Source organism: Xanthomonas fragariae (genome assembly GCF_900183975.1).
Taxonomy (GTDB): domain Bacteria; phylum Pseudomonadota; class Gammaproteobacteria; order Xanthomonadales; family Xanthomonadaceae; genus Xanthomonas; species Xanthomonas fragariae.
Window position 1 is genome coordinate 2579640 of the sequence record NZ_LT853882.1, and the last position, 461373, is coordinate 3041012.

General features: G+C 62.5%; 351 protein-coding genes, 10 tRNA genes, 72 pseudogenes and 1 riboswitch (1 of these 434 cut by a window edge). Of the genes and pseudogenes, 180 read left to right on the forward strand and 253 right to left on the reverse strand.

Features of this window, described 5'->3' with window-relative positions:
• From tssM to PD885_RS11945, 4 genes are all read right to left on the reverse strand, one after another.
• Positions 1–3453, reverse strand: the 5' portion of a protein-coding gene (gene tssM, locus PD885_RS11930) for a type VI secretion system membrane subunit TssM (protein ID WP_002801812.1). The gene continues 285 nt to the left of window position 1, outside the view; only the first 3453 of its 3738 coding nucleotides appear in the window; its start codon is at positions 3451–3453; the stop codon falls past the left edge of the window.
• 15 nt (positions 3454–3468) lie between these two features.
• A complete protein-coding gene (locus PD885_RS11935) occupies positions 3469–4950 on the reverse strand; it encodes a hypothetical protein (protein ID WP_002801814.1) in 1482 nt (493 codons plus the stop codon).
• A 59-nt stretch (positions 4951–5009) separates the two neighbouring features.
• On the reverse strand, positions 5010–5270 hold the full coding sequence (locus tag PD885_RS11940) for a PAAR domain-containing protein (RefSeq protein ID WP_029996253.1): 261 nt from the start codon (positions 5268–5270) through the stop codon (positions 5010–5012).
• 110 nt (positions 5271–5380) lie between these two features.
• Positions 5381–6259: a M15 family metallopeptidase gene (locus tag PD885_RS11945; protein ID WP_002801819.1), complete on the reverse strand. Its 879-nt coding sequence runs from the start codon at positions 6257–6259 to the stop codon at positions 5381–5383.
• Between the two features lie 268 nt (positions 6260–6527).
• On the opposite strand from PD885_RS11945, the gene PD885_RS11950 reads away from it, so the two are divergent.
• Positions 6528–7178 (forward strand): hypothetical protein, encoded by a 651-nt coding sequence (locus PD885_RS11950; RefSeq protein WP_231892665.1) that lies wholly within the window; start codon positions 6528–6530, stop codon positions 7176–7178.
• A 78-nt stretch (positions 7179–7256) separates the two neighbouring features.
• Here PD885_RS11950 and PD885_RS11955 read toward each other — a convergent pair.
• The 4 genes and pseudogenes from PD885_RS11955 to PD885_RS11965 form a co-directional block, all read right to left on the reverse strand.
• Positions 7257–8120, reverse strand: a pseudogene (locus PD885_RS11955) (RHS repeat domain-containing protein); the annotation flags it as partial.
• 12 nt (positions 8121–8132) lie between these two features.
• Positions 8133–8783 carry a DUF8184 family protein gene (locus PD885_RS20790; protein WP_485130153.1) on the reverse strand — a complete coding sequence of 217 codons (651 nt, stop codon included), beginning with the start codon at positions 8781–8783 and terminating at the stop codon, positions 8133–8135.
• The gene (locus PD885_RS22750) at positions 8747–9634 is read right to left on the reverse strand and encodes an RHS repeat-associated core domain-containing protein (protein WP_425512141.1); all 888 of its coding nucleotides are present in this window, start codon (positions 9632–9634) and stop codon (positions 8747–8749) included. Before PD885_RS22750 ends, PD885_RS20790 begins: the two co-directional genes overlap by 37 nt.
• A 69-nt stretch (positions 9635–9703) precedes the next feature.
• A pseudogene (locus PD885_RS11965) lies at positions 9704–13375 on the reverse strand (DUF6531 domain-containing protein); the annotation flags it as partial.
• A gap of 765 nt (positions 13376–14140) precedes the next feature.
• Here PD885_RS11965 and PD885_RS11975 point away from each other — a divergent pair.
• A complete protein-coding gene (locus PD885_RS11975; protein ID WP_002806258.1) occupies positions 14141–14392 on the forward strand; it encodes a SymE family type I addiction module toxin in 252 nt (83 codons plus the stop codon).
• Positions 14393–14430: 38 nt separating this feature from the next.
• On the forward strand, positions 14431–14625 hold the full coding sequence (locus tag PD885_RS11980; protein WP_002806259.1) for a hypothetical protein: 195 nt from the start codon (positions 14431–14433) through the stop codon (positions 14623–14625).
• Here PD885_RS11980 and PD885_RS21430 read toward each other — a convergent pair.
• The 10 genes and pseudogenes from PD885_RS21430 to PD885_RS12025 all read right to left on the reverse strand — a co-directional run bounded on the left by PD885_RS21430 (position 14622) and on the right by PD885_RS12025 (position 28519).
• The gene (locus tag PD885_RS21430; RefSeq protein WP_088056902.1) at positions 14622–14819 is read right to left on the reverse strand and encodes a hypothetical protein; all 198 of its coding nucleotides are present in this window, start codon (positions 14817–14819) and stop codon (positions 14622–14624) included. The two genes, PD885_RS11980 and PD885_RS21430, sit on opposite strands and share 4 nt — an antisense overlap.
• Positions 14820–14957: 138 nt before the next feature.
• Positions 14958–15431 (reverse strand): hypothetical protein, encoded by a 474-nt coding sequence (locus PD885_RS11990; protein ID WP_040762551.1) that lies wholly within the window; start codon positions 15429–15431, stop codon positions 14958–14960.
• On the reverse strand, positions 15428–15715 hold the full coding sequence (locus PD885_RS11995; protein ID WP_002806298.1) for an ECs_2282 family putative zinc-binding protein: 288 nt from the start codon (positions 15713–15715) through the stop codon (positions 15428–15430). Before PD885_RS11995 ends, PD885_RS11990 begins: the two co-directional genes overlap by 4 nt.
• Positions 15716–15780: 65 nt before the next feature.
• A complete protein-coding gene (locus PD885_RS12000; RefSeq protein ID WP_002806302.1) occupies positions 15781–16263 on the reverse strand; it encodes an SMI1/KNR4 family protein in 483 nt (160 codons plus the stop codon).
• Positions 16260–19271 (reverse strand): annotated as a pseudogene (locus PD885_RS12005) (RHS repeat-associated core domain-containing protein); the annotation flags it as partial. The pseudogene PD885_RS12005 and the gene PD885_RS12000, both read right to left, overlap by 4 nt.
• A 107-nt stretch (positions 19272–19378) precedes the next feature.
• Positions 19379–19891 (reverse strand): hypothetical protein, encoded by a 513-nt coding sequence (locus PD885_RS12010; protein WP_108862507.1) that lies wholly within the window; start codon positions 19889–19891, stop codon positions 19379–19381.
• A gap of 9 nt (positions 19892–19900) precedes the next feature.
• Positions 19901–24481, reverse strand: coding sequence for an RHS repeat-associated core domain-containing protein (locus PD885_RS12015; RefSeq protein WP_088056905.1), 4581 nt, complete (start codon positions 24479–24481; stop codon positions 19901–19903).
• 18 nt (positions 24482–24499) lie between these two features.
• Entirely contained in the window at positions 24500–24628 is a 129-nt protein-coding gene (locus tag PD885_RS22420; RefSeq protein ID WP_267896053.1) for a hypothetical protein, read from the reverse strand.
• Positions 24625–26253, reverse strand: a complete 1629-nt coding sequence (locus tag PD885_RS12020) for a hypothetical protein (protein ID WP_088056906.1) — start codon at positions 26251–26253, stop codon at positions 24625–24627. Before PD885_RS12020 ends, PD885_RS22420 begins: the two co-directional genes overlap by 4 nt.
• 22 nt (positions 26254–26275) lie before the next feature.
• Positions 26276–28519 (reverse strand): type VI secretion system Vgr family protein, encoded by a 2244-nt coding sequence (locus PD885_RS12025; protein ID WP_088056907.1) that lies wholly within the window; start codon positions 28517–28519, stop codon positions 26276–26278.
• A gap of 306 nt (positions 28520–28825) precedes the next feature.
• On the opposite strand from PD885_RS12025, the pseudogene PD885_RS12030 reads away from it, so the two are divergent.
• The 5 genes and pseudogenes from PD885_RS12030 to PD885_RS12050 all read left to right on the forward strand — a co-directional run bounded on the left by PD885_RS12030 (position 28826) and on the right by PD885_RS12050 (position 32903).
• Positions 28826–29645, forward strand: a pseudogene (locus tag PD885_RS12030) (IS5 family transposase).
• Positions 29646–29707: 62 nt separating this feature from the next.
• Positions 29708–30637: pseudogene (locus PD885_RS12035) on the forward strand (IS5 family transposase); the annotation flags it as partial.
• A gap of 210 nt (positions 30638–30847) precedes the next feature.
• Positions 30848–31654, forward strand: a complete 807-nt coding sequence (locus PD885_RS12040; protein ID WP_002801519.1) for an IS5 family transposase — start codon at positions 30848–30850, stop codon at positions 31652–31654.
• A gap of 85 nt (positions 31655–31739) precedes the next feature.
• Positions 31740–32546: an IS5 family transposase gene (locus PD885_RS12045; RefSeq protein WP_002802516.1), complete on the forward strand. Its 807-nt coding sequence runs from the start codon at positions 31740–31742 to the stop codon at positions 32544–32546.
• Between the two features lie 132 nt (positions 32547–32678).
• On the forward strand, positions 32679–32903 hold the full coding sequence (locus PD885_RS12050; protein ID WP_231895749.1) for a LysR substrate-binding domain-containing protein: 225 nt from the start codon (positions 32679–32681) through the stop codon (positions 32901–32903).
• Between the two features lie 57 nt (positions 32904–32960).
• Here the strand turns inward: PD885_RS12050 and PD885_RS12055 are convergent, their stop codons facing one another.
• Together PD885_RS12055 and PD885_RS12060 are read right to left on the reverse strand one after the other, a co-directional pair.
• Positions 32961–33302, reverse strand: a complete 342-nt coding sequence (locus PD885_RS12055; RefSeq protein ID WP_002802180.1) for an XVIPCD domain-containing protein — start codon at positions 33300–33302, stop codon at positions 32961–32963.
• Positions 33303–35210: pseudogene (locus tag PD885_RS12060) on the reverse strand (tyrosine-type recombinase/integrase). It abuts the gene before it with no gap.
• Positions 35211–35263: 53 nt separating this feature from the next.
• Between PD885_RS12060 and PD885_RS12065 the strand changes: the two are divergent.
• Positions 35264–36062, forward strand: a protein-coding gene (locus PD885_RS12065; RefSeq protein WP_088056611.1) for an IS5 family transposase whose coding sequence is annotated in 2 segments (ribosomal slippage) — positions 35264–35535 and positions 35534–36062 — 801 coding nt in all. Because the reading frame shifts where the segments join, the coding sequence is not laid out codon by codon here.
• Positions 36063–36287: 225 nt separating this feature from the next.
• Here PD885_RS12065 and PD885_RS12070 read toward each other — a convergent pair.
• From PD885_RS12070 to PD885_RS12130, 13 genes and pseudogenes are all read right to left on the reverse strand, one after another.
• Positions 36288–36363: transfer RNA gene (locus PD885_RS12070), tRNA-Gly, on the reverse strand.
• Positions 36364–36444: 81 nt separating this feature from the next.
• Positions 36445–36518: transfer RNA gene (locus PD885_RS12075), tRNA-Cys, on the reverse strand.
• A gap of 68 nt (positions 36519–36586) precedes the next feature.
• Positions 36587–36662: transfer RNA gene (locus PD885_RS12080), tRNA-Gly, on the reverse strand.
• Between the two features lie 36 nt (positions 36663–36698).
• On the reverse strand, positions 36699–37331 hold the full coding sequence (gene pgsA, locus PD885_RS12085; RefSeq protein WP_002802183.1) for a CDP-diacylglycerol--glycerol-3-phosphate 3-phosphatidyltransferase: 633 nt from the start codon (positions 37329–37331) through the stop codon (positions 36699–36701).
• Complete coding sequence (uvrC, locus tag PD885_RS12090; protein WP_002802186.1) at positions 37331–39187, reverse strand: excinuclease ABC subunit UvrC; 1857 nt, start codon at positions 39185–39187, stop codon at positions 37331–37333. The genes pgsA and uvrC overlap by 1 nt, the downstream gene beginning before the upstream one ends.
• A complete protein-coding gene (locus tag PD885_RS12095) occupies positions 39184–40602 on the reverse strand; it encodes an NHL repeat-containing thioredoxin family protein (RefSeq protein ID WP_002802190.1) in 1419 nt (472 codons plus the stop codon). The genes uvrC and PD885_RS12095 overlap by 4 nt, the downstream gene beginning before the upstream one ends.
• 23 nt (positions 40603–40625) lie before the next feature.
• Positions 40626–41090, reverse strand: a pseudogene (locus PD885_RS12100) (low molecular weight protein-tyrosine-phosphatase).
• Positions 41087–41866, reverse strand: coding sequence for a 3-deoxy-manno-octulosonate cytidylyltransferase (kdsB, locus tag PD885_RS12105; protein WP_002802194.1), 780 nt, complete (start codon positions 41864–41866; stop codon positions 41087–41089). Before kdsB ends, PD885_RS12100 begins: the two are co-directional and overlap by 4 nt.
• A gap of 356 nt (positions 41867–42222) precedes the next feature.
• Positions 42223–43260 carry a tetraacyldisaccharide 4'-kinase gene (gene lpxK / locus PD885_RS12110; RefSeq protein WP_088056909.1) on the reverse strand — a complete coding sequence of 346 codons (1038 nt, stop codon included), beginning with the start codon at positions 43258–43260 and terminating at the stop codon, positions 42223–42225.
• Positions 43257–45026: a lipid A export permease/ATP-binding protein MsbA gene (gene msbA / locus PD885_RS12115; protein ID WP_002802197.1), complete on the reverse strand. Its 1770-nt coding sequence runs from the start codon at positions 45024–45026 to the stop codon at positions 43257–43259. The genes lpxK and msbA overlap by 4 nt, the downstream gene beginning before the upstream one ends.
• Positions 45023–45496, reverse strand: a complete 474-nt coding sequence (locus PD885_RS12120; protein ID WP_002802201.1) for an ExbD/TolR family protein — start codon at positions 45494–45496, stop codon at positions 45023–45025. The genes msbA and PD885_RS12120 overlap by 4 nt, the downstream gene beginning before the upstream one ends.
• A gap of 3 nt (positions 45497–45499) precedes the next feature.
• Positions 45500–46147: a MotA/TolQ/ExbB proton channel family protein gene (locus PD885_RS12125; protein WP_002802203.1), complete on the reverse strand. Its 648-nt coding sequence runs from the start codon at positions 46145–46147 to the stop codon at positions 45500–45502.
• Positions 46053–48587, reverse strand: a pseudogene (locus PD885_RS12130) (DNA internalization-related competence protein ComEC/Rec2); the annotation flags it as partial. The gene PD885_RS12125 and the pseudogene PD885_RS12130, both read right to left, overlap by 95 nt.
• Before the next feature lie 284 nt (positions 48588–48871).
• Here PD885_RS12130 and PD885_RS12135 point away from each other — a divergent pair.
• Positions 48872–49936: an SDR family oxidoreductase gene (locus PD885_RS12135; protein WP_002802208.1), complete on the forward strand. Its 1065-nt coding sequence runs from the start codon at positions 48872–48874 to the stop codon at positions 49934–49936.
• A 215-nt stretch (positions 49937–50151) separates the two neighbouring features.
• On the opposite strand, the gene lolD is transcribed toward PD885_RS12135, so the two are convergent.
• From lolD to PD885_RS12185, 10 genes are all read right to left on the reverse strand, one after another.
• Positions 50152–50835, reverse strand: a complete 684-nt coding sequence (lolD, locus tag PD885_RS12140; protein WP_002802210.1) for a lipoprotein-releasing ABC transporter ATP-binding protein LolD — start codon at positions 50833–50835, stop codon at positions 50152–50154.
• 64 nt (positions 50836–50899) lie between these two features.
• Positions 50900–52141, reverse strand: coding sequence for a lipoprotein-releasing ABC transporter permease subunit (locus tag PD885_RS12145; RefSeq protein ID WP_002802211.1), 1242 nt, complete (start codon positions 52139–52141; stop codon positions 50900–50902).
• Between the two features lie 5 nt (positions 52142–52146).
• Complete coding sequence (locus PD885_RS12150) at positions 52147–52617, reverse strand: YgfX family protein (RefSeq protein WP_065975309.1); 471 nt, start codon at positions 52615–52617, stop codon at positions 52147–52149.
• Positions 52568–52816 carry an FAD assembly factor SdhE gene (locus tag PD885_RS12155; RefSeq protein ID WP_002802215.1) on the reverse strand — a complete coding sequence of 83 codons (249 nt, stop codon included), beginning with the start codon at positions 52814–52816 and terminating at the stop codon, positions 52568–52570. The genes PD885_RS12150 and PD885_RS12155 overlap by 50 nt, the downstream gene beginning before the upstream one ends.
• Positions 52817–52928: 112 nt before the next feature.
• Positions 52929–53711, reverse strand: a complete 783-nt coding sequence (locus tag PD885_RS12160; RefSeq protein ID WP_002802217.1) for a succinate dehydrogenase iron-sulfur subunit — start codon at positions 53709–53711, stop codon at positions 52929–52931.
• 16 nt (positions 53712–53727) lie between these two features.
• A complete protein-coding gene (locus PD885_RS22075) occupies positions 53728–53931 on the reverse strand; it encodes a hypothetical protein (protein WP_082244174.1) in 204 nt (67 codons plus the stop codon).
• A gap of 9 nt (positions 53932–53940) precedes the next feature.
• Positions 53941–55731 (reverse strand): succinate dehydrogenase flavoprotein subunit, encoded by a 1791-nt coding sequence (gene sdhA / locus PD885_RS12170; protein WP_002802218.1) that lies wholly within the window; start codon positions 55729–55731, stop codon positions 53941–53943.
• A 34-nt stretch (positions 55732–55765) separates the two neighbouring features.
• Positions 55766–56152 (reverse strand): succinate dehydrogenase, hydrophobic membrane anchor protein, encoded by a 387-nt coding sequence (sdhD, locus tag PD885_RS12175; RefSeq protein WP_002802219.1) that lies wholly within the window; start codon positions 56150–56152, stop codon positions 55766–55768.
• Complete coding sequence (sdhC, locus tag PD885_RS12180) at positions 56149–56544, reverse strand: succinate dehydrogenase, cytochrome b556 subunit (protein WP_002802220.1); 396 nt, start codon at positions 56542–56544, stop codon at positions 56149–56151. Before sdhC ends, sdhD begins: the two co-directional genes overlap by 4 nt.
• Positions 56545–56600: 56 nt before the next feature.
• Positions 56601–56771 carry a DUF1674 domain-containing protein gene (locus PD885_RS12185; protein ID WP_088056910.1) on the reverse strand — a complete coding sequence of 57 codons (171 nt, stop codon included), beginning with the start codon at positions 56769–56771 and terminating at the stop codon, positions 56601–56603.
• A 56-nt stretch (positions 56772–56827) separates the two neighbouring features.
• Between PD885_RS12185 and ygfZ the strand changes: the two genes are divergently transcribed.
• Positions 56828–57700 (forward strand): CAF17-like 4Fe-4S cluster assembly/insertion protein YgfZ, encoded by an 873-nt coding sequence (gene ygfZ, locus PD885_RS12190; RefSeq protein ID WP_002802222.1) that lies wholly within the window; start codon positions 56828–56830, stop codon positions 57698–57700.
• On the opposite strand, the gene PD885_RS12195 is transcribed toward ygfZ, so the two are convergent.
• A complete protein-coding gene (locus tag PD885_RS12195; protein ID WP_002802223.1) occupies positions 57697–58785 on the reverse strand; it encodes an ABC transporter ATP-binding protein in 1089 nt (362 codons plus the stop codon). The genes ygfZ and PD885_RS12195 overlap by 4 nt on opposite strands.
• A 423-nt stretch (positions 58786–59208) precedes the next feature.
• Here PD885_RS12195 and zwf point away from each other — a divergent pair, with 423 nt between their 5' ends.
• The 5 genes from zwf (at position 59209) to PD885_RS12220 (ending at position 65136) form a co-directional block, all read left to right on the forward strand.
• Positions 59209–60639, forward strand: coding sequence for a glucose-6-phosphate dehydrogenase (gene zwf / locus PD885_RS12200; RefSeq protein WP_088056911.1), 1431 nt, complete (start codon positions 59209–59211; stop codon positions 60637–60639).
• Positions 60636–61643, forward strand: coding sequence for a glucokinase (glk, locus tag PD885_RS12205; protein ID WP_002802227.1), 1008 nt, complete (start codon positions 60636–60638; stop codon positions 61641–61643). Before zwf ends, glk begins: the two co-directional genes overlap by 4 nt.
• Complete coding sequence (gene pgl, locus PD885_RS12210; RefSeq protein WP_002802238.1) at positions 61640–62359, forward strand: 6-phosphogluconolactonase; 720 nt, start codon at positions 61640–61642, stop codon at positions 62357–62359. The genes glk and pgl overlap by 4 nt, the downstream gene beginning before the upstream one ends.
• A 149-nt stretch (positions 62360–62508) precedes the next feature.
• Positions 62509–64425, forward strand: coding sequence for a phosphogluconate dehydratase (edd, locus tag PD885_RS12215; protein WP_088056912.1), 1917 nt, complete (start codon positions 62509–62511; stop codon positions 64423–64425).
• Between the two features lie 51 nt (positions 64426–64476).
• On the forward strand, positions 64477–65136 hold the full coding sequence (locus PD885_RS12220) for a bifunctional 4-hydroxy-2-oxoglutarate aldolase/2-dehydro-3-deoxy-phosphogluconate aldolase (protein WP_002802242.1): 660 nt from the start codon (positions 64477–64479) through the stop codon (positions 65134–65136).
• Between the two features lie 225 nt (positions 65137–65361).
• On the opposite strand, the pseudogene PD885_RS12225 reads toward PD885_RS12220, so the two are convergent.
• Positions 65362–65547 (reverse strand): annotated as a pseudogene (locus PD885_RS12225) (efflux RND transporter periplasmic adaptor subunit); the annotation flags it as partial.
• A 113-nt stretch (positions 65548–65660) separates the two neighbouring features.
• Here PD885_RS12225 and PD885_RS12230 point away from each other — a divergent pair.
• The 6 genes from PD885_RS12230 to PD885_RS12255 all read left to right on the forward strand — a co-directional run bounded on the left by PD885_RS12230 (position 65661) and on the right by PD885_RS12255 (position 68849).
• A complete protein-coding gene (locus tag PD885_RS12230; protein WP_002802244.1) occupies positions 65661–66053 on the forward strand; it encodes a c-type cytochrome in 393 nt (130 codons plus the stop codon).
• An 8-nt stretch (positions 66054–66061) separates the two neighbouring features.
• Complete coding sequence (locus PD885_RS12235) at positions 66062–66523, forward strand: c-type cytochrome (RefSeq protein WP_002802245.1); 462 nt, start codon at positions 66062–66064, stop codon at positions 66521–66523.
• A 92-nt stretch (positions 66524–66615) separates the two neighbouring features.
• Positions 66616–66691: transfer RNA gene (locus PD885_RS12240), tRNA-Ala, on the forward strand.
• A gap of 45 nt (positions 66692–66736) precedes the next feature.
• Positions 66737–66812, forward strand: a tRNA-Glu gene (locus PD885_RS12245).
• Between the two features lie 343 nt (positions 66813–67155).
• Positions 67156–68523 (forward strand): IS5 family transposase, encoded by a 1368-nt coding sequence (locus tag PD885_RS12250; protein WP_088056913.1) that lies wholly within the window; start codon positions 67156–67158, stop codon positions 68521–68523.
• A gap of 83 nt (positions 68524–68606) precedes the next feature.
• On the forward strand, positions 68607–68849 hold the full coding sequence (locus tag PD885_RS12255; RefSeq protein ID WP_065975315.1) for a hypothetical protein: 243 nt from the start codon (positions 68607–68609) through the stop codon (positions 68847–68849).
• Positions 68850–68856: 7 nt separating this feature from the next.
• On the opposite strand, the pseudogene PD885_RS12260 reads toward PD885_RS12255, so the two are convergent.
• Positions 68857–70267, reverse strand: a pseudogene (locus PD885_RS12260) (IS5 family transposase).
• Between the two features lie 390 nt (positions 70268–70657).
• A tRNA-Leu gene (locus PD885_RS12265) sits at positions 70658–70744 on the reverse strand.
• Between the two features lie 137 nt (positions 70745–70881).
• Between PD885_RS12265 and PD885_RS12270 the strand changes: the two genes are divergently transcribed.
• The 3 genes and pseudogenes from PD885_RS12270 to PD885_RS12275 form a co-directional block, all read left to right on the forward strand.
• Positions 70882–71262 carry a response regulator gene (locus PD885_RS12270; protein WP_040761955.1) on the forward strand — a complete coding sequence of 127 codons (381 nt, stop codon included), beginning with the start codon at positions 70882–70884 and terminating at the stop codon, positions 71260–71262.
• A gap of 656 nt (positions 71263–71918) precedes the next feature.
• A pseudogene (locus PD885_RS22755) lies at positions 71919–72185 on the forward strand (hypothetical protein); the annotation flags it as partial.
• Between the two features lie 42 nt (positions 72186–72227).
• Positions 72228–75217 (forward strand): annotated as a pseudogene (locus tag PD885_RS12275) (PAS domain S-box protein); the annotation flags it as partial.
• A 260-nt stretch (positions 75218–75477) separates the two neighbouring features.
• On the opposite strand, the gene PD885_RS12280 reads toward PD885_RS12275, so the two are convergent.
• Together PD885_RS12280 and PD885_RS12285 are read right to left on the reverse strand one after the other, a co-directional pair.
• Positions 75478–77841 carry a Tex family protein gene (locus PD885_RS12280; protein ID WP_088056914.1) on the reverse strand — a complete coding sequence of 788 codons (2364 nt, stop codon included), beginning with the start codon at positions 77839–77841 and terminating at the stop codon, positions 75478–75480.
• Positions 77842–77944: 103 nt separating this feature from the next.
• A complete protein-coding gene (locus PD885_RS12285) occupies positions 77945–78172 on the reverse strand; it encodes a hypothetical protein (protein ID WP_002802261.1) in 228 nt (75 codons plus the stop codon).
• A gap of 183 nt (positions 78173–78355) precedes the next feature.
• Between PD885_RS12285 and PD885_RS12290 the strand changes: the two are divergent.
• Positions 78356–78961, forward strand: a pseudogene (locus PD885_RS12290) (FAD-dependent oxidoreductase).
• Here PD885_RS12290 and PD885_RS12295 read toward each other — a convergent pair.
• The 8 genes from PD885_RS12295 to ppsR form a co-directional block, all read right to left on the reverse strand.
• A complete protein-coding gene (locus PD885_RS12295) occupies positions 78919–79434 on the reverse strand; it encodes a hypothetical protein (protein WP_087946392.1) in 516 nt (171 codons plus the stop codon). The pseudogene PD885_RS12290 and the gene PD885_RS12295 overlap by 43 nt on opposite strands.
• Positions 79404–79601 carry a PspC domain-containing protein gene (locus tag PD885_RS12300; protein WP_002802265.1) on the reverse strand — a complete coding sequence of 66 codons (198 nt, stop codon included), beginning with the start codon at positions 79599–79601 and terminating at the stop codon, positions 79404–79406. The genes PD885_RS12295 and PD885_RS12300 overlap by 31 nt, the downstream gene beginning before the upstream one ends.
• A gap of 115 nt (positions 79602–79716) precedes the next feature.
• The gene (locus tag PD885_RS12305; RefSeq protein WP_002802266.1) at positions 79717–80793 is read right to left on the reverse strand and encodes a class III poly(R)-hydroxyalkanoic acid synthase subunit PhaC; all 1077 of its coding nucleotides are present in this window, start codon (positions 80791–80793) and stop codon (positions 79717–79719) included.
• Positions 80790–81965, reverse strand: coding sequence for a class III poly(R)-hydroxyalkanoic acid synthase subunit PhaE (gene phaE, locus PD885_RS12310; protein ID WP_002802267.1), 1176 nt, complete (start codon positions 81963–81965; stop codon positions 80790–80792). The genes PD885_RS12305 and phaE overlap by 4 nt, the downstream gene beginning before the upstream one ends.
• A gap of 55 nt (positions 81966–82020) precedes the next feature.
• Positions 82021–82635: a CDP-alcohol phosphatidyltransferase family protein gene (locus PD885_RS12315; protein ID WP_002802269.1), complete on the reverse strand. Its 615-nt coding sequence runs from the start codon at positions 82633–82635 to the stop codon at positions 82021–82023.
• Between the two features lie 69 nt (positions 82636–82704).
• Positions 82705–83193: an NUDIX hydrolase gene (locus tag PD885_RS12320; protein ID WP_002802272.1), complete on the reverse strand. Its 489-nt coding sequence runs from the start codon at positions 83191–83193 to the stop codon at positions 82705–82707.
• A 72-nt stretch (positions 83194–83265) separates the two neighbouring features.
• Entirely contained in the window at positions 83266–83775 is a 510-nt protein-coding gene (locus tag PD885_RS12325) for a DUF1249 domain-containing protein (RefSeq protein WP_002802273.1), read from the reverse strand.
• A 209-nt stretch (positions 83776–83984) separates the two neighbouring features.
• Positions 83985–84806: a posphoenolpyruvate synthetase regulatory kinase/phosphorylase PpsR gene (gene ppsR, locus PD885_RS12330; protein ID WP_002802275.1), complete on the reverse strand. Its 822-nt coding sequence runs from the start codon at positions 84804–84806 to the stop codon at positions 83985–83987.
• Positions 84807–84949: 143 nt separating this feature from the next.
• On the opposite strand from ppsR, the gene ppsA reads away from it, so the two are divergent.
• Entirely contained in the window at positions 84950–87328 is a 2379-nt protein-coding gene (gene ppsA, locus PD885_RS12335; protein ID WP_002802276.1) for a phosphoenolpyruvate synthase, read from the forward strand.
• A gap of 4 nt (positions 87329–87332) precedes the next feature.
• Positions 87333–88292 (forward strand): mechanosensitive ion channel family protein, encoded by a 960-nt coding sequence (locus PD885_RS12340; RefSeq protein ID WP_002802277.1) that lies wholly within the window; start codon positions 87333–87335, stop codon positions 88290–88292.
• Between the two features lie 185 nt (positions 88293–88477).
• On the opposite strand, the gene orn is transcribed toward PD885_RS12340, so the two are convergent.
• The 3 genes from orn to mntR all read right to left on the reverse strand — a co-directional run bounded on the left by orn (position 88478) and on the right by mntR (position 90112).
• Positions 88478–89062 (reverse strand): oligoribonuclease, encoded by a 585-nt coding sequence (gene orn, locus PD885_RS12345; protein WP_040761962.1) that lies wholly within the window; start codon positions 89060–89062, stop codon positions 88478–88480.
• Between the two features lie 70 nt (positions 89063–89132).
• Entirely contained in the window at positions 89133–89588 is a 456-nt protein-coding gene (tadA, locus tag PD885_RS12350) for a tRNA adenosine(34) deaminase TadA (RefSeq protein WP_108772783.1), read from the reverse strand.
• Between the two features lie 56 nt (positions 89589–89644).
• A complete protein-coding gene (mntR, locus tag PD885_RS12355; RefSeq protein ID WP_002802282.1) occupies positions 89645–90112 on the reverse strand; it encodes a manganese-binding transcriptional regulator MntR in 468 nt (155 codons plus the stop codon).
• A gap of 145 nt (positions 90113–90257) precedes the next feature.
• Here mntR and PD885_RS12360 point away from each other — a divergent pair, with 145 nt between their 5' ends.
• The 8 genes from PD885_RS12360 (at position 90258) to PD885_RS12395 (ending at position 96808) form a co-directional block, all read left to right on the forward strand.
• On the forward strand, positions 90258–91592 hold the full coding sequence (locus PD885_RS12360; protein ID WP_002802284.1) for an Nramp family divalent metal transporter: 1335 nt from the start codon (positions 90258–90260) through the stop codon (positions 91590–91592).
• 167 nt (positions 91593–91759) lie between these two features.
• Complete coding sequence (locus PD885_RS12365; protein ID WP_002802285.1) at positions 91760–92584, forward strand: alpha/beta fold hydrolase; 825 nt, start codon at positions 91760–91762, stop codon at positions 92582–92584.
• 167 nt (positions 92585–92751) lie between these two features.
• Positions 92752–94086, forward strand: coding sequence for an IS5 family transposase (locus PD885_RS12370; RefSeq protein ID WP_088057129.1), 1335 nt, complete (start codon positions 92752–92754; stop codon positions 94084–94086).
• Positions 94068–94301: a hypothetical protein gene (locus PD885_RS12375; RefSeq protein ID WP_002802293.1), complete on the forward strand. Its 234-nt coding sequence runs from the start codon at positions 94068–94070 to the stop codon at positions 94299–94301. The genes PD885_RS12370 and PD885_RS12375 overlap by 19 nt, the downstream gene beginning before the upstream one ends.
• Positions 94302–94541 carry a hypothetical protein gene (locus PD885_RS12380; protein WP_002802294.1) on the forward strand — a complete coding sequence of 80 codons (240 nt, stop codon included), beginning with the start codon at positions 94302–94304 and terminating at the stop codon, positions 94539–94541.
• 24 nt (positions 94542–94565) lie between these two features.
• On the forward strand, positions 94566–95129 hold the full coding sequence (locus tag PD885_RS22085; RefSeq protein ID WP_002802295.1) for a hypothetical protein: 564 nt from the start codon (positions 94566–94568) through the stop codon (positions 95127–95129).
• An 8-nt stretch (positions 95130–95137) separates the two neighbouring features.
• Positions 95138–96202: a hypothetical protein gene (locus PD885_RS12390; protein WP_002802296.1), complete on the forward strand. Its 1065-nt coding sequence runs from the start codon at positions 95138–95140 to the stop codon at positions 96200–96202.
• Positions 96203–96247: 45 nt separating this feature from the next.
• A complete protein-coding gene (locus PD885_RS12395) occupies positions 96248–96808 on the forward strand; it encodes a hypothetical protein (protein ID WP_002802297.1) in 561 nt (186 codons plus the stop codon).
• Between the two features lie 218 nt (positions 96809–97026).
• Here the strand turns inward: PD885_RS12395 and PD885_RS12400 are convergent, their stop codons facing one another.
• Both PD885_RS12400 and PD885_RS12405 read right to left on the reverse strand, forming a co-directional pair.
• Positions 97027–97755 carry a hypothetical protein gene (locus PD885_RS12400; RefSeq protein WP_002802298.1) on the reverse strand — a complete coding sequence of 243 codons (729 nt, stop codon included), beginning with the start codon at positions 97753–97755 and terminating at the stop codon, positions 97027–97029.
• Positions 97727–98257 (reverse strand): MobA/MobL family protein, encoded by a 531-nt coding sequence (locus tag PD885_RS12405; protein WP_159087629.1) that lies wholly within the window; start codon positions 98255–98257, stop codon positions 97727–97729. The genes PD885_RS12400 and PD885_RS12405 overlap by 29 nt, the downstream gene beginning before the upstream one ends.
• A gap of 697 nt (positions 98258–98954) precedes the next feature.
• Here PD885_RS12405 and PD885_RS12410 point away from each other — a divergent pair.
• Positions 98955–100081: pseudogene (locus PD885_RS12410) on the forward strand (IS3 family transposase).
• Between the two features lie 13 nt (positions 100082–100094).
• Here PD885_RS12410 and PD885_RS12415 read toward each other — a convergent pair.
• Both PD885_RS12415 and PD885_RS20800 read right to left on the reverse strand, forming a co-directional pair.
• A complete protein-coding gene (locus PD885_RS12415; RefSeq protein ID WP_145954104.1) occupies positions 100095–100499 on the reverse strand; it encodes a hypothetical protein in 405 nt (134 codons plus the stop codon).
• 256 nt (positions 100500–100755) lie between these two features.
• Positions 100756–101094: pseudogene (locus tag PD885_RS20800) on the reverse strand (transposase); the annotation flags it as partial.
• On the opposite strand from PD885_RS20800, the pseudogene PD885_RS12425 reads away from it, so the two are divergent.
• Together PD885_RS12425 and PD885_RS12430 are read left to right on the forward strand one after the other, a co-directional pair.
• Positions 101089–101331 (forward strand): annotated as a pseudogene (locus tag PD885_RS12425) (IS5/IS1182 family transposase); the annotation flags it as partial. The pseudogenes PD885_RS20800 and PD885_RS12425 sit on opposite strands and share 6 nt — an antisense overlap.
• A 66-nt stretch (positions 101332–101397) precedes the next feature.
• Positions 101398–102542, forward strand: a pseudogene (locus PD885_RS12430) (IS3 family transposase).
• Between the two features lie 26 nt (positions 102543–102568).
• Here PD885_RS12430 and PD885_RS12435 read toward each other — a convergent pair.
• The 15 genes and pseudogenes from PD885_RS12435 to PD885_RS12505 all read right to left on the reverse strand — a co-directional run.
• A pseudogene (locus tag PD885_RS12435) lies at positions 102569–103051 on the reverse strand (DUF4011 domain-containing protein); the annotation flags it as partial.
• Between the two features lie 235 nt (positions 103052–103286).
• Positions 103287–104654 (reverse strand): IS5 family transposase, encoded by a 1368-nt coding sequence (locus tag PD885_RS12440; RefSeq protein ID WP_065975321.1) that lies wholly within the window; start codon positions 104652–104654, stop codon positions 103287–103289.
• 150 nt (positions 104655–104804) lie between these two features.
• Positions 104805–105525: pseudogene (locus tag PD885_RS12445) on the reverse strand (IS5 family transposase); the annotation flags it as partial.
• Positions 105526–105630: 105 nt separating this feature from the next.
• Positions 105631–106875 (reverse strand): glutamate-5-semialdehyde dehydrogenase, encoded by a 1245-nt coding sequence (locus PD885_RS12450; RefSeq protein ID WP_002802328.1) that lies wholly within the window; start codon positions 106873–106875, stop codon positions 105631–105633.
• Positions 106876–107015: 140 nt separating this feature from the next.
• Entirely contained in the window at positions 107016–108170 is a 1155-nt protein-coding gene (gene proB / locus PD885_RS12455) for a glutamate 5-kinase (RefSeq protein WP_002802330.1), read from the reverse strand.
• Between the two features lie 13 nt (positions 108171–108183).
• Positions 108184–108444, reverse strand: coding sequence for a YciI family protein (locus tag PD885_RS12460; protein WP_002802331.1), 261 nt, complete (start codon positions 108442–108444; stop codon positions 108184–108186).
• A complete protein-coding gene (locus PD885_RS12465) occupies positions 108444–108809 on the reverse strand; it encodes a cupin domain-containing protein (protein WP_040761992.1) in 366 nt (121 codons plus the stop codon). The genes PD885_RS12460 and PD885_RS12465 overlap by 1 nt, the downstream gene beginning before the upstream one ends.
• A complete protein-coding gene (locus tag PD885_RS12470) occupies positions 108809–110104 on the reverse strand; it encodes an argininosuccinate lyase (RefSeq protein WP_002802333.1) in 1296 nt (431 codons plus the stop codon). Before PD885_RS12470 ends, PD885_RS12465 begins: the two co-directional genes overlap by 1 nt.
• Positions 110105–110185: 81 nt before the next feature.
• A complete protein-coding gene (gene argC / locus PD885_RS12475; RefSeq protein ID WP_002802334.1) occupies positions 110186–111136 on the reverse strand; it encodes an N-acetyl-gamma-glutamyl-phosphate reductase in 951 nt (316 codons plus the stop codon).
• Complete coding sequence (locus PD885_RS12480; RefSeq protein ID WP_002802335.1) at positions 111133–111744, reverse strand: GNAT family N-acetyltransferase; 612 nt, start codon at positions 111742–111744, stop codon at positions 111133–111135. Before PD885_RS12480 ends, argC begins: the two co-directional genes overlap by 4 nt.
• A 5-nt stretch (positions 111745–111749) precedes the next feature.
• Positions 111750–113093: an acetylglutamate kinase gene (locus tag PD885_RS12485; protein WP_002802337.1), complete on the reverse strand. Its 1344-nt coding sequence runs from the start codon at positions 113091–113093 to the stop codon at positions 111750–111752.
• 48 nt (positions 113094–113141) lie between these two features.
• Complete coding sequence (locus PD885_RS12490) at positions 113142–114257, reverse strand: acetylornithine deacetylase (protein WP_088056917.1); 1116 nt, start codon at positions 114255–114257, stop codon at positions 113142–113144.
• A 116-nt stretch (positions 114258–114373) separates the two neighbouring features.
• Positions 114374–115615, reverse strand: a complete 1242-nt coding sequence (locus PD885_RS12495; protein ID WP_002802339.1) for an argininosuccinate synthase — start codon at positions 115613–115615, stop codon at positions 114374–114376.
• Positions 115616–115678: 63 nt separating this feature from the next.
• Complete coding sequence (locus PD885_RS12500; RefSeq protein WP_002802340.1) at positions 115679–116704, reverse strand: N-acetylornithine carbamoyltransferase; 1026 nt, start codon at positions 116702–116704, stop codon at positions 115679–115681.
• Between the two features lie 311 nt (positions 116705–117015).
• Complete coding sequence (locus PD885_RS12505; protein WP_002802341.1) at positions 117016–117510, reverse strand: hypothetical protein; 495 nt, start codon at positions 117508–117510, stop codon at positions 117016–117018.
• 176 nt (positions 117511–117686) lie between these two features.
• On the opposite strand from PD885_RS12505, the gene cysS reads away from it, so the two are divergent.
• The 3 genes from cysS to PD885_RS12520 all read left to right on the forward strand — a co-directional run bounded on the left by cysS (position 117687) and on the right by PD885_RS12520 (position 121035).
• Positions 117687–119102 (forward strand): cysteine--tRNA ligase, encoded by a 1416-nt coding sequence (gene cysS, locus PD885_RS12510; RefSeq protein WP_002802342.1) that lies wholly within the window; start codon positions 117687–117689, stop codon positions 119100–119102.
• Positions 119103–119353: 251 nt separating this feature from the next.
• Positions 119354–119791 (forward strand): SufE family protein, encoded by a 438-nt coding sequence (locus tag PD885_RS12515; protein WP_002802343.1) that lies wholly within the window; start codon positions 119354–119356, stop codon positions 119789–119791.
• Positions 119792–119799: 8 nt separating this feature from the next.
• Entirely contained in the window at positions 119800–121035 is a 1236-nt protein-coding gene (locus PD885_RS12520; protein ID WP_002802346.1) for an MFS transporter, read from the forward strand.
• A gap of 106 nt (positions 121036–121141) precedes the next feature.
• Here PD885_RS12520 and dksA read toward each other — a convergent pair whose 3' ends face one another.
• A complete protein-coding gene (gene dksA, locus PD885_RS12525) occupies positions 121142–122182 on the reverse strand; it encodes an RNA polymerase-binding protein DksA (RefSeq protein WP_040761980.1) in 1041 nt (346 codons plus the stop codon).
• A 92-nt stretch (positions 122183–122274) separates the two neighbouring features.
• Here dksA and yidD point away from each other — a divergent pair, with 92 nt between their 5' ends.
• The 4 genes from yidD (at position 122275) to PD885_RS12545 (ending at position 125944) form a co-directional block, all read left to right on the forward strand.
• The gene (gene yidD / locus PD885_RS12530; RefSeq protein WP_065975484.1) at positions 122275–122568 is read left to right on the forward strand and encodes a membrane protein insertion efficiency factor YidD; all 294 of its coding nucleotides are present in this window, start codon (positions 122275–122277) and stop codon (positions 122566–122568) included.
• Entirely contained in the window at positions 122565–123914 is a 1350-nt protein-coding gene (locus tag PD885_RS12535; RefSeq protein ID WP_002802352.1) for a dihydroorotase, read from the forward strand. The genes yidD and PD885_RS12535 overlap by 4 nt, the downstream gene beginning before the upstream one ends.
• Positions 123914–124753 (forward strand): M23 family metallopeptidase, encoded by an 840-nt coding sequence (locus PD885_RS12540; RefSeq protein ID WP_002802353.1) that lies wholly within the window; start codon positions 123914–123916, stop codon positions 124751–124753. Before PD885_RS12535 ends, PD885_RS12540 begins: the two co-directional genes overlap by 1 nt.
• Positions 124754–124975: 222 nt before the next feature.
• On the forward strand, positions 124976–125944 hold the full coding sequence (locus PD885_RS12545) for an IS5 family transposase (protein WP_088056740.1): 969 nt from the start codon (positions 124976–124978) through the stop codon (positions 125942–125944).
• 319 nt (positions 125945–126263) lie between these two features.
• On the opposite strand, the gene PD885_RS12550 is transcribed toward PD885_RS12545, so the two are convergent.
• Complete coding sequence (locus PD885_RS12550) at positions 126264–126752, reverse strand: pyridoxamine 5'-phosphate oxidase family protein (protein WP_002802356.1); 489 nt, start codon at positions 126750–126752, stop codon at positions 126264–126266.
• A gap of 101 nt (positions 126753–126853) precedes the next feature.
• Between PD885_RS12550 and PD885_RS12555 the strand changes: the two are divergent.
• From PD885_RS12555 to PD885_RS12570, 4 genes and pseudogenes are all read left to right on the forward strand, one after another.
• Positions 126854–127326: pseudogene (locus tag PD885_RS12555) on the forward strand (pectinesterase family protein); the annotation flags it as partial.
• A 443-nt stretch (positions 127327–127769) separates the two neighbouring features.
• Positions 127770–128615, forward strand: coding sequence for a hypothetical protein (locus PD885_RS12560; protein WP_002802358.1), 846 nt, complete (start codon positions 127770–127772; stop codon positions 128613–128615).
• A gap of 70 nt (positions 128616–128685) precedes the next feature.
• Positions 128686–129891, forward strand: coding sequence for a pectate lyase family protein (locus PD885_RS12565; protein ID WP_231892666.1), 1206 nt, complete (start codon positions 128686–128688; stop codon positions 129889–129891).
• A gap of 495 nt (positions 129892–130386) precedes the next feature.
• Positions 130387–132057 carry a glycoside hydrolase family 28 protein gene (locus PD885_RS12570; protein ID WP_172404486.1) on the forward strand — a complete coding sequence of 557 codons (1671 nt, stop codon included), beginning with the start codon at positions 130387–130389 and terminating at the stop codon, positions 132055–132057.
• Between the two features lie 364 nt (positions 132058–132421).
• Here PD885_RS12570 and PD885_RS12580 read toward each other — a convergent pair whose 3' ends face one another.
• The 6 genes from PD885_RS12580 to efp all read right to left on the reverse strand — a co-directional run bounded on the left by PD885_RS12580 (position 132422) and on the right by efp (position 137159).
• Positions 132422–133111, reverse strand: a complete 690-nt coding sequence (locus PD885_RS12580; RefSeq protein ID WP_002802362.1) for an isoprenoid biosynthesis enzyme family protein — start codon at positions 133109–133111, stop codon at positions 132422–132424.
• Positions 133112–133139: 28 nt separating this feature from the next.
• Entirely contained in the window at positions 133140–133865 is a 726-nt protein-coding gene (locus PD885_RS12585; RefSeq protein ID WP_052032085.1) for a phosphoglycolate phosphatase, read from the reverse strand.
• 55 nt (positions 133866–133920) lie between these two features.
• The gene (gene ubiG, locus PD885_RS12590) at positions 133921–134640 is read right to left on the reverse strand and encodes a bifunctional 2-polyprenyl-6-hydroxyphenol methylase/3-demethylubiquinol 3-O-methyltransferase UbiG (RefSeq protein WP_002802366.1); all 720 of its coding nucleotides are present in this window, start codon (positions 134638–134640) and stop codon (positions 133921–133923) included.
• A 29-nt stretch (positions 134641–134669) separates the two neighbouring features.
• Complete coding sequence (locus tag PD885_RS12595) at positions 134670–136007, reverse strand: TRZ/ATZ family hydrolase (protein WP_002802368.1); 1338 nt, start codon at positions 136005–136007, stop codon at positions 134670–134672.
• Between the two features lie 17 nt (positions 136008–136024).
• Positions 136025–136354: a hypothetical protein gene (locus PD885_RS22090; RefSeq protein WP_231892667.1), complete on the reverse strand. Its 330-nt coding sequence runs from the start codon at positions 136352–136354 to the stop codon at positions 136025–136027.
• Positions 136355–136592: 238 nt separating this feature from the next.
• Positions 136593–137159: an elongation factor P gene (gene efp / locus PD885_RS12605; RefSeq protein ID WP_002802373.1), complete on the reverse strand. Its 567-nt coding sequence runs from the start codon at positions 137157–137159 to the stop codon at positions 136593–136595.
• Positions 137160–137262: 103 nt separating this feature from the next.
• Between efp and epmB the strand changes: the two genes are divergently transcribed.
• Positions 137263–138291: an EF-P beta-lysylation protein EpmB gene (epmB, locus tag PD885_RS12610; protein ID WP_002802375.1), complete on the forward strand. Its 1029-nt coding sequence runs from the start codon at positions 137263–137265 to the stop codon at positions 138289–138291.
• A 200-nt stretch (positions 138292–138491) separates the two neighbouring features.
• On the opposite strand, the gene PD885_RS12615 is transcribed toward epmB, so the two are convergent.
• Complete coding sequence (locus PD885_RS12615; RefSeq protein ID WP_002802376.1) at positions 138492–139259, reverse strand: RNA methyltransferase; 768 nt, start codon at positions 139257–139259, stop codon at positions 138492–138494.
• A gap of 117 nt (positions 139260–139376) precedes the next feature.
• Here PD885_RS12615 and PD885_RS12620 point away from each other — a divergent pair, with 117 nt between their 5' ends.
• Entirely contained in the window at positions 139377–140210 is an 834-nt protein-coding gene (locus PD885_RS12620; protein WP_002802377.1) for an inositol monophosphatase family protein, read from the forward strand.
• Positions 140211–140487: 277 nt separating this feature from the next.
• Here the strand turns inward: PD885_RS12620 and PD885_RS12625 are convergent, their stop codons facing one another.
• Positions 140488–141099 carry a superoxide dismutase gene (locus tag PD885_RS12625; protein WP_002802378.1) on the reverse strand — a complete coding sequence of 204 codons (612 nt, stop codon included), beginning with the start codon at positions 141097–141099 and terminating at the stop codon, positions 140488–140490.
• Positions 141100–141354: 255 nt separating this feature from the next.
• On the opposite strand from PD885_RS12625, the gene PD885_RS12630 reads away from it, so the two are divergent.
• Both PD885_RS12630 and PD885_RS12635 read left to right on the forward strand, forming a co-directional pair.
• A complete protein-coding gene (locus PD885_RS12630) occupies positions 141355–141795 on the forward strand; it encodes a guanyl-specific ribonuclease (RefSeq protein ID WP_002802380.1) in 441 nt (146 codons plus the stop codon).
• Positions 141792–142217, forward strand: a complete 426-nt coding sequence (locus PD885_RS12635; RefSeq protein WP_002802381.1) for a barstar family protein — start codon at positions 141792–141794, stop codon at positions 142215–142217. The genes PD885_RS12630 and PD885_RS12635 overlap by 4 nt, the downstream gene beginning before the upstream one ends.
• Before the next feature lie 199 nt (positions 142218–142416).
• Here the strand turns inward: PD885_RS12635 and PD885_RS12640 are convergent, their stop codons facing one another.
• Positions 142417–144309: an ATP-binding cassette domain-containing protein gene (locus tag PD885_RS12640; protein WP_002802383.1), complete on the reverse strand. Its 1893-nt coding sequence runs from the start codon at positions 144307–144309 to the stop codon at positions 142417–142419.
• 110 nt (positions 144310–144419) lie between these two features.
• Here PD885_RS12640 and dbpA point away from each other — a divergent pair, with 110 nt between their 5' ends.
• On the forward strand, positions 144420–145796 hold the full coding sequence (gene dbpA / locus PD885_RS12645; RefSeq protein WP_002802385.1) for an ATP-dependent RNA helicase DbpA: 1377 nt from the start codon (positions 144420–144422) through the stop codon (positions 145794–145796).
• Between the two features lie 105 nt (positions 145797–145901).
• On the opposite strand, the gene PD885_RS12650 is transcribed toward dbpA, so the two are convergent.
• Both PD885_RS12650 and PD885_RS12655 read right to left on the reverse strand, forming a co-directional pair.
• On the reverse strand, positions 145902–146462 hold the full coding sequence (locus PD885_RS12650) for an adenine phosphoribosyltransferase (protein WP_002802386.1): 561 nt from the start codon (positions 146460–146462) through the stop codon (positions 145902–145904).
• Between the two features lie 94 nt (positions 146463–146556).
• The gene (locus PD885_RS12655; RefSeq protein WP_002802387.1) at positions 146557–148113 is read right to left on the reverse strand and encodes a protein adenylyltransferase SelO; all 1557 of its coding nucleotides are present in this window, start codon (positions 148111–148113) and stop codon (positions 146557–146559) included.
• A gap of 150 nt (positions 148114–148263) precedes the next feature.
• Between PD885_RS12655 and PD885_RS12660 the strand changes: the two genes are divergently transcribed.
• Positions 148264–149130: an alpha/beta hydrolase gene (locus PD885_RS12660; protein ID WP_002802389.1), complete on the forward strand. Its 867-nt coding sequence runs from the start codon at positions 148264–148266 to the stop codon at positions 149128–149130.
• A 74-nt stretch (positions 149131–149204) separates the two neighbouring features.
• Here the strand turns inward: PD885_RS12660 and PD885_RS12665 are convergent, their stop codons facing one another.
• Both PD885_RS12665 and PD885_RS12670 read right to left on the reverse strand, forming a co-directional pair.
• The gene (locus tag PD885_RS12665) at positions 149205–149903 is read right to left on the reverse strand and encodes a glutathione S-transferase (RefSeq protein WP_002802391.1); all 699 of its coding nucleotides are present in this window, start codon (positions 149901–149903) and stop codon (positions 149205–149207) included.
• Positions 149904–150104: 201 nt separating this feature from the next.
• Positions 150105–150329: a cold-shock protein gene (locus tag PD885_RS12670; protein ID WP_002802393.1), complete on the reverse strand. Its 225-nt coding sequence runs from the start codon at positions 150327–150329 to the stop codon at positions 150105–150107.
• 259 nt (positions 150330–150588) lie between these two features.
• Between PD885_RS12670 and PD885_RS12675 the strand changes: the two are divergent.
• From PD885_RS12675 to PD885_RS12690, 4 genes and pseudogenes are all read left to right on the forward strand, one after another.
• A pseudogene (locus tag PD885_RS12675) lies at positions 150589–151034 on the forward strand (DUF188 domain-containing protein).
• A gap of 56 nt (positions 151035–151090) precedes the next feature.
• Entirely contained in the window at positions 151091–151639 is a 549-nt protein-coding gene (locus PD885_RS12680; protein ID WP_088056918.1) for a YaeQ family protein, read from the forward strand.
• Positions 151636–152817 carry a BaiN/RdsA family NAD(P)/FAD-dependent oxidoreductase gene (locus PD885_RS12685; protein WP_002802396.1) on the forward strand — a complete coding sequence of 394 codons (1182 nt, stop codon included), beginning with the start codon at positions 151636–151638 and terminating at the stop codon, positions 152815–152817. Before PD885_RS12680 ends, PD885_RS12685 begins: the two co-directional genes overlap by 4 nt.
• Positions 152818–152932: 115 nt before the next feature.
• Entirely contained in the window at positions 152933–155002 is a 2070-nt protein-coding gene (locus PD885_RS12690) for a GGDEF/EAL domain-containing response regulator (RefSeq protein ID WP_002802398.1), read from the forward strand.
• 104 nt (positions 155003–155106) lie between these two features.
• Here PD885_RS12690 and htpX read toward each other — a convergent pair whose 3' ends face one another.
• The gene (gene htpX / locus PD885_RS12695; protein ID WP_002802401.1) at positions 155107–155985 is read right to left on the reverse strand and encodes a protease HtpX; all 879 of its coding nucleotides are present in this window, start codon (positions 155983–155985) and stop codon (positions 155107–155109) included.
• Positions 155986–156082: 97 nt separating this feature from the next.
• Between htpX and gluQRS the strand changes: the two genes are divergently transcribed.
• The 3 genes from gluQRS to phaR all read left to right on the forward strand — a co-directional run bounded on the left by gluQRS (position 156083) and on the right by phaR (position 158538).
• Positions 156083–156973, forward strand: a complete 891-nt coding sequence (gluQRS, locus tag PD885_RS12700; RefSeq protein WP_088056919.1) for a tRNA glutamyl-Q(34) synthetase GluQRS — start codon at positions 156083–156085, stop codon at positions 156971–156973.
• Positions 156974–157068: 95 nt separating this feature from the next.
• On the forward strand, positions 157069–157809 hold the full coding sequence (phbB, locus tag PD885_RS12705) for a beta-ketoacyl-ACP reductase (RefSeq protein WP_088056920.1): 741 nt from the start codon (positions 157069–157071) through the stop codon (positions 157807–157809).
• 159 nt (positions 157810–157968) lie between these two features.
• On the forward strand, positions 157969–158538 hold the full coding sequence (phaR, locus tag PD885_RS12710) for a polyhydroxyalkanoate synthesis repressor PhaR (RefSeq protein ID WP_002802405.1): 570 nt from the start codon (positions 157969–157971) through the stop codon (positions 158536–158538).
• A gap of 50 nt (positions 158539–158588) precedes the next feature.
• Here the strand turns inward: phaR and PD885_RS12715 are convergent, their stop codons facing one another.
• The 6 genes from PD885_RS12715 to PD885_RS12740 all read right to left on the reverse strand — a co-directional run bounded on the left by PD885_RS12715 (position 158589) and on the right by PD885_RS12740 (position 166273).
• A complete protein-coding gene (locus PD885_RS12715; protein ID WP_040762001.1) occupies positions 158589–159554 on the reverse strand; it encodes a TraB/GumN family protein in 966 nt (321 codons plus the stop codon).
• Between the two features lie 28 nt (positions 159555–159582).
• Entirely contained in the window at positions 159583–160518 is a 936-nt protein-coding gene (locus tag PD885_RS12720) for a DUF1684 domain-containing protein (RefSeq protein ID WP_040761987.1), read from the reverse strand.
• Positions 160518–162377, reverse strand: coding sequence for a DNA mismatch repair endonuclease MutL (mutL, locus tag PD885_RS12725; protein WP_002802408.1), 1860 nt, complete (start codon positions 162375–162377; stop codon positions 160518–160520). Before mutL ends, PD885_RS12720 begins: the two co-directional genes overlap by 1 nt.
• A 137-nt stretch (positions 162378–162514) precedes the next feature.
• A complete protein-coding gene (locus PD885_RS12730) occupies positions 162515–164218 on the reverse strand; it encodes an N-acetylmuramoyl-L-alanine amidase (RefSeq protein ID WP_088056921.1) in 1704 nt (567 codons plus the stop codon).
• A gap of 70 nt (positions 164219–164288) precedes the next feature.
• Positions 164289–164789: a tRNA (adenosine(37)-N6)-threonylcarbamoyltransferase complex ATPase subunit type 1 TsaE gene (gene tsaE, locus PD885_RS12735; protein WP_002802410.1), complete on the reverse strand. Its 501-nt coding sequence runs from the start codon at positions 164787–164789 to the stop codon at positions 164289–164291.
• Complete coding sequence (locus PD885_RS12740; protein ID WP_088056922.1) at positions 164786–166273, reverse strand: NAD(P)H-hydrate dehydratase; 1488 nt, start codon at positions 166271–166273, stop codon at positions 164786–164788. Before PD885_RS12740 ends, tsaE begins: the two co-directional genes overlap by 4 nt.
• Positions 166274–166297: 24 nt before the next feature.
• Between PD885_RS12740 and queG the strand changes: the two genes are divergently transcribed.
• Together queG and xseA are read left to right on the forward strand one after the other, a co-directional pair.
• Complete coding sequence (queG, locus tag PD885_RS12745; protein ID WP_088056923.1) at positions 166298–167365, forward strand: tRNA epoxyqueuosine(34) reductase QueG; 1068 nt, start codon at positions 166298–166300, stop codon at positions 167363–167365.
• A 53-nt stretch (positions 167366–167418) separates the two neighbouring features.
• On the forward strand, positions 167419–168756 hold the full coding sequence (gene xseA / locus PD885_RS12750) for an exodeoxyribonuclease VII large subunit (protein ID WP_002802415.1): 1338 nt from the start codon (positions 167419–167421) through the stop codon (positions 168754–168756).
• A gap of 211 nt (positions 168757–168967) precedes the next feature.
• Here the strand turns inward: xseA and PD885_RS12755 are convergent.
• The 3 genes and pseudogenes from PD885_RS12755 to PD885_RS12765 form a co-directional block, all read right to left on the reverse strand.
• A pseudogene (locus tag PD885_RS12755) lies at positions 168968–170177 on the reverse strand (IS5 family transposase).
• Between the two features lie 90 nt (positions 170178–170267).
• A pseudogene (locus tag PD885_RS12760) lies at positions 170268–170481 on the reverse strand (AcvB/VirJ family lysyl-phosphatidylglycerol hydrolase); the annotation flags it as partial.
• A gap of 86 nt (positions 170482–170567) precedes the next feature.
• Complete coding sequence (locus PD885_RS12765; RefSeq protein WP_172404514.1) at positions 170568–172409, reverse strand: formylglycine-generating enzyme family protein; 1842 nt, start codon at positions 172407–172409, stop codon at positions 170568–170570.
• 119 nt (positions 172410–172528) lie between these two features.
• Between PD885_RS12765 and rnd the strand changes: the two genes are divergently transcribed.
• The gene (gene rnd / locus PD885_RS12775) at positions 172529–173623 is read left to right on the forward strand and encodes a ribonuclease D (RefSeq protein ID WP_002810465.1); all 1095 of its coding nucleotides are present in this window, start codon (positions 172529–172531) and stop codon (positions 173621–173623) included.
• 79 nt (positions 173624–173702) lie between these two features.
• On the opposite strand, the gene PD885_RS12780 is transcribed toward rnd, so the two are convergent.
• Positions 173703–174501 (reverse strand): IS5 family transposase gene (locus PD885_RS12780; protein WP_088056924.1). Its coding sequence is split into 2 segments (ribosomal slippage): positions 173703–174231 and positions 174230–174501, totalling 801 coding nucleotides; the frame shifts between segments, so codons are not numbered across the junction.
• Between the two features lie 147 nt (positions 174502–174648).
• Positions 174649–174825 carry a DUF3606 domain-containing protein gene (locus PD885_RS12785; protein WP_002810468.1) on the reverse strand — a complete coding sequence of 59 codons (177 nt, stop codon included), beginning with the start codon at positions 174823–174825 and terminating at the stop codon, positions 174649–174651.
• Positions 174826–175051: 226 nt separating this feature from the next.
• Between PD885_RS12785 and PD885_RS12790 the strand changes: the two genes are divergently transcribed.
• The 4 genes from PD885_RS12790 (at position 175052) to PD885_RS12805 (ending at position 176835) form a co-directional block, all read left to right on the forward strand.
• Positions 175052–175453, forward strand: a complete 402-nt coding sequence (locus PD885_RS12790; RefSeq protein WP_002810471.1) for an H-NS family nucleoid-associated regulatory protein — start codon at positions 175052–175054, stop codon at positions 175451–175453.
• Positions 175454–175543: 90 nt separating this feature from the next.
• A tRNA-Ala gene (locus PD885_RS12795) sits at positions 175544–175619 on the forward strand.
• Positions 175620–175780: 161 nt separating this feature from the next.
• Complete coding sequence (locus PD885_RS21435) at positions 175781–175957, forward strand: hypothetical protein (protein WP_002810473.1); 177 nt, start codon at positions 175781–175783, stop codon at positions 175955–175957.
• A gap of 257 nt (positions 175958–176214) precedes the next feature.
• Positions 176215–176835: a DNA-3-methyladenine glycosylase gene (locus PD885_RS12805; RefSeq protein ID WP_002810475.1), complete on the forward strand. Its 621-nt coding sequence runs from the start codon at positions 176215–176217 to the stop codon at positions 176833–176835.
• On the opposite strand, the gene PD885_RS12810 is transcribed toward PD885_RS12805, so the two are convergent.
• The gene (locus PD885_RS12810; RefSeq protein WP_002810478.1) at positions 176775–181169 is read right to left on the reverse strand and encodes a DEAD/DEAH box helicase; all 4395 of its coding nucleotides are present in this window, start codon (positions 181167–181169) and stop codon (positions 176775–176777) included. The genes PD885_RS12805 and PD885_RS12810 overlap by 61 nt on opposite strands.
• Positions 181170–181403: 234 nt before the next feature.
• On the opposite strand from PD885_RS12810, the gene PD885_RS12815 reads away from it, so the two are divergent.
• Entirely contained in the window at positions 181404–181748 is a 345-nt protein-coding gene (locus tag PD885_RS12815; RefSeq protein ID WP_386270520.1) for a DUF3301 domain-containing protein, read from the forward strand.
• Positions 181749–181961: 213 nt separating this feature from the next.
• Here PD885_RS12815 and PD885_RS12820 read toward each other — a convergent pair whose 3' ends face one another.
• From PD885_RS12820 to PD885_RS12850, 7 genes and pseudogenes are all read right to left on the reverse strand, one after another.
• Positions 181962–182402 carry a ClpXP protease specificity-enhancing factor gene (locus PD885_RS12820; protein WP_002810481.1) on the reverse strand — a complete coding sequence of 147 codons (441 nt, stop codon included), beginning with the start codon at positions 182400–182402 and terminating at the stop codon, positions 181962–181964.
• Positions 182403–182480: 78 nt separating this feature from the next.
• On the reverse strand, positions 182481–183116 hold the full coding sequence (locus tag PD885_RS12825; protein ID WP_002810483.1) for a glutathione S-transferase N-terminal domain-containing protein: 636 nt from the start codon (positions 183114–183116) through the stop codon (positions 182481–182483).
• Positions 183117–183281: 165 nt separating this feature from the next.
• Positions 183282–184040 carry a cytochrome c1 gene (locus PD885_RS12830; RefSeq protein ID WP_082244296.1) on the reverse strand — a complete coding sequence of 253 codons (759 nt, stop codon included), beginning with the start codon at positions 184038–184040 and terminating at the stop codon, positions 183282–183284.
• Positions 184033–185292 (reverse strand): cytochrome b, encoded by a 1260-nt coding sequence (locus PD885_RS12835; protein ID WP_088056925.1) that lies wholly within the window; start codon positions 185290–185292, stop codon positions 184033–184035. The genes PD885_RS12830 and PD885_RS12835 overlap by 8 nt, the downstream gene beginning before the upstream one ends.
• Positions 185292–185936 carry a ubiquinol-cytochrome c reductase iron-sulfur subunit gene (gene petA / locus PD885_RS12840; protein WP_002810494.1) on the reverse strand — a complete coding sequence of 215 codons (645 nt, stop codon included), beginning with the start codon at positions 185934–185936 and terminating at the stop codon, positions 185292–185294. Before petA ends, PD885_RS12835 begins: the two co-directional genes overlap by 1 nt.
• A gap of 382 nt (positions 185937–186318) precedes the next feature.
• On the reverse strand, positions 186319–187305 hold the full coding sequence (locus tag PD885_RS12845) for a lytic transglycosylase domain-containing protein (RefSeq protein ID WP_002810497.1): 987 nt from the start codon (positions 187303–187305) through the stop codon (positions 186319–186321).
• Positions 187306–187354: 49 nt separating this feature from the next.
• Positions 187355–187540 (reverse strand): annotated as a pseudogene (locus tag PD885_RS12850) (transcriptional regulator); the annotation flags it as partial.
• Here PD885_RS12850 and PD885_RS22760 point away from each other — a divergent pair.
• The 9 genes and pseudogenes from PD885_RS22760 to PD885_RS12895 form a co-directional block, all read left to right on the forward strand.
• Positions 187536–187716, forward strand: a pseudogene (locus PD885_RS22760) (glutathione S-transferase family protein); the annotation flags it as partial. The pseudogenes PD885_RS12850 and PD885_RS22760 sit on opposite strands and share 5 nt — an antisense overlap.
• Positions 187717–187754: 38 nt before the next feature.
• Entirely contained in the window at positions 187755–189224 is a 1470-nt protein-coding gene (gene miaB, locus PD885_RS12860; protein WP_002810503.1) for a tRNA (N6-isopentenyl adenosine(37)-C2)-methylthiotransferase MiaB, read from the forward strand.
• A 749-nt stretch (positions 189225–189973) separates the two neighbouring features.
• Positions 189974–190963, forward strand: a complete 990-nt coding sequence (locus PD885_RS12865; RefSeq protein ID WP_002810506.1) for a PhoH family protein — start codon at positions 189974–189976, stop codon at positions 190961–190963.
• A 325-nt stretch (positions 190964–191288) separates the two neighbouring features.
• Positions 191289–191774 (forward strand): rRNA maturation RNase YbeY, encoded by a 486-nt coding sequence (gene ybeY / locus PD885_RS12870; protein ID WP_002810508.1) that lies wholly within the window; start codon positions 191289–191291, stop codon positions 191772–191774.
• Positions 191774–192292: a hypothetical protein gene (locus PD885_RS12875; RefSeq protein ID WP_002810510.1), complete on the forward strand. Its 519-nt coding sequence runs from the start codon at positions 191774–191776 to the stop codon at positions 192290–192292. Before ybeY ends, PD885_RS12875 begins: the two co-directional genes overlap by 1 nt.
• 95 nt (positions 192293–192387) lie before the next feature.
• Positions 192388–193266, forward strand: coding sequence for a CorC family transporter (locus PD885_RS12880; RefSeq protein WP_002810511.1), 879 nt, complete (start codon positions 192388–192390; stop codon positions 193264–193266).
• Entirely contained in the window at positions 193263–194537 is a 1275-nt protein-coding gene (locus tag PD885_RS12885; protein WP_002810513.1) for a lipoprotein N-acyltransferase Lnb domain-containing protein, read from the forward strand. Before PD885_RS12880 ends, PD885_RS12885 begins: the two co-directional genes overlap by 4 nt.
• Positions 194538–194551: 14 nt before the next feature.
• Complete coding sequence (locus PD885_RS12890) at positions 194552–195553, forward strand: magnesium and cobalt transport protein CorA (protein ID WP_002810515.1); 1002 nt, start codon at positions 194552–194554, stop codon at positions 195551–195553.
• 215 nt (positions 195554–195768) lie between these two features.
• Positions 195769–196252 (forward strand): annotated as a pseudogene (locus PD885_RS12895) (IS30 family transposase); the annotation flags it as partial.
• 26 nt (positions 196253–196278) lie between these two features.
• Here the strand turns inward: PD885_RS12895 and PD885_RS12900 are convergent.
• Positions 196279–197167, reverse strand: a pseudogene (locus tag PD885_RS12900) (IS3 family transposase).
• 135 nt (positions 197168–197302) lie between these two features.
• Positions 197303–198101, reverse strand: a protein-coding gene (locus PD885_RS12905; RefSeq protein WP_088056926.1) for an IS5 family transposase whose coding sequence is annotated in 2 segments (ribosomal slippage) — positions 197303–197831 and positions 197830–198101 — 801 coding nt in all. Because the reading frame shifts where the segments join, the coding sequence is not laid out codon by codon here.
• 108 nt (positions 198102–198209) lie between these two features.
• On the opposite strand from PD885_RS12905, the pseudogene PD885_RS12910 reads away from it, so the two are divergent.
• Positions 198210–199139, forward strand: a pseudogene (locus tag PD885_RS12910) (IS5 family transposase); the annotation flags it as partial.
• 157 nt (positions 199140–199296) lie between these two features.
• Positions 199297–199455 (forward strand): annotated as a pseudogene (locus PD885_RS22765) (alginate export family protein); the annotation flags it as partial.
• Between the two features lie 59 nt (positions 199456–199514).
• Here the strand turns inward: PD885_RS22765 and PD885_RS12915 are convergent.
• From PD885_RS12915 to rpoE, 6 genes are all read right to left on the reverse strand, one after another.
• Positions 199515–200882 (reverse strand): IS5 family transposase, encoded by a 1368-nt coding sequence (locus PD885_RS12915; protein WP_065975129.1) that lies wholly within the window; start codon positions 200880–200882, stop codon positions 199515–199517.
• A gap of 105 nt (positions 200883–200987) precedes the next feature.
• The gene (locus PD885_RS20805; protein WP_134656592.1) at positions 200988–201326 is read right to left on the reverse strand and encodes a hypothetical protein; all 339 of its coding nucleotides are present in this window, start codon (positions 201324–201326) and stop codon (positions 200988–200990) included.
• 62 nt (positions 201327–201388) lie between these two features.
• Positions 201389–201856, reverse strand: coding sequence for a glycine-rich domain-containing protein (locus tag PD885_RS20810; RefSeq protein ID WP_145954051.1), 468 nt, complete (start codon positions 201854–201856; stop codon positions 201389–201391).
• A 220-nt stretch (positions 201857–202076) separates the two neighbouring features.
• Complete coding sequence (locus PD885_RS12920) at positions 202077–203648, reverse strand: DegQ family serine endoprotease (RefSeq protein ID WP_002810629.1); 1572 nt, start codon at positions 203646–203648, stop codon at positions 202077–202079.
• A 105-nt stretch (positions 203649–203753) separates the two neighbouring features.
• Complete coding sequence (locus PD885_RS12925) at positions 203754–204638, reverse strand: sigma-E factor negative regulatory protein (RefSeq protein ID WP_002810630.1); 885 nt, start codon at positions 204636–204638, stop codon at positions 203754–203756.
• Positions 204635–205255, reverse strand: coding sequence for an RNA polymerase sigma factor RpoE (rpoE, locus tag PD885_RS12930; RefSeq protein ID WP_002810631.1), 621 nt, complete (start codon positions 205253–205255; stop codon positions 204635–204637). The genes PD885_RS12925 and rpoE overlap by 4 nt, the downstream gene beginning before the upstream one ends.
• Positions 205256–205491: 236 nt before the next feature.
• Here rpoE and PD885_RS12935 point away from each other — a divergent pair, with 236 nt between their 5' ends.
• Positions 205492–207573 (forward strand): 3-hydroxyacyl-CoA dehydrogenase NAD-binding domain-containing protein, encoded by a 2082-nt coding sequence (locus PD885_RS12935; RefSeq protein ID WP_002810633.1) that lies wholly within the window; start codon positions 205492–205494, stop codon positions 207571–207573.
• 74 nt (positions 207574–207647) lie between these two features.
• Here PD885_RS12935 and PD885_RS12940 read toward each other — a convergent pair whose 3' ends face one another.
• The 6 genes from PD885_RS12940 to PD885_RS12965 all read right to left on the reverse strand — a co-directional run bounded on the left by PD885_RS12940 (position 207648) and on the right by PD885_RS12965 (position 214502).
• Positions 207648–208613, reverse strand: coding sequence for a cation diffusion facilitator family transporter (locus tag PD885_RS12940; RefSeq protein ID WP_002810634.1), 966 nt, complete (start codon positions 208611–208613; stop codon positions 207648–207650).
• A gap of 318 nt (positions 208614–208931) precedes the next feature.
• Positions 208932–209819 carry a 3-hydroxyisobutyrate dehydrogenase gene (gene mmsB / locus PD885_RS12945; RefSeq protein ID WP_002810636.1) on the reverse strand — a complete coding sequence of 296 codons (888 nt, stop codon included), beginning with the start codon at positions 209817–209819 and terminating at the stop codon, positions 208932–208934.
• Between the two features lies 1 nt (position 209820).
• The gene (locus PD885_RS12950) at positions 209821–211008 is read right to left on the reverse strand and encodes an enoyl-CoA hydratase/isomerase family protein (RefSeq protein WP_002810638.1); all 1188 of its coding nucleotides are present in this window, start codon (positions 211006–211008) and stop codon (positions 209821–209823) included.
• Entirely contained in the window at positions 211008–211805 is a 798-nt protein-coding gene (locus PD885_RS12955) for an enoyl-CoA hydratase (RefSeq protein WP_002810640.1), read from the reverse strand. The genes PD885_RS12950 and PD885_RS12955 overlap by 1 nt, the downstream gene beginning before the upstream one ends.
• Positions 211802–212983: an acyl-CoA dehydrogenase family protein gene (locus tag PD885_RS12960; protein WP_002810643.1), complete on the reverse strand. Its 1182-nt coding sequence runs from the start codon at positions 212981–212983 to the stop codon at positions 211802–211804. Before PD885_RS12960 ends, PD885_RS12955 begins: the two co-directional genes overlap by 4 nt.
• Positions 212984–212996: 13 nt before the next feature.
• On the reverse strand, positions 212997–214502 hold the full coding sequence (locus PD885_RS12965; RefSeq protein ID WP_002810645.1) for a CoA-acylating methylmalonate-semialdehyde dehydrogenase: 1506 nt from the start codon (positions 214500–214502) through the stop codon (positions 212997–212999).
• Positions 214503–214639: 137 nt separating this feature from the next.
• Here PD885_RS12965 and PD885_RS12970 point away from each other — a divergent pair, with 137 nt between their 5' ends.
• Both PD885_RS12970 and PD885_RS22770 read left to right on the forward strand, forming a co-directional pair.
• Complete coding sequence (locus PD885_RS12970; protein WP_002810647.1) at positions 214640–216025, forward strand: helix-turn-helix domain-containing protein; 1386 nt, start codon at positions 214640–214642, stop codon at positions 216023–216025.
• A gap of 291 nt (positions 216026–216316) precedes the next feature.
• Positions 216317–216415, forward strand: a pseudogene (locus PD885_RS22770) (DUF4982 domain-containing protein); the annotation flags it as partial.
• A 169-nt stretch (positions 216416–216584) separates the two neighbouring features.
• Here the strand turns inward: PD885_RS22770 and PD885_RS12980 are convergent.
• Positions 216585–216890, reverse strand: coding sequence for a hypothetical protein (locus PD885_RS12980; RefSeq protein WP_002810648.1), 306 nt, complete (start codon positions 216888–216890; stop codon positions 216585–216587).
• Positions 216891–217583: 693 nt separating this feature from the next.
• Between PD885_RS12980 and PD885_RS20815 the strand changes: the two genes are divergently transcribed.
• The 4 genes and pseudogenes from PD885_RS20815 (at position 217584) to PD885_RS13000 (ending at position 222056) form a co-directional block, all read left to right on the forward strand.
• Positions 217584–217949 carry a hypothetical protein gene (locus tag PD885_RS20815; protein ID WP_145954050.1) on the forward strand — a complete coding sequence of 122 codons (366 nt, stop codon included), beginning with the start codon at positions 217584–217586 and terminating at the stop codon, positions 217947–217949.
• 66 nt (positions 217950–218015) lie between these two features.
• A complete protein-coding gene (locus tag PD885_RS20820; RefSeq protein ID WP_145954049.1) occupies positions 218016–220142 on the forward strand; it encodes a hypothetical protein in 2127 nt (708 codons plus the stop codon).
• A gap of 60 nt (positions 220143–220202) precedes the next feature.
• Positions 220203–221197: pseudogene (locus PD885_RS12995) on the forward strand (IS3 family transposase); the annotation flags it as partial.
• Positions 221198–221257: 60 nt separating this feature from the next.
• Positions 221258–222056, forward strand: a protein-coding gene (locus PD885_RS13000; RefSeq protein ID WP_088056611.1) for an IS5 family transposase whose coding sequence is annotated in 2 segments (ribosomal slippage) — positions 221258–221529 and positions 221528–222056 — 801 coding nt in all. Because the reading frame shifts where the segments join, the coding sequence is not laid out codon by codon here.
• 45 nt (positions 222057–222101) lie between these two features.
• Here the strand turns inward: PD885_RS13000 and PD885_RS13005 are convergent.
• The 8 genes and pseudogenes from PD885_RS13005 to PD885_RS13045 form a co-directional block, all read right to left on the reverse strand.
• Positions 222102–222827: a YiaD family glycine zipper/OmpA-like lipoprotein gene (locus PD885_RS13005; RefSeq protein ID WP_002810654.1), complete on the reverse strand. Its 726-nt coding sequence runs from the start codon at positions 222825–222827 to the stop codon at positions 222102–222104.
• Between the two features lie 199 nt (positions 222828–223026).
• A complete protein-coding gene (locus PD885_RS13010) occupies positions 223027–224445 on the reverse strand; it encodes a cryptochrome/photolyase family protein (protein WP_088056927.1) in 1419 nt (472 codons plus the stop codon).
• 101 nt (positions 224446–224546) lie between these two features.
• A complete protein-coding gene (locus PD885_RS13015) occupies positions 224547–225974 on the reverse strand; it encodes a replicative DNA helicase (protein WP_002810659.1) in 1428 nt (475 codons plus the stop codon).
• A gap of 220 nt (positions 225975–226194) precedes the next feature.
• Entirely contained in the window at positions 226195–226749 is a 555-nt protein-coding gene (locus tag PD885_RS13020; RefSeq protein ID WP_002810661.1) for an NADPH-dependent FMN reductase, read from the reverse strand.
• A 79-nt stretch (positions 226750–226828) separates the two neighbouring features.
• Positions 226829–228769, reverse strand: a complete 1941-nt coding sequence (asnB, locus tag PD885_RS13025) for an asparagine synthase (glutamine-hydrolyzing) (protein ID WP_002810663.1) — start codon at positions 228767–228769, stop codon at positions 226829–226831.
• 22 nt (positions 228770–228791) lie between these two features.
• Positions 228792–229445 (reverse strand): glutathione S-transferase family protein, encoded by a 654-nt coding sequence (locus PD885_RS13030; protein ID WP_040762815.1) that lies wholly within the window; start codon positions 229443–229445, stop codon positions 228792–228794.
• Between the two features lie 148 nt (positions 229446–229593).
• Positions 229594–230058, reverse strand: a pseudogene (locus tag PD885_RS13035) (hypothetical protein); the annotation flags it as partial.
• 392 nt (positions 230059–230450) lie between these two features.
• The gene (locus PD885_RS13045; RefSeq protein WP_088056928.1) at positions 230451–231239 is read right to left on the reverse strand and encodes a glycine zipper 2TM domain-containing protein; all 789 of its coding nucleotides are present in this window, start codon (positions 231237–231239) and stop codon (positions 230451–230453) included.
• A gap of 145 nt (positions 231240–231384) precedes the next feature.
• On the opposite strand from PD885_RS13045, the gene PD885_RS13050 reads away from it, so the two are divergent.
• Both PD885_RS13050 and PD885_RS13055 read left to right on the forward strand, forming a co-directional pair.
• Entirely contained in the window at positions 231385–231600 is a 216-nt protein-coding gene (locus PD885_RS13050) for a DUF6116 family protein (RefSeq protein WP_002810671.1), read from the forward strand.
• The gene (locus PD885_RS13055; RefSeq protein WP_002810674.1) at positions 231600–232367 is read left to right on the forward strand and encodes a TatD family hydrolase; all 768 of its coding nucleotides are present in this window, start codon (positions 231600–231602) and stop codon (positions 232365–232367) included. Before PD885_RS13050 ends, PD885_RS13055 begins: the two co-directional genes overlap by 1 nt.
• Positions 232368–232410: 43 nt before the next feature.
• Here the strand turns inward: PD885_RS13055 and PD885_RS13060 are convergent, their stop codons facing one another.
• Positions 232411–233241, reverse strand: a complete 831-nt coding sequence (locus PD885_RS13060; protein ID WP_002810677.1) for a tRNA threonylcarbamoyladenosine dehydratase — start codon at positions 233239–233241, stop codon at positions 232411–232413.
• A 62-nt stretch (positions 233242–233303) separates the two neighbouring features.
• Between PD885_RS13060 and PD885_RS13065 the strand changes: the two genes are divergently transcribed.
• Complete coding sequence (locus PD885_RS13065) at positions 233304–233732, forward strand: hypothetical protein (RefSeq protein ID WP_002810680.1); 429 nt, start codon at positions 233304–233306, stop codon at positions 233730–233732.
• A 130-nt stretch (positions 233733–233862) separates the two neighbouring features.
• Positions 233863–234345 (forward strand): glycine zipper 2TM domain-containing protein, encoded by a 483-nt coding sequence (locus PD885_RS13070; protein WP_002810682.1) that lies wholly within the window; start codon positions 233863–233865, stop codon positions 234343–234345.
• 139 nt (positions 234346–234484) lie between these two features.
• Here the strand turns inward: PD885_RS13070 and PD885_RS13075 are convergent, their stop codons facing one another.
• A complete protein-coding gene (locus tag PD885_RS13075; protein WP_002810685.1) occupies positions 234485–234700 on the reverse strand; it encodes a cold-shock protein in 216 nt (71 codons plus the stop codon).
• Between the two features lie 227 nt (positions 234701–234927).
• Here PD885_RS13075 and PD885_RS13080 point away from each other — a divergent pair, with 227 nt between their 5' ends.
• Positions 234928–235413: a DUF456 domain-containing protein gene (locus PD885_RS13080; RefSeq protein WP_002810687.1), complete on the forward strand. Its 486-nt coding sequence runs from the start codon at positions 234928–234930 to the stop codon at positions 235411–235413.
• A gap of 72 nt (positions 235414–235485) precedes the next feature.
• Positions 235486–235906: pseudogene (locus tag PD885_RS13085) on the forward strand (phospholipase A); the annotation flags it as partial.
• A 383-nt stretch (positions 235907–236289) separates the two neighbouring features.
• Here PD885_RS13085 and PD885_RS13090 read toward each other — a convergent pair.
• The 4 genes and pseudogenes from PD885_RS13090 to PD885_RS13100 form a co-directional block, all read right to left on the reverse strand.
• Positions 236290–237088: pseudogene (locus PD885_RS13090) on the reverse strand (IS5 family transposase).
• Positions 237089–237130: 42 nt separating this feature from the next.
• A complete protein-coding gene (locus PD885_RS13095) occupies positions 237131–237844 on the reverse strand; it encodes a carbonic anhydrase (RefSeq protein WP_040762816.1) in 714 nt (237 codons plus the stop codon).
• Between the two features lie 110 nt (positions 237845–237954).
• A pseudogene (locus tag PD885_RS20825) lies at positions 237955–238026 on the reverse strand (glutathione S-transferase family protein); the annotation flags it as partial.
• 227 nt (positions 238027–238253) lie between these two features.
• Positions 238254–239774 (reverse strand): fumarate hydratase, encoded by a 1521-nt coding sequence (locus PD885_RS13100; RefSeq protein WP_002810692.1) that lies wholly within the window; start codon positions 239772–239774, stop codon positions 238254–238256.
• A 210-nt stretch (positions 239775–239984) separates the two neighbouring features.
• Between PD885_RS13100 and PD885_RS13105 the strand changes: the two genes are divergently transcribed.
• Together PD885_RS13105 and PD885_RS13110 are read left to right on the forward strand one after the other, a co-directional pair.
• Positions 239985–241862, forward strand: a complete 1878-nt coding sequence (locus PD885_RS13105; RefSeq protein ID WP_162597149.1) for an ABC transporter ATP-binding protein — start codon at positions 239985–239987, stop codon at positions 241860–241862.
• A gap of 195 nt (positions 241863–242057) precedes the next feature.
• Positions 242058–242837 carry a ferredoxin--NADP reductase gene (locus PD885_RS13110; RefSeq protein ID WP_002810697.1) on the forward strand — a complete coding sequence of 260 codons (780 nt, stop codon included), beginning with the start codon at positions 242058–242060 and terminating at the stop codon, positions 242835–242837.
• 109 nt (positions 242838–242946) lie between these two features.
• Here PD885_RS13110 and PD885_RS13115 read toward each other — a convergent pair.
• Together PD885_RS13115 and PD885_RS13120 are read right to left on the reverse strand one after the other, a co-directional pair.
• Positions 242947–243753 (reverse strand): annotated as a pseudogene (locus PD885_RS13115) (IS5 family transposase).
• A gap of 42 nt (positions 243754–243795) precedes the next feature.
• Positions 243796–244302 carry a glutathione peroxidase gene (locus PD885_RS13120; protein ID WP_002810701.1) on the reverse strand — a complete coding sequence of 169 codons (507 nt, stop codon included), beginning with the start codon at positions 244300–244302 and terminating at the stop codon, positions 243796–243798.
• A gap of 367 nt (positions 244303–244669) precedes the next feature.
• Between PD885_RS13120 and PD885_RS13125 the strand changes: the two genes are divergently transcribed.
• A complete protein-coding gene (locus PD885_RS13125) occupies positions 244670–246805 on the forward strand; it encodes a M3 family metallopeptidase (protein ID WP_087946488.1) in 2136 nt (711 codons plus the stop codon).
• A 100-nt stretch (positions 246806–246905) separates the two neighbouring features.
• Here the strand turns inward: PD885_RS13125 and PD885_RS13130 are convergent, their stop codons facing one another.
• The 3 genes from PD885_RS13130 to PD885_RS13140 form a co-directional block, all read right to left on the reverse strand.
• The gene (locus PD885_RS13130) at positions 246906–247406 is read right to left on the reverse strand and encodes a MarR family winged helix-turn-helix transcriptional regulator (protein ID WP_002810706.1); all 501 of its coding nucleotides are present in this window, start codon (positions 247404–247406) and stop codon (positions 246906–246908) included.
• A gap of 66 nt (positions 247407–247472) precedes the next feature.
• Positions 247473–248318, reverse strand: a complete 846-nt coding sequence (locus PD885_RS13135; protein WP_052032154.1) for a polysaccharide deacetylase family protein — start codon at positions 248316–248318, stop codon at positions 247473–247475.
• 49 nt (positions 248319–248367) lie between these two features.
• Positions 248368–248637 (reverse strand): GNAT family N-acetyltransferase, encoded by a 270-nt coding sequence (locus PD885_RS13140; RefSeq protein ID WP_002810712.1) that lies wholly within the window; start codon positions 248635–248637, stop codon positions 248368–248370.
• A 228-nt stretch (positions 248638–248865) separates the two neighbouring features.
• Between PD885_RS13140 and PD885_RS13145 the strand changes: the two genes are divergently transcribed.
• The gene (locus PD885_RS13145) at positions 248866–249066 is read left to right on the forward strand and encodes a hypothetical protein (protein WP_002810715.1); all 201 of its coding nucleotides are present in this window, start codon (positions 248866–248868) and stop codon (positions 249064–249066) included.
• A 143-nt stretch (positions 249067–249209) separates the two neighbouring features.
• Here PD885_RS13145 and PD885_RS13150 read toward each other — a convergent pair whose 3' ends face one another.
• Together PD885_RS13150 and PD885_RS13155 are read right to left on the reverse strand one after the other, a co-directional pair.
• A complete protein-coding gene (locus tag PD885_RS13150) occupies positions 249210–249818 on the reverse strand; it encodes a rhomboid family intramembrane serine protease (protein ID WP_002810716.1) in 609 nt (202 codons plus the stop codon).
• 7 nt (positions 249819–249825) lie between these two features.
• Positions 249826–251391: a POT-type proton-dependent oligopeptide transporter gene (locus PD885_RS13155; RefSeq protein ID WP_088057130.1), complete on the reverse strand. Its 1566-nt coding sequence runs from the start codon at positions 251389–251391 to the stop codon at positions 249826–249828.
• Between the two features lie 305 nt (positions 251392–251696).
• On the opposite strand from PD885_RS13155, the gene PD885_RS13160 reads away from it, so the two are divergent.
• From PD885_RS13160 to PD885_RS13170, 3 genes are all read left to right on the forward strand, one after another.
• Entirely contained in the window at positions 251697–253466 is a 1770-nt protein-coding gene (locus PD885_RS13160; RefSeq protein WP_088056930.1) for a M14 family metallopeptidase, read from the forward strand.
• Positions 253467–253724: 258 nt separating this feature from the next.
• A complete protein-coding gene (locus PD885_RS22425; protein ID WP_267896033.1) occupies positions 253725–253847 on the forward strand; it encodes a hypothetical protein in 123 nt (40 codons plus the stop codon).
• Positions 253848–253896: 49 nt separating this feature from the next.
• Positions 253897–253983 (forward strand) — tRNA-Leu (locus tag PD885_RS13170).
• A 157-nt stretch (positions 253984–254140) separates the two neighbouring features.
• Here PD885_RS13170 and PD885_RS22100 read toward each other — a convergent pair.
• The 5 genes and pseudogenes from PD885_RS22100 to PD885_RS13190 form a co-directional block, all read right to left on the reverse strand.
• Positions 254141–254360 (reverse strand): annotated as a pseudogene (locus PD885_RS22100) (hypothetical protein); the annotation flags it as partial.
• 4 nt (positions 254361–254364) lie between these two features.
• On the reverse strand, positions 254365–255945 hold the full coding sequence (locus PD885_RS13175; protein WP_002810726.1) for a DHA2 family efflux MFS transporter permease subunit: 1581 nt from the start codon (positions 255943–255945) through the stop codon (positions 254365–254367).
• Between the two features lie 6 nt (positions 255946–255951).
• The gene (locus PD885_RS13180; protein ID WP_040762819.1) at positions 255952–257145 is read right to left on the reverse strand and encodes an HlyD/EmrA/EmrK family protein; all 1194 of its coding nucleotides are present in this window, start codon (positions 257143–257145) and stop codon (positions 255952–255954) included.
• A gap of 10 nt (positions 257146–257155) precedes the next feature.
• A complete protein-coding gene (locus PD885_RS13185) occupies positions 257156–258670 on the reverse strand; it encodes an AdeC/AdeK/OprM family multidrug efflux complex outer membrane factor (protein ID WP_002810731.1) in 1515 nt (504 codons plus the stop codon).
• Positions 258667–259107 (reverse strand): MarR family winged helix-turn-helix transcriptional regulator, encoded by a 441-nt coding sequence (locus tag PD885_RS13190; protein ID WP_002810733.1) that lies wholly within the window; start codon positions 259105–259107, stop codon positions 258667–258669. The genes PD885_RS13185 and PD885_RS13190 overlap by 4 nt, the downstream gene beginning before the upstream one ends.
• 139 nt (positions 259108–259246) lie before the next feature.
• Between PD885_RS13190 and PD885_RS20830 the strand changes: the two are divergent.
• Positions 259247–259495 (forward strand): annotated as a pseudogene (locus tag PD885_RS20830) (hypothetical protein); the annotation flags it as partial.
• 60 nt (positions 259496–259555) lie between these two features.
• Positions 259556–261799 carry a DNA topoisomerase IV subunit A gene (gene parC, locus PD885_RS13200; protein WP_002810736.1) on the forward strand — a complete coding sequence of 748 codons (2244 nt, stop codon included), beginning with the start codon at positions 259556–259558 and terminating at the stop codon, positions 261797–261799.
• Between the two features lie 395 nt (positions 261800–262194).
• Here parC and bfr read toward each other — a convergent pair whose 3' ends face one another.
• Positions 262195–262680, reverse strand: coding sequence for a bacterioferritin (gene bfr / locus PD885_RS13210; RefSeq protein WP_002810742.1), 486 nt, complete (start codon positions 262678–262680; stop codon positions 262195–262197).
• A 179-nt stretch (positions 262681–262859) separates the two neighbouring features.
• Here bfr and PD885_RS13215 point away from each other — a divergent pair.
• The 4 genes and pseudogenes from PD885_RS13215 to PD885_RS13230 all read left to right on the forward strand — a co-directional run bounded on the left by PD885_RS13215 (position 262860) and on the right by PD885_RS13230 (position 269944).
• Positions 262860–263659 (forward strand): annotated as a pseudogene (locus tag PD885_RS13215) (IS5 family transposase).
• 21 nt (positions 263660–263680) lie between these two features.
• Positions 263681–266098 (forward strand): penicillin acylase family protein, encoded by a 2418-nt coding sequence (locus PD885_RS13220; protein ID WP_002810752.1) that lies wholly within the window; start codon positions 263681–263683, stop codon positions 266096–266098.
• A 341-nt stretch (positions 266099–266439) separates the two neighbouring features.
• On the forward strand, positions 266440–268581 hold the full coding sequence (locus tag PD885_RS13225) for a TonB-dependent siderophore receptor (RefSeq protein WP_002810754.1): 2142 nt from the start codon (positions 266440–266442) through the stop codon (positions 268579–268581).
• Between the two features lie 313 nt (positions 268582–268894).
• A complete protein-coding gene (locus PD885_RS13230; protein ID WP_002810756.1) occupies positions 268895–269944 on the forward strand; it encodes a right-handed parallel beta-helix repeat-containing protein in 1050 nt (349 codons plus the stop codon).
• 57 nt (positions 269945–270001) lie between these two features.
• Here the strand turns inward: PD885_RS13230 and asnB (PD885_RS13235) are convergent, their stop codons facing one another.
• The 6 genes from asnB (PD885_RS13235) to map all read right to left on the reverse strand — a co-directional run bounded on the left by asnB (PD885_RS13235) (position 270002) and on the right by map (position 278483).
• Entirely contained in the window at positions 270002–271696 is a 1695-nt protein-coding gene (gene asnB / locus PD885_RS13235; RefSeq protein WP_002810758.1) for an asparagine synthase B, read from the reverse strand.
• Positions 271697–271989: 293 nt separating this feature from the next.
• Positions 271990–273120: a succinyl-diaminopimelate desuccinylase gene (gene dapE / locus PD885_RS13240; protein WP_002810760.1), complete on the reverse strand. Its 1131-nt coding sequence runs from the start codon at positions 273118–273120 to the stop codon at positions 271990–271992.
• 210 nt (positions 273121–273330) lie between these two features.
• Entirely contained in the window at positions 273331–273687 is a 357-nt protein-coding gene (locus PD885_RS13245; protein WP_002810761.1) for a Spx/MgsR family RNA polymerase-binding regulatory protein, read from the reverse strand.
• A gap of 223 nt (positions 273688–273910) precedes the next feature.
• Positions 273911–275080, reverse strand: a complete 1170-nt coding sequence (gene dapD, locus PD885_RS13250; RefSeq protein WP_040762822.1) for a 2,3,4,5-tetrahydropyridine-2,6-dicarboxylate N-succinyltransferase — start codon at positions 275078–275080, stop codon at positions 273911–273913.
• Between the two features lie 20 nt (positions 275081–275100).
• On the reverse strand, positions 275101–277710 hold the full coding sequence (locus PD885_RS13255; RefSeq protein WP_002810763.1) for a [protein-PII] uridylyltransferase: 2610 nt from the start codon (positions 277708–277710) through the stop codon (positions 275101–275103).
• Positions 277707–278483 carry a type I methionyl aminopeptidase gene (gene map / locus PD885_RS13260; RefSeq protein ID WP_002810764.1) on the reverse strand — a complete coding sequence of 259 codons (777 nt, stop codon included), beginning with the start codon at positions 278481–278483 and terminating at the stop codon, positions 277707–277709. The genes PD885_RS13255 and map overlap by 4 nt, the downstream gene beginning before the upstream one ends.
• 320 nt (positions 278484–278803) lie before the next feature.
• On the opposite strand from map, the gene PD885_RS13265 reads away from it, so the two are divergent.
• The 16 genes and pseudogenes from PD885_RS13265 to bamA all read left to right on the forward strand — a co-directional run bounded on the left by PD885_RS13265 (position 278804) and on the right by bamA (position 295991).
• The gene (locus PD885_RS13265; RefSeq protein ID WP_002810765.1) at positions 278804–279328 is read left to right on the forward strand and encodes a Csu type fimbrial protein; all 525 of its coding nucleotides are present in this window, start codon (positions 278804–278806) and stop codon (positions 279326–279328) included.
• Between the two features lie 8 nt (positions 279329–279336).
• Positions 279337–280107, forward strand: coding sequence for a fimbrial biogenesis chaperone (locus PD885_RS13270; protein WP_002810766.1), 771 nt, complete (start codon positions 279337–279339; stop codon positions 280105–280107).
• Positions 280108–280123: 16 nt separating this feature from the next.
• Positions 280124–282472, forward strand: a complete 2349-nt coding sequence (locus tag PD885_RS13275; RefSeq protein ID WP_088056931.1) for a fimbria/pilus outer membrane usher protein — start codon at positions 280124–280126, stop codon at positions 282470–282472.
• Entirely contained in the window at positions 282469–283503 is a 1035-nt protein-coding gene (locus tag PD885_RS13280; protein ID WP_002810769.1) for a Csu type fimbrial protein, read from the forward strand. The genes PD885_RS13275 and PD885_RS13280 overlap by 4 nt, the downstream gene beginning before the upstream one ends.
• Positions 283504–283551: 48 nt before the next feature.
• A complete protein-coding gene (locus PD885_RS13285; protein ID WP_040762824.1) occupies positions 283552–283896 on the forward strand; it encodes a hypothetical protein in 345 nt (114 codons plus the stop codon).
• 2 nt (positions 283897–283898) lie between these two features.
• Positions 283899–284603, forward strand: a complete 705-nt coding sequence (locus PD885_RS13290; RefSeq protein ID WP_040762825.1) for a fimbrial biogenesis chaperone — start codon at positions 283899–283901, stop codon at positions 284601–284603.
• A gap of 303 nt (positions 284604–284906) precedes the next feature.
• Entirely contained in the window at positions 284907–285725 is an 819-nt protein-coding gene (rpsB, locus tag PD885_RS13295) for a 30S ribosomal protein S2 (RefSeq protein ID WP_040762826.1), read from the forward strand.
• A gap of 169 nt (positions 285726–285894) precedes the next feature.
• Positions 285895–286773: a translation elongation factor Ts gene (gene tsf, locus PD885_RS13300; RefSeq protein ID WP_002810779.1), complete on the forward strand. Its 879-nt coding sequence runs from the start codon at positions 285895–285897 to the stop codon at positions 286771–286773.
• Between the two features lie 71 nt (positions 286774–286844).
• A pseudogene (locus tag PD885_RS13305) lies at positions 286845–287633 on the forward strand (GGDEF domain-containing protein); the annotation flags it as partial.
• A 116-nt stretch (positions 287634–287749) separates the two neighbouring features.
• Entirely contained in the window at positions 287750–288472 is a 723-nt protein-coding gene (pyrH, locus tag PD885_RS13310) for a UMP kinase (RefSeq protein ID WP_002810782.1), read from the forward strand.
• A gap of 348 nt (positions 288473–288820) precedes the next feature.
• Positions 288821–289378, forward strand: a complete 558-nt coding sequence (gene frr, locus PD885_RS13315; protein WP_002810783.1) for a ribosome recycling factor — start codon at positions 288821–288823, stop codon at positions 289376–289378.
• Between the two features lie 17 nt (positions 289379–289395).
• Positions 289396–290157 carry a polyprenyl diphosphate synthase gene (gene uppS / locus PD885_RS13320; protein ID WP_040762827.1) on the forward strand — a complete coding sequence of 254 codons (762 nt, stop codon included), beginning with the start codon at positions 289396–289398 and terminating at the stop codon, positions 290155–290157.
• Positions 290154–290975: a phosphatidate cytidylyltransferase gene (locus tag PD885_RS13325; protein ID WP_002810787.1), complete on the forward strand. Its 822-nt coding sequence runs from the start codon at positions 290154–290156 to the stop codon at positions 290973–290975. The genes uppS and PD885_RS13325 overlap by 4 nt, the downstream gene beginning before the upstream one ends.
• A 2-nt stretch (positions 290976–290977) precedes the next feature.
• On the forward strand, positions 290978–292168 hold the full coding sequence (locus tag PD885_RS13330; protein ID WP_002810788.1) for a 1-deoxy-D-xylulose-5-phosphate reductoisomerase: 1191 nt from the start codon (positions 290978–290980) through the stop codon (positions 292166–292168).
• A 26-nt stretch (positions 292169–292194) separates the two neighbouring features.
• Positions 292195–293541, forward strand: a complete 1347-nt coding sequence (gene rseP, locus PD885_RS13335) for an RIP metalloprotease RseP (protein WP_002810789.1) — start codon at positions 292195–292197, stop codon at positions 293539–293541.
• Between the two features lie 83 nt (positions 293542–293624).
• Complete coding sequence (gene bamA, locus PD885_RS13340) at positions 293625–295991, forward strand: outer membrane protein assembly factor BamA (RefSeq protein WP_002810790.1); 2367 nt, start codon at positions 293625–293627, stop codon at positions 295989–295991.
• A gap of 83 nt (positions 295992–296074) precedes the next feature.
• Here bamA and PD885_RS13345 read toward each other — a convergent pair whose 3' ends face one another.
• A complete protein-coding gene (locus PD885_RS13345; RefSeq protein ID WP_002810791.1) occupies positions 296075–296266 on the reverse strand; it encodes a hypothetical protein in 192 nt (63 codons plus the stop codon).
• Positions 296267–296394: 128 nt separating this feature from the next.
• On the opposite strand from PD885_RS13345, the gene lpxD reads away from it, so the two are divergent.
• From lpxD to PD885_RS13380, 7 genes are all read left to right on the forward strand, one after another.
• Entirely contained in the window at positions 296395–297408 is a 1014-nt protein-coding gene (lpxD, locus tag PD885_RS13350; RefSeq protein ID WP_002810792.1) for a UDP-3-O-(3-hydroxymyristoyl)glucosamine N-acyltransferase, read from the forward strand.
• Positions 297405–297866 (forward strand): 3-hydroxyacyl-ACP dehydratase FabZ, encoded by a 462-nt coding sequence (gene fabZ / locus PD885_RS13355; RefSeq protein ID WP_002810795.1) that lies wholly within the window; start codon positions 297405–297407, stop codon positions 297864–297866. The genes lpxD and fabZ overlap by 4 nt, the downstream gene beginning before the upstream one ends.
• A gap of 23 nt (positions 297867–297889) precedes the next feature.
• Entirely contained in the window at positions 297890–298681 is a 792-nt protein-coding gene (gene lpxA, locus PD885_RS13360; RefSeq protein WP_002810798.1) for an acyl-ACP--UDP-N-acetylglucosamine O-acyltransferase, read from the forward strand.
• Positions 298682–298737: 56 nt separating this feature from the next.
• Positions 298738–299967, forward strand: coding sequence for a lipid-A-disaccharide synthase (lpxB, locus tag PD885_RS13365; protein ID WP_052032156.1), 1230 nt, complete (start codon positions 298738–298740; stop codon positions 299965–299967).
• Positions 299964–300701 carry a ribonuclease HII gene (locus tag PD885_RS13370; protein ID WP_002810803.1) on the forward strand — a complete coding sequence of 246 codons (738 nt, stop codon included), beginning with the start codon at positions 299964–299966 and terminating at the stop codon, positions 300699–300701. Before lpxB ends, PD885_RS13370 begins: the two co-directional genes overlap by 4 nt.
• A gap of 224 nt (positions 300702–300925) precedes the next feature.
• Positions 300926–304510 carry a DNA polymerase III subunit alpha gene (gene dnaE, locus PD885_RS13375; RefSeq protein ID WP_002810806.1) on the forward strand — a complete coding sequence of 1195 codons (3585 nt, stop codon included), beginning with the start codon at positions 300926–300928 and terminating at the stop codon, positions 304508–304510.
• Positions 304511–304652: 142 nt separating this feature from the next.
• Positions 304653–305612, forward strand: a complete 960-nt coding sequence (locus PD885_RS13380; RefSeq protein ID WP_002810808.1) for an acetyl-CoA carboxylase carboxyltransferase subunit alpha — start codon at positions 304653–304655, stop codon at positions 305610–305612.
• A gap of 159 nt (positions 305613–305771) precedes the next feature.
• Here PD885_RS13380 and PD885_RS13385 read toward each other — a convergent pair whose 3' ends face one another.
• A complete protein-coding gene (locus tag PD885_RS13385) occupies positions 305772–306218 on the reverse strand; it encodes a CopD family protein (protein WP_002810810.1) in 447 nt (148 codons plus the stop codon).
• A 74-nt stretch (positions 306219–306292) separates the two neighbouring features.
• Here PD885_RS13385 and PD885_RS13390 point away from each other — a divergent pair, with 74 nt between their 5' ends.
• Entirely contained in the window at positions 306293–306901 is a 609-nt protein-coding gene (locus tag PD885_RS13390; protein ID WP_040762832.1) for a methyltransferase, read from the forward strand.
• Between the two features lie 459 nt (positions 306902–307360).
• On the opposite strand, the gene PD885_RS13395 is transcribed toward PD885_RS13390, so the two are convergent.
• Positions 307361–308719: an IS5 family transposase gene (locus tag PD885_RS13395; protein ID WP_065975124.1), complete on the reverse strand. Its 1359-nt coding sequence runs from the start codon at positions 308717–308719 to the stop codon at positions 307361–307363.
• 324 nt (positions 308720–309043) lie between these two features.
• Between PD885_RS13395 and PD885_RS13400 the strand changes: the two are divergent.
• Together PD885_RS13400 and PD885_RS20840 are read left to right on the forward strand one after the other, a co-directional pair.
• A pseudogene (locus PD885_RS13400) lies at positions 309044–310169 on the forward strand (IS3 family transposase).
• A gap of 124 nt (positions 310170–310293) precedes the next feature.
• Positions 310294–310719 carry a hypothetical protein gene (locus PD885_RS20840; protein ID WP_145954105.1) on the forward strand — a complete coding sequence of 142 codons (426 nt, stop codon included), beginning with the start codon at positions 310294–310296 and terminating at the stop codon, positions 310717–310719.
• Here the strand turns inward: PD885_RS20840 and PD885_RS22900 are convergent.
• Positions 310691–310993 (reverse strand): hypothetical protein, encoded by a 303-nt coding sequence (locus PD885_RS22900; protein ID WP_167699501.1) that lies wholly within the window; start codon positions 310991–310993, stop codon positions 310691–310693. The genes PD885_RS20840 and PD885_RS22900 overlap by 29 nt on opposite strands.
• Between PD885_RS22900 and PD885_RS13410 the strand changes: the two genes are divergently transcribed.
• The gene (locus tag PD885_RS13410) at positions 310946–311386 is read left to right on the forward strand and encodes a hypothetical protein (RefSeq protein WP_231895779.1); all 441 of its coding nucleotides are present in this window, start codon (positions 310946–310948) and stop codon (positions 311384–311386) included. The genes PD885_RS22900 and PD885_RS13410 overlap by 48 nt on opposite strands.
• Before the next feature lie 173 nt (positions 311387–311559).
• Here the strand turns inward: PD885_RS13410 and PD885_RS13415 are convergent.
• The 8 genes and pseudogenes from PD885_RS13415 to PD885_RS13445 form a co-directional block, all read right to left on the reverse strand.
• Positions 311560–313929, reverse strand: a pseudogene (locus PD885_RS13415) (beta-L-arabinofuranosidase domain-containing protein); the annotation flags it as partial.
• Between the two features lie 147 nt (positions 313930–314076).
• Positions 314077–316974: a TonB-dependent receptor gene (locus PD885_RS13420; protein ID WP_002810909.1), complete on the reverse strand. Its 2898-nt coding sequence runs from the start codon at positions 316972–316974 to the stop codon at positions 314077–314079.
• A 377-nt stretch (positions 316975–317351) separates the two neighbouring features.
• Positions 317352–317617: pseudogene (locus PD885_RS13425) on the reverse strand (prolyl oligopeptidase family serine peptidase); the annotation flags it as partial.
• A gap of 96 nt (positions 317618–317713) precedes the next feature.
• Positions 317714–318860 (reverse strand): annotated as a pseudogene (locus tag PD885_RS13430) (family 43 glycosylhydrolase); the annotation flags it as partial.
• 11 nt (positions 318861–318871) lie between these two features.
• The gene (gene xopAD / locus PD885_RS13435; protein WP_425513147.1) at positions 318872–325048 is read right to left on the reverse strand and encodes a XopAD/skwp family type III secretion system effector; all 6177 of its coding nucleotides are present in this window, start codon (positions 325046–325048) and stop codon (positions 318872–318874) included.
• Positions 325049–325419: 371 nt separating this feature from the next.
• Positions 325420–325722: a hypothetical protein gene (locus PD885_RS20845; protein ID WP_145954047.1), complete on the reverse strand. Its 303-nt coding sequence runs from the start codon at positions 325720–325722 to the stop codon at positions 325420–325422.
• A gap of 381 nt (positions 325723–326103) precedes the next feature.
• Positions 326104–328927: pseudogene (locus PD885_RS13440) on the reverse strand (TonB-dependent receptor plug domain-containing protein).
• A 461-nt stretch (positions 328928–329388) separates the two neighbouring features.
• Entirely contained in the window at positions 329389–331746 is a 2358-nt protein-coding gene (locus PD885_RS13445) for a hypothetical protein (protein WP_002810936.1), read from the reverse strand.
• Between the two features lie 465 nt (positions 331747–332211).
• On the opposite strand from PD885_RS13445, the gene PD885_RS13450 reads away from it, so the two are divergent.
• Entirely contained in the window at positions 332212–333780 is a 1569-nt protein-coding gene (locus tag PD885_RS13450; protein WP_002810937.1) for a S53 family peptidase, read from the forward strand.
• Positions 333781–333995: 215 nt separating this feature from the next.
• Here PD885_RS13450 and PD885_RS13455 read toward each other — a convergent pair whose 3' ends face one another.
• The 3 genes and pseudogenes from PD885_RS13455 to PD885_RS13465 all read right to left on the reverse strand — a co-directional run.
• On the reverse strand, positions 333996–334292 hold the full coding sequence (locus tag PD885_RS13455; RefSeq protein ID WP_002810938.1) for a hypothetical protein: 297 nt from the start codon (positions 334290–334292) through the stop codon (positions 333996–333998).
• A 176-nt stretch (positions 334293–334468) separates the two neighbouring features.
• On the reverse strand, positions 334469–335437 hold the full coding sequence (locus tag PD885_RS13460) for an IS5 family transposase (RefSeq protein ID WP_065975123.1): 969 nt from the start codon (positions 335435–335437) through the stop codon (positions 334469–334471).
• Positions 335438–335672: 235 nt separating this feature from the next.
• A pseudogene (locus PD885_RS13465) lies at positions 335673–336611 on the reverse strand (DUF5597 domain-containing protein); the annotation flags it as partial.
• Positions 336612–336670: 59 nt separating this feature from the next.
• Between PD885_RS13465 and PD885_RS13470 the strand changes: the two are divergent.
• Positions 336671–337638 (forward strand): IS5 family transposase gene (locus PD885_RS13470; RefSeq protein WP_088056934.1). Its coding sequence is split into 2 segments (ribosomal slippage): positions 336671–336986 and positions 336986–337638, totalling 969 coding nucleotides; the frame shifts between segments, so codons are not numbered across the junction.
• A gap of 120 nt (positions 337639–337758) precedes the next feature.
• On the opposite strand, the pseudogene PD885_RS13475 reads toward PD885_RS13470, so the two are convergent.
• The 12 genes and pseudogenes from PD885_RS13475 to PD885_RS13530 all read right to left on the reverse strand — a co-directional run.
• Positions 337759–338469, reverse strand: a pseudogene (locus PD885_RS13475) (beta-galactosidase); the annotation flags it as partial.
• A complete protein-coding gene (locus PD885_RS13480) occupies positions 338469–340799 on the reverse strand; it encodes a S9 family peptidase (protein WP_002810950.1) in 2331 nt (776 codons plus the stop codon). The gene PD885_RS13480 and the pseudogene PD885_RS13475, both read right to left, overlap by 1 nt.
• Positions 340789–342375, reverse strand: coding sequence for an APC family permease (locus PD885_RS13485; protein ID WP_040762837.1), 1587 nt, complete (start codon positions 342373–342375; stop codon positions 340789–340791). Before PD885_RS13485 ends, PD885_RS13480 begins: the two co-directional genes overlap by 11 nt.
• 55 nt (positions 342376–342430) lie before the next feature.
• On the reverse strand, positions 342431–344293 hold the full coding sequence (locus PD885_RS13490; protein WP_002810952.1) for a DUF885 domain-containing protein: 1863 nt from the start codon (positions 344291–344293) through the stop codon (positions 342431–342433).
• Positions 344290–346086 (reverse strand): DUF885 domain-containing protein, encoded by a 1797-nt coding sequence (locus PD885_RS13495; RefSeq protein ID WP_002810953.1) that lies wholly within the window; start codon positions 346084–346086, stop codon positions 344290–344292. Before PD885_RS13495 ends, PD885_RS13490 begins: the two co-directional genes overlap by 4 nt.
• A gap of 140 nt (positions 346087–346226) precedes the next feature.
• Positions 346227–347426, reverse strand: coding sequence for a M24 family metallopeptidase (locus tag PD885_RS13500; RefSeq protein WP_002810954.1), 1200 nt, complete (start codon positions 347424–347426; stop codon positions 346227–346229).
• Positions 347423–349018 carry an aldehyde dehydrogenase family protein gene (locus tag PD885_RS13505; RefSeq protein ID WP_002810955.1) on the reverse strand — a complete coding sequence of 532 codons (1596 nt, stop codon included), beginning with the start codon at positions 349016–349018 and terminating at the stop codon, positions 347423–347425. Before PD885_RS13505 ends, PD885_RS13500 begins: the two co-directional genes overlap by 4 nt.
• Before the next feature lie 202 nt (positions 349019–349220).
• On the reverse strand, positions 349221–350126 hold the full coding sequence (locus PD885_RS13510) for a dihydrodipicolinate synthase family protein (RefSeq protein WP_002810957.1): 906 nt from the start codon (positions 350124–350126) through the stop codon (positions 349221–349223).
• Positions 350123–351436: an NAD(P)/FAD-dependent oxidoreductase gene (locus tag PD885_RS13515; RefSeq protein WP_231892725.1), complete on the reverse strand. Its 1314-nt coding sequence runs from the start codon at positions 351434–351436 to the stop codon at positions 350123–350125. The genes PD885_RS13510 and PD885_RS13515 overlap by 4 nt, the downstream gene beginning before the upstream one ends.
• Entirely contained in the window at positions 351429–351674 is a 246-nt protein-coding gene (locus PD885_RS13520) for a 2Fe-2S iron-sulfur cluster-binding protein (protein WP_002810960.1), read from the reverse strand. Before PD885_RS13520 ends, PD885_RS13515 begins: the two co-directional genes overlap by 8 nt.
• Positions 351671–352822: an NAD(P)/FAD-dependent oxidoreductase gene (locus PD885_RS13525; RefSeq protein ID WP_002810962.1), complete on the reverse strand. Its 1152-nt coding sequence runs from the start codon at positions 352820–352822 to the stop codon at positions 351671–351673. Before PD885_RS13525 ends, PD885_RS13520 begins: the two co-directional genes overlap by 4 nt.
• Positions 352823–352860: 38 nt before the next feature.
• Positions 352861–353799, reverse strand: a complete 939-nt coding sequence (locus PD885_RS13530; protein ID WP_088056935.1) for a proline racemase family protein — start codon at positions 353797–353799, stop codon at positions 352861–352863.
• A gap of 160 nt (positions 353800–353959) precedes the next feature.
• On the opposite strand from PD885_RS13530, the gene PD885_RS13535 reads away from it, so the two are divergent.
• From PD885_RS13535 to PD885_RS13585, 8 genes and pseudogenes are all read left to right on the forward strand, one after another.
• Positions 353960–354676 (forward strand): AraC family transcriptional regulator, encoded by a 717-nt coding sequence (locus PD885_RS13535; RefSeq protein WP_002810968.1) that lies wholly within the window; start codon positions 353960–353962, stop codon positions 354674–354676.
• A gap of 206 nt (positions 354677–354882) precedes the next feature.
• The gene (ftsY, locus tag PD885_RS13540; RefSeq protein WP_040762842.1) at positions 354883–356523 is read left to right on the forward strand and encodes a signal recognition particle-docking protein FtsY; all 1641 of its coding nucleotides are present in this window, start codon (positions 354883–354885) and stop codon (positions 356521–356523) included.
• Between the two features lie 47 nt (positions 356524–356570).
• On the forward strand, positions 356571–357644 hold the full coding sequence (gene mutY / locus PD885_RS13545) for an A/G-specific adenine glycosylase (protein ID WP_002810980.1): 1074 nt from the start codon (positions 356571–356573) through the stop codon (positions 357642–357644).
• A gap of 161 nt (positions 357645–357805) precedes the next feature.
• Complete coding sequence (locus PD885_RS13550; RefSeq protein ID WP_002810981.1) at positions 357806–358084, forward strand: oxidative damage protection protein; 279 nt, start codon at positions 357806–357808, stop codon at positions 358082–358084.
• A 253-nt stretch (positions 358085–358337) separates the two neighbouring features.
• Positions 358338–358510: pseudogene (locus PD885_RS13555) on the forward strand (IS3 family transposase); the annotation flags it as partial.
• Positions 358511–358929: 419 nt separating this feature from the next.
• The gene (locus PD885_RS13570) at positions 358930–359589 is read left to right on the forward strand and encodes a class I SAM-dependent methyltransferase (protein ID WP_002810991.1); all 660 of its coding nucleotides are present in this window, start codon (positions 358930–358932) and stop codon (positions 359587–359589) included.
• Between the two features lie 528 nt (positions 359590–360117).
• Positions 360118–360318 carry a KGG domain-containing protein gene (locus PD885_RS13580; RefSeq protein ID WP_002810994.1) on the forward strand — a complete coding sequence of 67 codons (201 nt, stop codon included), beginning with the start codon at positions 360118–360120 and terminating at the stop codon, positions 360316–360318.
• Positions 360319–360643: 325 nt separating this feature from the next.
• Positions 360644–360811, forward strand: a pseudogene (locus tag PD885_RS13585) (endonuclease); the annotation flags it as partial.
• Between the two features lie 327 nt (positions 360812–361138).
• Here PD885_RS13585 and PD885_RS13590 read toward each other — a convergent pair.
• Positions 361139–361414 carry a hypothetical protein gene (locus tag PD885_RS13590; RefSeq protein WP_040762844.1) on the reverse strand — a complete coding sequence of 92 codons (276 nt, stop codon included), beginning with the start codon at positions 361412–361414 and terminating at the stop codon, positions 361139–361141.
• Between the two features lie 246 nt (positions 361415–361660).
• Positions 361661–361736: transfer RNA gene (locus PD885_RS13595), tRNA-Phe, on the reverse strand.
• A 183-nt stretch (positions 361737–361919) separates the two neighbouring features.
• On the opposite strand from PD885_RS13595, the gene PD885_RS13600 reads away from it, so the two are divergent.
• From PD885_RS13600 to dxs, 6 genes and pseudogenes are all read left to right on the forward strand, one after another.
• The gene (locus PD885_RS13600) at positions 361920–362456 is read left to right on the forward strand and encodes a lipocalin family protein (protein WP_159087659.1); all 537 of its coding nucleotides are present in this window, start codon (positions 361920–361922) and stop codon (positions 362454–362456) included.
• Between the two features lie 104 nt (positions 362457–362560).
• Positions 362561–363037: an LEA/WHy family protein gene (locus PD885_RS13605; RefSeq protein WP_002811007.1), complete on the forward strand. Its 477-nt coding sequence runs from the start codon at positions 362561–362563 to the stop codon at positions 363035–363037.
• A 38-nt stretch (positions 363038–363075) separates the two neighbouring features.
• Positions 363076–364869, forward strand: coding sequence for an acyl-CoA dehydrogenase C-terminal domain-containing protein (locus PD885_RS13610; RefSeq protein WP_002811009.1), 1794 nt, complete (start codon positions 363076–363078; stop codon positions 364867–364869).
• A gap of 174 nt (positions 364870–365043) precedes the next feature.
• A complete protein-coding gene (locus PD885_RS13615; RefSeq protein ID WP_002811011.1) occupies positions 365044–365700 on the forward strand; it encodes an HNH endonuclease in 657 nt (218 codons plus the stop codon).
• A 248-nt stretch (positions 365701–365948) separates the two neighbouring features.
• A pseudogene (locus tag PD885_RS13620) lies at positions 365949–367317 on the forward strand (IS5 family transposase).
• A gap of 233 nt (positions 367318–367550) precedes the next feature.
• Positions 367551–369467: a 1-deoxy-D-xylulose-5-phosphate synthase gene (dxs, locus tag PD885_RS13625; protein WP_002811014.1), complete on the forward strand. Its 1917-nt coding sequence runs from the start codon at positions 367551–367553 to the stop codon at positions 369465–369467.
• A 265-nt stretch (positions 369468–369732) separates the two neighbouring features.
• Here dxs and PD885_RS22780 read toward each other — a convergent pair.
• From PD885_RS22780 to thrS, 23 genes and pseudogenes are all read right to left on the reverse strand, one after another.
• Positions 369733–369832, reverse strand: a pseudogene (locus tag PD885_RS22780) (TraB/GumN family protein); the annotation flags it as partial.
• Positions 369833–369975: 143 nt separating this feature from the next.
• Positions 369976–370437, reverse strand: a pseudogene (locus tag PD885_RS13630) (cupin domain-containing protein).
• A gap of 40 nt (positions 370438–370477) precedes the next feature.
• Complete coding sequence (locus tag PD885_RS13635) at positions 370478–371272, reverse strand: WecB/TagA/CpsF family glycosyltransferase (RefSeq protein WP_040762845.1); 795 nt, start codon at positions 371270–371272, stop codon at positions 370478–370480.
• 4 nt (positions 371273–371276) lie between these two features.
• Positions 371277–372071, reverse strand: a complete 795-nt coding sequence (locus PD885_RS13640; protein WP_002811028.1) for a polysaccharide pyruvyl transferase family protein — start codon at positions 372069–372071, stop codon at positions 371277–371279.
• Positions 372072–372107: 36 nt separating this feature from the next.
• The gene (locus tag PD885_RS13645; protein WP_002811031.1) at positions 372108–373307 is read right to left on the reverse strand and encodes a GumK N-terminal domain-containing glycosyltransferase; all 1200 of its coding nucleotides are present in this window, start codon (positions 373305–373307) and stop codon (positions 372108–372110) included.
• Positions 373308–373371: 64 nt separating this feature from the next.
• Positions 373372–374856 (reverse strand): lipopolysaccharide biosynthesis protein, encoded by a 1485-nt coding sequence (locus PD885_RS13650; RefSeq protein WP_040762846.1) that lies wholly within the window; start codon positions 374854–374856, stop codon positions 373372–373374.
• 17 nt (positions 374857–374873) lie between these two features.
• Positions 374874–375923 (reverse strand): glycosyltransferase, encoded by a 1050-nt coding sequence (locus tag PD885_RS13655; RefSeq protein WP_002811037.1) that lies wholly within the window; start codon positions 375921–375923, stop codon positions 374874–374876.
• Complete coding sequence (locus PD885_RS13660) at positions 375920–377062, reverse strand: glycosyltransferase family 4 protein (RefSeq protein WP_002811041.1); 1143 nt, start codon at positions 377060–377062, stop codon at positions 375920–375922. Before PD885_RS13660 ends, PD885_RS13655 begins: the two co-directional genes overlap by 4 nt.
• Before the next feature lie 67 nt (positions 377063–377129).
• Positions 377130–378218 carry an acyltransferase family protein gene (locus tag PD885_RS13665; protein WP_088056937.1) on the reverse strand — a complete coding sequence of 363 codons (1089 nt, stop codon included), beginning with the start codon at positions 378216–378218 and terminating at the stop codon, positions 377130–377132.
• Between the two features lie 13 nt (positions 378219–378231).
• Positions 378232–379323: an acyltransferase family protein gene (locus tag PD885_RS13670; protein WP_002811045.1), complete on the reverse strand. Its 1092-nt coding sequence runs from the start codon at positions 379321–379323 to the stop codon at positions 378232–378234.
• Entirely contained in the window at positions 379320–380606 is a 1287-nt protein-coding gene (locus PD885_RS13675) for a hypothetical protein (protein ID WP_040762854.1), read from the reverse strand. The genes PD885_RS13670 and PD885_RS13675 overlap by 4 nt, the downstream gene beginning before the upstream one ends.
• A 94-nt stretch (positions 380607–380700) precedes the next feature.
• Positions 380701–382155 (reverse strand): undecaprenyl-phosphate glucose phosphotransferase, encoded by a 1455-nt coding sequence (locus PD885_RS13680; RefSeq protein ID WP_002811048.1) that lies wholly within the window; start codon positions 382153–382155, stop codon positions 380701–380703.
• Positions 382156–382398: 243 nt separating this feature from the next.
• Positions 382399–383838 (reverse strand): GumC family protein, encoded by a 1440-nt coding sequence (locus PD885_RS13685; protein ID WP_172402113.1) that lies wholly within the window; start codon positions 383836–383838, stop codon positions 382399–382401.
• Positions 383820–384518, reverse strand: coding sequence for a polysaccharide biosynthesis/export family protein (locus tag PD885_RS13690; protein ID WP_002811052.1), 699 nt, complete (start codon positions 384516–384518; stop codon positions 383820–383822). Before PD885_RS13690 ends, PD885_RS13685 begins: the two co-directional genes overlap by 19 nt.
• A 468-nt stretch (positions 384519–384986) precedes the next feature.
• Positions 384987–385063: transfer RNA gene (locus PD885_RS13695), tRNA-Pro, on the reverse strand.
• 61 nt (positions 385064–385124) lie between these two features.
• Positions 385125–385481 (reverse strand): MerR family transcriptional regulator, encoded by a 357-nt coding sequence (locus PD885_RS13700; RefSeq protein ID WP_002811053.1) that lies wholly within the window; start codon positions 385479–385481, stop codon positions 385125–385127.
• Positions 385462–385761 carry an integration host factor subunit alpha gene (locus PD885_RS13705; RefSeq protein WP_002811076.1) on the reverse strand — a complete coding sequence of 100 codons (300 nt, stop codon included), beginning with the start codon at positions 385759–385761 and terminating at the stop codon, positions 385462–385464. The genes PD885_RS13700 and PD885_RS13705 overlap by 20 nt, the downstream gene beginning before the upstream one ends.
• A gap of 21 nt (positions 385762–385782) precedes the next feature.
• Positions 385783–388161, reverse strand: coding sequence for a phenylalanine--tRNA ligase subunit beta (gene pheT, locus PD885_RS13710; protein ID WP_002811078.1), 2379 nt, complete (start codon positions 388159–388161; stop codon positions 385783–385785).
• A 127-nt stretch (positions 388162–388288) separates the two neighbouring features.
• Positions 388289–389284, reverse strand: a complete 996-nt coding sequence (pheS, locus tag PD885_RS13715; protein WP_002811080.1) for a phenylalanine--tRNA ligase subunit alpha — start codon at positions 389282–389284, stop codon at positions 388289–388291.
• A 295-nt stretch (positions 389285–389579) separates the two neighbouring features.
• Positions 389580–389939 (reverse strand): 50S ribosomal protein L20, encoded by a 360-nt coding sequence (rplT, locus tag PD885_RS13720; RefSeq protein ID WP_002811081.1) that lies wholly within the window; start codon positions 389937–389939, stop codon positions 389580–389582.
• Positions 389940–389949: 10 nt separating this feature from the next.
• Positions 389950–390147 (reverse strand): 50S ribosomal protein L35, encoded by a 198-nt coding sequence (rpmI, locus tag PD885_RS13725; RefSeq protein ID WP_002811096.1) that lies wholly within the window; start codon positions 390145–390147, stop codon positions 389950–389952.
• 240 nt (positions 390148–390387) lie between these two features.
• The gene (infC, locus tag PD885_RS13730) at positions 390388–390930 is read right to left on the reverse strand and encodes a translation initiation factor IF-3 (protein WP_082244301.1); all 543 of its coding nucleotides are present in this window, start codon (positions 390928–390930) and stop codon (positions 390388–390390) included.
• Between the two features lie 51 nt (positions 390931–390981).
• Positions 390982–392886 carry a threonine--tRNA ligase gene (gene thrS, locus PD885_RS13735; RefSeq protein ID WP_002811102.1) on the reverse strand — a complete coding sequence of 635 codons (1905 nt, stop codon included), beginning with the start codon at positions 392884–392886 and terminating at the stop codon, positions 390982–390984.
• A 497-nt stretch (positions 392887–393383) separates the two neighbouring features.
• Between thrS and PD885_RS13745 the strand changes: the two are divergent.
• Positions 393384–394349: pseudogene (locus PD885_RS13745) on the forward strand (diguanylate cyclase); the annotation flags it as partial.
• A gap of 65 nt (positions 394350–394414) precedes the next feature.
• Here the strand turns inward: PD885_RS13745 and PD885_RS13750 are convergent.
• Positions 394415–394612, reverse strand: a pseudogene (locus tag PD885_RS13750) (hypothetical protein); the annotation flags it as partial.
• A 196-nt stretch (positions 394613–394808) separates the two neighbouring features.
• On the opposite strand from PD885_RS13750, the gene PD885_RS13755 reads away from it, so the two are divergent.
• Both PD885_RS13755 and PD885_RS22105 read left to right on the forward strand, forming a co-directional pair.
• Complete coding sequence (locus PD885_RS13755; protein WP_088056938.1) at positions 394809–395801, forward strand: GGDEF domain-containing protein; 993 nt, start codon at positions 394809–394811, stop codon at positions 395799–395801.
• 313 nt (positions 395802–396114) lie between these two features.
• The gene (locus PD885_RS22105) at positions 396115–396699 is read left to right on the forward strand and encodes a transposase (protein WP_231892724.1); all 585 of its coding nucleotides are present in this window, start codon (positions 396115–396117) and stop codon (positions 396697–396699) included.
• Here PD885_RS22105 and PD885_RS21445 read toward each other — a convergent pair.
• The 4 genes and pseudogenes from PD885_RS21445 to PD885_RS13775 all read right to left on the reverse strand — a co-directional run.
• Positions 396585–397011: pseudogene (locus PD885_RS21445) on the reverse strand (IS5-like element IS1478 family transposase); the annotation flags it as partial. The gene PD885_RS22105 and the pseudogene PD885_RS21445 sit on opposite strands and share 115 nt — an antisense overlap.
• Before the next feature lie 10 nt (positions 397012–397021).
• Positions 397022–397213: a hypothetical protein gene (locus tag PD885_RS22785; RefSeq protein WP_002811590.1), complete on the reverse strand. Its 192-nt coding sequence runs from the start codon at positions 397211–397213 to the stop codon at positions 397022–397024.
• A gap of 158 nt (positions 397214–397371) precedes the next feature.
• A pseudogene (locus PD885_RS13770) lies at positions 397372–398643 on the reverse strand (transposase).
• Positions 398644–398804: 161 nt separating this feature from the next.
• Positions 398805–399212: an RNA-binding S4 domain-containing protein gene (locus tag PD885_RS13775; RefSeq protein ID WP_002811195.1), complete on the reverse strand. Its 408-nt coding sequence runs from the start codon at positions 399210–399212 to the stop codon at positions 398805–398807.
• A 288-nt stretch (positions 399213–399500) separates the two neighbouring features.
• On the opposite strand from PD885_RS13775, the gene PD885_RS13780 reads away from it, so the two are divergent.
• Complete coding sequence (locus PD885_RS13780; protein ID WP_002811197.1) at positions 399501–400976, forward strand: MATE family efflux transporter; 1476 nt, start codon at positions 399501–399503, stop codon at positions 400974–400976.
• 319 nt (positions 400977–401295) lie between these two features.
• On the opposite strand, the gene rplS is transcribed toward PD885_RS13780, so the two are convergent.
• The 9 genes from rplS to ffh all read right to left on the reverse strand — a co-directional run bounded on the left by rplS (position 401296) and on the right by ffh (position 407928).
• A complete protein-coding gene (gene rplS / locus PD885_RS13785; RefSeq protein ID WP_002811200.1) occupies positions 401296–401712 on the reverse strand; it encodes a 50S ribosomal protein L19 in 417 nt (138 codons plus the stop codon).
• Positions 401713–401856: 144 nt separating this feature from the next.
• A complete protein-coding gene (gene trmD / locus PD885_RS13790; RefSeq protein ID WP_002811203.1) occupies positions 401857–402615 on the reverse strand; it encodes a tRNA (guanosine(37)-N1)-methyltransferase TrmD in 759 nt (252 codons plus the stop codon).
• Positions 402616–402676: 61 nt separating this feature from the next.
• Positions 402677–403189: a ribosome maturation factor RimM gene (gene rimM, locus PD885_RS13795; protein WP_002811206.1), complete on the reverse strand. Its 513-nt coding sequence runs from the start codon at positions 403187–403189 to the stop codon at positions 402677–402679.
• A gap of 39 nt (positions 403190–403228) precedes the next feature.
• Positions 403229–403489, reverse strand: a complete 261-nt coding sequence (rpsP, locus tag PD885_RS13800; protein WP_002811209.1) for a 30S ribosomal protein S16 — start codon at positions 403487–403489, stop codon at positions 403229–403231.
• A 96-nt stretch (positions 403490–403585) separates the two neighbouring features.
• Positions 403586–404383 carry an aminotransferase class IV family protein gene (locus PD885_RS13805; RefSeq protein ID WP_002811212.1) on the reverse strand — a complete coding sequence of 266 codons (798 nt, stop codon included), beginning with the start codon at positions 404381–404383 and terminating at the stop codon, positions 403586–403588.
• The gene (locus PD885_RS13810) at positions 404374–405468 is read right to left on the reverse strand and encodes an NAD(P)H-dependent flavin oxidoreductase (RefSeq protein WP_002811214.1); all 1095 of its coding nucleotides are present in this window, start codon (positions 405466–405468) and stop codon (positions 404374–404376) included. The genes PD885_RS13805 and PD885_RS13810 overlap by 10 nt, the downstream gene beginning before the upstream one ends.
• A 1-nt stretch (position 405469) precedes the next feature.
• The gene (locus PD885_RS22110; RefSeq protein WP_231892723.1) at positions 405470–405709 is read right to left on the reverse strand and encodes an ankyrin repeat domain-containing protein; all 240 of its coding nucleotides are present in this window, start codon (positions 405707–405709) and stop codon (positions 405470–405472) included.
• 8 nt (positions 405710–405717) lie between these two features.
• The gene (locus PD885_RS13815) at positions 405718–406299 is read right to left on the reverse strand and encodes a DUF2314 domain-containing protein (protein WP_231892722.1); all 582 of its coding nucleotides are present in this window, start codon (positions 406297–406299) and stop codon (positions 405718–405720) included.
• 252 nt (positions 406300–406551) lie between these two features.
• Positions 406552–407928, reverse strand: a complete 1377-nt coding sequence (ffh, locus tag PD885_RS13820) for a signal recognition particle protein (protein WP_002811216.1) — start codon at positions 407926–407928, stop codon at positions 406552–406554.
• 143 nt (positions 407929–408071) lie between these two features.
• Here ffh and PD885_RS13825 point away from each other — a divergent pair, with 143 nt between their 5' ends.
• Positions 408072–408863 carry a cytochrome C assembly family protein gene (locus tag PD885_RS13825; RefSeq protein WP_002811218.1) on the forward strand — a complete coding sequence of 264 codons (792 nt, stop codon included), beginning with the start codon at positions 408072–408074 and terminating at the stop codon, positions 408861–408863.
• Between the two features lie 228 nt (positions 408864–409091).
• On the opposite strand, the gene PD885_RS13830 is transcribed toward PD885_RS13825, so the two are convergent.
• On the reverse strand, positions 409092–410141 hold the full coding sequence (locus tag PD885_RS13830) for an aldose epimerase family protein (RefSeq protein WP_002811220.1): 1050 nt from the start codon (positions 410139–410141) through the stop codon (positions 409092–409094).
• A gap of 124 nt (positions 410142–410265) precedes the next feature.
• Between PD885_RS13830 and PD885_RS13835 the strand changes: the two are divergent.
• Together PD885_RS13835 and PD885_RS13840 are read left to right on the forward strand one after the other, a co-directional pair.
• Positions 410266–410550: pseudogene (locus PD885_RS13835) on the forward strand (phage tail protein); the annotation flags it as partial.
• Positions 410551–410986: 436 nt separating this feature from the next.
• Positions 410987–411797 (forward strand): annotated as a pseudogene (locus PD885_RS13840) (IS5 family transposase).
• Here PD885_RS13840 and PD885_RS13845 read toward each other — a convergent pair.
• Complete coding sequence (locus PD885_RS13845) at positions 411794–415363, reverse strand: hybrid sensor histidine kinase/response regulator (RefSeq protein ID WP_088056939.1); 3570 nt, start codon at positions 415361–415363, stop codon at positions 411794–411796. The pseudogene PD885_RS13840 and the gene PD885_RS13845 sit on opposite strands and share 4 nt — an antisense overlap.
• A gap of 94 nt (positions 415364–415457) precedes the next feature.
• On the opposite strand from PD885_RS13845, the gene PD885_RS13850 reads away from it, so the two are divergent.
• Genes PD885_RS13850 through PD885_RS13860 form a run of 3 tightly spaced genes read left to right on the forward strand, consistent with a single transcriptional unit; the run spans position 415458 to position 417256 of the window.
• Positions 415458–416111, forward strand: coding sequence for a YceI family protein (locus tag PD885_RS13850; protein WP_002811233.1), 654 nt, complete (start codon positions 415458–415460; stop codon positions 416109–416111).
• A gap of 2 nt (positions 416112–416113) precedes the next feature.
• On the forward strand, positions 416114–416677 hold the full coding sequence (locus tag PD885_RS13855) for a cytochrome b (RefSeq protein ID WP_002811236.1): 564 nt from the start codon (positions 416114–416116) through the stop codon (positions 416675–416677).
• A gap of 9 nt (positions 416678–416686) precedes the next feature.
• Positions 416687–417256 (forward strand): YceI family protein, encoded by a 570-nt coding sequence (locus tag PD885_RS13860; protein ID WP_002811239.1) that lies wholly within the window; start codon positions 416687–416689, stop codon positions 417254–417256.
• A 181-nt stretch (positions 417257–417437) separates the two neighbouring features.
• Here the strand turns inward: PD885_RS13860 and PD885_RS13865 are convergent, their stop codons facing one another.
• Positions 417438–417665 (reverse strand): glutaredoxin family protein, encoded by a 228-nt coding sequence (locus tag PD885_RS13865; RefSeq protein ID WP_002811241.1) that lies wholly within the window; start codon positions 417663–417665, stop codon positions 417438–417440.
• A gap of 92 nt (positions 417666–417757) precedes the next feature.
• On the opposite strand from PD885_RS13865, the pseudogene PD885_RS13870 reads away from it, so the two are divergent.
• Together PD885_RS13870 and PD885_RS13875 are read left to right on the forward strand one after the other, a co-directional pair.
• Positions 417758–419139, forward strand: a pseudogene (locus tag PD885_RS13870) (L-serine ammonia-lyase).
• 105 nt (positions 419140–419244) lie between these two features.
• Positions 419245–419385: pseudogene (locus tag PD885_RS13875) on the forward strand (PLP-dependent transferase); the annotation flags it as partial.
• A gap of 112 nt (positions 419386–419497) precedes the next feature.
• Here the strand turns inward: PD885_RS13875 and PD885_RS20860 are convergent.
• Positions 419498–419989 (reverse strand): hypothetical protein, encoded by a 492-nt coding sequence (locus PD885_RS20860; protein ID WP_134656590.1) that lies wholly within the window; start codon positions 419987–419989, stop codon positions 419498–419500.
• 538 nt (positions 419990–420527) lie between these two features.
• Here PD885_RS20860 and PD885_RS13885 point away from each other — a divergent pair.
• Positions 420528–421523, forward strand: coding sequence for an alpha/beta fold hydrolase (locus PD885_RS13885; protein WP_040762879.1), 996 nt, complete (start codon positions 420528–420530; stop codon positions 421521–421523).
• Positions 421524–421715: 192 nt separating this feature from the next.
• Here the strand turns inward: PD885_RS13885 and PD885_RS13890 are convergent, their stop codons facing one another.
• The 4 genes and pseudogenes from PD885_RS13890 to PD885_RS13910 form a co-directional block, all read right to left on the reverse strand.
• Positions 421716–422804, reverse strand: coding sequence for a homoserine dehydrogenase family protein (locus PD885_RS13890; RefSeq protein ID WP_002811250.1), 1089 nt, complete (start codon positions 422802–422804; stop codon positions 421716–421718).
• The gene (locus PD885_RS13895; protein WP_002811251.1) at positions 422801–424018 is read right to left on the reverse strand and encodes an O-succinylhomoserine (thiol)-lyase; all 1218 of its coding nucleotides are present in this window, start codon (positions 424016–424018) and stop codon (positions 422801–422803) included. The genes PD885_RS13890 and PD885_RS13895 overlap by 4 nt, the downstream gene beginning before the upstream one ends.
• Positions 424015–425046, reverse strand: coding sequence for a homoserine O-succinyltransferase MetX (gene metX / locus PD885_RS13900; RefSeq protein WP_002811252.1), 1032 nt, complete (start codon positions 425044–425046; stop codon positions 424015–424017). Before metX ends, PD885_RS13895 begins: the two co-directional genes overlap by 4 nt.
• A 71-nt stretch (positions 425047–425117) precedes the next feature.
• A riboswitch (SAM riboswitch) is annotated at positions 425118–425237 on the reverse strand.
• Between the two features lie 534 nt (positions 425238–425771).
• Positions 425772–426528 (reverse strand): annotated as a pseudogene (locus PD885_RS13910) (IS5 family transposase).
• Positions 426529–426581: 53 nt separating this feature from the next.
• Here PD885_RS13910 and PD885_RS13915 point away from each other — a divergent pair.
• From PD885_RS13915 to PD885_RS13930, 4 genes and pseudogenes are all read left to right on the forward strand, one after another.
• Positions 426582–427097: pseudogene (locus PD885_RS13915) on the forward strand (M23 family metallopeptidase); the annotation flags it as partial.
• Between the two features lie 137 nt (positions 427098–427234).
• Positions 427235–428839, forward strand: coding sequence for a peptide chain release factor 3 (locus PD885_RS13920; RefSeq protein WP_002811255.1), 1605 nt, complete (start codon positions 427235–427237; stop codon positions 428837–428839).
• Between the two features lie 76 nt (positions 428840–428915).
• On the forward strand, positions 428916–429560 hold the full coding sequence (gene trhA, locus PD885_RS13925) for a PAQR family membrane homeostasis protein TrhA (RefSeq protein WP_002811257.1): 645 nt from the start codon (positions 428916–428918) through the stop codon (positions 429558–429560).
• Between the two features lie 100 nt (positions 429561–429660).
• Complete coding sequence (locus PD885_RS13930) at positions 429661–431574, forward strand: AsmA family protein (RefSeq protein ID WP_088061177.1); 1914 nt, start codon at positions 429661–429663, stop codon at positions 431572–431574.
• A 156-nt stretch (positions 431575–431730) separates the two neighbouring features.
• Here PD885_RS13930 and PD885_RS13935 read toward each other — a convergent pair whose 3' ends face one another.
• From PD885_RS13935 to mtgA, 3 genes are read right to left on the reverse strand one after another with little or no spacing between them, the layout of a single operon-like run.
• On the reverse strand, positions 431731–432159 hold the full coding sequence (locus PD885_RS13935; RefSeq protein ID WP_088056941.1) for a CBS domain-containing protein: 429 nt from the start codon (positions 432157–432159) through the stop codon (positions 431731–431733).
• Positions 432119–433171, reverse strand: a complete 1053-nt coding sequence (locus tag PD885_RS13940; protein WP_088056942.1) for a glycosyltransferase family 2 protein — start codon at positions 433169–433171, stop codon at positions 432119–432121. Before PD885_RS13940 ends, PD885_RS13935 begins: the two co-directional genes overlap by 41 nt.
• The gene (gene mtgA / locus PD885_RS13945; protein ID WP_002811261.1) at positions 433168–433905 is read right to left on the reverse strand and encodes a monofunctional biosynthetic peptidoglycan transglycosylase; all 738 of its coding nucleotides are present in this window, start codon (positions 433903–433905) and stop codon (positions 433168–433170) included. The genes PD885_RS13940 and mtgA overlap by 4 nt, the downstream gene beginning before the upstream one ends.
• Positions 433906–433978: 73 nt before the next feature.
• Here mtgA and hslO point away from each other — a divergent pair, with 73 nt between their 5' ends.
• The 3 genes and pseudogenes from hslO to PD885_RS13960 all read left to right on the forward strand — a co-directional run bounded on the left by hslO (position 433979) and on the right by PD885_RS13960 (position 437296).
• Entirely contained in the window at positions 433979–434869 is an 891-nt protein-coding gene (hslO, locus tag PD885_RS13950; RefSeq protein WP_002811262.1) for an Hsp33 family molecular chaperone HslO, read from the forward strand.
• Positions 434870–435021: 152 nt separating this feature from the next.
• The gene (locus PD885_RS13955) at positions 435022–435858 is read left to right on the forward strand and encodes an XOO1806 family protein (RefSeq protein ID WP_040762862.1); all 837 of its coding nucleotides are present in this window, start codon (positions 435022–435024) and stop codon (positions 435856–435858) included.
• Between the two features lie 312 nt (positions 435859–436170).
• A pseudogene (locus tag PD885_RS13960) lies at positions 436171–437296 on the forward strand (IS3 family transposase).
• Between the two features lie 30 nt (positions 437297–437326).
• On the opposite strand, the pseudogene PD885_RS13965 reads toward PD885_RS13960, so the two are convergent.
• A pseudogene (locus tag PD885_RS13965) lies at positions 437327–437790 on the reverse strand (IS5 family transposase); the annotation flags it as partial.
• Positions 437791–438229: 439 nt separating this feature from the next.
• On the opposite strand from PD885_RS13965, the pseudogene xopC reads away from it, so the two are divergent.
• Positions 438230–440732 (forward strand): annotated as a pseudogene (gene xopC / locus PD885_RS13975) (type III secretion system effector protein XopC).
• Positions 440733–441053: 321 nt separating this feature from the next.
• Here xopC and PD885_RS13980 read toward each other — a convergent pair.
• Entirely contained in the window at positions 441054–442421 is a 1368-nt protein-coding gene (locus tag PD885_RS13980) for an IS5 family transposase (RefSeq protein WP_088056943.1), read from the reverse strand.
• 155 nt (positions 442422–442576) lie between these two features.
• Here PD885_RS13980 and PD885_RS13985 point away from each other — a divergent pair.
• From PD885_RS13985 to PD885_RS13995, 3 pseudogenes are all read left to right on the forward strand, one after another.
• A pseudogene (locus tag PD885_RS13985) lies at positions 442577–442846 on the forward strand (hypothetical protein); the annotation flags it as partial.
• Positions 442847–442964: 118 nt separating this feature from the next.
• Positions 442965–444284 (forward strand): annotated as a pseudogene (locus tag PD885_RS13990) (IS5 family transposase).
• A 70-nt stretch (positions 444285–444354) separates the two neighbouring features.
• A pseudogene (locus tag PD885_RS13995) lies at positions 444355–444612 on the forward strand (hypothetical protein); the annotation flags it as partial.
• 153 nt (positions 444613–444765) lie between these two features.
• Here PD885_RS13995 and PD885_RS14000 read toward each other — a convergent pair.
• Complete coding sequence (locus PD885_RS14000; protein ID WP_002811277.1) at positions 444766–445374, reverse strand: TetR/AcrR family transcriptional regulator; 609 nt, start codon at positions 445372–445374, stop codon at positions 444766–444768.
• 135 nt (positions 445375–445509) lie between these two features.
• On the opposite strand from PD885_RS14000, the gene PD885_RS14005 reads away from it, so the two are divergent.
• Complete coding sequence (locus PD885_RS14005; protein ID WP_040762864.1) at positions 445510–446238, forward strand: hypothetical protein; 729 nt, start codon at positions 445510–445512, stop codon at positions 446236–446238.
• Positions 446235–448709, forward strand: a complete 2475-nt coding sequence (locus PD885_RS14010) for an acyl-CoA dehydrogenase (protein WP_002811281.1) — start codon at positions 446235–446237, stop codon at positions 448707–448709. Before PD885_RS14005 ends, PD885_RS14010 begins: the two co-directional genes overlap by 4 nt.
• Before the next feature lie 179 nt (positions 448710–448888).
• Here PD885_RS14010 and PD885_RS14015 read toward each other — a convergent pair whose 3' ends face one another.
• Both PD885_RS14015 and PD885_RS14020 read right to left on the reverse strand, forming a co-directional pair.
• Positions 448889–449248: a DUF1304 domain-containing protein gene (locus tag PD885_RS14015; protein ID WP_002811283.1), complete on the reverse strand. Its 360-nt coding sequence runs from the start codon at positions 449246–449248 to the stop codon at positions 448889–448891.
• Positions 449249–449345: 97 nt separating this feature from the next.
• Positions 449346–449728: pseudogene (locus PD885_RS14020) on the reverse strand (MFS transporter); the annotation flags it as partial.
• Positions 449729–450053: 325 nt separating this feature from the next.
• Between PD885_RS14020 and PD885_RS14025 the strand changes: the two are divergent.
• On the forward strand, positions 450054–451433 hold the full coding sequence (locus PD885_RS14025; protein WP_002811288.1) for a serine hydrolase domain-containing protein: 1380 nt from the start codon (positions 450054–450056) through the stop codon (positions 451431–451433).
• 816 nt (positions 451434–452249) lie between these two features.
• Here the strand turns inward: PD885_RS14025 and PD885_RS14030 are convergent.
• From PD885_RS14030 to nudE, 7 genes and pseudogenes are all read right to left on the reverse strand, one after another.
• Positions 452250–452735, reverse strand: coding sequence for a hypothetical protein (locus tag PD885_RS14030; RefSeq protein ID WP_002811290.1), 486 nt, complete (start codon positions 452733–452735; stop codon positions 452250–452252).
• 1011 nt (positions 452736–453746) lie between these two features.
• Positions 453747–454142, reverse strand: a complete 396-nt coding sequence (gcvH, locus tag PD885_RS14040) for a glycine cleavage system protein GcvH (RefSeq protein ID WP_002811291.1) — start codon at positions 454140–454142, stop codon at positions 453747–453749.
• 145 nt (positions 454143–454287) lie between these two features.
• Entirely contained in the window at positions 454288–455397 is a 1110-nt protein-coding gene (gene gcvT, locus PD885_RS14045; RefSeq protein ID WP_002811293.1) for a glycine cleavage system aminomethyltransferase GcvT, read from the reverse strand.
• A gap of 123 nt (positions 455398–455520) precedes the next feature.
• A pseudogene (locus PD885_RS14050) lies at positions 455521–455843 on the reverse strand (YnfA family protein); the annotation flags it as partial.
• Positions 455840–456799: a nucleoside triphosphate pyrophosphohydrolase gene (gene mazG / locus PD885_RS14055; RefSeq protein WP_002811296.1), complete on the reverse strand. Its 960-nt coding sequence runs from the start codon at positions 456797–456799 to the stop codon at positions 455840–455842. The pseudogene PD885_RS14050 and the gene mazG, both read right to left, overlap by 4 nt.
• A gap of 185 nt (positions 456800–456984) precedes the next feature.
• Positions 456985–457785: a 3'(2'),5'-bisphosphate nucleotidase CysQ gene (cysQ, locus tag PD885_RS14060; protein WP_002811298.1), complete on the reverse strand. Its 801-nt coding sequence runs from the start codon at positions 457783–457785 to the stop codon at positions 456985–456987.
• Positions 457782–458330: an ADP compounds hydrolase NudE gene (nudE, locus tag PD885_RS14065; protein WP_002811301.1), complete on the reverse strand. Its 549-nt coding sequence runs from the start codon at positions 458328–458330 to the stop codon at positions 457782–457784. Before nudE ends, cysQ begins: the two co-directional genes overlap by 4 nt.
• Before the next feature lie 41 nt (positions 458331–458371).
• On the opposite strand from nudE, the gene bioA reads away from it, so the two are divergent.
• Together bioA and PD885_RS14075 are read left to right on the forward strand one after the other, a co-directional pair.
• On the forward strand, positions 458372–459790 hold the full coding sequence (gene bioA, locus PD885_RS14070) for an adenosylmethionine--8-amino-7-oxononanoate transaminase (RefSeq protein WP_002811303.1): 1419 nt from the start codon (positions 458372–458374) through the stop codon (positions 459788–459790).
• Positions 459781–460515 (forward strand): 16S rRNA (uracil(1498)-N(3))-methyltransferase, encoded by a 735-nt coding sequence (locus PD885_RS14075; protein WP_002811308.1) that lies wholly within the window; start codon positions 459781–459783, stop codon positions 460513–460515. Before bioA ends, PD885_RS14075 begins: the two co-directional genes overlap by 10 nt.
• 191 nt (positions 460516–460706) lie before the next feature.
• Here the strand turns inward: PD885_RS14075 and PD885_RS22790 are convergent.
• A pseudogene (locus PD885_RS22790) lies at positions 460707–460886 on the reverse strand (IS3 family transposase); the annotation flags it as partial.
• Positions 460883–461216 (reverse strand): annotated as a pseudogene (locus tag PD885_RS22115) (IS3 family transposase); the annotation flags it as partial. The pseudogenes PD885_RS22790 and PD885_RS22115, both read right to left, overlap by 4 nt.
• Positions 461217–461373 lie beyond the last annotated feature (157 nt).

Here is a 461373-nt window from a genome sequence, read left to right on the forward strand (position 1 = left end):
AGGCGCATTGAACATCTCGACGCTGCGCCCGTCGCTGGTGACCGCGGTGATCTTGGCACCGGGCACCGCACCGGCGTTCGGCCACTGCATGGTCATCCACTGCGGCGGGGTATTGCGGTAGCGCAGCGTCTGGCCAGAGATGTCAATGGTGTATTCGATCGCGCCTACCGCCGGCGTCGGCAGGATCTCGAAGATGCTGACGTCCTTGGCCACCGCGCCGGACTGGCCGCTTACCCAGTTGCCGTAGTTGGCCACCAGTTCGCTGGACAAGGCGATGCCGATGCCCGCCCAACGCCGCGATTCGAGCAGGTTGCCGCGCTGGATCACCAAGGTGCCGAGTGCGTCCTTGTTGAACGCGGCGATCGCGCCGCTGGCGCCAAAGATCGCAGCCACGTCGCCGGGGGCGGCATCCACGTCCGTGTTGAGGTTGAACGGATAGCGCTGGCCGATGCCGTTACGGAACGGTTCGTAGACCTGCGCCGCCCACACCCGGTTGATCTCGTTCTCGGTCGGCGGCACCAGCGCGGCGAAGGTCTGGGTCAACGGACGCAGCAACAACGGACGCATCGCGTCGCGCTGGGTTTCATCCAGCCCGGTCAGCATCTGCTCGTCCACCAGGGTCAGCGCGGCGCTGAGTTCAGAGCCTTCGTTGCTGAAGGTGTCCTGCATCAGCTTGCGCGCGCCGACGCCGATCTGGCCCTGGTTCTTGATCGCGTTCATGCGCGTGCGCAACTTGGCCAACTTATCGAAGTAGGCATCGATGACCGCCGGCTCGTCCTTGCGCTTGGTCATCAGCCGCGCCAGGCCCTCGAAGGTCTTGCCGATCGGGCCGACCGGCTGCTGCTCAGCCTTGCGGGCGTCGGCCGGATCGCTGCGCAGGATCACCCGCTGGAACCAGGCGACGGCCCCGCCGGACGCCTTCTTCGATAAGGCGTCGGCCATCGGGTTGTCCCAGATTGTCTGCTCGTTGATCTTTTCCAGCAGCTTGCGCAACGGCGAGTTGGCCGGATCGCCGATGCGATTCATCCGCGACAAAGCCTGGTCGAAACCCTGGAACGGCGCCACGCTGACGCCCTGGATGAACTTGCGCCACTCCTGCGCGTATTCCTGCTTGTACGCCTTCACCAGTTCGCGCGCGACGTGCTCAGGGCTGCCGGCCAGCGACAGGTCGCTCTGCTCGCTCGTGTCCAGGACCCAGTCGGTGGTGCTGAGCTGCGTATTGGCCGCTTCCTTGATCGCGTCCTTGACGTATTCTTCCCACGCCTCGCGCGAGAACGCGCCGGAAATGGCATAGCTGCCGGTGATCGCGCCGCTGTTGGCTTCCTCGCCGATCAGCGCGTTGACCGTCATCGTGGGGAAGCGCGCCGCCGCGCGCGCCTTGATCTGCGCGAACACGCGTTGCATCGCCGGCTGGCCCTTCATCACCCTGGTCAGCGCCTCGCGGCTGTCGTTGACCAGGGTGACCTTGGTCTGCACCTGCGGCCACTGCGCATCTTCGGCCTGGGCGACGTAGAACGTCATCAGCTTCTCGGCCGCGCGGGTCATCTCCTCGCGGGTCATCTGGCCGCGATTGGCGTCCAGCCAGCCGCGCCAGAACAGGGTCAGCTGCTGCGTCAGGTGCGCGCTCTCCACGTGCTTGCGGTTGCCCAGCATCAGGTAGGTCTTCAGCGCGTTGTAAGCGTCGTTGGTATCGGTCGGCGACGCGTCCTGATACAGCACGCTGTCTTGCTGCGCGGCCTGCTGCGGGCGGGCCGACTTGCCGAGCCTGTCGCGCTCGCCGACTACTTGCCCCAGGAACGACTCCAGATTGGCGGTGGTCGGCTCAAGCATCACCTGGCGCATGCCGTTGTAGTACTCGGCCAGCAGCTTCTTGCGGATGTTGCCGCCCTGGTACAAGCCCAGCCCGGAGGTGATGCCGCCCTTTTGCTTGTAGCGGTCCAGCTGCTCGAGCCGATCCTGCAACAGCAGCAGTGCGTCGATGCGCGATTGCAAGTCGACCCGGTTGGCCTGCACGCGCACGGCCTGATCCAGATCCTTGGTGGCGTTGTTCACCAGTTGCACATTGGTGGTGTACGACCAGGTCCACAGACCCAGCGCCAACGCCAGCACGGCGACGCCACCGAGGAAGACACCGTAGCGCAGGCGGTTCTGGTGCGGGCTGGAGTACTGCCGGACGAGCTGTTTGTCGGCGAAGATGACCTTGCGGAACAGGTGTTTCAGGAAGTAAGCGGTCTGTCCCGACGGCACCGCTTCGCCGGGCTGCGCACGCGCCTGGAGCGCGAACTGGCGGCTCACGCGCTCGGAGGCGTGGTGCACGGAATGGCCTTCCTGCAACGCGCTGCTGAAGTAGAAACCGCGGAACACCGGCTTGAACTGATAGGGGTTTTCTTCGAACAGCGTGGCGATGAAGGTGCGCAGCGCCGGTTTGATGCCGACGAACTCGAGCGGCAGTGTCAGCAGGCCCGGCGACACCTGACGCCCACGCTGCATCGCCATGTGCGCCAGGCTCATTTCCTTGAGGCCTTCGGCCAGTTCGTCGAAATGAATGTCGAACGCGGCCAGCGCATCGGTATTGGCGGTCGGATCATAGGGCAGGGTCGCACCCCACACGTTCTCGCGCTCGGACGGATCCAGATTGTGGAAGAATTCGGAGAAGCCGGCGATCAGGTCGGCCTTAGTGAACACCACGTATACCGGCGCGAACACTTCCAGGCGCTCGGTGATTTCCTGCACGCGCTGGCGCAGGTTCTTGGCCAGCTCGATCGCGAACTCGGGCTTGCTACCGGACAGTTCGGCGATGCTGGCGGCGATGATGATGCCGTTGATCGGCGCGCGTGGCCGGTGCTTTTTCAGCAGCGCGAGAAAGGTGAGCCATTCCAGGCGGTCTTCAACACTGACCGAATACCGACCGGCGGTATCGAGCACGATACCGGTCGTGGTGAAGTACCAATCACAATTGCGCGTGCCACCGATGCCCTGGATCACGTTGCCGCGATTGTCCTCGAACGGGAACTGCAACCCGGAATTCAGGATCGCGGTGCTCTTGCCAGCCGCCGGATTGCCGATGATCACGTACCACGGCAGTTCGTACAGCGCCGCCTTGCCCTTGAGCACGCCGAGGCGCGAGGACTTGATCGCCTTGACCGCCTCGAACATGCGCGAGCGCAGCGCTTCGGTGTCGGCGCGAGTAGCCGGTTGCGCGGCCGCGACCGCGCGGTCGGCTTCGCCTTGCACCATCGCATCCAGGCTGCGCGCGGCGCGGCGCGCCATGATCCGGCGCACGATCCACACCAGCAGCCATACCAACAGGCAAACCGCCAGCGCGACCGCCACCCACAGACCGATTTCGCGCAAGCCCTCGGCGCCGAAGTAGGCGACTGCGCCCGCGGCGAGCAAGCCTAAAACCATCCAGAGACGGTAGTCGCGAAGGTAATAACTGAGATTGCTAAACATCGGGCGCTGTTCCGGTTAGGCGGACGCCGGCACGGCGCCGACGTCGGTATCTTGCTGGGGGGAAAGACGATGGCTGACGAGCGTGGCAATACGCAGGCCTGCCTGATCAACGCCCAGCATCAGCACCGCTTGTCGCCCGGCGGCGACATGGGCGTGGGCAAGTGCGAGCATCACCAGCGGTTGCACCGCGGCCAGATCGCCGGTGGCGGCGGCCAGCGGCAGGCACTGCAAGGCGGTGTCCAGATGCGGGCAGGCCAGCGCGGCAGCGGCAGCGGCTTCGGCCGCCAGGTTGGCGCGGTGGTCGGCGTCGCTGAGCACCAGGTCCACTTGCGTGGGAGCGAGCGCGGCGCGCTGCAGCGTCTGCGCCGCCAGCTCTCCGGTCAAGCGCGCACTGGTCTTGGCGCCGCTGTCCAACGGCATGCCTACGCGCTGCAGCGGATGCAGCAGCACGTCGCCGGACGCGCCCGGCCCGCTCGCCAGCAAGATTCCGCTGGCGCCCTCGCCGGGTACGCGTCCGTCGGGCGAATGGCGCGTCATCAGCCGCCCGCTTTCGAGCATCTGCTCGATCTGCGCCTGATCGATCGTCGAATGGCAGGCCATGATCAACTGCCAGCCGTCCACCGCCGACTCCGCGCCACGCGCCAGTCCTTGCAGCCGCGACCATGCATCGTCGGCAGTCGCCATCGGGATGACCTCCACTCCGAAGCGGCGCGGATCCAGGCCGTGTTCGCTGGCGGACTCCAGCATCCAGTCGCCCAGCGCCTGGTGCAGCGACGCGGGCCAGTCCGCGGGCAGCCACAGCTCAATGCGCAGCACGTTCTGCACCTGCGCCTCGACCCGGTGACGCAGCCCGGCCACCACTCGGTCCTGGGCCTCGGGCAGCGGCGGTAGCGCCTGCGCAGCATCCAGCAACAGCGCCTCGGCGATCGGTTCGAGCAGTGCGATGGCACGCGTGTGATGCTCAAGCGGGCGCTCGTTGGCGCCCGCGTCCGATGTGGCCGAGGCGAGCATCGCCTCGGCCACATCGGACGCAGCCAGGTCCGGCACCTGCGCGACAAAAACCGGCAGCCCGTCTCGGTCGCGGAACTGCTTGTGCAGCACAGGCCGCGGCAGATTGCCGCGCAGCGCGAGAATGGCCTGCGGCTGCTGGCCCAGGGACAAGTTTACCGCACCGGCGAGCAGTGCCGGCCTGGCGCCGGAGGCCGGCGGCGCCTCCGGAGAAGATGAACTCGCAGCGGCCGCTTTGGAATCGCTGTGCTCGACAGCCTTGGCCGCAGCGCTGTCTGCTGCGTCGGTGGCGCGCGACAGCGAGCGCCGGCCCATATCGCGCAACAGCCAGCTGCCGCCCAGTAGGCTTGCAGGCAGGATGCCCAGATAAGTCAGCATCTCCATGCCGTTGGGCGTGGTGCCGCTGCTGCGCCAGTAGAAGATCGAACCACCCCACGCAACACCGAAAGACACGGCCGCAGACAACGCGCTCCGAACAATTCCGGACATTAGCATCCTCGCTCCATGAGTGGATTAGGCATCGACGGGAGCCGAATCACCTTGCCTCGTCATCCTATGCCGGTCGTTCCCTGGGTTGAAATCAGTGCCCCCCCGCAGGCGGTCTTGTCCCCATGCCGGGCCACCGGCTTGCCATCGATCATCACCGTGGCGTCGCCGCTGGCGATCTCAGTCTGACCGTGCACCCTGCACACCACCTTGTCGCCGATACGCGCCACCGGCTTGCCGTCCACATCGGTTTCGGCCGAACCGGTGACCACGCTGCCGCCATGATCAAGCTGATCGCCCACAAGAATAAAAGGTCGTGACATCAGTATTACCTCCATGGTCGTTGCGCCGGGGCCGGTCCGTCGCCGCCATTCGCCCCCGTGGGGCGCGATCGCCGCCACGGAGGAGAATATAACAGGAGTTCAGCCCCGGCTCACCCTTGGGCCAATTCGGCGCGCTTGACGGCGCGGGCGCTGCGGCAGGCCTCCAACTTCTCCACATGCACGTAGTCCTTGATGCTGCGCCAGCTGCCGCCCCACTCCAGCCCGGCCTGCTGCGCCAGCTCGCCGTAGAGGAAGTAGGCGCGTTTAGTCCACGGATCGCCCATGTCCCACTGCAGCTTGCCGTCGCGCAGCGGCGCGCTGTCCACCGCCAGGCCGTACTGGTGGCAGCTCTGCCAAGCGCTGGCGCGGGTGGCGCGTCCGCCGCCCATCAACTCGGCCTGGCGCTCCGGGCTGCGATACCCCTCCACCAGCACCATTTCGTAACCGTACTGGCGACGCATGACCTCGTAGATCGCGAGCACGCGCTGCTGTAGGTCGGCATTGATGTTTTCCCAGCGCCGGTCCGCAGTGACGATCTCCGGGCGGGTGCGGCGGATCTCCTCGGTGGCGAATACCTCCGGCGGCGGCGGCGGCGGTGGCACCAAGCGTTCGCCGCGCAGCAGCTGCGCCACCATACTGCTGGATTCATTCATGTCCTCGGCACGGAAATCCTCCAGCGCCACGTTCTGCCGGACCATCAGGATCACGCTCGGCGGCACCAGCAAGAGCAGCGTCGCGCACAGGATGACCCAGCGATGACGCCGAAAGAAATCCTTCACCCCGCCGATCCCGCCGCGCACCCCCTCGCCGACTCCGCCAGCGCTGCGGCCCACGCGCTGGCCGACCCGCCCGGCGCCTTGCCGAAGGCCGCGCAGGCGCTCGCCTAACCAGGCCTGCACCCGCTCCAGCGCCTCCGGAAACAACAGCAGCCAGCAGGCGATAGACACCACCAGCAGGAAGATCACCACGCCCGCAACGACGACTGCCACTACATCCTCCTGATGATGCTGCTTCCTGTGCAGTTGACGGGCCAGCGCCAAGCACTAGAATGAAGATAGACGAATCCCAGGCGCTCGCCGAACAAGGGCTGGATTGCACTTGAATAATGGCGGATTAAATCGCCCGAGTCTTCTTTCGGGCCACGGACAGACCCAGCCACCCGGCTCCGGGCGCATTTTGGCCGATATGGAAGGCCGCGCAACCAGCGCGCCGTCCAGCGTCCGTGCCAAGGCGCCGCGGACCCACTCCACCCGCTTAGTGTTGATCGCCGTCCTCGGAGTGGCGCTGCTGGGCGCGGCGTTCACGGCGCTGCGCTGGAATGCCGGACGTGCCGAGGCCGACGCCGAGTTCGACGCCTACACCACCGTGCAGGCGACCGACACCGTCTCTTCCGCCAATCCCACATCGGTCGCCGGCGCCGCCGCCACAACACCGGCGCCGGGCGGCGCAATGATCGTAGACGACAAAGCCGTCAGCGATCCGACCCGCGCCGTCGACGGATTGCCCAGCGCCTCATCCGCCAGCACCGCGGCGGCGCCGGCCAAGCCGGCAGCGGCCACCTCGCAACGCAAGCCACGCGTTGCACCGGCCAACGGCAAGCACGTACAGGACGACAACAGCGACCTGCTGGCCACACTGATGGGCATCATCAAGCGCGACGAAAAGCCGACGGCAAAACAAGACTCGATTGATTCGCTGATCGCGAAGATCCAGGCCGATGACAGTAAGAACGCGACCGAGACCGACGCGGCATTCGACGCGATCGACTCGCACTCGGCGTCGACCAGCTCCAACGTGCAGACCCAACTGCGTCAATGTCCAGGCGCCAACACGATGGCCGGCCTGGAGTGTCGCAAGAAGATCTGTGCAGCGCTCACCGGCAAAGATCCGGCCTGCCCGGCGCACTGACGCGGCGCATCGCAAGCGATTCCTCGCCATGGTGGCCATGGGCGCCACGTCGCTGCACTATCTGGCGCCGCCACGCGAAGTGGTATGGGTCGGGTTGCGCTTGAACACGCGCCGGCCCAGCGGGTCGTAGCCGTAGTGGGTGGCTTGGCCTGCCTTGCGGCTTTCGGCCAGGCGGTGGTTGGCGTCCCAGAGCAGTTCCAGGTCGTCCGGTTCCGGGCCGTTGGGGCTGCCCTTGCGGATCAGGTCGCCGGCGCGGTCGAACACGTAGTGCACGCCGGCGTAGCTGCCTTCGCGGGTCCACTGCACCTGCTGGTCGTCGTCGCCGCCGGCCACCTTGCGCAGCTGCACCTGCTGCACGCGCGTGGCCAGGCGGTCGCCGGCCGGGTCGTTGAAGAAGCGTTCGATCCTGCCTTTGGGATCGGTGTGCTGCAGCAGCCGGCCCAGCACGTCGTAGCGGTATTCATCCACGCCCTGCACGCTGTCGCGGCGGTGGGTCAGGTTGCCGGCGCGGTCGTAGTCGTACGTGGTCTCGAACAACGGTGCGGCGTCTTTGAGGACCGACTGCGCGGTCAGCAGGCTGCGGCCGTCGTACTGGAACTGGCGCTGCACCTGCGCGCTGAGCTGTTCGCGGGTGGTGCGGCCCAGCGCGTCGCGCTCGATGGCGATGGGCGCATCGTCGTTGATCGCCACTTCGACCACCTGGTCGCGCAGGTCGTAGCCGAACGCGATCCGGTTGCCGGCGGAGGTCTCGCGCAGCACGCGGTTGCCCACTTCGTCATAGCCGTAGCCGACGCGGAAGCCGTCCTGCACTTCTTCCAACACCTGCCCCAGCGCATCGAACCTGCGCGTGGCGGTGCGATGCTGGTTGCGCAGTTCCACCAGCTGCCCGCGCGCATCGTAGGCGAACTGCTCCTGCACCTACTGGCCCGGCGCGCGCACGTCCAGCCCGGATCTTCAGATAGAGTCCACCGCCCCCGGAATAAATGAAAATAATCCCGGCAAAAAGCGCGAAATGCATTCAGGCAAAAGAAGATCATATTCGAACACATCATCAAAAGAAATCAGACTGACTCGACCCTCAGCGACAATAACTTTCTTTAGCCCCACCCGTTTCCAAGGGCTTGGAATAACCATAAATATAACGCCCTCCTTCTCTACGACTCTAATAGATTTTTCAACAACCCCATCCCTCGATAATCGCATTAAATTAAACGAGACGAATTTACCCTTCTCAAAGGAAAACTGAAAGACGTCGCCAAAACCCGCCCCTGCCGATCTGGGCATAGTTAGAATTTCGCTGATTATTCCATAAATAAATTTATCTATGGGATATGAGCTTTTAACGTCGAATCGCTCGGACTCCCCTTTCCAGAATGAAGAAAATTCTATGCCACTGAAATCAGATCTAAATTTCAAGTCAGAAACAGGGCAAAGGACTCTGTCGCCCAGTGGATTTTGATCCAATTCAAGCTCGGAACGTTCCAAGTCAAGGTATAGAGAAGGCTCTGCTGAAACCCGCATCTTAGGACTTCTACAATCATAAGAAATAACTGAGAATTTTGGGTTACTTATTTTCTGCACTGCGCACCCTCCAGAACTTCCCATGCTTTGTCGGACTTTTGCTTATTAGTCCCCGCACCATCATAAATACCTCTGATCTCACGACCCACCCGAGCAAAATCAGAAGAATCAATCTCAATATTTCCAACGAATCTATTACCGACAGTCTTTGGAATTACCACACCAGAAGCATTACCTTGTTGTAACAGATCGAATATGTTTGTCCGGCACCCCGTACAAACTCCGACAGGGAGCTCGCCGCTTTTGAAGTGACCCACCACATCACTGATTACCACTTTTTTTTCGTCAAAACCACCCCCCTCATCCAGGAACCAGTTTAACGCATTTATCTCCGCATGCCCAGCGCTACTACTTCTAGCACGCCGTGAAATGTCGCCAACGGTTACCGTCGCGGACGCTCCATTCATGGGCTCACCCCACAAACCGAGAGGGTCAGTCCATGCAAATGGATTTTGCACGTACGAATGACAATTCATACCTCCAACCAACCCGACTGGATCGCGTGACACGTATTGCCCCACGACGTTTTCGTAATATCGATATCGGTTATAGTGCAGACCTGTTTCTATATCATAATACTGCCCCTGAAACCGCAGGCGATTTTCAACAATAGATACCAGATATTCGTTTACCTCTCCCCAAGCGTTATATTCCACAAACCAAACCAAGTCCCCAGAGGCTGCTAATAGCCGCGTAGGACATCCATTGGGATCGACCTGATAGTGATAGCTCACCGATCGCCACCCCCCTGATTCAGCCAACCTAGAAAAGCTGAATTGCAGTTCTTCTTTTGCTCTATCCGCTGCGGCGAGCGCATTAACTTCCGGCGCATCTGCCGCCGATGTATTGACGGCGATATAACGGCTACCCGCCACCTGAGTCCTGCTGGAAGCGGACGGTTCGCCCCATGCACCCAAGGCGACCAAGTTCGACGGCTTTTGCTCGCCCTCTGCCGATGCCTCATCGGATGTCGCCACACCAGTTGGCGTATCGACCAAGGCTCCCGCAATCGCAGACGTTTTGGTTCCCGCACCCTGCCCCACCACCAGGTCTCCGCCCAGCGTGCCCAGCCCTCCCCCGCCAGGCGGCTTGCCGGACTTGATGGCTGTCGGCGCCGCCATCGCCGCAGGCTTTGCAGCGCCGTCGGCCGCTGCCAGTTTGGGTGCGGACGACGCCAGCACGCCCAGCGGCGCGGATGGCGTTAGCTGCGGCGGGGACATGTCTGCGGGCGCGGATGGCTTTGGAGGCTGGGTGGAATCCGAGCCGCGACTGTCCGTCAACGCATGCTTAGCCACAGCCGGCGCATCGGATCGCGATATCTGCGAGATCGAACTTGTAGCGAGCTGCGCCAACTCGAGCGGCGCAGCACCCTGCTCCTTCTCGATCAACGCCAGCGGCACAAAACTGCCCGGGTAATACACATACTCCCGCACCCGCTCATGCAGCTTGGCAAGCTTCTCCTTGCGGCGCTTGGCCTCGATCAAGTCGGCCACATTCCCCACCCACACCGGCGCCGCGTCCGGCGCGTCATGGGCCTGTTTGACCTCGCCCAGCAGCGCGTCCCCGTCCCAGTAGAACCACGTGGTGTGGGTCGGGTTGCGCTTGAACACGCGCCGGCCCAGCGGGTCGTAGCCGTAGTGGGTGGCCTGCCCGGCCTTGCGGCTTTCGGCCAGGCGGTGGTTGGCGTCCCAGAGCAGTTCCAGGTCGTCCGGTTCCGGGCCGTTGGGGCTGCCCTTGCGGATCAGGTCGCCGGCGCGGTCGAACACGTAGTGCACGCCGTCGTAGCTGCCCTCGCGGGTCCACTGCACCTGTTGGTCGTCGTCGCCGCCGGCCACCTTGCGCAGCTGCACTTGCTGCACGCGCGTGGCCAGGCGGTCGCCGGCCGGGTCGTTGAAGAAGCGCTCGATGCGGCCCTTCGGGTCGGTGTGCTGCAGCAGCCGGCCCAGGACGTCGTAGCGGTATTCGTCCACGCCCTGCACGCTGTCGCGGCGGTGGGTCAGGTTGCCGGCGCGGTCGTAGTCGTACGTGGTCTCGAACAGGGGCACGGCGTCCTTGAGCACCGACTGCGCGGTCAGCAGACTGCGCCCGTCGTACTGGAACTGGCGCTGCACGTGCGCGCTGAGCTGCTCGCGCGTGGCGCGGCCCAGCGCATCGCGCTCGATGGCGATCGGCGCGTCGTCGTTGATCGCCACCTCGACCACCTGGTCGCGCAGGTCGTAGGCGAACGCGATGCGGTTGCCGGCCGAGGTCTCGCGCAGCACGCGGTTGCCCACGGCGTCGTAGCCGTAGCCGACGCGGAACCCGTCCTGCACTTCTTCCAACACCTGCCCCAGCGCGTCGAACCTGCGCGTGGCGGTGCGATGCCGGTTGCGCAGTTCCACCAGCTGCCCGCGCGCGTCGTAGGCGAACTGCTCCTGCACCTGCTGGCCCGGCGTGCGCACGTCCGGCAAGGTCTTCCTGACGATGCGCCCGAGCGCGTCGGTGGCGAAGCCGATGCGCTGGCCCAGCGGGTCGATCGTGGCGGTCAGCCGCCCGCAGGCGTCGTACTGGTAGTGCCGCGACTGGCCCCAGTAGTCCGTCTCCTCGACGATGCGGCCCAGCGGATCGCGGCGCAGCCGGTATTCCTCGCCGCGCTGGTTGATCACTGCCACCAGCTGTTCTTCGCTGTCGTAGCGGTATTCCACCGCATGCCCGTCCGGCTGCACGCGCTTGCCGATCTGGCCGATGCCCACGTAGTGCAGCCGCGTCTGCGCGCCGGCTTCGTCCACGTAGCCCACCAGCTGGTCCTCGGCGTCGTACGCGCACTGCACCTGCCCGCCGTCGGCCGAGCGGATGCGCAGCAGCCGGCCTTTGGCGTCGTAGTCGTAGTGCGTGGCCTGGCCCAGCGGATCGACCTGCCGATGCAGCCGCCCCAGCGCGTCGTGCTCGTAGCGGCTCTCGTGGCCCAGCGCGTCGCGCAGCCAGGCCAGCAGGCCGTAGCGGTCGTAGCCCAGCTCGGTCTGTGCGCCGCGCGGGTTGCGCTGCGCCACCAGCAAGCCCTGCGCGTCGTAGTCGTAATGCGTGGTGGCGCCCAGCGGATCGGTCTGCGTCTGCAGCAGCCCGCGCGCGTCGTGCGCCTGGTGCCAGGCGTAGCCGCCCGGGTCGGTGACCGACAGCAGCCGGTCGTCCTCGTCGTAGACCTGGTGCAGCGTGCTGCCGTCGGGACGGCGCAGGCGCAGCAGGTTGCCGCGCGCGTCGTAGTCGAATTCGGTACGCAGGCCTTCGGCGTCGGTGACCGCCACGGTGCGGCCGACCGCGTCGTACTCGAACACGGTGACCCCGTCCAACGCATCGATCTCGCACAGCGGCAGGCGGTTCTCGTCGAACTTCACCAGCGACACGTGGCCCAGCGAGTCGGTCACCTGGGTCTCGCGCAGCAACGCGTCGTAGGCGAAACGGTAGTCGTACAGGCCGCCATCGCCCCAGGCGTGCACCACCCGCCATTGCCCGTCGTAGGCGTAGTGGAACGACAGGCCCACGCGGTCGGTATGCCGGACCATGCGGTGCTGGCGGTACGCGAACGTGCGCGGCACCCCCAGCGCGTCCTCGGCGGCGACCAGATCGCCTTCCACATAGCGATAGGTCACCAGCGGATGGGTCAGGCCGGTCGCCGGATCGTGCAGTTGCAGGCGGTCGATGCGGCCGTGCCGCGACTGCACCTCGATGAAGCGGCCCTGCAGGCCGTCCACGCCGCGTTCGACGATGCGCACCAGGTGGCCGTCGCCGCGCTCGAAGCGCCAATGGTTGCCGCAGGCGTCCTCGACCTGCGCGATCGGCAGCGTCCGCGCGCGCGGCAGCACCCCGACGCCGGCCGCCGGCGCATCGCCGAAGCGATAGCGCAGGTCGGACTTGGTCCGCACCAGCAGGTCGGTGCCCTCGCGCAGCAGCCGCGCGCCGTCGACGAACTCGACGACCGGGACGCCGTCGGCGTCCGGCAGCTGCGGGAACACGGCCACGCTGTGGCCGTCGTGGAACAGCACCACGCCGTCGGCGTCGATCTCCAGGCGGATGTCGGCCGGCGTCTGCCAGCCGTGGCCGCAGGCGCCGGCCTCCTCCCCGCGCGCCGAGCCGTAGCCGCGCGACCATGCCAGCGGCAGCCGACCGGGGATCGCGAAGTCCTCGTGCTGCACCGACACGCTGCCGTCGCGGATGTCCACCGGCTCGGCGCGCAGCACCTTGCACTTGAGGAAGCCCGAATCCATGTGCTTGAACACACGCTGCCGCAGGCCCTTGAACGCCTTCGCCGCGCGCGCGCCCAGCGTGGAGCGGCGCAGCGCGCCCAGCGCGGCGAAGCCGGCATGCAACCCCAGCGTCATCCACGACACGGTCAGTGGCCCGCCGACTTGCACGTTGGTCGGGATGGCGACATTGATGCCGGTCGGCAGCCACAGCGAACGCAGCGGCTTCTTCAGTTTCTTGATCCGCAACGGCGGGATCAGCCCGGCCAGGTTGCAGTCCAGCACCGGCACCGCCAGCCGCGAGAACGGGTCGCCATCGGCCGACACCGTCTTGCTGCCCATGAAGATCTCTTCGCCGTCAAACTGCGGCCCCATCGGCAGGCTCAGCTGCGGCGCCCATCGGCGTGCACGGCACCTCTCCTGATCCGTTCTATCGCGAACGTAGCCGATACAGCGCCGCTCGCCAATCTCCATAACTCTCGCTTCACTGACTTGCTGGCTCGTCGAGCGCCGCAACAGGCAGGTAGCGCAAACTTCGCTGCGAAATGCGAGCGACCTTGGACCGCGCGACGAACGCTCGGACTTTGCCTGATCGCGCATCCAGGCGCCAGCGTTTTTACCCGAAAAACGCTATACCGGGCCTTAAAAATGAAACATCGAACAGCGGCGAACAACGGGGCAAGAGGAAATATCTAATTCAAGCGCATATTTCCTCCGGCCCCGTTATCGCCCCATCTTCGCGCTACAGCCAAAACCAGTTGGCATCCCCAAAAACCAGCAGCATCATCTACTCCAAGGAGCGTAGAAACTCCTCTAGTAGCGGCGCCCACCTCCGTCAAACCGGTGGGTTTTTTGTGCCTGTCCGCAGGCACACTCCGACGCGCTGTCTGCGTCGGGAGGGCGGTGAATACAACACCCTTCGGGGAAATAAGCCCGCCGGCTACTAGCGGTTTCTAACCTCCCGACATCCCGTCGCCCTTCGGCGCGGGTTCCTGTCTGCCAAGGAGGCTGTGCCATGCGTCAACCGCCACCCCGTAGCGCCCCTGCCCGCCCCGCGACTGCCCGCCCCGCGACTGCCCGCAAACGTGCAGCGCGCCAACCGCAGCCCACTGCCCCGCCCGAGCCGGTCGGTCACCTGCGTTACATCGAGCCACCGTGCACCCGATGATGTCGGTAGAAGAAGCCGCGGCCGCCATCGCCGCCGAACTGGCCCGCCCGCCACGCGCGCCGCGCCGCCCGCGCCCGCCCACGCAGTGCACGGTGGGCTATGGCTACTACCCCACCAGCCACCAGCACGTGCCCATGCTGCGTTTCCGCGGCCGCTGGCTGGAACAGCTGGGCTTCGCCATCGGCCAGACGCTGCGCGTGCAGGTGCGCGACGGCGAACTGGTGGTGAGCGTGGCCAGCAAGGACTGACGCGGCCATCGCCCACCACGCAAAGGAGGATCGCTGAGATGGCATCCAGCCACGTTGTCTTCGGCATCACACTCGACCAGGCCGATGCGCTCGACGGCCTGATCCGCACCCTCACCGCGCATGGCGACATCCTCGCCGCCGGCACGGCGCCCTATCTGGATCCCCGCACGCTCCCCGCGCTGGGAGAAGCCATCTACACCGCCGCCCGCGCGGCGCGCGGCATCCTGGACTAGGTGGGCGCGCAAACGCTCAAGGACATGACCGACCGGTAGGCGGTGAACAACGGGGTGAACAACGGGGTGAACAACGGGGTGAACAACGGGGTGAACAACGGGGTGAACAACGGGGTGAACAACGGGGTGAACAACGGGGTGAACAACGGGGTGAACAACGGGGTGAACAACGGGGTGAACAACGGGGTGAACAACGGGGCCAGAGGAAATATCCATTTAAAGCAAATATTTCCTCTGGCCCCGTTGTTGCAGTGTTCATGCGAGTCGGCGATGTTTTGCAGCGGCGACTTTTTACGTGCCTCTCGCTTCTTTCGGGCGCGCAAACAGCTACGTCAGATTGTTGGATACACCAGCTTCTCGTTGTTCTCCGCGTGATCGTCGGACCAGTAAAGTTTGATGACTTGTTTGCTTTTGGTCTCCATGTGCACCGCGGCAATGAGTTCAACGGACTGGTGTGGGTCCATTCGCTCTAAGGGGAACTTGGCTTCGATGTCAGAATCGATGAGGCAATCGTTTCCTTCCGGGAACTCGATGGACACATTGCGAGCAGCAGACTTGCCTTTGTTGAATATTTTTAGCCGATATTGATTGCTGCCAAGCTTGATGAAGTTTGCGCCCAAGTCGGCTCTTTTGGTATTACTTGCATCGCCGGCCTCTTTTTCGAGAAGAAGTTTATTCAATCGCTCCTGACTCTCTATCAGGCCTTTCTGTTTCTCGTTAAATTGGTAGGTCTTCCAGGCGGCGTAGGCGGACAGAAGGAAAGCAGCCACTGCGATGACATCGCCCGTGCTAAAAGAGGGCATCATTTAATCCTGAAGTACTTGCTTCCGCCGAACGCTTTTCGGAGCGAATCGTTCAGCTGCTTCTGGATATCTTTGGCGACCTCCTGTTTAATCTCTTTGACGTGCTCGTCGATATTTTCAGAGTTGGCTCGGTTGAGCTCGTCTTTTGGAATCTCAAGGCCACAGCTGGCACATTTGAAGAGAGCAGTTGCGGAGGCATAGGAATCGTCACTAGAAAACTGCGTCCCTCCGCAAGTTGGACAGAAGGGAGTGATCGAACGGTCGTATTTTCCGGCTTCAATTGGCATAGCTCACCTCAGATGATGTTGGTTTCAGGAGAATACTTAATTTCCCTTTAAAATCCCCCTCATTATCAATCATCATAAGCGTCGCCATAAGACTGGAATCCGTCCGCCAACCAATAATAGCGCTGCCCGGCACACTCAACAGATTTACGGAGAAACTCCGAAAAACTTCGAGCTATCACGGGGCAGGAACCGGCAACACCATGGCGATCCCAGAAGCTGTCGTAACACCACCCCAGTCTTTCAGCTCCGGTGTCCAACGACACATATTCATCGGAACGCCCTGTAGCGACTATAACCCAAGAGTCAGTTATATCCCCCAAATTAATTTCTCCAACTATAACCTCATTGGATAGATGCAGTTCATTAGGTGCAGACACAGCCAGTGGGTATTCAGCATGAGTGAAAAGTTCCACACCACCGCATACTTCATAAAAAGATTTAAGGTCTGCTGGAAGATGACTTGAGATCTCAGCCTCGCGCGCGACAGGAAGCACGATGCAGTCGCGCCTGGAGCTGATTAACTCGATTAGATCGGAAATTTCGCTCACTTCCTGCAGCCCCTCTTCAAATATTTGTTAAATTCTCGATAGTAATTTTTTCGAGCGGCTTTCGGAACACCGGCTTCGTTGAACATCTTTTCACTTATCCTATAGATCTCAGGCTTAGAAATAGTGCTCCAGTCGACCTTACCCCCGACACGCCTGCCAGTTCTATCTTCCAACCAGTCACGATACGCTTTCTTTGTTGCGCCGTGCTCGGCTTTGGTAAGAGCTATAGTTGGGTTATGAGATGCCCTTGATATATAACCAGGAACATTATTCGCTGCCCAGACATCCAATATCCCATGATGCATCTCCAATCCAGGCTGCTTTATTCCGTATCCAACTATGTCATACGCAGCAACCGGGCTTAACCCACAAGGGTCAATGTACAATATAGGGTTAACACCATACGCATACAAAGATATTCCGCCATCCAAACGGATAGGATCGAGACAAACGTACGACCCAAGCACACTATCATAATACCTATATCTATTGTAACTTAATCCAGTCTCGACATCATAGTACTGCCCCTGAAATCTTATAAAGCTTTCAAATTCACCAGTACTTTTAAATCCAGCCCAACATGATGACTTCCAGTCAAGACACCACACTAATTCTCCGGCGCTCGAAATTAAGCGCTGCGGGCACCCATTAGGATCGACCTGATAATGAAAGACAGCCCTCACTCGTTCATTAACTACAATCCCTGCAAGTCTTTGCTCGTCTACCGTCATGGAGGCGCCATGCTTTTCCACCCAATATACTGAAGCATCCTGAGGCGAAACAGCTTCCACCTCGTCATTTCCGAGGTCCGTCTCAACATTGTCCTTCAGCAAACTCGCTTCCGGATTTTCACTTCTCCGTCCACCTGCTCCGCCAGAAATTTCACCATTTCCTGAAGGCACCCCGCCCGCACCACCGAGAATCGTTCCGCCCAGCGAACCTAATACATTGCCGCGCGAGCCCTCGCGTGGCAGGTCAAGGGACTCGCTCGTTTCAGATTGCCTTAGGTTTAAAAAAGGCGACCGAGTGGCACCAATAGTCCCCCCTAGATTCTTTAGACTTCTCGATTCATCCGATAGCCCCCGCGAAACATCAATCGGCATTTCGCGAAGATACCCACGTGAAACTGGAGCTTCCGCGTCGACCAAAGCTAACGGTACAAAAGTACCCGGGTAATACACGTACTCCCGCGTGCGCTCATGCAGCTTGGCAAGCTTCTCCTTGCGGCGCTTGGCCTCGATCAGGTTGGCGACGTTGTCCACCCATACCGGCGCCGCGTCCGGCGCGTCATGGGCCTGCTTGACCTCGCCCAGCAGCGCGTCCCCGTCCCAGTAGAACCACGTGGTGTGGGTCGGGTTGCGCTTGAACACGCGCCGGCCCAGCGGGTCGTAGCCGTAGTGGGTGGCTTGGCCTGCCTTGCGGCTTTCGGCCAGGCGGTGGTTGGCGTCCCAGAGCAGTTCCAGGTCGTCGGGTTCCGGGCCGGTCGGGCTGCCCTTGCGGATCAGGTCGCCGGCGCGGTCGAACACGTAGTGCACGCCGTCGTAGCTGCCTTCGCGGGTCCACTGCACCTGCTGGTCGTCGTCGCCGCCGGCCACCTTGCGCAGCTGCACCTGCTGCACGCGCGTGGCCAGGCGGTCGCCGGCCGGGTCGTTGAAGAAGCGCTCGATGCGGCCCTTCGGGTCGGTGTGCTGCAGCAGCCGGCCCAGCACGTCGTAGCGGTATTCGTCCACGCCCTGCACGCTGTCGCGGCGGTGGGTCAGGTTGCCGGCGCGGTCGTAGTCGTAGGTGGTCTCGAACAGGGGCACGGCGTCCTTGAGCACCGACTGCGCGGTCAGCAGGCTGCGGCCGTCGTACTGGAACTGGCGCTGCACGTGCGCGCTGAGCTGCTCGCGGGTGGTGCGCCCCAGCGCATCGCGCTCGATGGCGATCGGCGCGTCGTCGTTGATCGCCACTTCGACCACCTGGTCGCGCAGGTCGTAGCCGAACGCGATCCGGTTGCCGGCGGAGGTCTCGCGCAGCACGCGGTTGCCCACGGCGTCGTAGCCGTAGCCGACGCGGAACCCGTCCTGCACTTCTTCCAGCACCTGCCCCAGCGCGTCGAACCTGCGCGTGGCGGTGCGATGCCGATTGCGCAGCTCCACCAACTGGCCGCGCGCGTCGTAGGCGAACTGCTCCTGCACCTGCTGGCCCGGCGCGCGCACGTCCGGCAAGGTCTTCTTGACGATGCGCCCGAGCGGGTCGGTGGCGAAGCCGATGCGCTGGCCCAGCGGGTCGATCGTCGCGGTCAGGCGGCCGCAGGCGTCGTACTGGTAGTGCCGCGACTGGCCCCAGTAGTCGGTCTCCTCGACGATGCGGCCCAGCGGATCGCGGCGCAGCCGGTACGCCTCGCCGCGCTGGTTGATCACCGCCACCAGCTGCTCTTCGCTGTCGTAGCGGTATTCCACCGTGTGCCCATCCGGCTGCACGCGCTTGCCGATCTGACCGATGCCCACGTAGTGCAGCCGCGTCTGCGCGCCGGCTTCGTCCACGTAGCGCACCAACTGGTCCTCGGCGTCGTACGCGCACTGCACCTGCCCGCCGTCGGCCGAGCGCACGCGCAGCAGCCGGCCCTTGGCGTCGTAGTCGTAGTGCGTGGCCTGGCCCAGCGGATCGACCTGCCGATGCAGCCGCCCCAGCGCGTCGTACTCGTAGCGGCTCTCGTGGCCCAGCGCGTCGCGCAGCCAGGCCAGCAGGCCGTAGCGGTCGTAGCCCAGCTCGGTCTGCGCGCCGCGCGGGTTGCGCTGCGCCACCAGCAGGCCCTGCGCATCGTAGTCGTAGTGCGTGGTGGCGCCCAGCGGATCGGTCTGCGACTGCAGCAGCCCGCGCGCGTCGTGCACCTGGTGCCAGGCGTGGCCGCCCGGGTCGGTGACCGACAGCAGCCGGTCGTCCTCGTCGTAGACCTGGTGCAGCGTGCTGCCGTCGGGACGGCGCAGGCGCAGCAGGTTGCCGCGCGCGTCGTAGTCGATTCGATGAGGCGACAGCAATACGCGTAGATCGCTGTCGCTATAGCCCATGACCGCCGCACTGCTAGATACTGAGTTCGCCACGGCATTTCGAAGCACTTGTCATCCCATCATTATTCAAGGGTAAGCACTTGCATATCCTTGTCCAAAACCGCTGACATATGGGGAAGACCATTAGATGTCTTTAAGACAAAATCATAGCCACATGATTCAACTATCCCACCAAACACCTTCCGGTACCCCAATATGTCAACCTCATAAATTCCCGATGGAATATCAAGATCAAACCAGCCTTCGTTTGGATACCACTCCAGCAATACAGCCAAGTCTGCAATTACCAGCCTGCTAGACACCTGGAGCGGAAATCCGCCGTTTTCTTTTAAATGTCTCACATCCCACATTGTGGGTTCATTCGTCGCACGGACACAAACATCGTATAGCCCATCATTTATCCCAAGAAGCGGGACTATTATTCCACGGCGTATTACCTCATCACCTTTTTCTGTGGCAGTGAAGTCGCCCCAGAGATTATGACCCTCTTCAAGCCCTCCATAATAATTCGACAAAAGGTCCGGATCGAACAGGACCATCCCATTAAAATCTACAGTTAACTTAAAGCAGTTCATTGAGTATCCTTAGCATCCACTTCTAGCTTTATTAAACCATTCCTTGAGCTTTTCAAACGCCTGAGATGGTGTGACATCGCGCGCCAAGATTTCGCCCGTGGCAGGTATTCTCAAGTCCCCCCTAATATGTCCAACATTCGCTAGCCCCCGTCCAGAGGCGTCGATTAACTCATCACCAGTCCCGCTCCAGGATCCCTGAAGCCTTCCAACATGAGGCCGCTGCGCTCTGTGAATAGCTTCATGAGCGCCTGATTGATAGGGTTCATTAAAAAAGAAAGTAGGAGTATTGCGGTTGGTGCCAAGATATGTCCCAACGTCCCCACCAACTGATCTAGCTAAGCTCTGAGGCACCAAATGATGCCCAACATTCGTAGGGTTCGGCCACGGCATTAATCCAAGCGGATCGGCATTCGCGATAGGGTTCCACCCGTACCCATATATATTAACTCCACCCAACTGACCCATCGGATCCTGGCTTATATACGAACCCAAGTCTTGAGCATAGTAACGATATCGATTATATGCCAATCCACTTTCAAAATCGAAATACTGGCCTTGAAACCTCACATTGTTTTCAATCAAACCAACCAACAATTCACGCACGCCTCCCCAGGCATTATAAGCAGCACCCCATACAGTCGTACCGCCTGTATCAATCAACTTTACCGGACATCCATTAGGATCAACACAATACTGGTAGGAGATCGAGCACCACTCAGCACCAGCAACTGCATCTTGGCTTGTTATTATTGATTCAGAGAATGAGAGTGGACTAATCGAATCAATCGCAAATGGAGATGCCGAGGCCTTTGTAATTGTGACACTTTGATCCGAATTGCCAGGTGGCAACCCCCGGAAAGTACCTAGCGCACCTATGGACCCTTGCTCCTTAGCCTCACGGTTGCCTCCAACTTTCGCTGTTGTGGACTCCCGCAGCAGCACGCTACCGCCAAGTACGCCGAGCGGTCTTGACGGCATCATCACCGGCTGTTTTTGTGACGATGTAGTTGTAGGGGGAAGTGGCAAAGAATGATCGACCGGTACTGCGGCATTGGGCTTTGCCGGGACCGCCAGCGCTGTGTTCTCCGGGATCGCTGCCGATACTGCACCCATTCCCCCTCGGACCGACCGCAATTCTTTCTCGATCAAAGCCAGCGGCATGAAGGTGTCGGGATAATAAACGTACTCGCGCGTACGCTCGTGCAGCTTCGCGAGTTTTTCCTTGCGACGCTTGGCTTCGATCAAGTCAGCCACATTCCCCACCCACACCCGCGCTGCGTCCGGTTCGTCGTGGGCCTGCTTCACTTCGCCCAGCAGCGCGTCGCCGTCCCAGTAGAACCAGGTGGTGTGGGTCTGGTTGCGCTTGAACACGCGCCGGCCCAGCGGGTCGTAGCCGTAGTGGGTGGCCTGACCGGCCTTGCGGCTTTCGGCCAGGCGGTGGTTGGCGTCCCAAAGCAGTTCCAGGTCGTCGGGTTGCGGGCCGGTCGGGCTGCCCTTGCGGATCAGGTCGCCGGCGCGGTCGAACACGTAGTGCACGCCGGCGTAGCTGCCTTCCCGGGTCCACTGCACCTGCTGGTCGTCGTCGCCGCCGGCCACCTTGCGCAGCTGCACCTGCTGCACGCGCGTGGCCAGGCGGTCGCCGGCCGGGTCGTTGAAGAAGCGCTCGATCCTGCCTTTGGGATCGGTGTGCTGCAGCAGCCGGCCCAGCACGTCGTAGCGGTATTCGTCCACGCCCTGCACGCTGTCGCGGCGGTGGGTCAGGTTGCCGGCGCGGTCGTAGTCGTAGGTGGTCTCGAACAGGGGCACGGCGTCCTTGAGCACCGACTGCGCGGTCAGCAGGCTGCGGCCGTCGTACTGGAACTGGCGCTGCACGTGCGCGCTGAGCTGCTCGCGGGTGGTGCGCCCCAGCGCATCGCGCTCGATGGCGATCGGCGCGTCGTCGTTGATCGCCACTTCGACCACCTGGTCGCGCAGGTCGTAGCCGAACGCGATACGGTTGCCCGCCGAGGTCTCGCGCAGCACGCGGTTGCCCACGGCGTCGTAGCCGTAGCCGACGCGGAACCCGTCCTGCACTTCTTCCAGCAACTGCCCCAGCGCATCGAACCTGCGCGTGGCGGTGCGATGCCGGTTGCGCAGTTCCACCAGCTGCCCGCGCGCGTCGTAGGCGAACTGCTCCTGCACCTGCTGGCCCGGCGCGCGCACGTCCGGCAAGGTCTTCTTGACGATGCGCCCGAGCGGGTCGGTGGCGAAGCCGATGCGCTGGCCCAGCGGGTCGATCGTCGCGGTCAGGCGGCCGCAGGCGTCGTACTGGTAGTGCCGCGACTGGCCCCAGTAGTCCGTCTCCTCGACGATGCGGCCCAGCGCGTCGCGCTTGAGTTCGTAGCGTTCGCCGCGCTGGTTGATCACCGCCACCAGCTGCTCTTCGCTGTCGTAGCGGTATTCCACCGTATGCCCGTCCGGCTGCACGCGCTTGCCGATCTGGCCGATGCCCACGTAGTGCAGCCGGGTCTGCGCCCCGGCTTCGTCCACGTAGCGCACCAGCTGGCCCTCGGCGTCGTAATCGCACTGCACCTGCCCGCCGTCGGCCGAGCGGATGCGCAGCAGCCGGCCCTTGGCGTCGTAGTCGTAGTGCGTGGCCTGGCCCAGCGGATCGATCTGCCGGTGCAGCCGCCCCAGCGCGTCGTGCGCGTAGCGGCTCTCGTGGCCCAGCGCGTCGCGCAGCGACGCCAGCAGGCCGTAGCGGTCGTAGCCCAGCGCGGTCTGCGCGCCGCGCGGGTTGCGCTGCGCCACCAGCAGGCCCTGCGCATCGTAGTCGTAGTGCGTGGTGGCGCCCAGCGGATCGGTCTGCGACTGCAGCAGCCCGCGCGCGTCGTGCACCTGGTGCCAGGCGTGGCCGCCCGGGTCGGTGACCGACAGCAGCCGGTCGTCCTCGTCGTAGACCTGGTGCAGCGTGCTGCCGTCGGGACGGCGCAGGCGCAGCAGGTTGCCGCGCGCGTCGTAGTCGAATTCGGTACGCAGGCCTTCGGCGTCGGTGACCGCCACGGTGCGGCCGACCGCGTCGTAGGCGAACACGGTGACGCCATCCAGCGCATCGATCTCGCACAGCGGCAGGCGGTGCTCGTCGAACTTCACCAGCGACACGTGGCCGAGCGAATCGGTCACCTGGGTCTCGCGCAGCAGGGCGTCGTAGGCGAACCGGTAGTCGTACAGGCCGCCATCGCCCCAGGCGTGCACCACCCGCCACTGCGCGTCGTAGGCGTAGTGGAACGACAGGCCGACGCGATCGGTATGCCGGACCATGCGGTGCTGGCGGTACGCGAACGTGCGCGGCACCCCCAGCGCGTCCTCGGCGGCGACCAGATCGCCTTCCACATAGCGATAGGCCACCAGCGGATGGGTCAGGCCGGTGGCCGGATCGTGCAGTTGCAGGCGGTCGATGCGGCCGTGCCGCGACTGCACCTCGATGAAGCGGCCCTGCAGGCCGTCCACGCCACGTTCGACGATGCGCACCAGGTGGCCGTCGCCGCGCTCGAAGCGCCAATGGTTGCCGCAGGCGTCCTCGACCTGCGCGATCGGCAAGGTTTGCGCGCGCGGCAGCACCCCGACACCGGCCGCCGGCGCATCGCCGAAGCGGTAGCGCAGATCGGACTTGGTCCGCACCAGCAGGTCGGCGCCCTCGCGCAGCAGCCGCGCGCCGTCGACGAACTCGAACACCGGCGCGCCGTCGGCGTCCGGCAGCTGCGGGAACACGGCCACGCTGTGGCCGTCGTGGAACAGCACCACGCCGTCGGCGTCGATCTCCAGGCGGATGTCGGCCGGCGTCTGCCAGCCGTGGCCGCAGGCCCCGGCCTCCTCGCCGCGCGCCGAGCCGTAGCCGCGCGACCATGCCAGCGGCAGCCGACCGGGGATCGCGAAGTCCTCGTGCTGCACCGACACGCTGCCGTCGCGGATGTCCACCGGCTCGGCGCGCAGCACCTTGCACTTGAGGAAGCCCGAATCCATGTGCTTGAACACACGCTGCCGCAGGCCCTTGAACGCCTCCGCCGCCCGCACGCCCAGCTTGGAGCGGCGCAGCGCGCCCAGCGCGGCGAAGCCGGCATGCAACCCCAGCGTCATCCACGACACGGTCAGTGGCCCGCCCACTTGCACGTTGCTCGGGATGGCCACATTGATGCCGGTCGGCAGCAACAGCGAACGCAGCGGCTTCTTGGGCTTCTTGAACCGGAACGGCGGGATCAGCCCGGCGAGATTGCAATCCAGCACCGGCACCGCCAGCCGCGAGAACGGGTCGCCATCGGCGGTGACCGTCTTGCTGCCCATGAAGATCTCTTCGCCATCGAACTGCGGCCCCATCGGCAGGGCCAGCTCCGGCGCCCACACGCCCAGCGGAATATGGATGTCCAGCCCGCCGGTGCCGGCGGTGGCGCGCTTGACCCCGTTGACGGTGACCGTGGCGCCGAGGAACGGCAGGTAGTCGAACGGGTCCAGCACGATGCCGATATGCGGCGTGGGCAGCGGACACGGCGGCACCCCATACATGTGGATGTCGATGCCCAACTGCGGATCGAAATGCTTGGCGGCGGTGCTCATCGCTACGCTCCTTCGTCGCTACAGGGCACGGGCCAATGCGCGCAGGAACGCGCGCACGTCGTCGCGATGCTCCACGCCCAGCCACGCCACCGCGCCCATGCCGATCACCACGAACACGGCCAACACGGCCAGTTTGCGCGCGCTCATGCGGTGGCCTCGGTCAGTCCGGAACGTCCCGGCGCCTGCGTATCGCGCGTGGTGGTGGCGGAACCGGTCAGGGCGGACGGATCGGGCAGCGGCTGCGTCGCCGGCGGCTCGGTCCAGGCGGGGATCTCGTTGTCCAGCGGATGGCGGATGTCCGGCAGCCCGTTCCAGGTCGGATGCAGGAAGTCGCGCCCCACCGCCACCACCTTGCGGAAGAACGCGTCGCCGCCCTGGATCAGGCGTTCGCGCTCCTGCGCGACGCGATGGAAGGCCTGTTCGAAACCGGCATGCAGCGCGGCCTCGATGCGATCCAGTTGCGCGCTGTGCGGGCGCGGCCCGAGCTGCGCGGCCTGCGCCTCGGCCTGCGCGTGCAGCGCGGCCACCGCCTGCAGATACGACGCGGCGCACTGGTCCAGCTTCTGCGCGCGCGGCCTGTCCTGTAGCAGCAGCAGATCCTGCAGCGTTTGCGGCAAGGTGGTGGTGCGGCGGTCCGCGGGCGGCAACGGCTTGGCCGCACGGATCGCCTCCAGCCCATGCGCGCGCGCGGCCTCGCGTTGGCCGTCCTGGGCCAGGCAGAACGCGGCCATGCGATAGGCTTCGATCACGAACATCGGGTTGGGGATCTCGGCGGCGGCCTTGGCCGCGGCGACGTAGGTTTCGGCGGCACGGCCGGGCTGGCCGGCGACGAACCAGGTGCCGGCCTCACCGTACCAGCTCTGCATCACCAGGTCGCGCGCGGCCGGGTGCTGCATGGCCAGGGCCTGCAGGCCGCACTCGCGCGCCTGCCGATAGCTGGCGATGGCCTGCGGATACTGTTTTTCCTTCAGCCAGCCGCCGGCCAGCATCATGTTCAGCACCACCTGCTGGTCGGGCCAACCGTGCCGCTGCGCCAGCGCCAATGGCCGCTCGACGCGCTGCGCCAGTTGCGTCGCGCTGCCGCGCTCCAGCACCGTCATCAGGTCGCTGAGCATCTGCCGGTAGGCCACCGCAGGCCCCGCGCCGCCCGACTGCGCCGCGGTTTCGCGCGCGATGTCGAACATGTCCAGCGGCGGTTCGATGCGCGTGGCGATCGCCGCATGCCGCTCCAGCAACGGCTGCCAGCGCGGATCCTCGTGGGTGTCGACCAGCACCAGGCGCAGCGCCGGCGACGGCGCCGCCGCCAGCGCCGCGTCCATCCAGCGCGCGAATGCATCGCCAGAGGTGGTCCGCTCCGGTTCCAACACCACCGCCAGATAGCGCAGATGCACCTGGTGGTAGGCGGCGAAGGAATCCAGAACCTCGACCACGCCCAGCGCGCTGTCCGGTTGCGAGGGTCCCGGGCCGGGCCAGCCCAGTTCCACGCCCTGCTCGCGCAGCGCGCTCTGGCTGCCGAGGTAGCTGGCGTGCAGCGCCTGCTTCAGCGCGCGGCTGTAGCCGAAGCCCGTGTCGAACGGCGTATCCAGGCGCAGGAAGTAATCCGGCGCGTTCCAGTCGCCGGGATGTTTCTGCGCCTCGAAGAAGGCGGCCAGCAGGCGCGCGGCGTTGGCCGGCACACGCCATACCAACAGGCGCAGCGCCGGGTCCTCGCTGGCCTGCATCCACGCATCGCCAAGCAGCTCGATACGTCGTTCGACCGGATTCTTGCTCACGCTTCGGGTGCCCTCCCAGGTTTCAGCAGTTCAGCTTGATTTCCGAGCCGTTGACCGACACCCCGGAGCCGTCGATGACGATCACCGAACCGCCGGCGGAAATGGTGATCTTCTCGCCGAGGATCTCGATCGCCGCGCCGCCCACCGTCGCGGTGAGGTTGCTGCCCGAGGCCAGGGTCATGTTGCCGTTGGACATCAACATGTGGGTGCCGGTGATGCTCTGCTCCATGTCGCCTTGGACGCTGACCGTGCGTGCGCCGACGTTGGCGTCCTCCACGGCGCCCTGCACACTGCGTTTGTCCAGGCCGGTGATGCTGACCTCGCGCCCGGCGCTCAGCTGCTCGGTGACCTTGCCGATCACCTGGCGCAGCGAGGTCTGGGTGACGGTCTCCTTCCACGCGCCGGTGCGCTGGCTGGTGTAGTTGCCGGTCAGGGTGGTGGAGAAATTGCCGGTGATGGTTTCGGTGTAGCCGGCCGCGGCGATGGTCTTGGTCTCGCCGGCCCGGTAGGTCTCGGTGACCGCGCCGGTGACGCTGGTGCTGCGCGTGCCGGTGACGCCCAGCGTGTCGTTGCCGGTCACGGTGATGCCGCGGTTGGCGCCGACGCTGATGCTCTGGTTGGAGCCCACGTCCATGCGGTGGTCGACCGCCACGCTGGTGCTCTTGTTGTTCTTCACCGTCGCGTTCTGGTCGTTGAGCACGGTGGTGACCATGTCGCGCTGCGCGCGCATGTTCAACAGCTCGCCGCCGGCGGTATCGTGCATGGTCATTTCGTTGTAGCCGCCGCCTTTGACCGTCTTGGACTTCAGGCCGCTGACCTCCATGCCGAACGGCGGCATGTTGTCTTCGTTGAACACGCGGCCGGTGATGATCGGCCGGTCCGGATCGCCATCGAGGAAATCCACCACCACCTCCTGGCCCACGCGCGGCGGCGACACGCCGCCCATATCGGCGCCAGCCCACGGACTGGCGCTACGGATCCAGCACGAGCTGTTCTCGCGAAACTGGCCCTTGCGGTCCCAGTGGAACTGCACCTTCACTCGCCCGTAGCGGTCGGCGTACAACTCCTCGCCCGGCGGGCCGACCACGGTGGCGGTCTGCGGGCCGGGCATGCGCTGCTGCGGCGTGTCGCGCAGCGGCCGGTACGGGATCTTGCGCCGCAGCGCGGTGGCGCTGCAGAGATAGGTCGGCGCTTCGGCCTGGCTGTAGTCGCTGGAGAAGTTGTTGCGGCCTTCGCGATGCAGCTGCACGACGAAGAACTGTCGGTCGTCCTCGCTGCGGCCAATGAAATCTGGATGCCGTTCAAGGGTGAAACACCCTCCGGCCTGCAGCTCGGTACTATTGCCGGCGCCTTCGAACAACTTGGTGGGCCACACCGCTTCCTCGCTACGGATCGCCGCCAACGCATCGCCGACGCGGCTGTCGGCGAAACGCGCCGCGCCGTAGTAGTGGTAGCGCTCCAGCTCCGGGAGCGCGCCGACCGGGATCGACCGCGCCTTGCTGGCCGACAGCGCAGTACGCGGCTGCTTGAAATCGAAGCTACTCACCGCATGCGCGGTGGGGCCGACCCGGCGCCGCGCCGACCAGCTGTGCAAGCCGGGCGTCCGCAGCACGCCCTGGTCGGACACGAACGCCACAGGCGCCGGCTCGCCCAGTGCCGTGGAGGCGGTGGAATCGTCGGCCAGCAGCATCGTGTGCGCGCCATCGGCGTGCACGAACGTGTAGTAGATGCCGGCGTCCTCCAACAGGCGGGAGACGAAGGTGAAATCCGATTCGTTGTACTGCACGCAATACGACAGCTTGGGGAAGTTGCCGGCATTCAACTCGTACTTGTAGTCGGCCAGCTGGGGGTATTCGCCGAACACCTGCTCGACGATCTCCAGCACGCTCAGATCCTGGAAGATGCGGCAATTGCTGGTGTACTGCAAAAACGCGAACCACGGAGCGACCTCGGCGCGGTACGCGGCCAATTCGCCTTCGGCGCCGATCAGCGCGAACTCCTTGACGTAACCGTGCACGACGCGGTCGTCGAACTCGTCGCCCAGGCTGAGCTGGATCGGCTGGCCGACCAGTTGCTTCAGTTCCAGGCGTCGCTGCGCGGACAGCAGGTCGACGGCGAACGCATAGGGCGCCGATACCGTCTCCGTGCCTTCGAAGCGTTTGACGATGAAGGTGTGCGGATCCAGCGCGGTGGTGACCCGGATCAGGCGCCGATCCTGGTTCAGACGTAGCGCGGCAACTCCACTGGATATCACTTCGGCATGCACGGCACCTCTCCTGATCCGTTCCATCGCGAACGTAGCCGATACGGCACCGCTCGCCAATCTCCATAACTCTCGCTTCACTGACTTGCAGGCTCGTCGATCGCCGCAACATGCAGGCAAAGAGCCCCTCGCTGCGAAATGCGTGCGACGGCGGGCGGCGCGACCAACAGCCGGACTTTGCCTGATCGCGCATGCCGGCGCCAGCATTTTTGCCGGAGGAGCGCCCGCCGGGCCTCAAAAATGAAAGCATTAAGAGTTGTGCAAGCTAGTTAGAACCGCTAACAAAACCTCTTGAATGCTGTATTGGCAGTGGCAAAATGGGGTCATGGCAAGACACAAACAGATCCAATTGCGCTGTGGAAGCGCATCGAGCCACTGATTCCGCAAGTCAAGCGTTCTCCTAAAGGGGGTCGGCCTCGTATCAGTGATCAGCAGGCCCTCAACGGCATCGTCTATGTGTTGCGAACGGGCATCGCGTGGGAAGACCTGCCTGTGGAACTGGGCTATGGCAGCGGCATGACCTGCTGGCGGCGGTTGCGTGATTGGCAAGCCAGCGGGGTGTGGCATCGTCTGCATCAGGCGTTACTGGCTGAGCTACGTCGCGCCGAGAAGCTGGATCTGAGCCGAGCAAGCCTGGACGCCGCCAGCGTGGCTTCCCCCCGGGGGGCTCGTATACAGGGCCAAATCCAACCGATCGCGGCAAACTCGCAGCAAACGGCATCTGATCGTTGATCGAAACTGCGTGCCGCCGGCTGTCTGCGTCACCGGTGCCAATCGACATGACTCGGTCGTCTTCGAGGAGTTGCTTGATGCCTTGCCTGCGATCGGCGGAAAACCAGGGCGTCCGCGACGCTGGCCTGGCAAACTGCATGCCGACAAAGCCTACGACATTCAACGTTGTCGCGACTTCCTCAAACAGCGCGGCATTATTGCGCGGATTGCACGCAAGGGCATCGAACGCAACGACCGGTTGGGCCGTCATCGCTGGGTCGTCGAACGCACACATGCCTGGTTCGCAAGCATGGGTAAATTGCGCATCCGCTTTGAACGTCGCATCGATATCCACTTGGCGTTGCTTTCGCTCGCATCCTCCATCATCTGCTTACGCCTTCTTCCTTGGTTTTGTTAGGGAACCTCTGAACAACGCACTTCAAATGCGCGACACTACACACCTACGTTGAGGAGTCATCCATGCAACTGACGTTCGGTGACGCTGAAGGTTTGGGCAAGCGCAAGCAGACTCGCCGCGAGATCTTCCTGGCCGAGATGGAGCAGGTGGTTCCGTGGAGGCATTTGCTCGGACTGATCGCGCCGCACTATCCGGTGTCGGGGCGGCCTGGTCGACAGCCGTACGCACTGGCGACGATGTTGCGGATTCATTTGCTGCAGCAGTGGTATGCGTTGAGCGATCCGGCGATGGAAGAAGCGTTGCACGAGATCCGGACCTTGCGCCGTTTTGCCCGGCTCGGCGGTTTGGACAATGTTCCCGACGAGACCACGATTCTCAACTTTCGCCGCTTGCTGGAAACCCATGGCCTTGCAGCGCGGATGCTGGAGGCCGTCAACGCGGATCTGGTGCGCAAGGGTCAGAGCCTGCGGTCCGGCACGATCGTCGATGCAACCCTGATCGCTGCGCCCAGTTCGACCAAGAACACCGACCGCGCGCGCGACCCTGAAATGCATCAGACCAAGAAAGGCAATCAGTGGTATTTCGGGATGAAGGCACCCATCGGCGTGGATGAGTTTTCCGGGCTGGTGCACTACGTCCGTTGTACGGCTGCCAATGTGGCCGATGTCACGGTGACCCACGCATTGCTGCACGGCAAAGAAGACAGTGTGTTCGGCGACAGCGGCTACACCGGTGCGGACAAACGCGAAGAACTGCAGACCTGCAAGGCTGGTTTTTTCATTGCCGCCAAGCGTTCGACGATTCAAGCCATTGGCAACAAACGCGAGCGCCGCCAGGAAGAACGTTGGGAATACTTCAAAGCAAGTGTGCGTGCGAAGGTGGAGCATCCATTCCGCGTGATCAAACGCCAGTTTGGCTACACCAAGGTCCGCTATCGCGGCTTGGCCAAGAACACCGCGCATGTGCTGACCCTGTTCGCACTATCCAATCTGTAGATGGTGCGCCGGCAGTTGCTGCCGGCCAGGGGATAATGCTGCCTGGCGCCAGCCAACGCCGCAAGAAACCGTAGAAATCGTATCGTACGCATCAACTCTGTGCGCTATTGGCACGCAGCAGGCTCGAATTTTAGAGGTCTGGTGCGTTGTTCAGACCTTCCTTAGAGCGTGTTATGAACTTTGCCCTTGTCACGCTAACGTATACGGATGAAGCCTCGTAAGCCTTATTCCACCGATATTTCCGACGAAGAATGGGCCTTTGCGGCTCCCTATTTGACGCTGATGGACGTGCAGGCACCGCAGCGCAAGTATGAGCTACGCGCGATGTTCAACGCACTGCGGTGGATCGCGCGCGCCGGCGCACCATGGCGATTGCTTCCCAACGATTTTCCGCCCTGGGAAGCGGTGTATCAGCAAACACAGCGCTGGCTGCAAGCGGGCTGCTTTGAGGCCATGGTCAGTGATCTGCGCTCACTCTTGCGTGTGGCGCAAGGGAAAAAAGGCCAGCCGAGCGCGGTCATTTTCGATGCTCGCACGCTGCAGTCCACCTGCGAAAGCGGGCCGCGTGCTGGATACGATGGCTATAAACGCAAGAAAGGCAGCAAGGTACACATGGCCGTCGATACGCTTGGACATCTGCTCGCTGTCCAGGTGACGCCGGCTAATGAGCAGGAGCGCGCGCAAGTCCGATCGTTGGCACAAGAGGTACAACACGTGACCGGTGAAACGGTCAAGATCGCCTTTGTTGATCAGGGCTACACCGGTCAAGAACCGGCGCAGGCGGCCACGGAAGAAGGCATTGAGTTGCACGTGATCAAGCTGCAAGAAGCGAAAAAAGGCTTTGTCTTGCTGCCGCGCCGTTGGGTTGTCGAGCGCAGCTTCGGATGGGCCAATCGTTTCAGACGGCTGGCACGCGACTACGAGCGATTGCCGGAAACCTTGGCCGGTTTGCACTTCGTCGTCTTCACGATCCTGATGCTTGGAAATGCAGCCACCCTCTTTCAAAGTTCATAACACGCTCTAGCGCATCAAGCCATTTCATTAGGTGCGGCCTTAGAGCGTGTTATGAACTTTGCCCTTGTCACGCTAACGTATACGGATGAAGCCTCGTAAGCCTTATTCCACCGATATTTCCGACGAAGAATGGGCCTTTGCGGCTCCCTATTTGACGCTGATGGACGTGCAGGCACCGCAGCGCAAGTATGAGCTACGCGCGATGTTCAACGCACTGCGGTGGATCGCGCGCGCCGGCGCACCATGGCGATTGCTTCCCAACGATTTTCCGCCCTGGGAAGCGGTGTATCAACAAACACAGCGCTGGCTGCAAGCGGGCTGCTTTGAGGCCATGGTCAGTGATCTGCGCTCACTCTTGCGTGTGGCGCAAGGGAAAAAAGGCCAGCCGAGCGCGGTCATTTTCGATGCTCGCACGCTGCAGTCCACCTGCGAAAGCGGGCCGCGTGCTGGATACGATGGCTATAAACGCAAGAAAGGCAGCAAGGTACACATGGCCGTCGATACGCTTGGACATCTGCTCGCTGTCCAGGTGACGCCGGCTAATGAGCAGGAGCGCGCGCAAGTCCGATCGTTGGCACAAGAGGTACAACACGTGACCGGTGAAACGGTCAAGATCGCCTTTGTTGATCAGGGCTACACCGGTCAAGAACCGGCGCAGGCGGCCACGGAAGAAGGCATTGAGTTGCAAGTGATCAAGCTGCAAGAAGCGAAAAAAGGCTTTGTCTTGCTGCCGCGCCGTTGGGTTGTCGAGCGCAGCTTCGGATGGGCCAATCGTTTCAGACGGCTGGCACGCGACTACGAGCGATTGCCGGAAACCTTGGCCGGTTTGCACTTCGTCGTCTTCACGATCCTGATGCTTGGAAATGCAGCCACCCTCTTTCAAAGTTCATAACACGCTCTAAGCTACCCACTTATCTGTTGGTACTCGAACGCTTGCGCTGAAGGGTTTTATAACGAGGCAGCAACGGATTATTACGGGGCTCATCTATGCTGTACCTCAGTAACTTCTTTCGATTTTCTGGCGGTGCTCGTAGCCGCGGGATATGGCATCGGTATCGCGCCGCAGAGCTGCATCATCAATGCCCGTAATCGGGGTATCGTAATGCGTCCGATCCTCGGCACTCCGCAATGGTCCTACACCTGTCTTTTTCGGCCTGCAGCTGCTCTCTCGCCTGCAACTGAAAGGTTTGTCGAGCGCGCATCTCGGATTGCAATATCCACTGAAAGCGAATGCTCTCGGCGAAAATAGCTGAAGTGAGATAAAGCGTTTACGTCCGGGATTCACACCGACATATTGGCAACGCTGCTACAAAGACGGCACAGTTGTACGTTGCCGTGCTTCCTGCTCCGGGATCTGGTGTGGAGGTTGCTGTTGCGCGCGCTCCTGTGCCGATCCACTGCTTTGCAGTGTTTGCACCTTTTCGAATGACTGCTCAACTGGGGTCTGTATCGCTTCCTTAGTCGGCATGTAAGCACGCAGTGCTGCAGGATTGTCTGACGCGCCATGCAGAATGAAGATTTTTTCGCCAGCCGCTGCGGCGCTGGTCCTTTGGCTCAGGGCGATTTCGTCAACACTACTGAAATTGTTTTGCTTGGCGAGCGCGTAAACACTGGCGCTGATGCGGTCAACAGGCCGCAGCGTTGGCAATCAAACGCCTTCAAACACCGCCCCGCCATCCACCATCCGGCGAACGCTCTCAGGGATAGCCTGCGGTGAGACGGTCTCGGAGGCATCTGGATGATGTTGGTCACCCATGATGGTCCGAACGATCGCGACCACGTTGGTCGGCGTGACTACATCGATCGCTGCACGATCACCAAGATCCGTGTGCGCTCTGGTCAGCATTAGGAACAGGTCCCACGAGTCCGCTCCTTGGCACAGATTCATGAGGACCTGGGTCAGCTTGTGCTTGAGTGGCATCAGTTGCCAATCGGGAACACGCTGCCCTCGATTACCCAGGCTAATGGACAGCAGCTTGCCTGCCTTCAGTTCGCGGTTGATCTGGTCCTTGGACTTACCGGCCAGCTTGCCGAACAGCGGCACCGGCAGGCAGCTAGGCGACTCGTACATGGCCAGCATTTCTTCACGCTCGCGCTGGATTGCGAACGCTTCCGGTTCCGGCGTTCGAGTGGGGGGCGGAGGCACCTGCGACAGCCGCTGGAAGGTAGTTCCCTCAGTACTTGGCATCACAACGATCGGCGTGGACGACACGGCGGCTTTAGCAGAAACAGCGGCGATGGCCGCCGGCTCTTCCGCCATCGCTGGCACCCCTTCGATATGGATGGTTAGATGTGCACTGGCAGCTTCCACTTGGCCCTGTTCGAGCAGGTCAAGACGGTCGGCCCAATCCTGCATCATCCGGCGGCGCGGCTCGACATACTTGGCGTGGTTATAGGCCTAACTCACCTTGTTCGGATCGGAGTGCGAAAGCTGCGCGTCCACCCAAATCTTGGGATAGCCGATCTCGTTGAGCGCCGTAGAAATCGTTCCCCGAATGCCATGGCCGGTCAGTTGGGCGTCGTAGCCCATTCGTTTCAAGGCAGCGTTGAGGGTGTTCTCACTGATGCGCTTCTTGAATTCGCTGCGGTGCGCCAGCAGATGCTTCTGGGCAGGCCGCATTACGCCCAGCAGGTAGCGCACTATCTCGACCGCCTGGACAGACAGAGGCACGATGTAAGGCGGTATGTCATGCGGACGCTTGCCGGCCTTGCGCATCTCGTCCTGAAGCTGCTTGACGATCTGCGGCGGAATAATCCACAGACCGCGGTCGAGGTCGAACTGGTCCGGTGTAGCCAGTCGCAGTTCGCCCGTGCGCGCCCCGGTCAGGAACAGCAGTCGAATGCCGAGCTGCGTCTGCCAGCCACGCTGGTTGTAGAGCCTGAGCTTCTGGAGGAAGTCGGGCAGTTCGGGCAGACGCAGGTAGGGGTTGTGGCTCACCGGCGGCTTGGGCTCGGCCACCACGTCGAGGTCGGTGGCCGGATTGGCCTCCATGCCCTCGACAATGACCAGGGCGTAGCGGAACAACTGGCTCAGCCAAGTGCGGACCTTCTCGGCAGTGGTGAAAGCCTTGCGCCGCTCGATCCGCGCCAGGACGCCCAGGAGTTGAGGTCGGCGAATGTCGTAGATCGACATCCTCTCAAGGCTGGGCAGCACGTCCTTTCCGAAGATTCTCTGGATCTGCGACAACGTGCTTTTTCTGCCTTCCTTGAGTTCCTTCGCGCGATGCTCGACCCAGGCATCGAAGACGGCCTTGAACGTGTAGTCCGAGGCTAGCTTGATAGCGCGTCGCTTCTGTTTGCGGTCAGTATGGGGATTGATGCCCTTCGCCGCGAGCGCTCGGGCTTCATCACGCAAGGTGCGTGCTTCGCGCAGTCCGACCTCGGGGTAGTTGCCCAAAGAGATGCGCTTTTGCTTGCCGAGCCAGTAGTAGCGCAGATGCCACGATTTGCCGCCGGTGGGAGCGACCACCAGGCCGAGGCCGTCGGTGTCGGGGATGCTGTAAGTTTTCTCGGCGGCCTTGGCTTGCCGCACGGTCAGATCAGAGAGTGCCATCATCAAACTCCTAAGAACCTGTTCACGATCTTTCCTGATTGGTGCAGACTCTGCGGATGCGCCAAAAAACCTATCCGAGCGACATGAGCCGGGAGCGTTTCGAACACATCCTCCCGATCCTGGAACAAGCGCGCAAGCGCACCAAGCCACGCCGAGTGGATATGTATGAGGTGTGGTGCGCAGTGTTGTACGTGCTGCGAACCGGTTGCCAATGGCGAGCGCTACCCAGCGACTTTCCGAAGTGGCGGACCGTGCACGCGTACTTTGCCAAGTGGAGCGAGTGCGACGATGAAGGAGTGAGCCTGCTGGAGCGGGCGCTCAAAAAATCAGGTTGGCGTGGCCCGCCAGAAACAGGAGCGCAACATCTTCAGCAGGTTCTTGATCGTGGACGCGCAGAGCGTCAAGAACACGGACACAGCCGGGCAAAAGGGATATGACGCGGGCAAAAAGGTGTCGGGCATCAAGCGGCATATCGCTGTTGATACCCAGGGGTTGCCCCATGCCATCGCGGTGACGACGGCGGAGGTGACCGACCGCAAAGGTGCGCTGCAGGCGCTGGAGCGCTGTCAGTCAAACTTGACGCATGTACAAAGCCTGCTGTGCGACAGTGGTTACACCGGAGTACCGTTTGCCGAAGGCGTGCGAGAGATTCTAGGCGAGCAGCTCACGGTGCAGATTGCCAAGCGCAGCGAACTGCACACCTTCAAGGTCATGCCCAAGCGCTGGATCGTCGAGCGCAGTTTTGCCTGGCTGGAGAAAAACCGAAGGCTGTGGAAGAACTGCGAGCGCAAACTCAACACCAGCTTGCAGTTCATCCATCTGGCCTTCTTGGCGCTTCTACTCAAAAGATCGTGAACAGGCTCTGAGTCATGAGACTTAGGCTCAATGCTGCTGGTCATCCCGATCCAACCCCAGCAACAACCCGAAACCGGCACCGCCCACATTCTTTGGCCTCAATTTTGGCCTCAAAAACGCTGGCTGTTGGTGGATGTCCGTGGCGTTTGCTGGAATCAAAAAAGGAGCTGAAGCTCCTCTTTTCAACGACCTACAGATGCCAGTGGAAGTCTGTAGATCAATATTTGGAGCGGGAAACGAGACTCGAACTCGCGACCTCAACCTTGGCAAGGTTGCGCTCTACCAACTGAGCTATTCCCGCGTGGAGCCAAATTGTACAGCTTGTCAACTTCGTTGCGCTAGCCCTGTCACGTTGCCTATGAGAGAAACAACGCATGCAACGTGGAGGCCTGGGCCGGAATTGAACCGGCGTACGCGGATTTGCAGTCCGCTGCATAACCACTCTACCACCAGGCCGAAATATCAAACCCAAAGCTTCCTGCCTTGAAACAACGAGACTACTGACACGTGGCTCTGTTTACGGCTGGAGCGGGAAACGAGACTCGAACTCGCGACCTCAACCTTGGCAAGGTTGCGCTCTACCAACTGAGCTATTCCCGCTTGGGAGGCGAAATTCTACAGCGAACAGGATAGCTGTCAACTGTTGCTTTCAATTTTTTTCGGCTTGTTGCTGATCGCTGCTTTTTCATCGGCGCGCAGACTCGGCCATGCTGCCTGCAAATACTGGAATCCAGACCACAGCGTCAGCAGTGCGGCAATCGCCAGCGTCCAATAACCGGCCCGGAAGACCAGATTGCCGAGCCAGATTTCATGCGTGGGCATTTGCCCTGGCGTGACCGAATACAGCAAACACAGCAACGCGACCATTTGCGCGGTGGTTTTGACCTTGCCAATCGCCGCAACGCGCACCTTGGCGCGCTGGCCGATCTCGGCCATCCACTCGCGCAGCGCGGAGACGGCGATTTCGCGCCCGACGATGACTGCGGCCCAGAATGCCATCCACGGCGTCGGATGGCCTTGTACGATCAGAAACAGCGCCACCGCGACCATCAGCTTGTCGGCCACCGGGTCCAGGAATGCGCCAAACGCAGAATATTGGTGATAACGCCGCGCGACCCACCCATCCAGCCAGTCGGTGATGGCAGCCAGCCCGAACACGCCAGCGGACGCAACGTTCGTCCACGTATACGGCAAGTAGAACACCACGACCAACACCGGGATCATCAAGATCCTCAGCAGTGTCAGCCACGTGGGGACGGTCAACTTCATTACGGACTCGACTCGCCTGCCGCATCGGGAAGCGCCAGCCCGTGCAGGTTAGCGTAGATTCGCGCGGCAAGTGCGGCATTGACCCCCTCCACCCGCGCAATCTCCGCCTCGCCAGCGGCCTTGAGCCCGACCAAGCCGCCGAAATGCTTGAGCAGACTTGCCCGACGGCGTGGGCCGATGCCGGGGATATCTTCGAGCTTGCTCGTCATGCGCGCCTTTTGCCGGCGACCGCGGTGACCGGTGATCGCAAAGCGGTGCGCTTCGTCACGCACCTGCTGGATGAACTGCAGCGCCGGCGATGCCACGCCCGGGCGCAGTTCGCGGCCATCGGCCATGATCAGCGCCTCGTGCCCTGCCCTGCGCTCCTCGCCCTTGGCTACGCCGACCAGCGAAATGTTCTCAATCCCGAGGTCAGCGAGCGCGGCTTGCGCTTGTGCCAACTGACCAGCGCCGCCGTCGATCAGCAGCACATCGGGTAGCACGCCGTTCTCTTCCACTGCACGTCGAAACCGGCGTTCGATGGCCTGACGCATCGCGGCGTAGTCGTCGCCCGGGGTGATGCCAGAAATATTGAAACGCCGATACTGCCCGCGCACCGGTCCGCTGGCATCGAATACCACGCACGAGGCCACCGTCGCCTCGCCCATAGTGTGGCTGATGTCGAAGCACTCCACCCGTTTGACTTGCTCAGCAAGCCCGAGCATCTCGCGCAGCGCCTCGCTGCGAGCGTGCTGCGCGCTCTGGCTGGTGAGCTCGGACACTAGAGTCAGCTGCGCGTTGCGGGTGGCAAGCAGCAGATAGCCCGCACGCTCGCCACGCACGTTCCACTTCAGCGCCACCTTGTGTTCGGCCGCGGTGCTGAGCGCGGCCTCGATCAATTCGGACTCCGGAATCTCGCGATCAAGCAAAATCTCGCGCGGCGGCGAGTGTTCAGCGTAGTACTGCGACACGAACGCGCCCAGGATTTCGTCGGCGCTGTCTTCTCCATTGGTCTTGGGGAAAAACGAACGTGTGCCGAGATTACGGCCGTCGCGGAAGCTCAGCAGCAACACGCAGGCCTGACTGGATTGTGTGGCGCACGCCAGCACATCCAGATCGGCGGCGCGGCCGTCCACGTATTGACGGTTCTGCATGCTGCGCAGCGACGAGAGCAGGTCGCGCAGGCGCGCGGCGCGCTCGAATTCGAGCGCTTCGCTGGCTTGCTGCATCGACTGCATGATCTCTTCGCCGAGTTGGTCGCTCTTGCCTTCGAGAAACATCGTGGCGCGTCGTACCGACTCGGCATAGTCGGGCGCGACAACCAAGTTCACACACGGCGCGCTGCAGCGGCCGATTTGGTATTGCAGGCACGGCCGCGAGCGGTTGCGAAATACGCTGTCTTCGCAGCTGCGCAGCTTGAACAGTTTGTGCATCAGGCTCAGCGTCTCGCGCACGCCGGTGACGCCGGTATACGGGCCAAAATAACGCCCTTGCACGGCACGCGGGCCACGGTGCAGCGCAATCCGCGGCCAGTCTTCGCGCGTCAGTAGCACATAGGGATAACTTTTGTCGTCGCGCAGCGACACGTTGTAGCGCGGCGACAATGATTTGATCAGCTGGTTTTCCAGCAGCAGCGCCTCGGCTTCGCTGCGGGTGACGGTCACGTCCATGCGCGCAACCTGCGACAACATCGAGGTCAGCCGCGCATTTTTCGGGGTGCCGTTGAAATAGCTGCTAACGCGCTTGCGCAGCGCGCCAGCCTTGCCGACGTACAGCAAGGTGTCGTCGCCCGCATACATGCGATAGACGCCGGGCGCGGTGCTCAATTGCGCAGCAAACGCCTTTCCATCGAAATCGGCTTGGGGCCTTGCGCTCATTCGTCTATCGCAACATCACTCAGTGCGCCGCTTGCAAGGTCGTATCGCAACACAGCATGGGCGTCGGTCTCGGCGATCCAGACCGCACCGGCGGCGACCGCCAGCCCGGCCGGGCCATGCAGGCGCCGCGGCAGCTCGACCGTGGTCAACTCCCCGCCCCCCAGACGCAGGCAGCGCAAGCGGCCGTTGCCGGTGTCGGCGATCCACAGCATCGGCGAATCGTTGGCCAAGGCAATCGCTTGCGGAAATTGCAGGCGCGCGGTGCCGCGTGGACCGTCCTGGTCGCCGAACTGCCACAGGTCATGGCCGCCGACCAGGGTCTTCACCAGGTCGCCGCGCAATTGCATGGTGCGAATCGAGGACCCCAGTGCATCGCAGACATAGGCCACCTGCTGCACCGCCGCCAATCCGGCCGGTTGCGCGAACGCCGCAAGATGGCCGCTGCCGTCGCGGCTTTCAAGCGCGCCGGTGCCGGCACGCGCAGTTAATGCAGCGCGGCCCAGGTGATAACTCCAGATGCGGTTGTCGCCGGCCATGGCGATCAACACCTGGTTGTCGGCAACGGCGAGGCCTTGCGGATAGTTCAACGCAGATGCGCCGGCCGAGGCCAGCGGGCCTTCGACCGGCTCGCCGGAGCGCCCGGTGCCGCACAGCGTGTCGACTTGGCCATTGCGCAAGTTGATGCGCCGCAAGGCATGATTTCCGGTATCGGCGACATACAGCTGGTCGCGCTCCAATGCCAGACCTTGCGGACGCCGGAATGCCGCTTCGCCGACGCCGCCATCGATTAGATCGGCATTACCGTGACCGAACTGGCGCAGCACGCGGCCGCCATGCGTGCATTCGAGCACGCGGTGATGCCCGGTATCGGCGACGTAGAAGCGATCTTCGGTGGCGGCCAGGCTGGTTGGAAACCGCAGCGCCAGATGTGGTTCGGGTTCGCGCTCGGCTACGCCATACAGATCGGCATCAGACGGAGGCTGCTGGCCGTCGCACAAGGCGGTCAACGCCTTGTCGAGATCCCCGGTCACGCCCACCAGACGCTGGCGCTCGCGGCCGTAAGCATCCAGCAGCACCAGCGTAGGCCACGACACGATGCCGAAACGGCGCCAGGTTTCCCAATCCTTGTCGAGCAGGATCGGCGCGCTGACACCATGCCCGCGTAGCTGCTTGAGCGAGCGTTGCGGCAAGCGTTCACTGTCGAAACGCGGCACCTGCACCACGATCACCTGCAGGCGACCGGGGCTGCGCGCCTGCCAATGCGCAAGCTCGGCCAGGCGCTCGGCGCACCACACCGAGCTAGCATTGACGAACACCAGCACAAGCGCGCGGCCGCGATGCTCCTGCAAGGTGGATGGCCTGGCGTTGAGCCAAGTAGGAAATTCCGGCAGTTCCTGGATCAGCTGGGCATTCATCCAGTAATTATGCCCAAGCCCGATTAGCTGCGGGTGAGCCTGGCCACGGTCTGGCGCGCAGCGGTGTCGACCAGCTGCCAGACACGTTCAAAATCTTCCATCCCGCCGGTGTAGGGATCCGGAATTTGATCGCGCTCCTCAACGCCTGCCTATGGCAGCCACAACGCGACCTTGTCGCGCACCGGCGCTGGGGCGAGCCGCTGCAGATCGCGCAGATTGCTGCTGTCGGCGCATAAAACCCAATCGAAGTGCTCGACGTCCGCTGGCCGCACCTGACGGGCGCGTAAGCCGGAAATATCCACGCCATGGCCGCTTGCACACCGTATGGCACGCGGATCTGGTGGATCGCCGACATGCCAGTCGCCGGTGCCGGCCGAATCGACCTCGATGCGCCGCGATAGCCGGGCTTCGTCCAGCCTTGCACGCAAAGCGCCCTCGCCCATCGGTGAGCGACAGATATTGCCTAGGCATACGATCAAGACCTTCATGTCCAGGCCACACGCGTCTGCGCCCGTGCAAGATCGTCCGGCGTATCGATGCCCGGCGGAAACTGCTCGGGCGTCAGTGTCACAGCGATGCGGTAACCGGCTTCCATCACGCGTAGTTGTTCCAGCGACTCGATGCGCTCCAGCATGCCGGGCGGCATCGCGGCAAAGCGCTGCAGGAACCCTGCGCGGTACGCATAGATGCCGATGTGGCGCAGCAAATGGCCGTCATTGGGCAAGCTGTCGCGCTGGCTGGGGAAGCTGTCGCGGTGCCAGGGAATCGGCGCACGGCTGAAATACAACGCGTCGCCGCCTGCGCTACGCACCAGCTTCACCACGTTGGGATCGAACAGCGCGTGTGCGCTATCTACCTGCGCGGCCAGCGTAGCCATTTCGGCGCCGGAGTGCAGTAGCAGATCGGCGACTGCGCGAATGCCGGCAGCAGGCGCGAACGGTTCGTCGCCTTGCAGATTGACCACGCAGGTGTCGGCATCCCAGCCCGCGATCCGTGCGCATTCGGCGAGGCGATCGGTGCCCGACACATGTTGGCTACCGGTCATCGCGACATGCACGCCAGGCAGGCTTTCGATCGCCTCGGCAATCCGCGCATCGTCTGTCGCTACCCAGACCTCGCTTGCACCCGCCAACAATGCCCGCTCGGCCACATGCTGGATCATCGGGCGATCGCCGATCAGTTGCAGCGGCTTACCTGGCAGACGCGTGGAGGCGTAACGCGCAGGAATGGCGACGACGAAATCGGCAGGCGTTGGGTTGGTCATGCGGGTGTGCTCTGAGGTGCAAAAAATAGTCGAAGAAACGAGAGGCCGAAGTCGCACAAAGTCCTTGCGAGATGGAACGCGGCTACAGCGCCTGACACGTGCGCCGATACGGAACTGCATCGACAAAGGAGCCTCGTCATCGAGCTACATCGGTGCAGTGTATCGGCTGATGCGAGCGGGCCTTTGGGATGACACGTGTGCGTCGTGCAATGATTGCGATGCGCGTTCTCGAGCTCGACAGGCAGGCAGGCAGGTGCGACGTTCGGCAGCAGGGCTGTCTGAGTCTGTCCAGTAGGCGCGCCACGCCCAGAACCGATCCAGGCGGACACGAATCATCGCGCACTCCACTATCAGAGTTACACGCCCTGCCGGCTCGCCAATTTGTCCAGTCGATCCAGCAAACTTACCCAGAACGCCGCCGGTAAATCGGCTCTGAGCGGCACGCTGTACAGCCACTCGTCGGCGAATGGACGGCATTTCACCGCGTCTTTTTCGGTCATCAGCACCGGCAAGCGACTGCCAAAACTGAAATCCGCGGCGCAATACACGTGATGATCGGGAAAGGCATGCGGCACCACGCCGATGCCGTGCGCACGCAGCATCGCGAAGAATCGCTCCGGGTGCGCGATGCCGGCCACCGCATGCACGCGTCGCCCGGCGAGCATGCTCAAGGGCTGGGCGCGCTTGCCATCCATCGGTTGCACGCTGTCGATGCTCAACCGCATCTGCCATTCGCCAAGGCCGGCGGCCTCAGGTGCTTGAGAGGCTATTGCAGCGCTCGCCTGACCAAGATTGACCACGCGGAAATCGCAATCGCGTGCACGTACGGCCGGTTCGCGCAGCGGCCCGGCGGGCAGCAGGCGTCCGTTACCGTAGCGACGCTGACCGTCGACCACTTCGATTTCCACGTCGCGCGCGAGTCGGTAATGCTGCAGGCCGTCGTCGCAGACCACAATGTCGCAGCCCGCCTCGATCAGGGCACGTGCTGCGGCCAGCCGATCGCTGTCCACGCGTACGCGCGTGCCGGTCTTCCAGGCGATCAGCACTGGCTCGTCGCCGCCGAGTTCGACGGGCGTGTCCGCTTCAACCCACCGTGCCGTGCCCGATTCGTCACGGCCGTAGCCGCGACTGGCCACGCCGGGCGTCCAGCCGGCTTCCTGCAATCTGCTGACCAAGGCAATCGTCAGTGGCGTCTTGCCGGTGCCGCCGGCGGTGACGTTGCCCACCACAATCACCGGCACCGGCACACCGTGGCGCTTGCGCCAGCCGCGTCGATACACGGCGCGTCGCAACGCGATGGCCGCGCCGTAGACCGGCGAGAGGATGCGCGCCGAGAGTGGAATCGGCGCATCGTCGTACCAGTAACCCGGCGTGCGGGTGCCGCGCTTGCTCATGCCTGGCGTTCGCGGAACTGCATGCCATGCAGGTGCGAATACAACCCGCCCTGCGCCAGCAGCTCGCTATGCGTGCCGCGCTCGACAATGCGGCCCTGATCCATCACCAGCACCTGGTCGGCGTGCTCGATGGTGGACAACCGATGCGCGATCACCAGCGTGGTGCGGTCCGGCATCAACTTGTGCAAGGCGTCTTGGACCAGACGTTCGGATTCATTGTCCAACGCCGCGGTGGCTTCGTCCAGAATCAGGATCGGCGCATCCTTGAGCATCGCGCGCGCGATCGCCAGACGCTGCCGCTGGCCGCCGGACAAGCGCCCGCCTTTGGTGCCGACAGACGACTGCAAGCCTTCGGGCAGTTGCGCCACAAACTCCATCGCATTTGCGCCTAGAATCGCGCGCTCCAGTTGAGCTGCGTCGGCGGTGCGCATTTCGCCATAGGCGACGTTGTCAGCGATGCTGCCGTCGAACAGCATTACATGCTGGCCGACCAGGGCGATCTGGCGACGTAGATCAGCCAACGAATACACCTGCACCGGATGCCCGTCGAGCAGGATTTGCCCGGCCTCGGCTTCGTAGAAACGCGGAATCAGTTTGATCAGGCTGGATTTACCGCTGCCCGAGCGACCGACGATCGCGGTCACCGTGCCCGGTTGCGCGACGAAACTGACATCGGCCAACGCCGGATTGACCCGGCCCGGGTAGCGCGCGGTGACGTCGCGGAATTCGATCAAGCCCTTGGCGCGCGTCAGCGGCATGGCGCCTTGATCCGGCTCATCCGGGCTATCGAGCACTGAAAAAAGACGCTCGGCCGATGCCAAGCCACGCTGCACCATGTTCTGCACATTCGTGAGTTGCTTGAGCCCGGGAATGATCGTCAGCATCGAGGTCATCAGCACCACGAAGTCGCCAGCGGTCAGGCGCCCGGCCAATGCCTGCGCACCGGCCACGAACAGCAGCGCCGACAAACCAATCGCACCGATCATCTGCACCGTAGCGGTGGAAATGCCGCGCGTGGATTCGACCTTCATCGCCAGACGTAAATTACGATCGGCCAGCGCGCCATAACGCTCCATTTCGGTCTGCTGGGCGCCGTAGATCTTGACCTCTTGGTGACTGGACAAGGTCTGATCGGCGGCCTGCAACAGATGTGCGCCGCTCTCCTGGATACTGTGGCTGATGCGCCGATAGCGCCGCGCCACCTTGTCCATCACCCAGGCCAGCACCGGTGCGAGCACCAGGATGGTCAGTGTCACCTGCCAGCTATGCCACAGCATCAGTGCCAACGCGCCGATCACCTGCAGCGACTGCTGGATCATCACCTTGACCGCATCCACTGCCGCCTGCGCGACCTGGTCCGAATCCGAGCCTAGGCGGATCAGCATCGACGGCACCGGCTCGGAATCGAAACGCGAACCGGGCAGGCGCAAATACTTGGACATCACCTTGATGCGCAGGTCGCGCGCGATGCTGCGTGCAGATTTGCCCATCGCCATGTCGGTGATGTAACCGGCGACGCCGCGCACCACGAACAGCACGATGATCTGCACCGGCAGCCAGCGACTGACTTCGGCGTTCTTGTAGATGAAGGTCTCGTCGGTGATCGGCTTCATCAATGCCAGAAAACCGGTGGTGCCGGCCGCTTCGACCAACGCGGCAATCAGCGCGGCGATCAGCAGCAGCCGGTACGGCTTGGCGAAGGCCAGCAAGCGACGGTACGTGCTCCAGGACGACACTGGCGCAGGGCGGTCGTTGGAGGTGGTCACGGGCGGGTTCCGTTGTTGCGTGTCTTGTCGGCAGTGCCGGTGATACCAGGATTGCCGGCTTGGGGCGCAGTTGCGATCGCGATGCGCCGGAAACCGAGTTGCCCCAAGGCATCTTGCGCGGTGACGACAGCCTGATAGGGCGTACGCGCATCGGCGCGCATCAACACCGTCTGCTCGCGGTCGTCACCGGCAATCTGCGCAATGGTCTGCTTCAGCGAATCCACGTCCGGGCGCAGCACTTCCTGGTCGTTGATGAAATAACGCCCCTCGGCATTGACTAGCACGCTCAACGAACGCGGTGGCACGCTGGCGTGCTGGTCGCTAGCGGTCGGCAGCTGCAATTGCAGCGTAGAGCGTGCATCAAAGGTCGTGGTCACTACGAAGAAGATGATGAGGACGAGAATGACGTCGATCAACGGCACCAGATCGATATGCGGCTCGTCCTGGCTTCGGTCGCTACCGATGCGCATCCGTCAGCCCTTTGCCGTGACAGGCTTGGCGCCTGCCGCAACCGGCGCCACGCGGCCATCCATGGTATCAAGCAGCAACGTGGCTTCCTGCTCCATCTCGATGATGTAACCGGCAATACGCCCCTTGAAAAAGCGATGCGCCATCAGCGCCGGCACCGCGATGATCATGCCGGTGGCCGTGCACACCAGCGCCTTGCCGATGCCGCCGGCCAGTTGGTTCACGTCGCCCACACCGTAATCGAGGATGCCCAAGAACATCTGAATCATGCCAACCACGGTGCCCAGCAGGCCCAGCAACGGCCCGGCTGAGGCAATCGTGCCTAGCGCATTCAGATAGTGCTCCATGCGGTGCACTACGTGCCGGCCCGTGTCTTCGATGCGCTCGCGGATCAACTCGCGCGGGCATCCACGCACGTCCAGCGCAGCGGCGAGCAAGGCACCGAGCGGCGAATTGCGACGCAGCGACTCGATATGGGTGGAATCCAGCTTGCCCCGCGCGGCCCAGTTACGAACTTCTTCGCCCAGACCTGGCGGCGTCACCTCGTGGCGACGTAGGCTCCATAGACGCTCCAGCATGATCGCCAAGGCAACCACGCCCAGCAACAGCAACGGCACCATCGGCCAACCGCCTGCCTTGACCAGCTCCAACACAATTTGATTCCTCCGGCAACGCGGCCGCCTATTCGCTGGGCGATAGGATAGCAGCCGACCGCCGCCGTTCCGCAGCATCCCACAGCCGCGGCTGCCAGCGCCGTCGCTCGCGTACCTGCAAACCTTCGGCGCCCAGCCAGACCCTGATCGCACCGGCCTCAGCGGTGTCGATCACCTCCGCCCCACTTTCTTGCCACCGTTGTACCACCTCTGCGCGCGGATGCCCGAAGCGATTGCCGTGCCCGGACGACACCAAAGCCAGCCGTGCGCCGGTCGCTGCGATAAATCCGGCATGCGAGCCATCGGCACTGCCGTGGTGAGGGACGACCACTAGATCAGCGCGCAACTCCGACGACTGCCCACCAAGCAGCCGACGCTCGACGATCTCGTCGATGTCGCCCGGCAACAGTGCGCTCGCATGCGGCGTTTCGACCCGTAGCACGCAGCTGGATTGATTGCGCATATATGGAAAGCCGGGACTCGGATGCAGGAAGCGAAAGCGCACGCCGTCCCACTCCCACTGCTGGCCGGCACGGCAGCGCGTGCTGACGTCCAGCGGCGCCTGCGGCGGCGCGGACGTCATTGCAACGGGCAGCCCAGCGCGAACAGCGGCATAGCCTCCGGCGTGATCGGCATCGGCATGACTGAGCACGATCGCATCCAGTCGGCGCACACCGAGTGCACGCAAGGCCGGGAGAACGACGCGCTCGCCAGCGTCGAAGCCGTCGCGCACTGCAGGGCCGGTATCGAACAACAGCGCGTGACGTTGCGTGCGCACCAGCACTGCCAAGCCCTGCCCCACGTCCAGCACCTGCACATCCGCCTCACCGGCCGCAGGCAGCTCGCGGTCCGGCCATAGCAGCGGCAGCCATAGCAATACGGCTATCGATTTGCCCGGCGTGCCACGCGGCAATAGCAGCCAGAACGCACCGAGCAAGGCGGCAATCAGCGCGATGGCATCGGACTCCGGAACCCACCACAACGCCACCGAAGTCTGCCCGAGCCAAACGAAGCCGGACCACGTCAGCTCGAAACACCACCCCGCCGATCGCCACACCCAAACGCCAGCACCGGGATGAATCGCTTCGAGTGTAGTGCCCAGCAGGCACAGCGGCACCACGACGAAAGTCCACCAGGGAATGGCGATGAGATTAGCGAGCGGCCCCACCAACGATGCCTGCCCGAACAGGCTCACTGTCAAGGGCAGAAGACCAATGGTGGCGACGGTTTGCGCCGACAGGAAGCCGCGCAAGATCGCGCGGTCGTTCGACGGCAAGCACCACACCAACCAGGCAACGCCCGCAAAGCTGAGCCAGAAGCCCGCGACCAAGACGCTCAAGGGATCCCACAGCAGCACTGCCAGCAAGGCGTGCGCGAGGATCTGCGTGGTCGTGGCACGTCGCCGCAGAACCCGCGCCAGGGCTACCACTGCAATCATCAATACGGTGCGCACCGTGGGCAGTGCCAAACCTGCCAGCACCGCATAGGCGGCGGCGCCGAGCAGCGCGGCGATTGCAGCGGCGTGGAGGCGCGGAAGTACCGTACCCAAGCCGGGCCACCCGCGCCACAGACCGGCGACCACCATCGCGAAGAATGCCGCGACCAGCCCGACATGGAATCCCGAGATCGCGATCAGATGGCTGAGCCCTGTCGCGCGCAACGTTGCCCATGCGGCGGCGTCGAGCCCGCGCGTATCGCCGAGCGCGAGTGCGCGCATATAGGGCGCAGAGGGTCCGGGCACCGATTCGACGATGCGGTGCGACATCCGTTCGCGCCAGGCATCAACGCCACGCGGCATAGCGACTTGTCGTGCGGCGGCCGGCACGCGCACATAGCCGGTCGCTGCAATCACTTGTGCCAACGCCTGACGCTCAGCATCGAAGCCGCCGGGATTGCGCAAGCCGCGTGGCGCCCGCAGCTTGAGCCGTAATCGCCAACTCGCACCCGCATGCAATGCTGCACGCGGGCCGATGTGTTCGGCACCGAAGTCGTCGTACCAAGCCAGTTGCAACAGCTTGCCGCGCAGTGCTGCTGGTTGCTTCTGATCGTCATCGACACGCAGCTGAAAGCGCGTGCGGCGTTGCTCGGCCACTGGCAGCCCGACAATCTGGCCGCGCACACCCACTTCGCGCGCTTCGTCTTGAGGGAGCAGTTGCAGTTGCAAGGCACTGGCGACCTGCCATCCCATCAGACCGAAGCCGAATAATGCCATTGCGATTGCAATTGGCAGCGCGAACCGTTGCGGACGCAGCCACAGGGTCACGCCCACACCCGACGCACCAATGCACATGCACATCGCGTAGAGCGCTCGCGGCAACACCGTAGGCGACCACGCGCACACCACCACGCCCAGCAGCAATGCCAATGCGCCGGCGACGGCCGCTCCCATCTGCGGCGATGGCGCTGCCTGCGCTGACACATCCATGCTGCCGGTCGCCATCCATCCTGGCCCTATTCGATCAATGTATCTAGGCTAGGTCATGGCGAACTTCATGCACAGCGGTGGTTGGCGCATCGTCAGGTAGGAAGAAAGCTGCTTTTGTTGTTGCGCACCGCAGGGCACGGCAACCGCTCAATGCGATATGTGCCCGAGCCCACACAGGCTGTCCGCGCACCAAGACCCCATCACCGACCAGCGATGCAAGCAGGCCCCAGAGAAACGCATTCGCCTCGATTTCATGGCAACGGCGCTATCGTTTGTCCCGCTTTCAAGGAGTTTCCCACATGCGTAAAGGCACTGCATTGATTGTCGGCGTGACCGGCATCTCCGGTTACAACCTCGCCAAGGTGCTGCTCGCTGACGGCTGGACCGTCTACGGCCTCGCACGCCAGCCATTGCCGCGTGACGGCGTCATTCCTGTCGCGGCCGATCTGCTGGACGCAGAGAGCACTACCAACGCGTTGTCCGGTTTGCCAATCACCCATGTGTTCTTCTGCACCTGGACGCGTCGCGATACCGAACGCGAGAATATCGAGGCCAATGGCGCGATGATGCGACATCTGTGCGAGGCGCTCAGCGAGGCGCCTCTGCAGCACATTGCGCTGGTTACTGGCACCAAGCACTATCTGGGCGCTTTCGAAAACTACGGCAGCGGCAAGGCCGAAACGCCGTTCCGCGAAAGCGAGCCGCGGCAGCCGGGCGAGAATTTCTACTACACACTTGAAGACCTGTTGTTCGCACACGCCGAGCAACATGACTTTGGGTGGAGCGTGCATCGCTCGCACACCATGATCGGCGTGGCTAACGGCAGCAATGCGATGAACATGGGTGTGACGCTGGCGGTCTATGCATCGCTGTGCAAGCACACCGGTCAGCCGTTTGTGTTCCCCGGCTCGCAAGCACAGTGGAACAGTCTCACCGATCTGACCGACGCCGGCCTGCTCGGTCGGCAACTGGCCTGGGCCAGCCTCAGCCCGGCGGCCCGCAATCAGGCTTTCAACGCCGTCAATGGCGATGTATTTCGCTGGCGCTGGATGTGGGGCGAAATTGCTGCGTTCTTCGAACTTGAAGCCGTCCCCTGCCCCGACACGCCCGCACCGCTGGAAACACGCTTGAGCAAAGCAGCCCCAGCACTATGGACTAAGCTGGCGAAGCAGCATGGATTGGTGGAGGCCGACGTCAATCGCCTGGCTTCCTGGTGGCACACCGACGCCGATCTAGGGCGCGAGATCGAATGCGTCAATGACATGACCAAGAGCCGCGCACTGGGCTTCCTCGACTTCTACGATAGCCGCGCCTCGTTCTTCGAGCTATTCACCAGACTGCGGGCGCTGCGCATCATTCCCTGATCGACAGCAGTCGATGGATGCGGGTCTGCAATAGGCCCGCAAACTCCAGGTAACGCGTTGAATCGACGGCAGCGAGCTCGTCGTTAGGCTCATCACTTCATCGCCATGATGCCGTTGGCGGCCAAGCCCCACGAAACACTTCCCGCATCGTGCTGAGTTGTTCAATCGCCACGCTACTCAAGGCGCTGCGGAGATCTCGACGGCGCCACGAGCAATCACACCGCAGACAGCGCTAACTCACGCAGCTTGCCTTGATGCAACTCCAGCACGCGGTCAAGACGCCGCGCCAGGCTGCGGTCGTGGGTGACCAATACCAGGCTGGTGCGCTGGGCGCGGTTGAGTTCCAACATCAGCTCAAACACAGTCTCCGCAGTCCTGTCGTCCAGGTTACCGGTCGGCTCGTCACCTAATACGCAGCCCGGCTTGTTCACCAGCGCACGCGCAACCGCTGCACGTTGACGCTCGCCACCGGACAATTCGCTGGGCTTGTGTTCGATGCGATGTACGAGACCTACCGATTCCAGCAATTGCAGTGCTTGCTTCCTGGCGACCGCGACCGCTTTACCGGACAGCAGCACCGGCATCATCACGTTTTCCAATGCGGTGAATTCCGGAAGCAAATGATGGAATTGGTACACAAAGCCCAGCGCTTGATTGCGCAGCTTGCCGCGCTCGCCATCGGACAACGCAGACATGCGACGACCGGCGACATACACCTCGCCCGATGTGGGAGTATCCAGCCCACCAAGCAGATGCAAAAGCGTGCTCTTACCTGCGCCGGAAGCGCCGACGATCGCAACCGTTTCACCGGTCGCCACCGACAAATCCAAACCACTGAATACCGGCGTGCGCATCTTGCCTTCAGCATACGTCTTGGCCAGCGCCTCGGCTCGGATCACCGCATCTGCTTGGTTTGGTTTCTGCACTGCAGATTCACGATTCCCGAATCCCGATTCACGGATCTCATTCATAACGCAGCGCCTCCGCGGGCTGAGTAGATGACGCGCGCCATGCCGGATACAAGGTCGCCAGGAAACTCATCACCAACGCGACCACAGTGATCACCACTACGTCCTGGGTCTGCATATCGGTCGGCAGCCCTGTGATGTAGTACACGTCTTCCGGCAGCAGCTTGACGCTGAAGATCGTCTCGATCACACCAAGGATGCGCTCCAAGTTCAGCGTCAGCACGATGCCGCCGATCACGCCCATGATCGTGCCCATGAAACCAATCAACGAACCCTGCACCATAAACACTTGCATTACCCCGCCCGGCGACAAGCCAAGCGTGCGCAAAATCGCGATGTCGGCCTGTTTATCGGTCACCAGCATCACCTGCGAGGACACCAGATTGAATGCGCCCATCGCCACGATCAGCGACAGCAGGATGCCCATCACGGTCTTTTCCATCTTCAACGAGTGATAGAGATTGGCGTTCTCCTGCGTCCAGTCGCTGACGCGGTAAGGCCCGTGCAACTTGATAGCCAGGTCACGCGCCACGTTCCAGGCCTGATCCATATCGTGCAAGCGCAGTCGCACGCCGGTGACACCATCCATGCGCAACACGCGCGCCAGATCTTCCATGTTAGCCACCGCCAGACCGCGGTCGATCTCGTTGTATCCGGCCTCGAAAATACCGCTGACAGTAAAACGCTTGAGCCGCGGCATCGCGCCCAGCGGTGTGGCCTGGGTATCGCTGAGCAAAACGACAATACTGTCGCCCACATCCACGCCCAGCCAGAGCGCCAGTTCCTTGCCGATGAGGATGTTGTAGGAACCCGGCGTCAAACTGTCGACCGAGCCCTTCTGCATCTTCTTGGCCAGCACCGAGACCTTGCCTTCTTCGCCAGGAATCACGCCCCGCACGATCGCCGGTTGTTTCCGCGGACCCTGCAACAGCGATTCGGTTTCGATGTATGGCGCGGCTCCGGCAACGCGCGGATCGGACATGGCGACCTCGACCGCATGCTGCCAATCACGCATTGGCGCGCCTTCTGCGCTGACCGTGGCGTGCGCGGCCATCTGCAACAGACGATCGCGGATTTCCTTCTGGAAACCGCTCATCACCGCCAGGGTGGTGATCAGCACGGTCACACCCAAGGCGATACCCAGGATCGATGCCATCGAGATAAACGAGATGAAGCCATTACGCCGCTTGGCACGCAGGTAGCGCAAGCCGATGGCAACCGGGATAGGTTTGAACATGCGGTTCAACCAGGAAAGGGACGATATGGTGCCACTAGCGGCCGCCGAGACGAAATGGCATGGGCTTGAGCGGCCAGACGCAGTTCACGTCGTTGCACCGTCGGCAAGGTATCCGGCCAAAAATGCAGGCGTTCGCGACGTCCATCCAGCCGCGTCCACGCCACCACTGCAATCGGTCCACGCCACGTCACTTGCAGGCTCTGCACCTGCGCGCCGTCAACGCAGGCGGGCGCGTCGGCCCAGGGCACGACCAATTGCCGCACTGGCGAACGCAACAGCTGGCGCAGCGATCGCGCACCTGCGATAAGTGCGTAAGCAGACAGCAGCCCCGCCAGCCATAGAGGCACCCCGCTACGCCAGACCGCCCACAGCGCGAACACGACCAGAACGCTTAGTGCGCAAAAAAGCCAGCGCGAGGGCTGCCAGTCAAGCCGGCAAGGCGCGAATATCGGTAATGAGCGCGGCGTTGGCGGCATCCGGGCAAGCCTCATATCCCATGAACCAGCGCCACAACTTATCGTCTTCGCAATCCAGCAGCTGTAGGAAAACCGCGCGCTCGGACTCGGAAGCCTGCACCCAACGTTGGTCGAGATAGCGCCCGAACAACTGGTCGAGTTCGCGCATACCACGCCGGCAGCGCCAACGCAGTTTTTTCAGCAGGGTGTCTTCGTCCATCCCATCTCTCCACCCCATCTCGCAGCGAGCCGAAAGCGACAGCGGCACCTGACCTCGGCCCGGTGCCGCTGCGAACCACATCCCGCCGCGGCGGGGCATCATTGCCTGGCACTCAGGCGCGACGCGCCATCATCAACTTCTTGATCTCGGCAATCGCCAGCGCCGGATTCAGGCCTTTCGGGCAGGTTCGCGCGCAGTTCATGATGGTGTGGCAGCGATACAGTTTGAACGGATCTTCCAGATCGTCCAGACGCGCACCGGTATCTTCATCGCGCGAATCGATGATCCAGCGATACGCCTGCAGCAGGATCGCCGGGCCCAGATAGCGCTCGCCGTTCCACCAGTAGCTCGGGCAGCTGGTCGAGCAGCAGGCGCACAGGATGCACTCGTACAAACCGTCGAGCTTGCGACGATCTTCCGGCGACTGCAGACGCTCGCGATCCGGCGGCGGCGGGGTCTGGGTGCGGATCCACGGCTTGATCGACGCATACTGCGCGTAGAAGTGAGTCAGATCCGGTACTAGATCCTTGATCACGCTCATGTGGGGCAGCGGATAGATCGGCACTTCGGCCTTTCCGCAAGCAGCGATCGCCTTGGTGCAGGCCAGCGTATTGGTGCCGTCGATGTTCATCGCGCACGAACCGCAGATACCTTCGCGGCACGAACGACGGAATGCCAATGTCGGGTCGATCTCGTTCTTGATCTTGATAAGCGCGTCCAAAACCATTGGGCCGCACTTGTCGAGATCGATCTCGTAGCTGTCGGTGCGCGGGTTGGCGTCGACATCCGGATCCCAGCGGTAGACCTTGAAGGTGCGCGTGTTCTTAGCGCCCTGTGCAGGGTAATGCTTGCCCTTGCCGATTTTTGAATTCTTGGGGAGGGTGAACTCTGCCATAGCTGCTCTCGTTGGCTCAGGCGATGCGCGGTGCGAACGACAACCGCACCGTGCGCATGAAGGTAAAGATGACGGACGCTACCACCGAAACAGTGGCGCAGCGGTCGGCACTGTGCCGGCGCTGCTCCCGCGTCGCGAAGCGATTGCGCTGTATCGATTCCCTGCTAGCCCGCCCGGACGAGCCGGCGAGCAGAGAGATGGCAACAGCAGATCGCTCCATGCGCATCGGTCAGTAAACGCGCGGCTTCGGCGGGACCACATCCACATCCTTGCTCAGCGTGTACATGTGCACAGGACGATACTCGAACTCGCACTTGCCCTTATCGTCGACGGTTATCAGCGTGTGCTTCTGCCAGTTGACGTCATCGCGATCCGGGAAATCTTCGTGCGAATGCGCGCCACGGCTTTCCTTGCGCTGTTCAGCCGAGTTGATCGTCGCTACCGCGTTGAGCAGTAGGTTGTTCAATTCGTAGGTCTCGATCAGATCCGAGTTCCACACCAGCGAGCGGTCCGAGACTTTGACGTCTTCGAAAGTGGCGAAGATCTCGGCCATCTTGTCGACACCCTCTTTGAGGGTTTTGCTGGTACGAAACACTGCAGCGTCCGATTGCATGGTGCGCTGCATGTTGTCGCGGATCACTGAGGTCGGCGTCGAGCCATTCGCGTGACGCAACTTGTCCAGCATGCCCAACGCCTTGTCGCAAGCATCGGAAGGCAACGTATTGTGCGGCTGATTGATCTTGACCGTCTCGGCGCAGCGATTGGCCACCGCACGGCCGAACACCACCAAATCCAGAAGCGAGTTGGAGCCCAGACGGTTGGCGCCGTGCACCGACACACAGGCGGCTTCGCCGATCGCATACAGGCCAGGAACGACCGCATCCGGGTTATCGCCCTGCTTGCGCACCACTTCGCCGTAGAAGTTGGTCGGAATGCCGCCCATGTTGTAGTGCACGGTTGGTAGGACCGGGATCGGCTGCTTGGTCACGTCCACACCGGCAAAGATATGTGCGCTTTCGGCAATACCGGGCAGCTTCTCGTTGATGACTTCCGGGCCGAGGTGAGTCAGGTCGAGCAGGATGTGATCCTTGTGCTCGCCCACGCCGCGACCTTCGCGGATCTCGACGGTCATCGAACGCGACACCACGTCGCGCGATGCCAGATCCTTGTAATGCGGTGCGTAGCGCTCCATGAAGCGCTCGCCGTTGCTGTTGCGCAGGATGCCGCCCTCGCCACGTACGCCTTCGGTGATCAGGCAGCCCGCACCATAGATACCAGTGGGATGGAACTGCACGAACTCCATGTCCTGCACCGGCAGGCCGGCACGCATCACCAAGCCACCGCCGTCGCCGGTACAGGTGTGGGCGGAGGTGGCGCTGAAGTAGGCACGGCCGTAGCCGCCGGTGGCCAGTACCACACCATGGGCGCGGAACAGGTGCAACGAGCCTTCTGCCATATCCAACGCGAGCACACCGCGACAGACGCCGTCTTCGTCGAAGATCAGATCGAGCGCAAAGTACTCAATCATGAAGCGCGCGTTGTGCGCCAGCGACTGCTGATACAGCGTGTGCAGCATGGCGTGACCTGTACGGTCAGCCGCCGCGCAGGTGCGCTGCGCGGATGGGCCCTCGCCGTACCTGGTGGTCATGCCACCGAACGGACGCTGATAGATCTTGCCCTCTTCGGTACGCGAAAACGGCACGCCGTAGTGCTCGAGTTCAATAATGGCCGGGATCGCTTCGCGACACATGTACTCGATCGCGTCCTGGTCGCCCAACCAATCGGAGCCTTTAATGGTGTCGTAAAAGTGATAGCGCCAGTCATCTTCGCCCATGTTGCCGAGCGCTGCGGAAATACCGCCCTGCGCCGCCACGGTGTGCGAACGGGTCGGGAAAACCTTGGTCAGGCAGACCGTCTGCAGGCCCTTCTGGGCAAGGCCGAACGTGGCGCGCAGGCCTGCACCGCCGGCACCCACCACGACCATGTCGTACTTGTGTTCTGTGATCTTATAGGCGGACATCGAATTTATGGATTCCTGTTTGATCGCTGACGACTCAGCTAATGCCCAGCGCGATACGCGCCACGGCAAACACGCTGACGATGCCACCCAGCACGGCGACGAAGCGCACCAAGGTCTGCGCTGCAAGCGCAAGCAGCGAGTTGTGCACGTAATCTTCCAACACCACTTGCATGCCCAATTGAGCATGCCAGAACGACGCAATGAGGAAGCCGACCAGCAGAATCGCATTCCACGGCTTGGCCACTGCGGCGCTGGCGGTGGCGTGATTGGCACCGATCAGGCTGAGAACGAAAATCAGGAACCAGATCGACAACGGCACCAATGCGGTGGCGGTCAGACGCTGGATCACGAAATGTTCGGTACCGGTCTTGGCAGCACCCAGGCCGCGCACATTTTTCAGCGGGGTACGGTAGCGATTCATACGGCACCTCCGGACAGCAATACATATGCCCAGATGGCGGCAGTGAGCGCAAAACTCAAGATCACCGACAGCCAGCCAAGGCTGACGAACGAGCGCACGGCGTAGCCCTGCCCAAAGTCCTGCAGCATGTGGCGCAATCCGCCAAACAGGTGGAAGGCAAAGGACCAGGTCCAGCCGAACAGGAAAACCTGCCCGTACCAAGTCGCAGCCTGATCGCGGAAACAATTCCAGTGGTCTGGGCCAAGCATTAATGTCAGCAAGGCGGCGGCAATCACCAAAGCGCCGATGGACAGTACGATGCCGGTGGCTCGATTGAGAATCGAGGTCACCATCTGTATCTGCCAGCGGTACACCTGGAGATGCGGGGAAAGAGGACGTTCGCGGATCGCCATTCGCTGGTCTCGTTATCTCGGCTGGGCGGCACTGGGCCGTTGTGGCTAAAAGCTGCTCAAAAATCGATGCAGCGTCCATTTTTTTCCCAGTCACCGTAGCGCGTTGGCTCAGGGCCGTCGCGCCCACCGATCTCCTTGGGCAGTGGCTGCTTCTCAGGAGCGTGCTCCTGAGGAGAAGCCTGCGTCTCGGAATCCTGCGCTGGCGTGGGGATTGGATGGCGTATCATAGTGGTCTCACAACGTTGCGATTTTAGTACTCCTCTTCTGTGGCTGACAACCTGATGTGGCTGACAACCTGAATCTTATTCCGCAAGGTTTTTGCTCCCTGCGCGACATGCAATACGTCCGATTAGTCGGTACGGATGCAGTGGCATTCGCGCATGCACAATTTGCCAATGACGTACAGGCGTTGGCGGTTGGGCGCTGGCAGTGGAACGCGTGGTTGACCGCGAAAGGGCGCGTGAAGGCCATCTTCGCACTCCTGCGTGAGGACGATGCGCATTTGTTGATGCTGCTGCCCGATGGGAATGCGGCCGAGATCGCCACGCAACTCGGCCGTTTCGTGTTCCGACGCAAGCTGACAATCAGCGTCGCTGCGGTATTTGCGTACGCCGCGTTTGTAGCGCCGCAACGTGCCGACGGTGCGCAAGCGAGTATTGGGCCGCAGTGTATCGAACTGGACATGGGCACCGTTGTCCTGCCGCGCACGTTGCTGCTGCACACCGACGATGCATTGGCCGCGCCTATCGAATTACCGAGCGTAGATGCCCAATGGCGCCGTGCGGATCTGCAACTGGGGTTGGTCCGCTTGCTCGATGGGCAGCGTGAGCAATGGACACCGCAACAGTTGGCGCTCGACCGTCTGCGTGCTTTCAGCGTCAAAAAGGGCTGTTATCCAGGCCAGGAGATCGTTGCACGTACGCATTTTCTGGGCAAAGCTAAGCGGGCATTGCAGTTACTGCAGACCGATGGCGTCATCGATGCGGGCGATGCCGTCGCGTTGAATGGCGTCGAAATCGGCAAAGTGGTAAGCGTGGCCGGCAACTTAGCGCTGGCGGTGCTGCCGTTGGAATTGACGTTGGATGTCGAGGCCACCTTGCAAGCGGGCGCGCATGTTGCACGCCCTCTCGCGATCGCGCCGGGGCTGGAACGTTAAGTCGGTTCCAAACGCTCGCCGGTGGCCGGGTCGAAGAAATGCAGCGCCTCGCTGCGTAGCGCCAGGCGCAGCGGCTGACCCACGGCCGGCAACACCTGCGGTGCGACGCGAATTACCAGCGGCTGACCGCCACGATCGAGGTTGAGGAAGATCTCGTTGCCGACTGGCTCAATCACTTCCACCTTCGCATCGAAGCCCGACAGCGCATCGTCAGACAAATGCAGATGCTCCGGGCGGGCGCCGACGATAACGTCTCTGCCAAACCATTTACGATCGATCCGAGCAGCGCCCAGCGGTACCCGCCAGCCATCGGCCATGACCAGATGCAGACCGTCTTGCTTATCCAGATGTCCCTGCAGCACGTTCATCGCCGGGCTGCCCAGGAAGCCGGCAACGAAAAGATTAGCCGGGCGGTTGTACAGCGCCATCGGGCTGTCGATCTGCTGGATCACGCCATCCTTGAGCACCACGATGCGTTGGCCGAGCGTCATCGCTTCGACCTGGTCGTGGGTGACGTAGATCATCGTGGTGCCGAGCTTACGGTGCAGTTGCGCAATCTCGGTACGCACGCTGTGGCGCAGCTTGGCATCCAGATTGGAGAGCGGCTCGTCGAGCAGGAACACCGACGACTCACGTACCATCGCACGCCCCAAAGCCACGCGTTGACGCTGGCCGCCGGACATCGCCTTAGGTAACTTGTCGAGCATCGGCGTCAGGCCCAACAGCTCGGCGGCATTGTTGACGCGCTCGGCGATGATCTGCTTGGGATGGCCGCGCAGCTTGAGTCCAAACGCCAGGTTCTCGGCTACGGTCATATGCGGGTACAGCGCATAGCTCTGAAACACCATCGCGATGTCGCGGTCCTTCGGTGCCACATCGTTAACCACGCGCTCGCCGATTTTGAGCGTGCCGGCGCTGATGTCTTCGAGCCCGGCAATCATGCGCAGCAAGGTCGACTTGCCGCAGCCTGACGGCCCGACCAGCACCATCAGCTCGCCGTCGGCGACTTCGAAGCTTGCACCCTGCACCGCGACCTGACCGTTCTCGTAGACCTTGCGGACACCTTCCAACTGCACTTTCGCCATCGTTCGGCCTCAACGTAAAGTTGTGCGCCCTGCCCTCGGCCCTCCCGACGGCGGTGACGCGACACGCGTTTGCAAGGAAATCTCGTGCAAACGAATGCAATGGTTTATTCTGACATGTAATCGTTTTCACATGGCAACAGCGATCTTGGGAGGGACCATGCCGCTATGTATCCATACCGCTGTTGCAGAGGGCGCAGGCCGTCGTGCAAGGACGGGCATTCCACTGCGCATGTGCAGGTATACCGCTGCGACGCTAACCCTCGGTAGCCACTTGCTGCAACAATCGGGGATGTGGCGTGCACGTCCATCCCCCGCTGCGGGTACGCAAGTGTCGCTCAGGAACAGACGTACTGACCGCCGGCTTTCCGGCGCCTTTTCGACAAGCTGCTGATAACGATGTCTCCAGAATCTGAAATTCGGTCCATGCACAACACGCTGATCCTGTTCGGCGCCACCGGCGATCTCGCCCAGCGCTATCTCTTTCCTTCGCTGCTGCGATTGTTCGTCGATGGCCTGCTGCCGGAGGATTTCCGTATCCGCGCGCTGGCGTTGTCGCCGCACGACACCGAGGCGTTTCGCGAGGTGCTGCGCCCGCGCCTGACCGACGCCTTGCCGATCGCAGCGCCCGAACAGATCGAGACGCTGCTACAGCGGGTCGACTATCGCTCGGTGGATCTGCGCGATGCCGAGTCGGTGGCCAACGCAGTGCGCGAGCTCGCCAGCCGCCATTGCGTGAGCTATCTGGCGATCCCGCCGGATCTATACATCAGCACCTGTCAGGGTTTGGCCCTGGGCGGTGCATTGGCGGCACCGCATCGACTGATGCTGGAAAAACCGATCGGCCACGATTCGGACAGCGCTCGCGAGATTTTGCAGTTGATCGGGGCATTGATCGACGAAGACCGCGTATTCCGTCTTGACCATTACCTGGGCAAGGCGGCGGTTCAGAATCTGATCGCACTGCGCTTTGGCAATACGCTTCTGGAGGCGGTATGGAATCGCACCTACATCGAGTCGGTGCAGATCCTGGTCGCTGAAAGCGAAGGCGTGGACGGGCGCGATGCCTATTATGCCCGTTCCGGCGCACTGCGCGACATGGTGCAGAGTCATATCCTTCAGCTGCTTTGCCTAGTAGCAATGGAGCCGCCGGCCTCACTGGAAGCCGACCGCATCCGCGACGAGAAAGTCAAAGTGCTGCGCTCACTGCGCCCGATGAGCGCCGAGCATGCCGCCCGCGACAGCGTGCGCGGCCGCTACACCGCTGGCACCATCGACGGTCAGCCGGCGCAGGCCTATCACCCGCCGAAAGGCATCGATGTGGAAACCTTAGTCGCGGTGACCGCGCATATCGACAATTGGCGCTGGGCCGGCGTGCCGTTCCATCTGTGCACCGGCAAGCGCCTGGCCGAACGCTCCACCCGGATCGTGGTGACGCTCAAGCCGGTAACGCATTGGTTGTTCGAGCGACCGGACCGGCAGAACGCGGTGCCCAACCGCCTGACCTTCCAGTTGCAGCCGCAAGAAAACATCGAGCTTGGGCTGATGAGCAGTCTGGCAGGCCCGGAATGGGGCGCGATCGAACTGCAGCCGCTGGAACTGGAACTCTCGATGCCGACCGGTCTGCACCGCCGCATCGCTTACGAGCGACTGTTTGTCGATGCCTTCAACGGCAATCCGGCGCTGTTCGTGCGCGACGACGAGGTCAAGGCCGCCTGGGCCTGGATCGACAGCGTCAGCAATGCGTGGAAAGACGCGCAACTACCACTGCAGCCCTACCCGGCCGGCAGTTGGGGCCCGGAATCGGCCACCCATTTCCTCCCTCCGGCAACCGACGCACAGGGAAACAACGCATGACCGCTCCTTCCAAGCCGGTGCTGGTTGCCGATATCGGCGGAACCAACGCGCGCTTTGCGCTGGCCGATGTCGACGCCTCGGTGCCGCTGCTAGATGACACCTCGCGCGAATTCGCGGTGGTCGACTTCGGTTCGCTCGGCGAAGCCGCACGCTACTACCTCGACCAGATCGGCGTACAGGCCACCCAGGGAGTATTCGCCGTAGCCGGCCGCGTAGATGGCGACGAAGCTCGGATCACCAACCATCCGTGGGTGATCTCGCGCTCGCGCACCGCCAGCATGCTGGGTTTCAGCACGCTGCACCTGATCAACGACTTTGCCGCGCAGGCGATGGCGATCAGCCTGCTACGTCCGCAGGACGTGGTGCAGGTCGGTGGCGCCAGCTGGCGTCCGGCGCCGATCGATCAGCCACGCAACTACGGCGTGATCGGCCCCGGCACCGGCCTGGGCGCGGGTGGCCTGATCATTCGCAATGGGCGCTGTTTTCCGCTGGAAACCGAAGGTGGCCATGTCAGCTTCCCGCCCGGCACTCCGGAGGAGATCCGTATTCTGGAAATCCTCTCCGAGCAGTTCGGCCGGGTTTCCAACGAGCGGCTGATCTGTGGCCCGGGCCTGGTGAACATCCACCGTGCGTTGAGCGAGATTGCCGGGGTCGACCCCGGTCCGCTGCAGCCCAAGGACATCACCGCGCGTGCGGCTGCGGGCGACCTGCGGTCGTCGCGCACGATCGATCTGTTCTGCGCCATCTTTGGCGCGATTGCCGGGGACATGGTGTTGATGCAAGGCGCGTGGGATGGCGTGTTCCTCACTGGCGGGCTGGTGCCCAAGGTGCTGGATTCGCTGCAGCATTCCGGATTCCGTCAGCGCTTCGAACACAAGGGCCGCTTCTCCGCGATCATGTCGCGGGTACCGTCGCTGGCGGTCATGCATCCGCATGCCGGCCTGCTCGGTGCCGCGGCGTATGCGGTGGATGCGCAACGTCAGCACCCCGGAGAGCAGCGATGAATCTGCAAGACAATCCGCGCATCACCCTGGTGCGCCACGACGACCCTGCCGAATGGACCGAGACGGTGGCCAGCGAGATGGCCGATCTGCTGGAACAGGAAATTTCACGTCGTGGCCAGGCGCGCATGCTGCTGTCCGGCGGCACCACCCCGGCGCCGGTATACGAATCCCTCGCCCACCGTCCGCTGGACTGGTCGCGGGTGGAAGTCGGCCTGGTCGATGAGCGTTGGTTATCGCCGCAGGATCAGGACAGCAATGCGTGGCTGGTGAATCACAGCTTCCTGACCCACGCACCGGCCGCGACCTTCACTCCGCTGGTGCGCCCGGGCAAGCAATTGCCCGAGTGCGTGCATACCGCGAATCTGCAGGCCACGCATGCCGAACCGGCCTGTCTGGCGGTGCTGGGGATGGGTGGCGACGGACATACCGCGTCGCTTTTTCCAGGATCGACGGAGCTGACCAAGGCGCTTGCCAGCCCGCAGCCCTACGCGTCGCTGGATGCCACCGGCTGCCCTGGATCAAATCAGTGGCCGTTGCGTATCACCTTGACGCCGGCCGGACTCGCTGCAATCCCAACCCGCCTGCTATTGCTGCGCGGCAAGCAGAAGCTCGACGTGTTGCAAGCTGCGTTGGCGGGCGACGACGTCAGCGAGTACCCGATCCGGGTGGCGTTACGGCAGCCTGGTCCACAGTTGCGGGTGCATTGGTGTAATTAAATGCGTCTTTCGCAAGAGCCGATTTAATGCGAGTGATCGCAAAACCTGCACATCCGTGCGCGGGGATTCAAAGATGCAAGTCCCTTCGCAAAAAACCGCACCTCTCTGTGGGGGATTTAAATTCCTCCGTTTCTCATAGCCGGTAGCCAATGATCCTGCATCCGAACATCCAAGCTGTCACCGACCGTATCCGCAAGCGCAGCGCTCAGTCGCGCGCGGCTTATCTGGCCGGTCTCGATGCCGCCCTGCGCGAGGGCCCATTCCGCAGGCGTTTGAGCTGCGGCAACCTTGCGCACGGATTCGCGGCCTCCGAGCCGACCGACAAATCGCGTCTGCGCAGTGCGACCACGCCCAACCTCGGCATCATCACCGCCTATAACGACATGCTGTCGGCGCATCAGCCTTTCGAGCATTACCCGCAGCTGATCCGCGAAACCGCCCGCACGCTCGGTGCCACCGCGCAGGTCGCCGGCGGCGTGCCGGCGATGTGCGATGGCGTGACCCAGGGCCGTGCCGGCATGGAGTTGTCGCTGTTCTCGCGGGACAACATTGCACAGGCCGCAGCGATCGGCCTGAGCCACGACATGTTCGACAGCCTTGTTTACCTGGGCGTGTGCGACAAAATCGTGCCGGGCCTGCTAATCGGCGCGCTGGCGTTCGGTCATCTGCCGGCGCTGTTCATGCCGGCCGGACCGATGACCCCGGGCATTCCGAACAAGCAGAAGGCCGAAATACGCGAGCGCTATGCCGCTGGCGAAGCCACCCGTGCCGAGTTGCTGGAAGCCGAGTCGTCGTCCTACCACTCGCCCGGCACCTGCACGTTCTACGGCACGGCCAACTCCAACCAGGTACTGCTCGAAGCGATGGGCGTGCAGTTGCCCGGCGCCTCGTTCGTCAACCCGGAACTGCCGCTGCGCGATGCATTGACCCGTTCGGGCACCGAGCGTGCGCTGGCAATTTCTGCGTTAGGCCAGGATTTCCGCCCGTTCGGCCGATTGATCGACGAGCGCGCCATCGTCAATGCCGTGGTCGCCTTGATGGCCACCGGCGGCTCGACCAATCACACCGTCCACTGGATTGCCGTGGCACGTGCGGCCGGCATCGTGCTGACCTGGGACGACATGGATCTGATCTCGCAGACCGTGCCGCTGTTGACCCGCATCTACCCCAATGGCGAGGCGGATGTGAACCGCTTCCAGGCCGCTGGCGGCACCGCGTTCGTGTTCCGTGAACTGATGGACGCCGGGCTGATGCACGACGACATTCCCACGGTGGTCGAGGGCGGCATGCGTGCCTACGCCAACGAGCCGCGCCTGCAGGACGGCAAGGTCGTGTATGTGCCCGGCATCGCGACCACTGCCGACGACAGCGTCGCGCGCCCCGTCAGCGATGCATTCGAATCCCAAGGCGGCCTGCGCTTGCTGCGCGGCAACCTTGGCCGCTCGCTGATCAAACTGTCGGCAGTCAAGCCGCAGCACCGCAAGATCGAAGCGCCGGCAGTCGTGATTGATACGCCGCAGGTGCTCAACAAGTTGCACGCAGCTGGCGTGCTGCCGCACGATTTTGTGGTGGTGTTGCGCTACCAGGGCCCACGCGCAAACGGCATGCCGGAGTTGCACTCGATGGCGCCGCTGCTAGGCCTGCTGCAGAACCAGGGCCGGCGCGTGGCGCTGGTCACCGACGGCCGTTTGTCGGGGGCCTCGGGCAAGTTCCCCGCAGCGATTCACATGACGCCCGAAGCTGCGCGCGGTGGCCCGATCGGGCGTGTGCGCGAAGGCGACATCGTGCGTCTGGACGGCGAAGCCGGCACGCTGGAGGTACTGGTGTCGGCCGAAGAATGGGCATCGCGCGAAATCGCACCGAACACCGCAGTGACCGGCAACGATCTAGGTCGCAACCTGTTCGCCATCAATCGCCAAGTGGTTGGCCCGGCCGACCAGGGTGCCATTTCGATTTCCTGCGGCCCGACCCATCCGGACGGCGCGCTGTGGAGCTACGACGCCGAATACGAACTCGGCGCCAATGCGACCGCCGCGGCGGCACCGCACGAGTCCAAGGACGCCTGACCCCTTCCCTCTCTGCGACCGCACGGGCGGTCGCCGTCTAACGGAGTTGCAATGACGATTGCCCAGAACCAGAACACCGCCGAACAGCTGCTGCGCGATGCCGGCATTCTGCCGGTGGTGACTGTTGATACGCTGGACCAGGCCCGCCGCGTCGCCGATGCGCTGCTCGAGGGCGGCCTACCCGCAATCGAGCTAACCCTGCGCACGCCGATCGCGATCGAAGCGCTGGCCATGCTCAAGCGCGAACTGCCCAATATCGTGATCGGCGCCGGCACCGTGCTGAGCGAACTTCAGCTGCGTCAGTCGGTAGATGCCGGTGCGGACTTCCTGGTGACCCCCGGTACGCCTGCGCCGCTGGCTCGCTTGCTGGCAGAGGCGCCAATTCCTGCAGTGCCTGGCGCAGCAACGCCGACCGAACTGCTGACCCTTATGGGCCTGGGTTTCCGCGTCTGCAAGCTGTTCCCGGCCACCGCCATCGGCGGCCTGCAAATGCTCAAGGGGCTGGCTGGTCCATTGTCCGAACTCAAGCTGTGCCCCACTGGCGGCATCAGCGAGGCCAATGCAGCCGAGTTTCTGTCGCAGCCAAATGTGCTGTGCATCGGCGGCTCGTGGATGGTGCCCAAGGACTGGCTGGCTCAGGGTCAATGGGACAAGGTCAAGGAAAGCTCGGCCAAGGCTGCTGCGATCGTTCGGCAGGTACGCGCTGCCTGATTTATTGGGTGCTACGTCACAATGGATTGGAAAGCCTGAAAAAGCGAACTTACTGGCACCTTAGGCAACCGCCGAGCAACTCACGACGTGGCGAGTGAAATTAGAATTTTGCTCGAACGCGACGATCCTTCATTCTGAAAATCAAACACTTACGCATAGCGGCGGTTGCCTGAATTGTTGATCGAAAGCGCATGGAAGAGTTGTTCAGCGCATCCATGGTGGCGTGGTGCCGGTATAGCTGGCGGCGACCGCGCGACGCGCCGCCTTGGCAGTTCTCACCGGCACCGCAGCCACCGACCTTCTTTTCTTCGGCGGCCCATCTCCTGCCTTGCAACCGCCCAACAACAGGCTCGTGGTGATCAACAGCGCGGCGGCGAATGTCGCTAACGCGCCAAAGGTCATAGTCTGCATATCAACTTCGCGTATTTATCCCGTTTGCGTGACGCCAAATCACAGGCATACTCGGTCCGGCGGCGTCACGCCCCCACGTGCCGACGCTCAATCAGTCTTCCGGATACGAAACCATGCGCCCGCAGCCGCTCGCCGCTTGTCTCGCTCTGGTCGTCTTCCTGCCGTTTGGGGGCGCATCAGCAACACCGTCAGCTACGCCTGCAGCACCGGCCACGCCGGCTGCCGCCGCGGCGACTCCCGCACCCGCGGCGCCGACCGGCAATCCTTCCAATGGTCGCCTGCTCGCCTATACCTGCCAGGGCTGCCACGGCGTCACCGGCTACAAGAACGCCTACCCTAGCTACCGCGTCCCCAAGATCGGCGGCCAGTCCAGCCAGTATCTGACCCAGGCGTTGACCGAATACCGGCAGGGCAAGCGCAAACACCCGACCATGCAGGCGCAGGCGCAGAGTTTCTCCGAGCAGGACATCGCCGACATCTCCGCCTTCCTGTCCACCCTCAAGTAAGCGCCCACATGCCGAACGCCCTGCACGCTCCGCGTCTAGCCATCGTCCTGGTTGCCGCACTGATGATGGCGGCCTGCTCCCAATCCCAGGTCGAATCCACCGACCATTCCGCCGGCGATACCGGCCACGCTAGCGGCGAACATGGCTCAGGTTCGTCGGCCGGCCTGCCCGCCGGCCGCGCTGCAGCCGGCGACAAACTGGCACACGCAAAAGGCAAAGCCACTGGCCAGAGCTGCGTGGATTGCCACGGCGCTGACGGCAATGCGCCTATCGATCCCGGCTATCCCAAACTCGGCGGCCAGTACGGCGACTATCTTGCGCATGCCTTGCAGGCCTATCGCAGCGGCGATCGCCAGCACCCGCTGATGACTGCGCAGGCCACCACGCTGAGCGACCAGGATATTGCCGATCTCGCTGCGTATTTCGGCGCACGGCAGACGCAGCTGCGCGATCTGCACGGCGTCAACTGAGCCGACGGCGCAAGCTGCGCCTGTCTCATGTGGAATGAAAAATCACTTGTGCAAACATTAACCGGCCGCTATAATTTGGCTCTCAGTTTCGTGGGGCCATAGCTCAGCTGGGAGAGCGCCTGCATGGCATGCAGGAGGTCGGCGGTTCGATCCCGCCTGGCTCCACCAATCCTGGCTTAGGCCGTCAGGAAGACAACTTAGGTTTTGATATGCGTCCCCATCGTCTAGAGGCCTAGGACACCACCCTTTCACGGTGGACACCGGGGTTCGAATCCCCGTGGGGACGCCAATCATCTAAAAGCCTCGGCACTGCCGGGGTTTTTTTTTGAGTAGTTTTTGCGTTGATCTCTGGTGATGTCATTTGCAGCCATCGGACTTTTTCCGCAGCACGGCGGCACCGAGGATGCGATGACAGCGCATCACGAAAATCGTGATTCCAGTGACCGCACCTCGTTTTCTGTCGCGCCTTGTTCCCATGGTCAACTGTGGTTGCAACCACGGAAACCGCGCTCACTAGTCGCCCCTGAAAAACCCCAACCACCCAACGACCGCAAGGCCTTGATGTCTGCACCGGCGTGCCAGAACTACCAGTGTTCGCTACGCTGAAGGCTGGTTTCTTGCAATTTCCGCCCATGCGTACACGCCGTCCTGCTGCCGAAGACAGACCCGCCGACGAGGTGTTTCGTTCGCGGCTGGAGAACCAGATCGATCTGCGTCATCCGCTGGCGCGGCTGAGCCAACGGATGCCGTGGACGGCGTTGGAGCAAGCACTTTCATCGCGCTTGCCGGCCACCCAGGCCGGTGGCGGTCGGCCGGCATTGCCGGTGCGGCTGATTGCCGGTTTGCTCTACCTCAAACACGCCTACGACCTGTCCGATGAAGCGGTGTGCGAGCGCTGGCTGGAGAATCCGTACTGGCAGTTCTTCACCGGCGAGGTCGTGTTCCAGACGCGTTTGCCGTGCGATGCCAGCTCGCTGACGCGCTGGCGGCAGCGCCTGGGTGAGGCCGGGATGGAAGAGCTGCTGGCGCACACCATCAACGCCGCGCATGCGATGCAGGCGGTGGACGCACGCGAGTTGTCGCGGGTGATCGTGGACACCACGGTGCAGGAAAAGGCGATCGCCTATCCGACCGACAGCCGTTTGCTGGAGGTGGCACGCAAGAAGCTGGTGTTACTGGCCAAGCGGCACGGCATCGGATTGCGGCAGAGCTACGCGCGGCAAGGCCCGGCCCTGAGCCGCAAGGCAGGTCGGTATGCGCATGCGCGCCAGTTCAAGCGGATGCGGCGCGTGCTGCGACGTCAACGCACAGTGCTGGGACGGCTCGTGCGCGACATCCAACGCAAACTCGATCAGGTAAACACCGGCGTGCGCGAGCGCATCGCTGTCTGGCTGGAACGTGCGCAACGGCTGTGCACGCAGCGTCCGAAGGACAAACAAAAACCCTACGCATTGCATGCCCCGGAAGTGGAATGCATCGGCAAGGGCAAGGCGCGTCAAGCGTACGAATTCGGCGTCAAGGTCGGCATTGCGGTCACCGCCTGCAAGGGATTGGTCGTGGGTGCGCGCAGCTTCCCGGGCAACCCGTACGACGGCGATACCTTGGCCGAGCAGCTGGAGCAGACACGCGGGTTGCTGCAGGATGTGAGCGTAGAACCGACGGTGGCGATCGTGGACCTGGGCGATCGCGGGCGCGCGGTCGATGGCGTGCAGGTCCTGCATCGCGGCAAGGCCAAGACGCTGACGCGACGGCAATGGCGCTGGATCAAGCGACGGCAGGCGGTGGAGCCGGTGATCGGACATCTGAAAGACGACTGCAGGTTGCGTCGCTGCAGGCTGAAAGGTGCCCAAGGCGATGCGCTGCACGTGCTCGGCTGCGCGGCCGGCTACAACCTGCGCTGGCTGCTGCGCTGGATCGCGTTTTTGCGTGCCTGGATGCGGGCGATGGGATGGTCATCCTTGAGCGCCGTGCCGCTGTCACCGACGGCACTTGGCGCTTGAAAGGGATTTTTCAGGGACGACTATGTAATGCCGTATTGTTTGCAAGGATGCACACGGCATGACGTCAATGTACCGGATGGCGCATGCAGGCACGCAACCATCACGCCTTGTCCGTAACGTGGAAGTCTCTTTGCAAACAGGCGGCTCCCATGGACTTTGACTCTTCAGAACAATTGCGAATTCTTCGCGATATCCACGACACTAAGCCCGTTTCTGAAGAAGAAGCGAACTGGGCAGTGCGTGCTGGCTATGCGACGCAAGCGGAAGATGGCGATATAGACCTTACGCACGAAGGCCGCAAAGCGTTTGATGACGGACAAGCCTGACTTCGTCTTATGTAGTCGTCCCTGAAAAATCCCCTTCAAGTGCCAAGTGCCAAGTGCCAAGTGCCGTCGGTGACAGCGGCACGGCGCTCAAGGATGACCATCCCATCGCCCGCATCCAGGCACGCAAAAACGCGATCCAGCGCAGCAGCCAACGCAGGTTGTAGCCGGCGGCGCAGCCGAGCACGTGCAGCGCATCGCCTTGGGCACCTTTCAGCCTGCAGCGACGCAACCTGCAGTCGTCTTTCAGATGTCCGATCACCGGCTCCACCGCCTGCCGTCGCTTGATCCAGCGCCATTGCCGTCGCGTCAGCGTCTTGGCCTTGCCGCGATGCAGGGACCTGCACGCCATCGACTTCGCGCCCCCGATCGCCCAGGTCCACGATCGCCACCGTCGGTTCTACGCTCACATCCTGCAGCAACCCGCGTGTCTGCTCCAGCTGCTCGGCCAAGGTATCGCCGTCGTACGGGTTGCCCGGGAAGCTGCGCGCACCCACGACCAATCCCTTGCAGGCGGTGACCGCAATGCCGACCTTGACGCCGAATTCGTACGCTTGACGCGCCTTGCCCTTGCCGATGCATTCCACTTCCGGGGCATGCAATGCGTACAGTTTTTGTTTGTCCTTCGGACGCTGCGTGTACAGCCGTTGCGCACGTTCCAGCCAGACAGCGATGCGCTCGCGCACGCCGATGTTTACCTGATCGAGTTTGCGTTGGATGTCGCGCATGAGCCGTCCCAGCACTGTGCGTTGACGTCGCAGCACGCGCCGCATCCGCTTGAACTGGCGCGCATGCGCATACCGACCTGCCTTGCGGCTCAGGGCCGGGCCTTGCCGCGCGTAGCTCTGCCGCAATCCGATGCCGTGCCGCTTGGCCAGTAACACCAGCTTCTTGCGGGCCACTTCAAGCAAACGGCTGTCGGTCGGATAGGCGATCGCCTTTTCCTGCACCGTGGTGTCCACGATCACCTGCGACAACTCGCGTGCGTCCACCGCCTGCATCGCATGCGCGGCGTTGATGGTGTGCGCCAGCAGCTCTTCCATCCCGGCCTCACCCAGGCGCTGCCGTCAGCGCGTCAGCGAGCTGGCATCGCACGGCAAACGCGTCTGGAACACGACCTCGCCGGTGAAGAACTGCCAGTACGGATTCTCCAGCCAGCGCTCGCACACCGCTTCATCGGACAGGTCGTAGGCGTGTTTGAGGTAGAGCAAACCGGCAATCAGCCGCACCGGCAATGCCGGCCGACCGCCACCGGCCTGGGTGGCCGGCAAGCGCGATGAAAGTGCTTGCTCCAACGCCGTCCACGGCATCCGTTGGCTCAGCCGCGCCAGCCGATGACGCAGATCGATCTGGTTCTCCAGCCGCGAACGAAACAACTCGTCGGCAGGCATGTGCTCGGCAGCAGGACGGCGTGTACGCATGACTGAAAATTGCCAGAAACCAGCCTTCAGCGTAGCGAACACTGGTAGTTCTGGCACGCCGGTGCAGACATCAATGCCTTGCGGTCGTTGGGTGGTTGGGGTTTTTCAGGGGCGACTATGTAACGAAATGTGCTGTATGCGTGATCGTATCGGTAGCCATCGCAGAGCATTCGGCTCCGGAGTGTCGCGCACAAGGCTCTTGCACTGCCGAGAATCTAGAATGACTGGCATCCCACGAGCTCCCAATTGAGCTATGGCATGATGCTGTCAAGATGGCCTGCCATCGAGTGGGAGAGCAATTGGTCAGGAAGTGGACCGCTGCGCGGCAACGGACGAAAACCATGTGTTGAATGAAGTAGCGGCAGCCTAGGCTGCCGCTACTTTTGGTTTTGGTGCCGAAGGTGGGACTCGAACCCACACGCTTTTAAGGGCGGCGGATTTTGAGTCCGCTGCGTCTACCGATTCCGCCACTTCGGCGTGGCCGCGAAGTATAGCGACTTGTTGATGAAACGAACAGTGCCAGGATGTGCCTGACGAACTCAGGTGCAAGCGACGTCGACAGCACGCGTCCAACCAGTGTCGATATACTGACCGACTTGGTGAAGGAGTAAGCAATGTCGGCATTGCGTGGAGTTCGGGTACTCGTGGTCGAAAACGATGACATGAATGCCATGCTGCTCGACCTGCAGCTTGTTCGGGCGGGTGCGGCTGTGGTCGGCCCGGTCGGCGAAGTCCAAGAAGCGTTGCAGCTAATCAATGCCAACGCCCCGGACATCGCAGTCCTGGACTATCGTCTGGGCAATGGCGAAACCAGCGAGCCGGTCGCACGGTTGTTGGCAGAGCGTGGAATTCCGTTCGTTCTTGCCACAGGTGTTGCCAGCGCCAGCATCCCAAGCGGTTTCGAGCGCGGCGTGATGCTGACCAAGCCCTACTTGTCCGAAGAATTGGTCGGCGCGCTGTCCAGAGCACGCCAGCTGAGCGGCGCCAACAGTTAAGGCGCGACCAATCAGCCGACGCGCTTGGCATCCGGATTGGCATGTATCCGCTCGCATAAGCTCCAGATGCGCGCGCTTTCGGCCCCCGCCTGACGACTGCTCGTTAAATCGCCAGTCGCTGTACGCCGCCGTTACCGGCTCGGTTGCTACTAAAATTGGGCATCGAAGAATGACAGGCGGGTCGCTAGATGGATATCGCCGTGTCGCGGTTCGCCGGCTTATTGCCGGAGACGAGCGAAACTGCAGCGTTGGTGTTGGCGTCTGCATGCGCCGCAGACCCGCTACTGCGCGGCGCCCAGGCGCTGCGCACCACGCTGTCGGTCTGCCTGCATGCGCAGGTTCCGATGCTAATGGTCTGGGGCAGCGAGGCGCGCTGCATTTACAACGATGCCTGTATCGCACTGCTGGGGGAGCGACATCCGGCCGCGTTCGCGCAGCCACTCGCAGAACTTACGAACACGCCTGCCTTTGACAGCATGCAGACCGATGCACCTGCGCTGGATCTGGCGACATGGTCGTGTAGCCCGGTGCTGCAGGCCGGAGAACGGTTGGGTGCGTTGTATGTGGCGGGGACCGTTGCGGCTACGGCGCGCGATGTTCGTCGCAATGCGGAGTTGCCCCAGATGTTCGCCGCGCTCGATCAATCGCCTGCGTTCATGGCAGTGCTGCGCGGGCCCGACTACATCATCGAGAGCGTCAGCCAACGCTTTCACGAACTGGTCGGTGAGCGGCCGCTGCTGGGTCGCCCCCTGCTCGACGCCATGCCGGAGATCGTCAACCATGGCTATCTGGAATTGCTCGATAAGGTACGACGCAGCGGCCAACCTTTCATCGGCAAATCGATGACGGCCTACCTGCAACGCACACCAGGCAGCGCACCCGGTGAAACGTTTGTGGACGTCCTTTACCAGCCGATGCCCGATAGCGATGGCCGCGGCGACGCGATTGTGGTGCATGGGTTCGACGTCACCGAGCAACGCCGTGGCGAGATTCGCGACAGCTTCCTGTTGACGCTGGAAGACGCGCTGCAGCACGTCTCCGATCCGCGGCAGATCATCGACACCAGCGTGCGCTTGCTTGGCGAACATCTGCGGGCCAATCGCTGTGCGTTTGGTCTGGCAGGTGCCGATGGCCGGACCATGCATGTGGTCAGCGACCACGTGCAGGACATGCCGAGCCTGCAAGGCAATTTCCCGCTGGAAGTGGCGCAAGGGCTACGTGATGCGCTGCTGGACAACCGCCCCTGGTTCACCACCGACGCCATGGCACCGGGTGCGCCGGATTATGTAGTGGAGCAATATCGCCGCTCCGGCCTGCGGGCATCGCTAGTCATTCCATTGCACAAGCACGGACGCCTGGTTGCGGCGATCGGCGTGCATCAGCGCGCACCGCGGCCTTGGTTGTCGACCGAGATCGAGCTGGTGCGATTGGTGGCGGCGCGCTGTTGGGAATCGATGCAACGGGCCAAGGCGCAGCAGCAACTGGCCGCCAACGAAGCGCGCCTGCGTGGCCTTGCAGACACGCTGCCGCAGATCATCTTCATTGCCGGCCCGGATGGACAGCCGCACTACTTCAATCAGCGGTGGTACGAATACACCGGGCTGGATCCTGCCAACAACGACGCTGCCGCTTGGCAGCAGGCGCACACCGCCGATGGTCTGCGCTTGTCCGCGCAGGCGTGGACACTGGCGTTGAGCGGCGAGCGCGCCTACGAAGTCGAATGCGAACTGCACCGTCACGACGGCCACTCGCGCTGGCACCTGGCGCGCGCCCTGCCCGTGCGCGGTGACAATGGCAGCATCAGCGAATGGATCGGCACGTATACCGACATCCATGATCGGCGCGCGTTCGAGCAACAATTGCGCGAGAGCGAAGTGCGCTTCCGTGCGCTGTGCGAGACCGTGCCGGCAATGATCTGGATGGCTGACGCGCAAGGTGATTGCGTGTACTGGAATCCGCGCTGGTACAACTTCACTGGCCAGGGCGAAGACCAGGCCCTGGATCAGGGCTGGTGGGATGTGATGCATCCCGACGATGCCGCACGCGTACGACATGCCTTCGAGCAAGCGTTGGAGCAACGCGGCGAATTCCTGGCCGAATATCGCGTGCGTCGCCACGACGGGCGATACCGCTGGTGCATCGACACCGCCTCGCCGCATTTCGCCAGCGACGGGCGTTTTCTCGGCCATATCGGCTCGCTGACCGACATTTCCGAACGCAAGCACATCGAAGATGCCACCGCATCCGATCGCGCGATCTTAAGCTTGATCACCACCGGCGCAGCGTTGCCGGTGGTGCTGGATGCCATCGCATTGAGCGTGGAGGCGCGTGGCGAAATTGCGTTGTACTGCTCGGTGATGGTGCTGGACGAAGTAAGCCACACCTTGAGCTTCGGTTCGGCACCGCACTTTCCGATCGATTATCGCGGGCAGTTCCAAGAGGTGCCGATCGGCGCAGACGGGCCACCCTGCGCGCGCTCAGCCTTTATCGGCTGCCAGGTCATCTGCCAGGACATCCAGGCCGACTCGAATTTCAGCCGGCATCACGCGATCTTGGCCGCGATGGGCATCGTGGCATGTTGCGTGACCCCGATCCTGGCCAGCAATGGCCAGGTGCTGGGCACGTTGAATATCTATTATGACTGCCCTCACCTGCCCTCGCTGCGCGAGCGGGCGATGGCACGCTCGGCATCGCATCTGGCAGGCATCGTCATCGAACGCACGCGCGTGGATGCCAAGCTCAAATTATCGCTGCATGCCGAAACCGCTGCGCGTGGTCAGGCCGAGCATGCCAGCCGGGTCAAGGACGAGTTTCTGGCCACGCTCAGCCACGAATTGCGGACGCCGCTCAACGCCATCCTGGGGTGGTCACGACTGATGCAGTCCGAGGTTTTCGAGCCGGCCAATCTGGCCAGGGGTCTGGTCATCATCGAGCGTAGTGCGCGCGCTCAGACACAGATCATCGACGACTTGCTGGACATGAGCGCGATTTTATCGGGCAAGATCCGCCTGCAAGCCGAGCATTTCGACATCGCCGGGCTGGCGCGCAGCACGGTGGAATTGATGCAACCGACTGCACTGGCAAGCGAGATCTCGCTGGAACTAGATGCACTTGGCGAAGGCGAATTGTGGTTCTTCGGCGATGCCGGACGCTTGCAGCAAGTGCTGACCAATTTGCTCAGCAACGCGCTCAAATTCACCGCTGCTGGCGGGACGGTACGGGTGACACTGGACATCGAGGACGAGCGCTTGCGCTTCTGCGTGCAGGACACCGGCATTGGCATTGCACCGGACTTCCTGCCGCATGTGTTCGACCGTTTTCGCCAGGCCGATGCCGGCACCACGCGGCGCGTCGGCGGGCTGGGGCTGGGCTTGTCGATCTCGCGCCAGTTGGTCGATCTGCATGGCGGCAGCCTAGGTGCGTCCAGCGCTGGCGAAGGCCGGGGATCGATATTTACTGTCGTGCTGCCCTTCCAGCACGGCGTCAGCGATCTGCCCCCGGCTTCGGCAGACACCACCAAGTGGATCGGTTGCCGGCCGACTGCGATGGGCGCCTGGACGGCGTGCGCTTGTTGCTGGTCGACGACGATCAGGATTCGCGCGAAGCGGTCATGCATTTCCTGATGCTTGCTGGCGCGCAGGTGCAGGCAGCCAGCTCGGTGGACGCGGCCGAACAGTACCTGGCCGCCGCGCCATTCGATGTCCTGCTCAGCGATATCGCCATGCCGCTCCGCGATGGCTATGACCTGATTCGCGCCGTGCGTTCGGGCCGTGCCGACCTGCCGCGGCACATCCCGGCCATCGCGCTCACCGCCTATGTGCGCGAAGAAGACCGCGACCGCGCCGTGGTAGCCGGCTTCGATGCGCATATGGGCAAGCCGGTGGAGCCGCCCGGCCTGGTCGATCTGATCGAACGTTTGATATTGCCAACGCGCGCGCGACGGGACGAGGCGTGACGCTGCCCTGGCGCGGCTCACAAAGCGACCTCGCTTATTGTCAGGTGGAGCACTGACGGTGCCCGACCGTCTCACGTGTCACTCGACTATTTCGGTGCTGAGCGAGCAGTCATTACGCAAATGCGTGCGCGGGACGGAAGTCGCAGCGATTGGCTCGCATACACAGGATTTCTTGCACAAGCGCACTGTCCAGCCCGGTAGCCGTCGCCACACCTAACTGCGTCGCAAGCTGCCCCGGCCAATCACCGGGGCAGCATGACTCAGGTGCGTTTGGCGCGTGCGAACGCAGCGGCGAGCGCGTTGTCGGCCGGGGGAGCAGTAGTCCGCGGTTTGGTGCTGCCCTGCGCCGGACCACGTCCGCCACCCTCGCGACGGCCCTGCCCCGGGCCACCGTTGCCGCGTGTCTCGCGCGATGGGGAGGCACCATCGGCCGGTGGTGGCGTGTCGGACAGCCGGCATGTCAGTGCGATGCGCTTGCGCGCCACATCCACTTCCAGCACCTTGACCTTGACGATATCGCCGGCCTTGACCACGTCGCGCGGATCTTTGACGAAGGTGTCCGAGAGCGCGGAGATGTGCACCAGGCCATCCTGGTGCACGCCGATATCGACGAAGGCGCCGAACGCTGCGACGTTGCTGACCACGCCTTCGAGCACCATGCCGGGCTTGAGGTGCTTGATATCTTCGATGCCTTCGGCAAACTGCGCCGCCTTGAACTCGGGACGCGGATCGCGGCCGGGTTTTTCCAGTTCCTTGAGGATGTCGCACACCGTCGGCACACCGAACTGTTCGTCGGTGAACAGCTCCGGCTTCAGGCCCCGCAAAAAACTGCCGTCGCCCAGCAGTGCCTTGATCGGCTTGCCGGTCGCGCCAACGATGCGCTCGACCACAGGGTAAGCTTCCGGGTGCACCGCCGACACGTCCAGCGGCTCGTCGCCATCGGCAATGCGCAGAAAACCGGCACATTGTTCAAAGGTTTTGTCGCCTAACCGCGGCACTTCAAGCAGGTCCTTGCGGCGCTTGAACGGGCCGTTGTTGTCGCGATGACGCACGATGTTTTCCGCCACCGTGCTCGACAGCCCCGATACGCGCGACAGCAATGCCGCCGAGGCGGTATTGACGTACACCCCGACTGCATTGACGCAGTCTTCCACGCGCGCTTCCAGCGCCTTGGCCAAGCGGTACTGATCCACGTCGTGCTGGTACTGGCCCACGCCGATAGCCTTGGGCTCGATCTTGACCAACTCGGCCAAAGGGTCCTGCAGACGACGTGCGATCGACACGGCGCCACGCAGCGACACGTCCAGATTGGGGAATTCCTTGGCCGCGACCTCGGACGCCGAATACACCGACGCGCCAGCTTCGCTGACCACGATCTTCTGCAGCTTGGTCGCACCGCATAGCGCAATTGCCTCACCGGCGAGCTTGTCGGTCTCGCGGCTGGCAGTGCCGTTGCCGATCGCAATCAGCTCCACGTTGTGCTGCAGGCACAGCTTCTTGATCGTCTGAAGCGACTGCTCCCACTGCCGCTTGGGCTCATGCGGATAAATCGTCTCGGTCGCCACCAGCTTGCCGGTGGCATCGACCACCGCGATCTTGCAGCCGGTGCGGATACCCGGGTCCAGCCCGAGCACCACGCGTGGGCCGGCCGGTGCGGCCAGCATCAGGTCCTTGAGGTTGTCACCAAACACCGCGATCGCCCCGGCCTCGGCCTTTTCACGCGCCTGGTTGAACAGGTCCAGTTGCAGATGCATCTGCAGCTTGGCGCGCCAGGTCAGACGGCACGCCTCCAGTAACCAGTGGTCAGCGGGACGGCCTTCATTGGAAATGCCGGCGCTGCGTGCCACGCGCCCTTCGGCGTACTGGTGGCCGGCTTCGGCATCGCTGCCCGGGTCAAGGTCCAGATACAGAAATTCCTCGCGGCGGGCACGAAACAACGCCAGCAACCGGTGCGACGGAATCTTGGCCAACGATTCGGCATGGTCGAAGTAATCGCGGTACTTGGCACCGGCCTCTTCTTTGCCCTCGGCAACGCGCGCGCGAATGATGCCGTTATCATCGAGCCAGCTGCGCAGCTCGCCAACCAGCGCGGCGTCTTCGCCCCAGCGCTCCATCAGGATTGCGCGCGCGCCTTCCAGTGCCGCCTTGATGTCGGTGACGCCCTTCTCGGCATCGATGAACGCAGCGGCGGCCGCTTCCGGTGCCTGACTCGGATCAGAGAGCAGACCATCGGCCAACGGCTCCAGCCCAGCTTCGCGCGCAATCTGGGCACGAGTACGGCGCTTGAGCTTGTACGGCAGGTACAGATCTTCCAAGCGCGACTTGGTATCGGCAGCGGCGATCTCGTTGCGCAATTGGTCGTTGAGTTTGCCTTGCTCGCCAATGCTGGACAGGATCGCCGCGCGGCGCTCTTCCAGCTCGCGAAGATAGGTCAGCCGCGTTTCCAGGTTGCGAAGTTGGGTATCGTCCAGGCCGCCGGTGACTTCCTTGCGGTAGCGGGCGATGAATGGAACGCTGGCGCCTTCGTCCAGAAGGCTGATGGCGGCGCGCGCCTGGGCGGGCTGGGCACCGATCTCGTCGGCGATGGTGCGAGCAATCTGCTGGGCAAGCTGGCTATCGTGCATGACGGTGCGGCCGGAACCGCTTCACTGAAAAAACCCATTTTCGCAGTGCAAGCCCGCCGCGGAAACCCGTTGACAGGACCGTCGTAAACCTATGCCGCCGCGATCAGCTGACGCGACGGGCGTAATGGGTGGCTGCGCGCTCGACCAGGATGCTTTCCTGCAGCGACTCCAGCGCCATTACGCGGATCTTGCCGACATTCTTCACCGGCACCATGCGCTCGACATACACCTCCGGGCCAGCATCGGTCATCGCACGCGACTTGCTTAATCCATAAGGCATCACGCCCCTGTCGCCATCTTTGCTGCCACCGACGTACAGGACAATCGACATGCCACACCTCCTGTTACTGCATTGGTGGCGCCAGGATAACGAGCGCGCCGTGAGGAGCTTTCCACACAGGTTAACGCCGGCTGTTTGCGGTTTGGTGACGGTGGCAAGGCCGGGCTCGCCTCATGGCCGCTTCACCCCGCTTCGCCGGCAAATTGCGGACCGCCTGCTCTCTTACGACGCCGCATGGACCTTAAAAGCGGCTACCCGTTCTGGTCGATCCGCAACGGATTGATGCGCACCTACCCGTGCCTTGAGCAAGACGTTCAATGCGAGGTCGCCATCGTCGGTGACGGAGTCACCGCCGCGCTGATCGCGCATGAACTGTTGTGCCACGCCGCGAGGTTGTGGTGATCGAGCAACGCGACATCGGTTGGAGCAGAACCTCGGCCAGCACAGCCTTACTGCAGTACGAAATCGACACGCCGATGATCGAGCTGGCCAGGCAACGCGGCATGCCGCATGCCGGCTCCGCGCTGGCATATGGTGCGTGCGCGCAAGCAATCCTCGACGCGCAAATCCTGTGCAATACCCTCGGCCGCCACGACTTCAAATGCCGGGTGCGAGCCTGCGCCCGGCATTTGAAGTCGTGGCGGCGCCTTCGCAGAAACCGCTGAAGGGCTGCCGTTCTTCGGCCCGCCTCCTGAGCGAGGCCGACGCGTGTCGTTTGCGATGGCCTAATGTGGCAATGGCATCACCTACAGCGCGATTGGCGCCGGGCTATTGCGCGCGCAACTGGATGGCACGCCTCACCCGCTGTCCGAGTTGTTCGGCTTTTCGCGATTGCGTTGAAAGCCCCACGGCCACCAACCGTAGCCGTGCATCGCATACATATCCGCAGCCCGCTCCAACGGGTTGCGCACATGGATGCCGCCGCACAAGAAATACACCGGTAAAAACAGCGGGCCTAGAAGCATATATTGGTAGACATGCGCACGCTCGTGATCGCCTAAGCGCACCGGCGGATGCTGACAGCGGCCGGCGGCATGCGCGTAGGTGCTGCACTGCAAGTCGAGCGAGCGACCTTTCAACACAATCACATTGCCCAACGTCATTGCCCCACCCGGCCCCCATGGCCATGCATGGAAGACCAGTGCGCGTTCGCGGCTGGACCAGCGCGGCCGAGCGCCGAAACAACTGCCGATCGCACCGATCACAAGCCCAAGCACGGTATTGGGCAGCGTCCACAACGCGCCCAATGCCTGCAACGCAACCAGCTTGCGCTGTGCGGCGCTCAGTCGGCCTGGTTGGGGAGCAGCAGCCACAGAATCACATAGACCAGGATGCCGGGAAACGCGGCCGAGGCGATCGAGACGATCACGAAAAACACGCGCAGCAGCGTGGAACTCCAGCCGAGACGGCGTGCGATGCCACCGACGACGCCAGCGATCATGCGGTCGTTTAGGGAACGGGACAGTGTGGTGGTGGACACGGCAAGGCTCCTGCAAACGTAGCCGACAGTTTAAAAAGCCCGACGACAGCACATCGTGATGGCTGCGGCGGCTTTCTAAGCGTAGCGGCAGGCACGGTTCCGCATGCCGACAGCATCAGGTGGTGCCGTCACGCTCCTGCAACCAGCGATGGATGGCCACCGGCACTTCGCGCTGGGCACGTCCGGAGACGTAGATGCCGATATGCCCGCCGCGAAAACTCAGCTCGCTGTAATCGTCGCTGCCGACCAGACTGCGCAGTGCGCGCGAGGCATCCGGCGGCACCAGATGATCGTGTTCGGCGTAGATATTCAACACCGGCATGTCGACTGCCTGCAGATCCACCGCCTGCCCGCCAATGCTCACTTGGCCGGTGACCAGCCCATTGCGCTGATAGAACAACGTGACGAACTCGCGGAAGGCCTCGCCAGCCAGATCGGGCGAATCGAAGATCCACTTTTCCATACGCAGGAAATCTTCCAGCGCCTGCTTGTCGTCGAGGATGTCGAGCAGGCTCACGTACTTTTGCAGATTGAGCCGGAACGGCTTGAGCATCAGGTAACTGGCGTTCATCAGATCCGCCGGCACGTTGCCCATCGTATCGACGAACAGATCCACATCGACCATGCGCGCCCAATTGGACAGCATGTTGTCGGGAGTGTGGAAATCCACCGGCGTGACCATGGTGATCAGATTGCGCACCTTGGACCGCTGCAACGCGGCGTAGCACAACGAGAACGTGCCGCCCTGGCAGATGCCGAGCAGATCGACCGCATCCAGCCCCGACTTCGCGCGTAAGTGATCTACCGCGCCATCGATATAGCGCAGCAGATAATCTTCGAGGGTGAGGTAACGCTCAGAGCGATCTGGATAGCCCCAATCCAGCACGTAAACGTCCTGGCCGTGACTGAGCAGGCCCTTGACCAGCGAGCGATCGACCTGCAGATCGACCATGTACGGGCGATTGACCAGCGCGTAGACGATCAACAACGGCGTCTTCGCCACCGGCGCTTGCTCGCCGACAAAGCGATACAGCACCACCTTGCCATCGCGCCAGACTTCTTCGCGCTCGGTGGCGCCATAATCCACATCCTCAACGTCAGGCAGCAGCTTGAGCCCCTCGCGCAGTTTGCGCTGCATCGACAAGGTTTCCTGCATCAGGTCTTCGGCGCTGAATCCCAACGGGCCTTTCATGCCTGCGCTCCACTTGGCTTGCGTGTGGTCGGCTTGCCGGCGAGCTTGCCAGTGGATGGCTTGGATACGGTCTTTGAATCGGTGGTCTTGTTAGCCGGAGGCTTTTTAGCTGCAGTCTTTTTCGCTGCGGTTTTTTTGACGGCGCTGGTTGCAGTTGCTGGCTTGGGCGCAGCACTCGCCTTGGATGTCGCCGCAGGGTTGTCCGTGGCCGGCGCAACCGGATCGGCAGTCGACGCTGCCGCAGGTTTGCTTGCGGGGCTTGCCGCCGTACGCAGCATGCGCTGCACCAAACGCTCCAGCTCGGCAATACGGCGATGGGCAGCATCCATTTCCGAACGCGTCGGCATTCCGAAGCGTTCGCTGAGTTCTTCGACTTCCTCTTGCAGCGCAGCGCGCATGCGCATATGCGCGTTGGCGAAGCCGCCGTACACTTGGCGAAACTGGTCCGACAACGCAACGTCGGCATAGGATTCTTCGGCCGCCTCGATCCATAAATCGAACAAGGCGCGCGCGCTGGTCAACTGGGTGCCGCTGCTCTCGTGCTCGCTCAGCTTGGACGCAAAGCGCGTGAACGCCTGCTCGACGGCGGCCTTGAGTTGCTTGCCATAGGCTTGCGACTGCGCCTGATAGTCCTGCTGCGCGCGTGCCAGTTTCTGCAGGCGGGCCTGACGATTACGGTTCAAACCGAACGCCGGCATGTCCAACCACGACGCATTTTCCTGCCGCCATTTTTCCCAAGTCAGCGCCGCTTCCTGCAGCCACGGGTCGAAGCCGCCCTGGCTGCCACCGCGCAACGAACCAAGCGTCCATTGCATCAATTGCTCGCCCTGCCCTTGCACGGCCTTCCGCCACGCATCGGAGACTTCGTTGGCAGAGGTGTCGCGCCCGGCAAATTGCGCGGCCACCTGTTGCATGGTGCCGAACCAACCACCGGCCTGATTGCGGAAGCGGTCAATCGCCTCCTGCGCCTGCGGTGCGGCCTGCGTCGGCAACAACTGCGACCACCAATCTACCGCCTTGCGCCAGTCTTGCGGTGCGTCGCTACCAGGAGCCGGTGACGGCCGCGCACTGGAGCCGGCCTGGCCGTGGCGCATGGCATCTGCCCAGGCACTCCAATACTGGCACGCCTTGTCCTCGAAGTTGCCGTTGTCCGAACCGCTACCTGCCATCATCCCTTCCCATGACTGTCCACCCAGCCATCCTACCGCGTGTGTCCCGGCACACCGGTCAGGGTTTGGGGATCCGCAGCGTCTTGCTGATCATCAGCGAGCCCGACACCGCAAACAGCAGCACCAGCGGGTGGAACTGCCACGGCCCGAGTTGCCACTGGCCCCACCACAGGGTGTCGCCGATATGGCCACTGCTGGCGGCGACCGCGAGCAAAATCACCAACAGCAGGCTGGTGGGAATCGGGGTGCCTTCGAAGTACGGCACCTTGTCGGCCTCGCCGGCGATCCCTTCGGCAGTGACGTTGTAACGCGCCAACCGGCTTACGCCGCAGCAGACAAAATAGCTCAGCACCAGCCAATCCCAGCCACCGCGCATGCCGCAGGCATAGCCCAGCGAGGCCGGCGCCACCCCGAACGAAATCACGTCGGCCAGCGAATTCAGCTCGCGGCCCAGGGTTGAGGACGCTTTGCGCCAGCGCGCCACGTGCCCGTCCAGCGCATCGAACACGAACGCCAGCGGAATCAGCGCCATGCCCAGCAACAGATCGCCACGATGGCCTTCCTGCACAAACCGCATCACCGCGAAGATCACCCCGGTGCCGCAGAAGGCATTGGCCAACGTGAACCAGTCCGCGAGTTGGAAATCGCGCAACATCGAGAAATGGCGTTTCATGCGGAGCCTGAGGTGAGCAGGGCGCAAAGGGTAACGCGCGCGCTATGCAGGCGACCGTTCTGATATCGCTTAGATCCGCGAATATGTCCACGACTGCATGCGCCCATCGCGATATGGCATGACGCCATGGAACGGACGCGGGTCGCCGTCGAACACCAACGGCAGGAAGTTCCGGTCGCCTTCCCACATGGGCACCTGGTCCATCTGGTCGATGGCCACCCATTCCAGTGTGCCCTCCGGGTTCGAGGTCTGCGGCGTGCCTTCGAAGCTGCCGATCAGGAACACAAAGCCCAGCCAGTCCTCGCCGTGCTTGCCGAAGCCCGGCCAGCTGATGGTCCCGCGCAATTGCATTTCACCGCACTCGACGCCGGCTTCTTCGCGAATCTCGCGGCGCATGCCGGCTAGCACGTCTTCGTCCGGTTCCACCTTGCCGCCGAGCCCGTTGTACTTGCCCAGGTGTTGATCGCCGGGACGGGCAGTGCGATGGATCATCAACACCTGCGTGCCGTCCGGCGATAACAGGTAGCCAAGCGTGGCGACAATGGGGGTATAGGGCATGGCATGCGATCTGGCACGCGGAGCGCATCAGTATGATCGGTGCCGCGCATCGGACGCGACAGCAACCCACGCTCAGTCAACGGCGGCCTGCAAGCTGGGACGCGGCGGCGCGACGTAATCCGTATCTAGACGCAAGGTAGCGACGCCATGGCCACGCTCGGCCAGGTACTCCAACCACTTGCTCAGGAACGTATTCATGCGCATACGGTGGCTGATCAGTTCGGCTGGCGGCGGGAACAGGCCCATAACGTCCTGCCAGCGGCGGCCGACATAGCAATGCGTGGTTTCGGCCTGGCGTGCGTCGCGGTACAAGCGCACATAGGCCGACGGATCCGGTTCGCCGGTCACCGGGTCGCACAGGTCGTAGGTCAGTCGCAGCTCCACCGTGTAGCGGTGGCACTCGATCACGTCCAACCGCAGATTCAAGCCATCGCCGATCGAGGAGGTGTAAGAACCAGGTGCGAGATCGGCCGGTGCGAACAGCCGGGTCAGATGCTGGAAATTTTCTGCATACAAGCCCATCAGCCAGCCGAACCGGCTCAGCTTGGGAATGCGTTCGAGTTTGCTCAGTGCTTGCGCCATGACCGATCCTACACGCTGCGCTGCCGCACGGGCAGCATTGACGAAGGCCCAACAGCAGGCCTATCTTGACGGAGCGCTGTCCCGCCCGCTTCGTTTTCCCCGAGCCGCCCACGGCAATCATAAGCAGCTGTTCCACGCATCCGGTAGATGCACGCACCACTCGCGCGTCCCACCTCCCGAATCCCGAACTTCGAATCCCCAATCCCAACTTAGAACATCTCGCGCTGCAGCCCCAACGTCGACAACACCTTACTGGAGATTTCCTCGATCGAGGTATTGGTGGTGCTAAGCGACGGAATGCGCTCCATCTGGAACATGCGCTCGGCGATCGCCACTTCGCGCCGACAGGTCTCTGCCGCGCTGTAACGGGAGTTCGCACGTCGCTCCTGTCGAATTTGTTGCAGGCGCTCCGGATCGATGGTCAGGCCGAACAACTTGCTGCGGTAGTCGCGCAACCGCAGCGGCAGATTCTCGTTTTCCAGGTCTTCTTCGGTCAACGGGTAATTTGCGGCGCGAATGCCGTAATGCAAGGCCAGATAGATGCAGGTCGGCGTCTTGCCTGCGCGCGACACCGCCACCAGGATCACATCCGCCTCGTCGTAGTTGAGTGCGATGCCATCGTCGTGGCTCAACGCGAAGTTCATCGCATTGATACGGCGGTGGTAAGTCTCGAAATCCACCAGGCCATGCGCACGCCCCACGCGCGAATGTCGCGGTGCGTTGAGTTCGCGTTCCAGCGGCTCGATGAAGGGCGCGAACACATCCAGCATCAGCGCGCCGCTCTCGGCCAGGATCATGCTCAGTTGTGGATCGACGCAGGAATTGACCACCACCGGGCGCACTTGGTACCTCTCGCCCGCAGCGCGCACCCGCATCGCAGCCTCGCGCGCTTTTTCTGCATCGTCGATGAACGACATGCGGTCGGTGACGAAATTGAATCCACTGAACTGTGTGAGCAGGCTATGCCCAATCGTTTCAGCGGTGATACCGGTTCCATCGGACACGTAAAACACCGGCCGAATCGTTGACATCAAGACCACCTCATTTGAACAGATGCCCAAAACTTACGGGCTCATGCTTGTGCAGGTTCCGCTGTGCACTGCATCATAGCGGCTTCTTCCTACGGACGCGGCCATCCAGCCCGCTCGGGCGATGGCCTCACGGAGCATCGCGCTTGAACGAGAATATCCTGTGGTTGCATGAGCTACGCCTGGTCGATCTGGCCCGCGTAGGCGGTAAAAATTCCTCGCTTGGCGAGATGATTGGCAAGTTGGCCGGGTTGGGCGTTTCGGTTCCCGGTGGATATGCGACCACTGCGGAAGCTTTCAAGGACTTCATCGCGCACAACAGTCTGTCCAAGCGCATCTTCGACAAGCTCGCAACGCTTGACGTCGAAGACGTCAACGCTCTCACCATCGCCGGCAAGGAGATTCGCGGCTGGGTGATCGATGCACCGCTGCAACCAGAATTGGACCGCGACATCCGCACTGCATACGAACAGCTATGCGCGGAAAACGGGGGCGGCGAAGTGGCGGTAGCAGTACGTTCGTCGGCAACCGCTGAAGATCTGCCGGACGCCTCGTTCGCAGGTCAGCAGGAAACCTTCCTCAATGTGACCGGCGCCGACGATGTCGTGCACAAGGTCAAGGAAGTGTTCGCCAGCCTCTACAACGATCGCGCAATTGCGTATCGCGTGCATCACGGCTTCAAGCACGAAGACGTGTTCCTGTCGGCCGGCGTGCAGTTGATGGTGCGCTCGGGGGTTGGAGCCGCCGGCGTGCTGTTTACACTGGACACCGAGTCGGGCTTTCGTGATGTGGTGTTCGTCACCTCGAGCTTCGGTCTGGGCGAAATGGTCGTGCAGGGCGCGGTCAACCCGGACGAGTTCTACGTCTACAAGCCCACGCTCACTGCAGGCAAGCCGGCGATCCTGCGCCGCTCGCTCGGCAGCAAAGCGATCCGCATGGTTTACTCGGATGTGCCCGGCGAGCGCGTGCGCATCGAAGACACACCGGTCGAACTGCGCAGCACCTTCTCGATCAGCGACGAAGACGTGCAGGAGCTTTCCAGGCAGGCGCTGGTGATCGAAAAGCATTACGGCCGCCCGATGGACATCGAGTGGGCGAAAGACGGTGTCAGCGGCAAGCTGTTCATCGTGCAGGCGCGCCCGGAAACGGTGAAATCGCGCAGCCACGCTACCCAGATCGAGCGTTTTTCTCTGGAAGCCAAGGGCGCCAAAATCCTGGTCGAAGGACGCGCGGTGGGTGCCAAGATCGGCAGCGGCGTGGCGCGCGTGGTGCGCTCGCTGGAGGACATGAACCGCGTGCAGGCCGGCGACGTGCTGATCGCCGACATGACCGACCCCGATTGGGAGCCGGTGATGAAACGCGCTTCGGCAATCGTCACCAACCGTGGCGGCCGTACCTGCCACGCGGCGATCATCGCGCGTGAGCTCGGCGTGCCGGCCGTGGTCGGTTCGGGTAACGCCACCGATGTGCTCAGCGACGGCCAGGAAGTGACGGTGAGCTGTGCCGAAGGCGATACCGGCTTCATCTACGACGGTCTGCTGCCGTTCGAGCGCATCACCACCGATCTGGGTAACATGCCGCCTGCGCCGCTCAAGATCATGATGAATGTGGCCAACCCGGAGCGCGCATTCGACTTCGGTCAACTGCCCAACGCTGGTATTGGTCTGGCGCGCCTGGAAATGATCATTGCCGCGCATATCGGCATCCATCCCAATGCGCTGCTGGAATACGACAAGCAGGACGCCGACGTGCGCAAGAAGATCGACGCCAAGATTGCCGGTTATGGCGATCCGGTGAGCTTCTACGTCAACCGTCTGGCCGAAGGCATCGCCACGCTGACCGCATCGGTGGCGCCGAATACGGTGATCGTGCGCTTGTCGGACTTCAAGTCGAACGAGTACGCCAACCTGATCGGCGGCTCGCGTTACGAACCGCATGAAGAGAACCCGATGATCGGCTTTCGTGGCGCCAGCCGTTATGTCGATCCGTCCTTCACCAAGGCGTTTTCGCTGGAATGCAAGGCGGTGTTGAAGGTGCGCAACGAAATGGGCTTGAACAACCTCTGGGTCATGATTCCGTTCGTGCGGACGCTGGAAGAAGGCCTCAAGGTGATCGAGGTGCTGGAGCAGAACGGGCTCAAGCAAGGCGAGAACGGCCTCAAGATCATCATGATGTGCGAGCTGCCGTCCAACGCATTGCTGGCAGACGAGTTCCTGGAAATCTTCGATGGTTTTTCGATCGGCTCCAACGATCTGACCCAGCTGACGCTGGGCCTGGATCGCGATTCGTCGATCGTGGCGCATCTGTTCGACGAGCGGAATCCGGCGGTCAAAAAACTGCTGTCGATGGCGATCAAGTCGGCGCGTGCCAAGGGCAAGTACGTCGGCATCTGCGGCCAGGGGCCGTCGGATCATCCGGAACTGGCCGAATGGCTGATGCAGGAAGGTATCGAATCACTGTCGTTGAATCCCGACACCGTGGTCGACACCTGGTTGCGTCTGGCCAAGCTCAAGAGCGAAAGCTGATGGCATGATTGGTACAGTGTTGGCGGCGACTGCCGGAGCAGTCGTTGCGAAGCCGGCGGCGGCCAAGGCCGCAGAGCCGGCGTTCAACTGGGCGAACATCCCGTGGGCGCATTACGCCCTCGATTGGGGGCTCGCGCTGCTGATCGTGGTGGCGGGCATGTGGCTCGCCAAGCAACTGAGCCAGTGGTTGCACCGTGCCCTTACCCGCGCCCGCATCGAGATCACGCTGACCAACTTCCTGCGTAACGTGCTGTACGCGTTGTTGCTGGTGTTGGTGTTCGTGAGCGCGTTGATCCAGATCGGCATACCGCCGACCTCGCTGATCGCCGTACTCGGTGCGGCAGGCCTGGCCGTTGGTCTGGCGTTGAAGGATTCGCTATCCAACATTGCCGCAGGCGTGATGCTGATCGTGCTGCGGCCGATGCGCGATGGCGACCATGTCGTGATTGCCGGCCAGGAAGGCATCGTGGACGAGATACGGATCTTCCAGACCCGGCTTCGCTCGTTCGACGAACGCATGATCACACTGCCCAACAGCACGATCACCACCACCCCGATCGTCAATTACAGCACCCTGCCCAACCGGCGCCTGGAAGTGGCCGTGGGCGTGGGCTATGAAGACGATCTGAAAAAAGCCCAGCAGTTGTTGTTGCAGATCGCCAAGGAGAATCCGAACGTTCTAGATTCGCCGGCACCGTTCGTGCAGGTCACCAACCTGGGCGAAAGCACGGTGGATCTGATGTTGTTTGCGTATGCGACCAACGGCAATTTCGGCGCGGCCAAGAGCACTACGCTGGAAAAGATCCGCAATCAGCTGCTGGAGAATGGGCTCAATATTCCTTATCCGCAGCGCGATCTGCATGTGTATCACCACGATGCCGACGGCAAGCCGATGTCGGAGCTGTTGTTGAGAGGCATCACAGACGATGGCGATTTGACCAAGGGACCGTCGCTGGCGCGTTGATGTGCTAATAGCGTCATGGCGAAAAGCAAAAAGGCCACATCGAGTGATGCGGCCTTTTTGTTGAATTTGCTAAAACCGCACGGTGTCTGGCGCGCCGCCCTCAATCGAGCCGCCTGACGCACACGCACTTCGCAACTCAGCGCTCGCGACACGTCAACGGTATTCAGCCAAGCGATGGGTAAGGCTCAGCTGTGCACGTCAGCCTGCGTATCGCCACCCAGCGCACCCATGAACTGCCGGTAGTGGCGCAGCTCGTCGATCGAATCGCGCACATCGCTCAGCGCAGTGTGTGCCGAACTTTTGGCGAAACCGTTGGCCACCGTCGGCGCCCAGCGTCGCGCCAACTCTTTGAGGGTGGAAACGTCCAGGTTGCGGTAGTGGAAGTAGCGCTCCAGGCGCGACATCTGGCGGTGTAGAAAGCGGCGGTCCTGGCAGATCGAGTTGCCGCACATTGGCGAGGCGCCGGCGCGGATCCACTCGCCCAGGAACGTGACCGTCTGCGCCTCGGCTTGAGCGTGGGTGACCCGACTGTCGAGCACGCGCTGCCACAGACCCGAACGGCGATGCTGATTGCGATTCCATTCGTCCATCGCTTCCAGCGTTGCCAGCGGGTGGGCGATGGCCAGTTCCGGTCCCTCGGCAAGCACGTTCAACTGCGCATCGGTCACGATGGTGGCGATCTCGATGATGGAATCGCGATCGGTATCCAGACCAGTCATTTCCAGATCGATCCAGATCAGTCGGTCGTTGCCTGTAAAGGTGTCTGCCATATCGCCGTCCTGTGAAGGGCCGTCGCCGGCCAGATGCTGAAGGGCGCGCATCATACCGCGGCCGCGCCGCTCAGGGCGCGAGTGGCGGCTTGCCACGCTTGGCCCTGAAGTAATTGGTCAGCCGCAGGCTGGCCTCAGCGGCCAGTACGCCGCCGCTGACCTGCACGCGATGGTTGTGGCGCGGGTCGGCCAACAGATCGAACACGCTGCCGCAAGCGCCGGTCTTGGGGTCGCTGGCAGCAAATACCACCCGCGCGATGCGTGCATGGATCATCGCCATGGCGCACATCGCGCACGGCTCCAGGGTGACATATAGCGTGCAGTCGATCAGCCGATGGTTGGCCAAGCGGCGGCCGCCTTCGCGCATGGCCATGATCTCGGCATGTGCGCTGGGATCGTGGCTGGCGATGTTGAAGTTCCAGCCCTCGCCCAGCACGGTGCTATCGGCATCGATCAGCAGGGCACCGACCGGGATCTCATCATAGTCGCGCTCGGCACGTTCGGCCAGTTGCAGGGCATGCTGCATCCATCGCCGGTCGGCCAACGACCGCGCAACATCGGCCGGGGCTTCCAGTTGCGTGCTCACGCGGCGCTGCCGCCCTGGCGACCAAGGAAGGCGGCAAACGCGGCGACGGTCGCTTCACTGACATGATGTTCGATGCCCTCGGCATCGCGGCGCGCGGTGGCCTCGTCAATGCCCAGGGCGAGCAGAAAGCGTTCGACGATCTGATGGCGTTGGCGGCTGGATGCGGCCAGTGCCTCGCCGGCCGGGGTCAGGAACACGCCGCGGTACGGGCGCTGCACCACCCAGCCATCGCGCACCAGCCGCTTGAGCATCTTGGCCACGGTGGGCTGGGCCACGCCCAGACGCGCGGCGATATCGACCTGGCGCGCCTCGCCGCCGTCGGCCAGCAGATCGGAGATCAGCTCCACATAGTCCTCGACCAGCTCGGCGCGGCGCGCTTCGCGCACCTGACGGAAGCTCTCCATATGCGCCTGCGCATCGATCAGGACCGGCGCGACCGCCTCCAGCTTTTCGCTCTTGCCCACACCACGTCCTCGTCATCACGTCCGGCCTCAGTGCCGGGATGGGTAGTTTGAGGCACGCAGCCGATCAAGACGATTGAGATTTCCAATGCTCAATAGAATAGCAATTGCTATATGATCCGCTAAATCCATGCCTGACCCACGCCGTATGTCCGCCGAAACCATTGCTTCCGCGCGTTCGCCAGCTTCCACCAACGGTGGCCTGGGCGATCATCACGCCAGCGTTGTGGTGCCCAAGAGCGGCCATTGGTGGTTCAAATTGCTGACGTTCGTGGGGCCGGGCTACATGGTGTCGGTCGGTTATATGGATCCGGGCAACTGGGCCACCGATCTGGCCGGCGGCTCGCAGTTCGGTTATCTGCTGCTTTCGGTGATTTTGCTGTCCAACGGGATGGCGATCGTCCTGCAGGGCTTGTCGGCGCGGCTGGGCGTCGCCACCGGTATGGATCTGGCGCAGGCCTGCCGCGCACGCTATCCACGCAGCGTGAATCTGGCACTGTGGGGAGTGTGCGAGCTGGCCATCGTCGCCTGCGACCTGGCCGAAGTGATCGGCACCGCGATTGCGCTGAAGCTGTTGTTCGGCATCCCGCTGACCATGGGCGCGATCATCACCGCCGTGGATGTGGTGCTTGTACTGCTGCTGATGAATCGCGGCTTCCGTGCGCTGGAAGCTTTCGTGATGGCCCTGCTGCTGATCATCTTCGTGTGCTTCGGCATCCAGATCGCGCTGGCCGCACCGCCGATTGCGGCGGTGTTGGGGGGCTTCATTCCACGTGCGCAAGTGTTCACAGACCCGCAGGCGCTATATCTGGCGATCGGCATCATCGGTGCGACGGTGATGCCGCATAACCTGTACCTGCATTCGTCGATCGTGCAGACGCGTGCGTATCCGCGTACCGATGTCGGCCGCAAGTCGGCGCTGCGCTGGGCCGTCGCCGACAGCACCGTGGCGTTGATGTTTGCGTTGTTCATCAACGCATCGATCCTGATCCTGGCGGCGGCGGCATTCCATGCGCAGGGCCGTACCGATGTGCAGGAGATCGAGCAGGCGCATGCGTTGCTGGCGCCGATGCTGGGCGCTGGCCTGGCCTCGACCCTGTTTGCGGTCGCCCTGCTCGCCTCCGGTGTCAATTCCACCGTGACCGCCACGCTGGCCGGGCAGATCGTGATGGAAGGCTTTCTGCAACTGCGGTTGCCACCGTGGGTGCGCCGCTTGCTGACCCGCGGCATCGCCATCGTGCCGGTGGTGATCGTGACCTGGCTGTATGGCGAGGCCGGCACTGCACGGCTGTTGGTGCTTAGCCAGGTGGTGCTGTCGATGCAGTTGCCGTTTGCGGTGATTCCGCTGTTGCGTTTTGTGTCCGATCGTCAGTTGATGGGCGCGTTGGTGGCACCGGCGTGGCTGTTGCGCCTCGCCTGGGTGATCGCGGCAGTAATCGTCGGTTTGAATGTGAAGCTGCTGTGGGGTACCGCGTTGCAGTGATACGCGATCTGCGTAGCGCATCCGGCCGACGCCGGACGCCGCCGCTTTCTCATCTCCGGCACGGCAGCCGTGGCAGCGTTGTCGCCCTTAACTTTGCCAGTGCCGTCGCGGCCACGCGCGTACCGCCCAATACACTGCCCCACCCGACCAATAACGGAGTCAACCCGATGTCCAATTTCGTCACCCGCCCCGATGGCGCCAACATTTTTTACAAGGACTGGAGCAAGGGCCAGCCGGTCGTGTTCTCGCACGGTTGGCCGCTCAGCGCCGATGCCTGGGATGTGCAGATGCTGTTCATGGGCCAACACGGCTTCCGCGTGATTGCGCATGACCGCCGCAGCCATGGCCGCTCGTCGCAGACCTGGGACGGCAACGATATGGACACCTATGCCGACGATCTGGCTGCGGTGATCGAGAAACTGGACCTGAAGGACGCGATCCTGGTCGGCCATTCCACCGGTGGAGGTGAAGTGGCGCATTACGTCGGCCGCCACGGCAGCAAGCGGGTGGCCAAGGTGGTGCTGGTCGGGGCGGTACCGCCGCAAATGGTCAAGAGCCCGACCAATCCGGGCGGCCTGCCGCTGAGCGTGTTCGACGGCATTCGCGATGGCGTGGCCAAGGACCGTTCGCAGTTCTATCACGACCTGACCACAGCATTCTTCGGCGCCAATCGTGATGGCAACACCGTGACCCAGGGCATGCGCTATGCGTTCTGGCTGCAGGGCATGCTCGGCGGTCACAAGGGCCAGTACGACTGCATCAAGCAATTCTCCGAAGTCGACTACACCGCCGACTTGAAGAAGATCGATGTGCCGGCACTGGTGGTGCATGGCGATGACGACCAGATCGTGCCGATCGATGCATCGGGCAAGCTGTCGGCCAAGATCATCAAGAACGCCGAACTGAAGATTTATGCCGGTGCGCCGCATGGCCTGACCGTGACCCACGCCGATCAGTTCAACAAGGATCTGCTGGCGTTCGCTAAGGCCTGATCAAGTTGAATGGATGAGAAAAAGGCCGGCTCCTGGGAGTTGGCCTTTTTAGTCGCCCCTGAAAAACCCCAACCACCCAACGACCGCAAGGCCTTGATGTCTGCACCGGCGTGCCAGAACTACCAGTGTTCGCTACGCTGAAGGCTGGTTTCTTGCAATTTGCGCCCATGCGTACACGCCGTCCTGCTGCCGAAGACAGACCCGCCGACGAGTTGTTTCGTTCGCGGCTGGAGAACCAGATCGATCTGCGTCATCCGCTGGCGCGGCTGAGCCAACGGATGCCGTGGACGGCGTTGGAGCAAGCACTTTCATCGCGCTTGCCGGCCACCCAGGCCGGTGGCGGTCGGCCGGCATTGCCGGTGCGGCTGATTGCCGGTTTGTTCTACCTCAAACACGCCTACGACCTGTCCGATGAAGCGGTGTGCGAGCGCTGGCTGGAGAATCCGTACTGGCAGTTCTTCACCGGTGAGGTCGTGTTCCAGACGCGCTTGCCGAGCGATGCCAGCTCGCTGACGCGCTGGCGGCAGCGCCTGGGTGAGGCCGGGATGGAAGAGCTGCTGGCGCACACCATCAACGCCGCGCATGCGATGCAAGCGGTGGACGCACGCGAGTTGTCGCGGGTGATCGTGGACACTACGGTGCAGGAAAAGGCGATCGCCTATCCGACCGACAGCCGTTTGCTGGAGGTGGCACGCAAGAAGCTGGTGTTACTGGCCAAGCGGCACGGCATCGGATTGCGGCAGAGCTACGCGCGGCAAGGCCCGGCCCTGAGCCGCAAGGCAGGTCGGTATGCGCATGCGCGCCAGTTCAAGCGGATGTGGCGCATCCTGCGACGTCAACGCACAGTGCTGGGACGGCTCATGCGCGACATCCAACGCAAACTCGATCAGGTAAACACCGGCGTGCGCGAGCGCATCGCTGTCTGGCTGGAACGTGCGCAACGGCTGTACACGCAGCGTCCGAAGGACAAACAAAAACTCTACGCATTGCATGCCCCGGAAGTGGAATGCATCGGCAAGGGCAAGGCGCGTCAAGCTTACGAATTTGGCGTCAAGGTCGGCATTGCAGTCACCGCCTGCAAGGGATTGGTCGTGGGTGCGCGCAGCTTCCCGGGCAACCCGTACGACGGCGATACCTTGGCCGAGCAGCTGGAGCAGACACGCGTGTTGCTGCAGGATGTGAGCGTAGAACCGACGGTGGCGATCGTGGACCTGGGCGATCGCGGGCGCGAGGTCGATGGCGTGCAGGTCCTGCATCGCGGCAAGGCCAAGACGCTGACGCGACGGCAATGGCGCTGGATCAAGCGACGGCAGGCGGTGGAGCCGGTGATCGGACATCTGAAAGACGACTGCAGGTTGCGTCGCTGCAGGCTGAAAGGTGCCCAAGGCGATGCGCTGCACGTGCTCGGCTGCGCGGCCGGCTACAACCTGCGTTGGCTGCTGCGCTGGATCGTGTTTTTGCGTGCCTGGATGCGGGCGATGGGATGGTCATCCTTTTTCTAGAAAACATCGAGCAGAGACCGCCACGCCAAGCGCAAGTTCCAGATGCATTACAACAGGGCGCGCCGAACGGCCCTGGTAACGGCGACGCGCATCCGCAAGCAGACCAACCACGCCAAGACGATCAAGAGCGTCGACGGATGATCGAGGATGACCGCAATCACCGCAACGACATTCAGCTCCCTGCTCCCGGCGCCGATCTGCCCAACTGGGAATAGGTGCAGGCCAGGGAGAACCCGCAAGCATTCACTACCGGTGACCCTGATCTCGACAAGCTGGCCGCAGCACTGTTCGCCAATGACGAGGCTGCAATTTCACGCGTATCCGCACAGATCGAGCAGTCCCCTCAGGTGCAATCGTTCGAGCAATGGGGGCGCGACCTGGTTGCAGCTCAGCAGCGAGAAGAGCTCCAGCAGCAAGAAATGGCCCGACAGCAGGGCCCTGTAATGAGAATGTGATCACCAACAGGCATCGGAACGCCCATGTCTAACGAGCAAGAACTCCCCGCCCTACTGACATCGCTTCAAAACACGCTCAAGCTGCAATCCGCGTTGATGGCCAAGTTCGAGCAGCGCGAGGCTCGTATGCAAGCCGCCTTCGACCAGCGAATGCAGGCATTGCAGGGCGAGGTCGCCCAGGTACATCGCCGGGTGGACGGCATTGTCGGAGGAGCCAGCTCCCAGATCGCCAAAGAGGCCAAGGATGCGGTAGCGCCGATTGCGGCACGGTACGACCGCGACGTATCGGCCACGTCTGCGCAGTTGCAAAAAGCCAATAAGACCGTGTGGATGTGGTTCGGTGCCGCCGGCGCGATCCTGCTGCTCGTTCTTCTCGTCGGCTGGGCCGTGTTGGGCTACTACCGCCGCGAACTCTCCACCGTCAAGGAAGAGCTCCAGCGCTACGAGAACGCTATCCCTGTCCTCCAAGCCTACTACGCCTCGGATGCCGTCATCTGCGGCGACCGTGTGTGCGTCGATGTCGATCCTAATGGACAGCGGACAGGCGACAAACGACAGTACCGTCAAGCAAAACCCAGGACTCAATAATAGCCACCATGCAGCATGACCGCGTCCAGCCACTCAACTACTGCGCCCACGCCATCGAGGACCTCAAGTCATGGTCTGCACAGTTGCGACACACTGCACCGCAGACCTCTCACGTCATGCTTCGCGTGATCGAGTTGTTAAGGACCAGCGTCAAGTTCATCCTTCCTAATCAGTGCAACCTCGTCGCCCCCGACGAACTGCGGCAAGCGCACCTCGACCTCGCTCGCTTGCCCTTTTCCTGCGTTGCCTTCGAAGTTTCTTACGAGCAAGAAAGCGGCCTGCCGCCACTGCCCGACCTTGCCGGATTCCAACAGCATCACGCTACGCGACGTATTGCCTTGTGCTGGGAGCCCCACCCCGCTTACGAGCTGCTACCGGGCCTTAACGACATTCTGCAGCGGTTCCCCGACGGAGGTGCATTTATTGTTCCTCTCTACTGGACGCCAATCGATAGCAAGTGGAATCTTGGCATGGGCGGCAGCTTCCATCCCTACAAGAACGAGCTTCGCGAATACGGAACAAGCGAGCTTCTACCGGCAAGCGGAATCGTCAACGAAGCCCTCATCGAAGTGGGGCGCGCCACAAACAAGAGCAAGCGGTTCCGGAGCGAGCCCTTCTTTCTGCAACCGGAACTCTTTGAAGCCAGACTTGCGATGGCCCATCATGGAAATCGCGAACGAGCATATGCGGAAATTCATCTAGACGCACAGGATGAAGAGCTTTTCATGATTCAGGCATGCAGTGTTATCAACTGCTCGAACGTCACAACAGCCGAGCTTCCTAGGCCTAAGATGATCAACAAAAAGCGTGAAGCCAAGGGCAAACAGCCCTTCTTCACCTACAAGGTTCTGCAACTTACGGAGGAACGTCGAACGGGCGGCACTGGGGAGGGAGGAAGTCACGCCAGCCCACGAATGCATCTCCGACGCGGCCATCTGCGCCGACTTGAAAGCAAAACAGTTTGGGTGAAAGCAACAATGGTGAACGCCAGTTCTTCCGATGGGGTTGTTGTGAAGGACTACGCAGTGCCGCCACGACCAGCCGGCTCAAAGCCAGAGTTGAAAGGAGTTTGACTGCTCCCGACACGGCAATCCTTCACTGAGCCCGATACATTTCGCATGCACATTCGCCTCCAGACCTTCCGCGACAAACAAGGTCGCCTGCGGCAAGGCCGCACCGTTGCCCTGCGCCGCTCGGTCTACGACGCCAAGCAGGGCAAGTCGCGGCTGGTTCAGCTCGGGACGGTTGACCGCTTCGCCCGCGATCTGCCGCGCGAGCTGAAAGCGGTTCTCACACGTGAGGAGAAGGAAGAATTCCGGCAGTGGATTGCGGAGCGGGATCAGCAGCTTGCTGAGCTGCTGCAGCGCCACCATCTCGGCCGACTGGCGGAGTATCTCGGGCTGGCAGCAAAGGCGCTTTCGTCAGGCGTCGAGCCCGAAGACCCCGAGCGGCTCTGGGACGCCATAGGCGTCCTGACACGCGCTTTAGAGAAGGCAGGTCACCCCAAGCCCGCCAAAGAGCGCGGACGCCCAGCTAAAGCATCCACGCCGTCTGCCGAGGACTTGATCGACCTGGACGAGTCGCTGGTCTGGGTCTGCGAGAACATGCCCAACTTCATGCCCGAGGAGCTATTGGCTGCTCCTGCTGCTAAGCGAACCCGCAAGCGTTCCCTCAAGTGACGCCATGTGGTCGAAAGGGTGGCCTAACGCTGGCGTGAGCGTGTTGGCACCGTGGCAAGACGATGGCGCAACCGGGGCGACATGGTGGCGGCAAAGTGGTTGATCCGCCACCCAACCGCCCGTTACGACACCATCCAAACACCATGACCCCACTCTTCCGGCACCTTGGCGCCATCACGGTGCACCGGCCCCATCACCGTAAAACCACCGTAGCGCCATCATGGCTCCAAGTTCGCGCTCGGAATGTCGACATCATCCGCTGGGCGATCATCCAGCGTTGTTCCGATTGCAGTTGCACTCTCAAGCCGTTCCTGCTCGACGATGCCTTCCACCATGCGTCGGGCCAACTCGGTGACACCGCCTTGGGACGCCATCGCATCCGCCAGTACAACGAATTGTTCCTCGATTCGCTGGTGCAACGTTAGTTCCAGGAGCCGCGGGTCCACACCGAACTCGTTGCCCAGTCGTCGAATTTCCGCCTCATACTCTGGCCACCGCAGATCGTCTTTCCCACGCCTCTTCGCCACCGGCGCTGGCCCGGGTGCTGGCTTCTCCCGCAGCGCATCCAGACGCGCCTCGAATTCCGCGATGGAAGCCTCGACGCCACGGCGTTGACGCGCCAGCCGTCGGGACCGATTTTCGGCAGCGATGGCCCGATTCAGGTCGCCCAGAAAAGTTCCGATCCCGCGCCGCTCGAAAGCAGTCGCGACCGCACCCAAGTGCACCCCAGGAAGCCGGTCAAGTTCGACGACTTTCAGGTGTTCGCCACGCGCTTCCGCATCCTGCCGCTGCACCTGTATGGCTCGATGATCCCATTGTTCGGAGAGCCCGGCTGCCGTCATGCGCCGATTGCCGATCTCGGCCCATTTCCGACACCAGAATTCCAGCGTCTTGGGCCCGTCCTTCAGACCAGTAAACTCACGCGCCTTGTCCTTTGCTGAAGCCACCGGCCGTCAGCATCCGCGTGCTCATCAGAACATGAGCATGGCGCCCGCCTGAGAGCTTCTCGCTGCCATCCCAGCGCCTTGTGTCGTCTTCGTGAATGGCGAACTCGATAGCAACCCCATACCGCTCCATGACGGCCTGCGCAAACTCCCGAACCATTGCGATCTCCCGCTCCAGACTCATCCCGTAAGGCAGGCACAAGATGAATTCGTTGGCCAGCCGCGCATCCTTCCGAGATTCGGCTGCCTCGACCGCATTCCAGAGGGTTTCGCGATGCCGAGCCCATGCGGGCGCCATAGTCGGGACCACGATTTCGGTGTGCTCGACGCGCTGTTTGCGACGATAGTCGTGCACGACACCAGTCCGATGATCCGTGATCATGCTGCCGGTGCGGTAAGCAATGGCCGCCGTGACGCTGAACTGGTGCTCGGCGCGAGTGGCCGCATCCGGCCTGCTTTTCTTGCCGCCACTGCGGGAGATGTAGTTCAGCTCACACCGGTACATGGCGTCACCTCGATCGGTTCTGTGTACCTCGACGTGCACGGTCAACACGCCGCTTGCGGGATCAAGGGGCGGAGCCCCTAGCGCAGGCATCGCGCAGCGATGCCTGCGCTCTTGCCGTTGGCAAGAGAGAGAGATCAACATCGCGATATTTGGCACCAAATGTGCGCGTGGCGCAAGTCACTGCGGCCACAGAAAATTGATTTTCCGTGGTAACGGCGAAATCCAGAAGGTAATCAGGCCGAAGTCGTCATGACACCCCAGTGGCGGCATGCCCCGCTCCTGTCCGCATTACGGATACTTAAAAATCTATTCTTTACATGGAAGATCTTGGATGGCGCACCCTTAAACAATTCTCATGCGCCCAAAGACAGCCAGTGACATGGCGGCCAAGCCATAGCATTACTCTTAACTACTATGACTAATTCTATAGGATTGCATTTCCGCAAATCATTCGCCATGATCGACTCATGGACCAGACAACTCTCGCCACGGAAAACGCCGCCACGACGGCACCTCGACGCGGCCGCCGCGCATCCACAGAAATGAGTGCGACACGACGACAGGAAATTGCACGCCTTGAGCGCATCGTGACATCGCAGAAGGAGCGGCTTGCGAAGCTGAAAGAGGACCGACGTCCCCCCAATTTTGAGTAGCGCCTCAGTTTGGAGTCCAATTCCCTACCCCGAGGAGATTGGACGTGAAGAAGCGCTTTACCGAAGAGCAGATCATTGGCTTCCTGCGCGAAGCCGAAGCAGGCGTGGCGATCAAAGACCTGTGCCGGCGCCATGGCTTCAGTGAGGCCTCGTACTCCCTGTGGCGCAGCAAGTTCGGCGGGATGAGCGTGCCCGATGCCAAGCGACTCAAGGACCTTGAGTCCGAAAACGCGCGGCTGAAGAAGTTGTTGGCCGAGCAGCTGTTCGAAAACGACCTGATCAAGGATGCACTGCGAAAAAAGTGGTGAGCGCACCCGCGCGTCGTGCGCTGGTGCGCGAGTGGATCGGGTGCGGTGCCAGCGAGCGTCGCGCCTTGGCGGCGATCGGCATGAGCGCCAGTGCGCTGCGCTACTGCCCGCGCGAAGACCGCAACGTTGAGCTACGCGAGCGCATTCTTGCGCTGGCGCATCGCCATCGCCGCTATGGCGTGGGGATGATCTATCTCAAACTTCGTCAGGAAGGACGCGTCGTGAACTACAAGCGCGTGGAGCGGTTGTACCGCGAACAGCAGTTGCAGGTCCGGCGCCGCCAAGCGCAAAAAAGTACCGGTGGGCGAGCGTCAACCGCTGCTGCGGCCATCGCAGGCCAACCAGGTGTGGTCGATGGACTTCGTGTTCGACCGCACCGCCGAAGGCCGGGTGATCAAGTGTCTGGTGATCGTGGACTACGCAACCCACGAAGCGGTCGCCATCGACGTGGAGCGCGCGATCTCGGGACACGGCGTTGCGCGCGTGCTGGACCGACTGGCACACAGTCGCGGTTTGCCGCAGGTGATCCGCACCGAGCGCGAAGCCTGCCCTCGGGGCACAACGGCAAGGAGTTTTGCGGCAGGGCGATGGTCGCCTGGGCGCACGCCCGTGGTGTGCAGCTACGGCTCATCCAGCCGGGCAAACCGAACCAGAACGCCTACGTCGAATCGTTCAACGGCCGACTACGCGACGAATGCCTCAACGAACACTGGTTCCCGACGTTGCTGCATGCACGCACCGAGATCGAACGCTGGCGACGTGAATACAACGAGGACCGACCCAAGAAAGCAATCGGCGGCATGACGCCGGCCGCTTATGCCCAACATCTGGCAAACACCGATATCATCAGGCCCGGACTCTAAACCCGGCCGCTACTCAGGGCGGGGGGACGTCGGACGTCGGGCCGGCCAGGCCCTTGGCTGATGACTTTTTGAGGAACGTCGCGAGATTACCGACGCGGCTAGCAAGTGCGATGATCCGTTTCGCGTAGGTCTTCGCCTTTTGCCTGGGGGCGGAGTGTTGACTCGCTCCCTTCTGATTGGATTCGGAAGAAGACTCTTTGGGCGTGCTCGTCAGGCTCGGTTGCACATTGTATTGCTCGGGGCTGAGTTCCCTGACGAGTCCCGTTCGCTTACCCAGCTCGGCGAACTCGTCGAATCTGTCAGGGTATCTTTTGCCGATAAGCTGCAACATCCTCTGGATGTCTGGATCCTCTGACTGCAAAACGAGCTTGCGGCGGCTGCCGGGGGAACGTGGCGCTGGGGACAGCGGCCCGGACATGGAGGCCTCGGGTGCGAGAGACGAGGGCTGGGCACTGGTGTATGGAGCGCTGTCTGCGTCCAAACTACCAGCATACCGCGGCGTATTTGAGTGTCTGTTGATGTACACGGCGACATCCGTGGCTAAAGTGTCGGCTTATGATGAGATGAGCGTACTGCGGTGAATGCGCACGTTGCGAATGCAATGCGCGGTCGACGAAATCAACTGCGCAAGCGTGCGCTGATCTCGCTAATGCGTCGTCCCTGAAAAATCCCCTTCAAGCGCCAAGTGCCGTCGGTGACAGCGGCACGGCACTCAAGGATGACCATCCCATCGCCCGCATCCAGGCACGCAAAAACGCGATCCAGCGCAGCAGCCAGCGCAGGTTGTAGCCGGCCGCGCAGCCGAGCACGTGCAGCGCATCGCCTTGGGCACCTTTCAGCCTGCAGCGACGCAACCTGCAGTCGTCTTTCAGATGTCCGATCACCGGCTCCACCGCCTGCCGTCGCTTGATCCAGCGCCATTGCCGTCGCGTCAGCGTCTTGGCCTTGCCGCAATGCAGGACCTGCACGCCATCGACTTCGCGCCCGCGATAGCCCAGGTCCACGATCGCCACGGTTCGATTCAAGCCATCAGCAACAAGCGCCAGCGTCGTTGGGAAGAACGTTGGGAACATGTCAAGGCAAGTGTGCGTGCGAAGGTGAAGCATCAGTTCCGGGTCATCAAACGGCAGTTTGGCTACACCAAGGTCCGCATCGCGGTTTGGTCAGGAACACCGCGCAGGTGCTGAGGTTGTTTGCGCTATCCAAATCTGTGGATGGCGCGCCGGCAGTTGCTGCCGGCCAGCGGATGATTTTGATACGCCCAGAGTTTCCTAGACATCTCAAGGCCATGGAAAATGGTCAATTCGGAGGTGTCTATGAGCAGCAAGCGGTATACGGATGAATTCAAGATCGAGGCGGTCCGGCAAGTGACCGATCGTGGTTTCAAGGTAGCAGAAGTCGCGGAGCGACTGGGTGTCACCACGCACAGCCTCTACGCCTGGCTGCGCAAGTTCGGCAAGCCTGGCGTGGTGCAGCGCGCCGAGGTGGACCAGAGCGCCGAGGTTCGGCGGCTGAAGGCAGAGTTGCGTCGAGTGACCGAGGAGCGCGACATGCTAAAAAAGGCCGCCGCGTACTTTGCCAAGGGGTAAGGGCAAAGTACGCCTTCATGTAAGCCCACTGTGGGGAATTCAGGGTGTGTGCGATGTGCCGGGTATTGCGGGTCAACCGGTCGGGCTATTACGCCTGGTTGTGCTCGCCCAACAGTGAGCGCGCCAAGGAAGATGAGCGCTTGCTTGGACTGATCAAGCACCATTGGCTGGCCAGCGGCAGTGTCTATGGGCATCGCAAGATCACCAGGGATCTGCGCGATCTGGGTGAGCGTTGCAGTCGCCATCGGGTGCATCGGCTGATGCGCACCGAGGGACTGCGTGCCCAGGTGGGCTATGGTCGCAAACTGCGCTTCCATGGAGGAATGCAGTGCAAGGCGGCGGCCAACCTGCTTGACCGACAGTTCGACGTGACTGAGCCGGACACAGCCTGGGCGAGCGATTTCACCTTCATCCGCACGCATGAAGGCTGGATGTACCTGGCTGTTGTGATCGATCTGTTTTCCCGGCAGGTCGTCGGCTGGGCGATGCGCGATCGGGCCGACACCGAGTTGGTCGTGCAGGCCTTGTTGTCTGCGGTGTGGCGGCGCAAACCCAACGCTGGTTGCTTGGTTCATTCGGACCAAGGGTCTGTCTACACCAGCGATGACTGGCGCAGTTTCCTGGCGTCCCATGGCTTGGTGTGCAGCATGAGTCGGCGTGGCAACTGCCACGACAACGCACCCATGGAGAGCTTCTTCGGACTGCTCAAACGCGAGCGGATCAGGCGGCGGACCTATTCCACCAAGGACGCCGCTCGCGCCGAGGTATTCGACTACATCGAGATGTTCTACAACCCCAACCGCCGCCACGGTTCAACTGGCGACCTGTCCCCTGTAGAGTTCGAGCGGCGCTACGCGCAACGAGGGTCTTGAGTGTCTACGGAACCCTGGGCGTATCACTGCTCTTCTTGACGCGTCCGCGCATCTGCGTAGAGATCCAGCAGCCGCTTTTGAAGACCTGTTGAAGTCAGCCGGGTCGACAGGTTGGCGTCCCAATGGCTCAGGACGCGCCCCTCCTCGTCCAACTCGAAATCAGGCTGCTCAACAAGTCTTGGATCCTTACTATCGTCCGCAAGGTAGTCTTCGTCGTCAGACAGCGAATCGATCGGCGCCAAGCCTTCATCCACTCCCTGCTTGATAGGGTCTTGCTTGCCTGGGATGAAGGTGAACCGCTTGCCTTCGATCACCAAGGTCTGATACATCGCCTTGGCCAATTCATTGACGACTTCGATGGTTTTAGCGCGGCCGCTGCGAGGCGTATGAAGAAGCCAGTTGCGCGTCGACAAGTCCAAGAGCTCAAGCCTAGCCTTTTCGATCTTGTCACGCAGGGCGCCGGCTCCCCTGAGGGATGAAACTTCTTCTGTGCCTAACGCCTGATCCATTGAATTCCCCTTAACTCTTCAAAAAGACAAACGCGCCAACCGAAGTCGACAGTAAAAGTGCACTGCCCCGAACGGCCTAGCCCTATAGTGCGCGCGACGCGTCATCCAATCCAGACCAAGGCGACCAGGGCGCGCGAGGCAATGGGCGAGCGTTCGTGGTGGCGAAATCTTCTGGGTCGTTTCCGGCTACAGCGGCGTAGAAGAATGCTATCTAGTCGTCTCTGAAAAATCCCCTTCAAGCGCCAAGTGCCGTCGGTGACAGCGGCACGGCACTCAAGGATGACCATCCCATCGCCCGCATCCAGGCACGCAAAAACGCGATCCAGCGCAGCAGCCAACGCAGGTTGTAGCCGGCGGCGCAGCCGAGCACGTGCAGCGCATCGCCTTGGGCACCTTTCAGCCTGCAGCGACGCAACCTGCAGTCGTTTTTCAGATGTCCGATCACCGGCTCCACCGCCTGCCGTCGCTTGATCCAGCGCCATTGCCGTCGCGTCAGCGTCTTGGCCTTGCCGCGATGCAGGACCTGCACGCCATCGACCTCGCGCCCGCGATCGCCCAGGTCCACGATCGCCACCGTCGGTTCTACGCTCACATCCTGCAGCAACCCGCGTGTCTGCTCCAGCTGCTCGGCCAAGGTATCGCCGTCGTACGGGTTGCCCGGGAAGCTGCGCGCACCCACGACCAATCCCTTGCAGGCGGTGACTGCAATGCCGACCTTGACGCCGAATTCGTACGCTTGACGCGCCTTGCCCTTGCCGATGCATTCCACTTCCGGGGCATGCAATGCGTAGAGTTTTTGTTTGTCCTTCGGACGCTGCGTGTACAGCCGTTGCGCACGTTCCAGCCAGACAGCGATGCGCTCGCGCACGCCGGTGTTTACCTGATCGAGTTTGCGTTGGATGTCGCGCACGAGCCGTCCCAGCACTGTGCGTTGACGTCGCAGCACGCGCCGCATCCGCTTGAACTGGCGCGCATGCGCATACCGACCTGCCTTGCGGCTCAGGGCCGGGCCTTGCCGCGCGTAGCTCTGCCGCAATCCGATGCCGTGCCGCTTGGCCAGTAACACCAGCTTCTTGCGTGCCACCTCCAGCAAACGGCTGTCGGTCGGATAGGCGATCGCCTTTTCCTGCACCGTGGTGTCCACGATCACCCGCGACAACTCGCGTGCGTCCACCGCCTGCATCGCATGCGCGGCGTTGATGGTGTGCGCCAGCAGCTCTTCCATCCCGGCCTCACCCAGGCGCTGCCGCCAGCGCGTCAGCGAGCTGGCATCGCACGGCAAGCGCGTCTGGAACACGACCTCACCGGTGAAGAACTGCCAGTACGGATTCTCCAGCCAGCGCTCGCACACCGCTTCATCGGACAGGTCGTAGGCGTGTTTGAGGTAGAGCAAACCGGCAATCAGCCGCACCGGCAATGCCGGCCGACCGCCACCGGCCTGGGTGGCCGGCAAGCGCGATGAAAGTGCTTGCTCCAACGCCGTCCACGGCATCCGTTGGCTCAGCCGCGCCAGCGGATGACGCAGATCGATCTGGTTCTCCAGCCGCGAACGAAACAACTCGTCGGCGGGTCTGTCTTCGGCAGCAGGACGGCGTGTACGCATGGGCGGAAATTGCAAGAAACCAGCCTTCAGCGTAGCGAACACTGGTAGTTCTGGCACGCCGGTGAAGACATCAAGGCCTTGCGGTCGTTGGGTGGTTGGGGTTTTTCAGGGGCGACTATCTAGGGAAGGTCTGAACACTCAACCAGCATCACGCTTGGTAGCAATGAAAAACGCTGCCTTACAAGCCTGCGATTCTTCGCGTTTATTCGCACCGCTTTCGCCGCTTTCGCCGAACACGCTGTGTTGCTTGCCGTGCAGCAACGCGTGCGTCACCGTAACATCGGCCACGTTGGCTGCGGTGCAGTGTACGGCGTGAACCAAGCCGGAGAACTCATCCATACCAATGTGCGCTTTCATGCCGAACTACCATCGATTGCCCTTCTTGGTCTGATGCATTTCAGAGTTGCGCGCGTGATCTGCAGCCTTGGTCGAGATGGGCGCGTCGATGAGAAATCGTGCTGGACCGCAGGTGCTGGCCCTTGCGCGCCAGATGCGCGTCGACAGCGTCCAACATCCGCCCGGCAACACTATGCGTCTCCAGCAAGCGGCGGACGTTGAGAATCGTGGTCGCGTCGGGAACCGTGTCCAGGCCACCGAGCTGAACAAAACGGCGCAAGGTCGGAATCTCGTGCAGAGGCTCTTCCATCGCCGGATCGCTCAGCGCATACCACTGCTGCTGCAAATGAATCCGCAACATCGTGGCCAACGCGTAGGGCTATCGCCCGGGACGGCCCGACACGGGATAGTGCGGCTCAATCAATCTAAGCAGTTGCGTCCACGGCACCACCTGCTTCATCTCGGCCAGGAAGATCTCACGGCAGGGCTGTTTGCCCTTGCATGGCTCACTTCTCAATCGTTGGATGTAGGCGATATGGCGGCAGACATATGTCGCGACAACAGCAAAGACGAAGCGATCACCTGGTAGGCCAATCGTGTTCGTCTGCGTCGAATCAGTCTTGGCACGCAGGACGGCATGTCAGTGCCGCACCTGGCCCGCGCCACGCACTACAAAGCGCTCCACGGTGAGTGCTTCTAGCCCCATCGGGCCGTAGGAATGCAGGCGTGTAGTCGAGATGCCGATCTCCGCACCCAGGCCGAGCTCGCCACCATCGGAAAAACGCGAAGACGCGTTTACCATCACCACTGCCGAACGCAGCGAGTGCACAAATTGCTCGGCGTTGGTAGCGTCCTCGGTGGCGATCACTTCGGTATGGTCCGAACCGTATTGGCGGATATGCGTCAGCGCGGTATCCAGGTCCGGAACGATGCGGACTGCCAGGATCAGGTCCAGGAATTCGGCGGCGTAATCGTCATCGCTGGCGGCTGCGACATCGGGAAGCAATGTACGCGTTGCCGCATCGCCACGCAGCTCGACGTTGCGTTCGCGCAGTGCTTGCGCGGCGACCGGCAGAAAGCGCTCGGCGATGTGCGCATGCACCAGCAAGGTCTCTAGCGAATTGCACGCCGACGGCCGCGTCGCCTTGCCGTCGACCAGCAAGCGTACTGCCAGCTCCACATCGGCCGATGCATCCACAAACAGATGGCACACGCCCTTGTAGTGCTTGATCACCGGCACGCGTGCGTGCTCGGCGACAAAACGGATCAGCCCTTCACCACCGCGCGGAATCGCCAGATCGACGATGTCGCTGAGCTGCAGCAACTCCAACATGGTCTCACGGCGCAGGTCTTCGACCAGCGTCAGCGCAGCTTCCGGCACATCGGCCTCGCGCAGTGCACGCTGCAATGCGCGTGCGATCGCCGTATTGGAACCAATTGCCTCCGACCCCCCACGCAGGATCACCCCGTTGCCGGCCTTGATGCACAGCGCTGCCGCATCGGCTGTGACGTTGGGGCGCGCCTCGTAAATCATCGCGATCACGCCCAACGGCACACGCATCTTTTGCACGCGGATGCCGTTGGGGCGGATGTCCTCGCGCGTGATCTGCCCCACCGGATCCGGCAACAGTGCCACCTCGCGCAGTGCAGCGGCGATACCGGCCAGGCGCTTGGGATCGAGCGCCAAGCGATCGAGCATCGCACTGCCCACACCCTTCTCACGCGCCGCATTCAGATCGCGCGCGTTCGCATCCAGGATCAGCGTGGCATCGTGTTCCAACGCAGCCGCCATGGCATCGAGTAACGCCTGCTTGGCAGAGGACGATAGTTGCGACAGTACCTGAGCGGCATCGCGGCATTGCAGGGCGAGAGTTTTGATGGTCATTTGAGGGTCGGAATTCGGGAGGTGGGCATGGGCAAAAGCATACGGCACCGTTTTGCTGCCACAAAGCAATCAGGGATTGGGGAAACGAAAGCAGCGCCGGGGACCGCAGTGCACATGCTCTTGCGAATCCCGAATCCCCGCTACAAAAGCACCAAATCATCGCGATGCACGACATTTTCGCCGTAACTGTAGCCGAGTACGGTTTCGATCTCGCGCGAGTGACGGCGTGCGATGCGGCGGATGTCCAGGGCCGAGTACTGGCTCACGCCACGTGCCAGACAGCGCTCACCATCGCAATCGCGTAGACGAATCTCCACCATATCGCCGCGCCGGAAGTCGCCTTCCGCACCAGCAACACCGCCGGGCAACAGCGAGGCGCCTTTGTCGATCAGCGCTGCGGCCGCGCCGCCATCGACCAGGATCGCGCCCTGTTCCACCGGTGCGTGGCGCAGCCAGTACTTGCGTGCAGCGATGCGCGTGCGTGCGGCGTGGATGCGTGTGCCGTGCAGACGGTCCTGCGCCAGGGCGCGCACCACTTCGCCACTGCGCCCGTTGAACAGATAGGTTTCGATGCCGGCCGCACCTGCTTTTGCGGCAGCTTCCAGCTTGGTGCGCATGCCGCCGGTGCCCACGCTGCTGCCGCTGCCGCCAGCCATCGCCAGCACCTCGGCCGTGAGTTCGAGCACCTCGTCGAGCGGGCGCGCCAGCGGGTTGCTACGTGGGTCGGCGCTATACAGCCCGTCGATATCGGTGGCAATGAACAACGCATCGGCACCAACCAACGCGGCCACGATCGCGGCGAGATTGTCGTTGTCGCCCAGCTTGAGCTCATCCACTGACACGGTATCGTTCTCGTTGATGACTGGCAGCGCGCCCAGCCGCAACAACTCGCCCAAGGTGGCGCGTGCATTGAGATAGCGCCGACGGTTGCGCAGGTCGTCGTGGGTGAGCAACACCTGCGCGACCGGGCGCTCGAAAAAGCGCTGCCACAACGCGATCAACTGCGCCTGACCCAACGCGGCCAGCGCTTGGCGTGCGGCGATCGGCGCGCCGACCTCGGCGGCTTTCGGCAGGATCGCGCGGCCTGCGGCCACCGCACCTGACGACACGATCATCAGCTCACGCCCCGCCGCCAGATTGGCCGAAACGAACTGCGCCAACCCCAACGCAAACCGCGGCGACAATCCACCGCCATCTGCGGCTAACAGACTGCTGCCGACCTTAAGCACCGCGCGTCGCCACGGCGGCAGCGGTTGCTCGGTGAATGGTGACAGTGTGGTGGCAGGTGTGCTCATGTCGGCAACGTGCTCAATGCGTGTTCCACTCGTAGACCGTCAGCGTCGAGGCGTCGCGCAGCACCAGCGGATCACGCGCAACGATTTGCTGCGCCTCTTCCAAACTGGCGACATTGTTCAACACGTACGCGCCGCCGCTGCGATCGCTGAAACCGCCGGTGAGTTCGAGCTGCCCGGCTGCATGTAGTTCGCCTAGAAAATCGATGTGCGGCTGCACCACATCGGCCGGAAAGTTCGGCTTGCGCATCGCCAGCACCAGATAACGCGTGGCCATCAGCTTGCATCCTTCGCACGCGCAGCAGCGGGTATGCGTTCGCCACGACCATGCGGTGCGTAGATCACCAAAAAGCGCGCCTCCACGTCCGACAGATTGTGCATTTGATGGGTGGTGCCGGGAGGGACGTGCAGGCCCTGCCCGACGCGCAACACATGTTTTGCGCCGTCCAATTGCAGCATCACTTCACCAGCCAGCACGTAGAAAAAATGTCGCGCGCGACTATGCCGATGACGCAGCTCCGCAGCGCCCGGTGGCATTCGCTCTTCGAGCACGCTCAGCGTCGGGTCGCGTAACAGGTGCCAACCTTCGCAGGCTTCGCCCCAAAGATAGTGTTCTGCGGTGTCGGTGCTGATCACGGCCATCAGCGCAGCGCCTGCCAACGTGCATGCAAAACGTCCAGCTGCAGGTCTGCAGCCGCGCCTGGCGAGACACGGGCCGCCAAACTGCCTTCCGGCGTGCGCCCCTGCCCTGCGGTGTCGTAGGCTTCCGCTGCAGCCTTGTAAGCCTCGCGGAACGGCACGCCAGCCACGGCCGCTTCCACGGCTACATCGGTGGCATACATGCCCGAATCGATCGCCGCACGCAGTTTGTCCGGGCGCCACTCCAGATTGGCCAGCAGCGCAGGCAGCAATTCGAGAGCTGCCAGGCCACGCCCGAATCCGTGCACGATTGCGCCCTTGCTGCTCTGCAGATCGCGGTGATAACCCGAGGGCAGCGATAGCAGTTGTTCGATCTCGGTACGCGCTGCCGCCACGCTGGCGTGGGTCGCACGCATCAGCTCGATCACGTCGGGGTTGCGCTTGTTCGGCATGATCGAACTGCCGGTGGTGTATTGCGCCGGCAAGGCAACAAACGCGAATTCGCCGCTGGTGAACAACGACAGATCCCAGGCGATGCGGCGCAAATCCAGCGTAGCGCTGCCCAGTGCTTCGAGCGCAGCCAATTCGTATTTACCGCGCGAGAGCTGCGCATAGATCGGCGATACCTGCAGCCGTGCAAAGCCCAGCTCGGCGGTGGTATGCGCGCGATCCAGCGGCAGATTCACGCCATAGCCGGCTGCAGTGCCGAGCGGATTGCTGTCCACAAGCTGCAAGGTGTCGGTCGCACGCACGGCGTTGTCGACAAAAGCTTCTGCCCAGCCCGCCCACCACATCCCAGCCGATGACACCACCGCACGCTGGATGTGCGTATAGCCCGGCACTGGCAACTCGGCTTCCGCTTGCGCGCGATCCAACGCTACCTTGGCGATCTCGCTGCTGAGCTCGGCGACGCGTTGCAGTTTTTCCTTCAACCACAAGCGCGTGGCAACCAGGATTTGATCGTTACGGCTACGTCCGGTGTGAATCTTGCGGCCGGCATCGCCTAGCCGCTCGGTCAAGCGCGCTTCGATGGCCGAATGGCAATCTTCGTACTGCTCATCGAGCACGAACGCGCCGCTGCGAAAATCATCGGCCAGCAGATCGAGCTGTTTGCTCAGCCCGCCCAGTTCCTGCAGCGACAGAATGCCGATGTGCTGCAGCCCCTGCGCATGCGCCTTGCTGGCAGCGATGTCGTGCAGGAAGAACTCGCGGTCCAGGATTACGTCGTCGCCAGCCAGGAAGCTCTGGATCTTGGCGTCCACCGCCACGCCGGGTTTTTGCCACAGTAAATTGGTCATCAGGGGTCCTGTTACGGGACCGGGGATCCGGAAAAGGCAGGAGCGTGCGCACTCGCTTTCCCGGGTCCACGGCCCCAGGTATTACAACGGAATCGCGGTCCACTCGTCCCAGCCAAACGCCAGGTTGAGGTTCTGCATCGCCTGCGTCGCGGCGCCCTTAAGCAGGTTGTCCAGCGTCGCCACCACCACCACACGCTTGTTGCCCGGCGCCAGCGTCACGCCACCGATCTGCACGCCGTGCTTGCCGGCAATATGGCTGACCCATGGCGCCTCGTCGACGATCTCGATCAGCGGCTCGTCTGCATACCGCTGTGCGTAGCGCGCCTGGATCTGCTCGCGCGTCAACGGTTGCTGCAGCCACATGTTGACGGTCACGGTGATACCACGGAAATGCGACGCCACATGCGGCATGAACTCCACCGGCACGCCGAGCTGGGCGGATACTTCGCGCTCGTGGATGTGATTGGTCAGCGCATACGGCATCAGATTATTGGCAAGTAACTCGGGGTTGTTCTTGACCGACGGCGTGGTGCCCGCGCCGGAATAACCAGACACGCCAAAGCACTGCGGCGGGCCGGCCAGTTGATCGAGCAGCGGCGCGATCGTCAGCTGCAACGCGGTGGCATAGCAGCCCGGGTTGCTGATGCGCTTGTGCCCGCCATACTTGCCACGCGTAAGCTCCGGCAGCCCGTAATACCAAACCGGATTGAAGCGGTAATCGGCAGATAGATCGATCAACAACGTTTGCGGCCTGGCCACATCGATTGTGGCAACGAAGGGTTCGGCCTTTCCGTTGGGCAACGCAAGAATCACCACATCGACGGCCTTGGCGGCAACCGCGTCGGCATCCAGGCTTTCGTAGCGCAACTGGCCATGGTAGGCGTCGTTATGGTCGGCCACACGTTGTCCGGCCAATTCGCGCGAGGACACGAAGATCAACTGCAGGTGCGGATGCGCCGCCACCAGCTTGATCAATTCCGAACCGGTGTGCCCGCGGGCACCGACGATGCCGATGGTCGTTTGAACAGTCATGCGTTTGCTTCCAGGCGGAACTGCAGGTGGCGTTTGACCCCGGCCCATTCCGTATCGATGATGGAGAACACCACGGTATCGCGTGGCGTACCGTCTGCGTGGCGGGTGTGGTTGCGCAGCACACCGTCCTGCTTTGCCCCGAGGCGCGCAATCGCCGCACGCGAGGTATGATTGAACCAACTGGTCTCGAACACCACGCTCAGGCAACCCAGCGTTTCGAACGCGTGCTGCAGCAGCATCAGCTTGGTTTCGGTATTGACGCCGCTGCGCTGCACGCGCGGCGCGTACCAGGTGTAGCCGATCGACAGCCTGGGCACCGTCGCGTCCAGCCCGTAGTAGCGCGTGCTACCGACGATCTCACCGGCCGCATCGCGCACCACGGACGGCAACATCGCGCCATCCGCCTGCGCTGCCAATGCTGCAGCGACGTAGCCATCCACCTGCGCCGGTGCTGGCACGCCGGTGTACCACAGCCGCGACAATGCACCGTCGCCCAGCGCATCGCGCAGGCCATCGGCCTGCTCAGCCTGCAATGGCTCCAACGTGGCGTGCTGTCCGCGCAATATCGGCAACTCGCGCCAGGGCGGTGGCAATGCGAGGGTCGTCATCGCGCTCAGCCCAGCAGCGTCGGCTGACGCGTCGCGCAGTGCGCAACGCAGTGCTGGATCTGTTCGAAGTTTTCCAGCCCGTACCAGAACACCTTCCACTTCTCCTGCTTGATGCAGCCGTCAGACTCGGCGTAGTAGAAGATGTTGACCTGGTTGTTGTGGCGCGAGCGCCAGAAAAGTTGTGGCGTTTCTTCGCGCATCACGTTCCACACCGCGCGCCCCAGGCCTTCGCCCTGGGCATCGTCGAGCACCGCAAACTTGTCCAGATAGGTGAGCCTGCCCGCTCCGAGGGTGCCTTCATCGGTGAGAATCACCGCCGCGCGATAATTTTCGCTGACGTAGGCGCGCAGCAGCTTAGTGTTGCTGAAGTAATCGGGCACCAGCGTGCGGCCGAAGCTGGACTGGATCAGCGAGGTCAGTCGCGGCAGATCCAATTGGTCCCACGAGCTCGCATGCAACACGCGTTCACCGCGCCGTACCAGCGTACCGGAGCCTTTGTGCGTGAACAGTTCTTTGGCCAGGTCTGCCGGTCGAGTGATCGACACCGACGATTCCAGCGGCAAACGATCCAGCAAGTCCTTGATCTGCTCGATCTTGACCCGCATGCCGCCATTGATCCACGGCTGCTGCATCAGATGCTCGAACTCGGTGGATAGGTTGATCGAATCGATCAACTTGCCATCGGCATCCAGCAACCCACCGGTACCGGTGAGGAAGATGATTTTGTACGGCTGCAGCTCCTGCACCAACTCATTGGCAGCAAAATCCGCATTGACGTTGAGTATCTGCCCGCTTGGCGTCTCGCCCAGGCTGGTGATCACAGGGATCGAGCCGGCCTGCAGGCTGGCTTCGATCGGTGCCAGATTCACCGCCTTGACCTCACCGACCAAGCCATAGGTATCGCGGTCCAGATACTCGGCCTCGAACACGCCGCCGGTGATCGAAGTCGCGCGCGCGCCGTTCTGCTGCAGCGCCTCGACCAGTTTGAGGTTGGATGCCTGGAATACCTTGCGCACGATCGCCAAGGCTTCCGGCGAGGTCACCCGCAGCCCGTTGAAGGTGCGCTTCTCGATACCGGCTGCCGACAGCTCGGCATCCAGCTGCGGGCCGGCGCCATGCAGGACGATCGGCGTCAGCCCCACTTCCTGCAAAAACGACAACGACGAAGTCAGCGCGTCCAGATCGTCGCGCAGCACCGCGCCGCCCACCTTGACCACCGCAAAGCGCTTGGCATCGAGCTGCGAAAAACGCTTGAGGTACTGGCTGATTTCCTTGGCGCTGGCCATGCTCGAAAGCAAGCGCACGATGGTCTGGCGGGTCTGTGTGTGGGGCTGTGCGGAAAGGGACATTGCCGTGATCGAAATGAGAAATGGCCGCGCCAGGCGCGGAACGAGGCGTTAGTGCGAGCCGTTGATGATGCGATTCACCGATTCTGCATAACGCTGCAATTGCGCAAGCGTTACGAACTCGTCGGCGGTGTGTGCCTGAGCGATATCGCCAGGGCCATACACCAATGCGGTATAGCCGCTGGCCGAGAACAGCGAGGCCTCCGTCCAGAAGTCCACCGCGTTGCCGATCGGCAGATCCAGCGCATCGGCCACATCGCGTGCAGCCAGACGACGTTCCTCGGCACGGGCAATGCCTCCCGACGGCAGGCTAGGCCCACGAAAGGTTTCTTCAAAGTGCGCTGCAGCCGGCTCGGCAAACCCGGCTAAAGTTGCCAGCAATCCGTCCACGTCCATCGATGGCAGCGGTCGAAAACCAAAACGCACCTCGGCCGCCGGCGCGATCATGTTGGCCTTGATGCCCCCATCGACCCGACCGATGTTGAAACGCAATCCGGTCAAGCCACCGAAGCGCGCATACGCCAGCGACTCGACGTGATCTAGCGCCTTGCCGCCCCAACGCATCGCCTGATGCAAGGCACTGGCAGAAGAGTCCTGCTTGCCCGACGCATGCCCGGCACGCCCGGCGAACTGCATCAGCACCGAACTGATCCCGCGATGCGCCAGCACCGCTTCGCTCATCGTCGGCTCGGCCACCAGCACGGCCTCATAGGGCAATCCACGCGCCAGAAACGCCGCAATACAGCGCGGATCGTTGGCTTCTTCGTCGGACGAAAACAGCAACGCCGCATCGCCCTCGCCGGCATTGGCAGCAGCCACCAGCGCCGCCGCCGCGCCTTTGATGTCGCAGACACCCAGACCGATCACGCGATCGTCGGTGCGCCGCATCACGTGCGGATCGGCGCTCCAATGCGGCGAATCCGGAACAGTGTCCAGATGCACGTTGAACAGATAGTTCGGCTTTCCACGTACCGCATAGAAGCTCACCGCCCCGGCGCCGTGGTCGATTACCTCGACATGAAACCCGGGCAACTGCGCACGCAGATAATCGAAGATGCCGCCCTTGGCGGCAATCGTACGCGGCGGATTGCGGGTATCGAAGGACACCAGCGCCTGCAGATGCGCAAGCGTGGCTCCAAGCAGCGAAGAATCGGTCGAAGTCGTCATCGGCACCACATCAGCGGCTACACCAGCAGCCAGGAAAAACGTTCTCGTTGCAATACAGGATCGGACGAGGGAATAGCGTCACCTATTCCCCAAACCCGAATCCAGAATCCCCGCTCTCAGCGATTCACCTGCGCATATAGTGTGGAACTCATCCCGAACAGCTTGATGAAGCCTTCGGCCTCTTCCACGCCCCAGTCGGCCGACTGCGCGTAAGTCGCGCCCTTGGCGTTGAGCAGGTGCGGCGAACGCACGGCCACCGCATCGACGCGGCCACCGCGGGTTTCCAGCGTGACTTCGCCGTTGACCTTGGACTGCGAGGACTTCAAAAACGCCTCGATATCGGTCTTGAGCGGGTCGTGATAGAAGCCTTCGTACACCAGCTCCACCCACTTTCGCGCTACGTCCGGCTTGAAGCGATTCTGCTGTTTGGTCAGCACCGCATCCTCCAGCGCACGGTGCGCGGTCAGCAGCGAGATCAGGCCCGGCGCTTCGAACACGATACGGCCCTTCAATCCGATCACGGTGTCGCCGGTGTACACGCCACGGCCCACACCGTACTGCGCGAACAAGGTGTTGAGTTTGGCCAGGATCTTCGCGCCCGGCAGGGGCTTGCCATCCAGTTCGACCGCCTCGCCTTCGACGAATTTCAGCGTCACCGTCAGCGCCTCGGTCGGCCACGCGCTACGCGGCGCGCACCAGCCACGTGCCCCCTCCCCCGGTGCTTCCCAACGATCGATCTCGCCGCCGGACATGGTCAGACCGAGCAGGTTCTCGTTGATGGTGTAGGCCTGCTGCTTGGCACGCACACCGAAGCCGCGCGTTTCCAGATACTTCTGCTCATAGGCGCGGGTGTGGGTGTGCTCTTTCTGGATTTCGCGGATTGGCGCAACGATCTGGTAATCGCCCAACGCCTTGACTGCCAGATCGAAACGCACCTGGTCGTTCCCCATGCCGGTGCAACCGTGCGCGATGATGCGCGTGCCCAGTTCTTCGGCGCGCTTGAGCGCGGCATCGACGATCAGATAACGGTCCGACACCAGCAACGGATACTGGCCCTGGTACCCCTCGCCCGCCCACACGAACGGCTTGACGAAGCCTTCCCAGATCGCCGGACCGCCATCAACGGTGACATGGCTGGCCGCGCCAAGCTCGGCGGCGCGCTTCTCGATGAACTCACGCTCCTCGGCATCCACACCGCCGGTATCGGCGAACACGGTATGCACGGCATAACCACGCTCCTGCAGATATGGAATGCAGAAGCTAGTGTCCAGGCCACCGGAGAAAGCCAGGACGATGTCCTTGCTGCCGGCAGTGGAGAGTGGGGAGTCGGGATTGGTTGAAGCGGTCTGCTGCGACATGGAGGTCTCTCTGAAATTGACTAATTTGGGTCGGGAGCCGGGTTCGCCGTTGCGAATCCCCAATCACGAATCCCGGCTGTCCTGGCCCACCAGGGCAGCCATGATCGCTTTCTGCACATGCAGACGATTCTCGGCTTCATCGATGGCGATGCAGTTGGGCGAATCCATCACCGCGTCGGTGGCCTTGACGTTGCGACGCAGCGGCAGGCAGTGCGAGAACACGCCGTTGTTGGTCAGCGCCATCTTGCGTTCGTCGACGATGAAGTGCTGGTACTGGTCGCGGATTGGCTTCTCCGGTTCCCAGTTGCCGAAGAACGGCAGCGCGCCCCAGCTCTTGGCGTAGACGACATCGGCGCCGGCATAGGCGCTGTCGATGTCGTGGCTGACCTGCAGCGAGCCGCCGTTTTCGGCCACGTTCTGCGCTGCCCAGTCCATGTAGCGCTGATCCAGAATGTAGTCCGACGTCGGGCACAGCAAGGTCACGTCCATGCCCATGCGAGTAGCGATCGTCAACGCGGAGTTGGCCACCGCGGTGTTCAACGGCTTGGGGTGATAGGTCCAGGTCAGCAGATACTTCTTGCCGCGCAGATCCGGAGTGCCGAAGTGCTGCTGCAGCGCGAGCGCGTGCGCCAGCTCCTGGCATGGGTGGGTGATCGTCTCCATGTTGATCACCGGCACCGGCGAATACTTGGCGAAACTCTTGAGCACCTGGTCTTCGCGGTCCTTGGACCAATCGACGAACTTGGGAAACGCGCGCACGCCGATCAGATCGACATAACGGCCCAGCACACGCGCCACTTCGGCGATGTGCTCCTCGGTGTCGCCATCCATGACCGTGCCCAAATTGAACTCGATCGGCCACGCATCCTTGCCCGGCTGCAGCACGACGGCATGCCCGCCCAACTGGAACGCGCCCAGCTCGAAGCTGGTGCGGGTGCGCATGGACGGATTAAAAAACATCAGTGCGATCGACTTGCCCTTCAGCTCGCTTCCCAGCTTGTTGCGTTTGAACAATGCGGCCTGGGTCAACAGCGCGTCCAGTTCGGCGCGACTCCAGTCCTGCGTGTTCAAGAAGTGCTTCAGTGACATCGATCGATCCTTTGCTGCGTGCTTCTGCTGCGTGGTCCGCCAGGAGCGACGGGGTGCGCGACATGCGCGTTTCTTGCGGTTGAAACTTTTGTGACGCCAAAACGAAAAAACCCAGCCTTGAGGCTGGGTTTTCAACAACGGAACGGCTAAACGGCCCGATTACCCAGCGAAGATGTGGGATTCCGGCCGGCGGGCACGCGAGGTCATGCCGGAGGCCATCCGAGCGGCGCTGGTGTCGTGCTGAAAAGCGTTCGCTTGCATAGGGCGCGAATCCTCGCACGCATGCGGGCACGGCGCAACCGCTGCGCAAGTCATCGCGGCGGCGCGACGATGGCATCGGGAATGTACGGGGTCACCGAAACCCGGATGCGCAACCGGTTACCCGGATCTTCCGGCAACCGCGAGCGGTATTTGGTGCCCTTGTAAACGTAGTCCACGTCAAAGGCGATCGGGCGCCGGAACTCGCGTGGCACTTCCACTACCCGGCAGTTGCGGCGGGTGCTGGTCGGCGGCACCGCCACTGCGGCAGCCGGCTCGGGGCGCCGCGAGAACACCTCCTTGACCGAATCCACCACGCGGTTGATGCGGCCTTCGTCTTCGGCTGAAGCGGCGGCTACCGACGCAACCTGCTCGGCCTGGCACTGTTCTTCGATACGCGTCGCACGCAAGGTCTGGTAGACCGGCTCCACGTTAAGCACCTGCGCGTAGTCCAGCTTCACGTTCTCGATCACCACGACCCGATTTTTGGGGTCCGGCTCTGCCGCGTGCACCGAGACTGCTTGCCAGGCAAACACACACAGCAGCATGAAGAACGGAGAAGGTCGCATCAGTAGCAGGAGGGCGCAGCAAGGCAATACGTGAGTCTATGGAGCTTGCGATCACCTGGGCTGAACGCAACCCATCCGGTTGCCTTGCGTGGCTGCGAGTTCGCCATCCGGCCGCAACGGGCTAGAATCGCGCGGTTACCTTTTTTCAGATGCCGATGAGCCTGCGCCTGCACAACACCCTGACGCGGCGGGTCGAGCCGTTCGCGCCGCTCGATCCGTCCAGCCCCACGCTGTATGTGTGCGGCCCCACGGTCTACAACTATGCGCACATCGGCAACGCACGCGGCCCGGTGGTGTTCGACGTGCTGGCCGCGCTGCTGCGGCGCCGTTACGGCACGCTGCGCTATGCGCGCAACATCACCGACGTGGACGACAAGATCAACGCCGCCGCACAGGCGCAGGGCGTGCCGATCTCGACCATCACCAATCGCTTCGCCGCGATCTATCGGCAGGACATGGCCGCGCTCGGCGTGGTGCCGCCGGACATCGAGCCGGAAGCCACTGCGCATATCCCGCAGATCGTGGCGATGATCGAGCAATTGATCGCCAATGGGCATGCCTACGCCGCCGAAGGCCATGTGCTGTTTGCGGTGGCAAGCTTCGACGGTTACGGCAAGCTGTCGCACCGCGATCCGGACGAAATGCTGGCAGGGGCGCGCGTCGATGTAGCGCCATACAAGCGCGAACCCGGCGACTTCGTGCTGTGGAAGCCCTCCAGCGACGACCTGCCTGGCTGGGACTCGCCATGGGCGCGCGGCCGCCCAGGCTGGCATATCGAATGCTCGGCAATGGCCGCGGCGCATCTGGGCCCGACCATCGACATCCATGCAGGCGGCGTGGACCTGCAGTTCCCGCACCACGAGAACGAGATCGCGCAGAGCGAGTGTGCGCATGGCGGCGCCACCTTTGCGCGGTTCTGGCTGCACAACGGCATGCTCAATTTCAGCGGCGCCAAGATGAGCAAGTCGCTGGGCAACATCGAAACCGTGCACGACCTGATCGCCAAGCATCCGCCAGAGGCGCTGCGCTACGCGTTGTTGAGCGCGCATTACCGGCAGCCGCTGGATTGGTCGGATGGATTGATCGAGCAGGCCAAGAACACGCTGGACCGATTGTATGGCACGTTGCGTGATCTGCAGGACGTGCCGGCCACCGCCACGATTCCGGCGGCAGTCGAGGCCGCACTGGACGATGACCTCAACACACCGCAAGCGCTAGCCGAAGTGGCGCGCATCGCCACTGAGGCGCGCAAGGCCACGGAAATTCCCGACAGGGCGCGAATGAAAGCGGAGCTGCTCGGAGCCGGGTTGACGCTTGGGCTACTGCGGCAGGAGCCTTCAGCATGGTTCCAGCGAGGCCCTGGTGTTTCTGGTGCTGTCACAGTGGGCTTGGCGCCCACGGGCGGGAAGCGACAGTCCTTCGATGACTACGTTGAGGAAAAAATTTCCGAACGAACAGCCGCGAAAAAAGCCAAAGATTTCGCCCGCGCCGACGCCATCCGCGAACAACTCGCCGACGAAGGCATCGTGCTCGAAGACACCGCGCAAGGCGTGCGCTGGAAACGCGCATGACCCTGTGTTCTCCCATCGGAAGAAAGTGGCGCGTAGCGCCGGATGAGCGTGCGCCTCGGACATAATCGATCGTCGGTCATGGCAAACGCGTCGCCACGCGCCAGCGGAGGCAAACCACCAGTAGCCTCCACCCTTCATCACACGTGCGCGTGGCGACGCGTTCATTTAACTGCGAGCGCCTCAGGTCGATCGCCGCGCACCCCCTTCCCCGCAGGGTGAGGGGCTATCACCGAATGATTCTGGATTTTTTAATGACCAACTCCCCTTTCCCGCTCGAATCCACTGCCGTCGAAGCGCAGGCCACCATTGCCGAAGAATTCTCTTTCTTTGGCGACTGGTCCGAGCGCTATCAGTATCTGATCGATCTGGGCCGCAAGCTGCCAGCGTTCCCCGAACAGTGGAAGACCGAAGAACATCGTTTGTATGGTTGCCAGTCGATGGTGTGGATCGTGCCGGAAGGCAATGCCGAGCGCCTGGACTTCCATGCTGTCAGCGATTCGACAATCGTCTCCGGGCTGATCTATCTCGCATTGCGCGTGTATTCCGGGCGTAGCGCGCAGGAGATCCTGGCCACCGAGCCGGACTACATCGCCGGGATTGGATTGGCCAAGCATCTGTCGCCGACCCGCAGCAATGGCGTGGCCGCGATGCTGGCCTTCATTCGCGACACCGCGCGCGCGCAGCAGTGAGCCCGCCGATGAAGCCCGCCGCCTCGCTGCGCACCCTGTTCGCCTATCCGGGCTTCGTCCTGGTGCTGCTGTATCGCGTGGCGGCAATGCTGTCGTATCAGATCGTTGCGGTGACGGTCGGTTGGCATATCTACGAGATCACCCGCAACCCGCTCTCGCTCGGGCTGATCGGGCTGGCGGAGATACTGCCGTTCTTCTGCATCGCGCCGTTTGCGGGCTACCTGGTCGATCACCTGCCACTCAGACGTCTGGGCACGATCGCGGTGCTGGGATTGGTCGCCACCGCGCTACTGCTATTGGCGATCACGCTCGGCTGGCTATCCATGCAAGGCGTGTGGCCGATCTACGCGGCCATCGCACTGACCGGTGCAGCACGCTCATTTCTGTCGCCGGTTTACAACGCATTGTTTGCGCGTGCGCTGCCGCGCGAGGCATTCGCACGCGGCGCCAGCATCGGCAGCGTCACCTTCCAGGCCGGCATGGTGATCGGCCCGGCGCTGGGCGGTGTGCTGGTCGGCTGGGGAGGTAAAGGCCTGGCCTACGGCGTTGCCGCAAGCGTGGCGTTGGTAGCGATTCTGGCCTTGGCGGTGTTGCGCGTCAGCGAGCCGGTCAAAAAAGGCCCACGCGCGCCGATCTTCAGCAGCATCGCCGAAGGTGCACAGTTCGTGCTGTCCAACCAGATCATGTTGGGCGCCATGGCGCTGGACATGTTTTCGGTGTTGTTGGGCGGCGCGGTGTCGATGCTGCCCGCCTTCATCCACGACATCCTGCACTACGGCCCGGAAGGCCTGGGCATCCTGCGCGGCGCACCGGCGCTGGGCTCGATCGTGGTGGGCGTGTGGCTGTCGCGGCACCCGCTGCAGCGCAATGCCGGGCGCATCCTGATGTTGTCGGTGGCCGGCTTCGGACTGTGCACGATCGCGTTCGGGCTGTCGCGGCACTTCTGGTTGTCGGGGGCAATTTTGCTGGTTTACGGCATGTGCGACGGTGTGTCAGTCGTGGTGCGTCAGACCATCCTGCAGCTTGCTACGCCGGACGCGATGCGTGGCCGGGTCTCATCGATCAACGGCATTTTCATCGGCTCCTCCAATGAGCTGGGCGCTTTCTATGACGGCGTGATGGCGCGCTTGGTCGGCTTGGTGCCAGCGGTTGTGATCGGCGGCTGCGTCACCCTGGGCGTGGTGGCATTCACTGCATGGAGGGCGCCGCGCTTGCGCAAGCTGGATCTGCGCGACTTGCAGTGAGTGTTGGCCAACAGACCATACTCCAGCGCAATGAATGACCCATAAAAAACCCCGCGCAAAGCGGGGGTTTTTATTCGATAACTGCGGTTAGGCAGCTGCTGAAAGATCAGTCGCCCTGCTGCTTCTGCAGGTGCTCCCAACGCTCTTGCGCGTCGATAGTACGCTCAGCGGTCAGACGCGCTTCCAGCCGGTCCAGGCCGATCTCTTCGCCGGTGTCCACGCAATAGCCGTAATCGCCGTCTTCCAGGCGCTTGAGCGTGCTGTCGATCTTGGAGATCAGCTTGCGTGCACGGTCGCGGGCACGCAGTTCCAGCGAGTTCTCGGTCTCGCGGGTGGCACGCTCCGCTTCGTCGCCGATGTCGCGCACTTCTTCGCGCAGGTTCTCGATGGTCTGCTTGGACTCCTCGACCATCTCGTTGCGCCAACGCTGCAGGCGCTGCCGGAAATACTCCTGCTGCAACTTGCTCATGTACTCCTCATCCGCAGCAGGCTTGTAGCCCTGCGGCAGGATCGGGCGACCGGTTGCTTCGTCGGTCTTGTACTCGACCACCCTGTACTTGGTTTTTGGGGTCGGGCCGGACGGTTTCGAGGTCACAGCCACAGCCACCTTGCCGACCGGACGGGGCGCGGCAGGCTTGGCGGGGGCTTCGGTTTTGGTTGGTGTTTTAGCTGAAGATTTCGAAACGGGCACGGGATTCTTAAGTGACGGGGTCGCAGGCTTTGCCGGCTTCGCAGGGACGGCCTTCGGGGCCGGTGCGGGCGCGGGCTTTTCAGCCTTGACCGGGACTGACTTGGCCGGAGCGGGCCTGGCGACCGGCTTCGGTACGGACTTGGGCGCCGCCGGCGTTTCGGCCGGTTGGGCGGCAGCCGGAGCTGCCTTGTTTGCCGCCGGCTTGGCAGCGCTCTTGGCGACGGGTTTCACTGGCTTGGGGGGTGCGGGCTTAGACGCGGTGCTCTTGGAGGCCGGCGCCGGCTTGACGGCGGTCTTCGTCGCAGCTGCCTTCTTTGCAGACGGTTGCTTGGTGGCCGCCGTCGCCTGCTTGGCAGCCGGTGTTGCAGCGGCGCGCTCCGCTGGCTTCTTCGCAACGGGTTTGGCGGACTTCTTGGCGGCCTCTACGGCCTTTTTTGCAGGTTTTTTTCCAGCCACGAAACGCTCATCCTTAGTTCTCCCGGGGCCCGGGAAAGCAGGGGTCTTTATAGCGTACCCCACGGACCCCCGGCAACCACCTATTAGTGCAAGTGGAATATCATTGGCAAGTGATCGGCCGTCTACTCATCGCGCTGCTGCGCTTCTACAAGTTGTTCATCAGCCCCCTGCTCGGGCCGCGCTGCCGTTTTGCGCCCAGCTGCTCGGAGTATGCGATGACCGCGATCGGCCGCTTCGGCCCGCTATGCGGCGGCTGGCTTGCCGCACGCAGGCTCGGGCGTTGCCACCCCTTCCATCCGGGCGGGTTCGATCCGGTGCCCGAAGCGCCCCCGTCCGCTTCCCCGCCCCCGTCTTCTTCCTGTCGCTGCAAAGGACACCATCCATGAGCCGTACCATCATCGTCAACGCCCGCCTGGTCAATGAAGGCAAGGAGTTCGACGCCGATCTCCTGATCGAGGGTGGCCGCATCGCCAAGATCGATAGCACGATCCCCCCGGCTCCAGGCGATACCGTCGTAGACGCGGCCGGGCGCTGGGTGCTGCCGGGCATGATCGACGACCAGGTGCATTTCCGCGAGCCGGGCCTGACCCACAAGGGCGACATCGCGACCGAATCCGGCGCTGCCGTGGCCGGTGGCCTGACCAGCTTCATGGACATGCCCAACACCAATCCGCCCACCCTGGATGCGGCCGCGCTGCAGGCCAAGTACGACGCCGCCGCCGGGCGCGCCTGGGCCAACTACGGCTTCTACATGGGCGCCAGCAACGACAACCTGGCCGCGATCCAGACGCTGGATCCGAAGACCGCGCCGGGCATCAAGGTGTTCATGGGCGCCTCCACCGGCAACATGCTGGTCGACAACCCCGAGACGCTGGACGCGATCTTCCGCGACGCGCCCACGCCGATCATCACGCACTGCGAAGATACTCCGACCATCGACGCGACGTTAGCCGAATACAAGAAAAAGTACGGCGATGCGCTGACCCCGCAGATGCATCCGGACATCCGCTCGCGGCAAGCGTGCCTGAAGTCCTCACAACTGGCGGTGTCGCTGGCGCGCAAGCACAACACCCGCCTGCACGTGCTGCACATCTCCACTGTCGACGAACTGGCGCTATTCGAATCCGGCCCGCTGGTTGATGCCAATGGCAAGGTGCGCAAGCGCATCACCGCCGAAACCTGCATCCACTTCCTGCGCTTTGACCGCAGCGATTACGCGCGACTGGGCAACCTGATCAAGTGCAATCCCGCGATCAAGGACGCCGGCGACCGTCTGGCGCTGATCGAGGCGTTAGCCGAAGACGTCATCGACGTGCTCGCCACCGACCACGCCCCGCATACGTGGGAAGAAAAGCACAAGCCCTACGCGCAGGCTCCATCCGGCTTGCCGTTGGTGCAATACGCACTGGTTGCCGCGCTGGAGCTGGTGCACGAGGGCAAGCTGCCGATCACCCGCATCGTGCAGAAGTTCGCGCATGCGCCGGCGCAGCTGTTCGATGTGGAAGAGCGCGGTTTTCTGCGCGAAGGCTACTTCGCGGACCTGGTAATGATCGACAACACCCCGTTCACCTTGAAGCGCGAGCAGGTGCTGTCCAAGTGCGGCTGGTCGCCGTTCGAAGGCACGACGTTCCGCTCGCGCATCGCCGCAACCTGGGTCAATGGTCAGCAGGTATGGGACGGCGAGCAGTTGGTCGGCAGCGCTGCCGGCCAGCGCCTGACCTTCGACCGCTAATGCGCGCAGCCCTGTTTGGCGCTTGGCTTGTGCTGGGACCGGTCTCGTTCACTACTGGAAGCGCCGCTGCGCAGCCTGCCATCGCTGCTGAGGTGGCGTTTCCGCAAAGCGCGTCGCAAGGCGCGCTGGTGATCGGCAAGGTGCCAGCCGGTAGCCGTGTGCAATACGCCGGCCACACCTTGCGTGTGAGCGGCTATGGCAGGGTGGTGTTTGGCATCGGCCGCGACGCCACCGGCCCGCTGCAGGTGCAGATCACCCGACCCGACGGCGGCAAGGAAACCGCCAGCATTGCGGTGATACCACGCGATTGGCCAGTGGAACGCGTCAACGGCGTGCCACCCAAGACAGTCAACCCACCTGCTGCGATCGCCGAGCGGATCAAACACGAGCAGGCGCAGGTGACTGCCGCGCGCGACCGCGACGATGCGCGCACCGATTTCGCCCAGGCGTTCGTCTGGCCGGTGCAGGGCCGTATCAGCGGTCGCTTCGGCAATGCGCGCGTGTACAACGGCCAGTCCGGCGCCGGCCATTCGGGCATGGACATCGCAGTGCCGACCGGCACGCCGGTGAAGGCACCGGCAGCCGGTGTCGTCACCTTTGCAGCGCCGGATCTGTATCTAACCGGCGGCACTGTGTTGCTGGATCATGGCTTCGGCGTCAGTTCCAACTTCCTGCACCTGTCACGCATCGACGTGAAGGTGGGCGACCGGGTCGAGCAAGGCCAGATCATTGCCGCTGTGGGGGCGACCGGACGCGCGACCGGGCCGCATCTGCATTGGGGAATGAACTGGTTCGACGTGCGGATCGATCCGTTGTTGGTGCTTGAGCGCGGTAAGTAGTCGGTTTGCCGGGTAGCTGGCGTGTGGTAGCGCGATTCAACGTCGCGGCTGCATGTTCACTGGGGTGCGGTCTCGTTGAGAAATCATGCGAACAGAAGAACACCTCGACCTCGCCAGCGTGCTACGGCCGCAACTTATGCAACTGTTGCTGATGACCTAGGGAACCTCTGAACAACGCACTTCAAATGCGCGACACTACACACCTACGTTGAGGAGTCATCCATGCAACTGACGTTCGGTGACGCTGAAGGTTTGGGCAAGCGCAAGCAGACTCGCCGCGAGATCTTCCTGGCCGAGATGGAGCAGGTGGTTCCGTGGAGGCATTTGCTCGGACTGATCGCGCCGCACTATCCGGTGTCGGGGCGGCCTGGTCGACAGCCGTACGCACTGGCGACGATGTTGCGGATTCATTTGCTGCAGCAGTGGTATGCGTTGAGCGATCCGGCGATGGAAGAAGCGTTGCACGAGATCCGGACCTTGCGCCGTTTTGCCCGGCTCGGCGGTTTGGACAATGTTCCCGACGAGACCACGATTCTCAACTTTCGCCGCTTGCTGGAAACCCATGGCCTTGCAGCGCGGATGCTGGAGGCCGTCAACGCGGATCTGGTGCGCAAGGGTCAGAGCCTGCGGTCCGGCACGATCGTCGATGCAACCCTGATCGCTGCGCCCAGTTCGACCAAGAACACCGACCGCGCGCGCGACCCTGAAATGCATCAGACCAAGAAAGGCAATCAGTGGTATTTCGGGATGAAGGCACACATCGGCGTGGATGAGTTTTCCGGGCTGGTGCACTACGTCCGTTGTACGGCTGCCAATGTGGCCGATGTCACGGTGACCCACGCATTGCTGCACGGCAAAGAAGACAGTGTGTTCGGCGACAGCGGCTACACCGGTGCGGACAAACGCGAAGAACTGCAGACCTGCAAGGCTGGTTTTTTCATTACCGCCAAGCGTTCGACGATTCAAGCCATTGGCAACAAACGCGAGCGCCGCCAGGAAGAACGTTGGGAATACTTCAAAGCAAGTGTGCGTGCGAAGGTGGAGCATCCATTCCGCGTGATCAAACGCCAGTTTGGCTACACCAAGGTCCGCTATCGCGGCTTGACCAAGAACACCGCGCATGTGCTGACCCTGTTCGCACTATCCAATCTGTGGATGGTGCGCCGGCAGTTGCTGCCGGCCAGGGGATAATGCTGTCTGGCGCCAGCCAACGCCGCAAGAAACCGTAGAAATCGTATCGTACGCATCAACTCTGTGCGCTATTGGCACGCAGCAGGCTCGAATTTTAGAGGTCTGGTGCGTTGTTCAGACCTTCCCTAGAACGCGCGGCGCGGTCTTTCTCCAGCATCCACTGATAAAAGCGAAATAACAGGCGTGCAGTAAGGCGCGACCGCATCCATTTCGCGATCAAAGAATTGGCCATTGGCAACGCGTAGACCACTGCTGCCGCGATGGCGCTGGTCGACGCAGCACGCACACGCGACCTTGACGGTCACGCGTGCGAAAGGCGTCAGCGCAGCGGGACGTTCGCCACCTTGTCTTGATAATCCTTCTTCGGGTCCACGCCGAACAACACCTTGATGCCGGCCAGCAGGCTGGATCCATTGCGCCAGATCTGCGCGTGATCGGTATCCAGGCGCAGCAGCGCCAACTTGGCATCGTCCTTGCCGCCTTCGTACCAGGCAGCGACATGTGGGTTCCACAGACGCTCGACCACCGCCGGATCGGTGTCTTCGCGCAACGAGCCGCTGATGCTGGCGAACAGGTCGTGCCCCTTGCTGCTGAAGGCGCCAATGACGCGGCGGCCCTGGCCCAGCATGGAAATCAGCGCATTGTCCTTGGAGGTGAAGAACCAGATCGGACCACCGCTATCGCCTTCGATCTGCGCGGTCATCGGGCGTGCATGCCCATCTTCCACGCCATCCAAGCCCAGCATCACGGTGCGATCGGATTTCAAGGCTTTCCAGAATTTTTCCTGCAGCTCTTTGGGATCTGCCATCTCGCTATCTCACATGCGCGTGTCTACGCGGGTGACTCAGTCTGGAAGTCTCCCTGCCCACGGCATGTGACGATGCGCACTCCTGCCTGCGCATGACGGCAACGCGACTGGGCTTGGGCACTTACACCATCGACACCGTCTTCCCACTTCAACAACGCCAACCCGACGCCCAAGTCAGCCGGCACGGTAAGTCCCCCTGCGCAGCAATGCAGCAGCAACCACAGTCGGCACATCCAACGGCGCGACACTGACCATACGCGCAGCCGGTGTCCAGGCGCGTCACCTGCGCGTGCAAAACCATTATGTCGAAGGCACTTACGAGGACGAAAATCAGGCCGCTATGGCGCTGGCGGCACCTGGCGACCAGGCCAGTTTCGAAGATGCGCTGGTGACCGGCAATCAGGGCGCCTTGCCCTTGCTGATCAGCGCGACCAATGCCGCCGCGGTGATTCGCACCTACTTCAAGAACAGTACCATCAAGGGCGATGTCGACTTCATCTTCGGGATGGGCGTGGGCGTGTTCGACAATGCCACCATTCATTCGGTCGGTGCATGCCCGGGCAGAAGATGTGGGTTGAACATCCTTCGCATTCGCACGATTGCATTCGCAACGAAACAAATAAAATTAACCGGTCAGGGTTAGGATAGAACCCATGCTGCTGAGTCAGCACGTTTGCACTCGAGAAAAACCTGAGTAGCACTGATGATAGCGGAAGGGAAAATCTGCCATAAACACGGGCACAGCTGCGCTTTGTCTTTATATATTTATATATTATAAATTAAATTAATCCGCCTGGGGCACTCAACTCTAGGCAAAACATATAGGTTAAAAGCACCATGGTACATTTTCCAAAAACCACATCCCTTCGCGCGTCCTGCGCAATTCTCACCATCCTAGCGATCAGCGACGTGTCTGCAAGCACCAACTCAATCAGCCTCCCCCCTAGCACCATCGTGCAGTATGTCGTCCCGACTGCTCAGCGAGATGCGAGTGCTTCCTACTGGACACTCGCACGGATGCAAGCTGCGGTTTCCGCATCATTCGTGGATGACAACCCGGTTGACGGCGACCCGCCAGAGTTGCAGGATTCGGCATTGGTGCGCGATGAAACCCCGGCTGCCGGGTTGAAGGTAGTGAAAGGAGCGGTGCCGACCCCGAAGACGGATCCGTCCGTGCCAGCTCCAGGATTCCCCCCCGCAGCTCATCTGGGCGTGGTCTTCTTCCGGGCGAACGGCGTAGACCAGCGCTGCACTGGCAACGCGGTCGTCTCAGACTCCGGTAACGTGGTAGCCACTTCCGGGCGATGCGTCTCTGCCCTAACAGGTAAGTTCGTGTCGCACTTGGCGTTCGCGCCAGCCTACAACGGTACCGCCCCCTACGGTGTTTGGCCTGCGACGACCATCACCGCCGATAATCGCTGGGTCGTAGGGCGAGCCGTCGACTACGATACTGCGTTCTTTCAAGTGCAGGCCCCCGTGGCAATGAAGCCGTCCGGCGCCACTTTGTCGAATACTGTCGGGGCGTCTGGCGTTCGCTTTATCGGTCAGGAGGACGACAACGAATATCAGGTAACTGGCTACAGCACCGACCCTGGTGCAAATCCGAACACGCCGGTCAGCTTGACCAGCACCGCAGAGCCGAACCCATGGATGAACAAGGACTATGCCATTGAGGGCCTGGAGTGGGATGCACGCAGCGGTGTCAGCGGCTCACCTTGGGTTTCGCTCAACGAGGATACCGTGCAGGACGTCGAAGTTGGCATGACCTCATTTGCCTATAAGCAATTCACCCACGCCTCGTTCGGTCCTCAGTGGACGTCAGCAATCGGTAACCTGTATCAGACGGCAGCGGCCATCAACTAGGCATGCAAATCGCTGCGACGTATAATTTCTTACTTGCTCGATAACCGGTCGTTATTCTTGGAACATCTGCATGCTGTTCGATTTAATAGAACAGCATGCAAGCTGCAGCCAAGCTTGGTCACGTATCAGTAAAGGTCCGTATTTGCATTTCTCTAATATCTCGCTGTTTCTTGCTATTTTTTTCGCACAGATCTGTGTCGCCAAGGCTGGAACCGGAGGTTTTTCTTCTGCGTCTGTATCTGGCGAAACTACGACCACAGTGACAACGCTTGCAGAGCTGCAAGCGGCATTCAATGCTAAAAAGCATCATATCGTCATCCATGGAAAGATCTACGGTGGCCCAAAGTTGACCACCCTGAATTTTTCTAGCACCGATTGGAACAACATAACAATAGAGGGTGCTACAGGCGGTGGAGCGGCCTTGCAGAATATCCAATTAAAATTTAGCGGCGAAATGCTACCCGCCGGGACAAAAATTCAAAACGTGGTCATCAGGAACATATCATTCGCTGGCAATATCGGCGACTTACAAGCCTTGCCTAACCAAGTCGAAGGAACTTCCAACAACATTGGCATCAACTACCTTGGAGTATCATTGCGGCGTGTATCCAATGCTTGGATAGACCACTGTACTTTCTACGACATGAGCGATGATCTTTTATCAATCAGCATGTCATCTGATTACATCACGGTGTCGTATAATCATTTCTACTTCAGCAACAGCTGGGTCAATATGAAACCGGATCCGGTATGGAGCTGGGTTGACAAGGGTTATCATGACCTCGCAAACGAGCGCTTGGCAATCCTTGTTGGTTACAACAAGAACGATTCATACATATATGGTGACAACAAGCTGCACGTGACGTTGCACCACAACTGGTTTGGCCCCAATCTGGCCGGGCGTCCACTACTACGCGGCTGGGCCCATGCCTACAATAATTACTTTGACAATAGCACCTTACCGAATGGTACCCGCACCGCCGCAGATGGTCAACGCTATGGAAAGCAGCAGTACAACGCTTTGCAGATAGGTAGCGGCAGCATCGTTTTTTCCGAATCAAACTATTTTTACAAAACCAATGTCAGCAACCATATTCGACTGGAATCAAGCGGTGACATATACAATTTTCATGAGAAGAAAAACGTGTATGACTCAACCACAGGCGATTCGGCGACCGGCTCAACCTTCAATAACGCGCCGGTGAAATACAGCTACGAGCCTGACGATGCGGCAAGAGTCCCAGGCATCGTGCGGTCCAACGCGGGGCCGCACTAAATGCGATTTCTCCAGGAATTAACTAGGTACCCGAGGGGGCCGCAGGAATCCTTGAAAAATTCCATATTGACAACCCAGCCATCACACTTTCGCTATTTTTCGCGAATTCCTGCCACGTCTCATCCGTAACCGTTTTGTCCCAAGCTCCGGTACGTCTGGCAATTTCGCCAAACCGTTTCTATGAGCACGGCAATACCGGCGCCAGCAGCGCCATTGATTCACTGCATCACTTGGCAATGAACCCCTGTTGGCAACCGCGTGATGTGAATATTCCCTCTTCGGCGATGCGGCGCTGGATTCGCCCATCCGGACATGCTCCCTGGCGTAACGCAATACCCTTGCGCATCCATTGCCACCGACCAACATCACCGGCGCCGAGATGACATGCGGATCGGCAACGTCTGATCGCTGCTGCGGTAACGCAACCGCAACACATGTCGTCTGCAGACCTGGTTCATCCCCACCTCGCGCTTCACGCCACTGGAGTAGTCCACTGTGCAATCCCCGTCCGCTTTTCCGGCTATCGCTCCCTTGACGCTCGCCCTGCTCGGTCTATCCACCTTCCAGGCCGGTGCGGCGCGTCCGCATGCACAGGACGTGGCCGATACCGCGCATGGCATCTCCACCAGTTGGGGCGTGATCCAGCAGCCCACATTGCCGACGCAGGTCTGCGCAACGCTCAGGGCCGCGCTGGTGCCGGTTGCCGGCTCGCTGGATGCGCTCGACAGCGATCCAACACAGTCCAAGCGCGACACGGCGCGTTTGCAGGCGGCCATCGATGATTGCCCAGCCGGCAGCGCGGTGCGCCTGGTGCCCGGCGATGCCGGCGAGTCCGGCTTCCTGAGCGGCCCGCTGACGATCAAGAGCAAGGTCACGCTGTGGATCGACCGCGGCGTCACCTTGTTCGGCTCGCGCAATCCGCAGGACTACGACAACGGGCTGGGCACCTGCGGCACCGCGACCAGCGACAAGGCCAAGTCCTGCAACCCGCTGATCCACGTCGCCGATACCGCCAACAGCGCGCTTGTCGGTGCCGGCAAAATCGACGGCCGCGGCGGCAGCACGCTCACCGCCGGCCCCAATGCCGGCACCGCCAGCTGGTGGGATCTGGCCTATCTCAATGTCACCAAGGGACTGAGCCAGCACGTCCCGCGGCTGCTGCAGATCGACGACAGCACAGACTTCACCCTGTACGACATCACCCTGGAAAACTCGCCCAATTTCCACGTCGCCACCGACAACGTGGTCGGCCTGACCGCGTGGGGCATCAAGATTCTGGCGCCCAGCCTGGTCTACTCGCGTCCCGGTTATCGCTGCCCGGCCGGCACTACGCCCGACGTCACTGCGCACGCTACCTGCTTCACGCCCGAAACGGCCAAGAATACCGATGGCTTCGACCCCGGCCAGTCGAAGAAGGTGTTGCTGGCGTACTCCTACATCGGCACCGGCGATGACGGTGTGGCGATCAAGGCGCATGCCAGCAACAAACGCAGCATCGCCGCGGAAAACATGCTGTTCGCCTATAACCAGTTCTATTACACGCACGGTTTTTCGCTGGGTAGCGAAACCGATGCAGGCATGCGCCATATCGCCGTGCGCGGCTTGAGCATCGATGGTTTCGACGCGAATGATGTCGCGAGAGACCCGTATTCTGCCAACGGCCTGCGTATCAAATCCGACGGCACGCGCGGCGGCCAGGTGTACGACATCAGCTTCGAAAACGTCTGCATGCGCGGGGTTGCCAGGCCGTTGGTGTTCGACGCCAACTATGCCAACGCGGCGGTGCGCAACAAACTGCCGAGTTTCAGCGGCATTGCGCTGACCAATGTGCATTCGCTGGGTTCCAAGGCGTTTGGCGGCGGTGAGCTGAGCTTCTATGGGTACCGCGACGCGACCACCACCTTGCCGATCACCCTCTCGCTGGACAACGTGGTGCTGGAGGGTGGGCCGATCGCGTTCGCACAACCGCACTTCGGCGGGCCGGCCAGCAACCCTGGCGCAATCCATTTCACCTTCAAGGGCGGCCCGGTAAGCTTTTTCGATCAGTTGTCCGAATCGGTGCCCAACGATGTGCAACTGCAAGGCAAGCCCGGGCCAGGCACGCCACTGCAGTGCAATGACGCGTTCATTGCCTACCACTCGGTATTGCCGGATTCGCCGATCTGATCTTGCGCGGAGCGGCAGCGATGCTGCGATCAGACGATCGCAGCAATCCACATATCCAGAATGGTCGACAAAACCGATCTAACGCTGCTGCCCCCCGCAGCGCGTGCACTGCCAGCAAGCATGCATGCATGCACCAAAACTTAGCTGATCGAGGGCGCGGCGCCCTCACCGCACCAGACAGTGTGCTGGCTGCTTTACTGAAAGCCATGCACACCGACCATCTCGACGGGTCCTTGCCCGCTCACCGTCGCGGGACCTTATGCGGCATGGATACCGCATAAGAGCCTCAATGGACGGGTTCAAGGCGTGTCCCGCGATGGTGGGCGGGCAAGGGCCCTGCAGCCAAGGCGCAGATCCGCCGCTCTCAGTCCGCGCCGCTGGCAGCACGCCAGCTATGCCACAACTGCTGCACCGGCGGTGGATACGCTGCCTTGCCGGCAAGCTCGCGCTGCAGGCGCAGCCGCGCCAACCGCGACCACATCCGGTGCGGCCGCGCCAACGCAGGTTTGCGCGGCCAGGCGCGCAGCAACTGCATGCGCCATGCGATCGTGGTGACGCTACCGGGCGCGGCGCTCTCGCCGGCCACGCGCTGGCGGGCGTCCAGCCACTGCACCGCAACCGCCGTGGCGTCGCCAGGCTGCATGCGCGCAAACATCACCGCTTCCACTGCAACCACAGCGTCGGTAAATGCGCTCAATGTATCCAAGGCATGCTGCAGCGATTCCGGCTGCACGCGTGCGGCCTGTATTGCCGGCAAGGTGTCGGCTAATTGCACCCACGGCGCACGCACTGGTTCCAGCACACGCCCCAACGGATGACGCGAGCGCTGACTCGACCAATCGCGCAATTCCTGCTGCCACCACGCCAACTTGGCATCGGCCGGCAACGAGTCGCCGGCGATGTTCATGATGTCCTCCCATTCCTGCAGCAATGCGAACCAGGCGGCGGCCGCGCGTCGCTGCGATTCGGGAACGAAAGGCTCAGCAATCAACCATTCCGGCCAGCGGGTTCGCCACTTGTCGAGAAAACTGTCGAGGGCGCTGGATTGGCTCATGGCGGGTCCAGAAAAATACGAAAGAAAATCAGCTGCGCGGCCATGCTGCGGGGTCCCACAGTGCCTGCGGTTGTTCGACCAGCAGGTCGGCGTGCCAGCGTGACGGCTCATCGTCGTGCAGGCGGTAACCCCACAACACCGCCACCGATGGCATCGCCGCCGCGCGTGCGGCAAGAATGTCGCGCTCGTCATCGCCAACGTAGACGCAGTGCGCAGGCGCGACACCGATGCGTTCGGCAGCCGCCAGCAACGGCAGTGGATGCGGCTTACACTCGGGCAAGGTGTCGCCGCCGATCAACACCGTGCAACGCTGTTCCCAGCCTAGCTGCGGCAGGATCAGCCGCGCCAGGTATTCTGGCTTGTTGGTGACAATGCCCCACACACAACCGGCACGCTCCAAACGTAGCAGCAGTTCCTCCACACCATCGAACAAGGACGACTGCGTGCCGATCAAGGCTTCATAACGACGCAGAAATTCCGGCACCAACGTGTCACGCTCGACCGTCTCAAGTTCGGCAAACGCCACCGCCAGCATCGCGCGCGCGCCCTTCGATACCACCGGGCGCAACTGCGCCAACGCAAGCAACGCACGCCCACGCACGTCCAGCATCGCGTTGACTGTGGCGAGCATATCCGGCGCACTGTCCAACAAGGTGCCATCCAGATCGAACAGCACCGCCTGCGGGAAATTCACAGCCGCCCCGCCACTCGACGGTTGCGTGCCGCCATCTGGAAGTCGGGGTTCGGCGCACATCAAGCAAGCGCTCGCTGTTGCCAATCCCACACCCCCACTCCCCGATCCCTACTCGTCACGGCCTGACCGCATAGGCCAAATAATTCACCTCGGTCCGCGACGACAACCGCGCGCGGTTGCGCCACGGCTCGTAAACCATGCCGCTGACGTCTTCGAGCCGCAGCTCGGCGCTGCGCAACCACGCCGCAAGCTCTGCCGGTTTGATGAAATCCTTGTAGTGATGCGTGCCCTTGGGCAGCAAGCGCGCGATGTATTCGGCGCCGACCACGGCCAGCGCGAATGCAGCCGGGGTGCGATTGAGCGTGGACAGGAACAGCTTCCCGCCCGGCTTGAGCAGGCTGGCACAGGCACGGATGATCGCAATCGGGTCCGGCACGTGCTCAAGCATCTCCATGCAGGTCACCGCATCGAAACCGCCCGGCTGTTCGATGGACAGGTCTTCCACCGACTGCACGCGATAGTCCACCTGCACACCCGATTCCAGGCAGTGCAGGCGTGCGACCTTGACCAGTTCCGGTGCCAGATCGATCGCGGTGACCTGGGCGCCCACACGCGCCATCGACTCGCTGAGCAAACCGCCGCCGCAGCCGACGTCAAGCACGCGCGCACCGGCCAATTCCGACCACGCGGACACGTAATCCAGACGCACCGGATTGAGCGCATGCAGCGGCTTCTGCGGGCCGTCGGCATCCCACCAGCGATTGGCCAGCGCGGCGAATTTGTCCAGCTCACTCTGACGGAAGTTACTGGAAGTCGATTGGGTAGGCGGATTCATGTAGGGCTCCGTAGTTCGATGACGCGCGATCAGGCGCGGACGGTGCGGATACGCTCGCGCCACTGCCGCGCATTGGCGACCAGGGCAGCGGTGTCCATGTCGACCAACCCGCGTTGCACCAGCTTGGGGTTGCCCGCAATCCAGACATCGGTGACCTGATGACGACCGGCCGAATAGATCAGTTGCGACAACACATGATGCAGCGGCTGGGTCTCCAATGCGGACAAATCCACGCAGACCAGATCGGCCTGTTTGCCGATTTCGATCGACCCGATCTTGTCGCCGAAGCCCAACGCGCGCGCGCCGCCCAACGTGGCCGCACGCAAGGTGGTGGCCGCATCCAGCGCGGTCGCATCGTTGGCCACGGCCTTGGCCAGAATCGCAGCAGTGCGATTCTCGCTGAACATGTCCAGGTCGTTGTTGCTGGCGCAGCCGTCGGTGCCGATCGCCAGATTCACGCCGGCACGTTGAAGCGCGCAAGCCGGGCAAAAACCGGACGCCAGCTTGAGGTTGGATTCGGGGCAATGCACCACGCTGACGCCGCGCTCGGCGCACAGACGGATTTCCGCATCGGTAAGCTGGGTCATGTGCACCGCGATCAGGCGGTCGTTGACCAGACCCAGCCGATCCAGTCGCGCCAGTGGGCGCTGCCCGTATTGCTTGACCGAATCGGCCACTTCCTGCGCTGTCTCGTGCGTGTGCAAATGCACCGGGATGTCGAGCTGGTCGGCCAGCATGCGCACACGTTCGAAGTTGGCATCGTTCACGGTGTAAGGCGCATGCGGCGCGAACGCGGTGCTGATCAGCGGATCGTCGCGCCATTGATCATGCAGCTCGCCGGCACGTGCGAAGTATTCGTCGTCCGACGATGCCCACGCGGTGGGGAAATCGATGATCACCGCACCAACCAGCGCACGGAAACCATGCTGCTTGTAGACGGCCGCCTGCACATCGGCGAAGAAGTAGTTTTCGTTGACGCAGGTGGTACCGCCGCGCAGCATTTCGGCGATCGCAAGCGTAGTGCCGTCGGCCACGAACTCCGGCCCGATCACCGCCGCTTCCACCGACCAGATGTGCTGCTGCAGCCAAACCATCAGCGGCAAATCGTCGGCAATGCCGCGCAGCAGTGTCATCGGGTTGTGCGTATGCGCGTTGACCAGACCAGGCATCAAGGCGGCATCCGGACGCGAGACCGTCTGCTTCGGCGCAAACCGTACGCGCGCTTGGGCAATCGGCAGGATCGCGACGATGACGCCGTTACTGACCGCAACCGCGTGGTCTTCGAGCACCACTGCATGCGGCTCGATCGGCACCACGTAGCCGGCCTCGATCAACAGGTCGCAAGTTTCGGTTGGTGCATTGGTCATGAGCGATTCCATTAGGGTTAATTGCCGAACGACCACCAGCCGTCGGAGCCTGCAACAGGCGCGTAGCGTTTACCGCTGTCATGCACCACCCGCCGCGCGCGGCGTGTTTGCTCGACCGTGGAATCCGCTCCCGGGTCCATGGTGATCGTGACGCTGTTCGCGCTCAGCACGATGTCGGCATCGCCAGCGCGAGCATAATCTGCGGCGGACGGGTTCCACTTGGCGTGCTCGCTGACCATTCTGCCTGTTGCAGTGCTGCACACGTCGTCTTTCAGCAGCTGCCACTGGCTGAGGTTGTGCTGGAGCAGCGGACGCAAGTTGCGGCCCTCCCGAACCAACAGCGTCAACGCAGCACTACTGTCGTCTTCCGGACAACTGGACCCACGCGCCACGCCATCCACTGGCGCAACATTCACGCCGCCACCAAACACATCGACAGCCGCGAGCGCTGCGATGCTTGGTGCATCGCACCCAGCGTTGGCCGATCGTGCAAACGCCGGCAGCGCTGTCAGCGCACCGCACAGCACCAACAGGACACTGGCACTGCATAACGCTTTCTGCTGCCGGTGTCCCGAGTGCATCGTCTTACTTGACGCGTGCCGAGTATTCGCCAGAGCGGGTGTCGACCTTGATAATTTCGTCCTGGTTGACGAACAGCGGCACACGCACCACCGCGCCGGTTTCCAGCGTGGCCGGCTTGCCGCCGCCGCCGGACGTATCGCCACGCACGCCCGGATCGGTCTCGGTGATCTTCAGCTCGACGAAATTCGGCGGCTGCACCCAGATTGGCGCGCCATTCCATAGCGTCACGATGCAGTCTTCTTCGCCCTTCAGCCACTTGTCCGCGCCACCCATACCGGCCTTGTCGGTCTGCACCTGCTCGAAGGTTTCCGGGTCCATGAAGTGCCAGTACTCGCCATCGCTGTACAGGTAGCGCATGTCGGTGTCGACCACATCGGCCACTTCCACGTCGTCGGTCGCCTTCATGGTCATTTCGACCACCCGACCGGACTTAATGAAGCGGTACTTCATGCGGGTGAAGGCCTGGCCCTTGCCCGGCTTGACGTATTCGGTCTCGGTGATGACCGCCGGCTCGTTATTGACCAGGATCTTCATGCCGTTCTTGACGTCGTTCATGCCAACAGTGGCCATGGTGCAGCTCCTCGATAAGACCACGACCTGCCACAGACCTGGCAGGTCGGATTAGAATGGGGGCGCCTGCCGCAACCGGCGGGCATTGGTTTTGTGACCGCACATGATAACCGCAGCCCCCCTCGCCTTACAGCCGTCCCCGCCCGCCGCCCTGCAGCAGCCACGCTGGCAGCAGCAGTGGCGCGACGCCGTGCGCGACCCGCGCGAACTGCTGGAGCTGCTCGGCCTGGACGCAGTGGCGGCCGGCATTAGCGACGACGCCGCTGCCCAGTTCCCGCTGCGGGTGCCGCGTGCGTTCGTAGCGCGCATGCGCCGCGGCGACCGCAACGACCCACTGCTGCGCCAGGTGCTGCCGCTGGACGATGAAATGCAGCCGGTGCCCGGCTTCGGCCTGGATGCGGTGGGCGATAGCGCCGCCAAAACCGCCGCCGGCGTCATCCAGAAATACCGCGGGCGCGCTCTGTTGATCGCCACCGGCAGCTGCGCGGTGCATTGTCGCTACTGCTTCCGCCGCCATTTTCCGTATGCCGAGGAAACCGCCGCGCGCGACGGCTGGCACGAGGCGGTCGCCGCGATCGCCGCCGACCCTGGCATCGACGAAGTGCTGTTGTCCGGTGGCGACCCGTTATCGCTGGCTACGCCCAAGCTGGCCGAACTCACCGATGCGCTGGCCGCCATCCCCCACCTCAAGCGCCTGCGCATCCATAGCCGGGTGCCGATCGTGCTGCCCGAGCGCGTCGATGCGCGGCTGATGGCCTGGTTACGCGCCCTGCCCTGGCCGGTAGCCTTCGTGGTCCACGCCAACCACGCCAACGAATTCGATGCCGAGGTGGACGCCGCCATGCACGCCCTGCGCGAGACCGGCGCGCAGTTGCTCAATCAGGCCGTGCTGTTGCGCGGCGTCAACGACAACGTAGATGCGCTGGCAGCACTGAGCGAACGCAGCTTCGCTGCCGGGGTGCTGCCCTACTACCTGCATCAACTAGACCGAGTCGCTGGGGTGGCGCATTTCGAAGTGGGCGATGCGCATGCGCGTGCCTTGCACACCGAACTGGCCACACGCTTGTCCGGTTATTTGGTGCCGCGCCTGGTACGCGAAATCCCTGGCGACACGGGCAAGCGGCCGCTGTAACGCCGCCTGTCACACGCGCTGTCAGCACGCGCCCGCATGCCGCGCCACCAATCTGCACACGCTTTCGATATAGGCAAGCGCGCATGCCGTCCTGCTAGCGCGCTTGGGTGCAATCTCGCGTTAGTCGTGGCCTCTGTACGACGCCCAAGAACGCTTTAGAGCAGCCGACAGCCTGGCCGAATTCTTGGATGTGACAGACGTCAGTTTCCGCTTCGCTTGGCGAGCATGGCCATGCGCTGCGCATCGGACAGGATGCCGCGGATCAGACGCACCTCCTGCTCGGTCATTTCGGCACGTAGCAGCAGCCGGCGCAATTTGCGCATCGCCGACTCCGGCGCACGGCCCTTGTGGAAATCGATATCGTCCAGGGTCTCGCCCAACTGGCCGAACATGCCTTCCAGTTGCGCATGACTGGCCGGGCCATCGCGCAGGCCAGCGCTGGGCGCTGCGGGCGCAGACTCGGCCTCGCCTGCAGCCAATTGCGCCAGCCGCACTTCGTAGGCCAACACCTGCACCGCCGCCGCCAGATTGAGCGAACTGAACTGTGGGTCAGAAGGGATATGCACTGCCGCATGGCACAGCTGCAGCTCGTCATTGGTCAGTCCAGTGCGCTCGCGACCGAATACGAATGCCACTTCGGCCGGCTCGCCCGCTTTCGCCAAGGCGCGCTGCGCACCTTCGTCCGGCAGCAACTCTTCCAATGCCACCCGGCGCGCGCGCGCAGTGCAACCGATCACCAACGTGCAATCGGCCACCGCCTCGGCCAAGGTGGCGAAGATCGGCGCATCGCCAAGTACGTCTTCGGCACCAGCGGAGCGTCGGAAGGCGTCTTCGTCAAGTGCGCGCTCGGGCGCGACCAACACCAATCGCGAAACACCCATCGTTTTCATCGCGCGCGCGGCAGCGCCGATGTTGCCTGGATGCTGGGTACCGACAAGAACAAAACGGATGCGCTGACTAACGGACATGAATGAAGAGTGGGAAGCTGTTCGGTCGTAGATGGTAAACTGCGCGACCGGCTTTCGCGCCGTGCCGCTCTTTCACCTTCGCCATTGTCCAACTCTGCCTTCACGGGAGCTTTAACCATGCAGAAACCCGCCGTCACCGTCATGGTCAAAGCAGCCCGCCTCGCCGGCAATGTGCTGTTACGCGGTATCAACAAGCTCGACGCACTTAATGTGGTGGAGAAAGGCCGCATGGACTACGCCAGCGATGTCGATGCCGATGCCGAGAAGGTCATCATCAAGGAACTCAAGCGCGGTTACCCCGAGTACGCAGTGTTCGGCGAAGAAGGCGGCGTGCAGGGCGGCAAGAGTGGTCGCTACACCTGGGTTATCGATCCGTTGGACGGCACCAGCAATTATCTGCGCGGCTTCCCGCACTACTGCGTGTCGATCGCGCTGGTGGAAAACGGGGAGCCCACCGACGCGGTGATCTTCGACCCGCTGCGCAACGAGCTGTTCACTGCTAGTCGCGGCGGCGGCGCAGTGCTCAACGACCGCCGCATCCGCATCGCCGAGCGCAAAGATCTGGAAGGCGCAATGGTCCACACCGGCTTCCCGCCGCACGAGCGCGCACGTGCCAGCGCGCAGCTGAAGTGTGTCGATGCGTTGCTGGTGCAGGCCGAAGACGTGCGTCGCACCGGTTCAGCTGCGCTGGACCTGGCCTATGTGGCCTGTGGCCGCGCCGATGCCTATTTCGAAGCCGGCGTCAAAGCCTGGGATATCGCTGCCGGTGTGTTGCTGGTGCGCGAGGCCGGTGGCCGCGTCTGCAACTACAAGGGCGCCACCCCGCCGCGCATGGACAATATGGGGCCGGAAACGCAGCAGATCGTGGCCGGCAACATCAAGATCACCGACGCGCTGCAAAAGGTCATCGTCAACACCGGCTACGCCCGCGAGTTCGACGCCAAGTTCTGATCGCGCCCTGGGTGAGCATAGCCACTGTCTCCCTCTCAGTAAGAAAGCGCTCTTTGCGGGTCAAACGCAGCGCTCGATTTGAGCACGCCGTTGGTCAGGTGCAAAGGCGATCAGCGCGCTGGCATCGGCAACGCGTTCCACCTGGCTTCATTCGGCAAGCAGCACCGCAGCGCTGGTATTGCCTCGCGACCAAGGTCGCTCCTGCACAGCAGACCACATAAATAAAGAAGGCCGGGATCGCTCCCGGCCTTTTTGCGTTACAGCGTCACTACAAAACTCAGGCGATTGCAGCGTGATAGCGGCGCTCGACTTCGTCCCAGTTGACAACGTTGTAGAACGCGCCGATGTACTCCGGGCGACGGTTCTGATAATTCAGGTAGTAGGCATGTTCCCACACGTCCAGGCCCAGGATTGGGGTGTTGCCTTCGAACAGCGGGCTGTCTTGATTGGCGGTGCTTTCCACCACCAGCTTCTTGTGCGGGGTCACGCTCAACCAGGCCCAGCCCGAGCCGAAACGCGTGAGTGCAGCCTTGGTAAAGGCCTCCTTGAACTTCTCGAAACCACCGATGTCGTTGTCGATCGCCTTGGCGACTTCACCCTTGGGCTCGCCACCGCCGGTGGGTGCAAGCACGGTCCAGAACAGCGAGTGATTGGCGTGACCGCCGCCGTTATTGCGCACCGGACCCTGCAGGTTTTCCGGCAGGCTCTTCAGCTTGGACACCAGTTCTTCGATCGGTAGGTCGGCGTACTCCGTTCCCTCCAGCGCCGCGTTGACGTTGGTGATGTAAGTCTGGTGATGCTTGGTGTGATGGATTTCCATCGTCTGCGCATCGATGTTCGGTTCCAGCGCGTCATAGGCGTAGGGCAACTGCGGAAGGGTGTAGGCCATGCGTGTCTCCTGGACTTGCCGCCCGGCAAAGACCGGGCGTTGCGGGGTAGATGGTAAGGACTGCGGCGGCGCTTACCAAGGGTATTGGCGGGGAAATTTCATTCCATCGCATGCCGTGCCGTGTTCGCTGCACACCTTGCGCCATGCCCCGGTTACTTGGGCGTGAACCGTGACTGCGCCCTGCCGCGTTCAAAGTCCACACAGTCGCGCATCGGCATACTTGCCGTACGGCACACATTCTTTCGGATCGTCTTCATGCGCAAGCCCGCTCTGCTGATCATTGCGATCGTGCTGCTCGTCGCCGGCTTAGGGGGTATGCGCGCGATGCAAACGCCTAAGCCACAGTTCGCGCCACAACTCAACGCGCCGATCGTTGCGATAACGCCGGCACGTCAGGTTCCGCGTTTGCCGGCGTTTTTGCCCATCGAAGCGATGGCCACGATCGTGTTGATCCAGCGCGGCGGTCCGTTCCCGCATCCGCAGGACGGCAGCGTATTCGGCAATCGCGAGCATCGCCTACCCGAGCACCCGCGTGGCTATTACCGCGAATACACCGTCGATACCCCTGGCAGCCTCGATCGCGGCGCACGCCGTATCGTCACCGGCGGCGCCCCACCCGACGCCTGGTACTACAGCGACGATCACTACGCGAGCTTTAAATCCTTCGAAGGCCCGACCCCGGATCAAGCGCCATGAGCATGGGCGACTTCGCGTTGGATCTGTCCGATCCGCAGCAATCCGGGCTGTATCAGGCCGACACTGATGATCTGAACATCATGGCGGCGCTGGCCCGCGATGCCGGCTTGCGCATCTTGCGTGTGGATCTTGCCACCTGCAGTGACAAGCGCATGTTGCTGATGCGTCTGGCGACGCAACTGGATTTTCCCGCCAGCTTCGGTCGCAACTGGGATGCACTGAGCGATGCCCTGCGCGACCTGGCGTGGCTGCCATCACAGCACGGCTATGCGCTATTGATCGACGGTGCCCAGGCGTTGGCAAGCACTGCGCCAAAGGACTGCAACACCTTGCTGGATATTCTCGATGAAGTAGCCAATGCCTGGGCGGCGCGCGGACTGATCTTCGCTGCGTTCGTGGCGCCGGCCAGCGCCTGCAATTGATGGCGGCTACTGAAGGAAATCGTGGGATCAAGCGGTAGGTGCCGCGCTGCGGACCGTCGGCGCCTACCAGCGCGTATCGCCGCTGCTTCCCATCAGACGCACATCTCTCAGCGGCAGCCGCATCGCAATCGCGTTGCGATGCGTGTGGGCTATCTCACATACCGACGCACCGGCACGCAATCGCGCGCCGGCCAATCCATCAACTATCCAATGCGCTCCAGCGCGCATATGCCGCATCCAGCTGCTTTTGCGCATCGCCCAACGCTGCAGCGTGGACGGCCATCGCCGTACTGTCGCGCTGATAAAACGCCGGATCGTTCATGGCCTCGGTCAACGCGGCGACCTGCTGCTCCAGGGTTTCGATCAATGCCGGCAACTGCTCCAGCTCGCGCGCGTCCTTGTAGCTGAGTTTGCGCTTCGGCGCGGTCTCCACAGATGCTGCGTCCGTAGCAGGTGGGGGCGCAACTGCAGTGGCCGACGCCTTGGCGACCGCCATCGCATTGCTCGCCGGCGTACGCCGCTGACGTAGCGAATCGCTATAACCGCCAATGTAGTCGCCGACCAGGCCCTCGCCTTCCATCACCAGCGTGGAGGTCACCACGTTGTCGAGAAAGTCACGGTCATGGCTGACCAACAACAACGTGCCGGTGTATTCGCCAAGCAATTCTTCCAGCAGCTCCAGCGTCTCAACGTCCAGATCGTTGGTTGGTTCGTCCATCACCAGCAGGTTGGAAGGCTGCGCAAACAAACGCGCCAACAGCAGGCGATTGCGCTCGCCGCCGGACAGACGCGTGATCGGCGCGCGTGCGCGCTCCGGGGTGAACAGAAAGTCCTGCAGATACGCGTGCACATGCTTGCGCTTGCCGTTGATCTCGATGAAATCGCGGCCTTCGGCCACGTTCTCGATCGCACTCCAATCCTCGCGTAACGTGGAACGGTACTGGTCGAAGTAGGCGATCTGCAGATTGGTGCCGATGCGGATCTCGCCCTGCTGCGCCTGCAGATCGCCCAGCAACAGCTTGAGCAAGGTGGTCTTGCCGCTGCCGTTTGGGCCAATCAAGCCAATGCGATCGCCGCGCTGGATGATGGTCGAGAAATCCTTGACCATCGTGCGCGCTCCGAACGCGAAGCCGACTTCTTTGGCCTCGATCACCTTCTTGCCGGACGACTCGCCCTGCGAGACTTCCATGTGCACGTTGCCGGTCAGATCGCGGCGCTGCACACGTTCGTTGCGCATCGATTCCAGACGCCGCACACGCCCCTCGTCGCGGGTACGCCGCGCCTTGATGCCTTGGCGGATCCAGATTTCTTCCTGCGCCAGCAGCTTGTCCAAGCGCGCATTTTCCTGTGCCTGCGCATTGAGCCGTTCTTCGCGGCGACGCTCGTAATTGGACCAGTCGCCCGGCCAGCTGGTGACCTGACCGCGATCGATTTCGACGATGCGGGTGGCCAGCGCGCGCAGGAAGCGCCGGTCATGGGTGACGAACAACACGCTGCCGTTCCAGCTCTTCAGGAACGATTCCAACCAATCAATCGCTTCGATATCCAGATGGTTGGTCGGCTCGTCCAGCAGCAGCACATCCGGCGAGGACACCAGCGAGCGCGCCAGCAGCACGCGACGCTTCATGCCGCCGGATAGCCGCGCGAAGTCCGCATCGCCATCCAGTTCCAGCTTGGTCAGTGTCTCGCTGACGCGCTGATCCAGCGCCCAGCCTTCTGCCGCATCGATCTTGGCCTGTACCTTGCCGAATGCATCGGCGTCGAACACCTCGGCATGGCTGAGTTGATGAAACTCGGCCAGCCAATGACCAAGCTCGCCCAGGCCATCGGCTACTACGTCGAACACGCTGCCAGCGGTGCCCTGCGGCACCTCCTGCTCCAGCCGTGCGATGCGCACGCCCTGTTGCACGCGCACTTCACCGTCGTCGGGCTTGAGCTGGCCAGCGATCAGCTTCATCAAGGTCGATTTGCCGGCACCGTTACGGCCGATGAGGGCGATACGCTCGCCCGGCTCGATCGCGAGGTCGGTTTTTTCCAGCAACAAGGGGCCGCCGACACTGTAGTCGACGCTTTGCAGAGTGATTAAAGGCATTGCCCGATTGTACGGGAATCGGGCAATGGTGAATCGGGAATGGAAACGGCCGCCGCCCTTGGTCTTTAGCTTTCGCGGTTCCCGATCCCCTGATTCCGCTAAAATGCGCCATGAACGAATTCTCCGCGCTGCCGCTGTCGCCGGCCCTGGCCCCCGGCATCGACGCCCTTGGCTACACCGTCCTTACTCCCATCCAGGCGCAGAGCCTGCCGCCGATCCTGCAGGGGCTCGACCTCATCGCCCAGGCGCCGACCGGCAGCGGCAAGACCGCCGCCTTCGGGCTGGGCCTGCTGCAAAAGCTCGATCCAGCGCTGACTCGCGCGCAGGCACTGGTGCTGTGCCCTACCCGCGAATTGGCCGATCAGGTCGGCAAGCAGTTGCGCAAGCTGGCCACCGGCATTCCCAACATGAAGTTGGTGATGCTTACCGGCGGCATGCCGCTGGGCCCGCAACTGGCCTCGCTGGAAGCGCACGACCCGCAAGTAGTGGTCGGCACGCCCGGGCGCATCCAGGAGCTAGCCCGCAAGCGCGCGCTGCATCTGGGCGGCGTGCGTACGCTGATACTGGACGAAGCCGACCGCATGCTCGACATGGGCTTCGAAGAGCCCATCCGCGAGATCGCCAGCCGTTGCGACAAACATCGCCAGAGTCTGCTGTTTTCGGCCACATTCCCGGACATCATCCGCACGCTCGCGCGCGAGATATTGAAGGATCCGATCGAAATCACCGTCGAAGGCGCCGACAACGCACCGGAAATCGATCAGCAATTCTTCGAGGTCGACCCGACCTACCGGCAGAAAGCCGTTGCCGGCCTGCTGCTGCGCTTCAATCCCGAATCCAGTGTGGTGTTCTGCAATACCCGCAAGGAAGTGGACGAAGTGGCTGGTTCGCTGCAGGAGTTCGGCTTCTCCGCGCTCGCCCTGCATGGCGACATGGAACAGCGCGATCGCGACGAAGTGCTGGTGCGCTTCGTCAACCGCAGCTGCAACGTGCTGGTGGCCAGCGATGTGGCCGCGCGCGGGCTGGACGTGGAAGACCTCTCGGCGGTGGTCAATTACGAATTGCCCACCGACACCGAAACCTACCGTCATCGCATTGGCCGCACCGCGCGCGCCGGCAAGCGCGGGTTGGCGCTCAGCCTGGTGGCATCACGCGAGACGGGGCGCGCGCAGGCACTGGAGGCCGAACAAGGCCAGCCGTTGAAGTGGTCGCGTGCCCCATTGGCCACTGCCCGCCCTGCACAACTACCGCAGGCAGCGATGATCACCTTGCGCATCGACGGCGGCAAGACCGACAAGCTGCGCGCCGGCGACATCCTGGGCGCATTGACCGGCGAAGCCGGACTTTCGGGTGCGGCGATCGGCAAGATCGCGATTTACCCCACTCGTTCCTACGTCGCTATCGTGCGCGCGCATGTGGACAAGGCGCTGGGGCATCTGCATACAGGCAAGATCAAGGGACGCCGGTTCCGGGTCAACAAACTCTAGATAGCGACGCGGCCGGTGCAATGCCGGCTGCGGGTTATTCGCTGATGCTCATCACGCAATGGATGCGCTCACTGGGCGCATCGAAGTGTCGGCAAGATGTCCGGATCAGCAAGACAGCGTCGCCAGCAGCGGCACGTCGTTGGCCCACTTCTCACGGCCCTGCAGCGCCTGCAACTCGACCAGTACCGCGGCGCCAACGATTTCCAGCTCCAGCTGTGCGGCCAGGCCCAAGGCCGCGCGCAAGGTACCGCCGGTCGCCAGCACGTCGTCGACGATCAGCACGCGGGCACCGCACGGTAGCGCGTCTTCGTGCATTTCGATGCGGTCGGTGCCGTATTCCAGCACATATTCCTGGATCAAAGTCCGCCCGGGCAGCTTGCCAGGCTTACGCACCGGCACAAAACCGGTGCGCAGTTCGCGCGCCAGGGCCGCACCCAGGATGAAACCACGTGCTTCGATGCCCAGCACAGCATCCAGCGGCGTGGTGCGCCAGGGCTGGGCCATTTCGTCCAGCGCCGAGGCGAAGTCCGGGCCGTCGGACAGCAGCGGGGTGATGTCCTTGAAGACGATGCCCGGCTTGGGAAAATCGGCGATGTCGCGGATCCGGTCCGACCAATGATTGGTTCCGGAAGAGTTGGTGCCGGCACAGCGGCTGCAGTCAGTCATGGTGGCGGTGGCATCAGGGCCGGCGGGGACCGCCCTATTCTAGGCTGCGCGGACTGGCGACGCCGCGTTTACGACATACGTGCATCTGAGCGCGTCAGGAACTGCACGACAGCATTGAGCAGCCGGCACGATCGCGCGCCCAGTCAGGCCGACGTGCAGCAAACGCCTCGCAGCCTGGCTGGTCGTCGTATGGGTATTGCATGACCTCGAGCAACTCCTGCACACCCGACGGATCGCCCTGTTCTGCACGATCGATCGCCTGCTGCGCCAAATAATTGCGCAGCACGTAGCGCGGGTTGGCCTGACGCATGCGCGAGCGCCGCTGGTCTGGCGACAAAGTGTCTTGCAACAGCCGCGCAGCGTAGCGATGCAGCCATTGCTGCAACTGCGGCGCATCTGCAATGCGCTTGTCTTCGTTATAGAACGCATCGCGCAGTTGCGCAGGGTCCGGATGCTCGGGCGATAAGTCGATCAGGCCACGGAATGTCAGCGTCATGTCCATCTCGGCCCCGCGCATCAGCGCGCGCAGCGCATCGATCAACTGCAGATCCTCATCGCGGCATTCGGCCAGACCCAGCTTAGCGGCGGTATCGCGTCGGTCGCAGGCTAGGTAGGTATCGCGAAACCGATCCAGCGCCTGCTGCAGCGGCGCCTGGTCGGCAAACAGCGGCGCCAGCGCCTGCGCCAGCCGGCCAAGGTTCCAGTACGCCACCTGTGGCTGGGTGCCGAAGCGATAGCGGCGGCCTTGCGCGTCGGTGGTGTTCGGGGTCCAGTCGGGATCGTAATCATCGAGCCAGCCGTAGGGACCGTAATCGATGGTCAATCCCAGGATCGACATGTTGTCGGTATTCATCACCCCATGTACGAACCCCACCCGCATCCAGTGCGCCACCATCACCGCGGTGCGCTCGCAGACCTGCGCAAACCATACCGCGTAGAGCGCTTGGCCGGCGCCTTCCAGTTCGGGGAAATCGCGCGCGATGGTAAAATCCACCCATTGCCGTAGCAGTGCGATATCGCCGCGCGCACTGGGTAATTCGAAATTGCCGAAGCGGATGAACGACGGCGCTACCCGGCACACGATCGCGCCGCGCTCGTGCTGCGGCCGGCCGTCATAGAACATATCGCGTACCACTGCATCACCGGTCGTCACCAGACTCAACGCACGCGTGGTCGGCACGCCCAGATGATGCATGGCCTCGCTACACAGGAATTCGCGGATCGATGAGCGCAACACGGCACGACCATCGGCACCGCGCGAGTACGGCGTAGGGCCGGCGCCCTTGAGCTGCAATTCGTAGCGGCCACCGTCGACGCCTAGCACTTCGCCCAACGAGATTGCCCGCCCGTCGCCGAGCTGCCCCGCCCAATGCCCGAATTGGTGCCCGCCGTAGTTGACCGCCCAGGGCTGCATGCCCGGATACAGCGCATTGCCACCGAATACCTCGGCAAACTGGGCGCTGGCAATCTCGGTTTCGTCCAGCCCGAGTCGCTGGGTCACTTCGGCCGAATATGCGATCAAACGCGGTGCTGCCACCGGCGTCGGCAGCACTGCCGACCAAGCGGCGCTCACTTCGCGACGGCGCGCGCCTTGTTCCGGATCGCCAGGTAGTTGCTGGCGCAGGCGGTTGTCAAATTGCATCTGTGTCATGGCTGCAAGCCTAGAATGTGTGCTGTATGTCGGTGAGTGCGAAGATGACGGTTAAGTCTCTACGCAAGCACCCAATACCAATCAACAGCGCAGACGCTGCGAATAATGAGGCGAGCGCTCGATGTCGTCGCCACCCTAACAGTCACGTATATGCCTCCCTGCCTTTCCATCTGGTTCCGCTTCACACTGTTGTTGATGGGCTCGCTTACTACGACTTCTTGCACTAGCGTCTTCTTTAGCGGCATCAACGCCGCGTCTAGCCGCGCCGGAGTCATCGAACGCCCAAACCAGGTTTTCGACTCTTCTCACGGTCTTTCACTGGATGTGTACCAACCGCAGGGGGCCAGCGATGCGCCGATAGTGGTCTTCTTCTATGGCGGCACATGGAAACGTGGCAAGCGCACCAACTATCGCTGGGTAGGACGTTCGCTGGCGCGCCAGGGCATCGTCGCGATCGTTGCCGACTACCGCAAATATCCACAGGTCGGCCTACAAGGCTTCATGTCTGATGTCGCTGGCGCTACCGCATGGGCATACCGCCATGGGCACGACTACGGCGGAGATCCGAAGCGACTTGCGGTGATGGGTCACTCGGCAGGCGCGCATCTTGCTGTGTTGCTGGGCACAGATAGCCATTGGCTAAACGAACAAGGGATGACACCACGCGAGCTTTGCGGCGTCGTGGGCCTGGCTGGTCCGTATAAATTCCTACCACTGACCGACCCCGAGCTCATGGAGATATTCAGCGACACAGCCGCCGCTGCCGATCCCATCAGCCATGTAGACGGCGACGAGCCTCCGATGCTGCTGCTCCACGGTGCAGACGACAAGGTGGTGGCGCCCCGGAACAGTATTGCGCTGCAAGCAGCCCTACAGCGCGCGGACGGCGCAGGGCTACTCAAACTTTATCCCCACGTGGGCCACATACGACTTATTCTTTCGCTGCGAAAGCCGATGGCCCATTCGCCGGTTTTGAACGATACCGTGCAGTTCCTTCGGCAATGTCGCGCGCACTGACTAGCTGTGCAAGCCTGAAGGGACGCGCTCAACTGTGACATGGTCCGCGCCCGGGCTGATGCGGCAGTGGATCGTCAGTCAGCAAGCCTGCTTCCCATCAGCTCGAACGGACCACCCTTCTTCAGCGCAGCCCGGTAGGCGGGACGCGCTTGGATCCGCTCCAGAAACACCTGCAAACGCGGATATTTCTCCAGCCCACCGCCACGCACCGCGGCAGCCTGCACCGGAAAGCTCATCTGAATGTCGGCGGCGGTAAAGCGTTCGCCGGCGAACCATTCGCGCGCCTGCAGCGACTGCTCCATCCACTCCAGATGCAGTTTGAGCTGGGGGTCAACAAAGCCCGACATCGCCTTGTCGACGATCGCACGCGCGATGGGTTTGGCGAAGAACGGCATCGGCGCACGGCGGATGTGCCCGAAGATCAGCGTCATCAGCAACGGCAACATTGCCGAGCCTTCGGCGTAGTGCATCCAGTAGCGAAACTGCAAACGCTCAGGCGACTCCAGCGGACACGGCGATGGCGACAGCGCGCATTCGGTGTCGTAGCGTTCGGTCAGGTATTCCAGGATCGCGCCGGATTCGGCCACGGTCAGATCGCTATCGACGATCACCGGAGATTTGCCGAGCGGGTGAATCGCGCGCAGCGCCGGCGGCGCCAGCATGGTCTTTGGGTCGCGTACATGGCGTACGATCTGGTATGGCAGTGCCAGTTCCTCCAACAGCCATAGCACGCGCTGGGAACGGGAGTTGTTGAGATGGTGGACAGTGATCATGAGAAAGCTGCACGCGGAAAACGAACATCCTAACCATCCAAGCGTCGTTACCGCGCTCACTTCGCCCGGATGCCGCGACGTGTGTGACGCGGATCGAATCTGGCATTCCACTCCACGTTTCTCGCCCCAAACCACGCCCAATAAAAAACGCCAGTCGCTTGCGCGACCGGCGTTTTAGGCAACCTGACGGTTGCAGACGGATTAAGAAGCTACCACCTGCACCTGATCAGCCTGCATGCCCTTCTGGCCTTGCACGGCGATGAAGGTGACCTTCTGGCCTTCCTGCAGCGACTTGAAGCCGGTGCCCTGGATGGCACGGAAATGCACGAACAGATCAGGGCTTTGATCATGCGGGGTAATAAAACCGAAGCCCTTGGCATCGTTGAACCACTTCACCACACCGCTCTGACGAGTTTCATCTGACATTTTTACTAACTCCTGAACTATTGATTGATAAATCGCAGCGTCCGAAAAGCCGGAGCTGAGACTGAGTTGCAGGCGTTGGTAAAGCGGAACGATGAAGCGAGATCTGTAACGATCCGGCTGCATCAGGCCACGATTCACGGTGACCCTTGCAAACACAGTGCACGTACAGTACTCGTGTTTCCAGCAAAAAGCGACACCTGGCGTCAAATTTTTACTGTCATGCCAAATCCGATGACTTGTAGAGCAAACACGACCACAGATCTGGAGCGATGCCGATGCCTGTCCTTTAGCGCTCCGCGACATTGCTGTTTTGCGCGGCTGCGCGCACCGACATCGCGGTGACCCTGGTCGACAACCAATATCAACTGAAATGCCCGCGGTGCCGCAGGTGCGTGCGCTGCAGGTTCCCGGCGGTACAGACCCGGCCGATGACATCATCGCCGAACCAGTCGCTGCCGACGATCTGGTCGTAACCTAGGACATTCGGTTGGCCGCACGCATTCTGGAAGCTGACGCTACCTCGATCGGCCTGCGCGGCGAGCCGTTTACCAGCAACTCCATCAACGAGCACCTGTCGATACGCAACATTCTGGAAAAGCTGCGCGGGGGCCGGCGACGACGCCGACACAGCATGTACGTGACCGCAATGCATTTGCGTCCCAATTGGACCGCTGGCTGTCCGCGCAGCCGCAGAAACCGCTGTAACGCACCGTGCCTGGAGCGGGCGCGTATCATGGGCGCCCTTTGCAATCGGCATACTGATGGCTCTTACCGCCACCGTCCGTAGGGCGGAACTTCAGATCAGCGACATGGACCGCGGCTATTACGCCAATCATTCGCTGACCCTGGCCCAGCACCCTTCCGAAACCGACGAGCGCCTGATGGTGCGGCTGCTGGCGTTTGCGCTGTTTGCCGACGACCGCCTGGAATTCGGCCGCGGCCTCAGCAACGACGACGAGCCAGACCTGTGGCGGCGCGACTACACCGGCGATCCGGATCTGTGGATCGATCTCGGCCAGCCTGATGAAAGCCGCGTGCGCAAGGCATGTAACCGTTCACGCGAGGCAGTGGTCATCGGCTACGGCGGCCAAGCCACCGAAACCTGGTGGAAGAAACACGCCAATGCATTCGGCAGGCATCGCAATCTGCGCGTCATCGAGCTCGAATCGCAGGCCAGCGAAGCATTGGGCGCATTAATCCAGCGCGGCATGCGCTTGGACGTGATCATCCAGGATGGCGAAGTGCAGATGCTGGCCGACCACGGCAGCGTCACCCTGACCCCGATGGTGCGGCAAGCGCCGGCTGAATGAGCACGCGTTGCGACGTGTTGGTCATCGGTGCCGGCGCTGCGGGCTTGATGAGCGCCTTCACTGCCGGCCGGCGCGGTCGTCAGGTGTTGGCGATCGACCACGCCAACAAGGTCGGCAAGAAGATCCTGATGTCAGGTGGCGGGCGCTGCAACTTCACCAATACCGGCACCACGCCGGGCAATTTCATTTCGGCCAATCGCCACTTCTGCAAATCCGCCTTGGCGCGCTACAGCCCGGCGGATTTTGTGGAGATGGTCGAGCGCCACGGCATTGCCTATCACGAGAAAGAACTGGGCCAGCTGTTTTGCGATGTCTCATCCAAGCAAATCGTGCGCATGCTGCTGGATGAGTGCGAGACGGCCGGCGTGGAGATTCGCACCCAATGCGAGGTGCAGTCGGTGCGGCGCGACAGCGACGGATTCAACGTCGAGACCAGCCAGGGTCGCGTGCAGGCGCAGTCACTGATAGTCGCCACCGGTGGGCTGTCGATTCCCAGCATGGGCGCCAGCGACTTCGGTTACACGCTGGCCAAGCAATTGGGCCATGACCTGCTGCCGACGCGTGCCGGGCTGGTGCCGCTCACCCTGAGCGGCAAGCACCAGGAACGCTTCGGTGAGCTGGCCGGACTGGCGTTGCCCGTCGAGGCGCAGTGCAACGGAGTCAGCTTCCGAAACTCCATGCTACTCACCCACCGTGGCGTCAGTGGCCCGGCGATCCTGCAGATTTCGTCCTATTGGCAGCCGGGCGATGACCTGCGCCTGGACCTGCTGCCGGGGCACAATGTGGGGGCCTGGTTGCGCGAGCAAAAGCAGCAACGTGGCGCTACCGAGCTGCGCAATGTACTGGCCGAGGTGTTGCCGCGGCGGTTTGCACAGCGGCTGTGCGAGGTGTGGCTGCCGGACAAGCCGGTGCGTCAGCTGGATCCACCGCAATTGCAGAGCGCTGCCGACCTGCTCGGCGCCTTCCCGCTAATCGCCAGCGGAACCGAGGGCTACCGTACCGCTGAAGTAACGCTGGGCGGGGTCGATGCTCATCAGGTCTCAAGTGCGACCATGGAGTCGCGCTTGGTAGCCGGTCTGTATTTCGTCGGCGAAGTGCTGGATGTCACCGGGTGGCTGGGGGGTTACAACTTTCAGTGGGCATGGGCATCCGGTCACGCGGCCGGGAGCGTAGCCTAAGGGGAGCCCGCCCCTAAAGCGTGGGCTGAGTCTCACACCGGATGCCGCCTTTTCCAAGCACATGGACGCGCCCGATTACCGTCGTGTATTAAAGCCCGTCGCTAGGGAGCTGCGCATGCAAAGAGGTAAAGATCTCACCCTCCGCTTGATGATCGTCGACGATAGTGTCGAAGGAGCCGAGGCGATCGTGACGGCGTTGCGCAACGGCGGCATTGCGGTGCGTCCGTCGCGGGCGCAGACGCTGGAGGAGCTCGCCAGCATACTGTCGGGGCAGATCGATCTGGCACTGCATGGGCAGGCACTGCAGATTCCGATAAATGCACTGCAGCAGCAGATCGCCGGCAGCGGCAAGGATATTCCGATCATCCTGCTTGCCGAGCGCATCGAAGAAAATGCGCTGGTCGAGGCCGCTTCGCACGGTATCCGCGCGATTGCGCTGCGCTATCGTCCGGAGCATCTGTTGGCGCTGGTGCGTTCGGAATGGGCGGACCTGCAGGCACGACGCGGATTGCGTCGCATCGAAGCACAGATGCGCGAAACCGAGCGTCGCTGCGACGCGCTGATCGCCTCCTCGCGCGACCCGATCGCTTACGTACACGAAGGCATGCATATCCGCGCCAACGAGGCGTATCTGGAAATGTTCGGCTTCGAGTCGTTCGACGATGTCGAAGGCGTGTCGCTGCTGGACATGATCGCCGCACAATACGTCGACGATTTCAAGAAATTGCTCAAAGCGCTGTCCAAGGGCGAGCCGCCGCCGGCCCAGTACAAGCTCGATGCACGCCGGCTGGAAGGCGACACCTTTCCGGCGACGATGGAATTTGCCACTGCCACCTACGAAGGCGAGCCGTGCATCCAGGTGGTGTTCCGGCGTCGCGAAGAGTTCGATCCGGAACTGGCGCGCGAAGTAGAAGTTCTACGTCAGCGCGATCAGGTCACCGGCCTGCTCAACCGCCCTACCTTCATGGTGGCGCTGGAACAGGCGGTCGCGCAGGCTGGCCGTAGCGAGAGCCAGTCCGGCTTCCTGTTGATCGAGCCGGACCACTACGTGCGCATCCTGCCGGAAATCGGCCTGGATTCGGCCGACGCTTTGATCGCGGCGCTCGCCGCACATGTGGCCAGCGTGCTGGATCAGAGCGTAGTGGCGGCACGTTTCGGCGAGCATAGTTTCGCGCTGCTGATGAACGGCACTTACGCGCGCACGCATGCGCTGGCTGAAACGGTGCGCGATGCATTTGCGCAGCATGTCTTCAGTGTCGGCGTGCGCTCGGCCACGGTCACGGTAAGCATTGGAGGTGTGCAAATCGGCGAAAAGATCGCCAGCGTCGGCCAGGTGCTCAATCGCGGCACCGAGGCGGTCCGCACCACTGCCGAGCTCGGCGGCAACGCTGTCAGCATCTACGACCCAGCCGCGTCTGATCGCGCCGAAGAAGAACGCATCGAACGCTGGGTACAGCAACTGCGCGAAGCGCTGGTCGGCCAAGGCTTCCTGCTGCATTACCAGCCGGTACTCAATTTGCAAGGCGAGCCGCTGGAGTTGTATCAGGCTTTCCTGCGCCTGGAACGCAATGGCGAGATGATGTCGCCGAACGCGTTTATCGCAATCGCCGAAGAGCACGACCTGATCACCGAGATCGATCGCTGGGTGGTCGCCCGTGCGATCCGCCAACTCGGCGAGCGGCAACGTGCGGGGCACAAGACCCACCTGCTGGTGCGGGTCGGCCCGAATTCGTTCTCCGACCCGCAGATGATCGACACCATTCGCGAGCAACTGGCGGTGTACGGCGTGCCCGGCGAGCGGCTATGGCTGCAGACGCCGGAATCGAAGGTGTTTACGCATCTGCGCAATGCCCAGCAGTTTCTGGCTGCGGTGTCGGGAATGGGTTGCAAGGTTGGACTGGAGCAGTTCGGCTCGGGCTTGGATTCGTTCCAGCTCCTCGCGCATTTCCAGCCGGCCTTTCTCAAACTGGATCGCGGCATCACTGGCGAGGCTGGCTCGGCTCGCGAAAGCCAGGAGAAGATCGGCGAGATCACCTCGCGCGCACAGCCAGCGGGCATTTTGACCATGGCCGAATTCGTGGCCGATGCGCAGTCCATGAGCAGCTTCTTCAATGCCGGCTTGGACTACGTGCAGGGCGACTTCGTCGCACCGACCGGGCCATTGATGAACTACGAGTTCGGATGAGGCCTCGACCCGGGCTCTGTTGATCGTCGAAACCGCGTCACAACAAAAAACCCGCATCGTGCGGGTTTCTTGTTTGCCATCGGCCAGCAAGTGTCGCCGGCAACTTACATCGCAGTGCCATTGGCAGCACGCAGCGCGGCGATGCGCTCGGTCAGCGGCGGATGGCTCAGAAACAGCCGGCGCAAGCCGTCGCCCACGCCGCCGGAAATACCGAACGCCTGCACCTGCGAGGGCAAGGTGTTCTGGCCGTGATTGAGCGAAAGCCGCTCCAGCGCGGCAATCATCTTGCTGCGGCCTGCCAGCTGCGCACCACCGGCATCGGCGCGGAATTCGCGGCGGCGCGAGAACCACATCGCGATCATGGTCGCGAACAGACCGAACACCATCTCCAGCACGAACACGCTGATGTAGTACGCAAAACCACGGCCACCTTCGCGGTTGCCCGCCAGTGTGCTGTCGATGATGCCGCCGACCACCCGCGCCAGCACGATCACAAACGTATTGAGTACGCCCTGCAGCAACGCCATGGTCACCATGTCGCCATTGGCAACATGGGCGATTTCGTGGCCCAGCACCGCCTCGGCTTCGTCCTGTGCCATGTTCTGGAGCAAGCCGGTAGACACCGCCACCAACGCGTTGTTGCGATTGGCGCCAGTGGCGAACGCGTTGATCTCCGGGCCTTCATAGACCGCCACTTCCGGCATGCCGATGCCGGCGGCTTGGGACTGACGGCGCACGGTCTCCAGCAACCAACGCTCGGTCGGCGTGCGTGGCTCAGTGATCACCTGCGCGCCGGTGCTGCGCTTGGCCATGAACTTGGACAGCAGCAACGAAATGGACGAGCCGCCGAAACCGAAGATGGCGGCCATCACCAACAAACCACTCATTTGCGCAGGATTGACGCCCAGCACCGACATGACGATGCCGGCAAGCATCAATACCGCAAAGTTAGTCAACAGGAACAGGAAAATGCGGTTGAACATGGCGTCGTGGCTCCACTCATGCGGGTTGAACTGCAGCGGATTTGCGGCCGTTAGCGCTTGAAATCAAGCGACCACATGACCGACGATTCAGCCGCCCATGCCATCGCCCCTCTACCGCGGCCGCTTCGCGCCCTCCCCGACCGGCCCCCTGCACTTCGGCTCCCTGCTGGCGGCGTTCGGCAGTTGGCTACTTGCTCGCCACACCGGCGGTCAGTGGTGCGTGCGCATCGAGGACATCGACCCACCGCGCGCCGAGCCGGGCGCCTCCGAACGTCAACTGCGCACCTTGGCCGCCTTCGGGCTGACCTCGGACCTGCCGGTGATCAGACAGTCCGATCGTGACACGCACTACACTGCGGCGATCACCACGCTACTGGACTTAGGTCTGGCTTTCGAATGCAGTTGCAGCCGCGCCGACCTGTCAGGTATGGGCGGCATCCACCACGCCTGTGTGGCGCCGCTGAGCGCGCGCCGGGCGGTACGCCTGCGGATGCCGCCACAAGCGCCGGTCTGCTTCGACGACACGCTGCAGGGACGTGTGGTGCAGGACGTGTATGCTGACGTGGGCGATGTGGTGCTGCGCCGCGCCGATGCTTATTGGGCCTATCAGTTAGCGGTGGTGGTGGACGATGCTGCGCAAGGCATTACCGATGTCGTGCGCGGCGCCGACCTTCTGGATTCCACCCCGCGCCAATTGCTGCTGCAGCGTGCGCTGGGCTTGCCGCAGCCACGCTACCTGCATCTTCCGCTGATCCTGGATGACCACGGCCGCAAGCTTTCCAAATCGCACCAAGCTCCTGCACTTGACGATGCCGACCCACTGCCGGCCCTGCACGCTGCCTGGGACGCACTGGGCCAGCTGCCAGCCGCGCTGCCGCGACATGCGCAGGTCAACACGCTGCTGCAGCATGCCGTGCAGCATTTTTCGCCGCAATTGCTGCCGCGCCGCCTCAATCTGGAGCTCAACGGACGCGCATCACAACGCTAGCGTGACTAGAATTACGACTCAGCACCGGCATCTGGGTGCCGCGCTCGCGCCGGTACCGGATCGCCCTGAAGTCTTACTTGTTGATTGGAGTCGTCATGACATCTCGCGTCGCATTGGTCACCGGCGGCACCGGCGGTATCGGTACTGCCATTTGCAAACGCCTGGCCGACCAAGGGCACCGGGTCGCCAGCAACTTCCGCAACCAAGAAAAGGCACAGGCCTGGCAGCAACGCATGCAGGCGCAGGGCTACGAATTCGCCTCTTTTCGCGGCGATGTGGCTTCGTCCGAGCATGCGCGCACGCTGGTCGACGAGGTCGAAGCAGCGCTGGGGCCGATTGAAGTGTTGGTCAATAACGCCGGCATCACCCGCGACACCACCTTCCACCGCATGACTGCCGAGCAGTGGTACGAGGTCATCAACACCAACCTCAATTCGGTCTTCAATGTGACCCGCCCGGTGATCGAAGGCATGCGCGAGCGCGGCTGGGGCCGGGTGATCCAGATCAGCTCCATCAATGGGCTGAAGGGACAGTACGGGCAGGCCAACTACGCCGCGGCCAAGGCCGGCATGCATGGCTTCACCATCTCGTTGGCGCGCGAGAACGCAGCATTCGGGATCACCGTCAACACGGTCTCGCCGGGCTATGTGGCCACCGACATGGTGATGGCGGTGCCCGAAGAAGTGCGCGCCAAGATCGTCGCCGACATTCCCACCGGCCGGCTGGGTCGCCCGGAGGAGATCGCCTATGCGGTGGCGTTTCTTGTCGCGGAAGAGGCTGCCTGGATCACCGGCTCGAATCTGGACATCAACGGTGGCCACCACATGGGCTGGTAGCGTTTGCTGCGACTTTGCCGTGCAACATGGATTCTTGTTGAAAGTCATGCTGCGCAACATTTTTTTAGTGTCTGATTAAGAAAATAGGGCGTTGCGACTGTTGCAAGCACTGCTGCGGTGCGCCATCCTGCGCGCACTATCGTTGTGAGTGAACGTTCCATGGCCGGACTTCGCATCATCAAGAAGTATCCCAATCGCCGTCTCTACGACACGGAAATCTCCAGCTACATCACCATCGAAGATGTGCGCCAACTGATCATCGACGGCGAAGAATTCGAGGTGCGCGACGCCAAAAGCGGCGAAGACCTCAGCCGCGCGGTGCTGCTGCAGATCATTGCCGACCGCGAACAGGACGGCGAGCCAATGCTCTCCACCCAATTGCTGAGCCAGATCATCCGTTTCTACGGCGACTCGCTGCAGGGCTTCATGGGCAACTATCTGGAACGCAGCATGCAGGTGTTCCTGGATCAGCAGCAGCAGTTCCGCCAACAGATGGGCAACCTGCTTGGGCAGACTCCGTGGGCGATGATGAACCAGCTGACCGAGCGCAACCTGGAGTTGTGGCAGGAATTCCAGCGCAATTTCGGCGCTGGCTTCGGTGGTCCGGGTAGCCCCGGCACACCGCCAGCCTCGACCAGTATGGCCAGTGGCCCGATGGGTACCGGCAGGCATGGCACCGCCGGCAACACTACCAGCGGCGCCACCGGCAAGGTCCGCAACCGCGGGTGAGGCAAGCGCTACGCCTTCCTAAAGCGTGAAACGCTCCAAAGCCTATCCAGTCAGTGGCCGACCGGCTCCGCGCAAGCCGAGCAGATCCGCTCCACGTGGAAGCCACGTGCACGCAGACGCTCCACCACGCCGTCGTTTCCCAGCAGATGCAACGCACCGACCACCGCCAATGTGGTTCCTCCGCCTTTGCCGAGCCGTTGCTCAAGACGCGGCACCCAGCGCGCATTACGCTCGACGTTGATGTTCTGGTACAGCGCCGGATATTGCCGGCGCATGTCTTCGGCCATCTGCGTGGACAGCGTGCGAACATCGCCGCTGCGCCAGGCCGCATGCAACGTGCGAACCTGATCGGTGGCACCGGCCTCGTCCAGGGATTCTTCCAGCAGCTGATGCTGCTCGGTGGGCGACATGCCATCGAGCAAGGCGATCTGTTCGTCGGCGCGTTCCAGCCCATCGGCTGGCTTGCCCCTGGCCTGCGCCTGATCCATCAGGTAGTGGTCCAGACCCGCATTCGGGTCCATCCCTTGCCGGCTCATCTCGGCCACACTGATCGTCAAGGCCACAAACCACGGTTCGAGCCGCTGCAAGCTGTCGACAGACATGCCGTAATTGTGCGCGTATGCGCTCAAAGCCTGCCAGGTCTTCGCATCGAGCACATCTTGCAGCTTGCGCCCGTCGGTACGTCGCGCCGCCTGCAGCATGCGAGCGCCCAGTTCAGGCGATTGCGCATCGGTGGGCGGCAGCTCGAATACCAGGCGGTCGGCCTTGGCGAAGGCCTGCATGACGTCCGCCGATAACGGGTAATCACTGGCCTTAAGTACATGGAACGAGCCGAGCAGATACAGCGTGCCGCCCTTGCCATCGACCTTCCACAACAACGGTACCGGCGGGCCGATCGGCGTGTCGTTGGCGCCGCGCGCCCAGACCAGTGCGACCGCCCCACTCCACAATCCCAGGCCCATTAGTGCGCCGCCGCACCATGCTGCAATTCGTGTTCGCCCGCCTGCTGTCACCATCTCGATGTCCGCCTCAGCCCGTAACACGTCAATGCGGTGCCTTGTAAGCCTTCTCGCCCGCCGAAACAGCCAGATCGATCCGGTTTTCCGGCGGCGGCAATGGGCAGGTCGCGAATGGGGTAAACGCGCACGGCGGGTTGTAGGCGCGATTGAAATCGACCACCACATGCCCGGCGGCGTCGGGCACATCAAGGTCAAGGAAACGCCCAGCCGGATAACTGCCGTGCCCACTGGTGCGGTCAGCAAACACTACGAAGATCGGCCGGCCGGGTTCGCCGATCGTCTCCAATCGGTACGACTTGCCATCGCGCTCAAATTCGATTGCCCCGGCGTTCGGCTGCTCACTGCTGATGCCGACGATGTCCACGATCGGAATGCTCTTGCCGACAGCATTGGGTACGTAGCGCGCGGTGATGCGCCAGGACGGATCCACCGGCCAATAGTCCAGGCCGGCAAAATGCGTGCGCGATGGCGCGCCGGCATGTTTGACCCGCAACGCGTAGCGGTCGCCGCGATGGATCAGGCTCAACACGCCTTTGCCTTCATCGAAGTGGATCAAGGTCGGCTGCGGGTCGCGGTCGGATTGGAAGCGGATCTTGCCGGTCAGCGGCTTGCCGTCGAGCGTGAGTGCCGCGGCGCGTTCGGGCACAAACCAGACCGTCTTGCCCTCGGTGGATACCAGGCCCATCTTCGGTGGCCCCACCGTCAACTTGATGCCGCTGTCGGCACTGCTGCCGATGTAATGCTCTTGCAGCGATAGCCAATGCAAGCCGACTAGGCTGGTCCAGCCGTCGGGCGCAAGTAGTTCGTTCAGACGGCTTTCGCGCCATGCGGCGTTATTGGCCAGAAATGTTTTGTCGAGCGCAACCGGCGCGGCTGGCGGCGGCGCATCGCGCCCGCATCCGAACAGCGTCGTTGCCACCAGCATGCCCAGCAGCCAGCCCCTCCCCCTGTGAACTGCCATCAACGCCCCCTGAGAAACCAACGATCGATATCGCTCAGCGTAAACCGGGCCCAGGTCGGTCGGCCATGGTTGCATTGGCCCGAGCGTTCGGTGGCTTCCATATCGCGCAGCAGTGCGTTCATTTCAGGCACGGTAAGGCGGCGATTTGCACGCACCGCGCCGTGGCAGGCCATGGTCGAGAGCAGTTCGTCGCGCGCCGTGGCGATGCGGCGGCTCTGGCCATGCTCGCGCAGGTCGCCGAGTACATCGCGCAGCAGTGCTTCCGGCTCGGCATGGGCCAACAACGCAGGAATGCTGCGCACATGCAGCGACTGCGGACCAGCGCGGGTGATTTCGAAGCCCAGGCTGGCCAGCGTGTCGGCTTCGCGCTCGGCGGTATCGGCCTCGCGCTCGCCGACCGCCAGTGTCATCGGCACCAGCAGCGGCTGCGCATGCAGACCGATGCTGTCATGTGCGTTCTTGAGCCGCTCGTAGCCGATACGTTCGTGCGCGGCGTGCATGTCCACCACGATCAACCCCTCGGCGTTTTCGGCCAAGATGTAGATGCAGTGCAACTGCGCAACTGCATAACCGAGCGGCGGCACACCGCTGTCTTGCGAGGTTGCCGAAAGGCCGGTGCCAGAGACGTTCGGCATGCCTGCGGGCGGCGGCGCGCTGCTGGGCGGCGGTGCATACAACGCGCTGTAGGCGGCACGCGCTTCATCCACGCGCAGGCCCAACGGTGTCTGTGAGGGTGTCCAGTTTCCGTAGCCAGTGCCGCTGACACTGCTGGTTCTGCTGCCGTAGTTCGGCGGGTTGCTCATGCCAGTCGGCGCAGCACCTGCGTAACCAATGTTTTTAGTGCCGATGCTGTTCGGCGTCGCGCCCGCACGTGTGTGCGCCAGCGCATCCTGCAAGGTGCGATAGACGAAGTCGTGGATCAGCCGCGCCTCACGAAAACGCACCTCGTGCTTGGCCGGATGCACGTTGACGTCCACGCGCGCCGGGTCCAATTCAAGAAACAGCACGTACGCGGGCTGGCGGCCATGGAACAGCACATCGCCATAGGCCATCTTCACCGCATGCGCCACGCTGCGATCGCGCACCGAGCGGCCGTTGACGTAAAGATATTGCTGGTCGGTACTGGCACGCGAGTAATGCGGCTGCGCGATCCAGCCATGCAGGCGCAAGCCGGCGCCGCTGTGATCGACGCGCAAGGCTTGCCGCGCAAAATCCTCGCCCAGGGTTTCGCCCAACCGCGCATCCGAATACAGATCGCCGGGCTTGTAGCGACGCGAGGGTTTGCCGTTATGCGAGACGCGCAATTCCACATCCGGTCGCGCCAGCGCCAACGAGCGCAGCCACTCTTCGATGTGTCCGAGCTCGGTGCGCTCGGCACGCAAAAACTTGCGTCGCGCCGGCACATTGAAGAACAACTCACGCACTTCGACGGTGGTGCCCGGCGCATGTGCTCGCGGCACGACCTCGCCCAGGCGGCCGCCTTCGATCTCCAATGCGGAGCCATGCTCGGCATCGTGGCGGCGTGAGATCAAGGTAAAGCGGCTGACCGAAGCGATCGATGGCAAGGCTTCACCGCGAAAACCGAGCGTGGCGACGGTTTCCAGATCGTCCAGCGAAGCGATCTTGCTGGTGGCATGCCGCGACACCGCCAGCGGCAATTCGTCCGGGATGATACCGCCGCCATTGTCGCGGATGCGGATCAGCCTTACACCGCCTTCTTCCAATTCGATATCCACGCGGGTGGCGCCGGCATCGAGCGCGTTTTCGACCAGTTCCTTGACCACTGAGGCGGGCCGCTCGACGACTTCGCCGGCGGCGATCTGGTTGATCAGAATGTCGGGCAACTGACGGATCGCCATCAGCGCGCACTCCCGTGCTGGAAGCGCAAAACTCGGTGCATCGGAGGTGTCACAGGCAAGACGGACGTCGGCACGGCAATCCGGCGGCGCGCAGACGCCGTCATCAAGGAATCAGTAAGCAATGATAGCCGAGCGGTTCAGCGGCTACCGCCGGCCACGGTGCCAACCGCGGCATCGGCTTCGGCCTGCGCACGCGCGGCGAACAAGGTGCCCGGTGGCGGCTGGCGGGTGAAGAAGGTATCGATACCGTCCAGCACCGCCGAGGCAAGCTTGCGCTGGTAAGCCGGATCGATCAGGCGACGCTCTTCGTCCGGATTGGAGATAAACGCGGTTTCCACCAGCATTGCAGGCATGTCTGAGGTACGCAGCACCGCGAAGTTGGCACGTTCCAGCGACGGCTTATGGTTATTGCCGATGCGCTTGAGGCCACCCAGCACATGCCCGGCAGCATCTTCGGATGCCTTCATATGACCGCTCTGGGCCAGATCCAGCAGCACATTGGCCAGCGTGCTTTCGGTTTGCTGCAGACGTACGCCACCTACCAGATCAGCGGCATTTTCCTTATCGGCCAGCCAACGTGCGCGCTGTGAGGAAGCACCCTTGGTCGACAATACATAGACAGACGAGCCGGTCGCGCTACGGTTTTCTGCGGCGTCGGCGTGAATCGAAATAAAGATATCGGCCTTGGCCGCGCGCGCCTTTTGCGCGCGCATCGGCAGCGGAATGAACACGTCGGTATCCCGGGTCAGGTAGGCCTTCATACCGGGCGTCGCGTTGATCTGGCGTGCCAGTTCGCGCCCGACCGCCAGGGTGACGTCTTTTTCGCGTTTGCCGGTTGGACCCATCGCGCCCGGATCCTGACCGCCGTGGCCGGGATCGATCGCCACGATCAACGGCCGCATACCAGGCGCCATCTTGACCCGCCAGGCTTCGCTGGGCAGCACCGGACGCGGCGGGATGTCGTCGTCGTTGGCCGCAGCAACAGCGCCGGACGCGGCATTCGGCATAGCTGCACTGGTATTAGCGGACATGGCAGCGACTGGAGCGCTGCCACCATTCAAGATTGCGGCCGCAGAAGCCCTGCTGCCGTTCATCGCCGCGCCAACCGGTGCGCCCGCAGTGGTGACGGTGACGCGGTCAGGACTGTTGCCAGCAACGCCGGCCGGCGCTGCGGTGCTGGTCGTCACCGGAGTGATACCTGGGCGTGGCGTCGGCACGCCGGTGGCGACGGCGATCGGCAACGGTGCCGGTGTGACGGTAGGCATCGCCGATGCGGGCACGGACGGCGCGGACGGCGGCGACGGCATGGATGAAGCGCTCTGCGCAGACGCGGCCAGAGCTGCGGTAGCGCGCGCGGCTTCGGCCTGCGCGTTGACCGGCCGCGTTGGCGGCATGGCGGCAGACGCGGTCGTCGTGGTAACCACCGTAGAGGCAGCCGGCACCGGATCACCCGGCCATTCGATCACCAACGTCGAGGCGCTGCCGAGCGTCTGCATCTGCGGCTTCAACGGCGTGACCGGGGTTGCCAGTTCGAACACCACTCGGAACGTACCAGGCACCGGCTGGCCCGTGCGTACAGAGGTCACCAGCCCAGTAGCGGGCGGAAGCTTCAAACCACGCATGCCAGACGAATCCGGGAAATCCACGACCAGGCGGTTCGGGTTGGCCAGCGACAAGGTCTTGAACCCGCTGCTGCCAGCCAGCTGAATTTCTGCACGCGTACCGGTCGCGCCAGTGCTCACACCAACGCCCTTGATTTCGCCCGCCCACGCAGCAAAAACCGCCAGGCTGAGGCTGGCGGTCAGGACGGAAACACAAAACTTACGGATGCCCGGTGTCATAGCGCTGGATTCAATCACCCAACAGTGCGAAACGCAAGGTGATTTCCCTTAATAATCCACAACCTGGCGTTCATTCTTCTTGTACGCTGGCAAAAAGAGGCTGCAACTCCAGCTGCAGCGCCAAGCGCTCCAGCCAGCTGCGTCCCGTGTCGCTGCGACCCAACAGCCGGACGCTTCGTCCCTCGCCTTCGACAGCCAGTTCCACGTCCAGATCGACCGGCGGCAACGCACCTGCGCCGCGCTCCGGCCATTCGATCAGCCACAGGCCTGCGCTGCCCTCGTCGAGCCCGAGAAAGTCCAGCTCGCCAGCATGTCCAATGCGATACAGGTCCAGGTGCCAAGCCTCATCACCAGTGCTGAGCGGATAGCGCTCGACCAAGGTGTAGGTGGGGCTGCGAATCGGTCCGCTGACGCCGAGTGCACGTAACAGCGCGCGTGCGAGGGTGGATTTGCCAGCGCCCAAATCGCCGTGCAGCTGCACCACCGCGCTGGCGGGACGCACCAAAGCCAAGGCTTGGCCCAGGGTTTCGGTGGCCTGCGTATCGACTAATTGTGCGTCGAGTTGGCTCATGCAATAGCTCCAGCGTTGGCAAGGCGGCGCAGTTCGGGCAGTAGATCGGTCGGCAACAGCCCGCGTTCGCCGTTGCGCGCAGCCGCATCGCCAGCGCAGGCGTGCAGCAAGGCGCCAAGGCTGGCGGCATCGAACGGCGACCAGCCCTGCCCCAGCAAGGCGGCGATCGCGCCCGTCAACAGGTCGCCCATGCCGCCGACCGCCATGCCGGCGTTGCCTGCATCGATGATGCGCGGCACGGCGCGCGGTGCGGCGACCACGCTGCCGGCGCCCTTGAGCACCACTACCGCGTCGAAACGTTTGGCCAGCGCGTCGGCAGCGGCCAAGCGATCGCGCTGAACTTGCCTGGTCGAAAGACCCAGCAAACGACCGGCCTCGCCCGGATGGGGGGTCAATACGCGCAAGCCTCGCGTCGGTATTTCGTTGGCGGCTAGTAGATTCAACCCATCGGCATCGATAACAACTGTGGTGTCCGACGCCAGCACTGCGCGCCACAACGCCTGAGCCCAGGCGTCCTGCCCCAGCCCGGGGCCGAGTGCGACCACGTCGGCGGCATCAGCCAAGGGGGTGATATCGTCGTCGGCCTGTACCGCGCGCGCCATCGCCTCGGGACAACGCGCCAGCAGCGGCGCCACGTGCTCGACCCGCGTGGCGACTTGCACCAGTCCTGCCCCGCTGCGCAATGCAGCCTCGGTGGTCAGCATGATCGCGCCGCCGCTGCCAAGGTTGCCGCCAACGCACAGCACGCGCCCGGATTCGCCCTTGTGCGTATTGCGTCGACGCGGGCGCAATTGGGCGGCCAAGGCGTCGATGTCCCAGCTGTGCGCGGCCGGCTTCAGACCATCGAACGCAGAGTCCGGCACGTCCAGCGAGGCAGTTGCACGTTCGCCGACATGCTCCAACGCATCGCCGGTGTAGAGCCCGACATGCGGCACGATGAATTGCAGGGTAGCCTCCGCGCGCACCGCAGTACCCAAGGCCACGCCATGATCGGCATCGATACCGCTGGGAACATCCAGCGCCAATACCGGCACACCGGCCGTGTTGATGGCCTCCATCAACGCTGTTGCGTCTGCATCGGGCGCGCGGTTGAGACCGATGCCGAATAACGCGTCGACGATCATATCGGCTTGCACCAGCGGATAGGGGAATAATTCGATCGCGCCACCCACGGCCAGATAGTCGGTGCAGGCGCGCTGCGCCAACTCCGACACCGGACCATGCTCGGGCAGATGCACCACGCGCACCTGGCGCCCGGCCCGCTGCGCCAACCGCGCCAGTAAGTAGCCGTCGCCACCGTTGTTGCCGATGCCGCACACCACCACGATGCGGCGCGCCTGCGGCCAGCGTTCCAGCAACCATTGCCAGGCAGCCTGCCCGGCGCGTTGCATCAAAAGATAGCCGTCGCCGCCGAGCAGCCTGGTGGCCTGCGTATCGAGCATGCGCGCGGCAGCGGTGTCGTAAAGATCGAGCGGTGCGTACATGCCGGGAATTCTATACTTGTCGCTATGTGTGCCGTCCTTGCCCGCCCCAATCCCGACGATGCCGCCGCGCGCATCCGTGCGCTCGCGCGCGAAGCGGGCTTTCAACGCTGCGGCATCACCGGCATCGAGCTGGGCGAAGACGAGGCGCATCTGCGCAGCTGGCTGGAAGAAGGTCTGTACGGCACCATGCATTGGATGGCGCAGCATGGCGACAAGCGCTCGCGCCCGCAGGAGCTGGTGCCCGGCACCTTGCGCGTGTTGTCGGTGGGCATGGATTACGGCCGCAAGGACGACACCGAAGCCTGGAACACCTTGTACGATGGATGCCGTGCCTACGTGGCACGCTATGCGCTGGGGCGCGATTACCACAAGCTGATGCGCAACCGGCTGCAGAAATTGGCCGAGCGCATCCAGGGCGAGATCGGCGCGTTCGGCTATCGCGTGTTCGTCGATTCCGCACCGGTGCTGGAGCGTGCATTGGCGCGCAATGCAGGGCTGGGCTGGATCGGCAAACACACCTGCCTGATCGATCGCAACGGCGGCTCGTGGTTCTTTCTGGGCGAAATCTACCTTGACCTGCCGTTGCCCATCGACACCCCGGCCACTGCGCATTGCGGCACCTGTACGCGCTGCATCGACATCTGCCCGACCCAGGCCATCATTGCCCCGTATCGGCTGGATGCGCGCCGCTGCATTGCCTACCTCACCATCGAACACGATGGCGCGATTCCCGAAGACATGCGCAAGCCGATCGGCAACCGCATCTTCGGCTGCGATGATTGCCAGTTGATCTGCCCCTGGAACAAGTTTGCCCAACGCACCGACGAGGCCGACTTCCGCGCCCGCAACGAGTTAGATGTAGCCACACTGCCGCAGCTGTTTGCGTGGGACCAGGACGAATTCCTGCGCCGCACCGAGGGCAGCCCGATTCGTCGCAGCGGCCACCAGCGCTGGCTGCGCAATATCGCGGTGGGTCTTGGCAATGCGCCGCGCACGTCGGCGGTGCTAACGGCATTGGAAGCACGTCGCAGCGACGATTCGGCGCTGGTGCGCGAACACGTCGGCTGGGCGCTAGCGCAACATGGTCTGTGATGTCCGGCTGATGCGCTCACGCACGAGCATCGCTGCTGCGGGATAATGCTGCGATGGTCACCGGCAACGAACAGATCCTCACCCCCAGCCAGCTCAACACGCTGGCGCGCGACCTGCTGGAGGGCAGCTTTCCGTTGGTCTGGGTGGAAGCAGAGCTGAGCAGTGTCACTCGCCCGTCCTCGGGCCATCTGTATTTCACGCTCAAGGACGCCCGTGCGCAGATCCGTTGCGCGATGTTCAAACCCAAGAGCACCTGGCTGACGTTCCAGCCGCGTGAAGGCGTGCACGTGCTCGCGCGCGGACGCCTGACCCTGTACGAGGCGCGCGGCGACTACCAGTTGGTGCTCGACCATATGGAAGAAGCCGGCGAAGGCGCCTTGCGCCGCGCCTTCGACGCACTGCGCGCGCGCCTGGCAGCCGAAGGTTTGTTCGATACCGAGCGCAAGCAGCCGCTGCCTACGCATATGCGGCGCCTGGCGGTGATCACCTCGCCCAGCGGTGCGGCAGTGCGCGATGTGCTCAGCGTGCTGTCAAGACGCTTTCCGCTCCTGGAAGTGGATCTGTTGCCCTCGCTTGTGCAAGGCGACAGTGCCGCCGCGCAGATCACCTCGCTACTGCAGCGCGCTGATGCGTCCGGGCGCTACGACGTCATCCTGATCACGCGCGGTGGCGGTTCGCTGGAAGATCTGTGGGCGTTCAACGACGAACGCCTGGCACGCGCGATTGCCGCCGCGCAGACGCCGGTGGTGTCGGCGGTGGGACACGAGACCGACTTCAGCCTCAGTGATTTCGTCGCCGATGTGCGTGCACCCACGCCATCGGTCGCGGCTGAACTGCTGGTGCCCGATCAGCGCGAGCTGGTTGCGCGCGTACAGCGTGCGCATGCACGCATTGCCCAATTGCAACAACACGCGCTGGGCAACGCGATGCAGCGCGCCGACCGGCTTGCCTTGCGGCTACGTGCGCACAGCCCGCAGGCGCGGCTGCAGCTGCTGCACCGCCGACAGGAAGACGCCGGCCGCCAGCTGCGCGCGCGCATGAGCCAAGCGCTGGAGCGGTTGCAGGCACGCGTGCAGCGCGGGCAGGCGCAACTGCAATCTCACAACCCGCAACGCAATCTGGCCCCCTTGCAACAGCGCCTTCGTGCACTGCATCCACACGCGGCGATGCAACGCCGTTTGCAGCACGATCGACTGCATCTACGCGGGCTAGTGCGTTCGCTGGAAGCGGTCAGCCCGCTCGCCACGGTAGCGCGTGGCTATGCCATCGTGACCCGCCCCGGCGATGGCAGCGTGGTGCGTAGCGCTGCCGAAGTGGTTGCCGGCGAGCGCCTGCGTGCGCGGCTGGCCGATGGCAACATCAAGGTGCGTGTGGAGCCCGCAGGAGACTGAGTGAGGCTGTCAAGACGTCTACGCTCACCTTCAGGCGGGCACAGCCGGTGCTCGGTGCGGGATGGACGACGTGTACGCCGCGATTCCTACAGGGCCGCGACGCCCAACGACGACTTCTCGCCAGGCCTTGCTGGCCGCCCTAACCAGCGGCCAGGCGTCTGCGCTGCATGCGCTGCCATGCCCTGCATTAGTCGTCCCTGAAAAATCACCTTCAAGCGCCAAGTGCCGTCGGTGACAGCGGCACGGTGCTCAAGGATGACCATCTCATCGCCCGCATCCAGGCACGCAAAAACGCGATCCAGCGCAGCAGCCAGCGCAGGTTGTAGCCAGCGGCGCAGCCGAGCACGTGCAGCGCATCGCCTTGGGCACCTTTCAGCCTGCAGCGACGCAAATCGCCACCGTCGGTTCTACGCTCACATCCTGCAGCAACCCGCGTGTCTGCTCCAGCTGCTCGGCCAAGGTATCGCCGTCGTACGGGTTGCCCGGGAAGCTGCGCGCACCCACGACCAATCCCTTGCAGGCGGTGACCGCAATGCCGACCTTGACGCCAAATTCGTACGCTTGACGCGCCTTGCCCTTGCCGATGCATTCCACTTCCGAGGCATGCAATGCGTACAGTTTTTGTTTGTCCTTCGGACGCTGCGTGTACAGCCGTTGCGCACGTTCCAGCCAGACAGCGATGCGCTCGCGCACGCCGGGTTCCACCTGGTCCAGCTTGCGCTCGATATCGCGCAACACCCGCCCCAATACCGTGCGTTGACGTCGCAGCACGCGCTGCATGCGCTTGAACTGGCGCGCATGCGCATACCGACCTGCCTTGCGGCTCAGGGCCGGGCCTTGCCGCGCGTAGCTCTGCCGCAATCCGATGCCGTGCCGCTTGGCCAGTAACACCAGCTTCTTGCGTGCCACCTCCAGCAAACGGCTGTCGGTCGGATAGGCGATCGCCTTTTCCTGCACCGTGGTGTCCACGATCACCCGCGACAACCGCGTGCGTCCATCGCCTGCATCGCATGCGCGGCGTTGATGGTGTGCGCCAGCAGCTCTTCCATCCCGGCCTCACCCAGGCGCTGCCGCCAGCGCGTCAGCGAGCTGGCATCGCACGGCAAACGCGTCTGGAACACGACCTCACCAGTGAAGAACTGCCAGTACGGATTCTCCAGCCAGCGCTCGCACACCGCTTCATCGGACAGGTCGTAGGCGTGTTTGAGGTAGAGCAAACCGGCAATCAGCCGCACCGGCAATGCCGGCCGACCGCCACCGGCCTGGGTGGCCGGCAAGCGCGATGAAAGTGCTTGCTCCAACGCCGTCCACGGCATCCGTTGGCTCAGCCGCGCCAGCCGATGACGCAGATCGATCTGGTTCTCCAGCCGCGAACGAAACAACTCATCGGCGGGTCTGTCTCGGCAGGGCGGAAATTGCAAGAAACCAGCCTTCAGCGTAGCGAACACTGGTAGTTCTGGCACGCCGGTGCAGACATCAAGGCCTTGCGGTCGTTGGGTGGTTGGGGGTTTTCAGGGGCGACGCATTAGCAGCCCGGCAAGCACCACCGGATAATGATCCAAGTGGTGTCCGCCCGGACACGCAAGCACCTCCACACCACGTGCGCGTAATTCCGGGCACAACATGTCACTTTCCTCATCGCCATAAATGCACTGCAAACTGATCTGCGTCCAGCGACTGGATCGCTGGCTCCACATCGCGTCAGGCATCATTGTGCCCGCCCAGATTGTGCCCGCCCAGTCAGCCGCCGATACGCACCTTGACGTCGGCCTCCTGTTTGCCTGTTGATGGCAGCTACACATCGTCTGGCGCTAGATGCCGCGCGCCAGACGAAAGCCGATGCGTGCGCTGGTGGTATCCGAGTCCTGCGACTGCCGCCAAGGCGTGCGCGTCTGCTGTGGGGAGTTGGCCCAGCTGCCGCCGCGAATCATGCGCTGCCGGCAGCCCGGGTTGAACCATGCCGCGCCGTCGGTTGGTGCGCGGCGGTAGCTGGCGTGCCAGCAGTCGGCCACCCACTCGCTCAGGTTGCCACCCATGTCGCGCAGGCCCCAGAGATTGGCGCGGAAACTGCCGGCCGGTGCCGGCCCCCAGAATCCATCGTCGTAGCCGACGAAGCCGTTATTCCAATGCCGGCCGCTGGGCGAGACATCGTTGCCGCCGGTGAAGTTACCTGCATCGGCCGGGGGCGAGCGCGCGTTTCCCCACGGATACCGCCCGGTGGTACCGGCGCGCACTGCGTATTCGAATTCGGCCTCGCTAGGCACGTGGTAATGGCGGCCGGTCTGTTCCGATAGCCACGCTGCATACGCCTCCGCATCGCGAATGCTGACGTGCATCACCGGGCTGTTGGGCGCGGCCTGTGCGCCGTTGTAGTCGGACTGCCAATCCACGCCGCTGCGACGGATGAAGTTGCCGCTGCGCTCGTCGTACACCACCGAATGCCCGCGCCGGGTGGCACGCGGCCGTGCGCCGGTGGCTTCGACGAACTGGCGGAACTCAGCCACCGTCACTTCGGTGATCGACAGCGCAAGGCCGCGCGCGAAGCGCACGTAATGCGCGGGGCGTTCGTTGTCGGACGCGCCCGGTTCGGCGTCGCCCGCGCCCATCTGAAATGCGCCGTGCGGAATCACGATCATCTGCGGCCCGCGTCCGCCGACTTTGAGCCCATCGGTAAATACTTGCCCGGGGCAGAGGCTGCCGTAGTGGGTGACCAGCTCCAGCCGGCGACGCAGATCGCCCGCCACCGTGTCGCCGGGGTCGGCAATGCGCAGCACCTCGGCCAGTTTCTCGCCGGCCGGCTTGAGTCCACGCGGGGAGATCAGGTCGTGCAGACCGGCATCGTGCAAAGCAGCGATCTGCGCACGGCGCATGCGCTCCACCCGGGCGCGCGCATCGGCAATGGTGGGCGCACGGTCGCGCACTTGCCCTGCCATCTGCAGCCAGTAGCGCGCACCGATGAAATCGTGCGCCTCGGCCGCCTGTTCGGCGCGCGCCAGCAAACCGCTTTCCACCGCCGCCAAGCCCTGGCGCGTGCGCAGGTTGTCGGGATCGAGTTGCGCGGCATCGCGAAAATTCACCAGTGCGCCATTGCCATCTTCGCCCAGCCGTCCGCTGCGCAGATCGTCCTCACCGGCACGGTTGAAGCTGAGCACGCGCTGCGCGGTTTCAACCTTGTGTTGCAGTGCACGCACTTTCGGGTCTTGTGGGGCGAGCGCCAACGCCACGATGGCAAGTTCACGCGCCTGCTCGAGCACATCGTCCTGGCTCTGGGTCTGTTCGATCAAGGCCTCGCCGCGCTCGATCAACCGGCCGCGCGCCTGCTCCAGTCCGCGGCGGCTGGCCGCATCTTTGCCATTGGCACGCTGTTCGATCGCCAGATACAAGGGAATCGCATCGTCGGCATCGCGATACAGCCGGTCCTCCTGCAACGCCTGGTCCGCGCGCTTGCGCGCCTGCGCCAAGGGTTCATCGCCCAGGTCCACTGCCGGCGGTTGCCATTGCGCCACGGTCTCGGCGAATTCTTCGCCGCCGATCGACACATTCGGCTTGCTCGGCGCCGCCGCGGCCGCCGGTTGCGGCGTGGCAGAAGGCGCTGGCGTCGGTGCACGCGAACAGGCGCACATGCTTAGCGCGACCAATGCCCACGCTGCCATCCGGTTACCGCAATCGCCCACCACCTGCTCCTTTCCAGTGCTCTGCCGCACGACAGGCGATCGCGACGTTAGGCTATTCTGCGCGTTCTGCGCAAACTCTCGCTGTTGACGGAAATCACGTGCCCCATTGGATCACTCACCCCTCCGAGCTGACCGAACGCCTACAGGCCTCGCGTCCCTACCGCATTGGCCTGGATACCGAGTTCATTCGCGAACGCACCTACTGGCCGCAGTTGGCGCTGGTGCAGATGGCCATCGGCGAGGAGATCCTGCTGATCGACCCGCTGATTCCAGGCATGAACGAGGCGCTCAAGGAGTGGTTGACCGCCACGGATATCGTCAAGGTAATGCACAGTGCCAGCGAGGATCTGGTCACCTTCAAATGTGCGTGCGAGGTGTTGCCGCGGCCGTTGTTCGATACCCAGATCGCTGCGGCGCTGGCCGGTATCGGCGGTGGCATGGGCTATCAAAAGCTGGTGCAGGAAGTCACCGGCACCTTGCTGACCAAGGGTGAGACGCGCTCTGACTGGATGCGCCGCCCGTTGTCGCATGCGCAGTTGGAATACGCCGCCGACGACGTGCGCTATCTGTTTGCAATCCACGACGAACTCACCCGCCGCCTGACCGAGCAGGACCGCTTGGGCTGGTTGGCCGAAGATGCCGAGCGCCTGCTCGCCACGGTCGAGCAGGACGATGGCGAGCGTTGGCCACATGTGAGCCTGCGCACTGCGCAATTTCTGGAGCCGGCCGCGCAACGCCGGCTGCTGCGCTTGCTGCGTTGGCGCGATCTGCAGGCGCGGCAACGCGACCGCCCGCGCAGTTGGATCCTGGACAACGAACTGGCCAGCCAGTTGGCACGCTTCCCACCCGCCGATCTGGACGCCCTGTTGCGCCAGTTCGACAAGTTTCCCAAGGCACCGCGCAAGCTCGCTTCCGCGGTGTGGGAGGTGCTCAATACGCCGCTTCCCGACGAAGACGGCGCACCGTTGGCGCAGGCTGCCACTGACGGCAGCAAGGCAGTGCTCAAGCGTCTGCAGGATACGGTCACGCAACGCAGCCGCGAGCTCGGTTTGCCGGACGGTCTGCTGGCCTCGCGCCGGCACCTGGAAACCTTGATCGAACAACGCAGCTGGCCGGCCGCGCTCGGCCAATGGCGTCGCGAGGTGCTGGAAGCGCAGGTGATGCCGTTGCTGGATGACGCTGCAGCGTCGTGATTCCAGTGACTACCATGCCAAAGCCCGCGGCGATGCGGGCTTTTCGCTTGTTGGCATGCCGCCGTCTCTAAGAGCCTGTTCACGATCTTTTGAGTAGAAGCGCCAAGAAGGCCAGATGGATGAACTGCAAGCTGGTGTTGAGTTTGCGCTCGCAGTTCTTCCACAGCCTTCGGTTTTTCTCCAGCCAGGCAAAACTGCGCTCGACGATCCAGCGCTTGGGCATGACCTTGAAGGTGTGCAGTTCGCTGCGCTTGGCAATCTGCACCGTGAGCTGCTCGCCTAGAATCTCTCGCACGCCTTCGGCAAACGGTACTCCGGTGTAACCACTGTCGCACAGCAGGCTTTGTACATGCGTCAAGTTTGACTGACAGCGCTCCAGCGCCCGCAGCGCACCTTTGCGGTCGGTCACCTCCGCCGTCGTCACCGCGATGGCATGGGGCAACCCCTGGGTATCAACAGCGATATGCCGCTTGATGCCCGACACCTTTTTGCCCGCGTCATATCCCTTTTGCCCGGCTGTGTCCGTGTTCTTGACGCTCTGCGCGTCCACGATCAAGAACCTGCTGAAGATGTTGCGCTCCTGTTTCTGGCGGGCCACGCCAACCTGATTTTTTGAGCGCCCGCTCCAGCAGGCTCACTCCTTCATCGTCGCACTCGCTCCACTTGGCAAAGTACGCGTGCACGGTCCGCCACTTCGGAAAGTCGCTGGGTAGCGCTCGCCATTGGCAACCGGTTCGCAGCACGTACAACACTGCGCACCACACCTCATACATATCCACTCGGCGTGGCTTGGTGCGCTTGCGCGCTTGTTCCAGGATCGGGAGGATGTGTTCGAAACGCTCCCGGCTCACGTCGCTCGGATAGGTTTTTTGGCGCATCCGCAGAGTCTGCACCAACTAGGAAAGATCGTGAACAGGTTCTAAACCGCTGCCCTTCAAGCATGACCTTGCCCAGCTCCGGTTCGCGGATATTGTCGAAGCTGCGCTTGCGGCGGTATCAGCTCAGGCTCATCGCAGATGGCGGCTTTACTTGCCCAGGTGCTCGCGCACGGTCGCGATGACCGGCCCCAGATTCTGCACAGCAGCGCGGAGTGCATCGGCACTGATGCCAAGGGTTTTGGTCCAGTCCTGCAGCTCGTTAGTTCGGTTGACGTTGATGCGGTCGCGGTCGGGCGAGCCCACGTTGTGTTTGTGATCACGCATTATATGCTCCCGTATCGTAGAGGTTGAGTTTGCTGACTCGGCCGCTAAGCTGGGCAGCGCCCGCAATGACAATGCAAAAGTAACCGAGCAGGTCTCGTGAAAGCCCTGTTCACGCCATGTCCTGTGCAAGCACCTGTCCGCAACCGCCGCCCCCCAGGCCGCATGCCATAATGACGTGCGCCCCTAGGGCAGCGTCTCCACTTCTTTATTCCGAGGCCATACCTTTGTGAGCAATACCTCTTCGAAACTGGATTCCATCGCACAAGCCAAAGCCAAGCTGCTGGAAGAACTGCACAAGCTGGAAGAACAGGAGAAAACCGAGCGAGCGAGCGAGGCATCCTCTGCCCATGCCACCATCGTCTCGCTGCTCGAGCAATTCGCTGGCCACTTCAACACCAAGCAGCGTAATGACATTGCCGCCTACCTGGGCACCGCCAATGCACGCAAAGAAGTGGCCAAGAGCGGCCGTAGCGAAGTGAAGCCGAAGTATGAATTACCGCACACCGGCGAGACCTGGTCTGGCCGCGGCCGCACCCCGAAGGCCTTCGCTGCCTGGGAAGGCTCGGTGTCGTACAAGGAATGGAAGGCCAAGAACCCGGATCTGAAGTTCCCGCTGATCCGCGAGTGATTGCATCCAGATCGCGCCAGTGTGGCGCGATCTGCCGCCGCCGGCCCGCCTTGGCGAACTGCGCGGCATGTGGTTAGAATCGAAGCACGTGGGGCGGTAGCTCAGCTGGGAGAGCGTCGCGTTCGCATCGCGAAGGTCGAGGGTTCGATCCCCTTCCGCTCCACCATCGAATCGATCATACGAGCCTCGGAAACGTCATGTTCCCGGGGCTCGTCGGTTTTGGGACTGCGCACCGGCCCTTCGCGTCGCCTGCAAGGCAATACGCCATGGCGCCGGGATCACACTGCGCACGCTAACGTCCGCCCAACCACACACCGGATGCAAGCCATGAACAACAAAGAGAGCCAACCCGACCCCGTCGCCGACGACGCGCATGGCGTGACCGAGAGTCAGCAGGGCCGCAAGCAGGACGATGCCGCCAAACAGCGCCCGGGTCAGGAAGACTTGAAGGTGCATGACGAGCACAGCCGTCGCCCCCAGGGGAATGCTGGTCAGGGGGAATGACCCGCCGCAGAGCTGGCGCGGTGAGGTTGATTTGCAGGCGCATGCGGATCGTGGCCCGTGTCGGTGATTCAACTGGCGCTGCACATGCGAGGACGCAGCTGCATTTCCGGGAATGGAATCAGCCACGCGCCCCCGCAACGACTGCTGTGGCAAGAAGCAAGCAGGCGGGCCGCTGGGTTGGCTAACGCTTCTGTCTGCTGGCACGCTGTCCAGGACAATCCGCAGGCACATCACGGCCACCCCGCTACGCTTGGCGCATGTCGTCCACACCACTTCCACGCACCTTCTACGCACACGATTCGCGCCAGGTTGCGCCGCAATTGCTCAACAAGGTGCTGGTCAGCGCGGACGGGCGACGCGGCCGCATCACCGAAGTCGAAGCCTATTGCGGCGGCGAAGACCCGGCTGCGCATTCGTTCCGTGGCATGACCCCGCGCACGCAAGTGATGTTCGGTGCGCCCGGACATCTGTATGTGTATTTCATCTATGGCATGCACTGGGCGATCAACGCGGTGTGCGGCGGCGCACCCGGACATGCGGTGCTGTTCCGCGCGCTCGAACCACTTGCCGGCATCGACATCATGCAGGCCGCACGCGGCGCTGCGCCAATCAAGACGTTGACCACCGGCCCCGGTCGCCTGGCCCAGGCGTTCGGCGTCACCTCAGCGGACAACGGCTTGGATCTGACCAACGCCAACACACGTACGTGGATCGAAGACGATGGCATGCCGCCGCCGTCGATTCCATTGGCGACGCCGCGCATCGGTATCCGCAAGGCAGTCGATGCGCCGTGGCGCTGGATCGTGCCCGGTAGCCGCTATTTGTCGCGTCCGCTTCCCCGTGCGACCGGCACACGCCCGATGCCGCCGGACGGCTGAGCCAGCCATTGCTGCATGGGCGTCTGCTCGGCTGCGCCTGGCCCACGCTGCAGCAAGCCCAGCGCCTGATCGGCCTGCTCGATGGTAAGTTCTTGCAGCGGCTGGAAGCGATCTGCCGCCCACACTGCCATCGGCATGCCATCGAGATAAGCGACGCGATTTCCCGGCACGCGCGCGACGCGTTCGCCCGGCAGCAGGCTGCCCAATAGATTGCTTGGGTCACTCGCACTTACGCATACCCACTGCTGCGGCAATGCCTGTGCGCGCACGCGGCGCAGTGCGGCAATCGCGTCCGGCAACGCGAACTGTTCACCAGACAGGCCGGCGATAAAACGCCCGCCACGAATGTCGCCGCGTGCTTCCAGACGTTGATACATGCGCAGCAATTCGCGCCACGGCGGCAACCACGCAGCCTCACGTGCCAGCAGCCGCCAACACACCACGCCATAACGGCGCAGCAAGGTCCGAGCGACGTGCTCGAGCGTGTCCTGATGGCGTTCGCTGGCTTCGGCCGATGGCGATTCCGGAAGCGCGCGTACCGGAGCCCAGCGTCCGGCATCGCGAATGCCCAGCGCACTCGCGCGACGACGGTGCCGCGACAATGCCGACGGGCGCTTGGAGGCAGGCACCAGCAGCGCGCGTAGCCCAGCGTAACTGTCGCAATGCGCGAGGCCGCGCATCACCAGCTCGCCCAACGCATCTTCCAACTCAATGCTCATCAAGCGGGCCGCATCGGCAATTTCGTCGAAGAACAGCGCGCCTTGCTGCTGCAACACCGCCACCACACGTTGCGCGCGCGCGCCTAACGGTTCGTCATTGGCATGACGTGTCAGGCTACTCCACCGCTGCGCTTCGCGACGCGGCAGCAGCACGATCGGGGTGGCACGCAGCGCGGCACCACTGCAACCACCGCCGGGCCGCAAGCGCGCCCACACTGTGCGCCCGGCGGTGCACAGCTCGTCCAACCACGCTGGTTGATAGTCGCGCACGCGTACGGGCAGCAGCTCGCTTTCCCACAGGACAGCAGGTGCCTCGAAGCCTTCCAACTGCCCGACCACACCGGCCAATGCATCCGGTCCTGCCACCCGGCTACTGCTGTCGACGTGCTGCCACTCGAAGAGGAAGCGCGCGTAATCGCGTTGCGACACTGGTTCGATCTCGCGGCGCAATCGCCCCAGGGTGTAACGATGGATGCGCGCCAGCAGATGGCGCTCGCACCATTCTTCCGACTGCGTCTGTGCGCTGAAGTGCCCAGCCATGACATAGCCCTCGCGCTGCAATGCCTCCAGTGCGAGCACGATCGCGTCTTCCGGCAACTGCAACGCCTTGGACAACGCGGGCACCTGTGCCGGGCCGACGGCAGCTAGCCGCCCGCGCAGCACTTCGCGTACGGCCCACTCGCGCTCCCATTCGGCAACGCGGCAATCTTCCGGCGCCTGTACCGGCGGTTGCGCAGACGCGTCAGGATACAGCGGTAGGAACCAGTCGATGCGCGCGGCACTGATCCACAGCGCGGGCGCGCCGTTCAAGGCAAGACAACTGGCGCGGCCATCGGCAGCGAGTGCATCCAACCATGTTTGCCATTGCGCATCGGCCGCTTCATCGACAGGAAGCACGCCGAGTCCGACCAGCGCCTCGTGCATTTCTTCAACATCGCGCGGTTGTAGCCAAGCTTCCTGGCGAACCGCATCGATGGCTTGCCGATCCAACCGCCCTAGATCGTCACTGGTCTGTGGCGTGTAGCGGCGGCTTTGCACGGCCTGGGTACGGCGCTCTTCCAGCGGTGCGTCATCCAGAAACGCGTACGGACGCGCGTTCAAGGCTTCGGCCGCAAGCGGCGACGGCGCGGCTAGATCGCGCACAAGCAACTTGATCGCACCGGATTCCAACCCGCGCAACACCTGCAACCAACCTTCGCTGTCCATGGCCTGATGCAGGCAGTCTTCCAGCGTCTGCGTCACCAACGGATGGTCCGGCACCTCACGCTCGCCGACCAGATTCTCGGCGCAGGCGAGCTGATCGGGGAACACCGCGGCCAGCAGATCTTCCGACTTCATCCGCTGCAACTGCGGCGCCACCTTGTTGCCGCCGGTAAAGCGCGGCAGTGCCATCGCATTGGTTGCGTTCCAACGCCAACGTACGCCGAACAACGGCGCATCCAGCACCGCCTGGATCAGCACATGTTCGGCCGATGAGGAATGCAGATAGCGGGCCACCTCTTCCAACGCAAAACTGTGACTGGTGGAGAGCGACAACACGATCGCATCCTCGGTCGCCGCGGCCTGCAATTCTAAATTGAAGGTGCGGCAAAAACGTTTGCGCAACGCCAGGCCCCACGCACGATTGATGCGGCTGCCGTATGGCGAGTGGATCACCAATTGGGTGCCACCGCTGGCATCGAAGAAGCGCTCCATCACCAGGCATTGCTGTGTCGGCATCGCGCCCAGCGCCGCGCAGGCATGTGCCAGATAGTCCACCAGTTGCTGCGCCGCTTCTGCGAATAGCCCCAATTCGCTTTGCAGCCAATCGCGCGCCGCTTGATGCGGCGCGCTGTCCAGCCGCGCGGCGATCTCACCACGCAGACGCGACACTGCTGCCGACAACTCATCGCTACGGCCCGGCGCTTCGCCCAGCCAGAACGGAATATTCGGCGGTGCGCCCTTGGCATCTTCCACGCGCACGCGCCCCGCATCCACACGCAGGATGCGGTAACTGGCGTTGCCGAGCTGGAACACATCGCCGGTGAGACTTTCGACAGCAAAATCCTCGTTCACCGTACCGATCTTTTCCGCCTGCGGCTCCAACACCACGCTGTAGTCGCCGGTCTCGGGAATGGTGCCGCCGGAGGTCAGCGCAGTCATGCGCGCGCCACGACGTGCATGCAAGCGCCGGTGCACCGCATCGCGATGCAGATAGCCTGCGCGCGGCACAAGCTGTGTACTGAAACCCTCGCACAACATGCGCACCACACTGTCGAACGTAACGCGGCTCAACTGCGCGAATGGCCATGCGCGACGCACCAGCGCAAACAACGCATCTTCATCCCAATCTTCGCATGCAGCCTCGGCTACGATCTGCTGCGCAAGTACGTCGATCGGCGCCAGCGGAATGCGCAAGGCATCCAACTCGCCACGGCGCACGCTTTCCAGAAGCGCGGCGCATTCGACCAACTCGTCGCGCGTCTGCGCAAACAGCCGTGCCTTCGGCGTGCCACCGACCGCATGGCCGGAGCGCCCGGCGCGCTGCAGGAACGTTGCGATCGACCGCGGCGAACCGAGCTGACACACCAGATCGACATCACCGATATCCAGGCCAAGTTCCAGCGATGCGGTCGCCACCAGCACGGTCAGCTCGCCGGCTTTGAGCCGTTGCTCGGCTAGCAAACGCGTCTCGCGCGACAAGCTTCCGTGATGCGCTGCGACGCGCTGCTTGCCGAGCAGATCGCCCAGATGCTGCGCAGCTCGCTCGGCCATGCGCCGTGTGTTGACGAACACCAGCGTAGTGCGTTGTTGCTGCGCAAGCTTGGCCACATCCGCATACACCTGCAGCCATTGATCGTTGGACATCACCACACTCAGCGGCGTCGGCGGCAATGCCAGTGCCAGATCGCGCGCGCGGGTGTAGCCGATATCGACGATTTCGCACTCCGGTGGCTGGCCGTCTTCGCCTGCGCCAACCAGAAACTGCGCCACTGTCTCGATGGGCTTCTGCGTTGCCGATAATCCAACCCGCGTGATCGACCGCTCGGCCAGCCGCTGCAATCGCTCCAATGTCAGGCTCAGATGGCTGCCGCGTTTGTCCGACGCCACCGCGTGGATCTCATCGACGATGACGGTGCGCACATGCCGCAGCGCGTTGCGGCCGGAGGCCGAGCCCAACAGCACATACAACGACTCCGGTGTAGTCACCAGAATATGCGGCGGCCTACGCCGCGCTTGTGCTCGCTCACGTTGTGGCGTGTCGCCGGTGCGCACCGCTGTGCGCACTGCAACATCCGGCAACCCGCTTGCGGCCAGCGCCGCACGGATGCCCTGCAACGGTGCATCCAAATTGAGGTGGATGTCGTTGGACAGCGCCTTCAACGGCGACACGTAAATAACGCGGGTTTCGTCGGGCAACCCACCACCGTTGGACAGACCATCGCGGATCAAAGCATCGATAGCGGCGAAAAACGCGGTCAACGTCTTACCCGAGCCGGTCGGCGCGGCCACCAAGGTATGCCGCCCGGCCTGGATCGCCGGCCACGCAGCAATCTGCGCCGGCGTGGGCGCAGCAAAGGTCTGTGCGAACCATGCGGCAACCACAGGATGGAACTGTTGCAGGACAGGATGCATTGGCGATGCCCGACACCGAGCCCTCATCTTGGCCGCACGGCATTCGGATTCAACTCGACGAGACTGCAATGGATGGGGTTGCGCGGTGGCCGATACAAGCCGGACGCCGCGATGGCAGTGAACGATTTACCGCGTTGACGCCTGCATCTGCCGCTGAAAGGGCAAGGCTCTTGCAACACTGCGGCCCCGGCACGGCGATTGTCGATTAGCCGCATGCCATGGCACATTGATCGCATGCCCAGCCTTATCCTTTTCATGATTGCCGGCGCCGCGCTGTACGCGTTCTGGAATTCCTCGCGTGCCGCCGCCGAACGTGCCGGTATCCTCGGCCGCAATGCCTGCCGCGCTGCCAATGTGCAATGGCTGGACCAGAGCGTGCATTCCACCAACATCCGCATCTGCCGCAAACCCAACGGCTGGCTGGGCCTGGAGCGTACATTTCGCTTCGAGTATTCGTACGATGGCGTCGACCGCCGCAGCGGCCGCTTGGTGCTGCGCGGCGATCAGTTGATCGCCTTCACCGGCCCGCAAGTGGCAACGGTGACGCCGCTGAATCCGGATCATCAGCGGTTGAACTGACCGGGGTCTGGCTGCTGGCCGGGCGCGCTACCAAAGTGTTCGTGCGCAACGGTGCTGGACTGAAAATCCCGGTCATCAAGACGCGTCGACAAGATCGATGCAGCGACAGCCGCCTCGCTATCCCACATGCGATCACGCGCGGTGGTAGCGTGCAACCGCCACACACCTGGACCTCAAAAACCAGACGCGCGAACGCGCGTCCGTGGCTGATGGCTATTTGACCACGCGCAGATGCGGACGCTTGCCGCCAGTGGGTGGCTCATCCGGCGTAGGCGTGCCCGGTGGCGGCGCGCTGGGATCCGGCGGTTCTGTGCTGGTGCCGGGAATATCGTCTGGCAATGCCATACCATGCCCGGTCTCGCGTGCGTACACCGCAATTACGGCGGCCATCGGCACCATCACCGGATGGCTGACGCCGCCAAAGCGTGCGGTGAAGCTGACGCTCTCGTTGTCGACCTGGAGCCCGACCACGGCGCGCTCGGCGATATTCAACACGACGCGACCGTCCTTGACCGCGCTGGCAGGCACCTGCACGCCAGGCAGGTCTGCATCCACCAGAACATGCGGCGTCATGCCGTTGTCGTTGATCCACTCGACCAACGCCCGCAGCAAGTACGGGCGATGGCTGGTCATGCGGGGGAAATCTTCGCTCATTGCTTCATTTTACCCGCACACGACCCACAACGGAGGCCGTACGATCGTAAGTCGGTCTGTTGGCATACAGCCGTCGCATCAGCCCGGCAGATCGCGCAGTTTCTTTTCCTGATCGGTCAGGCTGCGGATGAAGCCGGGGTTGCGGAAGATCCGGTTGCCGTAGTCCTCGATCGCCTTGCCATCCTTGGGCAGGCTGATCTCCAACGCGTCCAGTCGCCAGATGATCGGCGCCATCGCGCAATCGGCCAGACTCATTTCCGGGTTGAGGAAGAATTTGCTTGCCTTGAACAGCGGCACCGATGCGGTAAGCAGTTCTTTCAGGCGTTTGCGGCCGGCCTCGGCCTGGGTCTTGTTGCCGAGCTGGACCGCCTGCGCCTGCGGCACCCAGTCGTGCTCGATGCGCAGCATCGCCAGACGCAGGCGCGCGCGCGATAGTGGATCGACCGGCATCAGCGGCGGATGCGGATAGCGCTCGTCCAGGTATTCGCTGACCACTGATGCGGCGTACAGCACCAAGTCGCGTTCGACCAGCGTCGGCACCGAATGATAGGGATTGAGATCGATCAGATCTTCGGGAGGATTTTGCGGGTCGACCGGCACCAGGTCGTAGGTCACCCCTTTTGCCGCTAGCACCAATCGAACCCGGTGGCACAACACGTCGTCGTTGGACGAAAACAAAGTCAAGGTATTGCGCATACGCACACTCGTCGCCATTCAAGGCCCTCCGACGACCGGAATCCGCCGGCCGCATCGGCGCAGCCGGCCCAACGCCGACCGTCACCACGGTCCTTCGAGTGTGCAATCACGTCACGCAAAAGCCAAGAGTGATGGGACATATTAACGATCGGAGATGCAGCCGATGATGTGCTCACAGAACGATCAATGCACGTCCTTCCAGTATTCCTTCTTGAGCAGGTAGGCGATGAAGGTGAGCAGGGCCAGGAACAGGATCACCCACACGCCCATGCTCTGTCGCTTCAAGGCAGCCGGTTCGCCTGCGTACTCGAGAAAGTTGGCGATATCGCGAACGGTCTGATCGAATTGTACCGGCGTTTGTCGACCCGGCTGACCGAGCTTCAGCGCCTCTACCGGCTTGTCTCCGGTGTCCTTGTCGGGCGGCCCGAATTGCGCCTGCTGCAGGCCTTGCAGTTCCCACAACGGGTTAGGCATGGATGCATTCGGGAAAAGCTTGTTGTTCCAGCCCAGCGGGCGGGTCTGATCCACATAGAACGACTTGAGGTAGGTATAGACCCAGTCGGTGCCGCGCACGCGCGAGATCAAGGTGAGATCCGGCGGCGCCTTGCCGAACCACTTGGTGGCCGCATCGTGCGGCATGGTGCCTTCGATATGCTCGCCGACCTTGGCACCGGTGAAGTTGAGGTTGGTCATGACCTCTTCTTCGCTCAACCCCAGATCGCTGGCCATGCGCGAATAGCGCAGGTATTTCAGCGAATGACAGCCGGAGCAGTAGTTCATGAACAACTGTGCGCCACGTTGCAGCGATGCGCGGTCGCTCAGGTCGTTGCCGGCATGCTGCACTGCGCCGCCTTCGGCCGCCATTGCTCCAACTGCAAGCGTCAGACCGCAAAGCAGCGCCACCGCGCGCGACTTCCATGACATCACGATGTGGTTAGTCATGGATGGCCACCCGTTCCGGTACCGGTTTGGTCTTATCCAGCCGTGTCCACACCGGCATGGTGATGAAGAAGGCGAAATACAGGAAGGTCAGCACACGCCCGATATACGTTTCGTGCGCGTCGGTACCGGGGCCGGAACCAATCACGCCCAGCCACACGAAGCACACTACCAGCACGCCCAGTGCAACCTTGGAGATCCAACCGCGGTAGCGGACCGAGCGCACTTTTGCTCGATCCAGCCACGGCACCAGGAACAGGATCGCGATCGCCAAGAACATCACCAGCACGCCACCGAGTTTGTTCGGCACTACACGCAACATCGCGTAATAGGGCGTGTAGTACCACACCGGCTTGATGTGCTCCGGCGTCACCAGGCGATTGGCCTCGGTGAAATTGTCATGCTCCAGGAACAGGCCGCCGAAGGCCGGCGCGAAGAAGATGATGAAGGCCGCGATCAGCAGCAAAAATCCGACACCGACCAGATCCTTGACCGTGTAATACGGATGGAACGGAATGCCGTCGGCCGGCTTGTGTGCATCCCAGCGATTGCCCTTGGGGCCCTTCTTGATGTCCACGCCATCGGGATTGTTGGAGCCCACTTCATGCAGCGCACCGATGTGCAACACGATCAGCAACAGCAGCACCAGCGGCAATGCGATTACGTGCAACGCGAAGAAACGGTTGAGCGTGGCATCGCCGGGCAAGTAGTCGCCCATGATCCATTCAGTCAGCCCATTGCCGATCACCGGAATGGCGCCGAACAAGGAGATGATCACCTTCGCGCCCCAGAACGACATCTGCCCCCACGGCAACACGTAGCCCATGAAGGCTTCGGCCATCAGCACCAAGTAAATCAGCATGCCGAGAATCCACACCAGCTCGCGCGGCTTTTGGTAACTGCCATATATCAGCCCGCGGAACATGTGCAGATACACCACGATGAAGAACAGCGAGGCGCCGGTGCTGTGCATGTAGCGGATCAGCCAGCCCCACTCCACGTCACGCATGATGTATTCGATCGAGGCGAATGCATCGACGGCGCTGGTCTTGTAGTGCATCGTCAGGAAGATGCCAGTGACGATCTGGTTGACCAGCACCACGATGGCCAACGACCCGAAGTAGTACCAGAGATTGAAGTTTTTCGGCGCGTAGTATTCGCTGAAGTGCTTGCGGTACATGGGCATCAGCCCGGGCGCGCGTTCGTTGACCCAACCGAACACACCGTTGGCGGTACGGACCAGGATATTGCTCATCAGGCAGCCCCCGTGCTTTTGGCCGACTTACCGGCACCGTCAGGATCGACGCCGATCACCAGGGTGTTGTCGTCTACATAGTGGTGCGGGGGCACCAGCAGGTTGATCGGTGCCGGCACACCATCGAAGACGCGGCCGGACATGTCGAAGCGCGACTTATGGCAGGGACAGAAGTAGCCGCCCTTCCACTGCGGGTCATAGGGCTCGGGGCGAATCTCGGCGACCATCTCCGGCGAGCAGCCCAGGTGCGTACATAGCCCGACCAGCACCGAGATGTCGGACTTGATCGAGCGGTATTCGGGGTTCTTCAGTACATAGTCCGGCTGCTGGTCCTTGTTCTCGGACTTGGGATCCTTGAGCCGGTCATCCAACGATGGCAGTGCGTCGAGCATCGCCTTGGAGCGCTTGACGATCCAGATTGGCTGACCGCGCCACTCCAGGACCAAGCGTTGGCCTTCCTGCAAGGCGCTGATGTCGGCGGTCACCGGTGCGCCGGCCAATTTGGCACGTGCACTGGGATTCCACGACTTCACGAACGGAACTGCGACAAATCCTGCTCCGACCGCACCGACCACGGCCGTTGTCGCGGTCAAAAACCGCCGACGCCCGATATCAGAAGGTGCGTTAACCCCATCGTTGGCCATCCGGCTCTCCGATCTTGATTAGGTAGCGTGAGGCTGCCAACGGCTGGCGGGGGGTCCAACCGCGATGAATCGCACGCAGTGTAGCGGAACGCTTAATGCACAGACAATGCAATGTACGCAGTCCGCCCTATGCGATGCAAACAGGCAATGCATGCGGTCGTTGAGCAGATGGAGTGAGCGGCTGTGCGGCCCCGTCGGCAGCTGTGACGCGGTGCACGCAGGCTGCCTGCCGACGCGACGGACCCGGCCCGCGATCAATCCGCAATGGTGCACTTGCAGCACGAAAGAACTGCAGCGCGCGACCGATTCGCTGCCGGCATTCCTCGACGACTGTCCAAGTAACTATCGCAGTGGGTTCGGCGCAAAGTGCAGACGCACAACTTCAGTTGGCTGCGGTCGCCTGACCGCGATAACGGCCGGCAAGCAAGCCGACGCGTTGCACATAGCGCTGGGTCTCGCTGTAAGGCGGAACCCCGCCGTAGCGATCCACCGCGCCCTCACCTGCGTTGTAGCCGGCGGCGGCCAGGGTAAGATCGCCGTTGAAGCGCTTCAGCAACCACGCGACATAGTGCACGCCGCCACGAATATTTTGCGTTGCATCATAGGCATCGCTGACACCGAAGCGGCGAGCGGTGCCTGGCATCAGCTGCATCAAGCCTTGCGCACCGGCACGACTGAGCGCGAGCGGGTTGTAGGCCGACTCGGCGTGAATGATCGCGCGCACGATAGCTTCTTCGACACCGAATTCGCGCGCCGCCGCCGCGATTTCCTGCTGGTAGGCATTGGTGTTGAGCCGGATCGCACCGAAGTTGACGCCCGGTTTGGCACCACAGGCGTAGCAGGTTTCGATAAAGCTGTAGTGGATGGTGCGCAAGCCTTCGATGCTGGCGACCTCGCGCGGGCGGGCGCTGGTGTAGTGGCGCACGCCATCCTTCAGATAAGCGTAGACCTGCCCGCTGACCACCCGGCGCGGATTGACCGGCGCTGCGGCAGGCGGCGGCGCGATCGATGCGGCCGACACCGGCAGCGCGCGCGGCACGACTGCCGAAGCGACCTCGGCAGCGCCACGTGGTCGCTGGCTGACCGGCTGACTGATGATCCTGGTCGGCGCACCGCTGTCGATGTTGGCCATGCTGCGCGCTGGATTGGCAGATAGACCTGCTGTCGAAGACGTCGAAGACGGCATGCGACGGACCGAACGCTCCGGGGTGTAGCTGCTGATGACGCTACATGCTGCACCGCTCTGACGCTTGCTCAAGTAGCTGGTGATGCCGTCGCCGCTGACGCACTTGTACAGCGTGCCGGCGCTGACCGGCGCGACCGACAGCGTGACGAGCAACAGCCCCAGCAATCTTGACATCCCCTTCATGTGGCGGAGTGTCCCAGCTTGCCCTGGGCTTGCCAAGTGTCGGGCGCCGTTATCCGGATAGCCGGTCAAATTGCGCTCGCAATCTGTCCAGGGCCTGGGTCGGGTTTTCACGCGCATCGGCGAGAGCAGTCGCCTCGAATAGCAGATCGAGCAGCAGCAGATTGGCCGCCAGTGCCGACATGCTCGGCGCGTCCAGACCCTGCCAGCAATGGCCGCGGCCGTCTGCTTCCAGCGCGGTCGATGTGCTGTGGGGTGGCGCGCTCGGCTGGATGGTCGATTTCGGCCTGGTCGAGCCGCCCGCAACCACCCGTGCCTAAATCGCACGCATGGGCCGACCGGCCAGTGTTTGGTCGTGCCGACGCGACGATGCCCAGGCCTGAGCATTCGGACGAACCCGGCGCAAGCGGGTAAACTGCGCGACTATCTTCTACCCGCCTGGAATAAGCGCCATGCCCGGGACATCCGTTTCCGATCTGTCCACGGCCTCCGCCGCGGACGCACCTGCCCTGTTGCCGCTGCCAGTGGCCCGTCCGTCGGCGCCTGCCGTGGTGCGCGGCAAGCTCTACATCAAGACTCACGGTTGCCAGATGAACGAGTACGACTCGGCCAAGATGGCCGACGTGCTTGCCGCTTCCGAAGGGCTGGAGCTGACCGACAACCCCGAAGAAGCCGACGTGGTGCTGGTCAACACCTGCTCCATCCGCGAGAAGGCGCAAGAAAAGGTGTTCAGCCAATTGGGCCGCTGGCGCTTGCTCAAGCAGAGCAGGCTCAACGCCGGCGGCACGCCAGTGATCATCGGTGTGGGCGGTTGCGTCGCCTCGCAGGAGGGCGAAGCCATCGTCAAACGCGCGCCATACGTGGACCTGGTGTTCGGCCCGCAGACGCTGCATCGGCTGCCGGAATTGATCCGCGCGCGGCGCGAATCGGGCAAGTCGCAGGTAGATATCAGCTTCCCGGAAATCGAAAAGTTCGACCGCCTGCCCGAGCCACGTGCTGATGGCCCGTCGGCCTTCGTGTCGATCATGGAAGGCTGCTCCAAGTACTGCTCGTTCTGCGTAGTGCCCTACACCCGCGGCGAAGAAGTGAGCCGGCCGTTCGAAGACGTGCTGGTGGAAGTGGCACAACTCGCCGCGCAAGGCGTGCGTGAGATCAACCTGCTCGGCCAGAACGTCAACGCCTATCGCGGTGCTTATGGGGCCGATGCCGGTGAAGCAGCGCAATACGCGGATCTGGGCTTGTTGATTCGCACCATCGCGCAGATCGACGGCATCGGCCGCATCCGCTTCACTACCTCGCATCCGCTGGAATTTTCAGATTCGCTGGTGGATGCGTATCGCGATGTGCCGCAGCTGGCCAATTACCTGCATCTGCCAGTGCAGGCAGGCAGTGACCGCATTCTGTCGGCGATGAAGCGTGGCTACACCGCGCTGGAATTCAAATCCAAGATCCGCAAGTTGCGCGCGGTGCGCCCGGATATTTCGATCAGCTCGGACTTCATCGTCGGCTTCCCTGGTGAAACCGAAGCGGATTTCGAAAAGACCATGAAGTTGATCGAAGACGTGGGCTTCGATCAAAGCTTTTCGTTCTTGTATTCGCGCCGCCCTGGTACCCCGGCATCGGATCTGCAGAACGATACGCCCGAAGCCGTCAAGCAGGCGCGCCTTGCCCGCTTGCAGGCGCAGATCAGCGCGCATGCAGCGAGTATTTCGGAGTCCATGGTGGGCAGCGTGCAGCGCGTCCTGGTGGAAGGTCCATCACGGCGTGATCCGAACGAATTGACCGGCAAGAGCGAGAACATGCGCCCGGTGAATTTCCCCGGCAATCCGCGTTTGATCGGACAGTTCGTCGATGTGCTGATTATCGAAGCGATGCGCAATTCGCTGCGTGGTCGTATCCAGCTGGACGACAGCGCGAGCTGAGACGGCATAGGCGCCATCGTGTTCGGCGCCCTGTTGGAACGGTGCTCGTACCGCGTACGGTTTGAAGGGCGACATGCGTTGATCGGTCGATGCATGTGTGCATGCCTCTGCTGGCAGAGGATCGATAAAGCGCGGCGATATTCTGGGCATCGCGTGGCAGCGCGTGCTATCGATACGCGTGCGCGCGCCTGCATCGCCACTCGGATTTCCGCGACCTTACTATTGGCAACGTCACGGCCCCTGCGTTGGCAGAAAGTCGCTCAAGCACGTACTTGCTGCGGAGGTTGAGATCGGGCTGCCGATCGATAACGGCAGCGTAGGCGCGCGTGACACAATCGCAATCGCGCATAGCAACGACACCGACACCTCATCGCGCATCACGCGCGCCAGCGATCAAATTTTCGCCACCCATCTGCAATGCCTTGCAGCGCAAGGCGTCACCGCACTTACCCACAGGCTTTGCCGAGATCGATCCACACCGCTTGTGGACAACCGCGCACGCACTGGTTGTTTTTTCGCCACCACCCTGTCGCACCTTGCGCCAGTAGGCATGACAAATTTTATCCACAAGTTAGTGATGCGTGACTCCACAGCGATTGTGGAGAACTCGCTCTTGTCCGCGCGTGGCTCCATCGACACGGTGCCGCACCGTCCGGTTTGTTGGTGGGATCACATGGCGCACGCTACCCTTTTCGCCCCGCCCCGCCCCGCCCTACCGACGCCGCCTGCGTGCGCTATCCGATCCGACCATGAACTCACCTGCACATCGCGATTTCACCTTGGAACCCAACGACACCGAGCGCTTGGCCAACCTGGCCGGCCCGTTCGACGCGCATCTGCGCCAGATCGAACTCAAGCTTGGGGTCGAGATCGCCAACCGCGGCAACATCTTCCGAGTTACTGGCCCGGAGCCGGCAATCGCCGCCACGCAGTCGTTGCTGACCGCACTGTATGACGAGGCCGCCTCCACCATCTTCGACAATCAGGCGATCCATCTACGGCTGAACGATGCCAACCTCGATCACGTGGCAGAGCGCGCCTATCAGGCGCAGGACGTGGCGATCAAGGTCAAGCGCGGCACCGTGCGTGGCCGCGGCGCCAATCAAGCCAAATATCTGCACGCGATCGCCACGCATGACATCAACTTCGGCATCGGTCCGGCCGGCACCGGCAAGACGTTCCTGGCGGTGGCCTGCGCGGTTGAGGCACTGAACGAATCGCGCGTGCAACGGCTGATTCTGGTGCGCCCGGCGGTGGAGGCCGGCGAAAAGCTAGGCTTTCTGCCAGGCGATCTCAGCCAAAAGGTGGACCCGTATCTGCGCCCGCTGTACGACGCGTTGTATGAAATGCTGGGTGTGGAAAAAGTGGTCAAGCTGCTGGAGCGCAACGTCATCGAGATCGCGCCGCTGGCCTATATGCGCGGACGCACGCTCAACGATGCGTATGTGATACTGGACGAAGCGCAGAACACCACCATCGAGCAGATGAAGATGTTCCTGACCCGTCTGGGCTTCGGCTCCACTGCCGTGGTGACCGGCGACCTGACTCAGGTCGATCTACCCAAGCACGTCAAATCCGGCCTGCGCGATGCGGTCGAAGTGCTACGCAAAGTAGAAGGCGCCAGCTTCACCTTCTTCGAAGCACGCGATGTGGTGCGCCACCCGTTGGTACAGCGCATCGTCACTGCATACGACAGGCGCGATCAGCAGGAAAACGCTACCAAGGGCAACACTGAGTGAGCAGCGTCTTGCCAGCCTTGTACTGGCAAGCGCAGTGGCTACGGTAGGAACGCTCACCGCCACGGATGCACGCGGCTGTGACAGCTCACAGATCTTGCACGCGCACCGCGCGAGCCGGTTGCTGGTCGGCTCATCGAAGGCGGCATTGCCGCGGTCTGGATGCATGACCAGCCCGGCTTCGTTTCAAGCTGGAAAGCGCAGGACTACAATCGCCTCTGCAGACGTGGCCCGATCGGCCGTACGCACGACCGCGTTGACGATGGGTCTGCGGTGATGTTGCTGATCATCTGCTCTCATTGACTCTCTTGCCCAGGAAACTCTAGCCATGACCAAAGGCCCGGTCCGCCTCGAGGTTGTCGTCAGTTACGCGCTGCCGCGCGCCGGCTTGCCGTCGGCGGTGAGTTTTCGCAAGTGGGTGGCTGCGGCGCTGAAGGAACGCATCCGCAAGGCCGATCTGGCGGTGCGCGTGGTCGATGAGAAGGAAGGCTGCTCGCTCAATTACCACTACCGCGGCAAGGACTACGCCACCAATGTGCTGAGCTTTCCGGCCGAGCTGCCCGAAGGCTTGCCCGAGGGCATCAAGATGCCGCTGTTGGGCGATCTGGTGATCTGCGCACCAGTGGTGGCACGCGAGGCAGCCGAACAAGGCAAATCACTGGCGGCGCACTATGCGCATCTGACCGTGCACGGCACCTTGCACCTGCTTGGCTGGGATCACGAAGACGAAAAGGAGGCCGATGCAATGGAGCAGCTGGAGCGCGAAATTCTGGCCGACCTCGGCGTTGAAGATCCCTACGCTGGAGAGCGCTGATGCGTGCCTGCCTCGCAGCCGTGTTGTCGTTGCTGGTCTGCTCCAGCGCCTGGGCCCGTATCTCGCCGGTACGCCCGGACCTGCCGGCGTTGATCGAATGCCGCCAGAGCATCGGCGATTTCAGCGCCTTGGCGCCGGTGCTGGCCGACCCGCTCAAGGCGGTCGCGCTGGGCTGGACACCGCTGGAGCAGTCCAATCTGTTCATGACCGAGTACACGCTCAACACGCCGATCAACGTATTTGGCCACAGCACCAGCCATATCGCGTTTTCCGGCACCAGCATCATGGCGATCCTGGACCTGCCTGATCCGCGCCCGCTGGCCAAACAATTGAACCTGGAACTCGGTGTGGATAACGCCGACAAAGTTATGTACGGCCGCGAGCTCGTCAGTGAAGACACGACCAACCCGAAGACCGGGGAGGCGATGATTGAGTCGATCGTGCTCAGCGTGACCACCGTCAAGTCGCATCCAGGCAAGACCGTGGTCGGCTGCGGTTATACCCTCGACCTGCCCTAAGACCGGGCACGGCGCATTGCCTCTGCGGCGCTTTGCCGGCTTCCTGTTAGACTGATATCTAATGCCTGGTTTGCCGGGTGCCGTTTCCCGTAACGATGTTCGAAGACGACACTAGCCAATCCTCAGAAACACCGGAAAAACGCCGTAGCTGGCTAGAGCGCCTGAGCGCTGCCTTCTCTGGCGAACCTCACACCCGCGACGAACTTGTCGCGTTGCTGCGGACCGCCGAACAGGACGGTCTCATCGCTGCAGACACCCTGCGCATGATGGAAGGCGCCATCTCCGTGTCCCAGCTCACCGTGGGCGACGTGATGATCTCGCGCTCACAAATGGTCTCGCTGCCCGTGGAAGCGCGCTTCATCGACCTGATGAAGCAGGTGGTCGAATCCGGACATTCGCGCTTCCCTGTCCACGGCGAGAACAAGGACGAAGTGCTCGGCATCCTGCTGGCCAAGGACCTGTTGCGCGGCGTGGTCGCCGACAACGGTCCCGGCAACGTGCGCGAACTGCTGCGCCCGGCGGTATTGATCCCCGAGTCGAAAAAGCTCAACGTCCTGCTCAAGGAATTTCGCCTGTCGCGCAACCACATGGCGATCGTGGTGGACGAGTACGGCGGCGTCGCCGGCCTGGTCACCATTGAAGACGTGCTGGAGCAGATCGTCGGTCAGATCGACGACGAGCACGACGATGCCGAAGAAGAGAATTCGCTGATCGCGATTCAGGCCGACGGCCGTTACGTAGTCGATGCGCTGACGCCGATCGAGGACTTCAACGAACGCTTTGGCGCCGAATTTCCCGACGACGAATACGACACCGTCGGTGGCCTGGTTACCGATGCGATCGGCCACCTGCCGGAGACCGGCGAAGAACTGACGCTGGGATACTTCACGTTCCGTGTGACCAAGGCCGATGCGCGGCGCGTGCATGCCTTCCACGTCAACATTTTGCCGCACGACCCGCAGGGCGACGCTTGAACCTGTCGCGTGGCATTGCCGCTGCAGCAGCCTTCCGCTGCAGCGCTCGGCGATGGGCCGCATCCTGGGTCCTGGCGTTGTTGGCGGTGCTGATTGCACCGGCAGCCTTCGCTCGGATCGCCGGCCAAGCGCCCGCCCACGCACCCGTGCAGGCACCGCGCATCGGCGTGGTCACCATGCAGCCGGGTGAAATGTTCTTCGAGCGCTTCGGTCACGATGCCATCGTGGTGGTCGATCCCGTCACCCGGCAGGCGACCTCTTACAACTTCGGCTTTTTCGACCCGAGCGAACCGGACTTCGGCCCGCGTTTTGCGCGCGGCGAAATGATGTATTACCTGATGGCGTTGCCGCTGGAAGAAGACCTGTCGCAATACCGTGCCGTTGGCCGCGGTGTCAGCGTGCAATGGCTGGATCTGCCACCGGAACAGGCACGCGCATTGGCCGATGGGTTGGCTGTGCGCGCCCGGCCGGAAAATGCGCGCTACCACTACGATTATTTCGAAGCCAATTGCGCCACGATGGTCCGCGACACGCTGGACCGGGCAATGGGCGGCGCGCTGAAAACGCAGCTGGCCGGCCGCTCGCGCGGCAACACGTTTCGTAGCGAAGCAGTCCGCCTGGCCTCCCCTGCCCCATGGATGTGGCTAGGCTTCGATCTGGGCCTGGGTCCGTATGCGGACCGCCCGTTGTCGCGCTGGGAAGAAGCGTTCGTGCCGATGCGCCTGGCCGACGGCCTGACCCAGGTGCACAACAGCGCCGGCCGCCCTTTGGTGCAATCCACACAGGTATTGCTGCCACATCGCATCGCACCCGAACCGGACGAACAGCAACGTCGTTGGTGGCCATGGCTGCTGACCGGTCTTACCGTCGCTGCCGGCGTGGTGGCGTTGGGTCGCAGGCAACAACGTCTGCTGGCTGCCCTTGCGCTGCCGTACTGGCTGTTGTGCGCGATCGGCGGCGGGTTGCTGGTGTATCTGTGGGGCTTTACCGCGCACCAAGCGGCATGGGCCAACCGCAACCTGTTGCTGGTCAACCCGCTGTGCGTTGTGCTGATGGTCGGCGGTGTCGCACTGCTGCGTGGGCGCCGGCCCGGACGCTGGTTCGACGTGCTGCGCTGGGTGGTTGCTGCTGCGGCATTGCTGGCCTTGCTGATCCACTGGCTGTCGTTCCAGGCGCAGGACAACCTGCACTGGGTGCTACTGTTATTGCCGATCCACGCCGCGCTCGCCATCGCGTTGCGGCGGCGTGACTTGTCTGCCAGCACGCGCTGATCCAGGATGCGCCCATGAACCACCATGGCCCCCATCCGGATAACCCGTCCTGCGTCATCACCTGCGCCTATTACGATGGCGACGCCGAGCGCCACGACATCAGCCTGGAGCAGATCAGCGATGTGCTGCGGCGCCCGGACGGGTTCGTCTGGGTCGGCCTGTACGAACCGCAGGAATCGGTGCTGCACAAGCTGCAGGACGAGTTCGGCCTGCATGATCTGGCGATCGAGGATGCGCTCAAGGCGCACCAGCGCCCGAAGGCCGAGAGCTACGGAAATTCGCTGTTCGTGGTGGTCAACACCGCGCAGTTGGTCAACGAACGCATCCGCTACGGCGAGACCCACGCGTTTTTAGGTGCGCGTTTTCTGCTGACCGTGCGCCATGGTGCCTCGCTGTCCTATACGCCAGTGCGGCACCGGGTCGAACGCGAACCGGCGATGCTGCGCATGGGCGCCTCATTTTGTCTGTACGGCGTGCTCGACTTCGTGGTCGACAACTACTTGCCGATCATGGACGAGTTTCGCGACGCCCTGGAAGGGCTGGAGAAAGACATCTTCGCCGACGACTACAAACGCGACACCGTGGTGCACCTGTACGAACTCAAGCGCGAACTCAACAAGATGCGCCTGGTAGTCGCGCCGCTGCAGGACGTGCTCTCGCACCTCAAGCGCAACCCCGGCGCGCTGATCCACGACGAAGTCGGCATCTACCTGCGCGACGTGCTCGATCACGCCGTACGCATCAACGATGCCATCGACACCTTGCGCGAAATGCTGGGCACCGCGCTGAGCGTCAACCTCTCGATGGTGACACTGGCTCAGGGCGAAACCGTCAAACGGCTGGGCGCCTGGGCCGCCCTCCTGGCCGCTCCCACCTTAATCACCAGCTGGTATGGCATGAACTTCACCCACATGCCCGAACTGGACAAACGCTATGCGTATCCGCTGCTGGTGGCCGGCGTGGTGGGTTCGTGTCTGGTGTTGTATCGCCTATTCAAGCGCGCGCGGTGGCTGTGAGGCCGCTTTGCGGCCGGGATTGGAGATTCGGGATTAGTGATCAGCTTTCAGCGTTGGCCGCCCTACCAATCGGTGAAATGAAGAATGTTTTCCATCTTTTTGAGATTGGTAGCCTGTCCTAGCTTCCTGTCCGCAGCCGGCTTCAATACTGTATCGCAACACCAACAACGGTTGTGAATTGGTCCAAGCGACTTCACCGCTAAATGGAGTCGCTCATGTCATCCAGCCGCCTGGACCTGTCAGAACGATACCGTCTGCATGCGTTGTATGAAACCGGCATGTTGCGTGCCATCGCCAGTGCCTTGGAGCGCGCGCGCAGCACCATCAGCCGCGAACTGCGCCGCAACCAGCACGCTGCGCGGTATCTTCTAAATCACCGCAGCGCATCCAGTGAGCGACGGCGCACGCAGGCCAGGCGACGTCCACGCATCGACGCTGAGCGCATCGCCCAGATCGAGGTCTTGCTGAGTGAGGACTTCAGGTCGCACCCAATTGGCCATTCACGAATGGATCTATCGGCACATTGATGCCGACCGGAAGCGCGGCGGTCAATTGTTCACTCATCTACGCAAACGCCGCCGCAAGCGCCGGCGCCGGGGCATGTGCGATGGTCGCGGGCAGCTGATGCATCGACGTTGCTGGACACAGCGCCCAAGCGTGGTGGAGCAACGAAGCCGCATCGGCGATTGGGAGCTGGACTGATACGCCCAGGGTTCCGTAGACACTCAAGACCCTCGTTGCGCGTAGCGCCGTTCAAACTCTACAGGGGACAGGTCGCCAGTTGAACCGTGGCGGTGGTTGGGGTTGTAGAACATCTCGATGTAGTCGAATACCTCGGCGCGAGCGGCGTCCTTGGTGGAATAGGTCCGCCGCCTGATCCGCTCGCGTTTGAGCAGGCCGAAGAAGCTCTCCACGGGTGCGTTGTCGTGGCAGTTGCCACGACGACTCATGCTGCACACCACGCCATGGGACGCCAGGAAACTGCGCCAGTCATCGCTGGTGTAGACAGACCCTTGGTCCGAATGAACCAAGCAACCAGCGTTGGGTTTGCGCCGCCACACCGCAGACAACAAGGCCTGCACGACCAACTCGGTGTCGGCCCGATCGCGCATCGCCCAGCCGACGACCTGCCGGGAAAACAGATCGATCACAACAGCCAGGTACATCCAGCCTTCATGCGTGCGGATGAAGGTGAAATCGCTCGCCCAGGCTGTGTCCGGCTCAGTCACGTCGAACTGTCGGTCAAGCAGGTTGGCCGCCGCCTTGCACTGCATTCCTCCATGGAAGCGCGGTTTGCGACCATAGCCCACCTGGGCACGCAGTCCCTCGGTGCGCATCAGCCGATGCACCCGATGGCGACTGCAACGCTCACCCAGATCGCGCAGATCCCTGGTGATCTCGACGCAACTCTGCCTTCAGCCGCCGAACCTCGGCGCTCTGGTCCACCTCGGCGCGCTGCACCACGCCAGGCTTGCCGAACTTGCGCAGCCAGGCGTAGAGGCTGTGCGTGGTGACACCCAGTCGCTCCGCGACTTCTGCCACCTTGAAACCACGATCGGTCACTTGCCGGACCGCCTCGATCTTGAATTCATCCGTATACCGCTTGCTGCTCATAGACACCTCCGAATTGACCATGTTCCATGGCCTTGAGATGTCTAGGAAACCCTGGGCGTATCAGTCAGCCCTGCACGCGAGCGCGCTGCAGCAGAAGGGTGTGCTTTTGTGCACAGTGACGCGCTTAGAGCCTGTTCACGATCTTTTGAGTAGAAGCGCCAAGAAGGCCAGATGGATGAACTGCAAGCTGGTGTTGAGTTTGCGCTCGCAGTTCTTCCAAAGCCTTCGGTTTTTCTCCAGCCAGGCAAAACTGCGCTCGACGATCCAGCGCTTGGGCATGACCTTGAAGGTGTGCAATTCGCTGCGCTTGGCAATCTGCACCGTGAGCTGCTCGCCTAGAATCTCTCGCACGCCTTCGGCAAACGGTACTCCGATGTAACCACTGTCGCACAGCAGGCTTTGTACATGCGTCAAGTTTGACTGACAGCGCTCCAGCGCCTGCAGCGCACCTTTGCGGTCGGTCACCTCCGCCGTCGTCACCGCGATGGCATGGGGCAACCCCTGGGTATCAACAGCGATATGCCGCTTGATGCCCGACACCTTTTTGCCCGCGTCATATCCCTTTTGCCCGGCTGTGTCCGTGTTCTTGACGCTCTGCGCGTCCACGATCAAGAACCTGCTGAAGATGTTGCGCTCCTGTTTCTGGCGGGCCACGCCAACCTGATTTTTTGAGCGCCCGCTCCAGCAGGCTCACTCCTTCATCGTCGCACTCGCTCCACTTGGCAAAGTACGCGTGCACGGTCCGCCACTTCGGAAAGTCGCTGGGTAGCGCTCGCCATTGGCAACCGGTTCGCAGCACGTACAACACTGCGCACCACACCTCATACATATCCACTCGGCGTGGCTTGGTGCGCTTGCGCGCTTGTTCCAGGATCGGGAGGATGTGTTCGAAACGCTCCCGGCTCATGTCGCTCGGATAGGTTTTTTGGCGCATCCGCAGAGTCTGCACCAATCAGGAAAGATCGTGAACAGGTTCTTAGGGAACCTCTGAACAACGCACTTCAAATGCGCGACACTACACACCTACGTTGAGGAGTCATCCATGCAACTGACGTTCGGTGACGCTGAAGGTTTGGGCAAGCGCAAGCAGACTCGCCGCGAGATCTTCCTGGCCGAGATGGAGCAGGTGGTTCCGTGGAGGCATTTGCTCGGACTGATCGCGCCGCACTATCCGGTGTCGGGGCGGCCTGGTCGACAGCCGTACGCACTGGCGACGATGTTGCGGATTCATTTGCTGCAGCAGTGGTATGCGTTGAGCGATCCGGCGATGGAAGAAGCGTTGCACGAGATCCGGACCTTGCGCCGTTTTGCCCGGCTCGGCGGTTTGGACAATGTTCCCGACGAGACCACGATTCTCAACTTTCGCCGCTTGCTGGAAACCCATGGCCTTGCAGCGCGGATGCTGGAGGCCGTCAACGCGGATCTGGTGCGCAAGGGTCAGAGCCTGCGGTCCGGCACGATCGTCGATGCAACCCTGATCGCTGCGCCCAGTTCGACCAAGAACACCGACCGCGCGCGCGACCCTGAAATGCATCAGACCAAGAAAGGCAATCAGTGGTATTTCGGGATGAAGGCACCCATCGGCGTGGATGAGTTTTCCGGGCTGGTGCACTACGTCCGTTGTACGGCTGCCAATGTGGCCGATGTCACGGTGACCCACGCATTGCTGCACGGCAAAGAAGACAGTGTGTTCGGCGACAGCGGCTACACCGGTGCGGACAAACGCGAAGAACTGCAGACCTGCAAGGCTGGTTTTTTCATTGCCGCCAAGCGTTCGACGATTCAAGCCATTGGCAACAAACGCGAGCGCCGCCAGGAAGAACGTTGGGAATACTTCAAAGCAAGTGTGCGTGCGAAGGTGGAGCATCCATTCCGCGTGATCAAACGCCAGTTTGGCTACACCAAGGTCCGCTATCGCGGCTTGGCCAAGAACACCGCGCATGTGCTGACCCTGTTCGCACTATCCAATCTGTAGATGGTGCGCCGGCAGTTGCTGCCGGCCAGGGGATAATGCTGCCTGGCGCCAGCCAACGCCGCAAGAAACCGTAGAAATCGTATCGTACGCATCAACTCTGTGCGCTATTGGCACGCAGCAGGCTCGAATTTTAGAGGTCTGGTGCGTTGTTCAGACCTTCCCTTTCTCGCCCACTCCCAAGATCACCGTAAATCTGGAATGGGAGACTTTGTGGCGCCAAACCACCAGCGATGCGATCTACAACAATCAGACACGCCTTTACGCACGCACTCAGAGCACCGGCGAGCGCCGCATCGGCACCATGCCGCGCATCACGCTTCCGCGTCCATGCAAGGACGCGGAATGTCGATAGTCGTCCCTGAAAAATCCCCTTCAAGCGCCAAGTGCCGTCGGTGACAGCGGCACGGTACTCAAGGATGACCATCCCATCGCCCGCATCCAGGCACGCAAAAACGCGATCCAGCGCAGCAGCCAGCGCAGGTTGTAGCCAGCGGCGCAGCCGAGCACGTGCAGCGCATCGCCTTGGGCACCTTTCAGCCTGCAGCGACGCAACCGGCAGTCGTCTTTCAGATGTCCGATCACCGGCTCCACCGCCTGCCGTCGCTTGATCCAGCGCCATTGCCGTCGCGTCAGCGTCTTGGCCTTGCCGCGATGCAGGACCTGCACGCCATCGACTTCGCGCCCGCGATCGCCCAGGTCCACGATCGCCACCGTCGGTTCTACGCTCACATCCTGCAGCAACCCGCGTGTCTGCTCCAGCTGCTCGGCCAAGGTATCGCCGTCGTACGGGTTGCCCGGGAAGCTGCGCGCACCCACGACCAATCCCTTGCAGGCGGTGACCGCAATGCCGACCTTGACGCCGAATTCGTACGCTTGACGCGCCTTGCCCTTGCCAATGCATTCCACTTCCGAGGCATGCAATGCGTACAGTTTTTGTTTGTCCTTCGGACGCTGCGTGTACAGCCGTTGCGCACGTTCCAGCCAGACAGCGATGCGCTCGCGCACGCCGGTGTTTACCTGATCGAGTTTGCGTTGGATGTCGCGCACGAGCCGTCCCAGCACTGTGCGTTGACGTCGCAGCACGCGCCGCATCCGCTTGAACTGGCGCGCATGCGCATACCGACCTGCCTTGCGGCTCAGGGCCGGGCCTTGCCGCGCGTAGCTCTGCCGCAATCCGATGCCGTGCCGCTTGGCCAGTAACACCAGCTTCTTGCGTGCCACCTCCAGCAAACGGCTGTCGGTCGGATAGGCGATCGCCTTTTCCTGCACCGTGGTGTCCACGATCACCCGCGACAACTCGCGTGCGTCCACCGCCTGCATCGCATGCGCGGCGTTGATGGTGTGCGCCAGCAGCTCTTCCATCCCGGCCTCACCCAGGCGCTGCCGCCAGCGCGTCAGCGAGCTGGCATCGCTCGGCAAGCGCGTCTGGAACACGACCTCACCGGTGAAGAACTGCCAGTACGGATTCTCCAGCCAGCGCTCGCACACCGCTTCATCGGACAGGTCGTAGGCGTGTTTGAGGTAGAGCAAACCGGCAATCAGCCGCACCGGCAATGCCGGCCGACCGCCACCGGCCTGGGTGGCCGGCAAGCGCGATGAAAGTGCTTGCTCCAACGCCGTCCACGGCATCCGTTGGCTCAGCCGCGCCAGCGGATGACGCAGATCGATCTGGTTCTCCAGCCACGAACGAAACAACTCGGCGGCGGGTCTGTCTTCGGCAGCAGGACGGCGTGTACGCATGAGTGAAAATTGCCAGAAACCAGCCTTCAGCGTAGCGAACACTGGTAGTTTTGGCACGCCGGTGCAGACATCAAGGCCTTGCGGTCGTTGGGTGGTTGGGGGTTTTCAGGGACGACCAATTATAAGATCAGGCTTCGCTACACTGGTCTCTCTCAGCCCCGCGCCAACCAATTGCGATAGAAATGGAGCATCTCCCGGGATAGCCAGCCCCCGCAACACTTCCACATTGACCACATTAACTTCATAGCCCGCCCGAGCACTGCTCAGCGCCACCGCATCATCATATTCCAACCATTGCCTGAAATTACTTTCCACGCCCTCCGCATTTGTGATTACCGTAACTGCATGCCCACTTCTTACCAAGTCCTGCGCCAGCCAATATACTGACCTGGAAACACCACCTTGTATAGGAGGATATTTTCCAAAAATCATAATATGAGCCATATCGCTTCCTTTTTTAAGGAAAACGCCACCCAGTTGGGTGGCGCATACATTATTAATTGCGGTCAGATTACATCATCACTAGACATCGAAAAGCAATTATGACAATCCGCAAAGCCCCCGGGCCCAGCATCTAGACTAGGCCAAAACTGAGGCGGCGGGAGCTCGCAAAAATGTCTCTCATAGGCATATCTAAAGAATTCATAATCACCCATTAGATTAACACTACCGTCGCCAGCGGAAGAATCTGCAGGCTTATGATGGATGTAACGACCAGCGACGGCCTTGCAAAAATTAACATAATCCACAGTGTTTACAATGAATTCATGCCAGAACTTATCTAAAGTCCTTGCCATCGGAAACTTCTTTTCCGGGTATAGCGCGCATAAAGCCAAATATCTAATTACCTCTAAAGCGTGTTTCGACGCACTACTTTTTGAGATACCCACTTCATTTGCATATCTCAAAACAATACTATCAACTGGAAAGGAGAGCGCCTTACGAATGAGATCATGGGAATCTTCATAAGGCACTATAGCTTCAGCATCTACATCCAATAAAACGACCGAGTTAACTTCTACGCTTTCATCATGATTTCTACGCTTTCATCAAGATCAAGAGCCATCATTACTCTCCTCTTACGCATGTCGAGTTAAACCCCCTGCCATTTAACCTTTACCACAAATTATGAACCCATGTCAACCTTGGCGTTTAGCAAGTTTGTCGATTTATTACTCAGTTCAGCAAACTGTATCAGCCTGCCTTAATAGCTACGTAGCTGTTTGCTCGTCCACTAGAGATTAGCACCATGATTACGTCGCCTTTTTTGTAACCGGCCAGCGCACGATTCAACTCGGCCACGCTGCCAACCGAGATCCTACCCACCCGCAGGATGACCTGACCGGGAGAAAGCGGCGGCGAAGTGTCGCGCGCCTGCGAACCTGTCACCGCGGCGATGCGCACACCCTGTCCCGCTTCCAGGCCCAGGCCGCTGCGCTCGGCGGCGGTCAGATCGACGACTTGCAGGCCGAGCAGTTCCACGCTGGCCGGGGCGCTGGGCTTGGCCTTGTCGGCCGCGGCGCGCGGTGCGGCGTTGCCGGACGGGTTGTCCAGCGTTGCCAGGGTGACGGCCACCTTGCGCGGCTTGCCGTCACGCAGCACGTCCAGGGTCACCTTGGTGCCCGGCGGCAACAAGCCGATCATTGGCGGTAGATCGCTGTAGGCCTGGATATTCTTGCCATCGATGCTGCGGATCACATCGCCCACCTCAATGCCGGCCTTGGCTGCAGGACTGCCGGCGGGAATGTCGTTCACCAGCGCACCGCGCGTATCCGGCAAGCCCAGGCCCTGCGCCTTGAGTGCATCGATCGGGCCGACCGCCACGCCCAGCATGCCGCGACTCACGTGGCCGGTGGCCTTGATCTGCTCGGCAGCGCTGAAGGCCAGATCGATCGGGATCGCGAAGCTGATGCCCATATAGCCGCCCGAAGCGGAGAAGATCTGCGAATTGATGCCAACCACTTCACCGCGCGTGTTGAGCAGCGGGCCGCCGGAGTTGCCCTGATTGATCGCCACGTCGGTCTGGATGAAGGGCACATAGCGCTGGTCCGCATACGGATTGCTGCGGCCGGTGGCGCTGACGATACCGGCGGTGACCGAGTGATCCAGGCCGAACGGCGAGCCGATCGCCACCACCCACTGGCCCGGCCTGAGCGTTTTGGAATCGCCGATGCGCACCGTCGGCAGACCCTTGGCCTCGATCTTCAGCAGCGCCACATCAAATTGCTCGTCGCTGCCAACCACCTTGGCCTTGAACTCGCGCCGGTCGGTCAGCTTGACGGTGACTTCGCTGGCGCCATCGACCACGTGATGGTTGGTCAGCACGTAGCCGTCGGCGGAAATGATGAAACCCGAGCCCATCGACTTGCCGGCGATACCGCCGTCGTCATCGTCCTGGCCGGGGCCCTGCCCCTGACGCGGTCCGCCCGGCATTTGGAAGTCCGGCCCGAAGAAACGGCGGAAGAACTCCGGCATCTGCTCATCGCCCGGCATGGCGCCGCCGTCCTGTCCCCCCCGCCGCTGATGCGCCATGGCGTCCTTGCGGGTAATGGTGGTTTCGATGTTAACCACGCCCGAGCCGACCTGTTCGACCAGGTTGGTGAAATCCGGTAGACCCGCCACCAGCTGCGGCGCTGGCGTGGCGCTGCGGTTGACGGCGATCGGCGCGGTGTCCTTGGCGACCGGCGCAGGCCGCTGCGCGCAAGCGATCAACGGTAGGGTCATGGCGATCAGGCCAAACATTTGGGTGCGGATGCGATGGTTCATCAGGTTGCCTCCGATGGCAGGGCGACAGGGGCGAACCCTTTGATGACAAGGGTCCGGCACGATAACGAGAGGAAGGACGCCGAGCGGATGAGATCGGCGGCGGCGTCAGTTCTGTGGCAACTGCACCGGCAGCGGCCGGCTTAGCGCCGGGCTGGTCACGATCTGTGGCGCGGGCTCGAACGGGTAGAACGCGGCGCCTTGGCCGCTTTGCCGGACACTGGCGTCGAGCGGCCTTTCGCCAGCCCCGGATAAAGCCGCGCGCGGCCACGGGCGTGGCTGCAGCGTCGTATCGGAATGCGTGAACGGGTTGGAGGGCGCTGCGGGGGTTACAGTCGCCGGTGCCGGCGTGGCGGTCGCCACCATGCGGGTCGGCGTTTGTTGCTGACGCCAAGCCACGCTACGCGCCACCTGCTGGTTGCGCGTAGCCGCGCCACGGCGGGTGGACGCCAGCGCTGCGGCCGGCGCTGCCGCGGCGAGCGCGACAATGTCATCAGGGGTCGCCGGGCCAGGCGCGACCGGAACCTTCGGTGCCACTGGTGTGACCGGAACCTGCGAAGCCGCAGGCATCTGCGCTGCGGTGGCATACACCGGCATATCCGAGGCAGGCAAGGCGGTCTGAGGAAGACGTTCGCGCGCGATGAATAAAGCAATTGCGGCAACCGACGCTGCAATCGCCGCGCCACCACCCCAACGCCAACGCGCGGCCGGGCGCCTCGTCCGGTGCTCCTGTGGAACGGGCTCAGCAGCGATGGCGCTACGCACACGCGCTGCAAAATCCGATGGTGCTGGCGCACTGGCCGCACCGCGCAACACATCGCCGCATAGCTGCCAGCGTTCGTGGCAACCGGCAAGTTCTTCATCGTGGGCCAGACGGCGCAACAAAAAGCGCGACTCGTCGGTATTCAATTCGCCGTCCACCAGCGCGGACAGCTGCTGACGATAGTGAAGCTCGAACTTGTCGGTGGTGGACATGGCAGGGTTATGCCTCATACAGCGTGTCGCTCACGGGTAGCGCTTTCGGTCTCCAATAGAGGCCGCAGCTCGATGTCGATGGCCTCGCGCGCCCGGAAGATGCGCGAGCGCACCGTTCCGATCGGGCAATCCATCTTTCGCGCGATTTCGTCATAACTCAGCCCGTCCACCTCGCGCATGGTGATGGCCGACCGGAGTGCTTCCGGTAGGGCTTGGACCGCACGCATCACCGTTTGTTCCAGCTCCTGTCGCATCAATTCGCGCTCCGGTGTGTCGGTATCGCGCAATCGGATCCCACCATCGCACCGCTCGGCATCGCTGATCTCGATGTCGTCGGCGGGTGGCCGGCGGTTGTGCGCAGCCAGATGATTCTTGGCAGTGTTGACGGCAATGCGGTGCAACCACGTATAGAACTGGGAGTCGCCGCGGAAACTGTTGATCGCGCGGTATGCGCGCACAAATGCGTCCTGGGCCACGTCCTGGCTTTCGCTCCAGTCGGCGATGTAGCGCCCGATCAGCGCGACGATTCGATGCTGGTATTTGCGCACCAGCACATCGAACGCTGCGCTTTCGCCGCGCTGCACACGCCGGACCAATTCCAGATCCAGCTCCTGAGGTGTATCGACTTCGGCCATGTCGGGCCGCACTCCTGTCAGCCCACCGAAGTCGGGCAATGAGACCGCCGTTGAAAAGAAAAGTTCATACCGGTCCGTACGACCGTCGCGCATTCAGGGTAGCCGCACCGGTGCGCCGCTTGCCACGCCCCGGATGAGGCGCATGCCGTCCTGTCGGCGGATATGGGTATTTGACGTGAAGGAAACAACCTCTGGATGATAACGATCTTTCCTCATATTGCCGGATGGCCAGACGCATGCTTCCAGGTTTCGACGGGCTCCGATTCAGTCATTGGCAGGCCGACCTGCGCGAGGACGGCGTGGTGGTGCTCAGCCTTGATCGTCAGGGCGCACCGGTCAACGCACTTTCGCAGGAGGTGCTGCTCGAGTTGGACGCGCTGGTCGAGCGGCTGGCACTGGAGCCGCCCAAGGGCGTGGTACTGCGCTCGGGCAAGGCCAACGGTTTCATCGCCGGTGCCGATCTGAAGGAGTTTCAGGAATTCGACCGCAAGGGCACGGTCAATGACGCGATCCATCGCGGCCAGAGTGTCTTTCAGAAGCTGGCCGAACTGCACTGTCCTACGGTTGCGGCAATCCACGGCTTCTGCATGGGGGGCGGCACCGAGATCGCACTGGCCTGCCGCTACCGGGTAGCCTCCAACGATGGCAGCACACGCATTGGCCTGCCGGAGACCAAGCTCGGCATCTTTCCCGGCTGGGGCGGCAGCGCCCGCTTGCCGCGTCTGATCGGCACACCTGCTGCGATGGATTTGATGCTGACCGGCCGCACTGTGTCGGCCAAGGCCGCGCGTGCGATGGGCTTGATCGACAAGATCGCTGCGCCTGCCGTACTGGTCGATGCGGCCGCGGCGTTGGCACTGGCCGGTACCAAGCGACCGTTCAAACAGCGCGCCACCGCCTGGGCCACCAATACCTTACTCGCGCGCAAACTGCTGGCGCCGCAGATGCGCAAGCAGGTCGCACGCAAGGCGCGCAAGCAGCACTACCCGGCGCCATATGCGCTGATCAACGTATGGGAGCGCGCCGGTGGCAGCGGCATCCAGGCCCGGCTCGCTGCCGAACGCAAGGCGGTGGTCAAACTCGCCAGCACGCCGACCGCGCGCAATCTGGTCCGTCTCTTCTTCCTCACCGAGCGCTTGAAAGCGCTAGGTGGCAAGGACGCCGGCGGCGCGGCACTGGCGCCCATTCGCCATGTGCATGTGATCGGTGCCGGGGTGATGGGCGGCGACATCGCGGCCTGGGCCGCTTACAAGGGCTTTGAGGTCACCCTGCAGGATCGCGACCAGCGCTTCATCGATACCGCGTTGACGCGCGGCGGCGAGTTGTTCGCCAAGCGGGTCAAGGACAACGCCAAGCGGCCGGCAGTCGCGGCGCGTCTGCGTGGCGACCTGGCCGGTGCAGGCGTGGCACAAGCCGATCTGGTGATCGAGGCGATCATCGAAAACCCACAGGCCAAGCGCGATCTGTATCAATCGGTAGAGCCGCGGCTCAAGCCCGATGCGTTGCTGACCACCAACACCTCGTCGATTCCGCTGATCGAGCTGCGTGGGCACATCCAACGTCCGGCGCAGTTCGCCGGCCTGCACTATTTCAATCCGGTGGCGATGATGCCGCTGGTGGAAATCGTGCAGCACGACCGTCTGGATCCGGCCAACGTCACGCGTCTTGCCGCGTTCTGCAAGGCATTGGACAAGTTCCCGGTGCCGGTCGCCGGCACGCCGGGTTTCCTGGTTAATCGCGTGCTGTTCCCGTATCTGCTCGAAGCGGCCACCGCGTATGCCGAAGGCGTGCCGGGCCCGGTGCTGGACAAGACCGCAGTGCAGTTCGGCATGCCGATGGGGCCGATCGAATTGATCGACACGGTTGGCCTGGATGTCGCCGCGGGCGTGGGCGCAGAACTGGCGCCCTTCCTGCGCTTGCCGATTCCAGCGGCACTCTCCACGGTGGAATCGGGCAAGCGCGGCAAAAAGGATGGCCAGGGCCTGTATAAGTGGGAGAACAGCCGCGCGGTCAAGCCCGACGTGGCCAGCGGCTATGCAGTGCCGGCCGATCTGGAAGATCGCCTGATCCTTCCACTGCTCAACGAAGCGGTGGCCTGCCTGCACGATGGCGTGGTGGCCGATGCGGATCTGCTCGATGCCGGTATCATCTTCGGCACCGGCTTCGCCCCGTTTCGCGGCGGCCCGATCCAGCACATCCGCAGTGTCGGCGCCGACGCGCTGCTCGAACGCCTGCAAGCACTGCATGCGCGTTACGGCGAGCGCTTCGCACCACGGCCAGGTTGGGATTTGCCGTTGTTGCGTGAGGCAGTGGTGTGATGTCGCTGCTGCTACTTTGCACCAACAAGAAGGCCGCCCTCTGGCGGCCTTCTTGTTGGCGCACCACTGATCGGTCAATGGTGGTGATGCACACCATGCGCGTGTGCGTGGCGATTGCCGTCCGCAGCACCTTGTTGCGCACCCTTTGGCGTGCCGCAGGGTTTGGTGCCGCAGTCGCCGCTTTCCACTTGCAAGGTGGCGTGGGTGATTTCGAAGCGGTCGTGTAGTAGCGCGCCGAGGGCTTCGCGCAGGCGGTCGCGGTCAATGGCTTTGCTCACCACCACGTGCGCAGTGAGTGCGGGTGTGCTGGAGGCCAGTGCCCACACATGCAGGTCGTGTACGTCTTCGACGCCAGGATGGCTGATGAGTGTTTGACGCACCTGGGCCAAATCGATGCCCTTGGGGACGCCTTCAAGCAAGACATTGATCGCTTCGCGTAGCAGCAGCCAGGTGCGCGGCAGCACCCACAGGCCGATCAGCACGGCCAATACCGGATCGATCCATTGCCAGCCGGTCCAGCGGATCAGCAGCGCGCCGAGGATCACCGCCACCGAGCCGAGCATGTCGCTCCAGACTTCCAGATAGGCGCCCTTGACGTTGAGGCTTTCGTCGCTGCCGGCGTGCAACAGCTTCATCGCAATCAGATTGGTCACCAGGCCGAAGCCAGCGATCAGCAGCATACCGCTGGACGAAATGTCCTGCGGCGCACGCAAGCGTTGCGCGGCTTCCCACAGAATGTAGGCACCGACTGCGAACAACAGCGCACCGTTGGCCAGTGCACCGAGCGCTTCGAGCCGCACATACCCATAGGTGCGGCGTGCGTCGGCTGGGCGACGACTCAACCGCACCGCAAGCAGTGCGATCATCAAGCCAACGGTGTCGGTGGCCATATGCGCCGCATCGGAAAGCAGCGCCAGGCTGTTGGTGACGAACGCACCGATGACTTCCGCCAACAAGAATGTGGCCGTCAACGCGAGCGCCCACCACAACGGTGTTTCGTGGCGGATGTCGCTGGGTGCGTGGTTGTGGTCGTGTCCCATGGATGTCGTAGCCTCGTGCAATGCGCGCAACTTAAGCGCGCGCGATGTTGGAGACTATTACACCCGTGCGTGACGATATCACATCACGCGGACAGGTGGAATTTTGACATGGCGCGGCGCTGGTCACGCTACTGCGTGATAACACCGCCAACGCAGCCGGCTATCGCATGCACCGCGCCCGCGCGTGGCAAACAAGACATGGCGAGCAAACCTGCGCGTGGGTGAAAACGGCGCACTCAGAAACCGGGGGTGCGGGTGGCCCATGCCGTGCCGCGCAACGGCAGCGCCCGCCTGCTGGCAAGCGCGATGGTTTGATAACTACACCTTGGCCACTAACTTGATCACGCTGGAAAAATCCAGTGCGCCGTTACCAGCCTGGCTGTTGATCGCATAGAGATTGCGTGCCAGCTCACCGAGTGGAATCGACACGCCGGCCTGCACTGCTGACTCAGCGACCAAACCTAGATCCTTGAGCATCAGGTCGTTGCCGAAGCCGCCGCTATAGCCACGCGATGCCGGTGCATTGGGCAGCACGCCCGGCCACGGGTTGCACACTTCGGTGGCCCAGCTACGCCCGGTACTAACTGCCATCATCTGGGACAGCACGGCCGGGTCCAACCCTTGCGCAATGCCGAGCGCAAGCGCCTCGCCGGTGGCGGCCATGATCACCCCCAATGCCATGTTGTTGCACAGTTTGGCGACCTGGCCAGCACCGTTGTTGCCGACGTGGAAGATGTTCTTGCCCATCGCCTGCAATACCGGCCGGGCGCGCTCAAGCGTTTCAGCTTCGCCGCCGACGATAAAGGTCAGGCTGCCTGCCGCTGCGCCCGCAGTGCCGCCAGAGACCGGCGCATCGAGCATCGCCAGCCCGCGTGCCTGTGCGGCTTCGGCGACCTTGCGTGCGCAAACCGGTGCGATGGTGCTGCAGTCGATGACCAACGCCCCGTCGGGAATCTGCGCCAGGACGCCGGCCTCGCCCAGATACAGACCTTCCACATGTCGGCTGGCAGGCAACATCGAGATGACGATCTCGGCGCCAGCCAAGGTGTCGGCTGCCGAGTTCGCGGCGTAGGCGCCGGCTGCCGTAGCGGCGTTCAGTGCGGCTGGCACCAGATCGAACACCCGCAGCTGATGCCCGGCCTTGATCAGGTTGGCGGCCATCGGTCCGCCCATATTGCCCAGGCCGATAAAAGCGATCTTGCTCATCTCAGCGTTCACCAAGGTCAGGTGCACCAAGATCGGCAAGCGGATGCTGCGCGGCCGGCCACGGCTTAGTGAAGAAATGCGCAGCCCAGCGCGCATCCGCCTGGGCCAGCGACACCGGTTGCCATTGCGGCTGGCGGACCTTGTCGATCAACAACGCGCGGATGCCTTCGGCAAAATCGCCATGCGCAGCGGCGTGCAGGGCAACCACGTATTCGGTGCGAAACGTGTCGGCCAGTGTCGAGGTGCCGGGATGGCGCTGCAGCTCCCAGGCCAGTCGCGCCGAGCCTGGTGCGCCGGCTGCCAAGGTCGCACGCGCCGCCTGCAACCAGTTGTCCTCGCTTTGCAATGCCAGGATTGCGGCGACGACCTGATCCACCGTTTCACCGGCCACCAGTTGTTCGATCAGGGCGGCATGCAGTTGCAGCGGACCCGGCTCCAACGGTTGCGCAATGCGATGCAAAACAGCACTGAGCTGACTGCGATTGTCTTCGGCATTGCCGGTCCAGGTATGCGCGCTCAATACATCCAGCACGGCGGCGTACTGCACATGCTCCAGACGCACATCTGCCAGCCCAGCATAGATGGCATCGCTGGCATCTAGCGACGCACCGGTGAGCGCCAGGAACAGCCCTGCACCCTGCGGAACACGGCGCAGCAACCAAGTGCCGCCAACATCAGGGAACAGGCCGACACTGATCTCGGGCATGGCCAGGCGCGAGCGCTCGGTGACCACGCGATGGCTGGCACCAGACATCAAGCCGATGCCACCGCCCATGACGATGCCATGGCCCCAGCAAAGCAGTGGCTTCGGGTAAGTGTGGATGCGATGGTCGAGCCGATATTCTTCTTCAAAAAATGCTGCTACGTGCGCATTGCCGGCTGGTTGCATGCGGCGCCGCTGCACATCTGGCACCGCATCGCGATGCGCACGTATGCTCTGGTACAACCCATGCAGATCGCCGCCAGCGCAGAACGCCTTTTCGCCTGCGCCGCGCAACACCACACAGGCAATCTGCGCCTCGTCGGCCCAGGCACGCAGCTGCGCATCCAGCAGACGCGTCATCTGCAACGACAAGCTGTTGAGCGTCCTGGGTGCGTTCAACGTAGCGATGCCGATGCGATGTCCATCAGCGCAGTTGCGCTGCTCGAACAGGACCGGCGCTGCTTCGGTTGCGCTCACGTCCACCATCAGCGATCGCTCCACTGTGGCGTGCGTTTTTCCAGAAACGCTGCCACACCCTCGGCTTGATCGGCCTGCTCGAACAGATCGACGAAGGCTTCGCGCTCTGCAATCAGCGCAGCGGCGTGCGTGGCGTGGCGGGTGGACTGCACCAGACGCTTGCATGCAGCCACACTCACCGGACTTTGGGTGCCGGCACGCTGCGCCCAGGCAATCGCATGCGCACGCGCCTCCCCCGTGCCAACGACTTCTTCCACTAGTCCGATGCGTTGCGCGGTTGCCGCATCGATGCGCTCACCGAGCAGGATCATGCGCTTGGCCCAGCCTTCGCCGACCAGGCGCGGCAGATTCTGGGTACCACCGGCGCACGGCAACAAGCCCACGCTGGCTTCTGGCAAGGCCATCTGCGCGTGCTGCTCGGCAATACGCAGATCGCAGGCCAAGGCGCATTCCAGCCCGCCGCCCATCGCATAGCCGTTGATCGCCGCGATCGAGACGCCACGGAACGCGCTCAACGCCTCGAACGCTTGGCCAAACCGCCGCGCCGCCTCGCGCGCGTTGGCCTTGTCGCCATCTGCAAAGTGCTTGAGGTCAGCCCCGGCGCTGAAAAATTTTTCGCCCTCGCCGGTGATGACCAGTGCGTAGATGCGGCGGTCGGCATCCAGTGCGTGCACCAGATCGCGCAGCGCTGCAAGGCTGTGCACGGTCCAGGTGTTGGCCGGCGGATTGCGCAAGGTAACGATGGCGACATGGCCATCGCGTTCGACCTGCAGACCGGTATGGAGACGCCCTTCCCAATCGCTCATCGCAGTTCCTCCTCGCCGTTGAGAAGATGGCGCGCAATGATCATGCGCATCACTTCGTTGGTGCCTTCCAGGATGCGATGCACGCGGCTGTCGCGCAGCAGCCGCTCAATCGGATACTCGCGGATATAGCCGTAGCCGCCATGGATCTGCAGTGCTTCGTCGCAGATCGCAAAGCCGGCATCGGTGGCGAAGCGCTTGGCCATTGCGCACCACACGGTGGCATCGTGGCTGCCGGCATCGAGCTTGCGTGCAGCGGTTTGCACCATCTGCCGGGCGGCCACCAACTGGGTGGCCATGTCAGCCAGTTTGAACTGCAGCGCCTGAAAATCTGCAAGTTTCTTGCCAAATTGGCGACGCTCGCCCATGTAGCGACGCGCCGCGTCCAGTGCGCCTTGCGCCGCGCCAAGCGAACACGCCGCGATATTGATGCGGCCACCGTCCAGTGCCTTCATCGCCATCTTGAAGCCTTCGCCTTCCTTGCCGAGCAGATTGCCGGCTGGGATACGCACGTTTTCGAAAGTCACCCCGCGCGTGGGCTGGCTGTTCCAGCCCATCTTTTCTTCCTTGCGGCCGTAGCTGATGCCCGGGGCATCGGCAGGCACCACAAACGCACTGATCCCACGCGCGCCGTCTTCGCCAGTGCGCGCCATCACCACCAGCACATCGGTGGCACCGGCGCCGGAAATGAAAGCCTTGCTGCCGTTGAGCACATAGCTGTCGCCGTCCCGCTGCGCGCGTGTTTTGAGCGATGCCGCATCCGAGCCAGCCCCCGGTTCGGTCAGGCAATACGAGCCCAGTCTGGCGCCGCTGGTCATCGCTTCGCCCCATTGCGCGCGCACCGCGTCACTACCGTAGCTGGCGATAAACCAGGCAACCATATTGTGAATGCTGATGAAGGCCGAGGTGGACGGGTCGACCGTGGCGAGCTCTTCGAACACTACCGCCGCATCAAGCCGACGCATTCCCAGACCGCCCACGCCTTCGTCGGTATAAAGACCGCAAAGACCCAGCTCCGCGGCCTTGGCGATCGCCTCGCGTGGGAAGTGGCTTTCCGCATCCCAGCGCGCAGCATGCGGGGCGAATTCCTTGTCGGCAAACTCGCGTGCAGCGGCGCGGAACGCCTGTTGCTCGTCGTTCAAATCGGCGGCATTGGCCGGTAGATGGAGGGCTGCGTTCATGGTGGTCTATCGGTTATTTGAGAGAGATAGTGGTGTTGACGCCGTGGCCCAGCGTGTCGTCGTCGAACCAGCGCGCGGTCACGGTCTTGGTCTGGGTGTAGAACATCACCACCTGCTTGCCGTACGGGCCGAGATCGCCGAGCTTGGAGGCGCGCGAACCTGTGAACGAAAACAGCGGCACCGGCACCGGAATCGGCACGTTGATGCCGACCTGGCCCACGTCGATGTCTTCCTGAAACCGCCGTGCAGCTGCACCGGACTGCGTGAACAACGCGGTGCCGTTGCCGTTGGGATTGGCGTTGACCAAGCCAATGGCCTGCTCCAGCGTGGCCGCTTCCAGAATCACCAACACCGGTCCGAAGATTTCTTCGTCGTAGATGCGCATGCCCGGCCTCACACCGGAGAAGATCGTCGGGCCGACGAAGTTGCCTTGCTCGAAACCCGACACCTTCGGAGCACGCCCATCCAGTTCCAGCGTGGCGCCTTGCTCCACGCCGGAGGCGATCAGCCTTTCCACACGCTCGCGTGCCGCACAGGAAATCAGTGGACCAACATCGGTACCCGGTGCATTGCCGGCACCCAGCTTCAAGGCCCTGGCCTTGGCCACCAGCGCGGGAATCCACTGCCGCGCTTCGCCCACCAGTACCAATGTGGAGGCCGCCATGCAGCGCTGCCCGGCGGCACCGAACGCGGCACCGACCATCGCGTTGAGGGTCTGTTCCTGATTGGCATCGGGCAGCACCACGGCGTGATTCTTCGCGCCCATCATGCATTGCACGCGCTTGCCGGCAAGCGACGCGCGTCGATAGACGTGCGTGCCGACCTTGGTCGAGCCGACAAACGACAGCGCCTTGATCTCCGGGTGATCACACAACGCGTTGACTACCTCTTCCCCGCCGTGCACGACATTGAGCACGCCCTTGGGAATGCCGGCCTCCAGGGCCAATTCCACCAGTCGCATGGTCACCATCGGGTCCTGCTCGGACGGCTTGAGCACGAAGGTGTTACCGGTGGCGATGGCCATCGGAAACATCCACAACGGAATCATCGCCGGGAAGTTGAACGGGGTGATGCCGGCGCACACGCCCAGCGGCTGCAGCAGGCTGTAGGTGTCCACGCCGTTGGCAACGTTGTTGGCCAGCTCGCCCAGTTGCAGATTGCCGATCGCCGCGGCGTGCTCTACCACTTCCAACCCGCGGAACACATCGCCTTCGGCATCGGCCAGTGTCTTGCCCTGCTCGGCGCTCAGCAGCGCGGCCAACGCGGGCAGCTGTTCGCGGATCAACTGCTGGTATTTGAGAAAGATGCGCGCGCGCGTGCCGATCGGCGTTTTGCGCCAGCTGACGAACGCTTGCCCGGCCGCAGCCACCGCCGCATCCACCTCGCTGATGGTGGCGAACGGTACCTGCGCCAGCAGGGATTGATCGGCCGGGTTGACTACGTCCTGCCAGTGCGTGCTGGCGGAGACCACGAACTCGCCATCGATCAATAGGCACATGCGGGGGACGGAATCACGCATCGCAGGGCTCGCTCATTTCAAGGGAATCGGGCCAGAAAAAGCTATGGCTTCGCATTGTTCGCACCCCAACCCGGCATTCCCAGCCGCAGATTGCTTAATCGCGCTAAGCTGGCGCCACAATTTTGCGAATCTTGCGAATGCCACAGTCGCAGCCCCAACTTCGCCGCCAGCTCGGTCTGCGCCTGCAACGGCTACGTGTGCGCCACGGCCTGACCCAGGCCGAATTGGCACGCCGGCTCGGCCTGTCGCCGAGCTACCTGAACCAGATCGAGCGCAATCAGCGGCCGCTGACACTGGCGATCCAGCAGCGACTCAAGACAGCCCTGGGCGATCTGGACGGATTGCTGGATGTGGACGACCCGGCCGCCCTGGTCGAGCCGCTGGACGCGTCGCTGCGCAGCCTAGGCCACAGTTTGTCGGCCGCCGAGCTGCGCGTGCTCACCGGCAACCTGCCGCAGGTGGCCCAGGCACTATTGGACCTGCACCGCGCCCACCGGCACCTGCGCGAACGCAATGCCGCGCTGGAACTGCAGATCGGTGTCGACCATGCGGCGATGCCCTTGCTGTCGCCTGGCGAACAGGTGCGCGATTACTTCAACCGTGCACACAACTATTTGCCCGAGCTGGATGAGCGCGCCGAAGCGCTGTACGCCGAACTCGGCTTGACTCCGGAAAATCTGCCGTTGCGGCTACGCCAACGCTTGGCCGACCGCCACGGCCTGCTGGTGCACGAATCCACCGACCTGCACAGCGAAAAACGCAGCGTGGATGCGCAGGCGCGCGTGCTGTGGCTGCCCGCTCATCTACGTCCCGGCCAGCAGGCGTTTCAGATGGCCGTGCAGTTGGCATTGCTGGAATGCGCACCACTGCTGGAAGCGCGCATCGCCGATGCGGGCTTCGAAGACGCCGAACGCATCGCGTTGTCGCGCATTGGGTTGTCGAATTATTTCGCTGGCGCGCTAGTGATGCCGTACAGCCAATTCCTGCACAGCGCGCAGACCTCGCGCTACGACATCGAATGGCTGGCCGACCGCTTTGGCGTGGGCTTCGAAGCGGTCTGCCATCGGCTCAGCACCTTGCAGCGCCGCGGCGCCGCCGGGTTGCCGATCTTCTTCATGCGCATGGATCGCGCCGGAAATGTGTCCAAGCGTCACTCGGCCACCGACTTCCACTTCTCGCATGTCGGCGGTGCTTGCCCGCTCTGGATCGTCTATGAAGCCTTCAACCAGCCCGACCGCATCCTGACCCAGATCGCGCGCATGCCCGACGGCCGCCGCTATTTCTGGCTGGCCCGCCAGGTCAGCAGCGGCGCACCCGGATATGGCCGCCCGCGCAAGACCTTTGCCTTGGCGATGGGCTGCGATCTGCGCCATGCCGATCAACTGGTGTATGCGCGCGGCTGGGACCTGCATGCGGTGGACGATGCAGTGCCGATCGGCCCAGGTTGCCTGAGCTGCGAACGCAGCGACTGCCTGCAGCGCGCGTTTCCGGCCTTGCCACGGCTGCCGGCCAGCGCGCGCTAGTTGCACGATCAAGAGCAAATCGTCACCTCCGCGCAAACGTCCAGTACGCCCGCAAGTGTCGAGGTCGGCACGACCAGTCTTGAAGATGGGTTTCCGCGCAGCAGGCTTGCAGCGCCAAAATGCGTCGTTGGAGGGCAATGGCCTGGGCTTCTACCCCGAAGCTGACCCATGCAGGACAGGGAGCACACCAGCGCGATCGATCATCGTGCCAGTGCCGCGCAAGTGAACAAGCAACTCATATAACGCGGCACTCCACCACTTCGCCTATCCCGTGCGGACGCGCCAGAGCGCTTTCCCAAGCACAACTACGGGTACTACCGCGCGCAATGGACCACCGAACCGGTGCTGCATCTATTCCCGCACTGGAACTGGGACGGCCTACTGCAACCCCTTGCAAGGAGCGCTGGTCGCTGCTCGAAACAATTGACAGCACTGCATGCCGGGGCCATCACCGGCCTCGGCATTGCAATGGCGTCAAGCAAAGACATCGACGATGCCCATCAGCCATTCCGGCCTAAGCCCTTTGTATCAAGGCCCTGTGTTTGTTTAATCGGCGCACTCAAGCATCTTCAATTCCCGCACTCGAATCGCGCGGAAAATACCGATTGAGTTTTTCTTCCCACGCATTGAATTGCTCAAGCGTATAGGTGTCCATCGGACGCGGGTCGTCGGCAAGTGCTTTCTTGTGCGCCACATACGCGATGCGTTGCGACGACAACTCATCCCAGGCAATTCGCAGCGCGGCTGGGTCAGGATGCGAGACCAGTATGGCTTCCAGCAGTGTGGCCTGCGCGACGCGTGCAGCCAGCAGATCGCTGAGCGCCTCGGTGACGGCCTGCATCCATTCCTGATTACGGTTTTCCATGCTCTACACGTCGTACTTGATGGCTGGCTGGCAACCTTAGCCTGACGGCCGACACGACGATGTGCAGCAGTGGCAGCCCTCAACGGCAGAGCGCTTTTGGAAATGCCATCCCAGGGCGCGTTATGCACGTTGGGATGAGATGCATCGGTGATCAGCGGTGCGGAGCCGGTGCTGCGTGGCGCCGGCCTGGCTGACCGCCAAGGCAAGCGGCGCGGCGCCCGCTCCGTGCCGCCTGACTAACAACCCATCCGGGAAGCGGATTTTGGCGCGCCAAAACAGCGCGTGCGTTGCAGCCCAGGCGGTGGCCTGGGCAACGCGCGCAACGCAGTCTCGAAGCGCCACAGGCCGCTTCGCACTCAGCCCCAAAGGTATGCCATGCCTTATTGTCGGGCTTGCTTGTCGCGATCGGCTTGAGCGCGTCGCCGGCGCAGCGTTTATCGACGCGGCAGCGACAACATCAGCAACATCGTGGTCGCCATGACCGGCTTCGACGCTTGTTCCCCGGACAAAGCGATACGCCCATATCGAGGAAATGCGAGCCGCTATGACGGCGGAAGAAGCCGGATGCGGGGCGTGCATTGCAGCGTTGGACAGGCGCCTTGGAAACATGGATCAATGCATACGACCGGCTTCCGGAACCACTGCGTGAGGCATGGGCAGCCGAGTTCGGCGTTGAGGCTAACGTGCCAGTCGTTGGTCGATGCCTCCAGCGTCTTTTTTGAAGCCGCACAACACTCCGGCAAGGCACGCACATCGCGCACATCGCTGACCGGCGCGACATCTTCCTTGCAGCATTGTCGATTGAATGGGCGTGTGCGACCAAATGGCAACGCCGCTGCGGTCGACGATCAGCTACCGCTTGCTGCCGAGCTTGCCGTGATCGGTCCGGTTCGGGCCGGTGTCGTCGTCATTAGACTGATGACTTCAAGGTCCAATCCTTCACTCGACAAACGTTGCCAGCGCGCGTCCCCCTTGAACGCTCGCGTTGGTGTTCGGCAAACCCGCTACGCCTTCGCCATCTGCGCACCGGGTTTGCGATCGATCGATCACGATGCTTGATCATTACTTGAGAGCTGGATCGGCAGCGCTTCGACCAGACGAGAAGCAAGCTCATCGGTGGCGCCAATGCGCCAGAGTTGGCGGTTTTCAGCGGATATCCCTGAGCCGCATCAGCTTGTCAAGATCCAGCAACGAGCCGTCTTTTTCATTATGAAGCGGAGCGAAAAAATGCAGAGCACAAAGAGCAACAATCGTCGGACGCATGCGCAGAGCAGCTATCAGAGCCCGCCAGAGCAGGCCGCTGGCCAGCCGGCTGGCGCGGGCACTATTGCGTCCGGTATGTCCTCGCCCTCAGCGCCCTCTGGCGTCCTCAGCGAACTGGCAGCTCGACCAAATAAGCGCCGTCGCACCGAGGCATCTGCTGTGCGTTCGGCGCCGGGATCGGGCGCGCATCCGGCGCCGAATGTCACATCGACGCCGGCTCCCTCCTCCGCGCTGCATTACGACGGCCTGCCCCCCAACAGTTATGTGCAGCATTCTCCGCTTTGGCGCACTGATGCGCCTGAGCTCCAGGGGGCAACAGAGCAACAGCTCGCTTCTGAAGACGCCGCAGTTCATAAAGAACATCGGGCGCCAGATAATCGTCCATCAACTTCGGGCCGTAAGCGCAAAGTTCCAATTCCACTCGGCACCGGGTCGTCAGACTCCGATCTACCCTATCCAGACGACACGCCACTCATCAAGCGATTTTTAAACGGTGCCAAGGGGGAAGGCAAAGCCGAAACCGTAAGAATTTACGCCAGACTTTTTGAAGTTTTTAGCGCATGGCTCAAGCAGCAGAGCAAGGGTGGTCTGCAAGATCGGCTCTTCAAAGACGAGCTGATGCTCGATGCGGAGAAATTCCAAGAAGAGACTGGCCGCACTCATCTGATCGCAGCAATGACACATCTGCGTGCCGTGGAATCCAACGGAACGGTAACGATTTCCGCTCAATCCCAACATGTGATTCCTGAAGGTGATAAAAACCTCATCAATAATGCGCGTTCTGCTATCCCCAGCCGATGTTTGACTGAATTGCGGGCATTCAGTGCATGGCTCCATTCCAACGATAAAGGAGCATTGTGCGAAACGGGCAGACTGCAGTCGCCAAGCTTGCAAGATGACATCAACAACTTCTTAACAAGCACGAACAGGGTGAACTCGAGTGTTGTGTATACGGCACTGCGGAATCTGGATATTTTTTGCGTAAGCAAAACGCCGGCCCTGTTGAAGCAGCCTGTCTTGCGGGGAACGCCTGCCGTGCGGAGTAAATTTAATACGTCTGAGATCCATGAAGTTGACCGCCAACTCTGCGAGCAATTCAAAAATGTTTTGTCGGATTCCTTGTCGGCGTCCGGCCCCGAGAAGAGATACACTAACGGGCAAACCTACTCCAGTAGGATGTCAAGCTTTATGCGCTCTTTCAGCGCTTGGCTAAAGGCGAATCAAAAGGCGCCGATGGCGAAGCGTCTGCAAGACCCAACGCTGGATGAGGATTTGAAGCTCTTTACAGATAGCGACCGCCGAGGCGATGCCATGAAGCTGATAAGCATGCTGGCGCAAGTGCGCGATTTGTTTGCTCCTAACGCGCAGTCGCCTGAGCAGAGTAATAAGCTTCAGGCCCACGACGTCGACCGCCAACTCAGTGAGCAATTTAAAAATTCTTTGTTGGCGTCCGGCCGCGAGACGACATCTATTAACCAAGAAAATTACGCCGACATGCTGTCAACCCATATGCGCCAATTCAGCGCTTGGCTGAACAATAATTGCAAGGGGCCAATGGCGTCGCGTTTGCACGAGCCAATGCTGGAAAGGGATTTGAGTCTTTACATCCGTGGCAAGGGCTTTGGCTACAAAAGTGTTCTGAGAGACATGCTGACGCAAGTGCGCAGGATGGATCCTTTTAAGGTGCAGTTGCCCGAACTCGGAAGCGGGGCCGAACCGTCGGTGTCTTCTCACTCCTCCCTGCAGCACCCCACTGCTCCGGATGGGTTGCCGCCGGCGCCTCAACACGTCTGGAATCCCGATACGCCCGCTGAGGAGGCGACGAGACCTGCGTTGTCAACCCAGCCCGACGCGTTGAGTCCCACCTTTGAATTCGACTGGGGGGACGCACTGTATCAAGCGGATGTTTTGTCGCATGCGGATCAAAGAAAGTGGGATCTCGATACAATTTCTGAGCAGTTCATGGCACCTCCGTGGTTAGGCCAGTGATACGCCCAGGGTTTCCTAGACATCTCAAGGCCATGGAAAATGGTCAATTCGGAGGTGTCTATGAGCAGCAAGCGGTATACGGATGAATTCAAGATCGAGGCGGTCCGGCAAGTGACCGATCGTGGTTTCAAGGTAGCAGAAGTCGCGGAGCGACTGGGTGTCACCACGCACAGCCTCTACGCCTGGCTGCGCAAGTTCGGCAAGCCTGGCGTGGTGCAGCGCGCCGAGGTGGACCAGAGCGCCGAGGTTCGGCGGCTGAAGGCAGAGTTGCGTCGAGTGACCGAGGAGCGCGACATCCTAAAAAAGGCCGCCGCGTACTTTGCCAAGGGGTAAGGGCAAAGTACGCCTTCATGCAAGCCCACTGTGGGGAATTCAGGGTGTGTGCGATGTGCCGGGTATTGCGGGTCAACCGGTCGGGCTATTACGCCTGGTTGTGCTCGCCCAACAGTGAGCGCGCCAAGGAAGATGAGCGCTTGCTTGGACTGATCAAGCACCACTGGCTGGCCAGCGGCAGTGTCTATGGGCATCGCAAGATCACCAGGGATCTGCGCGATCTGGGTGAGCGTTGCAGTCGCCATCGGGTGCATCGGCTGATGCGCACCGAGGGACTGCGTGCCCAGGTGGGCTATGGTCGCAAACCGCGCTTCCATGGAGGAATGCAGTGCAAGGCGGCGGCCAACCTGCTTGACCGACAGTTCGACGTGACTGAGCCGGACACTGCCTGGGCGAGCGATTTCACCTTCATCCGCACGCATGAAGGCTGGATGTACCTGGCTGTTGTGATCGATCTGTTTTCCCGGCAGGTCGTCGGCTGGGCGATGCGCGATCGGGCCGACACCGAGTTGGTCGTGCAGGCCTTGTTGCCTGCGGTGTGGCGGCGCAAACCCAACGCTGGTTGCTTGGTTCATTCGGACCAAGGGTCTGTCTACACCAGCGATGACTGGCGCAGTTTCCTGGCGTCCCATGGCTTGGTGTGCAGCATGAGTCGGCGTGGCAACTGCCACGACAACGCACCCGTGGAAAGCTTCTTCGGACTGCTCAAACGCGAGCGGATCAGTTCAGAGTTTCCCTAAGAACCTGTTCACGATCTTTCCTGATTGGTGCAGACTCTGCGGATGCGCCAAAAAACCTATCCGAGCGACATGAGCCGGGAGCGTTTCGAACACATCCTCCCGATCCTGGAACAAGCGCGCAAGCGCACCAAGCCACGCCGAGTGGATATGTATGAGGTGTGGTGCGCAGTGTTGTACGTGCTGCGAACCGGTTGCCAATGGCGAGCGCTACCCAGCGACTTTCCGAAGTGGCGGACCGTGCACGCGTACTTTGCCAAGTGGAGCGAGTGCGACGATGAAGGAGTGAGCCTGCTGGAGCGGGCGCTCAAAAAATCAGGTTGGCGTGGCCCGCCAGAAACAGGAGCGCAACATCTTCAGCAGGTTCTTGATCGTGGACGCGCAGAGCGTCAAGAACACGGACACAGCCGGGCAAAAGGGATATGACGCGGGCAAAAAGGTGTCGGGCATCAAGCGGCATATCGCTGTTGATACCCAGGGGTTGCCCCATGCCATCGCGGTGACGACGGCGGAGGTGACCGACCGCAAAGGTGCGCTGCAGGCGCTGGAGCGCTGTCAGTCAAACTTGACGCATGTACAAAGCCTGCTGTGCGACAGTGGTTACACCGGAGTACCGTTTGCCGAAGGCGTGCGAGAGATTCTAGGCGAGCAGCTCACGGTGCAGATTGCCAAGCGCAGCGAACTGCACACCTTCAAGGTCATGCCCAAGCGCTGGATCGTCGAGCGCAGTTTTGCCTGGCTGGAGAAAAACCGAAGGCTGTGGAAGAACTGCGAGCGCAAACTCAACACCAGCTTGCAGTTCATCCATCTGGCCTTCTTGGCGCTTCTACTCAAAAGATCGTGAACAGGCTCTAATAGCCACTGCGTGCGATGCATCGTCAAAATCTACTCAACGCATACCGGTGTTATTACCAGCGCCCTCAGAGCGCAGCGGAATCAAACGAATTTCCACACGACGATTCTGCGCGCGGCCGGCATCGGTATTGTTGTCGGCGATCGGATAACGCTTGCCGGCGCCCATCGTTTCCATGCGCTCGCGCTGCACGCCTTGTGCGGTCAGGTATTGCGCCACTGCGCCTGCGCGTTCTTCGGACAGGCGCTGATTGACCGCATCGCTACCGACGCTATCGGTGTGACCAACAACTTCCACCATGGTCTGGTTGTACTCGCGCAGCGTCGAGGCAACGCCGTTAAGCGCGGTGTAGAACTGCGGCTTCAACGCGGATTTTCCGAAGTCGAAGGTGATGCCGTCCGGCAGGTTCAAGGTGATATTGTCGCCCTGGCGCTGCACTTCGATCCCGGTGTTGGCAGTGCGCTGACGCAGTGCGCGTTCCTGTCGATCCTGGTACTGGCCGATCGCCGCACCGCTCAGTGCGCCGATACCGGCACCGACCATGGCGTGCTGACGACGCTCGGTGGCGCTGTCGCCGCTGAGCAGGCCAGCAGCCACACCGATCGCGGTACCGATCAACGCATTGCGCCCGGTGCGGTTCTGCTGTTGCGTCTGATCGCCGTACTGGTCGCGCTGCACATACGAGCCGCCGGTAGCGCAGGCGGCCAGCGCGATGGCACTGGCCAGGGCAACGGCGAGACTCTTGGTGGCTGCTGGGGACATGGTGTTCTCCTATGGCCGGACCATCCGGCACTCGATCGTGACCGCGAGGATAAACAGTCCAATGCGATTGGGGCATGATGAAAGCAGCCGCACAGCGCACGCAAATAGCGCACCATTCAGGAAAACGTTTTCAGTTTGAAACCACAAAAATGTCACGTGGACGAACCCCGGGTGCGCACGCGCACGCCGTCACCCGCGTCTACCCGCGGGTCTTCGCATACGCCGCCAACGCAGCATCGCGGCCCTCCGATAAACCGATGATCGGCGTGCGCGGGTACTCCGGCGCACAGCGTGCCAGCGACAACGGATGCAACCACGGTGCAAAGCGTTCCTTCACTGCGAGCTTGCCGAGCTCCGGCACCCAGCGGGTGATGTAAGCCGCCTGCGGATCGAATTTCTCCGCTTGCGTCACCGGATTGAATACGCGGAAATACGGCGCTGCATCGGCGCCGGTACCGGCCACCCACTGCCAACCCAGCGTGTTGTTGGCCAGATCCGCATCCACCAGCGTGTCCCAGAACCAGCGCGCACCTTCGATCCAATGGATGCGCAAATGCTTGCACAACAAACTCCCCACGATCATGCGCACGCGGTTGTGCATCCAGCCGGTGTGCCAGAGTTGGCGCATGCCCGCATCGATGATTGGAATGCCGGTGCGACCACGCTGCCAGGCCTGCAACGCGACCGGATCCACGGTGGCCCAATCGAATCCTTCGAAGCGCGGATTGAGATTCTGGTTGGTCGTGTCGGGAAAGTGATGCAGCAGGTGATAGGCAAAATCGCGCCAGCCCAATTGACGGATGTAGCCATCGATCTCTGCGCTAGTACGCGTGTTGCGATTGGCTTCCAGCGTGCTGGCGATCCGCCACGGCGCAATCTCGCCGAAGTGCAGATGCGGCGACAGCTGCGAGGTGCCGACACGATCGGGCCGATCGCGGTTTTCGCGATAGCCGGATAGCGCACCGTCGATGAAGATTTCCAACAGTTCATGGGCTCCAGCCTCACCGGGCTGCCAAAGCTCCCAGAAGCCCTGGTCCCAATGCAGCCTGGGTATCAATCCCAACGTATTCAATGCATCGGTTGTCAGCTGCGCAGGCACCGGCGGCAGACTGCGCGGCGCAGGCAGTGCGACGGGCAATTGCAGCTGCGTCAGTGCATTGCGCCAGAACGGGGTGAACACCTTGTACGGGCCGCCCTGCTGGGTCGACAACTGCCACGGTTCGAACAACAAGGCCGAATTGCAGCTCTGCACTTCGATGCCGCGCTCGCGCAACGTGCGTTTGATCTGCGCATCGCGCGGCTGGGTGGCCGGTTCGTATTTACGATTCCAATACACAGCCACCGCACCGGTCTGAGCGATCACCTTATCCAGCACCTGCGCGCTGTTGCCGGCGACAATGACCAAGCCGCTGCCACGCGTACGCAGTGCCGCATCCAGCGCCGCCAGCGAGCGATGCCGCCAGGTCCGTGAGGCGGCACCCGGCGTCCACTCGCCTTCTTCTTGTGGCGCATCGATGTACAACGGAATCGGGTGGTGCCCGGCATCCAGTGCGGCACGTAGGGCCGGGTTGTCTTCCAGACGCAGATCGCGACGAAACCAGACGATGGCGTGTGACATAGGAATTCGGCAGCGGTAGTGAGGCGCGCAGCATAAGCCAGCAGGGGCAACGATGCCGCGATGCCGGGCGAACGAATGCTCGCCCAGCTAGCCCACAACGCTTACTCGAAACTGCCCACCGAGTCGTGCGCCAGATTGTCGAAACGGGTGTATTCGCCGAAGAATTTGAGCTTGCACGAGCCGGTGGGACCACCGCGGTGCTTGCCGATGATGATCTCGGCCAGGCCCTTGTCCGGCGAATTTTCCTTGTTGTAGTAATCGTCGCGGTAGATGAAGACAATCATGTCGGCGTCCTGCTCGATCGCGCCGGATTCGCGCAAATCGGCCATCACCGGGCGTTTGTCGGTACGGGTTTCCAACGAGCGATTGAGCTGCGACAACGCGATCACCGGCACGTTCAACTCCTTGGCCAGGCCCTTGAGCGAACGCGAGATTTCCGAAATTTCGGTCGCGCGGTTTTCGCTATTGCCCGGCACCGACATCAGCTGCAGGTAGTCGATGACGATCAGGCCAAGATCGTGTTCGCGCTTGAGTCGGCGGCACTTGGAACGCAGCACTTCCGGCGACACGCCAGGTGTGTCGTCGATAAAGATCTTGGTTTCTTTCAGCATCTTGATCGCGCCGGTCACGCGCGCCCAATCTTCGTCTTCCAATGCACCGGTACGCAAACGTTGCGCATTAATGCGGCCGTTGGATGAAATCAGACGCATCGCCAGCTGCGATGCCGACATTTCCATCGAAAACACCGCCACGCCCTTCTTGGATTTGATCGCGACGTATTCGGCGATATTAAGCGCAAGCGTGGTTTTGCCCATCGCCGGACGCGCGGCAAGGATGATCAGATCGGTCGGCTGCAGGCCGGCGGTCATCGCATCGAAATCGGTGTAGCCGGTCGGAAGACCAGTGATGTTGCCGCCGTTTTCGAAACGGATGCGCAGCTCTTCGAAAGCGTCCTTCAATGCGCTTGGCATCGCCACGAAATCGGTACGCCCGCGCGCGCCGGCTTCGGCGATCTTGAACACCGCTTTTTCCGCCGACGACAACAGCTCCACGCTCTCGCGGCCCTCCGGTTGAAAGCCGTCGTTGACGATGGTGGTGCCGACTTCGATCAACTGCCGCAACACTGCCTTGTCGCGCACGATTTCCGCATACGCAACGATGTTGGCCGCCGACGGCGTGGTGCTGGCCAGCTCGATCAGATAAGCGCCATCGCCCACCTGCTCCAGCTTGCCCTGCGACTCGAACCACTCGCCCAGGGTCACCGCATCGAAGGGGCGATCCTTTTCGGCCAGTTCGTGGATGGCGCGGTAGATCAACCGGTGATCGCGCCGGTAGAAGTCGTTCTCGGTGAGCTGGTCGTTGATCCGGTCGAATGCATCCGGCGCCAACATCAGACCACCCAGCACCGCTTGCTCGGCCTCGACCGAATGCGGTGGCACCCGCAACTGGTCCAGACGCGGCTCGGGACGATCATAATCGTCGTCGCGGTCGCGATTGCGCTTGGAACGGAAACCAGGGCGAGCGGACATGGACAAACAGACCTAACACCGGCGGACGGGGGCGGCAAGCATAGTCGTCGGCGGCGCCGTCGACCATGCACAACTCTGTGGATAACTGGTGCATAGCCAGTGCATCACCTGTCTACGCGCGGCTGTCGCAGAGACCCAGACCTTTGCCATGCATGGTTTTGCGCCACACTGCCAAGCCCACTTGGCACCTGCATGCAGGCAGTCCTGGGCTGTGATCAACTCAGCGCTTGAGGTGCTCGATCAGGCCAAGGAACCTGTCGACAAAGCCCTGCAGGAACGCGCGGCTGTCAGCGTTGACGATCTGATCGTCGGCCCCGAACAGACCTTCGTTGTACTGCAGGAAGACTTCCGGCTGACCAAGCACATGCATGTTCAGATACGACAGCACATTGCGCAGATGCTGCTGCGCAGTGGCGGTGCCGATCGCGCCCACCGAGATGCCGACCACGGCCGCCGGCTTGCCGGAAAACGCACTATCCCCGTACGGCCGCGCGCCGGTATCGATGGCGTTCTTGAGCACGCCGGGAATCGAGCGGTTGTATTCGGGGGTTACGAACAACACCGCATCGGCGGCGCGCACTTGCTGCTTCAGGCGCGTGCCCTGGGCCGGGAAATCCACATCGTGGTCCTGGTTGTATAGCGGGATGTCGCCGATCTCCGGGTACTCGAACACGGCCTTGTCGCCAGCCAGATGTTCCAATGCGCGCGCCAGCTGACGGTTGTACGACTCTGCGCGCAAGCTGCCGACCAGCACGGCGATGGTGATCTTGCTCATGGGAACACTCCATTGAGGAAACCAGCGCCCCACTCTAGTCAGCGCGGCGCTCACAGCCAGTGAAGCGTTGCGTGGCGCCTCAGCGGCTGGTCGCGGCGCGTTGCGCGCGCCAGTGCACCTGCCAGGCCTGGAACATCAGCACCGTCCACAGATGCGTATGCCATTTGCGCTCGCCGCCGTTGAAGTCGCGCCATAGCCCGGCCACGGTATCAGCAGCGAACACACCATCGCGCTCCAACGTGCCGTGCGCCAACAGATCGTCCGCCCAGCCGTTCAAATCGCCGCGCAGCCACGCACTGACCGGCGCGCCAAAGCCACGCTTGCCGCGGTAAACCATTGGGTCCGGCAGATAGCGGCACAGCACGCGCTTGAGCAGGTACTTGCTGACCCCGTCGCGATACTTCAGCGACAACGGCAGCGACCAGGCGAATTCGGCCACGCGCCAGTCCAGCAAAGGTGCGCGCGCTTCCAGCCCCACCGCCATGGTGGTGCGATCCACCTTGCACAGCAGATCGTCGGGCAGATAGGCGGCGAAATCGGCCAGCATCATCGCATCGGCCGGTGTGCCGGAGCCGTGCAGGGGGTCGGCAAGGCTATAGAAACTGTCGGGTTCGGTCGCACCCAGTACCACTGCGGCAGGGTCACGCCAGCGCGAAATGCGATTGCGATAGATGTCGCCAATGCCGCGTGCGCCGGCCTCGGCCACCAGTGCGGCCAGGCCGCCGGTGCGCGAGGATTCGCCACTGCTGCGCGCTGCCAACGCCATCAGTCGTCGCAGCGGCACCGGCACCAGCCCATGCATGCGCCAGTTGCGCAGCGCACGCTGGTAGCGGCCATAGCCGAAAAACAACTCGTCGCCGCCATCGCCGGACAGCGCCACCGTTACTCCGCAGCGTGCCAAGCGTGCGACCAACGCGGTCGGCACTTGCGAGGCATCGGCGAAGGGTTCGTCGAACATGTCCGGCAAGCTTGGCACCACCGCCAATGCGTCGGCACCGCTGACGTAGAGCTCGGTGTGATCGGTGTGCAGATGCTTGGCCACTTCGCGCGCCAGCGGCGCTTCGTCGTGATGCGAGCCTTCAAACCCGATACCGAAGGTGTGCACAGGCTGCGCGCTTTGTGCTTGCATCATTGCGGTGACAATCGAAGAATCGGTGCCGCCGGACAGGAACACGCCCACCGGCACGTCGGCCACCATGCGCAGCGCCACCGCATCGCGTAGTACGCTATCGAGTTGCTCTTCAGCCTGCACATCGCTGCCGGTGAACCGCGCTGACAACGCGCGCTGCATCGCTTCGCGTGCGTTCCAGAACGGCTGCTGCGCCTGATTCGGCCGATGCGCTGCCGCCCCAGCCGCCACCGTCTGCGCATCCAGCCGCAGTACGCGCCCAGGCATCAACTTGAAGGTGCGTTCGTGGATGCAGGCCGGGGCCGGGATGTAGCCCAGCCGCAGCAGCAAGGTCAGCGCATCGCGATCGACGCCGTTATCGAAATCCGGGTGTTGCCACAACGCCTTGAGCTCGGAACCGAACACCAGCGTGTCGCCGGCCCACCCGTAATACAGCGGCTTCTTGCCAACGCGGTCGCGCGCCAACGCTAGGCAGTTGTCACGCTCATCCCATAGCGCCAGCGCAAACATGCCGTTGCAGCGGGTCAACGTATTGTCCAGGCCCCACTCCATCACTGCGGCCAGAAGCACTTCCGTATCGGAGTGACCACGAAAGCGATGCCCGAGTGCGGACAAGGCCGCACGCAGCTGTGCGAAGTTGTAAACCTCGCCGTTGTAGGCCAGCACGTAGCGACCGTCGGCCGAGCGCATCGGCTGATGGCCGAGCGGCGACAGATCCAGAATGCTCAGCCGTTGATGCGCCAGCGCCACGCCGGCCTGCGCATCGCACCAGCTGCCCGCATCGTCGGGGCCGCGATGGCGCAAGGCCGCGCCCATCGGTCGCACCAGCGCGTCGAGCTGTTCGCCATGCAAGCGCGGCGAAGCCAGCAGCATTCCCGCCAAACCACACATCGTCAGTGCTCCTGCACGCTGCTCATGCCGTCACTGCCGTAGGTGCCGGCATCGCGACGTAGCGCGGCAGCGCCTGCACGCGATGCAACCATGCGCCGATCGCTGGCCAGCGTTCCAGATCGAAGCCGCCGTCTTCGGCGCAATGGATGTACGCAAACAGCGCGATGTCGGCGATGCCGTAGTCGCCTCCGGTGAACCAGGCATGCTGCCGCAGATGCTGCTCCATCACCGCCAGTGCCTGCTCGCCGCGCGCACGCAGCTGCGGCAACTCGGCGCGGCGCGCGGCATCGTGTGGCGTCCACAGGCTGATGAAACGCGCCACCGCCACATACGGCTCATGGCTGTACTGCTCATGGCTGTACTGCTCGAAGAACATCCAGCTCAGCGCTTGCGCGCGCTGCCACGCATCGGCGGGCAAATATGGCGTGCCTTCGGCCAGCCAGAACAGGATCGCGTTGGATTCGGTCAGCACGCGGCCATCGTCGCGCTCCACCATCGGTACCTTGCCGTTTGGATTCTTGGCTAGGTACTCGGGCGTGCGGGTCTGCCCTGCAACGCTATCGACCTCGACCCAATGATAGCGGCTGCCCAGCTGCTCCAGCATCAGGCGCACCTTGTAGCAGTTGCCGGAGCTGGACATGCCATGGACGGTCAACGGGGGACGCATGATCGACATCAAGCTGGTTCCGCGGCAGCGACGAAGGGCTGGCAGTGTCACAGCCCTGCGTAACTTTGCAAAGCCCCGCAAGAGGCGTCGGCAAGCCGATACCGCAGTTGCGCGCGCTACGGTCGTCAGGCGGCGGCCATGCCGCGCTGACCTCGCCTCAGGACATCGCCACCATCGGCACCGGCACGCCCAACTTCGCGATCAGCACACCCAGTGCCGACACCGTCAACGCCCAGGCGCCGAACGCACGTATGCGCCGAGAGCCCGTCGCGCCCCCCACTGTCTGGACCGCACAGACCGACCACCACGGCCCACCCAGCATCAGCAGCAGCGCGCACATCGCCAGCCGCGCCAACCCAGCCGGATCGCTTGCGCCGGTATGCAGCAAAGCTGCATGTCGGCCGCGGCACGCGTTACGCCATCTGCGAGGATACGGTCGGTGGATCGCTGCCCCCTCCGGCCAGACGTCCATCCACTCGCTGAGCTGGAACAATGGGAAGCCGAGCTCGTCGCCCTCGTCGGCCGGCCACTCCAACCGATACGCCTCATGCGTTCGCACATTCAGCGCATCGGCATCATCGATCATCGGCGCACTCACCTGCGTCAGCGCGGTGTAGTACTGCCAACGCGTCCTGTCCGTCCAGCACCGGCGAACCGCGCACGTTAGCCCGTATGCCACCGCACCCCATCCCGCGCCGGCAGGCTGGGACCCAACAGTCCCAGTTTTGGCACTCACTCGCGGGGGAAGCGCCCGGCATCGAAAGCATCGCCGAGCGCCGGTGACACCCGCGTGTCGGTAAAGCGTGGCACTGCGTCCTGCAACGCCTGCTGCTGGTCGGTCAGCAGCGCGCGTACATCGAACCGGCATGTTGGCTTCTACTACAGGCTGAGGCGGCGATTATCTGCCGGTTGCTGGCCCAACATCGCGCGCCCTCGCCAGCACGCGATGACCAAAGTCAAAGAGCCGGCAGTGCCGGCTCTTTGGTTGCTCGCGCGCTACTACTGCGCGGATTACTAACGGGTGCTCAAGCCATCCTGACGGACGTTGAAGTCACTTGCCGTCGATGCGGTCTGGGTTACCAGCTGACCATCGACCACCGGCAAACGATCGCTGGCCGGCTTGTTGTTCATGCGCACGGTCTTTTCGAAACCGTCGTAACGGTAGGTCACGTCATAGGCCACCACGTTGTCGGCATCGCCCAACGAAATGCGCTCGCCCGGCTTGTTGTCCATGCGCATGGTGCCGGTGGTGCCATCAGCATTGCGGTAGGTGACGTCGTAACCCACTACACGCGAGGACTGCGAATTGGCGTTTTCGGTATGGCACTGGCGCTCGGTACGATCGACCACGCGGCCGCCTACATGCTCGCGGTCCACGCGGTTTCCAACCATACCGCCACCAACCACACCAGCCACAGTAGCCAGCTTGCGGCCATTGCCGCCGCCGACCTGGTTACCCAGCACACCGCCGATCACCGCGCCAACCACGGTGCCGCCGACGTTGCCGTCGCGCTCAGGCAGACGCTCCTGCACCACTACGTCGCGGCAGACTTGGCGCGGCGAGGAGCTGGTGGTCGTTTCGCGGATTGCAGAGCTGTTGACAACCTGCGCGTACTGCGGCTTTCGCTCGTTAATCGGCGCAACCTTGACCACATCAGCGTATTCTAGACCGCGAGGCGCCGGCTGACCATTGGCCACAAAGTCGCCGGACGACGGACGATTATTCATGAAAGCGGCAGTGGCCACGCCTCCGGCCAGCAAGGCACCGGCGGCGACCAGTATAATTGTCGTATTGCTCTTCATAACTAGCTCCGGGCGGACGCACCGCGTTGTTCACGGTCGTGATTTCAGCACGGGGACCCTGAACGAAAACGCCCTCGCTCATGAACGCGGCGGTTAAGTTTAGCTAGCGGTTATTTCATGGATCCCTAACAGCCGGAGCATTTGCATGCGAAATCCCGTTACCTCACGCGCGCTGGATTGGGCCAGCAGGCTGCGCTACCCCACCTTGTTCAAGGTGGCCGCCGCGCTGTTTCTGGTCGACCTAGTGATCCCGGACCCGATCCCTTTCCTGGATGAACTGTTGTTCGGCCTGAGCACGCTGCTGCTGGCCAACTGGAAGACGCGCAAGGCACCGCTATCCGCGCCAGTCCGCCGCGACTGATGCAGTTGATCGATAGCCACTGCCATCTGGATGCCGGCGCGTTCGACCACGACCGCGCAACCGTCATCGCACGCGCGCAGGCCGCCAACGTCATGCAGCAGGTGGTGCCTGCGATCACCGCTGCCAGCTGGCCTGGCCTGCGCGCCGTCTGCAGGCAGGCGCCGGGGCTGTACCCGGCCTACGGGCTGCATCCGATCTTTCTCGATCGGCACCGCCCAGAGCACCTGGACCTGCTGGCCGAGTGGATCGAACGCGAGCGCCCCTGCGCGATCGGCGAGTGCGGGCTGGATTTCTTTCTGGACGGGCTGGATGCGCAGACGCAACGCGACTATTTCGATGGCCAATTGCAACTGGCCAAACGCTTCGACCTGCCACTGATCGTGCATGCGCGCCGCGCCACCGAAGAGGTCATTGCGCGCATCAAGGCGGTCGGCGGCCTGCGCGGTGTGGTGCACAGTTTTGCCGGCAGCCGCGAGCAGGCACAGCAATTATGGAAGCTGGATTTCATGATCGGCCTGGGCGGCCCGGTCACCTACCCGCGCGCCAATCGCCTGCGCGGGCTGGCAGCGAACATGCCGCTGCAGCATCTGTTGCTGGAAACCGACGCGCCGGACCAGGCAGACGCCAGCATCCGCGGCCAACGTAACGAGCCGGCGTATTTACGCACGGTGCTGGACTGCATCGCGCAGCTCCGCGGCGAAGACGCCGACCGTATCGCGGCGCAGACAACGGCGAATGCGCGGAGAGTGTTCGGATTGCCGAACTGATCGGACACGCGCTGCTGCACGACGTGGCAGCGCGCGCCTGATATCACGACGCCGCCGCAACCTCGGCAGCCAGCGTCGCTGCAGCGGCTTTTGGCTTGAGCAGCATCTCCAACGCCTTGCCCACCGCGACAAATGCAAACGTGCCGGTAATATGCGTGGCTGCGCCCAGCCCTGCCCCGCAATCCAGCTTGAGCGTGGCATCGGCATCGAGCTGAGGGCGAATGCCGCACACGCTGCCATCGGCCTGCGGGTATTTGACGTTTTCCAGCGAGTACACCGCCGGCACACCGAAATAGCGCTGTGGATTTTTCGGAAAATTGAACTCGCTGCGCAGCTTCTTGCGAATCAGCGCCAGCATTGCATCGTGTTCGGTCCGCGAGACATCGCGCACGCGCACCAACGTGGGATCGGTGCGTCCACCAGCAGCGCCCACGGTCAGTAGCGGCAGCTTGCGCCGCCGGCACCAAGCGATAGTTTCGACCTTGACCCGGAAGCTGTCGCAGGCATCGATCACCAGATCCAAACCGTCGCCGAGCAGACTTTCGATATTGCCGGCAGCGAGAAAAGATTCCACCGCATCGGCCTCGATGTCCGGATTGATCGCCACACAGCGCTCAGCCATCGCGCGCGCTTTGTTGCGCCCGTACTGGCCGGCCAAGGCCGGTAATTGCCGATTGGTGTTGGACACACACAGATCGTCCGCATCGATCAGGCGGATGTGTCCGATGCCGGTGCGCACCAATGCCTCGACCACCCACGAGCCCACGCCACCCATCCCGACCACCGCCACGCGACAGGCGGACAACCGCTCCACCGTGCCGACTCCATACAGCCGGTCGATACCGGCAAAGCGTTCACGCCATTGTGCTTTCATCGGCTTATTTTACGCGCGCCGCCAACACTTGACGCGACAACCCTGCATCCCAGGAGTCCCCCATGTCGCCCACGCCTCCGGACCAATCACGTGCGGCCCGCTACGCCTTCATGCTGGTGCTGGGTGTCTTGGTCGGCCTGGTCACCACCGTGATGGTGGCGCGAGTGCTGCAAGCCAGGCGTAACCCGTTGCCAGATAGCCTGATGCAAGTAATGGCTTACCAACTGCGTGCGTTGCAGCCTGGTGCAGGTGCGGTCTGCACGGCCTCCCAGCAGCAGGCGCGGCTGCAGTCGCTGCGGCTGCTTGCCGATGAACTGGAGCCGGCCTTTCCCGCGATCGGCGAAGACCGTCGCTTCGGCGAACACGCGCAGGCATTGCGTGCGGTACTGGATCGGGCACAGCGCACGCCGCTGGCGGACTGCAAGGCGATCGCCGCAGTCAAAACACAGGTGTCTGAAGCCTGCGAGGCCTGTCACCGCGACTTTCGATGAGTCTTGCCGGCGACGGCGCTCGGGTTTCGTTAAGCCTGGAGTGATCCAGTTGGTAGACCGTTCACCTGGACCATCACAGGATGACGTCGCCGCGGCCCTGACCGCTTTTGAACACCCCGGAGAGACCCTCATGAAGACCCGACTGCTCGTCATTGGCCTGACCGCAACCGCGACCCTGGTTGGCTGCGCCACCTCTCAGCCCCAATACGGCAGTTATCGCGGCGACCGCGGTTATGACCAAGGCTACTCGCAGCAGCAGGCGCACTGCGCCGATTGCGGCATCGTGACCCGGATCGACGAGGTTGGCCCGACCCGCACCGCGCCCACCGGCACCGGCGCAGTGCTCGGCGGCATCGTCGGCGCAGTGGCCGGCCGCCAGATCTCCAAGGAAACCGGCGGCAGCAAGGGCAATAAGAACGTGTCGGCCGTGGCCGGTGCCGCCGCAGGCGCGCTGGCCGGTAACGTAATCCAGAACAACGTCACCAGCGACAGCTTCGATGTGCAGGTGCGTATGGACGATGGCCGCGTCATCGTGGTGAACCAGCGCGACTTGGCCGGCGTGCGCGAAAACGCCTATGTGCGCGTGGTCAATGGCAAGGTGGTGCTACGCTGATTGCGCACGTAAAGCGGCGAGCAGATCAACTGTCAGGTTCGGTTCGTCGCTCTCATTGATATCGCCGAATGAATAACAAAAAGGCCCGGTGACGGGCCTTTTTGTTGTCTGCCTGCTGCGATGTGCGCCGTGCGGCGACTCAGACCAACTGCACTGCATCGGCCTGCGGGCCCTTCTGACCTTGCACGAGGGTGAAGCTGACCTTCTGACCTTCCTTGAGGCTCTTGAAGCCCTGGATCTGGATCGCGCGGAAATGGACGAATACGTCCTGGCCATTTTCGCAACTGATGAATCCAAAGCCTTTGGCATCGTTGAACCACTTCACGACACCATTTTCGCGTTCAGTGTTGGACATCCTGACTGACTCCCTACGACACTGTGATGGACTGACGGTGGTGGCTGTGATTGCAAGGAGGAAGCGAGGTACAAGGATGTAGCGGATCAGACGATCTGCCGCATCAGGCCACGATTCGCGGTGACCTTTGCAAACAGCAGCGGCTGCAACTTAACCCGCACAAAACGAACTTTCAAGCACCTCTTGCACATTTCTGTCAAACCTTAAACAGAGCATTTCTAAACATCATGGACACGACCGTTGTCTATTACATTCTGGCCGGAGCGCTGGTACTGATTGGCTTTGCCGGCGTCATCCTGCCAGCGCTGCCGGGTCTGCCGCTGGTGTTCGCAGGCTTGCTCGTCGCCGCATGGGCAACCGGCTTTGCCCACGTCAGCTGGATCACGCTGGTGATCCTTGCGCTGATCACCGCGTTGTCGTTCGTGATTGACTTTTTCGCCACGCTCTACGGGGCGCAGCGCGTGGGCGCCAGCAAGCTGGCGTTGTGGGGCTCGGTGATCGGCTCCATTGCCGGCATCTTCTTCATGCCGATCGGGCTATTTGTCGGCCCGTTCGCTGGTGCCTGGATTGGCGAGTACTACCAGACCCGCAAGACCGGGCAAGCCACCAAGGTCGGCGTCGGCACCTGGTTGGGCATCATGCTCGGCACGGCAACCAAACTGGCGCTGGGCCTGTGTATGCTCGGCGTTTTTGCGATTAGCTGGTTTTTCTAGGGATTTTGGCAAATGCGGATGACGGCACTCATAGCCGTCGCTTCATCACTGCACTTATCCGTGCACGGTAGCGGCTGCATGAGCGGCCTCAGCCTCAATCACCTGCCCAACGGCCGCGAAGATGCGTTGTCGCGTTCATGGAACCGAGTGATCCTCAATATAGGTCTGGATCGCGAGAACCGGGCGCTGACGCTGCGCCTGTGGTTCCCAATCACGGAGCACCGCGCCGACGCCAACAATTCTGATATCGAGAATCACATGGGTTGCGGCGATGCCATCTTGGTCTACAACAAGGACAGCCACGATTTCGCGATGATCGCATGCCACTCGCTACGTGGTGTCGATCGCTCGCACGGCTCGCTCCAGTGGGGATTATGGCTTCCTGATCACCAATTTTTTGCGCGGCCACGTGCAGGTATTCGACGGTTATGGCGAAAGCTTGATCGACTACAAAGCGACCTGTATCGGTCTGGGCGTGTCGTCGTTGGAGTGGCTTCAAGCGCGATTGACAATACTGCTGGGCTGTCGCCAGGCTGGCGCTCACGATTTCTTACAGCTATTCCAAATGCTGGTTTGCCACGCCGTTCGGTAAAGTTAATAAAAATAGAAAAATCCGGCATGTTCGCATGCCGGATTTTTCTATTTCTGGCACTCCAAGCAAAAAAATAAGACCACCCGACTACGAAATTCTTCTGTACTCAGTGGCACGCAGCCAACGCAACAATGATTACCTGATTCGCGGAGCATCCGGCACTGCCGACGGCGCTGAACGCGCGAAGTTCAAACCAATCTCGAACACATACTGCGATTTACTCCTGCGCAATCTCAGGCAACATCACTGCCACCGTGAATGCATCGCATCGACTCAGAGCCTGTTCACGATCTTTTGAGTAGAAGCGCCAAGAAGGCCAGATGGATGAACTGCAAGCTGGTGTTGAGTTTGCGCTCGCAGTTCTTCCACAGCCTTCGGTTTTTCTCCAGCCAGGCAAAACTGCGCTCGACGATCTAGCGCTTGGGCATGACCTTGAAGGTGTGCAGTTCGCTGCGCTTGGCAATCTGCACCGTGAGCTGCTCGCCTAGAATCTCTCGCACGCCTTCGGCAAACGGTACTCCGGTGTAACCACTGTCGCACAGCAGGCTTTGTACATGCGTCAAGTTTGACTGACAGCGCTCCAGCGCCCGCAGCGCACCTTTGCGGTCGGTCACCTCCGCCGTCGTCACCGCGATGGCATGGGGCAACCCCTGGGTATCAACAGCGATATGCCGCTTGATGCCCGACACCTTTTTGCCCGCGTCATATCCCTTTTGCCCGGCTGTGTCCGTGTTCTTGACGCTCTGCGCGTCCACGATCAAGAACCTGCTGAAGATGTTGCGCTCCTGTTTCTGGCGGGCCACGCCAACCTGATTTTTTGAGCGCCCGCTCCAGCAGGCTCACTCCTTCATCGTCGCACTCGCTCCACTTGGCAAAGTACGCGTGCACGGTCCGCCACTTCGGAAAGTCGCTGGGTAGCGCTCGCCATTGGCAACCGGTTCGCAGCACGTACAACACTGCGCACCACACCTCATACATATCCACTCGGCGTGGCTTGGTGCGCTTGCGCGCTTGTTCCAGGATCGGGAGGATGTGTTCGAAACGCTCCCGGCTCATGTCGCTCGGATAGGTTTTTTGGCGCATCCGCAGAGTCTGCACCAATCAGGAAAGATCGTGAACAGGTTCTCAGACGTCGAAGAAATCCACCTTGCCATTTTGCAAGGTGTAATACGCACCGACCACGCGCACTTTACCAGCGCGCAGCGGCTCGAGCAGCGTGGGCTCGGAGGCGGCGCGCAGACCATCGACGGTGCGCTTTACGTTGGCCTTGACCGAGACGGCCAACAGGTCGTCACCGCCCTGGCTCTTGGCGGTCAGCACGGCCGGAACGATGGGCTCGATCATGGCGCCGATCGCTCCCGGAAAGAACGTGTTGTTCTCCACAACCGATACTGCCGCTGCCACTGCGCCACAGCTCTCGTGGCCCATCACCACCACCAGCGGCACACCGAGCTGGCTCACCGCATATTCGATCGAACCCAGCGCGGTGGTATCGACGGTATTACCGGCATTGCGGACGATGAACATCTCACCCAGTCCGCGACCGAACAGCAGCTCCGGCGGCACGCGTAAATCCGAGCACGACACCAGGATCACGAACGGGGTCTGGCCCAGGGCAAGTTCCAGCCGACGCTTGCTGTCGGAAATCACCTTCTTGGGACGGTTTTCGACGAATGCGGCGTTGCCGTCACGCAGCACCTGCAACGCCTGCTCGGCACTCAGATCGGTTTTCTTCAACCGAGCCGCGCGCAAGGCGAACGGAAGAGACGCCGCAGCGGCCGCGATCGGCGCGCAACAGGCGCATTGCAGCAATTTTCGACGGGATGCGGAATGCGACATGGACGAACCCCTGCCCGCTTTAGGTTCCGAAATGGAATTACGTTTCTAGTAAATAATAAGGTCTCAAAAAGAGACTATAAAGACTGGATTTCTCGACCGGCCCAGGGGCTTCAGGTCCAGTCCGTTAAACCCTCGCGGCGATAGGTTTCCTGGAATGCCGGTCGGGCTTTCATTCGCTGCGCATCGAGTTCGATCAGCAGCCAATGCACGACCAAGGCTGCAGTGCTGGGGGTTTGGTACAGCGTGTTCGACATGCGTGAGGTCCGGTGCGAGTGAGTGAGCCAATATCAGGCCCGATGCGGCAGCAATCGCTTCGTGCTGTTGCAGATGACCTGCATGCGCGCGTGCCACATCGACAACAAGAAAGCCGGAGCATGCCCCGGCTTTCTGGATGCGACAGCGCGTTGAATCAGGCCTCGACGACGACTGGAATCTTGCCAATGCGCGACTGCCATTGCCGCGGGCCGGTCTTGTGCACCGATTCGCCAGTTGAATCCACCGCCACGGTGACCGGCATGTCCTTGACTTTGAATTCGTAGATCGCTTCCATGCCGAGATCTTCGAACGCCAACACGCGCGCAGCCTTGATCGCCTTCGAGACCAAATACGCCGAGCCGCCGACCGCCATCAGGTAGACGGCCTTGTTGTCGCGGATGGCCTCGATTGCCGCATCGCCGCGCTCGGATTTGCCGACCATGCCTAGCAGACCGGTTTGCTCGAGCATCTGGCGGGTGAACTTGTCCATGCGGGTGGCGGTGGTCGGGCCGGCCGGGCCCACCACTTCGTCGCGCACCGGGTCGACCGGGCCGACGTAGTAAATGAAGCGATTGGTGAAATCGACCGGCAGTTTTTCGCCGCGATTAAGCATATCGATCATGCGCTTGTGCGCAGCATCGCGGCCGGTCAGCAGCTTGCCGTTGAGTAGAACCACTTCGCCCGGCTTGAAACTGGCGACTTCTTCCCGGGTGATGGTGTCCAGGTCGACCCGGCGCGCGTTGGTCGGGTTGTAGGTGAGCTTGGGCCAGTCTTCCAGGGAGGGCGGATCCAGCATCACCGGGCCGCTGCCATCCAGGGTGAAATGGGCGTGGCGGGTGGCGGCACAGTTGGGAATCAGCGCCACCGGCAGATTGGCGGCATGGGTCGGGTAATCCTTGACCTTGATGTCCAGTACCGTGGTCAGGCCGCCCAGACCCTGCGCACCGATGCCGAGCGCGTTGACCTTTTCGTACAACTCAAGACGCAGTTCTTCGGCGCGATTGGAGGCGCCGCGCGCCTGTAGATCGACAATGTCGATCGGCTCCATCAACGCTTCCTTGGCCAGCAGCATCGCCTTTTCGGCGGTGCCGCCGATGCCGATGCCGAGCATGCCCGGCGGGCACCAGCCAGCGCCCATGGTCGGCACCGTCTTGAGCACCCAATCGACGATGGAGTCGGACGGATTGAGCATGGCGAACTTGCTCTTGGCCTCAGAACCGCCGCCCTTGGCCGCGACGGTCATCTCGACATGGTGCCCAGGCACGATCTTGACGTTAACCACCGCCGGGGTGTTGTCCTTGGTGTTTTGGCGCTTGCCGGCGGGGTCGGCCAGCACGCTGGCGCGCAGCTTGTTGTCCGGGTGGTTGTAGGCGCGGCGCACGCCCTCGTTGACCATGTCGTCCACGCTCATCGTGGCGTCGTCCCAACGCACCTGCATACCGATTTCCAGGAATACGGTGACGATGCCGGTGTCCTGGCAGATCGGGCGATGTCCTTCGGCGCACATGCGCGAATTGATCAGGATCTGCGCAATGGCGTCCTTGGCGGCCGGCGATTGTTCGCGCTCGTAGGCGGCCGACAGGTTCTTGATATAATCGATAGGGTGGTAGTAGCTGATGTACTGCAGCGCGTCGGCGACGGACTGGATGAGGTCTTCCTGCTTGATCGAGGTCACGGCTGGCTCTACGGCTGGCGGGGGCAATCCGGGCATTTTAAGCCAAACTCCGGGCGCGTCTTGGCGCCGCGTCGATGGAAGCGATTGACCGACGCGCGCGTTGCGCTTTGCCCTGCGGGCCTTCGCCACTAAGCGGTATGCCGTTGGCAACCGGAGATGTGTCCAAGCCTCAACACTCCGCGCCCACGCCGCGCACGGCACACTATCGCGATGTCAGCTTCCCGTTCCGGCGCCACCGCGCCCGCCGCCCGTACCGGCCCTACCCTGCGCGAGCGTCTGGATGCACTGCGCAATCTGCCCCCGTTCCTACGCCAGATCTGGCAGACCAGCCGTTGGCTGAGCCTGAGCAGCATCGGCTTGCGCGTGCTGCGCGCGTTGATGCCGTTGGCCTCACTGTATATCGGCAAATTGATCATCGACGAGGCGATCCACCTGGTCGGCCAACCGCAGGCGTTCGATTCGCTGACCCAGGCAATGAGCAGCGGCCGCGTGAACCTGCTGCTGGAATTGCTGGCGCTGGAACTGGCCCTTGCGATCGGTTCGGACCTGCTCGGCCGGTTGATCGGCTATGCCGATGCGCTGCTGTCGGAGTTGTTCAACAATGTCGCCAGCGTGCGGCTGATGGAACACGCTGCACAGCTGGATCTGGAGGACTTCGAAGACCCCGACCGGCAGGACAAGCTGGATCGCGCACGCCGCCAGACCATGAATCGTATGAATCTGATGAGCCAGTTGTTCGGGCAAGTGCAGGACGCCATCACCGTGGTCAGTCTGGCGGTGGGCTTGTTTGTCTATGCGCCGTGGTTGATCGCACTGCTGGCGATCGCCTTGATTCCTGCGTTTATCGGTGAGGCGCACTTCAATGCGCTGGGCTATTCGCTCAACTTTCAATGGACGCCGGAGCGGCGCCAGCTCGACTATCTGCGCCAGGTCGGCGCCAGCGTCGAGACGGCAAAAGAAGTCAAAATTCTCAACCTGCACCGCTTTCTGATCGCGCGGTATCGTAGGTTGGCCGACAAATTTTTCCTGGCCAATCGCGCACTGGCACGCAAGCGTGCGCTGTGGGGCGCGCTGCTGGCAGCGCTAGGCACATTGGGCTACTACATGGCTTATGGCTACATCGCCTGGCGTACCGTGCGCGGCGATTTCAGCATCGGCGATCTGACTTTTCTGGCCGGCAGTTTCCTGCGCTTGCGGCAGTTGCTGGAGGGTCTGCTGATCGGGTTTTCGCAAGTCGCCGGCCAGGCATTGTATCTGGACGATCTGTATTCGTTCTTCAACATCGCCCCGGAGATCCGCTCACGCCCGAACGCACTGCCGGTACCGCGGCCGATTCGCCGCGGCTTCGTATTCGAAGACGTGGGCTTCCGCTATCCGGACGCCGAACAGTGGGCGGTGCGGCATCTGGATTTCGAATTGCGTGCCGGCGAAGTGGTGGCATTGGTCGGCGAAAACGGGGCCGGCAAGACCACCCTGGTCAAGCTGCTGGCGCGACTTTACGACCCAGACGAAGGCCGCATCCTGCTCGATGGCCACGATTTGCGCGATTACGATCTGGACGATTTGCGCGCCAATCTCGGCGTGATTTTTCAGGACTTCGTGCGCTACCACCTCAGCGTCGGGGAGAACATCGGCGTCGGCCAGGTGGATGCGATGAACAACGCGTTACGCATCCGCGCCGCTGCGCAACGCGCGATGGCGGGCGCGCTGATCGACAGCTTGCCCGATGGCTACGACCAACTGGTCGGCCGTCGCTTCAAAAACAGTGTGGATCTGTCCAGCGGGCAATGGCAGAAGATCGCCATTGCGCGTGCCTACATGCGCGATGCGCAGCTGATGATCCTGGACGAACCCACCGCCGCACTGGATGCGCGCAGCGAGTTCGAGGTGTTCCAGCGCTTCAAGGAATTGTCGGACAACCGCACCGCGGTGCTGATCTCGCACCGCTTCTCCAGCGTACGCATGGCCGACCGCATTCTGGTACTTGCCGCCGGGCGTATCGAAGCCAACGGCACGCATTCGGAACTGATGGCGCAGGGAGGGCGTTATGCCGAGTTGTTCGAGCTGCAGGCGGCTGGGTATCGGTGAGGCCGGGAATGGAGATTCGGGAATCGCTAGAGGCGCTTTCCGGGACGCTGACAGGTACCGTGGGTTCTTGATCAGAACGCAGCTGCACTTGATTCTCGATTCAAGATTCACGGCCCATTATCCAAATGAGATCCTCTCTCATTTGGCTGGCTTGAGGTAGAATTGTCGGGTACTCTTGCCACGACACTAAACGGTATGTCTTCCGCTTTCGGCGCCGAAACGGTGCTTGAGGTCCGTCACTGGACCGATGCCTACTTCAGCTTCACCACCACCCGCGATGCCGGTTTCCGTTTCGAGAACGGTCAGTTCGTGATGATCGGCCTGGAAACCGAAACGCGCCCGTTGTTGCGTGCGTATTCGATTGCCAGCGCCAACTGGGAAGAACACCTGGAATTCTTCAGCATCAAGGTGCCCGGCGGCCCGCTGACTTCGCGGCTGCAGCACATCAAACCCGGCGACAAGGTGCTGGTCGGCAAAAAGCCCACCGGCACGCTGCTGATCAGCGATCTGCATCCGGGGCGCAACTTGTATTTATTGGGCACCGGCACCGGCCTGGCACCGTGGTTGTCGGTGATCAAGGACCCGGAAACCTACGAGCGTTTCGACAAGGTGATCCTTACCCAGGGCGTGCGCTTCGTGCAGGATCTGGCTTATCGCGACTACTTCGAGCGCGAGCTGCCGCAGCACGAATTTCTCGGCGACATCCTGCGCGACAAGTTGCTGTATTACCCGGCAGTGACGCGCGAAGCGTTCGCAAATAAGGGCCGCTTGACCGAGCTGATGGCCGATGGCCGCATGCAGCAGAGCCTCGGTTTGCCGCCGCTGGATCCGGTCAACGACCGCTTCATGATCTGCGGCAGCCCGCAGATGCTGACCGACCTGCGCACCCTGCTGGATGCACGCGGCTTTCAGACCTCGCCACGTATCGGCACCCCTGGGCATTACGTGTTCGAGCGCGCGTTCGTCGAGAAGTGATGTAACGCGCAAGACACGCCGACACCGCAGTATCGTCGGAGCGCGCTGGCGCGCGATGAGGTCTTCCCGACAGGGCCTCATCGCGCACAAGTGCGCTTCTTAGAGCGTGTTATGAACTTTGAAAGAGGGTGGCTGCATTTCCAAGCATCAGGATCGTGAAGACGACGAAGTGCAAACCGGCCAAGGTTTCCGGCAATCGCTCGTAGTCGCGTGCCAGCCGTCTGAAACGATTGGCCCATCCGAAGCTGCGCTCGACAACCCAACGGCGCGGCAGCAAGACAAAGCCTTTTTTCGCTTCTTGCAGCTTGATCACGTGCAACTCAATGCCTTCTTCCGTGGCCGCCTGCGCCGGTTCTTGACCGGTGTAGCCCTGATCAACAAAGGCGATCTTGACCGTTTCACCGGTCACGTGTTGTACCTCTTGTGCCAACGATCGGACTTGCGCGCGCTCCTGCTCATTAGCCGGCGTCACCTGGACAGCGAGCAGATGTCCAAGCGTATCGACGGCCATGTGTACCTTGCTGCCTTTCTTGCGTTTATAGCCATCGTATCCAGCACGCGGCCCGCTTTCGCAGGTGGACTGCAGCGTGCGAGCATCGAAAATGACCGCGCTCGGCTGGCCTTTTTTCCCTTGCGCCACACGCAAGAGTGAGCGCAGATCACTGACCATGGCCTCAAAGCAGCCCGCTTGCAGCCAGCGCTGTGTTTACTGATACACCGCTTCCCAGGGCGGAAAATCGTTGGGAAGCAATCGCCATGGTGCGCCGGCGCGCGCGATCCACCGCAGTGCGTTGAACATCGCGCGTAGCTCATACTTGCGCTGCGGTGCCTGCACGTCCATCAGCGTCAAATAGGGAGCCGCAAAGGCCCATTCTTCGTCGGAAATATCGGTGGAATAAGGCTTACGAGGCTTCATCCGTATACGTTAGCGTGACAAGGGCAAAGTTCATAACACGCTCTAAGGTGTGCCACGCGCTGCCACTGCGCCCAACGCACGCTCGATATCCGCAGCCAGCGCCTCCGGCCTGGTGGTCGGCGCATAGCGCTCCAGCACGCTGCCGTCGCGGCCGATCAGGAACTTGGTGAAATTCCACTTGATCGCTTCGGAACCAAGCACGCCGGGCTGTTCGTGCTTGAGCCACTGCCACAACGGATGCGCGCCGCTGCCATTGACCTCGATCTTGGCCGCCAGCGGAAAATCCACTGCGTAATCGAGCGAACAGAACTGACGGATCTGCGCTGCATCGCCCGGCTCCTGATGACCGAACTGGTCGCACGGAAACCCGATCACCACCAAGCCACGCTCGCGATAGCGCTGCCACAACGCCTGCAAGCCAGCGTATTGCGGGGTGAAACCGCATTTGGACGCGACATTGACCACCAGCACCACCTTGCCGACCTCATCGCGCATCGACCGCGTACGACCTTCCAGATCGGTGAATTCAAACGTGGACAGCTCGCTCATGCCAGTCTCGCGTACTTGGGAAAGCAGCAGACTAGCGCAGCCAACCATCTCGCTGTATTGCGACCGTCGTGCGCTGTCCACGCGCGTTTTACGGCTGGACGTCGCTGGCACCGCGCAGTCGGTAGTAGTAGGCAGGTGCAAGCGGCGCGCAGCAATTCCAGCGCCACAGCCATGCATCGGCAGTGCGGGCACTGGCCGCGCCCGCCCAATGGCTGCGTTGTCATCGTGCAGCCATGCCTTTTGTCACACGCCCATCCTGCCCGGCCAGGTTAGCCTGGGCGGCTAGCACGTTGGAGCAACTCTCTTGACCACCCGTCTCGCCTTTGCCCTGGCCGCTTCACTGGGACTTGCCATGCCGTCCTAAAGCATCGCCGCACCCGCCGCCACGCAGGCTGCCACGCAAGCCAATCCGTTCTTTGCCGACAGCACGCTACCGCTGCACTACCCGCAATTTGACAAGATCAAGGACAGCGATTTCGCACCCGCCTTCGATGCCGGCATGACCGAGCAGCTGACGGAAGTGGAGAAGATCGCCAACCAGAAAGCCAAACCGACCTTCGACAACACCATCATTGCGCTGGAAAAAAGCGGCGCCACGCTCGACCGCGCTACCATGGTGTTCTTCAATCTGGTCGGTGCCGACACCAACCACGCGCGCAAGAAACTTCAGGCCGACTACTCGGCCAGATTCGCCGCGCACCGCGATGCGATTTCGCTCAACGGCAAGCTGTTTGCGCGCATCAAGAGCTTGTACGACCGACGCAGTACACTGGGCCTTGACGCGCAAGGCGTGCGCCTGGTCGAGAAGTACTACAGTGATTTTGTGCGCGACGGTGCCAAGCTCTCCGATGCCGACAAGACCACGCTCAAGGCCATGAATGCCGAGCTGGCCAACCTTGGCACCACCTTCAGCCAGAATGTGCTGGCCGAAGTGAACGCCGCGGCGGTGGTCGTCGATGACGTCAAGCAACTCGATGGCTTGTCCGACGAGCAGATCGCATCCGCCGCCGAAGCCGCCAAGTCACGCAAACTCGATGGCGAGTATGTGATCGCGCTGCTCAACACCACCGGCCAGCCGCCGCTGACCCAACTGAACAATCGCGAGCTGCGTAAGAAGATCTACGACGCCTCGGTGTCGCGCGGCAGCCACGGCGGCCAGTACGACAACACCGCAGTGGTGTCGCGCATCATGACGCTGCGCGCGGATAAAGCCAAGCTGCTCGGCTTCGCGACCTACGCCGCTTATTCGCTGAATAACCAGACCGCCAAGACCCCTGAAGCGGTCAACGCGATGCTGAGCAAACTGGCCCCGGCCGCTGTGGCCAACGCCAAGCGCGAAGCGGCTGATCTGCAGGCGATGATCGACAAGGAACAAAAAGGCGCACGCAAGCCGACCTTCAAGCTCCAGGCCTGGGACTGGGCTTACTACAGCGAGAAGGTGCGCCAGGCCAAGTACAATTTCGACGAGTCCCAGCTCAAGCCGTACTTCGAACTGAAGAGCGTGCTGGAAAACGGCGTGTTTTATGCGGCCAATCAAGAATACGGGCTGACCTTCAAGCAACGTACCGACCTGCCGACCTACCGCGACGACATCACTGTCTATGACGTGTTCGACGCCGATGGCAAGCAATTGGCGATCTTCATCGCCGATATGTATGCGCGTGAGTCCAAGCGCGGTGGCGCATGGATGAACTCGTATGTGTCGCAGTCGGCGCTAACCGGGTTCAAGCCGGTGGTCGCCAACCACCTCAACATTCCCAAGCCGCCGGCCGGCCAGCCGACGCTGTTGACCTGGAATGAAGTAACCACCATGTTCCATGAGTTCGGGCATGCGCTGCACGGCATGTTCTCGGACGTGAAGTACCCATATTTCTCCGGCACCAGCGTGCCGCGCGACTTTGTCGAGTTCCCCTCGCAGGTCAATGAGATGTGGGCCGACGAGCCGTCTATCCTGAAGAACTACGCCAAGCATTATCAGAACGGCACACCGATGCCGCAGGCGCTATTGGACAAGGTGATTGTCGCGTCCAGGTTCAACCAGGGCTTTGCCACCACCGAGTACCTGGCTGCAGCAATGCTGGATCAGAACTGGCATCAGATAAGCGCCAACCAAGTGCCCGACGCGACCGGGGTGATGGCGTTCGAAGCAAAGGCGCTGCAGCAGGACGGCATTGCTTACACGCCGGTGCCGCCGCGCTATAAAACGCCGTATTTCAGCCACATCATGGGCGGTTACGCGGCCGGGTATTACGCCTACATCTGGTCCGAAGTGCTCGACGCCAACATCCAGCAGTGGTTTAAGCAGCATGGTGGCCTAAGCCGTGGCAATGGCGACCGTTTCCGCCAGATCCTGCTCTCGCGCGGTGGCAGCGTGGATGCGATGGAACTGTTCCAGAACTTTGCCGGTCACGCGCCGCAGATCGAGCCCTTGCTCGAAAAGCGCGGCCTGAGCGCGCAAGGTGGCGATGGTGCTACGCCGGAAGCGTCGCAGCCCGAGCCGTAATCGCAACTGGCGGAAATAAAAACGCCGCCCGGAGAGATCCGGGCGGCGTTTTTGTTGGTCGTGATGCCGTGCGTCTTGCCGCAAGGCACCGGCATGCCATTTAGCGCTCGACCGCGTCCACACCCTCGAGCAATTTCTTCAGCAGCTTTTCCAGACGCACCTGCTCGGCCTCGCTCAACACGGCAGTTTCAGCGTGCAGCAGCGTGCAGGCATCCGGTAGCAGACTTTCGATCAATGCCAATCCCGCCGGCAACAAGGTCAGTACGATCTTGCGACGATCGTCTGGACTGTTGCCACGTGTGATCAAGCCCTTCTCGCACAGCTGATCAGTCAGCCGGGTGATGTTGGCCGGCTTTTCGCTGGCAGCTTCAGACACCTCAGTCGGCGTCATCGACTGGTCGGGCGTGCCGTACAACATCATCAGAATTTCGTATTCCGGCGGGCTGATGCCGTATGGCTTGAGCCGCATGCAGCCCTGTGTGTGCAACCGCTTGTACAGATGCTTGATCAGCCTCACCAGGACAGCCGGCTCCCGCGGGAAGGCCGGATAACGCAGGCAGGTGTGGTTCACGCGACTTGCGGTAGGCTCGAAACTGCTCATATCACCCATTTGATTACATTACTGAATGGCCGAGCCATTCAATCACATCATCTGCGGGGCGACATCTCAGCGTGCGAAGAGATGTACATGTTCCGGCGCGACCCACGGCAATAATGTCGAGGCTGCAACCTCGGCCGTTTGCGTGCCGTCCGAATACGGGCCGACCTGATACGGCAGAGACACGAACCGAAGCGCGGTGATCTGCCCAGCCGGGTTTAGCACCGGCACAAACTGGGCGAAATTATCGACTTGTGCCGCAGTGCCTTCGGCCATCGTGCGATCGGCCGAGGCGACCTGCTTAGCCTGATCTTCGAACGGAACGCGATCGACTTCCACGCGCTGGGTTGCGGCAGCATGGAGTTTTGCGGCGACCTCGCGGCCGATCTTTTCCCGGCCTGCCGGGTTCGGAATCAAGGCCTGCGCGGTCAATTGCTTGCGTTCCTTGACCAGCCACACGAAGCGCGCCACCAACGGCTCGCCATGCGCGCCGCCGGTATAGCGGCTGCCGTCGGCGGAAACGACAATAAGCTCGGCGGTCTGCAATACGGTCTCGAACGCCAGCGACAACTCATAGGGCGCGGCCGGCTTGTCGTTACCAAGACCGGACACGGCTTCCATCAGTTCGGCACGTGCATCCTGCGCGTAACCACGAATCAGCGCGGTCAGTTCAGGATACGCATCCAACCCGCGTGGGTAGCTGATACCCACCATGTAGGCTGGGGCATGTTCGAGCACGTCTTTCAGCGGGCCGCTTTGCACGGCAACAGGCTCTGCAGGCGGCATTGCCGCAGCAGCTGCATCGGCTGTGGGCTCGGTCGACTCCGCCCTCGTGGGTTCGCGCTGCGTACACCCTGTCAGCAAGGCCAGCATCAGCACCCCCCGCACTTCATTCACTCCGATCGACCGCCCCATTACCACCTGCTCCCCTGATGGATACCTAACGCGAAAACCCGGTTGCTGGTCAAGCCAGCAAATCCTGAAACTGCGGATGCCGGCGGACATACGCCTCGGCGTAACTGCACGCGGGAACGACTTTCAAATTGGCTTCGCGTGCGTAATTCAAAGCGGCCTCAACCAGCACAGCGGCGATACCGCGCCCACCGATTGGATCAGGCACATGCGTGTGCGCGATGGTCATGCGCTCGCCCTCGCGACGGTACGCCAGTTCTGCGCGTTGTCCATCGGTGTCTACAGTGAACTGTTGCTGGGTCGGATCGTGTTCTGCGTGCACTGTCGCTGCCTCCCTGGTGGTCTCGTCAGGCAAATGAGTACGCGATCAGTGTGACCAGCAGGATGCCGCGCATGCGTGAAAGTGAATCCCGGTCTGACCTGCGATGTAGCTTGTTGAACGTGCACTCAAGTTACCCTGAGGTGCGCCGATAGCCGACTCGAAGGCATGTGTTATGACCGGTCTGCGGAAGCTGCAGACGTCTTCGCCCTAACTACGAGGAGTCACCGCATGAACAACGATTCGGCAGGACACAGCGCAGACAGCGATAGCTCGTTGCTCGAGGGCCTGTTCCAGTTCGCCATCAGCGGCGACACCCACAGCCCGGACTTCGTGCAGCTCAACGATACGGTGTACGCGCGCCTGCAGCAGACTTACGGCACGGTGGTTGGTAGTACGCTCAGCGCCAACCAGGGACGCAACGCGGCCTGAGCCGGCGTCGCGTCCATCATCAGGGCCATTCCCGCATTTTGCGATGGTCCTGCCTGGTTACCGAGGGCAGCCGGTTCTACTCGATAATATCGACGCCGGTCCGTGCCCGCTTGGCGGCGGCACCGTAAGCTCGCTGGACGCGCTCAGCCGAAATGTGGATTGGACAACTGCTCCAGAAACACCTGCCACACGCGCGGCTCCATGATCAGCATGAACATCACACCGAACGCGGCGCCGGCCAGATGCGCGCTGTGGTTGAGGCGATCGCCGCCGCGGTGGTCCATCCATAGGCTGTAGCCGACGTAGAACACCGCGTAGATGATCGCCGGCGCTGGAATGAACAGCACCAGGATGATCGTCCACGGCTGCAGCAGGATGAAAGCGAACAACACCGCCGATACCGCACCGGATGCGCCCAGACTCAGGTAATTTGGGTTCTTCTGATTCTTCAGATAGCTGGGCAGGATCGACACCACCAGCGCGCCCAGATAGAACAACGGATAGGTCAGCGCACTGCCGGTCAGCCGCGTCATCACGTCTTCGATATAACGGCCGAAGAAGAACAGCGTGATCATGTTGAAAACCAGATGGCCCAGATCGGCATGGACAAAGCCGTAGGTCACCAGGCGGCCGTATTGTTTTTGCTTGTCCAGCGCGGGCGGCCACAGCACCAACCGGTCGGCCAGCTTGCGGTTGTTGAACGCCATCCACGAGACGATGCCGGTGATGGCGATCAGGATCAGGGTAATCATGCGGACCTCAGGCAAAACGGTAATTGTCGACCATGCGATAACGGCGTGCATACAGCCCGAAGGCCAGTGCTGCCATGAACGCGAAGGCCGCGAAGAAAAACATCAAAAAGCCTGCTTCGCTGAGCCCAGTATGGGCGATCTGCGCGGTCACGGTCTCGTTGCGCACGGCCAGGTTTGACAACAGCACCCACAGATTGCCAACCGTGGTGGTCAGATACCAGAAACTCATCACCACGCTCTTCATTGAGGGCGGAGCCTGGCTATAGGCGAATTCGATGCCGGTGGCCGACACCAGCACTTCGCCCACGGTCAGCAGCGTATACGGAAGAATCTGCCAGGCGATATGCATCGGCTCGCCGCTGTCCATGCTGACCTGGATGGCACCGACGGCGATCCACGCCAGACCGCTGAAGGCAATGCCGATGGTCATGCGACGCAGCGGCGTCGGCTCCCAACCGCTACGGCGCAGCAGCGGGTATAGCACCAGGTTGTTGAACGGGATCAGCAGCATCACCAGCAGCGGATTGAGCGCCTGCATCTGCGATGCTGTGAACCAGGCCGGCATGGTCATCTCGCGCCCTTGCAGCACCCAGGTCGATGCCTTCTGATCGAACAGCGAGAAGAACGGCGTCACCAGCGCGAACATCACCAACACCCGCAGCAACGCACGCACCCCTTCGACCGCGACATCCGGGTGAGCGCCGCGCGCGCGTTCCAGCTGCCACCAGGTGCCACCACCGATGCCGGCCAGCAAGAGCACCAGTGCCATGCACAGGCAGATGACGATGCCCACCTGACCGACCAAAGCGAAGCAGCCCAGCGCCAGCAGTATCGACACGACTGCGAACGTCAAGCCGGGACGGCCCTGCCCCGGCGCGTGCGCCAGCAACGCGGTGCGCACCAACGCGCCGAAGCCATGCGGATCTTTCGGCGGCAGCGGCACCAGCACGTAGCGCCTGCGGCCCAGCCAGAACACCAGGGTGGCCACGAACATCAGGATGCCGGGAATCCCGAATGCCCAGGACGCGCCCAGGTTTTTCAGCGCCAGCGGAATCAGCAGCGAAGCGAACAACGAGCCGAAATTGATGATCCAGTAGAAGGCATCGAACACCACCTTGGCCAGGTGCTTACTGGACTGGTCGAACTGGTCGCCCATGAACGAGGCCACCAGCGGCTTGATGCCGCCCGCGCCCAGCGCGATCAACCCAAGCCCAACGAAAAATCCGTTGCGGCTGCCTTCGAACATCGCCAGGCATGCATGGCCCGCGCAATAAATCAGACTAAACCACAAGATGGTGTGGTATTTGCCGAAGAAGCGATCGGCCAGCCAGCCGCCGAGCAGCGGGAAGAAGTACACCCCGATCATGAAACTATGCAAGATGTACTTGGCTTCGGCCTCACGGCCGGGCCCGCTGACTTCCTGCAGCAACAGCGAGGTGATCAGGAACTGGACCAGGATGTTGCGCATCCCGTAGAAGCTGAAACGCTCGCAGGCTTCATTGCCGATGATGAAGGGTATCTGGCGCGGCAGGCGCGCACCGTTAGTGGCGCCCGGCAAGGTGAAGGTGGTCAAAGGCGGTCCGGTCGAGCTGAAAAACAAGCCCTATCGTACCGGCGCGCGAGTACTGGCCGCCATTGCCCGGCGCGCGGACTGCTGCACACCCCCCGATAGCGCGCATACGGCGCAACGGGGCGGCGTGCAATCAAGCGTCGCATGCGCGTGCGCCTGATCCGGTCGGCGAAGGAATCACGGTGCAGCACCTCGGGTGCAACACGCGCGCCAAACAGCCCACACCGAAGTCATGACGCAGTGCAAATTGGCCTATTGCGCTGGCTGGGCTTCATTTCAGACCTGTTTCTGGACCACTGGACCGCTGGATGCCCCACTTCACACGCCTGGCTTTAGGGCTGTTGCTGCTGACCTCCGTCCCTACCGCACTGGCTGCCGAGCCGCTGACCACGCGGGCCGAACGCAGCGGGTTTGCGCAAACCGGACGCTACGATGAGGTCGTCGCGCTGTGCGATGCCTTCGCGCAGCGCTATCCGCAAGCGGTGCGTTGCATCGAGTTCGGCATTACGCCGGAAGGCCGGCCAATGAAGGCGCTGATCGTCTCCACCAGCGGCGCGCTGGATGCGGGCAGCGCTGCGCGGCGCAAGCTGCCGGTGGTGCTGGTGCAAGGCGGTATCCATGCCGGCGAGATCGATGGCAAAGACGCTGGTTTTCTGGCCCTGCGCGAGTTGCTGGACGGCAAGACCGGCAAAGGCGTGCTCGACAAACTGGTGTGGGTGTTCGTGCCGGTGTTCAACGTCGATGGCCACGAGCGCTTCGGTACCTGGAACCGGCCCAATCAGCCTGGCCCTGAGCAGATGGGCTGGCGCACCACTGCACAGAACCTCCATCTCAACCGCGACTGCCTCAAAGCCGATGCACCGGAAATGCAGGCGATGCTGCGGCTGGTGCAGTATTGGGATCCGCTGATGTACGTGGACCTGCATGTCACCGATGGGGCCAAGTTCGAGCACGACGTCTCGGTGCAGGTCGAGCCGGTGCATGCCGGCGATGCCACGCTGCAACGCGACGGCACCCGCTGGCGCGATGCGGTGATTGGCGACCTTGCAAAACAAGGCTCGCTGCCGCTGCCGTATTACCCCTCGTTCGTGCACAAAGACGACCCGACATCGGGCTTCGCCGACACTGTATCGCCGCCGCGCTATTCGCACGGCTATTTCCTGCTGCGTAACCGCTTCGGCATGCTGGTGGAAACGCACTCGTGGAAGACCTACCCGGTACGCGTGCGGGTGACCCGCAACGCGATCGTATCGGTGCTGCAGCAGACCGCGCGCAACGGTGCGCAATGGCGCGCCGATACACTGGCCGCCGATCAGCGTGCGACCAAGCTGGCTGGCGAACCTCAGCCCTTGCGCTTGGCTGCTGACCCGGCCACGCGCACCGTCGCCTTCCGTGGCTATGCGTACACGCGCGCACCCTCTCCGATTTCCGGTGCGTTGATAACGCGCTACGACGAAACCAAGCCGCAACTGTGGAATGTGCCGTTACGCGACCAGCTCAAACCCGACGTGGTAGTGGATGCGCCACGCGGCGGCTATCTGGTGCCTGCTGCACAGGCTGCGCTGGTGGCAGAGAAACTACGCCTGCACGGCATCGCCTTTGACACCATTGCCACTGCCGGCGAGTACCCGGTGCAGAGCTTCCGCGCAGACACGGCGACATTTGCGCCGCGCTCCAACGAAGGCCATCAAAACCTGAAAATCACTGGGCAATGGCGCGATGACAGCCGCAGCCTGCCAGCTGGCTCGCTGTTCATGCCGATCGCCCAGGCCAAGTCAGGCCTGATGATGGCGATGCTGGAACCGCAGGCACCGGACTCGCTGCTGCAATGGGGCTTTTTCAACAACGCGTTCGAGCGTAAGGAATACATGGAGGATTACGTTGCCGAGGATGTGGCGCGTGACATGCTCGCTCGCGATCCAGCATTGAAAGCGCAGTTCGAGCAGCGCCTGGCCGGCGATGCGGCCTTCGCCGCCGACCCGAAGGCACGGCTGGAATTCTTCTATCGCCTGCATTCCTCCTGGGACGAACGCTACCAGTTGTACCCGGTGTTGCGCACTGCGCAGACGCAGTTCTGACGCCGCGCCCACTGCCGGCAACCATCTGAATCTGATCCGGCGCCCAAAAGCGCCATTCACACTCGGCACTGCGGCGCCCTCCCTTGATCGCAACCGCACCACAAGGATCTATCGCGTGCCACGCCTCGATATGAAAACGTTTACACGCCCAACTCCGCGCTATCTCGTGCTAACGATTGCACTCGGCATGAGCTAGGCATGACCAATCCCGGCGGCAATACAGTTCCCGGCCTCACTCCGACCACTTGACCGGGCTTGATGATCATCCATTCGTGCTCGCTGTTGCATGCGCTGCGCGCGGCATTGCCGAACGTGCAGATCGATGAAGGGGATGGGAAAGACCGCAATGCTGCCGCACGCGCGGTCAGGGCTATCGTCTGAGATGCGTTGACAGCTTCGTGCGCAACTTGCACAATGCGCCCCCTGAGTCGCCCAGGTGGCGGAATTGGTAGACGCACTAGCTTCAGGTGCTAGCGGGGGCAACTTCGTGGAGGTTCGAGTCCTCTCCTGGGCACCATGACTCAACAGTAGATCGCAAAAAACCCTGCTCACGCAGGGTTTTTTGCGTTTGCAAGGCCGGTATGCGGAGTTAGCTGGCCGCTCGCACGCCAAGTGGCCACATTGCGATGACGCAAGCAGGTCTCAAACAGCGGACCCGCCTGCGCACCGGATTGCTACGTGCCTGCCAAAGCCAACTCTTGATAGTCGGTCAGATAATGCTCTGGACTGATATATTCCGAGAAAAGCGCATCAACAGCGAACGCGCCTCGGATTCGGCGCGTCTGGCAGGTACAGCTCGCCGCCGCCGTCGTTGATTATCAACAGCACGTACGGACGCCCCTTCAGCTGGATGATGTAACGCGGGTTCTTGTGCGTGGCGTTAGAGTGGCTAAGAAAACTAATGCCCACCAGCCGCCGCAGCGCCACCGGCACCTACGCCGAACGGCGGTTTGGCCAGCCACAGGAAAAAGATGATCGCCAGGAAGATCCAGCCGAGCAGATAAAAGATGTCGTTGAAACCCATCTGCGAGGCCTGGTGATTGATCATATTGTTGAGCGATACCGCGCCGCGTTGCAGGTCGCCTTGCCCCATAGCGGTGACCTGTTCCCGCATGCCCGGCGTGTACACCGAAATGTGCTCGGTGACGTGCGCGTGGTGGATCTGGGTGCGACGTGCCCACAGATACGTGGTGAGCGATGCGGCGAAGCTGCCCCCCAAGGTGCGCAGGAACGTGGCGAGGCCGGAGCCTGCGGCGATTTCGCGCCCATCCAGATCCGACAGCAGAATCTGCAACACCGGCATGAAGAACAACGCCACGCCGACCCCCATCACCAATTGCACGGTGGCCACGTGGTTGAAGTCCACCTGCAAGTTGAAGTTTGAACGCAAGAAGCTGGTGAACGACAAAAAGATAAAGGCAACAGTGGCAAGCATGCGCAGATCGAACCGCAGCGCGTACTTGCCTACAAACGGTGTCATCAACACCGGCAGGATGCCAATCGGCGCAGTGGCAAGGCCAGCCCGGATGGCGGTGTAACCCATGTCGCGTTGCAGCCATTGCGGGATCAGCAGACTCACACTGAAGAACGCTGCGTACGCCACCACCATTGCCAACGTGCCGGCGCGGAAATTGCGATGCCGGAACAGCTTGAGATCGACGATGGGGTCCTTGTCGGTCAGCTCCCAGATCACGAATACCACCAAGGCTACTGCCGCGACACAGGCCAGCACCACGATCTTGTCGGAGGAGAACCAGTCCTCGTCGTTACCCAGATCCAATACCAACTGCAGCGCTCCCACACCGACCACCAGCAGGATCAGGCCGATGTAATCCATGCGCGGCTTTTCCAGCTGCTCGGGACGATGACGCAACTGCGAGCCGACAATGCCGCTGGCGATGATGCCCAGCGGCACGTTGATCAAAAAGATCCATTCCCAGCTGTAGTTGTCGGTGATCCAGCCGCCGAGAATCGGGCCGGCGATCGGCGCCACCACGGTGATCATCGACAACAACGCGAGTGCTTGCCCGCGTTTTTCGCGCGGATAGATCGACACCAGCAGACTCTGGGTGATCGGGTACATCGGCCCGGCAACGAAACCCTGCAGCGCGCGTGCAACCACCAGCATGCCCATGCTCTGCGCGAGCCCGCACAACAGCGATGCGATGGTGAACGCCAGTGTGGACCACACGAACAGCTTGGTTTCGCCGAAGCGGCGGCTTAACCAGCCGGTCAGCGGCAACGCAATCGCGGTGCTGACCGCGAACGAGGTGATGACCCAGGTGGCCTGCTGCGAACTAGCGCCGAGATTACCGGCGATCGTCGGCAGCGAGACGTTGGCGATGGTGGTGTCCAGCACCTGCATGAACGAGGCCATTGCCAGGCCCATGGTGCACAGCGCCACGCTCGCTGGGCGAAAGCCGGCGGCAGGCGCCGGTGCCGAGGGGCCGCCGGGCGCGGTGGGAGCTTGCGAAGACATCGTGGCTTAGCTCGCCTTGGAAGCAACCTGCGAGGGCAGGTTGTCCTGAATGATGCGTTGGATGTCCGCGTCGGCGGCACTCAGCTGCTGCGCATAGACGTCGGTGGAGAACACTGCGCCGTTGGCGAGTTTGGTTGGCAATACGCTGCCCTGCTGGTCATGCAAATTGACGTCAACCTTCATCGACAAACCAATGCGTAGCGGATTGCTCGCCAGCTGCCTGGAATCCACCGTGATGCGCACCGGCACGCGTTGCACGATCTTGATCCAGTTGCCGCTGGCGTTTTGCGCCGGCAACAGCGAGAACGCGCTGCCGGTGCCCAGGCCTAGGCTCTCGACGCGGCCGGCGTAGTTGACGCCACCGCCGTACAGATCCGAATGCAGCTCCACTCGCTGGCCAAGACGCATGTGCTTGAGCTGGGTTTCCTTGAAGTTGGCTTCCACCCACACCTGCTCCAGCGGCACCACCGCCATCAGCACGCTGCCCGGCTGTACGCGCTGGCCGACCTGCGCCGAGCGACGTGCAACGTAGCCGGACACCGGCGCAACCACACCGGTACGCGCATGGTTGAGATAGGCCTGACGCAACTGCGCGGCGGCGGTCTGCACATCCGGCTGATTGGCCACGGCGCTGTCGTCGACCAATGCACGATTACGCTCGAAGCTCTCGCGCGAGCCACTGACTGCGGCTTCGGCTGCGGCCAATTCTTCGCGGGCATGCGCCAGTTCTTCGTTGGAAATTGCGCCGCTGGCAGTCAGGCCCTTACGACGTGCGAAGTCGGCACGCGCGCTGCGCAGTGTGACCTCACGCGCCGACAATTCGGCCTGTGCGCCTTCGACGCTGCGGTACAGACCACGCACCTGACGCACGGTCTTGGCGAGGTTGGCTTCGGCCTGCTGCAACGCGATCACGGTGTCGGCCGGGTCGAGCTGCACCAGCAGTTGGCCGCGCTCAACGCGCATGCCGTCTTCGGCACCGATGCTGACCACGGTGCCGCCCACCATCGGGGTGATCTGCACCTGGTTGCCCTGCACATACGCATCGTCGGTGTCCTCATGCCAGCGGCCGACCAGGAAGTACCACACCACGATTGCGATGATCGCCATGATCACCACAATGGCCACGATGCGCAGCAACGCACGGCGCTTGCTCGGCGTCGCCGGCGCGGGGTGGGGAGATGTAGAAATCGTCTGGCTCATCGTGGATGTCTCAGAAATTCGGTTGTACGGACGGGGCCGCGACGTGTGCGGTATCGCGTGCAGGCTCCGGCGAGAATCCGCCGCCCAGTGCGCGTTGCAACCTCACCGAGGCCAGAAGTTGTTGCGACTGCAGGCCGGCCATGCGTTGGCGTGCAACGAACAATTGCTCCTGCACGCTGAGTACTTCCAGATAGCTGCCGATGCCGGCGCGATAGCGCTGTTGTGCGAGATCGAAGGCAGCGCTCACGGTCTGCACGGCGTCGTTCTGTGCACGCGCACGCTGCTCCAGCGAGCGCACCGCATTGACCTGGTCGGCCACTTCGCGAAGGGCGTCGAGCACCTTCTGGTTATAGTCGGCCACCACCAGGTCGTACTGCGCATCGCTACCGGCCAGGTTGGCGCGCAGCTTGCCGCCGTCGAAGATCGGCAGGCTCAGGGCCGGTGCTACCAGACCGAGCACCGACCCGCTTTGCAGCAGCTTGCCGACGTCGGGATTGATCACCCCGCCCAGCGCGGTAAGGTTGAGGCTAGGATAAAAGCGGGTCTTGGCGACTGCAATGTCCTTGTCGGCCGCCTCCACGCGCCAGCGCGCGGCCACCACATCGGGACGACGGCCCAACAGATCGGCAGGCAGGTTGCTCGGCAATTGCGTGGCTATTGCCACAGCCAACACCGGGCGTGGGATGTCCAACCCGCGGTCCGGGCCCTGCCCGACCAACGCAGCCAGCAAGGTGCGGGCCTCATCGATCTGTTGCTGCGCGGACTGCACCTGCTGCTGCGCAGCCGGCACGCGTGCCTGCGCCTGACGCACCTGCAACTCGCTGTCGATACCGGCACCGCGGCGTTGCCGGGTCAGCTCCAGCGTCCGCTGCGCGCGGGTCGACTCATCGTTGGCCACATCGTGCAGGCTCCAGGCGTAGGCGAGCTGCGCGTAGCCTTCGGCAATCGCCGCCGATAGGTTCAGGCGCGCCGCCTGCGTATCCACTTCGGCCGCATGCGCCTGATCGACAGCCGCTTCCCACGCGGTGCGCTTGCCGCCCCACAGATCGACGCCGTAACGGAAATCCAGCACTACCTGCATGCTGCCGCCGTAACTGCCGCCGAGCTCATCGCCAACCATCGATTCGGGCAGTTGCAGGCCGGTGTAGCCGCCGGATACCGACAGGCTCGGGCCGCGATCGGCCTGCGCCTTACCGGTGCGTGCCTGGGCCTGACGCAGGCGCGCGTCGGCCGCAGCGAGGCTGGGGCTGTGCTGCAGGCCTTCGGCGATCAACGCGTTCAATTGTGGGTCGCCCAGCGCGCGCCACCAATCGCTGGCCGGCCACGCGGCCGGACTCAGGTTGGCTTGCGCCAGGGTGCGCTCGGCATGCAGCGCACCGGATTCGAGCACCGCACCTTGCGGAACCAGACCACGGCTGCTGGCGCAGGCGGCCAGCGCCAGCGTCAGTACGGTCAAGACGAGCGGGCGCGCCAGGCGCATCGAGCGCGGGCGCAGCGTCTGTAGCAGGGAGCTAGCAGTGTTCATGCGTTGAGTGCGTCGCGGACACGGATAAGAAGAGAGATGAGTTGTTCGCGCTCGGGGGCGGCCAGATCACGCAGGCCACGTTCGATCGCACGCTCGCCGCGCAGCTTCAGCCGCTCCCACAGCGCCACGCCTTGTTCGGTCATGACGATCTGCAGCGCGCGTCGGTCCTGGGCATGCGGTGCGCGGCGCACCGCGCCAAGCGCTTCTAATTTGTCGAGCAAGCGGGTGACCGCGCTCGGTGTCTGGTCCAGCGCCAGCGCCAATTCGTTGGCCGTGCAAGGCGAGCGCACCGCCAAAATCTTTAGACCGACGTAGTGGCTGAAGCCGACGTCGGGCAATTCGCCCTTCATCTCGGCGTCGAGCTGGCGCACCAGCGCGTCGCGCACCTGGCGCAACAGCAAGCCGAACGACGGCGCGGTAGTGGAGAGATCGTTCATGGACGGCCATTTTGTTCCTAAAAATATATTTGTCAACGCAAATATTTTATCCAGTATTAAAACACCGGTAAGGATCGTCGAGATACAAGCTGCCTGCGCTGGCTCGGTAATACAATTGCGCCAATGACTATGTGGAGCTGCCGGGCCGATGCGCGGCTGGGGCGTGGTGGGTCCAGCCGGATGCCTGCGCGGCACTGCCCATGCAAGGCGACGTGATTCGCCTGACCTGGCTTGCCCGCGAGGTGATCATGCGTGCCGGCCAACTGGCCTCAGGATCAGCCCCGGCGCCTTCGCCAGCGTGTTCCACCGCTATTTTTGTGCCCCGCCCACGCGTTATCTGGCCGGCACACGCGCGCGCGGCTTGGCATCCCCCGCCGCATCCGGATAATCGGCGCTCTTCGAGTCCGCGCTGCGGCGCGGGTTCCTCTTTCGTAGGACCTGCCTTTACATGACCGATCTGACCCGCCCCACCTTCCACGGCTTCGAACAGTTGCCGCTGCGCGAGTACGCCGAACGCGCCTATCTCGACTATTCGATGTACGTGGTGCTCGACCGCGCCCTGCCGTTCCTGGGTGACGGCCTGAAGCCGGTGCAGCGGCGCATCATCTTCGCGATGAGCGAGCTGGGCTTGAATGCCGCCGCCAAACCGAAGAAATCCGCGCGCACCGTTGGCGATGTGATCGGTAAGTACCACCCGCATGGCGACAGCGCCTGCTACGAGGCGCTGGTGCTGATGGCGCAGCCGTTTTCGTACCGTTATCCGCTGATCGAAGGCCAGGGCAACTTCGGCTCCACCGACGACCCCAAGTCGTTCGCTGCGATGCGCTATACCGAATCCAAGCTCACTCCGATCGCCGAAGTGCTACTGGGCGAAATCAGCCAGGGCACCACCGATTGGGCACCCAACTTCGACGGCACCCTGGAAGAGCCGACCTGGCTGCCGGCACGCCTGCCGCACCTGTTGCTCAACGGCACCACCGGCATTGCCGTGGGCATGGCCACCGACGTGCCGCCGCACAACCTCAACGAGATTGTCAGCGCACTGTTGCGGTTGCTCGATTACCCCGAAGCCACGGTCGCCGAGCTGTGCGAACACGTGCTCGGCCCGGACTACCCGACCACCGCCGAGATCATCACCCCGGTCGCAGACCTACGTGCGATCTACGAGACCGGGCATGGCAGCGTGCGCGCACGTGCGACCTACAAGAAAGAACATGCCAACATCGTCATCGACGCGCTGCCATATCAGGTGTCGCCGTCCAAGGTGATCGAGCAGATCGCCCAGCAGATGCGCGCCAAGAAGCTGCCGTGGCTGGAAGACATCCGCGACGAATCCGACCACACCAGCCCGGTGCGCGTGGTGCTGGTGCCGCGTTCCAACCGCGTCGATGCCGAACAGCTGATGGGCCACCTGTTCGTTACCACCGATCTCGAGCGCAGCTACCGCGTCAACCTCAATGTAATCGGCCTAGATGGCCGCCCGCAGGTCAAGAATCTGCGTCAGTTGCTGAGCGAATGGCTGACGTTCCGCAGCGAGACCGTGACCCGTCGCCTCAACCATCGCCTGCAAAAGGTCGAGCGTCGCCTGCACCTGTTGGAAGGCTTGTTGATCGCCTTCCTCAACCTGGATGAAGTGATCCGCATCGTCCGCAGCGAAGACGAACCCAAGCCGGTGCTGATCGCCCGCTTCGCGCTCAGCGAAGAGCAGGCCGAGTACATTCTGGAAACCAAGCTGCGCCAGCTGGCGCGCCTGGAAGAAATGAAGATCCGCGGCGAGCAGGAAGCACTGGCCAAGGAGCGCGCGCAGTTGATGGCGATCCTGGAAAGCAAGACCAAGCTGAAAAAGCTGATCAAGGACGAACTCACCGCCGACGCCAAGAAGTTCGGCGACGCACGTCGCTCGCCACTGGTGCAACGTGGCGCCGCACAGGCGATCGACGAGACCGAAATGGTCGCCAGTGAACCGATGACCGTGGTGCTGTCGGAAAAGGGCTGGGTACGCGCGGCCAAGGGCCACGAAGTCGATCCGGCAGGCATGTCCTACCGCGATGGCGACAGCCTGCTGGCCGCAGTGCGCAGCCGCAGCACGCACCAGGTGGCGTTTCTGGATTCTGAAGGCCGCGCTTACTCGACCGCAATGCACACCCTGCCCTCGGCACGTGGCAATGGCGAACCGTTGACCGGGCGTTTCTCGCCGGCCTCGGGCGCCGCGTTCCAGGTCATGGTCAGCGCCGACAACACCAGCCGCTTCGTGCTGGCGTCCTCGCACGGCTACTGCTTCATCACCCGTTTCGAAAACCTCACCGGTCGCAACAAGGCCGGCAAGGCGATGCTCAATTTAACCACCGGCGCGCATGTGCTCACGCCGGCACAAGTGACCAACCCGCAGACCGACCGCATCGTCGCCGTCACCAGCGCCGGCAATCTGCTGGCAGTGCCGGCCAGCGATGTGCCCGAGCTGGACAAGGGCAAAGGCAACAAGATCATCGAGATCCCCAAGGCCAAACTCGGCACCGAGCGCGTGGTCGCGGTGGTCGCGGTGGCACCGGGCAACACGCTGCTGGTCCGCAGTGGCGCACGCACCATGAGCCTGTCGTTCAAGGATCTGGACACGTATGTAGGCACGCGTGCGAGCAGAGGATCGTTGTTGCCGCGCGGGTGGCAAAAGGTGGATGGGCTGGACGTGCAGTAACAGTGATTCGCCAACCCGGCGCGCACTGGCGCGTTTGAAACCGCAGTCGCCTCAGGCCACTGCGGCGCCGCAAGCAGCCTTCCCCCGCCTGCAGGGGGGCATCTGCGGCGATACGTTTGCGCTGGACGCAAGCGTGCTGGCCCGCTGCACAGCCCTGATCGCTGCGCCCGCCGAGCTGCGCCGACGTTATCTGGAGACGGTCGTCAACATCACCATGCGGCATGCACCGCATGGCATCTTTCTCTCGCCACTGCCAACCAAGTGGTCAACACCTCCAGCAAGCAGCCTTTAGCTGACGAAGACCGCATGCAGGAGCCAAGGTGCACGAACAGCAGATGCCCATCCGGTCAGCGCCCCCGCCGGTTACTCGCTAGGCAGTTCGCAGATCGCCGTGCTCAACCCGCCACGTGGCCCTTGTCGATCTTCGAGGTCTGGTACAGCTCCAGACCGATCCGCTTGATCAAGCCAAGCTGCTGCTCCAGCCACCAGGCGTGATCCTCTTCGGTGTCCTGCAACTGCTTGAGCAGCATGTCGCGGCTGACGTAGTCGCCGTGGTCTTCGCACAGCTTCATGCCTGCGGCGAGTGCGGCGCGCACGTCGTATTCGACAACCAGATCGCGCTCGAGCATCTCCACCACGGTCTTGCCCGGCGCAAACTCGGCCGGGCGCATATCCGGGTCGCCTTCCAGGAACAGGATGCGCCGCAGCAGCGCGTCGGCGTGCTCGGTTTCCTCCTGCATCTCATGATTGATGCGCTCGTACAGCGCCATCAGGCCCTGATCTTCGTAGCGCCGCGAATGCAGGAAATACTGGTCGCGTGCCGCCAATTCGCCGCGCAGCAGCTGCTTGAGGTAATCGACGACTTCGGGATGGCCTTTCATAGTGTGCTCCAGCAACGCAATGCGCGCATGGTGCCCCAAGCCGTCGGGGAATGATCTAATCGGAATCACTTTCAGTTGCGCTTGCGGCAAGACCCACCACGGTCACGACCAGCGGCTAAACTTCAACCGAGCTCTAAGAACCTGTTCACGATCTTTCCTGATTGGTGCAGACTCTGCGGATGCGCCAAAAAACCTATCCGAGCGACATGAGCCGGGAGCGTTTCGAACACATCCTCCCGATCCTGGAACAAGCGCGCAAGCGCACCAAGCCACGCCGAGTGGATATGTATGAGGTGTGGTGCGCAGTGTTGTACGTGCTGCGAACCGGTTGCCAATGGCGAGCGCTACCCAGCGACTTTCCGAAGTGGCGGACCGTGCACGCGTACTTTGCCAAGTGGAGCGAGTGCGACGATGAAGGAGTGAGCCTGCTGGAGCGGGCGCTCAAAAAATCAGGTTGGCGTGGCCCGCCAGAAACAGGAGCGCAACATCTTCAGCAGGTTCTTGATCGTGGACGCGCAGAGCGTCAAGAACACGGACACAGCCGGGCAAAAGGGATTATGACGCGGGCAAAAAGGTGTCGGGCATCAAGCGGCATATCGCTGTTGATACCCAGGGGTTGCCCCATGCCATCGCGGTGACGACGGCGGAGGTGACCGACCGCAAAGGTGCGCTGCGGGCGCTGGAGCGCTGTCAGTCAAACTTGACGCATGTACAAAGCCTGCTGTGCGACAGTGGTTACACCGGAGTACCGTTTGCCGAAGGCGTGCGAGAGATTCTAGGCGAGCAGCTCACGGTGCAGATTGCCAAGCGCAGCGAACTGCACACCTTCAAGGTCATGCCCAAGCGCTGGATCGTCGAGCGCAGTTTTGCCTGGCTGGAGAAAAACCGAAGGCTGTGGAAGAACTGCGAGCGCAAACTCAACACCAGCTTGCAGTTCATCCATCTGGCCTTCTTGGCGCTTCTACTCAAAAGATCGTGAACAGGCTCTAAGGAATGAATAATGCGCAAATGGCTGGGCCGGTTGTTGCTGGGAATCGTGGTGCTGGCCCTGGCAGCCAGCGTGACCCTCTATCTGTTGCTGCGCGGCAGCCTGCCACAGTTGGATGGCGCCAGCGCCCTCGCCGGCATTGCGGCACCGGTCAACGTGCAGCGCGATGGGTTAGGCGTAGTCACCATCGATGCGGCCAGCCAGATCGATGCCATGCGCGCGCTCGGCTATGTGCACGCGCAGGAGCGCTATTTCGAGATGGACCTGATGCGCCGCGCGCCAGCCGGTGAGTTGTCCGAATTGTTCGGTGCTGCCGCGTTGGAGCTGGACAAGCGCAACCGCGTGCATCGCTTGCGCGCACGCGTGCAGGCCAGCATGGAGATCGCCGCCGGCAGTCAACGCGCAGCCTTGCAGGCCTACACCGACGGAGTAAACGCAGGACTGGCGGCCTTGCGCGTGCGGCCATGGCCGTATCTGCTGCTGCGGCAGAGACCGCGCGCCTGGACGCTGGACGATTCCATCCTCACCGGCATGACGATGTACGCCGACCTGCAGGACAACGACAACCAGACCGAACTGGCCAACGCCCGCATCCACGCAGTGGTGCCGCCGGCGCTGGCAGCACTGCTCGACCATCAGGGTTCCAGCTGGGATGCGCCGCTGTTCGGGCCGGCTCTGGGCGATGCCGTGCTGCCAGATGCTGCCGCAGTGGATCTGCGTCGCTTGCCGCACCCGGCCACCGCACCGAGCGCCGAGCAACCGACGCCGGGCAGCAACAACTTCGCCGTAGATGGCAGCCTCACTGCCGACGGCCGCGCCATCGTCGCCGACGACATGCATCTGAGCCTGCGCGCGCCCAATATCTGGTTCCGCGCGCGCCTGCGTTACCCCGACACCCATGCGCCCGATGGCAAGGTGGACGTCACCGGCTTCACCCTGCCCGGCCTGCCGGCAGTGGTGGTCGGCAGCAACGGGCATGTGGCCTGGGCATTTACCAACAGCTATATCGACACGGCAGATTTTGCGCGGATTCCGCCGGCCACAGCGGCGCATCCGCAGCCACTCACCACGCATGTCGAAACGATTCGCGTGGCAGGCGCTACGTCGGTGCGTTTTGAAGTCCGCGAGGCAGCCTGGGGGCCGATCCTGCACGAGAACCCCGATGGCAGTCTGCTGGCGTTGCGTTGGGCCGCACAGCTACCCGGTGCGATCCGTCTGGACTTCGCTCAGATGAGCACTGCAGGCGATCTGCAGGCCGCGTTTGCGGTGGCGGATCGCTCTGGCATTCCTGCGCAAAATCTGCTGTTGGCCGATCGCAACGGGCGCATCGCCTGGCGCTTGATCGGCGCTCGCCCGGCACGCAATGCGGGGTGCAGCGCGAGCGGTATTGCCGAAATTGCCACCTCGGCGCCGGGGACGAACACGACGCCGCTCTCGCCTGCGGATGCGGCAGCAGCGCAGGCCTCGCCCTCGGGTTGTGTGCCATGGTCAGTGCGCAGCGACGATGCGCCTGCGCTGATGGATCCACCCACGCACCGGCTATGGACTGCCAACAGCCGCATCGTCGATGCGCAACAGCTGGCCACGCTCGGCGATGCCGGCTACGACCTCGGCGCGCGTGCGCAGCAGATCCGCGATGATTTGTTCGCAAAGCAGCGGTTTACCGAGCGCGATCTGCTCGCCATTCAGCTCGACGATCGCGCGTTGTTGCTCAGGCGCTGGTGGGAGCTGCTGCGCAGCGTGGTCGAGCACAGCAAAGACCCGGCGCTGCAACAGATCGAGCTCGCCACACGTGAGTGGGACGGGCATGCGTCCATCCGTTCGGCCAGCTATCGCATCGTGCGCGACTTTCGCAGCATGACCATCGATGCAGTGGAAGCCGGCTTGCTGGGACCGGCCAAATCCGCGCTTGGCGACGACTTCCTGCCGCCTCGTCGCGCGCAGTTGGAAGGCATCGTCTGGCCGTTGTTGCAGCAGCGTCCAGCCAACCTATTGCCGCCGACGTATGCAAGCTGGGATCGGCTGCTCGCCGACGCCGCGCGCAGCGCGCAGGCAGGCTCGATCGCGCAAGGCGAACCGGGCGACCAGCCAGGCCAGCGCACCTGGGGCGAACGCAACACCACCGCCATCTGCCATCCGATGGCACGCGCCTTGCCTGCCATCGCCAGACGCTGGCTGTGCATGCCGCCCGACCAACTGCCAGGCGATCGTGACATGCCACGCGTGCAGGGTCCTGCCTTCGGCGCCTCCGAACGCATGGTGGTGTCACCGGGCCACGAACGCGACGGCATCGTGCATATGCCGGGCGGCCAGAGCGCACATCCGTTGTCGCCGTTCTGGGGCGCAGGCCATGACGATTGGGTGCATGGCAGACCAACGCCGTTCCTGCCGACGACGACGCGTTACACGCTGCAGTTGCAGCCGAAGTAGGCGCACGCTGTGCTTACCTCTCCTGCGGGCGAAAAGGCACGGCTTGCGCCGCGACGCAACCGCGGGCCGGGTCGGGTCGGGCGTCGGAATCTAGGACACGGACGCAAGCGATGCACTGGATGCAACCCGATGCGGCTGCTTCCGTTCGTTACAATGGCACGCCGCGCAGCAGGTGACACGAGCCTTCGCGTTTGCTCTCTTTCGCGCTTCGGGCACCGTCTACCCTTGAAGCGGGCAATGTCCCGAAGCGAGAAGGAATTCTCTGCACGTCTGGCGGTCTGTGCAATGCAGCGAGCGCCGCATGCTAAGATGAATTTGATAACCATTCCCATTAGTGACCAATGCGCTCCACGCTTCTTACCACCGCGCTCGTCGCTGCGCTCGCTGTCCCCTCCCTGTCTGCTTTCGCTCAGCGCATCACCACGCTACCTACCGTCACCGACCTGGATGGCCTTGACGTCATAGGGCGCGCGCAGACGCTCTACAAATCGGAGGATGCGGCAGTGGCCACGCGTACCGATACGCCGCTTGCGCTGGTGCCGCAGTCGGTGCAGGTGCTGCCGCGTGAGTTGATCGACGACCAGGCCGCACGCCAGATCACCGATCTGTATCGCAGCATCAGCGGCATCAGTTTTTTCAGCTATGCCGGCGTGACCTTGCGCGGATTCCGCCAGGAAAACGTGTTGTACGACGGTCTGCGCGGCGACCCGTATGCCGGCTTCTCGGTGCCGCAGTTGTTCAACATCGAACGCGTGGAAGTGCTCAAGGGCCCGGCCGGTGCGCTGTACGGCGGCGGCGAACCGGGTGGCGTGATCAACTACGTGACCCGCAAACCCGGTCATCAGGCCGCACGGCGAGTGGAACTGCAAGTGGGCAATCAGTCCTTCGGTGCAGCCTCATTCGAAGCGACTGGCCCTGCGCGCGAAGACGGCCGCATCCGTTACCGCATCGGTGCCTATGCCGATGGCGAGGATGGCTTTCGCTGGAACACCGATAGCCAGAGCCAGATCGGCGATGCCTCGGTGGCAATCGATATCGGCCAAACCGGCGAGCTTACCTTGCAATACACCGATATCACCCAGAACCTGGACGGCAATCGGCTGCGTGGCGTGCCGGTGGACGATGATGGCAACTTTCTCACCGACCATCGCTGGAACCACAACGAACCCACCGATTTCCTCGACATGCGCGCCAAGGTCGCGTTCGCGCAGTATCGCTTTGCGCCTTCCAGCGTGTGGGATGTGGACATGGCGGTGCGCTGGTTCAAGAACAACGAGCATCAGATCTATCATGAGCCGATGGGCTTGATCGATCGCGATGGCGACGGTACCGCCGAGTGGATGACACGGCAGTTGCGCAATCAATTCCGCGACAACGATGCGATCTCCAGCAACGTCAATTCGGTGTTTCGCACCAGCACCGGCACGATCAAGCACAAGCTGCTGATGGGTGCGGACTACTATCGGTTGGACGCAGATTTCCGTGCGCAAACCGCCAATACCGCAGACACCGGGCGCACCCGCGGGTCGGTGCTGGGCATCGATCTGTTCAATCCGGTGTACGGGCTTAGCGGCTTTTACGACGATGGCCTAGACAACCTGCCCTGGCGCGCCACCAGTACGCGTAGTGAGCGTTATGGCGCGTATCTGCAGGACGAACTCACGCTGACGTCGCGCTGGTATGCGATGGCAGGGCTGCGTTGGGACGGCTTCAAGGACGACAATTTATTTGATGGCTCGCGTGTCACCGGCAACGATCTCAGCTGGCGTGTGGGTAGCACCTTCGTGCTGCGCGAAGGCATCAACACCTACGCGAGTTACGCCAGCGGTTTCCTGCCGCAGGATGCCGCCAATCAGGACGGCAGCGTCGGCGGGCCCTTCAATCCGGAACGCAGCAAGCAGTGGGAAGTCGGCGTGAAGACCGCGCTCAACGATGGCGGGCTCACGCTCAACACCGCGCTGTATCGCATCGAGCGCAGCAATATCGTGCAAGCCAACGGCAGTAGTGTGGATGGCGTCAATCAACTCTCCGCACTCGGTCTGGTCCGCAGCGAAGGCCTGGAAATGGACTTGCTGGCCGACCTGACCGAGCGTTGGGTGCTCAACCTGACCTACGCCGGCAATGATGCACGGGTGCTCGATGCTGGCACCAACGGCATCACCAATGCGTCCGGCGATCGCTTCGCCAATGCACCGCGTAATACATTCGGTCTGTGGACGCGCTACGACCTGCGGGCTTGGCGCTCGGCGTTTGCGTTTGGTGCCGCTTACGTGGGCGAACGCGTCGGCCTGGATGGTCAGCGCGTCAAGCCGTATGCAATCTACGACATCAGCTGGCAAACGCAGTGGAATGCATGGAAGCTGCAGATCAACATCAAGAATCTTTTCGACAAGGTCTACGCGGTGAGCGGTTTCAATACACGTGCAGGACACTTCCCGGGCGAGCCGCGACGCATCTACGCACAGTTGGCATACAGTTTCTGAGAGCGGCAAACGAGAGTTTGTTAGGAACATCCCTCAGGCGCTTGACGTGTCGTTAGCGGTCAGTTGTCGGTGCGCGTTTGGCGGCTGCAAAGCAGTTTTGATCACCGCCCTCAAGTGTGACGTTCGTCGGCTACTATTACTTGCCACAACACACACTTGCGGCTTGGACCACGGCAAGGCAATGAACCTGCGCCGAATAATGCAGGTGCGCCTCTGCTGGAACTTAACGTCTGTCGGGAGACACTAGAGGCCGTCGCGATCTGGAGTGGTTTCCACACCATCGCCCTCCTCCCCCTCACTGACCGGAATCCGCATGCCTTTGCTTGACCGCTCTGTTTCTGCCCTGTTGCCACTGGTATTTGCAACCGCCTGCTCTGCCGCGCCACCGGCCAAATCCGGCCCGCCTGACGCGCCCGTCGCCGCCTGCACTGCAAAAGTGCGCCCTGGCCAGGATCTGCAAAAAGCCATCGACAAACTCCCGCAAAGCGACACGCCATCGGTGTTGTGCCTGGGAAAAGGCGAATTTCCGCTCAGTGGATTGGTTTCGATCCACCGCGGCAATCTCACGCTGCGCGGCACGGGCCCGAGCACCGTGCTGCGCATGGCTGATGGCGTGCAACAACCGGCACTGGTGGTTGGCGACTACAAAAACGAGGAGCCGGCCGGCGTGATCCGCAATGTCAGCATCGAAGACATGCAAATCGTTGCCAGCACCGGCGAAAAAGAGTTCATGCCCGAGCGCCCGTACCTGAGCAATAGCGCCGTGGTGGTGCGGTCGGGCCAGGGCATCCGGCTCGCCGGTCTGCAGGTCAACAAGTGCCGCAGCGCCTGCCTGCTGAGCGAATACGACACCAGCGAGATCACCGTCGAAAACAACGATGTGTCCGGCGCGATCTGGGACGGCGTGTCGTTCAACCGCACGGCCAAGGTCACCATGGCCAACAACTACATCCACGACAACGTAGCAGCAGGCCTGACCATCGAGCACCTGGAAGACAGCGAAATCCGCAACAACCGCTTCGAGCGCAACGGCAGCCAAGGCATCTATCTGTCGGATGCGCGGCGCAACCGATTCAGCAACAACCAGTTTGACGGCAACAAGCTTGCCGGTGTGTTCCTGGCCTGCGCTATTCATCAACGCACGCCGGAAGTTCTGTGCTGGGACAACAGCATGAGCCAAGACAACGTGTTCGAGAACAATCGTTTCTCCAACACGCCGTTCACCTACACTGTCGGTGTAGACCGAGCTGCAAACTGCACCGCGGCCGACTTCAAGCCGAACCTGTGGCGCAACAATGAGGCCGATGTGGCCGGCGTCGATATCGAGCCGAAGCGCTACGGCTATTGCGTACGCCACGACTGATCGCCACAGCGGCCGGCAGTGCGTAAGCGCATGCCGGCCGCTGCAACTGCATCACCGTTACGACGCCAGCGCTTGTTCGTGCACGCCGGCAATCGCGCGGCCAGAGGGGTCGGCCATCGCTGCAAAGCTCGCGTCCCAGGCAATTGCTGTCGGCGACGAGCACGCGATCGACTTGCCGCCCGGCACGGTTTCGGCAGCTGCCTGACCGGGGAAGAACTGTTCGAACAGCGTGCGATAGAAATACGCTTCCTTGGTCTGCGGCGGATTAACCGGAAAGCGCTTGTCGGCCGCACCCAGTTCGCGGTCGCTCACATGCGAGGCGGCATGCGCCTTCAGCCCGTCGATCCAGCCATAGCCCACACCATCGCTGAACTGCTCTTTCTGCCGCCATAGAATCGACTCGGGCAGATAACCGGAGAAGGCTTCGCGCAGCACGCCTTTTTCCATCCGTGAGGCGCCAGTGCCGGTCTTGTCGATCATCTTGAAGCTGGCGTCCATGCGCATCGCCACATCCAGGAATTCGCGATCCAGGAACGGTACGCGCGGCTCCACGCCCCAGGCCATCATCGACTTGTTGGCGCGCAGGCAATCGTAGTTGTTGAGCGCGTCCAATTTGCGCACCAGTTCCTCGTGGAATTCGCGCGCGCTCGGGGCCTTGTGGAAGTATAGATAGCCACCGAAGATTTCGTCGCTGCCTTCGCCGGACAGCACCATCTTCACGCCCATCGCCTTGATGCGGCGCGCCAGCAGGAACATCGGCGTGGACGCGCGAATGGTGGTGACGTCGTAGGTCTCGATATGGCGAATAACTTCAGGCAACGCATCCAGGCCTTCTTCGAAGGTGTATTCGAAGCCGTGGTGCACCGTGCCCAGCGCTGCGGCTGCCACCTCCGCAGCCGCCAAGTCCGGTGATCCTTTCAAGCCGATCGCGAACGAATGCAATCGCGGCCACCATGCTTCGGTAGTGTCATTTTCTTCGATGCGATGACGTGCGTAGCGCGCGGCCACTGCCGCAACCAACGACGAATCCAATCCACCGGACAGCAGCACGCCATACGGCACATCGGTCATCAACTGACGATGCACCGCACGCTCGAACGCCTCGCGCAATTCCTGCAATTGCACCTGCACCCCTTCCACTTCGGCGTATTCGCGCCAGGACCGCTCGTAATAGCGGCTCAGCGCGCCGGTGGCGCTGTCGTACCAATGACCGGGCGGAAACTGCGCGGCATCGGCGCAATCGTCCACCAGCGATTTCAGTTCGGACGCCACACGCAAGCGGCCTTCGCGGTCGTGGCCCCAGTACAACGGAACCACACCAATCGGATCACGTGCGATGATCACGCGCCCGGCGGCCTTGTCCCACAGCGCGAACGCGAAGATGCCGTTGAGGCGGTTGAGATACGAGGCTGGCGCGTCTTCGCGGTACAGCGCGTTGATCACCTCGCAATCGGAGCCAGTCTGGAATGCGTACGGGTGCAGCAATTCCTGCTTGAGGTCTTGATGGTTGTAGATCTCGCCATTCACCGCGAGCGCGAGGTTTCCATCTTCAGACAGCAACGGCTGCGAGCCGCCAGCCGGGTCGACGATGGCCAGGCGCTCATGCACCAGGATCGCACCGGTATCGACATACACGCCGCTCCAGTCCGGGCCGCGATGGCGCTGCCGCTGCGAACATTGCAGTGCCTGCCTGCGCAATGCCTGCAGATCGTCACCGGGTTGCAGGCCGAAAATACCGAAGATGGAACACATGGAAAAACTCCTGATGAACTGCGGGGGTTGGCGGCCGGCGAGATAGCATGCTGCACGAGAATGAAACCCATAAAAAAACCCGCATCGGCCGATGCGGGTGTTCTGATTGCTGGGCGTTTTAGTGTACTTCGCCTAGTCGCAGACCCGCATCCGCTGCGCACGATTATTCGCGCGCAGATTGTTGCGGTTGGCGACATTGAGGTCGGCGATGTGAATAAGCATGCAGCCGACGCTAACCGTTCGTTTTCAATGACGCAACTGTTTCAGCGGCAACGACGGCGACAAACAGGCAATCACGCGATCAGCAAGCGCTCGATCAACGTGCGATACAGTGCAGGCAGCGCTTCCAGATCGGCCACACGCACGTGCTCATCGACCTGATGGATGCTGGCGTTGACCGGGCCGACTTCGATGCACTGCGCACCCAGCGGCGCGATGAAGCGCGCATCCGAGGTGCCACCGCCGGTGCTCTCTTCCGGTGGCGCGCCGGCGAATCGACCCAAGACCTCACGCGCGACGCTGCGCAAGCGCCCTTCCGGCGTATAGAACGGCTCGCCGCTGCGATGCCAGCGCAGCGCATAGTCCAGTGCGTGGCGATCCAGCAATGCGGTGATTTCCGCTTCCAGCCGTGGCGCATCCCAGTGCGGGGTGTAGCGCAGATTGAAGGCCACCTGCAGCTCGCCCGGAATCACGTTGTTGGCACCGGTGCCCGCATGGATGTTGGAAAGTTGCAGGCTGGTCGGCGGAAAACTTTCGAAGCCATCGTCCCACTGCCGCGCGACCAGCTCGGCCAGTGCCGGCGCTGCCAGATGGATCGGATTGCGCGCCTTGTGCGGATACGCCACATGCCCCTGTACGCCCTTCACCGTCAGCGTGCCGGACAGACTGCCGCGACGACCGACACGCAATAGGTCGCCCAATCGCTCGGTGGACGATGGCTCGCCGGTGATGCACCAATCGATCGTCTGCCCGCGCTCGCGAAACAACTCGGCAACGCGCCGCACGCCATCGATGGCATCGCCTTCTTCGTCGGAGGTCAGCAGCACCGCCAGCGTGCCGGTGTGCTGCGGGTGGGCGGCGACGAACTTTTCGGCTGCGATGGCGAAGGCGGCCACGCTGCCTTTCATGTCGGCTGCGCCGCGCCCGTACAGCACGCCATCGCGAATCTGAGGGTCGAACGGATCGCTGGTCCATGCCTCGCGCGGCCCCGGCGGCACCACGTCGGTATGCCCTAGCAATACCAGCACAGGCGCACCGCTGCCATGCGTGGCCCACAGATTGTCGACCTCGCCCAGGCGCAGGTGTTCGTATGCGAATCCAGCAGCGCTCAGGCGCTGCGCAATCACCGCCTGGCAGCCGGCATCGGCCGGCGTCACCGAGGCGCGCGCGATCAGGTCACACGTCAGATCCAGCACATCACTCATGCAACATCACCACAATGTGGCCGCATCAGCGGCGTTGATTGAAGACCAAGCATGCAGTGGTCCAAAGCATGCGTTGATCGTGGTTGCGATCGCGTTAGCCTTAGCGCGATCTGGTCGGCAGTCATCCGTTTTACATCGGCGTGGTTTACATCGCCGCACAAGCGATGACGGCCGCGGCGGTCAGGCGGCGCAGTGATGGCACTGCACTGCTCAGCCGATACCGAACAGCTTCTTGAAGCCATTATCGGAAAAGCCCTGACTCAATGCACCGTCGGCGGTGATGACCACCGGGCGTCGGATCATCTGCGGGTATTCGCGCAACAGCAGCTTCCATTCGGCAGCGCTGGCTGTGGCCTTGCGGTTGTCCGGCAACTGTCGCCAAGTGTTCGAGGATTTGTTGATCAACGCATCGAATCCGCCGACCTTGTCCGCCCATACAACCAGCGTCTCCGGCTCGGGCTTGTGCTCGCGGTAATCGACAAAGGCATAGGCAACACCGAAACGGTCCAGCCACTTGGTGGCTTTCTTGCAGGTATCGCAGTTTTTGAGTCCGTAAAGTGTGTTCATGAGCGCATCCAAGTTCGACCTTTGAAGCCCCTTTCCGTCAGGAGAGGGGTTAGGGGTAAGGGTACGGGTGAAGCCTCGTGTACCCAAAACCGCCAGGTTTCCCACGCCCCTTCATCCGGCGCTGCGCGCCACCTTCTCCAAGGGACAATGAAACTAACGAGGGAACTAACGAGCGGTCGCAAACATGCGTAGGAAGTTGAGCAGTTGTCTTGTTGACTTGCCTTCAATCCGCCAACCCACGCAGCAACTCATTCACGCTGGTCTTGCTACGCGTCTTGGCGTCCACCTGCTTGACGATCACCGCGCAATACAGCGAGTGCGAGCCATCATTCGACGGCAGCTGCCCGGACACCACCACGCTATACGGCGGCACATGACCATAGGAAATCTCGCCAGTGGCGCGATTGTAGATGCGCGTGCTCTGGCCGATGAACACGCCCATGCCGATCACGCTGTGATGGCCGACGACTACACCTTCAACCACTTCCGAACGCGCGCCGATAAAACAATGATCTTCAATGACGGTCGGGCTGGCCTGCAGCGGTTCGAGCACGCCGCCGATGCCGGCGCCGCCGGACAGATGGCAGTGCTTGCCGATCTGCGCGCACGAGCCCACGGTGGCCCAGGTGTCGACCATGGTGCCTTCGCCCACGTACGCACCGATGTTGGTGAAGCTCGGCATCAACACCACGTCCTTGCCGAAGAAACTGCCGCGACGCGCGACTGCGCCCGGCACCACACGCACACCTGCCTTGCGGAACTCGGCTTCGTGGAAGCCGGCAAAGCGTGACTCGACCTTGTCCCAGAACGGCGCCGGCTGCGCGTCGATCACCGCCATCTCGTTGACGCGGAAATACAGCAGCACGGCCTTCTTCAACCACTCGTTGACGGTCCAGCCGCCCTGCCCGTCCGGCTCGGCGACGCGGAGCTCACCGCTCTCCAGGCCGTCGATGACGCGGGTGACGATGGCGCGGGTGGAGCCTTCGATTTCGTCGATGGTCAAAGTGGCACGACGTTCGAACGCGCTTTCGATCCCGAACTTGAGTTCATCATGGCCCACATGCGTTGCGGCGGTCTGCACGGCCTTTTCGGCGATCGGCAGTTTCTTCGCCGCTGCAGCCTTTTTGGCAGCCGGCGCGGCAACGACGCTGGTCGGCTGATTGGCCACGCGCGGCGCAACGCCAGTCGCCGTCTTGGCGACGGTCTTCGTGGCAACGCGTTTTTTGCCGATAGTTTTCTTTACAGCGGCCTTCTTACCGACAGCCGCGACGGACTTAGCGGCATCGGCGACAGGCGCGTTGGCGGCCTTGCTGCTCAGCTTGGGCGCGCGCTCGGGCGCTGCGCTGGCGGTGGTTGCGCTCTGCTTGCGCGCTGTCTTCTTGCTGATGGCCATGGGGGCTCCGGGAGGGCGTACTAGGTAGGGTCGAGGCAGGCGCACAGCGCATCGCGCAGGGCTTGCCGGGCGGATTCGGGCAACGGGCGATCATGCTCGTCGGTGATCTGGAACTGATCTTCCGCACGCTCGCCAAATGTGGCGATGCGCGCGTCGTGCACACGCAGGTGTTGCATGCGCAGCACATGCGCCACGTCAGCGAGCAGACCGGGGCGATCGGGCGCAACCAGGCTGATACGGGTACGGTGACCGTCGGCGCTTTCGCTGAATTCCACGCGCGGCGCAAAAAGGAAATGCCGCAACTGACGTGGCACTGCACGCCGCGACGGACGCACCTTCTGCAGATCGCCGGCGAGCACCTGACGCAACGCGGCGGCCAGACGCTGCGGGTCGCCATCGGCCGAGCTGTCCTGTGGCAGCACTTCAAACACGTCGAGAATCGCATCATGCGGCGCGTCCAGCACGCGGGCGCGGTGGATGCCGTACCCCCTGCGGTCGAGCGTGGCCACGATCGCGGAGAACAAGCCGTCGCGATCGAGGGAATACACGAACACTTCCAGTGCGTCGTTGTCCGGCACCGCGCGCCGCGCCTTGACCGTGGTCTGGCCGATCTGCACTTCGATCAGCGAGACCGCCTGCCAAGCCAGTTGCTCGGGACGGAAGCGCAGGAAGTTTTCGTCCGGCATGCCGGCGAACTGACGATCGATGGTGGCATCGTCGTATCCCTGCTCCTGCATCAGCGCGCGCGCCGATTCGCGTGCCTCGCGCAGGCGTTCCTCGCGCGGCGGGGGATGTTCCAGGCCTTCGCGCAGCGCGCGGCGCGCGGCGAAGTACAGATCGGCCAGCAGCCGGTCCTTCCACGCGTTCCACAATTTGGGGCTGGTACCGGCGATATCGGCGCAGGTCAGCAAATACAGATGATCCAGCCGTTCGCGCGTGCCGACCAAGGTGGCGAAGCGATGGATCACATCCGGGTCGGAGATATCCTGTTTTTGCGCAGTTACCGACATGCGCAGATGCTGCTCCACCAGCCAAGCCACAAGCGCGGTGTCGGCGTCACTGAGCCGATGCGCCAGGCAGAACGCGCGCGCATCCACCGCACCCAGTTCGGAATGATCGCCGCCACGGCCTTTGGCGATGTCGTGAAACAGACCGGCCAGCAGCAGCAATTCCGGCTTGCGCAGACGCGGCCAGACTTCGTGGGTGATCGAAAAACGTTCGTCGGCGCGGCCTGCGGCAAACAGCGCGATGTTCCGCAGCACCATTAGCGTGTGCTGGTCCACCGTGTAGACATGGAACAGGTCGAACTGCATGCGCCCGGAGACGCTGGCAAATGCCGGAATCCATTGGCCGAGCACGCCCAAGCGCGCCATGCGATTGAGCGTTTCCACCGCGCGTGGCCCCCGCAACAACGCCATGAACTGGTCGCGTGCAGGTGCATCGGCCACATCGTAGGCAGGCAACTCGCCCAGCACCTCGGCTAGCGCGCGCGCAGTCAGCGAATGCAGTCCACGCACGTCGCGGTGTGCGGCCCGCTGTGCGAACAAGGCGAACACCTGCATGACATCGCCATTCGGCCACGTGTCCGCATCGGCGGCCAGATAGCCGCGGCGCAGGCTGAAACCGTCACTCAACGGCTCCGGCACCGCCTCGCCATCGAATTGTTCTTCGAAGCGCTGTAGCAGCCGGTCGCTGATGCGACGGATCAATGCAGCACTGCAATAAAAGCGCTGCATCATTTTTTCAACGCCCAGGCTTTCCGGGTCGTCGGCAAAGCCCAGCCGCTCGGCCAGAGTCTTCTGGTAATCGAAACGCAGGCGTTCTTCCGGTCGGTTGGCGACGATGTGCAGGCCAAAACGCAGCCGCGCCAGTTGCTCGCGCTCGCGCAGCAGCGCGGCCGCTTCGTCCAAGCCGACATGGCCGAGCCCAACCAGCGCCTCCAGATCCTTGACGCCGAAGGCTCGCAACGCCATCCAGCCTAACGTCTGCAGATCGCGCAGACCGCCCGGGCCCTCCTTGATGTCCGGCTCCAGGTTGTCAGCGGTGTCGCCGAAGCGCTGATGGCGTGCCAGCAACTCTTCGCGTTTGGTCTGGAAGAATTCGCGCGGCGGCCACACCCGTTGTGGCGCGATCGCCGCCGCCAGTGCAGTGCTTGCGTCGTTTGCCGCAACCAACGGGCGCGATTCGATCAACGCAGTGAGTACGGTCTGGTCGACGGCGGCGGCGGTGCACTGCGCCGGTGAGCGAACCGCATGGCTGATCGGCAGGCCCACATCCCACAGCAGCGCAAACAAACGCGCCAAGGCCTGCTCGTGCTGCTGCTGCGCGACGGTCTCACCCAACACCAGCACATCCACATCCGAGCGCGGAAATAACTCGCCATGCCCATAGCCACCGACCGCGTACAACGACAACCCGCTGTCGGCCGGAATGCAGCGTGTCCACGCATTACGCATCAATTGATCGACTGCACGCGCGCGCAGCGCGACCAGTCGCTCGATCGGCTCGCCCTGATCGAAGCGTTTGCACAGCCGCGTGTCCGCCTGCACCAGCAGCGGACGGGCCTGCACGGACCATTCCGCGTCGCCAGCGACGCCCTGTTCGGGTCCGCACGCCGGCGGGGCCGTCATATCGGTGCGGGAGCGTTCGGCGACAGTGTCAGCACATCTACGCCTTCTTCGGTCACTGCGACCATGTGCTCCCACTGCGCGGACAACTTGCGATCCTTGGTGACCACGGTCCAGCCGTCGGGCAGAGTCTTATGGTGACAGGTGCCTTCGTTGATCATCGGCTCGATGGTGAAGGTCATGCCCGGCTTGAGCACCAGACCTTCGCCCGGACGGCCGTAATGCATCACCTGTGGCTCGTCGTGATAGACCTTGCCGATGCCATGGCCGCAGTAGTCGCGCACCACGCTAAAACGCTCGGCCTCGGCGAACCTCTGGATCGCGTGCCCCACATCGCCCAGCGTTGCGCCAGGCTCGACCGCACGGATGCCGCGCCACATCGCTTCATAGGTGGTGTCCACCAAGCGCTTGGCCATTACCGAGGGCGTGCCCACGTAATACATACGGCTGGTATCGCCATGCCAGCCGTCCTTGATGACGGTGACATCGATATTGACGATGTCGCCGTCTTTCAAGACCTTGGCCGCGCTCGGGATGCCGTGACAGATCACGTTGTTGACCGAGGTGCACACGCTCTTGGGAAAGCCGCGGTAGCCGACGTTGGCAGGAATGGCGCCCTGCACGTTGACGATATGATCGTGGCAGATGCGGTCCAGCTCGGCCGTGGTCACGCCCACTTGGACGTGCGGGGCCACGATGTCGAGCACCTCGGCGGCCAGGCGGCCGGCGACGCGCATCAGTTCGATTTCTTCTTTGGTTTTCAGATTGACGCTCATGGCCCGGATTATCGCCGATTCGGGCTGAATCTGAACGACCCACGTCGCCGCTTTTTTGCGTGACAGGCGATGACGGCGCAAGCGGACGGTGCAACAGGAAACCGGCGCCATCCCGTATTCATGTGTGACGCAATGCAGAGAGCGTCAAGGTCTCCGTTAACGGAGTCATCCGAAAAAGGTCGCAATTTTGGAAAAATAACCAGCGTAAACAGCTATATAGCGCGTGAATTCGGCGTTATCTTCTGGCACGGCAGATGCATTGCAAAAAGGGCGACGAGCCGTCGCATCACGAATGACCAGACCGGTCTAAGGAAATGTCCATGCGTACTGCCCATCCCGTCCTGCTTTCCCTTGGCCTGCTCTCGACCATCAGTGTCGCGACCGCGGCAGATACCACCACCTTCAACGTCAAGATCGCCGTCACCAAGGCCTGCACCATCACCGCTGCGTCCGCCACGGACGTCGACTTCGGCTCGGTACTTTCGACCTCGACCGCCAACGCCGACGCCAACGGCAGCGTGACCGCGCAGTGCACCGCGCTGACGCCGTACAACATCGCGCTGAGCGCAGGTAGCAATGCCAGCACCGCAAACGACGTCACCACCCGTCGCATGAAGAACGCAGACCCGCTAGTCACCGCCAGCAACTTCATCGCCTACCAGCTCTACCAGGATCTGGCACGCAGCACAGTATGGGGCAGCACCAGCGGCACCAATACGCTGAGCCGCACCGCCACCGGCATCAACCAGGTCTTTCCGGTCTACGGTCGTGTGACCAACCCATCGGTCAACAATGCCGCGACCGGTAGCTACCAAGACACGATCACCGCCACGATCGTCTATTGAGCACGCGCATGATCCTGCACCACCGCCTGCCGCTATGCCTGCCTGCGTGGGCGGTTCCAGTTGGACTGACCTTGGCGCTGGCGCTGTGTAGCGGCTGGACGCTGCCCTCGGCGCGTGCGGCCAGCCTTCAATTGGCACCGACCTCGCTGACCTTGCACGCAGAGCAGTCCGCCGACGGGCTGTGGCTGAGCAACAGCGGCGGCGTGCCGGTGCAGGTGCAGACACGCGCCTATCGATGGACCCAGCGCGATGGACGGGACCAGCTCGACCCCACACCGGAACTGCTGGTCAGCCCACCGATGCGCACCCTGGCCGCTGGCGAACGCCAGCTAATTCGCGTTATTCGCGCCGGACCTGCGCCAACCGGCCAGGAGGTCTGTTACCGCATCATCGTCGACGAACTTCCCAACGCCGATGCCGATCGCAAAGGCATGCAATTCGTGCTGCGCTACTCGGTGCCGATCTTCGTGCTGCCACCCGGCAAAGCCGATCCTAAGCCGACCTTGAATGCGCACTTGGTGGCCGGCAGCGACGGCAATGCGCAGATCCAGATCAGCAACACCGGCAGCGGGCATGCCCAGGTCGCCGACCTACAACATCGAGTCGATGGCACGGCCAAAACGGCATTGAACGGCCTGGTTGGCTATGTACTGCCCGGTCAGACCATGCGCTGGTCATTGGGTGCACCGCTGGCGCAGTTCGGCCGCGGCACCATTATCGCAAGGATCAATGGTGAGGCGGACGAACGTACTTTGTTGGCAGTGCCGACAGCGCCGTGATGCGGCCAGGCTGGCGATGACGCTGCTCGCGACTGCTACTTGCCTGGGAAGCGCTGCGGCCGGCGATCTGGCCGATGTGGCGCCGCTTCCCGATCAGACCGTGCAAGACGACACGCCGCAGCCACAAACGCTGTATCTCGAAGTCACCTTGAATCAGGCAGACCGCGGTCTGACGCCGTTCGAACTGGTCGACGGGCATCTGCGTGGATCGGTCGAAACGCTGCGCAAACTCGGCTTCATCCTGGCCGATCGCGCTGCTGGCGAGCTGGTCGATCTAGACCGTCTGCCCGATGTGGAAGTGCGTTACGACGCCGCGTTACAGCGGCTCGCATTGCAAGTGCCGCTGGCGCAGCTGTCGCTATCCACCACGGTGTTGAAAACCGAAGAAGTCGCCTCGCCCAGCGCCACCGCATCGCCCGGCATCCTGCTCAATTACGACTTTTATGCCACGCGCAATACCGGTACCGGCAGCGTGTCGTTAGCCACCGAATTGCGCGGCTTCGGTATCGGTCGCGGCATGGTCGACACTACCGCTGTATTCCTGGCTTACGACCGCCCGCAGGACGAGCGCTGGCGTAGCGAAGCGGTGCGCCTGGACAGCGCCTGGCAGATGGATTTCCCAGATAGCGCAACCAGCCTCACCGTGGGCGATTTCTATAGCGGCTTTGTCGACTGGAGCCGTTCGATCCGCTTGGGCGGCGTGCAGATCGGCCGCAATTACGCCTTGCAGCCGTATCGGGTTTTGACGCCGACGCCGAGCTTTCTGGGCGAAGCGGCAGTGCCTTCCACGGTGGAGCTGTACGTCGATGGCCTGCGCCAGTACAGCGGCCAAGTGCCGGCTGGGCCGTTCCAGTTGGCCGCGCAACCAGGCATCAGTGGCACCGGTCAGGCGCAGATCGTGGTGACCGATGCATTCGGCCGCGTGCGCCGGCTGGACTTTGCGTTCTACAGCACGCCGCAGTTGCTGGCGCGCGGCATTTCGGAATGGTCGGCCGGCATCGGTCATCTGCGCCGCGACTACGGGGTGCGCTCGTTTTCCTACGAATCGCGCGCGGTGGCCAGCGCCACCTTTCGCAAAGGCCTGCGCGAAGACGTCACCATCGAAGCACATGCCGAGGCCGGCGGCGGCGTGGTCAATGTCGGTGCGGGCGGGATCTGGTTGCTCGGCGTGGGCGGCGTTTTCAACCTCGCCTATGTACATAGCCGCATGGACGATCTGCGCGGCGGTCAGTACGTGCTGGGCTATGCCTGGAACAACCGGCGTTTCAATTTCAACATCGGCACTCAGCGCACCCACGGCGATTATCGCGACCTTGGCGCGCTGCAAGGCAGCGTGCCGGCACGCATCAGCGACCGCGCGGTGTTCGGCGTCAATGTCGAGCCGGTCGGCTCGCTGGGCACCAGTTACGTGCGGCTGAGTTATCCGCAAGGCGACACATCACGCTACGCTAGCGTGTTCTGGTCGCGCGGTTTCGGGCGTAACTGGGCCGGCAACCTGTCCGGCAATCAGAACCTGGGCCTGCGCAGCGATCGCAGCCTGTATCTGTCGCTGTCGACCACGTTTGGCGGGTCGCGCCAGGCCAGTGCATCGATGCAGCGCAACGGTAACCGCACCGGATTTGTGGCCGACATCAGCCAGCCGCTGCCGGGCGATGGCGACCTCGGCGGTATCGGTTGGCGGCTGCAGGGACGTGCCGCCGACGATGCCGGCGGCGGGCTGGCCGAACTCGGCTGGTTGAACCGTGTCGGCCGCTACAACATCGGCGCCGCCAACCAGGACGGCGCGAATTTCGGCTACGCCAGTGCCAGCGGCAGCCTGGTGTGGATGAACGGCCGCGGCTTTGCAGCGCGCGACATTCAGGATGCCTTTGCGGTGGTATCTACCGACGGTCAGGCCGGCATCCCGGTGCGGCTGGAAAACCGCTTGATCGGTGTCACCGACGCGCGCGGCACCCTGCTGGTCACGCCATTGCAATCGTGGCAGCGCAACCAGCTGTCCATCGACACCTTGAACCTGCCGGCAGATCTGCGCGTGGATCGCGTCGATACCGCAGTGACGCCGCGTCGGCAATCCGGCGTGGCGGTGGGCTTCGGCATCACTCGAGTGCGCGCCGCCGTCATCGTGCTGCACGATGCACAAGGCGCCCCCCTGCCGGTCGGCAGCGTGGTGCAGCGCGAGGGCGATGTCGAACGCGTGGTGGTCGGCTACGACGGCGAAACCTATCTGGACAATCTGCAGATAGACAACCGCATCTTTGTCGAGTTGCCTGACGGCCGCTGCAGCGCGCGGTTCACCTATCCCGCCAACCCAAACGGCATTCCACGCATCGGACCACTGAAGTGCATTGCCGAGCCTTTGCCATGAATATGCACCCGTTCTGGCGCCTGTTGTTGAGCGTCACGATCGCCGCGCTGTGGCTGGTACCCAGCCAGCAAGCGCGGGCAGACACTACCTGCACCGTCACGCTTGGCACCCCGCTGGCGTTCGGCAATGTAGCGGCCAATGGCACGACCGATGCGGTGGCAACGCTCAGCGTGTCTTGTTCGACCGCCGCGCTCAGTGTCCTGGGATACGCCCAAGTGAGCCTTTGCCTGGACCTTGGGCCGGGCAGCGCCAGCAACGGACTGTATGCTCCGCGCCGCATGCTCAACTCCACCAACGACAGTCTGGATTTCCAGATCTACAGCGAGGCGACACGCACCCAGATCTGGGGAACCACTGGCTCGACAATGCCCTCGCCGCGCACGCTGACGCTCTCGTACGCAGTTCCGGTGATCACTGGAGGCTCCCAGGCGGCCAGTGTCGCGCTATACGGCCGCATTCCAGCCAACCAAATCCTGTCGGTCGGCAACCACACCAGCAGTTTCGGCGGTGCCGACACCGTGCTGCGCTACTCCTACAACGAGAGCATCATTGGCGCCCCACCGCTACCGGCCAATTGCACGGCCGGCGGCAGCGGCACCAAGACCGCCAGCAACGCGTTCCCGTTCACCGCCTCGGCCAATGTGCCGGCGCGCTGCAATACCTACGTAACCACCGACCTAGACTTCGGCAGCATTGCCGGCACCATCGCCACCGCAATCGATCGCACCTCTACCATCAGCCTGGCCTGCACCAACCGCACCGCCTGGAACATCGGCCTGGACAATGGCAGCAACGCCAACGGCAGTGTCAGGCGAATGCGCCACGCGACCAGCTCCAACTACATCACCTACGAGCTCTACAGCAACAGTGGCCGTAGCAGTCGCTGGGGGAATACGATCGGGGTCGACACCCTGGCCGGCACCGGCAACGGCGTTGCGCAGACGGTAACGGTCTATGGCCGCGCGCCGGCTTCCCAGCTGCCCATCGCGGGGGCCTACAACGACACGGTGACCGTATTCATCACTTACTGACAGTTAATAAAGTTAGCTCCGGAGACGTCGCTATTTGCTACGACTCCAATGCAATCGATTGCCTTTATGACACTCGTCACTTTTCTGAAACGCCTGACTCTGGTTGCTCTGATCTGCACCACGTTTCTGATCTGCACCACGTTCGTGGCCAGCGCGGCTGCCAGTCGCGGGCCGGAAAATTCCACCCTGAATATCGGCTTGCGTCTGCTCAGCGCTTGCGAGTTGCGCACCTCGCCAGCGAGCGCCAGTTGCTCCATAGGCACGCCGATGTCAATCGCCCAGCCGGCGCTTAGTACCACCCTACCCTTGGTCGCCGGCACTGGTCAAGATGCCAGCGCACTTGCCGGGCCTGCGCCCGCCGGCACGGCGCGCGTTACCACGGTCGCGTTTTAAGCATGGCCCCGTCCCGTCTTGTTTGCGGCTGGCTGGCTTTGGTCCTGGCTCTGGCAGGCGCCGGCCCCGCTACCGCCGCCGAGATCGCCATCGCGCCGACCACCGCGTATATTCCTGCAGACAGCGACCAGGCGACCGTCTGGCTCTACAACCGGGCCGCGTTGCCATGGCGCGCCGAAGCCAAGCTCTATCGCTGGCGTCAGGACGGCGACCGCGAACTGCTCGAACCGGCCACCGGCGCTACCGTCAGCCCGACCAATTTCGAGATCCCGGCGCAAGGCCGGCAGTTGTTACGGGTGATCCGCCTCGGCCCCATCCCGACGCATACCGAAGATAACTACCGATTGGTAGTGACCCAGCACGCGACCGGCGACGAGGCCGAGCTGCTGCGTTATTCCATCCCGGTGTTTGCGCTGCCGAGCCAGCCGGGTGACCGGCACCCGGCACTGCAGGCCACGCTCTCCGGGCAGGGCAGCGAGCGCGTCCTGCGCGTCTACAACGCCGGGCTCAGCCACGCGCGCGTGGCGGACTTGGCCTATATCGCTGCCGAAGGCACCCGCAGCAGCATCCGCGACGATCTGGCCGGCTATGTGCTGCCCGGCCAGACCCGGCAATGGGCGCTGCCCGCCAACCTTCCCGCAGGCAACGGCCGGTTTGTGGCGCGCGTCAATAGCGATGTCGAAACCACACTCGCATTGGAGCCGTAAGCTTCCGGCTGTTTCCTGCTGGGGCAAAATACCGCAGATTGCACCGGCCTACTTCAGACAGCTATACTGCATGGGTTGTTTTGCATGCCTCATAACCATGCATAGCGTCGTTCACGTCGAACGTCATCGACGAATTCACACCTGCCGCCGCCATCCGTGCCGGGGTGCCCCGCATGGGGTTCGACACGGAGGCGACAGGGAAGCCCAACCCCGGAATTGTTCGCCTGCCCCCTCGTAAGAGCCCGCCTTATGCGGATGCTCACTGGGACAGGCGCAGATTCCGCTATATATAGAGTTACTTCAATGCCCCAAGTCACTATGCGTCAGATGCTGGAAGCCGGCGTTCATTTCGGCCACCGAGCCCGTTACTGGCATCCCAAGATGGCGCCGTACATCTTCGGCGCGCGCGGCAATATCCACATCATCAACCTTGAGAAGACCGTTCCGCTCTTCAATGACGCGATGAACTACCTCTCCTCGATCGCGCAGAAGCGCGGCACCGTGCTGTTCCTGGGCACCAAGCGCAGCGCTCGCGAGTCCATCAAGGAAGAAGCCGAGCGTTGCGGCATGCCGTTCATGATCCAGCGCTGGTTGGGCGGCATGCTGACCAACTTCCGTACCGTCAAGCAATCGGTTGCCCGCCTGAAGGAACTGGAGTCGGCCGAGACCGATGGCACCTTCGAGAAGCTGGTCAAGCACGAAGTGCTGAGCCTGCGCCGCGAGCGCGAGAAGCTGGACGCCTCGCTCGGCGGCGTTAAGGACATGAACCGTCTGCCCGACGCGATCTTCGTGATCGACATCGGCCATGAAGACATCGCCATCAAGGAAGCCAAAAAGCTTGGCATCCCGGTGATCGCTGTAGTCGACACCAACTACGATCCGACCCTGGTCGACTATGCCATTCCGGGTAACGACGACGCCATCCGCGCCGTGCAGCTGTACGCACGCGCCGCTGCCGACGCCGTGCTGGAAGGCAAGGCTGCTGCGCCGAACTCTGCTTCGGTGCGCGAAGAAGAGTTCTCGGCTGAATCCGCCGACGAAGGCAAGGGCCGTCGCGCCCCGGCCAAGAAGGCCGAGAAGAAGGCAGACGCTCCGGCTGCCGCTGCCCCCGCTGCCGAGTAATCGGCATGCAATGCGGCCGCACCATGCTGTGCGGCCGCAGCCCCGACGGGTCCATCGCGGCCCTTGGTTGAGGCCACTGAAGACATCTACGGGGGCGGCCAGCATGGCTGCATCGTCTCCTACTGGCGGATCACTCCGCCGCACGCATTCGTTTATATGAGGTTATTCCATGGAAATCACTGCTTCCCTGGTCAAGGAACTGCGCGAGCGCACCGGCGCCGGCATGATGGAGTGCAAGAAGGCACTCGTCGAAAACGCAGGCGACATCGACGCCGCTGCCGAATGGCTGCGCAAGTCGGGTCTGGCCAAGGCTGACAAAAAGGCCGACCGTGTGGCCGCCGAAGGTCGCATCGCCACCGCACAGGCCGGCGGCAAGGCAGTGCTGGTCGAAGTCAACTCCGAGACCGACTTCGTCGCCAAGGACGAGAATTTCCTGGCCTTTACCGTGACCGTGGCCAGCGCTGCGCTGAACTCGGACGCAACCGATGCCGAAGCGCTGAAGAGCATCAAGCTGGACAGCGGCGAGACTATAGAAGAGCGCCGCGCTGCGGTCATCGCCAAGGTCGGCGAGAACCTGCAGGTGCGTCGCTTGGTGCGTATCGACAGCGCCGACAACGTCGCTGCCTACGTGCACGGCGGCCGTATCGGTGTGCTGGTCGAACTAAAGGGTGGCGACATCGAGCTGGCGCGCGGCATCGCCATGCACATCGCTGCGATGAATCCGCCGCACATCAAGGCCTCCGACGTTCCGGCCGAGTTCGTTGCCAAGGAAAAGGAAATCGAACTGGCCAAGATGTCTGAGAAGGACAAGTCCAAGCCGGCCGAGATTCTGGAAAAGATCATCAGCGGCAAGATCAGCAAGATCGTCAACGAAGTGACTCTGTACGGTCAGCCGTATGTGCTCAACACCGACCAGACCGTCGGGCAGGCCGTCAAAGCTGCAGGTGCCGACGTAGTCTTTTTCCAGCGCCTGGCCGTTGGCGAAGGCATCGAGAAGGTGGTGGAAGACTACGCCGCCGAAGTGATGAAGCAGGCCGGACTGGCCTGATGTTTCGCAGGCGATGAAGAAAAAAGCCGCGGCTCGCCGCGGCTTTTTTCTTCTGCGCATCGCACTGTAGCCAGACAGCGCAGGACGTGCTGGAACTGGACGCCGAACGCTTCGAAAAAGGTGATCGAACGCATCGCCGAATCGCTGCCCGAACTGAAAGCCTTGTTCGACATCCGCGTGCCGCAACCCGAGCACATCCAGATGATCTTCGAGCATGCACGTGAACTGGCGATACTGCATCGCCTGCACGAATTGCAGGACGTGGCCGATTCGTCGGCATGCCGACGAATCGGGAAACCGCATGCGTCATCTGACCGAACAGGCCAGCCGCGACGCATTGACCGGTGTGTTCAATCGGCACCAGCTTGGCACCGCGCTTGCGCACGAGTTCGAACTGGCATCGCGGCAGAATTGGCTGCTGTCGATCGCCTTTATCGACCTGGATGACTTCAAACGCGTCAACGATACGCATGGCCATCCGGTCGGCGACGCGGTGTTGCGCAATTGTGCCCGGACGCTGCAGCGCATGGTGCGCACCAGCGATCTGACGACACGCTACGGCTGCGAAGAATTCCTGCTGATCCTGGTCAACACCGCAGCCGAAGCGGCGTTGATAGTGATCAAGCGCATCCTGCCCGAGACCCCACGCACGCCGATGGCGCAACTGCAGGGCGGCCCCGCTCCATCTCACCCTCTCGGCAGGCCTGGCCACGCATGGCGGCAACGACCGCCAGTTTGAGAGCATCGAGGATGTGTTGCAGGCGTTCGACAGCACGCTGTGTCGCTCCAAGCGTCGCGGCCACAACCGTGTCACCGCCGACGATGCGACCGCTGTACCGAGACCGCCCAACCCCCGCGCGCGCACTGAGCAATACGTCACGCCGCTTCCGACGAAGGAATTTTTAGCACGTCCGATGACAGGCTTCCGATAGAATTGCCGGCATTTGCCGATCCCCCCACCCCCGAGGTTTTCCCTATGTCTGAATTTCCCTATCGCCGCATTCTTCTCAAACTTTCCGGGGAGGCGCTGATGGGAGACGGGGATTACGGCATCGATCCCAAAGTCATCAATCGCCTCGCCCAGGAAGTGATCGAAGCGCAGCAAGCCGGCGCACAGGTCGCTTTGGTGATCGGCGGCGGCAACATCTTCCGCGGCGCCGGCCTGGCCGCTAGCGGCATGGACCGCGTCACCGGCGACCACATGGGCATGCTGGCTACGGTGATCAACGCGCTGGCGATGCAAGATGCGCTGGAAAAGCTCGGAGCCAAAGTGCGCGTGATGAGCGCGATCAAGATCAACGACGTCTGCGAAGACTTCATCCGCCGTCGCGCAATCCGTCATCTGGAAAAGGGCCGCATCGCGATCTTCGCCGCCGGCACTGGCAACCCATTTTTCACCACCGACTCGGGCGCCGCCCTGCGCGCGATTGAGATCGGCGCCGACCTGCTGCTCAAGGCAACCAAGGTCGACGGCGTGTACGACAAGGACCCGAAGAAGCACACCGATGCAGTGCGTTACGACAGACTGACCTACGATCAGGTCATCATGCAGGGTCTGGAAGTGATGGACACGGCCGCATTCGCATTGGCGCGCGACAGCGACCTGCCGCTGCGCATCTTCGGCATGAGCGAGCCGGGCGTGCTGCTGCGCATCCTGCATGGCGAACAGATCGGCACCTTGGTCCAGGGCCGCAGCTGAGGCCGGGAATCGGGATTGGGGAATCGCAAAAGCGCAGCCCCAGCGACTGCGCTGACACCCAAGGAACCTTTGAACAACTCACGACGTGGCGAGCGAGCTTCGGACTTCGCTCAAACGTGACGATCGTCCGCGCTGAAAATCAAGCATTTACGCATAGCGGCGATTGCCTCGGTTGTTGATTGAAAGCTCATGGGAGCGTTGTTCAGAGCTTCCCTAACTGACAGCGGCACCGGGCGTGAAGCGCGGCGCCACAAGTGAACCGGCTGCGCAGGACCCCGACGGCCTGCGAGTCGGGAAACCTCAGTCCCGGCTATAATCCCCGCACTCAGCTCCACACGGATTTCGGCGATGCTCAACCAGATCAAACAAGACGCGCAGACGCGCATGACCAAGAGCATCGATGCTCTACGCCATTCACTGACCACCGTGCGTACCGGGCGCGCCTCACCGGCGTTGCTGGACGGCATCAAGGTCAAGGCATATGGCACCGACACTCCGCTCAACCAGGTTGCCAGCATCAGCGTGTCCGAGGGCCGCTCGCTGGTGATCAGCCTGTTCGACAAGAGCATGATCAAGGACGTCGAGAAAGCGATTTACGCCTCGGATCTGGGCCTGACCCCGACCGTGGTAGGCACCGTGATCCGTCTGAACCTTCCGCCGTTGACCGAGGAGCGCCGCAAGGAGCTCAGCAAGGCCGTGCATGGCGAAGGCGAAGACAGCAAGGTGGCCATCCGCAATATCCGTCGCGATGCCAACCAGCAGGTCAAGGATCTGCTCAAGGACAAGAAGGTCACCGAAGACGAGGCACGCAGCTCGGAAGACGAGATCCAGAAGCTGACCGATAAGGCCATCAAAGACGTGGATGAGGTCGTCAAGGACAAGGAACAGGAATTGATGACGGTCTGATCGTGGCATCTTCTGCCATGCATCCAGCACCTTCCGCCGCCGCTGTGCCGCGCCACATTGCCATCATCATGGATGGCAATGGGCGTTGGGCGCAGCGTCGGCGGCGTCCACGCGTGATCGGTCATCGCGCGGGCGCGCGGGCGGTCAATCGCACCATCGATTTCTGCCTGGAAAAAGGCGTCTCGGCACTGACGCTGTTCGCGTTTTCCAGTGAAAACTGGGGCCGCCCGCAGGACGAAATCGACGCGCTGATGAAGCTGTTTTTGCATGCGCTCGACCGAGAGGTCGAAGAACTGCAGCGACGTGGCGTGCAAGTGCGCTTTATCGGCGACCGCAGTCGCTTCGCGGCTCACTTGCGCGACCGCATGGCCGGTGCCGAACGCATGACAGCGGCCAATTCGCGCCTGATACTGAGCATCGCCGCCAGCTACGGCGGCCGCCAGGACATTGCGATGGCCGCACGCGCACTGGCCGAAGACGTGGCCGCCGGTCGCCTGCAGCCGCAACAGATCAACGAAGCCCTGCTTTCCAGCCGGGTCGCACTGGCCGATCTGCCGGCGCCGGATCTATTTATCCGCACCGGTGGCGACACCCGCATCAGCAATTTCCTGCTGTGGCAGCTCGCCTACACCGAGCTGTGGTTCACCGAAACCTTGTGGCCGGAGTTCGATGCCGGCGTGCTGCAGCAGGCGCTGGATGACTACGCCGGGCGCGAGCGTCGCTTCGGCCTGACCAGCGACCAGATTGCCGACAAGGCGACGGAGAGCTCCTCCGCATGACCAAGACCCGCGTGATTGCCGCGCTGATCATGGCGCCGCTCGCCATTTGCGCGATCGTGCTGCTGCCCACGCAGTGGCTGGCGGCGCTGGCGGCGATCCTGTTCCTGACCGGACTGTGGGAGTGGCTCAAGCTCTCTGGCATCGACGACAGCCTGCCGCGCACCGTGCTGCTGGTGCTCAATCTGCTGCTGATGGTGCTGATGGTGTGGGCGTCGGCTGGCTCCATGGTGCTTTTCGAGATTGCCACGCTGGTAGGCGTGGCGTGGTGGTTGGTGGCATTGCTTTGGCTGCGCTTTTTCACCTTTGGTGCCGGCAACGGCCAGGCGCGCGCGCTCAAGCTGGCCGCAGGCACGTTGGCGTTGCTGCCAGCATGGGCCGCACTGGTACTGCTGCATGCCAATCCGGACAAGGGCAACCTGTGGCTGCTGACCGCGCTGACCATGGTATGGGCGGCCGACTCAGCCGCATACTTCGCCGGTCGCGCCTTCGGTAAGCACAAACTGGCGCAGCGGATCAGTCCCAACAAAACCATCGAAGGTCTGCTCGGCGGAATGCTCGCCGGTATCGCGGTCGCCTGCGCATTCGGCTGGCTGGCCGGGCTGACCCTGGCGCGTGTGCCGCAGCTGATGCTGCTCTCCGCAGTCGCGGTGCTGGCCTCTGTACTGGGCGATCTGTTCGAGAGTCTGCTCAAGCGCCAGGCGGGCGCCAAGGACTCGGGCACGGTGATTCCGGGCCACGGCGGCGTGCTGGATCGGATAGATGGCGTGCTCGCCGCCCTGCCGGTGTTCGCACTCGGCAAGGAAATTCTCGGGTTCTAGGCATGGCTGGCTCCTCTCCCCGTCAGGTCGCCGTGTTCGGCGCGACCGGCTCGATCGGTGCATCGGCACTGGACGTAATCGCGCGCCACCCAGAGCGATTGCGCGCCAGCGTGTTGTCGGCCGGCAGCAAGATCGATGAGCTGCTGGCGCTGTGCGCCATGCATCGGCCGACGCATGCGGTGATCGCGGACGACTCCCTGTACCCGGCGTTGCGCGATGGGTTGCGTGCGCGGGGCTTGGCAACCCAGGCGCATGCCGGTTCCGCGGCGTTGGACGCGCTGGCCGGCAGCGATGCCTGCGACACTGTGGTGGCTGCCATTGTCGGCGCGACCGGGCTACCCTCCACCCTGGCCGCTGCCCGCGCCGGCAAACGGCTGTTGCTGGCCAACAAGGAATCGTTGGTGCTGGCCGGCGAGCTGCTGACCCGCACCGCAGCCGCCGCTGGCGCGGAAATCATTCCGATCGACAGCGAGCACAGCGCCATCTTTCAGTGTCTGCGCTCCTGCGACGCCAGCGGCGGCGTGCGTCGGGTGATCCTAACCGCGTCCGGCGGCCCGTTCCGTGGCTGGGACCGCGCCGCGCTGGCGGCGGTCACGCCCGCGCAAGCCGTTTCGCATCCCAAGTGGTCGATGGGCCCGAAGATTTCGGTGGATTCGGCGACCTTGATGAATAAAGGTCTGGAAGTCATCGAAGCGCATCACCTGTTTGGCCTTCCCGGCGCGCAGATAGATGTGCTGGTACACCCGCAAAGTCTGGTGCATTCGCTAGTCGAGTTCGTCGACGGCTCTACCCTTGCCCAGCTCGGCCTGCCGGACATGCGCACCACCTTGGCGGTCGGTCTGGCGTGGCCGGAGCGAGTCGAATCCGGGGTCGCCGGGCTGGACCTGCTGAGCCAGGGCCGGCTGGATTTCGAAGCTCCAGACACTGCCGCATTCCCCTGTCTGCGCTTGGCCTGGGACGCATTGCGTGCAGGTGGAACCGCGCCTGCGATTCTGAACGCGGCCAACGAAGTGGCTGTTTCAGCGTTTCTTCAGGGCCAAGTGGGTTTTCTAGCGATCCATGCGTTGGTTGAACACACGCTGACAACGCTTCCGCGGCACAATGCCGACACCCTCGACACCCTACTTTTTGCTGACGCGCAAGCGCGGCAAATCACCGAACGCGCCCTCGCCCACCACGCCCTTCATGCCTGATCGATCCACGCAACCGAGTTGCATCCATGGGTAATTTCATCGGTTCGGTCTGGTGGATGATGGTCAGCCTGGGTGTATTGGTGACTTTCCACGAATTCGGACACTTCTGGGTCGCGCGTCGCTGCGGCGTCAAGGTGCTGCGCTTTTCTGTGGGCTTCGGCAAACCGTTGTGGATGCGCCGCGATCGCCACGGCACCGAGTTCGTGGTCGCCGCAATTCCGCTCGGCGGCTATGTCAAGATGCTCGACGAGCGCGAGGGCGATGTGCATCCAGCCGAGCAGGACCAGGCATTCAATCGCAAGACCGTGTGGCAACGCGTCGCAATCGTGGCCGCTGGCCCGATCGCCAATCTATTGCTGTGCATAGCGATGTTGTGGGCGATGTTCGTGGTCGGCAAGCAGGATTATTCGGCCACTGTGGGCCGTGTCGATGGCCTGGCCGCCGAAGCCGGGTTGACCCCGGGCGAGCGTATCGTGCGCATCGATGGCCGCAGCGTGAGTAGCTGGAGCGATGCCAGCATGCAGCTGGCCACCGCGGCGATGGACAAGCGCGACATCCGCGTTTTGACTTCCTCCGACGACGCCGGCAGCAGCGAGCACACCTTGCGCCTATCGCAGTTGCCGGCCGGCTTCGACGAGCGCCGCGTCGCCTCGCTGGGCGGTATTGGCTGGCAGTTTATGCTGCAGCCGCCGGTGATCGCCGACGTGCTACCCGGCTCGGTGGCCGATGGCCTGCTCAAGCCGGGCGACCGCATCGTCGCCATCGATGGCAAGCCGATCCGCTCGGCCGAGGACATCATTCCCGAGGTGCAGGCGCTGGGCAAGCACGGCGGCCCCGGCATGATCGAAGTGGCGCGAGGCGAGGACCGCCTGGCGCTGGAAATCGCCCCGCGCAGATCGCCGCAGGGCCAATGGATGCTGGGCATCCGCCCGGCCGCTACGCCGGTGCCGGAGTACGACAGCCTTCAGAAGTACAGTGTCTTCGCTGCGGTGCCTGCGGCGATCCGCGAAACCGGCAGAATGACGGCCGATTCGCTCGGCATGATGAAGCGCATGCTGACAGGCCAGGCCTCGGTAAAGAATATCTCCGGTCCGGTCACGATCGCGCGCGCCGCCAATGCCTCAGTCGAACGCGGGCTCGACTGGTTCCTGTATTTCCTTGGATTGCTGTCGCTTAGCCTGGCGATCATCAACCTGATGCCCATCCCGATCTTGGACGGTGGGCACCTGCTGTATTACCTTATTGAGTTGGTCAAGGGCAGCCCGATCAGCGAACGGGCCATGATTGCCGGACAATATGTCGGTATGGCGGTCCTGGCCGGGCTGATGGGACTGGCGTTCTACAACGATATCCTCGGCCTGGTTCCACGATGAAGCTGCTCCACTCTTTCCGCCTGTTGTCGTCGTCATACGCCGGCATCCAGCAACACCCGAAATCGACTCCAACCGGATGTGACATGACGCGTCTTCCCACTCGCAGCCTGCTTGCCCTCGCTCTTGCTGCCGGCCTCAGCCTGTCAGCCGTTGCCCTGGCCGCCGAGCCGTTCGTTGCCAGCGACATCCGCGTCGACGGCCTGCAGCGCATCGCTTCTGGGACCGTGTTCACCTATTTACCGGTGAACCGCGGCGACACCGTGGACGATGGAAAGGTTGCCGACTCGATCCGTGCGCTGTACCGCACCGGCTTCTTTGAGGACGTGCAGCTTGATCGCCAGGGCAACATCCTGGTGATCACGGTCAAGGAGCGCCCGGCGATTAACAAGCTCACCGTGACTGGCAACAAGGACATCAAGTCAGAAGAGCTGCTCAAGGGTCTGGGCGACATCGGCCTGACCGAAGGCGGCACCTTCGATCGCCTGAGCCTGGACCGCGTGACCCAGGAACTGACCCGTCAGTACAACAACCGCGGCAAGTACAACGTCGAGATCACCCCCACCGTGAGCCAGCTGGACCGCAACCGCGTCGATGTGGCCATCGCGATCAAGGAAGGCAAGGCGGCCAAGATTCGCCACGTCAACCTGATCGGTACCGAGAAGTTCGCCAACGAAGACATCCTGGAGAACTGGGAATCCAAAGAGCACAACTGGGCCTCGTGGTATCGCCGCGACGATCAGTACTCCAAGGAGAAGATGTCCGGCGATCTGGAGAAGCTCAACTCCTGGTATCTGGACCGCGGCTACGTGGACTTCAGCATCGACTCAACCCAGGTGTCGATCAGCCCCGACAAGCGCGACATGTTCGTCAGCGCCGGCGTCACCGAGGGCGAGCAGTACAAGATTTCCGAGATCAAGGTCACCGGCGACACCGTGCTGCCGCAGGCCGACATCGAACGGCTGGTGACCCCCAAGGCAGGCGACATCTTCTCGCGCGCGCTTCTGCAATACAGCTCCGATGCGATCACCAATACGCTGAGCAACGTCGGTTACGCGTTCGCCAAGGTCAATCCTATCCCTACCCCGAACCGCGAAGACCGCACGGTTGCGGTGAATCTGCAAGTGGTGCCGGGCCCGCGCGTGACCGTACGCCGCATCCTCTACAAGGGCAACAGCCGCACTTCCGACGAGGTCTTGCGCCGCGAAATGCGCCAGTTCGAAAACACCTGGTACTCGCAGGCCGCGATCGATCGTTCCAAGATCCGTCTTCAGCGTCTAGGCTACTTCGAGAGCGTGGACGTAGAAACCCCGGCGGTGCCGGGCAGCAACGACCAGGTCGACGTGGTCTACAACGTCAAAGAAACCACCTCTGGCAGCTTCGTGTTCGGCCTGGGTTACTCGCAGAGCTTCGGTGTGACCACCTCGGTGCAGTTGTCGCAGAACAACTTCCTGGGCGGCGGCAACCGTGTGGCGGTGGAAGCCTCGCGCAGCAGCTATCAGCAGCGTTACGCGTTCTCCTACACCAACCCGTTCTTTACCGACGACGGCGTATCGCTGGGCTACAACCTGTCGTGGCGTGCGTTGGACTACTCGGACTTCAACACCGCGCAGTACAACAGCAAGAATGGTTCGGCACAGGTGTTGTTCGGCGTGCCGATTACCGAAAATGACACCGTGTCGGCAATGATCGGTATCGACAGTAATCAGATCACCACCTTCGCTGGCTCTACACCGCAGGCGATTGTCGACTATATCGACGCGATCGATACCCGCACCTTCCATGCATGGCGCACCGAGTTGGGCTGGGCACGCGATACTCGCAACGACTTCTTCATGCCGACCCGCGGCATGTACCAGCGCGTCGGCCTGGAAACCACCCTGCCAGGCTCCACGGTCGAGTACTACAAGCTCAACTACCAGATCTCCAACTATTGGCCGATCATTCCGGCGATCGTGTTGAACACGCGTTTCGAGTTGGGCTATGGCGACAACTACGGCAACGACCGCTCGCGCGTGTTGACCAATCCGGATGGATCGACCCGCACGGTCACTGCCACCGGCCTGCCGTTCTACGAGAACTTCTACGCTGGCGGTACCAATTCGGTGCGCGGCTTCGAAGACAACACGCTGGGTCCGCGCTCGGAACCGACCCTTTCTTATTCGCGTGGCCAGCCGCTCGGTGGTTCGTTCAAGACCGTCGGTTCGGTCGAAATGTATTTCCCGAAATTGTTCGACAGCCCGTCGGCACGCGTTTCGGCGTTCTTCGACTTCGGTAACGTCTACAACGGCGTGGACAACTTCAACGCCAACGAACTGCGCGCCTCCACCGGCGTGGCACTGCTGTGGCGAGCACCGGTCGGCCCCATTTCGATCAGCTACGCGTTCCCGCTAAAAAAGGAAGACAACGACGAAATCGAGCGTCTGCAGTTCACTTTCGGCGGCCAGTTCTAAAAGAAACGCAGGCAAAACAATGGCGGCCCGAATGCTCGGGCCGCCATTGTCTATTTGAGCTGTTTGCTGGCTGAAAACCGGACTTAGAGGTAGTTATTCCAAACGGCGCCCAGGCAGTTAGCAGTGGCGCCCCAATCGGACGTATCCACGCACTGAACCTGCTGGTCCCAGAAGTTCTGGGCGTTTTCGCGCTGATCTGCGAAATCGTCGGCCGAGGCACTGGTGACAGCGCCCAGCAGGATCAGGCTACCGAAAATGGAGATGACAGTTTTCATATGCTTCTTCCTGGGTTCGCCGCACAGTTGCGGCCTAGCCAGAGATACGCCTGACTGTTTGGCACAACTTTGGCGCCGTTTTTTTTCCGTAAAACCAGCTACTTACCGTTTACGCGAGGTTCACCAGGATGCGACTGACCGTCAGTGCGATTGCCGAACAATTTGGTTTGACCATCGTCGGTAACGGCGCCACCGAAGTCAGCGGCGTCGCCACCCTGGCACATGCCGGCACGGGGCAGCTGAGCTTCCTGTCCAACCCACGCTATCGGCCGCAGCTTGCCGACACACAGGCAGCAGTCGTGGTATTGCGCGCCGAGGATGCCGAGGCCGCGCGCGGCACCGCCCTTGTCGCCAGGGATCCTTACACCGCCTTTGCCAAGATCGCTGCGTTGTTCGATGTGGCGCCGGTGCGCGAACCGGGTATCCACCCATCAGCGGTGATCGACCCCTCAGCTCAGATCTCGCCGAGCGCACATGTCGGCCCCTTCGTCAGTATCGGCGCGCACAGCCGCGTGGGCGATGGCTGCGTGATCGGCATCGGTAGCATCATCGGCGAAGGCTGCGTTGTAGACGCCGGCTGCGAGCTGCTTGCACGCGTCACCCTTGTGACGCGGGTGCGCTTGGGCAAGCGTGTGCGCATCCATCCGGGCGCGGTGATCGGCGCTGACGGCTTTGGTCTGGCGATGGATGCCGGCCACTGGATCAAGGTGCCGCAGCTCGGCGGCGTGGTGATCGGTGACGATTGCGAAATTGGCGCCAACACCTGCATCGACCGCGGCGCGCTCGAAGACACCGTGCTGGAAGAAGACGTGCGCGTGGACAACCTGGTGCAGATCGCTCACAACTGCCGCATCGGCGCACATAGCGCCATCGCTGGCTGCACCGGCATTGCCGGCAGCGCCAAGATCGGCCGTTACTGTCTGCTCGGCGGACATGTGGGCGTGGTCGGTCACCTGGAGATCTGCGACAAGGTCGTGATCACCGGCAAGTCGGTGGTGCGCAATTCCATCCATGCGCCCGGCGAGTATTCGTCCGGCACCCCTCTCACCGACAATCGCACGTGGCGCAAGAATGCCGCGCGCTTCAAACAACTCGATGTGCTGGCACGGCGTATCCTGGCTGTGGGCAAGGAGAAAGAATGAGTCACCCCATTTACGATCTGCCGATCGACATCAATCAGATCCAGACGCTGATCCCGCACCGCTACCCGTTTCTGCTGATCGACCGGGTCGTCGAGCTGGATCTCGAAGCCAGGCGCGTCGTCGGTCAGAAGAACGTCAGCATTAACGAGCCGTTCTTTCAGGGACATTTCCCGACCCGCCCGGTAATGCCTGGCGTATTGATCATCGAAGCGCTGGCTCAGGCAGGCGGCGTAATGACCCAGCTCGGCCTGGGGCGCGATGCGCTGTCCAAGCTGTTCTACATGGTCAAGGTCGACAACGCCCGCTTCAACAAACAGGTGGTGCCTGGCGACGTGCTGATTCTGGAGGTGCAGATGAAGCGACTGATTCGCAACATGGGATGCTATTACGGCGAGGCAAAGGTCAACGGCGAAGTCGTGGCCAGTGCCGACATCATGTGCGCTGGCGGCAGAGAATAATTCTCTTTTGGAGGTGAGACACGATGCGTGATCAAGCACCCTTGATGCATCCCACCGCCGTCATCGACCCCTCGGCGCGACTGGCCAACGATGTGCGCGTGGGCGCGTTTTCGCTGATCGGCGCCGACGTGGAGATCGGTGCGGGAACCGAGGTGGGGCCGCATTGCTCGCTCCATGGCCCTACCAGGATCGGCCGCAACAACCGCTTCATCGGCCATGCGGCGGTCGGCGGCGAACCGCAGGACAAGAAGTACGCCGGCGAGCGCACCGAACTGGTCATCGGCGACGGCAACGTCATCCGCGAATTCGTCACCATCAATCGCGGCACCGGCGGTGGTGGCGGCGTTACCGTAGTCGGCAACGACAACTGGATGCTGGCCTACACGCACGTGGCGCACGACTGCCGTGTCGGCAACCATTGCGTGTTCTCCAACAACACCACGCTGGCAGGCCACGTCACTGTGGGCGACTACGTGATCATCAGCGGCTTTGCCGGCGCGCATCAGTTCTGCCGCATCGGCGCGCACGCCTTCCTGGGCATGGGCGCGCTGATTAACGGCGACGTTCCGCCGTTCACCATGGTCGGCAGCGAATCGCTGGGCCGCCCGCGCGGCATCAACAGCGAAGGGCTCAAGCGCCGAGGTTTCGATGCCGAGCGGATTACCGCGATCAAGCGCGCCTACCGCACGCTGTACGTCGCCGGCCTGCCACTGGCCGATGCCAAACTGCAGTTGGCCGAACAGGCCAAGAGCAGCGAGGACGTACGTAGCCTGCTGGAGTTCATCGAAGCAGCAGAAAGGCCGTTGTTGCGATGAATACCGTGACCGGGGGCCGGGGGCCGGAGGCTGGTAACGACAACTGCGGCGGTGACATGCTTTTGCCGGGTCCCGGGTCCCCGGTCCTCGGTTCCGCTCCACGCATCGCCCTCATCGCCGGCGAAGCCTCCGGCGACATCCTGGGTGCCGGGCTGATCGAACAGCTGCGTCGACGTTACCCGAATGCGGAGTTTGTCGGCATCGGTGGCGATACGATGCGCAGTGCCGGGTGCCAGACCTGGTTCGATGCCAGCGAGCTGGCGGTGATGGGGCTGACCGAAGTGCTGCGGCATCTGCCGCGCCTGCTCAAGCTACGCAACGCGTTCCGCGAGCGCGTGCTGGCGTGGAAACCGGACGTATTTATCGGCATCGACTCGCCCGATTTCAATCTACCGATCGAGCGCTGGCTAAAACAACGCGGCATCCGCACCATGCATTACGTCAGCCCCTCGGTGTGGGCATGGCGCGAGAAGCGTGCAGAGAAGCTAGGCGTCAGCGCCGACCTGGTGTTGTGCCTGTTTCCGATGGAGCCGCCGATCTACGCCAAACACGCTGTAGATGCGCGCTTCGTCGGCCACCCGATGGCCGACGACATTGCCTACCAGGCCGACCGCGAAGCTGCGCGCGCCAAGTTAGGTCTTTCCGCGTCCAGCACCGTGCTGGCGGTGCTGCCCGGCAGCCGGCTTGGCGAAATTCGCCGGCTAGGCGAGACGTTTTTCCAGGCCGCCTGGCTGCTCTCCGAGCAACTGTCCAATCTGCACGTGCTGGTGCCTGCGGCCAACCCCTGCTGCAAGCAATTGCTGGCCGAACAATTATCGCGCTCGTCACTGCCGGTGCTGCGCTCGCATCTGCTCGACGGCCAGGCGCGCACCGCAATGCTGGCTGCCGACGTGGTGTTGCTGGCCTCCGGCACCGCTACGCTGGAAGCAATGCTGGTCAAACGCCCCATGGTGGTCGGCTACAAGGTCGCTCCGCTGACCTACCGCATCGTCAAGACGCTGGGCTTGCTCAAGGTCAACCGCTACGCACTGCCCAACATCCTGGCCAACGACGATCTAGCGCCGGAACTGATGCAAGACGACTGTACGCCGGAACGGCTGTGCGTCGCCCTGCTCGATTGGTTCAAGCACCCCGAGAAAGTCGCCGCCCTGCAGCCACGCTATCTCGCGCTGCACGCCGTGCTGCGCCGCGATGCCTCGGCGCGCGCGGCGGATGCGGTGGCGGAGCTGCTTGAAGGCACGGATTCGGGAGTGGAGATTCGGGATTGGTCAGGAGCAAAAGCATGAAAGTCTTTGCGCCACGTTTACCAGTGGATGACGCCAACGCCGAGGTGCGCCAGTCGCCCTTGTTTGGCCAATCGCCCATCCCGCATGCCGAATCCCGGCGCCTGATTGCCGGCGTCGATGAAGCCGGCCGCGGACCGCTCGCAGGGCCGGTGGCTGTGGCGGCGGTCGTGTTCGACCCCAGCAAGCCGCGCATCAATGGGCTGGACGATTCCAAGCAGCTGAGCGCTGAGCGGCGCGAGCAGCTGTACGCGCGCATCGTCGAGCGAGCGCTGGCGTGGTCGGTGGTGCTGATCGATAGCGTAGAAATCGACCGCATCAATATCTACCAGGCGACCATGCTTGGCATGCGGCGCGCGGTGGAAGGTGTGGCGCATGTGGCCGGGTTTGCACGTATCGATGGCAACCGCGTGCCCAAGGGATTGCCCTGCCCGGCCGAGGCGTTGATTGGCGGCGATGCGCTCGACCGCGCAATCATGGCCGCCTCGATCGTGGCCAAGGTCACCCGCGACCGCCTGATGCATGAGATGCACGCACAACACCCCGAATACCGCTTCGACCAACACAAGGGTTACGGCACCCCCGTACATCTGGCCGCGCTGCAGACCCATGGGCCGTGCCCGCAGCACCGCCGCAGCTTCGCGCCGGTGAGGTTGGCGCTAGGGAGCCGGACCCCGGCACCAGGGACCGGAAAACTGGAACAGCTACCGATCGGGTCGGCGGCGGGATTGCCGTAGGCAGAGATTGCCGGACCGGTCGGATCGAGCGGAATCCATGCTCAACGTGGTGCGTGGCACGCCCGTCACGCGCGCCTCAGGAGGGTCAGTCCCGCTCGAATGGCCCGATCTGCCGCCTTCCCAGGTTCCCTGGTCCCCGGTCTCCGGCCCCGACTGCCCGCCTGTCAAGCCTTGTTCGCCTCCGCCCTCACCGCTACCCTGCCCGGGCATCGTTATGGTTCCGCATGTCCACTTCCCGCTTCGTTCATCTGCACGTTCACACCGAGTTCTCGCTGGCGGATTCCACCATCCGTGTGCCCGAGAAACCGAATCAGGCTGATCCGAAAAAGGCCAAGCAGGCCAACCTGCTCAGCCGCGCGGTCGAACTCGACATGCCCGCGCTGGCAGTCACCGACCTGAACAACCTGTTCGCACTGGTCAAGTTCTACAAGGCCGCCGAAGGCGTGGGCATCAAGCCGATTGCCGGCGCCGACGTGATGATCGCTACTCCGGACATGACGCCCTGGCGTATGACTCTGCTGTGCCGCGATCGCGAGGGCTATCTGAGCCTGTCGCGTCTGCTCACCCGCGCCTGGATGGAAGGCCACCGGCCCGAAGGCGGGGTGGCGATCCATCCCGAGTGGCTGCAGGCCGGACACGCCAATCTGTTTGCGCTGGCCGGCCGCGACAGCCTGGCCGGGCGCCTGTTCGGCGAAGGCCGCGCCGACCTGGCTGAGCAGCAGCTCGCCGACTGGCAGCGCACGTTCGGCGATGGCCTGCATCTGGAAATCACCCGTACCGGGCGCGACGGCGAAGAGCGTTTCAACCAGTTCGCGCTGCATGCCGCCGGTGCGCGCGGCCTGCCGGTGGTGGCCAGCAACGATGTGCGCTTTCTGTACGCCAGCGACTTCAACGCGCACGAGGCGCGCGTGTGCATTTCTTCGGGGCGCGTGCTGGACGATCCCAAGCGTCCGCACCACTACAGCGACCAGCAATACCTGAAGTCGGGCGAGGAGATGGCCGCGTTGTTCGCCGACGTGCCCGACGCCATCGACAACACGCATGCGCTGGCGCAACGCTGTAATATCGAGATGCGCCTGGGCACCTACTTCCTGCCAGCCTATCCGGTGCCGGAAAACGAAACGCTGGACAGCTGGATCCGCAGCCAGTCGCGCGATGGTCTGGCGGCACGCTTGGAAAAGAGCCCGATCGCACCGGGCAAGAACCGCCAGGATTATGTCGATCGCCTGGAATTCGAGTTGGACACCATCATCGAGATGGGCTTTCCCGGCTATTTCCTGATCGTGGCCGACTTCATCCAATGGGGAAAAAACCAGGGCATTCCGATCGGCCCGGGCCGCGGTTCCGGTGCCGGCTCGCTGGTGGCGTGGGCACTGCAGATCACCGATCTGGACCCGCTGCCCTACAACCTGCTGTTCGAGCGCTTCCTAAATCCCGAACGCGTGTCCATGCCCGACTTCGACATCGACTTCTGCATGGATCGCCGCGACGAAGTGATCGACTACGTGGCGCACAAGTACGGGCGCGAACGGGTCAGCCAGATCATCACTTACGGCACCATGGCCGCCAAGGCGGTGGTGCGCGATGCCGGGCGCGTGCTCGGCTTCACCTATGGTCTGGTCGACAGCGTGGCCAAGCTGATCCCCAACATCCTGGGCATCACGCTCAAGGATGCGATGGGAGAAGGCAAGGACTCGGAGATGGCCTCGCCGGATCTGATCCAGCGCTATCAGGTCGAAGACGACGTGCGCGATCTGATGGATCTGGCCCGTCAGCTCGAAGATCTCACCCGCAACGCCGGCAAGCACGCTGGCGGGGTGGTGATCGCACCTGAGCCACTGTCCGAATTCTGCCCGCTGTTCGCCGAACACGACGAGGACGGGCGCGGCAAGAATCCGGTCACTCAGTTCGACAAGGACGACGTCGAAGCGGTCGGCCTAGTGAAGTTCGACTTCCTCGGCCTGCGCACGCTGACCATCATCGATTGGGCAGTCAAGGCGATCAACGCACGCCACTCGCGCGCCGGCATCGACCCGGTCGACATCACCGCTATTCCGCTCGACGACGTGCCTACCTACAAGGGCGTGTTCGCCTCCGGCAATACCGGCGCGGTGTTTCAGTTCGAATCCTCAGGCATGCGCCGCCTGCTCAAGGACGCGCGCCCGGACCGCTTCGAAGACCTGATCGCGCTGGTATCGCTGTACCGCCCTGGCCCGATGGACCTGATCCCTGACTTCAACGCGCGTAAGCACGGCAAGCAAGAGATCGTCTACCCGGATTCGCGCACCGAAGTCATCCTGAAAGACACCTACGGCATCATGGTGTACCAGGAGCAGGTGATGCAGATGGCGCAGATCGTCGGCGATTATTCGTTGGGCGGCGCCGACCTGCTACGCCGCGCCATGGGCAAAAAAGTGCCGGCCGAAATGGCCAAGCACCGAGAGATTTTCCGCGAAGGCGCGGCCAAGGGCGGCGTGAGCGCGCACAAGGCCGACGAAATCTTCGACCTGATGGAGAAGTTCGCCGGCTACGGTTTCAACAAATCGCACGCCGCCGCGTACGCATTGATCAGCTACCAGACCGCCTGGCTGAAACGGCATTACCCGGCCGAATTCATGGCCGCCACGCTGTCCTCGGACATGGACAACACCGCCAAGGTGGTCGGCTTTCTCGATGAAGTGCGCAATCTCGGCCTGACTGTCAAGCCACCGGGCATCAACGCATCGGCGTACATGTTCGAGGCCGCAAGCCCGGACACGATTCAATACGGCCTGGGCGCGATCAAGGGCGTCGGCCAGGGCGCATGCGAGGCGATCGTCGAAGAACGCCAGCGCGGCGGACCTTACACGACGCTGCTGGATTTTTGCACCCGCGTGGGTACCGCAAAGCTCAACCGGCGCACGCTGGAAGCGATGATCAATGCTGGCGCCATGGACGGGCTGGGCAAGAACCGTGCCTCGCTGATGCTGCAATTGCCGGAGGTGATGAAGGCCACCGAGCAGATGGCGCGCGAACGTGCCTCGGGCCAGAACTCGCTGTTCGGCGGGCCGGACCCGAGCGTGCCGGCAATGCGCCTGGATCTGCCCGAAAGCAAAGAGTGGCCGCTTGGTCAGTTGCTCACCGGCGAGCGCGAAACGTTGGGCTTTTATCTCAGCGGCCATCCGTTCGACACGCACCGGGACGAAGTACGCGAGCTGGTCGGTTGCGACCTGGGTTCGCTGGAAAAGATCCTGACCTCGCAACAACGCGGCGGCGGTGGCGGCGATGGCGAGAAACGCGCCTGGCGCCCGGAAGTCAGTGCGATTCTGGCGGGCCTGGTGATCGGCGTACGCCGCAAGGGCGACAGCCAGGTGTTCGTGCAGTTGGAAGACGGTCGCGGACGGGTCGAATGCAGTGCGTTTTCCGATGCGATGGCCGAGTTCGGCCACCTGCTCACCCGCGACCGCATCCTGATCGTCAAGGGCGGCCTGCGCGAGGACGAATTCAACGGCGGCTACAGCCTGCGCATCCGCCAATGCTGGGACTACGAGCAGATCTGCGCCGAGCATGCACAGCGGCTGTCGCTGCGCCTGGACCTGCGCGAAAAACAGGCTTGGAAGCGTGTCGACGCACTATTGGCCAAGCACCGCCCCGGCAAGACGCCATTGCGTCTGGATCTGCTGCTGCGCGCCCCCAGCGGCGGCGTCGCCGGCATGCTTGATCTCAATGGCAGCCACTCGGTGCGCATCGATCAGCAACTGATGGACAGCCTGCGCGCCGATCCGGCAGTACGCACGTTGAAGATCAAGTACAACCCACCGTGGGCTTGAAAATCGGGAAGCGCGAATCGCAACAGCAAGACGGCTGGTCGCCTTGCTTTGATTCGCGATTCCCAATTCTCCCAACCCCACCGTACGGGCCAAGCGCACCGCTTCGGCTACACTTCCCGCCTTACGTTGACGACCCCACTGCATGAATCCTAACTACCTCGACTTCGAGCAACCCATTGCCGATCTGGAAGCCAAGATCCAGGAACTGCGCAAGGCCAGCACCGGCACTGCAGTCAACGTCGACACCGAGGTGCGTGCGCTGCGCGACAAGCTGCGCGTGCGCACTGCGCAGATCTTCCGCGACCTATCTGCCTGGCAGGTCTCGCAGCTGGCGCGCCACCCGCAGCGCCCGTATACGTTGGACTACATCGGCACTATCTGCGACGAATTCCAGGAACTGGCTGGCGACCGCGCCTATGCCGACGACAAGGCGATGGTCGGTGGCCTGGGCCGCATCGACGGACGCCCGGTGGTGATCATCGGTCACCAGAAAGGCCGCGACACCAAGACCAAGGTGGCGCGTAACTTCGGCATGCCGCGCCCCGAGGGCTACCGCAAAGCGCTGCGCCTGATGAAGCTGGCCGAGCGCTTCCGCCTGCCACTGCTGACCTTTATCGACACCCCGGGCGCTTACCCGGGCATCGGCGCCGAAGAACGCGGCCAGTCCGAAGCGATCGCGCGCAACCTGCTGGAAATGGCCGAACTCAAGGTGCCGGTAATCTGCACTGTGATCGGCGAAGGTGGCTCCGGTGGCGCGCTGGCGATCGGCGTGGGCGACCGCACTTTGATGCTGGAATACGGCACGTATTCGGTGATTTCGCCGGAAGGCTGTGCCTCGATCCTGTGGAAGGACGCCGCCAAGGCCAAGGATGCTGCCGAACAACTCGGCCTCACTGCCAAGCGTTTGAAGGGCCTGGGTCTGGTCGACAAGGTGATCCGCGAACCGACTGGCGGGGCGCACCGCAATCCCGAGCAGATGGGCAAGCGCTTGAAGGCCGTACTGCTCAACGAGCTGGATACGCTGGAAAAGATCCCCATCGATGCTCTGCTGCAGCAGCGTTACCAGCGCCTGCGCAGCTACGGGGCTTACGAAGGCAATTGATCAGTGGCGCCGCTGGAATCGGCAATCGGCAGAGCGGCCTGCTGTTTGCGTTGCGCTGACGGTCTGCAACAAGCTGCGGAAATAATTGCTGAGCATGCCCTCGGGCCGGAATAATCCGGCTTCCAGGTAGCCGCTCTAAACGATTTTCGATTCCCAGCTTCAAAACGGCTTGGCCAGCACCAGCCAGATCACGCCGACCAACAACACCACCGGCACTTCGTTGAACAGCCGCAGCGCGCGGCCGGTGGGCAAGGAGCGTCCTCGATCGACGCCATTCAACCAGCGTCCGGACACGATGTAATGCGCCAGGATCAGCGCCACCGCAAACAGTTTTGCGTGCAGCCAGCCGCCGGGACCCATCGTCGGGAAGTCCGGAATCACTCGATAACCCTGCCACAGCACCGCTCCCAGCACTAGCGCCAGGCCCAGCATGCTGTGGCCGAACTTGTAGAGACGACGCCCCATCAGCACCAGCTGCGTGCGCACCGCAGGTTCGGCCCCGGCCTCGGCGATATTGACCAGGATGCGCGGCAGATAGAACACCGCAGCCATCCAGGCGATGACGAACAACAGATGGAAGGTCTTGATCCACAAATACAGGCTCATGCGCTGGCTCCGCTGGCTCGCGTAGGATGGCCCGCATTTTCACCTATCCGCGCGCGCGAAAGCAGCTTACGTCCATGCAACAGTCAAACGACAAACAGTACGACGCTCACTATTTCAGCCGCTGGTATCGCGATGCCGGGCTGGCCGACCCTGCGCGCGTGCGACGCAAGGTCGCACTCGCGGTAAGCCAGGCCGAGTACTACCTTGAGCGCCCGGTCCGCAGCGTGCTGGATATCGGCTGCGGCGAGGCCGCGTGGCGTGCGCCGCTGCTGACGCTGCGGCCAAAGATCAGCTACCTGGGCTTCGATAGCAGCGCCTACGCAGTGCAGCGCTACAGCCGCAGCCGACAGATCCACCCTGCCCGCCTCGGCGACTTCGCGTGGCTGCGTCCGTGCGCACCAGTGGACCTGCTGATCTGCTCGGACGTGCTGCATTACGTGCCCACGCCCGAGTTCAATCAGGGCCTGCCTGGATTGGCGGAGATGTGCGCAGGCGTGGCGTTTCTGGAAGCCTTTGCGCAGGAAGACGCCTTCGAAGGCGACCACGATGGTTTTCAGGCGCGGCCGGCGCGCTGGTATCGGCGCCGCTTTGCCAGTGTGGGGTTCGCTGCACTCGGCTCGCACTGCTGGCTATCGCCGCAGCTGGCCGCAGCGGCGTCGGCGTCGGCGTTGGAGCGCGGCTAGCATAGGGCCGCGGCGCACATACGCTAACAAGCTATTTGCGAGTGGTGCCGGTACGCAATAGAAAGACCTACCCAGCGAAGGATGCATTGCTAGCTTCCCTTTGGTAAGTACGCGCATTGACGTAACTGTTCGTACACAAATGTCGGCGCCACCAAATCGAACTCTTTCGTGGTGGGAATGAGCGTAGATGGCTCCGATGACCGCGCCAAAAAAGCATCCTTACCCCTTGGCGCGTGAAAAATCCTGTGTACATCCCAGGTAGGCTCGTACCAAATTTACGCAAAGGAAACCGTATCGCGTGGCATTCACTGTTTCTTCCCAGCGGATGGCGCCCATCGGTACGCTTACGACGTCCGACCACCAACGCATCTGCAACCACACTGACACGCACACTCCAAACTTGCCAAACGAAGTAACCGGATACTCCAAAGTTAATCAGTCGTCCCTGAAAAATCCCCGTCAAGCGCCAAGTGCCGTCGGTGACAGCGGCACGGCACTCAAGGATGACCATCCCATCGCCCGCATCCAGGCACGCAAAAACGCGATCCAGCGCAGCAGCCAGCGCAGGTTGTAGCCGGCCGCGCAGCCGAGCACGTGCAGCGCATCGCCTTGGGCACCTTTCAGCCTGCAGCGACGCAACCTGCAGTCGTCTTTCAGATGTCCGATCACCGGCTCCACCGCCTGCCGTCGCTTGATCCAGCGCCATTGCCGTCGCGTCAGCGTCTTGGCCTTGCCGCGATGCAGGACCTGCACGCCATCGACTTCGCGCCCGCGATCGCCCAGGTCCACGATCGCCACCGTCGGTTCTACGCTCACATCCTGCAGCAACCCGCGTGTCTGCTCCAGCTGCTCGGCCAAGGTATCGCCGTCGTACGGGTTGCCCGGGAAGCTGCGCGCACCCACGACCAATCCCTTGCAGGCGGTGACTGCAATGCCGACCTTGACGCCGAATTCGTACGCTTGACGCGCCTTGCCCTTGCCGATGCATTCCACTTCCGGGGCATGCAATGCGTACAGTTTTTGTTTGTCCTTCGGACGCTGCGTGTACAGCCGTTGCGCACGTTCCAGCCAGACAGCGATGCGCTCGCGCACGCCGGTGTTTACCTGATCGAGTTTGCGTTGGATGTCGCGCAACACCCGCCCCAATACCGTGCGTTGACGTCGCAGGACGCGCTGCATCCGCTTGAACTGGCGCGCATGCGCATACCGAACTGCCTTGCGGCTCAGGGCCGGGCCTTGCCGCGCGTAGCTCTGCCGCAATCCGATGCCGTGCCGCTTGGCCAGTAACACCAGCTTCTTGCGTGCCACCTCCAGCAAACGGCTGTCGGTCGGATAGGCGATCGCCTTCTCTTGCACCGTGGTGCCCACGATCACCCGCGACAACTCGCGTGCGTCCACCGCCTGCATCGCATGCGCGGCGTTGATGGTGTGCGCCAGCAGCTCTTCCATCCCGGCCTCACCCAGGCGCTGCCGCCAGCGCGTCAGCGAGCTGGCATCGCACGGCAAACGCGTCTGGAACACGACCTCGCCAGTGAAGAACTGCCAGTACGGATTCTCCAGCCAACGCTCGCACACCGTTTCATCGGACAGGTCGTAGGCGTGTTTGAGGTAGAGCAAACCGGCAATCAGCCGCACCGGCAATGCCGGCCGACCGCCACCGGCCTGGGTGGCCGGCAAGCGCGATGAAAGTGCTTGCTCCAACGCCGTCCACGGCATCTGTTGGCTCAGCCGCGCCAGCGGATGACGCAGGTTCTCCAGCCGCGAACGAAACAACTCGTCGGCAGGCATGTGCTCGGCAGCAGGACGGCGTGTACGCATGACTGAAAATTGCAAGAAACCAGCCTTCAGCGTAGCGAACACCGGTAGTTTTGGCACGCCGGTGCAGACATCAAGGCCTTGCGGTCGTTGGGTGGTTGGGGTTTTTCAGGGGCGACTAATCAGGACGACGGCTACTAAAGCCACTTTCTTAACTGTCGTGGGTCCCTTGCCGCTCAATGACATGATTACAACGAGAATGAGCACCAAGAGGCATGGGCCGAGAATTGAAAGATAGGTCTTCCTGATTAGCCCTGACCGACGTCCCCCCGATTTTGAGTAGCGCCTCAGTTTGGAGTCCAATTCCCTACCCCGAGGAGATTGGACGTGAAGAAGCGCTTTACCGAAGAGCAGATCATTGGCTTCCTGCGCGAAGCCGAAGCAGGCGTGGCGATCAAAGACCTGTGCCGGCGCCATGGCTTCAGTGAGGCCTCGTACTGCCTGTGGCGCAGCAAGTTCGGCGGAATGAGCGTGCCCGATGCCAAGCGACTCAAGGACCTTGAGTCCGAAAACGCGCGGCTGAAGAAGTTGTTGGCCGAGCAGCTGTTCGAAAACGACCTGATCAAGGATGCACTGCGAAAAAAGTGGTGAGCGCACCGGCGCGTCGTGCGCTGGTGCGCGAGTGGATCGGGTGCGGTGCCAGCGAGCGTCGCGCCTTGGCGGCGATCGGCATGAGCGCCAGTGCGCTGCGCTATCGCCCGTGCGAAGACCGCAACGTTGAGCTACGCGAGCGCATTCTTGCGCTGGCGCATCGCCATCGCCGCTATGGCGTGGGGATGATCTATCTCAAACTTCGTCAGGAAGGACGCGTCGTGAACTACAAGCGTGTGGAGCGGTTGTACCGCGAACAGCAGTTGCAGGTCCGGCGCCGCAGGCGCAAGAAGGTGCCGGTGGGCGAGCGCCAACCATTGTTGCGGCCATTGCAGGCCAACCAGGTGTGGTCGATGGACTTCGTGTTCGACCGCACTGTGGAAGGTCGGGTGATCAAGTGTCTGGTGATCGTGGACGACGCAACCCACGAAGCGGTCGCCATCGACGTGGAGCGCGCGATCTCGGGACACGGCGTTGCGCGCGTGCTGGACCGACTGGCACACAGCCGTGGCCTGCCGCAGGTGATCCGCACCGAGCGCGAAGCCTGCCCTCGGGGCACAACAGCAAGGAGTTTTGCGGCAGGGCGATGGTCGCCTGGGCGCACGCCCGTGGTGTGCAGCTACGGCTCATCCAGCCGGGCAAACCGAACCAGAACGCCTACGTCGAATCGTTCAACGGCCGACTACGCGACGAATGCCTCAACGAACACTGGTTCCCGACGTTGCTGCATGCACGCACCGAGATCGAACGTTGGCGACGTGAATACAACGAGGACCGACCCAAAAAAGCAATCGGCAGCATGACGCCGGCCGCTTATGCCCAACATCTGGCAAACACCGATATCATCAGGCCCGGACTCTAAACCCGGCCGCTACTCAGGGCGGGGGGACGTCGCTATTGGCACGCAGCAGGCTCGAATTTTAGAGGTCTGTTGCGTTGTTCAGACCTTGCCTAATCCGATCCCGACCTTTCCGTTGGAAGTCCCAGTGCAAACGGTTGACACACGCGAGCCCACCGCCAGTCTCAAATCCGCCGGTCATCCTCTGGTCGATCAGTATTTAGCCGCCTTGAAAGCCGGTGACGAACAGGGTGCACGGACGGCGGCGATGGCGTTCGCAATTCCCGAGCGCTGGCAGCAGACCGTTGCCGATGCGGAGCAACGGATTCTGGCGAAGCAGCAGCAATTGCCGGGCCGGGATAATCCGCTTTTCGAGCAGGCACTAACGCATCTGGAACGGCTGGGGCCGCAAGCCGGTGGGTATCTTGATCGTGTGCAGATGGAAGGCGTCGCCCTATCAGGCCAAGCTGCAACACCTGCCCAGCATCGATGCGCTGACACCAGTCCGGGATGGTCAGAGCTTGCTGGCAATCTCGAACAACCCGTCACTGATAGACCGCGCGCTCATCGATAAAACCCAAGCCGCGGCGCAACCGCTCGCTCAGAGTTTGCAGCAGCTGACGGCGGAAACGCAGCGGCAACAGGATCAGGCGTTGCTCCAAGCCCAGCAGCGGCAGGTGGAGACGCAGCAGCAGGGTTTCTCGCGATAATGCAGTCGCCGCACGGGAAACGAGATGAACGACGACACACACAATGTCCTCGCACAGATGACACTGGCCATTGGGCGGCTGGATACCTGGATGTCGAACTTGCAGGAGCAGACCAAAAATGCTCAGGCACAAATGCAAGCGACCAGGGAGAAAGAGGAGGCCAAGTTCAAGCAAGCGATGGTGGCGCAATTCCAAGATCAGCAGCAGCGGTTGGAGGCGGCGCTGCGTCCCGAGGTGGCCTGGGCCTGGAAGATCATTGCCGCGCTGGCGGGCTTTTCCGTTCTTTTGCTGGTGGGCTCGTGGCTGCTATTGAGTCAAGCCGACGCACGGCTGCGAGCCGCGCAGGCGCGTGCCGACACTATCGAAGTGAAGGCAGAAGTGCTGGAAGCATCCAAGCATATCGAAATCACTTCCTGTGGCGGCCGGCCGTGCATCAGGATCGACCGAGACACGCCTACCTGGAAGAGCAAGGGTAGCGAGTACATCCTGGTCGATACCCAGCCCGGTAAAGAAACGCGAAAGCGACCGTAAGCCACAGCTTCATAGATCAAAAATAAACAGCGTGCAGCACGATCACGTCCAGCCACTCAACATTCTTCGGCAATAGTGTCGCGCATCTGCGGTGCGTGGTTCAGAGGTTTCTTAGCATCCCATGCAGATACCGCGATGACATCCCGCGGGGCTTCATGACTCACACCGACTCCAGCACCCAACACCCAACACCCAAACGCTGGCCCGGCCGAATAGCCGGTCTCCGGTTCGATGCGGATCTGCAAGGTGACGCGGCCGGCTACTGCTGCAGGCAACGCGTAGTCGATGTCGACGAAGTCCAGGCCGCGGTTGCCGTCCAGGTGTTCGTTAGCGACCAGTTCGCCGTCGGCGAGGATGCGGAAGCGGCGGCGGGTTTCATCGCCCCAGTAGCGCAGGCGCAGGACGCGGGCCTGCGCGGTGTTGCGCAGAGTGAAGGCGATGAAGCCGCCGGTGCGGGCGTCGCGGCCGGCCCGGCGGCGGTAGCTCAGCGAATAAGAGCTTTCGCTCTGCAGCGCGTGTGCTTTCTCTGATGTTTCATCGCCCAGGGCGATGCGATCCAGGGCGCGCGCGTCGAGTACCTGTTGTTTGGCTTCCGCTGCAGCCTGCTCAGCCTGACGTTGCTGCCATTGGGCGGCGTCGCGATGCTCCAGGTAGACCGCGCTGCGGCGGTCGAATTGGGCGTAGAACGGCGAGAACCGCCAGTGCTGTGCGCCGTCGCTGTAATCAAACACTGGTTTACCAGGCACCGGCTGCAGACGTTGCAACACGTCCTCGCCACCGATCAATGCCGGGGTCTTGCCAGACCAGGGCTTGGCTGCATCGCCAAGATCGGCCGCCAATACCAACGGTCCGCGTAGCACCGACACCCAGGCCGGATCGTCTGGTGCAGCTTCCAGGCGCAGCGGCATGTCGAACGAGACTCTCAGGGTATCGCCAGCCTTCCACGCGCGTGTGAGGCGGAGGTAGCCGTCTGTGATGGCCGTGTCGACCGGCTGCCCATTGAGCTGCAGCATAGGCGACTGCGCCCAGCCCGGCACGCGCAGTGCGAGCGTGCGATGCTCTGCCGGCGCCGCATCGATACGCAGCGATGCGCTGCCCTGCTCCGGCATCGCGCTGTGCAAGGTCATATCCAGCCCGGCAGCGTCGCGCACGGTGGAAGGCACGTACAGGTTGACGTAAACGCCCTGCCCGTCCTGCCAGTAGATGGAATCGCCAAACTGCGCATGCGCTTCCATGCCGCTGCCGACGCAGCACCAGAAATCGTGAAACGGCGACGACCAGCTGCGCGCTTCGCCGGCCAGCATCGGTGTCATGTAGGTGAACATGCCGGTGCGGGGATGCTGCTGCGCCATCACGTGATTGAGCAGCGTGCGTTCGTAGTAATCGAATAGCGCGGCCTGCGGCCCCCACTGGTACAGATGGCGGGTGAGCTTGAGCATGTTGTAGCTGGCGCAATGCTCGCACGTCTGCTCGGTGAGAAAACGCGCGATGCTGTCCGGCTGCTGGAAATATTCGCGGTCGCCGTTGCCGCCGATCACGTAAGTATGGTGTTCGGTGACGGTATGCCAGAAGAAGCGCGCGGCCGCGCCCGATGCGGCATCGCCGGTGACCTCATACTCGCGCGCCAAGCCGATCAGCTTGGGGATGTTGGTGTTGGAATGCTGGTGCACCAGTTCGTCGCGCTGGGCGATCAACGGGTCGAGCACGGCGTGATGGTGCAGGCGCTGCGCCAGTGCCAACCATTGCGCGTCGCCGGTGCGTACGTGCAGCTCGACGAACGATTCGTTGAGGCCACCGAACTCGCACGCCAGCACCTGCTGCAATTGTGTGTCGTCGAGCGCGGCAAAGATGCCTTGCAGATATCCCGCCAAATCCGTCGCAACGTGTAGCGCCTGCGCGTTGTCGCAGTGCGCATGCACATCGAGCAGGCCGGCGAACAGCTTGTGCCAGGTGTAGAGCGGTGCCCAGCTGCCGTTGAGATAGAAAGGCGCCGAGTCGATCTTGCCGCGTTTGAGTTCGTCAAAGACGGCGCGGCCGCTTTCGATCTTACCTGCCGCGTTTTTGCGGGTGAATCCGGCCACATACCCATCGCCGGCATGCGCCTGGCAGCGTGCGAGTTCTGCAATCAGGTAACTGGCACGCGTGCGGCATTGCGCATCGCCAGTCTGCGCATACATCAAAGCCAATGCACTGAGATAGTGACCGAGCGTGTGCCCGGCGATAGTATCCGCTTCCCACCCGCCGTAAGCCGGCGCCTTGGGATCGAGGCCCGCATACAACGCGAAGTTGTGCAGCAGACGGTCAGGCTGCAGCCGCATCAAATAGCGCCGATTGGTGTGCAGCGCATCCAGAAACAGCGACGGCGTCAGCCTGACCTGGGCCAACGACACGGCGCGCACGCTACCCGGTTGTGCAGCGCTGGCCTGGGCCGGAAAGCGCAGGAAACCTGCAGCAACAGCCAGGCCGCTCCAGGCCAGAAAGCGCCGCCGTGATAGCGTTGGTGCGTGGTTGCAGGTCAACTCGGTTTCGTGCGCGTCCGTCATGGGCTCAGCTTAGCTCCGGGCAGCGCGCACAGACTGCGCGCGCTGTTGCAACAGTGCAGAGCAGTCGCATTGGCAACGACTGCATTGGCGTGGACGCTGCGCGCCCAGTCGAATCTGGCCGCGCAGCACAGCGATACAACACAGCGATCAGAACGTCACTGTTGCGCGCAACCAATAGAACCGGCCAAGCAGGTCGTAGGTGGACACATCGGTGTTGGCGTTGCCGACGTTGTTGGAGTAATACAGCGGCGGTTGTTTGTTGGTAATGTTGTCCACGCCCACTTCAAAACGCGTGTGCCACGGCTCAACGTTGTAGCCGAGCTGCAGATTGTTGTAGACGTAGGCGCCAATGTTGCGCACTACCGTCGGCTCGCTGGAATCGGCCGACAGGCTCTGGTCCGGATCCGAATTGCCGATAGCGGTATGTCCCACATAGCGGATGCGCCAGGTGGCGCTCCAGTCGCCCAACGCCCAGTTCACTGTGCCCAGCGCACGCCAACGCGGGAAGTTGCCGTACGCCTGCGTGTAGCGGCCGACATTGTGGATGGTGACCGAGTTCGGGTCCGTGGTATCTGGCAGCACGTCATAGCGTGTCAGATAGGTGCCGTTGAGGCTCGCGGTCACGTTGCCCCACGGCGTGGACGGCAAGCGGTAGGTCAGATTGAAGTCGATGCCCTTGGCCCACAGCTTGCCCAGGTTGACGGTGGGCTCGGCGATGTAATTGATGGTGCCGTTGCCATTGCGATGGATCAGCGCGCAGAACGCGCTGGCCGAGTTTGCGAAGCACTGATTGAGCACGGTCTGCGCCGACACCGTGGTAATGGTGTCTTCCAGATCGATGCGCCACCAGTCCGCACTCAGCGACAGGCCATCGATCCAGTGCGGGTCGTAAACCAGTCCCACGTCGTACGACTTGCCGGTTTCCGGCTTGAGTTGATAGCCCGCCACTGCCGCGCCGGACACCTTGCCCGACACCTGGCCGTCGGACTGCCTATAGCTGCCGTCGGTCGGTACGTTGGCGCAGGCAACGCGATTGCCGCCGGTATTGGCGTTGCATGGGTCGTTGACGGTCGCCGCATCGCCGGCAACACCAGCATACAACTCGTTGATGTTAGGCGCGCGGAATACCTGCGAGACCGTGCCGCGCAGTAACAAATTCTCGATCGGGCGGTACTCCAGCGACAGCTTGCTGTTAATCTTGCTGCCCACCGAGCTGTAGTCGGAAAAACGCGTGCCCACGGTGACGTTCAAGGCGTTGATGCCTGGTAGATCCTTGAGCAAGGGAAACAAGGCTTCGGCATAGGCTTCCTTGACATCGAAACTGCCACTCAAGGCGGATGAGCAGAATTCGATCACGCCGCACAGGCCGTTTTCATCGCCGGCCCATAGCTGGTCGGATGCGGTGGTGGAGCGTTCTTTACGATACGAAATACCCGCCGCCAGGCTAGCCGCACCGGCCGGCAATTCAAACAACGTGCCGTTGGCGTTGGCTTCGAATTGCTTGACGGTATACACGCTGGTCACGATTGGGTTGACCACCATGCCCTGCAAGGTTGACAGGTTGCTGCTATCGTTGAGGTTGAAGAAATTCAGCGGTGTGCAACCGGCAACCGCCGCGCCCGCACTGCCGCACTTGACCACGCCATCGCTGTCAAGGAACGAGGGACCGGTCGCCTGATTGAACGCGGCATAGTCGAGAAAGCCGTTGTTGATCGACTTCTGTTTGACCTTGCCGTAGTTGAAGTTGGCGTCCCACTGCCAGGAACTGTCGCCGAATCGACCGCGCACTCCGGGGCTGATCTGAAAGTTGTAGGTGGCGTATTGATAAGTGCGATTGCCAAGCACGGTGGCGCGCGTATTGAGGTCGTTGTAGGACGTGCCGGTGGTGCGGTCGGTGCCGAAGTCGACGCCGAATGGATTGTAGTAACTCTGCGCCGAGACCAGGATGTTGTCGCCGTTGGAGAAGATCGGACTCGGCGCGATGATCGAGGCGGATTCGGTTTTACTGAACCACGTGTTGAGGTAACCCTCCACGCTGTCGTTGAAGCGATACGTGCCCAGCACAAAGGCATTGGTGCGTTTTTGCGGGGTCTGCAGCAGGTTGAACGGCTGGTAATTGTAGGCATCAGCACTGGCGTTGTAGCAGTGGAAATCACCCTGGTCGGCACGCCCACTGACGCCACTATTGAGGCTGACGCGCCCGCAGCCATTGGACTGCGCAAGCTGCCTAGACTGGTCGGAGCCATCGTTGAAGTTGACTGCGCCGGTGGGCGTGGCCGAGGAACCCTGTTTCACCGGCTGGCCATCGGTCAGCGCCAGCGCGTCTTTGGAATAGTCGCGCGCCGCTGCCGCTACCGGGTCGATGTTGTGATGTGACAGGCCACCGATCAGGCTCCCGTGCTCCCAGGTCTTGCCGGAGGTCATGGTGAAGTTGCGTCGGTTGCCGTCGCCTTCGCTACTGGTACCGAAGTCGCTACTGAACTGCACGCCGTCCAAGTGCGTGCGCAGGATGAAGTTGACCACGCCGCCGATCGCATCGGAGCCGTACACCGCAGAAGCGCCATCGCTCAGCACCTCGATGCGCTCGATCATGCTGGACGGAATCGCGTTGACGTCGTTGTAGGCGAGCCGGATGCCGTTGACCAGCACCAACGTGCGTTTTTCGCCCAGCCCGCGCAGTGAAATCGCCGAGGCACCGGTGCCGCCGCCGTTATTGGTGTACGGGTTGGTGGCGTTACCGGCGATGGATGGCAGTTCCTGCAGCAGATCGCCGACCGTGGCCTTGCCGGTCGCGGCAATCTGCTCCTGGCTGACGGTGACGACCGGGTTGGCGGTTTCTGTATCCACACGGCGCAAGCGCGAGCCAGTGACGACTACATTATTCAGCGTTTGCGTCGCATCGCCGCTTTGGGTCGCCTGCTGCGCAGACACGGGCGCGGCCGCAGCTGCAGACAGCGCCAACAGGAGCGCGGTGGTGAGCATGCTCGGCACCGGGCGCGTGGTCACCTCAGTGGTCCGGGAGAAAGGCAACAGCAACATCGGCATTCAGGGCTCCTGATTTGTATGGCAGACAAACGATAGGCAACGCACGCCCGTGCCGGCGTACGCCAGCGCAGGTCAAGATGGATGGCAGACGCGCACGCAACGACACCTCTCGCCACGGCCATGCTGTAGCTACGCAGACAACTTGCGACGCACGTTGTCAGAACGGATGTTGGTTTCGCACTGGAGTCGCATATACGCTCCAATTTCATCAGTCGGTCACAATGTGCCTGTGCGCACGCGCCACGTCTTGTCGCATTTGTCGACAGCGCATGCGGAAAACAGCATGGTTCGCAAGTGAACGAGCGTACGCCGATGCCTTGCCTCGCGATCCAGTCCGCAATCAGGCGCGCTGCTACGTGGTGATTGCAGGTTGCATAGACCCCGCCATCGATGTCGTACCAAGGATAGTGCGCGGCGGCGGCCTTGTGCCAGGCGCGATGCGATCCGGCAGGCCGGCGTCCTTGAGGTTGCGCCAGGCGACATCGTGGAAGGCGCGCGAGCGATTGCTGGTCCCCATGCCATCGATCGACGCGACCGCAAACCACAGCCCGCTCAGCAACGGCGTCGCGATGGTGAAACTCTTCGGTATACGCGAGCCTTGTGGGCCCACGTAGATATTTTCGATCACACGATAGCGCTGCTGCAAACCAAACCGCCATCGGGGAACCGCAGTGTACGCGTGGTACATGCCGATACCCGGTACCGACCGCGCCCGCCTGACGGCTACGCAGTCGTTTTGTTAGCCACTCCAAGCCACATCGCAGCGCGTGCTGTCGGCAGCACTAGCGGCCGGCAAACATTGCGGCTGCGGCGCCAGCATTTCCCATTCCTGCACTGCGAGCCCGGCGTAATGCGTTCCGGCGCCGGAGGCATTTAGCACCACGCGTACGCAGCGCGTTATCACCGGCGCGAACGACACCGCCTCATAACGATCGGTGCGTGTGCCGTAGCTGTCGGTCGGCTGCGCCGGATGCCACTGCCTGCCTTGCCGATACTCCAGATGCCAGCGCGCAGGCGGCGCCACGCCAGTGTCAGCACCGGCCGGCTGATCGGCCCAGAGCACGATGCGGGTACGGTCCAGGGTCACCGGCTGCGCCCAGCTATATTGAATCCACTTCTGCGGTGGATTGTCCGGCGTCCAGCTTCCCCACATTTGCGGCGGCAGCGGATTGGCTTTGACGATGCCGTCGTTGAGCGCGGCCATCCAATACTGCACCGGAATCTCCGGGCCATTGGAGGCGGTGACGTAGGCGGCAGCGGCCTGATTGCGTTGCGGTGGTGTAGGCGGCTGCACGCGCCGGGTGGGTGCGACGGTGCGAATGCGCGCCGGTTGCGTGCTGTCTTCCCACTCCAGGCGATCGATCGCCACGCTGCGGCGGAAATGCCCGCCGCCCTGCGCATCGGCGGTGTGGTAAACCAGATACCACTGCGTGTTGAAGCCCACGATGCCCGGATGCGAGATGGTCGAGGACACCGGCGGCAGCACGACGCCGCGACAGGTCCACGGGCCGAGCGGCGTCGATGCGCACGCATAGGCGATACACACGTGGTAGAGCGTGGGCGTGCATGCGGAAGTGCTGCCGGCGTTGTTGGCCGCATATGCCAGGTAATAGGTGCCGTTGCGCTTGAATAGCCAGGGCGCTTCGAAATAGCCGTCGAGCGTGTCCACCCGCACCAGCACGCCCTTGAAGCTGACCATATCGCGACAACGCACCGAACGTGCCCCATTACAGATACACGCGCCCGTCGTCGTCCACCAATACGGTCGGGTCGATGTTCTGGATATCGTTGCTGCCGGACACCGACTGCGACACCACCGGCCCTTGCGGATGGGCATCGGTCCACGGGCCGAGCGGGCTGTCGGAAACCGCCACGCCAATGGCGAATCAAGGCAGGGCTATTTCCAATCGTCGATCTCCTCGCAGCCCGGCGGCGCATTCACGCCGCTGAAGGCCGCCTGCGCAGACGCCTGCAGTTGGTGCTGATCGACCTGTGAGGCGCTCTCAAGCTGCAGCGCAAAGCTTTCCTTGTACAGGTCGTGGAATTCCTCCTTGAGCTTGAAGGTGTCCGGCGTGTGGAACTGGATCTCCCACAGCGCGCCTTCCGGGCTGCGCAGCGTGACGTTGACTGCCTTGAATGCCTGCCTATGCCGCGTGAACAGGTTGAGCAGCTTGACGCGCACATGGCCTTGATTGTCCAGTGAGGCCAGCACGCCGCGCAGGCCGACGGTGAAGTGCTGCGGCTCCAATACCACGCTGTAGCGCAGCGCGTCGTTGATGCAAGCGGCCGCTTCTTCCAGGGTCTTGTGTTTCAAAGCAATCTGCTGTCTGAATTTTTCCGCCAGCGAGCCGGGCGATTTGAATTTATGGCCCATTCCCTCCAGGTGCCCACCATGGAGCTTGGCGGCGCCGATCAGCATTTTGGTGATTACGGGCTCCATCTCGCCGGCGCGTGTCCGCAGGGCCTCGGCCGCACGCACGATGTCCTCGTGCTGCACGGCGCGCAGGCGCTCGGCCGGCGGGGGCGGCGGGTCGATCAGGCCTGCCTGCTGCAGCGAGTGCAGCGCGTCTTGCATGACGCCCGCCGCCATCGTCGGCATGTTCTGCAGCAGCACCTTGGTCTGCTCGGCGTCGAAGCGGCCCTCGTGCATGGCCCGGGCAGTCGTCTTGCCGTAGGGCACGCTGCGTACCCGCTCGGCGAACGCTCGCTCGGAGCGTTCGCAAGACTCCACGATCTTGGCGAACAGCGCTGTGCCGGTGTCGGATTTCAGCGCATCGGTGCCCACCTTGATGGCGATGGTGAAGAGGTTGCGCATGCTCAGTTCCGGCTCGTTGGGGATGAACCCCGGTTGCCCCTCCGGGAACTGTGCGTGCGATAACAGGCACACCGGGTAGTTGTCGAGGATGGCGCGCAGACGTGCGTCGGCATCAGGCGCAGCCATGTAGGCCCGGGCGAGCGTTGGGAACGCCTCAGCCAGCGCGTCGGGCAGGCGCGGCGTCTCGGCTGAAGCCGGCGCGTCGGGCAGGCCTGGCGCCTCGGCTGAAGCCAGTGCGTCGGGCAAGCCTGGCGCCTCGGCTGAGCGAGCCGTTGCCAGTTCGAGCTCAAGCAGCTGCGCGTGCAGCAGTTCGGCCACTTCACGCGCCTCGGGCATGTGGGCGCGGCTGATCGCTTCGTGCGCCTGGGCGCGCAGTTGCGCCAACAACACCTCGCGATCTGTGGTCTCGCCGTCGAGTACCTGGCGCAAGCCGTTGCGCAGGTCGCGCTCGATGCCGTCGTACGTACCGAACATCATCTTGCGCGCCATCGCCTTGCGCAGCTGGTCGGGCTGCGCCATGAAGCGCGCCGCCAGGGTGCTGGCCGCGCCCATGATCTGGCCGCCACGCTGCAGCGACATGATCTCGGACAGCCGCCCGGCCTGGTAGTGGCCGCTGTCTGGGTCGATGGCCGGCGTGGCCGTCTTCGGCGGCTTGAAAGAGCGTGGCTGGCCGCGCCGCGCCGCACGATCGTCCATCTCGCGCGCGATCAGCTCCGCCAGCCTGGGGTAGCCCGCGTACACGAACGCATCGTCACCGTCGGTGTCCATGTTGCGCTTGCGCAGCTCCGGGATCGGCAGTGCGCCCATACGCCCGGGTTCCACGATGTCCTTGAGCCGCAGGCTGCCGGTGCTGAGCATGTCCTGCGGCACGGCACTGCGGTCGCGTCCGGCGGTCCAGCGCGACAGGGTTTTGAGATCTTCCTTGGAGCAGGCCAGGTCCACGTCCGCGAACTGCGCCGGCCAGTTCTGCGCCGGCACTACGATGAGCATGCCCTTGCTGTGCAGCATCGCCGGGTCGCTGCCAGCAGCGTCGCCCGCGCTGTCGTCGAAGCCGGTGTAGCTGTACTGGATGCCGAAGCACTGCGAGAGGAATTCGGCCGTGGCATCGCCTTGCGCCGCGGTAGCGACATACTCCTGCGGCACCGGCAGCAGGTTCTCCTTGTCGTAAGGCGGCTTGCCGATCAGCAAGGCGCCGCCGGCGGCGTCGAAGGCCTGGCTGCGCTCGCGCGGCAGGTGCACCTGGTTGTCGGCGGAGGGCACCGCCCGGACTCTCTGGCCCTCGTAGCCGCCGCTGGTGGCCAGCTCGTACAGCACCAGTTGGCTCAGCTCGGGCGGCAGCGCCTGCAGCCGGCGCTGCATCGCTTCGTGCGCCTCCTGCAGCGCCGCCTGGTCGCGTGGGAAGTGCTGCAGCGCCTGTGGTGCCAGCCGCGTGGGTCCCTTGTCCTTGGCCAGAAGGTCGCGCTGGGCTTGGCTAGCCCGGCCGGCCTGCACCGCTTCCCAGGCGGAGAAGTACGCACGGAAGGCAGGGATGCGCTGGGCCACCTCCAGCTTCAGAAAGCCGCAGCCATCGTTGGGGCACAGCGCCAGGGGGCGCCCGTCGGGTGCTGTGGGCTTGAATGGGTGCGCAGGGCCGCTGACGTCGTCGAAAAAGCCCAGGCGCAGCGTGCCCTCCACGACGTGGTCGCTTGGCACCATCTCCAGCAGCGAGCGCTGCATGCGCGACCAGTCCTCGCGCTGCGGGGCGAGCTTGGTGATGAGCTTCATCAGGCTGCTGCCCGGGACGGTGTCGGCATAGCGGATCGCCGGCAGCAGCGACGGCGATGCAGATGCGCCGGACAGCAGGTCGGAGGGGCGGCTCAGGTGGCCGCGCGTGGCGCGGCTGCCGCCGAACATGTCGAAGCGCCAGGGCTGGCCCTGGTAGGTGAGCGTGCGCGCGAGCATGAACGTTGAAATCGATCCCGGCAGCTGAACCTCCACCAGCGGCAGGCCCGTCAGCCGCGTGAACAGCGAGTAAGGCTTGTCCGTCTCGGTCGCGTTGGTCGACACTTGCTTGCCACGCAGATCGACCACGATGTGGGTCGTGCTGCCGGTGCCGGGTGCCGGCGCGACGGGCTGGCCGGGTGCCGAACGCATGCCCAGGCGCCCAGCGCCCAGGTCGAAGCGGCTCGGTGGATGGGCCTGCGCGATCCTTGGCGCCTCCTTGGCCATGCGCCGGTCCAGGGCGTCGAACACCTGGTCGCCCGCCTCGATCTGCGCGATCAGGTTCCAGCTCATCTCGCCGAGGTCCGCCTCGATGGCCTCGCGCGTGCGCTCGAGCGTCTGGTCGACCCATTGCGCCAGCTGCTCGCGGCGCTGGTGCAGTTCCTGGCGCGCGCCTTGGACGTGGCGCGGCTTCCATTGCCGACTCACCACCGCATAGGCCTTGAGCACCTGGAAGAACGTCAACGCCGGGCAACGTGTGGCGTGCTGTTCGGTCTGAGCCGATGCAGGTGAGCCACCGACCGTGAGGTACAAGGCGATCTTGCGCTCTACGATCGGCTGCAACGTGTTGAATACGCTCAGGGCGTGACTGCGATGGCGAGGGGTCAGCTCCGGACTGCGGATCAGCGGCAGCAGGCCCATGCACAGATTGCCTAGCCCCTCGAGGTTCGTTGCGCGTAATCCATCCTCGTGCATGAGCGCGGCAACCCGCTCGAGTGCCGGTTGCGCCAGCGGACGCATCTGGCGCTGAAGCTGCGCCGATGAAAAGGCCTTGAAGATCAGCCCGATCTCCGAGACCGAGGCGGACTCAAAACGCGCGCGGTGCAGCTCCAGGTGCCCGGCCAGTGCCTTCAGTTTGTCGCTGCCCAAGGTTTGGAATTGTTCATCGTCCAGGTGCCGCAGACGGGACAGCGCGTTGCCCAACTGGGCGAGCCCGAGCATGTCGAACTGCTGCCACGGCAACTCGGCCGAGCCTGGGCGCTCGGCGAGCAGTAGCGCTGCTTGTCGACAGGCCACCTCTGCGAGCGAATTGCTCAGCGCATTGAGCGACAAGGCCACGTCCTGTGCTCCCAGGGCGTGTCGCACATCGTGGTCTGCAGCCAGCCGCCTGGCCAAGGCGTCGATGGCCTTTTCGCAGCTCGCGCGTCCGGGCCATTTGCTCAGGGCGTTGAGCGCGCTGGTCACTTCTTGCGGGTTGAGGGCGTTGCGCAAACCGGCATCGTCGGCCAGCCGCAAGGCCAGTGCGTTGGCGGCGGTCTCGCAGTCCCGCGTGTCGGGCCATTTGCTCAGTGCGTTAGACACGTTAGCCACGTGTTGCGGGTTGAGGGCGTTGCGCAAACCGCGCTCGTCGACCAGCCGCGGGGCCAGCGCGGTGGCGGCGGTCTTGCAGTCCGGCGTGTCGGGCCATTTGCTCAGGGCGTTCAACGCGTTGGCCACTTCTTGCGGATTGAGGGCGTTGCGCAAACCGGCATCGTTGGCCAGCCGCGGGGCCAGCGCGGTGGCAGCGGCTTTGCAGTCCGGGGTGTCGGGCCACTTGCTCAGGGCGTTGAGCGCGTTGGCCACTTCTTGCGGATTGAGGCTATTGCGCAAATCGGCATCGTCGGCCAGCCGCGGGGCCAGCGCGGCGGCGGCGGTCTTGCAGCGCGGCGTGTCGGGCCATTTGCTCAGGGCGTTGAGCGCGTTGGCCACTTCCTGCGGATTGAGGCTATTGCGCAAATCGCGCTCGTCGGCCAGCCGCAGGGCGAGCGCGCGAGCGGCGGACTTGCAGACTGGCGTGTCGGGCCATTTGCTCAGGGCGTTGAGCGCGCTGGCCACGTGTTGCGGGTCGAGCGCGTTGCGCAAACGGGGATCGTCGTCGACCAGCCGCCAGGCCAACGCGCGGGCGGCCGCCTCGCAGTCCGGCGTGTCGGGCCATTTGCTCAGGGCGTTCAACGCGTTGGCCACTTCTTGCGGGTTGAGAGCGTTGCGCAAACGGGGATCGTTGTCGACCAGCCGCCGGGTCAGCGCGTTGGCGGCGGCCTGGCAGTCCGGCGTGTCGGGCCATTTGCTCAGTGCGTTCAACGCGTTTGCCACGCCTTGCGGGTCGAGGGCGTTGCGCAAACGGGGATTGTTGGCCAAGCGCGAGGCCAGAATGCTGGCGACCTTCTTGCACACCGGCGTGTCGGGCCATTTGCTCAGTGCGTTCAATACGTTGGTCACTTCTTGCGCTTTGAGGGCGTTGCACACGCCGCGATCGTCGGCCAGCCGCGCGGCGAGCGAGTGCGCCATGGACTGGCAGTCCGGGTGATCGAACCACTTGCTGAAGGCATTGAGTGCCAGACTGATGCCCTGCTCGTTCAAAGACTGCCGGGCCCGATGTTCACGCAGCAGGTAACGTGCCAGACGAGCCGCCGCGCGTTCGCACCTGCCGCTGTTGGTGTTCTTGGCAAAAGCGTTCAGTAACAGAGCCAGTTCGCGGCCAGCCAGACCCAACCGACCATCGGCTTGCCCCACCTGTGCGGCGATCCACCCGATTGCCTCCATACACGCCGGCTGGTCCGGATGCTTGCTCAACTTGTTGCCCACATGGGCTAGCTGTTTCAGCGGTGCACGGTCGAACCAACCGGTCTCGGAGAGATACTGCGCCGCGAGGTCGGTGCAACGATCAAGATCGCCAAGATCGTGTTGCGTTACACCTGCGGCCCGCCTTGCATTGGCAAGCATTTGAAGATATTTGTCGAGCCACTGCGCATTGGCTTCCGCGCTGTCGCTCCTATCCAGAAAGGGTAGGGCCAACTTGCAATCCATACGACGCGCCAACTCGTTGTCCCGCGCCATGGCGACGCACAGCAGAGCGTTGTGCTGCTGCCCCATCCAGCTGTGCGCATTCAACTGTTGCCGAGACCGCTCTCGCTCTTCCCGCAGCCGCTCTTTGGCCTCCCGATTGAGCGTTTTTTCGGTCACGCAGAGCTTCTCTGTCGTCAGCTCCACACCATGCCTTGGCCGTTGTGGGGACCGCCGATATGCCTCTTGCTCTTCCCGCGGCCGTTTCTTTGCCGCCCGATCGTGCTTTTGTTCAGTCAGGCAAAAATCCTTCGTCCGCTCCAAGCCATGCGTTGGCCGCTGTGGCCGCCGATGCAACGACGCGGCACTGGCGTCAGCGGGCATTTTGTCCGGGCGCCGCCCGGGCGTGGTATTGCGCCAGTCGATGGGATCATTGCGCCGGTGCGAGTGTGTCGCCGGCTGCTGCTGGTCGCGCCCGTGCCATGCGCTGCCACGTACTCCGGGTCGCACATGCACGGGCGCCTTGCGTTGCGGCGTCGTCCCAGGCTCCTCCTGCTCTACCCGTCGCCGTTTGGGCAGCGGCCGTGGAAGCGGCGGCTTACTGTCGCCCGTACTAGTGCTGGCTGCAGCCTGCTCCCAGATCTGGCTAGGTGGATGTTGCTCTCGAGGGAGAGACCAGTTTGTGCCGGATGAGCCCGGCTTGAAGTTGACGGGTGCCATACCGCGGATTTTGACCGGTCCACCTGCGAAGCGGCCTGCACAACGCGAAGCCTTCCAATCGTTGGCGAACGCGCTCGCTGCGGGTGGGCAGTCGGTACTTCACCCGCAGCTCTTCACGTGCTGCGAATGACGTGGCGGTCGTTCTTGTTAGCAGGCCGTTGAAACACCTATCGACGCAGCAGGCGTTGCTGCTGCCGACCATGGACGCATTGTTGGATAAGGATTGATGGCAGCATGCGAGGAGAAGACGAAAACAACGCGTCGCTGTTCACCAGCGTCAGGCTGGAGAATTTCGTGCTATCCGAGCACATGCTGCTGCAAGTCCTGTAAAGCGTGACCACCACGGTGTTCGCGGCGCTTGGCGTGGTCCAATGACACTGTACTTGTGCAATGCAAGCCCAAGCGCCGCCATCAGGAGTTCTTGGAATTCTTGCGGGTCTGTCTTCGGCAGCAGGACGGCGCGTACGCATGGGCGCAAATTGCAAGAAACCAGCCTTCAGCGTAGCGAGCACTGGTAGTTTTGGCACGCTGGTGCAGACATCAAGGCCTTGCGGTCGTTGGGTGGTTGGGGTTTTTTAAGGGGCGACTAATTTAGAAAGTACGAGGCCAGCCGATCAACGCCAGCGTCGGCAATCATCGCGCGATAAACACGCGCAGCACTCCCCAGCGCACCGCAGCCAGCTCGACGAACAGACATCCTTCGCCATCGCCGTCTGCACCGGCGACGGTTGCCGTGACGCCAAGCACGGCGGAGCAAAACGAGTGCCGTAGTGATCGCGCGCGCACTCCACCGCAGTACAACCATCGGCGCAGATCTCGACCGCGAACTAACCCACCCACTACAGCGTCGCTCAAAACTCCACCCGCAAGCGGCCCCAGAAGTTACGGCCCAACGTGTCATATGTAGACGCTTCGGTATTGGCCGCATTGGAGTAGCTGTAAAACCGCGGCGGCTTACGATTGCCCAGGTTGTCCGCACCCAGAGCGAGCGTGCTGTGCAGCGATGGAATCTTCCGGCTTAACGAGGCGTCGTGGTAGACCACCGACCCGATCGGGACATAAGGGCAACTGCCATCTGCGTTGGTATCGTCGCAGTAATCTTCGTGCTGGCTACCATTGACGGTGCGGCCCACATAGCGCGCGCTCCAACTCGCATGCCAAGGCCCATTATCCCAGGCCAGATTGGCCACCGCGCGCCAGCGCGGCATATTGCCCCAGCTGGAATTTTCACCGACATAGTTATGCGCGTCGCCAGCGAAGCGATAGCTGGAAAAGAAGGTCGTATCCAGCCCCGCCGCAAAATCGCCCCAGGTGGTGCCGGCCAATGTGTAGTGGATACCGGTATCGTAGCCGCGGGCATCCACCTTGCCGCTGTTGTAGGCGAACGGCACCGACACATGCGTCAACTGGCCGGCCGCATCACGCTGAATCAAAGGGCAGAACGCGGCGTTGCGTCCTTTGAAGCAATCGTCGACCACCTGCTGCACACTGGTGCTGGACAACATGTCGTCCAGCACAACGCGCCAGCTGTCCAAGTTGAGCGACAACCCACGCACCTGGTCCGGGTCATACACGATCCCCAAGTTATAGGAGCGGCCACGCTCGGGCTTGAGCTGAAAGTCGACATTGTTAGCACCGGAAGTCACTGCATTGAACTGTGCGGTGTTGGTAAAGCTGCCATCGTTGGGCACGTTGGCGCAAGCCGGATTGGTAGCACCGGTATAGCCCTGGCAAGGATCCTGAAAATTGCCGGTGTCATCGATCACCTTGTTATACGGCGAGCCATACAGATCACCCAATGCCGGCGCACGAAACACTTGCGAGCCGGTGGCACGCACAAGCAGGTTGGCGATCGGCCGCCATTCGATGGCGATCTTGCTATTGGTAGTGTTGCGCCAGGCGTCGTATTTGGAATAACGCGAGCCCAGATTCAAGTTCAAGCTATCGGCAAACGGCGCATTCTTCAGCAACGGCACCAGCAGTTCTGCATAAGCTTCCCTGACCGACTCGTCGCGTCCTTGTTTGAGGATGCAGCCATCGTCGTAGTCGCAATTGCCATCAGCATTGGCGGCGGCCACCTCGCTGCTGGTGCCTTGCGCGAACTTGTTGGTGCGAGAGACCAAATCGACGGCGGCCTGCACAGCGCCGGCGGGCAGCTTGAACAGATCGCCATTGGCACTGATATCGACAAACCGCATCTGGCTCTCGTCGATCAGATCCACCGGCCGCTGGGTACCACGCAGCGCCGCGATGGTGGCCGGGTCGTTGGGATTGGAGATATTGATCGGCGTACAGCCGGCGATCACCGCACCCGGCGCCCCGCATTTGACCACCCCGTCGCTGTCCAGAAACGACGCACCCACTGCATTGTTCAACGCCGAGGTAATCGAAAACCCGGTGCGCACCAGTGTGTCCTTGTAACGCGCGTCGCCTGCCGCCGCATCCCATTGCCAACTGCTGCCCTGCACGCGACCGCGCAGGCCAGCCACGACGTTGGTCTGGAACATCGTCGCAGTGTAAACATGCATATTGGCCTGCGTGGAGCGCAAAAAGTAGCGGTCCAACTGATCACCGAACGGGTTATAGTAGTTGTCGGCCGCGTGCTGCATTTCAATGTCGAACGCATCCAACCGCGAGTTGGTCTTGCTGCGCGTCCAGAACACGTCCATGTAGCCCTGCACGTTCGGGGTGAAATCGAAACTGCCGTGCAGCGAGGCATTAGTGTGCTCGATCGGCGTAATCAGATACTGCGCGTCGTAGATGTTGTAGCTATCGGTGGCGGGTTGGTAGGGGCGGAATGCATCTTCGCCCACCGGACCGGGCGGCACGCCATCGGCCGGAGTCAATCGACGTCCATCGGTCAGGAATGCACGGGTGTTGCTGCCGCGAATCTCACTGACCTGACCATCGAGGTATTCCACCGCTTTTGCCGCATACTCGCGGTCGCGATTGAACACCGGATTCATCGAATTGCGGCTGAGCCCGAGGATCACCCCACCGCGGTCCCAGGTCTTGCCCCATTCCACCCCGAGCGTGCGGCGATTCGCGTCGCCATGCGTGCTCTGCGCGTAATCCACCGTCGCCGCAAAGTGGTCGTACCTGTCCTTGAGAATGATATTGACCACACCGCCGATCGCGTCGGACCCATACACCGACGAGGCGCCATCGGTGAGCACTTCCACCCGCTCCACCATTGATGCGGGAATCGCGTTGACATCCACCCCCTGCGCCGATGCAACGCTGCTGGCGGGGCCGGACATGCGATGGCCGTTGACCAACACCAAGGTGCGCTCCGGCCCGAGATTGCGCAATGACACTAGCGCGCGGCCATGGCTGAAACCGGAGTTGAGCGCGGGGCCGGACATGAAGCCGGCCATCATCGGCAAGCGCTGCAGCAATTGGCCTAGCGTGTTCTGGCCGCTGTCCTCAATCCGCTGCCGGTCGATGACGACCACCGGACTGGCAGTCTCGACATCCACGCGTCGCAAATGGGTGCCGGTGACATTGACCTGATCCAGGGTCTGGGTTGCCTCGTCCGCGCTGTCGGCGCGCTGCTGCGCGGCAACCGGCAACCGGCAATGCCGTAAGCGCCAACGCGATAATCATCGCGCTGGCCAGCGTGGTGGTCTGCAAAGCAATGCACTTCGTTAGAACAGCGGAGCAGCTGGGCAACATAGGTAGTCCTCGTGCTTTCACAGGGGTACGGACCACTTCCGCGCACGGTCGACCTACACCACCACAGCGCGAAGATGAGAGATTGATGACGAAAATAACGACGACACCAACACGCCGCATCGACGACATTCGTCAACAAAAGAGAAAACGCTACTCCCTCCTGAGAGCACGTGCCCGATGACTGACGGGCAACGCGAAAAAGTGTGCGACAAGGCCAGGATGCGGTCTTGACGAATTTAGTCGGGCTACGTGCGGAAATTCACATGCTTGCGCCTGTTTGCCCGCCTGGGCGCGCCAGATGTAGATGTAGATGTAGAACAAGGTCGTTCACTGGCGAGATACGTCGGCAAGGCAGTGCACGTCGTTGGAAACTCAGCACCTGTAAAAAAACGGGAACCTTGCTTTATCGGCGTTTGGCGATGGAAGCACAGCGACGTCCGATGATCAGCGTGCAGATGCCATCACACATACCACGCCTGCACCCTCACCACTGCAGCACGACCCGGCAACGCTACGCGATCTGCATGCGGGCCTTGTGGGCGCGCGGGCCTACCGTCGATGAGCACGCGATCCAGCCGCGTGCCGGCCGGCGTGCGCAGCGTCAGCCACGTGCGTTTGGGTACCTGTTCCGGCAGCTGCACATCGGCGTCGATGCGGCGTGCATCTCTATCTGTGCACAACGTCAGCGTGACATTGCCCCAGCGGGTGGGCGCGGCACTGATACCCACTGCTGCGCCGCTGCCCAACCATGCACGCGGCACAGCGCGCGCAAGATACAACTGCTCGCCCGCGCTGTCGTCGCTGACCAGCATCCAGCGCAGCAGCAGCGGAATGGTCATCTGCGCCGGGATGCAGAACAACGGCATGCCGCCGGTGATGCCGCTGACCTCGCCGGCCGTCCAGCTGCCGCGCGTATGCACCTGGTAACGGTGCGCGTAGACAAACAACAGATACTCTTCGATGCGATCCAGCCGCAATAGCTGTTGCGCATAACCGTAGGAAATAAACCCGAGCAGATCGCGGCTGCCTGGTTCCGGCGGCCCGATATTGGCCACCACGCCGAGACTGGTGCCGCCATGCCCGCGCAGACAATCGATGACCAGGTTGGCCAACTCATCCGGCAACACGTCGGCCTGCAACAGCTCGGCATATGCGCGATGCGGCCATTGCTGTTCGCTGGGCTTTTCCTGCTGCAGTGATTGGCGGAAGGTCAGCTTGGTGCCGGGCAATGGGCCGACGTACGGTGGCGACAGATCGCGGCGCACGTTGGCGCGCAAGCTGGTCTGCAGGCCCGCACGCAACTGCTTTGCGCGGCGATGCCAGTCCGTTGCCAAGCCCGCGGCGCCGCCGAGCGTGCTCCACACTTGCGCGATGTCTTCCCAACCGCGGATCGCCAGCGCGCTGTTGGCGTAATACGGTTTCCACCATAGCGATGGATCGGGAAACAGACAGGCATCCGATTCGTTCCAGCCGTGCAGCAGGCCATGACCATGCGCGCTGCGCGGCAATGCCAAAGCCTGGTCGTGCAGCTCACACAGCACCTGCGCGGTTGCCGCGATCTTGGGCAGCAAACGACGCAACCGCACTGCATCACCGGTGTAGCGCAGATAGCGCGCCAGTAGCGACAAGGTCAGCCCGCACTGCCCAACCTCTGGCCCGCGCATGTTCGGCAAGCCATCGTCCTGCACGAACGCATCGAAATAATTGTCGAGCACCGCGGCGGCCTGCGCGAAGCGGCCCCACTCCAGATTGGCGTAGAACGAACTGGTGAAGGTGTCCTGAAAGCCGTCGTACTCGTTGCCGTAATAGTCGCGCTCAACCGCACCGTATTTAGGGTAGTGGCCACCGGGCCGCACCACCAACTCGCGCGCGAACGCAAACTGCGCCATGTCGTTCCAGCTGGCATCGGGCAATTGCGCCTGCACGGTGCCGTCCAAGGCTTGCTGCCAATACGCCGTGAAATCAATCAACGCCGCATAGAATTGTTCTGCGGTAGCGGCGGTGCGCGACGGCGCAAATGCCGGGTAACTGTGCGTGTAATGCACTGCGACGATCTCGCCGCCGCGTACCTGCATCGTGCTGTGCCAGGTCTGCACCACAAAGCGATCATTGGCACGCACATCGGCAAACACCAGCACGTCGTACCAGGTGTCGGCGTGACCCTCGCGGCGCATCACCTTGCGCACCGCAGGCATCCAGCCGCCGAGCATGCCTTCCTCGCGCCGCTTGATCAGCGCCTCTTCGCCTAACTCGGCAAACGCATGCTCCGGGCGCGACGTGCGGCTGCGGCCGTTGGGCAGGATGGGCATGGTGTCCAGACCTTCACGGGTGCCGACGAAGGTGGTCCACGGCCAGCGCCCGCCATTGTCCTTGGGGTCGAGCAACGAGGCCGGCGGCGGCGCCACGTCGCGCACCTGTGCCTCGTCCGGGTCGCCATCGCGCAGCAGACGGTCGGCGAGCAGATCGGCCTCGGCCATCGCCACCTCGGCCAGTGGCATGCCGAAATATGGCTTGCTCTCGGCTGGATATGCCGGCTCGGTGCGCTTGTCCAGCCGCAGCATGCCGCTGTCGGTCCACAACGTGAGCTGGCCTTGCGGGTGGTCGAGATGCTCGTAGACGGTCCAGTCCTGCTGCAGATGCCGAAAGCTGCAGAGCTTGCTACCGGCATGCGCAGCCGCGGGCAATGGTTCCAAGCGTGGGAGTACGGGCGCTGGCGGTGTGTTTGCAAGCGTAGCCGTGGCCGACGCCGCCATCGCGGCACCGGTGCCGACTGCCGCAGCCGCCGCCATGCCCTGATGCAGAAAGGTTCTACGGTCCATAGTTGCGCCCTCAAATGATCTACCCGGCATCCTGCGCGACTGCGCGCGCCGCGTCTTGTGACAGCCGTTTGGCGCGCATGCGGAACTCTGCACACAACCAAGCCCCCAGCGCGCCAATCGCTTTTTTGTGCATGCAGCGATGCCAGGCCGGTTATGAGCGCTCCGCATCACGCTGTCGCAGGGTCTGACTGGCGCACGTCATGCTGATGTTGCTGCGCAAACTTGCTGGTACGACGCAGCTGGTGTGGTCCACACGGATCGACGCAGCATCGCTTCGCATCGTAATCGGTCACGGGCGTCAACAGCGACCCATCCAGGCACGACATGGTGTTCAATGCGCCAGTGCTGTGCTGTTGTTGGTGGACAGGCTATCGTGGCGTCCTCTTACAGCACAACACGCAACATGTGCAATCGCACACGCGTACATATCGCGTCCCTCTCACTATTGATGGAGTTCCACATCGCATGCATACGATTCTCGCTGGCAGTGAGCGCCACACCACGCCGTCCAGTGTCGAGGCCGGACCACCGCCGGTGGATGAGCGGCTGCGAGTGCTGCTGACAGTGCGTATGCCGGCATTGAATGCCGCTGCCGCCGTGCTGCTGCAACTGCCGGCCAACACCATGCCGGTTGCGTTTTCGCGCGCAGAGTTCAGCGAGCGCTTCGCTGCCAGTGCGGCGGATCTACAGGCGGTTGCCGACTTCGCGGCCAGCTATGGATTGAAGGTCGAGCGCGCCCATGCAAACAGCGGCAATGTGATCCTGGAAGGAACCGTGCAGCAGTGCGAGGCGGCGTTTCAGGTTAGCTTGCGTGAGTACGTGCATGGCGCGATGCGTTATCGCGGCCGCACCGGCCCGGTGTCGATTCCGCAGGCGCTCGATGGCATCGTCACCGCCGTGCTCGGGCTGGATGCGCGTCCACAGGCGCAGACCTTGCCAAATGCACCGACACCGGCGCCCGCACCATCAACCCCCGCATCGCCCTCGTCCATCGCTAGTGGCCACGGTCCGACCGTGCAATACACACCCCCGCAGCTGGCGCAGTTGTACGGCTTCCCCGAGCATGACGGACACGGCCAATGCATCGGCATCATCGTGCTGGGCGGCGGCTATGCGCGCGAGCAGATGGCCGCCTACTTTGCGCAGCTACGCCTGCCGATGCCGGACATCGTGGATGTGCTTCTGCCCGGCGCTGACAATACGCTCGGTACCGGCAATGAAAATGCCGATATCGAAGCGCAGATAGATATCCAGATCGCCGGGGCAATTGCACCGGGCGCCAAGCTGGTGGTGTACTTCGCCCCCAATACAGACAACGGTTTTCTGGAAGCGATTAATGCGGCCATCCACGACACCGAGCATTGCCCCGGCGTGATCGCCATCAGCTGGGGATTTACCGAATCGCAGTGGACGCCTCAGTCGCGCAAGGCATACGACTGCGCGTTTCAGGCAGCCGCACTACTGGGCGTCACCGTGTGCATCGCCGCGGGCGACGATGGCGCCAGCGACGGACAACCGGGCTTGAATGTGTGCTTTCCCGCATCCAGCCCGTTTGTGCTCGCCTGCGGCGGCACGCGCCTGACCGTCACGGCAGACGGCGCCGACGAACAGGCGTGGTCGAAGGGTGGCGGCGGGCAAAGCAGAGTCTTCGCGCGCCCGGCCTGGCAAAAAGATCTGCTGTTGACCGATGAACATCATCGGCCCCAGCAACTGAGCATGCGCGGGGTGCCCGATGTGGCTGCCAACGCCGATGCGCAGACCGGCTACTACCTGTACATCAACGGACAGCCGGCGGTGATGGGCGGTACCAGTGCGGCCGCTCCGCTATGGGCGGCGTTACTGGCGCGTGTCTACGGTGTAAACCAGACGCAGCCCAGCTTTGTGGTGCCGCGCCTGTACGGGCAACCGGACGCCTTCCGCGACATCGTCGCGGGCGACAACGGTGGCTTCCGCGCGTCCACCGGATGGGATGCCAACACCGGCTTGGGCGTGCCCGACGGCGCTCGGTTGAAGGCATTGTTGCAGAGAGCGTGATGTATGCGGCAGGTCGTGGCGTAACGCCGGGCAATTACCGACACCGCATCCGTTGGGGCAACCCCTGCCATTTGGCAATGTGACTTTTCGGCTGCGCCCGTCGCATGCCTGATCAGCCACACGTGTCGCATATACGCCGCTGCGTGTCGAACACGCGGCGGCGCTGTGGAGGCCAAACCCACAAGGAACATAACACCGGCCGCGCCCGACGCGTCTCAGCTCAACACGTCCAGCAGGCTGCCAAGCATGTCGTCGGAGCGCCGCAACACGTTGGCGTTGGCCTGAAAGTCATTACGCGCCGACAGGCCTTCGACCAGATCGCTCGCCGGTGCCGATGGATCGGATGCGGCGCCTACCACGCTGGCCGCAACTCCGCCGTTGACCTGTGTGCTGGCCGCAACCGATTGGCGCGGGCTGCCGTCCACCGGCTGGCGGGCCACATTTCTGGCGGCCACCTGCTGACTCAGCGCGGCAACCTGCATTCCGGAACTGGCGATAGTGCTGATACTCATGGTGGCTCCGGTGCAGAAACTACGAAATAACCGATGACGCTCGCTTGCTAAGGAAGGTCTGAACAACGCACCAGACCTCTAAAATTCGAGCCTGCTGCGTGCCAATAGCGCACAGAGTTGATGCGTACGATACGATTTCTACGGTTTCTTGCGGCGTTGGCTGGCGCCAGGCAGCATTATCCCCTGGCCGGCAGCAACTGCCGGCGCACCATCCACAGATTGGATAGTGCGAACAGGGTCAGCACATGCGCGGTGTTCTTGGCCAGGCCGCGATAGCGGACCTTGGTGTAGCCAAACTGGCGTTTGATCACGCGGAATGGATGCTCCACCTTCGCACGCACACTTGCTTTGAAGTATTCCCAACGTTCTTCCTGGCGGCGCTCGCGTTTGTTGCCAATGGCTTGAATCGTCGAACGCTTGGCGGCAATGAAAAAACCAGCCTTGCAGGTCTGCAGTTCTTCGCGTTTGTCCGCACCGGTGTAGCCGCTGTCGCCGAACACACTGTCTTCTTTGCCGTGCAGCAATGCGTGGGTCACCGTGACATCGGCCACATTGGCAGCCGTACAACGGACGTGGTGCACCAGCCCGGAAAACTCATCCACGCCGATGGGTGCCTTCATCCCGAAATACCACTGATTGCCTTTCTTGGTCTGATGCATTTCAGGGTCGCGCGCGCGGTCGGCGTTCTTGGTCGAACTGGGCGCAGCGATCAGGGTTGCATCGACGATCGTGCCGGACCGCAGGCTCTGACCCTTGCGCACCAGATCCGCGTTGACGGCCTCCAGCATCCGCGCTGCAAGGCCATGGGTTTCCAGCAAGCGGCGAAAGTTGAGAATCGTGGTCTCGTCGGGAACATTGTCCAAACCGCCGAGCCGGGCAAAACGGCGCAAGGTCCGGATCTCGTGCAACGCTTCTTCCATCGCCGGATCGCTCAACGCATACCACTGCTGCAGCAAATGAATCCGCAACATCGTCGCCAGTGCGTACGGCTGTCGACCAGGCCGCCCCGACACCGGATAGTGCGGCGCGATCAGTCCGAGCAAATGCCTCCACGGAACCACCTGCTCCATCTCGGCCAGGAAGATCTCGCGGCGAGTCTGCTTGCGCTTGCCCAAACCTTCAGCGTCACCGAACGTCAGTTGCATGGATGACTCCTCAACGTAGGTGTGTAGTGTCGCGCATTTGAAGTGCGTTGTTCAGAGGTTCCCTAACCGACCAGCGCACTCGCCGCTGGCAATCACCTCGCTCTTACCACAACCAGCACACGTGGTGAGCGTTTGCGACGCGAATAGAGCGGGCAGACAGAAACCGCGGTCCACATGTGCCACCTACCGATTCCAACCACGCCCGTCTCACCGCCGCGCACTCACTTTACTCACATCAATAGCTGCCCACCCGCACGCGCAGCACTACAGGCATCTCGCCCGCTGCATCCACGCGGCCGAAGTTGAGGCCGTAGTCGGTCTGGTCGCCGTTGAGCTGTTTTTCCATCTGCCAGCGTCCATCAACATACTGCACCTGCTCCACGCGCAACAATTGTCCATGCTTGGTATCGGCCGCATCGCGGAAAAATTCAATGCGTGCAGCCATGCCGGTAACCAAAAATTCCTCCGGCCCCAGTTGGGCCACAAGCAGCCGACCGGCGTGGTCGTCGTTGCCGGGCAGAATCGCCGGGGCATCGCCCCAGAGCGGAGCCCCAAAGGAGATCTTGGCCTGCCAATCGCCGAAGCGCAACGTGCGTTGCGGCGCACCGGGTTGCTCGGCCACCGCCTGCAGCCGGCCGTCGAAGGCGGCCTGGGCGATGATGCGCTGCATCGGCGCCAGCAGATTGAAGTTGACCGCATGCGCCGCCATCGCGGCACGGTTGGCGTCGCTATCGGGATTGCCGTCGATGCCAAATACCGAAAAACCTACCCCACCCTGCCCCAGCACATGGAATAGATATGGCGCGGTCGCCGCTTCGAAGCCGGTTTCCGATACCCATGCAGGATTGTCCGGCCGCGCGTACTGACCGATGACCTTGGTGTATTCGTTGTAATCGTTGGTGTAGATGTCGGTGCCGATAAAGTCGATCGATGGCGTGGCCGCGCGCCACAGCGTGAACATGTTGACCGTCGCACCGCCGGACGGATAATCCAGCCCCGGATAGCGCTTGCCCTTGTAGCGCAGCCAGGTGTTGACGTAGAGCGGCAACGGATACGCACGCTTGCCGGCGGCGGCCACCTGTTCGATATACGCGGCGGTCGCATGCGCATTGAAGGCTTCAGCAGCCTCGGCGCCGAACAGTTGCTGCCAGCTGCCCCGCGGTTTGCCTAGGGAACCTCTGAACAGCGCACTTCAAATGCGCGACACTACACACCTACGTTGAGGAGTCATCCATGCAACTGACGTTCGGTGACGCTGAAGGTTTGGGCAAGCGCAAGCAGACTCGCCGCGAGATCTTCCTGGCCGAGATGGAGCAGGTGGTTCCGTGGAGGCATTTGCTCGGACTGATCGCGCCGCACTATCCGGTGTCGGGGCGGCCTGGTCGACAGCCGTACGCACTGGCGACGATGTTGCGGATTCATTTGCTGCAGCAGTGGTATGCGTTGAGCGATCCGGCGATGGAAGAAGCGTTGCACCAGATCCCGACCTTGCGCCGTTTTGCCCGGCTCGGCGGTTTGGACAATGTTCCCGACGAGACCACGATTCTCACTTTCGCCGCTTGCTGGAAACCCATGGCCTTGCAGCGCGGATGCTGGAGGCCGTCAACGCGGATCTGGTGCGCAAGGGTCAGAGCCTGCGGTCCGGCACGATCGTCGATGCAACCCTGATCGCTGCGCCCATTTCGACCAAGAACACCGACCGCGCGCGCGACCCTGAAATGCATCAGACCAAGAAAGGCAATCAGTGGTATTTCGGGATGAAGGCACCCATCGGCGTGGATGAGTTTTCCGGGCTGGTGCACCACGTCCGTTGTACGGCTGCCAATGTGGCCGATGTCACGGTGACCCACGCATTGCTGCACGGCAAAGAAGACAGTGTGTTCGGCGACAGCGGCTACACCGGTGCGGACAAACGCGAAGAACTGCAGACCTGCAAGGCTGGTTTTTTCATTGCCGCCAAGCGTTCGACGATTCAAGCCATTGGCAACAAACGCGAGCGCCGCCAGGAAGAACGTTGGGAATACTTCAAAGCAAGTGTGCGTGCGAAGGTGGAGCATCCATTCCGCGTGATCAAACGCCAGTTTGGCTACACCAAGGTCCGCTATCGCGGCTTGGCCAAGAACACCGCGCATGTGCTGACCCTGTTCGCACTATCCAATCTGTGGATGGTGCGCCGGCAGTTGCTGCCGGCCAGGGGATAATGCTGTCTGGCGCCAGCCAACGCCGCAAGAAACCGTAGAAACCGTATCGTACGCATCAACTCTGTGCGCTATTGGCACGCAGCAGGCTTGAATTTTAGAGGTCTGGTGCGTTGTTCAGACCTTCCTTAGCGCGCGTGCGATCTTGGCAGGCACCGGTTGCGCGAACGCCGCCTCGCCTGCCGGGCCGTAGCCGCGCACTGTGCCAATCGCACCGGGCTCGTTTTCCACCTGCACCAAAATCACCGTGTGGCGGTCGCCATCGATATTGCGCAAGTGCTGCATCAACGCAGTGAACGCACGTACATCAGCCTGCACGTTGGCGGCAACATGCGGGGACAGCACATCCACCGGTTCGCCATTGGCATCGCGCATCCGCGGATAGGTCGCCTCGTCGCGCTTTATCCACTCCGGCACGTAATGCATCTGGCCGTTTTTCCAGCTGCCGAACCACAGCAACGCAACGCGCAAGCCTCGCTTGCGTGCGCCGGCAATCAATGCATCCACATTGGTGGTATCAAAACGCCCAGGCGCCGGTTCGAACTGCTCCCAATACACCAGCGCTTCCACGGTATTGGCATGCAGCGCGACCACTTCATCCAGTGCCTTGGGCAACACCGCCGGCCAGGCGTTGGAGTTGTGCAGCTGCGCGGCCAGCACGGTGTACGGCGCGCCATCGACGATCACCGCATGGCGACCATTCTGGGTAATGAAACGCGGCAGTTCTTCTGCGGCGGCGTGCACGGGCAAACCGCTTGCCAGCATCGCCAGCGACCACACCAGAAATGCGAGGCGCCTGCGCTGTTGCGCCGTAGCCAGAAAAAACAAACGCATTATCGCGCCCCCGAAGGCAGGGAATTCCAATGTGGTGTGGGTTCGTTGCGCAGATGGCGCACAAAGAAATCGTACTGACGGCGCTGCACATAGTCGATCGGCCCGCTGGACCGGCCCACCGAATGCTCGCCACCGGGCACGTTGAGCAGGTCGAAGTCCTTGCCGCTCTTGATCAACGCATCGACCACCTGCGCGGTGGAAGCCGGGTCGACATTGCTGTCCTGCTCGCCGACGATAAGCAGCAGATCGCCCCGCAGCCTGTCCGCATTGACAACGCCCGAGGCGTGCGCATAACCGGCATCCACCGGCCAGCCCATCCACTGCTCGTTCCAGCTGATCTTGTCCATGCGGTTGTCGTAGCAACCGGCGTAGGCAACGCCCACTTTGTAGAACTCCGGATGGCGTTCGAGCGCGCCCAGCGTGCTCTGCCCGCCGGCCGAGGCGCCGTAGATGCCGACCCGGCTGATATCGTAGGACGGATCCTTGGAGGCCAACGCGCGATGCCAGGCGATGCGATCTGCAACGCCGGAATCGCCCAGGTTTTTCCACGCGACGTCATGAAACGCCTTGGAGCGATTGGCGGTGCCCATGCCATCGATCATCACCACAATGAAGCCAAGATCGGCCTGCGCCTGCATGCCGATCTGCTTGTCGCCACCGGAATGATAGCCGAACGGCCAGAACGTCTTCGGCACAAACGCATCGTGCGGCCCGGCGTAGATGTTTTCGATCACCGGATATTTTTTGCGCGAATCGTAATCGCGCGGGCGCACCACCATGCCCCAGATGTCGGTGCGTCCATCGCGGCCCTTGGCCACGAAAGTCTCCGGCGCCCGCCAGCCTGCCGCTTGCAACTTGTCGATGCTGCCCTGTTCTGCTTGCTGCAGCAATCGCCCATCGATGGCATGCAGCTCCATCACCGGCGGCAGATCCGGGCGCGAATACGTGTCGACGTAATGCCGTCCATCGCCGGCAATCGCCACATCGTGATCGGCATCGGTGTGGGTCAGCCTGGTCAGCTGGTGGCCTTCGAAATCCACGCTGTAAAACTGCCGGTAATACGGATCCTTGCCCGCATCCATCCCACTGGCGGTGAACCAGATGCGCCGCTGCGCATCGTCAACACGCAGCACATCACGCACGATCCACGCACCGCGGGTGATCTGCCGTTTGACCTTGCCGGTGCGGCCGTCGAACAGGTACAGATGCCGCCAACCATCGCGTTCGGAGATCCACAGCACCTCGTCGCCGCGCCCATCGACATCGTGGCGAAAGCTGCGGTTGGCATACACAAAGGTGCGTGCGTCCTCGCCCACTGCGACATGCGCGCGAGCGCTCTGCGCGTCCACCGCAATCACGCGCATGCGCTGAAAACCACGCTGTACGTAGTCGAACGCCACGCTGCGGCCATCGCTGCGCCACTGCAACGGCGACAACGAATACGCGTTGGAGAACAAGGCGCTATCCACATCACGGCGCTCGCCATCCACGTCGAACAGCACGGGCCGCTCCACATCCACCGCATCGCCTGGTTTGGGATACAGCTGGGTGTGCACTATCGGTTGACCGCCTCCGGCAGGCGCAGCCTCCACGCGGGTGACACGGCGGGCAAGCCCAGGACGCACGCGATACACCGCCAACCGCTGCGAATCCGGCGACCAGGCGATGCTCTCCGGGTCGAAGTAATCGTCTGCACGCCCATCGTTACTGAGCCGGGTCACCTGACCATCGGATAAACGGCGCAGAATCAGGTTCCAGCCATCGGCGAGCGTTTCCCAGCGTCCGTCGGGCGAGCGACGCGGTGTATTGTCGGCCAGCAGGTCGGGGTCGCGCACCACACCGAACCCGCGTGGCCGTGCGGCTGCATCATCGCGCGCGCAGCGGTAGGTCGGCAGCGTGCAGCGCCAGGCATCGTCGCCCAGCTCGAAACGGATCTCCCCGTTGCGACGTTCGCCCTCCTGCGCATAGCTAAAGCGCTCGAATGGCAGCCGCAACGCGGTGTAGGTTTTCCCGGTTGCCTCACTCAAGCCCCGCGCCACGCGCGCCTGATCGAACGCCGATTGTTTTTGCAGTGTGGCCACATCTTCGCTGACGAAGGCGAACCCACCCGGCACCGTCTTGCGGTAATAGAACGTGCTGTCGTCACGCCATTGCGCCGGCCATGCCACGTTCTCGGTCAGGGTGATCCACTGCTCGCGCAGACCAAGCGAGCGCTGATAATCGGCCGCGCTCGGCGCGGCCTGCGTGGCCGTCGACACCAACACGCTGCACGCCGCCAAGCCCCATAAACAGCGCAAGACCAATGCGCCGCAGCGCACATCATTCACCATCGTCCTCCTCCAACGCCAGCTCATCGCTGCGCAAACCACTGCGCGCGCCCCAGTGGTAAACGAACAAAGCAATCAACGCCACGCTAAGCGTGTCAAACGGATACGCGATCCAGCCATGACCGCCGAACGTACCGGCCCACGACACCGCCATCACCAGCACGAAGAACACGATCAACCACAACGATGCGCGCACCTGACGCAGCAAGCGTGCCCGCCCTTCGCGCGAGGGCAAGCGATACAGCACATACAGCGCGAATGCGACCACTTGCAAACCGAGCAACCACGACAAAGTGGGCCAGGTGGACCAGTAAACAATCAACGCTGCCACCATGAACGACAACGGCCCCAGCAGCGCGAAGCCACGCACGCGGAATGGCCGCGGCACGTCTGGCGCGCTACGGCGCAACGCCGCCACCGTCACCGGGGCCACCGCATAGCTCAGCACCAGTGCAGCTGATACCACGCCGATCAAGGTCTCCCACGACGGGAACGGCAGCGTCCAGAAGATCGACAAACCCAGGCTCAACCACAGCGCCGGACGCGGAATGCCCGACTCCGGGTCCACTCGCGTCAACACCGGCAAAAACGCGCCGCTACGCGCCCAGCCATAGACCACGCGAGGGGTGGCATTCATGTAGATATTGCCGGTGCCGCTAGGCGACACCATCGCATCGCAGATCACCAATGCGGCCAGCCACGCCATGCCCAGGGCCAGCGCGATGTCGTGATACGGCAACGCAAATGCCTTGTCGATGCCGCTCCAACCCGGCGCCAGCTGCGCGGCGGGAATAGTGCCCAGAAACGCCAACTGCAGCAGCACATAGATCACCGTGGACAACGCTACCGACAGGATCAAGGCAATCGGAATATTGCGCTGCGGGTCGCGCACCTCGCTAGCCACCGACACGATCGGCGTCAGCCCCAGGTAGGCAAAAATGATGCCGCCGGCCGAGATCGCCGCTTCCACCCCGGCCATGCCCGAGGGTGCGAGCCCATGCACTGTGAGATTGCCTGGATTGAAGTGCTTCATCAGCAGCACGATCACCAGCATCGGCACCAGAAACTTGAAGATGCTGACGATATTGTTGGCCAGCGCAAAGGTTTTGACGCTGAAATAATTGAGCAGGAAAAACAGCATCAGCAGTGCAAGCTGCACCAGCCAGCCCCAAACGCTGGGGCGGGTGCCGCCGGCCTGGTCGAGCACCGGAAACCAGGCCGCCGCATACTGCCGCGCAGCTTCCACTTCGATCGCAATCAGGCTGGAAAACGCGATCAAGGTGATGAAGCCGGTCAACGTGCCGAGCAACGCACCGTGCGAATACTCCGGGTAGCGCACCACTCCGCCAGCACGCGGCAATGCCGCGCCGAGTTCGCAATACACCAGGCCCAGCAGCAGTACCGCAATGCCGCCAAGAATCCACGACGCGATGCCGGCCGGCCCGGCAATCGAAGACACATGGCTGGCCGAAAACAACCAGCCCGAACCGAAGATCGACCCCAGCCCAATAAAGGTCAGGTCGGTTAGGCTGAGCCGTTTGCGGAACTTGCCTTGCATGGTCGCACCGTGTGTGGTCATTCGTCGCCCCGAAGCATGAAAGTGCGGTTTCTACTGCGAAAATGACGTGCGTGGATCAGTCGCTGGCAGGGGCCTTGGCATCTGCCGATGCATCTGCTGCATTGTCATCCGGATAGGGCGACACGCCACCGTCAGCGATGAAGCGGTCGATGCGCGCTTGCAGTACCGGCAACGGCACCGAGCCGGTCTGCAGCACCGCATCGTGGAAATTGCGCAGATCGAATTTTTCGCCCAAGGCAGCTTCGGCTTTGCGGCGCAGCTCCAGAATCTTCAGTTCGCCCAGGTAATACGACAAGGCCTGCCCCGGCCAGGCAATATAGCGATCCACCTCGGTGCTGACTTCGTGCTCGCTCAGGGCGGTGTTGTCATGCAGATAGGCAATCGCCTGCTCGCGCGTCCAGCCCTTGTGGTGGATGCCGGTGTCGATCACCAGGCGGCAGGCGCGCCACATCTGATAGGTCAGATAACCGAAGCGGTCGTAGGGCGTGTCGTACATGCCCATTTCCTGGCCCAGATACTCCGAATACAACGCCCAGCCTTCGCCATACGCGGAGATGAAACCGTAGCGACGAAACTCCGGCAGCCCTTGCGCTTCTGCCGCCAACGGCATCTGCAGCGCATGGCCGGGCGAGGACTCGTGCAGCGTCAGCGCAGTCAGGTTGTACAGCGGCCGCGATGGCAGGTTGTAGGTGTTGACCAGATAGATACCAGGGCCGCCGCGGCCACCGGTGTAGAACGGCGCCAACTCCGGCGGCACCGGCTCGATGGCGAAGCGGCGCCGCGGCAGCCGGCCGATGTAGTCGCCCACCTTGGCATCCACACGCTTGGCGATCCACGCGGCCTGCTTGAGCAATTCTTCCGGCGTTTTGGCGTAGAACTGCGGGTCGGTGCGCAGGAAGTGCAGAAACGCAGGAAATACCGCCTGCCCGGCCGGGGGCTTGAAGCCGCTGGCGACAATGGTCTGGTCCATCTGCGCGCGCAACTTGGCCACTTCCTGCAAGCCGATCTGGTGTATCTGCTCCGGGCTCAGATCCAGCGTGGTGAACTCGCGGATCTGCGCGCGGTAATAGGCCTGCCCATCCGGCAAAGCTTCGCCAGCGAGCGTGGTACGCGCGCGAGGTTGGTACTCGTTGCGGATAAAGTCGAGCAATCTGGCGTAAGCCGGCAGCACCTGCGCATCGATCGTGTTGACTACCTGCTGCCGCAGTTGCGCCTGCACATCGGCCGGCAATGTCGCCGGCATCTGCTTGAACGGCGCATAGAATGGATTGGCCTGGCCCTTGGCCTGCACGACATCGGCGATGGACTGGTCGCGCCCAGTGAGCGTCACCCTGGGCTGGCTGAAACCGCGCGCCAGACCGGCCCGCATATTGTCCGTGTGCTCGGCGAAATAACGCGGGATATCGGCCAGCATTTTCAGATAGCGCCGATAATCATCGCGCGTGCGCAACTTGGCCTCGGCGCTGAAGCCCAGATCGCTCCAGAACGACGAGTCGCTATTGAACGGCATTTCCCAGGCGCGAAAATGCTGCTGGTCCAGCAACACCAGCAACTGCTGCCGATACACCTGATAGCTCACCTGATCTTCGGCCGACAACTGCGCCTGCCCAATCGCATCCAGTTCCTTCAACGCCTGTTGCCAATACGCAGTGCGCAGATTTTGCGTGGCAACGTCGACCTTGGGCAGATGGTGGGACTGACTGCGCTGGGTGGCCTGATTGTTTTCATCCACCGCACCGGACAGCTGTGCCTGTCGCCAGCGCCATTCGCGTGTGTACAGCGCCTTGAAACGTGCCGCTGCGGTATTCTGCGTGGCCGCAGCGGGCTCGGCCGCCTGCGCGTGCACGGCAACGCCGCTCAGGCTGGCTGCAATCAATAGACTCAGTGCGCTGGCGCGTAATACGGCATTTGCGCTCATCCGCGTGCTCCCGGCGCAACCTTGGCCTGTGCAATCCACTGCCGTACGCGCTGCTGCAGCATCGCCAGCGGCATGGCGCCGCCGCCGAGCACAGCATCGTGGAACGCGCGCACATCAAAACGATCGCCGAGCTCTTTTTCAGCTTCTGCGCGCAGCGCAAGGATCTGCAACTGACCCAGCTTGTAACCCAGCGCCTGGGCTGGCCAGACGATATAGCGATCGGTTTCGGCCTGGATGCTTGGCTCGTCATCGGACCGATGGGCGTGGAAGAAATCCACCATCTGCTGGCGATTCCAATGCTTGTAGTGCACACCGGTATCGAGCACCAGCCGATTGGCACGCAACAACTCGCCGGACAGCCGGCCGTAGTCGTTGTACGGGTCCTTGAAGAAGCCGATCTCCTTGCCCAACCGCTCGGCGTACAACGCCCAACCTTCGATATAGGCGTTGTAGCCGGCCTGCTGGCGGAACGGCGGCAACGGCAGCGTCTGCGCGAGCGAGATCTGCAGATGATGTCCTGGCACACCCTCGTGATACGCGGTGGTTTCGATATTGATCAGCGTGCGACTGGCGAAGTCGCTGGTATTGACTTTTACGATCGCCGGCTTGGTGCTTTCCGGATTGCTTTGCCAGTACTCGGCACCGGGCGCGGTACGCCGGAATGCTGGCATTGCCCGCACGTCCAACGGTGTTTTCGGCAAGTGCCCGAACAACTTTGGCAGCTCCGGTTCCATCGCCGCGATGTACTGACGATACTGCTGCAGAATCTGCTCGCCAGAGGTGGCGAAGTGGCGCTTGTCGGTCTCCACCGCCTTGCGCAAACTGGCCAGATCGGCGAAGCCTTGCGCCTTGGCGATCACCGTCATTTCGCCTTCGATACGCCCGACTTCCTTCAAGCCGATCTGATGAATGTCCTCCGGCGCCATGTCGGTCGTGGTCTGGGTATGGATGGCGTAGCGATAGCGGCGCTCGCCATCGGGCAGCGACCACACACCTTCGTGCGCACGACCTTGCGCGGCGTATTCGTCGCGCACGAATGCAGCCAATTTTCCGTAGGCCGGTCGCACCTGTTGGTCGATCGCAGCCAGCAGTTGCTTGCGCAGCGCGTCGCGCTGATCGGCCGGCACGGCGGCATCGAGTTTTTTCAGCGGCGAAGCGAATGGGCTCTGCTCGCCGGTTAACGCGGCAATCGTGTCGATCTGCTCAGGCAGGCGCTCCAGCAGATAACGCGGCTGCACCAGCCCATCCCTGGCGCCCTGACGCGACACCGCGATGACCTGATCGATCACCGTCGGGATCGTCTGCAGGCGCTTGATGTAATCCTGATAGTCCTTTGCATTCTCGAACGCAAACGCGTCGCCAGCGCCAGCCAGCGCCAACTGGATGCCGCCGATCGGCTCCAGCGGCATCGCATAGGTCTTCAGCTCGATGCCTTCCAGCTTGTCGCGCAACTGGCCAAGCATCATCTGCAGGCTGAGCTGACGTTGCTCGTCCAATGCCTTGGCATCCACCGCTTCAAATTGCTTGAGCAGCTCAGCGGTGGCGGTGCGTTCTGCCTGCACGGCGTCGAGCGAATAATCGCTCCAACGGTCGTTGTAACGCTTGTCGCCGATGATGCTGGCGAATTCCGGGTTGTGCTGCAGCTGGTACTGCCATTGCTTGTTCAGCAGTGCATCGAAGGTTTTGGCGGCCTGTTCGCCGGTCGGCGCAAAGGTCGCTGGCGGCGCCGGCTTGCAGGCAGTAAACAACGCGGCCGAAAGCAGACCGATGGCGACAGGACGCAGATGTTTCATGCATTCACTCCAGGAGAAACGGTGCGCCGGCAGCGCTCGATGCAAGGCGGTCGCAGGAGCGCGCTGGCGCGCGAATGGCGTGACCGATGATGCGCTTCGCGTGCAAGCGCGCTCCTGCAGATTGGTGCGCCAGTTCAGGGTCATGCAAACGGTTGATTGATCGCCACCGACGGCGGCGTAAACCACTGCGCGCCCGCGTCGGTGACATAAAAATGGTCTTCCAGCCGCACACCGAATTGCCCCGGCACCACGATCATCGGTTCGTTGCTGGCGCACATGCCCGGCTGCAGCGGCAACGCGTTGCCGCGCACCAAATACGGCGCTTCGTGGATCGCCAGGCCGCAACCGTGGCCGGTGCGATGCGGCAATCCCGGCACGCGATAGTCCGGGCCGAGTCCGGCCGCTTCCAGCACGGTGCGTGCGGCCTGGTCCACTGCTTCGCACGCCACGCCCGGGCGTATCGCCGCAAACGCTGCCGCTTGCGCTGCCTGTTCCAGCTCCCAGATGCGCCGTTGCGCGGCGTTGGGCGTGCCATAAATCCAGGTGCGGGTGATGTCGGAATGATAACCCTGCACGGTGCAGCCGGTATCGATCAGCACCAGCTCGCTTTCGTGCAGCTGCTGCACGCCGGGAATACCATGCGGAAATGCGGTGGCATGCCCGAACTGCACGATGCAGAAGGTCGAGCCGTTGTCCGCACCCAGCGCGCGATGCGCCTCGTCGATAAAGCGCACCAGCTGATCGGTGCCGATGCCTTCCTGCGCGATGCCGGCGGCCAGGCGCTGCACCAGCAAGGTCATGTCGCAGGCCTGCTGCATCAGCGCCAGCTCGGCGGGCGACTTGCACATGCGGCAGCCATCGATGATCGATCCTGCATCGCGAATTGCTTTCCCCAGATACGCGCGCAAGCCGGTGTGCACCGCGAAGGCGATGCCCGGATCCAGAGCCAACGCATGCGCATGACGTTCGTCCATGGATTGTACGACCAGCGCATACGGGTCGTCGTGTTCTTCCCACAAATACTTGGTCGCCGGGATCTTCAGCACCGCATCCAGCGAGCCTTCTTCGAATGCAGGGCAGATCAGCACCGGGTCGCCATGCAACGTCAGCAGCAGCGCGACCAGACGCTCGCTCGCGCCCCACGGCACGCCGGTGAAATAGCGCAGCGAAGTGCCGGCGCCGATCAACAATGTATCCACGCCATGCGAGGTCATCAAGCTGCGTGCGCGTTCGATGCGCCGTTCGTACTCGTCGGTGGCGATCGGCGCGGCGCGTTGCGTCCATGGCGTCAATTGCACCCGCGCCTGCTCCAGCGACAACCCGCCGATCTGGCTGCTCATGTGCCTGCTCCAAGATCGGCCGTGCTCCATTGCCCATCGACCAGACGTGCGATGCCACCTGGATTGCGCTGGCGCAATTCGGCCGGCAGCAGCGCGTCCGGCACCGCGTCGTAGCTATGCAGTGCAGCGAAGCGACGAATGGAGCCCGGCATGCCTACCGCGGTGAAGCCCGGATGCCCGGTGCTGGGGAACGGCCCCCCATGATTCTGCGCCGCGCTCACTGCCACGCCTGTCGGCATCTTGCTGTTGATCAAACGCCCGACGCGTGCGCGCAGCACCGGTGCGATGGCTTGCCAGGCCGCATCGTCGCTGCCATCGACCGCACGATACAAGGTGCCGGTGAGATTGCCTTCGAACGCGGCGGCAACCTGTTCCATCTGCGCAACGTCGCGCGCACGCACCAGCAGGCTCACAGGGCCGAAGGCCTCGGTCTGCAGCGCATGCGGGTTGGCGATAAACGCCTGCGCATCCACGCTCAACAAGGTTGGCGCATAGCGATGACCCTGCTGGCCGGTGTGCCCGCCGGCCAGCAAGGCTGCGCCGGCGGCACGCAAGCTCGCCACCCCTTGCTGCACGCCGGCCAGCCCCTCGGCCGAAAACAGCACCATCGGCATGGCCGCGTCGAAGTGCGCCGCGGTCGCTGCGACAAACGCATCGCCCGCTTCACCATGCGGCACCACCACCACACCGGGATTGGTGCAGAACTGCCCGCTGCCCAAGGTGCACGACGCAAAGAATTCCTGCGCCAACGCCGCGCCGCGTTCGGCCAACGCGCCCTGCAACAGGAACACCGGATTGACGCTGGACAGCTCGGCGTAGAACGGCACGCCGGCCGCATCGGCCGCCGCCTTCAACGCAAGTCCGCCCCCACGGCTGCCGGTAAACCCGATCGCACCTAGCCGCGCATCGCCCGCCAATCGCAGGCCGAGGGCGTTATCGAAGTGATACAGCAACTGCACTGCCGCACCCGGCAGACCGGCTGCGAGCAGTGCCTGATGCGCGAGCTGCGCCATGCGCTGGCTGATGGCCGGATGCAGTGGATGCGCCTTGGCGATCACCGGATTGCGTGCGCCGATTGCCGAAGCGAAATCGCTGCCGGCAACCGCGTTGAAGGCGAACGGGAAATTGTTCGGGCCAAACACCACTACCGGCTTGCCCAGCGGCGCCAGATGCGAGCGCAGATCCGCGACGGTGTCGATGATGGGTTGTGTCCAGCTGTAGTTGCGCACCGCCTGTGCGGCTTGGCGCAACTGCCCGCTGGTGCGTGGCAGTTCGTTGCCGCGCAGGCGTGTGGGCGCTGGCAATGCGGTTTCGGCATGCGCCAACGCCACCAGCGTGTCGGCATCGGCATCCAGCGCGTCGGCATAGGCATCCAGGAATGCCGCGATCTGCTCGACCGGCGCTGTAGCCAGTTCCGCGGCCACCGCGTGCGCTGCCGCAACCGCGGTCTCGATATCATCCGCACCGCTGACCGGGAATAAAGGCCCGATCGCCTCGCCAGTAGTCGGGTCGGCGGCGCGGAAGCTGCCGGTTGCAGCGCGACTGGGTTGCCACTGGCCGGCCAGCAGGACGGGTTGGATCGTATCGTTCATTGCGGCACCTTCAGTCGCATGGAGTCAGACCCTGCGCACTGTGCAGCAGCGGCCGACCAAAAAGCAGGATGAGACTGTGGCGGTGAGTGCGACATTCTCATCGATCAACATAGCGCTACACGCGCGATGGCGACGCGTATCACCAATCCACACCGTGTGCTCACCTGCGAGCACACGGTGTGGCGTCGTTGTCACTGCGTCATTACAGCTTCGGCGCGGTGGCGATGGCGTGGTCGATGACCTTCAACGCAGCCTCGCGCTCGGCACCGTCGACCACCAGCCGCGGCGCACGTACGCGTTCGCTGCCCAGGCCCACTTTCTCCTGCACCAGTTTGATCAACTGCACGAACTTGGGCACGGTATCCAGGCGCAGCAACGGCAGGAACCAGTCGTACAGTTCCTTGGCAGCCGGGTAACCGCCATCGCGGGCGAGTTCGAACAAGCGCACCGATTCGTTGGGATAGGCATTGACCAGGCCGGCGATCCAACCCTTGGCGCCCATGCTCAGACCTTCGACGATGGCGTCGTCCATGCCGACCAGCAACGCCAGGCGATCGCCGAGCAATTCCTGCAGCGCGGCGAAGCGGCGTACATCGCCGGAAGATTCCTTGACTGCCTGCAGATTGGGGAATTCGGCTGCCAGCTCGGCGATCTGCGACGGGCCGAAATCGGTTTTGTAGGCCACCGGGTTGTTGTACAGGATCACCGGCAGATCGGTCGCCGTGATCACCGCGCGTACATGTGCGCCCATCTCGCGCCAGTCGGTGGAATATACGTATGGCGGCAACACCATCAAGCCGCCGCAGCCGATGTTTTTGGCCGCCTTCGCCAGCGCCACCGCTTCGCCCGTCGCCAGGCTGGCGATGCCCGGCACCACCGGCACGCGGCCGTTCAATGCGGTGACCAACGTGCGCAGGATCGCCAACTTGTCTTCTAGGCTCAACGTCGCCGCCTCGCCCAGCGAGCCCAGCGGCACGATTGCGGTGCAACCGGCATCCACCAGCGCATTGGCATGCTTGGCGAGGAAGTCGTGGTCGATCTCGCCAGAGGCGGTGAACGGGGTGGTGATGGCCGGCAATACGCCGTGCCAGAACGCAGCAATATTCATGGATGATTCCCTTGCGAGTCGGAAGTGAACGAGTCGGCCAGCGCCGCGAGGCGGACCGGGAACAACGGCGGCCGGCGGCCGGCGTCGGTGGAAAGATCGGGCGGGCAACGGCCCAGTTCGGCCAACGCGGTGCCGCAGATGCGGCCCTGGCAGGCGCCCATGCCGCAGCGCGACGCGAGCTTGGCGTCGCGTGCATCGCTGAAGCTATCCAACGCCCGCAGCGGCACGTCTTCGCAGCGGCAGATCAGCGTGTCCGGCTGCGCCAAAGTGCGGATGCGAGGATGCAATGCGAATTGCTGCTGCAGTAATTCGGCAAATGCGCGCGCGGCGCGACGACGCGGCTGCAGGCGCAGCGCCGCGTCGGATGCATCGGCGGCCATATGCCCGGCCATCGCACCTTCGATCAGCGCGCAATCGCGTCCGCCGATACCGCAGACTTCGCCAGCAGCATACACCTGCGTCACGCTGGTGCGCAGCAGCGTATCCACGCGGACCTGTTGATGCGCGCCACACGCTTCCAGCCGACAACCCAGCAATTGCGCAAGCTCGGTGTTCGGCACCAGGCCATAGCCCACCGCCAGCTGATCGCAGGCGATACGCGTGCTGCCGGTGGGCCCTTCAATCGCGACTTCGCGCAGTTGCGTGTCGCCGTGTGCGGTGACCACCACGCTGCCGGCGCGATATGCAACGGCACGCAACTGCACACGCAGCGCCACTGCTTGCGCCGCCTTGCCCGGCCAGCGCCACAACTGCAGCGCGAACTGCCGCAATGCGGCAGCGCAGGTTTGTTCGTAGATGCCGAGCACCCGCGCGCCATGCCGCTGCAGGGTGGCCGCGCTGGCCAGCAACAACGGTCCACTACCGGCGACCACCACGCGCTTGCCAGCCAGCGGCCAACCCTGTTTGGTTAGTGCCTGCGCGGCGCCTGCACCGGTGACGCCGGGCAAGGTCCAGCCGGGAAATGGCAGCAGCAGTTCGCGCGCACCGGTAGCCAGCACCAACGCGGCGTAATGCAATTGCAGAGTGCCGTCCGGGCCATCGGCCAATAGCCAGCCCGGTTGCGCCAGCAGAATCTGCGTGCGCGTCAGCAGCGTGATCGACGCATCGCCGGAGACCTGCCGCAACAACGCGCGCGCATCCGCTGGCGCACCGTGCCGCACATCGTTGCGCCACACCTGCCCGCCCGCATGCGGCTGCATGTCCACCACGCCCACGCGCACGCCATGACTGGCCGCCGCCCGCGCCGCGGCCAAGCCGGCCGGGCCAGCACCGATCACCAACACATCGAAATGCTGCACGCGCTCAGCCATCGGTGCGTACCTGCATGCCATCGCGCGCACCCACCAAGCACGCGCGTTGCTGGCCGATGCCATCGATACGCACCCGGCATTCAAAACACACGCCCATGCCGCACAACGGCGCGCGTGGCTGGCCACTGCACGACTGCCGAAAGTGCAGCGTGGCCTGTGCCACCGCAGCAGCCACGCTGGCGCCGGCCGGCACTTCGACCGGCTGCGCATCCACATGCAGACGCACGGTCGCGCTCATGCGGCCGCGCCGTGCACTGCACGCGTCGGCGCGTACGGGGATGGGTCGATGGCAGGAGTGCGCCCGAGCAGGCTGTCCACAATCATTCGTGCGCTCCCCAGTGCCGTGGTAACACCCAGGCCCTCGTGACCAGCGGCCACCCACACATCGCGGCGGCCGGGCACCGCACCAAGATAAGGGCGCCCGTCCGGTGTCGCCGGCCGCAAACCGGTCCAGACCCGGATCGCCTGCAACTCGCGCAACACCGGCAAATACGCGAATGCCCGCTGCAACATCTGCTGCAGCACCGGCATCGACAGCGTGCGATCGTGCTCGCCGAACTGGCGCGACGAGCCGATCAGAATCTGCCCGGTTGGCCGCGGCTGCACATTGAAGGCAACGCTGGTGTCGTCGACGCCATGCGCCGAATCGGCGTAGCCCAGCTCCAGCAACTGATGCCGGATCAACCCCGGGTGGCGATCGGTGATGACCAGATGGCCCTTGCGCGGGCGCAAGGCCAGCTCGGGCAGCAACTGCGGCAAGGCAACGCCGCTGGCGACCAACACGGGGCCGGCCAGCGCCTGACCATCGTCCAGACGCACACCGTGCGCCTGCAATTGCTTCACGCTGCGGCCGGCAAACAGCTGTGCGCCCGCCTTGCAGGCCAGCCTCACCAGATGCCGCGCCACCCGTGGCGGGTACACCACTGCCTCATCGGGCACGCGCATGCCGCCGGCCAAGCCGGGCACCAACAGCGGCTCCAGCGCATATAACTGTGTCGCATCGATCGCTTCGGCATGCAGATCGGCCGCCGCCAGCCGCGCGATCTTGGCCGGCACCGCCGCCAGTTCGCGTGCATCGCGGGCCACCCACAGCGTGCCGCAGCGGCTGAACTCGGCCTCACTCAGTTGCGCAAAACGCTCCCACAAACGCAGCGAATACGCAGACAACGCCAGCTCGGCAGGGCTGTCGTCCATCGCCACCAGATGCCCCATCGATGCAGCGGTGGAGCCACCGCCGATGGGCCCCGGCTCAACAATCGCCACGCGCAGCCCTTCGCCAACCGCAGCCTCGGCACAGGCCGCTCCGACAATGCCGGCACCCACCACAATCAAGTCATAGCTGCGTCGGGTGGACGCAACCGACGGCACAGCATCGGCAGCCGGCATACTGACAACGTCCTCCGATCCTGGCCGCAGTGCATCCATCAGGCCACGATACCCCAAGCAAACGGGTCGGCAGGGTCGATCAGCAACTGCGCGCGCGCGATGATATAGGCATGCCCGCTGATACGCGGCGCAATGCCACGCGCGCTTGCGCGATAACTGCCTTCGAACGCGCTGCCCAGAATGCCTTGCTGCACCCAACGCTCACCTTCGACCAGCTTGCCATCGGCGGCTAGGCAGGCCAGCTTGGCGCTGGTACCGGTGCCGCAAGGCGAGCGGTCGTACGCCAACCCCGGGCACAGCACGAAATTGCGTGCCACACCGCTGCCGTCGGGCGCGGCGCCGTTGACTTCGATATGGTCGATCTGGCCACCTGCCAACCCAGTAATGCCGGCTGTTTCCAGCGCTAGCCGGATCGCTTCGGTGTAAGCAGTCAACTCGCGCTGATGCGCCAGATCGAGCGCGCACGGTGCCTGTTCGGTGATGAAGAACCAGTTGCCGCCCCAGGCCACGTCGCCGCGCACCCGGCCGTGACCGGACACGTCCACCTCCATGCCGGTCGCAAAGCGATAGCTTTCGACATTGTCGACTGACACCGTGCCGTCTTCGGCCAGCTCCACGCCTACCGTGCCGACCGGCGTTTCGATGGTGTGCTGGCCTGGCGCGATGCGCCCCAGCGCGGCCAAGGTGCGCACCACCCCGATCGTGCCATGCCCGCACATGCCTAGGTAACCGACATTATTGAAGAAAATCACCCCGGTACAGGCGCTGGGCTCGCGCGGCGGCAGCAACAAGGCGCCGACCATGGTGTCCGAACCGCGCGGTTCACAGGCAATCGCGCTGCGCCACTGGTCGAATTCGCTGCGAAACCGTTCGCGGCGCTGCGCCAGATCGCCATCGCCCAGATCGGGGAAGCCGGACAGGACCACGCGGGTGGGTTCGCCGGCCGTATGGGAGTCGATGACATCAATGGTATGCATGGCTCATGCTCCCACTGCCAGCCCGCAAGCGGCTAGCGTGCAATGCGAAGTCAAAATGCGGAAATCTGCACAATCGCTCACCTGATTCACAGCCCCGCGTTTGCGCTAGGATCATCGCTGGGCCGCATCTTCGTGCAGCCGTCAAATCGTGACCGCCACCATGACTCCGATGGACCTCAACCTTCCCGCACTGGAAATGCAGACGCTGTTCGACGCGCTGCCGGACGTAGTGTTTTTCATCAAAGATGGCGAGGGACGCTACACACATTGCAACCTTACCCTGGTGCGCCGGCTGGGACGCAAGTTGCGCAGCGAGATCATCGGCCGTTCGCCGCTGGAAGTCTTCTCATTGCCGCTTGGCAGCCGCTACATGATGCAGGACCGCCGCGTACTGTGTGGCGAGCTCATCGACAACCAGCTCGAAGTGCATCTGTATCCCAGTCGGCTGCCCGGCTGGTGCCTGACCTTCAAGCGCCCACTGTGCGAGGCCGACGAAGTGATCGGCGTCGTCGGCATCTCGCGCGATCTGGGCCAGCCTGACAGCCGTCACTCAGCTTACGAACGCTTGAGCCAGGTAATGGACCATATGCAGGCGAACTTCGGCGAGAACCTGCGCGTGCAGCGCCTGGCCGACTTGGCCGGTTTGTCGGTGGCACAACTGGAGCGGCACTTCCGCCGGGTATTCCAGGTGACCCCACAGCAACTGCTGACCAAGTTACGCATCGAATCGGCGATGCGGCTGCTGTACGGCGACGACAGCATCGCTAGCGTCGGGCAACGCTGTGGCTTCGCCGACCAGAGCGCATTCGCGCGCCAGTTCAAGGCCACGGTCGGCATGACACCTCGCGATTACCGCGCGCTCAAAGGCCGGTTGTAAGCACGCAAACAGGCGTCGACACATCGCTGGCGCAAATGCTGAATTCGGCAGGATGTGTGGCGACTTGGCGATGCTGTTTGCGTTGCCCAGGCAGCGATACTGCGGCACACCGGATGTTGCCCCGGATAAGGCTGCGCTGAAGGTCGCTTCAAGGCGGCGCAGGGGTCCGAATGGTAGAATTTCGGGTTTCCCCTACTGCGTTGCCAATGGCCAGCTTTTTCCGCCGCAACAAGCCAACCACGCCCGACAGCTCGCGTACTTCGCGCTACAGCCTGGAAGAACTGGCAGCCGCATTCCCAACCGCTCCGTCTGCCGCCACGCCGGCATCGCCGGGCGAGGCAAGGCCGACTGCCGAGCCCAGCACAACACAGACACCAGCGCCGGTTGCGACGCCTGCACCTGCTGTACCCGCACGCACTGAACCTGTCACTTCGGCACCAGCAGTAACGACTCCTGCCGCGGCACCGGCCCAACAGCTTGCGCAGGACATTGCCGCGCGCACCGCCGAGGCGCAGAGCATTGCAGCCGTGCCAACGGCATCTGTGCCGCCGGCAACGCCCGCGCCTTCCGCTTTGCAGGCGCTGCCCGATCCGATTCCGTCTAGCGCGCCGAGCGGCCCCGCATCGGTTGTGGTGCCGCCGGTTGTTGTGCAACCGCAGACCACACTGGTGCCGCCTGCCGCTGAGCGTGTGCGATCTGTGCCGCCGTCTCAGAGCGCCGCTCCTGGGGCCGCTGCACCGCCGATCTCGGCAGCGCCGGTCGCCGCTTCGCCCGTCGCAACACCTGTGCCTACAGCGACACCGGTTGCCGCAACTCCGGCCGTCACTCCCTCTGTGGTGACCGAAACAGCCATCGTCACCGCCCCGGCGGCGGCGCAGGACAGCGACAGCATCGCCGGCCAGCGCGACGCGCTACCGGCCGCGCCGGCCGGCAAGCCGGGTTGGCGCGAACGTCTGCGCAACAGCACCTTCGCGCGTAGTTTCGGTGGGCTGTTCTCGCGCAACCCCAAGCTTGACGAGGATTTGCTCGACGAAATCGAGACCGCGCTGATCACCGCCGACGTCGGCATCGGCGCGACCACTGCGTTGGTCGAAGGCCTGCGCAAGCGCATGAATTCGCGCGAGTTTGTCGATGCGCAGGCGATGTTCAAGGCACTGCGCGCCGACCTGATCGCGCTGCTGCAGCCGGTCTCCAAGCCGTTGATCATCGACCGCTCGGCCAAGCCATTCGTGGTGCTCACTGTCGGCGTCAACGGCGTCGGCAAGACCACCACCATCGGCAAGCTCGCCAAGCGCTTCAAGGACGAAGGCAACAGCCTGATGCTGGCCGCCGGCGACACCTTCCGCGCTGCCGCAGTCGCGCAATTGCAAGCCTGGGGCGATCGCAACGGGGTAGCCGTGATCGCGCAGGGACAGAACGCCGATGCCGCATCTGTCGCGTTCGACGCACTGAAGGCCGCCAAGGCGCGCGGCACCGACGTGCTAATTGCCGATACCGCCGGCCGCCTGCACACCCAGACCGGCCTGATGAATGAGCTCGGCAAGATCCGCCGCGTACTCGGCAAGATCGACGCCGCTGCCCCCCACGAAGTGTTGATGGTCATCGATGGCACCACCGGCCAGAACGCAATCTCGCAGCTGCGTCAGTTCCATGCCGCGGTCGGCGTCAGCGGTCTGGTCGTGACCAAGCTCGATGGCACCGCAAAGGGCGGCGTGGTGTTTGCGCTGGCACGCGAGTTCAACATTCCGATCCGCTTCGCAGGCATTGGCGAGCGCCCGGAGGATCTGCGCGTGTTCGATCCAGTGGCCTTCGTCTATGCGTTGTTGCCGGAAGCATTGGGCAGCTGATCGGCAGGCGCCTGCCGCAGTCATGACCTCCACCGCCAGCAGACCTCATGCCCGCCGACTACGCCGCTCCCGCCGCTGACGCTTTCGTCGACCGTCTGCTGCACTGGTTCGACGGCCACGGTCGCCACGATCTGCCCTGGCAGCATCCGCGTGCACCGTACCGGGTATGGTTGTCGGAAATCATGCTGCAGCAGACACAGGTTGCGGTGGTCGTTCCGTATTTCCAGAAGTTCGTCGCCAGCTTCCCGACCCTGGCCGACTTGGCCGCAGCCGACAACGACACGGTGATGGCGCACTGGGCCGGGCTGGGCTACTACGCACGTGCACGCAATCTGCATGCCGCTGCCAGGCAATGCGTCGCCTTGCATGATGGCGAGCTGCCGCGCGATTTCGCTGCACTGCTCGCGCTACCGGGTGTCGGACGCAGCACAGCAGGCGCCATCCTCAGCCAAGCCTGGAACGACCGCTTTCCGATCATGGATGGCAACGTCAAACGGGTGATGACGCGCTTCCACGGCATTGGCGGCTACCCCGGCCTGCCGGTGGTCGAAAAGCAGTTGTGGCAGCTGGCCTCAACGCATGTGGCGCACGTTCCAGCCGGTCGCCTGGCCGACTACACGCAGGCGCAAATGGATTTCGGCGCCACGCTGTGCACGCGTACAAAACCGGCGTGCGTGCTGTGTCCGCTGCAGGACGATTGCGTGGCGCGGTGCGATGGACTGGTCGAAGCGTTGCCCACACCCAAGCCCTGCAAGCAACTGCCCGAACGCGAGGCCACCGCGCTACTGCTCGAAAACGCAGACAAGCACATCCTGCTGCAACGCCGTCCGCCGACCGGCATCTGGGCCTCGTTATGGACGCTACCGCAAGCCGGGACCGACGCCGGCATGCGCGCATGGTTCGCAACGCATATCGATGGCGACTACGAGCGCGCCGATGAGATGCCGCTGATCGTGCACACCTTCAGTCATTACCGCCTGCATCTGCAGCCCTTGCGCGTGCGCAAGGTCGCGCTGCGCCCCGCCGTGCGCGACACTGACGACCTACGCTGGGTTGCCCGTGCCGATCTCGGATCGCTGGGCTTGCCGGCGCCCATCCGCAAGCTGCTCGACGCACTCTAGAGCGAATGTCGAAACGGCGAGGTGCACCGGCGCGCAGCAGCATACGCAACTCGTACACTGCGATTCTGAGCGCGCCATCAAGCCAGCTGACAATCGCTCGTTACGTTTCGCCAGCCGCTCCAGGCGCGCACTTCAATACTTACGTATTCAAAGGAATCCGCATGTCCCGCACCGTGTTTTGCCAGTACCAGCAAAGCGACACCGAAGGTCTGGATTTTGTGCCGTATCCCGGCGAACTCGGCCAGCGCATCTTCGCGCAGATCGGCAAGACTGCCTGGCAAGCGTGGCTGGCGCACCAGACCATGTTGATCAACGAAAACCGGCTCTCGCCGCGCGACCCCATGCACCGTGCCTTTCTCGAAGCCGAGCTGCAGAAGTTCCTGTTCGAGCGCAACGCCAGCAAGCCGGAGGGCTATGTCGCGCCGTTGAGTGAGGAATAACAGCGACTACGTGGCGGTGAAGCACATGACGAGCACTCGTCACGTGCTGTTAGCCGCTTTAAGATTGCTAAAGAGCTGTGCGGCTATTGATCAGCTTGCGCCTCACGTTCCTGCATCCTGGCCTCGCCTAATTGCTTCCCCGACACGCGCATCGCTTTTACATCAAGCAGTCGGATGACCTCGATACGGCATAGGATGCAAATCATCGCTGGGCCGCCAAGCACGATGACATCGTCAAAACGCGCGGTCGCCCGCCCAATTCGGCCGGATGAGCGTGCCCGATGCCAAGCGGCACGAAGATCTGGAAGCAGAGAACGACCGGCTGAAGAAGTTGCTGGCCGAACGGCCGTTCGAGAACGATCCGATCAAGCAGGCGCTCCGAAAAAAGTGGTGAGCGTACCGGCGCGTCGCGCACTGGTGCGCCAAATGCCTCAACGCGCACTGCTTACCAACACTGCTGCATGCGCGCACCGAGATCGAGCGCTGGCGACGCGAATACACTGAGGAACGACCCAAGGTCGCAGTGACTTCCGCGCAGATCGCGGCTGCCCAAAACAATCAGCTCTTCGATGCCGCCACCTCGCCATCGATAAATTCGGCGACCGTTCTTGCTAATGCCGTCTTGCATTCAAGCGCACAGTTGTGAGCCATTGCCTGTGTAGCGCTTACTGGAAGCCGGCCAAGCGCCGCGCTGCTCACCACCGCGCGCAGGCGTGCGTACGCGCTGTTTTGCCGTAGCATGCGCGGGAAGCAAGCAGCTCTTGCGCACCGTGCGGCCGTTCTGGCGCCGTTGCGCGCGTTCTTTCCACGCCAGCGCATCTGTCTGGCGACCATGCGATGTCACCATGCCGGGCTACCAGACCCAGATCCACGAGTTGACCTTCGGGCAGCTGACCTACGTCATCCGCGCGCTGGCGGACAAGCAGCAATACGCGGACCCCGATGAGAGCGCTGCCGAGGCCGGCATCTCATCGGCGCAGTGGAGCCTGTTCGGCCAAGTCTGGCCCGCCGGCCAGTTGTTGGCCGAAGCGATGGCCACGCGACCGGTCGACGGCAAGCGCATCCTTGAGCTTGGCTGCGGCCTGGGCCTTGCGAGTCTGGTGTTGCGCAGACGCGGCGCCGATGTGGTCGCCAGCGACCACCATCCGTTGGCGGAAGTGTTTCTGGCCTACAACGCGGCACTCAACGGGCTGGAATCGTTGCCGTATCGCCGTCTCGACTGGAACACCGGCGCGCCCAACATGGGCCAGTTCGACATGATCATCGCCAGCGACGTGCTTTACGAAACCCGCCACGCCACCATGCTGGCCAAGCTGATCCCCGAGCTCGCCAAACCCTCGTGCGAGATCGTCATCAGCGATCCCGGCCGCGGCAATGCCAACGCGCTGTCGCGCATGCTGGCGGATATCGGGTTTTCATTGATCGCCGACGAACGTCAAGCATCGGCACAAGTGGCCAAGGCCCCACGTCTGTTCGTGTATCGCCGCAACCTGGACAACTGGTAGCCGGCAGCCGGCTGATCGCGCTGCCGCGTCGTCATGGCGCAGGCGCTTAAGCAAACAACGCGATCGGCATGTGTGGATCGGCCGCTGTATCGCTGTATCGCTGTGCTCACTCGTACGCATCGCCGTCGGGATATCTTGAGCATGCATTTCCCAGCTTTCGAGCATGCGCGTGTGGGACAGACGCGTGGATCAGAAAGGTGCGGCGGCGGTCGTAGCGGAAGGTGATGTAGTTGGTCCAATGCTGGCAGCACGATACGCCGTTCGCACCATCAAATTCGCGCAACATCGCGCCGTCAACTTACAGTGCCTAATCGCAAGCACCTCGGTGGCCAACATACTGTCGAGCGACAGCGGCATTCGTTCGCCGCAGCGCGTTTTTCGGTCGTGAAGACAGATCATCAAGCAGCTTGGCAGCTCACGCATAATTGTCGCAACGCCCACGTCCGATTGATGCGTTCGGGGCGATGCTGGCCTCGCACCAGCTACTCCAGTGGCGCATTCCCCAGCCAACGAAAACGAGAAATTCCAATGGCAAATCAGAACGACAACAAGGGTGGCACCAGTAACCGCGGTTTTGCTTCGATGGACGAAGAAAAGCAGCGCGAAATCGCCGCCAAGGGCGGCAAGGCAGCGCATGAAAGTGGCAACGCGCATGAATTCACGTCGGAAGAAGCGCGCGAAGCCGGCAAGAAAGGCGGCCAAGCGAGCGGCGGCGGCAATAACCGCTAACTAACGCAACGCTTCAAGTAATGCGGCGCTTTCGGAAGGGCTTCAACTCTTCCGGAAGCGCATTTTTTTGCAGGCTGCACGGCGTTTCATCTCATTAGACACCACCCCGGCACGATCGCGCCCGATGAGAAATTCGCTCCGAGCCTGATTGCCCGATCACGATTACGCGTGCATGCGCCTGTGCTGCACGAGGCAAACATATTCACACAACTCGATACGCTACGGCAGCATTTCAAGGCGAGCCGTGGCACGTACTAAATGAACCCGCCGCGGCCTCGGTTCTGTCAACTACACCTATCACGAGCACTTGCACAGCGCGCTGGAGATATTGCCAGCCACGCCCGGTGTCTATCTCTTCCAAGGAGACGGCCGCGAGCTGCCGCTGTATATCGGCAAGAGCGTCAATCTGCGGGTGCGGGTGATGGATCATTTTCGTACGCTGCGCGAAGAATCGTTGTTGCGCCAGACCCGTCGCGTCAGCGTTATCCAAATCTAGGCACGCAGCTGCTGAAATCGTTGGAAACGCATTTGCATTGTGTGGCGCTTCTGTAAGCGACCGGAAGACACAGTGCAGTGGTTGCGACGAGCGACGCCGCTGCAAGGCGCGCACGTATGTAGCAAGAATGGATCACAGACGTAAGAAGCCAGATAATTGGAAATCGAGGATCTTTTTTGCGTGACGACAACGACACTAGGCTGTGGCGCTGTATGAAACGTGCGCCAGAGGTGACAGGTATGCGGAGCCTTCCTGTATGACGCGTCATCCTGGGCTTTCCTGCGTGACCGATGTATCCGCCTTATGATCATTCGCAGCGCCTTGTTAGCTGCTCTGGATCTCGCAACTTCGGTATTCCTTTGGGTCCAAAAACTCCGCCAGACAGGAGCCGACACGCAGCGCTTGCTCGCGTGCATCGCCACGATACTCGCCCTGCCCGGCGCCCTCGATCGTGGCCACGGGCGACGCACGATCGCGGTGGTAGACGAACGCGGTCGAGAGCCACAGGGTCGTGCAGGAGGCTTGGCTTTCCAACGTCTCTACGCGGAATTCACCGCAGTAGCCGTGGATCAATGTGCGTCGAAGTGTTTTATGCGTCATGCGCGCAAGTATCGCTACGCGCGTTTGAAGACCGCGTGGAAAACCGCCCTCGTTTCGCAGGCTGCACCACTGCCGCGCTCGCCAGCCGCGAAACCATGCATACCTGCGCGACCAAGACTAAGCTACGGACATGCCTAAGAAAACCGCCCACGCGAAATGGCGTATATCTGGCGCAATCGAGCAAAACTAAAGAAAACAAATCGATCCGGTAATAACCGTAAAGCCTTGCGAATGAAGGCTTGCAAATGGTGGCCGAGGACGGAATCGAACCGCCGACACGGGGATTTTCAATCCCCTGCTCTACCAACTGAGCTACTCGGCCACTATCGCAACGATGCCTGCATGCGTTGCGAGGACGCGAATCATAGCGAGCAGGCGCAGTTTGGGCAAGCGTTGTGACGCACCTTGGCGCAGAACGGCGTCGGCACTCTCGGGTTTCTTGCACCGGTTCACGCCGCGCAGCGGGGTGCATGGCCTAGCCTGCGCGCGTTCATCGGAGATTGCCATGCGCCTGCCCCGCCTGCTGTTGTCGTTCGTCGCCTTGCTGCCGCTGACTACGTTCGCGCAACAGCCGGTGCGTGCGGTGCCGCAGCTGGACATCTCACGCTACGCCGGGCAGTGGCACGAAATCGCACACCTGCCGGTGCCGTTTCAGAAGAAGTGCCGCAGCGACATCACCGCCAGCTATACCCTGCGCGACGATGGCTTGATCGGTGTGCGCAACCGCTGCCGCACCGCCGATGGCGGCTTGACCCAGGCCCAAGGCGTGGCCCGCCCGGTTGATGGCCAGCCCGGGCAATTGCAGGTGCGCTTCGCCCCGGAATGGCTGAGTTGGCTGCCGTTGGTGTGGGCCGACTACTGGGTGATCGCGCTCGACCCGGATTACCAATGGGCGGTGATCGGCGAGCCGGATCGCAAGTACCTGTGGGTCCTGTCGCGCTCGCCGCACATGCAGAGCACACAGTTCGAACAACTCAAGACCCAGGCCACGCAGATGGGTTACGACCTGTCGCCACTAATCGTGGTTGCACCGTTGTTCTGACCTCACTGCCTGCACAGCCCCCGGCGACGCGCACAAGCCGCAAGGTAGCGACCGTACTGCGTAGTATTCTTGACGCCGTCTCATCCCGCCAAGGAACCGAGTACATGCGTCGTGCCTATCGCCTTCTTCTTGTTTCGCTGGCCTGCAGCCTGCTGCTGAGCGCCTGCGGTGGCGCGGTGCGCCGGGTCTCCGAACCTGCGGCCAGCATCCAGCAGCTCACGGTACGTCCCGATGGCGCGTGGTCGGTCGACCTGCGGCTGCAGAACTACAGCAGCATCCCGATGCAGTTCGAGCGTGTGGCGCTGGAGATCTCCGCAGGCGAACAGGTGGTCGGTAAGCTCGACCAGGTCGTAGGCATTTCGATCGGGCCGGAGACCGCCGACGTGGTGACCGTCGACCTGCAACCAACCTCCTTGGGGCGCATCACTGTGGCCGACGTGCTCGCTGGCGGACGCTCGCTGCCGTACACGCTCAAGGGCAAGGTGTGGGCGACCCCGCAGGACAAAAAGCAGCGCGATTTCAGCGTCGAGTCACGCAACACGCTCAGCCCGGCCCCCGGCCTCGACGGCGTGCTGCGCTGACGCGCATGCCTCCCCGCACCCGCTTCTAAGGATCCCGCATGAGCAACTACACCGCCCCGCTGACCGATTTCCGCTTCGCCCTGCACGACGTGCTCGGCGCTGACGCCCTGTTCGCCCGGCTCGGCTACACCGACGCCAGCGCAGACATCATCGATGCCGTGCTTGAAGAAGCCGGCCGCTTCACCTCACAGGTGCTGGCGCCACTCAATAGCGTGGGCGATGAAATCGGCTGCGCGTTCGACAAGAGCACCCACGCGGTGACCACCCCACCCGGCTTCCGTGCGGCTTACGACCAGTTTGTCGAAGGCGGCTGGAATGGGCTGACCGCCGAGACGCAGTTCGGTGGCCAGGGCATGCCGCACACGCTGGGCGTACCGCTGAGCGAAATGATCAACGCCGCCAACCTGGCCTGGGGCAACTTCCCGATGCTCTCGCACGGCGCGATGGAAGCGCTGCGCCAGCACGGCCAGGCTTGGCAAAAGGACATTTTCCTTAAACCGCTGATCGATGGCCGCTGGACCGGCACCATGTGCCTGACCGAGCCGCATTGCGGCACCGATCTGGGCCTGCTCAAGACCCGCGCCGAACCCAGTGCCGACGGCAGCTACGCCATTACCGGCACCAAGATCTTCATCACCGCCGGCGAGCACGACCTCACTGACAACATTGTGCATCTGGTGCTGGCCAAGCTGCCGGATGCACCGGCCGGCGCCAAGGGCATCTCGCTGTTCGTCACCCCCAAGTTCAAGGTAGACCGCGACGGCGCCGTGGGCGAGCGCAATGCCCTGCACTGTGGCTCGATCGAGCACAAGATGGGCATCAAAGGCTCGGTGACCTGCGTGATGAACTTCGAGGGCGCACAGGGCTATCTGGTCGGCCAACCGCACAAAGGCTTGCAGGCCATGTTTACCATGATGAACACCGCCCGCCTGGGCGTGGGCCTGCAAGGCATCGGCCTGTCAGAACGCGCCTACCAGAACGCGCTGCGCTATACCCGCGAGCGTCTGCAATCGCGCGCGCTCAGCGGCGCCAAGTTCCCCAATAAGCCAGCCGACCCGATCATCATGCATCCGGACGTGCGCCGCATGCTGCTTACCATCAAGTCACTGACCGAAGGTAGCCGGCTGCTGGCGTTGCACGCTGCCAGCTTGGTCGACGTCAGCCACCGCGGGCAAAGCGAGCGGGAACGTGCCGATGCCGAGACGCTGGTGAGCTTCCTTACTCCGATTTCCAAGGCCTGCCAGACCGAGTGGTCGATCGAGAACACCTACCACGCGCTGCAGTGCTTCGGCGGCCATGGCTACATCCGCGAATACGGCATGGAACAGCTGGCCCGCGATGCGCGCATCACCACCATCTACGAAGGCACTACCGGCATCCAGGCGCTGGACCTGATCGGCCGCAAGACCGCCGCCAGCCAAGCTGCCGGGTTGAAGCTGTTCCTGGCCGATGTCGAAACCTTCGCCAATGCGCAGGACGGCAATGCCGCGCTCGCGGAGTTCATCAAGCCACTGCGCGACAAGTGCAGCGAGTGGGCAATGCTGACCCGCGACGTGCTCGATCGTGCCGCCCGCAACCCGGACGAACTCGGCGCTGCCAGCTACGACTATCTGTTTTATTCCGGCTACGTGGTGCTGGCGTACTGGTGGGCGCGCAGCGTGGCCGCTGCCGACGCGTCCACGCACAGCGAAGATTTCAAGCGCTCCAAGCGCGAGACCGCGCGCTTCTATTTCGCACGCGTCCTGCCGCGCACGCTGACTCACGCCGCCACCATCCGCAGTGGCGCCGCATCGCTGATGACGCTGGAGGCGGAGCTGTTCGGCGAAGGCTGAGCATGCCTGCCCTTGTCTGCTGCCGCGCCGCGCAAAATGCCGGCGCAGCGACAACCGCTTGACCGCGACCACGCTCCGCCAAGATCACCGGCACACACAAGCGCACATGGACGAACCGATCCACCCAACTGCGATACACAAACTGTCAACGATCAGGTATAAGCTGCTTCACCGATGGAGACAGACACGAATGCAGGTGATGTGATCGTCCTCGGAGGCAATTGCACTCCGGTCGCGGGCGGCGCTGTCGCTGCGGTCCAGCAGCTTCCTACCCTGCGACTGCTCTCGCTCGATGCGCATGGCCGCGTACTTGACTGGATCAACTGGCAAGACGCCGCCTGTTTGTATGCGCGCGACGCGGTGTCGTGGACGCTGGGCGAGCCCTGCATGCAGATTCATGGCGGCACCTCGCGCCTGACCGGCGAGCGCAGCACGCTGGAATTGCACCCCATCATTGCCGCGCGCGGCCATGCCCGCTCGCGTGCGCTAGACCCGACCCCGACGCTCAGCAACACCGCCTTGTTCGCGCGCGACTCGCAGCTGTGCATGTATTGCGGCCAACATTTCAGCCGCCCCCATCTGACCCGCGATCACGTGATGCCGGTGTCCAAGGGCGGCCGCGACAGCTGGGAAAACGTGGTGACCGCCTGTTTCCAGTGCAACTCGCGCAAGGCCAACCGCACCCCGCAGCAGGCGCATATGCCGCTGCTGGCGGTGCCGTACCGACCGAGCTGGATCGAGCATCTAATCCTGTCCAACCGCAACATCCTCTCCGATCAAATGACCTTTCTGCGGGCGCAGCTGCCTAAGCGCTCGAAGCTGTCGTTTTAAGGCAGCTGATCCATTGTTCGGGCGGTCCACCGCTGTAAGCGATGGTCTGATCGCCGCAAACAAACATGCGTAATTTGAGCGCAACGATTCAACGCGTTGTCCGTCCAGCGCATCGTGGTGCCCGGATAATGAGTCGCCCCTGAAAAACCCCAACCACCCAACGACCGCAAGGCCTTGATGTCTGCACCGGCGTGCCAAAACTACCGGTGTTCGCTACGCTGAAGGCTGGTTTCTGGCAATTTTCAGTCATGCGTACACGCCGTCCTGCTGCCGAGCACATGCCTGCCGACGAGTTGTTTCGTTCGCGGCTGGAGAACCAGATCGATCTGCGTCATCCGCTGGCGCGGCTGAGCCAACGGATGCCGTGGACGGCGTTGGAGCAAGCACTTTCATCGCGCTTGCCGGCCACCCAGGCCGGTGGCGGTCGGCCGGCATTGCCGGTGCGGCTGATTGCCGGTTTGCTCTACCTCAAACACGCCTACGACCTGTCCGATGAAGCGGTGTGCGAGCGTTGGCTGGAGAATCCGTACTGGCAGTTCTTCACCGGTGAGGTCGTGTTCCAGACGCGCTTGCCGAGCGATGCCAGCTCGCTGACGCGCTGGCGGCAGCGCCTGGGTGAGGCCGGGATGGAAGAGCTGCTGGCGCACACCATCAACGCCGCGCATGCGATGCAGGCGGTGGACGCACGCGAGTTGTCGCGGGTGATCGTGGACACCACGGTGCAGGAAAAGGCGATCGCCTATCCGACCGACAGCCGTTTGCTGGAGGTGGCACGCAAGAAGCTGGTGTTACTGGCCAAGCGGCACGGCATCGGATTGCGGCAGAGCTACGCGCGGCAAGGCCCGGCCCTGAGCCGCAAGGCAGGTCGGTATGCGCATGCGCGCCAGTTCAAGCGCATGCAGCGCGTGCTGCGACGTCAGCGCACGGTATTGGGGCGGGTGTTGCGCGATATCGAGCGCAAGCTGGACCAGGTGGAACCCGGCGTGCGCGAGCGCATCGCTGTCTGGCTGGAACGTGCGCAACGGCTGTACACGCAGCGTCCGAAGGACAAACAAAAACTGTACGCATTGCATGCCTCGGAAGTGGAATGCATCGGCAAGGGCAAGGCGCGTCAAGCGTACGAATTCGGCGTCAAGGTCGGCATTGCGGTCACCGCCTGCAAGGGATTGGTCGTGGGTGCGCGCAGCTTCCCGGGCAACCCGTACGACGGCGATACCTTGGCCGAGCAGCTGGAGCAGACACGCGGGTTGCTGCAGGATGTGAGCGTAGAACCGACGGTGGCGATCGTGGACCTGGGCGATCGCGGGCGCGAGGTCGATGGCGTGCAGGTCCCTGCATCGCGGCAAGGCCAAGACGCTGACGCGACGGCAATGGCGCTGGATCAAGCGACGGCAGGCGGTGGAGCCGGTGATCGGACATCTGAAAGACGACTGCAGGTTGCGTCGCTGCAGGCTAAAAGGTGCCCAAGGCGATGCGCTGCACGTGCTCGGCTGCGCCGCCGGCTACAACCTGCGCTGGCTGCTGCGCTGGATCGCGTTTTTGCGTGCCTGGATGCGGGCGATGAGATGGTCATCCTTGAGCACCGTGCCGCTGTCACCGACGGCACTTGGCGCTTGAAGGGGATTTTTCAGGGACGACTAACGACCCAGCAATAACTTGGACATCCGCACGGACGTCGCAGAGCCCGCACCGCGCCCGGGTGCGGCAGATTGCCGCAGGCGCATGTGATCGCTGCGCGTCTCAGCGTTGACGGTATGCGCCGCCATCACTTGCCGCTGATAGCTGAACCGATTTACTTGCCGGGCCTTCGCATGGGGAGGACAATACGGATCCAGAATATTGACGCGATGATGATCGACTCCACCCGCTATCCGCGCCTGTCCCGCATCCAGACTCCCGACGATCTGCGTCGCTTCGACGAGGCCGAGCTCACGGCGATCGCCGAAGAGCTGCGGTCCTACCTGATCGAGTCGGTGGGCAAGAGCGGTGGGCACTTCGCGGCCGGCCTAGGCGTGATCGAACTCACTGTCGCCCTGCATTACCTGTATCAGACTCCGGTCGATCAGCTGGTGTGGGACGTCGGTCATCAGACCTACCCGCACAAAATTCTTACCGGCCGGCGCGACCAGATCCACACGGTCAAGCAGAAGGACGGCGTTGCGCCGTTCCCCAAGCGCGAAGAAAGCATCTACGACACTTTCGGCGTCGGCCATTCGTCCACCTCGATCTCGGCCGCGCTCGGCATGGCGATCGCCACCCAGCGCAACGGCGACGATCGCAAGGTAGTGGCAGTGATCGGCGATGGCGCCATGACCGCCGGCATGGTCTATGAAGCACTCAACCACGCCGGCGGCATGGACCCGGAGCCGAACCTGCTGGTGATCCTCAACGACAACCGCATGTCGATCTCCGAAGCGGTCGGCGGGCTGACCAAGATGCTCGGCCGTGCCAGCGGCAGCCGCACCCTCAACGCCATCCGCGAGGGCGGCAAGAAGATCCTCGGCAACAAGAAGAACAATCCCACGGCGCGCTTCGTGCGGCGTTGGGAAGAACACTGGAAAGGCATGTTTGTGCCGTCCACGCTGTTCGAAGAAATGGGCTTCCACTACACCGGCCCGATCGACGGACACGACCTGCCGGGCCTGGTCGGCGCACTGAAGACCTTGAAGACCCTCAAGGGTCCGCAGTTGCTGCACGTCATCACCACCAAGGGCAAGGGTTACGAACTGGCCGAAGGAGATCAGATCGGCTACCACGCGGTCGGTCCGTTCGATCCGAGCACGGGTCTGGTGGCCAATGCCGGCGCCAGGAAGCCGACCTACACCGATGTCTTCAGCGACTGGGTCTGCGACATGGCCGCAGCCGAGCCCACGCTGTTAGTGATCACCCCGGCGATGCGCGAAGGCTCGGGCCTGGTGCGTTTCAGCAAGGAATACCCGCAGCGCTATTTCGACGTGGCGATCGCCGAGCAGCACGCAGTTACGCTGGCGGCGGGCATGGCGACCCAGGGTGCCAAACCGGTGGTGGCGATCTATTCCACCTTCCTGCAGCGCGGCTACGACCAGTTGGTGCACGACGTGGCGGTGCAGCAGTTGGACGTGCTGTTTGCGATCGATCGCAGTGGCGTGGTGGGCCCGGACGGTGCCACCCACGCCGGCAATCTGGATCTGAGCTTCCTGCGCTGCGTGCCGCATATGGTGGTGATGGCACCGGCCAACGAAGCCGAGTGCCGTCAGATGCTGACCACCGGCGTGCGTTACGAAGGCCCGGCCGCGGTGCGCTACCCGCGCGGCACCGGCCCCGGTATTGCACTCGACACTTCGCTTGCCACCCTGCCGATTGGCAAGGCACAGCTGCGCCACAGCGGCGCAGGCATCGCCCTTCTCGGCTTCGGCGTGACTGTGGAAGCAGCAGAAGCGGTGGGACGCGAACTTGGCCTGACCGTGGTCAACATGCGCTTCGTCAAACCGCTCGACAAGGCGATGCTGCTGGAACTAGCCAAGACCCACGAAGGCTTTGTCACCATCGAAGACAACGTCATCGCCGGTGGCGCCGGCTCAGGCGTGTCGGAGCTGCTCAATGCCCAGGGCATCACCCTGCCGATGCTGCACCTGGGCCTGCCCGACAGCTTCCAGCACCACGCCAGCCGCGAAGACCTGCTGGCCGAGGCCGGCATCGACCATGCCGGCATTCGTGCCGCCGTGCTCAAGCGCTGGCCGCAGCTGATGGTTGGCAGCAAGCCGTCGTTGAACGCTGCTGCGGGTTGAGAGCGGCTAAAGGGCCACTGCGCTGAACGCCAAGCGGACGCAGCTCTGCTCAGCAGTGGCTCGCTCCCAAAAGGCCGCAGCAGGCCGATTCAGGCCCGTGTCCTCAAGGTGCATCTAACCCTCATATCCCCACGCGCCAGATACTCGTCCGGGGCCGTTATCCGGCTGATCGGCAAGATTGCTGCGATTGCGTTGCAGCGCGGTGGTGGCGATGCTCAACCAGTGCTCGCGCATGCGGCGTTGCAGTCAGCAACTGCTGGGACTAGCCGATGATCGTCTCCACGTCGGGATTGCCACTGCAGCCGCTTGGGCAATGGCGACAGAGTGCCCAAGATCCATAGATCGCCCTTGCTGACCTTCGACAAACAGCGACACCAGCATCAAGCCCGCTCCCGATACTGCTGCCTTGCGTCGCATCACGTACCGCACCCTGTTTGACACGGGCACTACGCGAAGCCGGCGACCGCCACGTTCGGGAAGCGTTCGGTCGCGCGCTTGCAGCGGTGGCTCAGCGTGGGACGAGCGTTGCAAGGTGCGCAGCCAGTGGGGACGTAACGTCGAGCAGCGCAAATCCTTCCCAGACCAATCCGGGCGATACCGTGCAGCCGACCAGGGTGAAGTCGCCGAGCGAACGCGCCGCCTGCCAGCATCCGGCAGGCACCAACTACATCGGATCGCCACGCTCGGCAGCATCCAGAATCAAGCGCTGCAAGTGCCGGTTGGATTCATCGTAGATCAGCAGTTCCAGCGCGTCGCCTTGTTGCCAATGCCAACTTTCTTCCGCGTCCACGCGGTGCCATGCGCTGCAATCGCCAGCACTGAGTCCAAAGCGGATCGCCGTCAGCGCCGGGCGGGCCTGCGCGTTGTCTGTGACCCGGCGTGCAGCAGCATACGTGCGGCGATAGTGCCCGCCTTCCGGATGCGGGTCGAGGTCGAGCGAACGGATCAGGGCAGCGGCGGTCGGATGCATGCGTACATGCTCATGCTAGGCCAGACTCCGCTGCCATGCATCACGGCAAGTGCTTGCCCGCGCGCAGACAGGTGCGGAAGAACACCAGCAGATCCCAGCTATAACGCTTAAGCAGGCGGCGCGGCTCGTTGAGCAGCCGATACATCCATTCCAGATGCAGGCGACGCACCCAATTGGGAGCGCGCTTGGCGGTGCCGGACAAAAAGTCGAGCAATGCACCAACACCGAACACCAGCGGCACACTCAGCGCATGGCTGTGATCAAGGATCCAGCGCTCCTGCAACGGATTGCCGAACGCCACTAGCAGCACATTGGCACCCGAGCGATTGATGCGCTCGGCCAAGCCCTCGCCTGCTGCAGCAAACTCACCATAGCCGTCACACATGCCAACCACCTGTTGCCCGAGCGTGCCAGTCAAGGTCGCCGCTGCAGTCTTGCCCACCCCGGGGCGCCCGCCCAACAGGAAGAACTTCAGTGGCTGCGCGCTTTCGCGGCACAGATAGGGAATCAGATCGGTGCCGTTGAGATTGCCAGCGAAGCGGCGGCCGTGGATCAACCGCGCTGCCAGATCCATCCCGATGCCATCGTTGACGATGCGCACGCTGGGTTCGCGCATGCGCATCCGCAGCGCCTGGCACTGCACGATGAAATTGGTGTTGGCGAAAAAGACCCGACGCGGCTGGCCGGCCGCCAGTGCATGAAACAGATCCAGCGCAAACGCTTCCTGCGTTGTGGACAACACCGGAAACCCGCCGAGTGGAATCACCACACCTGGCGGTGTTGCGAGGTTGTCCACGCCCGTTGTACCCACATCCACGCGCTGACCCTGCATCATCGAATCACCAAAGGTCGTAAGGGAACGCGGCCAGCAGCCCGGCCTGCAGTTTTTCCAGATCGAACGCACCGTTGCCGCCCAGATCCAGACACTCTTCCACGCTGTTGCCCGAATGCCATTGCATGCGCCCTGTGCCGTTGTAGTAGTCGTCGTACTTGAAGCGGTCTTCGCCGTTGCCCCAGTCCAGATAGACCGCCGGAATTCTGTAGGCTTCGGCAAGGATCAATCCGTGCAGGGAACTGCTGACCACAAGTTCGGCGCCCAGCAGTGCGCTCATGAAGGTCGCAGGCTTGATGTTGGGAAACACCAGATGCTCTGCGTACGCGCTGTACTTTTCAACCGGTTCGTTGAAGTGCGGAACGATGGCGAAAGGACGCTTCTTCACCGTACCGAGCGCATCGGCGGGAAAGAACATCGGCGTCAGCAGGCCGGGATCGCCATAGACTTCCGGCACCGCGATGCCACGATCGAGCAGGAACTTGCGCGTTTTCGGCCCGCGCACCGCACGCACATCGAGTGTGCTGAAGGTATTGCGCTCGGCGGGAATCTTGCCGTTGATGCCGCTGCCCCAGACGGTGTCGCCGTCCTTGGCAAAATGCAGCACCGACCCGATGGCGATCAGTTTCTTGCTGAGATCACGCTTCTCGATCAGCGTCTTGTCCTGCAAGGAGAGCACACAGGACACAATCACCTTGGACAGATGATCGCCCATGTTGACGCCAGCGTTCTTCGGCTGCCACCAGAACAAGGCACGGCGTTCCGCATGTTCGATCCATTTCTGCAGCAAAGCATTGGCCATAACGAGCAGTCTCCTTCTAAAGTTGGGTGCGCCGCATCAGTGCGAGAGCGCGGCCTCCGAAGAAGCACGCACAGCTGCGCCATCTTGCTGCGGGTACAAACGGGTTTCTGGATACGCACCTGGATTCAGTACGCGGTCGGTGGTGTCGGACCAATTCAGGCATTGGCGGTAACGCACGCGCGGTGCTTCCAGCGCGCGACTGATGGCCGCAATGACCGACTCACCGTTGCCGGGAGTGTAGCCGAAACGCGATTGATACGGCCCCACGACGGCATTCGGACACACCGCAGGCAGGCCGAAGAAATCGTATTGCAGCAACTTCATCGAACTATCGGCCAGATACACCGGCACCTGCTCGGATGCATAAGGTGCGATCCCGAAACGAGCGTGCTTGATGTAGCCGATGGTCTCGGCGTGCTTCATCTCGCCATAGACAACCACGTTGTCGCCATAGCCGGGATGCCGGCCCATACCCGAGCCGATCACATGGAACGTGACCTGCGGGAACGCCTTGCTGGCAACCACGAAGAAGTCCGGATCAAACAACATCGAGCCCACCGCAACCGCATGGATGCCCTCGCCATACGGCGATGGGTCGCCCAGCTGGTCCAGGTTGTGATCCACACCGTGGCCGACGTGATAGACGTTGTCGCGGCTTGCCACTTCCTCCGCCATTGCCGGCGACACCAATGCGATCACATCCAGCGTCGGTGCAACCCGATCGAACTCGCGCTCGATATAGGACGCGACATTGATCGTGCTCAGGCCATCAGAAGCACGATAGACCAGCTTCGCTACCGGATTGACGCGCTTGGCCAACTCGATGAAGGCCACCGCGATACCGCTTTCGAACACGATCACGTCCGCCTCGCGCATCCAGTCCAGCAACTGGCGTGGTGGATGCGCGGCATACCAACGGAACATCGCATCTTCGACAGAACGCAGCCAGGCGCGGCGCGTGTTGAACGGATGCACCGTCGTGCGCCACAGATAGCACTCCACGCCCTTGTGCGACACCACAGTGTTTGCAGTGTCGTCCAGCGGCAGCCGCATGTCGCCCTTCATGCGCGACAGCCGGCTATAGCGCAGCGAGAAAAACCGCGTGGTGCCGCGCAGCGCAAGTTGATCGGTGATGAAGTGGATATTGGCGCGCCGTGGCGTGCGGTAGTCGTGGGCGGACAAGACCAGATAGCAAGGCCGGCGAATGCCGGAAGCGGCGGCGGGTGTATCGCTCATGGGCCGTGTCCTATGAATGAGTGGGAGAAAGCATGCAAGAACGCAGGCGAAGACGATGTCGATCTCATTGGCGTGCCTTGGCCTGCTTCAGCAACTTGCGGATGTTGAGGATGGCAATGACATCGCGACGGAACGCCGGCCAGATCGCCAACGCCAGCAAGCAGACCGCCGCCATCGCGGCCGCACCGACAGCCAGCTGCTGCCACAGCGGGCCACCGACGGTGATGGATGCGTAATACGCGCACACCCCCGCCACGCCATACGCGGTCATCGCACGCACCGCATTGGTGAACAGTGCAACCACCGGTGCGTCGGAGATCTTGCCGACCCAGACCAGCGACAACGGCCAGGTCACCAGCAGGCCGAACGAGTAGCCGATCGCCACGCCCATCGCGCCCCAGCGCGAGCCGACGAAGATGCAGCCGATCAGCACGATGCGGCTGACCAACGAGAACAGCAGCTGCGCGCGCATCAGGCCCCTGGCAAGAAACACCCAGTAGGTCGCGTAGGACGCGGTCTGGAAAATACCGCCCAGCGTCAGCACCTGGAACAGGGGCACCGCCTCGCGCCACTGCTCGCCCAGCACCAGCACGATCAGCGGCATGGCCAACGCGCAGGCGAAGGCGAACAGCGCAACGATCAGATGCACCATCACCGTCTGCCCGCGCAGCAGGAAGGCGCTGAAGCGTTCGCGGTCGTCCTGCAGCTGCGACAACACCGGCAACGCCACGCTGGTGGCCGGCGCGTTGATCTGATTCAACGGCATCATCAACAGCTGAAACGCACGGTTGTACAGGCCCAGTGCGTCCGGGCCGGTGCGCCAGCCGATGATGACCTGGCCGACGTTGCGGCTGGCATAGCCCAGCAACTGCGCAGCCATCAGGTTCCAGCCGAAGCTCATGAAGTCGCGCATCGGCGCCGAGCGTTGGTACCCGCCCGGCAACCAGCGTGCACAGCTCGCCGCGATGATGAAATTGACCACCGCCTGCACCACCTGCTGCACCACCAGCGCCCAATAGCCCCAGCCCAGCAAGGCGGCAGCGACGGCCGCGCCCAGGCCCAGCACCTGCGATCCCACATCGCTGAGCGCGACCTGGCCGAACCGCAGCCCGCGGCTCAGATGGGCGCGGTACTGCGTGGTCATGCCGTTGATCAAGAAGGTCACCGCCAGCGCCTGGGAGATCGTCACCAGCGCCGGTTCTTTATAGAAATTGGCGATCACATGGGCAGAGGCGTACACCACCACCGACAACGACAAGCCGATGCCGCTGTTGATCCAGAACAGGTTGTCGCGTTGCTCGCGGCTGACATGCTTGGCCTGCACGGCAGCGGCAGACAGGCCGAAATCGCGCAGGATCTCGGCCGCACCGACAATCGCGGTGACCATCGCCATCAAGCCGTAGTCGTAAGGCGTCAGCAGGCGCGCCAGCAGAATGATGCCGCCGAACTGCACGACCATCTTGGCCGACTGGCCGATCATGGTCACCGCTGCCCCACCGGCGGCGCGCGAACCGAGGCTGCGCTGTGGCGGCGGCGTGGGGGATTTCATCGTTGGGATCTCTGCGGTCACAGCGCGGCGTCTCCATCCTTGCCGAGCGCTTCCAGGTAGGTGCGGTAGTGCAGCTGTCCGATCCGTGGCCAGTCACGTTGCGAGAGATCCGGCGCCGGGCCGCGCGGCGCGGCACGCACCTGGTCCAACATGCCGGTCAGCAGCGCCGCATCGAATTCGCCTTCATAGAGAAACACCCAGCCCGGCCCCACTTCTTCGGCAATCGCCGCATTGGATTCGCTCCACGGTGCCAGCACCGGGCGCGCCAGCGACAACGCCAGCAACAAGGTGCCGGAGTTGTGCATCTGCCGGTACGGCAGCACCACCAGCTCGGCCTCGCTGACTTCGCGTGCCAGCACCGGTTCTTCGACATAGGCCAGCAAGGCGCTCACACGCGGATCCTGCGCGCAGGCCTCTTCCACCAGGCTACGCATCTGCGGCGTGGCCGGGTTGCCGACGATACGCAGCTTCAGGCGCGGATCGTCGACCTGACGCATCACCTCCAGCAGCGTTTCCACGCCCTTGTACGGGCGGATCAGGCCGAAATGCAGCAGCCGCCCCGGAACCGGCGTGCCTTGCGGCATCTTTGCAAACCACTCGCGATAATGGCCGTGCAGGATGGTGTCGGTGAATGGCGGTCGCGGTGGCGTGGTCGCGTTGATGCGGATCCAGCGACGCGTCAGCCGGTCGATCCAGCGCAACAGGCCGCGCTCGCGCCAGCCGCGATCCTCGTGCGGTACCAAGTTGTGCAAGGTGCGCACCACCGGCGTGCCGGTCAGCTGCAGCTTGAGCAGCAACAGCGCTGCACACATCTGCTTGGCCAGGGTGCCGACCGCGCTGGGATGGCGCAGCAGATATTCCGGCCAATGCAGATGCAGCACGTCGTAGCGCGACAACAGCGCATCGCGCATCGAAAAGAAGCGCGGCTGCACTGCAGCGGGCAGCGATGCGTAAAGCTGAGTCAGATACGGATTGGTGCTGGCATTGGGCTTCTCGGTGGAGAACAGCACGGTGACCTGCGGCTGCGCGGACGCAAGCGCAGTCGTTGCCGATGCAGGCGCGCTCATCGCACTGCCTCCCGAGTACGGCGGGTGCCCAACGCGGTGTGGTACTCGTCGATGTAACGCCCGACCACATGCTTCCAGTCGTAGCGGCTCACGTACGCCATCGACGCTGCACGACGCGTATCGAAATCGGCATCCGCTTGCAGCGCCAGCGCCTGCACCTGATCTGCGGCCGCATCGATCCGGTCGCGGTTGACGATCACGCCCTGCCCCGATTCGCTGGCAAGACGCACGAACGGCGGGATGTCGCTGAGGATCGGAATCAGGCCGGCACTCATCGCCTCGACCGCAGCGATGCCAAAGCCTTCATGGCGCGACAGGCAGACAAAGAACTGCGCCTGCTGCATCAGGCTGCGCAACTGCTCCTGCGACGGCGACATGCTGAGCTGCACCTTGTCCTGCAAGCCCCGCTCGGCGATCGCCTTGCGCAGGTCGGCCTCGTTCAAATCGTATTCGCGCCCCGCGATGATCAAGCGCCACTGCGGGTCGCGCTGCAGTACCGCCTGCAGCAGCTCCAGGGTTTCGATCAGGCCCTTGTTCACCGACCAGCGGCCGAAATACATCATGGTCCGCCCCGGCGTCGCTGCACCCTGCCCTGCGTATTTCTCCACGTCCACGCCGTTTTCGATCACCCGCAAACGCGCCGGCGACACCACCTTGGCGAACAGCTCGCCGTCGTTCTCGCTGGTGGCGATCACCCGCGCATACGCCAATGCCGAGGTGCGGGTGAGCGTCTGAAACCATAGCTGCTTCATCCGCGAGGCATACGCCGTGTGGAAGAAGCCGCCGTGGGTGGACACCACCATCGGCTTGCCATGCAGCGGCCTGGTCAGCGCCAGATAGTCGTAGAAAAAATCGATGCCGTGCAGGTGCACCAGATCGGCCGAGCGGATTGCGCTCAGCACGGACGGCGCCAACGGATAACGCGATGAGCCGCGATAACCGATGCGTCGGATCGGCAAGCCCTGATACGTCTCCTGCTGCGCAAGTTGCGCGCTCGGATCGGTAAACACCCGATCCAGGGTCACGACCTCTACCGTATCGGCACTGGTGGCCTGGTGTTGCCGGGCCACATTGAGAACGACTTCCTCCATGCCTCCGATCGAAGGATGGAATTGGCGGACGACATGCACCACTTTCATTACGCCAATCTCCTGTGCCAGCGACGCAGACACATCTGCATGCTCGGCTGATCATTCTGGAAGCTCGTCATTTACGTTTCAATCCCAACATCCACGGCGCAACGCGCACCAACACCGCGCGCATCGGCACACTGACAGCGACAGCGAACGCGCTCAGGCCCATCGCCCAGGCCGGTGTGCCGATCAGGCTGCGTGCGATCACACCCGTTCGTGCCACCACACTGGTAAGCACCAGGAACACCAATGTGTGCGTGCACAGGATCAGCAAGGTATTGCCACCGATCCACTGCAGCCAACGCCACTGTCGAACGAAATACGCCACGCACAAGGTCATCGCGGTGCCCAGCAGGCTGACCAGCAGGAACACCGCAGCGGAATGCCCGAACTGCAGATTGTTCACATCCACTTGCACGTTCCATCCGGCCAGCCACCACCACGCTGCCGCCAGCACCGGCAGTGCCAACGCCCACACCGAGGCGCCAAGCGCGCGCAGTGCATCGGCATAACGCGACAGCCATCCGCCCACGGCGATGAAGAACAGCGCCACAGGCAATACATCCAGCGCCAACGGAAGCCGCAGGTGCAACGACGGAAACCAGCCTGCCCATGCCAACGCGAGTAACAGGCTTGCTGCCGCCAGGGCCGCCGTCGTCAGGCGCGTGCGCAAGGCGATATAGGCCAGCGTGGTGACGAACAAGGCCGGCAGGAACCACAACGCCGGAAGCACGTACAGACGCGTGCCGTTGGCCCAGAACAGGCCGACAAACGGATCCCACCACGGCAGCACATGCGATGGATGCGCCGCGCGGCTGGTCACTCCCATCAGCAACCAGCAGGCGTAGGCCACCAGGAAAAACGCGACATAGGGAACCAGCAACGTGCGCGCCAACTTCGCGATCGTTGACACCGTCATTGCGCGGTGGCCGAAGCGCTCGCCCACCCAGCCGGACAGCACGAAAAACAGCGGCACATGAAAACTGTAGGCAAACAACTTGTAGGCGGCCGGCATGCCGTTGGCATGCCCCAAAACCACCAGGACGATCGCCAGCGCCTTTGCTGCATCGATCTGCCAATCGCGGGCCAATGCAGGCGCCGGCGCGGCCTTGGCACCCAGGCCGTCGTGCCTGGCCGCGTTGGAATACGGTGCGGTGGTCATGGCGCAGCGCCGCTCATGCCGCCACCGGGCGGGCACCCAGGGTCCACGGCGCAAAACGCATCAGCAACCAGAGCAGCGGCACGCACGCCAGCAGCGCAAACACCGTCACGAACACTGCCCAGCCCAGGCCCGGACGCGAGGCAGCGAATCCGCCGGCCAGCGCCGCGACACCGGAGAGCACGAAGAACACCAGCATATGGGTGCACAGGATCAGCAAGGTATTGCGGCCGATCCACTGTATCCAGGCCCAGCCCTGCACCAACCGTGCGGCACAGATCACCATCAGTGAGCCGAGTACTGCGCTGACCACAAACCCGGCGTGGTTGCGGCCGAACTCCAGCATGTTGACGTCGATGCGGCCATTACGACCGGCCAGCCAGGCCACCGGCAGCACGAGCAGCACCGTCGCCAGCGCGCTGACCGGCAAGGAGCTCGGCAGACGTGCGGAAACGTGGATCAGCAAGGCGCCCAGCGCGTAGAAGCACAGCGACACCGGTAGAACGTCCAGGCCGAAAAAAAGCCGTACCTGCTGGCCCGGAAACCAGCGCATCCAGCACCAAGCCAGAATCAACGACGCCACCGCGATCACCACCGGCGACAGCCAGCGGCGCAGTACCACGTAGCTCAGCACCGTCACCAGCATCACCGGCAGGAACCACAGCGGGGGCTGCACATACAGATCGGGGCCGATGCCGGTGAACATCGCCACGATCGGCTCCCACCACGGATGGCTGCCCCAGCGCGCCGCCTTCTCGCCGATATTGCGCGTCAGCAACCAGTACGCGTAACCGAGCAGATAAAACGTCACATACGGCAGCAACAGGCTGCGTGCCTGCTTGCTGATGGTCTGCGGCAAGCCGGTGGTCCGCGACGCATAGCCAGCCGCCAGCCAGCCGGACACCATGAAAAACAGCGGTACATGAAAGCTGTAGGCAAACAACGTCATCGCATGCGGCACGCCCCTGGCGTGGCAGAACACCACCAACAGAATCGCCAGGGCTTTGGTGGCATCGATACGCGGGTCGCGGCTGCGCCCGCCGGTGGCAACGTACGCACCGACGACCGGTGCAACCGGCTGCGGTGCTTGCGTTGCCGCCACACTCATCGCATGCCTCCCGCGGGCAGTGGCAATCGCGCATCCTCGTCGGCCGGATCCTGTCTGGGCAGCTGCGCAGCGCTGGCAGCAGACCAGGTCGGCCGCATGTGCCACAGGCAGCCGCACACGAACCACCACAATGCCGACGTCTTGATCGAGAAGTAGCCGTTGGACACCAGCAGGCTCAGCGCGAATGCAAAGATTGCCAGGTTCTTGAACAACTGCCCTTCCTTGCTCGGCATCAACAACAGGAACGAATACGACAGCAGGAAGGCGAGTACGCCGACGATCGACTGCGATGCGATGAAGTAGGCAATACCGCTGTCGAAGTAACGGTACGCCTGCGCAAAATCCAGGCCCATCCACGAGTTGAAGGACAGGTTGTTCATCGAATTGACGGTGAAGAAGATCCGGCCCATCGTGTTGTCCTGATAGGCCGTGATCCCGGTGATCCACACCAGCAACCACGCCGTCATGATCACGAGCAGAAAGACCAGGAACGCCAGCCGTTGATCCAGGCGTTTCAACAGCGGCGACAGCAGCACCATCAGCACGCAGGTACCCGCCGCAAGTCGTCCGTCGGAGGCCACGACCATGAAACCGATCAAACCGACCGACAGGATCAGCATCGAGGGCCGCATCCAGCGCCAGAACACCAGCACGATCGCGGTAAAGAAGCAGATGTAGTTACCCATCGTCACCGGCTCGATGAACATCGAGGAGGCGCGGGGAAGATTGGAGCCTGGCAGGAAGTTACGCTCGCCCGGTCGCGTGGCGCTGACGAACAGGTTGCTGTCTTCGTTCCAGAACCCTTCCGCGCTCATGCCGCGCGCGTTGACGAAGAAGCTCTTCGGGTTGACCAGATCGCCATACGCGCTGGGCATCGCCAGTTCGAACGCGGCAACCAACGACACGATGATGGTCATGCGAATGAACAGCTTTGGCAGCGAGCCGGTGTAGGCCGAACCTAATACGACGAAAGCGAACACTACAAGCGCATCGCGAAAAAACTTTGGGTCGATCTGCCAGTTCATCAAAAAGCGCACGAACATCAACGTAACAATCAGCCCCAAGCCACTGATGACCAATGCGATGCGCTTGCGGCTCATTGAACCCAGACCGAGCACAAAACAGGCCGCGTAGACTATGAACTCAACCGCATAGGTGATCACCGGGCGCACTGCGAACACGTTCGCGTTGATCAAGGCCAGCACCAGATTGTAACCGACGCCGACCAACAGCGTGAACTCGATCAACAAGTTGTGCCAGCGGACGCGGGTCTCATCGCTCATTCGGATCAGCATGCAGACGCCTGCTCGGAAAGAGCGGCTGCGATGCAGCCGCCCGCGGCGCTATACGCGCCAGGTCCCATACTCCCCGCCGCCATCAGTACGCGGTCTTCTGTCCGAACACACGCACTGCAGTAAGCACGATGATGCGGATATCCAGCCACAGTGACCAACGACGGATGTAGTCGAGGTCATACTGAATGCGCTTCTTCATCGTGCGCAGATCCGGGGTTTCGCCGCGGAAGCCGTTCACCTGTGCCCAGCCTGTGATGCCCGGCTTGACGTAGTGGCGCTGCATGTAGTGATTAATCAACTTTTCGTAGTGTGTGTTGTGCTGCGCGGCATGCGGACGCGGACCTACGATCGACATGCTGCCACCGAGCACGTTGAAGATTTGCGGCAACTCATCCAAGCTGCTGCGGCGCAGAAACGCACCGAAACGGGTAATGCGAGTGTCGTTTTTGGTCGCCTGCTGGATGGTTATGCCATGGTCGTCATGCACGCGCATTGAGCGGAATTTGTACATATAGAACTCGCGACCGCCCAGGCCGTGGCGGCGCTGGCGGAAGAACACCGGACCCGGCGAGCTCATTTTGACGCCGACTGCAATCGCAGCCATTAGCGGCCACAAGCTCATCAGGGCGATCACGGCCAGGATCTTATCCTGCAACGCCTTGGCAACCATGAAGTAGTTGTCGCGATCCACGCCGCCCTGGCGCAGGTTGATTACCGGAACGTTGCCGATTTGCTCGCCGGACTGGTTCAACAAACCGAAGTCGAATAGATCAGGCACCAGCTTTACGTTGATCGGATAACGATCCAGACGCTGCAGCAGCTGCTTGATGTGATCGCGCTCGCCCAGCGGCAGCGAGATCCAGACCTGCTCGACCTGATTGTCCTTCAGATATTCGATCAACGCGTCCGGGTCGCCCAGGCATGGCAGGGAATGACGCTGTTCGGTCATGGCGATGTCGTACGGCGTACGGAAATAGCCGACCAGATTCATACCGACCCAAGGATTGCGGCTCAGGTAATGATTGATCTTCATCACCGGGTGGCGCAGACCGATCACCACCACCCGCTGGACGTCCACACCTTGGGTACGCAGATGATTCAAGAAGCCGCGCAACAAGGTGCGCGCCGCCACCAGCGAAACCAAGCCGCCGACGAACCACAGGCCGATCCATCCACGCGACACCTGCTCGCCCACCTGCACGATCAGTGCGTGCACCGCGAATAGCGCAAACACACCGCCAAATGCCCCACCCAGCACCATCAGCTCGCTCAGCAGGCCACGACCGCGCCAGCTTCGATAGAGCGGGAACAGGGCAAAGCAGATCACCGAATACAACAGGGTGGTGGCGATCGCGACCCGATAGGGTGCCGCCGGCACCCAGGAGCCAAAGACGATGCGATATGCCACCAGACCGGAGACCACGACCATGGTAAGGTCGAAGACACGCAAAACCAAGTCAGCTGCAGCCGAATATTTGGACAACAATCGAGGAGAGGATGTCGTGTAAGTCGCGCTACTCAAGTCTGCCAAAAGCATGGGGATGTCCTCCAAACTCGATACGGCGCATGCGGGGAAACATACGAGTCGCACGCGAGCTTTTAATCATCTCCGTCGAGCAATCACCGCGGTAATGCCTACCGACCCCAGATCACTCGACAGCCCTTTGTTTCAACAGAGACAAACCTTCAAACGAAGGAGCCCGAAACATACGGGATCCCACCTTTTCCACGCTGAATCAGTTGTCACTTCAATTAACCATCGTTTTGCAACATCACGATGTCAGTTCAGCCGTGTCTCCGGCCCATTGCCGCGCAAGAAGTACCGCACGAGGGCCACAGCCACGCCCAGAAATATGCCAAAGATGAGTCCTAAAGCGAGGTTCAATGTGAGTTTCGGCGAAGTCTTCGACGTAGGCACGTCTGCGGTATCGACAATGGTCACGTTGTTGACGCCAACGTTGCTGGCAACACCGATCTCTTTGTAGCGCTGCAAGAGCGCATCGTAGAGCTGGCGGTTGGTATCGACGTCGCGCTTAAGCATGTTGTAACGGATGCTGCGGCCCTGCAGATCCAGCTCGTTGTTACGCAAACCTGCAATGCGCTGGTTAAGCAGTTCTTCCTGATGAACCGACGCTTCATAAGTCGCCTTCAACGACTGACGGATGTTAATCACCTCACCATTGATCTGACGACGCGACTCTTCGATCTGCGCATTGAGGCGCTGCATTTCCGGGTAGTCAGGCTTGAAGGTCGACAGCTTCTGCTGATATTCGGTCGTCAGGCGGATCTGCTCGGCACGCAAGCTCTGGATCAGCGGATTGCTGAGCACCTGCGGCAGCGACATGGCATCGCCGCTCGCGGCCTGACGCCAGGAGGCCTCAGTCTTGATACGAGCGTCCTGCGCCGATGCCAGCAGCGCGTTGAGATCGGTCAGATTCTGTGCGGGCAGCGACGGCTTGTCGTCGCCCACCGACACGATCTGCTCATCGGTCGAATACGAGACCAGATCCTTCTCCGAGTCTTCCACCTTGGCGCGCAGCTGCTCCAAACGTTCGGACAGGAACTGGCTCGCGAACGAAGACGCCTTTATGCGGCGCTCCTGCGTGCTGACGATGAACACCTTGGGATAGGTATTGGCGATCTTGGCTGCTAGCACCGGGTCCGACGAATCGTAATTGACGTAGACCAGACGCGAATTGAGGATCGGCTCGACCACCAGGCCGGCCAGCAAGGTGTCGGTCAAGCTGCGCTCGACGATCGCCCGACGCGAATCAATCGATTTGCCGGCTTCCGGGTTTTTGGCAGCCGCCTTTTCCAATGCTTTGGCGACCTGCTCCTTGAACGCAGGCTCCTGATCGAGCTTAGCTTCGCGGATCACTGCACGCGCCAGCGAACGGCTCTGCAGCAACTGGTATTGGGTCTGATAGAAATCGCGATCCTGCGGCGACTCCACCGGCATCAGGTTGTCGACATTCACCACGTTGAGCGAGTCTCGCTCGATCTGCAGCGTGCTGGTCGCACGATACTTCTCGGGCATCAGAAAGGTGATGCCAAGGGCAAGCAACACTGCGCCAACGGTGATCAGGACGATCAGCCAACACTGCGACACCAGCGCGCGCCAGTAGTCGATCAGACCCACATCCGCCAGCTCGAGATGCCCGTGGCGATGAGACGAAGAGGAACGATTGTCGGAATTCATGCTCATCGGTAAGCGCGCCAAACCATCACAAGAGGGGTCAGTTCCAGCATGGTGCGCAACCAGATGCGCGCATCCGAGCGGTACACCACGACGATGTCGCCGCCGTAGATCTCAGGATCCGGATTGGCTCCCTTCTCGATCGCGGTCAGGTCAAATCGCGCGATCATCTTTTGCCCATTGACCGTGCGGAACACGATGACGTTGCGGCGGCTGGCGACCGTACTCACGCCTTTGGCCTGCGCAATCGCCTGCTGTAGGGTCAGGTTGGCGCCGATGACCGGGTAGATACCAGGCTCGTCGACCGCACCGGTCACCGTGACGCGACGGCCATTGGACTCCTGCACGAAGACCGACACCTGCGGATTCTGCAGGTAGCCGGCGCGGTACCGGTCGGCCACCATTTTTTCGAGTTCACCGACTCCCATGCCGGTGGCCACAACGTCGCCGATCAAAGGCAACGAGATGTGACCATTCTGGTCGATGCGAACCTGCCGCTCCAGATCGTCGACCTGGAATACCTTGACCAGCAGCAAGTCGCCCGGAGAGAGTCGATACTCTGGCTGCACTGCCGACATTGCGAGCGGGTCGGGAAGCGGTAATGAGGACGCCATATCCTTACCGGTGCTGCAAGCGCCCAGTGCCATCGAGCAGATCCACGCCAAGCTGATACCTTGGCAGAATCGTCTGATCAGTTTCTTCATGCGTGTGGCTGGCAGCCTCGGTTGGGTGGGACAGGACCTCGCGCAGCATTCAACCGGCCAACGCACCAGCACGAACGTACGACAGAGAAATTTTTCCCGAACACATCGGGAGCACGACAGGTATGGCGTGCTGCACTGCACTATGGCATAGAACCAACACATCGCAAGATGCTGCACGCCATTTTTTTGACGACGTTGGCCTATTGATTCAAGTTCGTCATTATCACATTGACAAAACGTGACACACGTACTGTTAGTACGCTACTGATTTAGAGCGTTTTCGGGTACTTAGCGCCGTTCTCTGAACGAGGTCCATAGGAGGCCGGATTGCTGCAAACGGACTCTGCCACTCAATTTTTGAGGTTCTCCACTATGCCGATGTACGTATCGTGTTATCGATATGACAACAGCAAATTGCACGCTGCAGCGCAGCAAAAAGCCCATGTCACGAAACATGGGCTTGATGTTTGGTCGGGGTAGCCGGATTCGAACCGACGACCACTAGTCCCCCAGACTAGTGCGCTACCAGGCTGCGCTATACCCCGAAAATACTGCATCCCGCCACTAGGACGGCCTGCGATTATAGCGAGTTTATGAAACGTTTTCCTAGCGCCGCAGCAGTTGCAGGACTTCTTCCAGCTCCATCAGCACCTGCTTGATGATCTGGTTGCTCAGCGCCGACTCGCTCTTGGCACCGTCACCTTCCAGGCGCAGGCGCGCACCGCCAATGGTATAGCCCTGCTCATACAGCAGGCCCCGAATCTGGCGCACCATCAGCACGTCATGACGCTGGTAATAACGTCGATTGCCCCGCCGCTTGACCGGCTCCAGGCTCGGAAATTCCGTCTCCCAATACCGCAGCACATGCGGTTTGACGTCGCACAGCTCGCTAACTTCGCCAATGGTGAAGTAGCGCTTCGCCGGGATCGGCGGTAGCTCGCGATTACTGCCCGGATCCAGCATAAGCCTCCACCCGCTCCTTGAGCTTCTGGCCCGGACGGAAGGTCACCACCGTACGTGCCGAGATCGGAATTTCCTCACCGGTCTTGGGATTGCGACCAGGTCGTTGATTCTTGCGTCGCAGATCAAAATTGCCGAAACCGGACAGCTTCACCTGACGGCCCTGCTCCAGCGCATCGCGCAGCACGTCGAAGAACGCATCGACAAATTCCTTTGCCTCGCGCTTGTTCAGGCCGACCTCGTCGAATAGACGTTCGGCCATCTCCGCTTTCGTCAATGCCATGCCAATCCCCTGGTTACCGCCTCAACTCCGAATCCGGGCGCGATGCTCGCGCTCGATCACGGCGACCACATCGGTAACAACCGCATCCACATCCCGGTCGGTGAGAGTGCGCGAGTCATCCTGCAAAATCAAGCCCATAGCCAGACTCTTGAAACCTGGCTCGACCCCTTGCCCGACATAACGGTCGAACAACTGCACCTCGCGCAACAGCGGCCCGACCGTGGCCCGTACGGTGGCCGACAGCGCTGCCCAGGTCACCTCTTCCGGCACCAGAAAAGCCAGATCGCGCCGCACCGAAGGGAATCGCGACAACTCGCCGGCACGCGGCAGCGCGCGTTGCACCAACGGCTTCAGCTGCAGCTCGAACGCAATCACGTCCACATCGATGTCCAACACCTTGGCCAGACGCGGATGCACCTGCCCGATCCAGCCGATACAGGCGCCATCGCGGTAGATATCGGCCGACCGACCCGGATGCCCGAACGGTTGCGTCGACGGCTGGAACTCCAGCACCGCGCCACTGGCCGCAGCCAGTGCCACCAGATCGCCTTTCAAGTCGTGAAAGTCCACCTTGCGCGCTGACTCGCCCCACTGCAGTGCCAAGGCATCACCGCACACCGCCGCGGCGACATGCTGCGACTCCTGCGGAGCTGCGCCAGTTTCGGCGGCAGCGGCAAACACCTTGCCCAGCTCGAACAGGCGCACGCGCCCGGCCTGACGGGCAGCGTTGCGGCCCAACGTTGCCACCAGGCCTGGCAACAAGCACGGACGCATGATTGCCAGCTCGGCGCTGAGCGGATTGGCCAACGGCACCAAGCCGTCAGTCAGCTGCCAGCGCTCCAACAACGTGGCGTCGACGAAAGCGTAATTGATAGTTTCCTGCAGTTCGCGCGCGACCAGTTGGCGACGCACGCTGAGCTCGTCCAGTTGGGTTTCGCTCGGCATCGCGATGCGGCTTGCACCGCCGGGCAACGTGGCCGGCACGCGGTCATAACCATGGATGCGCGCCAGCTCTTCGATCAAATCTTCTTCGATGGCGATGTCGAAGCGACGGCTCGGCGCTACGACCTGCCAGCCCTCGGCGAACGCTTCGAGTTGCATACCGAGCGCACTCAGAATACGTACAACATCGGCATCGTCGATCTGGATGCCGAGCACGCGCGCAATCCGCGCACGACGCAGCAAGATGCGCGATGGTTGGGACAAATGCTGCGGCAATTGTGCATGCACCACCGGGCCCGGCGTGCCGCCAGCCAGTTCCAGCACCAGCCGCGTGGCCACTTCGACCGCTTGCGGCGGCAACGCCGGATCCACGCCACGCTCAAAGCGATGTCCGGCATCGGTATGCAGGCCAAGCTTGCGGCCACGGCCCATGATCGCGGCCGGATCGAAATACGCCGATTCCAGAAACACATTGCGCGTGGTCTTGGTGACGCACGTGTCTAACCCACCCATCAAGCCGGCCAATGCCACCGGCCGACCAGCGTCGGTAATGGTCAGGAAGCTGTCGTCCAACGTAACCTGACGCCCATCCAGCAACGCCAGCTGCTCACCACTGCGGGACCGCCGTACGCCGATCGGACCCTGCAAGGTATCCAGGTCGAAGACATGCATCGGCTGACCCAGTTCCAGCATCACGTACTGAGTAATATCCACCAGCAACGACACCGGACGCACGCCACTGCGGCGCAGCCGCTCGGCCAACCAAACCGGCGTCTTCGCAGCCGGGTCGATGCCTTCGATCACACGCCCGCAATAGCGCGGCGCCTCTTTGCCGGCATCCAGTTCCACCACCAGCGTGCGAGTCGACACCGGCGCTACCGCGCTCGCATCGAACGCCACCACTTCGCTGGCGCAGGCTGCAGCCACGTCGAACGCGATCCCGCGCAGGCTGAAACAGTCCGCGCGATTAGGCGTGAGTTTGATCTCGATGCTGGCATCTGGCAGCCCCAGATACTCGGCCAAGGCCTGTCCCACCGGCGCATCGTCCGGCAGCTCGAACAAGCCGGACGCATCGCTGTCCAGACTCAATTCCTTGGCCGAACACAGCATGCCGTTGGACACCACGCCACGCACCTTGGCTGCGGTGATAGTCAACGCACCGATCTGCGCACCGACCAGCGCCAACGGCGCCACCAGACCGGGGCGCGCATTGGGCGCACCACACACGATCTGCAGCAACTCGCCCTGCCCTGCATCGACGCTGCAGACCTGCAGACGATCGGCTTCAGGATGCCGCACCGCCGCGACAATGCGCGCTACTACCACCTGCCCCAAAGCCTCGCCCAACGGCGTGACCTCTTCGACCTCCAGACCGATCGCCGTCAGCGTCGCGGCAAGTTCGTCACGGGTCGTTTGGATGGGGACGTGGCTGCGCAGCCAATTTTCAGAGAATTTCATGGAGAGCCGGAAATAGGGAGCCGGAAATAGGGAATCGCAAAAGCGTGGTCGCCGGGCCTTCGGAAGGAAACCAGTAGAGCCATGCGGCTCTTGCCATGCACCATTCCCGAGCCCCGAGTCCCCACCATCAAGCAAACTGCCTGAGGAAGCGCACATCGTTCTCGAAGAACGCGCGCAGGTCGTTGACGCCGTAGCGCAGCATGGCGAAGCGCTCCACGCCAAGACCGAACGCGAAACCAGTGTAGCGCTCGGAGTCGACACCGACGCTGCGTAACACGTTTGGGTGCACCATGCCGCAGCCAAGTACTTCCAGCCAGCGGGTGCTGCCATCGGGCTGCTGCCAAGCGATATCCACTTCCGCGCCAGGCTCCACAAACGGGAAATAACTGGGGCGGAAACGCATTTCGAAATCGCGCTCGAAGAACGCGCGCACGAACTCGGACAAGGTGCCCTTGAGGTCGGCGAAGTTGGAATGCTCGTCCACCAGCAAGCCCTCGACCTGATGGAACATCGGCGAATGGGTCTGGTCCGAATCGGAGCGATACACCTTGCCGGCGGCGATCATGCGCAGCGGCGGTTTGTGCGTATCCATGTAACGCACCTGCACGCCGGAGGTGTGTGTCCGCAGCAGGCGGCCATCGCCGAAATAGAACGTGTCGTGCATCGCGCGCGCCGGATGGTGCGGCGGAAAATTCAAGGCTTCGAAGTTGTGCCAGTCGTCCTCGATTTCTGGGCCGTCCGACAACTCGTAACCAAGCCGCGCAAAGATCTCGACGATGCGCTCGAGCGTACGCGTGACCGGGTGCAAGCCGCCGCGCTCACTGCGACGACCCGGCAATGTGACGTCGATGCGCTCACCGGCCAGACGTGCATCCAGTGCAGCGGTTTCCAGCGTGTGTTTGCGCTCGGACAGCGCAGCGGTGAGTGCATCGCGCGACAGATTGATCGCTTCGCCAGCAGCTTTGCGCTGCTCAGCAGGCAAAGTGCTGAGCTGCTTGAGCTGGGCGGTGATGCTGCCGCTCTTGCCGAGCAATGCGACACGCAAAGCCTCCAATTGGTCCGGCGCCTGCGCGGCGGCGACATCGGCCAGCGCGCGCGCGGTCAGGGATTGAATCTCACTCATTGCACTCGCGCCTCAACTGCTCAGCCGAACGGTATTTTCCGGATGCACCGAAACCCATTGCCACCCAAATCCTGCCAGTCATCGAATCAACCGATGCCGGTTGTCTTAAATGCAAAAGGGGAAGGACTCGCGCCCTTCCCCCTGCATATCTGCGTCTCTCTCACCGAAGACCTGCACACTAGATGCTCGGTTGCTCGCGATGATCTGGCGTTTCAACAGTCCGCACATGGATGTGCGGACTCTTGCGAGGGACTCGCACCTATACGCCGTGGGGCTCTTGCAGAGGGACCTGCCCTTACGCAGCCAGCGCGCCCTTTGCTTTCTCAGCCAGCGCGGCAAAGCCGGCGGCATCGTGCACGGCGATGTCAGCCAGCACCTTACGATCCAGAGTGATGCCAGCCTTGAGCATGCCATTCATGAAACGACTGTAGCTGAGACCGTTGATGCGGGCTGCCGCATTGATGCGGGTGATCCAAAGCGCACGGAACACGCGCTTCTTCTGCTTACGACCGATGTACGCGTACTGCTGGGCCTTGATGACCGCCTGCTTGGCGACGCGGAAGACTTTACGACGGGCGTTGTAGTAGCCCTTCGCCAGATTCAAAACTTTTTTGTGGCGGCGGCGCGCCTGCACACCACGCTTTACTCGTGCCATGGTTCAGTCCTCAGAGGTAGGGAAGCATACGGTCAAGACGGCCGGCGTCCTCGGCACGGACATGATTCGTCTGCCGCAGGTTGCGCTTCCGCTTGGTCGCTTTCTTCGTGAGGATATGGCTACGGTTCGCGTGGCCGCACTTGTACTTGCCGGAGGCGGTCTTGCGGAAACGCTTGGCCGCCGCCCGGTTGGTCTTGATCTTGGGCATTGCTATGTCCTTGATGGTGTTTTGTCACTGACACGGGCGGCAATCTTGCGACTACGCTTTCCATCCTTGCCCTTGCCTGCTTGTAAGCCCTTGATCGAACACGATCTGGACAGGTCCTAGTGCCGCTTGCACGGCTCCCCGGCAAAACCGAGCCGCGCAGTATGCCCGTTGCCAGAAATTCTTGCAAATCGTTGAGCTTGCAACAGGGACGGATCCACCGGGGCCCGTCGCAGCGTCGGATCAGATCTTCTTCTTCGGCGCGATCATCATGACCATCTGCCGCCCTTCCAGGCGCGGACGGGATTCAATGACGATGTCTTCGCCCAGGTCGGCCTCGATCCGGGTCGCCATCTCGCGACCCAGCTCCTGGTGACTCATTTCACGGCCACGGAAGCGGATGTTGACCTTGACCTTGTCGCCCTCTTCCAGGAAGCGGCGCATATTGCGCAGCTTGATCTGATAGTCGCCCTCGTCGGTGACCGGACGGAACTTCAGTTCCTTGATCTCGACCTGCTTAGTCTTTTTCTTGGCCTCGTTGGCCTTTTTCTGCTGCTCGAACTTGAACTTGCCGAAATCCATGATCTTGCAGACCGGCGGATCTGCCTGCGGCTGGATTTCGACCAGATCCAGGCCTTCTTCCTCAGCCTTGGCGAGCGCTTCGTCGCGCGACAACACGCCGACCATCTCACCCTCGCTGCCGATCACGCGAACGCGCGGCACACGGATTTCTTGGTTCTTGCGGTTCTGTTTGTTGTCAGGGGTACTGATATTGCAATCTCCCAGGGGAATCGAACCGGCACATCCGGATCATTATCCAGACAGGCCGGGGTTGGCCTACGCTACCTGCTCTGCCTGCAGGCGCTCGATGAAGGCCGAGACCGTCATAGTCCCAAGATCTTCTCCCGAACGCGCCCTTACGGCGACAGCGCTATTTTCCTTCTCACGGTCACCGACCACGAGCAGATATGGCACGCGTTGCAGCGTATGCTCGCGAATCTTATAACCGATCTTCTCATTGCGCAAATCGACGCTCACACGGAAGCCTTGATTTGCAAGGGTTTTCCGAACCGAGTCCACATATTCGGCCTGAGCGTCAGTGATGTTGGCGACAACGACCTGGACCGGCGCCAGCCAAGCGGGGAACGCGCCGGCGTGATGTTCGATCAAAATGCCGATGAAACGCTCCATCGACCCGACGATCGCCCGGTGCAGCATGACCGGATGTTTCTTCTGGCTGTGCTCGTCCACGTACTCGGCGCCGAGGCGGCCGGGCATCATGAAATCGACTTGCATGGTGCCCAGCTGCCAAGTACGGCCGATGGCGTCCTTGAGGTGGTATTCGATCTTGGGGCCGTAGAAGGCACCCTCGCCCGGCAGTTCCTGCCACTCCACCCCACACACGCCCAGCGCGCTTCGTAGCGCGGCTTCGGCCTTGTCCCACGTGGCGTCATCGCCCAGGCGCTTTTCCGGGCGCAGTGCGATCTTGATCTGGATGTCGTCGAAGCCGAACGCGGTGTAGACCGCCAGCGCCTGCTGATGGAACGCGGTGACTTCCGATTCGATCTGCGATTCCAGGCAGAACACGTGCCCGTCGTCCTGGGTGAAGCCGCGCACGCGCAGGATGCCGTGTAGCGCGCCGGAGGGTTCGTTGCGGTGGCAGGCGCCAAACTCGCCGTAGCGGATCGGCAGGTCGCGATAGCTGTGCAGGCCCTGATTGAACACCTGCACATGGCCGGGACAATTCATCGGCTTGACCGCGTAGGTGCGCTTCTCAGACTCGGTGAAGAACATCGCGTCCTGATAGTTGTCCCAGTGGCCGGACTTCTGCCACAAAGACACGTCCAGTATCTGCGGGCAGCGCACTTCGCCGTAGCCGCTATCGCGGTAGACCTTGCGCATGTATTGCTCGACCACCTGCCACAGCGACCAGCCCTTGGGGTGCCAGAACACTAGGCCAGGCGCCTCCTCCTGCAGATGGAACAGGTCCTGCTGCTTGCCGATGCGGCGGTGGTCGCGCTTGTCGGCTTCTTCCATGCGCAGGATGTAGGCATCCAGCTGCTTCTTGTCGGCCCAGGCGGTGCCGTATATGCGCTGCAGCTGCTCGTTCTTGGCATCGCCACGCCAGTAGGCGCCGGAAATACGGGTCAGCTTGAACGCCTTGAGGAAGCGCGTATTGGGCACGTGCGGGCCGCGGCACATGTCCACATATTCCTGGTGGTAGTACAGGCCCATCGCGGTGATGTCGTCGGGCATGTCCTCGATCAGGCGCAGCTTGTACTCCTCGCCGCGCTGGGCGAACACCTCGATCACCTCGGCGCGCGGGGTGACCTTCTTGATCACGTCGTAGTCCTGCGCGATCAACTCCTGCATACGCTGCTCAATCGCGGTCATGTCGTCCGGCGTGAATGGGCGCTCGCTGTAGATGTCGTAATAGAAGCCTTCGGCGATGACCGGGCCGATCACCATCTTGACCTCTGGGTACAACTGCTTGACCGCATGCCCTACCAGATGCGCGCAGGAGTGGCGAATGATCTCCACGCCTTCGGAGTCCTTGGCAGTGATGATGCGCAGGCTGGCGTCGTGGACGATGACGTCACTGGCATCGACCAACTCGCCGTCGACCTGGCCGGCGATGGTGGCCTTGGCCAGGCCGGCGCCGATCGACTGGGCGACCTGGATGACCGAGACGGGCGATTCGAATTCGCGACGGCTGCCGTCGGGGAGCGTGATGTTGATCATGGGCAAGAATTAAGGTCTGTGCTGGCTGCAGCTCACGGCTGCAAGGGAGATCTGCCCATTGCTAGACAGGCTCGGAAAGAGAAGATGCAAAAGGTGAGGCAACCACATCGCCACGCAGGCGCTTTGCACGCTGACGCGGGCGGAATCAGCAGTGGGAGGTGGTAGTGCTCATGTCGCACGCTGGGCCGGCGCGGGACGCGGGCCACCTTCTGGCAAGTGATCTTGGGCAGGAATGGTAAACCAATCAGCCGACTGCTGCGCGTGGCGACACGGGGCCGGCGGGCACGTGGCATGATGCCGGCCACTTGTCCTGCCGTTGCCGACCATGATTATCAAAGGTAAAGCCACCTCGCCGGATATGGCCTACCTGGCCGGCGTGTCGCACGCTTAGCATGTCGCGCGCGCGCAACGCCGAGCCGCCGGGGCCTTGCTGCTCGGCCGATTGATTTTCGTATTGATTGGTGTTGGCGGTTGCCTCACCACGCAGCGCTCGTTGATCGCGCGGCGTTTTCCAACTTGCCTCTTCGCCGCGTCGCCAGGTACAAGCCATGACGAAACCGGAGCGGCAGCTGCTGGTGAGGCGCCATGAAGCCAAAACGCACGGTGCGCAGTGGATGCTGTGGATGCTGTGGGTGCCGTCGATCGGCATCGTCAGCGGCTTGCTGGTGATGCTGTTTGCTTACCGCTTGTTGTCGCGCGAGTTGGAACGGCGCGCACGCCGGACACCAAGCCAGCCACTACCAGCGAGCGGCTGATCGAGTCGTTTGCCGCGCTCGAACGCACCTCTACCTCGCTAGAGGCGCGGGCGCGCTATTTCGGTCTGCTGCAGAACTGTCGCGATGCCGGAGAAGCGGTGGAAATCACTGCACGCACTATTGCACCGTTGATTTGCCGTGCCGCGGGCGCGGTGTGTCTGCTGTGTGCGTCGCGCGATCGCGCCGAGCAGGTGGTCGCCTGGAGCGCGATGGCCGACGCCGCCGACAGCGCCAGCATCGCGACGGACACCTGTTGGGCGCTGCGCGTCGTAATCGCACGCATGTGGTGACGGACGCCAGCCAGGGCGTGGTGTGTCAGCATGCTGGCGTCGATCTCCCGGCGCATGCGTGTACCGCCTGCATTCGGCTGTCCGCGCAAGGCAGGCAATTGGAAATTTGTTGGCGCTGCGCAGCGACGATCCACGCGATCTTGCCTCATCGACCGTGGCAGAGGCAGTAGCAGGGAAATTATCGCTGGCGCTGCACAACTTGTGTTTGCGGGAAACGCTGCGTCAGCAATCGATCTGCGGTCCACTAGCCGGCCTGTACAACCGCCGCAATCTTGAAGAAGCACTTAATCATGAACCGGCGCGCTGCACGCGACGGGTGCAACCGTTACCGGTGCTGATGCTGGATGTGGACCACTTCAAACAGCTCAACGATTTGCATGGACATGGCGGCGCCGACCGCGTGCTGGCAGCGATCGGCGTGTGCGCTTGAGCATCGATGACCCACCAGATGTATGCATTAACAATTATATCAAGGCATCGCCGACAGGTACGGCCATCGTCGTCGTTTGGAATCAGGCCGGCACCAGCCAGCATGCCATTGATGCGCGTGCGCACATAGGCTGCGTCGTCCGGCTCGGCGCTACTCAGCACCGCTTCGGCATGCGCCTGAAAATCGAGGTAATCGAAATCCGCATCTCCATCGGCCAACAGCTGCGGTAGTTGGTCCCGCAGCGCAGCCAGGCGCGTATCGCGTTATTTCCGGGTGGGCATGGCAAACTCCGACGGCAAGAAAGATACGGTCGTGGCAGGGGCGTCAAGGATGTGCGAAGTCCTGCTCTGCAACGCTTCATTTTCCTACCTGTTACGACGATGCGTACATGCTCAAATTTGACAATGCCCAGCCGATAATGATGTCGACCTCTACAGAACCTTTCCCGTGATCCTCCACCTGCGGCGGGATTTCCGCCTCGGCATCGTCAAGATGCTTGGACCAATCACCGCGCTATTGCTTTGCCTCTATGCGGTCTACCTGGCCATGACCGGTCAAGCGGTCGCGTGCATCATCACTGCCTCGTTGGGCCTGCTTGCGGTGTGGCGCGGCTGGCAGATGCGCAGTGCCGAACATACTGGTGCTGGAGGGGTCTGGCTGGCCTCAATCAATGTCGGCGGTTGTCTGGTGGCGTGTTGGACCGGTGGCGATGGCGCCCTGCCTTGGTTGTTCCCGGTATTGGCCACGAATTATTTTCTGTGCGAGCCACCACGTGCGGTGTTGTTGAGCTTGCCGCTGTTGACGGCATTGTTGTTTTTGCCTGGCCTGATCGTCAGTGCGGGTCAGGGTGCATCGACTGTGGCGGTAACCTTGGTGACGCTGGCGGTAGGCTACGCGTTCTCGCTGCGCATGCAGAACGACCGCGTGCATCTGGAAGAGCTGGCCTCGCTGGATGCGCTGACCGGCTTGCCTAACCGCCGCATGCTCGAACGTGCGCTCACCTACCAGATCGATCAGCGTCATCCACAAGATCGGCTCAACAGCTTGATCATTTTGGATCTGGATCATTTCAAAGAGGTCAACGATCTGTACGGGCATGCCGCAGGCGATGCGGCATTGTCGGATCTGGCGACGATCCTGCGTTTCGAAGTGCGTGAGCCGCATCAGGTCTTCCGCTTTGGCGGCGAAGAATTTGTGGTACTGCTGCGCGCTGGTTCGCTTTCGGAACTGGAGGCGGTAACCGAACGTTTGCGCAAGGTGATCCGCAATGGCCTGCGCGGTCCGGGTGGTCGTATAACCGTTTCGCTGGGTGCTGCGCGCCATGATGGCGAGACCCATTGGCAAGACTGGTTTTCGCGCGCCGATGCTGCGCTATATCTGGCCAAGAACGGCGGACGCGACAGCGCGCGGGTTGCTGACCAAGAATTTATCCGCAAATAGGTAACCTATCGATTCGAGCCGCATGGTACGCGGCGCTGGATCGAGATCACGGCCAAACGTGTAGCGTCCTGGGTGGTAAGCGATGAGTTCTGGCAGCGGGTGGAACCGCTGATTCCTGCGCGTGCAGTGGCTGACAGGGTCTACCGGTGCAGACCGATCTGCGAGGCCGTCTCGACTGGTGTTGGAGGCCATCGTCTATGTGCTGCGCACCAGCTGCCACTGGAAGGTGGCTGTCTAAGGAACGCTTCGGCAGCGCAAGCGCCATCCATAAGCGCTTGCTGGAATGGGAAGCTGCGGGCTTCTTTGAGGTGCTGTGGAAAGCGGGCCTGGCCGAGTACGACCAGATGCGGGGCATTGCTTGGCGCTGGCAGAGCGTGGACGGCGCGATGATGAAGGCGTCGCTGGCACAGCAGGCCGCGGGGCCCAACCCAACGGATCGTGGAAAAAAGCAGCAAGCGCCACCTGCTGGTGGACGGCCCGTGGCGTTCCGTTGTCGATCGTCGTGACCGGGGCCAACGCCCCTGACTGCAAGCGGCTTGATGAGGTGCTCAACGCCATTGTCGTCAAGCGCAAGAACCCGCAACACCGGCGAAGCCAACATCTGTGCGCCGACGCGGGCTATCGTGGCGCGGCACACCTTCGCACCATCCAGGACCGCGGTTACATCCCTCATGTTGTTGACCGGCGCAAGGCAGCCGACACCAAACGGCGCGATTCGAAAAACAAGGCCAGGCGCTGGGTGGTCGAGGTATCTCATAGTCGGTCGTCCCTGAAAAACCCCCTTCAAATACCAATCTCCAGCAGTGATCGGTGCACGGCGCTCAAGGATGGCCATCCCATTGCCCGGATCCAGGCACGCAAAAACGCGATCCAGCGCATCAGCCAACGCAAGTTGTAGCCGGAGCACGTGCAGCGCATCGCCTTGGGCGCTGTTGCGCCTGCAACGACGCAACCGGCAGTGGTCTTTCAAATGTCCGATCGCCGGTTCCACTGCCTAACGCCGTTTGATCCAGCGCCATTGCCGTCGCGTCAGGGTCTTGGCCTCTTCCGGCGTATGCAATGCGTCGAGTTGTCGTTTGTCTTTGGGACGTTGCGCAAGCACCTGTTGTGCGCGTTGCAACCGCACAGCGATGCGCTCGCGCACGTCGATGTCTACCTGATCGAGCTTGTGTTCGATGTCGCGCACGACTCGTCCCTGCACTGTGCGTTCAAGCGCGCCGTTAGTGTTGGCCTGCCCCGCCAGCAGCCGCAGTGGCCGGCAAGCGCGGCAAAAGCGCCTGTTCCAACGCGGCCCACGGCATCCGTCGGCTCAATTGCGCCAACGGATGACGCAGGTCGATCTGGTTCTGCAGCCGCGAACGGAACAACTCGTCGGCGCAGATGCGCTCAGCAGCAGCACGGCGTGTACGCATGGGCGGCAACGGCCAGAAACCAGACCTCAGCGTTGCGAAAACCGGCAGTTCTGGCACACCTGTGCGGCCTATAAAGCGTTGCGGTGATTGGGTATTGAGGGTTTTTCAGGAGCGGCCATTTAATTTTTTAATATTGAGTCGTCCCTGAAAAATCCCCTTCAAGCGCCAAGTGCCGTCGGTGACAGCGGCACGGTGCTCAAGGATGACCATCCCATCGCCCGCATCCAGGCACGCAAAAACGCGATCCAGCGCAGCAGCCAACGCAGGTTGTAGCCGGCGGCGCAGCCGAACACGTGCAGCGCATCGCCTTGGGCACCTTTCAGCCTGCAGCGACGCAACCTGCAGTCGTTTTTCAGATGTCTGATCACCGGCTCCACCGCCTGCCGTCGCTTGATCCAGCGCCATTGCCGTCGCGTCAGCGTCTTGGCCTTGCCGCGATGCAGGGACCTGCACGCCATCGACTTCGCGCCCGCGATAGCCCAGGTCCACGATCGCCACCGTCGGTTCTACGCTCACATCCTGCAGCAACCCGCGTGTCTGCTCCAGCTGCTCGGCCAAGGTATCGCCGTCGTACGGGTTGCCCGGGAAGCTGCGCGCACCCACGACCAATCCCTTGCAGGCGGTGACCGCAATGCCGACCTTGACGCCGAATTCGTACGCTTGACGCGCCTTGCCCTTGCCGATGCATTCCACTTCCGGGGCATGCAATGCGTACAGTTTTTGTTTGTCCTTCGGACGCTGCGTGTACAGCCGTTGCGCACGTTCCAGCCAGACAGCGATGCGCTCGCGCACGCCGGTGTTTACCTGATCGAGTTTGCGTTGGATGTCGCGCATGAGCCGTCCCAGCACTGTGCGTTGACGTCGCAGGACGCGCCGCATCTTGGCCAGTAACACCAGCTTCTTGCGTGCCACCTCCAGCAAACGGCTGTCGGTCGGATAGGCGATCGCCTTTTCCTGCACCGTGGTGTCCACGATCACCCGCGACAACTCGCGTGCGTCCACCGCCTGCATCGCATGCGCGGCGTTGATGGTGTGCGCCAGCAGCTCTTCCATCCCGGCCTCACCCAGGCGCTGCCGCCAGCGCGTCAGCGAGCTGGCATCGCACGGCAAACGCGTCTGGAACACGACCTCACCGGTGAAGAACTGCCAGTACGGATTCTCCAGCCAGCGCTCGCACACCGCTTCATCGGACAGGTCGTAGGCGTGTTTGAGGTAGAGCAAACCGGCAATCAGCCGCACCGGCAATGCCGGCCGACCGCCACCGGCCTGGGTGGCCGGCAAGCGCGATGAAAGTGCTTGCTCCAACGCCGCCCACGGCATCTGTTGGCTCAGCCGCGTCAGCGGATGACGCAGATCGATCTGGTTCTCCAGCCGCGAACGAAACAACTCATCGGCGGGTCTGTCTCGGCAGCAGGACGGCGTGTACGCATGGGCGGAAATTGCAAGAAACCAGCCTTCAGCGTAGCGAACACTGGTAGTTTTGGCACGCCGGTGCAGACATCAAGGCCTTGCGGTCGTTGGGTGGTTGGGGTTTTTCAGGGGCGACTAACTATTGACTTCGGGACATGATCCATCTCGGTTCCCATCTTTTTCAAAACGCGTCGATATCGCCCAGTGCGGTGATCAAGCGACGCGCGCGTTTGTCCGGCTTACCTTCCGGGGGGCGATAGCCAGTACGCTCGGCGACGCGCTGCAGCCGCCATTGCGAACGCGCCTCACGCGAGGCTTCGCTCTCCACGTACAGCGTCTGTGCAACCGGTGCCGGGCCGCGCACGTCGCTGAGCGCGGCGACGGTAATCTCGAAGATTTCACCGCCACGGTCGATACGCAATTGCTCACCGCTACGCAGGGTGCGCGACGGCTTGGGCCGCTGGCCGGAGACATCCACCTTGCCGTTGTCCACTGCCGTCTTGGCAAGACTGCGCGTCTTGAAGAAGCGCGCCGCCCACAGCCAGACGTCCAGCCTCACCGTCGTCGCTTGTTCTATCAATTGAGTCATCGCGTTGTGCTTGCCGTCGGTTCCAATGGGCTGCAGACCGGTGTCGTCATCGCCGCTGCATCGGCGCCTCGACGGGCTGCGTTGAGCGAGAAATATCTGGGCAACGTCGCCGGAACGCAAGCATCGCCAACGACCTGGCCCGGCCTGCCTTTCACTCTCTGGCTGACCGAAACAGGTGGATCTGCCCAGCTCATGCAGTGCCCCGCGTCATCAGAATCGCCAGGCAACAGCACGCCTCACACACTCCAATGTTAGTGTTCGCAGCTTCCGCACCACGGCCTTTCTGCGATGCCCAAATCCGCTGTCCTGACCGAAGGCCCGATCGGCAAGAATCTGCTGCTGTTCGCGATACCGATCTTGGCCGGCAATATCGCGCAATCGCTTAACGGCTCGATCAATGCGATCTGGGTAGGCCGCTACCTCGGCGAGGCTGCGCTCACCGCCGCGGCCAATGCCAACAGCATCATGTTCTTCCTGATCGGTTCGGTATTCGGCATCGGCATGGCCTCGACCATCCTGATCGGCCAAGCGATGGGCGCGCGCGACATCGCACAAGCACGCAAGGTCATGGGCACCAGCGCCAGTTTTTTCGGCGGGCTATCGGCGGTGATCGCCGTGCTCGGCTGGTTTCTGGCGCCGCATCTATTGACCGCGATGGGAACACCGCCGGCGTCGCAAACGCTGGCCGAGGATTACCTGCGGGTGATCTTCCTGGCGATGCCGCTGATCTATATGTTCGCTTTTTTGTCGGCAGCGTTGCGCGGCACCGGCGATGCACGCACGCCGTTCCGCTTTCTGCTGGTGTCGGTGGTGCTCGACATCGTCTTCAACCCGCTGCTGATCTTCGGGCTGGGCCCGTTTCCTGCGCTTGGTATCGCCGGTGCGGCCTGGGCCACGCTGCTGGCTCAGGCGGTCGCAATCGGCGGTTTGTTGCTGTATCTACGTAAACAAGGCCACGTACTATGGCTGGGGCGCCGCGAGGTGCAGCTATTCCGCATCTCCCCGACGATCCTGCGCGCGCTTATCGTCAAGGGCGTGCCGATGGGCCTGCAGATGGTGCTGATTTCGCTCGCCATGATCGCAATGATGACGCTGGTCAACGGTTTCGGCACCGACACCGCAGCCGCCTACGGTGCGGCATTTCAGCTATGGACCTATGTGCAGATGCCGGCCATGGCACTGGGCGCGGCCTGTTCGACGATGGCGGCGCAGAACGTGGGCGCGCGATTGTGGAATCGCGTGGATGCGACCGCGCGCACCGGCATTGTTGCCAACTTCTTGATGACCGGCGTGCTGATCGTGCTGTTGATCCTGTTCGATCGCTGGACGCTGGCGCTGTTTCTGCCAACTGGCAGCCCGACGCTGGAGGTCGCTCGGCATCTCAATCACATCGGCATCTGGTCGTTCCTGCTGTTTGGCGTGAACTTTGTGATTTCCGGCGTGGTGCGTGCCACCGGTGCAGTGATCCCGCCGCTTTTGATCCTAGCGTTCGGTCTGTGGGGCGTGCGCGTGCCGCTGGCGAACGCATTGATTCCTGATCTGGGGGCCGATGGCATCTGGTGGAGTCTTCCGATCAGCTCGATGTGTTCGATGCTGCTGTCGCTGGCGTATTACCGTTGGGGCGGCTGGCGCAAGGCGCGCATGCTGACCACACCAGCGCATCCTGCGGAATTGGCTGCCGCCGCCGAAGTGCCGGCGCATCCGGCATCGCTAGTTGCCGAGACCGCGCCAATGACGGAGTTGCCGCAATCTCGCCAGCGCTGACGTCGGCTGGCATTACCGAGCGGTGTACTGCCACAACAACTGAAGTCACAGTGGGCCGAAAGCAGGCGCAGGTGCCGTTTCGACCTGATCGATGCAGTGAGCAGGTGCTTTTGCAACTGATCTCTCGGCTAGGCCGGCTCGCCTGCTTGCAGAGCCGCTGCGTCGAGGTGTCGCATCGCAAACAGCAGACGTTCACGCGCTCGTTTCGCAAACGTTGTTGGATCACCAAGCGCCAATTCCCGAATCCCAATTCCCATAACGCAAACAGCCGCCCGAAGGCGGCCGTTTGGCAGCAGCATGACACAAGCCTGCCAGTGACTTACTCCGCCTTGGCAGCAGCGGCAGCAGCCTGGCGAGCGACCTTGGCCTGTGCCGCAGCGGCCAGATCTTCCTTAATGCGGGCAGCCTTGCCTTCCAGACCACGCAGGTAGTACAGCTTGCCGGCGCGCACTTTACCGCGACGCTTGACTTCGACCGAGTCGATGATGGCGCTGTGGGTCTGGAACACGCGCTCAACACCGAAGCCGTGCGAGATCTTGCGGACGGTGAATGCGGAGTTCAGGCCGGCATTCTTGGTCCCGATTACCACACCCTCATAGGCTTGCACGCGCTCACGGTTGCCTTCCTTCACCTTGACGTTCACCACGACGGTATCGCCCTGATTGAAGTCCGGCAGCTGGCGCTGAATCTGGGCGGCTTCGAAGTCAGCCAGGATGGTCTTGTTGAGTTTGCTCATGATGGGCACCGCGTGTCTGGTGATATTGGACCGGCAGTCGCCGCACGGCGATTGCTCGAGGTTCGTAGGAGGGCCAGACTCAAGACTGGCCAGTAAGCCGCATATTATGCCCCATTCAATCTTGCAAGAGCTAGGGGTGAGCCCTTATTTCTCGTCGCCGGAGGCAAGTCCGCGGCGAAACTCGTCCAGCAGACGGCGATCGTTCTTATCCAACCCGGCCTCGTTGAGCAGATCCGGACGACGCAGCCAGGTCCGTCCCAGCGACTGCTGCCGGCGCCAGCGCGCAATGGCGGCATGGTTACCCGAACGCAGCACATCCGGCACATCGCCCCAGTCGTGAGTCGAAGGATGGCTGTAGTGCGGGCAGTCGAGCAGGCCTTGCGGGCCTTCGAAGCTGTCCTGGGCTGCAGATTCGGCGTCGTTCAACACCCCCTCCTGCAACCGCGTCACCACATCCACAAGCACTGCAGCGCCCAGCTCGCCACCGGACAACACGTAGTCGCCGATGGAGATTTCCATATCCACCGCCTGCGCCAGAAAGCGCTCGTCCACCCCTTCGTAGCGCCCGCATAACAACACCATGCGTGGCAACTGCGCCAGCGCGCGTGCGAGCGACTGGATGAGCGGCCGCCCCTGCGGACTGAGGTAAATTACCGACGCCGGCCGGCTGTCAGCGGCTTGCACCGCATCCAGACAGGCCCGCAACGGCTCGATCAACATCACCATGCCGGGCCCACCACCGAACGGACGATCGTCCACGCGACGGTAATTGCCCTGCGCATGATCGCGCGGATTCCAGCCCCGCAATTCCAGCAAACCGCGCTCCTGCGCCCGCCCGACTACGCCGAACGCCGCGCATTGGACGATGAACTCAGGGAACAGGCTGATGACGTCGATGCGCACTGGGTGGGAATCGGTAATCGGGAGTGGGTAAGTCAAGAGCGGCTCAGAAGCACCCCTCTGATCAGAAATCCGGGGCCCAATCCACCACGATCAGATTGGCTTGGAAGTCGACCGACTTGACGAAATCCGGCTGCACGAACGGCACCAGCCGCTCGCGATCGCCGCGCACCACCATCACGTCATTGGAGCCGGTGGAGAACAGATGCGACACCGTACCGAGTTTGACGCCCTCGACTGTTTCCACCTGCAGATTTTCCAGATCCACCCAATAATATTCATCGGGCTTGGGTGGCGGCAGCGCGCTGCGCGAGACGTAGATCTCGACACCGTGCATGGCCTCGACGGTGTTGCGATCGGAAACATCTGGAAATCTCGCGATCAGACGCTTGCCCTGATCACGCCCGCGCGCTCCGCTCAGCGTCGATTCTTCTCCCGATGGCGTACGCAGAATCCACGGTTGATACCGGAAGATTGCACTACGCGGTTCGGTCCAGGACTCTATTTTCAGCTCGCCCTTGACACCGAAAGCTCCGGCGACCCTGCCCAGCAGGATACGGCGCTCGGTCTGTTTCATCTGGTCGACTAGGCCAACGGTGCGCTCGGCTCTCCAAGATCAGGCCGCAGCGGCCTGGGACTTGGACGCTTCGCGATACAGGTTACGAACCTTATCGGTCAGCTGAGCGCCCTGGCCAACCCAATGGTCGACACGAGCGACATCCAGCACGACACGCTGCTCTGCGCCCTGGGCAACCGGATTGTAGTAACCCAGACGCTCGATGTTGCGGCCGTCGCGCGCGCTGCGCACGTCGGTCACGATGATGTGGTAGAAGGGCCGCTTATTGGCGCCGCCGCGGGTCAGCCGAATCTTGACCATGATTTAGTTTCCTAAGTTGCCCAGTCGCCATAGTGGCGCGGTAAGCCAGTCATTATAGCGGGCTCTGAAGGCGAAGCCAAGTCACCGCGAAATCGCTCAGATCCGTTGCCATGCTTGGGTTTCCAGGGCGCGCTCCAGTAGCGGCAGCTGCGCGGCCTGCGCCGACCAGCGCACCGATCCGGCCGCCACAATCGCTTGTTGACCGCGTGCGTTACAGCTGAAGGCACCGTCGAAACTGTCGAGCTGGCTCAGCGTGACCGAACCAGATCCGTGTTCGATACCGAGCGCTTGTAGACCCGCCTGCAGCAGACGCTGCTGGGTGCCGGGCAAGGCCGGCCCTTGCGGCCAGACCACCCTACCCTGTCGCCACAAGCCCAGATTCCAGAATGCGCCCTCCACTACCTGTTCTTGGGCGTCGATCAACAGTGCATCGTCATACCCTGCGAGCATGGCCTGACGACGCAGATGCAGCAGCGCGAAGGTACCGACATGCTTGAGCTGAGGTTGCTCGCGCACATAACGGACAGGATGCACACGCAGCGCGCTGGCGGGCATCTGTGCGGCGGGTGAGAGGGACATCAGCACATCCAGTGCGACATCACGCGATGGATCGCGCAGCTCGAAATCCTGCGAAAACACGGTGATGCGCACACTTGCGTCTTTGCTCCCGGCAGCGGACAACCCAGCGCGCACCTGGGCGCAAATGGACAAGTCATCGATCGATGCACCAAATAAGGCAACGCTGTCGTGTTGCAGCCGCTGCAGATGCAAGTCCAACCCGCGCGCTGCATTGTCGCGTACTTGCAGCGTGGTGAAGTGGCCGTAGTTGATCAATGCGGCCGCGCCCAGTTGCTGCAGCGTCGCGGGTGTGCCATTGCAGAAAATCAACGACACAGCAACGCCTGCGCTTGTTCCCACCACTGCGTCACCAACTGCGCGGCCGGTTGTACGGGCGCCATCCAGGCGGACTGGCCGGCCCAGGCCTGCATGGTGTCTAGGCGGTTGTCGCGCACGGCGGCCTGGCGCATCGGTGCAGTTAGCCCGCGCTGCACCGGATAAGGCGCGGGCGGTGGCGCATCCGCAGCGCGGGCGGCATGCACGTATGGCGTGTCCAGCGCGCGCGCCAGCCGGCCGGAGAATGCGCGGGTTGGCTGGGTCTGTTCCGGCTCTGCCTTGACCAGCGCATCGGACCAGGCGCTTGGCACTGCCGCCTCGGGCGTGCGCAGCCAGCCGGTGCCTATCTGCACCGCGCTCGCGCCCAGCATCAACGCTGCGGCGATGCCACGCGCATCGGCGATGCCGCCTGCGGCGATCACCGGGATATCGAGGTGATCGACCAATCGCGGCAACAAGGCGAACAACCCGGTCATCTGCCGCTCGGCCTGGCTGGCGTCGAACGCACCGCGATGGCCGCCGGCCTCCGCACCTTGCGCGACCACCGCATCGGCGCCCGCGGCCTGCGCCGCGCGCGCTTCGTCCAGAGTGGTGGCGCAGGCAAACCAGGCGATACCCGCGCGCTTCAGGCGCGCAATCTGATCGAGCCGAAACACGCCCATAATCGATGACGCGACCGCTGGACGCGCATCAAGCAAGGCATCGAATTGCGCGTCGAAATCGGCAGGCGTTGGATCGCCTGCCGCCTCGGAAACCGAAGGCCCCCAGTGCAACAGGAACTCGCGCATGCGCGCCTCGGCATCTGCGTCGCGTGCAGGGGCCGGATCGGGAATCCAGAGATTGACCTGCGCTGGTCCAGTGCTTGCGTCGCTAAAGGCCGTCATCCACGCCACGATGTCCTGCGGCTGCGACAACACCGCACCCATCGCTCCCATGCCGCCAGCCTCGGCAACCGCCGCCGACAACGGCACCGGGCAGGCGCCGGCCATGGGGCTGAGCAGGATGGGCACGCGTAGGCCAAAGCGCTGGCAGAAGCGCGCGAGGTTTGCGTCCGGGCCAGTTAACGTGGGCGACGACGCCGGCATGTCAGTGACTGCCCTTGAGCAGTTGCACGATCCTGGGCCAGTGCGTCTGTCGCGCCAGTTCCAGTGCGGTCTTGCCGGAGGGTGTGCGTGGCGAGGCAACAACGCCGTGCCTGAGCAGCAGCGACACCGCTTGGTAATTGCCCGCCAAGGCATCGGGTTGCAGGAGCGCCCAACCGGCTTCGTCGCGGAAATGCGCCATGTCAGGCTGATCGCGCAGGCCCTCATCGAAGTTGTGGCCCATGTTCCTGCTCATCGGATGCTCGCGCTCGGACGGATCCTGCTCCATTGCGGCGGTCTGAAGCGGCTTGCTACCGAACATCTTGCCGAACACGCCTTTTCGCGTTCTTGCACGGGCGCAACCACCGGGCGTACTGCACCCGTCTCAGCGAAGTCCAGGCCCCATGCAGCATCGTGCTCGGCGCGTTCGGCCAGCGACATCGTGCGACACATCGCACCGATGGGATGGCCGCCATAGATCTGGCCATCGACCGCCGACATCCAGTCTTCCAGGTCGGCCATCGGTACAGACCCAGCGTCGCCGGCAGTGCGTCCTGCAATCCATTCCGGATCGTTGAGCTGGCGGCCGGAGACCTGGTCCCCATCGAACTGCAGATCGGAAATCCAAACGTGCGCGTGCGATGGCGTGTCGACGGCGGAAGCATCGGTCGCGGAAGGCAATTGCACCGCGGCCATCTCCACGCCCGGCACGACGCGGCGATATTCCCAGGACAACTCGCGCCAGAAAAACTTGACGGTATCGCACGCCGCCGCGTCGGCCGCCTGCAGTGCGGCGGCGTCATCGTTTGCGATATACATGCGGTTGTCGGTCATGTCTATTTCGGATAAGTGCGGCCAACAAATAGTGGCGACTGGTACGCGCCGCGCTGGCCTGATGGCGCAGCAACGTTGATAACCGCTCGCGCTACCTTATGGCGCATGGCAACGGCAACGCCTGACCTGGGCAGAAACGACACGGCGCGAACGCAACGCAAGCGCACATGCATCTGCTACCGAGCGATACCCCACATCGCCAGCGCACAGCCAGTACGGCGCCGCGCATGCTGCGTCAGCGCATCACTCAACTCAGCGGAACGGCATGCCGCCGCGGCCACCCATGGCGCCCATCATGCCTTTCATGTTGCGCATCAGGCCCTTCATGCCGCCGCCGGCCAGCTTGCCCATCATCTTTTCCATCTGCTGATACTGCTTCATCAGCTTGTTAACATCGGCCGGCAACATCCCCGAGCCGCGTGCGATGCGGGCGCGGCGCGAGCCATTGAGCAGGGCCGGGTTGCGGCGCTCTTTCTTGGTCATCGAGTTGATGATCGCGATCATCTGCGGCACTTCCTTGCCGGTGACCTGTTGTTTGACGTTGTCCGGGATCTGGCCCATGCCCGGCAGCTTGTCCATCAGCCCATGAATGCCGCCCATGTTCTGCATCTGCTCGAGTTGTTCCTTCATATCGTTGAGGTCGAACTTCTTGCCCTTGGCGACTTTGGCGGCAAGCTTGGCGGCCTTTTCCTGATCGACACTGTGCTCGACCTGCTCCACCAGCGACAACACATCGCCCATGTCCAGGATGCGGCTGGCGACCCGATCGGGATGGAACACATCCAGCCCATCGGTCTTTTCGCCGGTACCGACGAACTTGATCGGCTTGCCGGTGATGTAGCGCACGCTCAGCGCGGCACCGCCCCGGGCGTCGCCGTCGGTCTTGGTCAGCACTACGCCGGTCAGCGGCAGCGCCTCACCGAAGGCCTTGGCGGTGTTGGCCGCGTCCTGGCCGGTCATCGCATCGACGACGAAAAGTGTCTCGGTCGGGTTGATCGCGGCGTGCAGCGCCCTGATCTCGTCCATCATCACTTGGTCGATCGCCAGGCGGCCGGCGGTATCGACCAGCAGCACATCGGCGAACGACTTGCGGGCGTCGCTGATGGCGGCACGCACAATGTCGACCGGCTTCTGCGAAGCCTCAGATGGGAAGAACAGCACGCCGACCTGTTCGGCCAGCGTCTTGAGCTGCTCGATTGCGGCCGGGCGGTAGACGTCGGCCGAGACCACCATGACTTTCTTCTTGCGCTTTTCCTTCAGGTGCTTGGCGAGCTTGCCCACGGTGGTGGTCTTGCCCGCACCCTGCAAGCCGGCCATGAGGATGATTGCCGGCGCCGGCACCTTGAGGTTGAGGTCGGCGGCGGCGGCGCCCATGACCGCGGTCAGCTCGTCGCGGACGATCTTGATCAGCGCCTGGCCGGGCGTCAGCGACTTGAGCACTTCCTGGCCAACTGCGCGCACCTTGATGCGCTCGATCAGCGCCTGCACCACCGGCAGCGCGACGTCGGCCTCGAGCAGCGCGATGCGCACTTCACGGGTGGCTTCGCGAATGTTCTCCTCGGTCAGACGGCCGCGGCCGCGCAGGCGCTCCATGGTGCCGGAGAGACGTTGGGTAAGGGACTCGAACATGCGCAAAAGACCGCGGAGGGGAAACGGGTGCCGATTATAGCGGCACACACCAGCTGCCCGCCCCGCCTGGCTTGGCATGTCCGCTCTTCCGACTTCCGAATCACCATTCCCGAGCTCCCCCACCAGTGTGCGAAACTTCCACGATGACAATCGTTTTCATCGCGTTCGCCCTGTACCTGCTGGCCGCGGCGCTGCTCACTCGGGCGGTGCTGCACGATGGCAACCAGGCGCCTGCACGCTGGCTGGCGCCGGCGCTGGCGGCGGTGGCGCTGCATACCGGGTATCACGTGCTGGTGGCGTTTCGCACTGTGGGTGGGCCGGACATGCACTTCTTCGCCGCACTGTCGTTGTGCGGCCTGGGCATGGCCGCGCTGACAGCAGTGTTCGGTGGCCGTGGACGGATGGCGGCGGTGGGTGTGGTGGTGTTCCCGCTGTCGGCAATCCTGCTGGCCTGCTATCACGCCTACGGCCACGAACCGAGCGCCGACCTGGGCTGGCGGCTGGAATTGCATGCGTGGATTGCGCTGTTGGCTTACGCCACGCTAGGCATCGCTGCGCTGCTGGCGATCATGCTATGGCTGCAGGAGCGCGCGCTGCGCCGGCGCGATTTCCACACTTGGTTGCGCGCATTGCCGCCGTTGACCGAGCTGGAAACGCTGCTGTTCCGCATGATCACGGTGGGATTCGTACTGTTGAGCCTGACCTTGTTGACCGGCCTGCTGTTCGTGCAGGACTTCCTGGCGCAACGGCTGCTGCACAAGACCGTGCTCAGCATTCTGTCGTGGATCGTGTTCGGTGCGCTGCTGGTCGGCCGCTGGCGCAATGGTTGGCGCGGCACCAAGGCAGTACATTGGACGCTGACCGCGATGGCGTTGCTGGTGCTGTCGTTCTTCGGCAGCAAGTTCGTGATCGAGCTGGTGCTGGGGTCGCGCTGATCGCGTAGGTCGCAGGCTTGATGTGTGATGCAAGCAATTGCGAGGCGGCGCGCTCTGCGCACGCCTCTGTGCGCACGTCGGTACACCCTGCCCTTTGCAGTGACGTGGCGAACCGTCGCCAGATGGGCGCAGAGCGTGCGCTCACAACCAAAGCTTACGAGCAGCACATGCCGCAATGAGCACCGGCCCTGCCCGCCTATTGCAGCACAGTCGTTCTGACAGACGCTCTCAGGCATTCAGCGCAGCGCTCACAGCTTCCCACGGCTGATCCGGACCTGGGCTGGCGAAGCGATAGGCGATGCGACGGCGGTAGACCTCACCGGGGCGCAGAATCGTCGACGGGAAGTGGGGCTGATTGGGTGCGTCCGGGTAGTCCTGCGGCTCCAGGCACACGCCGCGGCCCAGGCCGGGATGATGGTCGTCCAGATGCTGACCTTCGTAGAGTTGCACCGCCGGTGCATCGCTGGTGATACGCAGCGCTACGCCACTGTGCGGCGAATACAGCTCGGCAACGCAGTCCGCATCGGCGGCCAGCACCAGGCATTGGTCGTAGCCTTTGCCGAGCACCACTTGCGGATGTGCCGGGTCGGTGTTGTCGGCCAGTGCGGTGGGCGTGCGGAAATCGAACGGCGTGCCGGCGATCGGGGCGATTTCGCCGGTCGGAATCGATTCGGCATCCACCGGCAGATAGCGCTCAGCCGGCACGCGCAGCACTTGCGATGCGGCAGGCCGGTGCGGGTCGCCGGACAGGTTGAAGTAGGGATGATGGGTCAGGTTCAACGCAGTGGCCGCGTCGCACTGCGCTTCGAAGTCCAATTGCAGGCTGCGCCCGTGGAGCTGCAAGCGCGCACGCACCTGCAAATTGCCGGGGTAACCTTCTTCGCCATCGGGAGAGTCGTACCCGAGCAGCACCTGATCCGGCGCCTGCTCCAGCACGCCCCACACACGCCGCCCGAAACCGCGCAGGCCGCCGTGCAACTGATTGCGCCCCTCGTTGGCCGCCAATGTGTGGGTGACACCATCCAGCGTGTAACGCGCGCCAGCGATACGGTTGCCGAAACGGCCGACAAGAATATTGAGGCTGTCGCCATCTGCGGCATACGCGGGCAGATCCGGCAAGGCTAGCAGCAGGGGCACGACACCTTGCGCAGTAGTCAACCGCAGCGCGTGCAGAATGCCTCCATAGGTGAGTACTTCTGCCTCCAGCCCGGCATCGCTGCGCAACGTCAGCGCTTGCACCTGCACACCGCTTGGCAACTGCCCGAATACTCGCCGCATGGAATCGTCTCGCCGATGGTGGAAGCTCGCGAGCATAGCCGTGTCGCGTAGCTGCCGACCATGCCGATGCGCACATCCGGCCTTGGCAGATACCTTCCGTGGCAACTACATGCCGCATCGGCCTTACCAGTACACGCCCAATCTGATCGTGACCGACTACGCCGGCCACCCCGACAGCGTAATGCTGCCGCGGCTAAACTGGGTGCAGCTCAACCAGTCCGAGTTGCTGTCCAATCCTGCGCGCCCTGGCGAAATCGCATTCGAGGCGGACATCCCCGCTAACGATGCTATGGATCTATCGATCAAGTTGCCGCTGACTGAGCAGGTGGTCGTGACAACGAAAGATGGCGGCGGGCATGACATGACGCATTCACCTAAGCCGCTGCTCGATCCGGCATCGACGCGCTGACCTCACTTGAGACCTGGGGCACGCCGCAGCTGGTGCGTCTGCAGGAGTGAAGAACGACGCATCGCAAAAACGCATGTTGCTGGGTTTATCTCCACACTATAAGCAGCTCGTGCGAGACAATCTTCTGATTCGTTTAAGCAAGTGGGCATGCCAAGTTAAAAGTGCGAGTGACATAGCGTGGAATTTTCAGTAACTATGAGCACATTGCAGATGTCGACATTTTTACGCGATTCCAAAATGCAATTAGGTTAGCGATGGGCAGGCAACGGAATGCCGCAGCGGTCCGTGGCTTTCCCTTCCCCCCAAGGTCATGCAGTGATGTTATGGAACATAGTTTTCAACACCCAACGCGCAGAGAATTGACCAACTCACGCGGAGTCTCTTAGGGCGGCTAACAAAACCACTTGAATGCTGTCTCGCCGGCAAAATTGCAAACATGGCAAGTCGCAAGGAGATCCCCATTGCGCTGTGGAGGCGCATCGAGCTGCTGATTCCGCAAGTGAAGCGTTCGCCTAAAGGCGGACGGCCGCGTATCAGCGATCAGCAGGCCCTCAACGGCGTCATCTATGTCCGGCGCACCGGTATGCCGTGGGAAGAACTGCTTCTGGCGCTAGGCGATGGCAGCGGCATGACCTGCTGGCGCCGGCTGCGTGATTGGCAAGCCAGCGGTGTCTGGCATCGTCTGCATCAGGTGTTGCTGGCAGAGCTAGGTCGCGCCGAAAAGCTGGATCTGAGCCGAGCAAGCCTGGACGCCGCCAGCGTGCCCCCCCCCTGGGGCCGCGTACACAGGACCGAACCCGACCGCCTGCGGCAAACTCGGCAGCAAGCGGCATCTGATTGTCGACCGCAACGGCGTGCCTTTAGCGGTGTGTGTCACTGGCGCCCATCGCCACGACTCGGTGGTGTTTGAGGAGTGGCTCCCTGCTTTGCCGCCGATTGGCGGCAAAGCAGGGAGCCGACGACGCTGACCAGACAAACTGCACGCCGACAAGGCATACGACATCGCTCGCTGCCGCGACCACCTCAGGAAACGCGGCAGCATTGCGCGGATCGCCCGCAAGCGGATCGAGCGCAACGACCGTTTAGGCCGTCATCGCTGGGTCGTCGAGCGCACACCTGCCTGGTTCGCAGGGGTGCACAAGCTGCGCATCGGCTTTGAACGCCGCATCGATCTCCACCTGGCGCTGCTCTTGCTTGCTCCATCATCTGCTGATGGCTGCTTCTTGGTTTTTGTTAGCCAATCTTAATCGGCGGTCGCACTGTCCTGCGTGTCGCCGGCGTCGGCGAGCACCCGCGCCAAGGCTTGCGCAAGCAAATCGCCGGTCACCGGCTTACGCAGAAAGCCATTGCAGCCAGCCGCCATCGCTTGCGGTTCGGCATCGGCATCGGCACGCGCGGTCACTGCAACAATCGGGAAGCGCACGCCGCGCGCGCGCAGCTGCGCCACCAGCGCCGCGCCATCGAGACCAGGCAGATCCAGGTCGCACAGGCCTGCATCGAAACTGTGCGTACTCACCTCAGCCAAGGCCGCAAGACCATGCAGAACATGGGTAACGTGATGACCGCGCGTCTGTAGCAATCCCACGATCACCTGCGCCACAGTCGGGTCGTCTTCGACCAACAACATCTGCAACGGCGCCCGATCGTGAAGCGGAGGTGCATGTGTCGCAGTCGGCGTCAGTGCCGGTAACACAGCCACCCAGCGCAACGGCAGTTCGACCACGAAACATGCACCCTGCCCCAACTCACTGCTGACCGTCACCGCGCCGCCCATCGCCGCTGCGAGCTCGCGGCAAATCGCCAGCCCCAGTCCGCTGCCCCCGTACCGCGCGAGCGTAAGTGCTCCCTCCGCCTGCTCGAAGCGCTGGAACAAACGCCCGCGCTGCTCCTGGCTCATGCCCGGGCCGGTGTCGCGTACCTCTACCCGAATTCCCTGCGTCGTATTTTGCGGCAGTGGCGAAACGCGTAAGTGCACGCTACCGCGCTCGGTAAACTTGATCGCGTTGAAGAGCAGATTAAGCAATATCTGCTGCACCCGACTGTCATCGCCATGCAATGCCGGCGGCAATGCATCATCCAGCACGCATTCGAAGGCCAGCTGCTTCTGCCCGGCACTCGGGCGCACCAGCCCGGCCACTTGTCTGATCAGTTGACGCAAATTGAAGTCGCGGTACTCCAGCGGCAGTTTGCCGGCCTCGATCCGGGCCAGATCCAGTGCATCGTTGACCAGACGCAGCAGATGCTTGCCCGCTAGCTGGATCGCACTCGCGTAGCCTTGCTGACGCCCATCCAACGGCGTCTGCAACAGCAACTCGCTCATGCCCAGTACGCCGGTCATCGGCGTACGCACCTCGTGCCCCAGGGTGGCAAGAAAGCGTGTCTTGGCCAACGACGCCTGCTCTGCAAGCTCGCGCTTGTGCTGCGCCAACTGCCACTGCGCACGCATACGTACACGCCGGCGATAAGCGGCCGCAAGCAACGCGCTGAGCAGCAATCCCGACATGCAGGTCAGAGCGATGCCCGCGTCGCTGCGCCACCATGGCGGCTTGACCGAGAACTGCAGCGTCTGCACCTGCGAGCGATTTCCCAGAGGATCCACTCCCTGCAACGCGAGCTCATAGTTGCCGGCAGGCAGGCTGGCAAATTCGCGGATACCCGCATTGCCCGACGTCTGCCATTCGGTGTCAAAACCTTTCAAGAAACTGCGATAACGATTGGAAAGAGGATCGCTGTACGACAGTAGTCGGCTGATGACCTGCAACTGGCGATCACCCGGTCCCAACTGAAACGGGCGATCCATCGGCAACGCGACGCGTGCACCATTGCGTAGCACGCTGACATGTTCCAACTGCAATGCAGGAACAAAAGGTGGGATATCGGGCATCGCGGTATCCAGTAAGACGGTAGAGCCATCGCTGGTCGCACCAATCAAAGTGTCGCCCGACATCAACAGGCAATGCTGGATGAACTCCTGACTGGTCAAGCCATCGCGCGTGCCGATATTGCGCAACCGTGCCGGCGTTGCCGAGGGGTCGATCCGCCACAGCCCACGCAAACTGGAAATCCAGACCCGGCCACGCGGGTCTAGCTGCATTGCGGACGCGTCGAACCCATTCAGCCCGTCGGCTTCGCCCACGTGGCGTACACGCGCCCAGCGTGTTGCGGTTTTTTTCCATTGCTCTGCACCGGTGGCCCGATACACCCACACCGTCTCCGGTGATTGGCTTGCAAATGCCTGGATCGGCGTCCCTTGGAGACCTGCAACCGGCACGAAGCGGCGTGATGCTTGGTCCCACGCGAACATGCCGCCCTCACCCGCAACCCAGACTCGCCCATCGGGGCCTTGCTCCAGCTGCTGTATGCCGATGTCGCGCAGACCATGCAAGTCTTGTTGCGTGATGCGCTGCAGGACCCGGCCGCTGCGCAGATCGCGCTGCTGCACCATGTCGATGAACGCCATCCACACCGTATCGTTATGCTCGATGATCCAATCCGGCGCCGATAGCGCCGATGCCGGTTCGGGGCCATCGGACGGCCAGTGGATGAACTCCCCGGTGCGCAGATCCATCCGCGACAGACCAAAACTTAAATTGCCCAGCCACACCCGTTGCAGGTGATCCTCCAGCGCCGATACCAACTCCATTCCCTTGAGATACGGCGACTGCAGACCTGTCTGAAACGTGTCGCCGGTGCTCGGATCGACGCGCAACAGATGACCTTCCGCATCGGCCTGCCACAAGCCACCGGAACGTGTGGCAGGCGCCAGGTTGCAATACATGGCATCCCCGGTCGGCACGGCGGGTTTAAGCACGGCACTGCGCTTCCAATCTGCCGGCAAATACCCGAGACCGGTGCCATGCATCGGAACCCACAACCCCCCATCGGCCGCTCCCAGCAGACCGATGACATTTCGGCGTGACAACGGCCCCTCGCCACTGAAAGCAGGTACCGGCGGACGCTCGCCATGCGTGCGCCACAGACCGCGTCCGCTCCCCAGCCAGAATTCGCCGTCCGGAGCAGCCACTGCGCCCCAGAACTCGTTGCCGTTACCGAACATCGTGCCCCAGGCGAGCGGCTGCCATCGATCATCGGACCTCATGACATGCAATCCGGACTCGCTGCCCAGCCACAGACGGTCTCCAGTCCACTGCAGACCAAAGATAGCTGACTGCCGGTTCGGTTCGTCCGGAATATACTCACGACGCAGGCGCCTTCCGTCGTAATAGGCCAGGCCGCTGCTGGTTCCGATCCACAACCGGTGCCGCGTGTCCGCTGCTAGGTTCATGACCATGGCCTGATCCAGCTCGCCTTCCACCGCGCCCAGATCCACCGACGCCATCGTCCCACCGGCATCGATGCGAACCAGCGCGCCGGTCGTGGTTCCGGCCCAGATATCACCGTCGAACGCAGCGATGCTGTAGATCTCGCCGTCTTTCATCAATGGATAATCAGCGGCGTGGTAATGCCGGAAGCCACTGCGACCAGCGTCCATGACGCTCAGTGTCTTGCCGCACCCGATCCAGATCCTGTCCAACGCATCGATGTGGAGCGCCTGGATCGCGTTGCAGGGCAACGACGCAGGATCGGTCGTGTCGTGACGCCAGGTTTTGAATCCTGCACCGTCGTAACGCACAAGACCATCCAAGGTGCCGAGCCACAGGTAGCCGGCACGATCCTGGTTGATGGCAATCACCATGGTCGACGGCAGCCCTTCGCTGGGACCCACGATCCGAAAGCGTGGTATCTCCGGAATCTTCGCCGCGCACGGAAACACGCCCAGCAGCAACACCAGCACAACGACAAGCGCACGCATGTGGGCATCCCTTCCACGTCCAGCCAGCATGCTCGCAACGGATCGTTGCGAGCGCAAGCGGCGCGCGTCGTCGGGATGTGTCTAGAATCGACCCATGACAACCTTCGCCCGCCTGTTGGTGTTTCCCGCCCTGGTAGTGACCAGCCTTGCCGCTAGCGCTGCGCCGGTGCGCTACGCACTGGATCCGGTGCATACCCGAGTGTTGTTCGCAGTCGAACACTCCGGTTTTTCCAAGGCATTGGGCACCGTTTCCGGAAGTAATGGCACGTTGGTCTTCGACCCGGACGACTGGGCCGCAGCGCGCCTTGACGTCACCGTGCCGCTACGCCGCGCCGACCTGGGAGATGCCAAGTGGAACGACGCCACCTTGGCACGCAACCTACTCGACGCCGAGCGGTTTCCCGACGCGCATTTCGTCTCCACCCGCGTCGAAGCCAGCGGCCAAAACCACGCCAAAGTCACCGGTAACCTGACCCTGCGCGGGGTATCCCGCCCGGTCACCCTGGAGGTCACCCTCAATGTGCTCAAACGCCATCCGCTGCCGCCATTCCGACGCACCGCCGGCTTCTCTGCCACCGCCACACTGAGCCGTGCAGAGTTCGGGATCGATGCGTGGAAATCGATGATCGGCGACACGGTGGAACTGCGGATCGAAGCCGAAGCCGTACGCGAAGGCCGCGCCGACGACGCGCCCGAACCGCAGACAGTCCCCGCCACGCCTGACGCCGCAGCCAGCCCGGAATCGTAAGCATGAGCCTGAAGAACGTCGAACGCTGGGGCGGTGTCAGCCAGACCTTGCACTGGCTGATCGCGCTGTTGATTTTGGTCCTGGGCATTGTGGGCCTGACCATGGGCGAGTTGCCCAAGACGCCGAAATATTTCTGGGTCTACACCGCACACAAATCGGTGGGCCTGACCGTGTTGGCACTGGTGATCGTACGGCTCGGCTGGCGCATCCATGCGGGTGCACCGCCGCCGGTGGCCGGCACGCCGCGCTGGCAGAAACGCATCGCCGGCCTCACCCACTGCCTGTTGTACGCAATGCTCTTCGCCATGCCACTGTCGGGCTGGTTATACGATTCCACCAGCGGCTTGCGTCCATTCCGTTGGTTCGGTCTGTTTGCGGTCCCTAAGCTCAGCCCGCCGGACGAACGATTGCGCGCGATTGCGCATTTCATCCACACGTGGGGGTTCTGGCTGTTGAGCGCCGTGGTGCTGGCGCACGCCGGTGCCGCGCTCTACCACCACCTGTTCCAGCGTGATGCCACCTTGGCCCGGATGTTGCCGCGCGGCTGGCTCTCTTCCAAACCCTAAGGATTCCACATGTCGTCCAAGTTGTTTGCCTCGCCGCTGCTAGTTGCTACCTCATTGGTTGCCACGTTCGCCGCCGCGCCGGTGCTTGCCGCCGATTACGTGCAGGCGCCCGGCTCGTCGCTGGTGTTTGCCAGCAAGTACGACGGTGAAGTGTTCACCGGCAGTTTCCCGCGCTTCGACACCACGCTGAGCTTCGATCCGAGCAACCTGGCTGGCGCCAAGCTGGATGTACGCATTGCGCTGGCCGGTGCCAAGAGCGGCAACGACGACCGCGATTCGACCCTGCAGGGGCCGGATTTCTTCAATGTCGCCAAGTTCGCCACCGCGCGTTATCGCGCTGACAAGTTTCGTGCACTCGGCGGCAACCAGTACGCCGCCGACGGTACGCTGGAGCTGCGAGGCGTCAGCAGGCCGGTCACGCTCACCTTTACCTGGACATCCGGCGCGCAGCCGGTGCTGGCCGGCAAGGCAGTGGTGAAACGGCTGGACTTCGGCGTGGGCAGCGGCGACTGGGCCGACACCAACACCATTCCCAACGAAACCGCGATCAGTACCAAGGTCGTGTTGAAGGCGAAGTAACGCCACCGGCCGCAACCGGACGCGGCCATTGAACGGCGGATTACCTCGTCAGCTCCGCCGTTTTTTTGTGCCTTGGCGGTGGATGACGCCGCGCAACAGCTAGACCCGGTATCCGTCTCAAGGACGCCGACAATGCGCACTCACACCAACGCCCGGTGCGGAGCAACGGCACAGGCACATATCAACGCACAGCGGCGTCCAGCCACGCTCGCAAACGCTGCCAATCGAACGGCCAAGCCAACTCGCGACCAAGCGCATCGCGCAGCACGGGCACGCGCTCACCATAAGCGAGTTCAAGCGCCGCATCGTCATCGATAAATACGCTGCTGAACTCGCCTGCGCGCGCCTGCACCAGCACTTCCACGGCCTGGTCGCACAGGTGGCAAGCGTCGCGCTGATAGAGAATCAAGGCCGTCGCACGTCCCTCAATGCTGCACTGCAGCCGTGCCGCAATTGCTGGCCGACTAGAATAGCCGCCTTTCGCTCACCTCGTCGGCAAGCATGGCTGTCAGCACATTCGACTTATTCAAAATCGGCATCGGTCCCAGTTCCTCACACACTGTGGGTCCGATGCGCGCCGCCGAGCGCTTCGTGCACGGCTGGCTGCTCGACGCCGGCCGCCTGCAGGACGTGGTGCGCATCCGTGCCGAGATGTTCGGTTCGCTGGCCTTGACCGGCCGCGGCCACGGCACCGACAAGGCCGTATTGCTCGGATTGGAAGGCCACCGCCCGCATCTGATCAACCCGGACATCATCCCGGCAACGCTGGAGCGCATCCGCGCCAGCGAGCGCATCAGCTTGTTGGGCCAGCACGCCATCGCTTTCGACGAAAAACGCGATCTGCCGATGAACAAGCGGCAGAAACTACCGCACCACGGTAACGGCATGCGCTTCACCGCCTACGATGCCGATGACGGTGTGATCGCCACGCGCGACTATTATTCCGTCGGCGGTGGCTTTGTGGTCAACCAGGACGACGCCGCCGACGGCCGCATCGTGGCCGACGAAACACCGCTGCCCTATTCGTTCCTCAGCGGCAACGAACTGCTGGCGCAGTGCGCGCGTAGCGGCCTGAGCATTGCCGCGCTGATGTTCGAAAACGAAAAAAGCTGGCGTAGCGAAGACGAGATCCGCGGGGCCTGCGCGAACTGTGGAATGCGATGCAATCCTGTGTGGGGCGCGGCATCCGTGAAGAAGGCACGCTGCCTGGCGGCTTGAACGTTTCGCGGCGCGCACCGGCAATGTATCGCGAACTTTCGTCAAAACCGGAAGCGGCGATGCGCGATCCGTTGACCACGCTGGACTGGGTCAATCTCTACGCACTCGCTGTCAACGAAGAGAACGCAGCCGGCGGTCGCGTGGTCACTGCGCCGACCGATGGCGCGGCCGGCATCATTCCGTCCGTGCTGCATTACTTCGATCGCTTCTGTGCCGGCGCCTCATAACAGCGCATCTTCGACTTCCTGCTCACCGCTGCGGCCACCGGCATTCTCTATAAACAAAACGCCTCGATCTCCGGCGCCAAAGTCGGTTGTCAGGGCGAAGTGGGCGTGGCCTGCTCGATGGCGGCCGGCGGCTTGGTTGCCGCGCTCGGCGGCAACCCGGGGCAGATCGAAAACGCGGCGGAAATCGGCATGGAGCACAACCTCGGCCTCACCTGCGACCCCATCGGCGGGCTGGTGCAGATCCCGTGTATCGAACGCAACGCGATGGGCGCAGTCAAGGCGATCAACGCCAGCCGCATGGCCATGCGCGGCGACGGCAAGCACAAGGTGTCGCTGGACAAAGTCATCAAGACCATGCGCGACACCGGCCGCGATATGCGTGACAAATACAAGGAAACCAGCCGTGGCGGCCTGGCAGTGAACGTGATCGAATGCTGAACCGCAGCATGTCTTGCTGCGCTGCATTTGAAGGTAATGGCATGCGATCGTGATGGCGCGCCCAAGTGCGGCGCGGTATCGAATGCAATGGCCAATTCGCCTGACATCGAAAGTCTGATCGCGCATCCGGCGTCGATGACGCATGCAGCGATGCCCCGAGACGCCCGCGCTGCGGCCAGAATTTCAGACGGTTTGCTGCGTTTTTCGATCGGTATCGTGTCGATTGGTATCGAATCCGCCGAATGATTTGATTATCCGGCTTGGCACGTGCCAAAGCGACACTGACTGGGATCTGGCGCAGGCAGCGAAGTAACCGATGCGAGCGCATTTCCCACTGCCGAGCCCACGTTTGGGCGCGTCAGTTCGTCGCGGACGATGCCAGCGACGATGCAACCTCCGCGCGGCTTCTTGCAAGTTCCAGCAGATGGCCAATCAGCGCGGATGCATTATCGCCATGCCCGCTGGCCGCACGCCAAAGATCAGGATCCAAGCGCATTTTCTGTTCCGTCGCAATATGATGCAGATCCTTGGCAAGCGCGTTCAATTCAGCCTCGCTCATCTCGATCTCGCCTTGCTCCTCCCCGAGCATGGTGACCAAATCCAGCGCCTCGTACAAACACGCTTCACTAGTTCCCAATTCTTTTGCCCTGCCAGCGACCGTGACAGGTCGTGAGGAACGCACTGCCGCATACCAGCGCGCGCCGCTTTGCGCATATCGCGCCACCTGCTCGACGCCACGTAGCCCTATGTGCCCCACAAGACCGCAGCCACCAGCGATCGCCCAGCAGGCTCGCACGTTTGGATCGTTTCTGGCGATGCTGTACGCAAACAAGGCCGGGGCAAGACGCATCGCGCTATTGGGGAGCACGCGTAAGGTAGCAGCTGTGGTTGCGACACTCTCTGCAACGCGCTCGCCAACAGACGCGCGCGGGGGCCGAAAAGGTGCCGGATGCACGGGGCGCCGCGGAAAACTTCGCGCCAATTGCGCATTGACGTGGGGGTCGACTTGCTGAGGCAACACGTGGCCTCCATGCTCGGTAGATGACTGGATATCGTTTGGCGCCTCTGTTTTGCCCGTGCGCAAAAACGGCGTCGATGTGGTTGGCCTCATCAGCATCTGTCCTGCTCAACAATCAAGGTCGATGCATTCAAACCCGAATCCAAAATGCAATCCGCTTACGCTCTGAAATGCATGCTCGTTGAGCGAAGCAGAACTCGGCTCCCTGCCGAGCATCTGCAGGCGCATGGCCAGCTCACCCGCCACCGCACGACCTACGCAGCTAACCGATCCTGCATTGCAGGCGCACCAGCACGCGCACTGATGCGTTGTACGCAATCACCACACCCACATGTGTACCGTTGCAGGCTGGATTCAGAAGGAAATCGCGATGCGACAGCTTGTGTGCACTCTGGCCCTTGCCATGGCCTGCAGCCCGCTGATGGCGCAGGAAACCACCTACGGCCCGCGCCTGGAAGGCTTCGACTACCCATACCCGGTCAAGACCTACGCGTTCACCTCGCAACAGCGGCCGCTGGAAATGGCGTACCTGGATGTCGCGCCCACCGGCAAGCCCAACGGACATACCACCGTACTGCTGCATGGCAAGAATTTCTGCGCAGCCACCTGGGAACAGGCCATCGCCGCGTTGAGCCAGGCCGGCTACCGCGTCATCGCTCCGGACCAGGTGGGCTTTTGCAAATCCAGCAAGCCTGCCACCTATCAATTTTCGTTCGCGCAGCTGGCCGACAACACGCATGCATTGCTGGAAAAATTAGGCATCGAACGCGCGGTGGTGGTCGGGCATTCGATGGGCGGCATGCTCGCGATCCGTTATGCGCTGATGTACCCGCAAGCCACCGAGCATCTGGCACTGGTCGACCCGATCGGCCTGGAAGACTGGAAGGCCGAAGGCATTCCGTGGCGCAGCGTCGATGCCTGGTATGACAACGAACTGAAGACCAGCTTCGAACGGATCAAGAAATATCAAATGGATGTGTACTACGCTGGCCAATGGAAGCCAGAGTTCGAACACTGGGCGCGCATGCAGGCCGGCATGTCGCTGGGCAACGGCAGGCAGGCGGTGGCATGGAATCAGGCGCTGACCTACGACATGGTGTTCAACCAGCCGGTGGTGTACGAACTGCCCAAGCTGGCGGTGCCGACGACGCTGTTCATCGGCCTCAAGGACCGCACCGCGATCGGCAAGGACACTGCGCCCCCGGAGGTCAAGGCGCGCGTCGGCGATTATGCAAAGTTGGGCAAGCGTGCTGCTCAAGCGATTTCGAACGTGAAACTGGTCGAGTTCGCCGACCTTGGGCACTCGCCGCAGGTGCAGGATCCGAAACGCTTCAATGCCGCGTTATTGAAGACGATTGCGCAGTGATTGGAGGCCAGGCATGACACACGGCCTGGGCAACTGCCGATTCCGAACACCGGCCACGGCCGCTTGGCGATTGCGCAGTCGTTTTGTTGGCCGCTCTTATTTAAAGCGACAGGTTGATCGTCTGCGCAGGCAGTGACAGTCCGATCCAGAGACAGGCCTCGCCTCTTTCTGGATCGTCGGATCGTCAGATCGTCACCCCGCAACGATTCGCAGCACATCATCCAGCAACGCCGCTGCAGTCACTTCGGCGCCAGCGCCGGGCCCCTGGATCAATAACGGCTGTTGGCGATAGCGATCGCTACTGATGGCGACACGGTTATCGGTACCGGAGCCACCGGCAAGCGGATGATCCAGCGCCAACTCACGCAGGCCGACGCTTGCTCCATGCGCATCCACGCGACCGACCAAGCGTAAGCAACGCCCTGCGGCGCGTGCCTGTTGCCAGCGTGCATCCATGCCCGCATCCAGTGCATCCAACTGTGTATCCAACTCGACAAGCGACAGCCTTGCGATGCTGGCCGGAACCAGCGAATCCACATGCACCTGCTCGGCCTCCAGCTGCCAACCGGCCGCACGCGCCAGGATCAACAACTTGCGCCGCACATCCTCGCCGGATAGATCGATCCGCGGGTCCGGCTCGGTGTAACCGACTGCCATCGCCTCACGCACGCATTCGGAAAACGCGCCACTGCCATCGTAGCGATGAAACAACCACGCCAACGATCCGGACAACACACCTTCGATCGAATGAATATGATCGCCGCCAGCCACCAACGCGCGCACGCTGCTCAACACCGGCAGCCCAGCACCTACAGTCGCGCTATCGCCGTAGTGCGCACCACTGGCGTGACGCGCCGCTTGCAATGCCTGCGCACGCGACAATGCGGTGCCCTGTGCCAGCTTGTTGGCAGTGACCACGTGCACACCACGCAACAGCCATTCGACGTGCCAATCGGCCACCAGGTCGCTGGCGGTCGCGTCCACCAGCACATCGCCGGCACGCAGCGCAGCGGTTTCTGCCCACGGTTGCAACACCGCTTGGCCGCGCGGCGCGGCATTGGCCAGTTGCAGCGCCTGTTCTGCACTGACGCCACAGTCGTGAGCGATACGCGAATTGGCCAGCCAGTCGAAGCGCGGCAAGCGCAGCTGGCGCTTCTGGAGCGCGGTATAGCGCGTCACGAAGGCGCGGCCCACGGTGCCAGTGCCAAGCAAGGCCAGGCGTGGCGTCGGCGTCACTGTTGCCGCCGAAGCACGGCGCGAAACAGGCAGCACACTGCTCACGCGTCGACCTGTTTGCGGGTTGCGGTGGTCAGGGTCGCCTGGGCGCGTGCCAGCCCGGCGCGCAGATCGATCAGCAGGTCTTCGGCCGATTCGATACCGATCGACAACCGCAGCAAACCATCGGAAATCCCGGCTTCAGCGCGTGCTTCAGCGGTCATCGCTGCATGCGTCATCGATGCCGGATGAGCGATCAGGCTTTCCACACCGCCCAGCGATTCTGCCAGGGTGAAATAGCGCAAGCCGTCGACGAACGCGCGCACAGCAGCTTCGCCACCTTCCAGTTCAAAACTCATCATCGCGCCAAAACCCTTCTGCTGGCGCGCGGCCAATGCATGCCCCGGATGCGCCACAAGACCCGGGAAATACACTTGATTGACCACCGCATGCACGTCCAGCAATTGGGCAATTGCGTCGGCGTTTTCCTGATGCACGCGCAGACGTGCATCCAGCGTGCGCAGACCGCGCAAGGTCAGAAATGCATCGAACGGCGAGCCGGTCAGGCCCAGCGCATTGGCCCACCACACCAGTTGCTGATGCAACTCAGGGTCACGCGCAACCACCGCACCGCCCACCACATCGCTGTGGCCATTGATGTACTTGGTAGTGGAATGCAGCACCAGATCGGCGCCGAATTCCAACGGCTTTTGCAGTGCCGGCGACAGGAACGTGTTGTCTACCACCGTCAACGCACCAACCTTGTTCGCAGCTTCGATGACGAAACGTAGATCGGTGATGCGAAGCAAGGGATTGGACGGCGTCTCGATCAGCACCAGCTTGGGTGAATGCGCCAACGCATCGGCCAGCGAGCGCGGGTCGGTGAGGTCGGCGGTGATCAGTGCGAAGTGGCCCTTCTTCGCCAGCGCATTGAACAAGCGCCAGCTGCCGCCGTATGCATCGTGTGGCACCACCAGTGTATCGCCGGGCTGCAGCAGCGCATTGAGCACCAGGTTGATCGCGCCCATGCCAGTGGAGGTGATCACACCGCCCGCGCCGCCTTCCAGCTCGGCCAGCGCTTCGCCGAGCAGATCGCGGGTGGGATTGCCGCTGCGGGTGTAATCGTACTGGCGCTTGTTGCCGAAGCCATCGAAGGAGAAGTTCGACGACAGCACGATCGGCGGTGTCACCGCACCATAGGCGGTATCGCGATCGATACCGGCGCGGACGGCGGCAGTGGCAGCAGTACAAGGGGCGTCGGTGGGGTCACGAAAGCTCATGCGGTTTCTCCGGTGATGCGAAGGGCAGTAGTGAGGATCGCATCAATGCGATCAATTTCTTTCAGGAAGGCGTCATGGCCATAGGGCGAGCGCAACACGCGCAGACTACCGCGCGGGCTCAAGCCTTCGACAAGGCTGACCAAGTCGGCCAGCGGCACCAGGCGATCGCCCTCCACCGCTACCACGACGGTGGGCACGCGCACCTGCGCCGGGTCGATGCGATGCAGATCGATGGATTCGGACAAGCGCAAATACGCGTTCACCGGCGTACGTGCCACGTACCGCGCACCGGCGGCGTCGAGATAGTCTTCGGCCGCCACACGCACGCGGCCATTGATCACTTCCGGCGGCGCGTCGAAGCGCTCGCTGAATTCTTCCGGCGTGCGGTAGCTGAGCATGGCGAACTGCCGCGCCAGCGCCAGCCCGTGATTTTCAGCGCACTGCAGCTGGCCCAGTGCCACCGCGCGACGCTGCAATGCGCGCCACGCGGCAGCATACGGATGCGCGCGATGCGCACCGCTCACCGCGACCAAGGTGCCGACGCGCGCGGCATGGCGGGTGGCCAATTGCAGACCGACCAAGGCACCATACGAATAGCCGACATAGCCATGCAAGCGCGCAATCCCCAGCGCATCCAGCAATGCGGCGATCGCATCGGCCTGGTCGGCAGTATCGATCGGCGCGTCCAGCGTGCCGTCGGCGCCGAGGAAATCGAATGCCAGCAAGCGGCGCGATGCAGGATCCAGTGCGCGGCCGCTGCCGACCAGCCCGTCCACCCAGCCCTTCTCGGGAAACAGCGCACTGGCGGCCAGATGGCGGTGCGCAGAAATACCGCCGGCCACGAACACCACCGGCGCATTGGCCGCGCCAACCAATTCGTAGCGCAGCCGCACCTCGCGCATGCCGGCATACCGCATCGGCAAGGCGATGACAAGATCGCCGCGCACTGCAGTCAAACCGTCATCAGTGACGACGGATGTATAGGCGTAATCGTTGGTAGACGGCGATGCTGTATTCACGAGGTTCATGGCGATGTCCAGGGTGGATCGGCCATCGAGCTTCGCGGGAGCTCGCGTTCGACGTGCCCAGGGCACGACTCGAACCATCTTTCGGCGGACGCAAAGTCCCCGCAGGATTTGGCACCAAACGCGGGCGCTTGCGCGCTCCGCTGGCTGCCCCGGCATCAAAGGGCCTGTCCCTCCGCCGGTCTCGATGGTGAGGCCAAGATGCCACCGCCGCTGTGCAATGTCAATCGCTTCATGCGGATGGAAAGATATATTTTCATCCGATACCACCAGCGTCGTGACGAGCCGCATACTTGCGCCCTTCTTGGTCCGAGTCGATGGCGTGCCTCACAACGTGCCCCGCCCGGCCCTGCACGCACTCGCCTTGACATATGTCGGTGCGCTGCTGGCCTGTGCGACGTCGACCGCTGCGCAACAGCGCTGGCATTGGTACGGGGCTGCGGGCACGACCTCACCAGGCGCAACGACGTCGCAGATAGCGCCCGTACCGGCCGGCAGCGTCCCATCACTGCAACTGGAATGGCAGGCCCCTGCCTACCTGGCCTGGGTCGTCAATCCACTGGCGGGGCCTGCGCAAATCCGCCTGAGCGCAACGCCCAGCGAAGATTACCGCGCCGTGCCGCAATTGCCACTGACGCTGCAAATGGACGCGCACGAGCGCCGCCTGCTGGCCCGGCTGTATCCTGCCAGCAACCAGCGCACGCTAAGCGGGCTTGGACTTAGAGCGGCTAACAAAACCCAGGAAGAAGCCGTAAGCAGACGATGGAGCAAGCAAGCGAGAGCAACGCCAAGTGGAGATCGATGCGGCGTTCAAAGCGGATGCGCAGTTTGCCCATGCCTGCGAACCAGGTATGGGTGCGCTCGACGACCCAGCGATGACGGCCCAACCGGTCGTTGCGCGCGATCCCCTTGCGTGCGATCCGCGCAATGATGCCGCGCTGCTTGAGGCTGGCCAACGTCGCAGGCGCCCTGGTTTGCCACCAATTGGCGGCAAGGCGTCGATCAACTCCTCGAACACGACCGAGTCGTGCCGATTGGCGCCGGTGACGCACACCGCCAAGGGGATGCCGTTGCGATCGACGATCAGATGCCGTTTGCTGCCGCGTTTGCCGCGATCGGTCGGGTTCGGCCCGGTGTATGGGCCCCCGGGGGGAGGCTACGCTAGCGGCGTCCAGACCAGCTCGGCTCAGGTCCAGCGTCTGAGCGCGACATAGCTCGGCCAGCAACACCTGATGCAGACGATGCCACACACCGGCGGCCTGCCAATCACGCAACCGACGCCAGCAGGTCATGCCGCTGCCGTAGCCCAGCTCCATAGGCAGGTCTTCCCACGGCGCGCCCGTGCGCAGGACATAGACGATGCCGTTGAGGGCTTGCTGATCACTGATACGCGGCCGTCCACCTTTGGGCGAACGCTTCACTTGCGGAATCAGCGGCTCGATGCGCTTCCACAGCGCAATGGGGGATCTCTTTGCGACGTGTCATGTCCGCAATTTTGCCACCGGCGAGACAAGATTCAAGGGGTTTTGTTAGACGCTCTTAAACTCGATGTGGTGCCCGGCGATCCACAGGCACACCCGCAGCCAGTGCACTACCAGCTGCCGTTCCGCGACGTTGCGGTGCAGGTAGATCAGGGCTTCGGCGGGCACTTCAGTCATACCGACCGACCCAACTGGTATGCGGTGGACTTCGCAATGCCGCAGGGCACGCCTGTGCTGGCAGCGCGCGAAGGCATGGTCATGCAGGTGCAACGCAATGTCATCGAAGGCGGCCCGCACGATTTGGCAGCAGGTGGAGGCAACCTGGTGCGCGTGCTGCACGCCGACGGCAGCATGGCGATCTACGCCCACCTGGCGCCTGGCGGTTTGACGGTACATATCGGCCAGATGGTCCGCACCGGCGAGCGCCTGGGCGCCTCGGGCAACACCGGCTTCAGCACCGCTCCGCAACTGCATTTTGCAATCCAGCGCAATGCCGATCTGCAGCTCGTCTCGCTGCCGTTCCGCATGATGGGCCCGCAGGGCGGGCTGCAGTTTCCCTCGCCGGCCCCCTGAACCCAGGCGCTGAGGCCGTGGCCGAACCCGAAAGCGGAGGGGTCCGCACCCCCGCCGTAAAGGCCCGCCCCACCGAAGCAGCTATAATCGTTCGCTTCCTCAGTTTCCGCAGGCGTCCGACCGGGCGCGCTCAGTCCATGTCCGACGTCTCCAACGAAGCCGCGCGCCGCCGCACCTTCGCCATCATTTCCCACCCCGATGCCGGCAAAACCACGCTGACCGAAAAGCTGTTGCTGTTCGGCGGTGCGATCCAGATGGCCGGCTCGGTCAAGGGCCGCAAGGCTGCGCGTCACGCCACCTCGGACTGGATGGCACTGGAAAAGGAGCGCGGCATCTCGGTGACCTCCTCGGTGATGCAGTTCCCGTACGAAGGCAAGATCGTCAATCTGCTCGACACCCCCGGCCATGCCGATTTCGGCGAGGACACCTATCGGGTGCTGACCGCGGTCGACTCGGCGTTGATGGTCATCGACGTGGCCAAGGGCGTGGAAGAACGCACCATCAAGCTGATGGAAGTCTGCCGCCTGCGCGATACGCCCATCATGACCTTCATCAACAAGCTCGATCGCGAGGGCAAGAATCCGATCGATCTGCTGGATGAAGTCGAGACCGTGCTCGGCATCCAGTGCGCACCGGTGACCTGGCCGATCGGCATGGGCCAGCGTTTGAAGGGCGTGGTGCATCTGATCACCGGCGAAGTGCATCTGTACGAACAGGGCCGCAACTTCACCCGCCAGGACTCGACCATCTTCCCGTCGCTGGATGCGTCGGGCCTGGTCGAGAAAATCGGTAAGCAGATGCTGGCCGAGCTGCGCGATGAATTGGAACTGGTGCAAGGCGCCAGCAATCCATTCGATCTGGAGGCATATCGCGCCGGCCAGCAGACCCCAGTGTTCTTCGGCTCAGGCGTCAATAACTTCGGCGTGCAGCCGCTGCTGGATTTCTTTATCGAACACGCACCGCCACCGCAGGCGCGCGACACCACCGGCCGTCGCGTGCAGCCCACCGAAGCCAAACTCAGCGGCTTCGTGTTCAAGATCCAGGCCAACATGGACCCGCAGCATCGCGACCGCGTGGCCTTCATGCGCGTGTGCTCGGGCAAGTTCACCGCCGGCATGAAGACCCTGCACGTGCGCAGCGGCAAGGACGTCAAGCTGGCCAATGCGTTGACCTTCATGGCCTCCGATCGCGAGATCGCCGCCGAAGCCTGGCCGGGCGATGTCATCGGCATCCACAACCACGGCACCATCTCCATCGGCGACACCTTCACCGAAGGCGAATCGCTGTCGTTCACCGGCATTCCCAACTTCGCGCCGGAGTTGTTCCGCCGCGCACGCCTGCGCGACCCGCTCAAGCTCAAGCAGTTGCAAAAGGGCCTGGCGCAGCTGTCCGAAGAAGGCGCCACCCAGTTCTTCCGCCCGTTGATGAGCAACGATCTGATCCTGGGCGCAGTGGGCGTGCTGCAGTTCGACGTAGTGGCCTACCGGCTCAAGGACGAGTACGGCGTGGATGCGATTTTCGAACCGGTGAGCGTGACCACGGCGCGCTGGGTGCATTGCGAAAACCCGAAGAAGCTGGAGGAGTTCCGCGAGAAAAATGCCGGTAATCTGGGCATCGATGCGGCCGGCCAGCTGGTCTATCTCGCACCGACCCGGGTCAACCTGCAGCTGGCACAGGAACGCGCGCCGGACGTGCGCTTCTCGGCCACGCGCGAGCATGCGCATGCCAAGGCGATCGATTGACCTGCGCTTGAACCGATGCAAGGAAACGCAACTGCCAGCGATGCGAATTGCTCGCAATTACGGTACCTTTTTTGGCATGAACGCAGACGCCTCCCCCTCGATCGACCTGCGCGATGAGATCGCCAGTGCCGTAACCCACGGCCTGGGTGCAATTGCTGCCTTGGCCGGTGGCTCGGTGCTGATCACGCTGGCGGCCATCTATGGCGACCGCTGGCAGCTGGCCACCTCCATCGTCTTCAGTGCGACGCTGATCCTGCTCTACGTCGCCTCCACGCTGTTTCATGCCATCCCGCATCCGGGCACCAAAGCACGCCTGCAAATACTGGATCACTGCGCGATCTATCTATTGATCGCCGGCACCTACACGCCCTTTACGCTGATCAATCTACGCGACTCCTGGGGTTGGGGATTGTTTGCCGCCATCTGGACGATTGCTGCCGCAGGGGTGATCTTCAAACTGTTTTTCACCGGCCGCTTTCGCCTGCTGTCGACGGTGCTGTATCTGGCAATGGGCTGGCTGATCGTCGTGGCGATCCAACCGTTGCTACGCTCTGTCGATTCCTGGTCGTTGTGCTGGCTGCTGGCCGGCGGGCTCTTCTATACGTTGGGTACGTATTTCTACCAACGCGACACACAACGCTATTTCCATGCAATCTGGCATCTGTTCGTGCTTGCCGGTAGCGCTTGCCACTTCGTTGCAGTCATCGCGCAGGTGGTGTGATCTGTGATGTTCGGCGCGTTCGCGCGCCGTGCACGAGGCATCGCCAACCATTGGTAACGTGAACGACCTGACCAAATCCTCTGCTGCTCCGTCCTCCCGCATGCCACGTCGTCGGCGTTGGTGGATCGGGCTCGGCATCGTCGCCACCATCGTGGTGATCTTCGTGCTCGTGTTCGATTGGAACTGGTTACGCGGCCCGGTCGAACGCGTGGTCAGCGCCAAGATCGGTCGCGAGTTTCACCTCGGCCATCTGCATGTAGATCTCGCCCGCACCACGACGGTGCGCGGCGAGCGAATGCTTCTGGCCAATGCGCAGTGGTCCAAACGCGGCCCCATGGCCGAGTTGAATTCGGCAGAAATCGATGTCGAACTGTGGCCCCTGCTTCGCGGCAAAGTGCGCTTGCCGGAAATCCGCCTGGAGCACCCGAGCGTAGTGCTGGAAGCCGGCAACGCTACCCATCCTGGCAACTGGGTCTTCGACCAGAACGATAGCGACGGGACGAGGCCACGCCTGGGCCGGCTGCTGGTGAACAATGGGCGGCTGCAATACATCGACGACGCCAATCGCTCGGACGTGGATGTCGCGATCAACAGCCTGGCTCCACCAAACAGTGATCAGCGCGCGGCCCCGATCGGCATCGAAGGCAAAGGCCGCTGGAAGGGCTACCCCTTCACACTCAAGGGCGATACCGCTTCACCGCTGGAACTGAGCCAAAGCGAACATCCGTTCCGCATCGACCTGCGCGGCAGTGCCGGCGCCACGCGGACACATGTGCGCGGCACGCTGACCAATCCATTCCAGTTTCAGGCCATCGATCTGCAAATGGCGCTCAGCGGCCAGGACATGCAAGACCTGTATCCGCTGACCGGCATGGCCATGCCCTCGACACCGCCGTACAAGCTCGATGGCCGCCTGCGTCGCGACGGCGATGTCTGGCACTATGAAAAATTTACCGGGACCGCTGGCGACAGCGATCTGTCAGGCACTGCGGAAGTCGACCTGCGCAACAAGCGTCCGTTCCTGCGCGCGGACCTGGCTTCCAAACGGCTTGATTTCGATGACTTGGCCGGCTTTGTCGGTGCACCACCCAAGACCAGTGCCAACGAGTCGGCCAATGCCGAGCAGAAAAAGCAAGCTGCGCAACTCGCTGCCAGCACACGTGTCTTGCCGAGTACGCCATACGACTTGTCCAAACTGCGTGCGATGGATGCGCAAGTGCGTTGGCGTGCGCAGCGCATCAATGCCCCCTCCTGGCCACTGGAAGACATGGATGCCTCGTTGAGCTTGAAAGGCGGCCTGCTGCAGCTGGACCCGCTCAACTTCGGCGTTGCTGGTGGCGATATCCGTTCCACCATCCGCATGGACGCGCGCAACGCGATCATCACCACGCAATTGAAGGCTGGCATTAGCGGCATTCGTCTGGATCAGCTGTTTCCCGATGCCACCTTGGCAAAACAGGCTTCTGGCGCGATCGGCGGCGAACTGAATCTGCGCGGTCGCGGCAACTCGATCGCCGCCATGCTCGGCACCGCCGATGGCGCGATCGGCGTCGGCATGGGCCGCGGCCACGTCGGCAACCTGATCATGGAGCTCGCTGGCCTGGATATTGCCGAATCGTTGAAATACCTGGTGACCAAAGACCGTCAGATCCCGGTGCGCTGCATCTTCGGCGACTTCGGCGTGCAGGACGGCCTGATGCAATCGCGCGCATTGGCCTTCGATAGCACCGACACCATCATCGTCGGCGACGGCAATATCAGCCTCAAAAATGAAACACTCGATCTGCTGCTGCGCCCACGCCCGAAGGACCGTAGCATTCTGAGCCTGCGCTCACCGCTGCGGATCGGCGGAACCTTCAAGGATCCGACCTTCCACCCTGACTTCAAGGCGCTGGCCGTGCGCGGTGCGATTGCAATTGCGCTCGGCAGCATCGCGCCGCCGGCCGCCTTACTGGCGACCTTCGAGCCGGGCCCGGGCAAGGACAGCGATTGTGGTGGCAAGTACGCGCGGTAAGAATGGCCGGCAGACCTGCGCGGTCGCCGACTGACACGGCGGTGCTGGAACCGGGCTACTTGTATGCTCCGGTTCCAGGCCTCGCTCGTGCCAAGCGTGGCAGCCCCGATGACCGCTCATTACGTTCTGCAAGCAGCTCTCACTGCGACACGCGCTTTAACTGGCGATATAACGCTGTAATTGATCGATGTCACGCTGCTGCGTCACGATCACCGCCTTGACCAGATCGCCGATCGAAATCACCCCCTGCACGCGGCCGTTTTCGATCACCGGCAAATGTCGGAAGCGTCCATCGGTCATCAGTCGCATGCAGTGCTCCACCGTGTCCGATGGCGATACCGTCACCACCTCGGCACTCATGATTTCGGCAACGCTGGTGGTCGCAGAGGAGCGATCGCGCAACACGATTTTGCGCGCGTAATCGCGCTCGGACACAATGCCGACCAAGCGCGGCCCGTCCAACACCAGCACCGCACCGATGCCCTTGTCGGCCATCAAGCTGATCGCTTCGATCACTGCAGCATCGGCCGCAACCGCGAATACCTCAACCTGTTTGGTCCCCAACAACTGTCGTACGGTCTGCATGGCACCCTCCGCGCTTGGTCTGTTGATCGGAGACTACTCCCACTATGCCGCGGTGGGTATCGACCAGATACAGCGGGCGCTGCTTGGCCTCTTCGTACAACCGGCCCAGGTATTCGCCGATCAGGCCCAACGCAATCAGCTGGATACCACCCAGGAACAGGATCACCGACATCATGGTCGGCCAACCGGCTACCGGGTCGCCCATCAGCGCTGCCTTGATTACTACCCAGCCACCGAACAGGAATGCGACCACCGCGGTGAGCAGCCCCAAATACGTGGCCGCACGCAGAGGTAGCGTGGAAAAGCTGGTAATGCCATCCAGCGCAAAATTCCACAACCGCCACACCGTGAACTTGCTGCGCCCCGATAGCCGAGGCGCACGCCGATACGGTAACGCCACCTGGCGAAATCCGACCCAGCCAAACAGCCCCTTCATAAAACGGTGGCGCTCGCGTAACTGCTGCAAGGCCTGCACCACACGCGGCGACAACAAGCGAAAGTCACCGGTGTCGGCAGGGATCGGAGTGCGCGACAACCGTCGGATCACGCGATAGAACGCATGCGCGGCACTGCGCTTGAGCCAGCTCTCGCCTTCGCGAAAAATCCGCGTACCAAAGATGTTGTCGTAACCCGTACGCCACAGCGCGACGAATTCCGGAATCAGTTCCGGCGGATCCTGGCCATCGGCGTCCAGCAGCACCACCGCACCCGGCAAGACATGATCCAGGCCTGCGGAAATCGCCACCTCCTTGCCAAAATTACGCGACAGCCGCACCGCGCTCACCCGCATATCGGCGTCGGCGAGCACCTGCACCACGTCCCAGGTGCCATCGGTGCTACCGTCGTCGACATACAGCACGTGCGTCTGCAATTCGCTCAACCCCGCAAGCACCTCGCACAGGCGCGGGTGCAGCAATGGAATGCTGGCTTCTTCGTTATAGGCTACGATAACCACCGTGAGGCGATCTGCTGCAACCGGCAACTGCGTTGCCTCGAACGTATGCACGCTCACGGTGCGTGCAGATACGCAGCGCCGCCCAACTGCCGCGCCTGCTGTTGGATCCACGCGGCGCGCCGTTGCACGTAAGCACCGGGGCGCCGCGCGTCATAGCGACGTGGCGAGGGCAACACCGCCGCCAAACATGCGGATTCGGCCGGCAACAAGCCCGCTGCATCCTTACCCCAGAACTGCCGCGCGGCAGCTTGTGCGCCGTACACCCCATCGCCGAACTCGGCCACGTTAAGATACATTTCCAGAATCCGCTGCTTGGGCCAGAACAACTCGATCAGCACCGTGTACCAAGCCTCCAGAATCTTGCGTACCCAACTGCGGCCCTGCCACAGGAATACATTCTTGGCAACCTGCTGGCTGATCGTGCTCGCCCCGCGCATGCGCCCGCCGCGGGCGTTGTGATCGCGCGCCTTTTCGATGGCTTGCAGATCGAAGCCATGGTGGACAGGAAACTGCTGATCTTCCGCAGCCACCACCGAAATCGGCAAGCTAGCGGCGATCGCGTCATAGTCACGCCATTGCTGATGCAGCGAAAAACTCCAGTCGCCCTCGCCCCAGGCTTCCAGATAGCGCCCCACCATCATGCTGCTGATCGGTGGATCGGCCACTCGCAGTACCAGCACCTGCAACACGCTCGCCGCGGCGAACAGCAGCGGTGCTGCCAATATCCAGCGCAGCCAGCGCTTGCGCCGCAGCGGCGCCACCAGCTTGCCATCCCATGCATCCGTCCCCATTGTTTGCTACGACCTTTCATTCGGTGCTTGTTGCATTATCCGGCAACCGGCGTCCCTTACGTCCGATGTTTCCATGACCGATCACGATCAGCTTTCCCGTTTTCTGCTGCCTGGCGCCGGTGTGCGCGGTGTTCACGTACGCCTGACCCAGGCCTGGCACGACATCCAGGGCGCAGCCGAGTACCCGCCGGCCGCACGCCGGTTGCTCGGCGAGGCGGTCGTCGCTGCTGCATTGTTCACCGGCCATACCAAGGTCGGCGGGCGCCTGTCGGTGCAGTTGCGTGGTAACGAAACGCTGCGCACCTTGTTCGCCGAATGTACCGCGGCCGGCACCATGCGCGGCATCGTGCAGCTGGCCGACGGTGCAGATGCGCCCACCGACTTACGCAAGCTTGGCGAGACGGCCCTGCTGGCGATTACCATCGAAAACCCAGGCCTGGACCCGCGCGAACCGCAGCGCTACCAGAGCCTGGTCAGCATGCAGGCCCCGAACTTGGCCGAAGCCTTCGAAACCTACTTCCACCAGTCCGAACAGCTACCGACCCGCCTATTGCTGGCCGCAGGCCCGGACCAGGCGGCTGGCTTGTTGCTGCAGCAGCTGCCGGGCGACGAGGGCGACAATGACGGCTGGAGCCGCATCGGCGCGCTGTTCGACACCCTGCGCGCACCGGAGCTGCTTTCGGTCGCTGGCGAAAACCTGCTGCACCGCTTGTTTCACGAGGAAGGCCCGCAACTACTGGGCAGCAAACCGCTCAGCTTCGGCTGCTCTTGCTCGCGCGAGCGGGTCGCCTCGATGCTGCAATCCCTAGGCGAAAAAGAGGCACGTGCCGCCGCCGAAGCAACTGGCGAGGTCGAGGTGCGCTGCGAATTCTGCGGCCGTGAGTATCACTTTCCGTTGACCGCGCTGGACGTACTGTTCAGCGCGGCGCAGCCGTCGCAAGAAGCGCCGGAAAGATTGCAGTAGATAGCATTGCGGGTGCGTTCTGGGGAACGTGGCCACTTGTTAAATAATCATAAACACCCTAGCATCCTCCTTGCCCGCTCTCGGGAACTTAACAACTGCCCCTGGGTCCAAACTCTGGTATGCGACACCTACTGCGCCTCCCGCTTGCTTTGATGGTTACCCTTGCGGCAGCCATGGGTGTCCATGCGCAATCGGTATCCCAGCAGCTGCGTGAGAGCACCATCCTGCCGGTGTGGAACAAGGGCAGCGGCAAGGTGGAAGCTTTCCTGTACCTTGAGCCAACCGGTGAGCAAAAGGGCGGCGCACGTTGGCATTTCGGCCGCAATTCGCTGGATGCGGCGTTCGGCCTGACCTCCGGCGACTCGCTGGGCCTGCTCTGCAACAGCAGCCGCGGTACCAATATCAGCAGCCTCGCCAGTCATTGCCTGCTCGCAGGCATCGGCGATGACGAAGAAGACAGCGCTGCCGCCTCGCGCCGCGTGTCCGCCACGTTGGGCTTCAACCGTGGCGGCGCACGCGCTGGCGTCACCGCGGGCACCGGCCGCGACACCCTGCCCGCCTGGTTGATCGGCGCCGATAAGGCGCAGCTGACCCGTGTCGAACAGAACGACCTGACCGTGTTCGGCCAGAAGAACATCGGCCGCGAAGGCTTTGTCTCGATCGGCGGCACCTACGCCCGCGCGCGACTTGTGCCGCTGGCCGATGTCTCCCCGGCAATCGCCGACCAGTGGGACAGCAAGACCCTCAGCGTCGGCGGCGGCTACGGCGCTTTCAGCGCGAATGTCATCGGCCGCGTCGTCGACGTCCCCGGCCAGCCGGAGAAGTGGGAAGGCCTGGGCCTGGGCCTGACGTGGCGCACCCCCTGGAGCGGCCAGTTGACAGTCGGCGCGGAAAATGTGATCTCTCGCGGCAAGAATCCGTTTGCCCCAAACAACGAAAGCAACAGCGACGGAACTGTTCCGTACGTCAGGTACGAGCAGGATCTGTAGCTAATTGATTTACAAAGAATTTTACGCCACCATCGGTTAACAGGCGGTGGCGTTTTCCGTTTCAGCCGTCGCCCCGGGAGGGGGCTTCACAACTTTCTTTTTTGTGTTTGGCGTAATTCCGGGCACGGGCAATAGCTCTACTACTCCGGCCGGTCGCTTTGCCGTCTTTGGCCCGACAAGTGCGACCACCAACGGCGCAACGCGTCTGGATGGCACTCCTAGTTACTTTGTTACCGGCAACGGCCGACGTCCCCCCAATTTTGAGTAGCGCCTCAGTTTGGAGTCCAATTCCCTACCCCGAGGAGATTGGACGTGAAGAAGCGCTTTACCGAAGAGCAGATCATTGGCTTCCTGCGTGAGGCCGAAGCAGGCGTGGCGATCAAAGACCTGTGCCGGCGCCATGGCTTCAGTGAGGCCTCGTACTCCCTGTGGCGCAGCAAGTTCGGCGGGATGAGCGTGCCCGATGCCAAGCGACTCAAGGACCTTGAGTCCGAAAACGCGCGGCTGAAGAAGTTGTTGGCCGAGCAGCTGTTCGAGAACGACCTGATCAAGGATGCGCTGCGAAAAAAGTGGTGAGCGCACCGGCGCGTCGTGCGCTGGTGCGCGAGTGGATCGGGTGCGGTGCCAGCGAGCGTCGCGCCTTGGCGGCGATCGGCATGAGCGCCAGTGCGCTGCGCTACTGCCCGCGCGAAGACCGCAACGTTGAGCTACGCGAGCGCATTCTTGCGCTGGCGCATCGCCATCGCCGCTATGGCGTGGGGATGATCTATCTCAAACTGCGACAGGAAGGGCGCATCGTGAACTACAAGCGCGTGGAGCGGTTGTATCGCGAGCAGCAGCTGCAGGTCCGGCGCCGCAGGCGCAAAAAAGTACCGGTGGGCGAGCGTCAACCGCTGCTGCGGCCATCGCAGGCCAACCAGGTGTGGTCGATGGACTTCGTGTTCGACCGCACTGCCGAAGGCCGGGTGCTCAAGTGTCTGGTGATCGTGGACGACGCAACCCACGAAGCGGTCGCCATCGACGTGGAGCGCGCGATCTCGGGACACGGCGTTGCGCGCGTGCTGGACCGACTGGCACACAGCCGTGGCCTGCCGCAGATGATCCGCACCGAGCGCGAAGCCTGCCCTCGGGGCACAACGGCAAGGAGTTTTGCGGCAGGGCGATGGTCGCCTGGGCGCACGTCCGTGGTGTGCAGCTACGGCTCATCCAGCCGGGCAAACCGAACCAGAACGCCTACGTCGAATCGTTCAACGGCCGACTACGCGACGAATGCCTCAACGAACACTGGTTCCCGACGTTGCTGCATGCACGCACCGAGATCGAACGTTGGCGACGTGAATACAACGAGGACCGACCCAAGAAAGCAATCGGCGGCATGACGCCGGCCGCTTATGCCCAACATCTGGCAAACACCGATATCATCAGGCCCGGACTCTAAACCCGGCCGCTACTCAGGGCGGGGGGACGTCGCAATTCGCGCAATGATGTCGCGCTGCTTGAGGGCGTTGCGGCAACGGTCGATGTCGTAGGCCTTGTCGGCATGCAGTTGGCCAGGCCAGCGTCGCGCACGCCCTGGTTTTCCACCGATCGCAGGCAATGCATCGAGCACTTCTTCGAATGAGACCGAGTCGTGTCGATTGGCACCGGTCACGCAGACAGCCAGCGGTACGCCGTTTCGATCAACAATCAAATGCCGTTTGCTGCCGAGTTTGCCGCGATCGGTTGGGTTTGGCCCTGTATACGGCCCCCCCCCCGGGGGGAGGCCACGCTGGCGGCGTCCAGACTTGCTCGGCTCAGATCCAGCGTGTCGGCGCGGCGTAGCTCGGCCAGCAGCACTTGATGTAGACGATGCCACACCCCGTTGGCTTGCCAATCACGCAGCCGACGCCAGCAGGTCATACCGCTGCCATAGCCAAGTTCCGAAGGCAGGTCTTAATACTCCTGCCAACCCTCTTTTTGTTAAACGCGTCACTGTCCTGCAGAATCGAATATTCGCTCTAAGACAGGTTTTTTCTTTTAAGTGCCCGTCTACTGATACCGCAAAGCTAAAATATTTGATGTCGATATGATTTAATTTCCTCATTAAGCGCAACCGCCATACCAAGGCAATAATTCCCGTGCAAAATTATGTTATTTAAATTCGAGCAGGTCCTGAGAAAATATTTATTAGTTTTTTGCAACGTTCGTCTAGGTCCTTCATATGAGGATCTGCTTTATTAGCGAAAGCACACAAGGGTGCCGGAAAAAAATAACAACTTAATTTGATACGCCATGAGTCTTTATATGTCTTTTGAATAAATTTACGAAAATTGTTCGAATTATACAGCCAAGTAATCAGGGGGAATGGGGCAATCAACAGGAGTCAATCTTGATGAAAAAAAGTGGTGTAAGTAAGTCTCATGATCTTAGCCAATTTCATGAAGGAGATTTAAAGCCAAAAAGTTCAATTCCAGTGGGGCGCCATAGCGAAATTCCAAAGGATGCGGCATTGAGCGCCGAACTAAGGGGGCTCCGCTCTCTCGATCGTAAGCCATCTAAAATGCCAACTTCTAGCAGCGATCTTCAGGCGGTCAATACAATGATTGCCGAGCATCGCTCGAACGACGTTGGAAAAGGTCAGTTTCTTCTCCCCACCCAAAGCCTAGGGTCTGCAGAGCGTGTAGATTCGCAAAACTACCATTCACGGAATGAATCGGGGAAAGCGCCTTTCTTTTTTAGCGAATTTGCTACTGAGAAGCCATCTTTGCAATCAGTGAAAAGCCTCTCGCAGGGAAAGCAGGACTATTATGCAGTGACATGTGGGAAAGCGTGGTCGAGATTTATTCACCGATGAGCCAATCGAGGGCGAAAATAGCAAACTCGGCAGACTAAAAACCAGCCCGTTGTTAAGTACTCAGAGTCAGGGAACACGTGCTATTCGAGCTTTGGCGGCTACAGCGACAATCGATAAATCTCGTGGAGAATACGTCGCACGGCTGCATCGCCATGTAGTTGAGGCTTTGGGCGATGAAGGCGGTGTGGTTCATTTGCTAAGGCCGACGCGCGATCACTACGCCGAAGATAGTACATTAAACTTTTTTACGTTTTGCGAACAAACAGAGCTGGCCAGTTCCCTGAACTCCTTAGAAGCTACTTCAACTAAGGAGAAGGGCAGAAAACCCATTGTATTTACAGATCATAAGTCCCTCGTGGGTCTCTCAAGAACCTCGCGCACAGAAGCGAGTCCGATTGGCCGTTTGGTACAGCAGCCTTACTTCGTTACATCCGACCTGAAACGCGGCGATAAAGTTGTCATTACCGATGACCACATTCAGGCAGGAGGATCTATGCTGGCAATGGAAGCAGCAGCTAAGGAGGCAGGTGTGGACGTGCTTGCTCTTGCAACGCTGAGCGCTCATCCATTTTCACCGCAACTTACCATGTCCTCCGAGGTTAGCGCTTTTTTAGACGAAACCTTAGCAGCTTGGGATCCTCAAGCAAAGGTTACTGAGCGCCTTGCCGCAATCGGAATGCCGCGTGAGAAGTTAACCAACAGCGAAGCGATGATTTTAATCGCCTACGCAATAGATCCGGCGAGCGATTCGGCAATCTCAAGATTCGAGTCAATTCAAAATAACTTGTTCGAAAGAGCCCATCTTCACAATGTAGGGATAGATCCGGACGCGCCAGATACGCTTGAGCAAATGCAAAAGCTACGTTCCATGCAAGAGATGGCAGGGACGGATTCTGCGCGTCACTTCGTAGATGATGCGAAAGTTCTCGAAGGTGAGCATGATTCGCTTATCCCTATTTTGAAAATGAGACCTGCTTCACCTGATGAAATCGTGAAAGAGCTAGACCAAGTTAGTTTGGCGAGCCGTTCCTCAATCCAAGCTTCTGAGGTAACACAGGTTGTCGTATTGGATTGGGACGACTGTCTGCGTGACGAGAAAGGATTGAATTATAAGCTTATGCATAACGCATTGGCTATCGCAGCAAGGGAGCATGCGTCCACGTTGCCTGAGCTCGGAGATGCCGTAGCGGTCCTGCACAGCAAGTTGAACGATGCAGGACCAGTAGACGATGAAGCGCCATTGCTGATGAAAAATCAAAAAGACTTTTCATCTTATTTGATGGGCAGGCCAAGCGTATATAAGCGCCACATAATTGAAGATTTTGTTCGGAAAATGCTCCCAGGAATTTCTGAGCATAAAGCAGCGTCGATAAATAATGCCGTATACTCCAATTTTGTCCGCGGATATAAAATGCTAGTAAGGCCGAAAGTTTCGAAAAAAAATTATAGCCGGGATGTTCCGTTCCCGGACATCGAGCTTTCCCTGCTTCCTGGCGCAAAAGAAATTCTGGAGAAATTACGCAATGCGAATTTTCGCGTTATATTGATTAGTAATCGCGGTCATGGCGATTTGGAAAACGAGATCAATCATCTTGGCATGATGCACTACTTTGACGTGGTGTCCGGCGCGGAAGAAGTCACCCTTGAAAAGTCGCATTTGCCCCCTTCTCAAATGCCTGAAGATTTGCAGAAGCGACTTATCAGTTCATTGAATGGCAGTGACGAAGAAGCACTACGGGCTACTCTTGCAGAGACAGCAATTTACGCCCATCCGGATTCCACGACCATTGGACGGATCGACAAAAAACCCGATTCAACGAGATTGGCAGAGAGCCTTGAGCGGCTTTCGGTTCAACCTAATGTGCCGATAACCTCTTACGGCGATCAACCCTCCGATATCAAGCAATTAAAGAGTGTTGCGGAGCCAAAGAGCCGTGTACTCAAGGGGGTGATCGTCAACGCGCAGCGTGACGACGTGGGCAGGGAAATTGATGTCGACGGAGTGCCAACCCGTGTTGTCTCTAAAATCACGGAACTTTAGTTGGGCAGAGGCTCGAAACAATCGTGACGTCGCTAGCCATTGAATGGTGAAGACGTTTCTCTAGCAAGACATATGGCCAAATAGCGCATGCCCCCATCTCCAATGCCGGGGATGGGGGCACATCGGCATCCCACCGATAAAGGCCATTGCTGCGCGCCCTGCAGGCGCTACCGCTGACCAGCAGTGCTTTGCGAGTTGCATCCTCTTTGCCTGCTTGCGCTGACTTTTGCCAATTCACAACCGTCCAGCCTAAATGACGCCGCCGTCCAGTTTGACTGATAGCTTCGTCCAGTTTATTTAGTCGTCCCTGAAAAATCCCCTTCAAGCGCCAAGTGCCGTCGGTGACAGCGGCACGGTACTCAAGGATGACCATCCCATCGCCCGCATCCAGGCACGCAAAAACGCGATCCAGCGCAGCAGCCAGCGCAGGTTGTAGCCGGCGGCGCAGCCGAGCACGTGCAGCGCATCGCCTTGGGCACCTTTCAGCCTGCAGCGACACAACCGGCAGTCGTCTTTCAGATGTCCGATCACCGGCTCCACCGCCTGCCGTCGCTTGATCCAGCGCCATTGCCGTCGCGTCAGCGTCTTGGCCTTGCCGCGATGCAGGACCTGCACGCCATCGACCTCGCGCCCGCGATCGCCCAGGCCCACGACCGCCACCGTCGGTTCTACGCTCACATCCTGCAGCAACCCGCGTGTCTGCTCCAGCTGCTCGGCCAAGGTATCGCCGTCGTACGGGTTGCCCGGGAAGCTGCGCGCACCCACGACCAATCCCTTGCAGGCGGTGACTGCAATGCCGACCTTGACGCCAAATTCGTACGCTTGACGCGCCTTGCCCTTGCCGATGCATTCCACTTCCGGGGCATGCAATGCGTAGAGTTTTTGTTTGTCCTTCGGACGCTGCGTGTACAGCCGTTGCGCACGTTCCAGCCAGACAGCGATGCGCTCGCGCACGCCGGTGTTTACCTGATCGAGTTTGCGTTGGATGTCGCGCACGAGCCGTCCCAGCACTGTGCGTTGACGTCGCAGCACGCGCCGCATCCGCTTGAACTGGCGCGCATGCGCATACCGACCTGCCTTGCGGCTCAGGGCCGGGCCTTGCCGCGCGTAGCTCTGCCGCACTCCGATGCCGTGCCGCTTGGCCAGTAACACCAGCTTCTTGCGTGCCACCTCCAGCAAACGGCTGTCGGTCGGATAGGCGATCGCCTTCTCTTGCACCGTGGTGTCCACGATCACCCGCGACAACTCGCGTGCGTCCACCGCCTGCATCGCATGCGCGGCGTTGATGGTGTGCGCCAGCAGCTCTTCCATCCCGGCCTCACCCAGGCGCTGCCGCCAGCGCGTCAGCGAGCTGGCATCGCACGGCAAACGCGTCTGGAACACGACCTCGCCAGTGAAGAACTGCCAGTACGGATTCTCCAGCCAGCGCTCGCACACCGCTTCATCGGACAGGTCGTAGGCGTGTTTGAGGTAGAGCAAACCGGCAATCAGCCGCACCGGCAATGCCGGCCGACCGCCACCGGCCTGGGTGGCCGGCAAGCGCGATGAAAGTGCTTGCTCCAACGCCGCCCACGGCATCCGTTGGCTCAGCCGCGCCAGCGGATGACGCAGATCGATCTGGTTCTCCAGCCGCGAACGAAACAACTCGTCGGCAGGCATGTGCTCGGCAGCAGGACGGCGTGTACGCATGAGTGAAAATTGCCAGAAACCAGCCTTCAGCGTAGCGAACACTGGTAGTTCTGGCACGCCGGTGCAGACATCAAGGCCTTGCGGTCGTTGGGTGGTTGGGGTTTTTCAGGGGCGACTATTTAGTGCCAGCGTCCACTTGCTTGGTTGTATGTACGTTGCCGCGCAATATCGCAAGTATCGAAGCTGAAGGTTTCGACTTTACGTTCGGCTATCGCCTGCAAGAAACCGCGTGGGGTAGCTTCAGCGTTGTCTGGGATTCCACGTATCTGACCAAATTCATCGTTGAGAAGCCGCCGCAGGAGCCCGACGAGCGCGTGGGCTTATACCGTGGTGGCTCAGCACGTGACAACAACTGGCGCTTGCGGTCGAATTTGATGGGCAACTGGGAATTGGGTGACGTCGGCAGCTCGGTCGCCATGCGTTATTAGTCGCCCCTGAAAAACCCCAACCACCCAACGACCGCAAGGCCTTGATGTCTGCACCGGCGTGCCAGAACTACCAGTGTTCGCTACGCTGAAGGCTGGTTTCTGGCAATTTTCACTCATGCGTACACGCCGTCCTGCTGCCGAGCACATGCCTGCCGACGAGTTGTTTCGTTCGCGGCTGGAGAACCAGATCGATCTGCGTCATCCGCTGGCGCGGCTGAGCCAACGGATGCCGTGGGCGGCGTTGGAGCAAGCACTTTCATCGCGCTTGCCGGCCACCCAGGCCGGTGGCGGTCGGCCGGCATTGCCGGTGCGGCTGATTGCCGGTTTGCTCTACCTCAAACACGCCTACGACCTGTCCGATGAAGCGGTGTGCGAGCGTTGGCTGGAGAATCCGTACTGGCAGTTCTTCACTGGCGAGGTCGTGTTCCAGACGCGTTTGCCGTGCGATGCCAGCTCGCTGACGCGCTGGCGGTAGCGCCTGGGTGAGGCCGGGATGGAAGAGCTGTTGGCGCACACCATCAACGCCGCGCATGCGATGCAGGCGGTGGACGCACGCGAGTTGTCGCGGGTGATCGTGGACACCACGGTGCAGGAAAAGGCGATCGCCTATCCGACCGACAACCGTTTGCTGGAGGTGGCACGCAAGAAGCTGGTGTTACTGGCCAAGCGGCACGGCATCGGATTGCGGCAGAGCTACGCGCGGCAAGGCCCGGCCCTGAGCCGCAAGGCAGGTCGGTATGCGCATGCGCGCCAGTTCAAGCGGATGTGGCGCATCCTGCGACGTCAACGCACAGTGCTGGGACGGCTCATGCGCGACATCCAACGCAAACTCGATCAGGTAAACACCGGCGTGCGCGAGCGCATCGCTGTCTGGCTGGAACGTGCGCAACGGCTGTACACGCAGCGTCCGAAGGACAAACAAAAACTCTACGCATTGCATGCCCCGGAAGTGGAATGCATCGGCAAGGGCAAGGCGCGTCAAGCGTACGAATTCGGCGTCAAGGTCGGCATTGCGGTCACCGCCTGCAAGGGATTGGTCGTGGGTGCGCACAGCTTCCCGGGCAACCCGTACGACGGCGATACCTTGGCCGAGCAGTTGGAGCAGACACGCGGGTTGCTGCAGGATGTGAGCGTAGAACCGACGGTGGCGATCGTGGACCTGAGCGATCGCGGGCGCGAAGTCGATGGCGTGCAGGTCCTGCATCGCGGCAAGGCCAAGACGCTGACGCGACGGCAATGGCGCTGGATCAAGCGACGGCAGGCGGTGGAGCCGGTGATCGGACATCTGAAAGACGACTGCCGGTTGCGTCGCTGCAGGCTGAAAGGTGCCCAAGGCGATGCGCTGCACGTGCTCGGCTGCGCCGCCGGCTACAACCTGCGCTGGCTGCTGCGCTGGATCGCGTTTTTGCGTGCCTGGATGCGGGCGATGAGATAGTCATCCTTGAGTGCCGTGCCGCTGTCACCGACGGCACTTGGCACTTGAAGGGGATTTTTCAGGGACGACTTATTACAGCTCGCAAGTAGAGAATTGCACCGGTGCGAACCTCACCAACCCGGCCAATATCGTACTACTGTGTTCTGATCCGGCTCGCCGGACTAGTGCAGGCGCCGCTCCGCGCAACCATATTCCTAGCGTTAGTTACACAGATATCAGCGCATATTGGAAAGCACCGTGGAATGCGCGAGTCACCGTGGGTGTCAATAACGCCTTCGATCGCGATCCGCCGCAGGCGGCAACGGCATTCGCCAACAGCTTCGACTAACAGTATGAAATTCCGGGTCGTTTCTATTACATGCGCTACACCCAGAAGTTCTAATGGTCAGCTTGTTTAAGGCGTAAACAAAAAACCACGGCTCAAAAGAGCCGCGGTTTTTTTGCCCGATGTCTACAGATCGAACTCGTTGAGCTTTGAGTTTTACCCCGGAATCAACGTCTGAATCACATGCTCGACATAGGACTCGAACTCTTCGCGGGCCTGCTTGGGTTGCTGCAGTTGCAGCGAGAGTTGCAGGAAGCCGACGTAGGCGGCGTAGGCCAGGCGGGCACGGTGTTGGGCGTCGGTGCGGGTGAGGCCGGCCTGGCGAAATGAGGCGATCAGGTAATCGAGGCGGCGTTGCGAGACGCGGTCGATGACCGGGCGCACGGCGGGGTGGTCGAGGGCCTTGAGCAGTTCGCTGTAGATGACATGCGGTTTGACTTCGTGCGCGACCAGTTGAAACAGCGCACGCAGACGGGCGCTCGGGTCGGGGACGTCTTCCAGGCTGCCAAAGACTTCCTCCTGTTCGAAGATTTCCCAGCGTTCCAGGGCTGCCTGCAGCAATGCGTCGCGCGAGGGGAAGTGCCAATAAAAGCTGCCTTTGGTGACACCGAGCCGGCGCGCGAGTGGCTCCACTGCAACCGCGCCGACACCTTGTTCGGCGATCAGGTCCAGTGCGGCCTGTGCCCAATCGTCCGCGCGGAGGCGATTGCCACGACCAGAACTGGCGCCGGGCATGGTAAGGCTGGAGTCGGTGATGTCGTTCATGGAGCGATTTAACCATACGCTCGGGTCAGTTGCAGTATGCATCACAGAATCGACACACAAGCACCGCGATTCAATAACTTAACCGGCCATACCACTGAGTATTGACAGCCGTCGGGCGCATCCATACCATTAGGTATGGTCACATCCCCATCCAGCCTTGCCCACACTGCGTGCGTGTCCAGCGCTAGCGCTGGCGAAGCGGTGCTTGCCGTGCCGGTGCAGGGTGCGGAACATGCGCCGACGGTGCTGCTGGTGCATGGATCTAGGCAGAGGCGACACGTGTGGGAGGCCGCGTCGACTGCGCTTGCACAAGTGCGCTGCCCGGGCTTGTTCCGCGCGATATTGGTCGACATCACACCGCGCGGGGATACCACGGATGTGGAACGCATTCTGCGCTTCACGACCGCGCTTCCGGACGGCTTCGCGTCCCTCGATGCGCCTGCAGATGCGCCTGCCGCTTACATGCCGCATCGTCCCCGCAAGATGGCAACCCACCTGCAGGCCTTGTTGCGACAGCGCGCCGATACACGTTGGCAGTGGCATTGGGACCTGCGCCTAGTCGATGAGCTAACGGGACAGGATGCGCAGATTCAGCAGCACGCGTTACTGGACGCTGCATCGCAGGTGCACTGCCCGATGCTGCTAATGAGCTGTGGGCGCAGCGATCCGGTGACGCCAACCAACATCACCGAATTTTTGTCGATCGCGCCGCATGTGCATTCGCACGATGCCACGCCCATGCTGGCCGGCGACGACAACGACCCGTTTACTGACACCGTGTTGCATTATCTGGACGCACATCCCTCCGTTGGCACCATCGCAGCGTCCACTATTACCGAGCCTGTCACTGGAGCAAGACCATGAGCATCGTTGCACCGTTCCTTCTCGTCATCCTGGCGGCGGGCATCGCTGCCTACCACCGCATGCGCCTTGCCACCTGGGTTGCCCTGAGCGCCTGTGTGCTGGTGGCATGCTGGATGCTGGGTGCCAATCTCACTGCCACCATCGTCGCTACCGTGCTAATGGTGCTGGTATCGGCGCCAGTGCTGCTGCCGTTCCTGCGCAAGCCGCTGCTGACCACGCCACTGATGAGCTTTTTCCGCAAGGTGTTGCCGCCGCTGTCGCAGACCGAACGCATCGCGCTGGAAACCGGTTCGGTGGGTTTTGAAGGCGAGCTGTTCACCGGTGATCCAGATTGGCACAAGTTGCTCAACTATCCCAAGCCGCAACTGACCGCCGAAGAACAGGCATTCCTGGATGGCCCGGTCGAAGAGCTGTGCAAGATGGCCAACGACTGGGAAATCACTCACGTCTACGCCGATCTGCCGCCGGAGCTATGGGACTTCATCAAGAAGAACAGATTCTTCGGCATGATCGTTCCCAAGCAGTATGGCGGCCTTGGTTTCAGCGCACTGGCCCATCACAAGGTCATCCAGAAGCTGTCCTCGATTTCCAGTGTGGTGAGCTCCACCGTGGGTGTGCCGAATTCGCTCGGGCCGGGTGAGTTGCTGCTGCATTACGGCACCCCGGAACAGAAGGACTATTATCTGCCGCGTCTGGCCATTGGTGCGGAAGTGCCGTGTTTCGGCCTGACCGGCCCGTTTGCCGGTTCGGATGCGACCTCGATTCCCGACTACGGCATCGTGTGCAAGGGCCAGTGGAATGGCGCCAACGTACTCGGCGTCAAGCTCACCTTCGACAAGCGCTATATCACCCTGGCCCCGGTGGCCTCGCTGATCGGTCTGGCGTTTCGCGCCTACGATCCGGAGGGTCTGATCGGCGACACCAAGGACATCGGCATCACCCTGGCGCTGCTGCCGCGCGACACCCCGGGGGTGGAGATCGGGCGGCGCCATTTCCCGCTGAATTCGCCGTTCCAGAACGGCCCGATCCATGGCGAGGAAGTATTCATCCCGCTGAGCCAGTTGATCGGCGGCGTGGAAATGGTCGGCAAGGGCTGGAATATGCTCAACGAGTGTCTGGCAGTGGGTCGTTCGATCACCCTGCCCTCCACGGCCAGCGGCAGTAGCAAGTCCGCTGCAGTGGTGACCGGTGCGTATGCACGCATACGCAAGCAGTTCGGTCTGTCGGTCGGTCGTTTCGAAGGTGTGGAAGAAGCGCTCGCACGTATCGGTGGCAAGGCTTATGCAATCAGTGCGCTGTCGCAGGCGACGGCGGCGGCAGTGGACCGTGGCGACGTGCCATCGGTGCCATCGGCGATCGCCAAGTACCACTGCACCACCATGGGCCGCGAAGTGGTCAGCGACATGATGGACGTGATCGGCGGCAAGGGTATTATCTTGGGGCCGCGCAATTTCGCCGGCCGTGCCTGGCAGGCCGCGCCGATCGGCGTGACCGTGGAAGGCGCCAACATCATGACCCGCAGTTTGCTGATCTTCGGCCAAGGCGCGATCCTGTGCCATCCATGGGTCATGAAGGAAATGAAGGCGGCGCAGGATCCGGATACGCGTCGTGGCCTGGAAGAGTTCGACCAGAGCGTGTTCGGACATATCCGCTTCGGTATCTCCAACGCGGTGCGTTCGTTCTGGTTCGGCATCACCGGGGCACGCATCGGTGCCGCGCCGGGCGATGCGTACACGCGGCGGTTCTTCCGCAAGCTGGATCGTTATTCGGCCAACCTGGCGCTGATGGCCGACGTGTCGATGCTGATGCTTGGCGGCAAGCTTAAGTTCAAGGAGTCGTTGTCGGGCCGTCTGGGCGATGTGCTGAGCCACATTTACCTGACCAGCGCGATGCTCAAGCGATACCACGACGAAGGTGCACCGGCAACCGATCAGCCGTTGCTGGCGTGGGCCTTCCACGACAGCGTGCACAAGATCGAAACCGCGCTGTCTGCCGCCCTACGTAATTTTCCGATCCGTCCGGTAGGTTGGTTGATGTGGATATTGATCTTTCCGCTGGGCCGTCGTGCCGAAGCGCCGGGTGACCGTCTGGGACATCGCGTGGCCTCGATCCTGATGACACCCAACGAGGCGCGCGATCGTCTTGGTCAGGGCGCGTTTCTGACTCCATGCGCCAACAATCCGGGTGGCCGTATCGCCAGCTACCTGACCAAGGCCGTGATGGCCGAGCCAGTGGAGCGCAAGTTCCTGAAAGCGCTCAAGAGCAAGGGTATCGAGGCGTTGGAGTTCCCGGCCCAGCTGGACGAGGCCGTAGCCGAAGGCGTGATCAACACGGAAGAACGCAAGTTGCTGGAAGAGTTGCGCGAGATAATGATGGACACCATCACCGTCGACGACTTCGATCCGCACGAGTTACGTGCGGCCAGCTATTACGACAAGCCGCAGGTACAGCAGCCGCGCGAAGCGGCTTGAGTCAGCGGTCTGAGTTAGTCAGGTAGACCAACGCAAACGGCGAGCTTCTGCTCGCCGTTTGCGTTGGTGCAGCTGCAAAGTGCTGCACTCGTGATGGGCGATGGCGATGCAGGAGGCAGCGAATGCGCGCAAGCAAACACGGCAGCGTTCGTCCAGCGATAACCAGCTGCGCACTACGATCACATGGACAGCGGCAGCCACACCAATGCCAAGGCGATCAACGCCGGCAGCGCCTGCACGAAGAAGATGCGGCGATTGACGCTGTAAGCGCCGTAGCAACCTGCCGCTACCACGCAGACCAGGAAGAAGCTCAGCACGTCGGTACGTGAGGCCAGCGCGCCCCAGAACAGGCCCGCAGCCAGGAAGCCGTTGTAGAGGCCCTGGTTGGCTGCCAGTACACGGCTGGCCTGCGCCTTTTCGGGCGTGTTGCGGAAGGTCTTCAAGCCCAGTGGGCGCGTCCACAGCACCATTTCCAGCACCAGGATGTAGACGTGTAACAGTGCGACGCACAGACCGGCAACGATGGCGAACGGAGACATGGCAGACATGATGTGGCGACTGTGGCGACTAGCATAGCCGCGATTGCGGTCGTGCTGCTCAACGCGGCCAGTCACGTGCCGCACGGTCGCGAGTGATGTCGAACAGCACGTAAGAACAACAACAAGGTCGCAATGAAGACGCCATACACCACCGGCAAAAACACCGCAGCGGATAACGGCTAACCAGCGCACCGTACACCGGCTACAGCAGCAACATGGTCAGGAAGATGCCGGTAAAGAGCACCTGCAGCGTGAAGTCCTTGGGCGGCATGCCGTGCGCAGCGAAGAACGCGATCATTACGGAAGGAAAGAGCACCTCCATATTGTCCGAGGCACCCATCGCCTCGCGCACGGGGCGCAGCACGTAGTCACCGCTGAGCAGGCAGAAAAAGTACAGGAACACCCATACCAGCGGCGGCAAGTGCGCACTGCCACGCCCAGAAGGCCGGCCGCAGAGCGCGGCAGAGACGGGCTTGCCATCGTGTAACGGTCGCCCGCATAAGCCGAGCCTGGCAGCAAGGACAGGCCAGCGGCAGCGCCCGCGAAACAAGTGCGCAAGTTATCCAATGCTGAGCACCACCAGCGCCCGCCGTAGGACACTGCGGGGCCGATCGTGCGGCGATGCAGCACGCCGCTTGCTGCCACCTCCGCGCAGGCAGGCGGGGCGTCACGCTCGAAACACTCGATTTTTGACCCAAAAATCGTCAATAGGATCAATACGATGCCCATTCATCTTCCGGCAGTTTGTGCTATTGCGAAGCGCGGCGCTAGAATCACCGGAGACAGCGGAACGGGCGGGACAACCATGACAGAAATGCGCAGGCGCCGACGGTTCCGACCGTTGGCCATCGGGCTGCTTGGGGCATTGCTGCCTCTTGCCCTCTCTTCCACCGCGCAGATACCTGCGCCGGCTGCCTCTACGCTGCAGCCGGCCACCGCGACACAGCCGCATACCGCGCCGTTGCCCTATCGCACATCGCTGCCGGCCAGCAAAGTGTTGGCGCCGGCCGCAGGCTTCGGTGTGGCGGCCTTCGAATCGATGGCAGAACAGTTGACCTACGGTAACCGCGTGCCCGGCATGGCGATGGCGATCGTGCAGGGCGGCAAGGTGCTCAGCGCTCGCGGTTATGGCGTTACCGATGTCAACCATCCGCAGCCGGTCGATGGCCACACCGTGTTCCGCCTCGCCTCGCTGTCCAAGGCTTTTGCCGGCACCATGGCCGGGCTGCTGGTCAACGATGGTGTGCTGCGTTGGGACAGCAAGGTGATCGACTACGTGCCTGGTTTCCAGCTCAGCGATAGCGCCGCCACCCGTCAACTCACCGTCGCCGAGGTGCTCAGCCATCGCGTCGGGCTGACCCGCAATGCCTACGACCGCGATATCGAATCCAACGTCGACTATTACTCCCTCAGCCACAAACTCTCGGCCGCACCGCTGCGCTGCGCGCCGGGCGATTGCTATGCGTATCAGAACGTTGCCTTCAGCCTGGTCGGCGATGTGGTATTTGCAGCCTCCGGTAGCTTCTACGAGCAGTCGGTGGAACGCCGCATCTTCAAGCCGCTGGGCATGAACGATGCGAGCATGGGTCTGGCCGGCATCCAGGCCAGCCCGCATTGGGCGCGCCCGCATGTGCGCAGCCGCAACGGCTGGGTGTCGCTGACGCCCAAACCGACCTACTACCGTCTTGCGCCCGCCGCAGGCGTCAACGCCAGCGCCAGCGACATGGCGCAGTGGTTGCTTGCACACACCGGCCACCGCACCGACGTGCTGCCCGCGCCACTGCTGGCGACGCTGCATGCTCCGCTGATCTCCACGCCGGGAGAAATGCGTTCGGGCTGGCGGCATGAGCGTGTAGATGCGGCCAGCTACGCGCTGGGCTGGCGCGTGTTTGATTACGCCGGCCATCAGGTGGTCTTCCATGCCGGTGCGGTGCAAGGCTATCGCGGCCTCGTCGCGCTGCTGCCCGAGCGCGATCTGGGTATCGCAATCTTATGGAACGGCGAAAGCGGCCTGCCCTCCGGCATGCTGCCGACAATTCTGGATCGCGCACTTGGCCTGCCGACCAAGCGCTGGCTGGACATCGATGTGGACGGCGACTTCGGCAGCGAGAACATGCTAGCCGAGCGTCCTGATCCTGCCGGCAAGGGTGCCTCGTCCGGCAAGTCGGTGGCATCGCCGCGCTGAGCTGCATAACGGCACTGGCGCCGCGTCGCTGCGAATGAAGACAAGGGCGGCTTCGGCCGCCTTTTTTGGGTTCGTACGGTCCGCGCGGATGGTTTGCCGCCGGCAACGCTGTGAGCTGCAGCATGCTTGGATGGCCGTCCACGTCAGGTCGCATCGCAGATGTCGGCGCACCGTGGTGGCTAGAAAGAGTGAGTGGCCAGTGGCCAACATCAGCGTTGCGTTGCTAGAGTTGCTGGCGGGGATGCATGGCAGTCGAGCGCGTTGCCGAGGTCGTGGCAAGCATCGGCCCAGATTTGCCACCGTCCAGCCGTCGTCGATGGATTGAGCGAACGATTTGGCCTGTCTGTTGAGCCGCGTGTTTCTCGCTCGATGCCAAGCGCCATGTCAGTCGCTCGGCACGCTGAAGCGGAATGTGACCGTCAGCTTGGCATGTACGCAGCACGGTGGAATGCTGCTAGACGGCCCGCGCGCGTGCTGTCTTTTTGTGCTGGCAATCCGTCCGCGACGACTGATCCACACAGCTCGCGCGTTGTCTTGGTCCAGCGGCATCAATGCCGCGCTTGAAAAAATCGGACCGTCCTAGCATGGCTGACATGGCTCGCAATGTTTGGTATGGCCGCGACCACGCCGATCCAGATCCAGATCCAGAACGTGCGCGACAACACCTCTGGGTACAAGCCCCATCGTTGCGACCCAGATAACGCAGCTCTACAGCTGCCTCGAAAACCGCCAGACGGCTGCCGCCAATAAAAAAGCTCCCTCCCCGCTGGGCGTCGGGGGGAGAGCTCGATGTTTACGGCGATCGGGTATTACAGATCAGATCAGCGGTGCCGGAGTTGCGGGCAGCGCGACCGGAGCGGCCTTCTTCTTGCGAGCGGCCGGCTTCTTCTTGGCGACCTTCTTTACAGCAGGCTTCTTGACAGCAGCCTTCTTGGTGGCGGACTTCTTGGTCGCCTTCTTCGCAGTCTTCTTTACTGCTTTCTTAGCGGTCTTCTTGGCCGCCTTCTTTGCAGCCTTCTTCACTGCCTTCTTGCCGGCCGTCTTCTTGGTCGCCTTCTTGGCAGTCTTCTTTACTGCTTTCTTAGCGGTCTTCTTGGTCGCCTTCTTTGCAGTTTTCTTCACTGCCTTCTTGGCGCTTGCCTTCTTCGCAGTCTTCTTGACGGCCTTCTTGGCAGCAGTCTTCTTCACTACCTTCTTGGCGGTCGCCTTTTTGGCGACCTTCTTGACTGCCTTCTTGGCGGCAGTCTTCTTCACTGCCTTTTTGGCAGTGGGTTTCTTTTTCGCAGCTTTCGCAGTGGCCATGTAATTGGCTCCTCGTCAGTGAACTATGGAGGTGAAACGCCCAGTTGAAGCAACCCGTGACGGCATGCCGTCGTCGGTAACCGTCCGCAGGTGATGCGCGACGGGACGGATACAAAAACACCCGCATCGAACGGCGACACGGGTGCGTGATCGGAACGACAACTACTTTCTTGGAGAGAAGCGAACCCGACTCCACCGTGGATGGCACTTCGGTGGACATCTGGAACAAGCGTGTCGGCCTGATGTCGATTCTGCTCACTCTCTTCCGCAGCAATGTCTGCTGGGCGAAACCTAATCACGCTTTTTTTTACTGTCAACACTCTTTTGCATTTTTTTTTCAGCCAGCCATCCCAATGCACCGCATTGAAGCAAGCAGAAGACACCGCGCACGGTCACGCACGTGCGACCGATGCAAGCGCCCATGCAACAGCGATTTCGAAAAAGCACTTCTTTTCCGCTGTTTTTTTTCAAGCGATGCAACGACCTACGCATTTGAGCACTACGTCGACACGTAGGTAAGTCGCGTGTCGGCGCATTGCTCGCTGCCTGTCCGCTAGCTGAAAAATTTTTATCCGACAACAGCGCTTCCGGCGTCACACGAGCAAAAATGCGCAAACTTGTTGCGACGTTTGATCGCCACGCGCGCGGCCGCGTACACAACTCAAAGCATGCATCGCGCCTCGTGTTGGATGATGGATGCAGGCAATGCAGCACGACCGTTTCACTGCGCGTACGTAAGATCCTCACGAGTGACTCACGTCAGAAATCCGGCGCCTCTGCGTGCAGGCCTCATCGAAAGATCTTTCGATCGTTGTTACCAATGCACACCGCCCGCTGCTTCACCGCCGATCGCATCGATGTCGACTGGCCGACAGCATGCACGCATCACTTCTGGACTCGACCGCTTGATCGCCATCGCCGAACCGACGCCGCGTCCTGCCAGCGACATCGCACCCAAAAAAATGGCCGCTCTGAAAGCGGCCATCGTTATCTGCGGCAGACGACGCCAGGTCAGTGTTCGTCGTCTTCGAGCAACTCGGCGTAGTCGTCGGGCGACAGCAGATCGTTGAGCTGTTCCTTGTCGTCGAGTTCGACCACGAAGATCCAGCCCTCGCCATATGCATCTTCGTTGATGATTTCCGGAGTGTCGCTCAGCGCGCTGTTGACCTCGACGACGGTACCGCTGACCGGGCTGTAGACGTCGGAGGCGGCCTTGACCGATTCCACCACCGCCGCGCCGTTGCCGACCTGCGCGGTGTCGCCGACGCCCGGCAGTTCGACGTAGACCAGGTCGCCCAGCAAGCTCTGCGCGTGGTCGGAAATACCGACGGTCACGCGGCCGTTGCTTTCAACGCGGGCCCACTCGTGGGATTTGAGGAACTTGAGGTCGCCAGGAATCTCGCGCATGGGTGTGCTCCGGGAAGCTAGGGGTTGAGGAAAGGTGGCTAGTTTAGACCGCGCGACAAGACAGGTGCACGCGCGTCGGTCAGGTTGGTCGTTGCCGCGGATTGCACGATGCCGGACGCTATCTATGCGGCCGGCATCGCCTCACTCATTCGCCGAGTACGCCGGGCTGCGCTTGGCCATCGCGCACGAACGGAAACTTCACCGCGCGCAACGGCACGTGCTTGCCGCGAATGTCCACGCGCAACGCGTCGAGGCTGCCGGCTGGCACGCGCGCAAACGCGATCGCCTTGCCCAGCGTCGGCGAGAACGTGCCGGACAGGATCTCGCCCTCGCCAACGGCGGTAAGCACGGTTTGACCGTGCCGCAGCACGCCCTTGTCATCCATCATCACACCGATCAGTTGACGCGGCGCGCCCTGTGCCTTTTGCGCTTCGAGCACGGCGCGGCCGATGAAGTCGCGGCCTTCGTCCAAGGTGATCGTCCAGGCCAGTGCTGCTTCATACGGGCTGACCGTGTCATCCATGTCCTGCCCGTAAAGATGCATGCCTGCTTCCAGACGCAAGGTGTCGCGTGCTCCCAGACCGGCCGGTTCGACACCTTGCGCGAGCAGCGCGTTCCAGAATGCGACGGCGGCGTCTTGCGGCAACACGATCTCGAAACCGTCTTCGCCGGTGTAGCCGGTGCGTGCGAGGAACAGGTCAACGCCATCGCTTGAACGCGTCTGCAATGCGGCAAAACGGCCGAGCTTGCTCAGCGCAGCAGTGCCGTCCGGATCCAATAACTTGATGACCTTGGCGCGGGCGTTGGGGCCTTGCACCGCGATCATTGCCAAGTCACTGCGCTCTTCCACGCGCACCTGGAAGCGCGCGGCCTGCTCGCCGATCCACTGCAGATCTTTTTCGCGAGTGGCGGCATTGACCACCAGGCGGAAGAACTCTTCGCTCATGAAGTAGACGATAAGGTCGTCGATCACCCCGCCCTGCGGATTGAGCATGCAGGTGTACAGCGCCTTGCCGGAAACCTTGAGCTTGTCTACCGAGTTGGCGAGCAGATAGCGCAGGAACTCGCGCACGCGTGCGCCGCGCAAATCGACCACAGTCATGTGGCTGACATCGAACATGCCGGCGTCGCGACGCACCTGATGGTGTTCGTCCAGTTGCGAGCCGTAATGGATCGGCATGTCCCAACCGCCGAAGTCGACCATCTTGGCGCCAAGCGCACGATGGGTGTCGTTGAGGATGGTCTTCTGGGTCATGCGCGCCGGTCCAAAGGATAAGACGGCCATTATCGCTGCCCGGCCGCGCTTGGGGGAACGACATGCGCACGCTGGCAGGCAATGCGCAACCCGCACCTGGGCAGCGACATACCGCGTTGCCCAGGCGCTACGCGGCCAGAACATGATGACCGCCATGCCGAGCAGGCAACAGGCACCGCCCAACAGATCCCAACGCGTCGGCGTCACCCGCTCCACCCACCACAGCCACAGCAAGGCGCTGGCGATATAGGCGCCACCATAGGCGGCGTAGACGCGCCCATTAGGATTCGGATGCAGGCTCAACAGCCATACAGATGGCAAGGCTCTGCGCGGTCGGCAGACATGCTGCCACTTTTGCGCAGCCATAGAGAAGGAACGTAGCAGCGGACCAGTTCGGTAATCGCAGTGGCCGCGAACAGCAGCAGGGTAGTGGGCGCGGAGTTCATGCGTGGCGTGGCGTGTTGGAGCGTGGTTTGTCGAAGTCTGCCTGATGCACCTCCGGGTTGTCGGGAGCTTGCTCGCCCGCGGCAGGTTTGTCGGCACTAGGCGCGTGGCGGGCTGGCTTGTCGAGAGCCGATGCGTCGCCACCTCGCTCGCCACGCTTGACGTGTTGCCATAGCGCTTCCTGCTCACTCAACGACAACGCTGCCAACGTGGTGCCCGCAGCGTGCGCCTGCACTTCCATCGCACGGAAGCGCCGTTCGAATTTCAGGTTGGCGTGTCGAAGCGCGGCGCCGACATCGACCTTGGCGTGCCGCGCCAGGTTGGCGCAGACGAACAACACATCGCCGAGCTCGTCCTCCAGCCGGGCCTGATTGTCGGCCACCGGGCCGCGTGCGAATTCCACCCGCAGCTCTTCGACTTCTTCCTGCAGTTTTTCCAGCACCGGCACAGGGCCTGGCCAGTCGAAGCCAACCCGCGCCGCGCGCGATTGCAGCTTGGTGGAGCGCTGCCATTCCGGCAGACCGCGCGCGATGCCGGCGAGTGCGGAGTCGTCCTGGTTGCCGGCGGCGCGGCGTTCGTCACGCTTGATCTGCTCCCAGTTGGCGCGCACGGCCTGTGCGTCGTCGGCCTGTCGTTCGGCGAATATGTGCGGGTGGCGCCGCACCAGCTTGTCGCTGAGTGTGGCGACCACCTCGGCAAACCCGAAGGCGCCTTGCTCGGCTGCCATCTGTGCATGGAAGACCACTTGCAGCAGCAGGTCGCCCAATTCGTCGCGCAAACCAGGCAGGTCGTTGCGGTCGATCGCGTCGGCAACTTCGTAGGCTTCTTCGATCGTGTACGGCGCGATGCTGGCGAAGGTCTGCTCCACATTCCAAGGACAGCCGTGCTCACGATCGCGCAGGCGCGCCATCAGCTGCAGCAGGTGCTGGATGTCACCGGTCGGCGGGGTCTGAGGCATCGTGTGTTCCTGGGGCGTTATGCAGTTGAGGGGCGCTGCCTACGCGATAGCGCGGCAGCGACTCAGAACCATCGCAGCGGCATCATGCAGCGGAGGCGAGCGGTAGCAGCAGTCTACAATTTCACTTCATGAGGACTTTGCGCACTCACTGCTGCGCCGCACGCACAGTCATCTAGTAGCGGCGCTCACGCAAGCCAATCGCGCCACGGCAGATTGGGATCGCCCAGCGCAACGAACTCGCCATTGAGCAAGCTGTCGCGGCGGTTGTAGCGAAACGGCTTGCCGGTACCGCTGGCCAACAACACGCCACCGGCAGCATGCAACACGCATTGGCCGGCAGCGGTGTCCCACTCGGAGGTGGGACCGAAGCGCGGGTAAACATCTAGGTCGCCTTCGGCGATGCGGCAGAACTTCAACGACGACCCTTGCGCGACCACATCGATCTCGCCCATACGCGCGAGCGCGGCGGCGGTGCGCGCATCGCGGTGCGAACGGGTCGCCGCAACCCGCAACGGTGTAGCCGCAGGAATGCACGTGTGCAACATCTGGTCGCGGTCGCCATCGCGACGGAAGGCGTTCTCGCCACGTGCGGCATACCAGACACGCCCATCGACCGGCGCCTGCACCACACCTAGCACCGGCGCGCCCATATGGATGAGTGCGATGTTGACGCTGAACTCGCCGTTGCGCTTGACGAATTCGCGCGTGCCGTCGAGCGGATCGACCAACCAATAAGTGGTCCAGTACTGTCGCTTTTCCCAGGCCAGGTGTGTGGATTCTTCCGACAACACCGGCACGTCCGGGGTGACCCGGCGCAGCCCGTCGACGATGACGCGATTGGCGGCCAGGTCGGCCTGGGTCAGCGGGCTGGTGTCGGCCTTGATCTCTACTGCGAAGTCCTGCGCGTACACCTCCATGATCGCCGCCCCCGCATCGCGCGCGATGGCGATCACGGCTTCGCGCAATTCCATCGGGATGCGGATCATGGGTTGCGCTCCAGCCACTCGCGTGCAATGAACAAGGCGGCCAGCGAGCGGCCTTCGGAAAAATCTTCGCGTAGCATCAATTCGTCCAGACGTGCGATCGGCCAGGGCACCACTTCCATCTCTTCCGGCTCATCGCCCACCAGGCGCTCGGGATAGAGATCGCGTGCCAGTACCAACCAGGATTGGTGACTCATGTATGTAGGAGCGAGCGTCATCGCGCGCAGTACCTGCACCTGACGTGCGCCGTAGCCGGCTTCTTCCTTGAGCTCGCGGTCGGCCGCCTGCTCCGGCGTCTCGCCGGCATCGATGCGGCCTTTGACCAGACCCAGCTCGTAGCGATGCACGCCGGCAGCGTACTCGCGCACCAGCAGCACCGTCTGCGCGTCGAGCATTGGCGCCACCACCACGGCGCCGTGGCCCTGGCTGAGTTGGCGTTCGTACAGACGGCGCTGCCCGTTGGAAAATTCCAGATCCAGTTGCTGTCGACGGAACGGGCCGTCACCCAGATCGGTGATCTTATGGATGGTCGGCAGGCGCGGACTCATGCGTAGCACGCAGCGGCGGAGCCGGCCGATAGAATAGGCGTATGCATCGACATGTTCATGAACCCGAAATCCTAGCAGACCACGCAGCCTCTCAAGCTGCCGAACATTGGCGGCAACGCGATCTTGCGGTGCTCTGGCACCCCTGCACGCAGATGCGTGAGCACCCGCACACACTTCCACTGGTGCCGATCGCACGTGGCGACGGTGCGTGGCTGGTCGGTCACGATGGCCGCCGCTATTTAGATGCGGTCGGCAGTTGGTGGACCAACCTGTTTGGCCATACCGAACCGCGCATCGGTGCGGCTATCGCGCGGCAGGCCGGCGAACTGGAGCAGGTGATGCTGGCCGGCTTCACGCACGCGCCGGCAGTGCAGCTGGCCGAGCGGCTGTTGGCGATCGCGCCGCGCCAGGCCGGCCGCGCGCCGTTGTCCAAAGTGTTCTATGCCGACAACGGTTCGGCCGGCGTGGAAGTGGCATTGAAGATGGCCTTCCATTACTTTCACAATCGCGGCGAGCACCGCCGCACGCGCTTCGTCGCGCTGGAAAACGGCTACCACGGCGAGACCATCGGTGCGCTGTCGGTCGGCGACATTCCGTTGTACCGGCGCGTGTATGCGCCGCTGTTGCTGGAATCGATGTTCGCGCCCTCGCCCGACGCCTATCTGGCCGAACCCGGACAGACCGCGGAAGACTACGCGCTGCAAGCGGCCGACGCGCTGCAGGCAATGTTCGAACAATCGCCCGGCGAAATCTGCGCGCTGATTCTGGAGCCGCGCGTGCAATGTGCGGGCGGCATGCGCATGTACCACCCGGCCTATTTGCGCCGCGCGCGCGAATTATGCGATGCGCATGGCGCGTTTTTGATCGCCGACGAGATTGCGACCGGCTTCGGTCGTACCGGCACGTTGTTCGCCTGCGAACAGGCCGGCATCATGCCCGACCTGTTGTGCTTGTCCAAAGGACTCACCGGCGGCTTCCTGCCGTTGTCGGCGGTACTGGCAACGCAGCAGGTGTACGAGGCTTTCCTCGACGATTCGCGCGAGCGCGCGTTTCTGCATTCGCATAGCTACACCGGAAATCCGCTGGCGTGTGCGGCCGCATTGGCGACCTTGCAAATCTTCGCAGACGACGACGTGGTTGCGCGCAACCAGCACACCGCAGCGCACATGGCCACGCTCGCTGAGCAGATAGGCGAACACAGCGCGGTGGCGGACATGCGCCAGGCCGGCATGATCGTTGCGTTCGAACTCACCCAAGGTGGCGACAAACTCACGCCGTTTCCAGCGGTGGCACGGGTTGGCCTGAAGGCGTATCGCGCTGCGTTGGAACGCGGCGTGGTGCTGCGCCCGCTCGGCGACGTGTTGTATTGGATGCCGCCGTACTGCGTGGACCAGACGCAACTTGCGCTGCTGGCCGCGACCACCCGCCATGCCATCGAGCAGGCCGTTGCATGCGCCTGACCCGCTCCCATGTTGCGCTGCCGCTGCACTGCGATCAGGAAGTCACGCTGCCCGAGGAATCAGCCAATCATCTGTTGCGCGTGTTGCGACTGCGCCAGGGCGATGCGTGCATCCTGTTCAACGGCGATGGCAGCGATTACCACGCACGCATCACCGTGGCAGGCAAGCGTGCGGCACGCGCGATGGTGGAGCGCGCCGAGCCGCTGGCGAACGAATCGCCACTGCGGATCACCTTGCTCCAGGGCATCGCACGCGGCGAGAAGATGGATCTGATTTTGCAAAAGGCCACCGAGTTGGGCGTTGCGGTGATCGTGCCGGTCAACGCCGAGCGCACCGAGGTCAAGCTCGATCCGGCCCGCATGGAAAAACGCGTTGCGCATTGGCGCAGCGTGGTGGTGTCGGCGTGCGAACAATCCGGGCGCGCACGCGTTCCGCATCTGGCTGCGCCACTCGGCCTGCTGGAAGCCGCGCAGGCAAGCGATCCGCGCGAACTAAGGTTGACGTTGGACCCGCAGGGCGAGCATCGCCTGAGCACGCTGCCGGCAGGCATCCAACGGAGTGTGATCGTGGCGATCGGGCCGGAAGGCGGCTGGTCGCCACGCGATCGCATGATTCTCGGCGAGGCTGGTTTCAGCGGTTTGCGATTGGGCCCACGCATTTTGCGCACAGAAACCGCAGGGCTGGCAGCGGTTGCAGCGCTGCAGTCGCGGTTTGGGGATCTTTAAGGCAACGCTGAAATAACTCCCCCAGACTGCGAAACGTGCCATCTGGCAGCGTGCTTTCGAACAGCGCAATGAAGCAGCAGACATCGGTCAGACGCAGCGCAGACGGAAGAATGCGCGTCGCTGCATTCAATCAGGGCCATTGCGAAGTGAATCGCCCCGGCTTCTGTAGACACCCCGAAACCTCATTTTGATTACTGCTTTTCGAACTCGACCGGAGACAGCCCCCTATTGTGTCCGTGCTGCCGTCTGGTGTTGTAGAACATCTCGATGTAGTTGAAGACGTCGGACTTGGCTTCATCGCCAGTCACGTAAATCCTGTGTTTGATGCGCTCGCGTTTGAGGAATTGGAACACGCTCTCGGCGACTGCGTTTCACCCAAGTTACGCAGATCACGGGTGATCTTCCGGCAACCATACACCCCGCCGCTTTCCAGCCAGAACTGCTTGATCAGGCCCAGGACACGCGCGTCATAGTTGGCCCGTGTCGACACCCACGCGCTCCGCCAGGCGGAGTACCCGCTGGGATGCAGGCCAAACACCTTACACATGCTTCGAAGGCGAAATTCCTGTCATGGTCGAGCATAAACGCGTACTTCACCCGGACAGCTTGGCAAAGTACGCTGCGGCCTTTTTCAGGATGTCTCGCTCTTCGGTGACCCGCCGCAACTCCGACTTGACCCGTCGCAGTTCGGACGCCTGATCGATTGCCGCCAGATGCGTGGGTGATGGAGTCGTTGTGAATTATGGCCGCAAGGTGTCTAGGAAAGCCGGGGCGATTCAGCAAATCCGATCCATCTAATGCCGGGACTGAATATCTAGCAAACCGGCATTCGACAATGCACTCGCTTAGCGCGCGGCA

Excerpts from the sequence above, each read along its gene's own strand:
- PD885_RS11935 (WP_002801814.1), bottom strand. The coding sequence starts at position 4,950 with ATGTCCGGAATTGTTCGGAGCGCGTTGTCTGCGGCCGTGTCTTTCGGT.
- PD885_RS11940 (WP_029996253.1), bottom strand. The coding sequence starts at position 5,270 with ATGTCACGACCTTTTATTCTTGTGGGCGATCAGCTTGATCATGGCGGC.
- PD885_RS20790 (WP_485130153.1), bottom strand. The coding sequence starts at position 8,783 with ATGGGAAGTTCTGGAGGGTGCGCAGTGCAGAAAATAAGTAACCCAAAA.
- PD885_RS11975 (WP_002806258.1), top strand. The coding sequence starts at position 14,141 with ATGATGTCGGTAGAAGAAGCCGCGGCCGCCATCGCCGCCGAACTGGCC.
- PD885_RS11980 (WP_002806259.1), top strand. The coding sequence starts at position 14,431 with ATGGCATCCAGCCACGTTGTCTTCGGCATCACACTCGACCAGGCCGAT.
- PD885_RS11990 (WP_040762551.1), bottom strand. The coding sequence starts at position 15,431 with ATGATGCCCTCTTTTAGCACGGGCGATGTCATCGCAGTGGCTGCTTTC.
- PD885_RS11995 (WP_002806298.1), bottom strand. The coding sequence starts at position 15,715 with ATGCCAATTGAAGCCGGAAAATACGACCGTTCGATCACTCCCTTCTGT.
- PD885_RS12010 (WP_108862507.1), bottom strand. The coding sequence starts at position 19,891 with ATGAACTGCTTTAAGTTAACTGTAGATTTTAATGGGATGGTCCTGTTC.
- PD885_RS12015 (WP_088056905.1), bottom strand. The coding sequence starts at position 24,481 with ATGAGCACCGCCGCCAAGCATTTCGATCCGCAGTTGGGCATCGACATC.
- PD885_RS22420 (WP_267896053.1), bottom strand. The coding sequence starts at position 24,628 with ATGAGCGCGCGCAAACTGGCCGTGTTGGCCGTGTTCGTGGTGATCGGC.
- PD885_RS12040 (WP_002801519.1), top strand. The coding sequence starts at position 30,848 with ATGAAGCCTCGTAAGCCTTATTCCACCGATATTTCCGACGAAGAATGG.
- PD885_RS12045 (WP_002802516.1), top strand. The coding sequence starts at position 31,740 with ATGAAGCCTCGTAAGCCTTATTCCACCGATATTTCCGACGAAGAATGG.
- pgsA (WP_002802183.1), bottom strand. The coding sequence starts at position 37,331 with ATGAAGTTGACCGTCCCCACGTGGCTGACACTGCTGAGGATCTTGATG.
- uvrC (WP_002802186.1), bottom strand. The coding sequence starts at position 39,187 with ATGAGCGCAAGGCCCCAAGCCGATTTCGATGGAAAGGCGTTTGCTGCG.
- PD885_RS12095 (WP_002802190.1), bottom strand. The coding sequence starts at position 40,602 with ATGAATGCCCAGCTGATCCAGGAACTGCCGGAATTTCCTACTTGGCTC.
- kdsB (WP_002802194.1), bottom strand. The coding sequence starts at position 41,866 with ATGACCAACCCAACGCCTGCCGATTTCGTCGTCGCCATTCCTGCGCGT.
- lpxK (WP_088056909.1), bottom strand. The coding sequence starts at position 43,260 with ATGAGCAAGCGCGGCACCCGCACGCCGGGTTACTGGTACGACGATGCG.
- PD885_RS12120 (WP_002802201.1), bottom strand. The coding sequence starts at position 45,496 with ATGCGCATCGGTAGCGACCGAAGCCAGGACGAGCCGCATATCGATCTG.
- PD885_RS12135 (WP_002802208.1), top strand. The coding sequence starts at position 48,872 with ATGCGTAAAGGCACTGCATTGATTGTCGGCGTGACCGGCATCTCCGGT.
- PD885_RS12145 (WP_002802211.1), bottom strand. The coding sequence starts at position 52,141 with ATGTTCAAACCTATCCCGGTTGCCATCGGCTTGCGCTACCTGCGTGCC.
- PD885_RS12150 (WP_065975309.1), bottom strand. The coding sequence starts at position 52,617 with ATGCCGCCAACGCCGCGCTCATTACCGATATTCGCGCCTTGCCGGCTT.
- PD885_RS12155 (WP_002802215.1), bottom strand. The coding sequence starts at position 52,816 with ATGGACGAAGACACCCTGCTGAAAAAACTGCGTTGGCGCTGCCGGCGT.
- PD885_RS12160 (WP_002802217.1), bottom strand. The coding sequence starts at position 53,711 with ATGGCAGAGTTCACCCTCCCCAAGAATTCAAAAATCGGCAAGGGCAAG.
- PD885_RS22075 (WP_082244174.1), bottom strand. The coding sequence starts at position 53,931 with ATGGAGCGATCTGCTGTTGCCATCTCTCTGCTCGCCGGCTCGTCCGGG.
- sdhA (WP_002802218.1), bottom strand. The coding sequence starts at position 55,731 with ATGTCCGCCTATAAGATCACAGAACACAAGTACGACATGGTCGTGGTG.
- sdhD (WP_002802219.1), bottom strand. The coding sequence starts at position 56,152 with ATGAATCGCTACCGTACCCCGCTGAAAAATGTGCGCGGCCTGGGTGCT.
- sdhC (WP_002802220.1), bottom strand. The coding sequence starts at position 56,544 with ATGGCGATCCGCGAACGTCCTCTTTCCCCGCATCTCCAGGTGTACCGC.
- PD885_RS12185 (WP_088056910.1), bottom strand. The coding sequence starts at position 56,771 with ATGATACGCCATCCAATCCCCACGCCAGCGCAGGATTCCGAGACGCAG.
- PD885_RS12195 (WP_002802223.1), bottom strand. The coding sequence starts at position 58,785 with ATGGCGAAAGTGCAGTTGGAAGGTGTCCGCAAGGTCTACGAGAACGGT.
- zwf (WP_088056911.1), top strand. The coding sequence starts at position 59,209 with ATGCACAACACGCTGATCCTGTTCGGCGCCACCGGCGATCTCGCCCAG.
- glk (WP_002802227.1), top strand. The coding sequence starts at position 60,636 with ATGACCGCTCCTTCCAAGCCGGTGCTGGTTGCCGATATCGGCGGAACC.
- pgl (WP_002802238.1), top strand. The coding sequence starts at position 61,640 with ATGAATCTGCAAGACAATCCGCGCATCACCCTGGTGCGCCACGACGAC.
- edd (WP_088056912.1), top strand. The coding sequence starts at position 62,509 with ATGATCCTGCATCCGAACATCCAAGCTGTCACCGACCGTATCCGCAAG.
- PD885_RS12220 (WP_002802242.1), top strand. The coding sequence starts at position 64,477 with ATGACGATTGCCCAGAACCAGAACACCGCCGAACAGCTGCTGCGCGAT.
- PD885_RS12230 (WP_002802244.1), top strand. The coding sequence starts at position 65,661 with ATGCGCCCGCAGCCGCTCGCCGCTTGTCTCGCTCTGGTCGTCTTCCTG.
- PD885_RS12235 (WP_002802245.1), top strand. The coding sequence starts at position 66,062 with ATGCCGAACGCCCTGCACGCTCCGCGTCTAGCCATCGTCCTGGTTGCC.
- PD885_RS12250 (WP_088056913.1), top strand. The coding sequence starts at position 67,156 with ATGCGTACACGCCGTCCTGCTGCCGAAGACAGACCCGCCGACGAGGTG.
- PD885_RS12255 (WP_065975315.1), top strand. The coding sequence starts at position 68,607 with ATGCAGGCACGCAACCATCACGCCTTGTCCGTAACGTGGAAGTCTCTT.
- PD885_RS12270 (WP_040761955.1), top strand. The coding sequence starts at position 70,882 with ATGTCGGCATTGCGTGGAGTTCGGGTACTCGTGGTCGAAAACGATGAC.
- PD885_RS12280 (WP_088056914.1), bottom strand. The coding sequence starts at position 77,841 with ATGCACGATAGCCAGCTTGCCCAGCAGATTGCTCGCACCATCGCCGAC.
- PD885_RS12285 (WP_002802261.1), bottom strand. The coding sequence starts at position 78,172 with ATGTCGATTGTCCTGTACGTCGGTGGCAGCAAAGATGGCGACAGGGGC.
- PD885_RS12305 (WP_002802266.1), bottom strand. The coding sequence starts at position 80,793 with ATGAAAGGCCCGTTGGGATTCAGCGCCGAAGACCTGATGCAGGAAACC.
- phaE (WP_002802267.1), bottom strand. The coding sequence starts at position 81,965 with ATGATGGCAGGTAGCGGTTCGGACAACGGCAACTTCGAGGACAAGGCG.
- PD885_RS12315 (WP_002802269.1), bottom strand. The coding sequence starts at position 82,635 with ATGAAACGCCATTTCTCGATGTTGCGCGATTTCCAACTCGCGGACTGG.
- PD885_RS12320 (WP_002802272.1), bottom strand. The coding sequence starts at position 83,193 with ATGCCCTATACCCCCATTGTCGCCACGCTTGGCTACCTGTTATCGCCG.
- PD885_RS12325 (WP_002802273.1), bottom strand. The coding sequence starts at position 83,775 with ATGGCGCAAGCACTGAGCAAACTCGAACGCATTCCCAAGCTGAGCCGG.
- ppsR (WP_002802275.1), bottom strand. The coding sequence starts at position 84,806 with ATGTCAACGATTCGGCCGGTGTTTTACGTGTCCGATGGAACCGGTATC.
- PD885_RS12340 (WP_002802277.1), top strand. The coding sequence starts at position 87,333 with ATGATTGGTACAGTGTTGGCGGCGACTGCCGGAGCAGTCGTTGCGAAG.
- orn (WP_040761962.1), bottom strand. The coding sequence starts at position 89,062 with ATGGCAGACACCTTTACAGGCAACGACCGACTGATCTGGATCGATCTG.
- tadA (WP_108772783.1), bottom strand. The coding sequence starts at position 89,588 with ATGCAGCATGCCCTGCAACTGGCCGAACGTGCCGAGCGCGACTATGAT.
- PD885_RS12360 (WP_002802284.1), top strand. The coding sequence starts at position 90,258 with ATGTCCGCCGAAACCATTGCTTCCGCGCGTTCGCCAGCTTCCACCAAC.
- PD885_RS12365 (WP_002802285.1), top strand. The coding sequence starts at position 91,760 with ATGTCCAATTTCGTCACCCGCCCCGATGGCGCCAACATTTTTTACAAG.
- PD885_RS12370 (WP_088057129.1), top strand. The coding sequence starts at position 92,752 with ATGCGTACACGCCGTCCTGCTGCCGAAGACAGACCCGCCGACGAGTTG.
- PD885_RS12375 (WP_002802293.1), top strand. The coding sequence starts at position 94,068 with ATGGTCATCCTTTTTCTAGAAAACATCGAGCAGAGACCGCCACGCCAA.
- PD885_RS22085 (WP_002802295.1), top strand. The coding sequence starts at position 94,566 with ATGTCTAACGAGCAAGAACTCCCCGCCCTACTGACATCGCTTCAAAAC.
- PD885_RS12390 (WP_002802296.1), top strand. The coding sequence starts at position 95,138 with ATGCAGCATGACCGCGTCCAGCCACTCAACTACTGCGCCCACGCCATC.
- PD885_RS12395 (WP_002802297.1), top strand. The coding sequence starts at position 96,248 with ATGCACATTCGCCTCCAGACCTTCCGCGACAAACAAGGTCGCCTGCGG.
- PD885_RS12405 (WP_159087629.1), bottom strand. The coding sequence starts at position 98,257 with ATGTACCGGTGTGAGCTGAACTACATCTCCCGCAGTGGCGGCAAGAAA.
- PD885_RS12415 (WP_145954104.1), bottom strand. The coding sequence starts at position 100,499 with ATGTCCGGGCCGCTGTCCCCAGCGCCACGTTCCCCCGGCAGCCGCCGC.
- PD885_RS12440 (WP_065975321.1), bottom strand. The coding sequence starts at position 104,654 with ATGCGTACACGCCGTCCTGCTGCCGAAGACAGACCCGCCGACGAGTTG.
- PD885_RS12450 (WP_002802328.1), bottom strand. The coding sequence starts at position 106,875 with ATGACCATCAAAACTCTCGCCCTGCAATGCCGCGATGCCGCTCAGGTA.
- proB (WP_002802330.1), bottom strand. The coding sequence starts at position 108,170 with ATGAGCACACCTGCCACCACACTGTCACCATTCACCGAGCAACCGCTG.
- PD885_RS12460 (WP_002802331.1), bottom strand. The coding sequence starts at position 108,444 with ATGGCCACGCGTTATCTGGTGCTGGCGATGCGCAAGCCGAACTTTCCG.
- PD885_RS12465 (WP_040761992.1), bottom strand. The coding sequence starts at position 108,809 with ATGGCCGTGATCAGCACCGACACCGCAGAACACTATCTTTGGGGCGAA.
- PD885_RS12470 (WP_002802333.1), bottom strand. The coding sequence starts at position 110,104 with ATGACCAATTTACTGTGGCAAAAACCCGGCGTGGCGGTGGACGCCAAG.
- argC (WP_002802334.1), bottom strand. The coding sequence starts at position 111,136 with ATGACTGTTCAAACGACCATCGGCATCGTCGGTGCCCGCGGGCACACC.
- PD885_RS12480 (WP_002802335.1), bottom strand. The coding sequence starts at position 111,744 with ATGACGACCCTCGCATTGCCACCGCCCTGGCGCGAGTTGCCGATATTG.
- PD885_RS12485 (WP_002802337.1), bottom strand. The coding sequence starts at position 113,093 with ATGTCCCTTTCCGCACAGCCCCACACACAGACCCGCCAGACCATCGTG.
- PD885_RS12490 (WP_088056917.1), bottom strand. The coding sequence starts at position 114,257 with ATGACGACTTCGACCGATTCTTCGCTGCTTGGAGCCACGCTTGCGCAT.
- PD885_RS12495 (WP_002802339.1), bottom strand. The coding sequence starts at position 115,615 with ATGTCGCAGCAGACCGCTTCAACCAATCCCGACTCCCCACTCTCCACT.
- PD885_RS12500 (WP_002802340.1), bottom strand. The coding sequence starts at position 116,704 with ATGTCACTGAAGCACTTCTTGAACACGCAGGACTGGAGTCGCGCCGAA.
- PD885_RS12505 (WP_002802341.1), bottom strand. The coding sequence starts at position 117,510 with ATGCTGCTGTGTGTGTTTGCCTGGCAAGCAGTCTCGGTGCACGCGGCA.
- cysS (WP_002802342.1), top strand. The coding sequence starts at position 117,687 with ATGAGCCTGCGCCTGCACAACACCCTGACGCGGCGGGTCGAGCCGTTC.
- PD885_RS12515 (WP_002802343.1), top strand. The coding sequence starts at position 119,354 with ATGACCAACTCCCCTTTCCCGCTCGAATCCACTGCCGTCGAAGCGCAG.
- PD885_RS12520 (WP_002802346.1), top strand. The coding sequence starts at position 119,800 with ATGAAGCCCGCCGCCTCGCTGCGCACCCTGTTCGCCTATCCGGGCTTC.
- PD885_RS12535 (WP_002802352.1), top strand. The coding sequence starts at position 122,565 with ATGAGCCGTACCATCATCGTCAACGCCCGCCTGGTCAATGAAGGCAAG.
- PD885_RS12540 (WP_002802353.1), top strand. The coding sequence starts at position 123,914 with ATGCGCGCAGCCCTGTTTGGCGCTTGGCTTGTGCTGGGACCGGTCTCG.
- PD885_RS12545 (WP_088056740.1), top strand. The coding sequence starts at position 124,976 with ATGCAACTGACGTTCGGTGACGCTGAAGGTTTGGGCAAGCGCAAGCAG.
- PD885_RS12550 (WP_002802356.1), bottom strand. The coding sequence starts at position 126,752 with ATGGCAGATCCCAAAGAGCTGCAGGAAAAATTCTGGAAAGCCTTGAAA.
- PD885_RS12560 (WP_002802358.1), top strand. The coding sequence starts at position 127,770 with ATGCAAGCTGCGGTTTCCGCATCATTCGTGGATGACAACCCGGTTGAC.
- PD885_RS12565 (WP_231892666.1), top strand. The coding sequence starts at position 128,686 with ATGCTGTTCGATTTAATAGAACAGCATGCAAGCTGCAGCCAAGCTTGG.
- PD885_RS12580 (WP_002802362.1), bottom strand. The coding sequence starts at position 133,111 with ATGAGCCAATCCAGCGCCCTCGACAGTTTTCTCGACAAGTGGCGAACC.
- PD885_RS12585 (WP_052032085.1), bottom strand. The coding sequence starts at position 133,865 with ATGTGCGCCGAACCCCGACTTCCAGATGGCGGCACGCAACCGTCGAGT.
- ubiG (WP_002802366.1), bottom strand. The coding sequence starts at position 134,640 with ATGAATCCGCCTACCCAATCGACTTCCAGTAACTTCCGTCAGAGTGAG.
- PD885_RS12595 (WP_002802368.1), bottom strand. The coding sequence starts at position 136,007 with ATGACCAATGCACCAACCGAAACTTGCGACCTGTTGATCGAGGCCGGC.
- efp (WP_002802373.1), bottom strand. The coding sequence starts at position 137,159 with ATGGCCACTGTTGGCATGAACGACGTCAAGAACGGCATGAAGATCCTG.
- epmB (WP_002802375.1), top strand. The coding sequence starts at position 137,263 with ATGATAACCGCAGCCCCCCTCGCCTTACAGCCGTCCCCGCCCGCCGCC.
- PD885_RS12615 (WP_002802376.1), bottom strand. The coding sequence starts at position 139,259 with ATGTCCGTTAGTCAGCGCATCCGTTTTGTTCTTGTCGGTACCCAGCAT.
- PD885_RS12620 (WP_002802377.1), top strand. The coding sequence starts at position 139,377 with ATGCAGAAACCCGCCGTCACCGTCATGGTCAAAGCAGCCCGCCTCGCC.
- PD885_RS12625 (WP_002802378.1), bottom strand. The coding sequence starts at position 141,099 with ATGGCCTACACCCTTCCGCAGTTGCCCTACGCCTATGACGCGCTGGAA.
- PD885_RS12630 (WP_002802380.1), top strand. The coding sequence starts at position 141,355 with ATGCGCAAGCCCGCTCTGCTGATCATTGCGATCGTGCTGCTCGTCGCC.
- PD885_RS12635 (WP_002802381.1), top strand. The coding sequence starts at position 141,792 with ATGAGCATGGGCGACTTCGCGTTGGATCTGTCCGATCCGCAGCAATCC.
- PD885_RS12640 (WP_002802383.1), bottom strand. The coding sequence starts at position 144,309 with ATGCCTTTAATCACTCTGCAAAGCGTCGACTACAGTGTCGGCGGCCCC.
- dbpA (WP_002802385.1), top strand. The coding sequence starts at position 144,420 with ATGAACGAATTCTCCGCGCTGCCGCTGTCGCCGGCCCTGGCCCCCGGC.
- PD885_RS12650 (WP_002802386.1), bottom strand. The coding sequence starts at position 146,462 with ATGACTGACTGCAGCCGCTGTGCCGGCACCAACTCTTCCGGAACCAAT.
- PD885_RS12655 (WP_002802387.1), bottom strand. The coding sequence starts at position 148,113 with ATGACACAGATGCAATTTGACAACCGCCTGCGCCAGCAACTACCTGGC.
- PD885_RS12660 (WP_002802389.1), top strand. The coding sequence starts at position 148,264 with ATGCCTCCCTGCCTTTCCATCTGGTTCCGCTTCACACTGTTGTTGATG.
- PD885_RS12665 (WP_002802391.1), bottom strand. The coding sequence starts at position 149,903 with ATGATCACTGTCCACCATCTCAACAACTCCCGTTCCCAGCGCGTGCTA.
- PD885_RS12670 (WP_002802393.1), bottom strand. The coding sequence starts at position 150,329 with ATGTCAGATGAAACTCGTCAGAGCGGTGTGGTGAAGTGGTTCAACGAT.
- PD885_RS12680 (WP_088056918.1), top strand. The coding sequence starts at position 151,091 with ATGGCTCTTACCGCCACCGTCCGTAGGGCGGAACTTCAGATCAGCGAC.
- PD885_RS12685 (WP_002802396.1), top strand. The coding sequence starts at position 151,636 with ATGAGCACGCGTTGCGACGTGTTGGTCATCGGTGCCGGCGCTGCGGGC.
- PD885_RS12690 (WP_002802398.1), top strand. The coding sequence starts at position 152,933 with ATGCAAAGAGGTAAAGATCTCACCCTCCGCTTGATGATCGTCGACGAT.
- htpX (WP_002802401.1), bottom strand. The coding sequence starts at position 155,985 with ATGTTCAACCGCATTTTCCTGTTCCTGTTGACTAACTTTGCGGTATTG.
- gluQRS (WP_088056919.1), top strand. The coding sequence starts at position 156,083 with ATGCCATCGCCCCTCTACCGCGGCCGCTTCGCGCCCTCCCCGACCGGC.
- phbB (WP_088056920.1), top strand. The coding sequence starts at position 157,069 with ATGACATCTCGCGTCGCATTGGTCACCGGCGGCACCGGCGGTATCGGT.
- phaR (WP_002802405.1), top strand. The coding sequence starts at position 157,969 with ATGGCCGGACTTCGCATCATCAAGAAGTATCCCAATCGCCGTCTCTAC.
- PD885_RS12715 (WP_040762001.1), bottom strand. The coding sequence starts at position 159,554 with ATGGTGACAGCAGGCGGGCGAACACGAATTGCAGCATGGTGCGGCGGC.
- PD885_RS12720 (WP_040761987.1), bottom strand. The coding sequence starts at position 160,518 with ATGGCAGTTCACAGGGGGAGGGGCTGGCTGCTGGGCATGCTGGTGGCA.
- mutL (WP_002802408.1), bottom strand. The coding sequence starts at position 162,377 with ATGGCGATCCGTCAGTTGCCCGACATTCTGATCAACCAGATCGCCGCC.
- PD885_RS12730 (WP_088056921.1), bottom strand. The coding sequence starts at position 164,218 with ATGACACCGGGCATCCGTAAGTTTTGTGTTTCCGTCCTGACCGCCAGC.
- tsaE (WP_002802410.1), bottom strand. The coding sequence starts at position 164,789 with ATGAGCCAACTCGACGCACAATTAGTCGATACGCAGGCCACCGAAACC.
- PD885_RS12740 (WP_088056922.1), bottom strand. The coding sequence starts at position 166,273 with ATGTACGCACCGCTCGATCTTTACGACACCGCTGCCGCGCGCATGCTC.
- queG (WP_088056923.1), top strand. The coding sequence starts at position 166,298 with ATGTGTGCCGTCCTTGCCCGCCCCAATCCCGACGATGCCGCCGCGCGC.
- xseA (WP_002802415.1), top strand. The coding sequence starts at position 167,419 with ATGGTCACCGGCAACGAACAGATCCTCACCCCCAGCCAGCTCAACACG.
- PD885_RS12765 (WP_172404514.1), bottom strand. The coding sequence starts at position 172,409 with ATGGCAGCGTGGGCATTGGTCGCGCTAAGCATGTGCGCCTGTTCGCGT.
- PD885_RS12785 (WP_002810468.1), bottom strand. The coding sequence starts at position 174,825 with ATGCGTGATCACAAACACAACGTGGGCTCGCCCGACCGCGACCGCATC.
- PD885_RS21435 (WP_002810473.1), top strand. The coding sequence starts at position 175,781 with ATGAACAACAAAGAGAGCCAACCCGACCCCGTCGCCGACGACGCGCAT.
- PD885_RS12805 (WP_002810475.1), top strand. The coding sequence starts at position 176,215 with ATGTCGTCCACACCACTTCCACGCACCTTCTACGCACACGATTCGCGC.
- PD885_RS12810 (WP_002810478.1), bottom strand. The coding sequence starts at position 181,169 with ATGCATCCTGTCCTGCAACAGTTCCATCCTGTGGTTGCCGCATGGTTC.
- PD885_RS12815 (WP_386270520.1), top strand. The coding sequence starts at position 181,404 with ATGCCCAGCCTTATCCTTTTCATGATTGCCGGCGCCGCGCTGTACGCG.
- PD885_RS12820 (WP_002810481.1), bottom strand. The coding sequence starts at position 182,402 with ATGAGCGAAGATTTCCCCCGCATGACCAGCCATCGCCCGTACTTGCTG.
- PD885_RS12825 (WP_002810483.1), bottom strand. The coding sequence starts at position 183,116 with ATGGCGACGAGTGTGCGTATGCGCAATACCTTGACTTTGTTTTCGTCC.
- PD885_RS12830 (WP_082244296.1), bottom strand. The coding sequence starts at position 184,040 with ATGACTAACCACATCGTGATGTCATGGAAGTCGCGCGCGGTGGCGCTG.
- PD885_RS12835 (WP_088056925.1), bottom strand. The coding sequence starts at position 185,292 with ATGAGCAATATCCTGGTCCGTACCGCCAACGGTGTGTTCGGTTGGGTC.
- petA (WP_002810494.1), bottom strand. The coding sequence starts at position 185,936 with ATGGCCAACGATGGGGTTAACGCACCTTCTGATATCGGGCGTCGGCGG.
- PD885_RS12845 (WP_002810497.1), bottom strand. The coding sequence starts at position 187,305 with ATGAAGGGGATGTCAAGATTGCTGGGGCTGTTGCTCGTCACGCTGTCG.
- miaB (WP_002810503.1), top strand. The coding sequence starts at position 187,755 with ATGCCCGGGACATCCGTTTCCGATCTGTCCACGGCCTCCGCCGCGGAC.
- PD885_RS12865 (WP_002810506.1), top strand. The coding sequence starts at position 189,974 with ATGAACTCACCTGCACATCGCGATTTCACCTTGGAACCCAACGACACC.
- ybeY (WP_002810508.1), top strand. The coding sequence starts at position 191,289 with ATGACCAAAGGCCCGGTCCGCCTCGAGGTTGTCGTCAGTTACGCGCTG.
- PD885_RS12875 (WP_002810510.1), top strand. The coding sequence starts at position 191,774 with ATGCGTGCCTGCCTCGCAGCCGTGTTGTCGTTGCTGGTCTGCTCCAGC.
- PD885_RS12880 (WP_002810511.1), top strand. The coding sequence starts at position 192,388 with ATGTTCGAAGACGACACTAGCCAATCCTCAGAAACACCGGAAAAACGC.
- PD885_RS12890 (WP_002810515.1), top strand. The coding sequence starts at position 194,552 with ATGAACCACCATGGCCCCCATCCGGATAACCCGTCCTGCGTCATCACC.
- PD885_RS12915 (WP_065975129.1), bottom strand. The coding sequence starts at position 200,882 with ATGCGTACACGCCGTCCTGCTGCCGAAGACAGACCCGCCGCCGAGTTG.
- PD885_RS20805 (WP_134656592.1), bottom strand. The coding sequence starts at position 201,326 with ATGGCTCATATTATGATTTTTGGAAAATATCCTCCTATACAAGGTGGT.
- PD885_RS12920 (WP_002810629.1), bottom strand. The coding sequence starts at position 203,648 with ATGAACCATCGCATCCGCACCCAAATGTTTGGCCTGATCGCCATGACC.
- PD885_RS12925 (WP_002810630.1), bottom strand. The coding sequence starts at position 204,638 with ATGAGGCATAACCCTGCCATGTCCACCACCGACAAGTTCGAGCTTCAC.
- rpoE (WP_002810631.1), bottom strand. The coding sequence starts at position 205,255 with ATGGCCGAAGTCGATACACCTCAGGAGCTGGATCTGGAATTGGTCCGG.
- PD885_RS12935 (WP_002810633.1), top strand. The coding sequence starts at position 205,492 with ATGCTTCCAGGTTTCGACGGGCTCCGATTCAGTCATTGGCAGGCCGAC.
- PD885_RS12940 (WP_002810634.1), bottom strand. The coding sequence starts at position 208,613 with ATGGGACACGACCACAACCACGCACCCAGCGACATCCGCCACGAAACA.
- mmsB (WP_002810636.1), bottom strand. The coding sequence starts at position 209,819 with ATGAGCAAGATCGCTTTTATCGGCCTGGGCAATATGGGCGGACCGATG.
- PD885_RS12950 (WP_002810638.1), bottom strand. The coding sequence starts at position 211,008 with ATGGTGGACGTGAGCGCAACCGAAGCAGCGCCGGTCCTGTTCGAGCAG.
- PD885_RS12955 (WP_002810640.1), bottom strand. The coding sequence starts at position 211,805 with ATGAGCGATTGGGAAGGGCGTCTCCATACCGGTCTGCAGGTCGAACGC.
- PD885_RS12960 (WP_002810643.1), bottom strand. The coding sequence starts at position 212,983 with ATGAACGCAGCCCTCCATCTACCGGCCAATGCCGCCGATTTGAACGAC.
- PD885_RS12965 (WP_002810645.1), bottom strand. The coding sequence starts at position 214,502 with ATGCGTGATTCCGTCCCCCGCATGTGCCTATTGATCGATGGCGAGTTC.
- PD885_RS12970 (WP_002810647.1), top strand. The coding sequence starts at position 214,640 with ATGCCACAGTCGCAGCCCCAACTTCGCCGCCAGCTCGGTCTGCGCCTG.
- PD885_RS12980 (WP_002810648.1), bottom strand. The coding sequence starts at position 216,890 with ATGGAAAACCGTAATCAGGAATGGATGCAGGCCGTCACCGAGGCGCTC.
- PD885_RS20820 (WP_145954049.1), top strand. The coding sequence starts at position 218,016 with ATGCGCCAGAGTTGGCGGTTTTCAGCGGATATCCCTGAGCCGCATCAG.
- PD885_RS13005 (WP_002810654.1), bottom strand. The coding sequence starts at position 222,827 with ATGTCCCCAGCAGCCACCAAGAGTCTCGCCGTTGCCCTGGCCAGTGCC.
- PD885_RS13010 (WP_088056927.1), bottom strand. The coding sequence starts at position 224,445 with ATGTCACACGCCATCGTCTGGTTTCGTCGCGATCTGCGTCTGGAAGAC.
- PD885_RS13015 (WP_002810659.1), bottom strand. The coding sequence starts at position 225,974 with ATGTCCGCTCGCCCTGGTTTCCGTTCCAAGCGCAATCGCGACCGCGAC.
- PD885_RS13020 (WP_002810661.1), bottom strand. The coding sequence starts at position 226,749 with ATGAGCAAGATCACCATCGCCGTGCTGGTCGGCAGCTTGCGCGCAGAG.
- asnB (WP_002810663.1), bottom strand. The coding sequence starts at position 228,769 with ATGTGTGGTTTGGCGGGAATGCTGCTGGCTTCGCCGCGCTTGCATGGC.
- PD885_RS13030 (WP_040762815.1), bottom strand. The coding sequence starts at position 229,445 with ATGTCGATCATGCGTCCCCCGTTGACCGTCCATGGCATGTCCAGCTCC.
- PD885_RS13045 (WP_088056928.1), bottom strand. The coding sequence starts at position 231,239 with ATGAAGAGCAATACGACAATTATACTGGTCGCCGCCGGTGCCTTGCTG.
- PD885_RS13050 (WP_002810671.1), top strand. The coding sequence starts at position 231,385 with ATGCGAAATCCCGTTACCTCACGCGCGCTGGATTGGGCCAGCAGGCTG.
- PD885_RS13055 (WP_002810674.1), top strand. The coding sequence starts at position 231,600 with ATGCAGTTGATCGATAGCCACTGCCATCTGGATGCCGGCGCGTTCGAC.
- PD885_RS13060 (WP_002810677.1), bottom strand. The coding sequence starts at position 233,241 with ATGAAAGCACAATGGCGTGAACGCTTTGCCGGTATCGACCGGCTGTAT.
- PD885_RS13065 (WP_002810680.1), top strand. The coding sequence starts at position 233,304 with ATGTCGCCCACGCCTCCGGACCAATCACGTGCGGCCCGCTACGCCTTC.
- PD885_RS13070 (WP_002810682.1), top strand. The coding sequence starts at position 233,863 with ATGAAGACCCGACTGCTCGTCATTGGCCTGACCGCAACCGCGACCCTG.
- PD885_RS13075 (WP_002810685.1), bottom strand. The coding sequence starts at position 234,700 with ATGTCCAACACTGAACGCGAAAATGGTGTCGTGAAGTGGTTCAACGAT.
- PD885_RS13080 (WP_002810687.1), top strand. The coding sequence starts at position 234,928 with ATGGACACGACCGTTGTCTATTACATTCTGGCCGGAGCGCTGGTACTG.
- PD885_RS13095 (WP_040762816.1), bottom strand. The coding sequence starts at position 237,844 with ATGTCGCATTCCGCATCCCGTCGAAAATTGCTGCAATGCGCCTGTTGC.
- PD885_RS13105 (WP_162597149.1), top strand. The coding sequence starts at position 239,985 with ATGTCAGCTTCCCGTTCCGGCGCCACCGCGCCCGCCGCCCGTACCGGC.
- PD885_RS13110 (WP_002810697.1), top strand. The coding sequence starts at position 242,058 with ATGTCTTCCGCTTTCGGCGCCGAAACGGTGCTTGAGGTCCGTCACTGG.
- PD885_RS13120 (WP_002810701.1), bottom strand. The coding sequence starts at position 244,302 with ATGAGCGAGCTGTCCACGTTTGAATTCACCGATCTGGAAGGTCGTACG.
- PD885_RS13130 (WP_002810706.1), bottom strand. The coding sequence starts at position 247,406 with ATGAGCAGTTTCGAGCCTACCGCAAGTCGCGTGAACCACACCTGCCTG.
- PD885_RS13135 (WP_052032154.1), bottom strand. The coding sequence starts at position 248,318 with ATGGGGCGGTCGATCGGAGTGAATGAAGTGCGGGGGGTGCTGATGCTG.
- PD885_RS13145 (WP_002810715.1), top strand. The coding sequence starts at position 248,866 with ATGAACAACGATTCGGCAGGACACAGCGCAGACAGCGATAGCTCGTTG.
- PD885_RS13150 (WP_002810716.1), bottom strand. The coding sequence starts at position 249,818 with ATGATTACCCTGATCCTGATCGCCATCACCGGCATCGTCTCGTGGATG.
- PD885_RS13160 (WP_088056930.1), top strand. The coding sequence starts at position 251,697 with ATGCCCCACTTCACACGCCTGGCTTTAGGGCTGTTGCTGCTGACCTCC.
- PD885_RS22425 (WP_267896033.1), top strand. The coding sequence starts at position 253,725 with ATGATCATCCATTCGTGCTCGCTGTTGCATGCGCTGCGCGCGGCATTG.
- PD885_RS13175 (WP_002810726.1), bottom strand. The coding sequence starts at position 255,945 with ATGTCTTCGCAAGCTCCCACCGCGCCCGGCGGCCCCTCGGCACCGGCG.
- PD885_RS13180 (WP_040762819.1), bottom strand. The coding sequence starts at position 257,145 with ATGAGCCAGACGATTTCTACATCTCCCCACCCCGCGCCGGCGACGCCG.
- PD885_RS13185 (WP_002810731.1), bottom strand. The coding sequence starts at position 258,670 with ATGAACACTGCTAGCTCCCTGCTACAGACGCTGCGCCCGCGCTCGATG.
- PD885_RS13190 (WP_002810733.1), bottom strand. The coding sequence starts at position 259,107 with ATGAACGATCTCTCCACTACCGCGCCGTCGTTCGGCTTGCTGTTGCGC.
- parC (WP_002810736.1), top strand. The coding sequence starts at position 259,556 with ATGACCGATCTGACCCGCCCCACCTTCCACGGCTTCGAACAGTTGCCG.
- bfr (WP_002810742.1), bottom strand. The coding sequence starts at position 262,680 with ATGAAAGGCCATCCCGAAGTCGTCGATTACCTCAAGCAGCTGCTGCGC.
- PD885_RS13220 (WP_002810752.1), top strand. The coding sequence starts at position 263,681 with ATGCGCAAATGGCTGGGCCGGTTGTTGCTGGGAATCGTGGTGCTGGCC.
- PD885_RS13225 (WP_002810754.1), top strand. The coding sequence starts at position 266,440 with ATGCGCTCCACGCTTCTTACCACCGCGCTCGTCGCTGCGCTCGCTGTC.
- PD885_RS13230 (WP_002810756.1), top strand. The coding sequence starts at position 268,895 with ATGCCTTTGCTTGACCGCTCTGTTTCTGCCCTGTTGCCACTGGTATTT.
- asnB (WP_002810758.1), bottom strand. The coding sequence starts at position 271,696 with ATGTGTTCCATCTTCGGTATTTTCGGCCTGCAACCCGGTGACGATCTG.
- dapE (WP_002810760.1), bottom strand. The coding sequence starts at position 273,120 with ATGAGTGATGTGCTGGATCTGACGTGTGACCTGATCGCGCGCGCCTCG.
- PD885_RS13245 (WP_002810761.1), bottom strand. The coding sequence starts at position 273,687 with ATGAACACACTTTACGGACTCAAAAACTGCGATACCTGCAAGAAAGCC.
- dapD (WP_040762822.1), bottom strand. The coding sequence starts at position 275,080 with ATGGCCATCAGCAAGAAGACAGCGCGCAAGCAGAGCGCAACCACCGCC.
- PD885_RS13255 (WP_002810763.1), bottom strand. The coding sequence starts at position 277,710 with ATGACGGCCCCGCCGGCGTGCGGACCCGAACAGGGCGTCGCTGGCGAC.
- map (WP_002810764.1), bottom strand. The coding sequence starts at position 278,483 with ATGAGCGTCAATCTGAAAACCAAAGAAGAAATCGAACTGATGCGCGTC.
- PD885_RS13265 (WP_002810765.1), top strand. The coding sequence starts at position 278,804 with ATGCGTACTGCCCATCCCGTCCTGCTTTCCCTTGGCCTGCTCTCGACC.
- PD885_RS13270 (WP_002810766.1), top strand. The coding sequence starts at position 279,337 with ATGATCCTGCACCACCGCCTGCCGCTATGCCTGCCTGCGTGGGCGGTT.
- PD885_RS13275 (WP_088056931.1), top strand. The coding sequence starts at position 280,124 with ATGACGCTGCTCGCGACTGCTACTTGCCTGGGAAGCGCTGCGGCCGGC.
- PD885_RS13280 (WP_002810769.1), top strand. The coding sequence starts at position 282,469 with ATGAATATGCACCCGTTCTGGCGCCTGTTGTTGAGCGTCACGATCGCC.
- PD885_RS13285 (WP_040762824.1), top strand. The coding sequence starts at position 283,552 with ATGCAATCGATTGCCTTTATGACACTCGTCACTTTTCTGAAACGCCTG.
- PD885_RS13290 (WP_040762825.1), top strand. The coding sequence starts at position 283,899 with ATGGCCCCGTCCCGTCTTGTTTGCGGCTGGCTGGCTTTGGTCCTGGCT.
- rpsB (WP_040762826.1), top strand. The coding sequence starts at position 284,907 with ATGCCCCAAGTCACTATGCGTCAGATGCTGGAAGCCGGCGTTCATTTC.
- tsf (WP_002810779.1), top strand. The coding sequence starts at position 285,895 with ATGGAAATCACTGCTTCCCTGGTCAAGGAACTGCGCGAGCGCACCGGC.
- pyrH (WP_002810782.1), top strand. The coding sequence starts at position 287,750 with ATGTCTGAATTTCCCTATCGCCGCATTCTTCTCAAACTTTCCGGGGAG.
- frr (WP_002810783.1), top strand. The coding sequence starts at position 288,821 with ATGCTCAACCAGATCAAACAAGACGCGCAGACGCGCATGACCAAGAGC.
- uppS (WP_040762827.1), top strand. The coding sequence starts at position 289,396 with ATGCATCCAGCACCTTCCGCCGCCGCTGTGCCGCGCCACATTGCCATC.
- PD885_RS13325 (WP_002810787.1), top strand. The coding sequence starts at position 290,154 with ATGACCAAGACCCGCGTGATTGCCGCGCTGATCATGGCGCCGCTCGCC.
- PD885_RS13330 (WP_002810788.1), top strand. The coding sequence starts at position 290,978 with ATGGCTGGCTCCTCTCCCCGTCAGGTCGCCGTGTTCGGCGCGACCGGC.
- rseP (WP_002810789.1), top strand. The coding sequence starts at position 292,195 with ATGGGTAATTTCATCGGTTCGGTCTGGTGGATGATGGTCAGCCTGGGT.
- bamA (WP_002810790.1), top strand. The coding sequence starts at position 293,625 with ATGACGCGTCTTCCCACTCGCAGCCTGCTTGCCCTCGCTCTTGCTGCC.
- PD885_RS13345 (WP_002810791.1), bottom strand. The coding sequence starts at position 296,266 with ATGAAAACTGTCATCTCCATTTTCGGTAGCCTGATCCTGCTGGGCGCT.
- lpxD (WP_002810792.1), top strand. The coding sequence starts at position 296,395 with ATGCGACTGACCGTCAGTGCGATTGCCGAACAATTTGGTTTGACCATC.
- fabZ (WP_002810795.1), top strand. The coding sequence starts at position 297,405 with ATGAGTCACCCCATTTACGATCTGCCGATCGACATCAATCAGATCCAG.
- lpxA (WP_002810798.1), top strand. The coding sequence starts at position 297,890 with ATGCGTGATCAAGCACCCTTGATGCATCCCACCGCCGTCATCGACCCC.
- lpxB (WP_052032156.1), top strand. The coding sequence starts at position 298,738 with ATGCTTTTGCCGGGTCCCGGGTCCCCGGTCCTCGGTTCCGCTCCACGC.
- PD885_RS13370 (WP_002810803.1), top strand. The coding sequence starts at position 299,964 with ATGAAAGTCTTTGCGCCACGTTTACCAGTGGATGACGCCAACGCCGAG.
- dnaE (WP_002810806.1), top strand. The coding sequence starts at position 300,926 with ATGTCCACTTCCCGCTTCGTTCATCTGCACGTTCACACCGAGTTCTCG.
- PD885_RS13380 (WP_002810808.1), top strand. The coding sequence starts at position 304,653 with ATGAATCCTAACTACCTCGACTTCGAGCAACCCATTGCCGATCTGGAA.
- PD885_RS13385 (WP_002810810.1), bottom strand. The coding sequence starts at position 306,218 with ATGAGCCTGTATTTGTGGATCAAGACCTTCCATCTGTTGTTCGTCATC.
- PD885_RS13390 (WP_040762832.1), top strand. The coding sequence starts at position 306,293 with ATGCAACAGTCAAACGACAAACAGTACGACGCTCACTATTTCAGCCGC.
- PD885_RS13395 (WP_065975124.1), bottom strand. The coding sequence starts at position 308,719 with ATGCGTACACGCCGTCCTGCTGCCGAGCACATGCCTGCCGACGAGTTG.
- PD885_RS13410 (WP_231895779.1), top strand. The coding sequence starts at position 310,946 with ATGTCGAACTTGCAGGAGCAGACCAAAAATGCTCAGGCACAAATGCAA.
- PD885_RS13420 (WP_002810909.1), bottom strand. The coding sequence starts at position 316,974 with ATGCCGATGTTGCTGTTGCCTTTCTCCCGGACCACTGAGGTGACCACG.
- PD885_RS20845 (WP_145954047.1), bottom strand. The coding sequence starts at position 325,722 with ATGCGTACGCGCCGTCCTGCTGCCGAAGACAGACCCGCAAGAATTCCA.
- PD885_RS13445 (WP_002810936.1), bottom strand. The coding sequence starts at position 331,746 with ATGGACCGTAGAACCTTTCTGCATCAGGGCATGGCGGCGGCTGCGGCA.
- PD885_RS13450 (WP_002810937.1), top strand. The coding sequence starts at position 332,212 with ATGCATACGATTCTCGCTGGCAGTGAGCGCCACACCACGCCGTCCAGT.
- PD885_RS13455 (WP_002810938.1), bottom strand. The coding sequence starts at position 334,292 with ATGAGTATCAGCACTATCGCCAGTTCCGGAATGCAGGTTGCCGCGCTG.
- PD885_RS13460 (WP_065975123.1), bottom strand. The coding sequence starts at position 335,437 with ATGCAACTGACGTTCGGTGACGCTGAAGGTTTGGGCAAGCGCAAGCAG.
- PD885_RS13480 (WP_002810950.1), bottom strand. The coding sequence starts at position 340,799 with ATGGTGAATGATGTGCGCTGCGGCGCATTGGTCTTGCGCTGTTTATGG.
- PD885_RS13485 (WP_040762837.1), bottom strand. The coding sequence starts at position 342,375 with ATGACCACACACGGTGCGACCATGCAAGGCAAGTTCCGCAAACGGCTC.
- PD885_RS13490 (WP_002810952.1), bottom strand. The coding sequence starts at position 344,293 with ATGAGCGCAAATGCCGTATTACGCGCCAGCGCACTGAGTCTATTGATT.
- PD885_RS13495 (WP_002810953.1), bottom strand. The coding sequence starts at position 346,086 with ATGAAACATCTGCGTCCTGTCGCCATCGGTCTGCTTTCGGCCGCGTTG.
- PD885_RS13500 (WP_002810954.1), bottom strand. The coding sequence starts at position 347,426 with ATGAGCAGCCAGATCGGCGGGTTGTCGCTGGAGCAGGCGCGGGTGCAA.
- PD885_RS13505 (WP_002810955.1), bottom strand. The coding sequence starts at position 349,018 with ATGAACGATACGATCCAACCCGTCCTGCTGGCCGGCCAGTGGCAACCC.
- PD885_RS13510 (WP_002810957.1), bottom strand. The coding sequence starts at position 350,126 with ATGAATATTGCTGCGTTCTGGCACGGCGTATTGCCGGCCATCACCACC.
- PD885_RS13515 (WP_231892725.1), bottom strand. The coding sequence starts at position 351,436 with ATGGCTGAGCGCGTGCAGCATTTCGATGTGTTGGTGATCGGTGCTGGC.
- PD885_RS13520 (WP_002810960.1), bottom strand. The coding sequence starts at position 351,674 with ATGAGCGCGACCGTGCGTCTGCATGTGGATGCGCAGCCGGTCGAAGTG.
- PD885_RS13525 (WP_002810962.1), bottom strand. The coding sequence starts at position 352,822 with ATGCCGGCTGCCGATGCTGTGCCGTCGGTTGCGTCCACCCGACGCAGC.
- PD885_RS13530 (WP_088056935.1), bottom strand. The coding sequence starts at position 353,799 with ATGCATACCATTGATGTCATCGACTCCCATACGGCCGGCGAACCCACC.
- PD885_RS13535 (WP_002810968.1), top strand. The coding sequence starts at position 353,960 with ATGACTCCGATGGACCTCAACCTTCCCGCACTGGAAATGCAGACGCTG.
- ftsY (WP_040762842.1), top strand. The coding sequence starts at position 354,883 with ATGGCCAGCTTTTTCCGCCGCAACAAGCCAACCACGCCCGACAGCTCG.
- mutY (WP_002810980.1), top strand. The coding sequence starts at position 356,571 with ATGCCCGCCGACTACGCCGCTCCCGCCGCTGACGCTTTCGTCGACCGT.
- PD885_RS13550 (WP_002810981.1), top strand. The coding sequence starts at position 357,806 with ATGTCCCGCACCGTGTTTTGCCAGTACCAGCAAAGCGACACCGAAGGT.
- PD885_RS13570 (WP_002810991.1), top strand. The coding sequence starts at position 358,930 with ATGCCGGGCTACCAGACCCAGATCCACGAGTTGACCTTCGGGCAGCTG.
- PD885_RS13580 (WP_002810994.1), top strand. The coding sequence starts at position 360,118 with ATGGCAAATCAGAACGACAACAAGGGTGGCACCAGTAACCGCGGTTTT.
- PD885_RS13590 (WP_040762844.1), bottom strand. The coding sequence starts at position 361,414 with ATGACGCATAAAACACTTCGACGCACATTGATCCACGGCTACTGCGGT.
- PD885_RS13600 (WP_159087659.1), top strand. The coding sequence starts at position 361,920 with ATGCGCCTGCCCCGCCTGCTGTTGTCGTTCGTCGCCTTGCTGCCGCTG.
- PD885_RS13605 (WP_002811007.1), top strand. The coding sequence starts at position 362,561 with ATGCGTCGTGCCTATCGCCTTCTTCTTGTTTCGCTGGCCTGCAGCCTG.
- PD885_RS13610 (WP_002811009.1), top strand. The coding sequence starts at position 363,076 with ATGAGCAACTACACCGCCCCGCTGACCGATTTCCGCTTCGCCCTGCAC.
- PD885_RS13615 (WP_002811011.1), top strand. The coding sequence starts at position 365,044 with ATGGAGACAGACACGAATGCAGGTGATGTGATCGTCCTCGGAGGCAAT.
- dxs (WP_002811014.1), top strand. The coding sequence starts at position 367,551 with ATGATCGACTCCACCCGCTATCCGCGCCTGTCCCGCATCCAGACTCCC.
- PD885_RS13635 (WP_040762845.1), bottom strand. The coding sequence starts at position 371,272 with ATGATGCAGGGTCAGCGCGTGGATGTGGGTACAACGGGCGTGGACAAC.
- PD885_RS13640 (WP_002811028.1), bottom strand. The coding sequence starts at position 372,071 with ATGGCCAATGCTTTGCTGCAGAAATGGATCGAACATGCGGAACGCCGT.
- PD885_RS13645 (WP_002811031.1), bottom strand. The coding sequence starts at position 373,307 with ATGAGCGATACACCCGCCGCCGCTTCCGGCATTCGCCGGCCTTGCTAT.
- PD885_RS13650 (WP_040762846.1), bottom strand. The coding sequence starts at position 374,856 with ATGAAATCCCCCACGCCGCCGCCACAGCGCAGCCTCGGTTCGCGCGCC.
- PD885_RS13655 (WP_002811037.1), bottom strand. The coding sequence starts at position 375,923 with ATGAGCGCGCCTGCATCGGCAACGACTGCGCTTGCGTCCGCGCAGCCG.
- PD885_RS13660 (WP_002811041.1), bottom strand. The coding sequence starts at position 377,062 with ATGAAAGTGGTGCATGTCGTCCGCCAATTCCATCCTTCGATCGGAGGC.
- PD885_RS13665 (WP_088056937.1), bottom strand. The coding sequence starts at position 378,218 with ATGACCACCGCACCGTATTCCAACGCGGCCAGGCACGACGGCCTGGGT.
- PD885_RS13670 (WP_002811045.1), bottom strand. The coding sequence starts at position 379,323 with ATGAGTGTGGCGGCAACGCAAGCACCGCAGCCGGTTGCACCGGTCGTC.
- PD885_RS13675 (WP_040762854.1), bottom strand. The coding sequence starts at position 380,606 with ATGAGCGATGAGACCCGCGTCCGCTGGCACAACTTGTTGATCGAGTTC.
- PD885_RS13680 (WP_002811048.1), bottom strand. The coding sequence starts at position 382,155 with ATGCTTTTGGCAGACTTGAGTAGCGCGACTTACACGACATCCTCTCCT.
- PD885_RS13690 (WP_002811052.1), bottom strand. The coding sequence starts at position 384,518 with ATGAAGAAACTGATCAGACGATTCTGCCAAGGTATCAGCTTGGCGTGG.
- PD885_RS13700 (WP_002811053.1), bottom strand. The coding sequence starts at position 385,481 with ATGCTGGATCCGGGCAGTAATCGCGAGCTACCGCCGATCCCGGCGAAG.
- PD885_RS13705 (WP_002811076.1), bottom strand. The coding sequence starts at position 385,761 with ATGGCATTGACGAAAGCGGAGATGGCCGAACGTCTATTCGACGAGGTC.
- pheT (WP_002811078.1), bottom strand. The coding sequence starts at position 388,161 with ATGAAATTCTCTGAAAATTGGCTGCGCAGCCACGTCCCCATCCAAACG.
- pheS (WP_002811080.1), bottom strand. The coding sequence starts at position 389,284 with ATGAGTGAGATTCAATCCCTGACCGCGCGCGCGCTGGCCGATGTCGCC.
- rplT (WP_002811081.1), bottom strand. The coding sequence starts at position 389,939 with ATGGCACGAGTAAAGCGTGGTGTGCAGGCGCGCCGCCGCCACAAAAAA.
- rpmI (WP_002811096.1), bottom strand. The coding sequence starts at position 390,147 with ATGCCCAAGATCAAGACCAACCGGGCGGCGGCCAAGCGTTTCCGCAAG.
- thrS (WP_002811102.1), bottom strand. The coding sequence starts at position 392,886 with ATGATCAACATCACGCTCCCCGACGGCAGCCGTCGCGAATTCGAATCG.
- PD885_RS22785 (WP_002811590.1), bottom strand. The coding sequence starts at position 397,213 with ATGCGTACACGCCGTGCTGCTGCTGAGCGCATCTGCGCCGACGAGTTG.
- PD885_RS13775 (WP_002811195.1), bottom strand. The coding sequence starts at position 399,212 with ATGACTCAATTGATAGAACAAGCGACGACGGTGAGGCTGGACGTCTGG.
- PD885_RS13780 (WP_002811197.1), top strand. The coding sequence starts at position 399,501 with ATGCCCAAATCCGCTGTCCTGACCGAAGGCCCGATCGGCAAGAATCTG.
- rplS (WP_002811200.1), bottom strand. The coding sequence starts at position 401,712 with ATGAGCAAACTCAACAAGACCATCCTGGCTGACTTCGAAGCCGCCCAG.
- rimM (WP_002811206.1), bottom strand. The coding sequence starts at position 403,189 with ATGAAACAGACCGAGCGCCGTATCCTGCTGGGCAGGGTCGCCGGAGCT.
- rpsP (WP_002811209.1), bottom strand. The coding sequence starts at position 403,489 with ATGGTCAAGATTCGGCTGACCCGCGGCGGCGCCAATAAGCGGCCCTTC.
- PD885_RS13810 (WP_002811214.1), bottom strand. The coding sequence starts at position 405,468 with ATGCCGGCGTCGTCGCCCACGTTAACTGGCCCGGACGCAAACCTCGCG.
- PD885_RS22110 (WP_231892723.1), bottom strand. The coding sequence starts at position 405,709 with ATGGGCCACAACTTCGATGAGGGCCTGCGCGATCAGCCTGACATGGCG.
- PD885_RS13815 (WP_231892722.1), bottom strand. The coding sequence starts at position 406,299 with ATGACCGACAACCGCATGTATATCGCAAACGATGACGCCGCCGCACTG.
- ffh (WP_002811216.1), bottom strand. The coding sequence starts at position 407,928 with ATGTTCGAGTCCCTTACCCAACGTCTCTCCGGCACCATGGAGCGCCTG.
- PD885_RS13825 (WP_002811218.1), top strand. The coding sequence starts at position 408,072 with ATGACAATCGTTTTCATCGCGTTCGCCCTGTACCTGCTGGCCGCGGCG.
- PD885_RS13830 (WP_002811220.1), bottom strand. The coding sequence starts at position 410,141 with ATGCGGCGAGTATTCGGGCAGTTGCCAAGCGGTGTGCAGGTGCAAGCG.
- PD885_RS13845 (WP_088056939.1), bottom strand. The coding sequence starts at position 415,363 with ATGCGTGCGCTTGTCGTTGTGCTGGTGTTGCTGCTGGGCGTGTTTCCG.
- PD885_RS13850 (WP_002811233.1), top strand. The coding sequence starts at position 415,458 with ATGACAACCTTCGCCCGCCTGTTGGTGTTTCCCGCCCTGGTAGTGACC.
- PD885_RS13855 (WP_002811236.1), top strand. The coding sequence starts at position 416,114 with ATGAGCCTGAAGAACGTCGAACGCTGGGGCGGTGTCAGCCAGACCTTG.
- PD885_RS13860 (WP_002811239.1), top strand. The coding sequence starts at position 416,687 with ATGTCGTCCAAGTTGTTTGCCTCGCCGCTGCTAGTTGCTACCTCATTG.
- PD885_RS20860 (WP_134656590.1), bottom strand. The coding sequence starts at position 419,989 with ATGCGTCTTGCCCCGGCCTTGTTTGCGTACAGCATCGCCAGAAACGAT.
- PD885_RS13885 (WP_040762879.1), top strand. The coding sequence starts at position 420,528 with ATGCGACAGCTTGTGTGCACTCTGGCCCTTGCCATGGCCTGCAGCCCG.
- PD885_RS13895 (WP_002811251.1), bottom strand. The coding sequence starts at position 424,018 with ATGAGCTTTCGTGACCCCACCGACGCCCCTTGTACTGCTGCCACTGCC.
- metX (WP_002811252.1), bottom strand. The coding sequence starts at position 425,046 with ATGAACCTCGTGAATACAGCATCGCCGTCTACCAACGATTACGCCTAT.
- PD885_RS13920 (WP_002811255.1), top strand. The coding sequence starts at position 427,235 with ATGTCCGACGTCTCCAACGAAGCCGCGCGCCGCCGCACCTTCGCCATC.
- trhA (WP_002811257.1), top strand. The coding sequence starts at position 428,916 with ATGAACGCAGACGCCTCCCCCTCGATCGACCTGCGCGATGAGATCGCC.
- PD885_RS13930 (WP_088061177.1), top strand. The coding sequence starts at position 429,661 with ATGCCACGTCGTCGGCGTTGGTGGATCGGGCTCGGCATCGTCGCCACC.
- PD885_RS13935 (WP_088056941.1), bottom strand. The coding sequence starts at position 432,159 with ATGCAGACCGTACGACAGTTGTTGGGGACCAAACAGGTTGAGGTATTC.
- mtgA (WP_002811261.1), bottom strand. The coding sequence starts at position 433,905 with ATGGGGACGGATGCATGGGATGGCAAGCTGGTGGCGCCGCTGCGGCGC.
- hslO (WP_002811262.1), top strand. The coding sequence starts at position 433,979 with ATGACCGATCACGATCAGCTTTCCCGTTTTCTGCTGCCTGGCGCCGGT.
- PD885_RS13955 (WP_040762862.1), top strand. The coding sequence starts at position 435,022 with ATGGTTACCCTTGCGGCAGCCATGGGTGTCCATGCGCAATCGGTATCC.
- PD885_RS13980 (WP_088056943.1), bottom strand. The coding sequence starts at position 442,421 with ATGCGTACACGCCGTCCTGCTGCCGAGCACATGCCTGCCGACGAGTTG.
- PD885_RS14000 (WP_002811277.1), bottom strand. The coding sequence starts at position 445,374 with ATGAACGACATCACCGACTCCAGCCTTACCATGCCCGGCGCCAGTTCT.
- PD885_RS14005 (WP_040762864.1), top strand. The coding sequence starts at position 445,510 with ATGGTCACATCCCCATCCAGCCTTGCCCACACTGCGTGCGTGTCCAGC.
- PD885_RS14010 (WP_002811281.1), top strand. The coding sequence starts at position 446,235 with ATGAGCATCGTTGCACCGTTCCTTCTCGTCATCCTGGCGGCGGGCATC.
- PD885_RS14015 (WP_002811283.1), bottom strand. The coding sequence starts at position 449,248 with ATGTCTCCGTTCGCCATCGTTGCCGGTCTGTGCGTCGCACTGTTACAC.
- PD885_RS14025 (WP_002811288.1), top strand. The coding sequence starts at position 450,054 with ATGACAGAAATGCGCAGGCGCCGACGGTTCCGACCGTTGGCCATCGGG.
- PD885_RS14030 (WP_002811290.1), bottom strand. The coding sequence starts at position 452,735 with ATGGCCACTGCGAAAGCTGCGAAAAAGAAACCCACTGCCAAAAAGGCA.
- gcvH (WP_002811291.1), bottom strand. The coding sequence starts at position 454,142 with ATGCGCGAGATTCCTGGCGACCTCAAGTTCCTCAAATCCCACGAGTGG.
- gcvT (WP_002811293.1), bottom strand. The coding sequence starts at position 455,397 with ATGACCCAGAAGACCATCCTCAACGACACCCATCGTGCGCTTGGCGCC.
- mazG (WP_002811296.1), bottom strand. The coding sequence starts at position 456,799 with ATGCCTCAGACCCCGCCGACCGGTGACATCCAGCACCTGCTGCAGCTG.
- cysQ (WP_002811298.1), bottom strand. The coding sequence starts at position 457,785 with ATGATCCGCATCCCGATGGAATTGCGCGAAGCCGTGATCGCCATCGCG.
- nudE (WP_002811301.1), bottom strand. The coding sequence starts at position 458,330 with ATGAGTCCGCGCCTGCCGACCATCCATAAGATCACCGATCTGGGTGAC.
- bioA (WP_002811303.1), top strand. The coding sequence starts at position 458,372 with ATGCATCGACATGTTCATGAACCCGAAATCCTAGCAGACCACGCAGCC.
- PD885_RS14075 (WP_002811308.1), top strand. The coding sequence starts at position 459,781 with ATGCGCCTGACCCGCTCCCATGTTGCGCTGCCGCTGCACTGCGATCAG.